The organism is Arthrobacter alpinus, from assembly GCF_001294625.1.
Lineage (GTDB): Bacteria > Actinomycetota > Actinomycetes > Actinomycetales > Micrococcaceae > Specibacter > Specibacter alpinus_A.
The window spans coordinates 692,059-1,153,431 of sequence record NZ_CP012677.1; the positions used below are offsets into that span (position 1 = coordinate 692,059).

Genomic DNA, 461,373 nt, shown 5'->3' on the forward strand with positions numbered 1-461,373 from the left:
AGAAGATGCGCACCAATGTGGACGTGCTGGCCATGAGCGCCACCCCCATTCCGCGCACCTTGGAAATGTCCATGACAGGGATCCGCGAGACGTCCACGCTGGCTACCCCGCCGGAGGAACGCCACCCGGTCCTGACCTATGTGGGCGGCTACACGGACAAGCAGGTGGGTGCCGCCATCCGGCGCGAGCTGATGCGCGAAGGCCAGGTCTTTTATGTGCACAATCGGGTTAAATCGATTGAGCGTACCGCCGCACACATCCAGCAGCTGGTGCCCGACGCCCGCGTGGCTGTGGCCCATGGGCAGATGAGCGAGTCCCGGCTCGAGCAGATCATTGTGGACTTCTGGGAAAAGCGCTTTGACGTGCTGGTGTGCACCACCATCATTGAAACCGGCCTGGACATCTCCAATGCCAACACGCTGATCGTAGAACAGGCCAACAACTACGGGCTCTCCCAGCTGCACCAGTTGCGTGGGCGTGTGGGCCGCGGCCGCGAACGCGCCTACGCGTACTTCCTGTACCAGGCGGACAAGCCGCTAGGCGAGGTGGCCCTGGAACGGCTCAAGGCCGTCGCCGCACACAACGAACTTGGTGCCGGCATGGCACTGGCCATGAAGGACCTTGAGATCCGCGGGGCCGGGAACCTGTTGGGCGGCGAGCAGTCAGGCCACATTCAGGGGGTGGGCTTTGACCTGTACATCCGTCTGGTGGGCGAGGCCGTGGCCGAATATCGTGGCGAGGGCGAAGAGCGCGCCGCCGAGATGAAAATCGAGCTGCCCATCAACGCCCACCTGCCACACGACTATGTGCCGGGGGAGAGGCTACGTCTTGAGGCCTATAGGAAGCTCGCCGTCGCCACCACGCTCCTGGAGATCGACGACGTCGTCACCGAGCTCATCGACAGGTACGGGGAATTGCCGCCCGCCGCGGTGAACCTGATTGAGGTGGCCCGTTTCAAGGTGCACGCCCGGGCCGCCGGGCTCACCGATGTGGCGTTGCAAGGCAATTTCATCAAGTTCGCCCCGGCGGACCTGCCCGAGTCCAAGGAGATGCGCCTGAACCGCATGTACCCGGGATCACTGGTGAAGCCAGCGCTGAACTCGATCCTGATCCCCAAGCCGAAGACTGCGCGGATCGGCGGCCGCGATCTGGCCGACGCCGAGGTCCTCACCTGGGCGCAGGGCGTGCTGGAGGCGATCTTCGAGAAGGCTCCCGCCTCCAGCAGCTAGGCACCTGGTACCTGATTTGGTCAGGGGATTCGGCCTATTTGGTGGTGCCAGCCCATAGATCGTCGAAGGTGACTGGGATGGGGGTGGGTGTGCCCGTTTGGCTGAGGTAGCTGAAGAGGCCGAGGGATCCTGCTTTTTGCAGGGTTGCGGTGGTGTCTGTGGTGGTGAGCTGCCAGTTGGCTGGTTCGGTGGTGCCCACTTTCCACGCTTTTGTCTGGATGGTGGTGGGGGAGGTTCCTGTGGCCTGGACGCTGATCTGGATTTTGTCACCGGTGGCGTAGCTGAGCCCGGGAAGGGTCAGGGACTTCAAGACGGTGTTGGAGTCGCGTTCGAGTTGGAGTTGAACGGTGCCGTTGGTGTTGGTCACCAGTTGGGCGCCGTAGTGGGCGTTTCCACTGCTGCGGGCGATCACGCCGGTGTAGATGCTGCTGGCGGTGGGCCTGGTGAAGGCGATGGTGGCGTGGACCTCCGTGTCGGTGGAGGAGATGCTGTTCAGGTACGCGTACCTGGTTGATCTGGCCGGGCTGGAGATTCTTGCCGTGCTGCCGTCGACGCTGAAGTCGGCGGCGGTGCCGGAGAGGGTCCAGGGGCCGCCGGTTTCAGCTGTTCCAAGCCCGCCGGTGACGGAGCGGGTAAAGGTGTCCTTGGCGAGCACAGTTGTTGTTGGTGCCGTGGTGGCCGAGACAGTGGTGCTAGCGGTTCCTGTGGCGCCCTTGTTGTCGGTGACGGTCAAGGTGACCGTGTAGCTTCCGGCTGCGCTGTAGCTGTGGGTTGCGGTGACCCCACTGCCCAAGGCGCCATCGCCAAAGTTCCACGCGTAGGAGGCTATAGAGCCGTCCGCGTCGGTTGACCCTGCGGCGTTGACCCCAAGGTCCAATGCACTGACGGTATTCGTAAACGCGGCCACCGGCGCCGTATTCACCGGCGGTTCCGGAACAGAAGCCGTGGTGCCAGCCCATAGATCGTCGAAGGTGACTGGGATGGGGGTGGGTGTGCCCGTTTGGCTGAGGTAGCTGAAGAGGCCGAGGGATCCTGCTTTTTGCAGGGTTGCGGTGGTGTCTGTGGTGGTGAGCTGCCAGTTGGCTGGTTCGGTGGTGCCCACTTTCCACGCTTTTGTCTGGATGGTGGTGGGGGAGGTTCCTGTGGCCTGGACGCTGATCTGGATTTTGTCACCGGTGGCGTAGCTGAGCCCGGGAAGGGTCAGGGACTTCAAGACGGTGTTGGAGTCGCGTTCGAGTTGGAGTTGAACGGTGCCGTTGGTGTTGGTCACCAGTTGGGCGCCGTAGTGGGCGTTTCCACTGCTGCGGGCGATCACGCCGGTGTAGATGCTGCTGGCGGTGGGCCTGGTGAAGGCGATGGTGGCGTGGACCTCCGTGTCGGTGGAGGAGATGCTGTTCAGGTACGCGTACCTGGTTGATCTGGCCGGGCTGGAGATTCTTGCCGTGCTGCCGTCGACGCTGAAGTCGGCGGCGGTGCCGGAGAGGGTCCAGGGGCCGCCGGTTTCAGCTGTTCCAAGCCCGCCGGTGACGGAGCGGGTAAAGGTGTCCTTGGCGAGCACAGTTGTTGTTGGTGCCGTGGTGGCCGAGACAGTGGTGCTAGCGGTTCCTGTGGCGCCCTTGTTGTCGGTGACGGTCAAGGTGACCGTGTAGCTTCCGGCTGCGCTGTAGCTGTGGGTTGCGGTGACCCCACTGCCCAAGGCGCCATCGCCAAAGTTCCACGCGTAGGAGGCTATAGAGCCGTCCGCGTCGGTTGACCCTGCGGCGTTGACCCCAAGGTCCAATGCACTGACGGTATTCGTAAACGCGGCCACCGGCGCCGTATTCACCGGCGGTTCCGGAACAGAAGCCGTGTTGATGAGTCCCGGCGTGCCGAATGTGCTTGACGTGGCGGTCCAATTGCTCGCCAATGACGGATCGGCCGAGGGCGAAACAAGTTCCAGTGACGGGCCGGTCCCGTCGGCGTCTGCCGGCCAAGGACCGGTGTTGGAGTATGCGACGCTGCTGACCGTCCTGGGCCCGTCTTGGAGCGCCACCGTCTCACCGGCGTCGTCCAGGGAACCAGCGAACTGGCCAATCACCAGACGATTGGAGGTCGGGTAGGCCTGGCGGAACGCCTTGTCGTTGGCCACGAGCACGGCATAGCCGCCGGCTGGGATCACCGTGCCCGACTGGATGGTGATTCCCACGGCGTCGATCCTCCAGCCCGAAATATCGACTGCGACGCTGCTGGGGTTGGCCAGCTCAATGTACTCGCCACCGTTCCCCGCTGGGTGGTACTGGATCTCGTTGATCACCACGGCGGCACTGGCCGACTGCGAGACCGGCACTGGCTTGCCTGGTCCGGTGTTGTTGTTGATGGCATTGCGGCGATCCGCCAAACCAGCAAGGAAGTTGCTCCTTGCCCCGGTGGCCGAGTAGCCACGCCACTTCTGCGTGTCCAGATTCCAGTCATTGACCATGGTGGCGGTGATGGCATCCCACTGGGCCTCATATTGCCCCGGGGTCAGGAATTGGTCGGCCAAGGTACGCAGCCTTCTGTAGAACATGGCCTTGATTTCTGGATCAGCCAGCATGGCTTGCGTGAAACGGTTGGAGGTGTCCGGTGTGAGGAACAAGCCCTTTCCATCAGACTGCGGCAAAGTGAAGATCCAGTTCAAATCCCACTGCCACATCTCCCACCTGCCGGTGCCATCTGTGTCCCTGGCGAGCCACCAGTTGTACCAGCCGCTGTCTTGATGTCTGATGATTGAGTTGATGGCCATATAGTTGACAAGTTCCGGGATGTTGACATTTTGGTAGATCCAGGCTCGTTGGGCCGCCGACGGTGCCGCGTCAACGGTGTTGGACAATGCCAGGACGTCGCTGTAATCCTCATCCTTGCGGGTTTTCTTGTCCAGCCAGCCTGAGGCTGCCAGGGTTGCCGCCGACGCGGAGCGTCCCACGCTGCCGCCGTCGCCCTTGTAAATGGCCCATTCCTTGACGCCTTGGGCGGCCCGCCAGGAGCCATCCTCGGTTTCCATGACCCGACCGATGCTCCAGAATACGCCGTTACGTTGGGTGCGGACCGGGACAATTCCCAGCCCGCGGTTGCCAGCGGCCGCGACGGTTGCCCAACCGACGTCGGCAAAGTTGTCCGAGTAGTTTTGCAACGCAAATTCATCCAGCGGGTAGGGTAGTTTCCCGCCAAGATCAAAGGTATAGCCCTTGGGCAGTTGTATCTTCCAACTGACCTTGGCCGCGGTCCGTGAAGAGTTGCCGCGGACACTCATCATGACGCCGTCGATGACTTGGCCGTTGTACGCCCACACTGCTGCGCCCTGGAACTTGTCAAGGCGGTGGTTGGCGAGAATGTCATCGTAGACTGCGTCATCCATGAACCACTCGATGACGGGCAGTTGTGTGAGCACCGCAGAGTTCACGACCACGACGCCGCGATAGCGCACGGAGTCGCCAGCAACGGGTTCCGAATACGAAGACAGACCCGCCTTCGCATCGACCCTATAGCGAATCAACTGGCCGGCCGGTTGGCCTGGAATGGTGGCCGCATAGGTGCCGTCGCCAGCCCCGCCAGGACTGGTGGCATCGTCCTTGAAGGGAAGTTCGACGTCGGCGCCAAACATCACTTTGTAGCTCAGGACTGCTGTTGATCCCGGCTCCAATGCCGCCGAGATTACCACCGACTGATTGGGGGTGGGGCGGGCAGGTGTGGCGGTGAGCGCTTTCACTGTGGGGGTGGGTGTGCCGGAGGTCCCGTCGATCGAATTGACGGCGCCGGGTGTCCCTCCCGGATTCAGGCTGGCCCCCCAATTGGTGGCCAGGGTGTTATCCGAGAGCAGGTCGCGTAGTTCAAGGGTAGGGCCGTTACCATCCGGGGCGGACGGCCACGGAACGGTGTCCGCATAGGTGAGGGTGTCCACCACGGCCAGAGCGACGTCGACCACTGTCACTGTCTCGCCGCTGTTACTCAGGTTGCCACCATAAACAGCACTGGGCGCGAAACCGTAGGTGGCGGTGAACGCGGTGGCGTCCTTGGCAACCACAAAAAAGCCGTGACCGGCAACAACGGTTCCCGCCGGCATGGTTCCGGTTACACCGGAACTGAAGGACCAGCCGGAAATATCGACGGGTGCATCCGATGTGTTCGCCAGTTCCAAGAAATCGTCAGCGTCAAGATCCGAACCCGCGTGATAGTTTAACTCCGAAATGACGATCCCGCCCGGATCGGCGATTGCCGGTCCTGCAGACAGCGCCACCAGGGTACTTGCCAACATGGATGCCATAGTCACTGCTGCAACCGTGCGCCACTGCCTATTTCCAAGCTCCATTGCCCGGTCCCCTCACACCTATTGTGGGCGAAGGTGTGCGAGTACCCGGCCCCTGCCTTACTGGAATACAACGATTAGGGAGATTATGGATCAGGTGCAAGGCCATGTCGATACGTAGTCGGGTCTCGAGGCACGTATAAAGGCGAGTAACCTGCTGCGGCATTGGGCTTAAACAAAAACTAGGTACGGCCTATTGCTTTTTTTCGCGGAGAACCCGTGAAAAACAGCAACAACCCGTACCTAGATGAAAAGGTGCTACTCGCCTGCGGAGTTGGAACGGCCGATCCATGTCATCGGGATCACCAAAGCCAAGAAGCACAGGCCAAGGCCCAAGGCGCCGGGCACAAAGGCGTGGGCAAAGCTCTCCAAGCTCCAGAAGGACAAGGCGAAGATGCCGCCCAGGAACAGTCCGAAGAAAATGACGAACAAGATGATGGACTGGCCAAGGCTATTCTCGCCTTGGTAGCGTTCGTTGGACACAGGTACTCCTCACCCCAAAACCGGGGAACTGGATGGGTGCACCGTTTGGACCGGCGCTCTTATCTACCCACGATCCTAGTACGTTTTTAGTAGGAAGCCGTGCTTTGCGCGCCGGTGACGATGGCAATGCCGGAACTGGTGCCGATGCGGGTTGCCCCGGCGTCGATCATTTGCAGGGCCTTCTCCACCGTACGTACCCCGCCGGAGGCCTTCACCCCGAGCTGAGGGCCCACAGTTTGGCGCATCAAGGCCACGTCCTGGGCGGTGGCACCGCCGCCGTTGAACCCTGTGGAGGTCTTCACATAGTCGGCTCCGGCCTCGAGCGCAGCTTGGCAGGCCAGCACCTTTTCGGCGTCACTGAGCAGGGACGTTTCAATGATGACCTTCAACAGAGAATCCTCACCATGGACCACCTCGGCGACCGCTGAGATATCGTTGACGAGTGTCTCCTTGTCAAGGGCGCGGGCCGCGGCAATGTTGATGACCATGTCCACCTCGTCCGCGCCGTCCATGGTGGCTCCGCGCGCCTCAAAAACCTTGACGTCGGTGTTATTGGCGCCCAGCGGGAAGCCGATGACAGTACAGGTCAGCACGCCTGTTCCGCGCAAGGCCAGTTTGGCTGTCTCCACCCACAGCGGATTCACACACACCGCCTTGAAATGGTGCTCCGCAGCTTCCCTGCACAGGCGCAGGATATCTTCACGGGAGGCTTCGGGCTTCAACAGGGTGTGGTCGATGAAGGCGGCGAGCTCGGGGTGGGCGTCCTGGGGTGTGGTGCGCTCAGTCATGGTGGGCCTTCCTTGTCACGGGGATCGTTAGCTATATCGTGTCACAGCAGCTTGGTTCCTGCGCAGGGGCCAAGCCGCTCAACGAGGAGTTTGACCATGGCGCCCATGCGAAACCGCTCCGGAACCCACGGCGTCAGCCCAAGATCGTATAGCGGTTGTGCCGTAACCGGGCCCACAGCGACTGGGTGTACGCCGGTTACCAGTGCCTGTATGAAGCTCTCGCGCAGCCCACTTTCCTGGGCCACGCTGAGGACCGCGTCAAAGGCTGGGGCGCTGGTGAAGGTGACGGCGTCGAGTTCGTGCGCACAGACGGCAGAGATGAGCTGGCTGAGCCGATCCCCTTCCTGGGCGCTGACCCAGCGGTAGGGGCTCACTGTCAGTACGACGGCGCCGGCCGAGCTGAGCGTTGCACGTGAACTTGCGTCGGTGGCACCGTGGAGCTGCAGGGCCACCGTTCTTCCCGCCAGATCCCCGCCACCCACCCCGTTGCGGATCACCAGCTCGGTGAGGGCCGACGTCGTCTCATCCGGGCTGATTCCCACATCAGCGAGCCCATATGCCCGTGCCGCGCCCCGTGCCTTGGGCCCGCGGACGTACAACTGTGTGGCGCACAAAACTCCTAGCAGGTCTTGTTCAAGCCCGGCCGCCGCAGCGGAATCGACCCAGCGTCGCAGCCCGTAGGCGGTGGTCAACATCACGATCTCCGGCTTGGCGGCAATGATGGCACAGGTTTCGGCGAGCAACTGTGCGTCGTCCTGGACCGGGGCACTTTTTAGCGCCGGGGCGTGCAATACCGCGGAGCCATGACGCTCCAATGCGCCAATGAGTTCCTCCGCTTTGCGGTGGGCCGTGACACCGATGCGCCGCCCGGAAAGGGTTGGTGAAGAGGTCACCCGTCGACGCCCAAGGCTTCTTTCAGATCCGCCACCACAGCCGCCAGTTGTTCTTTCGCCGAAGCCTTCGCAGCAGCGAGATCGCGCCGGTTCGCGACGGGCCCAATGACTTCCATATAACATTTCAGTTTGGGCTCGGTGCCGCTGGGGCGCACGATGACCCGCGTAGCGTTCTCGGTCAGGTACAGCAGGCCATTGGTGGCCGGCAACTCCGGTGAGCCCGCTGAAAGATCGGTGAAATGGACCACCTCGGAGCCGGCAAGCTGGGCAGGGGGTGTGCGCCGCAGCCCCTCCATGAGGGTTCCCAGCATGTCCAGATCGCTGACCCGGAAACTGAGCTGCTCGCTAACATGGAGTCCATGCGCCAGCGCCAAATCATCCAGCACGTCAAAGAGTGTGCCGCCGGCAGCTTTTAGGGCAGCGGCCATTTCCGCGACGAGCAACCCGGCGGACATGCCGTCCTTGTCGCGGACCACCTCCGGGGCAACACAGTAGCCCAGTGCTTCCTCATAGCCGTAGCTCAGGTGTGGGACACGGGAAATCCACTTAAAACCGGTCAGGGTTTGCGCGTGGTTGAAACCGGCGGCCTTGGCGATGCGAGCCAGCAGCCGTGAGGACACAATGGAATTGGCAAACACGGGCTTGCCATTTGCGCCCTCACCGTTCTTGTCAGTGCCTGCACGCGTCTGGGTAGTGCCTGCACGCCCGCCCCTGGCTGCCAGGTGTGCGCCGAGCAGCGCCCCCACCTGGTCGCCATGGAACTTATACCATTGGCCGGTGGCCGGGTCCAGGGCCCCCACTGCTACTCTGTCGGCGTCGGGATCGTTGGCCAGCACGAGGTCGGCACCCACCTTCTCGGCGAGGGCGAACGCCAAATCCATGGCCCCGGGCTCCTCGGGGTTGGGGAAGGATACTGTGGGGAAATCCGGGTCCGGGGCGGATTGTTCGGCCACAGCGTGCAGATCCGTGAACCCGGCGTTGTGGAGCACGGCCAGGGCCGTGTCATTTCCCACCCCGTGCATGGAGGTGTGCACAATGCGCAGCTCGCGGTGCGGGAACGCGGCAGGGTCGCTCAGCCCGGTCATGGCCTGCTTGTAATTTTCCAGAACGTCCGGGCCCAGCACGGTCCAGCCACTGGTGGCGAGGGCGATGTTGCCCGTATCGCCCGCCTCGTCGGTTGCGGAGAAGTCCGCAATGTGCGCGGCGATCTGGGCATCATGCGGGGCCACGATCTGCACGCCGCGGGCTTCCGGGGCTACGGACCGACCGCCCAAGTACACTTTGTAGCCGTTGTCTTTTGGCGGGTTGTGGCTGGCCGTAACCATGACGCCGGCCTCGCAGTCCAGGGCCCGGACGGCAAAGGCGAGGATGGGGGTGGGCAGTGCCTGCGGCAGCAGGAAAGTCTTGATCCCGGAGGCGGCAAAAACGGCCGCCGTCTCTTGGGCAAAGATTTCCGAGTTGTGCCGGGCGTCGTAGCCCACCACGGCCCGGGGCTGGTAGAAGGTACCGGCGTCGTCCGCGTTCGCCAGAGCATTAAGGTGGGCGGCCACACCGGCGGCAGCACGGCGCACCACCACCGTGTTCATGCGGTTCGGGCCCGGACCCATGACCGCACGTAACCCGGCCGTACCAAATTGCAGGTTGCCGGAAAAGCTGTCCGCCAGCTCCGCCGCGGCTTCCGGGGAGTCCGAGGCGGCAATCAAGTCGCGCAGTTGCGCGGCAGTAGCCGGGTCGGGGTCATGGCCCGCCCATTGTTCGGCGGCGGCCTTCAGGGCCGCCATCTCGAGTGCGGCGTTGGACTCGGAAGCGTCATTGGAATGTCTCACCAGATAAATCTAGCCCCACGTGTCCTATTCTGCTCCATGCGTCGCATGACGGCGGCGCAGAACACTGTTCTGCGCCACGGCCGCACCGGGCGTGGCGCAGAACAGTCCGTGGCGATGAGTCCTCCACAGGGCAGCTGGAGCCGGGCCTGTCCACAATTGGTGCGACGGGGCTGCCGCCGCGGCTGTTTTCGGTTCAGGCTGGAATCATGACTTCCACAACCAGCGCCAGGAACCAGGCCGTTGCGGCCGCAATTTCTCAGTTTGGCAAGGTCGCGAGGCTGCGCGAGCTACTGGCGCTGGGCATCTCCACCCGCCAGCTCAGGGGCGCCGTTGAACAAGGCACTGTGGTGCAGGTGGCACGTGGCCACTACGGGCTGCCGGGGGTGAGCTCGATGGACATCCATCTCGCCAGTTATCAGGCGCGGCGGACATGTCTGAGCCGGGTTTCGGAGTTGGGTCTGTGGCAATTGCATGAGCCGGAAAAGGTCCATGTGGCGGCGGCGCATGGACGCCCGATTCCCGGATGTGTGGTGCACAAACGTCCTGCCGGTCAGACGCTGATGGGGATCTTGCGCCAGTGCGTGGCTTGTGGCTCCGAGTTGGAGGGGCTCATCACCCTTGAATCGGCCGTGGTGGCAAAGATGTGCACCATCTTTGACCTGCAGGTGGAATTCACGCGGCGCGGTGACAGGGCTGCCCGCGCAATCGTGGAGATGATCGACCCGCAATCAATGGCCATAACAGAGACCGTGGGTAGATATCACCTCAGGATGGCCGGGCACAACGTCCAGGGCCAGGCCTATGTGAGGAATGCAGGGCACCTGGACCTGTTGGTCGACGGCGTGCTCGGCGTCGAAGTCGATGGGAGAGAGTTCCATGACACTGAGAACGGCTGGCGCGAAGACCTGCGCCGGGACACCATGTATGTTCTGCGCGGCGTCTGGCGGCTGCGGATTCCCGCCGAAGTGGTGCTCTACCACCCGGAAATCATGCTGGCTTGGGTGTCACAGGCCCTGGCCATGATCCGTTCTGCGCCACGGCTAAGGTGACGGCGGCGCACAACACTGTTGTGCGCCACGGCCGGACCGGACGGCGGCGCACAACAGAATGGAATTACAGCCGGGCGATGATCTCCGCCAGCAGCTTGGAGATGCGGGGCCCGGCAGCCTGGCCGGCCGCAATCACCTCGGCATGGCTGAGCGGGACCGAGCTGATGCCGGCCGCCAGGTTGGTCACCAGCGAGATGCCAAACACCTCCATCCCGGCGGCACGGGCGGCGATGGCCTCCAACGCCGTGGACATGCCCACCAGGTCGGCACCAATCCGCTTCGCGTACTGCACCTCGGCCGGGGTCTCGTAGTGTGGGCCGGTGAACTGGGCGTACACGCCCTCATCCAGGGACGGGTCCACCTCGCGGGCCACCTCACGCAACCGCGCCGAATAGAGGTCCGTGAGATCCACGAACGTGGCGCCCTCCAGCGGCGAGGTGGCCGTGAGGTTGATGTGGTCGCTAATCAACACCGGTGTCCCTGGCGTCCAAGCCTCGTTGAGGCCGCCGCAGCCGTTGGTCAACACCAGGGTTTTGGCTCCTGCGGCAGCGGCGGTGCGGACTCCGTGCACCACGGCCCGGACGCCCTTGCCCTCATAGAAGTGGGTGCGCGCGCCAAGCACCAACACATTCTTGCCGCCCGGGGTGCGGATGGAAGTCAGGGTGGCGGTGTGGCCCACTACTGCGGGGGCGAAGAACCCCGGTACGTCGGCGGCATCCACCACGGCGGTGGTCTCGCCAATGAGGCCTGCCGCCTCGCCCCATCCGGAGCCCAGCACCACGGCTATGTCATGGAAGGGCACGCCGGTGTGCTCGGCAATGTAGGTGGCGGCCTCGCGGGCCAGATCGGTGGGGTCAGATAAAAAATGAAGGTTAGTCACGGATTCAACATACAGGGCACAGGCGCCGTCAGTACATGGGGGGAGAAGTTGGTGCACAGCACAAGCTAAGGAAGAATGAACTATTGTGACGAGCTCTCAAGATCCATTCAAGCCCTTTGCAGTTCCCAGCCTAGCGATCCTCGGCGGTGGCCCGGGTGGCTACGAGGCAGCGATGGTGGCGGCCTCCATGGGCGCGCAAGTGACCATAGTCGAGCGTGCCGGGCTGGGCGGCGCGGCCGTTCTGACCGACGTCGTGCCCTCAAAAACCCTCATCGCTACAGCCGAAGCCATGAACCGCAGCGTCGATTCCACACAACTGGGCGTCGACTTCAACGGCCCCGACGGCAACCCCAAAACCGCCATGCGCGCCAACTTGCAGCAGATCAACGAGCGGGTGATGCGCCTTGCCCGCGAACAGTCGAGTGATATTCGCCGCGGATTGGAAGCCGTTGGTGTGCGCATCGTGATCGGCACCGGCAAGATGCTGGATGCGCGCACCATTGAAGTCGATCGTGGCGAAACCACGGAGATCATCCAGGCTGACGCCGTCCTGATCGCCGTGGGTGCCCACCCGCGCGAGCTCGCCACGGCGAAACCCGACGGTGAGCGCATCCTGAATTGGACGCAGATTTACGATTTGCAGGAACTGCCGGAGGATCTGATCGTGGTCGGCTCGGGCGTCACGGGCGCCGAGTTCGCCTCCGCCTTCAACGGCCTCGGCTCTAAGGTCACCTTGATTTCCAGCCGCGAGCAGGTGCTGCCGGGGGAGGACTCCGACGCCGCGGCAGTGCTGGAGGACGTCTTTGCCCGCCGCGGACTGCGTGTGCTCTCACTGTCCCGCGCCGAGAAGGTCGAACGCACGGACAACGGCGTCATTGTCACCTTGGGTGATGGCAGCAAGGTCACCGGCACGCATTGCCTGGTGTGTGTCGGTTCCATCCCCAACACCGGGGGGATTGGCCTGGAGGCTGCCGGGGTTGAGCTGACACCCAGCGGACACATCAAGGTCGACGGCGTCTCGCGTACGAGTGCGCCCAACGTGTACGCCGCCGGCGACTGCACGGGCGTCTTCGCGCTGGCCTCCGTTGCCGCCATGCAGGGACGGATTGCCGTGGCCCACCTGATCGGTGACGGCGTGCGTCCCCTCAAGCTGACCCAGGTGTCCTCGAACATCTTCACCTCGCCGGAGATCGCCTCCGTGGGCGTCACCGAGGCTGATCTGGAATCCGGGAAGTACCAGGGCGACGTGGTCAAGCTCTCCCTGCAAACGAACGCCAGGGCCAAGATGCGCGGTGTCAACGACGGCTTCATCAAGATCATTGCCCGCAAGGGTTCTGGCACCGTCATTGGCGGTGTGGTGGTTGGTGCCGGGGCCTGTGAGTTGATCTTCTCGATCGCCTTAGCCGTGACACAGAAACTGCACGTCGACGACGTCGCCAACACGTTCACGGTGTACCCGTCGCTGTCGGGGTCCATCTCCGAAGCTGCCCGCAGGCTCCACGTGTACGTGTAATTCTTGAGCTGTTGGAAATGGACCTTCGCCCAGTGGGTGGGGGTCCATTTTCGTATCCCCGCGCATCCCCAAACTGTCCGCATGGTGGCGCGAATTGTCCAGTAGGTGGACTTTTTGGGTATTGTGGACGGGCATCATCGTCTAACGCCGTCGCCTCGTATCGGGTTACCCATCTCTGATACGGCCAAAGAGAAAGCCATCCCATGAGCACTCCCCACGAAGCGGAGCCAATGGAGATCTCAGCAGTGCAGATCCCCCAAGCAAACAGCCGAGGGCGGGTCATTGTCGCCAGCCTCATTGGTACCACCGTTGAGTTTTACGACTTCTACGTGTACGCCACGGCAGCCGTGCTGGTCTTCCCGGCACTCTTCTTCCCCAACGCCGACGCAGCCACGGCTCTGCTGAGCTCCTTTGCCATCTTCGGTGTGGCGTTCGTCGCCCGGCCGTTGGGCTCCGTCGTGTTCGGCCACTTTGGTGACAAGGTGGGCCGCAAGGGGACCCTGGTGGCATCCCTGCTGACCATGGGTATTGCCACGTTCCTGATTGGTTGCCTGCCGACGGCGCTTGTGCCCGGCTGGGTGTTCTGGGCACCGGCACTGTTGGTGGTCATGCGCTTCATGCAGGGCCTAGCACTCGGCGGCGAGTGGAGCGGCGCGGCCCTGCTGGCCACCGAGAACGCCCCTGCCGGCAAGCGCGCCATCTGGGGAACCTTCCCGCAGCTGGGCGCACCCATCGGCTTTATCCTGGCCAACGGCATCTTCCTGGCCCTGAGCTTTGGCCTGAGTGCCGAGCAGTTCCAGTCCTGGGGCTGGCGCATCCCGTTCCTGCTCAGCGCCGTCATGGTCATTGTGGGCCTGTACGTCCGCCTGAAGCTGGTTGAAACCCCGGCGTTCCAGCAGGTCATCGACCAGGGAGAAGTCTCCAAGCTGCCTGTGGGCCGCGTGTTCAAGACCAGCTGGCGGCCCCTGATCCTTGGGACCTTCGTCATGCTGGCCACGTATGTCTTGTTCTACCTGATGACCACGTTCACACTGTCCTACGGCACCACCCCGGCCACCATTGAGGCGGCCAAGGCCAAGGCCGTGGCTGCCGGCAAGCCCATGACGGCCGACGCCATCGCCTCGTGGGTACCCGGACTGGGCTACACGCGCAATGAGTTCCTGATCATGCTGATCATCGGTGTCGTGTTCTTCGGCATCTTTACACTCGTCTCCGGTCCGCTGGCCGAGAAGTTCGGCCGCCGCAAGACGCTCCTGTGGGTCACCGGTGGAATCCTAGTCTTCGGCCTAACCTTCGTGCCGCTGTTCGGTGCCGGCCTGGTGGGCGTCATGGCGCTGCTGATCATCGGCTTCACCCTGATGGGCCTGACCTTCGGCCCCATGGGTGCGCTATTGCCGGAGCTGTTTCCGACCAACGTCCGCTATACAGGGTCGGCCATCAGCTACAACATGTCCAGCATCCTCGGCGCAGCCGTGGCACCGTTCATCGCGGTGGCACTTTGGCAGTCCGCTGATGGCAGCCCTGTCCTGGTAGGCGTTTACCTCTCCGCCATGGCGGTGCTGACCCTGATCGCGCTGGTGATCATGAAGGAAACACGCGACTTGGAGTACACCTCCAACGTCAGCTGACGCACTCTGCAAACGCTCCCACAATGAACTGCTCCCTGAAAGTTGGACTGAATAATTCAGTACCTTACTTTCGGGGAGTTTTTCATGCGTCCACATAGTTCATTGACAGCCGAGCAGCGGCTAGCTGCCGTCGATCTGTTTGAGGAAGGGTTTGGGTATCGCGCGGTATCCTCAAAGCTGGGAGTCAGCGCGTCGGCTATTTGCAAGTTGGAGAGTCGGTTCAAGATCTGGGGTAGAGCAGCATTGGAAATCAAACCAACTAGGCAGGTGTATTCCTTTGAGTTCAAGCTGGCGATTGTTCGCCAATATCTTGACGGTGAGGGGACGCGGCAGGACCTCGCCCGGATGCATCAACTCAGTTCTCTAGACCTCTTGCGAGCATGGATCCGCGCCTATCGGGACTTTGGTGAGGAGGGCCTGCGCTCCAAGGCCAAGGGCCGGCCCAAGTCTGTGACTAGGACCCCCTCGGTCGAAGTCAGTGAGTTGGAGAAGCTACGCCGCGAGAACGAGCGTCTGGCGGCTGAGAACGCCTACCTAAAAAAAGTACGGGCCTTGAGGAACCAACCACGGCGCTGAAAGTCAGCGCCGTGATTGCCCTCAAGGCATCCCATTCCCTGCCCCTTTTGCTCCAAGCAGCGGGGTTGCCTCGTTCCACGTTCTTCCACCGCCAAGCGGCCCTGCAGACCCCTGACCGGCACGCTGAGCTTCGAGCCCAGATCCACGAGGCTTTCATCCAAGCTAAGGGCCGCTACGGCCACCGGCGCATCCACGCGGTCCTGAAGCGCCAAGGCTGGCAGGTCGCACGCAAGACCGTGCTGAAGCTGATGCGTGAGGAGAACCTGGTCTGTAAGGTCCGTACCCGAAGCAAATATTCCTCTTACAAGGGCAAGGTCGGCAAGATCGCCGACAACCTTTTGAAACGAGAATTCGATACCGATGCGCCAAACACCACATGGGTGACCGACGTGACCGAGTTCAAGATCGCCGAGCGCAAGGTCTACCTCTCACCGGTGCTAGATCTGTTCGACCGCTCGATCGTTTCCTACTCGGTTTCCGAGTCGCCGACCGTTGCCTTCACCACCGAATCACTCATCGAAGCGATCGGCACCCTGGCGCCGGGCGAGGCCCCGATGGTGCATTCAGACCAAGGATTTCAGTATCAACACTCCAGCTGGCAGAAGCTCCTCAGCGACGCCAAGATGGCCCAATCCATGTCGCGCAAGGGCAACTGTTTAGATAACTCGGTGATGGAAAACTTCTTCGGACACCTGAAGGAAGAGATGTTCCATCGCCAAAAATTCACCGGCATCGACGGGTTCCGCACGGAGCTGGACGACTATATCCACTGGTACAACAATGACCGCATCTCGTTAACGCTGCAGTGCCTGAGTCCGATGGAATATCGGGCTCAGGCACTGGCCGCGTAGACTTTTATTTACCGAGTCCAAATTTCGGGGCCCAGTTCATTCAGTTGAGGGAGCGTTTGTCATATGTGGCTCGTTTGGTGAGGGACCATCAGGTGAAACACCCCTTAACGTGAGGGGGCCTAGTCTTCGATGGTGGCCAGGACTGCACCAGCGGAGACCGTGTCCCCGGCCGAGGCGCTAAGGCCTGTGACGGTGCCTGAACGGTGCGCCGTCAGGGGCTGCTCCATTTTCATGGCCTCCAGCACAACCAGCAGATCACCCTCGACCACGACGTCGCCGTCAGCCACGGCAACCTTGACAATGGTGCCCTGCATGGGGGAGGTGAGCGCATTGCCGTTGGCCGCAGCCGGGGCAGTGCTGCGGCCGCGGGCTGCCTTCTTGGCCTTCTTCGCGCCGGTGCTACCGGTGCTGACGGCCAACGACGCCGGCAACGTGACCTCAAGCCGTTTGCCGCCCACCTCGACGGTAACGCTTTGCCGGGTGCCGGCGTCGTCCGAGGCACCGGTAGCACCGGCGAGGTTGAAGGCGGGGATGGTGTTGTTGAACTCGGTTTCGATCCAGCGCGTGTGCGTGGTGAACGGGGCTCCGCCAGTGGGGGCGAAGGCCGGGTCGACGACCACGGCGCGGTGGAACGGCAGCACGGTGGGCAGGCCGCCGATATGCATTTCCCCTAGGGCGCGGCTGGAGCGCTGCAGGGCCTGCTCGCGGGTGGCACCGGTGATGATCAGCTTGGCCAGCATGGAGTCGAAGTTCCCCCCGATTATTTCCCCGGTCGTGATGCCTGAGTCGACGCGCACGCCGGGGCCGGTGGGCAGATCGATGCTGGTCACGGTGCCCGGTGCCGGCATGAAACCGCGGCCGGCATCTTCGCCGTTGATGCGGAATTCGAAGGAGTGGCCGCGAACTTCGGGGTCGCCATAGCCGAGGTCCTCGCCGCGGGCGATGCGGAACTGCTCGCGGACCAGATCGATCCCGGTGACTTCCTCGGAGATGGTGTGCTCCACCTGCAGGCGGGTGTTGACCTCCAGGAAGGAGATGGTGCCGTCAGTGCCGACCAGGAATTCGCAGGTGCCGGCGCCGACGTAGTTCGCTTCCTTCATGATGGCCTTGGAGGATTCGTAGAGGCGCTTGTTTTGCTCGTCGGAGAGGAACGGTGCCGGGGCCTCCTCCACCAGTTTCTGATTGCGCCGCTGCAGCGAGCAGTCACGCGTGGAGACGACGACGACGTTGCCCGCGGCATCCGCTAGGCACTGGGTTTCCACGTGGCGTGGAGAATCCAGGAAACGTTCCACAAAGCACTCGCCGCGGCCGAAAGCCGCGACTGCCTCGCGCACGGCCGATTCGTACATTTCGGGGATTTCCTCGCGGGTGCGCACGACCTTGATGCCGCGGCCGCCGCCGCCGTAAGCGGCCTTGATGGCCAGCGGCAGGCCGAATTCGTCGGCGAAGTCCAGGACTTCCTGCGCGGAGGCCACGGGGTCCTTCGTACCCGGCACCAAGGGTGCGCCCACCTTTTCGGCGATGTGGCGGGCCTGGACCTTGTCGCCCAGGGCCGCGATGGCCTCGGGGGAGGGGCCGATCCAGATCAGGCCGGCGTCGATGACTTTTCGAGCGAAGTCGGCGTTTTCGGCCAAGAAGCCGTAGCCGGGGTGGATGGCGTCAGCCCCGGATTGCTTGGCTGCGGCCAGGATCTTCTCCATGACCAGGTAGGAGTCGGCTGCGGTGGTGCCGCCCAAGGCGAAGGCCTCGTCGGCCATGCGCACGTGCAATGCTTCCCTGTCCGGCTCTGCGTAGACGGCTACAGAGGCGATGCCCTCGTCGCGGGCCGCCCGGATGATGCGGACGGCAATTTCGCCGCGGTTGGCGATCAGGACTTTGGTGAGCTGGTTTGCACCGGCGGACTGTGAGTTGGTCACACGAGACTCCTTCTATTCTCCAGAGAGCCTAGCGCGGTTGTGAGGGTTTGGCCCACACATGATGCTGTTTCAGCGTGTGAAGCCAGCATCTTTTGTGGGGTTCCTACAAAGGAACTGATCCGCCAGCGATCCGGCGCAAGGTGTCCAGGTGATGCGTCCATGCTTTTTGACCCTCCGCCGTCAGTTTTACGGAGGTGCGCGGAAACTTGCCCACGAACAGTTTCTTGATTTCCACTAGCCCCGCTTTCTCCAGCACGGCCAGCTGCTTGCTCAAAACGGAGTCGCTGACTTGGACGGTGTTGCGGATGTCCTTGAAGTCCATGGTCTCCGTGTTGGCCAGTGCAGCGGCAATGGAAAATCTCACGGGCTGGTGCAGGACGTCGCTGAGCTCGTGGCGGGGGTGCTGGCTCTGGACCCGGCCCGGTTCGGCAGCTGATTCGGGGTTCATGCTCGCAGCTCACGGAGGGCTGCAGCCATGCCCACTGCTGCCAGTACGACGGCGGCGCAAATGTAGTACGCCAGGTTACCGTTCGGGAACACGAGGGATCCGACGGCGATGGCAATCACATACAGCACCATGTAAGCGATGAGTGAGGTGGCGAACCGTTTGGTGAAGCCAGCCTTGGTGGTGTGCTGCATGAAGGACCAGGTGAGGCCCGTGATGGCGGCCCAGATGCCAATGGTCATAGCCAGTAATTGGGCGCCGTACCCCGTGTGGGCAACGATCTGGAATCCCACCATCATCATGGAGCCCAGGATGGCCAGGGAATTGAAAACCATGGCGGTGGGCCAGCCTGCCGCACTGGTAGCGGACGCCCCGATGCTCTGCGCCTTGGCGAGAAGTTCCTGCGCCTCTGCTGCTGACGGGTTGCCGTGGTGCTCGTTCATGGTGATGCCTCTCGCTGGTGTTTTGGGAAACGTCGCTTGCATCAGTGTATGAAAGTACTTTCCATAGTGTCAAGTACTTTCCGCGTTCTGTCCCGTGCTGCTTCAAGGGCCGCGAATCCTGCGCCCCGTTACCTGCCAATGATGCGCCACTTCGAAAGTGGCGCATCATTGGGGTGACATGGCGCGCAGCCGCTGGGAGCTAGCTCCAGAAATCGGTGATGGAGACCCCCGTTTTAGCCAAAAGGCGGCGCAGCGTGGAAATGGACAGACCCACCACCGTGTGCGGATCGCCCTCGACACCGGTGATGAAGGCGCCAGCCAGCCCGTCAATCGTGAAGCCACCTGCAACCTGCAACGGCTCGCCCGTTGCAACGTACGCATCGATCTCGGCGTCAGTGACGTCCTCGAAGTGGACCACGGCGCTGGTGACCTCCCCGTGTCCGGTGGATTCGCCGTCGTGCGTAGAAATCAGCCAGTGCCCGGTATGAAGCACCCCGGACCGGCCGCGCATCAGCTGCCAGCGTTCGCGGGCAGCGTCGGCCTCCCAGGGCTTGCCGTACGGCTCACCGTTAAATTCAAAAATGGAGTCGCAGCCGACGACCAGGGCGTCGTCCCCACCTTGGGTCACGCAACCCACGGCTTCGGCCTTGGCACGGGCCAGCAGCAACGCAGTATCCGACGGCGTGAGCGGGCCAGCCGCGGCGGTTGCGGCGTCCTCGTCCACGTCGGAGACCCGGACGGTGTGGGCGATGCCAGCGTCGGAGAGCAGCTTGGTGCGGGCAGTGGATGCGGAGGCGAGGATGAGGCGTGGAGTCATGTCTCAAGCCTAGACGGACTGTCGCCCACCGCCCTCCCGAAGCTCGCTCCGCTGGTTTGGGACATTATGAGGAACTGCTGGCCGGTGCCGATGTGGACCCGCCGCTGGCTGTGGCACCCGCGGGGCATTGTGGTCGTCGGCGACAGGGATGAGCCGCAGCGGCCGGCACTGGGACGACACCGCCCAACCGGCCAGGCACGACACCGGACCGTCTCACCTATGCTGGGGGATGGTTAAGCGTTGGATTCGAGGAAAGGTGCGATATGGAAATCGCCATGGCCGGGGCCATTGTTGTGGCCGTAGTGGTTGTCATTGTGCAAAAGAGCCGACAGTCCAGGGATCGCCGGAAATAGGGGGCTTCACCCTTACTTTCGCTAAAATGTACATAACAGCGCTTAGGCGCATCCATGAATCCAATATCTGCCACCGTGGCCCGCCAGCGCTGGGCTGAAACCTTGGATGCGTCACGACATGAGCCTGTCAGCATCACCAGTCATGCCCGAACAGTAGCTGTGGTGATGGACCCTGATTTTGCCCGCCGCGCTTTGGAAGCATTGGAGGTGCTCAAACATATTCACTGAGAAGTTCCTCGTCGAGTTGACCGCGGCGGCGAGGAAACAACTTTTGAAACTGGACAAACCGACCCATCTGCTGGTTGTTGGTGCTCTGGAGATGCTTGGCCAGACGCCGCGGCCAGCCTCCGCCAAGTCATTGACCGGCAGGCCTGAGCAGCTCCGGGTGCGGGTCAGGGATCATCGAATAATCTACACCTTCGACGACGGGAAACTGACGGGTCTGGTGATCAAGGTTGGTTCAAATCCCTCCACCAGGCGGGAGCGGATCAGGAATCGCTTGCCCTCCGGTGCTTCGACGGAGAACCCACTGCCGCGACCTACCACGACGTCGACCGTGAGATGGGTGTGCGACCAATAGTTGAATTGTTCCCTCGACATCCAAAATTCCAGTGGGCCGCACCCCGGCAGTTGGAAGAGGCCCAGCAGTATGTCCGCCTCCGCAGTGATGAACTCGCCCGCCGGGTAGCACATGGGGGAGGAGCCGTCGCAGCAGCCACCCGATTGGTGGAACATGAGCGGGCCGTGCAGCGCCCACATTTTCTGCAGCAATTCCACGGCCGTGGCACTCAATGCCACCCGGGACCGTGTTTCGCCCGGGATGGTGATGGCGGCATCCAGGATTTCTGGAAGAGCGTCCATGGAACTGCTCCTTATATATGGGGTGGATCCCGGATCCGGGCCGAAAGGGAGGACGGCCCAGATCCGGGGAGTGGCTAGTATTTGATGACCACGCGGCCATCGATCGCCCCGACCTTCATCTCGGCGAGCACCTCGTTGATCTCGCCCAGGCTGCGGGTCGAGACCGTGGGGTGGATCAGGCCCCGGGCGTAGAAATCGATGGCCTCGGTCATGTCCTGGCGGGTACCCACGATGGAGCCGCGGATGGTCAGACCCTTGAGCACCACGTCGAAGATCGGGGCCGGGAAGTCGCCCGGGGGAAGTCCGTTGAATACGATGGTGCCACCGCGCCGGGTCATGCCGATCGCCTGTCCAAACGCGGCCGGGTGCACGGCGGTGACGAGCACGCCGTGGACGCCGCCGGTCTGTGCCTGGATGGTCGACACCGGATCCTCGCTCAGGGCGTTGACCGTGATTTCGGCACCGTGTTTGCGGGCCAGGGCCAGCTTGTCCTCGGCGATGTCGACGGCGGCCACGCGAAGGCCCATGGCGACGGCGTATTGCACGGCGATGTGCCCGAGCCCGCCGATACCGGAAATGACGACCCACTGGCCCGGGCGGGCCTCGGTCATCTTCAGGCCCTTGTAAACGGTGACGCCGGCGCACAGCACGGGGGCGATCTCCACGGGGTCCAGACCGTCGGGAATGCGCGGGGCGAACTCGGCGTCGACCAGCATGTATTCGCCAAAGGAGCCGTCCACACTGTAGCCGCCGTTTTGCTGGGACTCGCACAATGTCTCCCAACCGGTGCGGCAGAATTCACAGTCGCCGCAGGCACTCCACAGCCAAGCGTTGCCGACACGGTCGCCCACGGCGAGGGAGGTGACACCCTCGCCGAGCGCAACGACATCGCCGACGCCCTCATGGCCGGGCACAAACGGCGGGCTGGGCTTGACGGGCCAGTCGCCCTCGGCTGCGTGCAAATCCGTGTGGCAGACGCCGCTGGAAATCAGCTTGACCAGGGCCTGGCCGGGGCCGGGGGTGGGCAGGGGGTATTCCTCGACGGTGAGGGGTGCGCCAAATTCTTTTACAACTGCTGCTTGCATCGTAGACATGAGAATCTCTTTCCTGTTTGTGGTGTTGTGCGACAGTGGTGCGCCGGGCACCCGCGGCAGGTGCCCGGCGTCGAACGTGAACGGATAAGGGAGCCTTCCCCAAAACCCCCCGAAAGGTGAGGGAGCGTTGGTGAATATCGCGTCATTGCTGATGCGGCGTTGGGGCGGCTGTTAGAAGAAGCCGAGCTTGTCCTCGCTGTAGCTGACCAAAAGGTTCTTGGTCTGCTGGTAGTGGTCGAGCATCATGGCGTGGTTCTCGCGGCCGATACCCGAGGACTTGTAGCCGCCAAAGGCAGCTCCTGCGGGGTAGGCGTGGTAGTTGTTGACCCACACGCGCCCGGCCTGGATTTCCCGGCCCGCCCGGTAGGCGACGTTGCCGTTGCGCGACCAGACCCCGGCGCCGAGTCCGTACAGGGTGTCGTTGGCGATGTGCAGGGCGTCGGCGTAGTCATCAAACTTCGTCACTGCGAGGACGGGGCCGAAGATTTCCTCCTGGAAGATGCGCATGTTGTTGGTGCCCTCGAAGATGGTGGGCTTGACGTAATAGCCTCCAGCCAGGTCGCCTTCAAGGATGTTGCGCTCGCCGCCGGTGAGCAGCTTGGCGCCCTCCTGCTTACCAATGTCGATGTAGGAGAGGATCTTTTCGAGCTGGTCGTTGGAGGATTGCGCGCCGATCTGGGTGTCGGTGTCCAGCGGGTTGCCCTGGATGATGGCTTCGGTGCGGGCAATCGCGTCGGCCACGAAGGAATCGTAGATCCCGCCCTGGACGACGGCGCGGGATGGGCAGGTGCAGACCTCGCCCTGGTTGAAGGCGTAGAGCGTGAAGCCCTCCAGTGCCTTGTCGTAGAAGGCGTCGTCTTGATCCGCGACGTCGTTGAAGAAGATGTTGGGGCTCTTGCCGCCCAGTTCGAGCGTGACCGGAATCAGGTTCTGGGACGCGTACTGGCTGATCAAACGGCCCGTGGTGGTCTCGCCGGTGAATGCGATCTTGCGGATGCGCTTGGAGGAGGCGAGCGGCTTCCCGGCCTCCACGCCGAAGCCGTTGACCACGTTGATGACGCCGGCGGGGAGGATGTCTGCGAGCAGTTCCATCAGGACCAGGATGGAGGCCGGTGTCTGTTCGGCAGGCTTAAGCACGACGGCGTTGCCCGCCGCGAGTGCCGGCGCCAACTTCCACACTGCCATCAGGATGGGGAAGTTCCACGGGATGATCTGCCCGACCACGCCGAGCGGCTCGTGGTAGTGGTAGGCGGTGGTGTTCTCATCGATCTGGGTCAGGGAGCCTTCCTGGGCGCGGACCACGGAGGCGAAGTAGCGGAAGTGGTCGGCTGCGAGCGGGATGTCGGCGTTGAGGGTTTCCCGGACGGCCTTGCCGTTGTCCCAGGATTCGGCAACGGCCAGGAGCTCGACGTTTTCGTCAATGCGGTCGGCGACCTTGTTCAGGATGGCAGCGCGCTCAGTCGCCGAGGTGGCGCCCCAGCTGGGGGCCACCTTGTGCGCGGCGTCCAGGGCGAGCTCAATGTCCTCGGCCGTGCCGCGGGCAACCTCGCAAAAAACCTTGCCAGTGACGGGAGTGATGTTCTCAAAGTACTGTCCCTTGACGGGGGCCACCCATTCCCCGCCAATCCAGTTCTCATAGCGGTCCTTGAAGGTGACCTTGGAACCGGGTGTACCGGGCTGTGCATAAACAGTCATTGTCTAAACTCCTCTGCGTGGGGGACGTCGATGTCCTTGTCCAGAAGAGTACGGGCAGCAACGTTGCAACCACGTTGCATGAGCAGGTGGGCGTGGCCGCGGGCTTGGCCGGAGCCGGCTAAGCCTCTAGCGTTTCCACGTGGGCGACGACGGCGGCGCGCTTGGGTGAGCGCGGCGGAAGTAAGCGCAGGGCTGTGCGCCAGGCGTCGACGTCGTCCGCGGCCTCGGGAAGCTGCAGGTAGCTCAGCAGCACCTCCGGGCTGGCGTCGTTGAGGATCGCCTCGCGCAACTGGATGGTCACCCGGGTGCGGATGGCCTTGATTTCCGGTGCCGCTGAGCGCGGCATGACCTCGCCCTTGTAGATGTTCAGGGCCAGCCGGTGGGCGCCGCGGTCCAGGTAGTTGCGCACCTGCTCGGCATCCACCACCAGTGTCCGGGGGAGCCGGTAGGGCCGGGACTCCGGTACCAGGCAGGCGGCGGCGCCCTGCAGGAACTTGCGCAGGCGCACCATCTCGGCCCGGATGCTGGTCAGCGACGTGCCCTCCGGGTAGACCTTGTCTGTGAGTTCCTGCGCTGTGAGACCGTCCGGGTACAAGGCCAGCATGGTGAGGATTTCAGAGTGCCGTTCGCTGAGTGTCAGTGCCTCCCCGGCAATGTGCAGCAGGCCCTGGTCGCGGCCCAAAATTTGCAGGCTGTCGCGGTACAGCGGCTTGTTGGGGGTGGCGGTGCTGACTGGACCTTTCCGTTCCATGCGGCGTTCTAGGCGGTGGATGCGCAGTTGCGCCTCGGCAGCGGCCACCGTGGCCTGGACCAGGGAGAGTGTGTTGGCGCCCACGGCGTCCGGCCCGCCGGTGATGTCAACAATGCCCAGGAGGGAGCCCGAATCGGGGTCGTGCACGGGCACCGCCGTGCAGCTCCAAGAGTGCACGGCCGGGTTGAAGTGTTCCTGACCAACAATTTGCACGCTGCATCCCAGCACCAGTGCCGTGCCCGGGGCACTGGTGCCGACCACCGACTCGGACCAGTCGGCGCCGGTGGCGAAGTTGATGTGCTCGCCGTGGCGGAGCGCGGCGGAGTCGCCCTCGACCCAGAGCAGGCGGCCGTGCTCGTCTCCCACGGCAATGAGCAGTCCGGTGTCGTGGCTTGGCTCCACGAGCAGTTTGGTGATGACAGGCATGATGGCCGCGAGCGGGTGGTCCCGGCGGAACTCGGCCAGTTCCCGGCTCTCCCACACCACGGGCGGGGAAAGTCCCGCCGGGGTGTTCAGGGTCCCTAGGGATCGCTGCCAGGACTCACGAACCAATGGTCGCAAGGCGGGAAGATCGTGCAGTAGGGGGTGCGTCAAGGGCATGAACTCTCCAAAACCAAAGCGCGAATGAAAGGGACACGCCACCACGGAAGGAAATGTGTCGTGAATCACTAGTCTAGTGCACCAGGGCTGAGGTTGCGCGGAAGGGACGGGCAGCGCATCAGCACTGCTCGTCCCTTCGTCAGGACCTTGCCCGTTTTACCTAGGTGTCCATTTCGCCTAGGTGCCTGCTTTACTCAGACGCCCGTTTTGCTTAGTGAATAGTGGCGTCCTGCTTTCCGAGCGTGCCGTGGGAGGCAGCGTCCGGAGCTGGCGCTTCCAGTTTTGCCCCCTCCACATCCACATCTGGCAGGATCTTATCCAGCCATTTCGGGATCCACCATGCGGATTTGCCCAACAGGTGCATGGCGGCGGGGATGATGGTCATACGGACCACAAACGCGTCGATCAGAACACCGAACGCCAGGGCAAAGCCGAGCGGGCGCACCATGGTCAGATGGGAGAAAATAAAGCCGGAGAACACACTTGTCATAATGATCGCCGCGGCAGTGACCACGGGTGCTGCATGTTTGAATCCGGTGCGGACAGCCTGCTTCGCGTCTTGGCCGTGCACGTACGCTTCCCGCATGCCGGAGGCGATGAACACCTGATAATCCATGGCCAGGCCAAACAACACGCCTATCAAGATGATGGGCAAGAAGCTGAGCACAGCCCCCGGATTGGCAACATCGAAGATGCCGCCCAGCCAGCCCCACTGGTACACGGCTACCACGCCGCCAAATGCCGCCACGAGCGAAAGGAGGAAACCCGCGGTCGCCAAAACTGGAACCAGGATCGAACGGAACACCAGAATCAACAGGATCAAGGACAGTCCGACGACGATCGCCAGGTATGGCGGCAACGCCGCTCCCAGCTTGGCTGAGACGTCAACGTTGGCTGCGGTCTGGCCCGTGAGCCCAACGCCTACGTTGAGATCGGTCTTGATGGCGGTGCCTTCAGCCCGAAGATCGTGGACCACCTGGACGGTGCTGGCGCTTGCCGGGCCTTCGGCCGGGATCACTTGGTAAACGGCGGTGCGCAAGTCCTTGCTCACCGTGACCGGAACAGCTGCCTTCACGTTGGGAACCTTGCGCAACTGGTCCGCCACATCAAGGTTCAACGCTGTTGCGCCGGCCTGGTCAAGACCTGCCGGCAGTGAGCCGACCACGATGATGGGCCCGTTCATGCCCTCACCAAAGTTGTCGCCCGTGATGGTGTAGGCCTTGAAAGCGCTGGAATCAACGGGTTCGGAACCGCCGTCGGGCAGGGCCAGGCGCAGGCCTGCTGCCGGGATAGCGATGACGGCAAGCGCCACTACTGCCGTGACAAGTGAAATGACGGGGTGCTTGGTAACAAGCCCGCCCCAGCCCTTGGCGCTGGCCCGGACTTCCTTGGACTGGTCGGCGGCTGCCCGTTCGGGGACCGACAATCCGGCCGTCTCGGCGTCGTGCTTGCTATGTGCAACCACACTCTTGGCCCATGCGCGTTTGGAGATCACCTTGCGGCCCATCAGCGACAGGATGGCAGGGGTCAGAGTCAGGGCAATGAGGACGGCAACGGCAACGGTGGCCGCCGCGGCAAGCCCGAGGACAGCCAGGAAGGGCAGACCGGTAACGGACAGGGCTGCCAGGGCGATGACGACGGTGAGACCGGCAAACGTCACGGCATTACCCGAGGTGCCTGTGGCCTTGGCAATGGACTCGCGCATTTCCATCCCCGCCAGCAGCTGCTGGCGGTGCCGGTTCACAATGAACAGCGAGTAGTCGATCCCCACGGCCAGCCCCAGCATTAGGGCCAGCATGGGGGAAATGGAGGACATCTCGATGACGCCGGTGAGCGCCATAGTGCCGCCCACGCCAATACCCACGCCAACTACAGCCATCAGAAGGGGCAGCCCGGCCGCAATCAAGGTGCCAAGCATGATGATCAGGACCGCTGCCGCGACGGCAATGCCCAGCACCTCGGCAATGCCGAAGAGCGAGGAGACGTCCTCGAGAATTTCCTTGCTGTAGTTGACTGTGACGCCGCTGCTGTCAAGGGTGTTTAGTTTGTCCTGGACGAGCTGGCGGTTGGCGGGTGTCACGGCGTTCATTGACTCGGAAAATTGGATCTGGCCGATCGCGGCCTTGCCGTTGTCGGCGACGAACTTGATACCGGTGGCGGCCTCTGCGGAACGCTGACCGGTGGTGAGCTCGACCTTCTTGGCGGCGAGTTCCTTGACGGAGGCGGCATACTTCGCTTCACCGTCGGCCAGTTGGGCCTGGCCGGGTGCGAGGGTTGCTTTCTGGGCGTCTAGCTGGGCCTGGCCCGCGGCGAGCTGGGCCGACGCTGCGGCCGCCTGCGGGGACCCGGCAGGCAATCCGGCAATTTGTGCTGCCTGGGCATCCAGCTGGGCCTGTGCTGCGTCAAGCTGGGTCTGGGCGGCCGCGAGCTGGGCACTGGTGGCGTCCAGGGTGGCCTTTCCCTGGGCGAGCTGTGCCTCGCCCGCGGCCAATTGCTGGGCGCCGTCTGCGAGTTTAGCCTTGGCCTGGGCCAGTGACTCCTGCGTTAGGAACGGGTCGATGACGTTCTTGACGCTAGGCACGGATGTTACCGAGGCCAGGACCTGTGAAATCTCCGTTTGCTGCGCAGGGGTGAACGGTTGGCCGTCGGTGCTGGTGAACACCACGGAACCGGTTCCGCCGGAGGCTTCGGGCAGATCCGCTTGGAGCTTGTCGGCCATCTGCTGGGTCTCGGTGCCAGGAATCTGGAAGTTGTTGGACATGGGGCCCATGAAGAGTGCTGCTGCGCCCCCCACCATGCCGATGATCACGGCCCAGGCGGCAATCACCAGCCATGCGCGGCGGGCCGAAAAGCGGCCGAGTCGATAAAGCAAAAGAGCCATGATGAATCCTTTTTTGTTTGATGGCCGGCGCGGGCGGGCGCCATGCGGGTGAAACGTTAGTAGGCAAAACCGTTGCGGATCAAGGAAATGGTGGTGCTCAGGAGCTCGCGTAGATGCGCTAGGGATTCTTCGGAGGTGTCCGTGCCGTGCAGGCTGAACCAGACTCCCACCGCCGCGCGGCAGCTTCCGACGATGGCGCCGACCAGTGCGTTGATGTACAGTTCATCCGTTCCCGGGGGGAGCCGGTGGCGGGCCACCTCGGTGATCTTGGTGCTGCATTCGTCCCAGGCCTGCAGCTGGAATCTGCCCAGCGAGGGGTCCTGGGTGAGGGTGAACGTCTCGGCCAGGATGGCCAGGTCGCGGGGGCTGCCCCCGGCGGAGAGCGCGAACTGTGCCGATTCCAGGATGGGTTCCTCGACGGGGCGGGCTTCCAGCTCCGTGATCACCGTGTCCAGGTAGCGCTGTGTGAAGCTGGCGACAGCCGCCTCAACGGAGGAAAAGTAGTTGAAGAACGTGCGCCGGGAAACCCCTGCCGCGATGGCTACGTCGTCAACAGTGAACTCATTGAGTTCCCTGGTGCGTAGAAAATTTAGGGCTGCCTCGGCGATGGCCTCCCGGGTGGCGGCCTTGTTCAACTCGCGACGAGAGACTGCGGGGACGGAAAGGATGGGAGGAGGCGAAGTCACCTCTCTACACTAAGTGCAAGTTTGCACACTGTGCAAGTTGAAAGCTTCTTATGCTATAAGTTCGCTCACCCGTCTCACCTGCCTTGCGCGGCTACTGGGCCTGCGGGTTGGCGGCCAGATAGATGGACTGGCCGGTGGCTCCGGGCTGACCCTCGGCGAGCGGAATGGCGTACACGGCGGTGCCGTAGGCGCACACTTCTGTCCATGTGCCGCCCATTTCGGAGGTGTCGAAACGGGTGGCGACAATGGCGTTGGCGCCCTTGGCATGTGCCTCGGTCACCATGCGGGCCACCACTTCCTGACGGCTTTCGTACAGCGCCTTGGTCATTTCGGGCAGCTCGCCGCCGCCCAACGCGCGGAAGCTGGCGGTGAACTGAGCGCCGACATGGCGTGAGCGCACTGTCAGTCCCATGACCTCGCCAAAGACGGCGTCAATCTTGTATCCGGGAAGGTCGTTGGTTGTCACGATGATCATGGCGGGGCCTTTCGATTTCCGGCCAATACCGTGGCCGGGGATTGCTGTTTTCTTATGAAAGCCTATGGGTGAACGCACAAAATCCCGCCACTGGACCAATGGGACCAGTCCGTGGCGGGATTGCGTGATGGCGTTCCTACAGCGTCACCTCAGGCCAGCGTCACCTCAGGCGTTGGCGAGCTCGCGCTGGGAGTCGGGCTCACCGGCGTCGTGATTAGCACCCTTTTCATCGGAGACTTCACCTAGGAGCTCGGTGCTGTCATCGGAGAAGGGGTTGCCGTTGCGCGGTGCGTTGTACAGTTCCTCGTTCAGGATGCCGTGGCGCTTGGAGACGATGGTGGGGACCAGTGCCTGGCCGGCCACGTTCACAGCGGTGCGTCCCATGTCCAGGATGGGGTCCACGGCCAGGAGGAGTCCGACGCCGGCCAGCGGCAGTCCCAGCGTGGAGAGCGTCAGTGTCAGCATCACGACGGCGCCCGTGGTTCCGGCGGTTGCCGCCGAACCCAGCACCGAGACCAAGACGATCAGCAGGTACTGGCCCAGGTCGAGCTGGATGCCGAAGAACTGGGCCACGAAGATGGCGGCGATGGCCGGGTAGATGGCGGCGCAACCGTCCATCTTGGTGGTGGCGCCAAGCGGCACGGCGAAGGAGGCGTAGGCGCGGGGGACGCCCAGGTTGCGTTCGGTCACGCGCTGCGTCAGGGGCAGAGTGCCGATAGAGGAGCGTGAGACGAAACCGAGCTGAACTGCCGGCCAGACACCGGAGAAGTACTGCTTGATGGAGAGCCCGTGTGACTTGATCAGAACCGGGTACACGACGAACAGGACCAGGGCCAGGCCCACGTAGATGGCGAGGGTGAACTTGCCCAGTGAGCCGATGGTGGTCCAGCCGTAGGTGGCAACCGCGCTGCCGATCAGGCCCACGGTGCCGATCGGGGCCAGGCGGATGATCCACCACAGCACCTTCTGGATAACGGCAAGGGCGGAACCGTTGAGTTTCAGGAACGGGTCGGCGGCCTTGCCAACCTTCAGGGCGGCGATGCCGATGGCGATGGCGATGACAAGGATCTGCAGGACGTTGAAGTTCACGCTGGTGACCAGTGCGCCGCCGTCGACCGCCTTGGTGGAGGCACCCAGGCCTAGGAAGTTGGAGGGGAACAAGCCGATCAGGAAGGCCCACCAGTCACCGGACTTGCCCGTGTAATCCTTGGGCGCGGCCGTACCGGTGCCTGCGCCCGGCTGGAAGACCAGGCCCAGGACGATGCCGATACTCACGGCGATCAAGGAGGTGATGGCGAACCAGAGCAGTGTGTTCCAGGCCAGTCGGGCGGCGTTGGTCACCTGGCGAAGGTTGGCGATGGAGGAGACGACGGCGGTGAAAATCAGAGGGACCACTGCCGCCTTCAGCAGGGAAACATAGCTTGAACCGATCAGGCCCAGCGTGGTGACGAGGCCGTTGGGGTCGGTCTTGGGGTCGCCGCCAAGACTGCGGGCGATCAGGCCCAGGACGAGGCCGGCAATGAGGCCGGCAATGATTTGGACGCCGAAGTTGCTGGCCCACTTGGGGAACCGGGACACCTTGGCGGTGGTTGCTGTGGAAGTCATGGTTCAACGGTAGGCCGGGGACAATAACACCAAAGAATTTGTGTTTCCCCGTGTTACGGCTATCAATTTTCGTCTATGACGCGGCACGGGTTTTGTTTTCGGATTCGCTGGTGGATGGTGCCCGCGGCGGGCCAGGAACTCAGCCCAGCAGCGCGGTCTTGAGAGTATCCAAGCCGACCGAACCCAAGTTCAGGGCCTGGGTGTGGAAGTCCCGCAGTGAGAACGCAGCACCGTCACGGGCGGCGCGGGCGTCGCGAATGTCCTCCCACAGGCGCTGGCCGATCTTGTACGACGGCGCCTGCCCGGGCCAGCCCAGGTACCGGTTGAATTCAAAGTCCAGCTGCCCGGCGGAGATGTCCAGGTTCTTGGCCAGGAAGTGGTAGCCCGCCTCCGGCGTCCACGTACCGGAGCCCCACTGGGCCGGAATTTGAAGTTCCAGGTGCACTCCGATGTCGAACACCACACGGGCTGCGCGCATGCGCTGGCCGTCGAGCATGCCCAGCTTGTCGCCGGGATCGGCCAGGTAGCCCAAATCGTCCATGAGCCGTTCGGCGTACAGCGCCCAGCCCTCGCCGTGGCCTGAGACCCAGCAGGCGTTGCGGCGCCAGTTGTTCAGCAGCCCGCTCTGGTAGGTGGCCGTGGCGACCTGCAGGTGGTGGCCCGGGACGCCCTCGTGATAGACGGTGGTGGTCTCGGCCCAGGTGGTGAAGGTGTCCTCGCCCTCCGGCACCGACCACCACATGCGCCCGGGCCGGGAAAAGTCCTCCGACGGGCCGGTGTAGTAGATGCCGCCGTCCTGCGTGGGGGCGATCTTGCACTCAAGGGTTCGCATGATCTCGGGGATCTCGAAGTGGGTGCCGGCAAGATCGGCCACCGCCGCGTTGGAGAGGCTCTGCATCCATTCGGTCAGTGCGGCGGTGCCGTGCAATTGCCGGGCAGGGTCCGCGTTAAGCAGCGCCTTGGCCTCGGCAATGGAGGCGCCGGGCTCGATCTGCGCCGCCACGGCCTCCTGTTCAGCGATGATCCGGTCCAACTCCGCCACGCCCCAGGCATACGTTTCCTCAAGGTCGACGGCGGAGCCTAGGAATTCCCTCGACGCTAGGGCGTAGCGTGCTGCGCCCACGGCGTCCTTGGCGGGGGCCTGGGGCAGCAATTCGGTGCGCAGGAACTCAACCAACGATCCGTAACCGGCGCGCGCCAGCTCCACATTGGCTGCCAGTGCTGCGGTGAGCCCGGCCGGGAGGGAGGTTCCGGCGTCGCCCGCGTCCGGGGAAAGCCCGGGCGGATCCAAGGCGGCATCGGCGGCAAGAGTGGCGAAGAATCCGTCCGCGGCCGCGTGGCGTTCACACTGCTCGATGACCGTGGCGACCTGGCGCTGCGCCGCCACCATGCCGCGGGCGGCACCTTCGCGGAGGGAGGAAATGTACCCGGCAACGGCGTCGGGCACGTTCGCCAGACGCCCGGAAATGTGCTCCCAATGGGGCACCGTGGCCGTGGGCATGAGGTCAAAGATGGCCCGGATTTCTTGGGCCGGGGAGGCGATGTTGTTCAGCTCGGCCAGCGGCCAGCCGCTTTTGTGCAGTTCCAGGGCCAGGCCCAGACGCTCGCGCATGGCGTGCAGGGTGAGCGCATCGACGTCGTCCATCGGCTCAAGCCCGGCCAGTTCGGACAGGGCGTGCAGGGCGGCGTCGGCGGAGGCTGCCAGGCCTGCAGGGGAGAGGTCGCGGTATTCGGTTTCATGGCCGGGACGGCCCAGTTCCGTGGCGAAACCCGGATCCAGCTCCAACAGCCGTTCGGTGTAGGCGTTGGCTGCGGCATCGATGGCGCTGGCGGGACGGGTCAGGCGGTTCGGCTCAAGTGTCATGACACGAGCTTATTACTTGGCAGCCGGGCACCGTGTTGCCAAACGCCGCGGACTGCAATACTTAGCTTTGTGTCCGCCATGCAAGCAGTCTCAGCGACTTTTAAGCGATCCCTGCGTTTTGATTTTTCCCAGTCGGACCCTGTCGTTGCGGGGCGCAACGCGTTCGGGGTTGGCGTCCCGTTGGTCCTGGGGATTGCCGCGGGCAACCCCGCCATAGCCGTCTTTGGGGCCGTGGGGGCCATGTTTGCCGCGTTTGCGGACAGGCCGGGCAGTTACCGGCTGCGGCTGGCCCGGATGAGCGCAACCTCGCTGGCCGCCGGGCTGGCAGGCGGACTGTCGGTGCTGTGCGCGCCCTCGGTGCCGGCGTCGCTGCTGCTCATCGCGGTGCTGGCCTTCATCACCGGGATGGCGCTCTCGCTGGGCGTGAATGTTTCACAAATCGGGATCGCCGCCACGGCCGTGGCCATTGTGCTGAACCGGTTCCCGATGCCGCCGGCCGACGCGCTGGGCATTGCCGCCCTAGTGGTGGCGGCCGGGCTGCTGCAAAGCCTGCTGGCCATCGCCGGGTGGCCGCTGCACCGGCACGCCCCCGAACGGGCAGTACTGGCCGAGCTCTACGGCGGCCTGGCCTCGCGGACCCGGCAGGCGCACCCCCGCATGGCGGCCCCCGGGGCCGGGACGTTGTTGGACAAGGCGCGGGCCACCATCACAGGAATTGGGCACGGCCACGGTCCCAGCATGCAGTCCTACCGGGGGCTGCTCGACGAGGCGGAGCGGATCCGGCTGGAAATCATGGCGCTCGCCTACTGTCTTGAACGCTTTGAGCGCGTGGACAGGCTGGACCATCGGGACGCCGTGTACGGGCTTCTGGCCGCTGCGGGGACGGCCCTTGACGCTGTGGCGGCATGCCTGCGCAAGGGATCGGTGTTCGATCCCGCCCAGCTGCTGCCCGTCAAGGAAGCACTGGCTGGCCTCGAAGACGTCATGGCGGGGTATCCGGATTCGCCTACGGGACGGTTTGCCGCCGTGCACGCGCGGGCCCTTGCGGGCCAGCTGCGTGCCTGTGGACGCATGGCGACGCCGGGTGCCGTGGAGGGCCGGGTGGGCGAGGTTGCCGCGCGCGTAGGGCGGATCCGTCTGGCGGTGCAGGCCCCGGTGCAGGTGGTCCGGGCCAACCTGCGCTGGGATTCGGCCATTGCCCGGCACGCTATCCGTCTGACATTGCTGGTCACGGCCACTGACGGGCTGGCCCGGCTGCTCCCCGGCGCTGACAGGGGCTACTGGATCTCACTCATGGTGTTGTTGCTGCTGCGCCCGGACTTTGCTGCCACTCTCCAGCGCACAAGTGCCCGTCTAGCCGGAACGCTCGTGGGGCTTGGCATCGGCACCGGGGCGGTGTACCTGGCCGCACCTGGCGGGCGGTTGGCCGTTGTGGCCCTGGTGGTGGTGTTTGTCTTTGGGGTGCGCCTGGCCGGGGCGCCAAACGCGTTCTTCATGAGCACTTGGACGGCCGCCTATTTGGTGGCGCTGCTGGATTTGGCAGGCTATCCTGCCGAGGAGGTGGTGGTTCCGCGCATGGTTGACACGCTGGTGGCCGGGGTGCTGGCCGTTGCAGCCACCGTGGTGTGGCCGGCCTGGGAACGCAGCTACCTGCCCGCCCGGATTGGTGAAATGTTGGCCGCGTACCGACGCTACCTGGCATTGGTGGCTGATACTACAGCTGGCAAGACCAAGCTGGACTCTGCCCGCAGTGCGGCCCGGCTGGCACGCTCCAACGCGCTGGCGTCGTTGGAGCGTACCCGGGGTGAGCCAGTGGCGGCACGGACTACCTTGGATATTGGTGAGGGTGTGTTGGTGCAGAGCCATGTGATGGTTCAGGCGGTCATGATCATTGACGCCGCCCGGCAGTCCATGAACGCCCAGGGCCAGCCTGTGGAGGGGTTGCTGGGCAAGCTGGCGCCGTTCGTGGCCGACTGCCAAACCGCGCTTGTTTCCTGTGAAAATGCCGTTTTTGCCGGCTCAAATCCACAGGGCGCCCCAGCTATGCGGAACGCGTTCGTGCTCCTGAAGGATTCCCTGGACGCAGTTGCCCCGGGGCCGGGGACGCTGCGCCCTGCGGTCCTGGATGCCGCGGACAGGATCGCCAACGCCCTGGACACCATGGTGCACCTGCTGCGCGGGCAGGCCAAGGGAGGCGCGGTGAACCAGGACTGAGACGCGCTGGCACGTGCTCTGGGTCAGCGGACCGAACGACGCCAGGCACCCGGTCCCGGCTTGGGGGCGAGGTTGAGTTGCGTGCGCCGGGCCCACTGCCGCGTGGGCGGGAGCTCCGGTGCCGCGTCGGCGCCACTTTGCATGGCAAGCACGACGGCGGTCACCGCCGCTAGTTCCTCGGCGTCTGGATTGCCCTTGGTCACGGTGAGCAGCGGTGATTGAGCTTGGAGAAATCCCGCCGGGACGGGCTCGATCGCCGGGCTGTTCTCGTTCGTCACAGCGGAATGTTCCCATGCTTCTTAGCGGGCAGGCTGGCCCGCTTGTCACGCAGGGCGCGCAGGCCCTTGATGAGCTGGATGCGGGTGTCGGAGGGGGCGATGACAGCGTCGATGTAGCCAAGCTCGGCGGCCTGGTAGGGGTTGAGGAGTTCGTCCTCGTAGTGACGGACGATCTCGGCCCGGCGTGACTCTACGTCGCCGCCGTCGGCCTCCACTGCTGCAAGGTCGCGGCGGTAGAGGATATTGACGGCGCCCTGGGCGCCCATGACACCGATCTGGGCGGTGGGCCAGGCCAGGTTCAAATCGGCGCCGAGCTTCTTGGAGCCCATGACGATGTAAGCTCCGCCGTATGCTTTGCGGGTGATCACTGTCAGCTTGGGCACAGTGGCCTCGGCGTAGGCGTAGAGCAGCTTGGCGCCGCGGCGGATGATGCCCTGAAATTCCTGATCCTTGCCGGGCAGGAACCCTGGGACGTCCACCAGGGTGATGATGGGGATGTTGAAGGCGTCGCAGTTGCGGACAAAGCGGGCAGCCTTCTCGGAGGCGTTGATGTCCAGGGTGCCGGCGAACTGCATCGGCTGGTTGGCGACGATGCCGACCGTGTGACCCTCGATCCGGCCGTAGCCGATCATCACGTTCGGGGCGTACAGTGCCTGCATTTCCAGGAAGTGGCCGTCGTCGAGAACCTGCTCGATGACCCGGCGCATATCGTAGGGGTGGTTGGCGGAGTCCGGGATCAACGCGTCAAGGGCGAGGTCGGCGTCGTCGAGCTCCAGCTCCTGCTCATGCTCTGTGACGGGGGCCTCGGCCAGGTTGTTTGAGGGCAGGAAGTCCAGGAGTTCACGGACAAACTCGATGGCGTCTGCCTCGTCGGCGGCCAGGTAGGTGGCCGTACCCGTGGTGGTGTTGTGCTGGCGGGCGCCGCCGAGGGTCTCCATGTCGACATCCTCGCCCGTGACGGTCTTGATGACGTCGGGTCCGGTGATGAACATGTGGGAGGTCTTATCCACCATGACCACGTAGTCCGTCAGGGCGGGGGAGTAGGCGGCGCCGCCGGCGCAGGGGCCCATGATCAGGGAGATCTGCGGGACCACACCCGAGGCGTGGACGTTGTTGCGGAAGATGTCCGCGAACATGGCCAGTGAGGCCACGCCCTCCTGGATGCGGGCGCCGCCGCCGTCATTGATGCCCACCACGGGGCAGCCGTTGCGCATGGCAAATTCCTGGACCTTGACGATCTTCTCGCCGTTGACCTGGCTCAGCGAACCGCCGTAGACACTGAAGTCCTGGCTGTACAGGGCCACTAGCCTGCCATCCACGGTGCCGTAGCCGGAGACGACGCCGTCGCCCAGGGGCTTCTTCTTCTCCATGCCGAAGGCGTGCGAACGATGCACGGCGAGGGCGTCGAACTCGACGAAGGAGTCCGGGTCAACGAGCATCTCAATGCGCTCGCGGGCAGTGTTCTTGCCCTTGGCGTGCTGCTTTTCGACGGCGGCCTCACCGGAGGGGATGGCCGCCTGAGCCAAGCGGTCACGGAAATCGGCAATTTTGCCTGCAGTTGTCGAAAGGTCGTGGCTCATAGGTACTCCGGCTCAAGTTGTTGACGGCTAGCAACCCTTAAGTAGGAAACGCACAAAAGGGCAATCACTACTGACAGTCTAGTAACCGATATGGTCAGTGACTGTGTAGAAACCCTACAAAGTCGACGGTTCACAATCTGAGGTTCCTCCACCGCTGGGGCATCGGTCCGGCCGCAGCGCCCCGGCTGTGCCAGAACCCCGCGCCACGCCGGATAGGATTGAGCCATGATCCGCACAATTCCCGCACTGGAGAACAGTGCCCTTGACCGTGCGCTCACATACCCTTTGGGCGGCTTTCGGCGTGTCGTGGTGCTGGGAAAAACGGGGTCCACGAACGCGGACCTGGCAGCCCACGCCGCCGAAGAGCCAGCCCGGTGGCCCGATCTCAGTGTGCTGATCGCCGATTCGCAGAGTGCCGGCAAGGGTCGACTGGGACGTACGTGGGAGGTTCCCGCCGGGGCTGCCATGATTTCAAGTGTCCTGCTCCGACCCGTGGACGCTTCGGCACACCCGGGTGTTCCGGCCTTCCTACCGACTGGCTACGGATGGCTTTCCATCCTGGCTGGCATCGCCCTGTGCCAGGCCGTGAACGCTGATGCCGGTGTTCCTGCCGCGCTCAAATGGCCCAACGACGTGCTGGTAGACGGGCGCAAACTTGCCGGCATCCTGGCGCAGGTGGTGTTTCCCGAGGGCGACGGCGCAGGGCCGGGTCCCGCCGTCGTCGTCGGAGCGGGCGTGAACATCAGCCAGGAACGCGAACAATTGCCCGTTGAACGGGCCACCTCGCTGGCACTGGCTGGTGCCGTGATGCTTGATCGAAACGTGCTTCTGCCCGCCTACCTCAACCGGTTTGCCCGCCTGTATCAGGACTTTGTGGCTGTGGGCGGCGACGCCCTACGCCCGTTAGCGGGGGGCGAGTCCGCGCATTCGCTGGCCTCGGCACTGATGGCGACCCTGGGAACAGCTGTCAGGGCGGAACTTCCTGGCGGCGAAATGCTTTATGGCACGGCTGTGCGGCTAGGGGGCGACGGCGGGCTGGAGGTCAAGGCCGATGACGGCACCATCCACAAGGTCAGCGCAGGGGACGTTGTCCACTTGCGGCGCGTTGACGGGACCGATGTGGGCTATGCGTAGCTGGCTGGTCGAGGGTGAACAGGTCAGCGTCAAATGCCGGCCGCATCCGCGCATCTTGGTCTGGCCCATCACGATGGGGCTGCTGCTGATAGTGGCGGCCTCCGCGGCTCTGGCGAAGTTGCAATCGGCACAGTTCGCCAGCTGGGCACCCGGGGCGGCACAGTTGCGTGAGCCGGGAATCGTCTTGCTGCTGACAGCGGTGCTGTTGATAGAAATCGCCTACCCGGTGCGGCGGGTGATCCGCTGGGCCAACACCCGGTATGTGCTCACCAACCAGCGCATGGTGATTCGGCGGGGAAATCTGCGCAGGAGCCAAGATGACTTTGTCCTGGCGCGGGTGCAAAGTGTCGACACGCGCCAAAAGTTACGCCAACGCATGGTGGGGGCCGGGGAGTTGGACTTTCACATGGTGACCGGGGGAGTGCGGACCGTCCACGATGTCCCGCACATTCAAGAATTCAAGAACTACACACACGAGGCGTGGATGAAATTGTTCCGTGCGTCCTTTCAGCCAGCACCCGGTCAGGGGTACTACGCTGAGGAAGTCGACCCCAGTGAGAGCCAATCAATAGGAAAGGAGCAACGCAAGCTTGGAAGAGAGCAATAATCCCCCCGAGCCCTCGCTCCTACCCGCCTCACGAAGCCAGACACAAGCCCTCGAAGCCCAGCTATTGGGCGGCGAACGCACCATGCGTCGGCGCGAAGTTGCCGCCGGTGCCGGCGTTTCCCTGCTCTCGGCTCGCAAAATTTGGCGCGCCATGGGCTTCCCCAATCTAGGGGACGACGACGTCGCGTTCACCCAACGTGACCAGGACGCCTTGGCACTTGTGGTCACCATGGTCAGGGAGGGTCTGCTGACCGAGGAAACCGCCATCTCTGTCACCCGTTCCATTGGTCAGATGACGGACCGCATGGCGGTGTGGCAGATTGAAGCCCTCGTCGAGGATTTGGTGGCCGAGCACGGAGTCAGTGACGCCGAGGCTCGCCGTGCCGTGGTGTCCGAATTGCCAAACTTGATTGCCCCGTTGGAAGAATTGCTGGTCTATTCGTACCGGCGCCAGCTCAATGCCGGCGTTCAACGTCTTGCCGTGCGGGCCGAAGAAGGCTTGGCCGCAAGCGCCCTGGGCCGCGACGGGGACGAAGACGACACCCCGTTGCCGCTGGCCCGCGCCGTGGGGTTCGCCGACCTGGTCAGCTACACCTCCTTGTCTCGCCGGATGAATGAGAAGACCCTGGCCAAGTTGGTGCAACGTTTTGAAAACGTCTGCGCCGAGATCATCAGCGTTGGTGGCGGGCGATTGGTGAAGACCATCGGCGATGAGGTGTTGTTCAATTGTGAAACCCCGGTGGCTGGTGCCCAGATTTCCCTGGCGCTGGCTGAAGCGATGGAAGCCGATGATTTCCTGCCCGAGGCCCGCGTGGCCATGGTCTGGGGGCGGGTGCTCTCAAGGTTGGGTGACATTTACGGGCCCACAGTGAATCTTGCAGCCCGTCTGACCTCGCTCGCCGAACCTGGCACCGTGTTGATTGACTCGGTCACTGCTGCATCTTTGGCTGGTGACGACAGATTCATCCTCACAGAACTGCCCATGGAACACGTACGCGGTTTTGGTGAGATTTCCCCGGTTCTGCTCCAACGTGGCCGCGGCCAGGGAATCGTCGTCGACTAATCCCCACCGGCTCCCACTGCTCGCAAGCTCGCAGCGGGTCCCTCGCCGTCGTGGGCCCAACAGCCCAACCCTCTCCCCAACCCAACGTTGGTCGTGTGTGTCTTCGGTGATCGCGCTTGTCGAGATCCTGGTGGTCTTGGTTGGTGGGGTTTTGTGTGCGGGGGGTGCCGTGGTGGTAGGTGTTGCGGCGTTCGTGTTGGGTGGGGTCCACGTTGTAGCTGGGGGTGTAGAAGGGGATGCCTTGGTTGAGGCGGACGGTCCAGTGGCCTTGGTGTGTGAGGGTGTGGTGGGGGCCGCAGAGTGGTGCGGCGTTGTTGATGTTGTTTTCCCCGCCTTCGTACCAGGGGATGATGTGGTGGGCTTCGGTCCAGGTTCCGGGTTTGGTGCAGTCGGGGAAGGTGCAGCCGAGGTCGCGGGCGAGCAGGATTTTGCGTTGTGCGGTGGTGAAGAGGCGTTGGGTGCGGCCGACGTTGAGGATCTCGCTGCCGTCGCCGAGGATGGTGCCGGTGATGTCGGCGTCGCAGAGGGTTTCGGCGAAGGCTGCTAGGGGTTGTGGGCCGCTGTAGGGGGCTAGTGCGATGCCGAGGGGTTCCCCGGCGGTGTTCTTGCGTTCGAGTTCGGTTTGGGTGGTGCTGATGAATACTTGGGGTCTGAGGCCGCCGGTGATCGGGAGTAGGCCGGTGCGGGCGGCGAGTTTGAGGCAGTCGATGAGCCCGTCGAGGAGTTTTTGTCCGTGGGTGCGTCGGTCGGTTACGGCTGGGTCGGTGGAGTGTGGATCGATGGGGTCTAGGCCGGGTAGGTCTTCTTCGCTGCCGGGTTCGGGCACGCTGGTGCCATTGAGTAGGTGTGGCCACGGACGGGCACCACGGTCCTGGGTGGTGTCAGGTCCGCCAGGGTTGTCAGGGCCGCCGCAGTTGTCAGGTCCGCCAGGGTTGTTGGGTGGGTGGTGGGGTGCGTGGATCGTGGACCAGTCCTCGTTGTTATCGATGGTGGGTTCCCACCCGGTGGTGAAGGGCTCCTGACTGCCGGGGCATGCCCATGCCGGGGCCGGGCCCTGCGAGGGTGGCGGCCAGCTCTCCGGGCCCATGCCGCCAACACCACCACCACCACCACCACCAGCACCAGCACCAGCACCAGAGTTGCCGGTGCCAGCATCAGCACTGTTGCCGTTGCCGTTGTCGGCGCCTGTGTCTGTGTCTGTGTTTGTGTTTGTGTTGGTTGGGGTTGGTGGCGGAGTCGATGCTGGCCAGCATGGTTTCGTATTGCAGGATGGTGAGATGGCCGTCGAAGCCGACCAGTCCGCGGTGGGGGCGGCGGAAGAAGATGCCTTGCTTGGCTAATAGTTCACCCTCGGTGGGGCGTTGCCCGTCGGGGTTTAGCAGGTTCACCGCTTGTAGGCCCAGGGGGCGTAGGAAGTCTGGGGGCTCTACCAGGGCGTAGCTGGTGAGGGTTTCCTCCAGTTCCCGGTCTGTGCCTTCCGGGATCTGGCCGGCTTGGGCTAGGTGGGTGGCTTCGTCGGTGAAGGAAGAGATGATCAGTGCCTGCTCGAGTGAGACGTCTCCGGCAAAGAATGCTGCTGCGAGCACCGGCTGTGTCGGGGCTGTGATGGTGCCGGTCAAACCATCGGTGGCGGGCAGGAGGTGCTCGGCTAGGCGGAGCCGGCGGTGGGCTTCGCCCCGGCCCAGTTTCAAGGAGCTGGTCAGTAGCTCTGCCGGGGTCCGGAAGCCGTCTTTGTCGTACCGGCCGGCCCGGACCCGGTCCGCGAGGTCCGCGGCGGCCTGCACCCCCAGCCCGGCCAGGAGCCGGGAGAGATGTTCGAGGGTTTGTGCCCAGTCCATGGACTCGGTATCGCTGAGCGCACCCAGCTCCAACCCGAACGGGGCCCGCCCGACCCCCGAGGACCCCTCAGCCATGCTGGCAGGAGCCGTGGCAGGGCCAGTGCTGGCAGGAGCCGTGGCAGGGCCGGTGCCTGCAAAGCTCGGGGTGGCCGTTCGGGCTAGGGCCGTGGCAAGGGCCAGTAATTGGTGGATGTGCCCACCAATACCAGTGCCGCTACCTGTGGATCCGGGATAACCCGGCCTCCCTGCCGTTGCTTCCATACCCCTAACTTTACCGGCACCCACCGACACTATTAGAAGATTAATACCAGAAAATGGACAACTACCCACAATTACTAGCATGTGGAGGAACCATCAAGGAACCACCAATGAATTCTGGCAGCCAATCAGTCAACCAAGTCAACCAAGTCAACCAAGTCAACTCGGCGTAATGCCCCTAGACCTGTGTCACGCAGTGGATTGAATCCATGGGGAACAAAGCCATGGGAAACAGATCCATAGGAAACAATGAGGATGGCAGCGTACTCTGGTTTTCATGCCACGGTTCGCCGGGGGCGGGAAAGCAGATTCAACAATTGTCGGGCGGGTGACGTGCATGAGGATACATGGCCGGGGGGCAGCGTCTGCCCGTTCGTGGCCGGGGCAGGGACTGAAGCTAGGCTCCGTGACCTTGCTTGTGGGGTTATCGGGGCTCATTCTGTCCCTGCTTGGCTGCCAAGGAAGCAACGTCAACCCAACGGCACCCGAACAAGCGGCGTCCAACCACGCTCACAACCCAAAAGTGGTGGTCATTGGCGACTCGCTCAGCACTGGCTACGGAACGTCCCCGGAGTATGCCTGGCCGCAACTGATCAACGCCGATCCCCACGACACAGACGACACAGACCACAAACCGGACCTGAAAAGCGCCGCGCAAAATGGCAGTGGCTATACGGCCATCGGGGACAACCGCTCAACGTTTGGTTCACAGGTGGAGCAGGAAGTGGAGGACAACACCGGGCTGGTCCTGTTCTTTGGCTCGGTGAATGACCGGGGGAAAGAACCGGCAGCCATAGCCAACGCAGCCATGGCAGCCTACGCCGCAGCCAAGGCAACAGCTCCGGGGGCCACGCTGCTGGTGGTGGGGCCGCCGTCGTACACTGACATGCCCGACGCGCAAACGCTGGCAGTCCGGGACGCGGTGGAAAAGGCAGCAGGGGCTGCAGGGGTGACCTTCGTGGATCCCATCGCCCAAGGCTGGTTCCTGGGTCAAGCCCCCGGGCTGGTGGGCCCAGATGGCGTACACCTTTCCGTAGCCGGCCAACGCTATGTTCAGGTGCAGATGAGGAACCTCATCGAGAAGTACTCGGAGGCGACGCCCGCCACCGGAGCTGCGCCCTCCACCCAAGGCACATGACCCATGGGCAACAAGCATGCGTGGACGACGGCCGATCTGATGGCCACTGATCACCGGATACTGGTTGACGGGCAGGAACGGAGCTACTCCATGGTCACGGCCGCCCCGAGAAATAACGGGCCCACCCCCGAGCTTGCCGCTGTCCTGATTTTCTTGCACGGCTCCAACCAGACGGGGCCCAAGCTGCGTGCTTTTAGCGGGCACAGCCTTGACGGCCTGGCGGTGAGCGGCCGCGTGGCCGTCGTCTACCCCAATGGCCACAGGAGTGTCTGGAACCATGCGCGTGCGGGCGCCGGGGCCGTGGACGACATGTCCTTCATGGCGGCGCTAGTGGAGCATTTTCACCAGCTGCACGGCCTCCTTCCCGTCATAGCGGCCGGTTACTCCAACGGCGGGCAGCTGGTGATCCGGATGATCCATGAGATTCCTGGGAAGCTCGACGGCGCCGCCATCTTCAGTGCCACCCTTCCCCGTTCTGGTGGGTTGGCTTTTGCCGACAAACAGCAGCCGATGCCTGTGGTGCTGATACACGGGACACGGGACCTGGTGGTTCCCTACAACGGTGATGCCGGTTTTCTGGGCCTCGGCTTCAGGAACAGGGGACCGTCCGCTCCGGAAACCGCCCGCTATTTTGCCGCCCGGAACAACATCACTGCCCCGCCGCTCGTCTCACGCCTGCCGCACCGAGCAGAAAGCGGCAGCACGTACGTCACACTCACCAGTTACGCACAACAGGGTCGGGATCCGGTGAAGTTGTACACGGTTGTTGGCGGCGGGCACGTGGTCCCCAACCCGCACAAAAGTGCCATTTTTGTTTTGGGTAGAACCACCCTGGACATCAGCGCAGCACAAGCCCTGACGGAGGCCTTCCCAGTCCTGCGTGGCTAAGCGGGCGCCCCGCCAGCAACCCATAAGTCGCCAGCAAAAATCGATTAATCGATCGTGTGGAGCAATCAGCTAGGATAATGGCGGTGCCGCAACTATCCCAGTTCACGGATGGTTCACACCCGAGTGCCCTCCCGATTCGGATGATTCAAAGGTTAGCCATGGCATTGCACCACCTCTTCACCCGGTCCGCCAGTAAAAAACAGCTGTTCACCGCAACTGGTGCGCTGGTTCTTTCGGCGGCAGTGGTGACAGGTGCCATCGTGTATCCGGGGTTCACCACCGCCGACGTTGACCTCAATGACGGTAGTGTCTGGGTGACTAACCGCGCCGACGGCCTGGTGGGCCACCTCAACGACCAGTCCAAGGTCCTCGACGGCGGATTCACGGCCACCACCACCAACTTTGACGTGGTCCAAAACGACAACAACGTCTTCATGGGCAACGACGGCGGCACCTTGCTGAACCCCGTAAACATCCCCATGATGGCCATGGCCTCGGAAACCACCTTGGGCGGCGGAAAACAGGTTTCCCAGGGCAGAAACATTGTTGCACTGAGCGATTCCGGCGCCGGCAAGGTGTGGGCCGTGGCGAACCTGGACGTGCCCGGATTCAATGACAAAGCCACGGCCCCGGTTCTTACCGGACTGCGCGGCGCCGTTTCCGTGACCGCCCCGGATGACACCATTTACACAGTTGAAGTTGAGTCCGGGGACCTGATCACCACGGTGCTGGACGACGCCGGCAAGGTCGCCTCCCAGAAGCGGGTGAACCTGGCGGGCCTGGCCGGATTCAAAGACGTGCAGTTGAGCGTGGCCGGTGGCAATCCTGTGGCGTTTTCGCCCGAGGCCGGCAAACTGTTCCTGCCCGGCGGCAAGAGCGTGGGGGTCCCTAACGCCCAGGGTGCGCTGTTGGCACAACCAACAAATGACGCAAAATTTGTGGCGTTGGAAAGCGCCACGGCACTACTGCGTCAACCTTTGGACGGGTCCGCAGCGACGGTGCTTGAGTTGGGTTCCACCGGTAAGGCTGTGGCCCCCGTGGTACAGGGCGATTGCGTCCACGCCGCTTGGTCCGGGGCCAACAAGTATGTGCGGGCGTGCCCGGACAGCGGGGATCTCATCGACATCCCCAAAGCGAGCGGCACCTCAGTGTTCGTCTTCCGCAAGAACCGCAACGTGGTGGTGCTCAACGACATCAACACCGGCAATGTGTGGCTCGTCAACCAAAACATGCTGCTCGTGAACAACTGGGATGACCTGAAGACGGACCTGAAAAAAGCTGACAACGCCGACAAGGAATCCGCCGATCCTAACGTGGTCAGCACCCTGCCGGACAGGACGAAACCAAACCGCCCGCCGGAGGCCGCCCCGGACTCCTTTGGCGTCCGGGCAGGGAGAACAACCATCCTGCCGGTTTTGTTCAACGACTCCGACCCCGATGGTGACGTGCTCACGGTGGAGCCCCCCGCCGTCGAACCCTCCATAGGTGCCGTGCAGTCCATCTATGGTGGCACTGGTCTGCAGGTCAACGTTCCGGAAGGGCAAAAAGGTTCCGGGCAGTTCGGCTACATCGCCAATGACGGCCGTGGCGGCACATCCCGTGCCGACGTGTCCGTGCGGGTGGTTCCGCCCAGTGAAAACTCGCCGCCGATGTCTGTGCGTGATTCCACCATGGTGGTGGAGGCGGGCCAGACCATGAGCCAAAACGTGCTCTCCGACTGGATCGACCCCGACGGCGATGACATCTTCTTGACGGACGCCGTCTCCGACGATCAGAGCGCCGTTATCAAGACCAGCCCCGACGGTGAGCTCCAATACACCGACGACGGCGAAAGCCCCGGCCTGAAGACCATGACGATCACGGTTTCCGACGGCCAGGCCAGCACCGAACAACTGGTCAAGGTCAACGTCAAAGTGGGTGGCACGGTGCCGCCGGTGGCCAACGCCGACTTCTTCCGATCCGTGGTGGGCCAGCCCGTGCCACTGTCACCGCTGAAAAACGACCAGGACCCCGCTGGTGGCACACTCCGCCTGGCCAGCGTGTCCAAGCCCGCCAACGCCACCGTGTCCAAGATCGCGGACAACGGCACCGTGACGTTCACCGCCACCGTGCCGGGCCCGGTATACCTGGAATACCAGGTGACGAACGGGCCCATGAGCGCCACCGGTCTGATCCGTGTCGATGTGGACCCCGCCGACACCGCCGGGCCTCCGGTGGCCGTGAAAGACGTGGCCATGCTCCCGTCGGGCGGTTCCGTGCTGGTGGATGTGCTGGGCAACGACTCGGACCCGGCCAATGGTGTGCTGGTGATTCAGTCGGTGGATGTCCCGGGCGGGGCGCCGATCTCGGCCACCATCATTGAACGCAACGTCATCAAGCTCACCGACGTGCGGGGCCTTAACGGACCCCTGGGCATCAAATACACCATCTCCAACGGCGTCGCCAGTGCGGTCGGGGAAATCTCTGTCATCAGGATCCCGGCGTCAGATAAACTGTTGCCTCCGCGCGTGGAGCCGGACACCGCCGTCGTTCGGGTGGGGGACGTTGTCAGCATCCCCGTCCTGGCCAACGACACCGATCCCAACGGTGAGGTACTCAAGGCTCCTGTTGTGGTGGAAGCCGGTGACCCGGACGCCGGCAAGCTCTTTGCCGACCAAAACCAGCTGCGCTACATTGCCGGGCAGGCGCCCAAAAAGGTCACCGGCGTGTACCAAGTGGCCAACAGCTCCGGGCAGATGGGTTCTGCCCCCGTCGACATCACCATTGTTGCCGCCGACCCGGAACGCAACCTGCCGCCGGCACCCAAAAACTTGACGGGCCGGGTCATCGCCGGGGACAAGGTGAAGATCCCTGTCACGCTGAACGGCATTGACCCCGAGGGGGACTCCGTGGAACTGGTGGGCATCGACAAGGCGCCCAAACTGGGCACGGCGGAAACCGGCAACGGCTACATTTTTTACACAGCCGGCGGCAGTTCTGCAGGGACGGACACGTTCACCTACAGGGTCCGTGACAGGCTCGGCGCCGAGGCCATCGCCCGCGTGGATGTGGGCGTGGCGCCTCCCTTGGCCATGAACCACCCACCCGTCACGGAGGACGACTTCATCACCATCCGGCCGGGGCGCAAGGTAGCCCTGGACGTGGTGCTCAACGACTCCGATCCCGACGGCGGCGTGCTGGGACTGGTGAAGGACGGTTTCAGGGGTCCTGAGGGAATGGCGCCCACCGTCTCGCCCCAAGGCAAGGTTGTGCTGACCTCGCCCACGGAAACCGGCGTGGCCACCATGATGTACACGGTGGTGGACAAGTTCGGGGCCACCGCCACCGGCAACATTCGCATGACCGTCACCCCGGACGCGCCCTTGAAGGCGCCCATCGCCCGCGACGACCGGGTCACGGTGAAACAAATGCTGGGTAGGAACACCGTTGACGTGCCCGTCCTTGACAATGACGCCGATCCCGACGGTGTGAGCGAGACACTTAAGGTCAGTGTGGTCTCCGCCCCCGGCATGCCCACCACCAGCGCCTCCGTCACCTCCTCCGGCGCGGTGCGTGTGGCGTTGGAAGCCGCCGAGCAGATGATCCCCTACACCATCACCGACCAGGACGGCCTGCAGGCCACGGCCATCATCTGGGTGCCAGGCCTGGACAAGCAGTACCCGGTGCTGGGCAAGAACGACGTCATCCGTGTCACGGCGGGCCAGAGCGCCACCATGAAGCTCTCCGAATATGTGCAGGTCCGGGAAGGGCGCCAACCCCGCCTCACCGAGGCCTCCAAGATCTCACTTTTAGGCGCCGCCAACGACAACGTCATTGTGGGCGACGGCGCAGGCATCAACTATGCCGCGGACATCAAGTTTTATGGCCCGGGGTCCATCACCTTTGAAGTCACCGATGGAACTGGTCCTGATGACCCAGACGGCCTGAAGTCCACGCTGACCGTCATGACGATCGTTGACCCCGCGTCCTCGGATGCGGCGGACAAGGACAAGGAGAACACTCCTCCCACCTTTACCGGTTCAACGCTCGAGGTTCCGGCTCAAAAGACAGCCACTTTGGACGTGGGGCCGCTGGCCTTCGACGTAGACCCGGGCGACAAGGAAAAGTTCAAATACTCCATGGCAGGCGCAGCCCCGGCGGGCTTCAAGGTGGAGCTGAAGGGTACCGTACTGACGGCTACCCAGAATGACGGCACCAAGGTGGGCGCCACAGGCACTATCCGGCTGCAAGTCACCGACGGCAACAGTGAACCGGTGGCCGCCGACGTCGTACTCAAGGCCACTTCCTCCCCGGAGCCGCTGCCCGTTGCCAACGATGACATCATCCTTGACGCCCACGCGGGTCGCGAAGAAGTCATCAAGGTGCTGCTCAACGATGTGAACCCCTTCCCCGACACCCCGTTGAAGGTGGTGGGGACATCCATGGAAACGGGCAGCCCGGGCATCACCGTCAGCAACAAGGACGATTCCGTCACTGTCAACACCGAGCCCAACTACAAGGGCACGGTGGTGGTGCGCTACATCGTCGCCGACAAGACCAAGGACGCCGACAGGTACGCCAACGGACGCATTCGCATCACCGTCAAGGGCAAGCCGGACGCCCCCTCCAAGCCGCAGGTGGTGGAGGAGAAGGACCAGTCGGTGCTGTTGAAGTGGGTCCCGCCCGCTGACAACGGATCGCCCATCACCCGGTACACGGTTGAGTGGGTGGGCGGCCGGCAGGACTGTGCAGCAAACACCTGCACCGTCATGGGACTGAAGAATGCCCAGGCGTACAAGTTCACTGTCACTGCCACGAACGACGTCGGCACGTCCGCGCCGTCGCCGTCCTCCGTCAGTGCCACACCCGACCGCATGCCCGACGCCCCGGCAGCGCCACAGACCCTCTTTGGCGACCAGCAGGTTGACCTCTCATGGGTGACCCCCGTGGGCGAGTTCTCCGCCGTGACCAAATACAATGTGCAGATCTCGCCCGCCCCGGCAGGACAAAACGGCCAAAAGTCCGCCGTCACCGGGAACAAGCTGACGTGGACAGGTCTGGCCAACGGCACCGAGTACCAGTTCCGGGTCCAGGCTATCAACAACGCCCCGAACCCCTCCGAGTGGGGCAAATACTCGGCGTCGGTCATTCCCGCGGGCCTGCCCACCGTCCCGGCCATACCCCGGGTCGACACCAGGGCTGCGGTGGGAACCAACAGCCAGGTGGCTGTGACCTGGCCGCCGGTCACTGACAACGGTGACCCGATCAGTGCCTACGAGGTGGAGCGTACGGGCGGTGGCCAAAGCGCCACGACGCAAATCGTCACGAATACCACCGCCACGTTCTCGGTCAGCACCTCCACCGAGGGCTACCAATACCGGGTGCGGGCCACCAACAAGGCAGGCACCACAGCCTATGGCGCCGCGTCCGCCCCGCAGCGTGCCGTGGGCAAGGTGGATGTCATGGCGGCCCCCGCAATCAGCATTGTGGACCCGAACGGAAATGGCGGCTACGTCACCGTGACGTACACGCCACTGAGCGCCAACCAACTCAACGGCTATGCCGCGGGGGAGGTGCAATACTGCGTCAAGCTGTCCACGGCAGCCGAAGCCTGCGGCGTGCCCTCGGGAGCAAAGCTGGCTTCACCCAATGCCGAAGTCGTCTACGCCACGGTGCGGGCCCAAGCCACGGCAGGGTCCTGGTCCTCCGCCGGTGACGCCTCGGCCGCCTCGGGCACCGTGGCACCATACGGAGTGCCGTTTGCGCCGACGGTGGCCGGTTCCACCGCCCCCGCACAGGTCAAGACGGTCAGCTGGAGCTGGGGTGTGGCCAACGCCAACGGCAGTGACATAGTCCGGTACGAGATCAGCCTTAACGGTGCGGGGTGGGCCTCCGTGGGCGGCAATAGGATCTACTCCACTGCCACCGGCAACTTCAACGACACCGCCACGCTGAGCGTGCGCTCCTGCCATGCAGGTGCTTGCGGCGCCGGCTCCCCGGCGGTGACCTCACGGGCAGGATCGGCCCCGCCGCCCCCCGTAACGCAGTGGAACTTGACGAACTCCGGCAACGACTCCTGCATGGATCCTGCCGGCGGGACCAACTGGACCGGCAACGGCTGCAATGGCGGCCACTGGTTAAACAGGGGCGAAACCATGACGACAACGTGCTACATCAACAGGGGAGGGTCCCTGCCAGGCCCGTGGTATAGGCAAGTAAGTGGGCCAAACGCGGCGAACAACGGCCTCTACGCGCGATGGGACGCCTTCAACACGGATAGAAACGCCCACCCCATCGCGCCGATTCCGCTATGCTGAGTCTTCTGCGCCCGTGCTGTTGTCCCTCAACTGGTGAATAACACCAATAAGTGGATAAACTAATCCGGGGCGCCGATGTGCACACGATCCGGCCCGCAGCAGTGCAAAGCAATCGAGCAAGGATAGTCCATGTCATTAGCGTCGTTGTCCGCCAAGACTTACCGGAACAAAAAGTTCCTTGGTGCCAGTGGCATGCTGGCGGCCATTGCCACAGTGGTGGCCGGTGCGGTGATCTACCCCGGGTTCACCAGGGCCGATGTTGACCTCAATGACGGCAGCGTGTGGGTGACCAACCGCAGCATGAACATGGTGGCCCACCTCAACGCCGAATCCAAGGTGCTCGATGGCGGTTTCACCGCTACCACCGAGAATTTCAACGTCCTGCAAAGTGCCGGCAGCGTCTTTATGAACAACGACGGCGGCACCCTCCTGAACCAGGTGGACGTCCCCGCCATGTCGCTGAGTCAGGACGCGGTACTGGGTGGTTCCAAACAAGTTTCCCTGGGCACCCTTGTGACATCCGTGGCCGACCCGGCCTCCGGCAAAGTGTGGGTCACCTCCAACAAAGGCGTGAGCTCCTTCGGTGAGAAAACCACCAAGGCCGCCCTCACCGACATGCCCAACGCCCAGGCAGTCGTGGTTCGCAAAGATGGCGAGGCCAGCGCCAGCACTGTTTTTGCGCTGAACCCCAAAGCCGGTGAACTGACCACCCTGACAGTGGACCCTGAAGGCAAAACGCTGGAATCGGCGGTGGCAATAATTGACGGGCTGCCGGATTCCGCCAATCTGGAGCTGACCGCCGTGGGGGAGAAGGCAGTGGTGCTGGATCCCGACGGCGGCACCCTGTTCCTGCCCGGCAACAAGAAGGTCGCGGTCCCCGATGCCAAGGGTGCGCGTGTGCAGCACCCCAGTGCCTCCGGCGATTCGGTGGCCGTGGAAACCTCCAAGGGCCTGATGGTGCAGCCCTTAGGTGGCGGGCAGGGCGTGCGAACGTCCCTGAAGGCGGCGGGCAAGCCCATAGCCCCCGTGGCGCAAGACGGCTGCGTGCATGCAGCATGGCAGGGCGTGAACGAGTACCTTTTGTACTGCGCCGGCCAAGACAATCAAGCCCAAGCCATCCCGAAGGCCGGTGCCGGCTCCGCCTTGGTGTTCAGGCAAAACCGGGATGTGGTGGTCCTGAATGACATGACCGGTGGAGACGTGTGGTTGGTCAACAACAACCTCATGCTGGTCAATAATTGGGACGACCTCACCACCGACAAGCAGAAGGCGGACGACGTCGACAAGGACTCTGCAGACCCCAACGTGGTGAACACGCTCCCTGACCGGACCAAGCCGAACAGGCCCCCGGAACCTGCCGCCGACTCCTTTGGCGTCCGCGCCGGGTCCACCACCATCTTGCCGGTGCTGTACAACGACTCCGATCCTGACGGTGACGTCCTGACGGTTCGCGACGTCAGCGCTCCGCTGAAGGCGGGGGAGCTGGAAACCATCTACGGTGGCACGGGTCTGCAGCTGGCGGTCCCGGCAGGCACCCCTGCTAGCAGCGAAAGCTTCAACTACACCGCCGACGACGGCCGCGGCGGGACCGCACCGGGCGCAGTCTCGATCCGGGTGGTCCCTGAGAGTGAAAACTCCGCCCCGGTATCCATGCGTGCTACCTCCATGGTGGTGGTGCAAGGCCAGACGATCAGCCAAAACGTGCTCGCCGACATGATTGATCCTGACGGCGATGACATCTTTTTGGTGGGTGCCACGGCCGGCGACGACACAGCAGAGGTGAAGTTCACCCCGGATGGAGAGCTCAGCTACGCCGACAACGGCCAGAGCGTGGGCCAAAAGACGCTCACCCTCTCGGTCTCGGACACACGGGCAGTTACCGAGAAAAAGATCACCGTCACGGTCAAGCCCTCCGGGGCTGTGCCCCCCGTGGCCAACGCCGACTATGTGCGGGTCGTGACAGGACGCACGGCCGTGGTGGCGCCTTTGAAAAATGACCAGGACCCCGGCGGAGGCGAGCTGCGCCTTGCCAGTGTGGACAAGCCCACGGTGGGCACGAGTTCGCCGATTTCCGACAACGGAACCTTCACCTTCACCTCCTCCACACCCGGGGCCGTGTACCTGAACTACCAGGTGACCAACGGGCCGCAGAGCTCCACCGGGCTGATCCGCATCGACGTGGTGGCCCCGGATGACTCCCTGGCTCCCATCGCCGTAAAGGACACCGCCATGCTGCCAGCAGGCGGTAGCGTCCTGGTGGATGTCCTAGGCAATGACACGGACCCGGCCGGGGGTATCCTGGTGGTCCGCTCCGTGGAGGTCCCCGAGGAAGCGGGCCTCTCCGTGACCGTCCTTGACCACAAGGTGGTCAAGATCGCCGACGTACGCGGCACCGGTGCACCCGTCTCGATCAAATACACCATCTCCAACGGTCACGCCACGGCCGTGGGTACCATCGCCGTGGTGACGATTCCGGCGCCCTCCACGCTCCAGCCGCCCATCGCCAAGGAAGATGCCGCCACTGTCCGCACGGGCGACGTGGTGCGCATCCCCGTGCTGGCCAACGATTCTGATCCCAACGGAGACGTGTTGAAACGTCCCGAAATCACCCAGGCCCCCGACGAGTCGGCCGGCAAACTGTGGGTGGATCAAAACTCGTTGCGCTTCCTGGCCGGTGACACCCCGGGCACTTACTCCGCCATCTACAAGATCACCAACACCTCCGGGCAGGCGGACTCCGCGGCCGTCACCATCACCGTGATGGCACAGGACCCCGAACGGAACCTCCCGCCGGCGCCGCGCAACGTTCAGGGCCGGGTCATCGCCGGATCCTCCACACGCATCCAGATCCCGTTGGACGGGATCGACCCCGACGGCGACTCCGTCCAGTTACTTGGTATCGACACCCCGCCAGCCCTGGGCACGGCGGTTGTCGGTAACGGTTTTATCTCCTACACGGCGGCCGGCAACTCGGCGGGCACCGACTCCTTCACCTACAAGGTCAAGGACCGTTTGGGGGCTGAGGGCATAGGCCAAGTCCAGGTGGGCATCGCCCCCACGGAAGGGAACAACCACCCGCCCAAGGCCCAAGATGACTACATCACCATCAGGCCTGGGCGTCAGGTGGCCCTGGATGTGCTGCTCAATGATGCCGACCCCGACGGCGACACCTTGGCTGTGCGCAAGGACGGCTTTGAGGGCCCCGAGGAGATGAAACCCTCGGTCACCGAGCAGGGCCGGGTGCTTGTCACTTCACCGTCCGCCCCGGGCATGGTCACCATGAGCTACACGGTGGCTGACCCTTCCGGTGCCACCGTCAAGGCGAACATCCGCATGACGGTCACCCCCGAGGCCCCCCTGCGCGCACCCATTGCCCGCGACGACTCCGTCTCAGTCCAGGAGGCCTTGGGCAAGAACACCGTTGAGGTCCCGGTGCTCAAAAACGACGAAGACCCCGACGGTGTCGCAGAGAACCTCAAGGTCACCCTGACCCGGCCCAGCGAGAGCGCCAGCATAGAATCCGCCGGGACCGTGCGCGTGACCTTGCTCCCCGAACCGCAGATGATCCCGTATACGGTGACCGACCAGGACAAGCTCAGCGCCACCGCCATCATCTGGCTGCCAGGCACGGGCGCCCAGTACCCGGTGCTAAAAAAGAGTGATCCCATCAAGCTGGCGGCAGGCACCTCAGCCACCTTGAACCTGTTGGACTACGTCAAGGTTCGTGAGGGCCGCACCCCACGCCTGACCCAGGCTGACAAGATCAAACTGATTGGTGCGCCGTCGGCCAATGCCGTGAACGCCAGTGGCGACGGGATCGTGTACGCGGCAAATCCGGACTTCTACGGACCCGGCTCCATCACCTTCGAGGTGAGCGACGGCGCCGGGCCCGACGATCCGGACGGGCTGAAGTCAACCCTGACGGTCATGACCGAGGTGACGCCGTCGCCGGCCAAGAACCTGCCGCCGAAGGTGACGGGGACGCAGCTTGAGGTGGCGCAGCTGGAATCGGCCACACTGGATCTGGCCAGGCTGGCAAGCGACCCCGAAAACGACAAGCTGACCTTCAAACTGGTCGGGGACAAGCCGGCGAACATCACCGCTTCCCTGGACGGGGCCACCTTGAACGTGGCCACTGGCAAGGACGCCAAGCTCGGTTCCACGATCACGCTGGACTTCGAGGTCACCGACGGCAAGAGCGATCCCGTCAAAGCCTCCGTGGGTGTGCGCGTCATATCCTCCACCAAGCCCCTGGCTGTTGCCAACGAGGACACTGTGCCCGATGCCCACGCCGGCCGGCAGGAAAGCGTGGACGTCCTGGCCAACGACACCAACCCGTTCCCCGACACCGCCCTGAAACTGGTGAATGTCAAACTGATCACCGGCGCCAGCGGCACGGCGGTGGAAAAAACCTCCTCCAAGGTCAATGTCACCGCCCCGGAGAATTTCACCGGCAACGTGGTGGTGGGCTATACCATCGAGGACAAGACGGGGGACAAGAACCGCTGGGTGGATGGCAAGATCACCCTGAACGTCAAGGGCAAACCGGGCATCCCCGCGGCGCCGCGCGTGCAGGAAGTCAAAAGCAAACAGGTCATGCTGCAATGGACCACGCCCGTTGACAACGGTTCGCCCCTGACCGGCTACACGGTCATGAAGAGCGACGGCGGCACACAGGAGTGCGCCACCAACACGTGCCTGATCACCGGGCTCACCAATGCCAAGCCGTACACCTTCACGGTCAAGGCCAACAACGCCGTGGGCAGTTCCGAGTTCTCCAAGGCATCGGCACCGGCAACTCCCGACGCATCCCCAGACACTCCCGCCGCTCCTACGGTAAAGCGTGGGGACCTGAGCTTGGATCTGGGCTGGGTGGCACCCGTGGGTGAATACTCACCCGTGAAAAGCTACAACGTGGAGATCTCCCCGGCCCCGGCAGGGCAAAACCCGCAAAAGACCGCGGTGGCAGGAACCACGCTGACGTGGAAGGGCCTGACGAACGGCACCGACTACAAATTCCGGGTGCAGGCAGTGAACAGTGCCCCGGAACCGTCGGCGTGGAGCACCTACTCCCTGGCAGGCAAACCCGCGGGCAAGCCGTTCACCCCCGGGGCGCCGGTCCTGAAGGTCCTGAACACCCTAGGCTCGGCAAACCAGGTTCAGCTCGATTGGGTGCAGCCGAACCTCAACGGCGGCATCCTGAAGAACTACACGGTGACCAAATACCTCGATGGCGCCAGCCAGGGGGTCACCACCACCACCCAGCCCACCGCCGTCATGTCACTGCCCAACGGCACAGGCAACTACACCTTTGCCGTGGCCGTATCCACGGAAGTTGACATCTCGGACCTGAGCCCACAATCCAAGGCCCGACGCTCCGTAAGTGCCCCCGGGCCTGTCAGCGGTCTGAGCATTGCCCCCTCCAACACGGGCGCCGCCGGGCGGGAAATCACCGTGAATTTCACCCCGCCCAGTGGTGCGGCGTTGGGTGGTTCCACTCCCGGTGAATTGAAGTACATGGCAACGGTGTCTCCCGGCGGCACACCAACGGCCATCGCCTCCGGCGCGAAGCTGACTGCCTCAAATGGAGCCTCAACCACCGTCACCATCGAGGTGACTTCAAGCGCCACGGCCGAGAAGAGCGGCAGTGTTACCTCCGGCGCGACCACGCCGTACGGTGTCCCGGGGACGGCAGGTCTTAGTGGGGGCAACGGTGCGCAGGACAGCCAACTAGTTTCCTACTCTTGGAGTTACCCTGGCGGGGCCACGGACACGGTCAGTGTCCAGGTGCAGGTCGACGGTGGCGCATGGTCCGCCAAGGCCAGCAATGGCAGCGCCAGCTACAACACCGGGGCATTCAACAAAACTGTCACCATCAACGCTAGGACTGTCAACTCCGTGGGCACCTTTGGTCCGGTGCAAACTGTGACGCCCAGGAGCGGGGCACAGACGCCGCCGAAGCCCACTTCCTGGACGGTCCAGGCATCGCCGGTTCGAAGCTGCCTGGATATCGCTACCGGGAACGAAAATCACTACTTCCCCGGCCCGCCACCCACCTGCACCTCGCAATGGTTGGACACGAACGTTCCGGTCGAAGTGAACTGTTACAGGAATTGGGGAAGCCAACCCTGGTACCACATCATCACTCCGGGCTATGAGACGTGGAACCACGTCCAAGTAGCCACCACCAACAGGCCCAGTACAAGCGGAATACCGCAGTGTTGAGTCGCAGTGCTGAGCCTGGGGCAGTGCCGCCGGCTCGGTAGGCGAGCCCGAATGCAGAATAACCCCAATTATTGGATAAACTACTTCAGGTTTTCGAGCAGGCATTTAGAAATGCAGAGCAAATGAAAGAGGAGACAATATGTCCATGACGCCCGAACAGGCCACGTGGTTTGCAGGAACATTTGAAAAGCTGGTGGCCAATGTTGGGCAGGCAGTCTTGGGCAAGTCGCATGTGGTGAGCCTGACACTGGCCGCCATGCTGGCTGAAGGACATGTCTTGTTTGAGGACGCCCCGGGCACCGGTAAGACCATGCTGGCGCGCGCCCTCTCGGCCACGGTCAAGGGCTCGAATTCGCGCATCCAGTTCACCCCGGACCTGCTGCCCTCCGATGTCACCGGTGTCACTATTTACGATCAAAAGACGCAGATCTTTGAGTTCCACAAGGGGCCGATTTTTGCCACGATCGTACTGGCCGATGAGATCAACCGAGCCTCCCCGAAGACGCAGTCTGCACTCTTGGAGGTCATGGAAGAATCGCGGGTGACAGTCGATGGCACCACATATGAGACGGGGCGCCCGTTCATGGTCCTGGCCACCCAGAACCCCATTGAGCAAGCTGGTACCTACCGCCTGCCCGAGGCTCAACTTGACCGCTTCCTGATCAAGACCTCCATTGGCTACCCCGATCACGCCTCCACGGTGCAACTGCTCTCCGGTTCCGGCCAGCGTGACCGGACGTCGAACATGCAGGCCATCATCACCCCAGCGGCCGTCGCGGAGATGGCCGATCTTGCTGCCACCACGCATACCGATGCTGCAGTGCTCGAATATGTCTCGCGCCTGTGTGAAGAGACCCGCAGCGCACCGGAAACCCGTTTGGGTGTCTCCGTCCGCGGCGCCATCGCCATGGTGCGCCTAGCCAAGGTGTGGGCGGCCGCCAAGGGCCGCAACTACGTGCTGCCGGACGACATCAAGGAACTTGCCCCCTACGTGTGGATGCACCGTTTTGTCATGGACCCTGAAGCGGAGTTCGCCGGAGCCACGCCGGAAGTTGTCCTGAGCCGGGTCATGGCCGAGGTCGCCGCACCGCAGCAACGCGCCACAGCTTAAACAAGCGCATTTCATCACGGACCGCCTAAAGGACAATATGAGCAGCAAATCCAGCGCAGGAAAGGCAGTGGCCTTTCTGGCCCGGCCCTTCCACCGTGACGGTGCCCCCACGCGCCTGCACCCCACCTCGTTGTGGGCAGAGGCGGCCAACGTGGCAAGCATTTATGTGGCGCCGGTGTGGGAAAAGGTGGCCGCCTGGCTGGCCCGCTGCGTGCGCCCCGTCCTGAGCACAGTCAGCGTCTTGGGCGCGGTGGTGATGGGCGCAGCCGTGGTGCTGTGGATTTTAGGTGCTGCTTTCGGCTGGCAGGAAGCAAAGGTGGCTGCCTTGCTGGCCAGCGTGCTGTTGCTAATTGCCATCGTCTTTATCTTGGGTACCTCCAGGTACGCCGTCACCTTGGATCTTGCCCGTACCCGCGTGGCTGTGGGGGACAATGCGGTGGGCAGCATCGCTGTCACGAACACCTCGCCCCGGGCCGTGCTGCCATCGGCACTGGAACTGCCCGTGGGTGCGGCCACGGCGCTGTTCCACCTGCCGCGGATGAAGCCGGAGGAGGTCCACGAGGACCTGTTCACCATCCCCACCACCCGGCGCGCTGTCATCACGGTGGGCCCGGTACGTTCGGTTCGTGCCGACCCGCTGAATTTGCTGCGCCGGCAGGTGCTGTGGACGGAGCCCACAGACTTGTTTGTCCACCCGCGCACCACGGGCCTTGACGGGCCAGCCGCAGGGTTTCTGAAGGACCTTGAGGGCCTGCCCACCACCGAACTCTCCAGCGCAGATGTTTCCTTCCATGCCCTGCGAGACTATGTGCCCGGGGATGACCGCCGCCATATCCACTGGAAGACCACCGCCCGCACGGGCAAGTTGATGGTCCGCCAGTTTGAGGAAACACGCCGCGCCCACATGGCCGTGGCACTATCCATCAACACCGACGAATATGAGCGAGAAGAAGACTTCGAGCTGGCCGTCTCGGCTGCCGCCTCGCTAGGACGACAGGCCATCAAGGAAGCGAGAGAACTGAGCGTGGTCACCCAGCGCGGACCCATCCGCTGTGAAACGGGTAAGAACATGCTTGATGACATGACCCGGATTTTTGGCAACACCCGCCGCGGCAACGCTGTGGACCTGGCCCGGACACTCTCCGATGTGGTGCCCAACGCCTCGGTGGTGTTCTTTGTGGTGGGTTCGAAGGTGACCCCCTCCCAACTGCGCAGCGCCGCGGCGTCAGTGCCTCCGGGTGTGCGCTCCTTTGCCATCCGTTGTTTTTCCGGGGCCCAATCCGCCCGGGCCAATATTGCCGATCTGACCGTCCTGACTTTGGGCGACTTGGGTGACCTGGCAGCAGTCCTGAGGAAGGCCGTCGCGTGAGCGCCCCTAGAAGCGCGGACCGCCCGCACAAGACCCAAGCGCCCAAGAGCCGCCCGCACAAGGGCCAGCCGCGGACCATGGCTGCCCGCAAGCCGTCGGCCTTTGCCGGTGGCCGCAAGGCCTGGCACTTTGCCGTTGACGCCGCCGTCCTGGCGGCGCTGCTGGGCATCGGCGTCCTGGGATTCGGCCCCACCTTCGGGCACGACTACCGCTACCTGGTGGCCGGGTTTGGCGCCATCGTGATCGGTCTGGGGGTGGCCGCCGCGGGTGCGCATTGGCGCCTAGGCCTAGTCATCATGGTGGGCCTAGCCTTTGTCACATACATGCTTTTTGGCAGCGCCCTGGCCGCTTCGGGAGAGGCGATCGCAGGCGTGTTCCCCAGCCTTGAGTCGCTGCGCGGTTTGCTGTTGGGCATCATGTTGTCCTGGAAGCAGTTGCTCACGCTGGCACCGCCTGTGGGTTCCAGCGTTGAGGTCATGGTGGTGCCGTACCTGTCGGCGTTTTTGGCGGCCGTTGTTGCTGGCACCCTGGCCTGGCGCTTGCGCCGCTCTTACTGGGCAGTGCTGCCGTTGCTGGCATTGTTCTTGACAGGGATCCTCTTCGGGACGGCTGTGGTGTTCTTGCCCGTGCTGCGAGGTTCGCTGCTGGCGGTAGGGGCCATCGCCTGGCTGGCGTACAGGCATGAAATGCGGCGCCGCGAAATGGCCGGCGCCATTTCCGCGAACCGGCCGGTGCAGGACGCCGTCGGTGCCCGTACCGCCATCCTGCGCAGGATAGGCCTGGCAGCAGGGGTTCTCCTGGTGGCTGCCGCCGTGACCACGGCCGCAGCGCCAGCCCTGACCACCAGCACTAGCCGGGAAGTGTTGCGCGATTCTGTTATTCCCCCGCCAGATCTGCACAAGCTGCCCTCGCCGTTGACCAAATTCCGTGACTACGTCAAGAACCAGAAGGACACCGTCCTTTTCACCGTGGACGGGCTGCCCAAGAACGGCCGCGTCCGTGTCGCCGCCCTGGACAACTACGACGGCGTCGTCTTCACCGTGGACCCCAACAGTTCGGCATCGTTCGCTCCCATCGGTGACCCCACGGCGCTGAACCAGTTGGCGGCAGCCGACGGGACCGCCGTCGGGGTGGTCATTGACAACTACACCGGGGTCTGGATTCCGACCATGTCGGTGGCCCAGAGCCTGAACTACCGCAGCGCTGGAGGGCCCACGCCCACGCTGTACCTGAACAAGGACTCAGATAGTGCGCTGAACCTCGCCGGCGTGCTCAAGGACGACGCCTACACCATGAACGTGCAGCTTCCGGCTGTGGACCCGAACAAGTTGGCCGGCTCCGATTTCGGTTCGGTGCGCCTACCCAAGCTGGAAAACGTGCCCCAGGTAATCACCACCAAAGCCACCGACATCGTGGGCGAGGCCGACACGCCGTTGAAGAAGGTGCAAGCCCTGGAAGGCGCCCTCCAGCGTGAGGGCAAGTTCAGCAACGGTCTGGAGGGGCAGACGCCCAGCAACTCAGGCCACAGCGCCGCCCGCATCACCAAGCTGCTCTCCGGCAAGGAAATGGTGGGCGACGACGAACAATACGCGACAGCCATGGTCTTGATGGCCCGCCAGCTTGGCATCCCGGCACGGGTTGTCATGGGCTTCTACCTCGATGAGAAGGACCCCGGCAATGGCGGGCAGTCCGTGCCGTTCAAGGGCTCCGACGTGCACGCCTGGGTTGAGGTGAACTTTGCCGGCCAAGGCTGGGTACCGTTCAACCCCACCCCCGACAAGGACCACATTCCCAACCCGCCGGAACCGCAGAACGCGTCCAAGCCCAAGCCGCAGGTGTTGCAGCCCCCGCCGCCGCCGCAGGAGGCCGCCGACCTGCCGCCGGACAGTGCCCCGGATGCGTTGGACACCGATGTCAAGAAGGACAAAGGGGCTGGCATCCTTGGCACCCTTTTGATGATTCTTGGTGTGGCGGGGATCCCCATCCTTGTCATCGCGCTCCCGCTGATCTTGATCGCGGTGCTCAAATCACGGCGCCGCACGGGCCGGTTTACGCAGGGCCTGCCCACCGATCGGGTGAGCGGGGGCTGGTCCGAGGTGATGAGCCTGGCCACCGATTTGGGGGCCGGAATGGAGCGCAATAGCACCCGCCGGGAAACCGCCGTCGTCCTCCATGAAGCGTTTCCTACAAGCCAGGGGACGACGGCGGTCCTTGCCGAACGCGCCGACGCCGCCATCTTTGGGCCGGGTCAACCGAGCGAGCATGAGGTCGCCACGTACTGGCAACATGTCAACGAATCACTCAAAGACATGAGTGGGTCTGTAGGATTCTGGAAGCGGCAGCGGGCAAAGTTCTCGCCGCGGTCGCTGCTTGTCGACGCCAGGGCACGGGCAAAGCGTCATGCTTTGGCCCGCTCCCACCCCGTCAGCGAGCCCACGAACCACCAGGCTGGCACTGCTCAAACGTCAAGACTGGCCCAGATCATCAAGAAGTTCCAGAGGGGTGCAAAGTAAATGGCGCGAAAAGTGGCCGAACCCTGCCGTAATTGCGGGGCGGCGCTGGCTCCCGGATCAGCGTTTTGCACACTGTGTGGGGCGTCCGTGCCCAACAGGGCTGCTGTGGCAGCCCCCGGATCGGTTCCCTTGGGAGCCCCCGGCACCCAACAGCCAAGCACGATGCCGCCGGTCAACAGCGTGCCCGGCGTCATCCCGGTGGGCCTGACACAACCGGCGCCGCTGGTGCCACCGCAGCAGGTGGGCACCGATCCACGCCTGAGTGACGGGACCGACTTGGTCCCGGGCGGGGCTGGACGGCGCCTGCTGGCGTGGGTGATCGACAGCGTTTTGCCGGGCATCTTGATCGGTGTGGCCGTTGCTGTCGGCATCGCGTTGATGAGCGAGAAGGTGGAGGGCGGATACCGGACCATCGACTTCTCCTGGCTGCTGATCCTCACAGGCATCGCTTTTTTGCTCTCACTTGGCTACCGTGTGTGGCTGTGGATCTGGGAGGCCAAGGCGGGCAAGACCCCCGGTAATGTGATGCTGGGCCTGCGCACCACCAACATCGAAGGTGGCCCGCCAGGACTGCTGGCCATCTTCTTGCGCACCTTGATCATTGCCCTTGGCTCTGTGGTGCCCTATGTGGGCAGTGTGCTGCTGGTGGTTTCCAACGCCTGGGACACCAACGGCAAAAGGCAGGGCTGGCACGACAAGGTGGCCCACACCTTGGTCTGGAACGTCAAAGCCGGCCGGGACCCGCTGGAAACCGGTGGGCTTGCCGGACGAGTTTCCTTTGCGCCCGCGCCCATGCCGGCCATCTCCCACGTCAACTCGCCCCTAGCCCAGGCGCCCCAGGCACAGATGCCCCCGACCAATCCGCCCCTAGCGCAGATGCCTCAGGCGCCCCAGCAGTTTGCTCCGCCCGCGGTGGATACCTTTGCCCCGCCCGCCCGGCAGCCGGCAGCGCCGGGTCCCCTTGCCGCACCCGGTCCCGTGCCCGCGCCCGTTGCAGCAGTGCCCCAGCCCATGCCAGCGGACCAGGACGATCTGGGCGAGACCAGGGTCCGCCCAGCCGCCGCCACCTCCGGGTTGCGCCTAACCTTCGACGACGGGCGTACCGAAACCGTGGCGACCGTGGCGCTCTTGGGCCGCAACCCGGCCGGATACGATGGGGAGATGATTGAACGCCTCGTCTCCGTCCAGGATTCCAGCCGCTCCGTGTCCAAGACACACCTGCATTTGCAGGTGGCCCCCGAGGGGCTTTGGGTGACGGACAGGAACTCCACCAACGGCAGCGCCATCACCCACCCGTCCGGCCTGAAATCGCCGCTACCCGGCGGGGTGCCCCAATTGGCTGACATCGGTGACACGGTACATTTCGGTGACAGGTCTTTCTTGGTGGGTCGCGCATGAGCCTTGAAGCAGGGGCTACAGGGGCCCAGGGCGAATCCCCCGCAGCCCGCGGCGATGAGGGCGCCCCGGCGTCGTCGGGGGTGCGGCTGAGCATTGGGTTCGGCTCCGACCGTGGGTTGCGGCGCGAGCTCAACGAGGATTCTTTCCTGGCCGCCGATCCCATCTTCGCCGTGGCCGACGGCATGGGCGGGCACGAGGCTGGCGAAGTGGCCAGCCGCGAATGCATCAGCATGCTGAGCCAGCATCCGGTCCTCTCCGCAGGGTCACGGGGTGCCACGGCAGTAGACCTGCAGCAGGCCCTGCGCCAGGCCGATGAGAGGATCCGGGAGATTTGCAACGCCCGCGCCGGCACCACCGTCACCGGTGTGGTTCTCGTGGAAGAACGGGGAGTCCCATACTGGTTGGTTTTCAATGTGGGGGACTCCCGCACCTACCTCCTGAGCCAGGGCAGCTTTGGCCAGGTCAGCGTGGACCACTCCGAGGTCCAGGAACTTCTCGACGCCGGTTTCATCACCGCCGCTGAAGCGCTGATTCACCCGCGGCGCCATGTGGTGACGCGGGCGCTGGGCACCGGAAGCGACACCGAAGCCGACTTCTGGCTCATTCCTGTGGAAGACGGCGACAGGATGCTGGTGTGCTCGGACGGCCTGACCGGTGAAGTCAATGATGAGCAAATCCACCGCGCACTGAGCACCCTGCCCCATCCCCAGGACGCTGTTGACTCACTGATCCAATCGGCGCTGCGCTCCGGGGGCCGTGACAATATCACCGTGGTCATTGCCGACGCCAGCAACGTGACAGGCGGAACCGGTACGGCAAGCGGTGGCAGTCAGGCCTCAATGGTGGAAGACACGCTACCGCGCCCCGACGCCGACTCAGCCGGCCAGGGCGGGGCCGGGACCGGCGTCGGGCAGGCCCCGGCAGAGTTCCTGGTGACAGGGGTTCCAGAAGAGCTGGCAACACCTGCGGCCACCCACGAATCCGCGGCAGACGGCAGCGAAAACGCTGCTGTGGAAACATCCCCCGAACAGGGGAAACAGGGGAATGAGAACCATGAATAACACCACTTACCGCACAGGTCCCTGGCTGGGCATTGTGCGATCGGGCTCGGTTATCGTGCTGGAGGCCGGCACGGATCCGGCCACGGTCACCGCCCTGTGGGACTACCTTGGCGCGCAAACCCCGTCCATCCACGGCGTGCTCAACGCCGTCACCGCCAGGTTTGGCACCGAGCTGACGGGCATGCCGCAATTTGCCATCCTGGTCCACACCGAACGGCTGCACGTCATCCTTCGCGGGGAGATGTCCCTGATTGCGGACACCGCCGGCCATGCGGATGCGATGTCCGGGCGTGAGGTCACCACCTGGAGCGAGCGTTCCCTGCAACTGCCCGACTCCTGGACCCTGACACTGGGTGCGGCAGTGGACTCTGCCGGGGAAGTACCTGCAGCGACGCTGACCCTGCCCCTGGGCGAGGCTGTGGTGTACCTGGGTGAAATGTCCCGGGGAACCGCAGCCACACAAGCCTCCACTCAAGGGGGCCCTGGACTGCCCGTTGCGGTAGTGCCGGTACCGCCGCACACTCCTCCGGTGGGGCTGCCCAAAGTGGCCTCCGTTGCCGACCTTGCGGCAGGGGCTTTTGCTGAGCCAGATGCTGAGCTGGGCGCCGATTTTCCTCCGATGGTGTTCGATGCGGGGGAGGGGCTCTCCTTCGATGAACCGCTGGACATGGACGCCATCTATGCCGACCACGCCCCCCAGGATGGCGCGGACGCTTACGCTGGCTTCGCCCTGGCAGCTGACGCCGAGTGGAGCGCCCAACTGGGCGACCCCACAGGCGGACAGCCCGCCGTTGAGAGGACAGATCATGCCCACGGAGAAACAGACATGGGCTTGACGATCTTCCCAGACCACGGGCCGGAGGAGGACTCTGCCTACGCAGATCCCGGTGAGGTTCAGGAAGGGCTTGCCGGGGAGGCCGCGCACGCGAACCCAGTGGTTGACGGAGCCGCGGATGACCTGGGCGAACCGGGCGGCCATGACGGCGACCAAAGCAGCGTCAGTGAAAGCAGCGCTGGCGAAGACAGTGCTGTTGCAGACACTCCTGATGCGGACAGTGTTGGCGAAGACAGTGCTGATCTACTTGGTGCCGACCGCAACGCCCCTGACGCAGGGGAGTCGGACGTGGACGGCTTCACCACCAACTATGACCACCTCTTTGGTGCCACCGAGGTGCGTTCGGTGGAAGACGCGGCCGTCCGCCTGGATGAAAACGGTCAGGAACTGCCGAAGGAGGAGCCCGGCGTCGTTCCCCCTATGCCACCTATGCCCCCCGTCGTCGGCAACTACGCAGGACTGCCCGTCGCGGGCGACGCCGCCGTGCAGGAGGGCCAAGACGCCGACACCGAATTGCCGTGGCAGCCGCCGTCGGGAGTGCTCATCGACTCGGTGCCGTGGGGAAGCGCCGACACCCCGGCCAGCAGCGGTGAACCAGGAACAGGGTTTCCAGGGGAGAATCCAGACCACGACGGGTACACGCTCATGCGTGGCGACCTCCCCGACGCACTCCCCGACACCCCGGCAACTGGGCAGCAAGCTCAGGCACGCCCGTCCACGGGACCGATGGTTTTAGCGCGGCTGTGCCCGCAAGGGCATGCGAACCCGCCGAGTCGCGCGCTCTGCTCGGACTGCGGCGCCGCCATCAACTCCGAACCCCGTGAAGTGGGCCGCCCGCGCCTGGGACGCATGCATGTTTCCACGGGGGAGGTCCTTGACTTGGACCATTCCTTGATCATCGGCCGCCAGCCGTCGGTCTCCCGCGTGCAAGGTGGCGTCATGCCCCGGCTGGTCCAGGTGCACAGCGCCAGCGGCGATATTTCCCGCTCCCATGTTGAGGTCCGATTGGACGGTTGGGAGGTGCTGCTGGTTGACCTGCAAGCCACCAATGGCACCGTCTTGGTCCGTGAAGGCCAGGCCCCGCGCCGCCTCGGCCAGGGCGAACAAGCTATCTTGCTCAACGGCGACATCGCAGAACTCGGCGACGGCGTCTCCTTGCTCTTTGAAGGACTTCTGTGAGCAGCAAGCGCCCTCCCGTTGCGCCTCCGGACATCCCAGGCTATACGTTCATCTCGGTCCTGGGCTCCGGCGGGTTCTCCGATGTTTACCTCTACGATCAGGACAGGCCGCGCCGCAAAGTGGCTGTCAAGGTGCTGCTGGCTGACCTGAAAACCGACGGCGCGCGCCGTCGTTTCGAGTCCGAGGCGAACTTGATGGCGCAGCTGTCAACCCACCCGTACATCGTCACGATCTATCAGGCCGAGGTGACCGACGCCGGGCACTCCTACCTGGCCATGGAGTACTGCTCCCGTCCCAGTCTGGACGTGCGCTACAGGCGCGCCCGCTTCAGCGTTGACGAGGCGTTGAGCGTGGGCATCCAAGTGGCGTCGGCCGTGGAGACCGCCCACCGGGCAGGCATCGCACACCGGGACATCAAACCGGCCAATATTCTGGTCACCGACTACAACCGCCCCGCTCTGACCGATTTTGGCATCTCCGGCACCATGGACGCAGCGCAGGACGACGACGCCGGCATGTCCATCCCGTGGTCGCCGCCGGAATCGTTCGCCGCCGGGGCAAGCGACGGCGTCAAGGTCGATATTTGGGCGTTGGGAGCCACCCTCTACACCTTGCTCGCAGGGCATTCCCCGTTCGTCATCCCGGGAGCCGACAACTCGCAGCGGGAGCTGATCTCCCGCATTAACTCATCCCCCCTCCCCAAACTGGGCCGGCCGGACGTGCCCGAGGCGCTGGAGCTGGTGCTGGCCACCGCAATGTCAAAGTCGCCCACCTCCCGATACAGCTCGGCGAAAGCGTTTGCCCGGGACCTGATGCGGGTTCAAACCGACCTGAACCTGTCCGTGACCCCGTTTGAGGTGCAAGAAGACATTGTCCACGAGGAGGCGGATCCGGACACCCACTTCGAGGCCACCCGGGTACGCAGCGTCGTCTCCATCGACCCGGACTCTCACCCGTCCGCTCCCACTTTCCCGTCAGTGGTTCCCCGCTCCAACCCGGGAATCGGGGCGCGCCCTGCGAGCCAGGGCCCGCAGATCAACAGCGTTCCCGGCGTCACCGGCTCCACTACGGGGCTGACGCAAAACGGGTCCACCGTCCCGTCCCAGGGTGCCGGTTCCAAAACCCGGCCGGATGCCTTCGTCGACACCGCGGCGGGTCCCACCGCGGCGGGCCCCACCGTGCGTGGATTCCCCAGCGTGCTCTCACCCACCCAGTGGGCCAGCCCACCGCCCCGGGGAGCGCAGGAACCGGACACCGACGCGGTACTGGCCTCGACGGTACACCGCAGCGCCCTTGGCGCCCCAGCCCAGGACCTGGTGCCAGCCCCGGCATCCAAAAAACGCTTGTGGTTGGGAATTGGTGCAGGCGGTGTCCTGGCAGCCGCCGTCGTGGTGGGCATTGTACTCTTCACCAACGGGGGAGCCCCCACACAGGCAGATCCGTTCGTTACCGGGCCCTCCACGCCCCCGCCGGCAGTGATGGCCGGGGCCGAGGTTCCTGCCCTCACAGACCTGGTGGCCACCGCGAGCAACGGTGGCGCTGTTTGGACGTGGACAAACCCGGCGCCCGAAGACGGCGACAAATACCTGTGGGCGGCCATCAGTGCCGTGGAGGCCGGCCAATTCAAGCCGATCACCGAAGGCCACGTCTTTGTCACGAACAACTCCAACGAGGCGTCGTGCGTGTCGGTGATGCTGCTCCGCAAAAACGGTGCCACCTCGCCGGAAACCAAGAAGTGTTTCCCCTGACGGGTGCACCGCAGGGCAGCAAGAGATTTTTCAGTCAACAATTGAGTTTGGGAAGGAACGGCGCCGCCATGGGGGAACTAGCCATTGATTTTTGTGGTGAGTGGTACGAGCCCGCACCCGAAGAGGTCTTCAAGATTGGCCGTGAGGGGGACCTGGAGATCGATGACAACCCCTACCTGCACCGGAAATTCCTTGAGATCAGCCGTTACGACGGGATCTGGTGGCTGACCAACGCAGGAACCATGCTCTCAGCCACCATCGCCGACGCCGCAGGGGGCATGCAGGCCTGGATGGCGCCCGGGGCACGGATTCCGCTGGTCTTTGCGCACACGAATGTCATCTTCACCGCCGGCCCCACCACCTATGAATTTTCGGTGCACCTGAAGACCCCCTCCTTTATGGCACAAAGCCGGGGCGAGGACTCCTCCGGCTCAACCACGATCGGCCCGGTGGTGTTCACCGACTCCCAAAAAGCGTTGATAGTGGCCCTTGCCGAGCCCATGCTGCGCCGTGACGGCACAGGGTTCAGTGCCATCCCGTCGTCGGCCCAGGCCGCCAAACGCCTGGGCTGGGCGCTGACACGGTTCAACCGCAAACTCGATAACGTGTGCGACAAACTGGACCGGGTTGGCGTGGTGGGCTTGCGTGGTGGCGGCGGGAAACTGGCCACCAACAGGCGAGCCAGGCTGGTGGAGCACGCAGTGACCTCCCACCTTGTCACCCCCGACGACTTGCCGCTGCTGGACCGGGTGCAGGCATCCCGGGGAACGGATGACGAATGAGAATCAGGCTGACCCTGCGCCGTGATCCGCAAGAAGATAAAAACCTGGCGGTCACCGTTGATGGTTTAGCCTCGGTAGGAGACATTGCCACCGAACTCTATTTGGCGGATCCCACGCGCAAGGGCGCACAAGCGCCACCGAATCTTTCCCTCCTGGTGGAGGAATCCATGGTGGGAGGCGTGCGCGGACGCACGCTGCCACCGGAGGGCAATCTGCTCGAATCCGGGCTACGGCCCGGGGCCACCGTGTCACTGACCCAGGTCAGCGACACCTTTCACACACCCCACCAGGACAGGGGACCGGCGGCCGCCACACTGCGCGTTGTGGCCGGGCCGGACAGTGGCAAGGAGTTCGCGCTCCCGCTGGGCACCACCTATATTGGCCGCGATTTTGATGCGGACATACGCCTCAGCGATCCGATGACCTCCAAAAGGCATGCCCGTATCACGGTTGGTGAGAGCGTTGAAATAGCCGACACCGGATCTGCCAATGGCCTGATGATGGAGGGCGCCGCGATCTCCCGAGCCACCCTGGGCTCCTCGGACGAGGTCACGCTGGGTGAAACCACCATCTCGGTAGTGAGCCTGGGCCGCGGCGCACAATCAGGCCCCACCAGCCCACTGGTTGAATTTAACAGATCCCCCCGCGTGGTCCCCAAATTCGTCATTGAGGAACAAACTGTCCCCAGCGGGCCGCAGCGCCCCAAACGCCAGCGCTTCCCCCTAGTGATGATGGTGGCCCCGGTGATCATGGGTGCTGTCATGTTTGCCTCGACCCGGAGCCCGTACAGCCTGATCTTCATGGCGATGATGCCGCTGATGATGATTGGCAGCTACTTTGACCAAAAACACCAGATGAAAAAGGACACGCAGGAGAACATTGAGCATTTCCGCGGTTCTGCCGCCGAGTTCCGCCGCCAGATGACCCAAAGGGCGCAGATCGAGCGGGCGGTACGGTTGGCGGAATGCCCGTCGGCAGCGGAAACGGTTGACGCCATCTACAAACTGGGCCCGCTGATGTGGACGCACCGCCCCGAGCACAAGGCGTTCTTGTCGCTGCGGTTGGGTGTGGGCCGCCAGCCGTCCCGCACACCTGTCAAGGCTCCCAGCGACAGCAACACCTTGCCCGAGTTCATGGCTGAAATCCAAGAACTCAAGGAAGAGTTCACCGACATCGACGCCGTGCCCGTCGTGGCGGCGCTGCGCCACAGCGGGGCCCTGGGCGTGGCAGGTCCGCGCGGCGTGGTTGACGACGTCGCCCGGGCTCTGGTCCTGCAGGCCGTGGGCCTGCACTCGCCGGCCGAACTGGCGGTGGCAGCCCTGACCTCCATGGAATCCAAAAACCGTTGGGAGTGGCTGCAATGGCTGCCGCACGTCGGTTCCGTGCATTCACCGTTGGCGGCCGAACACTTGGCCGCCGGCAACGGAGCCGGGGGCACGCTGCTTGCCGCGCTGGAAGAGCTGATGGTGACCCGGGGAGCCAATTTGGGTGCCAACTCCGCCGCGCACCGTGGGGTCCTTGACCGCGACAAGGCCCAGATGCCGGCACCTGTGGTGCCTGCGTTGCTTGTCATTGTCGAAGACGACGTCAAGGTGGACAGGGCGCGCCTGACCCGTTTGACCGAGTACGGCGCCGACGTCGGTGTGCACGTGCTGTGGGTGGCGAGCTCCATTGAGGCGCTGCCGGCGGCCTGCCGCGACTTCATCCACGTTGCCGAAACCGCCACCACCGGGCAGGTACGGCTGGGCGGGCTGACCTACCCGGTGAGCTGCGAAAGCGTCAACGCCGAGCTCGCCGCATCCCTGGCCCGCATGCTGGCACCGGTAGTGGACATTGGCAAGCCCGTCGACGACGACTCCGACCTGCCGCGCAGCGTCTCCTACGTGGCACTGGCCGGGCACGACCTGGTGGAGTCGACCACGGGCATCGCCGACCGCTGGCTGGAAAATAATTCGGTGGGCTCCCGGGCAGTGAAGAACCGCAAATACCAGGGCTCCCTGCGCGCCCTGGTCGGTTCCAAGGGTGTTGAGCCCATGTATCTGGACCTGAAGACGGAGGGCCCGCACGCCCTGGTGGGTGGCACCACGGGCGCCGGCAAATCGGAGTTCCTGCAGGCCTGGGTGTTGGGCATGGCAGCGGCGTACAGCCCCGACAGGCTCTCCTTCCTCTTTGTCGACTACAAGGGTGGCGCTGCGTTCGCGGACGCTGTGAAACTGCCCCACACGGTGGGACTGGTCACGGACCTGTCCCCGCACCTGGTGCGCCGGGCGCTGACCTCGCTGCGGGCCGAACTGCATTTCCGCGAGCACCTGTTCAACCGCAAAAAAGCCAAGGACCTGCTGGCCATGGAGCGTGAAGCCGATCCCGAGACGCCGCCGTCGTTGATCATTGTGGTGGACGAGTTTGCCGCCCTGGCCAAGGAGGTGCCCGAGTTCGTGGACGGCGTGGTGGACATTGCCGCCCGCGGCCGGTCCCTGGGACTGCACCTGATTCTGGCAACCCAGCGGCCCTCCGGGGTGATCAAGGACAATCTGCGTGCCAACACCAACATGCGCATCGCCTTGCGCATGGCCGATGTGGATGACTCGCAAGATATTTTGGGGGAGCCCACAGCCGCCTATTTCAGCCCCAGCATCCCCGGCCGCGGCGCCGCCAAAACCGGGCCCGGGCGGATCCAGGGCTTCCAGACCGGGTATGCCGGCGGTTGGACCACCCGCACCCCTCAACGGCCACGCATTGACATTGTGGAGATGGACTTTGGGGCAGGTGCCCCCTGGGAACAGGAGATGGCCAAGGCACCGGTGGAGGATTCCGCCGGGCCCAACGACATCTCCAAGGTCGTCGCCAACATTTCCCTGGCCGCGGTGGAGTTGGGTGTGAAGCCGCCGCGCAAACCGTGGCTGAACGAGCTGCCCGAGACCTATGATTTCTCCAAGCTGCCCAACCCGCGCACGGATGAAAAATTACTCCTAGGCGTCATGGACGACCCCGAACACCAGGCCCAGCCAACGGTGTCCTTTGAGCCGGACAAGGACGGCAACATGGCCATTCTGGGAGCCAGCGGGTCGGGCAAATCCGCTGCGCTGCGCACCATCGCCATCGCCGCTGCCATCACCCCGCGTGGCGGCCCGGTGCAGGTGTACGGCATTGACGCCGCCTCCAACGGCTTGCAAATGTTGGCGGCGCTGCCCCATGTGGGCGGCATTATCAATGCCGAGGACAACGAGCGGGTGGGGCGGTTGCTGCGGTACGTGCGCGGCGTCATCGAAGAGCGTGCCGAGAGCTTTGCCGCCGTCAAGGCCGGCACCATTGCCGAGTACCGCCGACTGGCAAACAAGCCAAACGAGCCGCGCATCATCGTCATGGTCGATGGCCTGGCCACGTTCCGTGAGCTGTACGAGTTCAGGGCCGGCCAGACCGCGTTTGAAACCCTGCAGCAGATAGCCACCGACGGCCGTCCCATGGGCGTGCACATTGTCATTGCGGGGGACAGCTCAAAGTCGCTCCCGGCGTCGTTGGCGGCCTCCGTGCAACGCCTGCTCGTGTTCCGGATGGCCACAGTGGATGACTACTCCAACCTTGGCCTGCCCCGGGACGTCCTGAACGCCGCCTCCCCTCCCGGGCGTGGGCTGATCGACGGCGGCGAGGTGCAGCTGGCCATTTTTGGTGGCAACGCCAACCTGGCCCTCCAGGCACGCCAGGTGGAAAAACTGGCCGACGCCATGCGCCGCCAAGGTGTGGCGGAGGCCCCACGGATCCAGTCGCTGCCGGAATCGCTGGATTTGAACGTGCTCCCGGCGGCCACGCCCGGAAACGTGACGATCGGTGTGGACGACTTCAACCTGGAGCCTGCCGGGCTCAACGCCAACGGCGCGCTCATGCTCACGGGCCCGCCCGGATCCGGGCGCACCACGGCCCTGGTCACTCTCGCTGAGGCGCTGAAAACCTCGACGCCGGCCACCTTGCGCGTGTACCTTGGCTCCCGGAAATCTGCCATCGCCAATCTCCCTGTCTGGGACGAGGCGTTCACCACCAGTCACGGTGTGGCCCCGCAACTGCAGCGGCTCAGCGAGCTGGTGGAGGCCGAAACCCGGCCTGTGGCGTTCTTCATCGAAGGCGTCACCGAATTCACCGACTCCGAAGCAGAGATGGACCTTGTCAACTTGATCAAGACGGCGGTGAAGGCCAACTACTTTGTGGTGGGCGAGGCGGAATCATCCACCTGGGCCGGGGCCTGGAGCCTTGCTGGCCTGTTCAAGGCGGGCCGGCGCGGCCTGCTCATGAACCCCGGCGACCTTGAAGGGGACACCTTGATGAGCACCCCGCTGGGGCGCATCTACAACAACAAGTTCATCCCGGGCCGCGGCTACATCGTGGGCCGGGGTAAGGCGTTCAAGCTGCAGGTGGCCACCACCATGGACCACGAACGGTAAATACCTTCGATGGGGAGCGCTGCCCATCGACGGGGTTGGTGGCAGTTGTTAGATTAAAGATACAAACCGGTTGGAGAAACCTACCGGGAGGCTTCACTAGTAAAAGGATGTGCATCATGGCTGGAATGATTGGTAACGACCCGCAGGACATGGGTGAATTGGCTGCGAAGTTGAGCCAGGCGGTGGATCAGATCCACCAGATCACCTCGATGCTCGATGGCAAGGCGCAGTCGGTGCGTTGGGAGGGTCCTGATGCTAATCGTTTCAAGTCCAGTGAATGGCCCCAGTACAAGAGTGCTTTGACTCGTGTGGCCCAGGACTTGGAGGCCGTCAAGGGGATTGTGAACAAGCAGAAGCAGCAGCAGATCAACGCTTCAGCGTAGCAAGCCCTCACCCTTTGAATCCGCGGCGCGACCATTCTTGATGGGAGCGCTGCGGTTCCATTTAAGGCAAGATGGAACCGTGACTAGCCAGCAAGAGAACCAAGATCCAAATCTTTCCCCCGATTCCGTCCCCACACAGGCGGAACGCGAACGCTACGCTGAATTGGTGGACCTGGTCCAAAAGTACCGGGCCGCCTACTATAACGAGGACGCGCCGCTGGTCTCGGACGCTGAATTTGACCTGCTGTACAGCGAACTGGAAAAGCTCGAGGCCCTGCACCCTGAACTTGTCACCAACGATTCCCCAACCCAGACGGTCGGGGGGGAGGCGTCGGTGGCGTTTGCCGCCGTCGAGCATCTAGCGCGCATGTACTCGCTGGAGGACGTGTTCTCCCTGGCGGAGCTTGAGGCATGGCTGCGCCGGGCTGCCGGATCTGTGGAGAAGCAGCACGGGACGGCGCCGCAGTGGCTGACGGAGTTGAAGATCGACGGGCTGGCCGTGAACCTGCTCTACCGCGACGGCGTGCTGGTGCGCGCCGCCACCCGCGGCGACGGCACCACGGGTGAAGACATCACCCACAACGTGGCCACCATCAAGGACATCCCACAGAGGCTGCATGGCAGCAATTTTCCGGCCGAGGTGGAGATCCGCGGCGAGGTGTTCATCGCGTCCAAGGATTTTGCTGTTCTGAACGAGCAAATGGTGGCCGCGGGCAAGGCCCCGTTCGCGAACCCACGCAATTCAGCGGCAGGATCGCTGCGCCAGAAGGACCCGGCGGTGACCGCCAGGCGTCCGCTGAGCATGTTTGTGCACGGCATCGGTGCACGCCAGGGCCTGCACACCGAAACCCAGTCCGGCACGTACGAGCTGCTGAAATCGTGGGGCCTGCCCATCAGCCCCTACTACAAGGTCTTGGACACACTGCCCGAGGTCATGGACTTCATTGCCTCCTACGGCGAACACCGGCACGACTTGATCCATGAGATTGACGGCATCGTGGTCAAGGTGGACGACTTAGCCACCCAGCGGGAACTGGGCCACACCTCCCGGGTGCCGCGCTGGTCGGTGGCGTACAAGTACCCGCCGGAGGAGGTCAACACCAAACTGCTGGACATCCAGGTGCAGGTGGGCCGCACCGGGCGTGTCACCCCGTTCGGCATTATGGAACCGGTGAAGGTGGCCGGCTCTGAAGTGTCCAGGGCCACCTTGCACAACCAGGACGTGGTCAAGGCCAAGGGCGTCATGATCGGTGACATTGTGGTGCTGCGCAAGGCCGGGGACGTGATCCCGGAAATTGTGGGCCCGGTGATGGCGCTGCGGGAGTTGCAGGACCCGCCCGTGCGCGAGTTCATCATGCCCACGCACTGCCCCTCCTGCGGTACCGAGCTGGCCCCGGCAAAGGAGGGTGACATTGACATCCGCTGCCCCAACGCGAAGTCGTGTCCGATTCAGCTGACCGAACGGGTCGCGCATTTGGCCGGCCGCGGCGGTTTCGACATTGAGGCGCTCGGCTACGAGGCTGCCGCCGCCCTGACCACCGGGCCGGGCCCGGACCCGGCCGACAACGGTGGCTTGATCGCCCCGGCAGGCCCCGGCCCGATGAAGAGCGAGGCGCAAGTCTTCGACATTGCGCAACTGGACCTGTCCGGCGTCGTGGTGTGGCGGGAAGTCCGGTCCAAGGGCGAAGGAACCGGCCGTTTCCAGCAGGTTCCCTATTTCTATACGAAGCCCACCGCCAAGAAGCCCTCCGTGCCGACCAAAACCACGCAGAAGCTGTTCGAGGAGCTGGAAAAAGCCAAGGCCGCACCGTTGTGGCGTGTGCTGGTGGCGCTGTCGATCAGGCATGTGGGCCCGACGGCGTCGCGCGCCCTGGCTACCCGCTACGGGACCATGGCGGCCCTCCGGCAGGCCCTGCTGGCCCCCGACGCCCGGGAACATTTGGCAAACGTCGACGGCGTGGGTAGCATCATCGCCGACGCCTTGATCGAATGGTTTGCCGTGGACTGGCACCTGGAGATCGTGGACGCGTGGGCCGGCGCCGGGGTACTCATGGCCGACGCCGTGGATGAATCCACGCCCCGCACCTTGGAGGGGCTGACCATCGTGGTCACGGGAACGCTGCCGAACTTCAGCAGGGATGAGGCGAAGGAGGCCATCATCACCCGCGGCGGCAAGGCCTCCGGCTCGGTCTCCAAGAACACCTCCTACGTAGTGGCCGGGGAGAACGCCGGCACCAAACTGGACAAGGCGGAGTCCCTGGGGCTGAAGGTCCTGGACGAGGACGGATTTGTGCGGCTGCTGGCCGAGGGGCCCGAGCCCGAACTGGAAACAGAAACAGACATGGAAGAGGACGCATGAGCCAGAGAGAAGTAACCGTGGATGAATTGTTGGAGGTGGCGCTGCGTGCTGCCGCCGCCGGAGCCGCCGTGCTGGCCGCCCGGGACCCCGCGGGCTTCGGCGCCACGGAAAAGTCCTCCGATTCCGACTGGGTCACCGCCTTTGACGTGGCTGCAGAGAAGGCAGTCCGCGCCGTCATCGCCGACGCCCGCCCGCATGATGTGATCACGGGCGAGGAGCTTGCCCCAGCTCTTCCGGCCGAGCCCTCCGGCTACCGGTGGAGCATCGACCCGCTCGACGGCACCATGAACTTCATCCGCAACATCGCCTACTACGGCACGTCGGTGGCCGTCATGGGGCCCGACGGCGAATGGTTGGCCGGGGTGGTCGACGCCCCTGCCCTGCGGCGCATCTATTTCGCCGCCCTCGGTGGCGGGGCCTGGCTGGATGAGACCCGGGCCGACGGCGTCTCCTCGGTGCGGCGCCTGAACGGGCCGGAGGAGGCCCGGGGCGGCACACTGCTGTCCACGGCACTGACGTATGACCCGGACGTCCGGCGTACTCTGGTCTCCGAACTTGACTGGCGCATGGACCACTTTGGCGATTTTCGGCGTCTGGGCTCCGCGGCCCTGGAACTATGCGCGGTGGCCGAGGGCGGGGTTGACGCGTACCTGGAATACGGCCTGTTTGAGCACGACTTTGCCGCAGCGGCCTTGATTGCCGAGGAAGCCGGTGCCTGGGTACACCGCCCCGTGCTGAGCCCGGCCATCAACGGCCTGCCCACACGCGAGGAGGTCCTCTCCGTGTGGACCGGCGCCTGCGTGCCGGGGCTGGAACCCGGTTTCGCCCCAGCAAACTAGCAAACGTTGTTGACGTGGCGTCCATGACTTTGCTCCAGCGCACCGTTGTGTGAGGATCAGGCGCAGCTTTGGAAGTGGCGCCACATTGGCGGCAAACCGTGCGCCCATTCAAAGTGGATGCTTGCCAACACGGTGGTGTGGAGTCGATTTCGCGCGAAATGTTCATCCACGAGTACTATCCGCAACCACACAGGCCCCGTTGATGGCCGCCCGGAATGAGGGTGGTCCGGCGAACATTCGTTCGCGCAAACCATCTCCTGGCCCTGTTGCACCAGGCCCGGGAGCTTGTACCCTAGCCCCATGGAACTCACAGTGGCTTCCGGGGCTTTCATAGTGCCCGACGGCGTGCGTGTCACCGGTGCGGGCTCGCTGGAATCGGCCTTTGACGTCACGGGTTTGGCTGTTGCCTCCATCGCAGCGGCAGCGCAAGCCCTTGCCGAACTGGTGCACTTGCGCGGCGCCCCCTTGCCTGCCGTCACGGTGGATCGGGACGTGGCGTCAGCTTGGTTTGGCATGTCCTTCACCCCCGACGGCTGGCAGTTGCCGTCCCCCTGGGATGACCTGGCCGGAGACTACCCGTGCGGCGGAGGGTGGATCCGGTTGCACACCAACGCCCCACACCACCGGGCTGCCGCTCTGAACGTTCTGGGCCTGGCCCCGGAGTCCGGGCTGGCTCAGGTGGCTGCGGCGGTCGCCGCATGGGAGGGGGAGGCGTTGGAAGCTGCCGTTGTCGACGCGAAGGGGTGCGCGGCCATGATGCGCTCGCGCTCGCAGTGGCTGGCCCATCCCCAAGGTGCGGGCGTCGCCGCGGAACCATTGGTCCGGTGGGGCTCTTCCCGCCGTGTTCCCCCGGCCGGCAAACACCTGGGGAAAGGAGCTCCAGCCACCCACGCCCGCCCACTGGCCGGTGTGCGCGTCCTTGACCTGACCCGGGTCATAGCTGGCCCCGTGGCAACCAGATTCCTGGCCCAATATGGGGCACAGGTGCTGCGCATCGACCCTCCCGACTGGCGGGAACCGGCCCTGGAAGCTGAAATGACCTTAGGCAAGAACTGTGCCCGGTTGGATGCGAAGACGGCCTCCGGCATGGACCGGCCTAAGGAACTTTTGGGGGAGGCAGACATCCTGGTGCACGGGTACCGCCCCGACGCCCTGGCCGGGCTCGGGCTCTCGGACGAGGAGATGGCCCGGCAGTATCCAGGGCTCCTGACTGTGGGCCTTGACGCCTACGGCTGGAGCGGGCCGTGGGCGGCGCGGCGCGGATTCGACTCGCTGGTCCAGATGAGCTGCGGCATTGCGGAGGCCGGCATGGCCCACTTTGGCAAGGACCGGCCCACCCCGCTTCCGGTGCAGGCCCTCGACCACTCCACCGGGTACCTGCTGGCCGCGGCCACCATCCACGCCTGGCGGGAACGGCTCGCCGGTCAGGTACACCCGGCCAGGCTGTCGCTGGCCCGCACGGCCGTGGAATTGATGAAGTCCGGGCCGTCCAATCCGGATGCGCCGGTGCCCTCAGTAGAGCCGGCTGCGATGCTGCCGGAGGAAACCCGATGGGGGCCGGGGCTTCGGCTGCCACCGGCCGTTCAGGTTTCCGGCGTTGTTGCTGCCACCGATGTGGAGGCCCGGGGGTACGGTTGGGCTCCGCCGGTGTGGCCGGCTATCCCGGCCAACCCTGCTGACGCAGTGCCTGCTTGAACATTTTTTCGACATACGCCTCACCCCTGCGCAAGTCAGTGCTGTACACCTTGACCAGCAGCCAACCGCGGGCCGCACTTCGTTCATCCCGGTTCCGGTCAAACAGCTGTTTCTGCGTGGTCTTGTGGATCTCGCCTTCGGACTGAGCACTGGTCTTGTCCTCCTCGCATGCCAAATCAGGACAGACCTCCGGATCTCCCGCGATGGCGAAGTTGGTGGTGAAATCGGACAGCCCGGCACGGCGGAGCCTGAGCCACAGCTTTGTCTCTGGAGGGGAATCCACGCCAACGCGCATGAGCTCAACGGCGGCCGCGGCCTTGGCGAACCCCCGCACGTGATGTTTACTCCCGATGGAGCGTCGCACGGTCGCTGCTTGCACGATGGCGATTTTTGGCGGTTCAAAGGGGCGATCATGTTCGCAAAACAAGAAATCCGCCACTGCCACCAAATCATCCAGGCCCAGCAATGCGCTGAGATCCAGGAAGGTCCGCGCCGGTGTCGTCACCGGGACGCCGTCCATGAACATGATGTCGCCAGGCACCAGGGTGTTGGTCCGTCCGGCCACGTTTTTGCGCCGCGGCTGTGCTGAGCCTGCCGGCCGGGTCAGGTGGATGATCTTGATGTTGGCGTCAAGCCACGGCAGTGGGATGCCATGCCGTTGCGCGGCAGTCATGTGGGAAGCACAGCTTTCACCGCATAAAACAGTGTAGGGGCGTACCCGCTCGAGCAAACTTTGCTGCCGTCCGCGTGGCACACGGATTTCCCTACTGGGAATGGACAAGTCCAGCGCCGTCAACCTGCTGAGTGTGGCACCGGCATCCAGTCCTTCCCTTAAGTGAAGGACCGTCGTGCCAGGTTCCCGGGGAGTGATGGACGTACGACCATGACTAAAGTCTGGTTCAAGTTCTCCGATCCTGCCCGGAGTTAGCCACAGGCTGCAGATACAAAAGGGGTGCAGCAGCGGGATACCGTTCCAGTTGGCAGGTAAAGGGGGTGTTGGAGGCACGGACCCCCTTTAGCTGCTGTTTCGAATGGCTGGCTGGCACCAGCGCGGTGCTGCCCGCCTCCGAAAATTTCCCGGGAGGCACCCGGGTAAGCAAGTATAGGGAAGCAAGGAACGCCGTCGTCCTTCCCCACCCGCCCGCACATCCAGAGCAGGAACCACCGCGCATGAACTTGATTGTCCGTCCCATCACACCCGCAGATTACGACGCCGTTGCCCGCGTCACCGCCGACGCCTACCTCGGCGCGGGGTACTTTGCCAGTGCAGAGAACCCGTACGTCCAAAAGATTTTGCGCGTGGGGGAACGGGCCGCAGTGGCGGCTATCATTGTGGCCGAGCGCGACGGCGTGGTGATTGGTTCAGCGACACTGGCGCTCAACGGGGACGAATGGGCTGACATCGCGCTGCCCGAGGAACTGGAATTCCGGTTGCTGGTGGTGGACCCGGCGGTGCAGCGCAGCGGTGCCGGGGCCGCCATGGTCAACGCCATCCTGGAACGCGCCCGGGCCACTGCGGGGATTAGCGCCGTCAGCCTCACTACCGGTGATGACTGGCACGGCGCCCACGCCCTTTATCGCAAACTCGGGTTCACCCGGGTCCCGGAACGCGACTGGCCCATCCCCGAAAATGGCAAGATGCTGCGCGTGTACCGGATGGAGCTCTAGGAGACGGGTCCGTGATTTGAGCCCAACTCCGGTTTAGGATGACCCTATGATTCCCACCCCAGCGCCCAGACAACCTGAGAAGCGGACGTGGCTAAGTAACTGGCGTGATCGCCGCGTGTCCATCAATGCGGTGGTGGATAACCTCGCCTTCGCGTTTAGCGGCCTTGCGGCGATCTGGCTGGCGTGGCTGGTGCTCTCCGAGGACTTCACTTGGGGTTGGCACCTTGCCCCGTTGTTCCTCTTGTTCTGGCTGTTGCTGGCCTACTTGGTCCTGCCACGGCTGCACAGGATCCTGACCTCCATCTACGTCCCGGACTATTTCATTGGCCGGGCCCGCACCAGCGACGGGCTGCTCGGGGACCCGATCAACCTTGCGGTTATGGGGACCGAGGAGCAATTGCACGAGGCCATGACCCGGGCAGGCTGGATACGGGCAGATGAGGTCACCTTGGCATCCAGCTGGCGCATTGTCACCTCCACGCTCATGAAGCGCAGCTACGACGAGGCCCCTGTCAGCCCGCTGTTGCTCTTTAGTCGGCAACAGGATCTGGCCTACCAACAGGAGGTGGCCGGCAATCCCGCCAAGCGCCACCATGTGCGGTACTGGCGCTGCCCGGACGGGTGGTTGCTGCCGGGAGGGCACCGGGCCGATTGGATGGGGGCAGGCACTTTTGACCGTGCAGTGGGCTTGTCCTTGTTCACGCTCCAGATTACGCACAAGATCGACGCCGACACCGACATTGAGCGTGACCACATTGTCACGAGCCTGGTCGAAAGCGGTGACGACGTTCAAGTGCGGGTGCTGGCGGACTTCGCCTCCGGATACCACTCCCGCAACGGCGGCGGCGACACCATTAAGACCGACGGTGACCTTCCCGTGGTGGACGTTCGGGCCGTTCAGATTCCCGCCGACGGCAATGCCCTGGGACCAGGCCTAGATGAGCGCCGCGAAGCCCGGGCGCAGAAAAGACCACTCTCCACCGTCCTCGGGGTCATCCTGATGCTCGTCGGCGGCGTGGTGGGCACCGTGATCGTGCTGGCCATCATAGCCGGTTGGCGAGAGATCTTAGAGGAGGCATCGGCCAGCCTCAGTGCCCAGGAGTCACAGATTCTGGATGCTTTCATGCTTGTCCTTGTCATTGTGGCCGCACTTGGTGTCGCCTTTTACTATCTGCTGGCCATCCTGGTGTTTCGGGGCAGCAACTGGGCCAGGGTTGCGGCCCTGACATACACGGGGTTCTTGGTGCTTGTCTCTGCCATTGACTTCCTCAGCGGCGCGACCATCACCTTGGGCAAGGACTTGTTTGGCCTGCCGCTGGACATTCTGGTGATGCTTGCCCTGTCCTCGCGCAGTTCCAGGCTGTGGGCCAGGCGCGCCGCCACGGGCACTGTCGCGCCCAGCACCTCCGCTGTGGAGACAGGTCTCACAGCAAAGGGCTGAATCCATCCAGGGCTGGGCGGGATTTCCGGCATGCCACGAGAGATAAGCTAGGACTAAGACAACTTTTTCTTTTTTGTAGGGGAGATCCATGGCTGCGATCAACCGTGACGACGTGGCGCATTTGGCGCAACTGGCTCACATCGAGATGAGCGACGACGAACTGGACCGCATGGCCACTGAGCTGGCTGTCATTGTGGATTCCGTCAAGAGCGTCAGCGAGGCTGCGGGGCCGGATGTTCCCGCCACCTCGCACCCGATTCCGCTGACCAACGTCATGCGTGAAGACGTGGTGGGCCACGTATTGACTGCCGAAGAGGCGCTCTCCGGTGCCCCGGACTCCGCCGACGGCCGCTTTAAGGTCCCCGCAATTTTGGAAGAGAGCTAACCATGAACGCCAACGAACTGATCCGTTCCAGCGCGTCCGCCATGGCCGCCAAGCTTGCCGCAGGGGAGATCACCTCCGTGGAGCTTGTTCAGGCGCACCTTGACCGGATTGGAGCCGTCGACGGCGGTGATAGCGGCGTCCACGCGTTCTTGCACGTGAACACCGAGGAGGCACTCGCCGTCGCCGCCGACGTCGACGCCCGCCGTGCCGCCTGTGAACAGCTCCACGAGCTGGCCGGTGTGCCGATCGCTGTCAAGGACCTCATCGTCACCAGGGGCCAGCCCACCACTGCTGGCTCGAAGATCCTCGAGGGTTGGATGAGCCCCTACGACGCCACCGTCGTGAAGAAACTCCGCGCCGCCCGCATGCCCATCCTGGGCAAAACTAACCTTGACGAATTCGCCATGGGCTCCTCCACCGAGCACTCCGCCTATGGACCCACCCGCAACCCCTGGGACCTGGACCGCATCCCCGGCGGTTCCGGCGGTGGCTCCGCGGCCGCCGTCGCCGCCTTCGAGGCACCCCTGGCCCTGGGCACGGACACCGGTGGATCTATCCGCCAGCCCGGCGCCGTCACCGGAACCGTCGGCGTGAAGCCCACCTATGGTGCTGTCTCGCGCTATGGTGCCATCGCCATGGCCTCTTCCCTGGACCAGATTGGCCCGGTCTCCCGCACCGTCCTGGACTCGGCCCTGCTGCAGGAAGTCATCGGGGGGCATGACCCGCAGGACTCCACCTCGCTGACTGACGCATCCACGGGCCTTGCGGCCGCCGCACGCCTGGGCAATGTCAAGGGCATGAAGATCGGCGTCATCAAGGAACTGCACGGCGAAGGCTACCAAGGCGGCGTGGAGAACCGCTTCAACGAATCTCTGGAGCTGCTGCGCGGCGCCGGGGCCGAGATCGTTGAGGTCTCCTGCCCCAACTTCGGCTACGCCCTGGGCGCCTACTACCTGATCATGCCCTCTGAGGCCTCCTCCAACCTGGCCAAGTTCGACGGCGTCCGCTTCGGCATGCGCACCCTGCCCACCGAGGGCCCACTCACCATCGAACGCGTCATGGGTGCCACCCGCGCTGCGGGCTTTGGCGACGAGGTCAAGCGCCGCATTATCTTGGGCACCTACGCCCTGAGCGCCGGCTACTACGACGCCTACTACGGCTCGGCCCAGAAGGTACGCACCCTGATTCAGCGCGACTTCGCCGCCGCCTTCGAGCAGGTTGACGTGCTGATCTCCCCGACAGCGCCCACCACAGCGTTCAAGCTCGGCGAGAAGCTCAGCGACCCGCTGGCCATGTACCTTAACGACGTCGCCACCATCCCGGCGAATCTGGCCGGCGTCCCCGGTCTGACCCTGCCCGGTGGCCTGGCCGATGAGGACGGCCTGCCCGTCGGCATCCAACTGCTGGCCCCGGCCCGCGAGGACGCCCGCCTGTACCGTGTGGGCGCCGTGTTGGAATCCCTTCTCGAGGCACAGTGGGGCGGTCCCATCCTGGACCAGGCGCCGCCGTTGGCCGAGCTCGTTCAGACCCATGCAGCCAAGGAGGCTAACTCATGAGCGTTGACACCATTTTGAGCTTCGAAGAAGCCCTGGAAAAATACGATCCCGTCCTAGGTTTTGAGGTTCACGTTGAACTGAACACCAAGACCAAGATGTTCTCCAGTGCCCCCAACGTCTTCGGCGACGAGCCCAACAGCAACGTCAACGAAGTGTGCCTGGGCCTGCCCGGCGTGCTCCCGGTTGTTAATAAGAAGGCCGTTGAGTCCTCGATCCTGATTGGTCTGGCGCTGAACTGCAAGATAGCCCCGCACAGCACCTTTGCGCGCAAGCAGTACTTCTACCCGGACACACCGAAAAACTTCCAGACCTCCCAGTACGATGACCCCATCTGCTACGACGGCTGGATCGACATTGAGCTCGAAGACGGCACGGTTTTCCATGTCGAGATTGAACGCGCCCACATGGAAGAGGACGCCGGAAAGCTGACCCACATGGGTGGGTCCACGGGTCGCATCCAGGGCGCCGACTACTCCCTGGTCGACTACAACCGTTCAGGTGTTCCGCTGGTTGAAATCGTCACCAAGACCATTGAAGGCGCCGGTTCGCGTGCGCCCGAGCTGGCCAAGGCGTATGTTGCTGCCATCCGGGAAATCGTGAAGAACTTGGGCGTTTCCGAGGCCAAGATGGAGCACGGCAACGTCCGTTGTGACGCCAACGTTTCCTTGCGCCCGTACGGCCAGGAAAAGTTCGGCACGCGGACCGAGACGAAGAACGTGAACTCCTTGCGCGCCGTCGAGAACGCTGTGAAGTTCGAGATCCAGCGCCATGCAGCCGTGCTGGATTCGGGTGTTTTGATCACGCAGGAAACCCGTCACTGGCACGAAGATACGAAGTCCACCACGTCCGGGCGGCCAAAGTCCGACGCCGACGACTACCGGTACTTCCCGGAGCCGGACTTGGTGCCCATCGTCACCACGCCCGAGTGGGTTGAGGAGTTGCGCTCCCGCCTGCCCGAGCCGCCGGCCGAGCGCCGCAAGCGCCTGCAGGCCGATTGGGGCTACACTGACCTGGAATTCCGTGACGTGGTCAACGCGGGCCTCATGAGTGAGATCGAGGAGACTGTTGCCGCAGGTGCCTCGGCCGCCGCAGCCCGCAAGTGGTGGATGGGTGAGATCGCCCGCCGCGCCAAGCTGGCCGACGTCGACCCCGCCGCGCTGGGTGTGAGTCCTGCCGTGGTGGTGGAGATCGAGAAGCTGATCGCCTCCGGTGCCATCAACGACAAGCTGGCCCGCAAGGTGCTCGACGGCGTGCTTGAGGGTGAAGGGACGCCCGCCGAGGTGGTGGCCAAGCGCGGACTGGCCGTGGTCTCCGACGACGGTGCCCTCCAGACCGCGATCGACGAAGCCTTGGCAGCCCAGCCCGACGTTGCCGAGAAGATCCGCGGCGGCAAGGTGCAGGCTGTTGGTGCCATTGTTGGCGGCGTCATGAAGGTCACCCGCGGACAGGCCGACGCTGGCCGCGTGCGCGAGCTCATTCTGAAGACGCTCGGCGTCGAAGGGTAAGTTCGCCCGCCGCCGGTGAATCCGGTTTTTGAGCCGCAACTCCTCACCGGGGTTGCGGCTCTTTGCTTTCCCTCTCTCATGAGTACGGCCTGGGGATTGTCCGTGGCAGGATGAAACCATGAAACTTAGTTGGGAAACCCGGGCCCGCGTGCAGTTTGAGGGCGACGCCCACGTGATTGAGGACGCCTGCGGCTTCAACGGCGCCACGGCGTGGATCATTGACGGCGCAACGACGTTGCTGGAGCCGTTGGGAATGCCTGCGGCCAGCGATCCGCAGTGGTTGGCCCAGTTTCTGAGCATGGAATTTGCCAGGCTACGGTACGGCTGGGGGACCCAGGCCCAAATTGCAGCGGCCTTGCGTGCCGTGGATGAGCAAGCTTCGGTGTTGGTGGGTGGTGAACATGTCAGGTTCCCCAGTGCGGCACTGTCGGTGGCGACACTCAATGCCGACGGCGTTGAAGTTGCTTCGCTGGCTGATTGCACAGTGGTGGTTCGGACGGACGACGGCGCCACCCACCTGGTGCGCGCCGAGCTGGCAGATGCCAGGGTGGACGCCGCGGCAGACGGGAACCGGGCGGAACTGCTCAAGCGTGACCGCGAACTGCGCAACACCCCTGGACGGTTGTGGGTTGCCCGGCGCGAACCCGAAGCCGCCGACCACGCCCATGTGGTGCAGCTAGGTCACCCCGAACAAATGGTGATGGCCACCGATGGGGCCTGGCGCGCCGTCGACCTTGGCATTGTTGCCGGCCCGGAGGAGTTCCTGGAACGCACGGGCAGCACGGTTGGCACGCTTGAGCTAATGTCTGAGCTCCGGCGCAAACAAGCGGAAATTTCTGAAGTGGCAGATGACGCCACCGTCATGACACTGGTACCTCGGCGCTAAGCCGGACGGTCTTTCGCCAAGGATCCAGCAGTGTCGGAGTTTCTGGCCGTGCCAGGGGCCACCGATATCATCCGGTGGATGCGAGGACTGGGTCAGTCCCGCAGGACGAATGATGCCTCCACTGATGGTTGAGGTCAGGTGTTGTGCACATGGCGGTCATGGGTATTAGAAAGTGTCTTACAACTAACGGTGAATCAACCGATTCAAGCTCAAGGTTGCGAAACATAGTTACGAGAATCCTTGGCCAAGGATCATTTTGCATTATTCAGCGGAAATTTGGGGTCAGGTGTCAGCGTGGGAAAACTGGCCCGTGAGGCGTCGCTTATCCTCAGGGTTGCGGGACACCAGGATTATTGGAGTTAGGGCCGTTCCCCAGTCAGGCTTGGCGTGGTTATGTCCTCTGGAGGGGAGTAGTGCCTCGCGGAAGTGTGTCAAAGTGTTGATTTTTCCTTCTTGGTGACGGGTAAATCGTCTTCTCTTGTGCCTCAGTTTCGTTGACCCATTAGGGGGCGTGCGAGCCGTAGCGGCAGAGTCGAAGGAGAAAAGTTTTTTTACTCCTCCTAACCTTTGGTTCTCAGGGTTTTCCCAGATTCAAGTCAAAATTCACAGGTTACTTTTAGGTAGGAGCGGAAGGGTGAGCGGATGAAGCCGATTGGTAAATTCGCAGTAGGAAGTGTGGCACTGGCAACTGTCGCAACTCTGGGGGCTTGTACTGGAGTAAATGCACCAGTTTCGGCCTCTACATCTACGTCTGCAAGTACAACTGGCTCTTCATCGGTATCAATGCCGAGCGATGAAACCGTCTTTGGCGCTCAGTCAAAGGTTCTTCTTGGCCAGAATCCAACTGCTTCTGTAGTTCAAACAAGCACTGGCGAAGGGGATAAAACCTTCACTATTCCTGCCCTGCCTGAAGGAAAGACACGGATCGGGTTAGTCATTAACTGCTCTTCTGGGGACTGGAAAGTGCATATTGACCAAGTGACACCTGCTAGCAGTGGTGCACTTTGTTCGCTGGACATCACACCTTCAGCGGACTTCCCTGTTGATAATCCTGAGAAAGAAAACAAGCTCTCGATTAATGCTCAAAGCTCAGCAAAATATTGGATCACAATTTTTTACAAGTAATTAAACTAGTCAGGAAGAGACGGCTTGACACCGCCCCGGTTAGGATAGGTCCCATGTCTAAGCGGTCTAAGTCTCAATTAGCTCGACGCAATCAGCGTCGCGCGTCACCCGGGGTGGCATCTACCAAAGCTGTGAAGAGTGAGCCGTTGCGTTTGCGCACGAAGGTTTTCTGGATTATTTCCACAGCCATTTACGTGGCGTCAATACTGGTGCCCGCAATTATGGGTTTCGGGACGTGGATGTTGGTAGACATCATTTTGGTGCCGATCCTGGCTCTCATGGCTTTCGCCGTGATACTGGGGGATCAGACGCCCGACGGCAGTATTCTCAGCGGAGGGGTTGACTCTTACAGCGGCGGAGGAGACTACTGACCAGCTGGACACCACCGCGCCGTGCAGGTTCCGGCCGCTGGCACAGCATGCAACCAGCGTGGCACCGTTTCTTAGTCTGCATCTCATAAACGATCGCCAAACGGCCCCTATATGGCGCTCCCTCTGTGGTTGGATGTCTCGTAACCGAAGTGCCTTGCAACCCCATGGGTTACAAGACGTTGAGGGTGATGAAGTGAGGGCACTCGGTCACCGGCCGCGGCACCGGAGCGGTATCACTGGATAGTAGCGGTGCCTGTTTGTTAAAGCGGCAGGTAAGGGGACATATTTATCCGTTGAAGGACCTTTTGGGCGACGACATTTCTCTCACGTCGGATCGGCTCTAGCTGGCTGGTTGCGCGAAAAGTGTGATTGCCAGGAGCAGGAGGGCGAGCGCGGCGAAGCCACACTTCCGGAAGAATCCCGAGGTAGTCCGAAAGGCGATGGCGGCCTCAACGGCGTAGTACGCCGCAAAAGCACGGGAGGCGATCGTGACCAGGGTGAAGGTGGGAATCGTGGCGGCGATCGCGATCGCCGCCACCCCGCTGATCAGGTAGGGCCGGGGGCCACTAAACCATCTGTTCAGGGCTGTGAGGTTGCCTTTTGTCGCTTCGGTGTCGGCGATCGCTGCACTGAATTGGCTCAGAACCGCGGACAACACTAGGGGCAGCGCCAGCCACGGTGCGATACGGTCTGTGATGTTCAGCAGTGTGATGTCCGGGCCCGCAGCTGTTCCGAGCCCCATGACGGGGGTGGCCACGGCGACGAACCCAATATAAATCGATGCGGATACCAGTTGCGCTGCCCGTGAAGCCCGCACCCGGGTGACGGCATCATAGCGGTGGCCGAGGTAGCGCACGGTTTCGAATCCCTGAACGGTGATCACCAGACCGCCCAGAATCAAAAGGGCTTCCAGGGGCCCGGCCGGTGGCTGCGATGGAAGCCTGAGATCGGAGGAGCTGAGCAAGACGCCGTCGTGAAGGAGTAGGACACCCCCTAGGACCGTGGTGAGCAGGAGTACCGCAGCCAAGGATATCCTGTCGATCCGGTCAAGTCCCTTGAATCCCCGGAAGATGCCGATTGTCATGATCAACACAACAGAAGCGCAGGCAATCACCGCTTCCAGGATCGCCGAACCAGCGGGAATGAAGAAGCCCACCATGTATTGGGCCATGATCCGCAGGTAGAGGGCGACTGAGATAACGTACGCGACGACGATCACCGCATCCCCCAGCCGGCCCAGTCGCCCGGTCAACGAGTCCAGAGTGCCATCCGTCTTCTGCTGCCCTATTACGGTGACGTTATGTCGGATAACGGTACCTACGAGCCAAGCAAACGCGCAGATCCCGATCGCACCGAAGACGGCAAAGACGCCAAGTGACCGCTCCAGAATGGGAGCGATGATCAGAAGCCCGGATCCGAGAATTGACGCCAACGGGGTCACTGTCGCGCTGGTAACGCCGCGGACCGTGGCCCACCTGCTCAGTGGCTTCCCGCGCTCAGGCATTGTCCATCAATCGGTAGTGAGATCTCATCGATGTTCGTGCACCGGCCACGACTGCTGGCGGTCAGTCCGGTAAGGGTGGGCCTGGTAAATGTGCCTGGCCAGGGGCTGAGTCTTGATTCGCAGGGCCATGACCTCGTCACCCGTTTCGAGGATCGTCCCGCTCCACCAAAGCTGGCTTCCGAATCCATCGCTCATAGTGCCCTCTCTCACCGGGAGATGGATTCACCCCAGCATCCACTTCCAGGAAGTGCTCCGATGGGATGCGTGTCCCTACTTGCTGGAAGTCTACGCCCACATGTCCTCCCCGCTGCGGGTGGCTCCCCGCAGGGCGCACTCATCGTTTGAGCGCAATGTGGTGGCACTTGCAGGGTCGTAGGTGGCTCAGTCTTCAACCGCCACCGACAACGTCAGGACACGGCTCTTGGCCCACCGTCGTGGCGGTGCGGCCCTAGTTCGTTCCCTCGTTACGCCATCCACCATCGGCAACACGAACCCCGAAAGGAGCGCCCCGCTGTTCAGTGTCAGTCGCAGACAGTGTCAGCCACGGACAAGGCTGGCCGCGGTGAGACGCGAAAGGGTACGGTGCCGACTCGTAAATAGGCAGCAGCTAGGGTGCGGAGACTGTCCGGAATCCACAGTTCCCACTGGCCGACTCGGGGGAGTTAGAGCTTCGCGCAGCTAGCCGGTAACGATTGCAGTAGGAGTCATGGCACAGGTAAGAGCCGCCGCGCATCACGCGTCCGCGCCCAATGGTCGGCCCCACGGGATCGGCCACGGTCCCCAAAGCAAGGCAGGACTTGTAGTACTTGGGCAGGAACCAGTCCGCGCACCACTCCCACACGTTTCCGCTGGTTTGAAAGAGACCATAGCCATTGGGGGAGAAAAAACGGGCAGGGGCTGTCGTGAGAAAGCCGTCTTCAACAGTGTTTTCCGTGGGGAAGGTGCCCTGCCAAATATTGCAGCGATGCTCCAGTTCGCCGTTTGCCTGCACGCCGTGCAAGTCGTTGCCCCACGGGTAGCGGGACTGCTCAAGTCCGCCACGCGCAGCGAATTCCCACTGTGCTTCCGTGGGCAAAGCCCGGCCAGCCCATTCGCAGTAGGCGAGGGCGTCCGTGTGGGAAACCTGGGTCACCGGGTGGTCAGGAATGTCCTGCCATGAAGAAAGGGGTCCCATCGGGTGCGCCCAGTCAGCGCCGCGGACATTGAGCCACCACGGCGTTCCGGCTGCGGTTCCCAGAACATCTGCGGGCGACGACTGAACGGCCATGTGAAAAACGGCGGAGGTGCCGTATACCTCGGACTCCGTGCGGTATCCGGTTTCATCAACAAAAGCTGCGAATTGTTCGTTGCTGACGGCAGTTACATCAATGGAGAAGGGGGAAACCTGGACCTGGTGCACTGGTGTCTCGCCGTCGGCGGGGTAGCCCTCGTCGAAGGGGTCGCCCATCATAAAGGTGCCGCCAGCAATGAGTACTTCCTCATGCGCGGGCCGAACTAGGGACACTGCAGCAGAGACTGCGGAATTCACCACGGGTGCCGCCGCGGAGCCTGGCTCGGCCTGAGATATTGCTTCGTTGGGGCGTCCGGACGGGCTGCAGCAGGAAGACAATTCTTCTCCTCTATGATTTCAGGCTATAAGTTCAGTCAATGAGTTCAGGCGGTCGAGCCGTCGGGGCTCGCGCGGCCAGGCACCATTGCGTGTACCTTGCAACTAGTTTGCCGTGTGGCCGTCAGCGAACGCGTATCGCGCACCCGTGCAATTCGATTCGGCGGCTCAGTCGTGGACCATGTCGGCCATGACGTGTTGCAGGGCCTGGGACACCAGCATCACGGAGGTGCGCTTCAGATTTTCCGGACGCACCAGCAGGTCAATCCGGCGTCGTGTGCTGATGCCCGTCAGGGGGCGTAGCGTCACCCCGGGGTTCAAGGCCGGGCTGGAGGTGTATCGGGGGAGCAGGCCAATGACGTCACCCGTGGAGACCAGCGCCGCCACCGTGGAGTAGTCGTTGATCCTGTGCACCACGTTCACCGGCCGGCTCGCCACGGCTCCAATCGCACTGAGCACGTCCGCTGGCGAGTACCCGCTCCTGCTCGCCACCCACGGATACTGCACCACGTCGTCCGCGGACAACGCGTCCTTGGCTGCTAGGGGGTGGCCCACCGCCAGCGCAATGTCCAGCGGTTCGTGGGCCAGCGGGATAACTCGGATCTTGTTCTCCGGCCAGGCGGGACTGTGGTCCATCCTGTGGGCCAGCACCAGATCGTACCGGGCCGTCAGTGCTGGGAAGTCGTGCTGCGCCACGTCCTCATCGCTTAACCGGACCCCCGGCACCCCGCCCGACGCACCGGCGTCGTCCAAGTCCAGGGTATTGCGCAGGCCGGCCAGATGTCGCACCAGCGGCCCAAACAGGGCTTGCCCGGCGCTGTGAAAGCCACTGAGAGAGACGGTGCCGTGGCGATCGTGCTGGTAGGCACCAATGGCGGCCTTGGCGGTGGCCATGGCGTTGATGACCTCGGCACCGGCGTCGGCCAGGACCTGCCCGGCCTCGGTGAGCACCAGATTGCGTCCGTCCTTGCGGGTCAACGGCGTGTCCACCTGGCGTTGGAGTAGCGATATTTGCTGGGAGACGGCGGACGGGGTGACGGACATAGTCTCGGCGACCGCCTTGACGCTGCCCAGCTCGCCGAGTTCGCGCAGCATCTGAAGTTGGTGAAGTTCCACACCGCAACAATACCATTTAGTTTGAGCTTAATCGATGATGGAGTATATTTCGATTGTGCTAAATGGTTTGGCGGGCTCTAATGGAAACCATGAAAGCACTTTATAAGTCCGGCGCCCACGCAGGATTCGAACTCGTTGACCGCCCCGAACCCACCACCGGCGTGCGGGAGGTAAAGATCAAAGTGGCCACCACTGGGCTGTGTGGCACCGACCTGCACATCCAGGCCTGGGACGCCTGGGCCGCGGCAACCATCAACGCCCCGCTGATTGCCGGGCATGAATTTTACGGCGAGGTGGTGGAGGTCGGTGCTGACGTCCATGACATCAAGGTGGGTGAGAAGGTCTCCGGTGAAGGCCACGTGGTGTGCGGCATGTGCCGCAACTGCCGTGCCGGGCGCCGCCACATGTGCATCAACACCATCTCCGTGGGTGTGCAGCGCGACGGCGCGTTTGCCGAGTATGTGGTGATCCCCGAATCCAACGTGTGGGTCCACCACGACCCCTCCATCACCCCGGAACTGGGCGCCATCTTCGACCCCCTGGGCAATGCCGTCCACACGGCTCTCAGCTTCGGCCTGGTGGGCGAGGACGTGCTCATCACAGGTGCCGGACCCATCGGGCTAATGGCAGTCGCCGTCGCCCGCCACGCAGGCGCACGCAAAATTGCTATTACCGACGTCTCCGAACCGCGCCTGGCCATGGCTGCGGCCATGGGTGTCGACCTGGCCGTCAATGTCGCCACGACTCGCCTGAAGGAAGCACAACTTCATTTGGGCATGCGCGAGGGCTTCGACATCGGCTTGGAAATGTCCGGCCACCCCACCGCGCTGCCGGAAATGATCGACAACATGAACCACGGCGGGCGCATCGCCATGCTGGGCCTGCCGAGCCAGTCGATTGACATCAACTGGGGCAAAGTGGTCACTCACATGCTCACCCTGAAGGGTATCTACGGCCGGGAAATGTTCGAGACCTGGTACGCCATGAGTGCCATGCTTTCCTCCAACCCGGTCCTGCGCAAGGCCGTTGCCTCCGTGGTCACCGACGTCCTGCCCGCCACCGAATGGGAGCAGGCCTTCGAGATCGCCAAGTCCGGCAGCGGCGGCAAGGTCGTCCTCGACTGGTCCGTCTTCTCCTAACCCACCCCCAGCAATTCTTGGCACGACGGCAGAACCCGCCTTCCGCCGTCGTCCGTCCCACCCGTTACGTAACCAAGGAGCCCATCATGTACTCATCGATGAAAGACCAGCTTGCCACCGAGCTTGCCGAGATCCGCACCGCCGGCCTGTTCAAAACCGAACGTCAGATCACATCGCCCCAGTCCAGCCACGTCACCGCCGGCCCGTTGGGCGGGGCCACCGCGCCCGTGCTGAACTTCTGCGCCAACAACTACCTGGGCCTGGCCGACCACCCGGACATCATTGCAGCAGCCAAGACGGCCCTGGACGAGCGCGGCTTCGGCATGGCCAGCGTGCGCTTCATCTGCGGCACCCAGGACCTGCACCTGGAACTGGAGGCTGCGGTGTCGAAATTCCTGGGCACCGAGGACACTATCTTGTTCTCCTCCTGCTTTGACGCCAACGGCGGTGTCTTCGAGTCCCTCTTCGGCGCCGATGACGCCATCATCTCCGACTCCCTGAACCATGCCTCCATCATTGACGGCATCCGCCTGTCCAAGGCTGCGCGTTACCGCTACGCCAACCAGGACATGGAAGACCTGGAAACCCGGCTCAAGGAAGCCTCGGGCGCCCGCCGGAAGATCATCGTCACCGACGGCGTGTTCTCCATGGACGGGTTCCTGGCTCCTCTGGAAGCCATCTGCGACCTGGCTGATAAGTACGACGCACTGGTCATGGTTGATGACTCCCACGCCGTGGGCTTCATGGGCGCCACCGGTGCCGGCACTCCCGAGCACGCAGGCGTGTCCGACCGTGTGGACATCTACACAGGCACCTTCGGCAAGGCGCTGGGCGGGGCATCCGGTGGCTATGTGGCCGGGCGCCGGGAGATCGTGGCTATGCTGCGCCAGAAGGCCCGCCCCTACCTGTTCTCCAACTCCCTGGCCCCCGCCATCGTCGCGGCAACGTTGAAGGCGCTGGAACTGGTGGCGACCTCCGGCGAGCTGCGCACCCGCCTGTTTGAGAACGCCGAACTGTTCCGCAGCCGCATGAGTGAAGAAGGCTTTGAGCTGCTGCCCGGCGAGCATGCCATTGTTCCGGTCATGTTCGCAGACGCCGTCGAGGCAGCCCGTGTCGCCGATGAAATGCTCAAGCACGGCGTGTTCGTTACGGCGTTCAGCTTCCCCGTGGTGCCACGTGGGGCGGCCCGCATCCGTGTGCAGCTCTCGGCTGCGCACAGTGCGGACGACGTCGAGGCGTGTGTCCGCGCGTTTGTGGCAGCCCGCGGGGCTGCTGCGTAGCGGATACCCGGGCCAGCGGCGAAACTTATGCGCAGCCCCAGCCCCCTGGGGCTGCGCAGCTCGGTCAGCTGCGCAACGCCAGCCAGGTGGGCCTGCGCATAGCGGAAGCGCGTTGCTGCCGCCGTGGGGAATGAACTGGGGGACAACGGCCAGGTAAAACAAGCCAACCTTGGTATTGAGCAGTGTGGACAGCGCGCCGGCACCAAACGTGGCGCGGTGGCTGTGCAGCTGCGAAGCCGGGCCCCCTGTTTCAGCAGCCTTGCCGGCCTTGGCTGCCCGGCGGGCCTTGATATAGGTCGGAGATGCCCAAGAACATCAAGTAGAGCCGCGGCGGCAATGCCAGCAGAGGTTATGGCAACCATGCTCCGCCGCTGCCGGACAGGCTGGCAAGACGTGCCCGCCCCCTGCTAATCGGGCAGGCGCACCGTCTGCCATCCCAGACGCGCCCACAGCCTGCGGCACCCAGACCGGCCCTGCGGCGTCGTACGCTGGGGGCATGAGTGAACTGATCACCAACATCGGTGAATTGATGACACAAGACCAGGACCTGGGCACCCTGCGCGATGCCGCTGTGGTGATGGAGGGCGAACGAATTGCCTGGGTTGGCCCTGCCGCCAACGCGCCCGCCGCTGACACCGTCACGGATGCACAGGGCCGGGCGGTGCTGCCGGGCTGGGTGGATTCGCACACGCACCTGGTTTTTGCCGGCGACAGGACCGCCGAGTTTGAGGCGCGGATGGCGGGGGAGAGCTACAGCGCCGGCGGGATCGCCGTTTCGGTCAACGCCACTCGCGCCGCTAGCGACTATGACCTGACCCGGATGGCGCTGGGCCGGGTGGCGGAGGCGGTGTCGCAGGGCACCACCTATGTGGAGACGAAGACGGGCTACGGGCTGGACGTGGAGCATGAGCGGCGCAGTGCCCGGATCGCCTCCACCGTGGCCGATGAGGTCACCTTCCTCGGCGCGCATCTGGTCCCGGCCGGCATGGACGCGCAGGAGTACACGGATCTGGTGTGCGCGGAGATGCTCGACGCCGTACGCCCCTACGCACAGTGGGCGGACGTGTTTTGCGAAACCGGCGCCTTCACCCCCGAGCAGTCCCGCCAGGTCCTGGCGGCGTGCCGAGCTGCCGGGCTGGGCTTACGCGTGCACGGCAACCAGCTGGGCCCGGGCGCCGGGGTGGCTCTGGCCGTGGAGTTTGGGGCCACCAGTGTTGACCACGTGAACTTCCTGAGCGACGACGACGTCTCCCTCCTTGCGAGATCGTGGTCCGGCTGGGATGCGGTGAACGGGAGCGGGGTGCGCGGCACGGTTGCCACGGTGCTGCCCGCCTGCGACTTGTCCACACGCCAGCCGCTGGCCCCGGCGCGCCGGCTTTTGGATGCAGGGGTGCAGCTGGCCATTGCCTCCAATTGCAATCCGGGCACGTCCTACACATCGTCGGTGGCGTTTTGTGTGACGACGGCGGTGCTGCAGATGCACCTTTCCGTGCACGAGGCGGTACGCGCCGCCACTTATGGAGGAGCACTGGCGCTGGGCCGGGAATCGGGGTTGGATCAGGATGGCAAGCGCGCCGTCGGCTCGATCGCCGTGGGGCACCGGGCAGACTTCCACATGCTCAAGGCGCCCTCTGCCACGCATTTGGCTTACCGGCCCGGCATTCCATTGACCCACGCCGTGTGGCGGGCCGGCGCCCGCGAGGTTTAGGGGCCTGCTTTGGCCCGGGACAGTGGGACGACCAACTGGGCCCGTCCACCGCCGTCGCCCAGCGCCCAAAGTAGGCTGGCCCAGGAGTTGGAAGGATACTCACCTCCGGCACCCGGATAGGACTTGGGCTGTCAATGAGCGGATGTTCCACGCCTGCCTCATTGGCTCCCGTCCGCCGGTTGCCAGCGGGTCGGGGAATCCGGGGATCGACCATGTGGTCATCCTCGTCGAGGAGAACAAAGATGCTTCCACCATCCAAGGCAATGCAGCAGCCGAGCCTGCCCAACTATGTGTTCATCGGCCCCAATCTCTGCAACGACACGCACGAGTGCCCGGTGGCGACCGGCGACGACTGGCCGTCACGGCAGGTGCCGGCCATCCTGGCCTCACCGGCCTTCACGATGCAGAACTCCCTCCTGGTGATCACCTGGGGCGAAGGTGAGGGCGCCAACAACTGTGTGTCAACGATCTTCGCGGGACCTGCAGCCCGGTGGGGCTACCATTCGGCGCCCTCGATCGTGCGCAGGTAGCTGCTGGCTTCAGTTCCCATGAACTGATGGAACATCCATCACGGCCGCGCAAACGCCCTGCCCGAGAAGTTCGTTGAGAAATGATTGATTCTGACGTTTTCATGTCAGTAATCATCACATTGTGCTAAGGTTGTGCTTAAGAAGGTAAGTGAAGCGCGGTCGGCACCACGCCGCCTGCAACGTTTCACTGCATACGAAGGAGAATGCACAGCATGAGCGAACTTGGTCCCTTTATGGACGCCGAACTGACCAGCCAGCCCGAGGTTTGGGCCACGGCCATTGCCCAGGCCAAGAGCGAGAACCTGTTGCCGGCCGACGGGCTGCGCGTTGCCGTCATCGGCTGCGGCACCTCATGGTTCATGGCGCAGAGCTACGCCGCGGCCCGCGAAAGTGCAGGCAAGGGTGTTACCGACGCGTTTGCGGCCTCGGAGGCCTTCCTGGGCGCCGACCGCGGCTACGACGCCGTTGTCGCCATCACCCGCTCGGGCACCACCACCGAGGTGCTGGAAATCCTGCGTGCAATCAAGGGCACCGTGCGTACCGTTGCACTGGTGGGCGACGTGAGCTCACCGATCATGACGCTGGCCGACGCCGTCGTCGAGCTTCCCTACGCCGACGAAAAGTCCGTTGTACAGACCCGCTTCGCCACCACGGCCCTGGCCTACCTGCTGACAAGTGTTGGCATGGACCTGTCCGCCGCCGTCGAGGACGCCAAGACCGCCGTCACCGCACCCGTGGAGCAGGAACTGATCGACGCCGAACAGTTCACCTTCCTGGGCACCAACTGGACCGTCGGCCTGGCTCACGAGGCGGGCCTGAAGATGCGCGAGGCTGTCCAGGGTTGGACCGAGTCCTACCCTGCCAAGGAGTACCGCCACGGCCCGATCTCCATCGCCGCACCGAACCGCGTGACCTGGATGTTCGGTGAGCAGCCGCAGGGCCTGGACGCCGAGGTCGCCAAGACCGGCGCGCTGTACATCAACACCACCGTGCACCCGCTGGCAGAACTGGCCCGCGTCCACCGCGTCACCCTGGAACGCGCCCGCGCCCGCGGCATGAACCCGGACTTGCCTCGCAACCTGTCACGCTCGGTCATCCTGGCTGACTAAAATGTTAGGCACCACACGTTTCACCCGTGTGGTGCCTAGCATTTGTCTGCATGGGCGCCGCGTCGGTGGCGACGCCGGCGGTATCCCTCTTGCGAAAGTACCTACTTCATGAACTTCTTGACGCACCCAAGCGAACCCCTGGGGCTGCCATCCACCCTCTCCGGAGTTCTGGCGTTCGACGTCGGTGGCACTGACATGAAGGTCGGCATCGTCACCGGCGACCCCCACGGCACGGACATTGCCGTCAAGGACCTCCAGCGTCACCCCACGCCGCTGGACGGGGAACGTTCCGGAGACACTGTCTGCGCCCGTATCGTGGAGCTGACGGGGGAGTACAGGGCCGCGCACCCGGACATCACCATCACCTCCGTGGGCGTGACCGTCCCCGGCATTGTCGATGAGGTCAACGGGATAGGCGTGTTTTCCGCCAACTTGGGCTGGCGCGACTACCCCTTCACGGCAACACTGACCCAAGCGCTGGGCCTTCCGGTCGCCTTTGGCCACGACGTGTCCATGGCGGGGGAGGCCGAGTTCCGCATTGGCGCCGCCGTTGGCAAGCGCGACGTCCTGGTCCTGGTCATTGGCACCGGCATTGCCGGGGCCATCCTCTGCGACGGGCGCCGGATAGCGGGCGACGGTTACGCCGGGGAGATCGGCCACGCCATGGTCCCGGCCCCGGACGGCAGCCTGGTGATCCTGGAATCACTGGGCTCCGCCGGCGCCATTGCACGCCGCTACGCGCAGGCCAGCGGCACCCCGGTGGAGGGAGCACGCTCGGTCCTGGAAAAGTCCCAGGCCGGGGACGCCATTGCACAGCAGATCTGGGCCGATGCCATCAACGCCCTGGCGTTCAGCATCGCCCAGTGCGTCTCCATTCTGGGCACCGAAACCGTTGTCCTGGGCGGTGGGCTCTCCATGTCCGGCGCCGCCCTCATCGACCCGCTGGCCGCCCGGGTCGACGAGCTGCTCACCTTCCACCGCCGGCCCCAGTATGTGCACGCGGTCCTGGGCGAGAACGCCGGCCTGATCGGCTCCGCGTTGAAGGCCCACACACTCACCGAACCGGCAAAGGCCTGAAGCGTTGAACAACACCGTCCTGACTGTCACCCCGAACCCCGCCATTGATGTGACCTACACGGTCGACGGCGTGGAGCTGGGTTCCTCCCACCGGGTCCCCACCCCGCTCTACCGGGCCGGCGGCAAGGGGCTGAACGTCTCCCGCGTGGCCCACCAACTCGGGTATCCCACCCTAGCCATTTCGACGGCCGGCGGACCCTCGGGCGAGCAACTGCGCGCGGACCTCGTGGCCTCGGGGATCGCCCACCACCTGATTCCCGTGGCCGCCGCCACCCGCCGTTCCATCGCCCTGGTGGACACGCTGAACAACACCACCAGCGTCTTCAATGAAACCGGCCCGGCACTCACCGGCGCCGAATGGCAGGCGCTGGCGGCCGCCGTCGTCGAGAATCTGGCGGGTATTCAGACCGACGGCGGGCTCACCCGCCCTGGTGTGTTGGTGGGATCGGGCTCGCTGCCGGCCAATGCCCCGGCCGATTTCTACCCCGGCCTGGTGGCGCTGGCGCACCATGCCGGCGTCCCGGCCATCATCGACACCTCCGGCAGTGGCATCCTGGCCGCAGCCAAGGCGGGGGCGGACCTGCTCAAGCCCAACAACCACGAGCTGATGGAGGCGGTGGGGGAGAGCGACCTCGTTGCCGCTGCCCGCAAGCTGATGGCTCTGGGTGCCAAGCGGGTGCTGGTGAGCGTGGGCGAGGAAGGCATGCTGGCGTTTGATGCCGCAACGCCGGGACGCTACCTGCAGGCCAAACTCCCTGCCCCCTTGGCGGGGAACCCCACCGGCGCCGGGGACGCCGCCGTCAGTGCCGCCGCCGTGGCACTAGCCAACGGGGTCACCGAGCTGCGCGAGATCCTGCGGCGCGCCACCGCCTGGAGCGCCGCCGCCGTGCTCATGTCCGGGGCCGGGGAAATCTCCTTGCGCTACACCGAGCTCGCCGATCAACTCATCATCACAGACCACTAAGGAACCTATTTCATGGCTTTGACGAACACCCGCGACCTCATGGACCTGGCAGTGAAAACCGGCACCGGCCAGGGCGCCTTCAACGTGGTCCACCTGGAAACCCTGGAGAGCCTGATTGCCGGGGCCGAAGCTGCCGGGCTGCCGGTGATCGTCCAGATCTCCGAGAACTGCGCCAAGTTCCACGGCGGCCTGGAGCCCATTGCCTTGGCCACCTTGGCCGCCGCACGCAAGGCCTCGGTGCCCGTGGCCGTGCACCTGGACCACGCCGAGGACGAGGCACTGGCCTACCAGGCGGTGGATCTGGGCTTTGGCTCCATCATGTACGACGGCGCGCACTTCGAGTATGAGAAGAACGTTGAGGTGACAGCCCGGGTGGCTGCCTACGCCCATGCCCGCGGCGTCTACGTTGAGGCCGAACTGGGCAAGGTGGGCGGCAAGGACGGAGCGCACGCCCCGGGCGTGTTGACCGATCCCAGCGAGGCGGCAACCTTTGTTGCCGCCACCGGTGTTGACGCCCTGGCTGTTGCCGTAGGGTCCTCGCACGCCATGACAGAACGCAGCGCCGCGTTGAACCTGACCCGCATCGCCGAGCTGAAGGCCGCCCTGACGGTGCCCCTGGTCCTGCACGGCTCCTCGGGTGTCTCCGACGCGAACATCGTGGCGGCGATCCTGGCCGGCATGACAAAGATCAACGTCTCAACCCACCTCAACGGCTTCTTCACCCGCGGGGTGCGCGACTACCTCGACGCCCACCCGGCCGTCGTGGATTCCCGCAAGTACCTCGGCGCCGGCCGCGACGCCCTGATTCCCGAGGTGGCCAGGTTGTTGGCCTTGTTCGCCGCCGCCAACTAACACAAAACGCGGTTCGCCGCCCAGGAGTGCCACATGAACAGAACTGAACGGCTCACAGCCATCCTTGACCTCCTAGCCGACAGCGGGCAGGTGGAGGTTGAGGAAATTGTGCTCAAACTGGGCGTGTCGCCGGCCACCGCGCGTCGGGACCTGGACTCCCTGGCCAACGAGCGCCTGCTGACGCGCACCCGTGGCGGGGCCATGGCCGGGTCTGTCTCCTACAACCTGCCCGGCCGCTACAACCGGGACGACCACTCGGCACAAAAGCACAGCATCGCCCTGGCCGCGAGCAAACTGATCCCCAAGGGTGCAGTCATCGGTTTGTGTGGCGGGACCACCAGCACCGCACTGGCCCAGGTCCTCTCCACCCGGGAAGACCTGATGGAGCCCTCCAACCGACCCACGCTGACGGTTGTCACCAACGCCATCAACATTGCCGCCCAGCTGGCCATCCGGCCCAACTTCAAGATCATGGTGACCGGCGGCATCGTCAACCCGCAGTCCTACGAGCTGGTGGGCCCGTACGCGGATTCGATCCTGCAAAAGGTGGCCCTGGACATCGCCTTCATCGGCGTCAACGGCATTGAACCAGGCAGCGGGCCCACCATTGAGGACGAAGGTGAGGCGTCGGTGAATGCACGCATGGCGGGGCGGGCCTCGGAATCGTACATGTTGGCCGACTCCTCCAAAATTGGCAAGCGGGCGTTCGCCACCATGGAGGAGAGCAGCTATTACAGGCTCATTACCGACTCCGGCATCACGGCCGAGCAATTACTGGCGTTTGCGGACGCCGGCACTGAAGTGATTGTGGCCCCCGAGGAGTAGAGGCAGTCGCCGCCTAGGCGAAGAATTCCTTACCGTAGTAGCTTCCCGATTCGGGCAGACCGCCCGGGACGGCAAACACGCCGGAACCGACATGGCGGATATATTCGTTGAGCCTGTCCGAGGACCCGAGTTTGCGTTGCAGGGACACAAACTGTTCAGGGTTTTTTTGAAAACTGATGAACATGAGCCCGGCATCAAGACGGCCCACTGAATCCAGCCCGTCGGTGAAGTTGTAGCCCCGGCGCAAGATCTTGGTGCCGGCATTGTTTTCGTGGGCGACCAAGGCAATGTGCGAATCGGGGGCAATGGCGGGCTTGCCGGCCACCGCGGCATGGAAGTCCGGGACGTCGTGCTCGGACTGCCCCGAGAGCGGTGCCCCCTCTTGCTTGGTGCGCCCAAAGATGCTTTGTTGATCGCCGATCGGGTCCTCATCCCAGGTCTCAATGAGCATGTGGATTTTGCGGGCAACCAGGTAACTGCCACCGTTCATCCACGGTTGTTGTGCTTCATCGCCCGCCCACACGTGCTCCGCGAAGTCTGCCTCACCGCTGACGTTGCGTGTTCCGTCTTTGAATCCCATCAGGTTGCGGGGTGTCTTTTGGTGGGGGCCTGCCGACGCCCGGCCGAAGCCCAGTACTGTCCACCGTGTCTTGACTGAGGTCCTGGCCATTCTGGCCAGGTTCCGGACAGCGTGGTAGGCCACCTGCGGATCGTTCGCGCAGGCCTGGATGCACAGATCGCCGCCCGTATAGGCCGGATCCAAGGCTTCTCCGGCCATGGCCGGCAAGTCGGCAAAGTCCTTCGGCTTGAACTTGGCCAGCCCAAACCTGTCATCGAAAAGTGACGGGCCATACCCCAATGTCAGTGTCAGGCCCTGCGTGCCCATGTCGAAGGCCTCACCCGTGTCAACGGGAATCCCATGTTCCCGGGTGGGTTCCACCTTGCCCACGGGGCGCCCTGCCGTCATCTGCGCCATAGCCGCCGACCACTTTGCCAACACCAGCTGAAGCTCGGTGGCGGTGGTTGCGCTCAGGTCAAAAGCAGTGAACACCAAGTGGTCTTGTGGGGGTGTGTCTATGCCGCTTTGATGTGCCCCGTAGTAGGGGTAGCTTAAGGTAGCGCTGGTGGCTTGGAGACGTTCGACGTCGGTTGCCGGGTCCGTTGCCTGCTCATCTGCCAGTGCGCCACCCACCACGGCGGCGCCGCCGGTGCCGGCTATCAAACCACCTGCACCAGCCACGGCAACGGAACCGGCACCACCAAAGAAGCGGCGGCGGGAGAGTGAATCGGCGGGCTGTTCATCGCTCATTTAGACTGTGGCAACCTTTTCAGCGATCTTGGCAAGGGGGGCCTGCAACGACTGGATCAGCTGTGTCAGCGCTGTGGCCTCCGATGCCTTCAACTCCGCAGTGTAGGGCTTGTAACCGCCCAAGGCATCGGGGTCGACGTACGTAGCCAAGGCCTTGTTGACGGTGTCGAACTGGGTTGAGATTTGCGTGGTCAGGGCGTGATCGATCTGGGTCAGGGCTGGCTTCAAGTACTCAAACGCCTGCTGCGAGCCCTCAATGTTGGCCACGAAGTCAACCAGGTCCAGATTGGAGTAAGCCTCTTCCTCGCCCGTGATCTTCGAAGACTGGATTTCTTCCAGGAGTCCACTGGCGCCGTTGGCCAGTTCCTCGGGCTTGTAGCCGTCGGCGGCGGCCAACTCATCCGTCAGCGTCTTGAGGGTGCCCACATTCGTGACAATCCCGGCGGCAAGGACCTTGGTGCCTTCGGTGATGGCCTTGCTTTCAAACAAGTCCTTCTCCAACGGGTGAAAACCGGTCCAGGTGGCTCCGGGTTCGACGTCGGCCACGCGCAAGTCGAGCACGGGGTCAAGATCGGGGAAGCTCTCGGCAACCGGTTCGATCCTTTCGAAGAACGGTCGTGCCGCTGCATACGCTTTTTGGCTTGCCGCGACATCCCCGGCATCCACGGAGGTCTTTAGATCGGCGACCGCCAGGACCAGGGAATCCACCTGGCCCGCAACGTACTTGGCGTACCCCTCAGTGCCAGCCTTGAGCTGATCGGTGATTGAGCTGGCAGCGCCGGCCGTGGCACCGCCGGTGACGGTGAACGGCTTGCTCTCGGTGCCGGCTCCGGGGCAGTAGATCTGGTAGCTTCCACCGTTAAGGGTCACAGTGAAGCTGACTGCTTTCAAACCCGGGATGACGTTCTCACGCTCGCCCAGAATGCGCTTGTCGCTCAGGAGCTCCACTTCGCTGACCCCGGAGGAGTCCTTGTTGGAAACCGTAAACGTTACGGGCCCGGCAGGTGCAGAACTGAAGTTGGGTACACACTGGTCTTCGCCGTCGACCTTTTCGACGCTGATGGCGACTTGGGCTGCACCGTTACTCACAGACGCGGCGGCCCCGTTGCTGCCAGTGGCGCCGCCGGCGGTACCAGAGCTCGAGGCGCCACCGCACGCGGTCAATGCCAGCGCCAAAATGGCGGTTCCGGCGACAATGCCGGGGACGAAGGGAAGGGACATGGCGCGGGAAGTCGAGGTAGGCATGTGGGTCCTTGTGATGATGATGGGTGTCGGATGTGGGGTGCTCTGTGCAGGGGAAGCGCGGTGCTAGGGCGAAGGTGCCGTGGCCAGCAGTTGCCGGCGGTTTCGGCGGCCGGCCCTGACCAGGGCGAAAGCGGCAAGAGTGAAAACCAAAGGCAGGTAGACGCTCCACAGGACAATTTCAGTCCGGGCGCTGTCGTAGGCGCTGAGTTCGGTGGCCACGCTGTGGACGTGACCGTCAGGTACACGCCAGGCACCGTCGGAGGCTACTGCCATGGTCCGGGAGGTGGCCAATCCACCGCCGCTCAAGGTGAGCGTGGCGCCTTGGGTGTTCACGGCGTCGAGTATGACACCGTCAACAACCCACACGGTGATTTCACCCTGGGGATGCCAGTCCGCGGCAAAGGGGCCGGGGTTGCTGCTGGAACTGATGCCGACGGGAAGGCGTCCGCCGTTCAAGGCCGCAAGATCGGTGATCGAGAGGTTGTCTGGCTCTTGCGCGGTCCCCGTGCCGACGTCGGCTGTGTAGACGGTGGCGGACCGCCCAGCGTGGGACTGGGCGCCGTGGCTGGTCAGGATGTGTGAGGTTTCCGCGCCGTCCGCCGAAACCAGCAAGTTGGGGTCAGCGCCGGGGGTCAGGCGGAGCGTGCCGAACGCTTGGTTGTTGGAGGTGAGCACCGGCGTCGTCGTTGTTGCAGAGGGGGCCGCTGGCACTGTTAGCGGGGCGAAAACTGCTAGCGCGATTGCCGCTGCGCCAAGGGTTGCCGCAGCGGCGAACTGAATGCGGGGGAGCCTTACTGCGTTGGGGCGCCAGGCTCGCGGCCACAGGACAAACGCGAGCATGGGGATCAAATACAGTGCCCAGCCAAGGAGCTCAACGGCGCGGGGGTCATTGGGGATGCCGAAGACGCCCGTCAAAATGGCCGCGCGTGCGCTGCCATTCGGTGCCAGCCAGGCAAGACTGACGGTGGCGTCCTGGCCGATGTTCAGCCAGCCGGCCTCGTGGGCTGTGCGCAGGGACTTCATGACCAGGCCGGCGGCGACGAACACCAGGAAAGCGCCAGTTACCGTGAAGAATTTTGCCAAGTTGATCTTGATGGCGCCACGGAACAACAGAAAGCCGATGCCGGCAGCTATGGCAAGGCCCAGGACTGCCCCGCCGCCGGCCGCCAGCGGATCAAGTGAGGATTGGAACGCCGCAACCATGAAGACGGCGGTCTCCACGCCCTCGCGCAGTACCGCCAGGAATGCCATGCCTGCCAGGGCAAGAATCGATCCTCCCTTGAGGGCGGATCCCGCATGGGTTTCCAGCACCGATTTCATGGTGCGCGCATTCTTGCTCATCCACAGCACCATGAAGGTCACAATCACCACAGCAGCCACGCCGATGATTGTCTCCATGGCCTCTTGCTGCTGTTGCGGCATGGCTGCGGACACCACTTCTAAGGTGATGCCCACCATGGCACTGAGCAAGATGGCTGCCCCCACACCCAGCCACATGGGCTTGAGCGAGGATCCATTGCGTCGCAGGAATGCTGCGATCATGCCCACGATGAGAGCTGCCTCAAGGCCTTCACGCAGGCCGATGACAAATGTTGCTAGCACCTAAGTACTCCGGTGTGGCTAGAGCTTCTTGCAGAGGTGTGCCCCTGCTTTGCCTAGGCTACCCTTACCTGCCCCAAGTTTCCCAATTAGGCCAGTGAAATGTGTCGTAATGAAACGCGCGGCCGCGATGGCCGTCGGCTACCAAAGGTGCTCGGGTGCGTCCAGCACCGTCTTGGTTGGGTAGGCCGGGGTCCACTGTTTAAAGGGCTTGTCCAGGCTGTAGCCAGTGGCGCCGGCCACCAGTGCCCGCACCTCCGCGTTGCCCGGGTTGTTCAGCGACTCGAAGTACTCCACCGACCAGTGGAACCAGCGCATACAAAAAAGCCGCATGGTCAGCCCGTGCGTCACCAACAACGTGTTGGGCTCATAGTCCGGCTTGGACCAATGCCTGTACAGGGTTTCCAGGAACGATGTCACCCTGTCATAGACGTCGGAGCCTGATTCGCCCTCGCGAAACCTGTAGAAGAAGTGCCCGTACGCGTTCCGCAGCTCCTTCTGGTCGGCAATCTCGGCGGGGTTTTGGAAGTTCGCCCAGTCTTGCTCGCGCAGCCGTGGTTCCTCAAGGGTGCGCTCCACCAGATCACCTAGATTCAGGGCCTCCAAGGTTTGGTATGCCCGCAAATAGGGTGAAACGTAGACGCACACCTTTTGCCCGTTCAGCTGGCGTCTGATCTGCTCACCGGCAACCTTCGCCTCCGCCACGCCCTGTTCGGTCAACGGGATGCGGTAGTCGGGAATCCTGTTGTACAGGGTCTGGTCGACGTTGGCGGCCGACTGTCCGTGGCGGACCATGATGATCTGGCGTGGGGCACTCATAGCCAAGAGCCTAAGCCAGCCTGGCGCAATATCTCCCCAAGAACAGGCATGATTTAGTGCATGAGTGAGAAACCGTTCACGCCAGCCACGCACGATGCCGGCGCATCCGCGCCTTCGGGTGGGGCCGGCGTCGTAAATTTTAGGTGGGGAGCGAAGTCCAGGCAGCGGCTCATCTTTGAGGTGCTGCTGGTCCTGGGGCTCTCGTTGGGGCAATCCGCCGTGTACTCGGTGGTGTCCTTGATCCAGAAGATGACGGCGGCGCCGCTGTCGGCGGGTACCTCCACACTAAACTCGGTGCAAAGCAGCCGCGAATACTTCGATCTCACCTATCAGCTCCTGGGCATCTTCTTTGCGGTAGTGCCGGTGTTCTTGGTGTTTTACCTGCTTGCAGCGCCCGGAAAATCGGTGTTCCGGCGCATGGGGCTCGATTTCAGGCATCCGCTCCGGGACGGGTTGGGCGCGCTGGGGCTGCTGGTCGTCATTGGCGTGCCGTCGCTGGGGCTGTACGCGGCGGGTCGGGCACTGGGTGTCACCACGGAGATCATTCCCAGCGCACTGAACCAGTACTGGTGGACCATTCCGGTGCTGATCCTCTCCGCCGTCCATAACGGGCTGCTGGAGGAGGTCATCATGGTGGGCTACCTGCTGGGGCGGCTGGAGAAGATCGGGTTCTCGCCCCTTGCTGCGGCGGTGACCAGTTCACTGATCCGCGGCAGCTACCACCTGTACCAGGGCTTTGGGCCGTTTGTGGGCAACTTCTTGATGGGGCTGTTGTTCTGCTGGCTGTACAAGAAATACGGCCGCATCATGCCATTGGTGGTGGCGCATTCGCTGGTGGACGTCGCCGCCTTCACGCTGGGCCCCGCGCTGGGGTTCGGGTAGCTAGCCAGTCCACGTCCTGACCTAGCTTTTGGTGAATGGCAGCTATGGGCTGCATGCAGCCATATTGGCGGCCGTCGGGAACGCGGACAGGTTCGACGCCGCATGGCAGGGTGCGCTGTTTGGCATGCCGTTGATCTGGGGTGCCGGGCTCTTGGCGCACACGCTGGGGGCGTTCCTGTCCAAGGACTATGAAAATCTCAATGTCTGAACCGGAACCGCATGAGCTGACGGCCTACGAAGCCGTCACTGCCAACTCGTGGGCGCAAACGCACAAAAAGACCGCACTTATGAAGTTGATACTGCTGGCGCTGCACGAGGCGCCGGCCTGGAGTTCCACGATCAAGTCCGCCATTGCCGAGATGACGGGTGGGAACCTGCAATTCGATGTCTAAAGCCTGCACCGTGGGCTCCGGCGGCTGATCCGCCGTCGTTCTTGGGAGTTTTTTGCCGAAGTAGCCGGTCCACGCCGAGAACGCTCCGTAGCCGGGCGGGTTTCGGCGCGGACCGGCTACCTCGGCGCAAACAAAGACGGCACCCGTCCCACAAAGGGGAGGGTGCCGTCTTGCTGGCTCAAGCCAGATGAGCTAGATGGTGACCTGGCCGTTGGCCGTTTCAAAGGTGACGCTCATGATGCCGGGGGTGCCGCGGGGGGCAATCCACTCGACGGAGACGTCATCCAATGGGCGTTCAACCGGTTCGCCCAACCATTCGGTGACACGTTCGGCGCTGCCGGCAATGGTCAGAGACGCCAGACGGACGGAGGAAGGGCGGGCCAGTGAGGGGTGCAGTGCCGGGTCGCCCTCCCACTTGAGCATGTAGGGCACCTGCGGGTCTGCGATCAGACCCTTGATGCCGATCTGCTGCCAGATAAGTTCCTGGCCGTCGGGGAACTTGCGGTTGCCGGGGACTGCGCTGCGGCCCAGCCGGTCCTCGAACGGGGTCAGGTCCTCAACGGCGACGCACCAGCCCATCCAGCCGCCACCTGCTGCGGAGCGGGCCTTGACGGCCTGACCGAACGGCGCTTTGTCCGATGCCGGGTGGTTCAGGCACTCAACAATTTCCACATAGTGGTGGTCGGTGAGGGGAATAATCATATTGCGGGTGCCGAAGCGCGGGTGTATTCCACCGCGTACTGCATCGACCCCGAGGGCGGTTGCGATTCGCTCCGTGGTGGCAGCCAATCCATCTGATTCACAGGCGTAAGAGACATGATCCATTCGCATAGGATCATCTTGGCACTTTGTGATGCGGCTCTCGACTTAGCGTTCCCTAAGCCTGGTGGGATGTCCTGTGACCTGGGTGCCCCCGCGGTCAGGAATGTGGGGCAGAATTGACCCTGTGACTGATTCTGCTGCCGCCCTGATCCGACCCGACGCCGCCACCATTGAGACGCGTATAGCCACGGCCATTGCCGCAGAGCTGGGAGTCCGTGTGGCCCAGGTCCGCGCCGCCATTGGGCTGCTGGACGACGGCGCGAGCGTGCCCTTCATTGCCCGGTACCGGAAAGAGGCCACCGGGACCCTGGACGACACCGCGCTCCGTGACCTTGAGGAGCGGCTGCGCTACCTCCGCGAGCTTCAGGCCCGGCGCCTGGCGGTCTTGGAAACCATCCACGGACTCGGCAAGCTCACGGCCGTGCTGCGCTCCGCCATTGACGCCGCTGCCACCAAATCGGAGCTGGAAGACCTTTACCTGCCGTACAAGTCGACCCGCAAAACCAAGGCCGACGCCGCCCGTGAAGCTGGGCTGGAACCTCTCCTCGACGTGTTGCTGGCTAACCCGGCACTGACCCCCGGCGTGGCCGCCGACGCCTACGTTAGCGCTGCCAAGGGCGTGCCCAGCCCCGACGATGCGCTGGCCGGTGCCCGCGCCATCCTGATTGAGCGGGCAGGGCAGGACGCGGCGCTGGTGGGGGAGCTTCGGGAACGGCTATGGAAGACGGGCCGGCTGGGCTCGAAAGTGAAAACCGGCAAGACCGCTGAGGGTGAGAAGTTCAAGGACTACTTTGACTTTTCCCAACCGCCCCACACGCTGCCCAGTCACAGGGTTCTGGCCCTGCTGCGCGGCGAAAAGGAGGGCGTGCTGACACTGGATTTGGCTGAGGCCAACACCCGCGACGCCGACGCGCACGCGCAGGCCCGCGCCGCCTATGAAAACGCCGTGGCTCATTCCCTGGGCATCAGCGAGTCCGGCCGTGCTGCGGACACCTGGCTGATGACAAGTGCCCGCTTGGCCTGGCGCACCCGCATCCTGACCCGGCTTTCCGTGGACCTGCGGGTCCGGATGTTCCAACGCGCCGAGGAGGAATCGGTGCGCGTCTTTGCCGCCAATCTGCGCGATGTGCTGCTGGCGGCACCGGCCGGAAACAAGGCAACCCTGGGCTTAGACCCGGGCCTGCGCACCGGCACCAAGGTGGCCGTAGTTGACGGCACCGGCAAGGTGGTCGCCACCGACACGATTTACCCGCACGCCCCCGCCAAGCGATGGAATGAAGCCCTCGCCACCCTGCACGCGTTGGCGCTCAAGCATCAGGTGGAACTGGTGGCTATCGGCAACGGGACCGCGAGCCGGGAAACCGACAAGCTGGCCGCGGAACTGCTGGCCGAACTCAAGCACAGCAACCCCAAGATGAAGGTGACCAAACTGGTAGTCTCCGAGGCCGGCGCCTCGGTCTACTCGGCGTCGGCCCTGGCCAGCGCCGAACTGCCCGGCATGGACGTCTCCTTGCGCGGGGCCGTCTCGATCGCCCGCCGCCTGCAGGACCCGTTGGCTGAACTCGTCAAGATCGATCCCCAGTCCATCGGTGTGGGCCAGTACCAGCACGACCTCACCCCGGCCAAGCTGGAACGCTCCCTGGACGCCGTCGTCGAGGACTGCGTGAACGCCGTGGGTGTGGACCTGAACATGGCTTCCCCGGCGCTGCTCTCGCGGGTGGCAGGGGTGGGGCCGTTACTGAGCGAGAACATTGTGGCCCACAGGAACCAGCACGGCCCGTTCAGCAAGCGGCGGGACCTGCTGAAGGTGGCGCGGCTGGGCCCGAAGGCCTTCGAGCAATGCGCCGGGTTCCTGCGCATCACCGGCGGCTCGGAGCCTCTCGATGCCTCCAGCGTCCACCCGGAGGCCTATGGGCTGGCGCGGAAGATCCTCACCTCCGTGGGTGCCCAGGCCGCCGAGATCTCCGGAGGGGTGGGTGCAGCCGCAAGCGTCAACCCGGGCGAGTTTGTCGATGGCAGCTTTGGTCTGCCCACCGTCAAGGACATTGTGGCCGAGCTACAAAAACCCGGCCGCGACCCCCGCCCCCGCTTTGAAACCGCCACGTTCGCCGAAGGCATTGAGAAGATCACCGACCTTCGCCCCGGCATGATCCTGGAAGGGGTGGTCTCCAATGTGGCGGCCTTTGGCGCGTTCGTTGACATCGGCGTGCACCAGGACGGGCTGGTCCACGTCTCCGCCCTGAGCAACTCCTTTGTCTCCGACCCGCATGCCGTGGTTAAATCCGGCCAGGTGGTCCGGGTCTTGGTCCTGGAGGTGGAGCCCGAGCGCAAACGGATTTCCCTCACCTTGCGCCTTGACGATCAGGTCACGTCGGCGCCGGGCACCGGCCGCACCCGCGAGGCAGGTGAGCGGAAGGGGAACGACGCCGGCTCCGGGAAGTCGGCGCGCACCCCACCCCGGGCGGGCGGCCAGTCTCGCCCTAGCGCCCAGCCAGCCCGTCAACCGCGTGCGGCAACAGCCCCGCCGTCGGCCAACACGGCCATGGCCGAGGCCCTGCGCCGGGCAGGTCTGGGAAAATAGGGCGGGACCGCCAGCCCGTCAGTCAATAATTCGATATATCTCAGGTTCTGCCCAAAATTTCAATCAGTGATTCGCCAAAAGTCATAAACACGTCATATTCTTGCTCCCTCACTAGCTTTCTTCCACACTGGAGATAGGTCATGAGTGTCAGCGATTTGCCCCGGCTCGCTGACCGGCAACCCTCCACCGTGGTGGGGTGCCCCGGGTGAAGACCTGGTACCGAACCGCCCGGTTTCGGTGCAAGCGCGGGCCGCACGGCTCATCTTCCCCTTTGGGGCCAAGGTGGGCCATTGTTGCAGGCCTCTACTGTGAAGGAATCCATTCATGAGTAACGGTTGGTCATTTGAAACCCGTCAGATCCACGTAGGCCAGGAGCCGGATGTCACCACCGGTGCCCGCGCCCTGCCGATCTACCAGACAACATCCTTTGTGTTCCCGTCCACCGAGAGCGCCGCGGCACGGTTTGCCCTGACAGAACTGGAACCGATTTACACCCGCCTCGGCAACCCCACCCAGGATGCCGTTGAGCAGCGCATCGCCAGCCTGGAAGGCGGCGTCGGCGCCCTGCTGCTCTCCTCAGGCCAGGCCGCCACCACCTTCGCCATCTTGAACCTGGCCCAGGCCGGGGATCACATTGTCTCCAGCCCCAGCGTGTACGGCGGCACGTTCAACCTCTTGGCGCACACCTTGAAGAAGCTGGGCATCGACGTCACTTTTGTCTCGGACCCGGACAACTTGGATGAATGGCGCTCAGCCGTCCAGCCGAACACCAAGGCGTTCTTTGGCGAGACCGTCTCCAACCCGCGCCAGGACGTGCTGGACCTGGAAAACATCAGCGCCATCGCCCATGAAGCAGGCGTGCCGCTGATTGTCGACAACACCTTGGCCACCCCGTACCTGATCCGCCCCCTAGAGTGGGGTGCGGACATTGTCATCCACTCCGCCACCAAATACTTGGGCGGACACGGCACGGCCATTGGCGGGGTGATTGTCGACGGCGGCAAGTTCGACTTCGCAGCGGACCCGGAAAAGTTCCCCGGCTTCAACACCCCGGATGAGACGTACAACGGTCTGGTCTACGCTCGAGACCTTGGCGTCGGCAGTGCCCTGGGCGCGAATCTGGCCTACGTCCTCAAGGCCCGCGTGCAGCTACTGCGCGACCTTGGCTCAGCCATTGCCCCGTTTAACGCCTTCCTCATCGCCCAGGGCATTGAGACACTGAGCCTGCGCATGGAACGCCACGTCAGCAACGCCGTCACAGTGGCACAGTGGCTTGAAAACAATCAGAACGTGGAATCCGTGGTTTACGCCGGCATCCCGTCCAGCCCGTGGTTTGAGCGGGGCCGCAAATACGGCCCCAAGGGCACCGGCGCAGTCATCGCTTTTGACATCGTGGGCGGCGCGGAGGCTGGCAAGCGTTTCGTTGACGGACTGGAACTGCACTCGCACGTCGCCAACCTCGGTGACGTGCGCTCCCTGGTGATCCACCCGGCGTCGACCACTCACGCGCAACTCTCACCCGAGCAGCAGCTCGCCGCCGGAGTTCGCCCCGGACTGGTGCGCCTCTCCGTGGGCCTCGAAGGCGTGGAGGACATCATCGCCGACCTTGAAGCCGGTTTTCGCGCAGCAAAATCAGCGTGACACCGGTAAGTCCGACGGCGGCGGAGGTGAATGTGCGCTCCCCTGAGGCAGGAACCGGAACACCAATTCCGGCCAGTGCGCCCTGGTCTGCGGCTGTGGGACAGGGCGGCGGTGTGCTGCGCTCCGTGGACATCGGCGCCCTTGAGCTGGAGGCGGGCGGGGAGTTGCCGACCGTCACCCTGGCGTTTGAATGCTGGGGTGTTTTGAACGCGGCAGGCACCAACGCAGTGCTCATCCAGCACGCGCTGACCGGCAGCACCCATGTCAGCCGAGGTGACTCCGAGGAGGACGGTTGGTGGGAGGGCCTGGTTGGGCCGGGCGAGGTCATCGACACGGACAAGTACTTTGTGGTGGCGGCGAACATGCTCGGCGGATGCTACGGCACCACCGGACCCTCCAGCATTGCCGCCGACGGTGCACCTTACGGTTCCCGGTTCCCCTTGGTCACCATCCGCGATTCCGTGGTGGCGGAGGCGCGGTTGGCGGACAGGCTCGGCATCACCTCATGGCACGCGGTCATTGGCGGGTCCATGGGCGGGGCCAGGGCGCTGGAATGGGCGGTGACGTTCCCGGAACGAGTGCGACGGTGCGCGGTGGTGGCCTCCTGCGCGGCAAGCACCGCCGAGCAGATAGCGTTTTCGCAGGCCCAGGTGTTGGCCATCCGCCAGGACCCCCATTTCGCCGGCGGGGACTACTACGACGGCGCAGCACCCACCTCGGGCTTGGGATTGGCCCGGCGGATCGCCCACATCACCTACCGCTCCGAAACGGAGATGGAACAACGCTTTGGGCGGGCCGCGCAGGACGGTGAAAACCCGCTGCACCTCGGGCGGCTTCGCCCGGTGGTGGGAGGTTCCTTTGCCGGCCGCTACCAGGTGGAAAGCTATCTTGACCACCAAGCACGCAAACTGGTGAGCCGTTTTGACGCCAACAGTTACATTGTCATCACCGAGGCCCTGATGAGCCATGATGTGACGCGCGGCCGCGGTACCTTGACGCAGGCCCTGACCCGGACCGAAGGGGTGCAGTTCCTTGTTGCCGCCGTTAGCAGCGACAGGCTGTACTTCCCGTCCCAGTCACAGGAACTGGCCGCGGCCCTGCCCGGGGACGTAAAAGTGCACAACATCGACTCCGCCATTGGGCACGACGGGTTCTTGACCGAGGTAGGGACTGTGGGGGATCTGCTGCGGGAGTCCTTCTTCGCGCAGTAGACCCCGGTGCCGCTTAGAACGCCTTGAAGATCGCTTCGCGGTGGATGGCGTACTGTTCGGCCGTGACCTGGCCGCTGCGGCGGGCGGAGTCGAGGGCGTCCAGCTGGCGCTTGAGCTCGGCCTCGGCCCGCATCCGCTCGTTGGCGAACCCGGTGGTTTGGTGCCCGTGCGAACTGTCGTAATTTTTCATCGGGACACCGTTGAGCAGGGTACCTGAGTAGGGGGTCTGGTTTGCCTGGTGTGCGACGCCGGGCTGTCCGGTGGGAGAAGGCGGGCCATACGGGTTAGAGTCCCGTGCCCGTTTCTTCCGGCCTGCGGCCCTGACGAAACTTGAAAAGAGTGCCAAGCCGATGATGATGAAAATGAACCACGGCTGGAGCGAGAAAGAACTCGAAGATGACGCGGCCACGTCACCGGCCGACACTAGGTTGAGCACACTAAGCACAACACACCTCTTCTAAGTTCGAAGCGCAGAATGTTCGCGCTTCTTCCCATCTTAGTCTTGAAAGCAGATCTTGGCCTGAACGCTGGTGGGTGCGTTTGCGACGTTGCGGCCCCATCGCCGGCTGGGGTTTCGCGGCACGGAAAATTGACAGGAAATTCGCAGACTTTACCTTGTCCATCACTCCATAGCCGCCACTAGTGTGCACTTTATGACGCACATGCCAACTGCTCCCCATGACGGGGCCAGTGCCCCGGCGGTCACTGCACGGCGCTGGTGGACGCTGACTACTGTAGCTCTCGCCCAACTCATGGTGGTGCTGGATACGACGGTGGTGAACATAGCGCTTCCCTCGGCGCAACGGGATCTTGGGTTCACCGATGGGGAGCGTCAGTGGGTGATCACGGCCTACTCGCTGGCCTTTGGCAGCCTGCTGCTGCTGGGCGGTCGACTCTCTGACCTGCTGGGCAGAAAACGGACCTTCATCATCGGCCTGATCGGTTTTGCCGGCGCCTCCGCGCTGGGTGGCGCGGCAGGCAGCTTCGGCATGCTTGTTCTGGCCCGTGCCATCCAGGGAATGTTCGGTGCCCTGCTGGCGCCCACGGCCCTGGCCGTGTTGACCACCACGTTCACCATCCCCAAGGAACGGGCCAGGGCCTTCGGCGTCTTTGGTGCCATTGCCGGAGCCGGCGGCGCCTTCGGGCTCCTGCTGGGAGGGTTCCTCACCGAAGATTTCAACTGGCGCTGGAACCTATATATCAACGTCTTCATCGCCGTTTTCGCTGTGATCGGCGCCAGCATCTTCCTCAGCCACACAACCGTTCACGGTCCCCGCCCCAAGTTAGACATCCCCGGCACGGCGTTGGTCTGCGCCGCCTTGTTCGGCCTGGTCTACGGCTTCTCCAATGCCGAAACCGACGGCTGGCATGCGCCGGCGACGTGGGGAATGCTCGTCGCGGCGGTGGTGCTGATGGTCGCGTTCGTGCTGTGGCAGCGCCGCGCCGCGCACCCGATCCTCCCGCTGCACATTGTGCTTGATCGCAACCGTGGTGCCGCCTACGCCTCGGTCCTGATCGCCGGTGCCGGCATGTTTGGCATCTTTTTGTTCGTCACCTACTACGTCCAGACGTCCCTGAACTATTCACCGATCCAGACGGGCATCGGCTTCCTGCCCATGATCGGGATGCTGGTCCTGGCCGCGCAGCTGTCCACCAACATCTTCTTGCCACGGTTCGGGCCCAAGATCATTGTCCCCATCGGCATGGCCCTCTCCGCAGGGGGCATGGCCTACCTGACCCACCTGAACCTCACCAGCAGCTACGCCGGTGACCTCCTGCCGCCGCTGATGATCATCGGTTTTGGCATTGGCGCGGTCATGCCGGCGGCCATCCAGACCGCCACCTACGGCGTGGACCGCGAGTTTGCCGGCGTCGCCTCGGCCCTGGTCAACACGAGCCAGCAGGTGGGTGGTTCCGTCGGTACAGCACTGCTAAACACCTTGGCTGCCACGGCGGCCACCAGCTACCTGGCCGCGCATGTGCCGCCGACTGCGGAGATCGCCGCCCAAGCCGCCGTCCAAAGCTACACGGTCGCGTACTGGTGTGGGGCCGGCTTCTTCGCCTTCGGGGCGGTCCTTGCTGCACTCTTGTTCCGGCGGAAGGGCCAGGGCCAGTCCCTGAACGTGGAGCACACGGGCTTGGCAGAGTCCCCGGAGGGCACGTTGGCCGACGTCGAACGGGCCGCCGTCGATCTAGCCCCAGTCGAACTGGCCGCGGCACGCCCAGCAGAAAGCCCAGCCGAACACGTGGCCCGCCATCGGGCCTAGGCAGTGCGCACGGGTGCGGCATTTGTGAAAAACCGGCTCGCGGGCGGAGCCTAGTCGTTGGCCCCGGGCAGCACCCCGGGCAGCACCCCGGGCCCGAAGACCGGCCCCGGGATGGGGCGTTTGGGTGTGATGCCGTCTCCGGAAGACTGGTGCCGCAGCCTGCGCAGCACCCACGGGACCAAGAATTCTCTGGCCCAGACCAGGTCCCCCGCCCGCGCCGTCTGCCACCTCTGCGGGGGCAGCGGGGTGGGCAGGCGCGGGACGAGCGTGTGGGGGACGTTCAGCGCATTCAAGGCCATGATGGCGATGGTGTGGTGGCCCAGCGGGGCGAAGTGTAGGCGGTCGCCAGCCCACATTTGCGGGTCGTTCAGCTGGCGCAGGGACCACATGTCGGCCACGATCGCGTCGTGCCGTGCGGCGATGGTGCGCAGGTTCTCGTTGTAGATGGCCACCCGCCCGCGCACCTTGCCCAGCACGGGGGTGTCGCGGATGTCCGGGCCGTTGAACAACAACACGGTGGCGCCGGCCGCTGTCATTGTGGCGACGGCCGCATCCAGCGACTCGGCTAGGATGTCAGGGTCGGAGCCTGGCCGGATCAGGTCGTTGCCGCCGGCGGAGATGCTGATCAGGTCGGGCTTGAGCGACAGTGCCGGTTCCAGTTGTTCACCCAGGATTTGACCCAGGAGCCGGCCGCGAATGGCCAGGTTGGCGTAGCAGAAGTCGTCCTGGTCGCGGCTGAGCTCCTCGGCGACCCTGTCCGCCCAGCCGCGGTAACCGCCCGGGCTGCTGGGTTCGGGATCGCCAATCCCCTCGGTGAAGGAGTCACCCATGGCCACATAGCGGTTCCACGGGTGGCGGGGCGCTAACCGCGGTGACTCGGTGGTTGATTGCTGACGGGGTGCCGTAAATTCATTCACCCTCCCATCCTGCCCTCCAGAGTGGTGGTTGTGCCACCACGGCTTCGCCGGTGATGGGCTGGCGATGATTCTGTGTCCGCCCCAGCCCATGAAAAGATGGGGCATGAGTGAAACCCCTACAGTCCTTTGGTCCCGCCCCGAAAACGAGCGCCCCGGCACCCCCCTGCTGGTCATGTTCCACGGCTACGGCGCCGATGAGGCCGATCTTTTCGGTCTGGCAGCCCAGCTTCCCGCCGACTTCACAGTGGCCTCTATCCGTGCTCCCGGAAAGGCCGGCCCCGGGTATGCCTGGTTCCCGCTGCGCACGGACCTCTCCTACTCCCTTGACTCCGTCACCGAAGCTGCCGGCCACGTTCAGGCCTGGTTCGACGGCGTCCGCACCGCCCACACATCGGTCACCTTACTGGGCTTCTCGCAGGGCATGTGCATGGCCACAACGCTGCTGCGCCACCGGCCCGCGGACTACGCCGCCGTCGTCGGACTTTCAGGTTTTGTGGTGGAGGCCCAGGGCAACGACTACTTTGACGACGCCGCCGTGGCCGCCGCGAAGCCGGAGGTGTTCTGGGGCCGGGATCAAGCCGACCCTGTCATTCCAGCCGCCTCGGTGGAGTTCACCAACACCTGGATGCGTGCCCACGTGCAGCTGACCAAGGTCCTGTATGCCGGGATTTTCCATGGCATCAACGCCCAGGAAATGGCGCATGTCAGCGAGTTCCTGCAGTACAAGGTGCTCAAGTAACGGTATTTATGCACGGCGGCGGGCACCCCGGCTGGGGTGCCCGCAGCCGCACTTTTGCAGTGCTTGAGGCGTTACTTTCTGGCTTTGATCCGGACGGTTTCGCCGTTGACGGTGACGGTGTCGCCGTCGTGCAACTGGCTGCCGCGGCGCTCGTCAATCTCGCCGTTGACCTTCACCATGCCGTTCTTGATGAGGTCAGCCGCTTCCACGCCGTCCTCCACCAGGCTGGCAAGTTTGAGTAGCTGGCCCAGTCGGATCATGTCGTCGCGGATGGGGATGTCAATGATCTCGTGTGAACTCATATGTTAATTGTGCAGCATGGAAGGGCGTGCGGCGCTCCGGGGCGGTAGCGTGGAGGCAATAGCCCCTCCGATCGGAGAACCACCCGTGCCAGCCACACCCGAACTCCTTGTCAGCTCCTACACGGAGGAAGGCTCGGGTACGGGCCCGGGAATCCGCCGCTATGCCCTGGCCGCCGACGCCACGATCGGCCCGCTGCTGGCGCAGAGCTCCGGGGTGTCGAACCCGTCATTTTTGGCCGTCGGGGCGGGCAAACTGTTCGCCGTCGAGGAGGGTGCCAACGGTTCCGTGGCAGCCCTGGACCCGGAAACACTGGGGTTTTTGGGCCGGGCCTGGTCCGGCGGCGCCGATCCCTGCCACCTCATGGTGGTGGGTGAGAGCGTCGTTGCCGCCAACTATTCCTCGGGCACCGCCGCCGTCATCCCCGTGGCCGGTTGGGGGAGTGCGACGCCGACCCCTTCTGTGCTGCTGTCCAACCCGGGCAGTGGTCCCGTCAGCCGGCGGCAGGATTCCTCCCACGCCCACCAAGTCACGGCGACGCCGTGGGGCACGGTGTTAGTGGCTGATCTGGGCGCCGACAGGGTGGATGAATATTCCCTGGTGGATGGCAGCTACCAACGCCAAGGCTCCGCCGTGCTGCCGCCGGGGACTGGTCCTCGCCACGTAGCCATCCGGGGTGAGCACCTGCTGGTGGCGGGGGAGCTGGACGGGTTCTTGCACGTGTTGCGCCGCACTGTTGAAGGTGACGGCCACCGCTGGCAATGGCGCTGCCGAACACCCCTGGCAGCAACCGCGGAGGCGATTGAGAGCGCAGAGCAGTTTTACCCCTCCCATATCCAGCTCTCCGCAGATGCCACCACGCTGTACGCCACCGTCCGTGGGCCCAACACGCTGGTGGCGTTGGAGGTGACAAATCTCGATACGGACCCGGTGCCGGTATTTCGTACCGAGGTGCCCACCGGCGGGAATTGGCCGCGCCACTTTGCCGTGGGACACGGCAAGATCTACGTCGCCAACCAGCTTTCGGACACTGTCACGGTCTTTGATGTGGACGCGGACGGCCTGCCCGGAGCGGAAGCGGTGCAGACGCTGGACTTTGGCAGCCCCGCCTGCATCCTGCTCGCCTGAGCGGCCACACTTTCCCTATGCGTTGGACTGGGTGGGAGTCGGGCGCCTCTGGACAAGATGCGCTGAACCTACGCCAGATCCAACGCATAAGGAAACAAAAGTTTTAGCATGCGCAAAATTCGGCGCGGGTCCGGCGCATGCTGGTTCAATTCCCGCCGGACAGCGCCGAAACGGTAGGGTTGAGTCCGGAACGGACCGCACCCAGCGGCCTCGTAATTAATAGGAGTTAATAGTGGCGCCTCAGTCCAAGCTAGACCAGGTCATTTCGCTCGCGAAACGTCGCGGCTTTGTTTTTCAGGCCGGTGAGATTTACGGCGGTACGCGGTCGGCCTGGGATTACGGCCCCCTCGGTGTTGAGCTGAAGGAAAACATCAAGCGCGAATGGTGGCAGTCATTTGTGCGCGGCCGCGAGGACATGGTCGGCCTAGATTCCTCCATCATCTTGCCCAAGGCCGTGTGGGAAGCTTCCGGACACGTGGCCACGTTCACCGACCCGCTCATCGAGTGCACCCAGTGCCACAAGCGCCACCGCCAGGACCACCTGGTCGAGTCGTTCGTGGCGAAGAAGAAGCGCCAGCCTGTTGACGGCATGGACGAGATTGTCTGCCCCGATTGCGGCACCAAGGGCCAATGGACCGAACCGCAGATGTTCTCCGGGCTGATCAAGACTTTCCTGGGCCCGGTCGACAACGAAGCTGGCCTGGCCTTCCTTCGCCCGGAAACCGCCCAGGGCATCTTCGTGAACTTCAACAACGTGCTCACCACCTCCCGCAAGAAGCCCCCGTTCGGCATCGGCCAGATCGGCAAGGCGTTCCGCAACGAGATCACACCGGGCAACTTCATCTTCCGCACCCGAGAGTTCGAGCAGATGGAAATCGAGTTCTTCGTGCCCGGCGAAGACGCCGATAAATGGTTCAAGGAATGGGTGGAGCTGTGCTGGGACTGGTTCCTTGACCTGGGCATCAACCCGGGGAACATGCGCCGCTTTGACGTCCCTGAGGACGAGCGAGCCCACTACTCCGCCGGCACCATCGACTTTGAATACAAGTTCGGCTTCCAGGGCTCAGAGTGGGGTGAGCTCATGGGCGTCGCCAACCGCACCGACTATGATCTGAACTCGCACACCAAGGGCTCCGGCACGGATCTTAGCTACTTCAACCAGGCCTCGGGCGAGCGCTTCACCCCTTACGTGATCGAGCCCTCCTTCGGCCTGACGCGTTCCATGATGGCGTTCTTGGTAGATGCGTTCACCGAGGATGAGGCCCCCAACGCCAAGGGTGGGGTAGACAAGCGCACCGTGCTGAAGTTGGACCCGCGCCTGGCCCCCGTCAAGGCTGCCGTACTGCCGCTGAGCCGCAACGAGGAGCTGTCCCCGAAGGCCAAGGAACTCGCCAACCAGTTGCGCAAGCACTGGAACATCGAGTTCGACGACGCCGGCGCCATCGGCCGACGCTACCGCCGCCAGGACGAGATCGGCACCCCATTCTGCATCACGGTCGACTTCGACACCCTCGATGATAATGCCGTGACCATTCGCGAACGCGACACCATGAGCCAGGAACGCGTGCCCCTGGACCAGGTCCAGGCGTACCTGGCAACCCGCCTTCTGGGTGCCTAGGAATGGCTGAACTTTCGTACCGGCCGTGGCAGGACGGCGACGATCTGACGCTCCTGGAGATCTGGGGCGACGCCGATTCCAGCGCATCCGGGCAGTTCCGTGCAGCGCTGGCACCGGAATCCGACAGCGGCCCGTGGCGGCGCACCATCGTCGCCGAGGACCAGGGCATCCCGGTCGCGGCCGGGGTGGTGTACTCCACCGCCTTGCACCCGCAGCGTTTGTGGGCGTTCGTGGAGGTTGCCAAGGACCACCGCCAGGCTGGCGTGGGTGCCACCTTGCTGACCATGCTCCGTCGCGAAGCCGAGGGAGCGCTGGCCGCCGGCTTGATCAGTACGACGGCGTTGCGCACCAAGGTTGCCCCGGGCACCTCGGGCGCGGCGTTTGGTGCAGCCATGGGCCTGGGCGTTTTGCAGCGCAACCGTGTTGTTGAGGTGGCCCCCGGGGTCCTGAAGCTTCCGGCGTTTGGCGAAGGCACAGAGGCGGAGGCCACGGCACGTGTCGCGGACCTGGCCACCGGCTCGGTGGAACTCACCGATGTTGTGGGCAGGTACTACGAGTCGGTGAACGCGTGGGACCCCACCGGGCCGCTGTCACCGGGAGCCGTCCAGCGGATGTTCCTGGACGACCTCACCGGAGCCCACGGCGCCCTGGTGCTACGGGCCGAACCGTCAAGTGCCTTCGGCGCCACCGTGCAGCCCAGTAAAAAGGGTCGCATCGAGGCGTTTGCCGTCAGCTACTCCCAAGGCCACCTGTTCCCCGAGGACGGAGCGGCGCCGTCCGCCTCGGAGGTGTTCCTTGGTGTGGAGCCCAAACTCTCCCCTAAAGACGCCGTTCGAGCCGTGTACGACCTCCTGGCCCTGATCACCCACCAGTACCCCGTACTGCTGGAACTGGACGATTCCATGGAGGCCCTGGCCGCCGTCGTCAATCCCCTGATCGAGGCCGGCGCAGCCCGGGTCCGCGGCACCGAAACACTGGTGCTCGGGGAGTAGCACCCGGCGCCGGAGCCTGTCGAGACTCCGGCGCCGGAGCCAGTATTCCCTCGGCGACTTTCCGGCCATCGGCCGCGGGCGGTCTACGGCCTCCCTGACGTCGCCTACGGAAACACCGGCTTCGTCGCCTCCGGTGATTTGGACAGGCGCAACCACATAACAACAAGGACCGATTACCGCCCATGGGCCACTCACATTCGCATGATGGTGACGACTCCACGTTGACCCGCCCGGAACTGCGCCGCCGCAAGGCGGTGCGGCGCCGGGCCGTGGTGTTGTTGAGCTGGATCTTGGTGCCGCTGGGACTGCTCACGGTGGTGGCGATGATGATGTTGTGGCCCGGAGGCGGTGATGGTGCCCCATTGGCAGGGAATCCTTACTCAGCGGCGCCGGGCGCCAGCATCGATACGGGGACGGTGCAACGAACGGCCACGGAGGACTGTCCCGGCAGTGCCGGCGGCCCGGGGGCTAGTTGTTTCATCGCCCACACGGCGGTAGCCGGCCTGGCCGATGTGCCCGTGGTGGTCAGCCCCGATGTTGTCCAAGCCCGTGGTGTGCGGGTCGGGGACAAGATCAGCTACCTGAACCTGTCGGGGCTTGTTGCCGTGACAGGTGTTCAGCAAGAGGGCCCGCAATACGTCTTCATGGATTTTGTCCGCACCCTGCCGATGGGTCTGCTGGCGCTGCTCTACGCCGTGGTGGTCATCGCCGTGGCCAGGTGGCGCGGGCTGCGGGCGATCGTGGGGCTGGGCGGGGCGTTCGCGGTGCTGTCCTGGTTCATCTTGCCCGCACTGGCTGAGGGGAAATCACCGCTGCTAGTGGCCCTGGTGGGGTCCTCTGCCATCATGTTCGGGGTACTGTATTTCGCCCATGGGTTCTCGGCCCGGACGTCCACTGCTTTGCTGGGAACCTTGTTCGGATTGGGGGTCACTGCCGGAGTCGCCTTTTGGGCTGTGGATGCGGCGGCCTTGACCGGCACCTCCGGGCACAACTCCTACCAGTTGTTGAACCTGACCCAGGGCATGTCGCTGTCAGGGATGATCCTGTGCGGGCTGGTGATTTCCGGGCTGGGCGTGCTCAACGATGTCACCATCACACAGTCCTCGGCGGTGTGGGAGCTGTATGAGCTGGCCCCGCACACCAGCGCCCGGGAGTTGTTCACCGCGGCCATGCGCATTGGGCGTGACCACATCGCTTCCACCGTTTACACCATTGCTTTCGCCTACGCAGGCAGTGCCTTGCCGGTGCTGCTGATGGTCTCCCTGTATGACCAGCCCCTGATCCAGGCCCTGACCGGTGTCGAGCTGGCGGAGGAGGTGGTGCGGATACTGGTCGGCTCCATCGGGCTGGTCCTGGCCATACCGGTCACGACAGCGGTCGCGGTCGCCGTCGTGAAGTCCACCGGCCGGGGAGCAGCTGGCGCCCGCCCCGTGGCGGAGCCTGTCGACACCAAAGTCATTGCATGCTGAAGCGCCGGGCCACCACGTCCCGGCTCCACTGCTGCGCAAACACGGCACGGACCAGCTGGTGCCGCCTGTCAAGGAACGACGCCGGCGCGGGACGTCCCAGCGCCATGTTCAGCCACGCCTGAGCAGAGGCCCGGCTGGCCGCCGCCATCCGTGACTGTGCAAAGGCCCCCAGCCGCAACCCAGTGGGTTCTCCGCGCAAGGCGCTGGTGATGATCGGGGCCAGCGCGGCGGCGTCCAACCACCCCAGGTTCATGCCCTGGCCGCCGATGGGACTGATCTCGTGGGCGGCGTCGCCAATCAAGGCCGCCCGTCCCTGAACCATGTGTGTCGCCAGCCGTGTCCGGACGCCAAAGGCGCTGAGCATCGTGTTTCCTTCCGCGGGCACGGACGTTCCCGTGCGTTCCATGATGAGCCCGGCCAAGTCAGCAGCCGATGCGCCACCAAGGAGCTGCTCCGTGTGGACCACCCAGCGCCGCATCACGCCCGGCAGCGGGAACGACTCCACAATGCCGCCGGTTTCCAAGTACAGTACCGCCGTGGCCCCGTCGGAGCCGGTGTCTGGAAAGTCCCCCATCAAATACGTGTCTGGGTAGTTGCGCCCACGCGTGGCAATCCCCAGTTCCCGGCGGACGGCCGAACGCGCCCCGTCAGCGCCAACCACCAGCCGGGCGGTGAACGTCTCGGCATGACGGCCAGATGCATGGTCAGGCCCGGTCCCGCTCAACCCGTCCCCGGCGTCAGCGGAGGCCCTGAGGGTGACCTGTGCACCGTCGTCGTGCAGGGCCGTGACACTAAGCCCGCGCAGCACGGCGCCCGGGTCGAGTTCGGCCACCCTAGCCGCAAGCAGCGCCTCGGTGCGGGCCTGCGGGAGGGCCAGGATGAACGGGTATCCGCCACCGATGCCTTCGAAGCGAAGCCCTGTCACCTCACTCCCGGCGCTGCGTGCCACACCGACAGTGATGTGCACGCCCTCGCGGATCAACGCCGCAGCGATCCCGGCGTCGGCCAGAGCTGCCAGACCCGGGGGATGGATGCCGATGGCCCGGGAATGAGTGCCGGCCTCGGTGCGCTGTTCAAGGATGCGCACCGTGAGCCCTTGTTGGAGCAGCAACGCGCCAAGGTGCAGCCCCACCGGCCCGGCGCCCACAATGAGCACATCAAGCATGGCGCTCACCCGGAGTCGGTGTGAACAGCAGCAAGTTCCGGTAGGGCCGCTCCGGGCTAACCGTCCATCCCGGGGCAATGGTTGAGCGCAGTTCGGCGGTCGTGTAGCTGCGCCTGATAGACGTCAGGCCGTCGCTGCGGATGAAGGAGCCGGGGAAAAACGGCAGGGTCCCGGCGCTGAATAGCGCGTAGGCCACCGGGCTGCGGGCTATGTCGCTGTGCATGGCCAAAGTGGAAGCCAGCTGTTCGGAGTCGGCGAGCAGGCCCGCCAGATCGGAAGGGGCGAGGTGGTGCAGGATGTGGTTGGAGATGACGACGTCGAAGGCCGCACCCTCCGCCACGAGCTCGGCGCTGAACGCCTTCCTGTAGCTCAACCCGGGAACCGGGGGCTGGGCAGTCGCGAAAGCGAACGCCCGCTCATCGGGATCGATAGCCGTGATCTGCAGCTTCAAAGCGTCCCGGGCCGCCCACTTGGCCAGGCTGCGCGCCACGTCGCCGCCGCCACAGCCGATGTCCAGCAGGGTGGTTTCGCTCGAGGCGTGCAGCAGCGGACGGATCCGGTGCCGGTAGCATCCGCGCCAGCCTGACACCACGGCGTTGATGAGCGGAAACTGCGCATAGGTGCGGTGCAGTTTTTCCGGATCACAATCCGGTGAGTCCATTTCCTCCACGGCATCGGGGTCCCGCTGCCGCAGGAACCTCGCCGGATCAGGCACGGATAGCGCTTTCAAACTCGCTCGGATCCACCCCGAAAACATCTAGCTCTGACACCGCGTCTGCCCCGCCATCCACTTCCGCAGGCAGCAACGGCAGGGGCGAAACCTTCGTGAAAAGCCCCGTCTCCACGGTCAGACCCGGCCCAAACGCCATGGCACAGATGTTCTCCCTGGCCTCCGTAGCAGGCAGGTCCAGGATGTGTTTGAGCACGAACATCACGGTGGCGCTGCTCATGTTCCCGTAGTTGCGAAGGGTCTCCCGGGCCGGGCGCAACTGTTCTTCTGTCAGCTCCAGTTTGGCCTCCACCTTGTCCAGGATGGAGCGCCCGCCGGGATGGATGGCCCAGTGGTGGATGTCCCGGTACGGGGCGGTGGCCACAACGGGGTTGTGCGCCAGCAGAGGCTCAAGTGCCGCCACAATGTGCTCGTCGATGATGCGCGGGACGTAGCTATCCAGCACCATTTCAAAGCCCTCATCGCCAATGTTCCACGCCATGGAATCCTCACCCACCGGAGTCAGCACCGTCTCAAATTCATCCAGAACTATGACGGGGCCGGTGGCGGGCAGCTCGCGGGCGGTGACCACAGCGGCTGCCGCGCCGTCGGCGAACAGGGAGGAGCCCATGATGGTGTCGGGGTTGTTGGAGGTCCGCACATGCAGCGAGCACAGCTCCGCACTGACCACCAGCACCACGGCATGAGGGTCGGCGTCGCAGAAGGCCTTCGCGGCACGCAGGGCCGGGAAGGCCGCGTAGCAGCCCATGAAGCCCAAGTGGTAGCGCTGCACGGAGGGGTTCAAGCCCAGCGCCCGGACGACCTTGTAGTCGGGGCCGGGGTTGAAGAATCCTGTGCAGGAGACGGTGATGACGTGGGTGACGTCCGCGGCGGTGATGCCCTCACAGGCGGACACCGCCTTGGTGGCCGCTTCGATGAACAGCTTGGTGGACTCCACCGTGAATAAGTCATTGCGCACCTTGGTGCTGGGGGAGAGCAGTAGCCCGGTTCCGACGTCGAAGAACACCGGGTCCTCACTGTGGAAGTCAACACTCATCTCGGCGACGGCGGTGTGCCGGGTATCGATGGCAGCGGAGTCAAAGCACGTGCGCACCAAGCGCTGGCCCAGCCGGGTCAGCCCGGGTTGGGAGGCAAACACGTCTCTGGCCTGGGGCTGCACCAAGATGGTGGGCGGAACAGCAGTTTCCAAGGATCTCAAGTTGACCGTCATAGTCCATTCTTAGGTGCCGTGGGCAACAAATACAATGGCAAGCCAGGACAAATGTTATCGGCAACAGATTTAAGGAACGTATGGGAGGAAGCCATGATTCACGGTTCCTCCCACCGGTGGCCTAAGATGGGGAGGACGCCCGATTTGTCAACAGATCCCAAGAACAGATCACATTCGGGGCCGTGGATTTGCCCGTTGGGGCCGTAGAACGATGGAGGTGACCGCACGCATGGAAGACGGACATAGTCGATCTACCGCACCGCGCGAGCCTCGCCTGCGCCATCGGAACACAACCACCTAAGTAATTCCCCGCCCATGTGGTGACCCATGGACTGCCTCCAGGTAGCATCTGGTCCACAACCCGTGGGTGGAAAGCCCGGACAGCGGTCCGGGCCAGTGGGTGTTTCCCGGCAGCGGGTTCGCGCGGTAGCGGTTGAGAGCACCACTCCCCACACCCATTTACTGCACACATTCCTTGCCCGCACCGCAGCCGCAGCCCGGTCCGCACCGCGGCATGCAGGCGTGTGCTCCCACCGGAGGGAACCGGACCATGATCAAATACCCCGTTCAGACTTTTGAGGACAGTGCCGAGCTCCTGGCCAGGGCCTTGGGCGCCCACGACCTGGCGGCAGTGTCCCGGTCCATGCTGCCGTTGAACGTCTCTGAGATTCTTGAACAACTGGAACGGCTGAGCACCATCGATCGGGCGGTGGCCTACCGCACCCTGCCCAAGGGCCGGGCCATTGAGGTTTTTGAACGTCTGGACGCTGCACTTCAAGCCGATCTGGTCTCGGGACTGCAGGAGGCCGACGTCGCCGAGGTCTTTGCGCAGCTGGGCCCCGACGACCGTGTGGCCCTCCTGGATGAACTGCCTGCCTTGGTAGCCCACCGCCTGATTTCCGGTCTTGACGAGAAGGAGCGGGCACTCACCAGCACGGTGCTCGGCTACCCGCAGGGCGCTGTGGGCCGCTACATGAGCCCCGAATTTGTCACCACCCACCCGCACCTTTCTGTGCGGGAAACCTTTGCCAGGGTGCAGGCGCACCTAGACGATGCCGAAAGTGTTTACACCATTCCCGTCACGGACGCCGGGCGCCACCTGGTGGGGGTGGTGTCCTTGCGCGACGTGCTGCGGGCGGATGACGACGCACTGGTTGCCGACGTTATGAAGCGGCCGTTGAGCTTCCCCGCAACCCAGGATGTGGAGGAAGCGGCACGCTACTGTGCCGACGCCAAGGTTCTGGTGCTGCCCATCGTGGACGCTGAGGAGCGCCTGGTCGGCATCTTGACCGTTGATGACGCCCTGCAGATCCTTGAGGATGCCGAAACGGAGGACGCCGCCCGTTCCGGCGGCACCGAACCGCTGCGTCGGCCCTACCTGGCCACCCCCGTGGGTAACATTGTGCGTTCCCGGGTGGTGTGGCTTCTGGTGCTGGCCCTGGGGGCCACGCTCACCGTCCAGGTCATCGGGGCCTTCGAGGCGACACTGGAACAGCAGGTGGTGCTTTCCTTGTTTATCCCGTTGCTGATCGGCACCGGCGGCAATACCGGTAACCAGGCGGCCACCACCATCACCCGCGCCCTGGCGCTGGGGGATGTGCGTCCGCGCGACTTCCTGAAGGTCTTTGCCCGTGAAGTGCGTGTGGGGGCCTTCCTCGGCCTACTGCTTGGCACCCTCGGATTCGGCATCGCCTCATTTGCCTTCACCGTGCCGATCGGGCTGGTCATTGGCCTGACACTGCTGAGTGTCTGCACCATGGCGGCCAGCATCGGCGGGCTCATGCCACTGTTGGGTAAGGCCGTCAGGGCCGATCCGGCGGTGTTCTCCAACCCGTTCATTTCAACGTTTGTCGACGCCGCTGGCCTGATCGTCTACTTCCTGATTGCCACAGCCGTCCTGGGCCTCTAACCCCGCCCGACGCTCTCGCAGCATTGCTGCGAGAGCGTCTTAGGCGGGTGCGGCGAGTTTGCCGGAGAAGGTGAACAGGACGGCGTCGGCCACGTCGGCGGCGGGCTTGTCGGGGCTGAACAGCAACCATTCGAGCCCACCCATCAAGGTTGCGCCGAAAACGCTGCTGGCCATGAGCAGCCGGGCGTCGGTGGACGTCCCGGGCGGCACCAGCGGGCCCAGGGCTGCCGCAAATTCGGACAGGGCCTCACGGCGCAGAGTGAACATGGACTCCTGCCAGACCCTGTCGGTGCGGAAGATCTCCGCAGCCATCAGCTTCGCCAGCGCTCGGTTGTCGGCGATCAGGGTCAGCATGGCGTTGACCATGCCTTCTATCCGACCAAACCCGTCTGTCGCCAGCCGTGCCTCCCGCAACGTGTCCGAGAGTGTGCCTACCCCGGTGGTGAGAAGTTCACCAAACAGCTGGTCTTTGGAGGCAAAGTTGTAATACACGCTGCCCTTGGCGACTCCCGCCCGTTCTGCCACCTCATCCATGGTGGTGCCGGAAATCCCATGCAGGGCACCCAGCTCCAGTGCGGCGCTCAAGATTGCCTGCTTGGTCGCTGAGATGCGCGGCATGGGATTCCTTTGTCAGAGAGGGGTTAGCGGGTGAAGAAAGCGGCGGATTACATTTCCAGTTCCGGGTGCAGGCGCTTGATGGTGAAGACGCGCTGGCGTCCGGCGCTCCACGAACTAATAGCCACCGAGCCAACAGTGACGACGACCAGGAAGGCGACCGAGATCCACATACGGGAGTCTATTCCACCTGTCATCAACTCCCGAAGTCCGTTCACCACATAGGTGGCCGGCATAAACGGGTGCAGGGCCTGGAAGAAGCCGGGGGTGGTTTCCACCGGGTAGGTGCCCCCTGAGGAGCTGAGCATGAGCATGAGCAGGACCAGGCTGACAACCCTGCCTGCCGCGGTGCCCAAGACGATGATGAACATCTGCTGGAGTGCAAGGAATGTCACCGTTGTCAGGTAGATGAACGCTGCCATGGCCAGCGGGTACACAGGGTCAAGCTTGAGCCCCCAGAGCAGCACGGCCACCATGATCAACACCTGGCCCAACCCAATGGCCAGGGCGGGCAGCAACCCGGTCAGCACGGCCCGAATCCCCGAAGCGCCGGCGGCCAGTGCCCGGGTGGGCAGGGCACGCAGCAGCAACCAGGAGATGAGGGCGCCAACAAAGGCGGCCAGGGCGATGAAGAACGGGGCAAAGCCCACACCAAAGCTGGAGGACTTGTTATCCCAGCTGGCGTTGACGCCCACGGGGTTGGCCAGCACTTGCGCCTTCTCATCCAGTAGGGAGGACGGATCGTTCGGCACTGCCGCACCGCCGTCGCTGAGCTTCTGGGTCAAGGTGGTGGAGCCTGCGGCCAGCTTCCCGGCCCCTTCCGAGAGGGCTGAGCCGCCCTCTACAAGCTTCCCGGCCCCGGCCACCAGATCGTCGCTGCCAACACGCAGCGATCCTGCGCCGGCGGCGAGGGAGGAGGCGCCGTCATTGGCTGAGGACGCGCCGGCGGCGAGCTGTGCTGCACCGCCGGAAATACCGGCTGCCCCTGCCGCAACGTCATCAGAACCGGTGGCCGCGCTCGCGGCTCCGGCGGCCAGCTTGCCGGCCGCGTCATGGAGCTTGCCGGCGCCGTCCGCCAGGGTTTGGGCACCAGTGGCGGCGTCGCCAACACCAGTGGTCAGTTTGCCCACACCGCCGGATACCGCTGCGGCGCCCTTCGCGAGCGAGTCGGCACCAGAAGCGAGCGCGGTGGTGCCGTCAGTGGAGAGCTGGTGAACCCCGGCGGCCAGGGCCGCCGAGCCGCCGGCAACTGGACCCAGCTGGCCTTGGAGTCCCTGGAGCTGCTCAATGGTGATGGTTTCACCGTTCTGGGCCTTGGTGATCAGTTCACTAAGATTTTCGGCGGCAGTAGCGGCCCCGGCGGAGACCCCGTCAGCGTTGGTGGCCAGCGTTGTCACCGACCCGGAGACCTTGGCTGCGCTCGCCGACAGGACCGCTGCGTTCTCCGATACCGAGGTGGCTCCTGTGCCCAATGTTTGGGCCTCAGGGAGCGAGTCCTTCAACTTCGTCGCCAAGGAGGAGGACCCGTCGGCGAGGGTCTTGCTCGCTGTCGCCAGTTGGCCTGCACCGTTGGAAAGGGTCCCCACACCGCTGGCCAGGGAGTTGGCTCCGGCGGACAGTGAGATGGCGCCGTTGTTCAGGGATGCCGTTCCACCTGCCAGCGTGTTGACGCCCTGAGACAAGGCCATGGCCCCGGTGGCCAGCTGGCCGGCACCGGCTTGCAAGGTCACGGACCCGTCAGCCAGCGAGTTCATGCCAACAACAAGCGTCCCTGCGCCGTCCTTGGCAGTGTCGAGTCCGCCGGTGATTTCAGCGGAACCGTCGGCCGCAGCTCGCAGCCCAGTGCCGGCGTCGTGCAAGCCCACAAGCAAGGTGTGCGAGGTTTGTTCGCCCAACTGCGTGGCGACGGCGTCGCGCACCTGGGACATGGCCTGCTTACCGAGCACGGTGGAGAGGAAGTTGTTGGAGTCGTTGTACTGCACATCTAGCATGGTTTGTGCGGGCTTGTCGGTGCCTACCGAGACGGCGTTGGTGGAGAAATCCGCCGGGATGCTCAAAGCAAAGTAGTACTTGCCGTCGGCTACGCCTTGTGCCGCATCGGCGGCGTCAACCTGGTCCCATTTGAGCTCCATGCCTCCCATCAGCTCGTTGGCCAGGTCGGTGCCGGCATGGACTGATTCGGTGCCGTTCATGGCGCCGGTGTCCTCGTTGACCAAGGCCACGGGGAGATCATTCATGTGCTTGTCGGGGGCTTGGAAGGCCCAGAGATACAGGGCGCCGTAGATCAGGGGGATGAACAGCATGACGGCGACGGCGATCTTGGGCATCGTGCCGCGTTTGAAACGGCTCAGTTCGGTGCCGGAGGATAGGAAGGCAAACATTTAGCGGGACTCCTCGATCAATTCAGGCTGTGCTGCGGTGTGTGTCATGTCTACGATCTCCGGGTGGCTTTCCAGGGCATCCCAAAGATCGGCGTCAAGGGAGGTAGCGGAGACCACGACGGCGGTGCTTTCGCTGGCGATGTGCGCCAGGCGCCCCCACAGTACGGCGCGGGATTCGCGGCTGCGGACCTGTTCCAGGTCGTCGACGAACAAAATCTCCGGCCCACTCATCAGGGCAAGAGTGATCCGCAGCAAGAACTTTTGGGTGTCGGACAGGTCCCAGATGATGGTGCCAGCGTGGGGGATGGGCTCGGAGCCAAAGACGGGCCTGCAGACCTGGGCCACGTCCACGTCGTTGAGCTTGCGGACCAGCGAGAACCACGGGGAAAGCCAGGCCCGGCGTTCCCTCAGGGCGGCTCCCACGGTGACGGAATCTTCGAGGTCGTCGATGCCGGCAAAGCCGCACACAGAGGATAGCTTCTGCACCGCCCTGAGATGGTGCGGAAGGCGGTACTCCCCAACGGTGAGCTCTCCGGCACCGGGCCTCATCCTCCCGGCCAACGTCAGGAGGAGGCTTGTGCGACCGCTTCCGACATCGCCGCGCAAGACGCTCAGGCCGTCGCCGATTTCAAAGGTAAGCGGGCCGTAGACGGGCCCGCGGCTGGCGGACAGCTCAAGGCTGTCGGCGTTGATATGCACCAAGGTTCCTTTCATGACGCGGGACGGTGCTGGCGGGGTTGCCAAGGCAGGGTTCCGGCAAAATCACTTCTTTATACTGACTAGTCAGTTTAGCAATATCTTTAGCGTGCGGTTGACCAGCAGGCAAGTGAGCTTGTTCACTGCGCAGATGACGCGGGTTCACAGGGTTCTAACCCCTGTTAGCTGCACAATCGACAGCGGGGATGCCGGAAAACGCCCGTGACGCATCCCTCGTTGGCGGGCAGGGGCTTAATTTGGACGGATTTGAGAGAATTGAGAGGTGACTGTCACCGATATCCCCACCAGCGACACCAAGCTGGACCTCCCGCCCCTGAAACTTGGCAACATCACCGTGGAAACCCCCGTGGTGCTTGCCCCCATGGCCGGAATCACCAACACCGCTTTCCGCCGGCTCTGCCGCGAGCACGGCGGCGGCGTCTTCGTCTCCGAAATGGTCACCTCCCGTGCCCTGGTTGAACGCACGCCGGAGTCCATGCGGCTGATCAGCCACGACGAGGATGAGAAGATCCGCTCCGTGCAGTTGTACGGGGTTGACCCTCAAACCGTGGGCAGGGCTGTGCGCATGCTGGTCGAGGAAGACCACGCGGACCATATCGATTTGAACTTCGGCTGCCCCGTGGCGAAAGTGACCCGCCGTGGCGGGGGAGCGGCACTGCCGTGGAAGATCGATTTGTTCACCGCCATTGTGAACACGGCAGTCAAGGAGGCCGCCCAGGGCGGTATTCCGCTGACCATCAAGATGCGCAAGGGCATTGACGATGACCACCTGACGTATCTGGAGGCCGGGCGGATCGCCCGCGACGCCGGTGTTGCCGCCGTAGCGCTGCACGGGCGCACAGCCAGCCAGTTCTACTCCGGCAAGGCCGACTGGGACGCCATCGCGAGGCTCCGCGAGGCCCTGCCTGACATCCCGGTGCTGGGCAACGGCGACATCTGGAGCGCCGAAGACGCCGTCGCCATGGTGCGTCAAACCGGCGTCGACGGCGTGGTGGTGGGCCGCGGCTGCCAGGGACGCCCATGGCTTTTCGGTGACCTGATGGCAGCCTTTGAGGGCAGCGATGACCGGCACAGGCCCGGTCTGGCCGAGGTCTCCGCAGCCGTGTACCGCCACGCCGAGTTGCTCGTGGACACCTTCGACGACGAAAACAAGGCCCTGCGTGACATCCGCAAGCACATGGCCTGGTACTTCAAGGGATATGTGGTGGGCGGGGAGTTGCGCGCCCAGTTGGCGGCCGTGCCCACCCTGGAGGTCCTGCGCGGCCTGTTGGATCAGCTCGACATGGACTCCCCTTACCCGGGCCAGGACGCCGAAGGGCCCCGCGGCCGGGCAGGAACACCCAAACGCACCGCCCTGCCGGAAGGCTGGCTGAACGAGCGCACACTCAGCGGCTCACAAAAAGTTCAGCTCGCCGGCGCTGAACTGGACGTCTCCGGCGGGTGAGGCACCCCGTTGGCCCTAAACTTAGGGGCATGTCCTCAGATTTAGAGCCAGCATACGCCCCGCACGATGAGCAGCGTTGGGTGCAAGAAGCCCCCAAATCAAGTTTCCGTACCGTCTTCGAGCGGGACCGGGCGCGGGTTTTGCATTCCTCAGCCCTGCGCCGGCTCGGTGCCAAGACCCAGGTGGTGGCCCCGGACACCGATGACTTTGTCCGGACCCGGCTCACTCACAGCCTGGAGGTGGCCCAGATCGGCCGCGAGCTGGGGCGGACCCTGGGCTGCGACCCGGACGTGGTGGACACGGCATGCCTGGCCCACGACCTGGGCCACCCGCCCTTCGGTCACAACGGAGAATCGGTCCTGAACGATCTCTCCCACGACATCGGCGGTTTTGAGGGCAACGCCCAGACGCTGCGCCTGCTGACCCGGCTGGAGTCGAAGGTGTTGACGGCCGACGGCGGCTCGGCCGGCCTGAACTTGACCCGCGCCTCCCTTGACGCCTCCGCCAAATATCCGTGGCTGGCCGCCGACGCCCCCTTGATCGACGGGCGCCGCACCAGCAAATTCGGAGCCTATGTCGATGACCTTCCGGTCTTTGAGTGGCTACGACGCAACGCTCCCACGGGGAAAAGCTGCATCGAGGCGCAGGTTATGGACTTAGCCGACGACATCTCCTATTCGGTCCACGACGTGGAGGACGCCATTGTGGCCGGCCATGTGCAGCTGAAGTGGCTGGCGAATCCGGACCAGCGCAACCGCGTACTGGGCTACACGCAGCAGTGGTACCTGCCCGCCATGGACACCGCTGAGATCGACGCGGCCCTGCAACGGCTGGAAGCAACCAACGTGTGGGTCCGCCACGCGGACGGCAGCCGGGCCTCGATGGCGGCGCTGAAGGACATGACCAGCCAGCTGATCGGGCGTTTTTGCCAAAGCGCTGTCGGTGCCACCCGTGCCATCTACGGGCCCGAACGCCTCACCCGGTACGCGGCGGACGTCGTCGTTCCCCAGGAAACGGCTGTGGAAATCGCCGTCATGAAGGGGCTGGCGACCACCTTCGTCATGACCACCGATCACCGCCAGCCCATCTACCAGCGCCAGCAGGACGTGCTCGGCGAGCTCGTGGCGGTGCTCAGTGCCACCGGTGACGCGCACCTGGAGACCATGTTTGCCGCTGACTGGCGTGAAGCGAACGACGACGGCGCCCGGACACGGGTGGTCATCGACCAGATAGCGTCGCTGACGGATGTTTCGGCGTTGGCGCTGCACGAACGACTCGTGGGGACCGAACGCACACTGCTTTAGGTAGTGCCGCCACGTTGCGTTCACGTAAACTGGCGGTGTGGCTGGGCTAATTAAACGAGAAGACATAGACGAGGTGCGAACGCGCACCGACCTCAAAGAAATCGTCGACGCCTACGTCACCTTAAAATCCGCAGGAATCGGCTCCTTCAAGGGCCTGTGCCCGTTCCACGACGAGCGCAGCCCCTCCTTCCATGTGCGCCCCCAGATGGGCTATTTCCACTGTTTTGGTTGCCAGGAGAGTGGCGATGTCATCTCCTTCATCCAGAAGATGGACCACATTCCCTTCTCTGAGGCGGTGGAAAAACTTGCGTCCCGCATCGGCTTCGAACTCCACTACGAGGACGGCGGGACGGGCCCGCGCCGCGAAGACGTGGGGCGGCGGCAACGGCTCCTGGATGCCCACAAGATCGCTGGTGAATTCTTCCGCGAACAGCTTCTGACCCCGGCCGCTACCACGGCACGGCAGTTCCTGGCTGAGCGCGGTTTTGAACGCAGCGCCGCCGACCACTTTGGGGTCGGGTTTTCCCCTCAGGGCTGGGATTCGCTACTCAAGCACCTGAGCGCGAAGGGCTTCACCCACGAGGAGCTCAAGCTCACCGGCATGTTCTCGGAAAGTTCCTCCGGTGCCAGCCAGAACAGGATCTACGACAGGTTCCGCGGCAGGCTCATGTGGCCCATCCGGGACATCGCCGGGGATACCGTGGGCTTTGGCGCCCGCAAGCTCTTCGAGGACGACCAGGGCCCGAAGTACCTGAACACCCCCGAAACCCAGCTCTACAAGAAGTCCCAGGTCCTGTACGGGATCGACCTGGCCAAGCGCAACATCGCCTCTAAGCGGCAGCTGGTGGTGGTGGAGGGCTACACCGACGTCATGGCCTGCCACCTGGCTGGCGTGGATACGGCCGTGGCAACCTGCGGCACCGCCTTCGGTGCCGAGCACATCAAGGTGGCCCGCCGGCTGCTGTCCGACGACGGCAGTGGGGGAGAGGTGGTCTTCACCTTCGACGGCGACGCCGCCGGGCAAAAGGCGGCCCTGAAGGCGTTCGATGAGGACCAGCGCTTCGTGGCGCAGACCTTTGTGGCCGTGGAGCCCTCCGGAGCTGACCCCTGCGAGCTGCGCCAACGCGGCGGTGACGAGGCCGTGCACTCCTTGATCCGCTCCCGACGGCCCCTGTTTGAATTCGCCATCCGCTCCACACTGGCCAAGTTCGACCTGAGTACCGTGGAAGGGCGGGTGAGCGGGCTGCGGGCCTCAGCTCCAGTGGTGGCCGCCATCCGCGACGGCTCCACCCGGATGGGCTACAGCCAGGCACTGGCAGGCTGGCTGGGTATCGCCGACCCCAACGAGGTGCTGCGCGCGGTCAAGGGCGCCGAGAAGCGGGCCCACGCTCAGCCTTCCCACAGCCCTGCCACACAGCATCCGGGGAGCTCTCCGAGCGCCCCGGCGCGCGGTGACCGCGGGCCGGGTGCAGGCAACGGCGTCGGAACTACGCCACTGCCAGCTGAACCGGAGTTTTCCCGGCCCGACCCGAGGGATCCGCAGGGGCGCATGGAACGTGAAGCCCTGGAAGTGGTGCTCCAACACCCCGGCTTGCTCTCCACAGGCAATTGGCAACACTTCCATGCCACTGAATTCATGATCCCTGCCTACAAGGCGCTCCAGCATGGCATTGCGGCGGCGGGGGAGTCGTTGGCTGCATCCTCGCAATGGCTGGAGGCTGTGCGGGAGAACGTTCCGCCCGTCCTGTCCTCGCTAGTGTCGGAGTTGGCGCTGAGCCCGCTGCCGGCCACCAAGGAGGAAACGCTGAACAGGTACTGCCGCGACATCCTGCGCAGGCTCTTTGAGATGCAAATCACGCGGTTGAAGCAGGAACGCCTCGGGGCCTTGCAACGCATGGACCCGGCAGTGGATCCAGAGGGCTATCAGATGCTTCAGCGTGAGCTGATGGAGCTGGAAACTGCCCGTAGGGCGTTGCGGGGGGACTGAATCTGGGCTCGGCGGCGCCTTCGATTTCGCAACCAGGCCAGCCTTTGTTATTGTTGTTTCTGCGCGATCCTCTGTAGCTCAATTGGCAGAGCATTCGACTGTTAATCGAAGGGTTACTGGTTCAAGTCCAGTCAGAGGAGCCAACACTCGATGGCCCGTTCCTGTCTCAGGAACGGGCCATCGCTTTGACGGAAAGCCAATTTCCGTGCGGTGCCCGCGCACGAACAAATACAAAGGATGTTGGGCGTTTTGTTTTTCTGAAAATGCCCTGCTAATCTATTGTCTGCTTCATTCCTCTGTAGCTCAATTGGCAGAGCATTCGACTGTTAATCGAAGGGTTACTGGTTCAAGTCCAGTCAGAGGAGCTTGCAAATAAATCCCCCGCACTCTTTATGAGTGTGGGGGATTTGTTTTCCCCGAATCCATAGAATCGGTGCCTAGATCTTAGGCACCAGGCGCGGGCGCACAATGAACCACAGGGCCGCCATAGCCAACAGGCTGCACGTCCCCATGACGGCGGCCATGGGCGTGGCCGTCGAAACGCCCACTAGGCCCACCACCGGGGTAATCAAACCGGCGAACCCAAAGGTTGCAGCGCCCAGGAGCGAAGCCGCTGTGCCTGCCTGTTTGCCGTTGCGAGCCAGTCCCATGACCTGGACGGAGGGGAACATGAACCCTGTGGCGCAGATGAAAAACCACAGCGGCACGATTGCACCCCACAGGCCAAGCCCCAGCTGGTCGCACACCACCATGGCCGCAGCCGCGGCCACCTGCCCCACCGTCGCCCATGCGATCACCCACTGCGGTCCGGTATGGCGCATGATCCGCGCCGCGGTCTGCACGCCTGCCACCACGCCCACGGAGTTCACGGCGAACAAGAACCCATACTGTTGCGCCGTAAAGCCGTAAGTTTCCTGGAACAAGAACGTCGACGCCGACAGGTAGGTGAACAAGGCGGCGAAGTTCAGCCCTCCCACAAAGAGCGTGCCAACAAAAATCCTGTCACTGAACACCGCCTTGTAGCGGTCCGTGACGCTCACGCCGTCGGACTTCCGCTTTTCCGGCGGCAGCGTTTCAATAATGAAGACAAAAGCGGCAACCACCACCAAGGTCCCATACCCGGCCAGGAACCAGAAGATCCCGGGCCAGTCCATGACGCCCAGCAGCTGGGAGCCGATGACCGGGGCCAGAATGGGTGCCATGCCGTTGACCAGAGCCATGCGAGAGAGCATCCTCACCAACTGGTAGCCGCCAAAAAGGTCCCGGACCATGGCCATGGCCACCACGCCGCCGCCGGCTGCGCCAATGCCCTGCAGGACACGGAAGACGCCCAGCATGGTGATGTCCGTGGACATGGCGGCGCCAACGGAGGCCAGCACGTGCACGGCGGTGGCTACGATCAGCGGCACGCGCCGACCAAATTTGTCGCTGAATGGGCCCACGATCAGCTGGCCGGCGGCAAAGCCGATCGTGGTCGCGGTCAGTGTCAGCTGCACGGCGGTGGCGCTGACACCGAGTTCCTTGCCAATGATTGGGAACGCCGGGAGGTACAAGTCAATGGTGAATGGGCCCAAGGCGGTCAGCAGACCAAGTACCAGGATGTAAATGAGCTTTTGTCGCCGGGACAAGCTGTCGCCGGGGTGAATGGTGGGGGTCAAAACATGGTTCCTAGCTGGCGAGAATTTAGGGTGCTGACGTGCAAGCCGCCGCTGATGATTTCCGCGTGTGCTTGAGTGTTTATGTTATGCGTATCTTGCGCCCCAGTGGAACGATTTAGGCGAGCACGATTGTTCTTGCGGGCCGGAAAAACAATCCGGGCACCAATGCCGTTACGTCACGGTGGGAACCCCCCATGGACTTGGATGGTAATTTTGTCTTTATAGCAGTGTCGCAAGCAATACCGGCACGCAAAGATTTTGGAGCCGGAATGACGGTCGCGGAAGCAAATGATGGAGGCAGTCCCATGACAGGTGCGCAACACGACGTGCACGTCGAAGCCGAGGAACACCGAGCGCCTGACGGCTCAACCCTGGTGTCCGCGATCAAGACAACGGCCAGGCTGGTGCCCCGCCAGATTACCGACGAGATTGACCTTGCCAAACTGGAACTCGGGCACAAGAAAGCACGGGTGGGTGGTGTGGCGGTTTTCGCCGCCCTGGCCCTGGTGTTCCTGGCATTACTGGTCATTGCCTTAGTGGTGGCAGCCATCGCGGGGCTGGCCACGGTCATGCCGCTGTGGCTGTCAGCCCTGGTGATCAGCGCCACACTACTGGTCCTGATTGCCATCTGCGGACTCGTAACGTTCACGAAGTTCAAATCCCTGCTGCCACTGCTGCCAGAAAATGCCTGGCGGGGAATTCGGCACGACCTAGGCATCCTTCGCGAAGGCCGGGACTTTGACCCCTCCACGCTCCTTCCCAAGAAGCTGAGCAAGGAAGAGAAGAAAGCACAAAAGATGCACGCAGAGGCCGCAGCCGCTCAGGCGAAGGCCGAACGCGAGGCCAAGGCCGCCGAACTCGGCCCCAAGGCAAACGAGCACGAACTCATTGAACGGACCAACACCCGCCGCGAGCATTTGGCGTCCCTGCGCGAAGAGTTGCTGGAACAAGCCCACGTGAAGAAGCAGACCGGGTATTTGCTGGACCAAGCCAAGGTCAAGGCAAAAAGCACGCTCAGTTCCACAGCGGGAGGACCAATGGCCCAGGGGATTGAAACAGTGAAAACGCGGTGGAAACCACTGAGCGTCTTCGCCGTGTCTGCCACCGCTTGTGTGTTGTTGCTGCGAAAGTTATTCAAGAAGTAACACGCTTGTCCAGTCAGGCGCCGACAACGGTGCGATGGCGTGCAAAGAACTAATCCTCGGGGAGGGGTGAGAGAAGATGGCTGCCGGATCCAGTACGCGCATGGCCAATCCGAACGCCATTGTCACCATTCCCAATATCATCACCGTAGTGAGGTTTCTGGGGACCCCTTTGTTTGTTTGGCTGGTGCTGGTCAAAGAAGAGTACGGCTGGGGTGTTTTTGTCCTCGCCATGATGGGGTGCACCGATTGGATTGACGGGTTCGTGGCCCGCAAGCTGAACCAAGCCTCAAAGCTGGGCCGCATGATGGACCCCGTGGCTGACAGGGTGGCTCTCGTAGCCGTCGTGATCACCATGGTCATCGCCCACATCCTGCCGCTGTGGCTGTTGCTGCTGCTGTTGATTCCCGACGTCGTCCTACTTGCCGTCACACTGTACTTCTTCCGTGGCGATGCCGGGCTGAGGGTCACCATGTTGGGCAAGACACGCACTGCCGCGTTGATGATCGGCACGCCCATGTTGCTGCTCGCCAAGGCGCTTGATTCGGATTTCACGTTTGTGCTGTCCTGGGTGATCCTGGCTGCGGCCATGGTGATGCACGTCATCGCCTTTAGTCAATACTTCCGCGCAGTGCTCCTCAAGCACCGGCAAATCCACCATCCGGCACCTGCGCAGGAACAGCCGCCTGCCATGGGCCAGCCGTGATGGGCATAGCCGTGGCCTGTGCCGTGGCGGGGGCGTTTTTCCTCGCCTTCGGGGCGCAGCGACAAGGCAGTGCCGTGCAAAGCAACACCGGTGGTTTGGCGTTGGGCGGCTCAAGTTTGTTGCGGCTCATCCGCAACCCGCGCTGGGTTGTTGGGTTGCTGCTCCTGGGTGCGGGCATGGTGTTGAACGTGGTGGCCCTCACCCTGGGCACCTTGACGGTCATCCAACCCATTGGTGCCATCGCCTTGGTGATTACCACCATCGTCAACTCACGCGACCAAGGCCTCCGGATCAACCGCGCAACAGTGGTGGCGATCAGCGCCTGTGTCACCGGTAGTGCGCTGTTCGTGCTTCTGGCCGTGAACGTGGTCAGTGAAAATACCCACGTCACAGTCCAACAAGAGCTGACCGTGGTGCTGTTGCTCGCCGTCGTGCTTGGTATTTTTGGTGGCGCACTGGTGATGTTCAAGCACAAGCTCAAGGCGTTCTTCTACATTCTTGGCGCCGGAGTGCTCTTTGGCTTTGTGGCAGTGTTGACACGCATCATTTCCAAACAGTTCTTTGACCCCAACGGGCTGTTTCTGCTCAACGTGCAATGGTATTCAATCATTGCGATTGCTGCTGCCGGCGGCCTAGGCAGTTGGTTTGTGCAAAGCGCCTACGCCAGCGGGCCCCCTGACCTTGTCATCGCAGGGCTGACGGTCATTGATCCGATGATTGGCATCGCCATCGGCATTGTGATCCTAGGTGAGTTGCGTCCCGATGTGCCGCCGGTGATAGCGATATCCATGGCGGGAGCGGCATTGCTTGCTATCGTGGGTGTTGTTGCGCTGTCGCGGCACCATCCGGACGTGGTCAAACGGCGGGCGGATGCCAAAAGGGAGCCACGGAAGTAATGCAAGATTGGCCGTGCAATAGTGGGGCCTCAAGACCAGAAGTACGACGGCGTTCTGACCCCTGCGGTTGACTTCCGTCGGGTGCCGGTCAGGTCCGGCCACCAAACAACCCACCAGGAGTTTTATCCCGTGACATCCACACCCGGCGAGAGCCCGCAGAAGCCGTTGACGATCTTGATCGCCGCCGACACTTACCCGCCGCACATCAATGGCGCGGCGCAGTTCTCGTTCCGGTTGGCCTCTGGTATGACTGCGCGCGGCCATGAGGTTCACGTGATTGCGTGCCGCCCGGACAGCGGACCCATGTACACCGAAAATCGCGACGAGGCCACCGTGCACCGCGTGCGCTCTCGCTCGGTCCCCACGAACGAATACTTCCGCATCAGCTTGGGGTGGGAGATCAAGAAGGACATCATTGCCTTGTTCGACGTCATCAAGCCCGATGTTGTGCATGTGCAAAGCCACTACATGATTGGTGGACGTGTGGTGTCCGAGGCCCAGAAGCGCGGCATCAGGATTGTGGCCACGAACCATTTCATGCCCGAGAACCTGAACCCGTTCCTGCCGTTCCCGCAATGGTTCAAGAACATTGTTGGGCGGGTTTCCTGGCGCGACATGGGCAAGGTTATGGGCAAGGCTGACGTGGTCACCACGCCCACCCCGCTTGCGGCTAAGGCCATGCACCAGCACGCGTTCCTGTCCAAGGTGCTACCGCTGTCCAACGGCATCGAGGTTGGCAACTATGAGTTGGACCCCGGTGAGATCGTGGAAGCGAACCCGTACCTGACCGTGGCCTTTGTGGGCAGACTTGCCGAGGAAAAGCACATAGACGTGCTCATTGACGCCATCGCCAAGTCGCCAGCCGACCTGGACCTGCACTTGATTGTGGTCGGTGGCGGCGAGGTCAAGGCCGCGTTGAAGGCTCATGCTGAGAGGCTGGGGCTCTCCTCGCGTGTCAAGTTCACTGGCCTGATCAGTGACGAGGAACTGCGCGACGTCTATTTGAAAGCTGACCTGTTCGTCATGCCCGGTACGGCCGAGCTGCAGTCCTTGGTCACCTTGGAAGCCATGAGTGCCTCCACACCCGTGATCCTGGCAAACGCCATGGCCCTGCCCCACTTGGTGGACGACGGAGTCAACGGCTACTTGTTCGAGCCAAACAACAGTGACGACCTGGCCAGCAAGATCACCACCATCATGCGCCTGTCCCCTGAAGACCGAGCAGCCATGGGTGCGGCAAGCCACGCGATGGTGGCCAAACATGGGTTGAAGAAGACACTTGACACCTTTGAGGACATTTATCGTGGCGGCAGCTACGAGGATCACGCAGTTTAGCGGCAAACATATTAGTATTGCAGAAGTGCTTTTCCCAGCGGGCGATATTCGGCCGGGCAGGGCACCATGCACGGGGCCATAGCTCAGCTGGTTAGAGCGCGGGACTCATAATCCTAAGGTCCTCGGTTCAAGTCCGAGTGGCCCTACGTGTAAGGCCGCAGGTATCTAACCTTTTTTCGGGTTGGGCACCTGCGGCTTTTTGTTTTCTCCGGCTGGACCGCCACCCATCGCTGAGGTAGCCGGCCCGCGCTCAGACACGCCCTGCGCCGAGCATGTCTGAGCGTGGACCGGCTACCTCGGTGCAGTTGCCACCTCTGCGACCCGCCCCAACTGTGCGTCCTCCACCGTGCGGCGAAGTTCCCGGATCTCGGCCAATAGCTGCGCCGCATGTTCCGCGGTTGCGCTTTCAGCCTTGGATTCTGTGGCCGACACCTTCTCGACGAGCCAGCTTGCCAATGTGGCCGTGACAACGCCAAGCAGCGCGGTGCCGCCAATCATGAGGCAAACGTCAATGCCGCGGCCAAGGCCCGTTACCGGAGTGAAATCACCGTAGTCCACGGTGGCTACGTTGACCACTGACCACCAAAGCGCCTCAGAGAAGGTCGTGATCGACGAGCCCGGCGCGTTCTGCTCGGCGTCATACATGGCCAGCGCCTCAATGTAGACAAGCAAGGCTGAAGCGCAGATGACGTAGGTGACAACGCGTCCTCGCAGGGCGTTGCTGGCTACGCGGTGAAGGACGCTGACCAGTGTCACCAGGCGCAGTCCAAGGCGAACAGTCCCCGGGTGACAGAGATGAAGTGGGTTGCTGCTGTCAGCCGTCGTACGGTATGTTACTCATGAGTAACATGTTCGCTTTGATGTCGAACCGGTGACTTTCAAAGAAGAGATCAAGCAAAGGAATGTCCATGTCCAAGGCTGCAATTGACTTAAAGAACCTCCCTTACGCCGACGGCGACTTCTATGGCTTTGAGCAGTTGCTCAGCGACTCTGAGCGTGAGCGTCTGCAAGTGATTCGTGATTTCCTGGCCAAGGAAGTCAAGCCCATTGCGGTGGATTGCTGGAACCGTGGCGAATTCCCGATGGAATTGATCCCCAAGCTCGCCGAGTTGGACATCGCCAGCCCGGTTCACCGCCAGGGCTACTCAAACGTCTTTGCTGGAATCTGCCATGCCGAATTCACCCGGGCGGATGCCTCAATTGCCACCTTTATGGGCGTCCACGACGGCCTGTTCACCGGCTCCATTGAAGCGCTGGCCTCCGAGGAGCAAAAGGCTGCCTGGCTGCCGGACATCTATTCCCTGAAGAAGATCGGGGCCTTCGGGCTTACCGAACCATTGGGCGGGTCCGATGTTGCTGGCGGCACCCGCACCACGGCAGTTCGCGATGGCGAGAACTGGATCCTCAATGGAGCCAAGCGGTGGATTGGCAACGCGACGTTCGCGGACTGGGTTGTCATCTATGCCCGCGACGTGGCCGACAACCAAGTCAAGGCGTTTCTGGTGGACACCACCTTGCCCGGCTACAGCGCCACCAAGATCGAAAACAAAATCTCTTTGCGCACGGTGCAAAACGCTGACATCCTGCTGGAAAACGTGGTGGTTCCCCACGAGTACAAGCTCGCTGGCGGTAACAGCTTCAAGGACGCCAACAAGGTCTTGAAAGTAACCCGCCTCGCCGTGGCCTGGCAGGCCGTTGGTCAGCAGATGGCGGCCTTTGACGTGGCCCGCCGCTACGCAGTGGAACGTCAGCAATTCGGCCGGCCCATCGCCTCCTTCCAGTTGGTCCAGGATCAGCTCGTGAAGATGCTCGGCAACACCGTGGCCTCCATGGGCATGATGGTCCGGCTGGCCCAACTCGAGGACCAAGGGATCGCCAAGGACGAGCAATCCGCCCTAGCTAAGGCATTCACTACGGCCCGTATGCGCGAAACAGTCGCCATGGGCAGGAGCATCCTTGGCGGCAACGGCATTGTCACTGACTACGAGATGGCCAAGATTTTCGCCGACGCCGAGGCCATCTACTCCTACGAGGGCACCCACGAGATCAACACTCTCGTCACGGGCCGGGCCATCACGGGCATCTCCGCGATCGTGTAGCGGAACCTGATCGTCGCGGCCGGGGGCCGTTGTGGTGATTCGCCCATCGCCAGCCACTGGTGAATCACCACAACGGCCCCCGCGTTCGTAAAAGGGCGCAGCTACCGCACCACCGGCAGCAGCACCGACGGGCGCAAGTCGAGGATGAATTGTAACGGGTTGAGGTAAACATCGCCACGGCGCACGCCCCAGTGCAGGCAACTACTCAGTCCGGGCGGGCCGGAATCGCAATGGGTCGGTGCTGTCAGCGTGCCCAGTTGGGAACCTTTGGCAACGGTGCTGCCCGCCACCAGCGTTGAGACCACGGGCTCGAAACTGAGCCGCAGGCCGTCTGCGGTGGCAATTGTCAGCACCGGCCTGTCCACCACCATGCCGGCAAAGGTCACAACACCATCCGTGGGTGCCCGTATGGAAGCCCCCGATGTTCTCAGCAAATCCACACCCCGGTGCCCGCTGAGCCACGGTTTGGCTGGCGGATTGAAAGCGTGGATCACCCGGGGTGGCCCGCCGGATTGCGGTCCGGCCAGCGGCCAGGCCCAGGCAAGCGACGCTGGCAGAGGCCGTGCCGCCGTCGTGCTCGAAGATGTGTTTGCACCAACGCTAACCGTCGAACCGGACAAGGGAAATACACTCGTTGCCAAGACGAATGCCGCAACGAAGCGCCAGCTGCCATGTCGATGAACTGTGTTCATGAACCAAGTCTGCGCCGCACCAGGAACGCAGGTGGCGCACTGCCCTGCAATTGTGCACAGAACGGGGGAGCGGGACCTCTGTGGAGGGACAATTGTGGTTGGATGCGCAGGTTCCACTGTAGTAACATAGCTAGAGCAGTGTGCTATTTGCACGCTGACTACGCGCACCCCACCCTGACGAGTAGCCGGAGGAATCCGGAAACTGCCAACGGATTGTGCCCATACGGTCCGCCTCACAGCGGTTTATGGGAATCGCAATGGGTGCCAGGAGCAGGACCTTGGCGGAAATTTTGCCACAGGTTCCAAGCTAAAGAACCGTAAACTATATGAAGGAGCGCCGGCATGCCCGTCGTAACTATGCGCCAGCTGCTTGACAGCGGCGTCCACTTTGGACACCAGACCCGTCGTTGGAACCCGAAGATGAAGCGATTCATCCTGACGGAGCGCAACGGCATCTACATCATCGACCTGCAGCAGTCACTGTCTTTCATTGACCGCGCTTACGAGTTCGTTAAGGCCACCGTTGCACACGGCGGCACCGTACTCTTCGTCGGTACCAAGAAGCAGGCTCAGGAAGCCATCGCAGAGCAGGCCACCCGTGTTGGCATGCCGTACGTAAACCAGCGCTGGTTGGGTGGCATGCTCACCAACTTCCAGACGGTTTCCAAGCGTATCTCGCGCATGAAGGAACTCGAAGAGATCGACTTCGAGGACGTTGCTTCCTCCGGCCACACCAAGAAGGAGCTCCTGCTCCTCAAGCGTGAACTGACCAAGCTGCAGACCAACCTCGGTGGTATTCGCAACCTGACCAAGGCACCGTCCGTGCTCTGGATCGTTGACACACCGAAGGAACACCTCGCCATCGACGAGGCTCACAAGCTCAAGATCCCCGTTGTGGCCATCTTGGACACCAACTGCAACCCCGACGACGTCGACTTCCCGATCCCGGGCAACGACGACGCCATCCGCTCCGTTGCACTGTTGACCCGCGTGATCGCCGACGCCATCGCTGAAGGCTTGATCGCTCGCAACAACAAGGCAACCGGTAACGCAGAAGCTCCGGCAGAGCCGTTGGCCGAGTGGGAGCGCGAGCTCCTCGAAGGCGACAAGGCTGTTGCAGCTCCGGTTGCGGCCGAGGCTGTTGCCGAAGCCGTTGTTGAGGCTCCGGTTGAGACCGAAGCCGTTGCCGAAACCGTTGTTGAGGCTCCGGCCGACGCTGCTGGCGAAGCCGCAACCAAGAAGTAATTCTCAGCAAATCTCCTACGGCCCTGGAACATTTCACCGGCTGATATTTGAGGATGTAAAAGCTGGCAGGATCGCACCGCTTACAAGGCGCAGCGGTCCTGCCAGATTTTCCCGCAATAGTTTTAAATACTGAAAAATCTACACTGAGGGGTTCATATGGCGAACTACACCGCCGCTGATATTAAGGCTCTGCGCGAGCGCACTGGCGCTGGCATGATGGACGTCAAGAAGGCTCTCGACGAGGCCAACGGCGACGCCGACAAGGCCATGGAGCTCATCCGCATCAAGGGCCTGAAGGGCGCTACTAAGCGCGAGGGCCGTTCCACTGCTGAGGGCTTGGTTGCCGCAGCAGTTGAGAACGGTGTTGGCGTCATGGTTGAAGTCAACTGCGAGACCGACTTCGTTGCCAAGGCTGCTCCCTTCATTGACTTCTCCAACAAGGTTCTGGCCGTTGCACTGACTTCCGGTGCCGCCGACGTTGAATCCCTGTTAGCAGCTGACGTGGATGGCAAGCCGCTCTCCGAGCTCGTCATCGAAGCTGGCGCGCTCTTGGGTGAAAAGGTTGCCATCCGCCGGATTGCCCGCATTGAGGGTGCCACGGTTGACGCTTACCTGCACAAGACTTCCAAGGACCTTCCGGCCCAGGTTGGCGTGCTGTTCGCCGTTGACGGTGCCGGTGAAGGTGCTGGCGTGGTTGCTCACGACGTAGCTGTGCACATTGCCGCCATGTCCCCGACATTTGTTTCCCGCGATGAAATTTCGCCGGAGACCGTCGAGAACGAGCGCCGCATTGCCACCGAGACTGCCCAGGCCGAAGGCAAGCCCGAAGCAGCCATGTCGAAGATTGTTGAAGGCCGACTGACTGGCTTCTTCAAGGAGATCGTCCTGGTTGACCAGGCATTCGCCAAGGACGCCAAGAAGAGCGTCGGCACCGTCTTGGACGAGGCCGGTGTGAAGGCAGTTGCCTTTGCCCGCTTCCGCGTTGGAGCATAAAGCACTAGCACATTGATGCGACGAAGAAGGGGCAGCCACTTATGGTGACTGCCCCTTTCTTGTGGACATTTTCGGATATGATCTTAGACGCACCTTCTCATCACCGGCCCTGCGGGGCTGGCACGAACGCTGCACAGCAGTGACCACTGCACCGAAACAACTGCATCGAGGGAATTTACGGCCAATGAAAGTTACCGTTCCCATGGAAGGCGACATGACAAGCAACCACTTAGACACGGCCCAATGCCCGCACGGAAGCGCCAAGACCCCCGCCAAGCGCCGTCGTGTGCTCCTGAAACTCTCCGGCGAGGTCTTCGGGGCCGGCAAACTTGGTGTTGACCCGGACACCATCAGGGGTATTGCCAAGCAGATCGCCAGCACCGTAGATCGGGTTGAGGTGGCCATCGTCGTCGGTGGCGGCAACTTCTTCCGCGGCGCCGAGCTTTCCGCCTCCGGAATGGACCGCTCCCGCGCAGACTACATGGGCATGCTGGGCACCGTCATGAACTGCCTGGCCCTACAGGACTTCCTGGAACAAGCCGGTGTGGACACCCGTGTCCAGAGCGCCATCACCATGGGTCAGGTCGCCGAGGCCTACATTCCTCGCCGCGCCATCCGACACCTGGAAAAGAGCCGGGTGGTCATTTTCGGTGCAGGGGCAGGTCTGCCCTACTTCTCCACCGACACCGTCGCCGCCCAGCGTGCCCTGGAAGTCCATGCCGACGTCGTCCTGATGGCCAAAAACGGTGTTGACGGCGTCTACACGGCGGATCCGAAGAAGGACCCGACGGCCATCAAACTGGACCACCTCAGCTACGACGAGGCGATGGCCCGCGATATCCGTGTCATGGACCAGACCGCGTTCAGCCTGTGCAAGGACAACAACGTCACCATGTTGGTCTTTGGCATGGAAGGCGAAGGCAACGTGGCCCGCGCTATCCTTGGCGAAGAACTGGGCACCCTGGTCACGCCGTAATTGCGCCAACGTCCCGTGTGGTCTGGCCCCTCCCCGGTGCCAGACCACGATAGGATGGTGTCAGGATTGCCACGTGCATAGACCGTGGATGAGTCATGTAGTCAATACAGTTGAGGGAGATAGACGTGATTGAAGATACTTTGCTCGAGGCCGAGGAAAAGATGGACAAGGCCATCGAGGTCGCGAAAGAGGACTTCTCCGCCGTCCGCACCGGCCGCGCCAACCCTGCCATGTTCTCCAAGGTCATGGTGGACTACTACGGCGCTCCGACCCCGTTACAGCAGCTGGCCTCCTTTGCCGTCCCAGAAGCGCGAACACTGCTGATTACGCCCTTTGACAAGGCTGCGCTGCAAGACATTGAGCGCGCCCTGAGCTCCTCCGAGGTTCGTGCCAACCCGTCCAACGATGGCACCGTCATCCGCATCATGATGCCCGAACTCACCCAGGAGCGCCGCAAGGAATACGTTAAGTTGGTGCGTACCAAAGGTGAGGACGCCAAGGTCTCGGTCCGTAACGTGCGCCGCAAGGCCAAGGAGCAGCTGGACAAGCTGGTCAAGGACGGCGACGCCGGTGAGGACGAAGGCTCACGTGCCGAGAAGGAGCTTGACGCGATGACGAAGGCCCACACCGAGAACATCGACGAGATGCTCAAGCGCAAGGAAGTCGAGCTCCTCGAGGTCTAATGAGGGACCCCCAGCCACCGCCGGCCGGCTCCCCTGAAACGGGGCCGGCCGCGTCTAACCCAGCGGCCAACCCGTCCTTTACGGGTGCCGAGTACCAATTTCCCACCCGGAAAGCCCGTCGTGTTGCTGAACTGACTGGCATGATTCCCATCATTGTGCCCGGAACCCCCAGCCCGGCAAAGTCTGCGCAGCGCCCGGCTAAAGGTGCCTCGGAGCCTGCAGTGCCTAAGGCCGATGCCCTGGACTCTGATGCCCTGGACGACGACGGCGCCCGGCACCCAGTTGCGCACGTGGCGGACACCGGGGAAGAGGTGCGCCCCGACATTGCTGAGGCAACCGCGCAACCAATGGGGGAAGCCCCTGACGAGCCGGCGGCTGACAGTGAATCCGGCGACAGTGAGGCCGAGCAGCCAACGACAGCAGCCGGCGACGCTGCCGCGCAAGCTAAGCGGCGGGCACCCGTGGCGGCAGCCGATGTGACCGGGATTCCCGTGGTCCCCGCCCCGGCAGGACCGGTGGGTGTTCTGCCGGAGGCTGCCACGGCCGCGAAAGCACCGCGTACGCCCAAAGCCGGCCGAGATCTCCCTGCAGCCATCACGGTCGGGGTCACCTTGCTTTTGTTGGTGGTTGGCAGCCTGGTCTTTTTCCCACTGGCGTTCGTGGTGCTGGCCACGGCATTTGTCACTGTGGGGGTGTGGGAGGTGACCCGGGCCATCGCCACCAAGGGCATCAAAGCGCCCCTGACACCTGTCATGATCGGAGCGCTGGCCATGCCTGCCTCGGCTTATTTTGCTGGTTCCGAAGGGCTGCTCTTCGCACTGGTGGCAAGCTGCGGTGCCACCTTGTTGTGGCGGTCGCTGGACCCAGAGCAGGGTGCACTTAAGAGCATCATGGCCGGCATCTTCTCCTTGCTGTGGATCCCGTTCCTGCTCAGCTTCGTCTTTTTGTTGCTGCGCGGTGAGCGCTCTCCCACACTTGGGTTCACCCTGGACATGGCAGATATCAACCCCGGCGTTGTCCAAGTGATCATCATGCTTTTGCTGGTGGTCGCCAACGACACCTTCGGCTACCTGGTGGGCGTGCTGTTTGGGAAGCACGCAATTGCACCCAAAATCAGTCCGAAGAAATCCTGGGAGGGCTTTGCCGGCTCCCTGGGCGGTGCAGCGCTTGTGGCCATCCCTGCGACGGTGTTCCTGCTTGATGAACACTGGTGGGTGGGGTTTGCGTTGGCCATCGGCATGGTCTTTGCCGGAACCGGCGGTGACTTTGCCGAGTCCATGATCAAGCGTGAACTTGGTGTGAAAGACATGAGTAATTTGTTGCCCGGACACGGCGGCGTCATGGACAGGTTGGATTCCATTTTGTTTGCGGCGCCCGTAGCCTATGCCACGTTTAGCGTTTTAGGCCAGATCTGATGCCCGCCGCGGTGGCGTCCCCAGCTGGCTCCCGTCCAAGTAAGTAACCCCCGAGGAATGACTGTGACTGTGGAAGAAACGATTCGTACCAACTCCAAGTTCAAGCTGGTTGGCCCCAAGGATATTGGCTACAACGTCAAACAGGTGGACGTGTTCCTTGACCGTGCCCGCGCATACTTCCTCAATTCAGACACCAGCGGCAAGGCCATCACCAGCCTTGACGTGCGTGTAGCATCTTTTGATCCGGCCAGGGGGGGCTACAACGCCCAAGCCGTGGACGCCGCGATGGACAGGATTGAGGATGAATTTGTGCTCCGCGAAAAGGAGCTGCTGATCGGCGCCGAAGGTGAAAAAGCCTGGATGATTAAGATCGGCAAGACAGCCACTGTGTTGCGTGCCAGGCTCCACCGGCCCGAAGGCGAACGCTTCCGCCGCCCTTCACGCAAGAGTGTTCAAAGCTACAACATCGCTGACGTGGACCTGCTGTGCCACGAACTTCTCACCTACATTGAGGACAACGGCGAACTGAGTGTGGACATTGTCCGCCGCTCCGTTTTTGCCCCGGCGAAGGGTCCCGAAGGCTATGAAGAGAGTCAGGTTGATGCTTTCTTGGACCGTGTGGTGGAATTGATGGCCGCCATCGACACCCCCACGGAAAAGTAGGTCCCTTCCACCGCGAGCGGCCGTTCGGGCACATGTAGCTTTGTCATGAAGCGGGCCACATGCACGTTACGCCGCTGGGGCGTGGCTAGCGACACCACAATCATTGACACGAAGGCTGCCGGTACGCTCCACGCAGCGGGCTGGGTCAGCAGGTCCCGCCAGGGCGAATCGGTGCCCAGCTGCGCACCCAGCATGATCGCCACACCGCACAGCACGCCGCCGGTCAGCATGCCAGCCACGGCGCCAGCATCCGTCAGGCCCCGCCACCAGATACCGAGCAGGAGCAGCGGGCACACCGTGGATGCGGTGAAAGCGAACACCAGGCCAACGCTTCCAGCCAGCGCCAACGAGCCGGTGCCCAAGGCAACGCCAAGGGGGACCACGGTTGCGGCGATGGCGGCGATCCTGAATCCGCGGACGCTGCCGCCCAGTAGGTCCTGGCTGATGACCCCAGCCAGGGACACCACCAGCCCGGAGGTGGTGGACAGGAATGCCGCGAAGGCTCCCGCCACCACCAAGGCTGAGAGAATGTCACCACCGAGCCCGCCGATGAGTGTTCCTGGCAGGAGAAGGACTGTCGCGTCGGGGGAGCCGGTTTCCGCCAGGTCCGGCAGAAACACCCGTCCCAGAACCCCATAGATCGTTGGGAACAGGTAGAAGACCGACAGCAGTCCAAGCACTATCAGCGTGGTTCGCCGCGCCGCGGCGCCGTCGGGGTTGGTATAGAACCTGACAAGGACGTGGGGGAGCCCCAGGGTGCCAAACAGTAGCGCGACAAGCAGGGACAGGGTTCTGTACATGCTCTCGCCACTGAGCGGATCCGACGACGGAAAGAACTCGGTCCCCTCCGGGATGCTGGCTACCTCGGACGTGCCGGTGGCGCCAGTGAGATGCAGCAAGATGAAGATCGCCGGGACGGCCAGCGCGGTCAGCTTCAGCCAATACTGAAACGCCTGCACAAACGTGATGGAACGCATCCCTCCAGTGATCACGGTGATTGTCACGATGACGACGACGGCGCTGGCACCGACCCACGACGGCAAGCCTGTGGTGATGCGAATGGTCAGGGCAGCTCCGTGCAGTTGCGGGACGATGTAGAACCAGCCCACCATCACGACCAAAATACTGGTGGTGTACCGTGCCTTGGTGGAGTTTAGCCGGGCTTGGGCGAAGTCGGGAATGGTGTAGGCGCCGGAGCGGCGCAGCGGGGCGGCCACGAAGAACAACAGCATCAAGTAGCCTGCTGTGTAGCCGATGGGGAACCAGAGGGCGTCAATACCGGAAATCATGATGAGTCCGGCGATGCCGAGGAAACTGGCGCCTGAGAGGTATTCCCCGCCAATTGCTGAGGCGTTCAGCCAAGGCGAAACAGTTCTGGAGGCGACGTAGAAGTCACTGGTTGTCCGGGAGACCCGCAAGCCGTAAAAACCGATGAGGGCTGTTACGAGGGAGACGCTGATCAAGGCGGTGTAGCCGATGGTTGGATTCACTGCCCATCCACCAAATCACGGTATTGGTTTTCGTTCCTTGTCGCCGCACGCACGTACAGCCATGCACTAGCGCCGATGATCGGGTAGACGCCCACCCCCAACATGAGCCAGGGTGCGGGAACCCCAAAGATCCGCCAGTCCATGAAGGTTGGCACCCAGCGGATGAGCATCCAGCAGATAAACAGTGAAGCCATGAAACCGGCACTGACCACTAGTGCCAGCCGCAACTGGGACCGGATGAGTGAGCGCACCATGACCTCACCCACTGCGGTCTGCTCAGCAACTTCCTGCGACACGCTTGTGCTGGCCCGGATATGCTGGGCGTGACTGCGTGGGGCTACCACGCGGATCCTGCCAGGGGCCGGTGGGCGCCCCTCCGGTGGCGGTTCGGAGCCGGGGCCGGTGCTCATGCGCCGGGCCGCACACGGGTGGCTTGCAGACGTTCGCGAAGCGTGGGCAAATGGCGGCGACTGACGGGTAGATCGGCCGCCGCCACCGAGACTGTGGGCTTGGCGGAGCCCAGCTTCAAGGCTGTCACGAATTGCATGCACACCAGGTAGGAACGGTGAATGCGTAAGAAGCCCGAATCGGCCCACCGCTGTTCCAGATCGGCCAGGGGGACCCGGATCAAGTAGCTGGCCTCCGCTGTGTGGAGCCTGGCGTAGTCGCCCTGGGCCTGGACAAACCGGACCTCATCAAGACGGATGATGCGGCTGACGCCGCCTTGGTCAACGGTGATCAGTTCTACCTCGTCAACCGTTGAAGGTTGGGCCACCAGGTCAAAGACCCGGTCCACTGCCTGGGTCAGACGTTCGGTGCGCACGGGTTTGAGAAGGTAGTCCACCGCCGCCAAATCAAAGGCCTCCAAGGCGCGGTCGTCGTCTGCTGTCACAAACACCACTACGGGAGGGCAGGCCGCCTGCCCAATGACTTTGGCCAGTTCCAGCCCGGAAAAACCGGGCATGTGAATATCCAGGAAGACCGCTTCCACCGTTTCGGTGGACAAAATTTCCAAGGCTTCTGCCCCGCCCAAGGCGCGATGAATGGTGCCGATGCGGGCATCTTTGCCCAGCAGAAACGCCAATTCATCTACGGCAGGTAACTCGTCGTCGGCAACCAGCACGTTAATCATGGGCTAAGCCTAGCGGCCGCGGGGCCCGCCGCGAGCTTGCGAGCGGTGGCAGCCGTTGGGGACGGAGCGAGTTTAGGGAGGCAGGTAGGCGCTAGAGTCAGGCGTCGTGACCCGGCTGGTTTTTAGGCACCGTCATGGTGATCAGCATTCCGTGCCCGACGGCTGTGTCGATAGTCAACCCGTGGTCGTCGCCGTAAACCTGGCGCAGCCGGGTATCGACGTTGCGCAAGCCCACATGGGTGCCGTCGTGTTGCCCGCCCAAGACCAACCGCAGCTGCTCCGGGTCCATGCCCACGCCGTCGTCCTCAATGGTGACCTCGGTGAAAGCGCCCAGATCGCGGGCGGAAAGCTGGATGAGGCCCTTGCCGATTTTCGCCTCCAGCCCGTGCCGCACAGCGTTTTCCACCAGTGGTTGCAAGCTCAGGAAGGGAATCACGGTGCTGAGCACTTCGGGGGCGATCTGCAGGCTGACCTGCAACCGGTCACCGAAGCGGGCGCTCTCAAGCAAAAGGTATCTGTCGATGCAGCGCAATTCCTCGGCGAGCGTGGTGAAATCTCCGTGGCGGCGAAACGAATACCGGGTGAAGTCGGCAAATTCCACCACCAGGTCCCTGGCGCGCTGAGGATCGGTGTTGATGAAAGAGGCGATGGCGTTCAGTGAGTTGTAGATGAAATGGGGGCTGATTTGGGCGCGTAAGGCACGGACCTCGGCCTCGGCCAACAGGGTCCGCGAGGCGCTGAGCTCGGCCAGTTCCACCTGTGCAGAAACCCATGCGGCCACCTCGCTCGTGGCCCGCACCAGCCCTGCGCTTGGCTGTTTGCTCAGGATGATCACCACACCGGCTGCCCGCGAATCAACAGTGATGGGGCAGATGACTGCCGCTTTCAGATCCGCACCAGTTGCTGGCAGCCCCAAGGACTCCCTGAGTGCGGAGTCAAGCACTGCCACATGCGTGCGCCCGTTCCCCAGCGTCTGGGCCGCCAGGCGCATCACCACGTCGGAGTCTGGCTGTTTAGCTGCGGCCCCGGCGCCGTCCCAAGCCAGCAATTGTGATTCGTCGGTCATGGCAAACGCGGCGCAGTTCAGCAGTGAACGCAGCTGTTTGCTGGCCTTGAGTGCCCCTGCCGGTTCCAGGCCGTTGCGCAGCTGCGCCCCGGCCGCGGCCGCCGAGTGCAGGGTGCGGAAAGTGGCGCGTTCGGCGTCGGTGCCCAATTCGCGGTGCGATCGTGACAGTCTGAAGCCCACAGCGGCCACGATTGCAATGGCGGCCACTACCGCCGCGATGGCGATGATGAGCAAGAGCGTGGAATCGCTCAACGGAAGAATTGGCATGAGCTAAAGACTATCCCCACGTCCTCCCCAACCTCGTGCCTCGGCCGGGGCCCGTTTGTAGTGGTCAGCAAGACCAAGAGTCACCGGGTAGTAGGTCTCCCATGCCTGTCCCGTAGGGGTAACCACTCGCGGGCACTTAACTCGAGCCCGACGCTTACCGAATAGCGATGGCGCCGCCACGGTCTTCTCCGTCTTGGCACATGGTGATCTTTTCATCTGCCCGATGCGATGCCATACGGCAGGTATGAATGATTGACGCGTAGCTGTTGGGCGCCTAGAGTTCAACCTTTACAATCCAGAGATTCCTGCCATAGACCGCAACTCTGGAAACTATGGCAGGTTTGGTTATGAGCACAGTTCTTCCTGAGGCGCCGCACATGGCACGCGGCGTCCAGACCACAGAGAATGCCTGGCCGGATATCGACTCCGAATTCTGGATGCTTACTGGCACCGAAGTGGCTGCACTGTTGGGCATCTAGCGCAAGAACTCTTTTCTTTACCCTGGCTTTCACTTCGTTTGCCGGGCCAACGCAGTGCGGCCAGTCATCGCGGCGCTGCTGGAGATCATCGCAAAATACCAGCGCAGTGTGGAGGACCTGACGCATTGGCTTTGCACACGCACAGGTCAGTGGGATGATGATCGCCCGGTGGACCGTCTCGATGAACCAGCTGTTGTGCTCGAAGCGGTCAAGAGCCACTATGGAGTTCAGTGGTGGTCGGGCCGCGTGGTGAATTTGAGCCGCAAGTCTTAACTGGACCCGCAGGCGAGCGCATGCACAGGCTCTTAAGTAATGTCTCTGGCCGCCGCGCGAACCAATTCAATCCGGGAATGGGTTCCCGGACCCGGTTTGCGTACTTCGGAACTCGGCCAGTGCCTGTGCTGTATGCAGCGGCCACTGACGGGGCTGCCATTGGCAAGACCCTCCTCACGACGTCCCGATGGCAGGCGGCATGATCACCGCAGAAGCCTGCCGGGATAAGGTCATGGCCAGGATCCGTCCCACACGAGAGCTGCGCCTGGCGAAGTTCAAGGGCACCGGCCTGCGGACACTCAAGGTCGAAGCCAAAGACACTACTGCCACCACAGCAGCGCGTTACGGCGAGACCGTGCACTGGGCTGCGGCCGCACACGCGGCCGGACTCGATGGTGGCGTGTGGATGAGCCACCGCTGCAACACCGACAGGGCTTATGTTCTGTTTGGGGACCGCGTGGACATGGCTGACCTGGTGGTGGATTCACACAGGCCAGGGCATCGCTATGCCGGCCTTTTGGGGTCTGACCACCAGTGGAACAGCGGTGGGCGCTAACCCAGGCCGATTGTTGCAAAACTTCACTCTAAGAAAGCAACTCCGAATACGAACAGTTCCACTGGGAAACGTTCAAGGGGACGGCCGATGGGTTGCGATCTCCAATTGTTTTCGGACGATGTCGGGAACTCCGAATTCCGTTTCCCTTTTAGTTTTTTCCCGTCCCGTTCAAAGCTCGGCTGTAATCTCCCTGTTGGGGGCGGGCATCCTCGGATCGGGCACGGCCGCCCTATGCGTGTGCGTGTCCATGCCCGCCCTGCCGGTCTTTCCGGGGCCCCGCTATACCGTCGACGACCTGGCACTGTCCTCCACCCTCACCCCACTACTGGTCGGCCGCCTGCGGGACCAAAAACTCATCACGGCCGGTTCCGGCATGAGCGTGGGACTCGCCCCGGTCGCGGCAGGAACCGTTCTCCTGGCCAGCGCCCCACAGCCAACCACTCTCTACATGGCAACAGTCGTCATCGGTACCGTCATCGGCATCACCACATCCCTGGGCTTCGCACACCTTGCCGCCAGCGCTGAACGCAGAGGCATGGAAACCGCTATCGCACACAGCAAAGCCTTGGCCTGAGATATCCCACCAGTAAGCCCACGCAAGGGCGAGCAACTGCGTGGGCTCGAACTGGCCTATCGTCGGCTGCTACGAATCCGGGTTCGGGTTGCTTCCTCACAAAACGATCCACAGCTGAGAATACGACCCGCAAGACGGTCCTTCACCGGAACGCGTGCAGAAGACTTCGAAAATGGGCGAAACTGTTTGTTTCGCAGGCGTCATATTCTCGTATGTCTGCCCCCGAAAAGCCCGGTGGCCATTCCTGTCCGTAGCTTGGTTTACCTTCCCCATGAGCCCAGCCTTACGGCTCCGGTAATCGAGGAGCTCGACGCTCGCCACGAACCGCATGAAGCCAGGCAGTTTGGTCATTGCACCTGGAATATCTTGCCGTGACTTTCGTCGACAGTGATACGCATCGAAAGGAAAGCGGCACGAATGTCAGAGCTCGGGGATCTTGCAGGGAGCATCGTCACGGGGTAGCGGGGTAGCGGGGTAGCGGGGTTCGCCGGTGACAGCCACGTCAGGAACCAGCACTCGGCCAGGGGCTGAGGATGCCGTTCGGCGCATTCACAATGCCGTTCAGCGCGGGAGCAGTCCCACCGCCCCCTTTGTGATTCAGGACACTTCATAGTGAAAGGGATCACATCACCCAAGGAGGAGAGATGGGTATTTCAGCCCACGCAAGTCACGAGAACCCGGTGGACTTCATCGCCGAACAGAACTCGGAGGAATTCAAGGCGCTTAAGAAAAGCCACCGCAGCTTTGTTTTCCCCGTTGCCATCGGTTTTCTCGTTTGGTACTTTGCCTACGTTTTGTTGGCCGCCTACGCCCACGACTTCATGTCCATCAAGGTCTGGGACAACATCAACATTGGCCTCATCCTTGGCCTGCTGCAGTTCGTCACCACTTTCGGCATCACCACCTGGTATGTCACTTACGCCAACCGGAAGCTCGACCCCCAGGCCGCGGTGATCCGCCACCGGCTTGAAGCGCAGATCGAGTCGGCCAATACGCCCAAGGAAAAGGAAGAGGTCTAGCCCGTGAGCCTGTCTTCTGCTCTTCACAGCATTGCCCCGCTGGCCCCGTCGCTCAGCGACCAGACGAAGGAAAACTCGTGGATCAACATCTTGATCTTCGTGGGCTTTGTGGCCGTCACCATGGTTGTGGTGTTCCGTGCCAGCCGCAACAACAACACCGCGGCTGACTACTACGCGGCCGGACGCTCCTTCTCCGGCGGACAGAATGGCACAGCCATCGCCGGTGATTACCTCTCCGCAGCCTCCTTCCTGGGCATCACCGGGGCTATCGCCGTCAACGGCTACGATGGCTTCCTGTACTCCATCGGATTCCTCGTCGCCTGGCTCGTGGCACTGCTCCTGGTCGCCGAACTGCTGCGCAACACCGGCAAGTTCACCATGGCCGACGTGCTCTCCTTCCGCCTCAAGCAGCGCCCCGTGCGCATTGCAGCCGCCACAACCACCTTGGTGGTGTGCTTTTTCTACCTGTTGGCTCAGATGGCTGGCGCCGGCGGACTTGTCTCCTTGCTCCTTGGCCTGGATAGCTCCAACAAGGCCGGGCAGAACATTGTCATCGCCGTCGTCGGCGTGCTGATGATCGTTTACGTTCTGATCGGCGGCATGAAGGGCACCACCTGGGTGCAGATCATCAAGGCGTTCCTGCTCATCATCGGTGCCGGGATCATGACCATCATTGTGCTGGCCATGCACGGCTTCAACCTCTCCACCCTCATGGAAGCGGCCGTCCAGACCTCCATCGCCGAAGGCGGCGCCGGCGAGGCGCTGCTGAACCCCGGCGCCCAGTACGGCAAGGCCCCGCTCGACTTCGTCTCCCTGGCCCTTGCACTGGTGCTGGCAACCGCGGCACTGCCGCACGTTTTGATGCGCTTCTACACGGTGCCCACCGCCAAGGAGGCCCGCAAGTCGGTGGTCTGGGCCATCTGGCTCATCGGCGGTTTCTACGTCTTCACCCTGGTCCTAGGCTACGGCGCCGGCGCCCTGATCGGTAAGGAAGCCATCCTGGCCGCCCCCGGCGGCGTCAATGCGGCCGCCCCGCTGCTGGCGTTCGTCATTGGCGGGCCGCTGCTGCTGGGCTTCATCTCAGCGGTCGCCTTCGCCACCATCCTGGCTGTCGTTGCAGGCCTGACCATCACGGCGGCAGCCTCCTTCGCCCACGACATTTACTCCAACGTCATTGTCAAGGGCGAGCCGAAGCCGGAAATGGAAGTGAAGGTCGCCCGCCGCACCGTGGTCATCATTGGCCTCGTGGCGATTGGCGGCGGCATCCTGGCCAACGGCCAGAACATCGCGTTCCTGGTCGCCCTGGCGTTTGCCGTGGCAGCCTCGGCGAACCTGCCCACCATCGTCTACTCGCTGTTCTGGAAGAAGTTCACCACCCAGGGCGCCCTGTGGAGCATGTACGGCGGTCTCGCCTCCGCCATCTTGCTAATCGCGTTCTCACCCGTGGTCTCCGGCAGCCCCAAGGCCATGATTCCCGGTGCCGACTTCGCCTGGTTCCCGCTGGCCAACCCCGGTATCGTCTCCATTCCGTTGGCGTTCTTCCTAGGCTGGTTGGGCACGGTGCTCGATAAGAACACCGAGGATCCCCGCATCCAAGCCGAAATGGATGTCCGTTCACTGACCGGTGTCGGTGCCGAAAAGGCCTCCGACCACTAACCCACAGAACTGGCCTGCCGCTGTTGAAAGGCCCGCTTTGCACGCCGAAAGGCCCCGCCTGGTTGTCACTTACGACGCCGGACGGGGCCTTTCGCGTGCTCCCCGCCGGGGCGGTGGACCGGCATTACTTTATGCGCGCCACTGAGGGCGAATATGGCGCCAATGGACGAGATGCACCGTATTCCTCATGGGCTCGGCGCATAAGAAAAGTCGTTGGGCTGCGGGGGCCAAGGAGTGCACTTTATGCGCCAAACCGACGCTGCCACATGGGCCAGAGCTGTCGACAGCGACTTTCGGGAAACTATTGTTGCAGTTCACGTAACAGTAGCGGTGTCATGCGGAAGGGAACCAGCTCGTTCATGGCCAGGGATGTTTCGGTGCGTTCAACGCCGTCGCACGCCAGGATCTTGCCGTTGATGCGGAACAGATCCTCGGCGCCTTGGGAGACGACCCGCGCCAATATGTCTGCGCGGCCGCTGAGTCCGTGGGCCTCCACCACTTCCGGGATGGATGCCAGGGACGCGGCCAGGGCGCCCAGCTTTTGCTGCTGCACGTGAACCGAAATGAAGGCCGTCAATGGATAGCCCAGGGGGGTGGCGCTGATCCTGTGGTCAAAGGCCAAAAACGCATGACGTTTCTCCAGTGAAACCATTCGTGCTTGGACGGTGTTGCGGGAGAGGCCAAGCTTTGCAGCCATGGCCACCACTGTCTGGCGGGGATCATCCACCATGGCCAGCAGGATGCGCGCGTCGGTATCATCAAAAGTAGGCATAATGCGCAGAATAGCACGGTCCACTCCGTGTCTTTAGTGCACCCTGATCAATTTCCTCGAAGGTTATTGCACCGATTGCGTGCTGTGAGTAGGGTCACAGCTATAAGGGTTGCAACGACGCTTCCCTGCCGCGCGGGTACAAGTCTCGCGGGGAACCGTGGGCTGGCATTCACAAGATGCCCCACCCACTGCCGCGGCTATCCGCCTGCGGCGCATCGCTAAGGAGGCGAACCGCCATGCTGGAGGAAACAGCCAGCCCCGAGACTTCACCACAACCGGGGATTCACCAACTCATTGGCGCCGACGGGACCAGCGTCGTGGACGAGCTGCTCGCACCCTTTGTGACCGACGTCGACGATGACCAACTCCTTGAACTGCTCAGCGACATGGTGGTCATCCGCCGCATCGACGCCGAAGCCACGGCCCTCCAACGCCAGGGCCAGCTCGCCTTATGGCCACCCATGCTGGGGCAGGAGGCGGCGCAGATCGGCTCCGTCCGCGCACTGGAAGATGATGACTTCATCTTCCCCACCTACCGGGAAAACGGCGTCGCCTATTGCCGTGGCGCCAAGCTTGCAGGGATCATGAGCACGTGGCGAGGAAGCGCCAACACCGGCTGGGACCCCTACGAATTCAACATGGCCACGCCACAGATCATCATTGGCGCCCAGACCTTGCACGCCACCGGATACGCCATGGGGCTGACCATGGACGGCAAGGAGTCCTTGGCTATCGCTTACCTGGGCGACGGTGCCACGAGCCAGGGAGACGTCCACGAATCAATGGTGTTCGCCGCCAGCTTCCAGGCCCCCGTGGTCTTCTTTTGCCAGAACAACCACTGGGCCATCTCGGAACCGGTCGGACTGCAGTCCCACGTCCCCCTCGCAGGCCGTGCCCCCGGTTACGGGATCCCCAGCTTGCGCGTTGACGGGAACGACGTCCTGGCCGTACTTGCCGCCACCCGTTGGGCGGCCACCCGTGCCCGCAGCGGCGGTGGGCCCAGCTTCATCGAGGCCGTCACCTACCGGATGGGCGCCCACACCACCGCCGATGACCCCACCCGCTACCGCGGCGTCACCGAATTGGAGGAGTGGCGCGGCAAGGACCCGATCGCCAGGCTGCGGGCGTTCTTGCAAGGCCGCGGAAAGCTCGACGCCGGCCAGGAGGCTGCCCTGGAGGCGAAGGCTGACGCTGTGGCGGCGGAACTGCGCGCCGGTTGCATCAACATGCCCGACCCTGCTCCGATGAGCATCTTTGACAATGTCTACACCTCCGGGCACGCCATCCTGGACCGCCAGCGGGACCACTATGAACGATATTTGGCCAGCTTCTCCGGCACAGAAGTGGACGCCCTCGCGGAAGGAAACCGGTCATGACCACGCTGACACTGACCCAAGCCATCAATGCCGGGCTGCGCAAAGCCATGGAGGAGGACCCCAAGGTGGTGCTGCTTGGGGAAGACATCGGCACCCTTGGCGGTGTTTTTCGTGTCACCGACGGGCTGATGAAGGACTTCGGCTCACACAGGGTCATCGACACGCCGCTGGCCGAATCCGCCATCATCGGCACCGCCGTCGGCCTGGCCTACAGGGGATTTCGCCCCGTCTGTGAAATCCAGTTTGACGGCTTCATTTACCCAGGCTTCGACCAGATCGTCTCCCAGGTGGCCAAGCTGCACATGCGCACCCACGGCCAGGTGCGGATGCCGTTGACCATCCGTGTCCCGTTCGGCGGCGGCATCGGTTCTCCCGAGCACCACTCTGAGTCACCGGAAGGCTACTTTGTGCACACCTCCGGGCTGCGTGTCATCAGTGTTTCCAACCCGCAGGACGCCTACACCATGCTGCGTCAGGCCATCGCCAGCGACGACCCCGTACTGTTCTTCGAGCCCAAGCGTCGCTATCACGCCAAGGGCGAGGTGGACCTTGAGCTGGACCTGTCGCGGGCACCGGCGATGGGGGCTGCACGCATTGTTGCCTCCGGCACCGACGTCACACTGGTGACCTACGGGCCGTTGGTGGCCACCGCCCTCGACGCGGCCAAGGCAGCCTTCGATGACGGCGTTTCCATCGAAGTGATCGACCTGCGCTCATTGTCTCCCATTGACTACGGGCCGCTGGAGGAATCGGTGCGCCGGACCGGACGCCTGGTGGTCACCCATGAGGCCGGCGAAACGTTGGGGCTTGGGGCGGAGATCGTTGCCGCCGTCACCGAACGCTGCTTCAACTACTTGGAGGCGGCGCCTGTGCGTGTGACAGGCTTCGATATTCCCTACCCGCCCTCCAAGCTGGAAAAGCACCACCTGCCCGACCTTGACCGAATGCTCGACGGCGTGGACCGCGCCTTGGGCCGCCCCAACTCCCTCAGCGGGCTGGAAGGATGAGAATGATTGTGGACTTCAAGCTCCCAGACCTCGGAGAAGGGCTGACCGAGTCGGAGATCGTCAGCTGGCAGGTGGCAGTCGGCGACACGGTGAAACTGAACCAAGTCATCGGCGAGGTGGAAACGGCCAAAGCCGTGGTTGAACTGCCGTCCCCGTACGCGGGCATTGTCACGGCGATCGCCCATGAGCCCGGCACCGTAGTCGAGGTGGGCGAGGTGATCATCTCCTTCGATGTGGCGGAGCCGGGCGGGGCCCCCAACACGGCTGGAGATGGCAACGGGGCTAGCTCCGAACCCGCCCCCAAAAGGGTGCCGACACTTGTTGGCTACGGCGCCGACCCGGAGTCCAGCGGACGTCCTGCCCGACGCGCGCGGACATTGACCATACCTGCACTGTCCTTGGCTCCCGTAGTGGAATCCGCCGCGCAGGTCCAGGCCGACCGGCCCCGCTCCACGCCTCCGGTACGGAAGCTGGCCCGGGACAGGGAGCTAGACCTAACCCAGATACGCGGCACGGGGGCGCGGGGGCTCATCACCCGGGAGGACGTTCTCGCCTTTGCAGGGGACCTTGCCCCGGTCGAAGGAATCGCTGAGCCGGGTTCGACGTCGTACCTGCCCGCGTCGGGGAACATGGCCCGTGAGGTGCGCACCCCCATCAAGGGTGTGCGCAAATTTACCGCGGCCGCCATGGTGCAAAGCGCCTTTACCGCCCCGCACGTGACCGAGTTCCTCAACGTTGACGTCACGGCCGGGATGGAATTCTTGGCACGGCTACGCACCAGTCGCGAGTTTGCCGACGTCAAGCTCACGCCGTTGACGCTCGCAGCGAAGGCGGTGTGCATTGGGGTGGCGCGGCAGCCGTCGTTGAATTCGCACTGGGATGAGACCAATCAAGAGATCGTCACCATGAACTATGTGAATCTGGGGATTGCCGCGGCCACACCGCGCGGGCTGATAGTGCCGAACATCAAGGATGCGCAGACGCTGGGCCTGCACGGGATGGCTGCAGCGCTGGGCGATCTGGCCGGCACAGCCAGGTCGGGGAAGACACCTCCGACCGATCTGGCCGGTGGCACGTTTTCCATCACCAACATAGGTGTGTTTGGCATTGACGCGGGCACGCCGATCCTAAACCCGGGGGAGGCAGGGATCCTTGCCTTGGGCGCTGTCCGGAACATGCCGTGGGAATACCAGGGTGGCATTGCGTTGCGGTCGGTGATGACGTTGAGCTTGTCCTTTGATCACCGTCTGGTGGACGGTGAGCAAGGCTCACGTTTCCTGGCGGATATTGGCACCATGATGGCCGATCCGGCCATGGCGTTGGCCTTGGGCTGAACGACAAGAAGCGGACTTCCTTGGGCTCTGGTAACACCCGGGCGCCGGACGTATATTTGAGGTGACCCCCACTCTGGGAGCCAACGCTTACAAGGAGGTTGGTATCAATGAAGAAGTGGAATCGCTGGCAGGACTACGTTGCCATCGCCGCTGGTCTCTATGCGGCACTGTCAACCATATGGACAACCCAGCAAGGCAGCTCAATGGTCATGATGATTGGCGTCGGTGTCCTCTTGATCGCCGCAGGCGTCTGGAACCTCATGAGCCCTAGCACCCCTGTTGCTGAATGGGTGCAGATGGTGCTTGGGGCTCTGTTGTTCATCTCCCCGTGGCTGGCTGGATACACAGGTCACACCGGCGCGGCATGGACATCGTGGCTCGCAGGCGCCGTGGCTTTGGTCGCGGGCGTTCTGGCCGTGCAGACAAGCATGCGCGAGCATACCGTTGGCCACGACAAGGGGGTGCCGGCCCACTAATTTACTCATTTTCGATTCTCGGCGGCGAGGGAAATTCCGCTTCAAGCGCCCCGCCATGGACCGACCCGCAGCCCCTGGGCCACGGGTCAGTTCCGCGTGTGGGACTCCCAAAAAAGGCGTCATTGGCTATGGGTGGGTTACTCGGAGGGTGCTGGCAGCCGCGGAGGTAAGGCGATCAGCGCCGCTAAAACCTGCCGGAGCGTTTCTTTCCGTGCGGGCGTGCCAGCCACATACTTTGTGTAAACTCCCAGCCCAAGTATGGTGTGCACAATAGTGAGGCCGTCGGCGTCGGAGGGTAGTTCGCCACGCTTGATGGCTCGGCGGACCAGCAACTCAGCCGCCTCGTCGCGGCGGTTTATCACCTCGGACTGCAAGAATGCTGCCACCTCCGGCTCCAGCATGGCTGTCCAGGCGACAGGGGACAGGCTGCCGAACTTAAGCAGTGACGGTCCCAAGCTCATGTGTTCAAGAAGGTCCTCCAGCAGATTCCCGTTGTCGATCTCGCTGGGGCCGGGATACTCCGCCGCGATAGCCGTTCCCACGAGGTGAGCCTTGGATCCCCACCGGCGGTAGATGGTGGTCTTGGAACACCCTGCGTGTGCGGCGACGGTTTCTATTTCCAGCCGGGGGTATCCGACGGCGCTGAGCTGGGTAAGGGTTGCTGCGAATACGCGTTCACGTAGGGCTGAATCAAGTGGACGGCCGCGGCGCGGAGTATTGTTTTGTGCAAATTCTGGAGTGGACATCGCTGGTAACAATAGCATCACGCTCTGGCAGTATGCCCTTACCCCTTGTGGGGTGGGCAGCGGCACGACGCCCCGAAGATGGACCAACGCTTACACCCTGGTAAGTCCTGCCCATGCCATCGCTTCCAAAATGGGCTTGGCAGCCACGGCCCCGAAACGTCCGCCGTGCAGATGCACGCTGTGCGGGGTGGAATTGATTAAGCCGAAAACCGCGTGGGCTTGCAGCCGCCGCAACGCCGCATCCCGGTCAGGAAACATGGTGCCCAGTACCTGGACCCACAGCTCAACATAGCCGCGTTGTAGCAACCGGACCTGGCGCAGGTCCTGTGCGCTGAGCGCGTCAAGGTCCCGGTCCTGGACCCGGATCACCTCTGGCTGGCTCAAAGCGAAGTCAACGTGGAAGGCGACGAGTGCGCGCAAGGCGGTGCCGGCGTCGTCGGACCTTTGAAGAACGGCGCGTCCGCCGGCCAAAAGGTCCTCGCTCACACCCACCAAGAGCGCACCCAACAGGGCTTGTTTGCTGCTGAAATGCCGGTAGACGGCGGGGCCGCTGACTCCGGCCGCGGTCCCCAGATCCTCGATGGACACGCCGTTGAAGCCGCGCTGGGCGAAAAGGGCCGCGGCGGAATCAAGGAGGATCGCACGCCGATTGGCTTTGGCCAAAGTGCGCGCATTGCCGGCTGATTCGCTCATCGAGTTCCTTGTGCTGGACATCACAGAATTCACGTACTAACCTGAAACTCAGTTAGTGATTGTTAACTTAGCATGTACTGCTGAAGATCGGACAAACAGTCGATGGAGACTTTGCAATCCCGAATTGAGCCCGGTGGCGAGGCGTTCGGGCGCAACGATGGCGGGCAGCGAGCACTGGTGGCGGAGCTGCGGAAGCGTCTGCGCACAACGGCGCTGGGTGGGCCGGAAAAGTCCCGTGAGCGCCACGTTGCCCGTGGAAAGCTCTTGCCGCGCGATCGCATCGACCGCCTGCTTGACGACGGCAGCCCATTCCTGGAAATTGCGCCTTTGGCCGCGAACGGGATGTACGACGGCGCCTCCCCTGGTGCGGGGGTGATCGCCGGCATCGGTCTGGTAGGCGGACGCCATGTAGTAATTCTCTCCAATGACGCCACCGTCAAGGGTGGAACCTACTACCCCATGACAGTGAAAAAGCACCTGAGGGCGCAGGAGATTGCCCTTGAAAACAAGCTGCCGTGCATCTACCTGGTGGACTCCGGTGGGGCGTTTCTACCCAAGCAGGACGAGGTGTTCCCCGACAAGGAGCACTTTGGCCGGATCTTCTTCAACCAGGCCCAAATGTCCGCCCGAAAGATTCCGCAGATCGCCTCTGTCATGGGATCGTGCACGGCTGGCGGCGCCTATGTGCCTGCCATGAGCGATGAAACGGTGATTGTCCGCAAGCAGGGCACCATCTTCCTAGGTGGTCCGCCGCTGGTGAAAGCGGCCATCGGGGAGATCGTCACGGCCGAGGAGCTCGGCGGTGGTGACGTCCACGCCCGCATCTCGGGCGTCGTGGACCATCTGGCAGAAAACGACGAACACGCGCTCGCCATCATCCGGGACATCGTGTCCACGCTGCCACCCAACCCGGCACCCGCCTGGGCCGTGCAAGCCTCGGAGGCACCCGCCGTCGACCCTGCTCAGTTGTATGGTGCCGTCCCCACCGACCTGAACACGGCTTACGACATCCGCGAGATCATCGCCCGCCTGGTGGATGGCAGCAAATTTCACGAATTCAAGAAAAATTATGGGACCACCCTGGTGACAGGATTCGCCCATTTGCACGGGCATCCCGTGGGCATCGTCGCCAACAACGGCGTGCTGTTCAGCGAGTCTGCGCTCAAGGGCGCTCACTTCATTGAGCTGTGTGACCAGCGCGGCATCCCGCTGATTTTCCTGCAAAACCTGAACGGCTTCATGGTCGGTAAGGACTACGAGCAAGGTGGCATCGCCAAGCACGGCGCCAAGATGGTCACCGCCGTCGCCACCGCCCGGGTGCCCAAGCTGACGGTGATCGTCGGTGGCTCCTTCGGGGCCGGCAACTACTCTATGTGCGGACGCGCCTACTCCCCGAGGTTCCTGTGGATGTGGCCGGCCGCACGGATTTCCGTCATGGGCGGCAACCAGGCCTCCTCCGTGCTAGCCACCGTCAAACGCGAGCAAATCCAGGGCCGTGGGGAAGAATGGTCCGCCGACGCCGAGGAAGCGTTCAAGGCACCCATCAAGGCCCAATATGAGGACCAAGGCAGCCCCTACTACTCCACCGCCCGCCTCTGGGACGACGGCGTGATCGACCCCATGGACACCCGCACCGTCCTCGGCCTGGCCCTGGACGTGTGCGCCAGGACCCCGCTGCCGGAGACCTCCTTCGGCCTCTTTAGAATGTGAGCCACTCATGACTGAACCTTTAAGCTCACCGCCTTTTGGCACAGTCCTGGTGGCCAACCGGGGCGAGATTGCCTGCCGCGTCATCCGCACCCTGAAGGCGCAGGGCATCCGCTCGGTTGCCGTGTATTCCGAGGCCGACGCCGGAGCACGCCACGTGCGCGAAGCAGACCTGGCGCTGTGCATCGGTCCCGCCCCGGCTGCCGAGAGCTACCTGAGCATTCCTGCTGTCATTGCCGCCTGTCAGGCATCTGGGGCCCAGGCCGTCCACCCCGGCTACGGATTCCTGTCCGAGAACCTCGAGTTCGCCAAGGCGCTCGCCGAAGCCGGCATCACGTTCATCGGCCCCAACCTCGAGGCCCTGAACGTCATGGGGGACAAGATCCGCTCCAAAAACCATGTGGCCGCCGCCGGCGTTCCCGTGGTGCCGGGTCTCTCCGAACCGGGGCTCACAGACGCGGATCTGATCGCCGCAGCCGAAGACATCGGCTTCCCGCTACTCATCAAGCCCTCCGCTGGCGGTGGCGGCAAGGGCATGCACAGCGTGTTCACCGCGCAGGAACTGCCGGCCACCCTGGCCACCGCCCGGCGCGTGGCTGCCGCCTCCTTTGGCGATGACACCCTCTTCCTGGAACGCCTCGTGGCCAACCCCCGCCACATCGAGGTCCAGGTCCTGGGGGACAGCTTCGGCAACGTCGTCCACCTGGGGGAGCGCGAATGCTCACTGCAGCGCCGCCACCAAAAAGTCATCGAGGAGGCACCCTCGCCACTGGTGACCGGAATGGACGACGGCGGAACCACTCGGGAGCGCATCGGCGCCGCAGCCTGTGCCGCAGCAGCCAGTGTCAACTACACGGGTGCCGGGACGGTGGAGTTCCTGGTCTCGGATGACCGCCCGGACGAGTTCTTCTTCATGGAGATGAACACCCGCCTGCAGGTGGAGCATCCCGTCACCGAAATGGTGGCCCGGGTGCGAGGTGACGACCTGGACCTAGTGGCGTGGCAGTTGCGCATTGCCGCAGGGGAAACGATCGACTTCACCCAGGCCGATGTCACTCTGGAGGGCCATGCCGTCGAGGCCCGCGTGTATGCAGAGCAGCCCGCCGAAGGCTTCCTACCCGCCACCGGAACTGTGGCTGGCCTCGACGAGTCCGTGGCACGGCGCGACGGGGTTCGCGTGGACAGCTCTCTGGCACGGGGTCTGGAACTCACCGCGAATTACGACCCCATGCTGGCCAAGGTCATCGCTTGGGGCAGTGACCGGCAGGAGGCGCTCGACCGCCTGGATGCGGCCCTTGCCGACTATGTGGTCCTGGGCGTGCCCACGAACGTGGAATACCTGCGTCTGCTGATCAACGACCCCGACGTCCAGGCCGGGCGCCTCGACACGAACCTGATTCAGCGCAAACTCCCGGACATGCAATTTCGAACCGTGGCTGCGCGCGACTATGCCCTCGCCTCGTGGGTGGTCGACGCCAAGGCCACGTCGCTGGCCGAGGTGGCTGCACGTGAAGCGCTTGTCGAACCTGGCACGACCCCGTGGTCCCGCACCGACGGCTGGCGGCTCGGGGATCACGCGCCCTGGCGCAGCAACTGGGCGGCACCTGGCCGCACCGGCGTGGTGACGGTCAGCGGACCGCAGGCAGGCAGCGGGACCGAAGGTCCCGGCGTCGTACGTGTCAGCGGACTGTGCGACGGGCCCGAAGAGGTGAGTGTCGGCGGCGTGATCAATGACTACCACTTTGCGGTCCAAGGGGACACCGTTTTCCTGGGCAGCGGCGGATGGAGCGTGGAACTGATGCGCCTGGACCGGGAAGCAGCCACCGCGCGCATGCTGGCCGGGTTGGAACGCAAGGACGCCGCAGCCGATCCCCAACTGCGCAGCCCCATGCCCGGCACCGTCACCGTGGTCAATGCGGCCACGGGGGAGCGGGTCCAGGCCGGGGCGGTGCTGCTGGCGGTCGAGGCCATGAAGATGGAACACCAGATTGTGGCCCCGATGGCAGGTACCGTGCACATTGGCGTGACCGTGGGTGCGCTGGTCAAGGCGGACCAAATTGTTGCCACCATCCATACCGAAACCGTTGAAGGGAACTAACGTGCCAAATTTTGAGCTCAGTGACGATTACCAGGACTTGAGCGACACCGTCCGCGACTTTGCCGACAACGTGGTGGCGCCCGTGTCTTCCAAGCACGACGAAGAACACAGCTTTCCGTATGAGATTGTGGCCCAGATGGGGGAGCTGGGACTCTTTGGGCTACCGTTCCCCGAGGAATACGGCGGCATGGGCGGGGACTACTTTGCCCTGGCCCTGGCCCTGGAACAGCTGGGTCGGGTGGACCAGTCGGTGGCCATCACCCTGGAGGCGGGCGTATCCTTGGGAGCCATGCCGGTGTTCCGCTTCGGCACCGAAGCCCAAAAGCAGCAGTGGCTGCCGTCCCTGGCGGCCGGGCAGGCGCTGGCAGGCTTTGGACTCACCGAGCCCGACGCCGGTTCCGACGCCGGCGGTACCACCACCAAGGCGCGGCTGGAGGGTGGGGAGTGGATCCTCGACGGGCACAAGCAGTTCATCACCAACTCGGGTACCGACATCACCAAGTTCGTGACCATGACGGCGGTGACGGGCACCTCCGAACGTGCCAACGGCTCCATCAAGAAGGAGATCTCCACCATCCTGGTGCCCAACGGAACGCCCGGGTTCACCGTGGAGAAGGCGTACAACAAGGTGGGCTGGAACGCCTCCGACACCCACCCCCTGACACTCGTGGACGCCCACGTCCCGGAAGAAAACCTGATCGGCGTGCGTGGGCGTGGGTATGCCAATTTTCTCTCCATCCTCGACGAAGGACGGATCGCCATCGCGGCGCTGGCTACCGGGACTGCTCAGGGTTGTGTGGACGAGGCCGTACGCTATGCAAAGGAACGGCACGCGTTTGGCCATGCAATCGGACACTACCAAGGCATCTCGTTCAAGATCGCCCGTATGCAAACCCGGGCGCACACCGCCCGGCTGGCCTACTACGACGCCGCCGCACGCATGCTGGCCGGGAAGCCGTTCAAGACCGAGGCGGCCATCGCTAAGATGGTGGCAAGTGAGGCCGCCATGGACAACGCCCGCGACGCCACACAAGTATTTGGCGGCTACGGGTTCATCAACGAATTCACCGTTGCCCGGCACTACCGCGACTCGAAGATCCTGGAGATAGGGGAGGGCACCACGGAAGTGCAGCTCATGCTCATAGCCCGCGAGCTCGGCCTGTGATCGCGGTGGTCGAGACCAGCCGGTGATCGAGCCTGTCGAGACCAGCCTCTACACAGTGAAAGGTACTTGCGATGATTAACAAAGTGGTTGCATCTGCTGCCGTGGCCGTCAAGGACATCCACCACGGCGCATCCCTTGCCGTTGGCGGGTTCGGGCTGTGCGGAATCCCCGTGGCCTTGATCCGGGCCGTGTACGACGCCGGCACCGCCGGTTTGGAAACAGTCTCCAACAACTGTGGTGTTGACGACTGGGGCCTGGGAATCCTGCTCCGCGACGGGCGCATCCGGCGCACGGTCTCCTCCTATGTGGGTGAGAACAAGGAGTTTGCCCGCCAGTTTCTTGCCGGTGAGCTTGAGGTGGAACTCACGCCCCAAGGCACGTTGGCGGAAAAGCTGCGCGCCGGTGGTGCCGGGATCCCGGCGTTTTACACCGCTGCCGGTGTCGGCACTCAGGTTAGTGAGGGGGGCCTTCCACGCAGGTACGACGCCGACGGCACTGTGGCGATTTCCTCGCCCCCCAAGGAGGTGCGCAGGTTTGGAGACGCCGACTTTGTGCTCGAGGAGTCGCTGACCCCAGACTTTGCCCTGGTGCACGCATGGAAGGGCGACCGGCACGGCAACCTGGTCTTTCACGCCACCGCCATGAACTTCAACCCGCTGTGCGCCATGGCCGGAAAGATCACCATAGCCGAGGTGGAGGAGCTCGTTGAACCCGGCGAGCTCGACCCCGAGCACGTCCATGTGCCCGGGATCTTCGTCCAGCGCGTGGTCCACGTGCCAGCAGGCACCCCCGGTAGCCAGAAGCGCATAGAAAAACGGACCGTCTCCGAGCCAATAACTGAAACCCCGGTGGTTGATCCCCAAATGCTCCCCAACCTCGCAAGCTCGGCTGGGGCCCCCTCGCATCCGGGGCACGTCGTCGAAACCAAGGAGGCATGACAGTGGCACTAACACGCAATGAACTGGCGGCCCGGGTGGCCCGCGAGCTGCACAACGGCCAGTACGTGAACCTGGGCATCGGCATGCCCACGCTGATCCCCAACTTCATCCCGGACGGGGTGGAGGTGGTCCTTCACTCGGAGAACGGGATATTGGGAACCGGCCCATACCCTTTGGCTGCCGAAGTGGACCCGGATCTGATCAACGCGGGGAAGGAAACCGTCACCGTCAACAAGGGCGCGTCCTTCTTCGATTCAGCGCTTTCTTTTGGCATGGTCAGGGGAGGGCACGTTGACGTGGCCGTTCTCGGGGCCATGCAGGTGGCCCAAAACGGTGACCTCGCCAACTGGATGATCCCTGGCAAGATGGTCAAGGGCATGGGCGGAGCCATGGACCTGGTGTTCGGTGCCAAGAAGCTCATCGTCATGATGGAGCACACCGATAGGGAAGGCAAGCCGAAAATCCTGGAACAATGCACCCTGCCCCTGACAGGCAAAGGCTGCGTGGACTTGATTGTGACCGACTTGGCCGTCATCGCGGTGACCCCGGACGGGCTGGTACTGAAGGAACTTGCCCCGGGCGTTAGTGTGGAAGAAATTGTGGCTGCCACCGGTGCGCCACTGAACCTGGAGATGCATGATGTGGACACGGTATGAGTGAGCCCAAGGTGATTGCCCAGAGAGGCCTGTACTTCGAGGAACTGGCGACCGGCGTCCTCTACCAACACAAGCCGGGGCGGACCATGACGGAGACGGACAACGTCCTGTTCACCACCATGACCATGAACACCCAGGCGCTGCACCTGGATGCGGCCTGGAGCGCCACGCAACCCTTTGGGCAGCGGCTCATGAACTCCATGTTCACGCTGGCCACCATGGTGGGCCAGTCCGTGGGGCAGCTGACACAAGGGACCATCGTGGCACAGCTGGGGATGAGCGAGATCACCTTCCCGCACCCGCTGTTCCACGGCGACACTCTATACACGGAGACAGTGGTGACCCAGAAGCGCCTCTCTTCCTCGCGGCCGGGGCAGGGTATTGTGACCATGGTTCATACGGGGCGCAACCAGGACGGCGTCGTGGTGGGGACCGCCAGCCGTACGGCCCTGTTCTGGCTCACGCCAACAGCATAGAGGGAGCACACCATCAACGTCACCGACACACCTTTCACCATGGGTCCTGCCATCTTGTTTGCTCCGGCCGACCGTCCCGAGCGGTACGCCAAAGCCTCGGAGCGGGCGGACGCGGTAATCCTGGACCTCGAGGACGCCGTGGCCCCCGCAGCCAAGGTACTTGCACGCGAGCACCTGGTGAACAACCCGCTCAATCCGGCCACCACCATGGTCCGCATCAACGCCGTAGACACGCCCGAGCATGCCCTGGACCTGGCTGCACTGGCCCGGACGGAGTATCGCACCATCATGGTGGCCAAATCCGAAAATACGGCAGCCATCGCAGCGCTCGCAGGCTGGGACGTGGTTGCGCTGTGCGAAACCGCGGCCGGGGTCCTGGCCGCACCGGCGCTGGCGCAGTTGCCCCATGTTGTTGCCCTGATGTGGGGGGCCGAGGACCTTGTAGCCTCCCTGGGTGGAACCTCCAGCAGGTTCGACGACGGCCGCTACCGTGCCGTGGCCGTGCAGGCGCGCTCGCAGATATTGTTGACTGCGGGAGCCTTCGACAAGGTCGCCATCGACTCCATCTACGCAGATATTCGTGACCTTGCCGGGCTTGCCGATGAGGCCGACGACGCCGTAGCCAGCGGTTTTGGGGCCAAAGCCTGCATCCATCCCAGCCAGGTGTCGGTCATTCGAGACGCATACCGTCCCTCCACCGCGGACATCGCTGCGGCCCGGGAACTGCTCGCCGCCGCGGACCGGGCCGGCAGCGGGGTCTTTGCCCACCGGGGGCAGATGGTGGACGGCCCCATCCTGGCGCACGCCAGGGAAACGCTGCGCCGCGCAGCCCCTTAGCAATGGCGTCGGGCGGCGGGTTGGGGGTAATGTGACCGCCAGCTCATCCACGACGCCGGCAAGTCTGGGAGCGCTTGGGTTGGGCCCACGCCTGCGAGGGGCCCCGGCCGAGGAACGAGGCAGGGGAGCAGGTGGGGAATACTTGTAGCTATGCAGCATCGAAAAGTGATCATTCTTGGCTCCACGGGTTCCATCGGCACACAGGCGATTGACGTCGTCGAACGGGCCACGTTGGCTGACGGCACACCGCGTTTCACCGTCACGGCGCTCAGTGCCGGCGGCGGAAACCTTGAGTTGCTCGCCGAGCAGGCCGTGCAGACCCGGGCGCTGGCCATCGGCATTGCCACGGACGACGCCGGACCTCTGCGTGCGTTGCTCGACTCCCGAGCCGCTGCGGCTGGGCTCCACGGATACTTCCCGGAGATTGCCACGGGACCGGGCGCCTCCAGCGTTATCGCCGCTTGGGGTGCCGGCACCTCTCATGCCGCTGACGTGGTGCTGAACGCCATCACCGGTTCCATTGGACTCGCGCCGACGCTGGCGGCCTTGGGCACTCAGGCAATTTTGGCGCTGGCCAACAAGGAATCCCTGATCGTGGGAGGCCAACTGGTCAAGGACGCGGCATCGCCGGGGCAGCTGGTCCCGGTTGACTCCGAGCATTCGGCCCTCGCCCAGGCGCTGCGTTCAGGCACTGCAGACGAGGTTAGAAAGCTGGTCGTGACAGCATCCGGGGGGCCGTTCCGCGGCCGCACCCGCGCCGAACTCGCAGACGTGACTCCCGCGCAGGCGCTCAAGCACCCCACCTGGGACATGGGCCCCATGGTCACCACCAACTCGGCCACTTTGGTCAACAAAGGTCTGGAAGTCATCGAGGCGCACCTGCTTTTCGACGTGCCACTGGATCGCATCGAGGCCGTGGTTCACCCCCAATCCGTAGTGCATTCCATGGTGGAATTCACGGACGGGTCAACCATGGCGCAATGCTCGCCGCCGGACATGCGCCTGCCCATCGCCCTTGGGCTGGGCTGGCCGGAAAGGGTCCCCGGTGCAGCCCTGGCGTGCGATTGGACAAAGGCTGCCACCTGGACGTTTGAACCACTGGATAACGAGGCCTTTCCCGCCGTCGAGCTTGCAAAAGAGGCGGCCCGCAGGGGAAGTACCTGCCCTGCCGTCTATAACGCGGCCAACGAGGAAGCCGTGTATGCCTTCCACGCTGGCAGAATAAGTTTCTTGGACATTGTGGATACCATTGCGGAAGTTCTCAGCGAACACACACCGGTTTCGGAGCTGACGCTAGAGTCGGTGCTGGAAGCTGAAAAGTGGGCGCGGGCGCGGACCAACGAATTGTTGGCCGCCAAGGGCTAAAGAAGTTCTGTTGAAATGCCGGGAAATATGTAGCTAGAAAGTTCACTGTGACTGTATTGCTTTTCATCGGTGGCGTACTGTTCGTCGCCATTGGAGTGGCCCTTTCCATCGCCCTGCACGAGGTGGGACACCTGCTGCCCGCCAAGCTCTTCAAGGTCCGGGTCACCCGGTACATGATCGGTTTTGGGCCCACCATCTGGTCCCGGACCAGGGGCGAGACCGAATACGGAGTCAAGGCTATTCCGGCTGGCGGCTACGTCGCCATGGTCGGCATGTACCCGCCCAACCCTGCCGACGGCAGCGTGCGCCCCTCGAGCACCGGCATGTTTCAGACCCTCGCCACCGAGGCCCGCAGCATGGCCCACGAGGAGGTGGGACCGGAAGACGTCAACAGGGTGTTCTACAAGCTCCCCGTGTGGAAGAAGATTGTCATCATGCTAGGTGGCCCCACCATGAACCTGCTCATAGGAATCGTCCTTATGGCCGTGTTGCTGATGGGATTCGGGACTGCGCAAGCTACCACCACGCTGGCCGAGGTCAACGCCTGCCAGGTTGCCTACGGCCAACCTGCCCCCACCGACCTTTCCAACTGCACCAAGACGCCGGCCGCCGCTGCCGGATTGCAGCCTGGGGACACCCTGAAAACCTTCGACGGCAAGGCCGTCACCAGCTGGGCCGAGCTCACTGACTGGATCCGCGCGTCCGCAGGCAAGCAGGTGCAGATAAGCTACCAGCGCGGTTCCGAAACCAAGACCACCTCGGTCACACCCGTTCTCACCGCCCGCCCCGTAGTGAACGCCAACGGCACCGCGGCAGTTGACGCCGAAGGAAAGGCTGAAACCGTCCAGGTTGGTTTTATGGGCATGGGCCCTAGCTCGGCCATGGTCCCGGAGCCGGCAAGCGCGGTTCTTCCCGCTGTGGGCAAGAACATTGTCCAAGTGGGCGGCATCGTCTTCCAGCTGCCGCAGAAGCTGGTGGGAGTGGCCCAAGCGGCCTTCAGCTCGGCCCCGCGCGACCCCAATGGACCTATTTCTGTGGTCGGCGTGGGCCGGGTGGCCGGCGAGGTCGCGGCCATGGAACAGGTACCCCTGAGCTCGCGCATCGCCACACTCATTGGCCTGTTGGCCGGGGTGAACCTTGCCTTGTTTGTCTTCAACTTGATCCCGCTCCTGCCGCTGGACGGCGGACACGTCCTGGGCGCCCTTTACGAAGGTGTCCGGCGTTTCGCAGCCAAGCTGTTCAAGAAGAAGGATCCGGGTCCCTTCGACATCGCCAAGATGCTGCCGGTGACTTACGTTGCCGCGACGCTTCTGATGGTCATGGGGGCGTTGCTGATCTACGCGGACATCGTCAAGCCGGTCAACCTCTTCGGTTAGTCCTCGTACCGGCAACGCCCAGCGGTGCATCCGACACCGGCGATCATCTTGAAATAGTTGATTCATTGAGATCAACCGATTATGGTTAATGTATGTTTGTTCTCACCATCGACCAGCGCGGCAGCCGCACCGGCAAGGACAGGGTCCCTGAACTCCTGGCAGCCTTGGCTCACATTCCGACCAGGCTGGCTTTTGAACGCACCGTGGGAGATGAAATTCAGGGGCTGTTGGAGAGCCCGGCAGCCGTTGTCGAGGCCGCCCTGTGTGCCCTGCGCTCCGGACACTGGCATGTGGGGATTGGAATCGGCGAGGTAAATCTGCCCCTGCCGGCCAGATCGCATGAGGCGGCCGGCGGTGCCTTTCTCGCTGCCCGGGAAGCCGTGGAAAGGGCCAAAAAATCCGGTGAACGGGTCCCCTTGTGCGTGCGCGTCGAAACAGGGGCGGAAAAAGAAGTAGAAGCAGAAACAGAAGCCGCTGCGGCCGAAGCCGTTCTGGTGCTTATCGGGGACTTGGTGCGCAAGCGTTCCGCGTCGGAGTGGCGGGTGGTGGACGCGCTCGTGGCAAGTCCGGCCCCCCGCCAGATCGATGTGGCCCGGGACCTGGGCATCAGCCCCCAGGCAGTCAGCAAGGCCGTCCTGCGGGCGGGCTGGGTCGAGGAACAAAACGGTGCTCTGGCGGCCCAGCTCCTGCTATCTCGGTGTGGACAGAGGCAGTGTCAGGGCCTCCCGCTAAGCTAAAAGCCAACGACCACAAGGAAGGGTTCCGTGGAAGCACTATGGATTGCGCTGACAGTGGTGGTGGCCTGCTTTGGGGGCTGGCCCGTGACCGCCGGAATCCTCAGGCTCTCCCAATCACATACTGTGGCAGCCATTGAGCTGTCCGAAAACAACCAGCAGTTCCCAAATCAGCAACCCGAAAACGCGCAGGACCCGGCCGCGGACAGCACCGCCGAATTCGAGACAAGTGCCGGTGTCACAGCCCCCGGGCTTGAGCCGACAGAGGCGGAAAGCTCACCACCTACCGCCTCACCCCACGCCGGGGTGTTGCGCGGGGGACTGCTGATCGGAATGCTCGAACGCGCCGCCGTCGTGCTGGCCATCCTGAGCAACCAGCCGGTGGCCATTGCCTACGTTGTGGCCATCAAGGGGCTGGGCCGGTACCCGGAGCTGAAAGGTGCCCCGGCTGCCAGCGAACGGTTCATCATCGGCACCCTGGCCTCCCTGCTTTGGGCGGCGGCCGTCACGGTGCTTGCCAAAGTGCTCCTGCTATAGGGTGAAGTCATGAGTATTTTTGCTGTTGAATATGTTTATGGTCCCGAAGCTGAAGCCGAGCGCACCGAACACCGCCCCGCGCACCGCGCATGGTTGGTGGAGCAGGCAGCAGCCGATGTGGTGTTAGCCTCAGGGCCCTACGGTGACGGAGCTGGTGCGTTGCTGATCTTCCAGGCTCCCGATGAAGCCACGTTGAACGAGATTCTGAAGCAGGATCCCATGAATCTTGGTGGCGGAGTGACAGGGCTGAAAGTCTCGGCATGGAAACCAGTCATCGGGCAGTTCAGCAAATATATGTCGTAGGCCTCATTCCAGACGCCATTGTGGCGAACCAGCTTACAATTTAGAACAGATGATGCGGAAACTTTGTTGTGGCACCACCCAAGGGTTGCTGCGGACGCTTCATCAAAAAGATCTTCAAGGAGCACATTTTGACCTCGGTCAGCCTCGGAATGCCGCCATTGCCACCGCCTGTCCTCACGCCCCGGCGCAAAACCCGGCAGATCAAAGTCGGTTCGGTGGGTGTTGGCTCCGACTCGCCCATCAGTGTGCAGTCCATGACCACCACGAAGACCACCGACATCAACGCCACGCTGCAGCAAATTGCCGAGCTGACAGCATCCGGCTGTGACATTGTCCGGGTGGCTTGCCCGGCGCAGGATGACGCGGACGCACTGCCCATCATTGCCAAGAAATCGCAGATTCCGGTAATCGCGGACATCCACTTCCAGCCAAAGTACGTCTTTGCCGCCATTGAGGCAGGCTGTGCCGCGGTACGCGTGAACCCGGGCAATATCCGCAAGTTTGATGACCAGGTGAAGGAAATTGCCAGGGCCGCCAAGGACCATGGTACCTCCATCCGGATCGGTGTGAACGCCGGCTCTTTGGAGCCCTCCATCATGAAGAAGTACGGCAAAGCCACGCCGGAGGCACTGGTGGAGTCGGCCATGTGGGAGGCGTCCTTGTTTGAGGAGCACGGCTTCCACGACTTCAAGATCTCCGTCAAGCACAACGATCCTGTGGTCATGGTGGCCGCGTACGAGATGCTGGCCGAGCAAGGTGACTGGCCACTGCACCTGGGCGTCACCGAGGCCGGCCCCGCCTTCCAGGGCACCATCAAGTCCGCCGTCGCCTTCGGGGCGCTGCTCTCCAAGGGCATCGGCGACACCATCCGTGTGTCCCTCTCCGCTCCTCCCGTGGAAGAGATCAAGGTGGGCAACCAGATCCTGCAGTCGCTGAACCTGCGGCCTCGCAAACTGGAAATCGTCTCCTGCCCATCCTGCGGCCGCGCCCAGGTGGACGTGTACAAACTGGCCGAGGAAGTCACCGCCGGTCTGGAAGGTATGGAGGTGCCGCTGCGCGTCGCCGTCATGGGCTGCGTTGTCAACGGGCCAGGCGAGGCTCGCGAGGCTGACCTAGGAGTTGCCTCCGGTAACGGCAAGGGACAGATCTTTGTTCGCGGCAAGGTCATCAAGACCGTCCCTGAGGACCAAATTGTTGAGACACTTATTGAAGAAGCGATGAGAATTGCCGAGGAGATGGAGTCTGATGCCGACAATTCGCTCCAGGGTGGCCCCGTGGTTAGCGTCTCGTAAAACCCCTGACCCGGGACCGGTGCGCGTCCTTGTCCACGAGGACACGGATGCGCTCCGGGCCTTGATCGCGCGCGATCCCGTGGCCAACGTCTTCATTGCTGCGTTGCTGGGACCGGGCGGCAGTGCAGTGCCCAGCCAGCCCGGAACGGTGATTCTGGGTTTTTTTGAGCACGACGGCGAGGACTTGGACGGCGCTTGCTGGGTGGGATCCAATGTGGTCCCCATCGAAGCATCAGCTGCCCACAGCGCATATTTTGGCCGGTGGCTTGCCACCCATTGGACAACGCACGCCTCCATCTTTGGCCCGGCAGAGGCCGTGTTGGGCATTATGGCCGAGCTTGCCAACGTTGGTATCAGGGCACAGGAAGTCCGGGCCAAGCAGCCGTTGCTGATTATGGACAAGCCGTCCCCGTTACCGTCCAACCCGGCCCTGACAATCAGCCGGAGCGGACAGTTTGAGGAGATTCTCCTGGCAGCTGCAACCATGTTTGAGGAAGAAGTGGGTTATTCGCCCTTCCTTGGCGGTGAGGAAAACTACCGGCGCAAGGTGGCCTGGCTGATCAGCAGGGGCCACTCCTTCAGTCACTGCGAACCCAATGGTGAGGTCATTTTCAAGGCTGATCTCGGGGCCGTTGCCGGCATGGCAACCCAAATTCAGGGTGTGTGGTTGAACCCGCGGTACCGCGGTCTTGGCCTCAGCGCCGGCTATATGGCCGCCGTCGTCAATCTTGCCCTGGCCCTTGCCCCGGTGACCAGCCTTTATGTGAACGACTTCAATCTCCGGGCGCGGGCCGCCTACGCCAAAGTTGGGTTTGAGCAGGTGGGTACTTTCGCCACTGTCCTGTTCTAGCCCACCCCACCGTTGAGGGGGCAGATCACCCCCGGGAAATTGGGGGTGATCTGCCCCCTCAACGGATTTTGCGCTACGCTTATGCAACTTGTTGCGCAAAGGAGCGTCTAAATGTCCGCTGATAGCTATCCTCACCTGTTCTCCCCCCTGGATCTGGGTTTCACCACACTGCCCAACCGTGTGTTGATGGGCTCCATGCACGTGGGGCTGGAGGAACGCCCGGGCGGTTTTGCGCGAATGGCGGAGTTTTACGCCGAGCGGGCGCGCGGCGGTGTCGGCTTGATGGTCACCGGCGGCGTTTCGCCCAACGACGCTGGGCGGCCCATGAAAGGTGGAGCCAAGATCAGTACGCCCAAGGAAGCTGCCGCGCACGTGGTCATCACGGAGGCGGTCCATGCCGCCGGCGCCAAGATCGCCCTGCAGCTGCTGCACTTTGGCCGCTATGCCGCCCACGCGCACTTGGTGGCACCCAGCGCCGTGCAGGCCCCGATCAGTCCGCTGACGCCGCATCCGCTCAGCGTCGAGGAGGTAGATCAGACCATTGAGGACTTTGCCTCCGCGGCCCGGCTGGCCCAGGGTGCCGGATACGACGGAGTGGAGATCATGGGCTCCGAGGGCTACCTCATCAATGAATTCGTCGCCGAACGGACCAACCACCGCACCGACAAATGGGGCGGGTCGTATGAAAACCGGATGCGCTTCCCGGTGGAGATCGTCCGCCGCACCCGTGAACGAGTCGGGAAGAACTTCATCATCATCTACCGGCTCTCGATGCTTGACCTTGTCGAAGGCGGGTCCACGCTGGCTGAAGTCATCCAGTTGGCCCAAGCCGTTGAGAAGGCCGGCGCCACCATCATCAACACCGGCATTGGCTGGCACGAGGCCCGCATCCCCACCATTGCCACGTCCGTGCCGCGTGCCGGTTTCGCGTGGGTGACCAAAAAGGTCATGGGATCAGTGGGCATCCCGCTGGTCGCCACCAACAGGATCAACACGCCAGCTGTCGCCGAACAACTCCTGGCCGACGGCACGGCAAACATGGTCTCCATGGCGCGGCCTTTCCTGGCCGACCCTTTCTTCATGCGCAAAGCCCAGGAGGGCCGCAGTGATGAGATCAACAGCTGCATTGCCTGCAATCAGGCCTGCCTTGACCACACTTTTGTGGGCAAAACCTCCTCCTGCTTAGTCAACCCGCGGGCCTGCCACGAGACCGAACTAGTCATCCAGGACGCGGCGCGGCCCAAGAGGCTTGCCGTGGTCGGTGCAGGTCCGGCCGGACTGGCTTTCGCGGTCACAGCGGCCGAACGAGGCCACCACGTGACACTCTTTGAATCGGCCGATGAGATTGGCGGCCAGTTCAACATAGCCAAGCAGATTCCTGGTAAAGAGGAATTTCAGGAGACCATCAGGTACTTCAACCGGCAAATCCAGCTACGCGGCATTGAGCTGCGCCTGAACACCCGGGCCACGGCCGAGGGCCTGCTGGGTGAAAGTTTCGACGAGGTGGTGCTCTCCACTGGCGTCGTGCCCCGCATACCGGAGATCGACGGCGTCGACCACCCCAGCGTGCGCAGCTACCTGGACGTGGTGCGGGACAAAAAGCCGGTGGGTGTCAACGTGGCCATCCTGGGCGCGGGCGGCATCGGATTCGATGTGGCCGAGTACCTCACCGCCCACGGAACCAGCGCCACGTTGCTTCCGGAAAAGTTCTATCGGGAGTGGGGGATCGATCCGGACTATGCCCGCGCCGGCGGCCTGGCCCAGCCCGAACCCGCCATCCCTGAACGCCGGGTGGGCTTGTTTCAGCGCAAGGAGACAAAGGTGGGTGCCGGTCTGGGCAAGACGACAGGCTGGATCCACCGCACCGAGCTCAAGGCCAAGGGAGTCCAGATGGTTCCGGGCGTGGAATACCACAAGATCGACGACGCCGGGTTGCACCTGCGCATCAACGGCACCGACACGGTTATTGCCGTTGACACCGTGATCCTGTGCACAGGCCAGGAACCCCAGCGCGAACTCCAAGAAGCGCTGGAAGGTGGCGGCGCCGTCGTCCACCTCATCGGCGGGGCCGACGAGGCGCGCGAACTGGATGCCAAGCGGGCCATCGACCAGGGCACCCGGCTGGCCGCAAGGATCTAACCCATGTCACTGCCCCATGCGTTGCTGACCTCGCTCCTGGAAAAACCCTGCACCGGGGCCGAACTGGCACGGCGCTTCGATAAGTCCATTGGCCACTTTTGGCACGCTACCCACCAACAGATCTACCGTGATCTGGGCAAGCTCGAAGCAGGGGGACTGATCGCCGCACGCGGTTTGGCGACGGCACGGGGGAGCCAGCGGCACTTTGACGTGCTGGCGCAGGGGCGTGCCGAATTGGAACGATGGAGCGCCCTGGAAGCGGATCCGCAGCCCATGCGGGACGCACTTTTGGTGCGGCTTCGGGCGGCGGCAGCGCTGGGGAGCGTGGATATTGCCGCCGAAATCCGGCGCCACCAGGGCCTCCACCAGGTGGTGCTGGAAGAATACCGGGCCATTGAGGCACGGGATTTTCCGCCGGGAATGGCTGTTTCCAGATCAGCTGAACTGCAGTTGGCCGTACTTCGGGCGGGCATCTTCTTGGAGGAGGCGTGGCTGGCCTGGTGCAAGGACACCCTGGCTGGCTAGGCGGCTAAAAACCGCTGGCTTCATCCTGCGCCGCAGCTTCCGCGGCCACCTGGGCGGAGGCGTCCGCCAGCATGGAGGCGGCCTTGCCGAGGACGGGCGCGTAGGAGGACCGCCAGGCATGCCTGAACACGAACGCATCCGCACCCTCCCACCGCAAGTTGGTTGAAATGCGGGCGCTGAGATCGTTCTGGACAGCAGTCAGCCGGCGTTGGGCCGCCTGCAAGTCGCGGCCAAATTGGCGCAACTCCTCGGGGTCGGCGCCACTTCGACGCTGCGTCATGCTCTCTCCCGCGATTGCCTAATATCACCAACCTCCACAGTAGAGGCGCCCGCGGCGGTACGGCCATGGGGAGAGCTACCCATCCCAGGTGCCACCGGCCCCTTGCTGGCATCCCCGGGAAGGGGGCCGGTGAGGCTGGCTTGCAGGCTCGGGGCAAACCAGGCCACCAATTCGTTGTGCGTTGCAGAGGCCAGCGGCTCCAGCCGCAGCAGGTAACGGGCCATCATCAAGCCCATGACGGTGCTGGCCACCAGCGAGCTGCGCAGGGCCAGCACGTCCTCATCTCCTGGTAGGCCCGCAACGGTCCTGGGCAGGATGCGGTTGACCACGGCAACCCTGACCAACGAGCCATGGGTGGTGGATGCTGTGGCGCTGCGCAACAAAGCTACCAAGGCTGCTTGCGCGGGGGAGTCCCACAGTGTCAGCAAGGCCCTCAACAGTGCCTCGCCACGTTCGGCAGGGGGCGTCCCGCTGACCTCACTGAGCACCTCGTCGGGATCCGCCGGCAACGCCACGCAGGCGTTGAACAAGTCATCCTTGCCCGAAAAATAGTGGTGAACCAAGGCCGGGTCGACCCCCGCGTCGCGGGCAATCTCACGCAGGCTCGTTGCGGCGAAGCCACGCTCGGCAAACAGCTTGCGTGCACTGGCCACGATCAGCTCCCGGGAGGTGGATCGCCCCTGCCGGCGGCCGCGCGCCGGTGAGGATGTCATCGGGAACTAGGCCGTCCGGCGTCGTAATGTCAGTGACGCCAGAAGTAGCACGGCCACAACGAAGGCGGCCACCACCACCAGGTCCGTGGCCAAGGTTCCGGTGGCATCTGCATGGGCGGCGACCTGCTGCAAACCGTCTACGGCGTAGCTTAGGGGCAGCACATTGGCGATGGCCTGAAGGACGGTGTTCATCTCGGATCGGGCAACGAAGAGCCCGCACAGTAGGATTTGTGGGATCACCACCACCGGCATGAACTGGACGGCCTGAAATTCGGTGGTGGCAAAGGCCGAGCACAGCAACCCCAGCGCCACGCCGAGAACCGCAGTCAGCACCGAGATCAGTACCACCCAGCCACCATTGCCTTCGATACTTATTTTGAACACCCAATAAGCCACGGCCGTTGCCACCAACGCTTGCAGGGCCGCCATGATGGAAAACGCCAGTGCGTAGCCAAAGAGCAGATCGCCCTTGTGGATGGGTGTTGTCAGCAGCCGCTCCAAGGTGCCGGAGGTGCGTTCACGCAGCATGGTGATGGAGGTGATCAAAAACATCACCACGAACGGGAAAATGCCCAGCATCATCAAGCCCACACGGTCAAAGGTGCGAGGCATGCCCGGTGGCAGCGTCTCATTTTCGTACAGCCAATACACCAGGGCCAACAGCACGGCTGGGACCACCAGGATCAAGCCAACACTGCGTGGATCATTCCTGAGCTGTTGCAGGACCCGCACACAGGTCGCCCACATCATCAACACGTTCATGAGGCTTCTTCCCGGACACCGGGGGAGTGGAGTTCCTGGTCTGCCAGGATGAGCCGCAGGAACGCCAGCTCAAGGTCCGGGGTATCGCCGCGCTGGCGTAGCTGAGCCGGAGTGAGCTGGGCCAGCAACCTGCCTTCGCGCAGCAGTAACAGCGAATCGCAGTGCCCTGCCTCCTCCATGACGTGGCTGGAAATGACCAAGGTGGTGCCTGCGGCTGCCATGGCCGCGAACTTGGTCCACAGATCGGCCCGTAACACCGGATCCAATCCGACGGTTGGCTCGTCAAGGAGCAGCAGCTTGGGCTTGGACACCAGGGCGCAGGCCAGGGAGACCCGGCTGAACTGCCCTCCCGAGAGGTCCTCGGCCCTGCGTTTGGCAACACCGCCTAGTCCGACGGCGTCCACCGCCTCCAGCGCGTCGGCCCGGCTGCAACCGTGCGTGGCCCCGAAATAGTGCACGTTGTCCACCACACTCAAGTCCTTGTAGACGCTGGCGGCCTGGGTGACATAGCCGACGTCGTGCCGCAAACTGGCATCCCCGGCCGGACGTCCCAGCACGTTCACTCGGCCGGAGGTGATTTTCTGGACCCCCACCAGCGCCCTTATCAAGGTGGTCTTCCCGCTGCCGGAGGGTCCCAGCAAACCGGTGATACGGCCTTCGGGAATGTTGAAGGTGAGATCCTTCAGGACGTCCTGCTTGCCCCGGTGAATGCTCAACGCCGCGACGCTGACGCACGGAACAATGGCCGAAACGGGGGCGGCGGGGGCCGGGGTGGTGGGGGGCTGGTGTGGGTCCGGAAGGGCTGCTCTGTGCGACACAAGCGACTCCAAGTGGATGTAGGAATTCATCACATGATGAATTAAAGCTAGTCCCGTGGCCAGCCCATGTCTACGTTTTTCGGTGGCGGCGGCCCGGTGGGACCCGGCCAGGGGAAATGCTTGAAGTGCCGGGCATATTCGCATAGCTTGGCAATGGACGCGCCACCTGGCACGCCAGCCACAGATGTGGAACCTGTGAACGCCTACGAAAGGAATCGCGACATGGCAGTTTCGGTTAATTTGGCCAAAGCACTTGACAAGGAATTCGAGGACAAGTCCCTGAAAGAAATTCTTGATGCGTCCCCTGCCGCGTTGGCGGGCATTACTGATGCCAAGGCTGCAGCCCTGCAGGAACTTCTGGGAATCAAGACCATCCGTGAACTGGGCAGCAATAAGTTCTTTGCCGTGGCTGGCGTGCTTGTGGCGTTGGAAGGCAAGGCAGGCTGAGATTTGAGTTCGGCACCGGCCCGATCCCTGCCCGTCAACGTGGCAGGGATCGGGTCGGTCAGGGCGCGTGCGTCGTACTTTTGCCTCAACCGGTAGATTAGTACATGCCCGCCTTTTGGTGGCGGGCGATCAACTGCTCAAGAAACGGAAATTTCGCGTGGCTCTTCGCCTTTCCACACTCTTCCTACGCACTCTGCGTGAGGACCCCGTCGACGCCGAAGTGGACAGCCACAAGCTGCTGCTGCGCGCCGGCTATATCCGCCGCGCCGCCCCCGGCATCTACACGTGGCTGCCATTGGGCCTGCGCGTGCTGCGCAAGGTCGAGGCCATTGTGCGCGAAGAGATGGATGCCATGGGCGCCCAGGAAGTCCACTTCCCGGCGTTGCTGCCCAAGGAGCCTTACGAAATTACCAACAGGTGGCTGGAATACGGCGACGGCATCTTCCGCCTGCAGGACCGCAAAGGTGCCGACTACCTGCTGGCCCCCACCCATGAGGAAATGTTCACGTTGCTGGTCAAGGACCTGTACTCGTCCTACAAGGACCTGCCCCTGAGCATTTACCAGATTCAGAACAAGTACCGCGACGAGGCCCGGCCGCGTGCCGGATTGCTCCGCGGCCGTGAGTTCATCATGAAGGACTCCTACTCTTTTGACATTGACGACGCCGGACTCGACGCCAGCTACATGGCTCACCGAGGTGCCTACTTGCGTATCTTTGAGCGCCTGGGTCTGGAAGTCATCCCCGTGGCCGCCACCGCCGGCGCCATGGGCGGATCCAAGAGCGAAGAGTTCTTGCACCCCATGGCTATCGGCGAGGACACGTTTGTGCGCTCCGCCGGCGGATACGCCGCGAACGTCGAGGCTGTCACCACCGTGGTGCCCGACGATATTGACTTCAGCAATGCTCCGGCCGCCGTGGTTCGCGACACCCCCGACACTCCCACGATTGAGACCTTGGTGGCAGCTGCCAACGAGCTCGCGCCGCGCGCCGAGGGCCCTTGGACCGCAGCCGACACCTTGAAGAACGTTGTGCTGGCCATCGACCTGCCCACCGGCGAACGCCAAATTGTTATCATCGGTGTCCCGGGCGACCGTGCCGTTGACTTCAAACGCATCGAAGCCAACATCGGCGCACACCTGAGCGTTGGCGGCGAAGTGGGTGTCGAAGCAGCCAGTGAAGCTGACCTCAAGAAGCATGGCGGCCTTATCAAGGGCTACATGGGCCCGGGCCTGAGCCTTGACGCGGCCGTTCTGGGTGCCGAGGCATCCACCAAGCTGCTGTACCTGGTGGATCCCCGCGTGGTTTCTGGCACCAGCTGGATTACGGGCGCTAACATCGACGGCAAGCACGTGTTTGGCCTCGTCGCCGGGCGCGACTTCACTTGGGACGGCACCATCGAAGCCGTGGAGGTTCGCGAGGGTGACCCCGCCCCCGACGGCTCCGGCCCCCTCGAAGCAGCCCGCGGTATTGAAATGGGCCACATCTTTGCCCTGGGGCGCAAGTATGCCGACGCCCTGGGTCTGAAGGTGCTTGATCGCAACGGCAAGCTCGCCACCGTCACCATGGGCTCCTACGGCATTGGTGTCACCCGCGCTGTCGCTGCCTTGGCGGAGTCGAACCACGACGACAAGGGCCTGGTCTGGCCCGCCGCCGTAGCCCCCGCGCACGTTCACGTCGTGGCCGTGGGCCGCGGCGAGGAGATCTTCGAGGCTGCGGCGCAACTGACAGCCGACCTGGAGGAGGCCGGGCTGGAAGTCATCTACGACGACCGTCCCAAGGTTTCCCCCGGCGTGAAGTTCGGCGACGCTGAACTTCTGGGCGTCCCCACCATCCTGGCCGTGGGCCGCGGTCTTGTGGACGGTGTCGTGGAAATCAAGAACCGCGCCACGGGCGTTGCCGTAGACGTCCCGGTCGCCGAGGCCGTGCAGTACATCCTCGACCAGAGGTAACCACCACCGGCGCGAGGAGCTGCGGGGCGCAGCCCCTCGCGAGCAGTAAGATTTCTCGACCGTTCCTCGTTCCTGGGCCCGTGCGTGGAAATCCATCCTCGCTCCGGGGCTGTGCCCCTCCGCCCACGTTCCGTTGAGGTGAACTTGATTTCCGGTTTCGAAGATATCACTACTGCCACAATTCTGTTGATCATTGTGGCAGGCTTTGCCGCGGGCTGGATTGACGCCGTGGTGGGTGGGGGAGGGCTGTTGCAGCTGCCGGTGGTGCTCATGATCCCCGGCATCACCCCGGTCCAGGCTCTGGCGACCAACAAGATGGGCTCCATTTTCGGCACGGCCACCAGCTCCGTCACCTACTACAAGCGCGTCAAACCGGACTTACGCACGGCCTTGCCCATGGCCGCCGTCGCACTGCTGGGCAGCCTGGGCGGGGCCGTGGTGGCGACCATGCTGCCGGGCTCGGTTTTTAAGCCCATCATCGTCATCGCACTGGTTGCCGTGTTGGCCTTTACCGCCTTCAAACCCAGCATTGGTGAACTGACGTCGCTGCGACATTCCGGGAGAAAGCACTATGTTGTTGCTGTGTGCATTGGCGGGCTGATTGGATTTTACGATGGCCTGATCGGGCCGGGCACCGGATCCTTTCTGGTCATCGCCATGGTCAGCCTCATGGGCTATGCGTTCCTTGAGGCCAGCGCAAAGGCCAAGATCGTCAACTTCGCCACGAACGCCGGGGCGCTGACGTTTTTCCTGCCCAATGGGTCCCTGCTGTGGGGGATCGGGTTGGTACTTGGCGCCGCGAACATGGCCGGTGGCTACCTTGGTGCCCGCACAGCCGTGAAACAAGGCAGCAAATTCATCCGCATCGTGTTCCTTGTGGTCGTGGCCGCCCTGATCATCAAGCTCGGTATTGATGTCTGGAACGAGAACATCCTCGGGGGCTAACGTCTAGGAAGCGTTGGGCCAGCAGCCGGTGATCAGCCCAGGATTTTCAGATCGCGCGCAGTCGGAAGCCCGGGCATGGTCCGCCCGGCCATGGTGCTGGCAACCCACAAGGAGCGTTGGGCGTCGCCAAGGTGCCCGGGCGTCTCCAGATACCGGAGCGAGTTCTCCACTTCCCGCACCACAGCCCATTCGGCGGCGATGGACTCATCCAGGCCCGCGGCAGCGCAAAGATTCCGTGCACGACGCCGCAGCCCGGCTTCTGCGTTGAGCGCGGGCAGGTCCCCGAGCCGGTTCCAGAGGCACGGGGCCACCGCGAATTCGGCGTCACCAATCTGGGCTTGTGGGTCAATGGCGAGGTAGCCGGTGCCGTCCAGGGCTGCCAGGATGTTCAGGTAGTGCAGGTCTGTATGGACTAAGACATCCTGTGCCCGACGACGGGAAACAGCTCCCCGTGTCTGGCACACCTCAAGGGCTGCCTCGAGCAGCCACCGCGGAAAAGGCCGGTTGAGGTCTTCCCAACGGGCAGGCAGCTCATCCGAAAACTGTTCAGCTGTGGCGGCGATGTGTGGAATCTGCGCCCAGCCGTCACGCACATCCGGGGCAATACTCAGGCGGCGAACCAGCGAGCCCCACACCTGCTCTGCCTCATCCAGGGGAACCGCTTGCAAGGACTTGTGCGCGTCGAGGCGTTCAATGACCATGGAGCAGCTGTCGGTGTCGTACTCCAGGATCTGCACCATCCCGTGTCCGTTCCACAGCCTCAGCGCGACTGGTTCCAGCAAGGCCTCCTCAAACGGGAAGGCGATCTTAAGGGCAGCGGGGCCGCCGGAGGAGGTCAGCACGGGAATCACGATTCCGGTGTGTCCGTTCCACGGCTGCCCGCCAGCGGGAAGGTCTACGCTCAAATGCCAGCGGAGCAGCGCGGCGGATATCAGCGCCGGAAGCGCCGCCAGCCAGTCCCGCCCCTCACGGCTACGGGCGTGCCGTGAGTACAAATCGGGGGGGATTCCAACTCTGCTGGGCATATCGGTCAGTTTATCCGCTAACCCACCAAACCGCTGGCCCCAAGCAGCTTGCCAATGGCGAATGTTGCCGCCAAGGCCAAGGCACCGCCAAGCACCACCCTGGTGGCTGCGCGCAGCTTCGAACCTCCACCGATGGCGGCGCCGATCCAGCCGGTGATACCCAGTGCGGCCAGAACCACTACAAAGGTGACAGGCACCCGCACGGTGGCTGGCGGGAGCAAGATGGCAAGCAGGGGCAGGATGGCGCCCACGGTGAAAGCGATGGCTGAGGCAAACGCCGCATGCCAGGGGCTGACGACGTCGTCCTCACCGAAGTTCAGTTCAGCAGCCAGATGTGCGCCCACGGCGTCGTGCTCGGTGAGCTCGGCTGCCACCAGTTCTGCAGTGCCCCGGGTGAGGCCCTTATTCTCATAGAGGCTGGTCAGGATCGCGAGGTTCTTTTGCGGCGCCACGGCAAGTTCGTGGCGTTTTTGCGCGATCATGTGCTTTTGGCTGTCGCTCTGGCTGCCCACCGAAACATATTCGCCCAGGGCCATGGAAATCGCGCCGCCAACCAGTGCCGCGATTCCAGCGGTGAGGATGGGCCCGGAGCTCGCTGTGGCGCCAGCAACACCGACCACGACGGCCGCGACCGACACGATGCCGTCATTGGCGCCCAAAACGCCGGCCCGCAGCCAGTTCAGGCGCTGGGCAATGGCGCCGGAACGTGGCGGCTCCGAGTGGGTCAAGAGATCCTGTGCATGTTTCATGGAATAAGCAAACCACCAGCAATTTTCCACGGCCAGCAAGGTGAGGATGTCCTCGTTGAGGCAAGCCTTGACTTAGTTTGACACCTAGATGATGAGGCCTTGCGGCTACGGGGTGCTGACGGCGGCAGCCGTTGGTGCGGCGGGGACTGGCTCGGCAATACCGGGCAGGGCTCCTACTGTCCCACCCCAGGACTGCTGATTGAGTGCGGATCCGAGCAACCAGCTCACAGATAGTTCACGCAGCTGTGAAACCGTGGCAGGAGATTCCTGGGGGGCAGCCCCAGCCGTTTCCGGTGACCCATCCCGGAGAGGCTTGCTGAGAGCGGCCGCGTCGCCATAGACGAGAGTGAGCTGTCCCTCGAGCTCGGCCAGGGCCAATTTCGGGGCGGCAGTGAAGGCACCATCGAGCACATATCCGGGGACGGGAACTGTCTGGGGCAAGCAGCGCAGGACCAGTTCACGGTTCAACAGGACCAGCCTTTGTTGGTGTTCGGCCAAGAGTTCTACAGATTTGCTGAAATCCGGCTGGTGCAGGCGTGTGGCGGCTACCTGATAGGCGAAGACCGCCTTTTGCTCGCCTTGCGCGGCGGCGATGAGCGCAGCGTCGGAGCTGACGCCCGGCTGTGGGGTCAACATGGTGTTGCACACTTGCGCGGCTGGCGCCTCGTGGCCGGCGGCGGCGGTGAGCAGGAAAGTGGAAGTAGGAACGGGCACGCCGTTTGCCTGGCTGATCGCCGTGGCCGCCAGCAACTGGCTGGTACCCGTGGCGGCAAAGGCACGTCCCATGGAGCCCTCCGCGCTCACAGCAGCGCTCAACAAGATGTTGGCATTGGCCGTCAGCGCCGTGACAAAGCCAGGGATGGTTGCCGCGACGGCGCTGGTTGTGGGGGTTGGCGCGACGGACGGGGTGGGCAGGCCATCGGCAAGGGCTGCGATCTGAATTTCCAAGGCAGCCGCCGTGGACGCCAAAAGGTTTATGTTGGTTTCGCTTGCAGCGGTGCGCCCGAGCTCCTGAGCCGTTTCCAGTAAGGCTTTGGATTCGATCCACGCGTGCTGGCGCGTGATTTCGGTGGCATTGGGCCCATCGGTGGGAGCGCCCTGACCGGTGACAACGGTGCCCATGCCGATGACCACGGCGGCAATGGCGGTGAAAAAAAGGAATCCGCGCAGGTACGACCAGAACTTGTTGCGCATCCTGGGCGGCTTCCCGGCCCGGGCAGCCGGCCGGGATTCGGGATCTTCCACACCGGCGGCTGCGGCGGGGGACACCGGATCCGGCACCGGTACGGGGACGACGCCGTCGAGTACTTTCTGCTCCGCAAGTCGCCTCTCGCGCCTCGAGGTCGGGGCGGTGTCAAGGGCAGGCTCCGGGGCAAGCGGTTCCGCTGCAACGGTGGCATCGAGTGCGGGCTCAGCAACGGCATTGACGGGCTCGGGTTCCTCGGTCGCAACGGCATTGACGGGCTCGGGTTCCTCGGTCGCAACCGCACTGACAGTCTCGGGCTCCTCGGTCGCAACCGCACTGACAGTCTCGGGCTCCTCGGTCGCCTGACTGGTAGCGTCAGGTTGGGCCACGGATACAGCGACCGCCGGGGTTCCGCCGTCATCAGGGCGTGTGGGGGAAGCAGGTGTGAGGAGCAGTCCGTTGGCGCCTAAAATCAGCAGTGCGGAGCCTGCGGTTGCGGTCGCGGGGGCGCCTGCGGGGGAGGACACCCGCCGGCTGCCAGTTCGCCGCGGCTTCACGGAAGCGGTCGGAGGCATTGCGGTGCCGTGGCCGGGGGTGTCAACGGGAGGCTCAACCGAGGAACGCGAATTAGTCACAACTGTTGATAGTCTCACGTTCGGCCATCGTCACGCACACTAAGACGGCCCATTCCCCTTGTTGCGAGCCCCGATGCGTTCTTACTCACAGCAAAAACGTTCAGCGGCAGGTGGATAGACTCGGTAGTCTATATATTTACAACATCATTTAAGGGAGGCGGGCGTTCAATGACCAAGCCGGATAGGCCCAAAGCGGCCCGAAGCTCGGGGAACTTTCATCAGCCCGTCGACCCCATCGCGGAAGCGCAGCGGCTTCTGGCCTTGTTGACGCCCACGGTTGAGGCGGCCGGGCTCTTCCTAGAAGACGTTAAAGTCCAGATGGCCGGGGCGCACCGCACGGTCTCCGTAGTGGTGGATCTGCCGGAGACTGAAGTTGGCGGCGTCGGTCTCGACGCAATCTCGCAGGTCTCCAGGGCACTCTCGGAAACCATGGATACCGATCCCCACGACGACGGCCAGCCGTACGACCTGGAAATTTCCTCACCCGGGGCAACCCGGCCGCTCACTGAGCCGCGCCATTGGCGCCGCGCCTTGGGACGGATGGTTAAGGTCAACGCCATTGACAGGGAAAACCTGATGGGGCGCATCCTTGCGGTGGAGGATGACTCAGTGTTGTTGAAGCCGGAAATCCCCGTGAAAAAGGGTATGAAAGCCAAACAAGGCGAACCCGAAAAGTTGCTGTTTACAACCATTCGCCGCGGCGTGGTGGAGATTGAGTTTGCTCGCCTGGATGAGGCCGAGCTTGATTTGGAATTTGAGGCGGCCGGCGGCGACGCGGCCGATGGAGAGGATAGCTGAGCATGGATATCGATATGAGCGCGCTGAGAGTACTGGAGCGTGAACGCGAGATCCCGTTGGATCTGCTGATCCCCACCATCGAGCAGGCACTGCTGATGGCCTACCACAAGTCACCGGGTGCCTTTGAGCAGGCGCGTGCCGAGCTTGACCGGAAAAACGGCCATGTCACCATTTGGGCAGTCGAAATTGATGACGACGGCGCGCAGATCGGCGAGTTTGATGACACGCCGGCAGGATTTGGTCGCATCGCCGCCAGCACGGCACGCCAGATCATCTTGCAGCGCCTGCGCGACGCCGAGGATGAAATCGTCCTCGGAGAATTCAAGGGCAAGGAAGGCGAACTTGTCGCCGGACAGATCCAGCAGGGCAACAACCCGAACATGATCCAGGTCAACCTAGGCGCTGTTGAAGGCGTGCTGCCTCCCAATGAGCAGGTCCCCGGCGAGAACTACCGCCACGGCAACCGGCTGCGTTCCTTTGTAGTTGAGGTACGCCGTGGGCTCAAGGGCCCCTCCATCACCCTTTCACGCTCGCACCCGGGACTTGTCCGTAAACTCTTCGAGATGGAAGTTCCGGAAATTGCCGACGGCACGGTCGAAATCGTCGCCCTGGCCCGTGAAGCCGGCCACCGCACCAAGATGGCTGTCGTGGCACACAAGCCCGGCGTCAACGCTAAGGGTGCGTGCATCGGCGAGATGGGTTCACGAGTCCGTGCCGTCATGACAGAGCTCAACGACGAAAAGATCGACATCGTTGACTTCAGTGAAGATCCGGCAGCTTTCATTGCTAGTTCACTCTCACCCTCGAAAGTGATTTCAGTCACTATCGTAGATGGGGACTTGCGTTCGGCCAGGGTGGTTGTGCCCGATTATCAGCTATCTTTGGCCATTGGCAAGGAAGGCCAGAACGCCCGGTTGGCTGCCAAGCTCACCGGATGGCGCATCGACATCGTCTCCGACGCCGCCGCCGAATAGCTAAGCGGCACGTCAAGGCGGTAGAATGAAAGTGATCGAGCCTAAGGGCTGCGTGTAACTAATTTTCGTAAGGCACCGCACAGTTGCTAAAGATTGAAGTTGAAGCGGGAAATGAAACCCTCGCATCGCCAAGCTCTGTGCGTACCTGCATTGGTTGCAAGCGAACTGCCGCTCGGGAACATCTAGTACGGCTTGTGCGATCAGCCAGCGAAACCGGTGAACCGGAAGCGCTGGTTGATTTACGACGTCGTATGCCTGGCCGGGGAGCATGGCTGCACCCCAGCCCTGACTGTTTGCAGCTGGCGATCAAACGCCGCGCCATTGTTCGAGCCCTTCCGGGTGTGGGCAATGTTAGCGATGTGGAATCGCAGCTTGCGGAGCTGTCATGCGAAGGCACCTGAAAAATACGAACCGACATTGTCCCTTTGTGAAAGCGGGTCAGAAAACCGATGGAAACCCGATGAGTACCCAGCGATGAGTGCCCAAAAATGAGCATCAACATGCTCTTTCACGCCGCCCATTCCGACATGGAATGTTGCAGTAAGAATTAAGCGGTTCGTACCTGTCCGGTGCGGGCCGAGACAGGAGAAATGTGGCCAAGGCCCGCGTCCACGAGCTTGCAAAAGAGCTCGGTATCACCTCAAAAGAAGCAGTTAGCAAACTCCAGGAACTCGGCGAATTCGTTCGTTCGGCTTCCTCCACCATTGAGGCCCCCGTCGTGAAGAAGCTTCGCGACGCATTCCCCGGTGCCCCTGCGGCACCCGCATCCACACCTAGCCCTGCCGCACCGGCAAGCCCGGCCAAGGCGAAGACCGTAACGGCACCAACGCCTGCTGCGACCGCGCCTGAGAATCCCGCTGCAGCGGAAAAGACCACTGCGGCCCGGGCAGCAGTTCCCGGTCCCAAGGCAGCAACGCCTGCCAAGCCCGGCCTCAAGCCGGCACCGGCCGCAGCGGTTGCCGAAGCTCCGGCAGCGCCGGCACCTGTTGCTGCTGCTCCGGCTGCGCCTGCCCCGAAGGCTGCGCCGAGCGCCGGCGGTCCCCGCCCCGGCAACAACCCCTTCGCTTCCTCTCAGGGCATGCCGCGATCCGGGCGCCCCGAGCGTGGCGAAAACCGTAGTGAGAACCGTACCGACGCCCCTCGTCCCCCGCGCCCCGCAGGCGCTGGGGCAGGTGCCCCCCGGCCCGGCAATAACCCGTTTGCCCCGTCGCAGGGCATGCCGCGTCCCGGTGCCCCGCGCAGTGCTGAAGCTGGCACTGGCGGTCCCCGCCCCGGTGGCCCGCGCCCCGGAGCGCCCCGTCCGGGTGCCCCGCGTCCAGCAGGCGCCCCCGGTGCTGGTGGACCCCGTCCTGCAGGTGGCGCTCCGCGTCCCGGTGGTGCGGGCCGTCCGACTCCCGGCATGATGCCTAACCGCACCGAGCGCCCCGCGGCACCCGGCCGTGGCAATGACCGTCCCGGCGCTCCGGGCCGTGGCCGTCCGGGTGCTCCCGGTGCTACTCCCGGTGCAGCCCCGACAGGAGCTCCCGCAGGTGGTGGCTTCGGCAAGGGTGGCCGCGGTCGCGGCGGTACCCAGGGTGCTTTCGGTAAGGGCGGCGCAGGCCGTGGCAAGCAGCGCAAGTCCAAGCGTGCCAAGCGCCAAGAACTAGAGCAGATGAGTGCTCCTTCGCTCGGTGGCGTGTCGGTTCCCCGCGGTAGCGGCACCACCGTTATCCGCTTGCGCCGTGGTGCGTCCATCTCGGACTTCGCCGACAAGATTGAGGCAAACCCGGCAGCGCTGGTGACGGTTCTGTTCCACCTCGGTGAAATGGCAACTGCCACACAGTCACTGGATGAAGACACCTTCGCCTTGTTGGGCACCGAGCTGGGCTACAAGGTCCAGGTCGTGTCCCCCGAGGATGAAGAGCGCGAACTGCTCAGCAGCTTCGACATCGACTTCGAAGCCGAACTTGAAGCTGAAGGCGACGAAGACCTTGAAGTTCGTCCCCCGGTTGTCACTGTCATGGGCCACGTGGACCACGGTAAGACACGTCTGTTGGATGCGATCCGCAAGTCGGACGTTGTTGCTGACGAGCACGGTGGCATCACCCAGCACATCGGTGCCTACCAGATCGTGCACGAGCACGAAGGTACAGATCGCAAGATCACCTTCATTGACACCCCTGGCCACGAGGCGTTCACCGCCATGCGTGCCCGAGGTGCCAAGGTCACCGATATCGCCGTGTTGGTTGTCGCAGCGGACGACGGCGTCATGCCGCAGACCATTGAGGCGCTCAACCACGCCCAGGCTGCCGGTGTTCCGATTGTGGTCGCCGTGAACAAGATCGATAAGGATGCAGCCAACCCGGAGAAGATCCGTGGCCAGCTGACCGAGTACGGTCTGGTTCCGGAAGAATACGGTGGCGACACCATGTTCGTTGACGTATCAGCACGTAACAACATCAACATCGAGGAACTCCTCGAAGCTGTGCTGTTGACCGCTGATGCTGCCCTGGACATGCGAGCCAACCCGAACAAGGATGCCCGCGGTATCGCCATTGAGGCGAACTTGGACAAGGGTCGCGGTTCCGTGGCCACCGTCCTGGTGCAGTCGGGTACCTTGCATGTCGGTGACACGATCGTTGCAGGTACCGCCCACGGCCGTGTTCGCGCCATGTTCGACGAGAACGGTGACGTCATCTCCGAGGCCGGCCCGTCGCGTCCGGTCCAGGTACTGGGCTTGTCCAACGTTCCCCGTGCAGGTGACACGTTCTTCGTCACAGGGGACGAGCGCACCGCTCGCCAGATCGCTGAAAAGCGTGAAGCTGCCGATCGCAACGCCGCCCTGGCCAAGCGTCGCAAGCGCATCAGCCTGGAAGACTTCGACCAGGCCGTTGCTGACGGGAAAGTTGACACTCTTAACCTCATCCTCAAGGGTGACGTTTCCGGTGCCGTTGAGGCCCTGGAAGACTCGTTGCTCAAGATCGATGTTGGCGAAGGTGTGGCGCTGCGCGTCATCCACCGCGGTGTGGGTGCCATCACGCAGAATGACGTCAACCTTGCCACGGTTGATAACGCCATCATCATCGGCTTCAACGTCAAACCGGCCGAGCGTGTTGCCGAACTGGCTGACCGCGAGGGCGTTGATATGCGCTTCTACTCGGTCATCTATGGCGCCATCGATGACATTGAGCTGGCTCTCAAGGGCATGCTCAAGCCCGAGTACGAGGAAGTTCAGCTGGGTACCGCGGAAATCCGCGAAGTATTCCGCTCTTCTAAGCACGGCAACATCGCCGGTTCCATCGTCCGTTCCGGCACCATTCGCCGTAACTCGAAGGCCCGAGTGCTCCGTGGCGGCAAGGTCATCGGTGACAACCTCACCGTTGACTCGCTCAAGCGGTTCAAGGATGACGCCACCGAAGTCCGCACCGACTTCGAATGTGGTATTGGTTTGGGGTCGTTCAACGACCTGCAGGCCGAGGACATCATCGAGACGTTCGAGATGCGCGAGAAGCCGCGCGTCTAACCGTTAGCTGAGCCGGCCAGGCGTCCATATGGGCGCCTGGCCGGCTTTGTATTCCCTAGGATGGTATCGGACCATCCCTTCAGCTTCCCTTTAAGGAGATCATCATGGCTGATTCAGCCCGCGCCGCCAAACTGGCACAGCGCATCAAAGTTGTCGTGGCGGAGGCTCTCCGTCGTACAGTCAAGGACCCTCGCGTTGAAGGCCTCACGGTCACCGATGCACGCGTCACCAACGATCTGCAACACGCGACCGTCTACTACACGGTCTTTGGCGACGAGACTGCCCAGTCCGAAGCCAAAATCGGCTTGGAACGTGCCAAGGGTGTGCTGCGTGCCGAGGTTGGCAAGAACATCACCGTCCGCCTGACCCCGACACTGGAGTTCGTGGCGGATGTCATCCCGGAGAACGCCGCCAACCTCGAGGCCCTGCTGCGGGTGGCGAAGGAGCGTGACGCCCAGCTGGCACAGCTCTCCGCCGACGCCGAGTTCGCCGGTGATGCGGATCCTTACAAGAAGGACGAGGACGACGCCGAGGCCTAAAAACTTCGCGCTAGCGTCCTGCGACAGGGGGCATGGAACAGACCCCAGGGTCTGTTCCATGCCCCCTGTCGTGGTAGCGGATGCACAGGCCAAATTCAGGAAGTTCCACGGACTTCCCTACCACCGGGCCGTGACCATGAATCATGGAATCCGAGGCGGTTGACATAAAAGGCCCGGGGGAAACACCGGCACAGGTGAAGGGGTACCCTGGATGCAAGGTGCAGTTTCCAGACGGGGGTTCCTATTTGGCGCCAGCTTGATGGGGGTAGGCGGGTTGGCCGCAGGCACTGCCGTCGCAGATGGGTGATTTCCGCCGAACGGACGCCCCCAGCGTCTTCCCCTCGGGATCGACGACACCGCCCACGGCAACCACAGCTATCCCCGACCGCCGCTTTGTCAGTACCAAACTGATCACCACGCATGCCAGCAGCTAGAAGTCCTCGCCGACCGGAAATGGATTGCCTTTCACTGCGACGCAAGGCGACGGCTCCAACGGCCTGATCTTGGACAATAAAGGCGTCCCGTATGGATCGAGCCCACAGGTGTGGGCATCACGGATCTTCGCGTCCAGGAATTTGAAGGCAAACCTGTGCTCATCTACTGGGCCGGGACGGGGATCGGCGGCCACGGCGAGGGCTCCGGGACCATCTGGGGCACCTCCTACAAGGAGGTGCCCCAGGTCAATACGGGTAACGGTTTGAAGTCCGACCTCCATGGATTCCGGTGCACGGACGCCGGAACAGTCCTCATGATTTCTTACCCCACCATTCATTCGGCGAGACTTGAGCGCGTGGGGGGAACGCCAGCGGGCTATTTGTTTGCCTGCCATGTTCAGGAAGTGGTGGTGCGCACGGGGAGTCCCAGCGCCGAAGGTTCCAGCGCTGCGAAAGCCTTGACCGTTACCATGTGAATTCAGTGGACGACGACGGCAACACCCTTTTGGTCTCGGCCCGGAACACCCACGCCCTGTACCTTCTGGAGAGGGCAACTGGAAAACTCGTGTGGCGCCTGGCCGGCAAGCAAAGCGATTCTTCTGTGGCGGACAATGCTGCGTTCGCCTGGCAGCACGACGGACGCCGCCGTTCCGTCACCGAGGTTATCGTGTTTGACAACCACTATGACAAAGGCAGCGCTAGCACTTCCCGCGGCCTGTTGCTGACCATTGACGAGAGCGCCCGAACCGCGGTACTCAAGGCCGAATATGCCAATGCCGGCAACGCGGCAACGTCGAAGGCAACGTTCAAGTACTGCCCAACGGAAATATCCTCGTGGGTTGGGGAGCAGACCCGGCTGCCACTGAGTTCACCGCTGAGAGCGAGGCCATCTTTGAGGCGGTGGGTTTGGGCAACGCGTCGTACCAGGCAACGGGTCCTCCATTGCCGTGTTCGTCAGCTGGAACGGGTCCACCATCGTGGCCTTGTGACGGATATCAACCGGAGATTCCCTCAGCACGTTGACGGTGCGCAAGAGCATTCCACGGCGAGGATTTGAAACACAATTTGACGTTGCCAACGCCAGCCACGTGCTTGTTGAAGCCCTTGACGACGGCGGGGCAGTTCTTTCCCGTATCGCCGTCGTCACGGTCTAGCCGGCCCAGATCCGGGCGGCTTGCTGTCGTTGTCTTTCCTATCGCAGCCGCATGGTCATCAATTTCCCCCCGGTCTCCGCGAGGGCATAGGTGACCTTGCCATCGTTGACGACGCTGACGCCGTCGCCCATCAACTGGGCAATATAGATGGTGTTGTCATAGCTCACGGCAATCCCTGTGGGTGCAGCCAGCCCCTCGGCAATGAGTTGGGTATTGCCAGTGAAGAGATTTGCCCTGTAGACCTTGCCAACCCCCAGGCTTTCGCCCGGGACACCAGGCAAGGCGGAGTAATATATCCAGCTGCCATTGACTTCAACATCTGTGGGAACTGCCTGGGCGCAGTACTTGAGCCCCACCATGCACTCAGGAATCATCATGCCCACTTCGCTACCCAGGGTGATGACTGCGGCGTCAATGATGATGGGTTCAGCAGGCAGTGACTTGATGAGTTTCACATAGCCGCTGTTGGAGACAAAGACGATGTTGTTCGCACCGGCGTCACCGACGATCACCCCGCCCCACACAGGTGGACTCGAATAAGGATGCGAGAAAACCTCACCCTTGCTTTGCAGGAACGAGCCTGGCCCAGACATTCGGGGGATGCGTCGCGAACTCCATAGACAGTGTTGCCGTCGGGGTTGTTGGCGGCCTCAAACTTGCTCAGGTCGGTGATGGTGCGGGTCCTGCCCTTGTAATCGATGCTCATGAGCCGGGTGGGCAACAGTGCCGCGCCCGGCTCAGGACCTTCGCCTTTGATCGTTGTTGAAGTAGTACGTGGTTCCAAAGCCATAGGAGACGCCGGCAATCTCCTGTCCGGGGGCACTGACCACAACGGTCTTAGCGCCCGGAGGTGAGATACTTCTCAGCTGTCCTGCGAAGGCCTCGGCCACCAGATAGTTGCCGTGCGGGCCGAAAGCCACCTTCAAGGGGCTGATCAGCTGCGATGCCACCTCGGTGGCGGGCGGGGGGTAAGGATTGTGGCCGTGATGGCCGCCTGACTGGTTTCCAGAGTGCGCCAAGGCAGGCCCGGTAGTCACGAACATGGCAAATACGCATGCGGCAGCGATAGCTGCAATTCTTGACCCCATAGTGTTCCCCTACGGGGTGGCCCGGTGATGACAGGCGGATCGATCGAAACGGAACCGTAGCGGCCATACGGTGGAATCTGCAAGCCTTGAAACGGGACACCCTCAAGCGGGTGGACTGGATTACAACCCCAGTATCAGCTCTCCACGCAACAACGCCTGCGACAGTGCACGGCGAGTAGCCCCAGCCTAAAACTGCGGCGTGCCAAGGTCAACACACATTTGGCCGCTAGCAGCGTTGACCTCCGCTCGTGGAGACAGCATGCCAACCGTTTACCTACAGCGGACCAGGCATCTGCACAGCAACCGCAGTCACCACGTCAATGAACACCGATGTCCGAATGCGCACGGAGGATTCAGTCTGAACACGCTGTACGAGCGCCTCGGTGATACCGCCAACAATGATCAAGCTGGCCAGCTCACTGGGGGCGGAAGCGATCAGGCCGGCAGCGGCAAACCCCTCAAAGGCGCAGTCAACCGCCGCGGCCAGGCGGCGAAAATTGGGCCGTCGCTCCTGCTCAAGTGCCTCGGAGACGCCGCCCGCCTCGACCTGCAGCTCCCGTGCCTTCCGCTCGTCCCGAACCAATCGCCAGGCTCGGGTCGCATATGAGGCGCGATTCGGCTAGCCCCAAGAGGCCGGAAACGCATAGCAGCGGTTTGTCCGCATACCCGGTGCTGGACAGCAACGGGTATGCGGACAAACCGCTGCTATGCGGAGAAGGGTCTTACTTGCCCCAGGTGATGGGGTTGTCGCGGAACTTGTTGTCCTTGTAGTTTTCGGTGTTGAAGCCGCTGCCGTCCATGGAGCTACTGGTGACGGCATCGCCGGCGGGCGCCAGAAAGACTGTGCAACTGGTCATGGAGGACCCAACTACCAAGGTGAAAGCATCGTCCTTGCCCTCGGTTTTGAAGTCGCTGCTCTTGCACTGGTCCATGGTGCCGAACACGATCAACTTCTGCGCTTCAGTGCCGTCCTTGAGGTGGCCGTCAATGCGCGGCTCGCTGATACCAGCGCTGGGCGCGCTCAATGAGGTCAGTGTGAACTCGGTGAAAACGTAGTACGGCGTCTGGCCTGCGAACTTAGCGGCGTCCTTGAAGGAAGCCAGGTCAGCCTCGGTGCCGGCAACAATCTTCGTCACGGCCATGTTGAAGGTGGCTTCGCGGTACTTTTCGGTGCCCTTTTCGCCGGAGTTGGTCTGGGTCAAGGCCATTTCGCCCAACTTCAAAGCGGTACCGGGAGCTGTCAGGGTGCCCGGTGCGGCTGCGGCCTTGTTTGTGGCCGGTGCCGTCGAGGCTGTGCTTTCATCGCTGGCGCGATCATCGGCAGCCTTGCTCGTCTGCGATGCAGCGGACTCCGTACCGATCGGCTTCGGCGCCTCAAGCGTGCCGCAGCTTGTCAAGGCAACGAGGAGGGCCGCGCTGGCCCCCACCGTGGCCAATGCTTGCTTACGCTTGAGTGAAAAAGTGTTCTTCATGGTTCCCCGTTTTTAGTGATGAGCGTTTATCGAATATCTCTATTCAGTATACTAATTGGTTTTCGCAACCCTCGCGATGGGGACTAGTGCCCATGGAATCCCCGCAGGCCCGATATACTCCAATAGTGCTTTCTGGACTGGTAATAGTTGACAAACCGCAGGGATGGACCAGCCACGACGTGGTTGGCCGGATGCGAAGGCTGGCAGGGACCCGAAAAGTGGGCCATGCCGGCACCCTTGACCCCATGGCTACGGGAGTTTTGGTGGTCGGTGTCAATAAGGCCACCCGGCTACTGACCTACATTGTTGGGACCTCAAAAAGCTACGACGCCACCCTTCGGCTCGGTGCCACCACCGTCACAGACGACGCTGAAGGTGAACTAACTCACACCATAAGCACGGCCGCTGTCACCGAACATGCCATTCGGGCCGGAATTGCCGCGCTGTCAGGACCCATCACCCAGGTGCCCAGCAGTGTCAGCGCCATCAAGGTCAACGGTGAACGTGCTTATGCCCGGGTACGTGCCGGCGAGGAAGTGAAACTAGCTGCACGCCCGGTCACTATCCACTCCTTTGACGTCCATGAGATACGCCGCGGACACCACGAATCCGGGCCCGAGTACATCGACGTCGACGTCACGGTCGAGTGCTCCTCTGGCACCTATATCAGAGCGTTGGCACGTGATCTTGGTGCCGGACTCCACGTGGGCGGCCACCTGACCGCATTGCGCCGCACCAGTGTGGGCCCCTACTCCCTGGAACAAGCACGCACCTTGGAGCAACTGGCGGAAAACCTTCAGATCCTGGACATCGCCGACGCCGCCCGGGCACTCATGCCGGTCCGTGAACTGAGCGCCGAGGAAGCCACCGAGCTCTCCTTTGGCCGCCGCATCCCTGCCAGCGTTGATGGCCTGCACACCGCGCAGAAACCGGCAGCAGCCTTTGCCCCCGACGGAACGCTTGTGGCGCTGCTGGCCGACGCCGGAAAACATGCCAAGCCGGTCTTGGTTTTCCCGCCGGATCCGGCCACGGCCACCCCGGCCGGGACTGACCGCCAGGAGCGGGCCCAGTGACGATTGACGGCTGGTTCATCGCAGGCATGATCGTCGGGCTGGCCTCAACCATCATTTGTGTTCTCGCAGCGGTGATGAAGAAGAAACCCAACGACGTCACCCTTCTGGCATTGGCCGCCGTCGAGCTTTTCATTGTGGTCTACGCCGTGGCCTCGATCATCAGGCTGGCAACAGGTGAGCACCTCGTGGGGGAGGCTTGGGAATTCTGGGGCTACATGCTCACCGCCGCCGCACTGCCCGTCGCGGGGTTCTACTGGGCCATGATGGAGCGGACCTACTGGTCCAACTACGTCATGAGCGCAGTCGGTGTGACAGTGGTTGTCATGCTGGCGAGGATGGCACAGATTTGGTACGGCACCGGGCTTTCGGTGCAAGGTTTGCAACAAGGAATTGGATCATGAAGAAAACGCTTGACCCCGCTACGGACCAGCCGACAACCGGGCGAACCTCGGGGGCGGGGCGTCTGCTGATCACCGTCTACGGGGTTTTCGCCATCTCGGCCACCGCCCGTGCTGGCTACCAGATTGCCACACATTTCCTGGACGCCCCCGTGGCCTACCTGATGTCGGCGTTTGCCGCGGTGGTGTACATTGTGGCCACCATATCGCTAGCCAAGCCGGGGCGCACCTGGGCCAAAGTTGCCACGGTCGCCATCTGTATTGAGCTGCTGGGTGTCCTGGTGGTGGGTGCGCTGAGCCTCTTCGACGCAGACGCCTTCCCCCACGCCACGGTGTGGAGCATGTTTGGCCGCGGCTACGGCTTCGTTCCCCTGCTGTTGCCGATCGTTGGCCTGTGGTGGTTGTATCGGCACCGTGCCGTGGCAACCAAATGAGTACGCCTGTCGCGACTGAATCCCTGGCGCTTTCAAACAGTACGACGCCGAACCCTGCCCTAGGCGACGGGCGCACCTCCCTGCGCCGGTTCACAGCGGCCGACGCGCAGGCCTATGCGGGCATCAACCGTGACCCGCTCAACGTCAAATGGACTGGCTCCGATGCCACCATGACGGCGCAGGACGCTACCGCCCTGATTGGCGGCGAGCTGGCCGACGGCTGGAACTCCGGCTCCTCCCTGCGTTTTGCCATCACCGGACCCGGTCCTGGCGGCGCCATTGTTGGCACCACCAGCTTGCAAAGTGTGTTCCGCCCGGCGGACGGTGGCGGGTCCGCCTCCGTTGGCGTGAAGCTTGCAGAAGGTGGGCGGGGCCACGGCCATGCCCGCCGCGCCGTGGAACTGCTGTGCGGCTACGCGTTCGGCACGCTGGGACTGGAAGTCCTGCACTGGCGGGCCACCGTGGGTAACGAGGCAAGCCGCAAGCTGGCCCTCGGTTCGGGGTTTGTCCTAGCGGCGGAAATTCCCGGCTACGGCCACGTTGATGGCAAGGTGGCCGACGGTTGGCTGTTCACCCAGACGGCCACACAATGGCAGAGGCACCTTGACGGGCAGCGGGCCGAGCCCGAACCCGCCGCGAGCGTCCTTGCCGTGGCTGCCGTAGTGCCGCGCCTGAGTGACGGATCAGTGGTGCTGCGAGAACTCGCTGATGCCGACGCCGGGCAGCTGGTGCTCAACTGTGTCGATGAGGAAGCTATCAGGTGGACCACTGTTCCGCTGGGCTACACCAGCGAGCACGCCAGCTATTTCATCCACACGATCACCGCCGATGGCTGGCGCACGGGGGAAACATTGACCTTCGCCGTGGCGGACGCAGCCACCGACCAGCTCCTGGGCACCGTGGACCTGCAGTGCAAAAATCCTGGGGCCGCCTCCATCGGCATCAATTTTGGCGCCCATGCACGCGGCACAGGGGCTGCCGAAAAGGCAGTGCGCCTGCTGGCGGACTATGCCTTCAACCAGCTGAACCTCAGCTACCTTCACTGGCACGCGCTGGCACCCAACTGGGGGAGCCGGAAGCTCGCCTGGAGGCTGGGCTTCACCTTTGACGGGGAGATCCGGGGCGACTACAACGACAGGGGTACACCGGCAGACCGCTGGATACTCTCACTGGCAGCAGGCGACGCCCGCACACCCGTGGCGCCGTGGGATGGCCCAGCCCCGCTGACGCGGTAATCTTGAAAAGTCTTTTCATGGCCATCATGACACGTAGGGAATTGGTGAGGAACAGCAGTGCACATTTGGAACTCCTTGGATCAAGTTCCGTCCGGGTTTGGCCCCAGCGTGGTCACCCTCGGAAACTTTGATGGCCTGCACCGCGGGCACCAGCAGGTGTTGGGCCAGGTGCGGGACATCGCTGCCGGGCGTAACGCCAAGTCGGTGGCATTGACCTTTGACCCGCATCCGGCACTGGTGCACCGCCCCGATTCCGCCCCCGGCCAGATCATGGGGTTGGCGGACAAGCTTGCCGCCATGGAGGGCATCGGCTTGGACGCCGTCCTGGTGATTCCCTACACCCTGGAGTTTGCCGCGCAGACTCCTGAAGAATTTGTCCGCAACGTCTTCGTGGACACCCTCGGCGCCTGCACCGTGGTGGTGGGCCACGACGTGCGGTTCGGCAAGTCCAACACTGGGGACCTGACAACCATGGTGACTCTGGGCGCCCAACTGGGGTTCGACGTCGTGGTCATCGACGACGAAGGTCACGACCGCCGCTGGTCCTCGACGTGGGTGCGGGAAGCCCTGGACAAGGGTGATGTGGACACCGCCGCCCAGGTGTTGGGCCGCTGGCACAGCATGAGCGGGGAAGTGGTGCACGGCGCCGCCCGTGGTCGAGTCCTGGGATTTCCGACGGCGAATCTCTCCCCGGACGCCTGTGGCAGCATCCCGGCCGACGGCGTCTACGCCGGCTGGCTCAACGATGAACTCGGACATCGCTGGCCAGCGGCGATCTCCGTGGGCTCTAATCCCACCTTCGAAGGAGTCAACCGGCAGGTTGAGGCTTTTGTGATTGGCCGGCCCGAGGAACCCATTGAGGCCTTCAACCTGTACGGCCAACACGTGGTGGTGGAGTTCGTGAAACGGCTCCGTGGCATGGTGGCCTACACCGGCCCGGAGGCCCTCATTGAGCAAATGCACAAGGACGTGCGAGAAAGCCGCAATATTTTGTAGCATCGGCGCATGAGTGTTTGCTCACCTCACTTCGACTTAACGCCGTTCCCTGCCGTAAACTTAGGGATTGAATCCGGCTGCAGTCCGTGGTGGCTGGATTCCGCCGTGTTCTTGGTTACCCAGGAGCACTGTGACACCGCGTTCACGGCACATCCAAGGAGTTACTTGTGGCACTTGAAGCCGCTGTAAAGCAAGAAATCATGCAGGCATTTGCAACCAGCGAAGGTGACACTGGTTCGCCTGAGGTTCAGGTCGCAATGCTCTCACGACGCATTTCAGATCTGACCGAACACCTGAAGATGCACAAGCACGACCACCACACCCGCCGTGGCCTCATGGGCCTGGTCGGTCGCCGTCGTCGCCTGCTCGGGTACCTGAAGGACACCGACATCGCACGCTACCGTACGCTCATCGAGCGCCTCGGCCTGCGCCGCTAGTAGGACCGTGAGGCGGTCTCTCCCAGACACTGGGGGAGGCCGCCTTTCACAGTGTTGACACGAGGCGTGTCGATGCTACCCGTGCCGGGCGCGTTCGTGGCTGGCACAAAATATTGGCCTTATGGAAGCTGACCCTTCTGCCGCGCATTCGCGGTCCTCGGTAGTGGTCTCCGGGAGAAGCCTTTGGGCTTGTACCCGTGGACCTCGATCGAAGACCGGGTGTAGTACAGCCCTTCACAGCAGGATTCGGTGGAGTGTCTGGGATGGTGGCGGGCAATTCCTGGCCAAGTTTGTAAATACACCTACAAAGAAATGGAGGTGACTCTCTATGGAGGGTCCCGAGATTCAGTACGCAGAGGCCGTTATCGACAACGGCCGTTACGGCAAGCGCGTTATCCGCTTTGAAACCGGCCGCCTTGCACAGCAGGCAGCTGGCGCCGCGATGGTTTACATCGACGAGGACACTGTTCTGCTGTCGGCCACCACGGCCGGCAAGCACCCACGTGAAGGCTTTGACTTCTTCCCGCTGACTGTTGATGTGGAAGAGCGCATGTACGCCGCTGGCCGCATCCCAGGCAGCTTCTTCCGCCGCGAAGGCCGTCCCTCAACGGAAGCCATCCTGGCCTGCCGTTTGATGGACCGCCCGTTGCGTCCGGCCTTCGTGAAGGGTCTGCGCAACGAAGTCCAGATCGTTGTCACGGTTCTGGCCATCAACCCGGACGTCCTGTACGACGTGGTGGCCATCAACGCCTCCTCCATGTCAACGCAGCTCTCCGGGCTGCCGTTCTCCGGCCCGATCGGCGCCGTCCGCGTCGCCCTGATCGACGACGGCAAGGGCCCGCAGTGGGTTGCCTTCCCGAAGCACTCCGAGCTGGAAAACGCCGTGTTCAACATGGTTGTTGCCGGCAAGGTCAGCGGTGACGACGTCGCCATCATGATGGTGGAAGCCGAAGCCACCGACAATTCCTGGAAGCTCATCAAGGAACAGGGCCACCAGGCCCCCACCGAAGAGGTTGTTTCCGAGGGTCTGGAAGCGGCCAAGCCGTTCATCAAGGCACTCTGTGAGGCACAGGCAGACTTGGCAGCTCGCGCCGCCAAGCCGACCGTCGAGTTCCCGGTCTTCCTTGACTACCAGGACGACGCCTACCAGGCCGTGAGCAAGGCTGCAGAAACCAAGCTGGCAGCAGTGTTCACCATCGCCGACAAGCAGGAGCGCGACAACGCCTCCGACGCGTTGAAGGATGAGACCATTGCCGCGTTGGCAGCCGATTTTGAGGGCCGCGAGAAGGAACTCTCTGCAGCGTTCCGCGCAGTCACCAAGCACGTGATCCGTCAGCGCATCCTCACCGAGCAGGTCCGCATTGACGGCCGCGGCCTGACGGACATCCGCCAGCTCACCGCGGAGGTTGAAGTTTTGCCTCGCGTCCACGGCTCCGCCATCTTCGAACGCGGTGAGACCCAGATTCTGGGTGTCACCACCTTGAACATGTTGAAGATGGAACAGCAGATTGATTCGCTGAGCCCGGTAACGCGCAAGCGCTACATGCACAACTACAACTTCCCGCCGTACTCCACCGGTGAAACCGGCCGCGTGGGCTCGCCCAAGCGCCGCGAAATTGGCCACGGTGCCCTTGCCGAGCGCGCCCTCATGCCGGTGCTGCCCTCGCGTGAAGAGTTCCCTTACGCCATCCGCCAGGTGTCCGAGGCGTTGAGCTCCAACGGCTCAACGTCCATGGGTTCTGTATGCGCATCGACCTTGTCGCTGCTCAACGCCGGTGTGCCGTTGAAGGCTGCTGTTGCCGGCATCGCCATGGGCCTGGTCTCCGACCAGGTTGACGGTCAGACCCGTTACGCGGCTCTGACCGACATCCTCGGCGCCGAAGATGCCTTCGGCGACATGGACTTCAAGGTTGCAGGTACCTCCGAGTTCGTGACGGCCATCCAGCTGGACACGAAGCTCGACGGCATCCCGGCCTCCGTCCTGGACGCGGCCCTGAAGCAGGCCCGCGAGGCACGCTTGCACATCCTGAGCGTGCTCAACGCCGCCATTGACGTGCCGGACGAGCTCTCCGAGTTCGCGCCCCGCGTCATCGCGGTCAAGATCCCCGTTGACAAGATCGGCGAGGTCATTGGGCCGAAGGGCAAGATGATCAACCAGATCCAGGAAGACACCGGCGCTGACATCTCCATTGAAGATGACGGCACGGTATACATCGGTGCAACGAACGGTCCCTCTGCCGACGCCGCTCGTTCAGCGATCAACGCCATCGCCAACCCGCAGATTCCGGAAATTGGCGAGCGTTACCTGGGCACAGTTGTCAAGACCACCACGTTTGGCGCGTTCATTTCGCTCACGCCCGGCAAGGATGGCCTGCTGCACATTTCCGAGCTGCGCAAGCTCGCCAATGGCAAGCGTGTTGACAACGTTGATGACATCGTCGCCGTCGGCCAGAAGATCCAGGTAGAAATCACCAAGATCGATGACCGTGGCAAGCTGTCCCTCTCCCCGGTTGTTGCCGAGGACGAGAACGCCCCGGAAGAGACTGTTTCCGAAGGCGCTGCTGAGTAATCTATGGCTATCACCCTTTTGCCGCTGACCTCCGCCGCCGACGGCCTGGCCTCAGCCGATTCCACACTGATCTCCGGCAAGATCGGCGGCGCCGTAGTGCGCCGTTCGGTCCTGCCCGGGGGGGTGCGGGTGTTGACCGAGTCCATGCCGGGACAGCGAAGCGCGACAATCGGGTTCTGGGTTGGTGTTGGCTCTCGGGATGAATCCGAGGGCCAACACGGCTCGACCCACTTCCTTGAGCACCTGCTGTTCAAGGGCACCCGGCGCCGTACGGCGTTGGAAATTGCTTCCGCCTTTGACGAGGTGGGCGGGGAGTCCAACGCGGCCACTGCCAAGGAAAGCACCTGCTACTACGCACGTGTCCTAGACACCGACCTGCCCATGGCCATCGACGTGATCGCCGACATGGTCACCTCTGCCGTGCTTGACCCGGCCGAGCTGGAGCAGGAACGCGACGTCATCTTGGAAGAAATCGCCATGGACAGCGATGACCCCACCGACGTCGCCCACGAACATTTTGTGGCCGCCGTTCTCGGCGAACACGCCCTAGGACGCCCCATCGGTGGCACGCCGGAGACCATCAAGTCTGTTCCGCGCGAGTCGGTGTGGGAGCATTACCAAAAGCACTACCGCCCTGAGACCCTTGTCATCACCGCTGCTGGCGGGCTGGACCACGACGCCGTCTGCGAGCTGGTTCTGGCAGCCCTGCGGACCGCGGGCTGGTCCCTGGACGACGGCGTGGTCCCGGCGTCCCGGCGCAACAGCACGGCCGCCGTCATCACCGGCACGGCAGGACTACACGTGGTCAACCGGAAGGTGGAGCAGGCCAACATCATTGTGGGCTGCCCGTCACTGACCGCCACCGATTCCCGCCGCTATGTCATGAGCGTGCTGAACTCGATCCTCGGTGGCGGCATGTCTTCACGGCTATTCCAGGAAATCCGCGAGAAGCGCGGACTGGTGTACTCCACTTATTCCTTTGCCTCCGCCTACGCCGACGCCGGCTATTTTGGTTTGTATGCCGGCTGTTCACCGCAGAAGGTAGGCCAGGTCATTGGCCTGCTGACGGCCGAGTTGGAGAAGCTAGCCGCCGACGGTGTCACAGAAGCGGAGCTGAAAAAGGCCCTGGGTCAACTCTCCGGTGGCATTGTGCTGGGTATGGAGGACAGCGGTTCACGCATGTCGCGCCTGGGACGTTCCGAGCTTGTCTCCGGCGAGTTTTTGGACATCGATGAGACCCTCAGCCGAATCCGCGCCGTCACTGCCGAGGAAGTCCAGGCGCTGGCCCGCGTGCTGGCCGCTTCGCCGCGCACCATTACCGTGGTGGGACCTTTCAAGGAATCCGAGACCTTCGGCCTGTAGCCGATTCGTTCGCCATGGCGCGGAACGTGCATACACATTGTGTGCGTGTTCCGTGCCATTTTGCTTACCCCGGGGTCCGTCCTGATGCCACGGCTGCGGAGGGGTCAAGGGTCGCAAAAATACTTATCCACAGATTTCCTTGATGTGGCACGCACCCGGTGTTGATTGTCAGAGCCAACATTTAGAATAAATGTATAAGAAGGAAGTGAAGATTTAGAACAATAGTTCTCTTCACGTTGACGGGCAGGTGGGCAGCATGATGACACCGGAGTGGTTTGAGACCATCCCCGGTGGCGGCCCGGCCCATGAGCGGACTTCGGGTTCCGCGGGTACTGGTACTGACCGGCCTGGACCTCTCGCTCCATCGTTGGCGTCAGCGGCCGGGTGCGGTGTGTTGTCAGGGGCGGCCGGGCTGCTGCTTGAACAATGTGCCGGAGCGTTTGATCCTGTGGTTTTTGCCCAGCTGGATGCAGCTTTGGCCATGAATTGGCGGATCGTGCCCGGACCCGCGCCACTGACGCAACGGCCCTCGTGGCCCAGTTTGTGCGCGAGGGCCAGTGGGCTTCCTCGCTGGCCCAATTGCGCGAGCATGAGGCGGGACCGAAGGCGGCAGCGACTAAGGCGCAGGCACTGGCGGGCATGGCCACGGTCATTGGCCTCGCCTTAGTCGGCACCCTACGCCAGCCCGGCGCGGATTCGTGCCCGCCATCAGAGCCCTGTGGCGACGCGGCTTTTGATCAAGCGGCCGTGGACGCCGTGAATGCCGCAGCGGCGGTACAGGTCCAGGCGCAGGCCGTTTCTATGGCGCAGCAGCGCCTGATCCAGGCCCGGGCTGGGGTTCCGCGGGAAAATCTGGGTCGGGGCATTGCACAACAGGTGGGCTTGGCCAGGCATGAATCCCCGCTCAGGGGCAGGCAATTGTGTGAATTGGCGACGATGCTGGTGCGCGAAATGCCACACACGCTCGCGACGTTTGCATCCGGCAAAATGAATGAGTACCGCGCCTCCATCATGGTGCGGGAGACGACGTGCCTGAGCGCCAAGGACCGGGCTCAGGTGGACTGGGAACTGTGCGGTGATGCGGATCGGGCGGGCCTCTTGGGGTCCAGACAATTGGTAGCCGCGGCAAAGAGCGCTGCCTATTCCCTGGACCCTGCGGCCGTGGCGAATCGATTCGCTATGGCCCCATCTGAACGGTACGTTTCGTTGCGCCCCGCCGCGGACGGAATGACCTTGTTGACTGCCTTGATCCCCTTGAACCAGGGTGTACGCATCTACAACACCCTTTCCAAAGTTGCCGACAGTGCAAGAGCGGGTGGCGATGACCGGGGTAAGGGTCAGCTCATGGCCGATGCGCTCATGCACCGGCTCATGCAACACGAGCCCTGTAGGCGCAACCACGAGCCCAGCAGCCGTGGTGAGTCCGGTCCTAATGACCAGGGATTGCGCGGCGGCATAATGTGCACCTCTGTGACTGAGCCCGATATTGCCCTGGCGCTGGTGATGACGGATCGGGCGCTCTTTGACGGGGCAAATGACCCCGCCGTCCTTGTCGGCTACGACCCGATCCCAGCCCCCACCACCCGCGCCTGGATCGTGGGCACCGGCGCCCATGCTTCCGCCAATGATGGGAGATCTTTGCTGCGGGTGTGGCTGAAGCGGCTCTTCACCCATCAGGCATTCAACACATTGCTGGGAATGGATTCCAAGGGGCGGCTGTTTCCCGAAGGCATGAAAGAACTTTTCGCGACTCCGGGACCAGCGATGTGCTGCCCCGTACTGTGATGCACCGATCCGCGAATACGACCACATTAAGTCCTGGGCAAGCGGCGGAGGGACCACCCTGACCAACGGCCAGAGATTGTGCACGGCCTGCTACCAGGCCAAGGAAGCGCTCGGCTGGAGCAGTAACAAGATCAATCGCCAGTCCCTTACTCCCTTGCCTTGGCCGGATCCCGGAGTCAGGGTCACCACGCCAACAGGCCACCGCTACGTCTCGATCGCCCGCCACTTCCCGGCAGTTCTCATAGTCCGCGAAAAAAAATGTAGCGAAAACAGACAACGTTGCCCAGAAAGCTACCTCGGGTCAGCAGCGCCGACTAGGGTGCGATGTCCTGTGCGCTAAGCTGTTCCACGACCCGAGTTTTGGGTCCACCAGCCAGTGCCGGAGAGGCCCCCGGAGTCGACCACACCTGAGTCTTCAATCGCCCCAGGAACTGCTCCGCTTCACCAGAGGTGACAAAATCCAGGTCCAGCACCATATAGTGATCGTCGCCGATGGGGCGGTACACGCCCTCGCCCACCACGCCGGAGGCCACCCGCCCCAGCGGATCCGCGTTGTCGGCGCCCATCCACATACCAAAGTCCTTAATGCCGTGTTCAATCTGCAAGGCAAACATTGCCCTGTCCTTTCGTGGAAACTGATGCTTTGACGGTAGGTGAGCGGGTCGACAAACGACATCCCAGAAATCTGGGGGCGGCTCCTAGCGGACCGGCAAAGCGCATACTTGAGGCATGATCAGCGATTGGGCATTGCGCAGCTGTCTGGACCGGGTCACAGCGTTAGGGGACGCGCACTTGGACAGTCACACCTACCGCGCTGGCGTGCTCGACGAGTTGCGCGCCGTCGTAGTCTATGACGCTTGGGTCTGGCCCTTGGCAGGCCCCGTGACAACGGTAGGTATGACACCGATGGCGCAGGTGCCATGTGCGGAGGAACTACCCCTGCTGATCAGCCTCAGGTACCAGACGCACATCAACAGATGGACAACCCTGCCCATCAATCCGTCCAAGGCAGTGTCTCTGAAGCGGGTGACGGGGAATGAGCTCGGCCGCAGCGAGTTGTGGAGGGACCGGTTGTCGCGCTTCGGGGTGGTTGATGTCCTGTCCGTCGCCTTTGCCGAGGGCTGGGGCCTGTGGGACTGGCTTGAGCTGTGGCGTGGGCCTGGTGGTTTCGACTTTTCCGACACGGATGCTCACTGCGTGGAGTCCATAGCAGGTGTTGTTGCCACAGGATTGCAGGAATGTACTGGCCATGAGTTTCAGTCCGGCGGCACGGGCGGCGCCGTCGTGGGTCACCGCCAGGCTGTGCTGGTGCTCGCCGACGACTTGTTCATCATGAGTCAGACGGATTCAGCCGGACCTTGGCTTGAGTTGCTGCAACAAGCACCTCAGCTACACCAGGGTGTTCCGGCCGAGGTGCTGAACGTGGCAGCCCAGCTGCTGACTGTGGAGCAGGGCATTGACGCCCACCCGGCGCGCTCATGCAGGCATGTCGGCGCCCATTGCCGTCACTGTCCTAGACTGCCTCCCCGCTGAGCGGATGGAGGTCATCGTACGCAGTTTTGCCCTTAGTCCGCGGGAATGCCAGTTGTTGGAGCTCTCCGCGGCAGGCCTAGACACGGCGACGTTGGCCCGCCGCCTGGGGATCAGCCGGTATACAGTCCAGGGTGTTTTCAAATCCCTTTTTGGAAAATGCGACGTCCAGAGTCGCGGCGCATTGTTGGCGATGGCTTTGGGGCCACTTGCACCGGCGGTCTACCGGTAGCGGCGGAGTGAGCCGTTGAGGCCTTGGGGTGGCTAACCGCCAGCGAAGGGTGGCAGGACGTCGACGACGTCGCCCGCCTGCAGGACAACCGTCAGGTCGCGGGTGGATACTTCGTTGACCAGGAAACTGCATCGGGTCAGCAGCTCCGATAGTGGGGGTGTGTGACTGGAGGCAGACGCCGGGTAGCTGTCCACGAGCAGGGCCGACAAATCGGCTAGGGTGACGGCACCGGCGGACAGGTCCACCTGCTGTTCCTCAGCGCCCGTGGCGGCCGCGGCTGCGGCGAAAAAACGTATTTTCATCCTCACCCTCCAATGGCGCTCATGCTGCGCTCGGGCTGGACAAAGTCTGCATCGCCTAGGCCCGGGTGGCCCATGCCGTGGGCCTTCGGTTTGGCCCACATGGCGTCCTGCCAGCGGGAGACGACGGCGTCGTCGTCGGACTGTGCCGAGCCGGCCCGCAGTAGGGGCAGCAGATCCACTTCCGTGCGGGAAAACAGGCAGCTCATGACCTTGCCCTCGGCAGTGATGCGGGTGCGGCGGCAGTCGGAGCAGAAAGGTTCGGTGACGGAGGCGATGATCCCCACGGTGCCCAAGAGCTCCGCGGAGCCGGGGCGCCGGACCTCGAAGCGTTCGGCCGGTGCTCCGTCGCGTGAGCGCGGATCGGGGGCCAGCTCAAAGTCGCTGCTGAGCAATTCGCGGATCTCCGCAGCGGTGATCATGCCTTCGCGGGTCCAGCCGTGGTCGGCGTCCAGGGGCATCTGCTCAATGAAACGCAGCTCGTAGCCGCGCTCGAGGCACCAAGCCAACAATTCGGCGCCGTGCCTGTCATTGATGCCGCGCAGCAGTACAGCGTTGACCTTGATGGGGTGCAGCCCGGCGGCCGCGGCGGCCTCGATCCCGGCCAAAACCTGGTCGAGGAAGGGCCTGCGCGTCAATTGCAAGAAGGCGTCGTGGTGCAAGGTATCCATGGAAACGTTTAGCCGTGTCAGCCCGGCGTCGGCCAAGGCTCGTGCCTTTTTTGCCAAACCCACACCATTGGTGGTCAGCGAGATAGGCAGTTCCGGGTGATTCCGGCGCAACGCCGCGATGATCTCCACCAGGTCGGCTCGCACGAGTGGCTCTCCGCCTGTCAGGCGTAGTTCACGCACACCGAGTTTGTTCACGCCCAAGCCCACCAACCTGACGATCTCGGCGGCGTTGAGTAGCTTGTCCTTCTTGAGCCATTCCAGGCCGTCCTCAGGCATGCAATAAGTGCAGCGAAGATTGCACTTGTCGGTCAGCGACAGTCGCATGTCTGAGGCAACCCGGCCAAACTGGTCTGGCAGGCCGGATGAGGTTCCGGCGGGCCGTGGTTGCGTGCTTGCGCTGGGCACAACTGCGGCGGGGACCGCCGGCAAACCAAGTGCTACGCGTTGGGTGTTCATGGTCCCACGCTACGCCATAGTCAAGTTTTGGGTGCAAGCCGGCACTATGTGGTGCCTGCGAAATTAGAATTGAGGCAACGGGCCAGCATGTCAAGTGGCCGGAACGGGAAGGATGCCATGGAAGCGCGTCGATTCTGGGCTGCAGCAGGGCTCGTCGCTGTGGGTGCGGGGGTGGCCGTCGGCGAGCTTGTTGCGGCGTTTATCACTCCCGCGGTGTCGCCCGTCAGTGCGGTGGGGCAAACCGTCATCGGGATGCTCCCGGGAGGGGTGAAGGAATGGGCCATCCACCTCTTCGGAACCTCGGACAAGACAGTGTTCCTGGGGTCCATGGTGGTGGTCATCGCCGTGCTCGCTGGGGCTGTGGGCTTGCTGGAGCGAACGCGCCGCGGTGTGGGCCTGCTCGGGATCGGGCTGTTTGGTGTGCTGGGAATTGCTGCCATTGCCTCCCGTCCCAACATCACGGCGCTAGCATTCGCGGCCCCCGTTGTTGCCGCCGTGGTGGGCATGGCGCTGCTGGCATGGACGGCCTCCCGTTTCCTGCGCCCCGGTCTGGTGCCAGAGCCGCCCGCTGGCGAGGCCGGCCCCCCGCGTGCGCCGGCATCCTCGGCTGCGGACCCTGCGTCCTCAACTGCGGCCCCGACGTCCCGGCGGTCGTTCCTTGCCTTTCTGGGCATGGGTGCCGCCGTCGCGATCATCACAGGAGGTGCCGCGCTCATCGTCCGCCAGTCCGCCGTCGTGGTGGCAGACCTGCGCGCCAAGGTGAAGCTGCCGAGGCCGCTCGTGCCGGCTCCGGCCGTGCCTGCCGCTGCGGTGCTCGCCACTGCCGGGATCACGCCGTGGCTCACCGACGCCAATGACTTCTACCGGATCGACACCGCCCTAGTGGTGCCCGCCGTGAATTCCGAAACCTGGAAGCTGACCGTGTCGGGGATGGTCGAGAAGGAAATCACGCTAGATTTTGCGCAGTTGCTGGCCAAGCCGATGGTGGAAATGTACGTGACCATTGGTTGTGTCTCCAACGAGGTGGGTGGGGACCTGGTGGGTAACGCCCGGTGGCTGGGTTGGCCGGTGCGCGAGCTGCTGGCTGAGGCCGGGGTCAAACCCGGGGCCGACATGGTTCTTTCCCGCAGCACCGACGGTTTTACGGCCGGCACGCCGCTGCAGGCCATGACGGATACCCGCAACGCCATCATCGCCGTGGGCATGAACGGGGCGCCGCTGCCTCTGGTCCACGGCTTCCCGGCCAGGCTCATTGTGCCGGGCCTCTACGGCTATGTGTCGGCGACGAAATGGCTGGAGGAGCTAAAAGTCACCACTTTTGCCGCCGATACGGGATATTGGGTGCCGCTGGGGTGGAGCGCCATGGGGCCCATCAAGACAGCCTCACGCATTGACGTGCCGCGCTCCGGCGCGAAGACGGCGGCGGGCCCCGTGACGGTTGCCGGGGTTGCGTGGGCGCCCGAGCGCGGCATCTCCGCCGTCCAGGTCCAGCTCGACGGCGGCCCCTGGAAAGAGGCAGAACTGGCAGTTGCGCTGAACAAGGACACCTGGGTGCAGTGGAAGGCGCCCCTGGATTTACGAGCGGGAAATCACGCATTGAAGGTGCGGGCCGTGGATGGCTCAGGCGCTGTCCAGACCGGCGCTGAGGCACCACCAGCCCCGGACGGAGCCACGGGCTACCACACGGTGAAGTTCACGGCAGGATAGGGCACGCGCGGCCAACATCATGGTGCCGTTGCTGCGGCCGCGCCCAGCCAAGCGCATGAGCCCCCTGGCGTTCGGCCAGCAGCTCGTCGAGACGGCAAGTGGACGTCCCCTGCCACCGGACGTGGCTGTTCTTCCGACACCGGTGGCACCTAAACGAGGCCTTGGGTGTCGCGTTGTATTCGCTGGCTCCCGTGGAAGGCGGCAACCGCCAGTGCCATCCAAAGAATCGTGCGGGTAAGTTTCCTGACCATCCGCCGCCTTGCCGTCGTTGCGCATGTTTCGGGTTCCTGACACCGGACGCCACTATGATGAGAGCAAAGTTGAGACGCCCATGCGTTGGGCCGGAAGGACACCATGCGCAGAACAGTTGTGGAGCATGAAATTGCCGTGCGCGAGGAATTGGCGAAAGCCTGGAACGGCCCGGACGGTGCCCTGAAGAACGACGCCGGCACCAGGGTTGTGCTGACGGAGGCAGTGGGCCGGGTGTTGGCTGCCGAGTTGTTGGCTCCCATCGATCTACCACCCTTTGCCAACTCTCAAATGGACGGCTTCGCCCTGGCGGCTAAGCCCCTTTATAGCCAACCGAAAACAGTTGATTCAGTGAAATCAACCACTTTTGTGGTGGCGGCGAGTATTCCGGCCGGAACCGCACCTGCCCCCCTGGCTCCCGGAACAGCCGCACCCATCATGACCGGCGCCATGATGCCAGACGGGGCAAACGCCGTGGTCCCCGTGGAGGCGGCACTGCCAGCGGTGTTCCCCGAAGCGGGGGAAGCCGTGTCCCTGCCAGAAACACAACCTGGTGCTTTTGTCCGGGCACAAGGCAGTGACCTGGTGCGGGGCAGCGTGGCGATAACCGCCGGTACGCTCCTGAACGCCGCACATATTGGTCTGGCCTCGGCCTTGGGCGCCACCACCTTGCTCGTACGCCGGCAGCTGCGCGTACTGCTGGTGACCACCGGGGACGAGGTGCTGCTGCCAGGGGACCCGCGGGCCGGCGACGCGCTGCCAGCGGGCAAGATTTTTGACGCCAACATGGCGCTGCTGCGCGCAAACCTCATGCAATCCGGCGTCGAGGTGGTGGTAGCGCCCATTGTGCGGGATGAGCCACACGCGCTCCTGGAGCTGCTGGACCACTACGTGATAAAAGAGGCGCTCCCCGACGGCGCATCGAGGGCCGCGGTGGATCTGATCGTCACCACTGGGGGCATTAGCGCAGGTGCCTACGAGGTGGTGAAGCAGGCCCTTGACGGGCTCGAGGTGGAGTTTGTCTCGGTGGCGCTTCAACCGGGGGGCCCGCAGGCCCTGGGCAGCTACAAAGGGGTGCCGTTCATCGGCTTTCCGGGCAACCCCGTCAGCGGTGTGGTGTCCTTTGAACTGTTCCTGCGTCCGGCCTTGACAGCTTTGAGCGGTGCACCGGCCCCACGGCCCAGGGTCCTGGCCACCTTGGCCCACGCACTGACCTCGCCAGATGGCAAGCACCAGATCAGGCGCGGCGTGTACACCGGCCCTGGCTTTGAGTCGGCTGCCTCGGTACGGGAAGTAGGGGGACCGTCCTCGCACCTGCTCGGCGCCCTGGCACAGGCCAACGCACTGATTCACATCCCCGCCGGGGTCACCGAGTTACAGGCAGGGGCAAAGGTGGAAGTATGGCTATTGTGACTGAACCCCAAACTTCCTCAGTATTAACACATTTGCGCCAAGACGGGACGGCCCAAATGGTTGATGTGTCCGCCAAAGCCGTGACCACCCGCCAGGCCACGGCCACAGGCACGGTGTCCACCACCGCCGCCGTCATGGCCCTGCTCGGTGCCGGCGAGCTACCCAAGGGCGACGCCCTGGCGGTGGCCCGCGTGGCAGGCATTATGGGGGCGAAGAAAACCCCCGAGCTGATCCCGCTGTGCCATCCGCTGCCCATCTCCAAGGTCACCGTCGATTTTGAGCTTGGGACCGGTGCCGTCACCATCCTGGCCACCGTGAAGACCCGAGGCGTGACGGGGGTAGAAATGGAAGCACTGACGGCCGTGTCCATTGCCGCGTTGAGCGTGTACGACATGATCAAGGCGGTGGACAAGCATGCAGTGATCTCCGGCATCCAGGTGCTGGCCAAGAGCGGCGGCAAGAGTGGCGACTGGACCGTGCCCGCTGCCGTCCCCGATGAAAGCGAGAGCCCCGCATGAGCGCCTGCGAACAGGCAAACTCCCTGGGTGCGGCCGGCGTGGTGATTGCCTCCACCCGTGCCGCCCTGGGTGTTTATGAGGATAAGACCGGACCCATCATTGCCGACTGGCTGAGCGAACACGGCTTCGACACCGGTGCCCCAGTGGTGGTTCCCGACGGCCCATCGGTGGGCTCGGCGCTACGGGCCCTGCTGAGCCAGCGCCCCGCCGTCGTGCTGACAAGCGGCGGCACCGGCCTGAGCCCCACGGACGAAACCCCGGAGATGACACGCCCATTTTTGGAACGCGAAATCCCCGGCATCATGGAGGCCATACGCGCCGCAGGACTGGCCAAGACGCCCATGGCCGCACTGAGCCGCGGGTATGCCGGCAGCAACGGGCGCACCTTGATCGTGAACCTTCCGGGCTCACCCGCGGGCGTCATGGACGGACTCGCGGTGCTGGACCCCATCATCAAGCACCTGTGCGAACAGTTGAGCGGCGGTAATGGGCACTAACGTCGAGGTGGTTTTCGCCCAATTGAGTACGGCCCCGATCTCCGTGGATGCAGCCATCGCCGCCGTTGAATCCGACACCGCCGGTGCGGTGGTCACCTTCAGTGGCGTGGTGCGCAACCACGACGGCGGCAAACAGGTTCAACGGCTGCGATACAGTGCGCATCCGCTGGCCCACGCGGTACTCGGTGATGTGGTGAGTAGCCTGATCGCCGGCGCTGCCGACCCAGACGGTCACCCCGTGCGCGTCTGGGTGTCGCACAGGGTGGGGCCGCTGGAGATCGGGGAACCGGCCCTGGTCTGCGCAGTGGCCTCCTCCCACCGGGCCGAGGCGTTTGACTTGTGCTCGGCACTGGTTGAACGCATCAAGGCCGAGGTCCCCATTTGGAAGGAACAGTTCTTCAGCGACGGTTCCATTGAATGGGTGGGCGCCGGGACTGTGCCGGAACAGGACGGGTCCGCTCACTGAGCTGGAAAGCAACGGCCGCGAAGGACAGTATTCTTGAAGGCATGAGTGAAATGCTGAAGGTGGCCGTGCTCGGTGCCAAGGGACGAATGGGAACGGCCGCCGTTGCGGCCATCGGTGCGGCGCAGGACCTGGAGCTGGTGGCAGCCCTGGGCCGTGGCGATTCTTTGGACCAACTAGTGAAACTAGGCGTGCAGGTCATGGTGGATTTGACCGTGCCGGACTCCACCGAAGCCAATGTGCGCTTCGCCGTGGACCACGGTATTCACGCCGTGGTGGGCACCACCGGCTGGAGTGCAGAACGACTGGGCGCGCTGGAGTCGTTACTGGCCCACCACCGGCAAACCGGAGTTTTGATCGCCCCCAACTTCGCACTGGGATCGGTGCTGGCCACTCGCTTCGCCACCCAGGCCGCCCGGTACTTCGATTCGGTGGAGATCATTGAACTGCACCACCCCCGCAAGGTTGACGCTCCCTCCGGCACCGCATTGCGAACCGCCGCGCTGGTGGCCGCCGCGCGTGCCGGCGCGGGTGTCGCGGATGCCCCCGACGCCACCGAAACCGAGCTCGACGGCGCCCGTGGCGCCAGCGTTGACGGCATCCGGGTCCACAGCGTCCGCCTGGCCGGCCTGGTGGCCCACCAGGAAGTGCTGCTGGGCAGTCCGGGGGAGCAGCTGACCATCAGGCATGACTCCTTCAACCACGAATCATTCATGCCCGGAGTGTTGCTGGGCATACGCACCGTGGGCACCCGCCCCGGGCTGACCGTTGGCCTTGACGGCTACCTTGACCTTGAAAGCTAACCCGTGAAGAAACTGCGCATCTCGAAAACAAAGATCTGGGTAGCCCTGATCTGCCTGCTGCTGGTGTTCTACATGGTGGTCATGCTGCAGCGGGCGCTCCTGCTCCTGGTCTCCCCGGAATGGGAGGCCAAGCTGCTCGGTGCCTCCTATTTTGTGCTCCCGCTCGTGGCGGGCTGGGCGCTGATCAGCGAATTGCTTTTTGGTGCACGCATGGAAAAGATGGCCAACATTCTCGAGGCCGAGGGTGCGTTGCCGGTAGATAATTTACCGCGCACCCCCGGTGGCCGCATTGTCCGCGCCGCGGCGGATGCCGAATTTGAGAAGTACAAGCTCGAGACCGAGTCGGCGCCGGAAGACTGGCGGTCCTGGTTCCGGCTCTCCTGCGCCTACGACGCCGCCGGGGACCGGAAGCGGGCCCGCAAGGCAATGCGTGACGCCGTAGCCCTCTACCGCCAATCTCTGGCCCATGGCGGGTCGGCGAAACCGGTATCCTAGCCATCATGGTTCCAGTTACTGCCCCATGTTCGGCAATGTTCGCCGTCAACAAGGACGGGCAGCTGCGCGACCTCGGACAGGCCGGGGCTCACTGATGGCGGGCATCACGCACAACCCGCGCGACGGCGTCGAACTTTCCTATGACGCGGTCGGTGAGGGTGAACCGATCCTCCTGCTGCACGGCAGTGCGCTCAGCCGGGCCATCTGGCGCGGATTTGGTTACACCAAGGCGTTCCGCGAACGCTACCGGGTCATCACCATGGACCTGCGCGGACACGGGCGCAGCGGTAAGCCGGACACCCCGGATGCCTACTCCATGAACACGCTGGTGGCCGACGCCCTGGCCGTCTTGGACGCCGACGGAGCGCCACGGGCCCACGTTGGCGGCTACTCGGTGGGTTCCCGCATTGCGTTCTCGCTCGCTGTCACCGCCCCGGAACGACTGCTGTCGTTGACAACACTGGGCGGGACGTTCCGCATCCAGCCAGGCAGCGTGGGGCAGCTGTTCTTCCCCGAGTACGACGACGCCCTGGGCCAAGGCGGGATGGCGGGCTTTGTGGCGGGCTGGGAGCGGCGCATGGGCCACGCACTGGATCCGCAGACACGGTCCGCGTTCCTGGCCAACGACGCCCCTGCACTTCGCGCCTATTTGCGTCAAACTGAGGTTGAACCGGCCATTTCTGAGGAATCTGTGGCAGCGATCACCGTCCCGGCACTGCTCATGGCAGGAACGCGGGATCCGGAACGGTTGGCGGACTCCCGGCGCGCCAGCGTGCTGATGCCCAACGCCACGCTCGTTGAACTTCCCGGCAGGGACCATGGCAGAACCTTGGTCCCTGCCCAACCCGTTCTGGAGGTGTGGCTGCCTTTCCTCGCTAGGGAGGCGTCGGCGACGTCGTAGACGGGAGGCGGTCCGTGGCGTGCGTTCCACGAAATCATCGCGGAGCAGGTAACGTTTTAGCTATGTCTGCCTCTGATGCTAGTAATCGTCCCTTTGGAACACTGGTGCCCGCCATGGTCACCCCTTTCACCCTCGATGGTGAAGTTGATTACAAGCAGGCAGCCGAGCTTGCCATCAAGCTGGTCGACGACGGCTGCGATGGCCTCGTTGTCACCGGCACCACTGGAGAAACCTCTACCCTGACGGATGAGGAAAACCTCGGCATGTTCGCCGCCGTCCTGGAGGCTGTGGGGGACCGGGCCCGGGTCATCGCCGGCACCGGGACCAACGACACCCGCCACTCCATCAGCCTGTCCCGGCGCGCAGCAGCCTTGGGCGTCCACGGCCTGCTCATCGTCACGCCGTACTACAACAAGCCCAGCCAGGCCGGCATCCAGGCCCACTTCGAGGCCATCGCCGACTCCACCGAACTGCCCGTGATGGTTTACGACATCCCGGGCCGGGCCGGCGTCGCCATCTCCACCGAGACCATCATCAAGCTCGCCGACCATCCGCGCATCATCGCCTTGAAAGATGCCAAGGCCGATTACGCCCAGACCACCCGAGTCCTGGCCAACACCGACCTTGAGGTGTACTCGGGCGACGACGGACTGACCTTACCGCTGATGGCCGCCGGCGCCATCGGACTAGTCTCCGTCAGCGCGCACATAGCCCCCCAAAAGTTCCGCGCCCTCATCGACGCCGCGGCCGCCGGGGACTTTGGCACTGCCCGGCGCCTGCACTTTGACTTGGATCCGGTCATTCGGGCCGCCATGGGACACGTGCAGGGCGCCGTCGCGGTCAAACAAATTCTCAAGTGGCAGGGAATCCTGTCCAACTCGGTAGTCCGGCTTCCCCTCGTGGAACCGGGCGAGGACGAGATTGCCATGATCAAGGCCGACCTTGCGGAAGCTGGAATGGAATTCTAGAGATGACCCAGACCACCGAGCCCGGACTGCGCACCCCGCCACCCCTGCCGCCGGGCACCCTGCGCATCGTTCCGCTGGGCGGCATTGGCGAAATCGGCCGGAACATGACGGTCTTTGAAGTGGCCGGCAAACTATTGATCGTCGACTGCGGAGTGCTCTTCCCGGAGGAGGACCAGCCGGGCGTCGACGTGATCTTGCCCGACTTCTCCTACATCGAGGACCGGCTTGAGGACGTGGTGGGCGTGGTGCTCACCCACGGCCATGAGGACCACATCGGTGCCGTGCCGTACCTTTTGCGGCTGCGCGGTGATCTCCCGCTGATCGGTTCCCAGCTGACGCTTGCCTTCATCGAGGCCAAGCTGATGGAGCACCGTATTAAGCCATCGACCCTGACCGTCAAAGAAGGGCACGTTGAGCAGCTGGGCCCGTTCCAGTGCGAGTTCATCGCCGTCAACCACTCCATACCGGACGCCTTGGCCGTCTTCATCCGGACCGCTGGCGGCACCGTTCTACACACCGGCGACTTCAAGATGGACCAGCTGCCCTTGGATGGCCGCACCACCGACCTGCGCCACTTTGCCAGGCTGGGCGAGGAAGGCGTGGACCTGTTCCTGGTCGATTCCACCAACGCGGACGTCCCCGGCTTCACCACCAGTGAGGCAGAAATTGGACCAACCCTGGAGGCATTGTTCGGCAAGGCCGCCAAGCGCATCATCGTGGCCAGCTTCTCCTCCCACGTGCACCGCGTCCAGCAAGTCCTCAACGCCGCCGTCATGCACAACCGCAAGGTCGCGTTCGTGGGCCGCTCCATGGTGCGCAACATGGCCATTGCAGCGAAATTGGGTTACCTGTCCGTTCCGGCCGGGGTGCTGGTCGACATGAAAAACGTGGACAATCTACCTGACAACAAAGTGGTCCTAATGTCCACCGGGTCACAGGGTGAGCCCATGGCTGCCTTGTCCCGCATGGCCAGCGGTGACCACAAGATCGCCGTCGGCAAGGGCGACACCGTCATCCTCGCCTCCTCGCTGATCCCCGGCAATGAGAACGCCGTTTACCGGATCATCAACGGCCTGCTCAGACTTGGCGCCGACGTCATCCACAAAGGTACAGCCAAGGTGCACGTCTCCGGGCACGCCGCCGCTGGCGAACTGTTGTACTGCTACAACATTCTCACCCCCAAGAACGTCATGCCGGTCCACGGCGAGACCCGGCACCTCATTGCCAATGCCAAGATCGCGCAGTCTTCAGGGGTGCCCGTGGAGAACATCCTGCTCACAGAGGACGGCTCCGTCATCGATCTGGTCGATGGCACGGCCCGCGTTGTGGGCCAGGTCGAATGCGGTTTCGTCTACGTGGACGGCCACAGCGTCGGGGAGATCACCGATGAAGACCTCAAGGACCGGCGCACGCTTGGTGATGAGGGCTTCATCTCCATCATCACCGTGGTGAACCGCTCCACGGGTAAAATTGTCACGGGCCCGGACATCCACGCACGCGGCGTGGCGGAGGACGATTCCGTCTTTGACGAGATCAAGCCGAAGATCGCCGCCGCCCTGGAAGAAGCCGTCATGGCCAACACCGAACACACCACCCACCAGCTCCAGCAGGTGGTGCGCCGGGTGATCGGCAGCTGGGTCAGCCGCAAGCTCCGCCGCCGGCCCATGATCATCCCGGTGGTCCTGGAAGCGTAGCTGCCGTAGACGTACGGGCAGCACTGCCGTTGAATTTGCACGGAGCCGCCCCGCCCCAAATCCGCTGGTTTAGGCGTAAATTCGGGTAGCGTTGGGCGTATGGCGACTCGTTCTTCCCCCGCTCGCGCGTCCGCCGGCAAGCAAGGCGGCGCTTCGGCGCGCCCTGCCAAGACCGCCACAACGCCGAGCCCCCGCAGCAAACAACCAGCACCGGCACCGGATGCGCACCTGATCTGGCCTGTTCGCATGGTGGTCGGGGCCTGGCAGGGTGTTGGCCACCTGATAGGCGGCGCCGTGCGACGCATGGGCACCGACGTCAGTCACCTCCCTGCCGGTGAAAGGCGTGACGGCAGCGGTTTGTTCTTCATCCTGCTCGCCACCGTCATCGCCACCTTTGAGTGGTGGGGCCTTACCGGGTGGCTGGCCACGGGCGTCCACGGCGTCTTCCAAGGCACTTTTGGCTGGTTCGCCGCCATGCTTCCACCCATGCTGCTCGTCTTTTCCATCCTGGTTTTCCGCCAGCCCACCAACATCCGCAGTAACAACAGGGTGGCGATCGGCTTTGCCCTGATGACCCTGGCCGGCTGCGCCCTGGCTCATGTGGCTGGCGGGACGCCCGACGCGGCGGACGGCTTTGCCGGCGTGAGCCGCGCCGGAGGCATGGTCGGTATGATCGCCGGCGGCCTCGTCGCAGCAGCCAGCCCGGTCCTGGCCATCGTGGTCTTCTCGGTGCTCGCCTTCTTCAGCGTCTTGATTCTCACCGCCACACCCCTGCGGCACATCCCGTCGAGGCTGCGCGGACTCTATGAACAATTGGTGGGAGAGCCGGCCGCCCCGCGCGAACTGGACGCCAACGGGCACGACCAGAGCTACCTCTACGCCACTGAGAAAGCCGTGGCCGGGCCCAAGAAACCCCGCGGGCGGATGGGTCGAAAGAAGGAAAGCGACGCCGCGGAACCCGGCTATGAAGGGGACAGCGCGTTCGAGACAGCGCTGGTGGACATGTTCGACGACGACGGCACGTCGACGTCGTCGGCCGCCCCGTCGCTGCCACCGGGGGTCCGGCGGCCCACACGAGACGAACTGGCGGCGGATGCTATCAAGGCCCGTCAGGGACTGCCCACCTCCACGGACCTCTACGACGTTGCCGATAGCAGTCCGGTGACCGAGGCGATCGGCGTCGTCGGTGCCCGGTCCCTGGCCGTCAGTGCGGACACCTCCGACGGCAATCCCACACCGTACGTTCCCGCCCCGCCAGTGGGCCCCCCTGCCCCTATCCCAGCACGATCGGAACAACTCCAGCTCTCCGGCGACGTCACCTACACCTTGCCAGAATCGGACTTTCTGCCGGCAGGCCCGCCCGGGAAGGAAGCCACCGAGGCCAACGACGCCATTGTGGCAGCCCTGACAGACACCTTGCAGCAGTTCAACGTGGACGCCGCAGTGACCGGCTTCAGCCGCGGCCCCACCGTGACCCGGTACGAGATCGAGCTCGCCCCCGGTACCAAGGTCGAACGCGTCACCGCGTTGAGCAAGAACATCTCCTACGCCGTGGCGTCCTCGGATGTGCGCATCCTGAGCCCCATCCCGGGAAAGAGCGCCATTGGCATTGAGATCCCCAACGCGGACAAGGAGATCGTGGTCCTGGGCGACGTGCTGCGCTCGGCCAACGCCCGACGCACCGACCACCCCATGGTCATGGGTGTGGGCAAGGACGTGGAGGGCGGCTTTGTGGTCGCCAACCTGGCCAAGATGCCGCACCTGCTCGTGGCTGGGGCCACGGGAGCTGGAAAGTCATCGTTCGTGAACTCCATGATCGTCTCGATCCTGATGCGTTCCACGCCCGACGAGGTGCGCATGGTCATGGTGGACCCCAAACGTGTGGAACTGACAGCCTACGAAGGCGTTCCCCACTTGATCACCCCCATCATCACTAACCCCAAGAAGGCCGCCGAGGCGCTGCAGTGGGTGGTGCGGGAAATGGACCAACGCTACGACGATCTCGCCAACTACGGGTTCAAACACATCGACGAGTTCAACAAGGCAGTCAAAGCCGGCAAGGTCCACCCGCCCGAGGGTTCCAAGCGGATTGTGCGCCCCTACCCGTACCTGCTGGTCATCGTCGACGAGCTGGCGGACCTGATGATGGTGGCCCCACGCGATGTGGAGGATTCCATTGTCCGTATCACCCAGTTGGCCCGTGCCGCCGGCATCCACCTGGTGCTGGCCACCCAGCGGCCCTCCGTGGACGTGGTGACCGGCCTGATCAAGGCCAACGTGCCCTCCCGCATGGCGTTCGCCACCTCCTCCGTGACCGACTCACGCGTGGTGTTGGACCAGCCGGGTGCGGAAAAGCTGCTGGGCCAGGGCGACGCCTTGTTCCTACCTATGGGTAAATCTAAGCCCATCCGTGTCCAGGGCGCTTGGGTCACGGAGGCCGAGATCAAGCGCGTCGTGGACCACGTCAAGGGCCAGCTGAAAGCCACCTACCGCACAGACGTGGCAGTTGAGGCGCCCAAGAAGGTCATCGAAGATGACATCGGCGACGACCTTGACGTCCTGCTGCAGGCCACCGAACTGGTGGTCACTACGCAATTCGGCTCCACCTCCATGCTCCAGCGCAAGCTCCGCGTGGGCTTCGCCAAGGCCGGCCGGCTCATGGATCTGCTTGAATCCCGCGGTGTGGTGGGTCCCTCCGAGGGCTCTAAGGCCCGTGACGTGCTGGTCAAGCCCGACGACCTGGGCGCGACACTGGCCGCGATCAGGGGTGACGGGGCCCCGGAGGCCGGGCAGAGCGGCGAGGGGGCCGGCGTCGAACGCTCTACCGAGAGCACCATCGCCGCTGCCCTGGCCGAGAACGCAAACGCCAACCATGGCTGGGGCGGGGACCTGGTGGCCGATGACCTGGCCAACAAGACCGAATCCGTGAACTATTACGACGGCGCCGACACCCCGGGCCAGGACGAGGACGGCGGTGATGACGCATGGTCGCTGACCGGACGCTAGCCACCTGGGCGCCCCTGCCCGAACAATTGCAGATACCCTTGCACTGTGAATGATTCCGTGGCGCCAGGCCCCACCACCCCCAGCCCGTCCAATTTGAACCTGCCCAACGCCTTGACGCTTTTGCGCATTGTGATGGTGCCTTTCTTCATCTGGGCCTTCGTGGCCGACGGCGGACACTATGGCTCCCTGCGTTGGGCGGCGGTCGTCCTCTTTGTCGTGGCCATCTACACCGACAAGCTCGACGGCGACATCGCCCGGGCGCGCGGGCTCGTCACCAGCGTTGGCAAGATCGCGGACCCGATCGCCGACAAGCTGCTCATCGGCTCGGCCCTGATCATGCTTTCGGCTGTCGGGGAGCTTTGGTGGTGGGTCACCATCGTGATGCTGGTGCGTGAAGTAGGGATTACCTTGTTGCGTTTTGTGGTGATTCGTTACGGTGTCATGGCCGCCTCAAAGGGTGGAAAACTTAAAACAGTGCTCCAAACCCTGGCCATCTTTGTGTACCTGCTCCCGGTGACCCCTGCCGTACCGTGGATGTCCGTGGTGGCGTTGGTCATCATGTTGGTGGCGCTGGCTGTCACCGTTGTCACGGGCGTGGACTACGTCATCAAGGCTGTACAACTGCGCAATGCCGGACGCCGGAACCGAACGGTTTAGGTCTGCTGATGGGAGTTCCGGGAATGGATTTGGCGGCGTTGGTGGCGGATGCCACCTCGGCGGGACTGAGCGTATCCACCGCGGAGTCGCTGACCGGCGGCATGTTGGCTGCGGCCATCGTTGAGATTCCTGGCGCGTCAGGGATGTTCAACGGCGGCGTCATCGCCTACCAGAACTCCGTAAAGATCACGGCGTTGGGTGTGCCGGAGGAACTTCTGGCCGAAACGGGTGCCGTCAACGCGCAGGTGGCGTGCGCCATGGCTTTGGGTGCTTGCCGGGCGACAGGTTCCCGGGTGGGGCTTTCCACCACAGGGGTGGCAGGCCCGGACCCCCACCAGGGCAAAGAGGTGGGACATGTCTACCTCGGCGTTGCCTTTGACGGAGCCGCCCAGGCCTACGAATATCACTTTGGCGGGGACCGGGCCATGATCCGCCAACAGGCAACGGATGAGGCGTTGGCACTGTTGCAACAAGTAGTCAATGCGGCTCGGGAACAAAAGTTGTAACCGGATAGTTAGTCATAGTGAACGCAATGCTTGGTGTTCCCCTCTAGGATAGGAACACCAAGTGGGCGTAGTCTTTTCGGATCAGCCGAAGAAGACGTACCGACGTAATGAGGAGCAAGGCGATTCCGATGGTGAAACAACCCGTATCCGTAAACGGCGTAGTGCGCTGGCGGGATGTGGGTTTGGCAGATGAGGCGAAGCATCAGCAGAAGGAGCGCAAGATGGTGGTATTACGCCACGAAATTGGGGACGTTCTGCGAGATGTACGTCAACGCCAAGGCCGCACACTCCGTGAAGTCTCACACAATGCACGTGTCTCACTGGGCTACTTGAGCGAAGTGGAACGTGGACAAAAGGAAGCCTCCTCGGAGCTGCTGTCCTCCATTTGTTCCGCTCTTGAGGTGCCTTTGTCAATCATGCTCCGTGAAGTGAGCGACCGTTTGGCCATTGCCGAAGGCGTGGCTGTCCCGGACACTGTTCCTCAGGAATTTGCGGCACGCTATGGCCGTGACCTCAATGAGGAACTCTCCGATGAACTGCGCAAGGGCCTGATGTCCAACGCATTCTAGCCCGTGCCTGACAAGTACTGTCCGAGACTGGCACAAGGCTAGGCTCGGACCCTAAATATTTCACCGGTTGCCCATTAACAGGCGGCCACAAGAGTGGATCCGCCCCCTTTCGGTGCGGATCCACTCTTGTTATAAGCTCACCCCAGGTTGGCACCTTCTTTGCCTATGTTGTTCAGTTTGGCTAAAAGTGTGGCCAAGGTGGTGAGCTCTGCCGTATCCCAATGCGAGAGAAGGCTGTGGAAGGCCTCTTGCCTTCCGGCGTGTAGAGCCCACATCTTGCTTATACCGGCAGGGGTCAGCACAATCAATTGGGCGCGGCCGTCTGACGGGTCAGAGAGCTTGCTGACCAGGCCCAAGCGTTCTAGGAAGCTGATCTGACGGCTCACAGATGGTTTCCCCACACCAATATATTTGGCCAGCTCCGTCAGTCTCAGGCCGCCCTGGTTCATCAACACTGACAAGAGGCCATAGGCTGCCGGCTCCAGATCCGGATGCACCTTTCGGGCCAATGCATGGTTGATGGAGCGCGCCCGGCGCCATAGGAGTCCGAGCTGGAATTCCACATCCTCGATGGCGGCATTCATTTCACTAGGATCCGGCGGTGGGCCGTCCGGGGAAGGTTTTGCGGCTGTGGTCATGGCATCAGTCTAAGGTGCCACCAGACTCACAAGGGTACTAATCGTGAGACAATGGTGGCGTGCGAGTAAGCGAGTTTTGGCGATTGATGGATGATGAATTTAGTGCCGGGTATTCCCGTGTTCTGGCCCGGGACCTGGTGCTTAAAGGGGTGGGTGGAAATACTGCCGCCGATGCTTTGGGTGCCGGATTTGACCCGCGGGAGATCTGGCTTGCCGTGTGCGAGATGCAGGATGTCCCCTTTGCCCGGCGTTTGGGCCGTGACATTCCCTTGAAGGGGTGATCTAGCTGTGCAAGGCAAAGCCGGCCCGACGACACGCCACACAATAGTTCGAATATCTGTTCGATCAGATCTAGTATTGACTCTAGTATTGACTACAGGACGCCTCAGTGGAATGAAAAGTTGTCCACAATTTTCTCCTTGAAGCGAACTCCGGACAGACAATGTCGGAGCCTTGAACTAGCGTTTGAGGTGACGGCAAAAGCTCCCACGGCTGCTCCGTTGAAACAGCAGAACGCAACAGACCACTAACCGTTTACAACGCAAGCCGCGTTGTTGATGGGCCGAAAAACGGCACAGATGAAAGACCGAGGTGAATCATGGCCGCTCCCGCAGACCGTGAAAAGGCGCTGGCAGCAGCGCTGGCCCAGATTGACAAGCAATACGGCAAGGGCTCAATCATGCGCTTGGGTGATGAGGTCCGGGCGCCCATTGAAGTGATTCCCACAGGCTCCATCGCCTTGGATGTTGCCTTGGGCATTGGTGGCCTGCCGCGCGGGCGAGTCGTGGAGATCTACGGTCCGGAATCCTCCGGTAAGACCACGCTGGCCCTGCACGCCGTTGCCAGCGCCCAAAAGCTCGGTGGAATTGCCGCGTTCATCGACGCCGAGCACGCCCTCGATCCCGACTACGCCGCCAAGTTGGGCGTGGATGTTGACGCGCTCCTGGTCTCCCAGCCGGATACCGGTGAGCAGGCCTTGGAGATCATGGACATGCTGATCGGTTCAGGGTCACTGGATGTCATTGTCATTGACTCCGTGGCCGCTCTGGTGCCCCGCGCCGAAATTGAAGGCGACATGGGCGACAGCCACGTGGGCCTGCAGGCCCGCTTGATGAGTCAGGCGCTGCGTAAGATCACCGGCCGCTTGAGCCAGACCAAGACCACGGCCATCTTCATCAACCAGCTGCGTGAAAAGATCGGTGTGTTCTTCGGTAGCCCCGAAACCACTACCGGTGGCAAGGCGCTGAAGTTCTATGCCTCCATCCGGATCGACGTCCGCCGTATCCAGACGTTGAAGGAAGGCGCCGACGCGGTAGGTAACCGTACCAAGGCCAAGGTCGTCAAGAACAAGATGGCACCGCCGTTCAAGATCGCCGAGTTCGACATCATCTATGGTGTCGGGATTTCCCGCGAGGGTGGAATCATCGACATGGGCGTGGAGCACGGGATCATCAAGAAGTCCGGTTCCTGGTACACCTACGACGGGGACCAGCTGGGCCAGGGCATGGAGAACTCCCGCCGCTTCCTGAAGGACAATCCGGAGCTGGCCGACGAGCTCGAACGCCTGATCAAGGCCAAGCTGGGTGTCGGTGTCACGCCGGCAGCCGAAGAGGAAAAGGCTCCCAAGCTCAAAGCAGTCGACGGTTTCTAACAGCGCACCATGAACGCGAAGAGATCAGCCGGGGAACCGGCCGTCGATGCCAATCCGGCGTCGACGGCCCGGGCTATCGTCCTGCGCCAGTTGACCAATTCCCCCAAGAGCCGCCACCAGCTGGCCCAAAAACTAGCTGAACGTGACATTCCCAGGGATGTCATCCAAACGGTGCTTGACCGCTTCGAGGAGATAAACCTCATCGACGACACCGAGTTTGCGCAGCTGTGGGTGCGCAGCCGGGCTCGGAACAAGTCCCTTGCCAGGGGCTCCCTCAAACGCGAACTGGAGGAGAAGGGCATTGCCCCGGAGCTAGTTGAGGACGCGTTGTCCCAGGTCAGTGACGCGGACGAGGACGCAGGGGCACGGGCGCTGGTGCAGCGGAAGCTCGGAGCCGCCAAAAACCTCGCGGATAGGGCCGAACGGGATAAATTCACCCGCCGCTGGGTGGCGATGCTGGCCCGCAAGGGGTACAGCCCCTCCTTGGCGTTTGTGGTGGTTGGACAGGTCATTGATGAGGCCTTGGCGGACGAGCCTTCCTTTGAGTAGCGGGCTTTCGCGTTATGCTAACCATCTATGACTACTCTTTCGCGTTCCGACCTCCGTGCCATGGCAGCTGCCGTTGCCGCCGGGTTGGTCATGGTCTGCGGTGTTTACGCGAGTCCAGCGAATGCAGACGACAGCCCGCCCCAGGGATTTCCCAGCTGGTCGGATGTGCAAGGCGCCAAAGGCAACGCAGCCGCAACACAGGCGCAAGTGTCCAAGATCAATGGGTTGCTTGACGGTCTGGAAGATCAGGCAGGCGTTCTTGGTGGTGCGGCCGTCGCCGCGGGGGCTCGCTACGCCCTGACGGAACGCCAGTTGGAGGTCGTCAGCTCGCGAGTGGACGTCCTTTCTGCCCAGGCCGAGCGGGCATCCAAGGTGGGGGACAAGTACCGCCAGGAAGCCATTGCCGTGGCTGTCCAGAGCTACAAGTCAGGTGGTACCGACTTAGGGGTCTTCGCGTCGATTTCGGCCCTGAGTTCTCAGGAGACACTTGACGGATTGGGCCTTTTGCACATAGTCGGCTCGCAAGCGGCAGCGAAACAGATCAACGCACAGAACGCCGAATCCGTAGCCTTGGCACTGACTAAAAGCGTGCAAGCCGCCCAGAGCGAACGCAGCAAGCTGGCCAACGAAGCAAAATTCCAACTCGACGCCGCTGTTCAGGCACGAACAGCGGTAACTGAACAGCTGGCGTCCAAGGAAAAACAAAGCAGCACGCTCGTGGCGCAGTTGGCGTCCTTGAACAACACCACAGCCGAGGTGGAAAACCAGTATCGCCAAGGCCAAACGGCATTGGCTGCGTACAACGTGGCCCAGGCCGCGAAGGAGAAGGCGGCCGCCGACGAAGCCGCCCGGCGCAAGGCCGAACAGGAGGCAGGGGCAAACACCCCACCCAACCCCGGCCCGCCCACTAATCCCAACCCTGGCGCAGGCACCCCGCCTCCGGAGGTCGTGTTGCCAGTTATCCCCGGTGGCGCCGTCAACGACCCGGGCGGTGCGCAAGCCTACGCGGCAGGCCGGATGGGCGCCTTCGGTTGGGACCAGGGGCAGTTCTCGTGTTTGGTGCAGTTGTGGAACAGGGAATCCAACTGGCTCACCACCGCCACCAACCCGTACAGCGGAGCCTATGGCATCGCCCAGTCCCTTCCGCCGGGAAAGTACGCCTCCGCCGGCAACGATTGGCTGACAAATTACCGCACCCAGATTGAATGGGGTCTGGGCTATATCAAAAACCGGTACGGTTCCCCGTGCGGTGCCTGGGCCCACTCGGAAGCCGTGGGCTGGTACTGACCACCAGCCTTTCCCTGGCCGGTTTAGTTGAAAATCACTGCAGGTCTTAAGCTGGTGGGGTGACCCTGACTCAAGACAGCGTTGATATCTCCGCGCCCTCCCGCACCGGCCTGCCCCGCACCTATGAGGTGCGCACCTACGGCTGCCAGATGAACGTCCACGACTCCGAGCGCATGGCCGGGCTGTTGGAGGCCGCCGGCATGGTTCCCGCAAAGGACGCCGGCCAGATACCCGTCACGGACGCCTCCGGTGACACGGTGCTCACCGGGGCCATTCCCGATGTCATCGTCATCAACACCTGTGCGGTGCGCGAGAACGCCGACAACAAGCTGTACGGGAACCTAGGCATGCTGGCGCACATCAAGGAATCCAACCCCGGCATGCAGATTGCCGTGGGCGGCTGCCTGGCGCAGAAGGACCGCGACACCGTCCAAAAGCGGGCACCCTGGGTGGACGTGGTCTTTGGGACCCACAACGTCGGCGCCCTGCCGGTGCTGCTGGAACGTGCGCGCCACAACGCCGACGCGCAAATGGAAATTCTGGAATCTCTTGAGGTGTTCCCTTCCACCCTGCCCACCAAGCGGGACTCCGTTTACGCCGGTTGGGTGTCCATTTCCGTGGGCTGCAACAACACCTGCACGTTCTGCATTGTGCCGTCCCTGCGCGGGAAGGAACGTGACCGACGGCCCGGGGAGATCCTCGCCGAGATTCAGGCGCTCGTGGACGACGGTGCCATTGAAGTGACGCTGTTGGGCCAGAACGTGAACTCCTATGGTGTGGAGTTTGGTGACAAACTCGCGTTTGGCAAGCTGCTACGGGCCTGCGGTGCCATTGAAGGCCTGGAACGGGTCCGCTTCACCAGCCCGCACCCGGCCGCGTTCACCGATGACGTCATTGCCGCCATGGCTCAGACACCGAACGTGATGCCGCAACTGCACATGCCCCTGCAATCAGGCTCCGACAAGGTCCTGAAGGACATGCGCCGCTCGTACCGATCGAACAAGTTCCTGGGCATTCTGGACAAGGTTCGTGAACAGATTCCGAACGCGGCCATCTCCACCGATATCATCGTTGGTTTCCCGGGGGAAACCGAGGAGGACTTCCAGGCGACGTTGGACGTCGTGGAAAAGTCACGGTTTTCCACGGCCTTCACCTACCAGTACTCCAAGCGGCCCGGCACCCCCGCAGCGGATCTGCCTGGCCAGCTCTCCAAGGAAGTGGTGCAGGAGCGTTTCCTGCGCCTGACAGCCCTGCAGGACAGGATCGCCGCCGAGGAAAATGCCCTGCAGGTTGGCCGCGAAGTGGAAGTCATGGTCACCGCAGGCTCGGGGCGCAAGGCCGCCCAGACGCACAGGCTCTCGGGCCGGGCAAAGGACCAGCGCCTGGTGCACTTCAGCGTCCCCGAGGGTGCCGCCACCCCCCGACCCGGCGATCTTGTCACTGTCACCGTCACCGACGCGGCAGCGTTTCATCTGGTGGCGGACCCGCCCAGCATTGCGCAGTTCCACCTGCGCCGCTCGCGCGCCGGCGACGCCTGGGATCTGGCACAGGCCGCATCCTGCGGCGTTCCCGCACCTAGTTCGGGTCCCGGTGTGGTGAAGGGTGTTTCCCTTGGGATGCCTTCGCTGCCTGTGCGCACCGCGTGAGCGGTCCCGCGCCAGCCCATCAAGAGTTTCCCGTCCTGCCGGTCGTCGCCGTCGTCGGCCCCACAGGGTCAGGAAAATCTGAGCTTGCCCTCCAGCTGGCCGAACGTTTCAACGGCGAGGCGGTTAACGTCGACTCCATGCAGTTCTACCGCGGCATGGACATTGGCACCGCCAAGCTGCCCGTGGCCGAACGGCGCGGCATTGCGCACCACCTGATGGATTTCCTCACTGTGCGACAGGACACCACGGTTGCGCAGTTCCAGGGCCTGGCCCGGGCTGCCATCGCCGACATCCAGGCCCGCGGGAAACTGCCCATTCTTGTCGGCGGCTCGGGCCTGTATGTCCGCGCGGCCGTGGACGTCCTGGAATTTCCCGGTACGGACCCGCAACTCCGGACACGCCTAGAGGACGAGTTGGAACGCCAAGGCGTGGACGCCCTGGCCGCCAGGCTGGCACTAGTTGACCCCGTCTCAGCCGCACGCATCAGCGACGGCAAGCGGTTGGTGCGTGCTCTTGAGGTGCAGGAGCTGACGGGGCGGCCATTTAGCTCCTTCATGCCAGAGCGCCAGTACGTCCAGCACACCGTCCAGATTGGGCTCAACGGGGACCGCGCAGCCCTGCACGACCGGCTCGCTGCCCGCGTCCACCGCATGGTCGCCGGGGGATTGGCGGAGGAGATCCAGGCCTTGATCCCGCAGGGCCTGCGCGAGGGGCGCACGGCGCACAAGGCGCTGGGCTACCAGCAGTTCCTGCGCGTCATCGACGGCGAATCCACTGTGGCCAAGGCCACGGAGGAAACCATTGTGGGCACCCGGCAGTTCGCCCGCCGCCAGGTGACCTGGTTCAACGCCGATCCGCGCGTGCAGTGGCTGGACTGGGACCAGCCCAATGTTGGTGATGCCGCAGCCGAGCTGGTCCGGCGCACCCTGCAGCCCTGAGCCGGCCGGCCCCCGCCGTCGCCGGTGTGCCATAGGCTTGTATCCATGACTGAACCCCACGCCTCCCTCACCGGCATGCGCTTCTCCAAAGGCCACGGCACCGGGAACGACTTTGTTTTGCTGGCCGATCCCGACGGTGACACACAGATCAGCCCGGAGCAGGTGGCTTTTTTGTGCGATCGCCACCGCGGCATTGGCGGTGATGGGCTGATCCGTGCCGTCCGCTCAATGCACCTGCCGGAGGGCGTGGCCCTGCTGGCCGGCAACCCTGGCGCCGAATGGTTCATGGACTACCGCAACGCTGACGGTTCGCTCTCGGAAATGTGCGGCAACGGGGTGCGCGTGTTTGTGCACTTTCTGATCGAGCAGGGCCTGGTGGTGCTACATCCCGGGGATGAGCTGACTATTGGCACCCGCGGCGGTGTCAAGGTGGTGGCACGCACCGGGTACGGCTACCGTGTGGACATGGGGCCATGGGAGTTCATCTTCCCTGACAAAGCTGCGGAACGGGGCATGGATTCACTCGTCGAGGCGGCCGGGCTTGCCGTGGCCCGCCCCGCCCTTTCAGTGGACATGGGCAACCCGCACACGGTGGTGGCTTTGGCCGACGCAGCCGAGCTCGAGGGAACCAATCTCAACCAAGCCCCGTCGGTGACTCCGGTGCCCCCGCACGGCACCAATGTCGAGTTTGCGGTGCCTGCTGAGCCTTTGGTGAGGGACGACGTCGGGCACATCAGTATGCGCGTCCACGAGCGTGGCGTGGGGGAGACGTTGTCCTGCGGCACCGGAGCCTGTGCCGCGGCCGCCACCACCCGGTTCTGGGCCGGCGCGGACGCCCCGGACACGTGGGAAGTCACCGTGCCCGGCGGTGTTGTGGGCGTGCGCTTCTTCCCGGGGCTTGACGGCCGCGAGCATGTGGAACTGAGTGGGCCGGCCATTATCGTGGCCAGCGGCGTCCTCAGCTGAGGACGCGGGTCACCCGAAGGATGCGGAACGCCTTGTTCGTCGAGTCGCGGGAGACCTTGAAACCAGCCTCAGGAAATCTTTGGGCCAGTTCAAGTGCCAGCCAGCGCTGCAACGAATCAGCGCCCAGGTTCTTTTGCACTACCAGGTAGGCGTTGCCGCCAACGGCCAGGCGGGGCAGCCACATCAATAAGATCGAATGCAGCTCTTCCTTACCCACACGGATGGGCGGGTTGGACCAGATCGTCTCAAAGCGCAGCTCGGGGTCCACAGCGTCGGGAGTCGATGCGCGGACATTGGCCAGGCCAAGGGCTTTGGCGTTCTCACTGGTCAGGCCGATGGAGCGCTCATTGACATCCACCGCGTACACCGTCGCGGCGGGGGAGCGCAGGGCCAGTGTCAGGGCCACAGGACCCCAGCCGCAACCGACGTCGAGCAAATTGCCGTCCACCGCGGGCGGCGGGGCCTCGGCAAGCAAAATGGTGGTGCCCTTGTCTACCCCGTCGGGACTGAAAATTCCCCCCGCCGTCTGCAGTTGCCGTTTCTCGCCGGCTAAAACCACCGTGAGGGGCCGCCGTTTCATCGGAGCCGACGGCTGTGAAGTGAAATAATGATCTGCGCCCTGAGTACCCATAGTCATGCCAGATTAGTGCGAAACAGCCCCAATCGGTATCTAGGCACACCTAAGGGCCCCTGCCCCGCCAGCTTTGTCCACAGCCGTAGACGGCAAAGGTGTGCGTGTCGGCGCACGGGACTAAGATTGGTCTAACGCCAATAAGGAGAACATGTCCAACCCATCTGCACCTCACGGTTCCGACGACGCCAACGTCCCCGCCAACGAACCCACAACAGGGCCTGTCGGATCAGGGTCGGCCGGGAACGCGGCCTCGGATCTGTCGGTCGCCGAGATCGAGGCAGTGATTGACAGGATTCTGGCTAAGGACATCGCCGCGTCACGGGCCGTCCGCGCGGAGGTCCGGCTCGACGCCGAGGACCCCCAAGCCACGCCTGCCCCCAGCCACCCCATCATCGGCCAGGCCCAGGCCGTCTCGAACCTTACCTTCGAACACAGCAGCTTCGACGGTGACCAGACTGAACTGGCCGAGCGCAACGCACTGCGCCGCAGGGCCGGGCTGTCCACCGAGCTTGAAGACGTCACGGAGGTTGAGTATCGCCAGCTGCGTCTGGAACGTGTCGTCCTGGCCGGCCTGTGGAGCACCGGGACCATGGCAGATGCGGAGAATTCCCTGCGGGAGTTGGCCGCGTTGGCTGAAACCGCCGGATCCGAAGTCCTCGACGGGATGGTCCAGCGCCGTGCCAAACCAGACCCGGCCACCTACCTGGGAACGGGCAAGGCGGAGGAACTCAAGGAGATCGTCCACGCCACGGGTGCGGACACCGTCATCATCGACGGCGACCTTGCACCGTCCCAACGCCGCACCCTTGAAGAAGTGGTCAAGGTCAAGGTCATTGACCGCACCGCGTTGATCCTTGACATTTTTGCCCAGCACGCCCAGTCACGCGAAGGCCGGGCGCAGGTGGAGCTGGCACAGATGGAGTACCTGTTGCCGCGCCTGCGCGGTTGGGGTGAATCCATGTCCCGCCAGGCCGGTGGCCGGGTCGGCACCGCCGGTGGCGGTATTGGTTCGCGCGGCCCCGGCGAAACCAAGATGGAACTGGACCGCCGGAAGATCCGAACCCGCATGGCGAAGCTGCGCCGTGAAATTGCTGCCATGAAGCCTGCACGGGAGACCAAGCGGGCCAATAGGAAACGCAACTCTGTCCCGTCGGTGGCTATCGCCGGATACACCAATGCCGGAAAGTCCTCCCTGCTGAACAGGCTCACCAACGCAGGCGTCCTGGTCGAGAACGCCTTGTTCGCCACCTTGGACCCCACCGTTCGCAAAACAGAGACCGCCGACGGTCTGGGTTACACCCTTGTCGACACGGTGGGTTTTGTCCGCTCGCTGCCCACCCAGTTGGTTGAGGCCTTCCGCTCCACCTTGGAGGAAGTGGCCGACGCAGACCTGATCCTGCACATTGTTGACGCGTCCCACCCGGATCCCGAGGGACAAATTTCGGCGGTGCGCACAGTGTTCGCCGAGGTTGGTGCGCTGAAAATCCCCGAGATCATCATCTTGAACAAGGTGGACATCGCCGATCCGCTGGTGGTTCAACGCCTGCGACAGCGCGAGCCGCGCAGCGTGGAAGTCTCTGCCCGCACCGGGCAGGGCATGGAGGGACTGCTCGCGGCCATCAGCGACGCCATCCCGCGCCCCGGGGTTGACCTGACACTGCTGATTCCCTACGACCGCGGCGACGTGCTGAACAGATTGCACGGAAGCGATGCCGAGATCCTCAGCATTGAGCACGGCGAAACCGGCACTGTGGCACATGTGCGCGTCCGTGACGACCTGGCCGCAGAAGTGGCACCGTTTGTCCAGCATGGATAAAAGTACTGCCGAAGCCGATGCCTCCACGGCCGATCCTGCACCAACACAAGCCTCAACGGACCAGGCCTCAACTGCTCAGGCCCTGGAACTGCTGGACAGGGCGGTGGAAGCCATGGGCGGCCAACGCCGGGACGGGCAGCATGAGATGGTCCGTCAGGTGGTGGCAGCCATTGAAACCGGCGACCACCTGCTGGTCCAGGCCGGAACAGGCACAGGAAAGTCCCTGGCCTACCTGATTCCGCTAATAGTTCATGCCCTCACGAGTGAAAAACCATCAGTGGTGGCCACGGCGACGCTGGCGTTGCAGGCCCAGATCGTGGGCCGTGACGTGCCCAGGCTGCTCGCTGCCCTGGACCCGCTGCTGCCGCGCCCCATTGACGTCGCCCTGGTCAAGGGCCGAAGCAACTATGTCTGCAAGCACAAATTGGGCGGTGGCTTCCCCACCGAGGACTCCTCCGAGGGGGCACTGTTCAGCCTGGGTGAGGACTCCAGTGTTGTGCATCTGCCAGGTGCCAAGACCGGGCCGACCTCGGCCCTCGGCCGTGAAGTTGTGCGGTTGCGCGAGTGGGCGCAGGACACCGAATCGGGTGACCGCGACGAACTGCTGCCCGGTGTCACGGACAAGGCGTGGCGGCAGGTCTCCGTCACGTCCATGGAGTGCCTGGGCGCGCAAAAGTGTCCCCTGGCCGAGATCTGCTTCTCCGAAATGGCCAGAGCCAAGGGAGCCGTGGCGGACATTGTGGTCACCAACCACGCCATGCTGGCGATCAGCGCCTTTGAGGGAATCGCGGTGCTGCCGGACTACGACGTCGTGGTGGTGGACGAGGCGCACGAACTCCAGGACCGTGTGACAGGTGCCGTCACCGGCCAGCTCTCTGTCCAGATGGTCCAGGCGGCGGCCTCAAGCACACGCAAACACACGGGCGTCTCCGTGGACGCGCTCCATGCGGCCGGCAATGCCCTGGATCTGGCCTTTGCAGCAACGCCGTCCGGGCTGCTACCCAACGGTCTGAACGAGACCCACTCGGCAGCCATCGAACAATTGCGGGACGCCGCACGCGTGGCTTTATCTGACTCCAAACCGGAGGGTTCGGCCGCCGTCGACGGTGGCCGGTCCATTGCCCGTTCCCGGTTGAACCTAGTCTTTGACCTGTGTGAGCGGATGTTGGCTGCCCAGGACGCCCGTGAAGTTCTCTGGGCGTCACGGGTAGGTAGCTTCACCCCCGGCCAGGGCTATCAAAAGGCGGATGAGGGCGAACCTCCCGTCATCAGCATCGCCCCGCTCAGTGTCGCCGGAAAATTGCGGGAGGGTCTGTTTGCCGACCATACGGTGATCCTGACCTCGGCAACACTGGCCATTGGCGAGTCGTTCCAGGCCACCGCCGGGGGGCTGGGTTTGTTGGGTGCCAACGCGCCGAACTGGACCGGTGCCGACGTCGGCTCCCCCTTCGATTATCCAAAGCAAGGCATGCTGTACGTTGCGGCGCACCTGCAAAAGCCCGGGTTCGGAAATTCTCCGGAGCAGTTGGCCGAGCTGGAGGCACTGATCACTGCCGCAGGGGGAGGGACGCTGGCGTTGTTCTCCTCACGCCGTGCGGCCGAGGACGCTGCCGAAAAGCTGCGCAAGAAGCTCAAGGTCAAGATTCTTTGTCAGGGAGACGCCTCGATCGCCGGCCTGATCAAGGAATTTGCCGAGGAACCCGACACCTGCCTTTTTGGCACCATGTCCTTGTGGCAGGGAGTTGATGTGCAGGGGGCCTCCTGCCGGCTGGTGGTCATTGACAGGATCCCGTTCCCCCGTCCCGACGATCCGCTGGTCACGGCACGGGCCAGGGCCGTGGCCCAAAGCGGGGGGGACGGCTTCATCGCCATCTCCGCAACCCATGCGGCTATTCGCCTGGCCCAGGGCGTGGGCCGGCTTATCCGCTCTAGCAGTGACAGGGGAGTTGTGGCGGTCCTTGATTCCCGCCTGGCCAACGCCAGCTACGGCGGGTTCCTGCGGGCCGCCCTGCCACCTTTTTGGTCCACCAAGGACAGGGCCGTGGCCCTGTCGGCGCTAGAGCGGCTCTCCGGCAAGTAGCCCGGCACGGCCTCGGGATGGTGGGTGCCGGCACCCGCAGCGAGCCACGCACGACAAAGCGCCCCGAGCATTGCCCGGGGCGCTTCTTCGTTGGCATTTGCTAGAGGCTGCGCAGCACCGAGACGACCTTGCCCATGACAGTGGCGTTGTCGCCCAGGATGGGCTCGTAGCGGGTGTTCTGCGGCAACAGCCAGGTGTGGCCATCACGCTGGCGAAACGTCTTGACAGTGGCCTCATCCTCGAGCAGGGCGGCCACAATATCACCATTGTTGGCGGTGTTCTGGCGCCGGATAACAACCCAGTCGCCGTCACAGATGGCGGCGTCAATCATGGAGTCGCCAACCACCTTGAGCATAAAGAGCTCGCCGCTGCCGACGATCTGGCGCGGCAACGGCATGATGTCATCGACCATCTGATCGGCCAGGATAGGACCGCCGGCGGCGATCCGTCCCACCAGCGGAACGAATGCCGTGTCCGAGGAACTGCTGAGTTGTGCAAAATTCAGGCCGTTGGAACTGCGGACCTGCTCCGGTGAGCTCACACCCTCAATGGCAACCACGCCGTCGTCAAGGACGAGGGGAATGAGAACTTCCATGGCACGTGGACGCTTGGGATCACGACGCAGGTAGCCGTGCCGCTCCAACTGGGTGAGCTGGTGGGTGACGCTGGAAAGGCTTGCCAATCCCACGTCGTCGCCAATTTCACGCATGGACGGCGGGTAACCCTTGTCAGCAATAGAGCGCTGGATGCACTCAAGGATCTTCTTTTGGCGGACCGTCAGACCCTTCATGCCGGCCCTGCTCGGTGCCTGGGGGATGCGGTGCGGAGGTTCTGGGAGCGTCATGATCCTTCGGTCCTTTCGTGGATGCCACTAATAATGTCAGTGCCTGCTGGTGGACTGCTTTCAGAGGCGAATCCTTACCCTCAAGATTAAGCCAGAAAAGTGGGAATTTCAAACATTTGTTCTAGCGAGTCTTGTCAGGAGTCGTCAATAGATGCTAAAACAGTAGTAGCGAGTTAGAACATACGTTCTATCGAACAAATTGTTTATGGAAGTTTTGCTCCTGCGGAACGACTGGGACGCCCCGCCTGGTGGGCTCCCACGGGAAGAAACTTCACGGTGTGAAAAGGAGCCTTAGTCATGAGCGCATTGGTGATTTCAACAATTGGACGTCCCGTCCTTGCAGCAACCCCCGGCGCCGCGCCCCTGCGGCTGACCCGGCGAGGGCGCATGATCCTGCTCGGCATTCCGGCCCTGCTGCTCAGCACAGTGCTCGTATTCTCGGTGTTGGCCCTGCTCCTGGGAGCCCTGGCCAGTCCTGCCAACGCCGCCACAAAGTTCAGCCCCATCGACATGGCGGACTACGCAACCACTGTCACGGTCTTGCAAGGCGAGAGTCTGTGGTCCATTGCGGCTGCCAGCGATTCAAGCCGCGATGTTCGAGAAGTCGTGGGTGAGATCGTGGCCTTGAATGAGCTGACCACCAACGTGGTGCAGGCAGGCCAGCAACTGTTTGTCCCGAACCCCAAATAGCCAAATGGTCGGACGTTACCTGTCACAAGTTCAGTCTTGACGTCCACGGCACTTAAACTAGTCCCATGGATCAGTTTGAACGCCTCAGCCAATTACCGCTCCGCGACGATCTGCGCGGACAACATCCCTACGGTGCCCCGCAAATCGACGTTCCTGTTTTGCTCAACGTCAACGAGAACACCTTTGGTGTTCCGCTGGACGCCAAGGAAGCAATCTTGAAGGCCGTCGCGGATGAACTTGACGGCTTGAACCGCTACCCTGATCGGGAGTTCACCGAACTTCGTAGGGCCCTGGCGGCATACTTGGGCCACGGGATGACTCAGGAGAACATCTGGGCCGCCAATGGCTCCAACGAGGTTCTGCAGCAATTGCTCCAAGCTTTTGGTGGACCCGGCCGGAAAGCCATGGGCTTTCCCCCCACGTACTCCATGTACCCCCTGCTCGCCAGCGGTACAGGCACCGGCTTCGTGACGGGGACCCGCGCCGCAGATTACAGCCTCAGCCCAGAATCGGCCGCCGAACAAGTACGCGCGCAAGCTCCCCACATAATATTCTTGTGTTCGCCCAATAACCCGACGGGCACCGCCCTGGGACGTGACGTTGTGGAGGCCGTTTACGAAGCCGGAGAAGCGTCGCAGGCGATCGTGATCGTCGATGAGGCCTACATGGAGTTCTCCCATGAGGGAACCCCCAGTGCACTGTCCTTGCTGCCGGGCAGGCCCCGCCTGGTTGTCTCGCGCACCATGAGCAAGGCCTTTGCCCTGGCCGGGGCACGAGTGGGCTATATGGCGGCCGCCCCTGAAGTCGCCGACGCGGTCCGCCTTGTTCGTCTGCCCTACCACCTGTCCGCCATCACCCAGGCCACAGCCGTGGCTGCCCTGCGAAACTCCGATTCGCTCTTGGCAAATGTCGAAGCCATCAAGATTCAACGGGATCGGATCGTGGACGAACTGACACGCATCGGTCTGACCCCGGCACCGTCGGACTCCAACTTTGTTTTCTTTGGTGGTCTCGAGGACCCCCGCTCGGTCTGGGAAGGTCTGCTGGCGGCCGGGGTGCTCATCCGTGACGTGGGCATTGCTGGCCACCTGCGTGTCACTGCCGGCACGGAACAGGAAACCACCGCTTTTCTTTCCGGACTCCGTGCCATCCTGGCCACCTAACCGCCACTTTTCGACGGCGTCGTTCCGGCGAGCCCACGCCCGGGAAAGCTCGGGGAGTGGGCGGCTTTGGGCAGAAGCAGCCACTCTCTTCTAAACTGGTGGAACACGACGACTTGTTTCACCTTCCTTCCGCGCAGGGTCATGCTCCCTGGCGGCCGGACACCACCGAATCAAAGGATGCTTTTATCATGACCGAGAACAGTCGGCAGCCTGGCCAGGGACGCACCGCACGCCTTGAACGTGGCACCAGCGAATCCCATGTGCTCGTTGAAATCAACCTGGACGGCACAGGTGTTTCAGAGATTGACACCTCGGTGCCGTTTTACGATCACATGCTCACTGCCCTGTCCAAACACTCCTTGATCGACATGAAAATCAAGGCCACCGGGGACACCCACATTGACGTGCACCACACGGTGGAGGATGTGGCCATCTCACTGGGCGAGGTCCTTCGGGTGGCCCTGGGCGATAAGGCAGGTATCCGTCGATTTGGCGAAGCCACGGTGCCGCTGGATGAGGCTTTGGCGAACGCGGTTGTCGATGTGTCCGGGCGCCCCTACCTGGTGCACGGTGGCGAGCCCGCCGGGCAGGAGTACCACTTGATCGGCGGCCACTTTACGGGCTCACTGACCAGGCACGTCTTTGAGGCCATCACCTTGCACGCACAAATCTGCCTGCACATGACGGTGATTGCCGGCCGCGATCCGCACCACATCGTGGAAGCCCAGTTCAAGGCGTTTGCCCGGGCCTTGCGCTCTGCCGTGGAATCGGATCCTCGCGTCACCGGAATCCCGTCCACGAAGGGTCTTTTGTGAGCGCCGAATCCCCCGACACAACCGGCAGTCCCAAACCGACGGTCACCGTCCTTGACTACGGCTCCGGAAACGTTCGATCGGCCGTCAGAGCGTTGGAACGTGCAGGCGCGCAGGTCACCCTCAGCGCCAAACCCGATGACGTCTTGAACGCTGACGGGTTGGTTGTTCCCGGCGTGGGCGCGTTCGGCTCGGTCATGGCGGAGCTGAAAGGTGTTGACGCTTTGCGCATGATCGGGCGCCGTGTCGCTGGCGGGCGCCCGGTGCTGGGCATCTGTGTTGGTTTGCAGGTGCTGTTCGACGCCAGCGTGGAACACGGCGTGCGTGAGAACGGCATGGGGGAGTGGCCGGGGACGGTAGAACTTCTGCCGGCCACCGTGGTCCCGCACATGGGCTGGAACACGGTCACAGTGCCGGAAGGGTCAATGCTGTTTGAGGGCGTCGAGGCAGAGCGTTTTTACTTTGTGCACTCCTACGGGGTGCAAAAGTGGGACTTCGATGTGGCCCAGCCCAAAATGAAGCCCCCCATGGTGACCTGGTCCGAACACGGTGCACCCTTCATTGCTGCGGTGGAAAACGGTCCGTTGTGTGCCACTCAGTTCCACCCGGAGAAGTCAGGCGACGCCGGTGCCCGGTTGCTGCGTAACTGGGTCCAGTCGCTTCGAAAAGGGGCACGCTAGATGTGGTCTTTACTCTTGATGGGCCTTGCCGGCCTTCTCATCGGCGGTTGCTACACGTTTTACCAGCAAAAGTCGCCGCGCTGGATTCCTATTAGTTTTGCTTTTCTTGCCGTCATGGCATTGCTGGCCGCGTACTTGTTCACGCTCTAGAGCCGGCGTGCTTCACCCCATTCACCACATACGTTGAGGACCCGATGACCACCACAGCCCCCATCCTGGAATTGCTGCCCGCCGTTGATGTTGCCGACGGGCAGGCCGTGCGCCTTGTCCAAGGCGAGGCCGGTTCGGAAACCTGCTATGGCTCCCCGCTCGAGGCGGCCATGAACTGGCAGAACGACGGCGCACAATGGGTTCACCTGGTGGACCTGGACGCTGCTTTTGGCCGGGGCTCCAACCTGGCACTGATGCGCGACGTCGTGCAAGCGCTCAGCGTCAAGGTGGAGCTGTCCGGCGGCATCCGTGACGACGCCTCGTTGGAAGGGGCCCTGGAACTCGGTGTCGCCCGTGTCAACTTGGGGACTGCGGCCCTAGAAAACCCGGAGTGGACGGCCAAGGTCATCGAACGCTTCGGTGAGAAGATCGCCGTCGGACTTGACGTCCGCGGCACCACGCTGGCAGGACGCGGCTGGACCAAGGAAGGCGGGGACCTCTGGGAGGTTCTGGCCCGTTTGGAAGACGCAGGGTGTGCCCGCTACGTGGTCACCGACGTCACCAAGGATGGCACCTTGCGCGGCCCCAACGTGGAACTGTTGCGTGAAATGTGCGCCCGCACGTCCAAGCCCGTGGTGGCCTCGGGCGGGATTTCTAGCCTTGAGGACCTGCGCGTGCTGCGCGAACTCGTGGGCGACGGTGTAGAGGGCGCCATTGTCGGCAAGGCCCTGTACGCCGGAAAATTCACCTTGCCCGAAGCCCTTGACGTGGCTGGCCGCCGCTAATCATCATGCCTGAAGCTTCCAAGAAACAGTTGCCGGCACACATTGCATCAGCCTTGGCCGGGGCCGGCGGAGCCACTGACTCCGCCGGCCGGCCATGGACTGGACGGGCGCTGCCTGAGGGGGAGCGGTACCACAACTTTCAGGACGACGACGGTTCCGCCGACCCCCGCTTCATGGAGGCCATGGTGCAGCTGCTTGCCGGGACCGGGGCCGAGTCCGACGTGGTCGCCTCCCTCGCCACGGCACGAGTCTTTATCCCCATCGTCGCCCAGCTGGCTGAGCAGGCGGTGGGGGAGCACGGCCTTGTCTCCGACAAGGAATCGGACATGGCATTGGTAACGGTTCAGGCACCGGACGGTCGGCGGGCGTTACCGGTGTTCACCCACTCCGAAGCCTTGAAGCGGTGGCTCCCAGAGGCCCGACCCGTTGCCGTGTACACCGCCCGGGCGGCACTGTCAGCTGTCGCCGAGGAGGCTCAGCTGCTGGTCTTGGACCCCGGTTCGGAAAGACCGTTTGTGGTGCGCCGTCCCGCCATGTGGGCGCTGGCGCAGCAACAGGATTGGGTTCCCAGCTATGCCGACAGCAGCGTGACACAGGTATTACTGGACTCTGTGTCGGCCGTGGGCAACCCCGCAGTGGTGGGTATTTCCGCTGGCGCCGGCCAGGGCATAGAATCCCTGTGGGACAATAAAACTGAACCGTCTGGACGGTTAGTGGCTGGCGGAGGTGTCGGCCCCGAACTGGCCGTCACTATCACCTTGCTACCGGGGCTCGATCAGCTGGCCGTGGCAGGTGTTCTGAACGCGTTGCAGAATTTCTGGGCCGGGAACGAGTATTTTGCCCAGGCCGTTGATTCGATCAAAGTGCGGTTGCGTCACCCCGGCCCCAACGGCTAACACCATCGCAGCGTGGCCCTGGCGCTCTCTTGTGATGGATCACAAGAGAGAAGTATTGACGTGAATTTTGCCAGCTACCGCGAGATCCTCGCGGTCGGCTCCGTGCGCCGGCTGATTTTGATAGCCATGATCGCCCGGATCCCGCACGCCGCGGCAGGCGTGCTGTTGACGCTACACGTGGTGCAGACCATGGGCCTTTCCTACGCTGCTGCTGGCGGCGTTGCCGCGGCCATCACTATCGGCATGGCTGTCGGTGCACCATGGCGCGGACGGCAAGTTGATATCTACGGGCTGCGACGGGCGCTGATCCCCTCGGTCATCGCCGAGGTTCTCGTCTGGTCGGTCGCCCCGTTCCTGAGCTACCAGTTGTTAGTGATTGCCGCGGTGATAGGCGGGCTCTTCGCCGTCCCGATCTTCTCTGTGGTCCGCCAGGCACTTGGTGTCATGGTTCCGCAGGAGCAACGTCGGACGGCCTACGCCCTGGACTCCATGGGTGCGGAAATAACGTTCATGGTAGGTCCGGCCGCCGGTGTGATGCTCGCGACAACCATTCACACCGTGGTGGGCCTGATCATCATCGGGGTGTCCTCGGCCCTGGCTGGCCTGTTGCTGATGTGGACAAATCCGCCCACACGTACGGGCCAACCGGGCGCGTATGTCGCCAAGACGGCCAGCCCGGTAGTTGTCCTTGATGGTGGCCTGGTGAAGATCGTCGAAGGTAGCACCAAGATTTCCGGCAATGTCTTTGGCAATTTCTGGGGAAACACCCGCAATAACCTCTCATGGGTGAACCTGTCGGTGTTAGCGGTCCTGGGTGCCTCTCTCGGTGCGGGTCTGGTGCTCTCGGGCACCGACGTCGGCATGGTGGCCACGCTGCGGGCCACCGACCAGGTGGGCGATCTGGGTATTGTGTTCTTCTTCTGGTGTGGCGCGTCACTGCTCGGTGGATTGATCTATGGAGCGCTGAAACGATCCATCAACCCGCTTTGGCTGCTTGGCGCCATGGCCATACTGACCATCCCCATGGGATTCGCCACGAATGCCTGGACCCTTGGACTGCTGTCCATCCTGCCGGGCATGCTGTGCGCACCGGTGTTGACCTCCAGCGCCGAACACATCGCCGATCTCGTGGAGGAGCGCCGCCGCGGGGAGGCCATGGGCTGGTATGGCTCATCCATGACCATCGGTAGCGCCATGGGAGCCCCATTTGCCGGGGCCATGATTGACAGCATCGGCCCTTGGGCTGGGTTTGTCATTATTGGTGTCATCGCCGGCGCCTTGGCCGTGTCAGGTCTTCTGGTGCAGCGGGTCCTTCGAAACAGAAGGACAGTAAGCACTTTGGATGACTTCGAGGACCTTCTCGGTGAGGCCGAGCCGGTCTAGCGCCAAAGACCGTTGAGGGGGCACATCTCCCTACGGGAGATGTGCCCCCTCAACGGTGCCCTCAACGGTGCCCTCAAGGGTGGGCCCTCAACGTGGGCCTGGAAGGTGCTAGTTGACTGCTCCGGTGAACTTTTCGCCCGGACCCTTGCCCGGCGCGTCGGGAATGGTGGAGGCTTCACGGAACGCCAGCTGCAAGGAACGCAGGCCGTCACGCAACGGTCCTGCGTGCTGGCTGCCGATCTCCGGGGCAGCGGCGGTGATAAAACCGGCCAATGCCGTAATTAATTTGCGGGCCTCGTCCAGGTCTTTCAACTCTTCGGCATCCGGTCCTGCTGCCAGGCCGCACTTGACTGCTGCAGCGCTCATCAGGTGCACGGCCGCCGTCGTAATCACTTCAATGGCGGGAACTTCGGCAATGTCGCGGGTCTGGAAAGACGCGTCGGCGAGGTCCTGAGCTTCGTCGGGGGCTGCATTAAAGCTGTGTCGGGTGTCCGAATTATTATCTGGGGTACTCATACTGCTAAGCTTGTCACAGACCGACTGAGTGTGCTTACTTGAACGCGGTGAAAACCCCGTGATTTTGTACGCATTTAGTTTGCAAGTGGAGTCCTCTCCCACCTTTCGACCCAGCAATGGCGTTGTCTGGTTCAGGTTGGCGCCTTTCATGTGAAGGTGAACCGCCCCTCAGCAATGAGGCCGTGCGGGCCAATCTATCAGGGCCTCCGATTGCATCAGCAATAGGAGGCCTTCTTCTTTGCTGGTGGAGTTCATCTTTCTTTGAGTCATCAGGAGTCACACATTAGCGAGCCACGCATCAATGATCGTATCCGCGTCCCCGAGGTGCGGTTGGTAGGGCCAGCAGGCGAACAAGTAGGAGTCGTCCGAATTGAGGATGCCCTCCGTTTAGCTGCTGAGTCAGACTTGGATCTGGTTGAGGTAGCACCGACGGCCAAGCCACCGGTGTGCAAACTGATGGACTTCGGTAAGTATAAGTACGAGGCCGCCGTCAAGGCGCGTGAAGCCAGGAAGAACCAGACGAACACCGTTCTGAAGGAAATCCGCTTCCGCCTCAAGATTGACGTCCATGACTACGAGACCAAGCGTGGCCATGCACTGCGCTTCCTCGGTACCGGTGACAAGGTCAAGGCCATGATCCAGTTCCGTGGCCGTGAGCAGCAGCGTCCAGAGATGGGTATCCGCCTGCTCCAGAAGTTTGCCGCAGACGTTGCCGAGGTTGGCATTATCGAGTCGAGCCCGCGCATTGACGGCCGCAACATGGTCATGGTGATCGGCCCGTTGAAGAACAAGGCTGAAGCCAAGGCAGAGGCACGCCGCAACCAGCAGCGCGCCGACGCGAAGGCCCACAACGAGGCAGTTGCCAATGGCACCGCCCGCGTTGACGTTGACCGCGACAACAAGGCCCCCATGACGCAGTCCCTGGCGGACCTGCTCCCTGAGGGCATGCAGTTGAGCAGCGGCGAGGGCGATACCGTCGTCGAGATCATCGATACAACGGTTGCTCCGGAAGCGGACGTCGTCGAGGTTGTTGCTGATGTGGTCCCCGCCGCGGAGGAAGCCGAGAAGGTCAGTGCACCGGTTGAAGCCGCTGCGCCCGCCGTCGAGCCCGCTCCCGTGGCCAAGGCCCCCACAGCAAAGGCCCCCGTCAAGGCGCCTGCCGCGGTGAAGCCTGCAACTAAGGCTCCGGCCGCAGTCAAACCGGTAGTTGCCAGGCCCGTTGTTGCCGCTAAGCCGGTTGCAGCGCCCAAACCGGTGACCGCCAAGCCGATTCCGATGCCCAAGCCGGTGCCGAAGCCGGTTGTAGCCAAGCCTGCAGCCAAGCCCGCGGCGAAAGCCGCAGCAAAAACGGCTGCGAAGCCCGCCTCTGCAAAGAGCGAGCCGGCAGTCGAATCCACAGACTCAGCTGAATAAGGTTTTTTGTACTTTTTCAGCGGTGAATATACACGCCCACAGTGACCCAACCAGTCGCTGCAAGAGAACCACAGGCAGCGCCGGTGGATACGTAAGGAGACAGGTCCTCATGCCTAAAATGAAGACACACAGTGGTGCCAAGAAGCGATTCAAGCTCACCGGTTCCGGCAAGCTCGTTCGCCAGCAGGCCAACCGCCGCCACTACCTGGAGCACAAGCCTTCCAGCTTGAAGCGTCGCCTCAAGGGTGACCTGCTGGTCGCTAAGGCAGATATCCGCAACATCAAAAAGATGCTCGGTATCTAATTTCGCAAGTCAATTGGTTTTTGGCCCGTTCTGGTCCTCAAACCATTCCATAAAAGCCTTCCCCGGCATGATTGGCTTGGGATCTTTAAACTTGAAGGAGTACGCACGTGGCACGTGTGAAGAGGGCTGTAAACGCCCATAAAAAGCGTCGGGTTGTTCTTGAGCGCGCAAAGGGTTACCGCGGACAGCGTTCGCGCCTGTACCGTAAGGCCAAAGAGCAGCTGCTGCACTCGTTTGTATACAGCTACGGTGACCGCCGCAAGCGCAAGGGCGACTTCCGTCGCCTCTGGATCCAGCGTATCAACGCTGCCTCACGCGCCAACGGACTGACCTACAACCGCTTGATCCAGGGCCTGAAGGCTGCTGAGATCGAGGTTGACCGTCGCATGCTCGCTGACCTGGCCGTCAACGACGCCGGTGCCTTCGCCGCACTGGTGAACATCGCCAAGGCTGCCCTGCCTGCAGATACCTCTGCGCCGGTAGCCAAGTAACACCATCTTTGCCGCGGAGCCTCTGGTTCCGTATTCATGGCCGTGGACTGCTAAAGTCCTTAGCATGAGTGAACCCGGGCGCCCGCCAGCAGATGCAATGACAAACCCTCGCGCAGATCGAGTGAGGGACGTTGCAAAGCTGGCCGGGCGCTCGGGCCGTTTAAAGCGCGAACAGTTCTTTGTAGAGGGGCCGCAGGCCGTCCGTGAAGCGTTGCAGGCGCACAAGGAGTGCATGGATGCTGGCGGAAGCCCCATCGTTGAATCGGTCTATGCGTCCGTGGAGTGCCTCAAAAGGCATCCCGAACTGCTTGAGCTAACCGGGTACCGTAATTCCAAACTGCACATCCGTGTGGCCAGTGACATGGTCCTTTCCGCCATGACCGACACTGTCACCCCCCAGGGCGTTGTGGCGGTATGCAACTTCATTGACGTGCCGCTGGAAGAAGTCCTTGCCGCCAAACCCAAGATCATTGCCATGCTCTGCCAGGTCAGGGACCCCGGCAATGCCGGAACAGTTTTGCGGGCCGCGGATGCGGCAGGGGCCGATGCCGTGATCTTTTCCAATTCCAGCGTAGACATCTATAACCCCAAGGCGGTGCGGTCCACAGCGGGTTCCCTTTTTCACCTGCCTGTGGTGCGCGGCGTGGACCTGGCCGACGTGGTTGCCGCCGCCAAGGCGGCAGGGCTGGGCGTATTGGCTGCTGACGGCTATGGACAGCTGAACCTGGACCTGCTTCAGGATGAGAGTGCGGCCAGGGCTTTCGAACAGCAGATCCCCGATTCCCAGTACTCATTGGAGCAGCCCACTCTCTGGCTGTTTGGCAACGAGGCCCAAGGCCTGGCCGGCGAGGAGATGGCATTGGCCGACCACCGTGTGGCCGTTCCGGTTTACGGCTCCGCGGAGTCACTAAACCTGGGCACCGCTGCCACAGTGTGTCTCTACGCAAGCGCCCGCGCCCAGCGCCGAGCTGACTGAGAGGACCCCACCGTGGCTCATGAAAGCGGCAGCAGCAGGGCTATAATCGCTGCCTTGATTGCAAATCTGTCCATTGCCGCCATGAAGTTCCTGGCGTACCTGCTCACCTTGTCTTCCTCGATGCTGGCCGAGTCTATCCACTCCCTGGCGGACTCCGGAAATCAGCTGCTGTTACTGGTGGGCGGCAAGCAGGCCAAACGTCAGGCCAGCCCCGAACATCCTTTTGGCTATGGCCGTGAACGGTATGTCTATGCGTTCCTGGTCTCCATCATCTTGTTCAGCGTGGGCGGCATGTTTGCCCTCTATGAGGCGTATTCCAAATGGCAGCACCCGCATGGCATGGAGCCCCAATGGGCGTGGGTGCCCCTGGTGGTGCTGGTGGGTGCCATCATCATGGAGGGCCGCTCCTTCACGGTGGCCATCAAGGAATCCAACCTCACCCGCGGGTCCAAGAGCTGGGGCCAGTTCATTAAGACGGCCAAGGCGCCCGAGCTGCCGGTCATCCTGCTGGAGGACGCCGCCGCCCTGCTGGGCCTGGTCTTCGCCCTGTTTGGGGTGAGCATGACCATTGCCACTGGCAACGGTCTGTGGGATGCCCTTGGCACCGGCCTGATCGGCGTCCTGCTGGTCTGCGTTGCCGTCATCCTGGCTCTTGAGACAAAGTCGTTGCTGTTGGGGGAATCGGCCACCGTCGACGACGTCCGGGCCATCGAGGCCGCCCTGGTCGGTCCCGGAGTCAGCCGGATCATCCACCTCAAAACGCTCCACCTGGGCCCGGAAGAGCTGCTGGTGGCGGCCAAAATCGCCATTTCCGAGTCGGAGACCGGCGCCCAGATCGCGGCAGCCATCGACGCCGCCGAGAAGCGAGTGCGCAGCGCCGTGCCCATCGCCGCGGTGATCTATCTAGAGCCGGACATTTACTCCGAAGCGAAGGCGCCCCAGCCTTAGCTGCTAGTCAGCCGCCCGGGAGGGAACGACGGTGTGGGGTTCGTTGTGCGCCGTCGGACGGGGCTTGAGCTTGTCCAGAAAGCCGCTGAACAGGGCAATGCCCAGGCCCAGAACGGCCAGGACGGCTCCGACCAGCGCCGGAGCCGTGTAACCCCAACCCCAGGTGATGACCAGGCCTCCGGCGAAAGCGCCGAGGGCGTTGGCCATGTTCAACGCCGAATGGTTCAGGGAGGAGGCCAAAGTGGGCGCGCCGGGGGAGACGTCCAGCAGGCGGGTCTGTAGAGACGGGACCAGCATGGACCCGGAGGCACCGATCACAAAGATCATGATCAAAGCCATCCACTGGATGTGGACCGAGACGGCATAAATCACCAGTGACACGGAAATGAACCCCATCATGGCGTAAATGCTGCCCATGACTGACCAGTCGGCCATCCGCCCGCCGACCAGGCTGCCGGCCACCATGCCGAGCCCGTACAGTCCGACGATGACTGGCAGGAATGTGGAGGGGAAACCGGCGACGTCGGTCATGGTGTTCGCAACATACGTGTACACGGCAAAGAAGCCGCCAAAGCCCACCACGCCCACCAGCAGAGTCAGCCACACCTGGCCCCGCCGCAGTGCGCTGAGCTCGCCGCGGATGCTGGCGTCGGGGTGGGCCTTCTTGGCAGGTACGAGGAAGGTGATGGCGACTATCGTGACCAGGCCGATGGCTGCGACCATGACGAACAACCAGCGCCACCCCAGTTGCTGGCCCACATAGGTGGCCAGGGGTACGCCCAGGACGTTGGCCACGGCGAGTCCCATCATGACCATGGCGATGGCGTGGCCGCGTTTGGTGGGTGCCACCAGTGACGCGGCCAGCACGGCGGCGACACCGAAGTACGCGCCGTGCGGCAAGCCTGCGATGAACCGGGACACCAGCAACATGGTGTAGTCCTGGGCGAACACCGAGGATAAGTTCCCAAGTGTGAACAGCACCATCAAGCCCAAGGCCAGCACCTTGCGGGGCATCTTGGCGCCAATGGCCACCAGAACCGGCGCGCCGACCACCACGCCGAGAGCGTAGGCGGAGATGACGTGCCCGGCCTCGGGGATGGAAATCCCTACGCCCTCTGCAACATTGGGCAGCAAACCCATCATGGCGAACTCGGTGGTGCCGATACCAAATCCACCAATGGCCAGCGCGAGGATGGCCCAGGCGGCAATGGTTGCGGGGTCGCGTCTGGCAGCTGGCGGGGATGGAAGTGTAGTCATGGGAGCTTTCACAAAAGAGGGACTGTGCAGGGCCCGGCACGAGCGTCATCGGTGGCAACGGGTGAATATGCCCACTGTGGGGCTGCACGTGCCGGCGTTCCCGGGCGTGTGCTTCTCCTAGTCTAGTTTGATCTGGCCAGTCAAAAAGGCGAGAGGTCATAAACTAGGCACGTGAGATCCTCTGAACAAAACATGCCCAAGCAAATAGTCGGCGGCGCCGTAGTTGACTCCCTCGACCGGCCCACCAGACTCCTGGCCGCCCGGCGCACTGCCCCGCCAGAGTTTGCCGGCATGTGGGAATTTCCCGGCGGAAAAATTGAGCCGGGCGAGAGTCCACAGGAAGCCCTGCAACGGGAACTGCTGGAGGAACTGGGTGTGAAGGTACACCTGGGCGCGGAACTGGAGGGTCCGACGTCGGACGGGTGGCCCTTGAGCATCAAGGCCTCCATGCGCGTGTGGCTCGTTGAAGTGAGACAAGGAATGCCTGCCCCGCTTGAAGACCATGACGAGCTGCGCTGGGTGGAGCTGATGGGCGCACAGTTGTTGGAGCTGCCATGGATTCCAGCTGACCGGCCCATTGTGCGGGCACTCGTTGCAAGAGTCAGCGTCGACGCTCAAGACTGACGCCGGGGCACTGCCTGCGGGGAAGGGGTGTTCGATTCGGTGACGCCTGTGCCAGACTGGTGACTACCAAAGATCTTTAGGAGGTTGTGCAGTGACATCGAACGGACAACACAACGACGAAACACCGGCAGCAGTCGGTGGTGCCAGCGAAGAAGTGAAAGAAAAATTTCGCCAAGCACTGGAGAACAAAAAGAATCAGCACCACGGGAGCGTGGAGGCCGCCAACGGGGCCAAGATCAATGCCCAACACGGCGCAGCATCACACAAGCGCGAATTCCGCCGCAAAAGCGGATAAGGGAAAACCGTGACTCGGTAGTATAGAAGGTGGTGGGATCGGCAGCGGTCTCGCCACCTTCTTTTTCGTCCAGGTTGGCCCCGAGACGCGGGCATACACGCCAGGCGTGTACACCGCCTTCGGCTGAGTAGATAATGAATACCCACCACTGAGGAGTGAACGCATGAGCGATAACAATTCGCCAACACCGCCCGTTGAACCGACACCTCCTGGCTACGATGCCCCGGCAACCTCGCCGGTTCCACCCGCGTACCAGCAGCCTGTGCAGCAGCAGCAGCCGTACGGCCAGCCGCCGGTTCCACCCGCGTACCAGCAGCAGCCCTACCAGCAGCAGCCCTACCAGCAGCAGACAATGGCCGACCCCGCAAGCGCGGTGACCCTGAACTACTGGCTGTCGGTGTTCTTCTCCTGGATTCCGGCCTTGATCTTCTTCCTGACAGAAAAGGGCAAGAACGGTTTTTCCGATGAGTACAACAAGGCGAACCTGAACTTCTCGATCCTGCGAGGCATCACCGGCTTGTTGGTCGTGATTCCCTACGTTGGCGTTATTTTCGGTTTCCTGGCATTAGCCCTGTTCATCATCCACATCATCGCCGCCGTTGACGCGCCGAAGAAATTCCGCAGTGGCCAGCCGTACAAGTTCCCGTTCAACATCGCCTTCATCAAATAGGCCTTCACCCCGTAACCCCTTAGGCGGGACAGGGGAGCGGTGCTCTGCCTAAAACAAGGTGGGTGCCCGGTCTGCAGAAGCAGGAGACACCATGGTGTCTCCTGCTTCTTTGGGTGTGGGGATGCCCCTGAAACCTGATCCGGCCAGTGGCTTTGTTGGCATGCTGCCCTGCGGGTATTGGGCTTCTTCCTGCCGGGGGTCGTGAATGAACCCCTGGGCTGCCAGGCCGTTGCGGGCCTTGGCTTCATTGACCCTGGCAGCAAGCCATTGGCGGTAGTCCTTGGTGGCGTAGGCCCCCGTCCCATACAGGCGTTGGTAGCGCCCCACCAGGGTCGGATGCTCCTTGGCCAGCCACTTCATGAACCATTCGCGCGTCCCCGGGCGCAAGTACAGTGCGCCGGCACTAACCCCGGTGGCGCCGGCCCGCGCCAGGGCAGCAAAGAGGGCGTCCAAAGACTCCTGGGAGTCGCTGAGCCACGGCAAAATGGGCATGGCCATGACCCCGCAAGGAAGCCCTGCATCGCGCAGCTTGCTGATCAGGGCCAGTCTGGTCTTGGGGGAGGGTGTGCCTGGCTCGATGGCGGCGGCAAGCCGTTCGTCCAGCAGGGCAAGGGAGATGCCCATGCCCACGCTGACGTGCCGGCCCGCTTCCCGCAGCAGCGGGATGTCCCGGGCCAGCAGTGTCCCTTTGCTGAGGATGGAAAAGGGGGTGCCGGAATCGGCCAGGGCGCCAATGATTCCTGGCATCAGCTTGTAGCGGCCCTCGGCCCGCTGGTAAGGGTCGGTGTTGGTGCCCAAGGCAACATGGGGTCGTTGCCAGGAAGGCTTGTTCAATTCCTTGCGCAACACCTCGGCAACATTGACCTTGACCACCACTTGGGAGTCGAAGTCCACGCCGGCGTCAAAGTCCAAATAGGTATGGCTCTTGCGGGCAAAACAGTACACGCAGGCGTGGGAGCAGCCGCGGTAGGGATTGACCGTCCACTCAAAGGGCATGGTGGACGTTGCAGGGACCTTGTTCAGTGCACTCTTTGAGAGCACCTCATGGAAGGTGATTCCGGCAAACTCGGGCGTCCGCACGCTTTTCACCAGACCGGACAGGGGCAAGAGTTGAACGGGACCCGGTCCTGCCGATCCTTGGTCTGTGGGGGGCTGATCCGGGAAGAGGGGCTGGTCGAGTTGTTGAGTGGTCCACCGCATAGCAATATTAGAACATATATTCTAATAGTTGACAATGCGACACTACCGCTCAGTCATTACTCGCCGGTAAAATATGTCGCAGCTTACATTGTTGGGCACTAGGCTGGTGCAACGGGGCAAGGGTGCCCCGTTGCTCAACTTCAGCTTCCCAACACCAGGAGTCGATATGACAAATTTGGCCACGATCGTGGGCACCTCGGCGCAGCGAAACCCCGCCGGTATCGCGATCAAGATGGACGATATTGAAATTTCCTTCGGGGCCTTGGAAATGCTCAGTGCGAAAGTGGCCGGATTGCTCGCATCGCGGGGCGTGAAGCGCGGGGACCGGGTTGCGCTTATCTCCCCGAACCTGCCGCAAATGCCCGCCATTTACTACGGCATCCTGCGCTATGGCGCCATCGTGGTTCCCCTGAACCCGCTCCTGAAGTCCCGCGAGGTGGCCTACCACTTGACCGACTCCGGTGCCACACTGGCTTTTGCCTGGGAAGGTGTCATGGGAGAAGTTGCCGGTGCTGCGCAGGAAACCGGCACAGCGATCATCCCCATCAACGCTGAGCTTATGGGCTTGATCGCCGCTGCGGAACCTCTCTCGGAGGTGGCTGCCGCGGAAAAGGACGACACCGCCGTCATCCTTTACACCTCAGGGACCACGGGCAAGCCCAAAGGGGCCGAACTAACCCATGAAAACCTGCGCAGCAACGCCGAAGTCTCTGTCAGTTTGTTCAGCAGCCAGGACGGTGATGTCATCTTTGGTGGTCTGCCATTTTTCCACATCTTCGGTCAAACGTGTGCGTTGAACTCAGCAGTGATGGCCGGAGCCACCGTGACCATCCTGCCCAAGTTCGATCCGGTCAAGGCGCTGGAAATTATCCAGCGCGACAAGGTCACCATCTTTGAAGGTGTGCCTACTATGTACATTGCGTTGCTGAGGACGCCGGGGCGGGAAAACTATGACATGTCCAGCCTGCGGCTAGCGGCCTCCGGCGGCTCCCCGTTGCCGCTGGAGGTCCTACGTGAATTTGAAAGCACCTTTGGTGCCACCATGCTCGAAGGCTACGGCCTCTCGGAGACCTCCCCCGTCATCACCTTCAATCAGATGGACGGCATCCGCAAGCCAGGATCCGTCGGCACCGCGGTGACGGGCGCCCAGCTGAGGGTCCTGGACGATGCCGGCAACGACGTCGAACCCGGGACAGTGGGGGAGATCGCCGTCGCCGGGCCGTACATCATGAAGGGGTACTGGAACAATCCCGAGGCGACGGCGGCGGCCATCCCCGACGGCTGGTTCCGCACAGGGGATCTGGGGCGTGAGGACGAGGACGGGGTCTTCTTCATCGTGGACCGCAAGAAAGACATGATCCTGCGTGGGGGCTACAACATTTACCCGCGAGAGGTGGAGGAGGTCCTCTATGAGCACCCGGCAGTGGCTGAGGCCGCCGTGGTGGGCCGCGCCGACGACGTCCATGGCGAAGAGGTGTACGCTGCGGTGTCGCTGAAGCCGGCGGCCGAAGGGGCCGAGGACCCGGAGGCGCTCGCCGCCAGCATCCGGGACTTCGTCAAGGAGCGGGTGGCCGCGTATAAGTACCCGCGCAAGGTCATCATCATGGACACGCTGCCCAAGGGCCCCACGGGCAAGATCCTCAAGCGCGAAATCGTCATCTAGTCCGATCCTTGGTGGAGTGGAGGGCTAGGAAAGCGCCCAGGTGGCGGTGACCGTGGCGCTGACATTGCTTTGGCCCGGCTCAATCTTCATGGCCTCACCGCCACTGGCCATCATGGCCCGGGCCATGACAGGTGCCGGGCCGCCGCCGTGTTCCTGGCCTTCGGTGATGGCGAGCACCGGGCCAAGGGTCTTTCCGGCTAGCTGCGCGAAGAGTACAGCGGCGCGCGTGGCGTCGGCCCACGCCACGGTCCGTGCTGCATCCTGGGCTGCTGAGGGATCGGACATGGCAGGGGAAAGACCGTTGAGCCGGACACTGTCGTTTCCGGTGTCAACGACGGCGGCGATGATCTCCTCGGCGGCCTCGTCATAGCGCAGCAAAACGTTCACGGTGGCGGAGACCGTGTAGCCGGTGACGATGGAACCGATTCCGTCCTGCCACCGCGTATCCACCCGGACGTCCAGGGAGGAGGAGCTGATGACGTTCCGGGCAACCCGGTGGGCCAGGAGTTGTGCCTGCACGGCGTTCATGGCCTCGCTGGCACCGGCATAGGCTTCCTTGACCGTGGCACGCTGGGCCTCAATGCCGATGTTGATGTGGAAGTAGTCGGGCGCGGCCGTCACGGTGCCGCGGCCCGTGACGGTGACCGTATTTGACGTGGATGCTGTGGACTCGCTCATGGTTGTGGCCTCTCTTGGTTGCCTGCGCTGCTCCCTGATGTTCTTCTTGCTTTGGACAACGCCGCAGTGTGAAAAAGGTTCCGCAGGGCAGGGAGCCAGGTAATAGTGGGCAGGTCTCGGTAGCCGCCAAGGGCCAGCCCGGCGTTGCGTTCAAAGAAGTTTCGGCTCCCCGGATCGCCCGTGCGCCACAGCGACCAGGCAGCGCAGGCCGCGTAGAGCGGAAGGAAGGGCAGACCCAGACACCAGGCGTATTGCGTCGCGTGCCGGGATTCATGCTTCAACAGGTCCGGACGTGAGTCAATGAAAGCCCGGTCTGCCCGGTAAAAAATCATGTTCCCCACCACAAAAGCGCCTGCCAGCGGGAACTTGGGCTGGTAATTGACGCCGAAAACCAGGCCCTGTGGCCCCGCCACCACCCGGGTGCGCGTGAGCGCCGCCAACAGGAAGCCAGCGGCCGTGGACAGGTTGAGCCCGTTGGCCACCTGACGAACGCGCAGGGAGGCCCTCACGGGGCGGTCGCCAACGGCTGCGGGCCGGGCGGTGGCTCCTTCTCCTGTATGGGGCCGTCAAGATAGCGCGTTTCGCGAACTTCCAGCGCGGCCAGCGCCTGGGAGCTGCCGGGCTTGGTCTTGTTGCAGACGTCCAACGGCCATTGGACATGAACGTCCATCCCGGAGGCATCCACCAGCCACAGATCGGCCACAATCTGCATGTCCGCCGTGCAGGGGTCCCCGTTGGAGACGTCGCTTGGTTCAGCCAACGCCAACAATAGTGCCGAGAAATCTCCGGAGAAGCAATCCTGCCTGATTTTTAGTCGGGCTGGGTCTGAAGTCTCCGAGAGCCCCCCCAAAGTCCACGCTGCACTTGATCGCCTCCAGGGGCACGAAACCTTCCGGGACACTGCCCTTGGTCGACGCCGGATCAGTCGGCGCTGCGCCAGCAAAATTCGTTGCGGTTGACAAACAGTCGTAACCATCCTGAACCGTTGCCGCTTCAAACTGATAGTGGCTCGACGCCCCGGGCAGGACGCCGCATGCTCCCAAGAACAGCGTGAGGGGAAGCAGGAACGCCAAGGGGGTGCCCGGCGTCGTACTTCTACGGCTGGGGAGAGAGCGGACGGGCATGAGCCGAGCCTAGCAACTTAGCTGTGGGAGGGGGATGGGCCAGCGGTAAAGAGTCCATACCGATTAAGTGCTCGATGGTTTGGCGGGTAATTCAAAACAGACACGCCCCGTCAACTAGACTGGTTCCGGCGGGAGGAGCTACCCCGCCGCTTACTCGCACACGAGCTTAGGTAAAAACAGTAGATGTCAGAGATGCCCCAGAAGACGGCTGAAACGCCCGAACCGACCACCGAACCCGCAACGGTCCCGGACCCGCTTGACGAAACCGCCATTGGCGCCGCTGTGGAGTCCGCGCTCGCAGCCTTTGCTACCGCGTCTACCCTAGATGAGCTGAAGACCGCCCGTCTGGGGCACACCGGCGAAAAGTCGCCGCTGAGCCTGGCCAACCGTGAGATCGGCGGGCTGTCCAAGGAATTCAAGGCTGCCGCCGGCAAGCTCATGGGGGCCTCCCGTGGACGTGTCGCCAAGGCGCTCGCAGCCCGCACCGAAGTGCTGGAGGCGGAGCACGCCGCCCGCATCCTCGTGGAGGAGACCGTGGATGTCACGGCCGCGCCGCGCCGCCGCCGCGCCGGTGCCCGCCACCCCCTCTCCACCCTGCAGGACCGCGTCTGCGACATCTTCGTGGGCATGGGCTGGGAAATCGCCGAGGGCCCGGAGCTGGAATCGGAGTGGTTCAACTTTGACGCGCTGAACTTCAAGCCTGACCACCCGGCCCGTGAAATGCAGGACACTTTCTTCGTGGAGCCCCCGGAAGCCCACCTGCTGCTGCGCACCCACACCTCCCCGGTGCAGGTCCGTTCCCTGCTGGAACGTGAACTTCCCGTCTACGTGCTGTGCCCCGGCAAGGTGTTCCGCACCGACGAGCTCGACGCCACCCACACCCCAGTCTTCCACCAGTTCGAGGGCCTGGCCATCGACAAGAACCTGTCCATGGCAGACCTACGCGGCACACTGGAGCACTTTGTGCAGCAGCTGTTCGGCTCAGAGGCCATCGTCCGGTTGCGCCCCAATTTCTTCCCTTTCACCGAGCCGTCGGCTGAGCTGGACGTTTGGCACCCCGGCGCCAAGGGCGGCCCGCGCTGGATCGAGTGGGGCGGCTGCGGCATGGTCAACCCGAATGTGCTTCGCGCCGTCGGGATCGACCCGGACGAGTATTGCGGATTTGCCTTCGGCATGGGCATCGAGCGCGCTCTGATGTTCCGCAACGAAGTGGCCGACATGCACGACATGATCGAGGGCGACGTACGATTCAGCGAACACTTTGGGATGGAGATCTAAGTAAGTGCGTATTCCACTGACTTGGCTGCGCGAGTACGCGCAGGTACCGGCTGGAGCAACAGCCGAAGATGTAATGACAGAACTTGTCAAGGTTGGTTTCGAAGAGGAGGACGTCCACCGTCCCCTGGCTAACATCAGCGGCCCCATCGTGGTGGGCCAGGTGCTGACCAAGGTGGCCGAACCGCAGACCAACGGAAAGACCATCAACTGGTGCTCCGTACGGGTGGTTCCCGAGGGCACCGAGCAGACACTGACCATTGACGGGATTGACCCCTCGGGTGTCCAGGGAATTGTGTGCGGAGCCCACAATTTCGTGGTGGGCGACAAGGTGGTGGTCACCCTGCCCGGTTCCGTGCTGCCCGGGGACTTCCGCATCACCCCACGCAACACCTACGGACACATTTCCGCTGGCATGATCGCCTCCGTGCGAGAGCTGGGCATAGGTGATGACCACGACGGCATCCTGGTGCTCTCCACCTTGGGCCTGGACCCTGAGTTGGGCACCGACGCCCTCGCCCTGCTGGGTCTTGACGATGAGGCAGCCGAGATCAACGTGACCCCGGACCGCGGTTATGCCTTCAGCATCCGCGGCGTGGCCCGCGAATACGCGCACGCCACGGGAACCCCCTTCACCGACCCGGCGTCGCTGGTCACCGTCACCGCTTCAACAGGTCCGGGCCACCCCGTCCGTTTGGCAGACGAAGCCCCCATCTACGGCAAGCCCGGCTGCGACAGGTTCGTGGCCCGCACGGTGCGTGGCATCAACCCGTCAGCACCAACCCCCACCTGGATGTCCTCGCGCCTGCGCCTGGCCGGGATCCGTTCCATCTCGCTGCCTGTGGACATTTCCAACTACGTCATGGTGGAGCTGGGTGCGCCCCTGCACTTCTACGACGCCGACAAGCTCAGCGGCGAGATTGTGGTGCGCCGTGCCGCCGCTGGCGAGACGCTGGCGACTCTTGATGGCAAGGTGCGCAAGCTTGACGTCGAGGACCTTTTGATCACCGACGGCTCCGGCCCCATCGGCGTTGCCGGCGTCATGGGCGGGGCCTCCACCGAGGTCACCCCGGGGACGGTCAACGTGCTGATTGAGGCCGCGCACTTCGAGGAAGTATCCATCTCACGTTCGCGCCGGCGCCACAAGCTGCCGTCGGAGGCGTCCAAGCGCTTCGAGCGCGGCGTGGACTGGGAAGTGGCCGACGAGGCAGCCCAGCGTGCCGTGAACCTGCTGGTTGAACTGGCCGGCGGCACCGAGGACACCACCGCAACCGATGCTGGCACCGAGCCTGCACCGGTCACCGTGTTCCTCGGCTCCGGGTTCGCTTCTGCCCGCATCGGCATCGACTTCACGCCGGAGCAGATCGTCAGCTCGTTGGTTGACCTGGGTGCCGTGGTGGAAACGGTCGACGGCGGATATTCCGTCACGGCGCCGAGCTGGCGTTATGACCTGGTCACCCCCGAAGACCTCACCGAGGAAGTGGCCCGCCTGGTGGGCTACGACCTCATCCCGTCCACCTTGCCAACGGCGCCTCCCGGGCGCGGCTATTCACGCGCCCAACAACAGCGCCGCCGCGTGGTAGCGGCGCTGGCTGATTCCGGTCTGACCGAGATCCTGGCGTACCCGTTTGTGTCCAAGGCTGCCAACGATACTTTTGGTGTGGCTCAGGCAGGGGCCCCGCGCGCGGCCATCAAGTTGGCCAACCCGCTTAGTGAGGAGTTCGGTTTCCTGCGCACCTCCATGTTGCCGGGCCTGATTGAAATCGCCAAGCGCAACCATTCACGAGGCTTCAACGACCTGGCACTGTTCGAGTCGGGCCTGGTCTTCCTGCCTTCCGACACCTTGGGCACCGCCTCGATTCCGCCACTGGGCGCCAAGCCCCCGGAGGATGTCCTGGATGCCCTGTACGACGGCATCCCGTACCAGCCGTTGACCATCGGCGCCATCTTCACCGGCAAGGATTCACCGGCAGCGCCCGGCCATACTCCCCGTCCGTGGGACTGGGCTGACGCGCTGGACGCAGCCCGTCTGGTGTCCGACGTCGTCGGCGTGGAATTAGTCGTGGAGCAGGGCTCACATCAGGCCTTCCACCCGGGACGTGCGGCCGTCTTGAGCCTGCGCAACGGTGATGTGGTGGGTCATGCCGGCGAGCTGCACCCAAAGCTGCTGGCCGAGCACAACCTGCCAGCCCGCACCGTCGCTATGGAAATCAACGCCGACAAGGTCTTCGCGGCCGCAGCGGACGTTATTGTTGCCAAGCCCATCTCCACCTTCCCTGTGGCGACCCAGGATGTTGCCCTGGTGGTTCCCGCGGCGGTTCCGGCACAAGCTGTGCTGGAAACGCTGCGTGAAGGTGCCGGCGAGCTGTTGGAAGACGTTACCTTGTTCGATGAATACCAGGGTGCCGGCATTCCCGAGGGCAGCAAATCACTGGCGTTCGGCCTGCGCTTCCGTGCAACGGACAGGACGCTAACAGCCGACGAGGCGTCTTCCGCCCGCCTGGCGGCCGTCGAGCTTGCCGGAGAACGGTTCGGCGCCACCCAGCGTTAGCAAATCACCGGTGGTCGAGCTCGGCCACCGGTGATCGAGCTCGTCGAGATCCCTTTTGCGGGCTGTGCCGGAGGCCTGCCAGGCGAAGTACCGGTGCCAAAGTTAGCATTCGAGGCCGCGAGGATCATTCTCCAGACGTTGGGCACGTGGGTGGCCGCGGTCAGCACCTGCGGTTGACTTCTTTGCTCAGGATCGAGCGTGAGCCGTCGTTGGGGCTGATGGTGTCGACTCGGCGGGCACCACACCCGGCAGCGCATTTCATGTACAACACCTGTCCTATGGATGTTGTATGGGCGGATTCCAGCTCCCAGACATGGTCATGGACATCGATCGGGGCTGTGCTTTGATTCTTTTCTTTGGTGTCATGGAAAGTCATACCTTCACTGTGCTGTAATGGTCTTATGCATCTCAACCCTTACGGAGAATATGCTGTTCTCCTTGCCGCGTCTCTGGCCAACGATTTCCCCTCCGACCGGCCTGGCATCATTGCGCGGGCCCGAGAGCTTGGCATGACCATGGATTTCACACCGGCCGACGGGGACCATGCTGGAGTTCGTCAAATTGTTGACGATTGGCTGGCGGTTGTCGACGCGAAGGACCCTCTGGAGCGGGCAACCCTGCTGAATGCGCAGATGGCCGCCGAAGCGGCCTACCCCCGAATGGTGGATCACGACGGCGAAGGCTGGCACCTGCATTACCGCGATGACAATCAAACCTTGCCGCACGCGCTACGCGCGGTCATCAGTGTTGGCACAGCACTGCACCTGACCACTCGTGGCATGGGTAGGCTTGGGCGCTGCGCCGCAGGAGACACGCCGGGGGATCCCTGTGCGGCGGTGGTCGTTGACGTCACCAGGAACGGCCGCCAGGAGTACTGCTCGGTGCGCTGCGCAAACCGTGCCGCGGTGCGACGGCACCGCGCCAGGTATTCCGGCTGAGCCAACCACGCACCACGGTGTTGCAAGTCAACATGCACACGGTGTTGAGTGTCTACAAGCACTTGCGCGACGACGGCGTGATTGAGATGCGCCATGGCCGCGGGGCCTTTGTTCGCCAGGATGCGGGCAACGCACTGATAAGGCTCACCGAATTGGCAGAACAACTAATGGAAGATGCGCGCAAGTTGGGCATGCCCCAACCAGAGATTGTGCAACTAATCAGGGGAGTTGTAAAAGCATGAGTGAAGTAAAACAAAGAACTAGCGGCGCGAGGCGGATGGTTGCCGCCATGGCAGGGGCGCTGCCGCTGGCCGTCGTCGCCGTGAGCTGGATCCTGTGGCAGGAGAAATTGCCAACTGAGCTGGCCTCGCACTGGTCCGGCACCGGTGAACCGGACGGATTCATGTCCACCGGGGCGGCACTGGCCGTCGGCTTGGTGCTGACGGGCATCCCGGCAGTCGTCGGACTCATTACAGCCTCCATGCCCACCCTGCGCCCGGCACTGTTGCGAGGCATCCTTGGATTTGCCGGCATGGCATCCGGTATGGGTGCCGCCACGTGGCTGATTTCTGCAGGCCTCACGTTGCAGGCAGGCAACGCCGGAGAAGCCGTCCTGGGCTGGTGGCTGGCCGCGCTGATGGCCTCCTTCTTATATGGTGCGGTGCCGTACATTATCGCCCCGAAGCCGGATCCAATGCGTGTATTTCGTGTCAAGGCCTACGATGGGCACGTTCCGCTCGGCGCACAGGAAACCGGAGCATGGTCGCACACCATCACCTCCAGGTTGTTGATGCTGATGCCACTGGTCCTTCTCGCGGTGGCTGCGGTGATCTACCTGCCCTCCATCATCGCTGGCGACGGTGTTGGGTCTTGGCTGGGATTTAGCGCCCTGCTCGCCAGCGTCATCGTCGTAACACTCATCGCGCACCTGCAAGTAAGCGTTGACTGGCGCGGGTTGCGGATCGTCTCCACCGTAGGCCATATCCCGCTCAAACGCATCCCCCTCGAGGACATCGCCGACGTTGATGTGAGAGAGCTGCGCCCCTCAGAGTGGGGCGGCTGGGGCTACCGGGTGATGCCTGGACGGTCAGCAGTCATCATGCGGGCCGGCCCCGGCCTAGTCATCAGCACAGTACAAGGCAAGGTGTTTGCCGTGACAGTGCCTGATCCTGAGGCTGCGGCAGGGCTGCTGATCGCCCTGCGGGACAGGAAGCACGACGGCGGATCTCACCCGGGCGCCACCGAACAGATCGCGTAATCCCCGGCCGCAGCCACCGTTCGTGAGCTCGCAGCAGGGCTCTCACAGCAGTAGGCCAACACCCAGGCCACGCCCCGAAACCGGGCTGGGCCCTTTGGCCCTATGGGCGATTTATGGTGGATGCACAAGCGGACTTTGACAGTGGCTGAGTGGAGGTTCCCCGTGCCAAGATCTGTTGGGAGGCTGCGGGAAATCCCGCAGGTGTCCCGATCCTGTACCGTCATGGAGGGCCGGGCGGGTCCCTGGGCACGGGTGGCTATCGAACATGGCATGACAGCGAACAGTTTTGGAGCATTGGGCTGGATCAGCGTGGATGCGGCAGGAGCACACCCACCGCCCAGGATGACCTGGATCATTTGGCGGAGAACACCACGGCGGGACTGATCCGCGACATTGAAGCCGTCAGGGAACACCTCAACATCCTCAAAATGGATCGTCACGGGCGTTTCGTGGGGAAGCGCTCTCGCCTTGGCCTACGCATTGATGCATCCGCACCGTGTGCACGGCCCTGCCCTGATGGCAGTCACCACCACCTCAAGGGAGGAGGTTGACTGGACCACCGAGGGCATGGAGCGCATCTACCCCGAAGCGTGGCACGAATTCTCCGTGGCCTCGGGCGCCATCGCCAGGGAGCGGCCAGTGGAGGCCTACGCCCGCCGGCTGGCGGCGGAGGCGTGGGACCGCTGGGAGTCCTGGCACGTCTCGCTCCTTTCCCCGGAATTGCGGGGTGAATACATCGCCGAGGAGAGGCGCCGCATGACGTTCGCCCTGCTGGTGACCCACTACTGGTCCAACGAGGGTTTTCTGAGCAACGGCCAGGAAATTCTGGGGCGGATCCACGAACTGGACCGGATTCCCGGCCACCTCATCCATGGCCGTCGCGACGTCAGCGGACCCGCCGTCACGCCATGGAAGTTGCACCAACGGTGGTGCGGCAGCAAGCTCACCATCGTCGAGGATGAAGGGCACGCCGGTTCCCAGTCATTGCAGGCCCTGGTCGCAGCCGCGCAGGAGATCAGAGCCGGGCTCCAGGATTGTTATCTTCCCGGGCCGCTGCCTCGCCCTCGACGACAGGTTTTCCCATCGTCCCCAGAACGGTCATGGAACGGCACTACCCGCAAACAAAAAACCTATCCGCTATAGTGCTCCAAAAACCGCCCAAAAGGTGCTCATTGTTGGATCTTTAGCCGCTATCGGTGGTGGTTGCCATCAGCGGTGATGTGCTGTCCAACAGCCCAGAATGGTGGTGGCCATTTCGTAGGCGAACTTGCCCGCGGTGACCTTGTCCGGGCCGACCTTTGCAGGGAGCGCTGTCGCATCAACGTGCAATGTCATGTTGTCCTTGGCAAAGACGACGTTTCCGTCAGTGGACTGGTATCCGGGCAGGCCCAGATTGGCCAGTCCCGCTATGGGAGACGCCTTGAGTGAGCCAGCCAGTTGTGCCGCCAAGGCTGCCGCGTCGGCGTCGTTGACGGATTCAGTCACGCTCATCACAAAGTCACCACCATCGAGCGGGTAGCTGCAGGAATACTTGCTCCCATCCCACTTCTCCATGGTCTTGGGGATGGCAGGAAGGGACAGGATCTTTTGGACGGTCTGCTTTGCCTCATCGGCACACACCATGGTGGCCGCCGCCGAAGGCGCACCTGCCTGCACCGTCAAGACACCATGCATGCTGCCTGTGCCGCTGTGGAACGGATAGCTCCCGGTCTCCTTGGGTGCTGGAAAGGTTGCCGTGCCACCGGCGGAAACGCTGACCATGAAACTCGTAGAATCATCTGAGGTAACTGTCACGGCAGTGGCGTCCATGTTCATGACCGTCACTGTGGTACCTGCCACCAAGGGCTTGGGGTCAATGAATTTTCCGTCCTGGATATGAATCATCGACTCCATGGAACCGGCTCCGTGCATGTCCATCCCTGACGCCATCGAACTTGCAGAAGGGTCTGATCCTGCAGTGGGGGACCGTGCCAGATCTCCCATGCCACACCCTGACAGGGCGAGCACGACAGCAACTATCAGGGCTCCGGCAAGGCTGAAATTCTTGTTCATGATGGTCCAATCCAGATTCTTAGAACCTTATTGCGCCGTCGCTTGGACGGCTAACCGGTGTGGCTGGACAGAAGGTGTCCGTAGACCACTGTGTTTTCGGTGAATTCCCCTGTGCTCGGCTCATAGCCGCCGCAGGTGATAAGCCGGATCTCGGCTCGATTGGTATTGCCATAGACAGCCAATGTGGGAAAGGCGTCCTTTCTGAATACCTCACTTCGGTCCACGGCAAAGACGGCCACCGTCCCATCCGCCCTGGTCACGGAGAACTGTTCGCCCTCCTTGAGCTCATGGAGCCGGTAAAATACGCCTTCGGCAATGGTGGTGGTGTTCACATGCCCCAAAATGACCGAGGGGCCCAACTCACCGGGGGTGGGCGAAAACTTGTACCAGCCGGCGGGGGAGCCGGCTTCGCCCGGCGGAACCTCGGCCTCTCCCTTGGCATCCTTGGCCAGGGTGATCAAGGTGGTGGTGACACCAATGTCCGGGATGGACAATGTCACGGGCGCCGAGGCCGGCAGGATCTCTCCTTCAATCTGCGGCTCGGCTACCTTGCCCACCGGTGCGGGGGTCGAGGGAATGGCCGACGGCGGGACTTGCGTTGGTGGGGACGTCGCGGCAGGCACGCTGCCCGCTGACTGTGCTGCCGGCGTCGTGCTTTCAGAACTGGGGGCGGTTGCCGACCCGCATCCGGCAACACCAAAGGTGAGGGATGTCAGGAGCACCGCCGCCGCCGCGGACGCCGTGAGGCGCCCGCGACGGCTGCTGGTGGTTACCATGGGAATGGACCGCCGTTACTTTGCTGCGAGCGTCTTTTTGCGGTTCATGGCCAACGCAGCACCCGCGGCCAGCACCAAAGCGCCACCGCCGGCAAACCAGGCAACCTCAGGTGACGTTGACGCGTTGGCCGGTGCTGCCTGTGTCGTCACGCCCGTGCCCGGAGCGCCGCCAGGCATGGCCGCCATCTGGGAAAGGGCCAAGGTCCCGCACAAGGCCGGCGACGTGGCAGCCAAGGGCAGGGTCGGAACCAGATCGCTCTTGGCGGCCTGCCCCGCAGCGGACAAGGTGGCCGGATCCAAACCGTGGACCACAACTACGCCGGTGCCAGCCTTCAACGCCGTGACGGTCGCGGCGTTCATGGTGAAAGTCCGCTCATACTTGTAGCTGGCCCCCATGCCACCAACGGCTAGGTCCAAGGCGGCCTTGTCGCTCGTGTCACCGCTGGTGGAAAGGGTGGTGCCGATCTTGCCGTACGACGGTCCGCCCTCGGTGGTGCTGATAACACCGTCGCCGTTGGTGTCAGCTGAGGGGCCCGGGCAAACGCCTGCACCCTCGATGTGAATGTGCTGCACGTGCGGGTAGGGGGCGCCGTCAAAGGTGGCCGCCAAGCCGCTGACGTTCTCGGTCACCGTGGCCTGGTCGCCCGTGAGGGTGATCCACACCGACCCTGTTGCATTGCTGCCGTTGATGGCTCCGAGATTGGCTTCGTAGGTGGTGGTGTCTCCATCGGCGGCCATTGCGGCCCCTCCGGACATGGACAAAGCAGCCAGTGCGAGCACTGGTGCGATCAGTAGTGCAGACTTCTTGTTCATTGGATTCCTCCTCATAGAATGTGGGCGGTCCATCGTTGGGCACGTCCAGTATGTGATTCGGAACACTGTGGGGTTCGGATTGGAACGAGTTTTTAGATCTCTTTTGTGGGGTGGGAATTTCCGCGCGTCTTGCAATTGCAAGGCGCGGTCGGATCACAGGCCCGGCAGGTGTGTACAGCCTTCGGGGCATGGCAATCTATACCGTTCCTCGCTAGAGTCGAAAGTGGTGGACATGGTAGCCATCAGTCCCCGGAAAAATTGAATACGCATGTCGGTTGTGGCATTGCACTTACGTGTCATCACCTGGAAATTCCATTGCAAGCTTCGCTCTGCCCTGAGCATGGAACACGATTCCCTTGAAATGCTCGGGGATATGGAAAAAATTGCGATGCGCAGCGATCTCAAGGAATTGTTTCGTGGACACGACTGCTTCGCCCGCCGCCAAAGGTATGGCCAAGGAGTTCAAGTTCTCGACCGGCGAGACTGGCCGTTCACCGGGAGCGATGGGCATCGTTAAACTTCGGAGCCAAAATTTGGCGCAGGAAAGAGCTGCCATTGAGAAGATCAAAGCATCCGCTGACTCGATCACCCACGCGGATGCGGAAACCCAGGACGACGCACCAGCCCAAGACAATACGGCTGCGCGCGAGCCCGAGTTTGATGTGCCACCCTATCTGACGCCCACCTCTATTTAGTCCTACACCCACAAACAAGCACCCACAAACAGACAAGAAAGTGGACACCATGGCCAATACATTTTCCGTTGGGGATCATGTGCAATGGAATTCCGAGGCTGGAATGGTGAAGGGGAAGATCACTAAGGTGCACACCAGTGACTTTCAGTTCAAAGGACACACCCGGCACTGCAGCAAGGATGAACCGCAGTACGAAATCAAAAGCGACAAAACTGACCACGTCGCCATGCACAAGGGATCAGCTCTCCACAAGCTCTGATGCCCAGTCACGAGTCGCCCTGCACCGCCTTGGTCTCTTAGTGGCCGCAAACAGCAAGGGTAAGAACGTGTAACAAAAACAGAATCCCAGTCTGAAGGACCCGGTAGCGGGTGCCCATGTGTTTGAGCGTTGCGGCCGTGGCATTCGCGGGCTTGATGGCGGTGCTGGCCGCTGCCGTCGAGGAGATCAAGGACGGGTTCGAGGTTTTTGGCTCATCCGGTGACGCGCGGTGACGTTGCCGTGGCCGGGACAGATCCACCCCACATCCAAGGACTCCAAGACCAAAGTTGAGGCTAGAGCCGCAACTTTGTCAGTGATCAGCAGCCGCGGGAACTGTTTGAGCGTGCCATCCTTTCGCACCCTGACGGCGTCTCCGCAGAAGACGGAGTCAGCCCACCTAAACGCGTAATGCCCGGGGGTGTGCCCTGGTGTCCCAAGGGCCGTGATATCTGCCGGGAAGCCGGGCGACTCACCCAGGAAGTGAACAGTGTCCGGCAGCTTGGGCCGGCCGATCGAGGACGTAATGCTTCGCGAGAACGTGCCGGCTGGCTGGCGCCCAGCCAGGATGTCGGCGTCGGCCCGTCCGATCCACAGCTGCGCCCCAGTCTCCTCGGCCAGGGCAAGGGCGGCACCTGCGTGATCGAGGTCGTAGTGGGTGAGCAGGATGTGGTGCACCGACTCCAAAATGCCTGCCGCAGTCAGCTCGGCAATGACCGACTGTGCCCCGGCTTTCATACCAGGATCGACCACGGCATATCCGTCGCGGAGCGGCAGCACATAGCCGTTGGCTCCGCGTGAATGTTCCAAGGCGAAAGCGCCGTTGGGTAGTTTCTTCATGATGACTCCTCAAGGGGCTCGACCACCGATCTGACAGGCTCGACCACCAGGTTAGGGCAGCAAAATGACCTTTCCGGTGGTGGCCCGTGACTGCAGCGCCGTGTGCGCGGCTCCTGCGTCAGCCAGTGGGAACGTGGCGCCGATTCTGGCTGTCAGGTGGCCGGTGGCAGCGGCCTGGAACACCTCAGTTGCGCGCCACGTCCGTTCCTGTGGGTTGAGCAGGTAGTCGCCGAGCTTGGGCCGGGTGACGAACAAGGATCCGCCGGCGTTCAGGCGCTGCAAATCAAGAGGTGGCACCTGGCCGGAAGCACCACCAAAAAGCACCAAAGTGCCGCGGGTGCGCAAGGACGCAAGGGAACCGTCGAAGGTGGCTTTCCCAACGCCGTCGTACACCACATCCACGCCGTCGCCGTCGGTGATTTCACGCACCGCATCGGCGAAACCGTCGTAGCGCAGTACCTCGTCAGCGCCTGCCACGCGCGAGAGCTCCTCTTTCTCGTCCGTGGAAACGGTGGTGATGACCCGGGCTTCGCGCTCCTTGAGCATCTGGGTCAGCAGCAGACCCACCCCGCCGGCGCCGGCGTGCAGCAGCACGGTTTGGCCGGGCTCCACATGGTACGCCGAATTCAACAGGTAGTGAGCCGTCATGCCCTGCAGCGGTAGTGCGGCGGCAATATCCAGTGGTACCGCCGACGGCACATGCAGTGCCACGGCCGCCGGCACAATGGCGTATTCGGCGTAGCAGCCGTGCCCCTCGGCCGTGGCAACTCGATCGCCTACGGCAAAGCCGGACACCCCGACGCCCACTGCTTCCACTGTTCCGGCCGCCTCAGCCCCCGGGGTGAAAGGGAAGGGAACCTTGTAGGTGCCGTCGCGCTGGTACGTTTCGATGAAATTCACACCAATGGCGGCCACATGGATAAGGAGTTCGCCGGGCCCCGCGACGGGGATGGGCAACTCCGCAATCCTGAGCACATTCGGACCGCCAGGGGCGTCGGCGACGATGGCACGGCACTGCTCAGACATGGTTTTCTCCACTTCGTAGGGGTGCAATCCTTGGGGCAGCTTCACCTGCCCCTTCCTCCATCATAGGATGGCCGGAAAGCGGCTCGAGTGACATTGGGTGGATAAATATCGGTAACCATGAATAATTGTGCTGTATAATCATTCTATGACAATTTCTGTAGCCGTCTCAGGAGCCAGCGGATACGCCGGGGGAGAGGTGCTGCGCCTACTCGCCAGCCACCCTGATGTGAGCATCGGCGCCATCACTGCCCACAGCAACGCCGGGGCCCGGCTGGGCTCGCTGGCACCCCATCTGCACGCCCTGGCCGATCGCGTCCTGGTGGACACCACGGTGGAAAACCTGGCCGGGCATGACGTGGTGTTCCTGGCCCTGCCGCATGGCGCCTCTGCCGCCATCGCCGGCCAGCTCCCAGTTGACACCTTGGTGATCGACGCCGGAGCCGACCACCGACTAGAAGACTCCGCCGCGTGGGAAAAGTTCTACGGCTCCCCCCACGCAGGCACCTGGCCGTACGGGCTGCCCGAGCTACCCGGTGCCCGCGCCACGCTGGCTGGTGCCAAGCGCATCGCCGTCCCCGGCTGCTACCCGACCAGTTCGCTGCTGGCCCTGATACCCGGCTTCAGCGCCGGCGCCTTACTTCCCGACGACGTCGTGATCGTCGCAGCCTCCGGCACCTCCGGCGCGGGGAAGGCTGCCAAAGTCAACCTGATCGGCTCCGAGGTCATCGGCTCCATGAGCCCCTACGGCGTAGGTGGCGGGCACCGCCACACCCCCGAAATTCAGCAGGGCCTCTCCAACGCCTCCGGCCTGGACGTGCGGGTCTCCTTCACCCCAACCCTGGCGCCCATGAGTCGCGGCATCCTCACCACCGCCACGGCCAAGGTGGCCCCGAAAATCGCAGCCCTGCCCGATCCTGAAGCGGCACTGCGGCAGATCTGGGCCGACGCGTACGCCAATGAACAGTTTGTGCATGTGCTGCCCGAGGGCCACTGGCCTTTGACCAAGTCCGTGCAGGGATCCAACTACTCAGCCCTGCAGATCGCCTACGACGCCAACGTGAACCGGGTGATCGTCTGCTGTGCCATCGACAACCTCACCAAGGGGACCGCAGGCGGGGCCGTACAGTCCATGAACATTGCCCTCGGCCTGGCGGAAGACGCCGGCCTTTCCTTCCAAGGAGTAGCACCATGAGCGTGACATCTGCCCAAGGATTCCGCGCCGCCGGAGTCACCGCCGGCCTGAAAACATCAGGCAAGCCCGACTTCGCGCTGGTCGTCAACGACGGCCCGCAGCATAGCGCGGCCGCCGTGTTCACCTCGAACCGGGTAGCCGCGGCGCCCGTGCACTGGTCACGGCAGGTGCTCGGCGATGGCCGGGTTGACGCCGTGGTGCTGAATTCCGGCGGCGCCAATGCCTGCACGGGACCCGAAGGCTTCCAAAACACGCACACCACTGCCGATAAGGTGGCCGATGTCCTGGGACTTTCCGCCGGCGACGTTGCCGTCTGCTCCACTGGTCTCATCGGTGAGCAACTTCCCATGGAGAAAATCCTGCCCGGTGTCGAGGCCGCCGCGGGTGCATTGACGGACGACGGCGGTACTGCCGCGGCCACCGCCATCATGACCACGGACAGCGTATCCAAGGAGGCCTCGTGGACATCGGCACCGGACCGCGACGGCGCCAGCTACACGATCGGAGGCATGGCCAAGGGTGCCGGCATGCTGGCGCCGGGGCTGGCCACCATGCTGGTGGTCATCACCACCGACGCCGTGGTGGAAGCCGAGGGGCTGGATGCCGCCCTGCGCGACGCCGTCAAGGTCACCTTCAACCGGGCCGATTCGGACGGTTGCATGTCAACCAATGACACCGTATTGCTGCTGGGCTCCGGCGCCTCCACGGTATTCCCGGACATGGACGAATTTACGGCGGGCCTTACCGAGGTTTGCGCCACACTGGCCAGGGCCCTGATTGCCGACGCCGAGGGCGCCAACCACGACATCGCCATCAGCACGGTGAACGCCGACAGCGAGCGGGACGCCGAGATCGTCTCCCGCGCGGTGGCCCGCTCCAACCTGTTCAAGTGCGCAATCTTCGGCAACGACCCCAACTGGGGACGCGTCCTCTCCGCCGTGGGCACCACCGACGCCGTCTTCGATCCCAACGAGATCAACGTGAGCATCAATGGCGTGCAGATCTGCCGCAAGGGCGGTATCGGCGATTCCCGCGAACTCGTGGACTTGAGCGGGCGCGAGGTCACAGTTGAGATCGACCTGCGCGCCGGCGACGCTTCCGCCACCATCTGGACCAACGACCTCACCCACGCGTACGTCGAAGAAAATAGCGCCTACTCCTCGTAGCCGCCGGACCCGGTGGTCGAGCCCGTTTCCGGTGGGGGAGCGTTGAGGGGGCAGCTCACCCCCGGGAAGATGTGTCCCCTCAACGCAGTAGACAACAGATTTAGGAACACATGATGACTTCGGTGGAAACCGCGCAGGACAAGGCTGGAACCCTCATTGAGGCCCTGCCGTGGATTCAGCAGTTCGCCAACACTGTGGTGGTGGTGAAATATGGCGGCAACGCCATGATCAACGACGAGCTCCGACGTGCCTTCGCCGAGGACATTGTCTTCATGCACCATGTGGGCATCAAGCCGGTGGTGGTGCACGGTGGTGGTCCCCAGATCAACGCCATGCTCAAGCGCCTGGACATCAAGAGCGAGTTCAAGGGCGGCTTGCGCGTCACCACGCCGGAGGCCATGGACGTGGTCCGCATGGTCCTGACAGGGCAGGTGGGTCGCGAACTGGTGGGCCTGATCAACGAGCACGGGCCGTATGCCGTGGGTCTCTCCGGTGAGGATGGTGCCCTGTTGCAGGCTGAGCGCACCGGCACCGTTGTTGACGGGCTGCCCGTTGACCTGGGCCTAGTCGGCGAGGTGGTGGGCGTGAACCCCGGCGCAATCCTGGACCTATTGGAAGCGGGACGGATCCCGGTCATCTCCACCGTGGCCCCCGAGGTGGGGGACGCCTCCACCGTGCTGAACGTCAACGCGGACACGGCCGCAGCAGCCCTGGCTGTCGCCCTCGAGGCCTCACGCCTGGTCATCTTGACCGACGTCGAAGGCCTCTACGCCAACTGGCCGGATAAGTCCTCCCTGCTCTCGGCGTTGAGTGCCAATCAGTTGCGGGCCATGTTACCCGAGCTTGAAGCCGGCATGATTCCCAAGATGGGCGCGTGCCTGTCAGCGGTCGACGGCGGTGTGGCCCGTGCCGCCGTTGTCGACGGCCGTAGTGCCCACTCAGTTTTGCTGGAACTCATGACATTTGAAGGCAACGGAACCCAGATTTTTCCTGACGAAGAGGACGCAGCATGAGCGCCGGAACCCCGGACCCCACCACAGACCTGGCCCAGGCCAACGCAGCCGCCGTCACCGGCACCGGCACCAGTGCCCAATGGCTGGCCCGCTACAACGACTCGCTCATGGGGGTTTTTGGCAGCCCGCAACGCGTTTTGGTGCGCGGGGCTGGCGCCCTGGTCTGGGACGCCGATGGCAAGGAATACTTGGACCTGCTGGGCGGGATCGCCGTCAACGCGCTGGGGCATGCCCACCCGTTCGTCACCTCGGTCATCGCCAGCCAGCTCACTACCCTGGGCCACGTGTCCAACTTCTTCACCAGCCCCACCCAGATCGCACTGGCGGAGAAGCTGCTGGAGCTCAGCGTCGCCCCGGCCGGATCCAAGGTGTTCTTTGCCAACTCCGGCACCGAGGCCAACGAGGCGGCGTTCAAGCTCGCCCGCGCCCACGGCAAGGCTCACAGCCCCGCCGGAGGCCCGGCCCGGACCACCATTCTGGCCCTGGACGGCGCTTTCCATGGCCGCACCATGGGTGCACTGGCCATGACCGCCAAGCAGGCGTATCGCGAACCGTTCGAGCCCATGCCCGGGGGCGTGCGGCACATCGCCTTCAACGACATTGACGCCCTGCGCGAGGCCATGGATGGGACGGTGGCCGCACTGATCCTCGAGCCCATCCAGGGCGAGGCCGGCGTCCGCCCGCTCTCCACCGAGTACCTGTTGGCGGCCCGCGAACTCAGCAAGGCCGCCGGCGCGCTACTGATCCTGGACGAAGTCCAGACAGGCGTTGGCCGAACCGGTGCCTGGTTCGCCAGTATCGCTGCCGGTATTACCCCCGACGCCATGACCCTGGCCAAGGGCCTGGGCGGCGGCTTCCCCATCGGCGCCATCATCACCTTTGGTGAGGAACCGTCGCAGTTGCTCTCCGCCGGGCAGCACGGCACCACCTTTGGCGGCAACCCTGCGGCCACGGCCGCCGCCCTGGCCACCTTGCACGTACTGGAAACCCAGGATGTGCTGGCCAATGTGCGCGCCGTCAGCCGCCTCCTGGCGGACGGCTTGCAAAAGGTCGACGGCGTCACCGACGTTCGGGCCTTTGGCCTGCTAATCGGCTTTGACCTGGCCCAGCCGGTGGCCGCCGGCGTGGTGACGGCCGCATTGGATGCCGGGTTCATCATCAACGCCCCGCGTCCGTCCACCATCCGCCTGGCACCGCCCCTGAACCTGAGTGCCCAGCAGGCACAGTCGTTCCTGGCCGCCCTGCCGGCCCTTATCCAAACGGCCGTTGCGGCCCACGCCTCCGAAGGAGCCTGAAGATGACCCGGCATTTCCTAGTTGACACCGATCTGAGCCCCACCGAGCAGGCCGAAGTTCTCGCCTTGGCTGTCAAGCTGAAGAAGGCGCCGTACTCGAAAAGCACCTTTGCCAGCGACGGAGCTGGGCGCAAGACGGTGGCGGTCATCTTTGACAAGACCTCCACCCGGACCCGTGTTTCCTTCGCAACAGGCGTTGCCGATCTGGGCGGAAATCCGCTGATCATCAACCCGGGTGAGTCCCAGATCGGCCACAAGGAATCAGTGGCGGACACGGCCAAGGTCCTTGAGCGCATGGTCTCCGCCATCGTCTGGCGAACATACAGCCAGGCCGGCCTTCAGGAGATGGCCGCCAATTCCAAGGTTCCAGTCATCAACGCCCTCTCCGATGACTACCACCCCTGCCAGTTGCTCGCGGACCTGTTGACCATCCAAGAACACAAGGGCACATTGGCTGGTCTGACCATGACGTATATGGGGGACGCTGCCAACAACATGGCCAACTCCTATCTGCTGGCCGGTGCCACTGCCGGCATGCACGTGCGCATCACGGGACCTGCGGGTTATCTGCCGGCCGCCTCCGTGGTGGCCCGAGCGCAGGAACGGGCGCAGCTCACAGGTGGTTCCGTGCTGGTCACCAGTGACGCAGCCGCGGCCGCACGGGGTGCCGACGTCCTTGTCACCGACACCTGGGTGTCCATGGGTCAGGAGCAGGAAAAAGCGCAGCGGCTGGAGACTTTCAGGGACTTCGCGCTCGACGAGGCCGCCCTGGCCCTTGCGGACCCGGCCGCCGTCGTGCTTCACTGTCTGCCCGCCTACCGCGGCTATGAGATTGCGGCAGCGGTCATCGACGGACCGCAGTCGGTGGTCTGGGACGAGGCCGAGAACCGCCTGCACGCCCAAAAGGCGCTCATGGTGTGGCTGGTTGAGAAGTCCGACGCCGAGGCTGCCGCCGGCTCAACCTCCGGCGCCGCCAGCCTTGGGACCGGCGCGTAACCATGGCCAAGGTATCAGTTTCGGCGGGCATGCCGGCCACCAAGACGGCGCGGCAGGCTCGTCTGCAGGCAATCCTGAACAGCCGGGCGGTCCGCTCGCAGGCCGAACTTGCCGCATTGCTGGCCAACGAAGGCCTGGTGGTGGGCCAGGCAACGCTTTCGCGCGACCTGGTCGAATTGCGGGCCGTGCGCGTCCGAGGCAAGGATGGTGGGCTGGTCTATGCCCTGCCCAAGGAAGGCGGCGAACGCAGCGTCCACGCAGCCTCCTCGCAGGAACTGCTGGACACCCGGTTGATCCGGCTGTGTGGGGAACTCCTTGTGACGGCCGAAGGTTCGGCGAATATTGCCGTGCTGCGCACCCCGCCCGGGGCTGCGAACTTCCTGGCATTGGCCATTGACCATTCTGTCATGCCCGCGATCCTGGGGACCCTTGCCGGAGATGACACCGTCATGGTCATTACCCGGGAGCCTTTGGGCGGTGCGGAAGTGGCCGAGCGCTTCCTACAATTCGCTGATGAATCAAGCGCCGGGGCGTAGCGTGGGCTGGTAGGTGCGGTGCCCGACGTCGTACTTTGAGGAACGATGAATATCTTTTAGTAAGAATGCATAACCATGCACTATGCTTTAAAGCAATGAGAAGCACACTCGTGAAAAGAGTGTTGAAACAGGGAGACAAAAACGTGACTGAACGCATTGTATTGGCCTACTCCGGCGGCCTTGACACCTCCGTTGCCATCGGCTGGATCGGCGAGGCAACAGGTGCTGAAGTAATTGCCGTCGCCGTTGACGTTGGGCAGGGGGGCGAGTCGCTTGAAGACATTCGCCAGCGTGCCCTGGCGTGTGGCGCCGTCGAGGCTTATGTTGCCGACGCCCGTGACGAGTTCGCCAACGAATACGCCATGCCCACCCTGAAAGCCAACGCCCTCTACCAGGGCCACTACCCGCTGGTTTCGGCCATCTCCCGCCCGGTGATCGTCAAGCACTTGGTGAAGGCGGCCCGCGAATTCGGTGCCACCACTGTTGCCCACGGTTGCACTGGCAAGGGCAACGACCAAGTCCGGTTTGAGGTAGGCATCCAAACCCTGGGCCCGGATCTGAAGTGCATTGCCCCGGTTCGCGACCTAGCCCTGACCCGCGACAAAGCCATCGCCTTCGCCGAGGCCAAGGGCTTGCCGATTGAAACCACCAAGAAGAACCCGTACTCCATTGACCAGAACGTCTGGGGTCGCGCCGTGGAAACGGGCTACCTCGAGGACATCTGGAACGCTCCCACCAAGGATATTTACGACTACACGGCCACCCCGGAATTCCCTCCGGCTCCGGATGAGGTCATCATCTCCTTCCTCCAGGGCGTCCCCGTCGCGATTGACGGCGTAAAGGTCTCCCCGTTGCAGGCCATTCAGGAATTGAACCGCCGCGCCGGCGCCCAGGGCGTTGGACGCATCGACGTTGTCGAGGACCGTCTCGTGGGCATCAAGAGCCGCGAAATCTACGAAGCCCCCGGTGCCATGGCGCTGATCACCGCGCACAAGCATCTCGAAGACATCACCATTGAGCGTGAGCAGGCGCGCTTCAAGGCCAACGTGAGCCAGCGCTGGGCCGAGCTTGTCTACGACGGCCAGTGGTTCTCACCGTTGAAGCGCTCACTGGATGCGTTCATCGAAGACACCCAGCAGTACGTCTCCGGCGACATCCGCATGACCTTGCACGGTGGCCAAGCCATTGTGAATGGCCGCCGCTCGGAGACCTCGCTGTACGACTTCGACTTGGCCACCTACGACACCGGTGACACCTTCGACCAGTCGCAGGCCAAGGGCTTCATCGAGCTGTGGGGCATGTCCTCCAAGGTTGCCTCGCAGCGCGACCAGCGCGCTTCGGGCCTGTAGCCATGGCTCACATGGGCTCACGGGCGCCGGGGTCCCCTGCCGAGCGGAGCAAGGTTGGGGTGCGCTCGGGTACCAACGAGGGCGCACTCTGGGGTGGGCGCTTTCAGGGCGGACCCGCAGATGCCCTCGCAGCGCTGAGCAAGTCAACGCACTTTGACTGGCGCCTGGCCCTGTATGACATTGCCGGCTCCAAGGCGCACGCCCGCGTCCTGAACACGGCCGGGCTACTCGATGCCGCAGAGCTTGAAGGCATGTTGGCGGCACTGAACACGCTGGAAGCGGACGTCAAGTCCGGCGCCTACGGCCCCGCTGAGTCCGACGAGGACGTGCACGGCTCGCTGGAACGCGGCCTGATCGAGCGCGCCGGCACGGCCTTGGGTGGAAAGCTGCGTGCCGGGCGGTCGCGTAACGACCAGATCGCCACGTTGGGCCGGATGTACCTGCGTGACCACGCCAGGATCATCGCTGCCGGAGTCCTCTCCGTCATAGACGCACTCGTGGGACAAGCTAAGGCGCACCATGGTGTGGCCATGCCTGGCCGCACCCACCTTCAGCATGCCCAGCCGATCCTGCTCAGCCATCACCTGCTGGCGCATGCCTGGGCGTTGCTGCGAGACGTGCAGCGTCTGGTGGACTGGGACAAGCGGGCAGCGGTGTCCCCTTACGGGTCCGGTGCTTTGGCAGGTTCCTCGCTGGGACTGGATCCAAACGCCGTGGCTGCCGAGCTCGGTTTTGACTCGGCGGCCTGGAACTCGATCGACGGTACGGCATCTCGCGACGTCTTCGCCGAGTTCGCCTGGGTGTGCGCCATGATCGGCGTGGACCTGTCACGGATTTCCGAGGAGGTCATCCTGTGGGCTACCAAGGAGTTCTCCTTTGTGACGCTGCATGATGCCTACTCCACGGGATCCTCGATCATGCCGCAGAAGAAGAACCCCGACGTGGCCGAGCTGGCCCGTGGCAAGGCCGGGCGCCTCATCGGCAATCTGACCGGGCTGCTGGCCACACTTAAGGGTTTGCCGCTGGCCTACAACCGGGACCTGCAAGAGGACAAGGAGCCCATCTTTGATGCCACTGACACCCTTGAACTGCTGCTGCCGGCCGTTTCCGGGATGATGGCCACGCTCGTGTTCAACACCAAACGCATGGAAGCGCTGGCACCACAGGGCTTCGCACTGGCCACCGACATTGCCGAATGGCTTGTCCGCCAGGGTGTGCCGTTTCGTGACGCGCACGAGCTCTCCGGTGCCGCCGTGAAGGTTGCCGAAAACCGCGGCGTTGAACTGTGGGATCTCAGCGATGCTGAGTTCGCAGGCATTTCCGCGCAGCTGACCCCTGAGGTGCGCAGCGTCCTGAGCACCAATGGCTCGCTGAACAGCCGCAACGCCCAGGGCGGGACGGCGCCCTCGGCGGTGCTGCTCCAGCTCGCTGCCCTTGAGGCGCAACTGGGTGAGGTTCGCACCTTCCTGGCCTGATCGGCGTCGTACTTTCCCACAAAATGCCCGCATCCACGCACGGATGTGGGCATTTTGTGTGTCTTGACGGTTAAGCTGGGTGCATGACATTCATCTCGCCGGCAGAGCTCACCGACCGTCTCGAACGTGCTGCGGACACGTTTGCCACCAAGATTGGCACCTTGACTGACGACGACGCCCGCGTCGACACTGAATTGCCCGGTTGGACCCGTGGACACTTGCTGGCGCACGTGGCGCACGTTTCCAACGCCGTGGCCCGCCAAGTTGAGTATGCGTTGCGCGGAGAGCTGATCGAATTTTACGACGGCGGCCAAGGCGGCCGGACTCAGGCCATCGAAATGGCGGCCGGGCAATCGGCCGCCGAGCACAAGGAGGCCATCGCGGCCGCCTTTACGCGTGCCGTGAGCGTCCTTGACTCCCTAGCCCAAGAACAATGGCAATTGCCCATCAGCTACCGTGACGGTGTGGTCATGGATGGTGCACTGGCGTACTGGCGTGAATTGGTCATCCACCTGGCTGACCTGCAAGTGGGACGCGGCCCGGAGACGTGGTCCAAGGAATTCTGCCTGTACCTGATTGATTTCCTTGCCGTGCGGGTCCCATCCGGCATTCGATTGAAGCTGCTGCCGCTGGCCATGGTGCCCATGACAGTGGGCGATGGCAGCAACACCGTCTCCGTCTCCGGCATGCTAACCGATATTGCTGCGTGGCTGGCCGGGCGAACCCCCACGATGGGTAGCCTGCGTGCGGAGGCCGCCGCCGACTCCGTGGAGCTCCCCACGCTGCTGCCGTGGCCCTCCGCCTTCAACGCGAAGTAGCCTCCTCCTCCTGACGCTCTTCCTCCTGACGCGAACGTACAGTAGTTGTTGATGATGGGCGGTGACACCAACAACTGCTGTACGTTCGATTCGGGGGCACCGGAATCGCCTGTGGATAACCCGAAAGCAGCCAGTTTTCCGGGAAACAATGAAGTATGCGCCGAATTCAGCTGCCGGAGCACCTCTACCGCAGGTCGTTCACCACCCGGGCCTCCGCCGCGGCGGGAGTGCCGCCGCAGCGCACACGTGCCAATGACGTGATACGTGTGTCGCGAGGTATCTTGGTGCCCGCCGGAATGCCGCTCCAGGGTACCGCTGCTTTGGCGGCCTACACTGAGGCCAATCCGCGCAGTGTGCTGAGCCACGTTTCCGCCGCACGGCTCTGGAAGATCCCGCTCCCGCCGGTCCAGGAGAACGACTGGCGGATCCACCTCGCTACTCCGCCGTTGGCCGGTGCGCCGAGGCGGATGAATGTTGTGGGCCATCGGCTTGCACTGGCTCAGTGGGAAATCTGCCGGCTCGACGGCGTACGGCTCACGCATCCTGCCCGAACATGGCTGGACCTTGCCGGGTGTCTGTCACTTCGGGATCTGGTGGCGGCCGGTGACTTCCTGGTGTGTAGCCATGGCCCCGACTTTCCCGCACCGCGTGAGGCGATCTGCAGCCTGGCGGATCTGAAAAACACGCTTGCCTTGCATCACGGACTGCGGGGTGTTCGGAACGCCCGGGCGGCCTTGGAACTGGTGCGTGTCGGTGCCGATTCGCCCCCGGAAACGTTCATGCGGCTGGCCCTTGTTGATGCCGGCCTGCCGGAGCCGGAACTGAACGTTTTGCTGCGCCAGTCCGGTGGCAGGCCCCTCCTGTGGCCGGATGGGGCATACCGCCGGTACCGGACGAGCCTGCAATATGACGGTGCTCACCACAATTCGCCGGACCAGTATTTGCGTGACATCCGCCGTCTGGAGGCAACGAAACTCTTGGGCTGGACCGAAGTCCGGATAGCCCATGAGGACCTCCGCGGAGACAGCCCGGCCGTGGTGCGAAAGGTCGCCGAAGCGCTGCGTGCCAGCGGATGGCATGCCCGGTGATCACCCACGAACGTACAGCAGTTGTCGATGTTGTGCGGGGACACCAACAACTGCTGTACGTTCGACGAAAGCGGGGTGTAAGCGGGGCGGGGAAAACTTCGATACCAAGAAGCTAAGTGAACCTTGCATAGCAAAGGAAGCGATCATGGTATCGACATCCCGACCCACCGAGCTGACCATCGAAGCCCACGGGGTGGTCAAACTCTTTGGTAGCAACCGGGCGGTCGACGGCGTGGACCTTGCCGTCAAGGCCGACACAAAATCCACTAACCTTCCCCCGAAACCCGCCACAAGTGAAGGGTTGCGTAGGAGCGCCAGGGACGCACCTGCGCGGCCATCAGGGTCAACTCGGATGCCTTGATGGTGCGGGCCACGGCCAGGGAGTCGCCGCGCAACAAACCGTAGCCGTTGCGGACCGCTGCATCTGTGGGCAGGAAGATATCGGGACTGCCCAGCACGCGCATGCAAACGTACCCCACTGTCCACGGGCCGATGCCAGCAATCGGCAGCAACTTTTCGGCCACGGATTCAGCTGTGTCCCACGCGCCGAATGTGAGGGAACCCTCGGCGAGCTGCCCAGCCACGCTCACAATCGAGTCGATCCGGTGCTGCGGAGCGCGCAGGATGCTCCGTCCGCCCGCGGCAATTTCGGCTGGAGCCGGGAAAAGGTGCGTCATGGAACCGCGGGGCAGGCGGCTGGGCGTGCTCAACGCCACCAACTGGTTGAGCGCTGTTCGGGCTGCGGCCACAGTGATCTGCTGGCCAACCATGGCACGGATCAGAATTTCGGGGGCATCAACACAGCCGGGAAGCCTGATGCCAGGAAGTTCCGCCACCCGGGCCGCCAACAGGCCATCGCCGGCAAGCACCCTGTTCGCGGCGGCCGGATCGTGGTCCAGATTGAGCAGGTGGCGGACGCGGGCCACCAAGCCGGGTGCGTCCGAGCTGTCCTCCACTTGGTAATCCAGCAGCAGCGCAGCCCCGTCCCAGCCCACCTGAAACCATGCGTGGCCGCCGTCAAGCGAAAGAGTTCTGGCATAGCTGGCGGCCGTTGCCTCTTCCACTCCTGCCACGGCACGGGCAGCGAGAAAATCAAAGATGCCGGGGTCAAAAGGGGGTATGAAATCCAATGCAACTGCCATGAAAGTATCCTCCCACGGGCACCCACACCATGTGGCACCCGCCAGCGCCCGGCAGCGTGCCGCACTGCTATCGTAAAAGCCATGGGCCAGCCACCAGACCTCCTTCAACTTCTGCAGCTCCCTGCCACCGAGGTGGCGCCGTTCCTGTTGGGCGCCTTGGTGCGCCATGAAAGTGAGGAAGGGCCCGTCGTCGTACGGTTGACCGAGGTGGAGGCCTACCTTGGCCCGGTGGATTCCCCCGACCCGGACCCCGGCGCGCACAGCTACCGCGGTAGGACAGAACGCAACTCCGCCATGTTTGGCCCGCCCGGCCACCTGTACGTGTACTTCAGCTATGGAATGCACTTCAGTGCCAATTTGGTGTGCAGGCCAGAAGGTACCTCATCCGGTTGCCTGATGCGCGCCGGGGAGATTGTGGAGGGGCTTGAACTGGCCCGCCTACGCCGTCCCACCGCCAAGCACGACTATGAGCTGGCACAGGGCCCTGCGCGGCTAGCCAAAGCCATGGGGTTTGCCCGCGAACACAACGGGATCCCCGCACTGGGCGGCGAGGTCACCGTGACGCTGCCGGCCGCCCCCGCCACATGTGTCAGCTCGGGTCCGCGGGTGGGCATCAGCGGCCCCGGGGGCACTACGGACTACCCGTGGCGGTTTTGGCTTGAGGGGGACCCCACTGTCTCGAAGTTCAGGCCGGGCGTGGCGCGTGCTCGGCATCGGCCAGCATCGGCTGCTCCGAAAACTCAATAAGCTCCGTCAGCTCGGCTAGCAGCTCCGCCGGGGTGAGCCGGTGCAGCAGTCGTTCTTCAAGGCGAAGGTGAGCAAGGCCAGTTTTGAGGAAGCGTTGACGTTCCAACCTCAGTAGTCTCGGCCAAAAAAATGTCATACCCAATTCCACCCGCGACTTCTCCGGCACATGTTCGTACAAGCTGGTGGTTCCTGCCATGGTGCCGGTCTGCCCATCGGGCACGGCAAAGGCACTGACTGCCGGATCCGCAATACGTGTCCGGATCCGCAATACGTGTTGCGAAAAGACGTTCCGAAGCCATGCCAGCCCACATGTCCACATCGATGTGGGAGAACACATCTGCGACGTGATGGCGCCGTACCGATAAAATCCGGGCAGTTGCGCGAAGCGCCAACACCGTGCCCGGGGAGTGGAATGTTGTGCGGCACGACGAATATATAAGCACGTTTCTGGGCATCCGAAAAGCGCTCTTTCACAACGCTGTACCGTGGAGGGGTGAAAGAGACTTTTGATACCCCAACCAACACGCTTTCGGGCACGGCCAAAATCGCCGAAATCCTGCCAGTTTCCGTGGTTATTGAGCGCCTGTGCGCCACCATCGAGGACTACCCTTCGCAGGGAATTGTTTTCAAAGATTTAACTCCCGTTTTTGCCGATGGCGCGGCCCTGCGGCAAGTGGTGGATTCACTGCTGGAACCGTTCGCGGGAAAGTTCGACGCCGTTGCCGGTGTTGAAGCGCGCGGCTTCCTGCTGGCGGCCGCAGCAGCCTATGCCACGGGCACCGGCGTCATCACCGTGCGTAAGGCAGGAAAACTGCCCCGCGCCGTCTATTCCGAAAGCTATGCGCTGGAGTACGGTGAGGCAACTTTGGAACTGCACCAAGGTGACGTGCCGGTTGGCACGCGCGTGTTAATACTCGACGACGTCCTGGCCACCGGCGGTACCTTGAGTGCCGCCGCGGCCTTGCTGGAGCGCACGGGGGCGGTGGTTGCCGGGATCGGCGTAGTGCTGGAGATCGGGGCACTGCCGGGCCGCAGCGCGCTGGCCGGCCGTGAGGTCCATTCCCTGCTCGGCGTTTGAACGCCGCAGGCCCGGCAGGATCCCAGCCCCGCCCAACGGGTATAGAATAGACGGTCCGCCTTTTGGTGGGATGCCTTACGTATCAGGAGCCCTTGCATGTATGACGCCGAGTTGGCACAAGAACGTACCTACGTCGATGGCCTGTATGCCCGACTTGATGAACTCCGTGCCGAAAAAATCCAACAACTAGCCCAGGTGCGCCGCGAAAAGTCCATGGGGACGCACCAAAACCGTTCCGAACGCGATGCCTTTGCCTCGCTGTATGAGAACCGCCTGGCACAGCTGAATGCCGTGGACGACCGGCTGGTCTTCGGCCGCCTAAATCTGGACTCCGGCGAGCAACGCTACATTGGCCGGATCGGGCTCTCCACCGAGGACCTACGCCAGCTCATGGTTGACTGGCGTGCCCCCGAGGCGGGGTCGTTCTACCAGGCCACGGCCTTCGAACGGCTCGGAGTGCGCCGTCGTCGGCACCTGCTCCTGCATGGCCGCACCGTGAAGGCGATCGAGGACGACGTGCTGGATCACAGCATGCTGGTGGAAGGTGAGCACCTGCAGGGTGAGGGTGCCCTGATGGCGGCCCTGAACTCCAAGCGCACGGGCCGCATGAATGACATTGTGGGCACCATCCAAGCCGAGCAGGACAGGATCATCCGGTCGCCGCTGAGCGGTGCTTTGGTGGTCCAGGGCGGCCCCGGAACCGGCAAGACCGCCGTCGCACTGCACCGCGCAGCCTACCTTTTGTACACCCACCGCGAACGCCTCCAGTCGGCCGGTGTGCTGCTGGTAGGGCCATCCAACGCCTTCATGAAATACATTGAGCGCGTACTCCCCTCCCTTGGAGAGACGGGCGTGGTGATGTCCAGCATGGGCAGTCTCCTACCCGGGGTTAGTGCCACGGCCTTTGAAAGTGCCGAGGTGGCCCGTCTCAAGGGCCGGATCGAGATGGTGCAGGTATTGGCCAACGCCGTTGCAAACCGCCAGCGCCTGCCGCGCCGGGATGAACGGCTCGACGTCGAGGGCACCCGTTTGATCCTGACCCCCCGGCAGGTGCGCAGGGCGAGGGAAAGGGCACGCGCCACGGGCAAGCCGCACAATGAGGCCCGGGTGACCTTTGTCAAGATCTTGCTCAGTGAGCTGACGGATCAGCTGCGCGAACATATTGAGTCCACCGGAGCTGGCAACACGGCCGACAGGTCCTATCTTGCCGACGACGTTCGCGGCTCCCGGGACGTGCGGATCATGCTCAATCTGTGCTGGATGCCCATCAGCGCGCAAAAGCTGGTCCGGGATATGTTCAGCAAGCCCGAGATTCTGCGCGCGGTTACCCCCGGATTCACGGAGGCCGAACGGGCCCTGCTGCTGCGCCCGGCGGATTCGCCGTGGACGGAGTCCGATGTTCCCCTTCTCGACGAAGCCGCGGAGCTTCTTGGCGACCTAGACGAGACCGGCGGCCGTGCCGAGGCCGCCAACGACGCCCAGCGCAAGCGCGATCTCGCCAATGCCGAGAAAGCCATCTCCAACATGAACCAGCAGTTGGAGGATTCCGGCGTTGACGGCATGCTCACGGCCGAACAATTGGCCGACTACAACGTGGTTGCCGAAGATGCCCTGACGAATGCCGAAAAGGCGCTCACGGATAGGACTTGGGCTTACGGTCACGTGGTGGTGGATGAGGCGCAGGAACTTTCGCCCATGCAATGGCGGCTGCTGGTGCGCCGTTGCCCCGTGAAGTCGTTCACGATAGTTGGCGACATTGCCCAGACAAGTTCCGCTGCCGGTGCCAACTCGTGGCGCCAGGCGCTCACACCGTTCATGGGGGACCGTTGGGCGTTGGAGGAACTGACGGTGAACTACCGCACCCCCACGCAGATCGCCGAGGCTGCCGTGCGCATGGCCAATGCCGCCGGGCAGATTGTCTCCGCCCCCAAGGCGGTGCGCGACGGCGAATGGGACCCGATCGTTGATCATGTCGGCCCCGACGGTCTGATCGCGCAGGTGGTGGCGGTCATGGACGAGGAATCCTCGGCGGTTGGCGGCGGACTGATGGCCGTCATCGCCCCGCCCGCCATGGTCGAGGAAACGGCTGCCGCGCTGCGTGCTGTTTACGGGCACAGGGTGGGTCACGGGGCCGGGTCCGTGGAACAGGACATTGTGGTGCTCGACCCCCATGAGGCCAAGGGCCTGGAGTTTGATGGGGTCATCATCGTGGAACCGGCGGCGTTGCTGGCCGGTGCCGGGGGGCGCGTTGGTGATCTCTATGTCGCCATGACCCGCCCCACCCAGCGCCTGCGCCTGATCGCCTCGATGCCATTGCCTGCCGGGATCCAGGCGTAATACGCGCGTTACGGCCCGCTGACTTGAGGCCAGCGGGCCGCAACGCACACGCAAGAGAGCAAAGAACCGCCGTCGTGCTGGTAATTTTGAGGTGTGTCTTTGCAAACTGAACTCCGCGCCCCCCAAAACGATCCCAGCTTCGCCAATGTTTGGCAGGAGCTCAAGTGGCGAGGCCTAGTCCAGGTCTCCACCGACGAGGCAGCCCTTGAAGAGCTGCTCGCCGGCGAACCGATCACTTACTATTGCGGCTTTGACCCCACCGCACCCAGCCTGCACCTGGGAAACCTGGTCCAACTGCTGACCATGCGCCGCATGCAGTTGGCCGGCCACAAGCCGCTGGGCTTGGTGGGCGGTTCCACCGGCTTAGTAGGCGATCCGCGTCCGACGGCGGAGCGCACCATGAACTCGAAGGAGACGGTTACGGAGTGGGTTGGCTACCTGCAGGGCCAGGTACAGCGCTTCCTGTCCTTTGAAGGCGAGAACGCGGCCCGCATGGTCAACAACCTTGACTGGACCGAGCCCATGTCTGTCCTGGATTTCCTGCGGGACGTTGGCAAGTACTACCGCGTCGGCACCATGATTAAGAAAGACATCGTGGCCTCGCGCCTGAATTCAGAGGAAGGTATCAGTTACGCCGAATTCAGCTACCAGATCCTGCAGGGCATGGATTACCTCGAACTGTTCCGCCAGTACGGCTGTGTCTTGCAGCAGGGTGGCTCGGACCAGTGGGGGAACCTGACTAGCGGCACCGACCTGATCCGCAAGGTGGAGGGCACCTCTGTCCACGCCCTCGGTACCCCGTTGATCACCAACTCCGACGGCACCAAGTTCGGCAAGAGCGAGGGCAACGCCATCTGGCTCGACGCCGCCATGTGCAGCCCGTACGACATGTACCAGTTTTGGCTCAATACCTCAGATGCCGATGTGGTGGACCGGCTTAAGGTCTTCACCTTCCTTTCCCGCGAAGAGATCGCAGACCTTGGTGCTGTCGTGGCTGAGAAGCCTCAGGCCCGTGAAGGCCAGCGGACCCTTGCCTTCCAGATCACAGCGCTGGTGCATGGTGTAGACGCCACCTTGAAGGTCATTGCCGCATCAGCGGCCCTCTTTGGCCAGGGCGAGTTGGCTGAACTGGACCTCGCCACATTGGAATCTGCCACCCGCGAGCTGCCCCGGGCTGTTGCACCTGCCTCTGGGATGGGGATCGTTGAACTGTTGGTTGCTGCCGGATTGTCGAAGAGTAACTCCGAAGCCCGGCGCACCGTGGGGGAGGGCGGCGCGTACGTGAACAACGTCAAGGTCACCGACCCGGACGCGGTCCTGGGCGCCTCCGATGCGCTGCATGGCAAGTACCTGCTGGTGCGCCGCGGCAAGCGGACCTTGGCCATGGTGGAATTCGCCGGCTAACGCTGCGCCGGTGCTCGAGCTGTCCAGACCGCTGCCCGCCCCGATTTGCATTCGGTGCGGGCAGTTGTGTATTGTTATATCTGTCGCCTGCACAAGGTTGAGTCGCTTCGCAAGAAGCAAGGACTCCCAACTTGCAGGAAACCAAACCAGATTATCTCAATGGGATTCATCGACTCTTAAAGTTGTTGATTAACAAAAATGATATTGGTTTGTGGAATTCGTGAAGTGACCAACCATACACAATATGGAGTGGGCGGAATGAATTCCAATAAGATAAAGTAAAGATATTGTAGCGACGAACGCCAAGAAATTAAAACTTGGGAAGTACTCGAATTGCATTTGTTGTTTGAGAACTCAATAGTGTGCCAAGTTTTATTGATACCAATTTATTGTATTGAATTGGTTATTTGACTGTTTGTTGCCGCCCCTGTGGTGACGGCAGTCTTTAGCTGGTTTCGAATTTAGTGCACATGGCTGTAACCTTTTTCCGGTTTGGTTGTGTGTGTCTGTTTGTTTTATTAACGGAGAGTTTGATCCTGGCTCAGGATGAACGCTGGCGGCGTGCTTAACACATGCAAGTCGAACGATGAACCTCACTTGTGGGGGGATTAGTGGCGAACGGGTGAGTAACACGTGAGTAACCTGCCCTTAACTCTGGGATAAGCCTGGGAAACTGGGTCTAATACTGGATATTGACTTTTCCTCGCATGGGGTTTTGTTGAAAGCTTTAGTGGTTTTGGATGGACTCGCGGCCTATCAGCTTGTTGGTGAGGTAATGGCTCACCAAGGCGACGACGGGTAGCCGGCCTGAGAGGGTGACCGGCCACACTGGGACTGAGACACGGCCCAGACTCCTACGGGAGGCAGCAGTGGGGAATATTGCACAATGGGCGAAAGCCTGATGCAGCGACGCCGCGTGAGGGATGACGGCCTTCGGGTTGTAAACCTCTTTCAGTAGGGAACAAGGCTACACGTTGTGTGGTTGAGGGTACTTGCAGAAGAAGCACCGGCTAACTACGTGCCAGCAGCCGCGGTAATACGTAGGGTGCAAGCGTTATCCGGAATTATTGGGCGTAAAGAGCTCGTAGGCGGTTTGTCGCGTCTGCCGTGAAAGTCCGGGGCTCAACCCCGGATCTGCGGTGGGTACGGGCAGACTAGAGTGATGTAGGGGAGACTGGAATTCCTGGTGTAGCGGTGAAATGCGCAGATATCAGGAGGAACACCGATGGCGAAGGCAGGTCTCTGGGCATTAACTGACGCTGAGGAGCGAAAGCATGGGGAGCGAACAGGATTAGATACCCTGGTAGTCCATGCCGTAAACGTTGGGCACTAGGTGTGGGGGACATTCCACGTTTTCCGCGCCGTAGCTAACGCATTAAGTGCCCCGCCTGGGGAGTACGGCCGCAAGGCTAAAACTCAAAGGAATTGACGGGGGCCCGCACAAGCGGCGGAGCATGCGGATTAATTCGATGCAACGCGAAGAACCTTACCAAGGCTTGACATGAACTGGAAACGCTTGGAAACAAGTGCCCCGCTTGCGGTCGGTTTACAGGTGGTGCATGGTTGTCGTCAGCTCGTGTCGTGAGATGTTGGGTTAAGTCCCGCAACGAGCGCAACCCTCGTTCTATGTTGCCAGCACGTTATGGTGGGGACTCATAGGAGACTGCCGGGGTCAACTCGGAGGAAGGTGAGGACGACGTCAAATCATCATGCCCCTTATGTCTTGGGCTTCACGCATGCTACAATGGCCGGTACAATGGGTTGCGATACTGTGAGGTGGAGCTAATCCCAAAAAGCCGGTCTCAGTTCGGATTGGGGTCTGCAACTCGACCCCATGAAGTCGGAGTCGCTAGTAATCGCAGATCAGCAACGCTGCGGTGAATACGTTCCCGGGCCTTGTACACACCGCCCGTCAAGTCACGAAAGTTGGTAACACCCGAAGCCGGTGGCCTAACCCCCTTGTGGGGAGGGAGCTGTCGAAGGTGGGACTGGCGATTGGGACTAAGTCGTAACAAGGTAGCCGTACCGGAAGGTGCGGCTGGATCACCTCCTTTCTAAGGAGCACCGAGTGCCACGAGGTAGCCCGCATGGGTTGTGTTGGTGGTATGAGGAGTAAAGACTTACTGCGAGAACGTTTGTTTCTCGGTAGGTTGCTCAAGGGTGGAATATCAATAAAGTAGCTGATGATCGGCAATTGGTGACCTGGTTCTAGTACAACGATTCCTTCGGGGATGGTGGGGAAAGAGCTGTATGGGTTGGTAGTTGCGTGGGTTGTTATGTGTTTGGCACACTGTTGGGTCCTGAGGCAACAACGATTCCTTCGCTCCTGTTTGGGGGTGGGGGGTGTTGTTTTGTTTCTGGTTTCCCGCACACAACCAACCGCAAGGCGGTGCTGGTTTGCGTGACTGCTCTTTGGGGGTGGTTCGTGATCGGTGTCTTGGTGGGATGGTGTGTGGTGGGGTTGTTGTTTGAGAACTACATAGTGAACGCGAGCATCTTTATAAAGAAGCAATTTCTTTGAGATAATTGAACCTGGATCTGATGCTGTTACATCCTTTGGGGTGTGGTGGTGTTGGTTTTCATGGTTCTCTCGATAATATGTAAGTGTTTTTTGACTATTTTGTGTGGTCAAGTTTTTAAGGGCACACGGTGGATGCCTTGGCATTAGGAGCCGAAGAAGGACGTAGGAATCTGCGATAAGCCTCGGGGAGTTGATAACCGAACTTTGATCCGAGGGTGTCCGAATGGGGGAACCCCGTTACCCGTCGTAAGGCGAGGTGATGACCTGCACCTGAATATATAGGGTGTGTGGAGGGAACGTGGGGAAGTGAAACATCTCAGTACCCACAGGAAGAGAAAACAATAGTGATTCCGTTAGTAGTGGCGAGCGAACGCGGAACAGGCTAAACCGTGCCATGTGTGATAGCCGGCGGGCGTTGCATGGTCGGGGTTGAGGGACTCACCGTTACGAATCTGCCGGTTCGTTGAGGGGAATGGTGCATGTATAGGTGAACGGTTTTGAATGGCCGACCGTAGAGGGTGAGAGTCCCGTAACTGAAATGCAGTGCACTCCCTGGAGAGTATCCCAAGTAGCACGGGGCCCGAGAAATCCCGTGTGAATCTGTCAGGACCACCTGATAAGCCTAAATACTACCTAATGACCGATAGCGGACAAGTACCGTGAGGGAAAGGTGAAAAGTACCCCGGGAGGGGAGTGAAATAGTACCTGAAACCGTGTGCTTACAATCCGTTAGAGCCACCGAGCCCACTTGTGGGTTGTTGTTGTGGTGATGGCGTGCCTTTTGAAGAATGAGCCTGCGAGTTAGTGTTACGTCGCGAGGTTAACCCGTGTGGGGAAGCCGTAGCGAAAGCGAGTCTGAATAGGGCGTTGCAGTGGCGTGATCTAGACCCGAAGCGAAGTGATCTACCCATGGCCAGGTTGAAGCGTGTGTAAGAGCGCGTGGAGGACCGAACCCACTTCAGTTGAAAATGGAGGGGATGAGCTGTGGGTAGGGGTGAAAGGCCAATCAAACTTCGTGATAGCTGGTTCTCCCCGAAATGCATTTAGGTGCAGCGTTACGTGTTTCTTACTGGAGGTAGAGCTACTGGATGGCTAATGGGCCCTACAAGGTTACTGACGTCAGCCAAACTCCGAATGCCGGTAAGTGAGAGCGTAGCAGTGAGACTGTGGGGGATAAGCTTCATAGTCGAGAGGGAAACAGCCCAGACCACCAACTAAGGCCCCTAAGCGTGTGCTAAGTGGGAAAGGATGTGGGATTGCTTAGACAACCAGGAGGTTGGCTTAGAAGCAGCCATCCTTAAAAGAGTGCGTAATAGCTCACTGGTCAAGTGATTCCGCGCCGACAATGTAGCGGGGCTCAAGTACACCGCCGAAGTTGTGGATTTCAAACAGTACCCAAGCAGATCAGGACTTGTCTTGTACCTGTTCAGGGGTTTGGAGTGGTAGGGGAGCGTCGTGTGGGCATTGAAGCCGCAGTGTGAACTAGCGGTGGAGCCCACACGAGTGAGAATGCAGGCATGAGTAGCGAAAGACGGGTGAGAAACCCGTCCGCCGAATGATCAAGGGTTCCAGGGTCAAGCTAATCTGCCCTGGGTAAGTCGGGACCTAAGGCGAGGCCGACAGGCGTAGTCGATGGACAACGGGTTGATATTCCCGTACCGGTGAAGAACCGCCCATATTGAACTGATGATACTAACCACCCAATCTTTTTAGTGAGTGCCTTCGGGCCAGGCTAGAAGGGGAGCGTGGGACCTGAATCAGGGAGGTAAACGTATTAACAGGTGTGACGCAGGAAGGTAGCCGAGCCGGGCGATGGTAGTCCCGGTCTAAGGATGTAGGGAACGTGATAGGCAAATCCGTCACGTAGTCTTCAATGACACTCTTGAGATCTGATGGGACCCCCCTTAGGGGGAATTCGGTGATCCTATGCTGCCTAGAAAAGCATCGACGTGAGGTTCCAACTGCCCGTACCCCAAACCGACACAGGTGATCAGGTAGAGAATACTAAGGCGATCGAGAGAATTATGGTTAAGGAACTCGGCAAAATGCCCCCGTAACTTCGGGAGAAGGGGGGCCTGCCTCGTGAAGGACACTAGCTGTCCGTGAGCGGGTGTGGGCCGCAGAGACCAGGGGGAAGCGACTGTTTACTAAAAACACAGGTCCGTGCGAAGTCGCAAGACGATGTATACGGACTGACTCCTGCCCGGTGCTGGAAGGTTAAGAGGACCGGTTAGCACGTAAGTGCGAAGCTGAGAATTTAAGCCCCAGTAAACGGCGGTGGTAACTATAACCATCCTAAGGTAGCGAAATTCCTTGTCGGGTAAGTTCCGACCTGCACGAATGGAGTAACGACTTCCCCGCTGTCTCAACCATAAACTCGGCGAAATTGCAGTACGAGTAAAGATGCTCGTTACGCGCAGCAGGACGGAAAGACCCCGAGACCTTTACTATAGTTTGGTATTGGTGTTCGGAGTGGCTTGTGTAGGATAGGTGGGAGACTGTGAAGTTCCAACGCTAGTTGGAATGGAGTCATCGTTGAAATACCACTCTGGTCACTTTGGACATCTAACTTCGGCCCGTAATCCGGGTCAGGGACAGTGCCTGATGGGTAGTTTAACTGGGGCGGTTGCCTCCTAAAGAGTAACGGAGGCGCCCAAAGGTTCCCTCAGCCTGGTTGGCAATCAGGTTTCGAGTGTAAGTGCACAAGGGAGCTTGACTGTGAGAGGGACACCTCGAGCAGGGACGAAAGTCGGGACTAGTGATCCGGCGGCACATTGTGGAATGGCCGTCGCTCAACGGATAAAAGGTACCTCGGGGATAACAGGCTGATCTTGCCCAAGAGTCCATATCGACGGCATGGTTTGGCACCTCGATGTCGGCTCGTCGCATCCTGGGGCTGGAGTAGGTCCCAAGGGTTGGGCTGTTCGCCCATTAAAGCGGTACGCGAGCTGGGTTTAGAACGTCGTGAGACAGTTCGGTCCCTATCCGCTGCGCGCGCAGGAAATTTGAGAAGGGCTGTCCTTAGTACGAGAGGACCGGGACGGACGAACCTCTGGTGTGTCAGTTGTACTGCCAAGTGCATCGCTGATTAGCTACGTTCGGATGGGATAACCGCTGAAAGCATCTAAGCGGGAAGCTCGCTTCGAGATGAGATTTCCATACACGATAAGTGTGAGAGGCCCCCAGCTAGACCACTGGGTTGATAGGCCGGACGTGGAAGCGAGGACTAAAGACTCGTGAAGCTGACCGGTACTAATAGGCCGATAACTTACACCACACAAACACTCCCATACAGGGTGCGAATAAATCAAAAGCTATTCACACCCCACAAGAGTAACAAAGCATGCTCGCGTTCACTATGTGGTTCCCAAACAACAAACCCAACGTTCGTTGTTAACACGGGAACAAAACAACACAAGAAACCCTTGTGACTAACCCCACCACCAGTGCGGGCACATCACAACCAGGAATCTTGTATAATAGAATAACTGATTGATCCACACAACACCCAACAAACCACCCAACCAGATACCTGGTCCTGGGAATAAAGTTACGGTGGTCATAGCGTGGGGGAAACGCCCGGTCCCATTCCGAACCCGGAAGCTAAGACCCACAGCGCCGATGGTACTGCATTCGACAGGATGTGGGAGAGTAGGACACCGCCGGACAAACAGTAAAAAGGTCGAGGCCCCACACCACACGGTGCGGGGCCTCCCTCATTTAACCAACCACCACCAACCACCACCAGCCTCCCCACCAAGAGGCCCACCCCTTTAAACACCCCCACAACTAGAAACCCCAAGACAGCCACACCAAGACGGTTGGCGCTGATGGGTGGCCTTGACGAGGTGGTGGTACGGTGCGGGGTGAAGGACGTGGCCCGCGGCGTCCGGATTCCGTCATCGCGGGCCTGCGAAGACTTGTTGTGCCTGGCGGTCGCAGCGATCCCAGAAGTCGCCTTCGCGCTACGGTTGCTGCTATTGCCAGTAGCAGTAGCAGTAGCAGCTGCGGCGGTGGTCGGCGGGGGGAGACTTCCTGGATGTGTGCTGGCGTGTTTGGGGCTCCCAGCTGGTTGTGCCGTATGTTGCCATGGGTTCACGTGGCCGTGTTGCTCTGCCAGGGGCGCCGGCCCGTCTTGGGGCCCGTGTGCGGGTATTTTGACAGAGAAGGTGGGGACGATCGGTGTGGCTGCCGGGGAGGGTGTTGGCTGGTTTGCTTTGTGGTTGAAAGGTGTGTATTGTTTTTCGAGTTGCCTTGGTTGTTTGGGGCAGGGATTCGTAGGGTTTTGGACTGTTTTTTGGTTCTTGATCTGTGGGTTTGTTGGGTTTGTTGGGTTTGTTGGGTTTGTTGGGTTTGTTGGGTTTTTTTCGTTGTTTAGCGGATTTGCTTTATGGATTCTTTGCGGGTAAGCTTGAAAAGTTGCTCCGGCACTGATCGTCATGGTTCTTCTGCTTGTTTGCAGGGTTTTTGTGGTGTGTTGGCTGGGTGTGGTTGTTGTTTGAGAACTCAATAGTGTGCCAAGTTTTATTGATACCAATTTATTGTATTGAATTGGTTATTTGACTGTTTGTTGCCGCCCCTGTGGTGACGGCAGTCTTTAGCTGGTTTCGAATTTAGTGCACATGGCTGTAACCTTTTTCCGGTTTGGTTGTGTGTGTCTGTTTGTTTTATTAACGGAGAGTTTGATCCTGGCTCAGGATGAACGCTGGCGGCGTGCTTAACACATGCAAGTCGAACGATGAACCTCACTTGTGGGGGGATTAGTGGCGAACGGGTGAGTAACACGTGAGTAACCTGCCCTTAACTCTGGGATAAGCCTGGGAAACTGGGTCTAATACTGGATATTGACTTTTCCTCGCATGGGGTTTTGTTGAAAGCTTTAGTGGTTTTGGATGGACTCGCGGCCTATCAGCTTGTTGGTGAGGTAATGGCTCACCAAGGCGACGACGGGTAGCCGGCCTGAGAGGGTGACCGGCCACACTGGGACTGAGACACGGCCCAGACTCCTACGGGAGGCAGCAGTGGGGAATATTGCACAATGGGCGAAAGCCTGATGCAGCGACGCCGCGTGAGGGATGACGGCCTTCGGGTTGTAAACCTCTTTCAGTAGGGAACAAGGCTACACGTTGTGTGGTTGAGGGTACTTGCAGAAGAAGCACCGGCTAACTACGTGCCAGCAGCCGCGGTAATACGTAGGGTGCAAGCGTTATCCGGAATTATTGGGCGTAAAGAGCTCGTAGGCGGTTTGTCGCGTCTGCCGTGAAAGTCCGGGGCTCAACCCCGGATCTGCGGTGGGTACGGGCAGACTAGAGTGATGTAGGGGAGACTGGAATTCCTGGTGTAGCGGTGAAATGCGCAGATATCAGGAGGAACACCGATGGCGAAGGCAGGTCTCTGGGCATTAACTGACGCTGAGGAGCGAAAGCATGGGGAGCGAACAGGATTAGATACCCTGGTAGTCCATGCCGTAAACGTTGGGCACTAGGTGTGGGGGACATTCCACGTTTTCCGCGCCGTAGCTAACGCATTAAGTGCCCCGCCTGGGGAGTACGGCCGCAAGGCTAAAACTCAAAGGAATTGACGGGGGCCCGCACAAGCGGCGGAGCATGCGGATTAATTCGATGCAACGCGAAGAACCTTACCAAGGCTTGACATGAACTGGAAACGCTTGGAAACAAGTGCCCCGCTTGCGGTCGGTTTACAGGTGGTGCATGGTTGTCGTCAGCTCGTGTCGTGAGATGTTGGGTTAAGTCCCGCAACGAGCGCAACCCTCGTTCTATGTTGCCAGCACGTTATGGTGGGGACTCATAGGAGACTGCCGGGGTCAACTCGGAGGAAGGTGAGGACGACGTCAAATCATCATGCCCCTTATGTCTTGGGCTTCACGCATGCTACAATGGCCGGTACAATGGGTTGCGATACTGTGAGGTGGAGCTAATCCCAAAAAGCCGGTCTCAGTTCGGATTGGGGTCTGCAACTCGACCCCATGAAGTCGGAGTCGCTAGTAATCGCAGATCAGCAACGCTGCGGTGAATACGTTCCCGGGCCTTGTACACACCGCCCGTCAAGTCACGAAAGTTGGTAACACCCGAAGCCGGTGGCCTAACCCCCTTGTGGGGAGGGAGCTGTCGAAGGTGGGACTGGCGATTGGGACTAAGTCGTAACAAGGTAGCCGTACCGGAAGGTGCGGCTGGATCACCTCCTTTCTAAGGAGCACCGAGTGCCACGAGGTAGCCCGCATGGGTTGTGTTGGTGGTATGAGGAGTAAAGACTTACTGCGAGAACGTTTGTTTCTCGGTAGGTTGCTCAAGGGTGGAATATCAATAAAGTAGCTGATGATCGGCAATTGGTGACCTGGTTCTAGTACAACGATTCCTTCGGGGATGGTGGGGAAAGAGCTGTATGGGTTGGTAGTTGCGTGGGTTGTTATGTGTTTGGCACACTGTTGGGTCCTGAGGCAACAACGATTCCTTCGCTCCTGTTTGGGGGTGGGGGGTGTTGTTTTGTTTCTGGTTTCCCGCACACAACCAACCGCTAGGCGGTGCTGGTTTGCGTGACTGCTCTTTGGGGGTGGTTCGTGATCGGTGTCTTGGTGGGATGGTGTGTGGTGGGGTTGTTGTTTGAGAACTACATAGTGAACGCGAGCATCTTTATAAAGAAGCAATTTCTTTGAGATAATTGAACCTGGATCTGATGCTGTTACATCCTTTGGGGTGTGGTGGTGTTGGTTTTCATGGTTCTCTCGATAATATGTAAGTGTTTTTTGACTATTTTGTGTGGTCAAGTTTTTAAGGGCACACGGTGGATGCCTTGGCATTAGGAGCCGAAGAAGGACGTAGGAATCTGCGATAAGCCTCGGGGAGTTGATAACCGAACTTTGATCCGAGGGTGTCCGAATGGGGGAACCCCGTTACCCGTCGTAAGGCGAGGTGATGACCTGCACCTGAATATATAGGGTGTGTGGAGGGAACGTGGGGAAGTGAAACATCTCAGTACCCACAGGAAGAGAAAACAATAGTGATTCCGTTAGTAGTGGCGAGCGAACGCGGAACAGGCTAAACCGTGCCATGTGTGATAGCCGGCGGGCGTTGCATGGTCGGGGTTGAGGGACTCACCGTTACGAATCTGCCGGTTCGTTGAGGGGAATGGTGCATGTATAGGTGAACGGTTTTGAATGGCCGACCGTAGAGGGTGAGAGTCCCGTAACTGAAATGCAGTGCACTCCCTGGAGAGTATCCCAAGTAGCACGGGGCCCGAGAAATCCCGTGTGAATCTGTCAGGACCACCTGATAAGCCTAAATACTACCTAATGACCGATAGCGGACAAGTACCGTGAGGGAAAGGTGAAAAGTACCCCGGGAGGGGAGTGAAATAGTACCTGAAACCGTGTGCTTACAATCCGTTAGAGCCACCGAGCCCACTTGTGGGTTGTTGTTGTGGTGATGGCGTGCCTTTTGAAGAATGAGCCTGCGAGTTAGTGTTACGTCGCGAGGTTAACCCGTGTGGGGAAGCCGTAGCGAAAGCGAGTCTGAATAGGGCGTTGCAGTGGCGTGATCTAGACCCGAAGCGAAGTGATCTACCCATGGCCAGGTTGAAGCGTGTGTAAGAGCGCGTGGAGGACCGAACCCACTTCAGTTGAAAATGGAGGGGATGAGCTGTGGGTAGGGGTGAAAGGCCAATCAAACTTCGTGATAGCTGGTTCTCCCCGAAATGCATTTAGGTGCAGCGTTACGTGTTTCTTACTGGAGGTAGAGCTACTGGATGGCTAATGGGCCCTACAAGGTTACTGACGTCAGCCAAACTCCGAATGCCGGTAAGTGAGAGCGTAGCAGTGAGACTGTGGGGGATAAGCTTCATAGTCGAGAGGGAAACAGCCCAGACCACCAACTAAGGCCCCTAAGCGTGTGCTAAGTGGGAAAGGATGTGGGATTGCTTAGACAACCAGGAGGTTGGCTTAGAAGCAGCCATCCTTAAAAGAGTGCGTAATAGCTCACTGGTCAAGTGATTCCGCGCCGACAATGTAGCGGGGCTCAAGTACACCGCCGAAGTTGTGGATTTCAAACAGTACCCAAGCAGATCAGGACTTGTCTTGTACCTGTTCAGGGGTTTGGAGTGGTAGGGGAGCGTCGTGTGGGCATTGAAGCCGCAGTGTGAACTAGCGGTGGAGCCCACACGAGTGAGAATGCAGGCATGAGTAGCGAAAGACGGGTGAGAAACCCGTCCGCCGAATGATCAAGGGTTCCAGGGTCAAGCTAATCTGCCCTGGGTAAGTCGGGACCTAAGGCGAGGCCGACAGGCGTAGTCGATGGACAACGGGTTGATATTCCCGTACCGGTGAAGAACCGCCCATATTGAACTGATGATACTAACCACCCAATCTTTTTAGTGAGTGCCTTCGGGCCAGGCTAGAAGGGGAGCGTGGGACCTGAATCAGGGAGGTAAACGTATTAACAGGTGTGACGCAGGAAGGTAGCCGAGCCGGGCGATGGTAGTCCCGGTCTAAGGATGTAGGGAACGTGATAGGCAAATCCGTCACGTAGTCTTCAATGACACTCTTGAGATCTGATGGGACCCCCCTTAGGGGGAATTCGGTGATCCTATGCTGCCTAGAAAAGCATCGACGTGAGGTTCCAACTGCCCGTACCCCAAACCGACACAGGTGATCAGGTAGAGAATACTAAGGCGATCGAGAGAATTATGGTTAAGGAACTCGGCAAAATGCCCCCGTAACTTCGGGAGAAGGGGGGCCTGCCTCGTGAAGGACACTAGCTGTCCGTGAGCGGGTGTGGGCCGCAGAGACCAGGGGGAAGCGACTGTTTACTAAAAACACAGGTCCGTGCGAAGTCGCAAGACGATGTATACGGACTGACTCCTGCCCGGTGCTGGAAGGTTAAGAGGACCGGTTAGCACGTAAGTGCGAAGCTGAGAATTTAAGCCCCAGTAAACGGCGGTGGTAACTATAACCATCCTAAGGTAGCGAAATTCCTTGTCGGGTAAGTTCCGACCTGCACGAATGGAGTAACGACTTCCCCGCTGTCTCAACCATAAACTCGGCGAAATTGCAGTACGAGTAAAGATGCTCGTTACGCGCAGCAGGACGGAAAGACCCCGAGACCTTTACTATAGTTTGGTATTGGTGTTCGGAGTGGCTTGTGTAGGATAGGTGGGAGACTGTGAAGTTCCAACGCTAGTTGGAATGGAGTCATCGTTGAAATACCACTCTGGTCACTTTGGACATCTAACTTCGGCCCGTAATCCGGGTCAGGGACAGTGCCTGATGGGTAGTTTAACTGGGGCGGTTGCCTCCTAAAGAGTAACGGAGGCGCCCAAAGGTTCCCTCAGCCTGGTTGGCAATCAGGTTTCGAGTGTAAGTGCACAAGGGAGCTTGACTGTGAGAGGGACACCTCGAGCAGGGACGAAAGTCGGGACTAGTGATCCGGCGGCACATTGTGGAATGGCCGTCGCTCAACGGATAAAAGGTACCTCGGGGATAACAGGCTGATCTTGCCCAAGAGTCCATATCGACGGCATGGTTTGGCACCTCGATGTCGGCTCGTCGCATCCTGGGGCTGGAGTAGGTCCCAAGGGTTGGGCTGTTCGCCCATTAAAGCGGTACGCGAGCTGGGTTTAGAACGTCGTGAGACAGTTCGGTCCCTATCCGCTGCGCGCGCAGGAAATTTGAGAAGGGCTGTCCTTAGTACGAGAGGACCGGGACGGACGAACCTCTGGTGTGTCAGTTGTACTGCCAAGTGCATCGCTGATTAGCTACGTTCGGATGGGATAACCGCTGAAAGCATCTAAGCGGGAAGCTCGCTTCGAGATGAGATTTCCATACACGATAAGTGTGAGAGGCCCCCAGCTAGACCACTGGGTTGATAGGCCGGACGTGGAAGCGAGGACTAAAGACTCGTGAAGCTGACCGGTACTAATAGGCCGATAACTTACACCACACAAACACTCCCATACAGGGTGCGAATAAATCAAAAGCTATTCACACCCCACAAGAGTAACAAAGCATGCTCGCGTTCACTATGTGGTTCCCAAACAACAAACCCAACGTTCGTTGTTAACACGGGAACAAAACAACACAAGAAACCCTTGTGACTAACCCCACCACCAGTGCGGGCACATCACAACCAGGAATCTTGTATAATAGAATAACTGATTGATCCACACAACACCCAACAAACCACCCAACCAGACACCTGGTCCTGGGAATAAAGTTACGGTGGTCATAGCGTGGGGGAAACGCCCGGTCCCATTCCGAACCCGGAAGCTAAGACCCACAGCGCCGATGGTACTGCATTCGACAGGATGTGGGAGAGTAGGACACCGCCGGACAAACAGTAAAAAGGTCGAGGCCCCACACCACACGGTGCGGGGCCTCCCTCATTTAACCAACCACCACCAACCAACCACCACCAACCAACCACTACCAACCACGACCAGCCTCCCCACCAAGAGGCCACACCCCTTTAAACACCCCCACAACTAGAAACCCCAAACAAGCACGATTCGGATTCTGGACGTAAGCTAGTGGGATGCCTGACATCTTTTCACATGCACCTGAGCCTGACTATGTAGTACCAACGGAGCCCGGTAGTCGCCGCGCTGAATCGTTGGTGGTGGGTGCCTCCGCGGTACATGCCTTCGACGGGTTCACAGACGCGGTTCACCTATGGTGGCCAGTCGATACCGTGAGTTCGTTCGGTCACGGATCGCATGTGGCCTTTCTTCGTGATCACCTGGTTGAGGAATCTGTGGAGGGCGAGGAACTTGTGTGGGCTGACATAGTGGACTGGCAGTCTCCTTCCCTAATCAGACTGGAATGGACGATGTGTCAAGATTCCCAAGAGCCATTAGACGTTGAGATTCGCTTCGAGTCTGAAACAGATAATTCAACTAGGGTGACCATCGAGTTCGACGACGGTCCCGTGGAGGAGCCTACTGGCGGCTTTGACTGTGATTGGTCCCTCATCTTGGCCAGATACGTCAGATTTATGGGTGGGACGCCCAGCCTCGACTAGACTGTACTGTGGGCCAGTGGGTCCAAGATTTTTGCAGTAGAAGATCAATAGTGAAGAGCGGCTGTTACTGTGCCAGTTAGTACGCTCAAAGGTATAGGAGTCGGCATGGCTGAGCAGTACGGCAGTAATCGCGATGGAAACTCACACGAACACAAGGGCGGGGAGAACCGCGGCGGCTCAGGTTCAGCGGGTCGGCCTCCTGCCGGCGACCGCAAGCCTGCAAGCGCACGTCCTTACGGAGACCGCCCCGCACGCACTGGCGGAGACCGCCCATACGGCAACCGCGATGACCGCGGCGCCCAGGGCGGGCGCCCGACAGGTGACCGGCCTGGATTCGGTGGCAACCGTGAAGACCGCAAGCCGTTCGGTGATCGGGACCAACGCGCTGCTGACCGTCCTTTAGTCAACGGACGTCGTGAAGACCGTAAATCATTCGGTGAGCGTGACAACCGAGGCGGTGACCGCCCCTACGGTGACCGCAAGCCCGCAGGCGATCGTGACAACCGCGGCAGCTACGGCGACCGCCCCGCACGCCCTGCAAGTGACCGCCCCTACGGTGACCGCAAGCCCGCAGGCGATCGTGACAACCGCGGCAGCTACGGCGACCGCCCCGCACGCCCGGCAAGTGACCGCCCCTACGGTGACCGCAAGCCCGCAGGCGATCGTGACAACCGCGGCAGCTACGGCGACCGCCCCGCACGCCCGGCAAGTGACCGCCCCTACGGTGACCGCAAGCCCGCAGGCGATCGTGACAACCGCGGCAGCTACGGCGACCGCCCCGCACGCCCGGCAAGTGACCGCCCCTACGGTGACCGCAAGCCCGCAGGCGATCGTGACAACCGCGGCAGCTACGGCGACCGCCCCGCACGCCCGGCAAGTGACCGCCCCTACGGTGACCGCAAGCCCGCAGGCGATCGTGACAACCGCGGCAGCTACGGCGACCGCCCCGCACGCCCGGCAAGTGACCGCCCCTACGGTGACCGCAAGCCCGCAGGCGATCGTGACAACCGCGGCAGCTACGGCGACCGCCCCGCACGCCCTGCAAGTGACCGCCCCTACGGTGACCGCAAGCCCGCAGGCGATCGTGACAACCGCGGCAGCTACGGCGACCGCCCCGCACGCCCGGCAAGTGACCGCCCCTACGGTGACCGCAAGCCCGCAGGCGATCGTGACAACCGCGGCAGCTACGGCGACCGCCCCGCACGCCCGGCAAGTGACCGCCCCTACGGTGACCGCAAGCCCGCAGGCGATCGTGACAACCGCGGGCCACGCGTGGCACCTACACGCAACGCAGGGGACTTGCGCAGCTCCAACCGCGTGGACCGTGAGCGCTCACCCGAGATCGATCCGGACGTCACTGGCGAAGAGCTCGACAAGGTAACGCGCGCCCAGCTGCGCATTCTCGACTCCCGCAACAATGAATGGGTTTCCAAGCACCTGGTTATGGCCGGTCGCTTGATCGACTTTGACCCCGAGCTGGCCTTCCAGCACGCCTTGGCCGCCAGCCGCCGCGGCGGGCGTCTTGCCTGCGTCCGTGAGGCAGTCGCCATGACCGCCTACGCGGCCGGCAACTACGCTGAAGCGTTGCGTGAGCTACGCACCTACCGCCGCATCAGCGGTTCTAACGTGCACCTACCGCTCATGGCTGACTGTGAACGTGGTTTGGGCCGCCCGGACCGTGCCCTTGATTTGATCAAGTCCGAGGACGCCGAATCCCTGGACACCGCTGGCAGGGTGGAGTTGGCCATTGTCGAGTCCGGCGCCCGCGGCGACATGGGCGACCTCGAGGCCGCCTTGTCGGTCCTTGAAATCCCGCAGCTCGACATGAACCGTGCCTTCTCCTTCAGCCCCCGCCTGTTCCGCGCCTATGGCATGGTCCTGCGCGCGGTGAACCGCAAGGACGAAGCTAAGGGATGGGAGCGTCAGGCCCTCGTTGCTGAGGAAGCTCTCGGCATCGATGACAGCACGGATTCGATCATCGTTGACTTGGGTGACGACGACGATGACCTGGGCGTGGAATTGCGTCCCCGCACCCGTGTCTCGGACGTGATGGATCCGGCTACGGCTCCTGCCGCTGTGGCACAGGACGAGGCCGCCCCTGTCAGCGCCCCTGACGAGGAAGTGGGCGACGACGCCGATTCAGCTACTTTCGACTCCGACGATGCTGAATCCAATGAGGACAGCATCGATGACGCGCTTGATCGTGCCGAGATGGGCGGATCCGGTGATGACGAGCTGGACGAGCTTTTCGAAAGCAATGACAAGCACGACGGCGGCGCGCACAGCGATCTCGACGAATCTGCCGATTTCGACGAGCTCGATCACCGGGAGGACTAGTCCTTTGCCCGGGGAAACTTTGCTGAGCGGCTTTGACGCCGTCCTGGCAGACCTTGACGGTGTGGTCTATGCCGGCCCCCAAGCCATTCCTGGCGCCGTCGAGGCGCTGCAGGGACTCGCGGAAGTCAATGTGAAGCTAGCGTACGTGACGAATAACGCGTCGCGCACCCCGGCCCACGTGGCAGCACACCTGCGTGACTTGGGTGCACCGGCAGAGGATGACCAAGTGGTCAGTTCCGCACAGGCCGGTGCCGCACTTCTGGCGCAAAAGTTTCCCCGGGGCAGCAGAGTTTTGGTGGTGGGCAGTTCTGCCCTGGTGCAAGAAGTTGAGGAAGTCGGCATGATGGTGGTCGAAAGCGCCACCGACAACCCCGACGTCGTCATCCAAGGCTTTGACCCAAAGCTGGGCTGGGCTGATTTGTCCGAGGCGGCGTTTGCCATCAATGGTGGCGCCGCCTGGATTGCCACCAATACGGACATGACGATTCCACGCGACCGAGGGATAGCACCGGGCAACGGAACACTCGTGGCGGCGGTTCGTGCCGCCGTCGGACATGACCCACTGGTGGCAGGAAAACCTCAGGCCCCCTTGTTCCTCACTGCAGCCCAGCGTTTAGGGGCGCAGTCACCGGTGGTGGTGGGGGACCGCCTCGACACCGACATCGTCGGCGGCAATAATGCCGGCATGGCCACCATCTTGGTTCTCACGGGCGTTGATTCAGCCGCGGCGGCGTTGCGGGCCAAAACCGCCGAACGTCCACGTTTCATCATTGAAACGCTCAAGGACTTGTATCAGCCGTACCCTGAGATCACCAGTGAGGACGGGGTCTTCAACTGCGGTCCCCAGCACGCCGTGGTAGAAAATGGCATCGTCATGGTGACACTCACGCAGCTAGGCGACGAGGGCGGGAACACCATTGATGCTTGGCGCGCTGCCTGTGCCGCCTGGTGGGCGGAAGTGCCCGAAACAGACTCCGCCACCACGCCGGAACTCATTTGGCGCAGCCCAACACCATGAGGGGCACGGACCAGCCAAATGACCCTTCGGTGGATGCGATCGTGGCACGCGCGGCACAGGCAGCGGTCCTGCCAACCGCCGAGCACAAGACCCTCTACGACGCTTTGTTGGCGGATCTGCAACACGAGCTCGACGCCGATCCCTCGCCCATTGTAGGAGGCGGCTCATGACACGCTTGGATCAGGAACTGGTCAACCGCGAACTTGCCCGCTCCCGGACACTGGCGGCCACCCTGATCAAGGTGGGCCGCATTAGCGTGGCAGGGAAAACCGCCACGAAGGCGTCCCTTCCAGTGACCGCAGAGTCTGAGATTTCCCTGGCCGACGACGGCGAACCCGACTATGTCTCCCGGGCCGGCAACAAGCTCGCCGGGGCCTTGGCGTTCTTTCCGGAGGTCACCATCGCTGGCAAGCGCTGCTTTGACGCAGGCGCCTCCACCGGCGGTTTCACCGACGTATTATTGCGCCACGGCGCCGCCACGGTGGCCGCGGTGGACGTGGGGCACGGCCAGTTGGTGAAATCCCTGCGCGAGGACCCCCGAGTTGACGTCTATGAAGGCGTGAACATCCGCTACATGCATGCAGTGGACATTGGCGGACCAGCAGACCTGACTGTCTGTGACCTCTCCTTTATTTCCCTCACCATGGTCATGGGGCCGCTGACGCTGGCGACACGCCCGGGCGGTGACCTTCTGCTGATGGTCAAACCCCAATTTGAGGTCGGTAAGGACCGTTTGGCTCGGACAGGTGTGGTCAGCAGCGAGAATGAGCGCAAACGCGCTGTGAGCCTTGTGGCACACTCGGCTGTGGCAAACGGCCTTGAACTGCACGGCCTGGGCGTGAGCACATTGCCCGGGCAAGACGGAAATGTTGAGTATTTTCTGCTGGCAACTCGGGAACTGTCACCTCAGCCACATAAGATCGAAGAACAGACTAGGGCCGTGGAGGCCCTGCTAGCCCAAGTCTGGTCCTGACATCTACTTTTGAGGAAACTACGCACATGACACGCCGCGTCTTGATTCTTGCTCACACCGGGCGCGAGGAATCGATGATTGCTGCCCTAGAGGCGTGCGTGGAACTTCACGCTAACAACATCGTGCCGGTCATGTTTGCCGATGAACTCGCGGACATGACGGGCTATCTTGGTGTCTCCGACGTCAGCATGGAGATCCTGGGGCGCGACGTCACCCTTGCTGACATTGAACTGGTCATGGTGTTGGGCGGGGATGGGACCATTCTGCGAGCAGCCGAGCTGGTCCGCGACCACGATCTGCCTCTTCTAGGCGTGAATCTGGGCCATGTGGGTTTCCTAGCGGAAAGCGAACGGGCCGATCTCATCGAAACCGTCGACTGGGTGGTGCGCCGCAAGTACTCGGTGGAAGAACGCATGACACTTGATATCAAGGTTCGGGTCAAGGGGAAACTGGTGGCGCACACCTGGGCCCTGAACGAGGTGGCCCTGGAAAAAGGCAACCGTGAACGCATGATCGAGGTGGTCACCGAAGTGGATGGCCGGCCTTTGAGTTCCTTTGGATGCGACGGCGTGGTCATGGCCACGCCCACAGGCTCCACCGCCTACGCCTTTTCCGCCGGAGGACCCGTGGTGTGGCCCGGTGTGGAAGCCCTGTTGATGGTGCCCATCAGCGCCCACGCACTCTTTGCAAAACCACTCGTGGTGGCCCCAACCTCCACTTTGGCCGTCGAAGTCCTCACCCGCAACGGCGCATACGGCGTCATTTGGTGCGATGGCCGCCGCACAGTTGACCTGCTTCCGGGCGCACGCATCGAAGTGACCCGGTCCAACAAGCCGGTAAAACTGGCCAGGACACAGATCACGCCGTTCTCCGAACGGCTCGTACGCAAATTTGAGTTGCCTGTCCAAGGCTGGCGCGGACCTTCCCCAGAGGGAACTTCCCCCCCCACTTCCCAGCTGCCCATCATCAAGAACCCTAAGCCCAAATCGCAGTTGGAGGGCCCGCCCACCGGGCCCATCCCGCTGGTACCGGACCTGACTGTCGCCCACCACGACTTGCCGAACATCCTTGAGGGGGGTCGCAGCACTTCATGATTGAAGAAATTCGCATCCGCGACCTGGGCGTCATTTCAGAATCCACACTTCCCTTGGGCCCTGGGCTGAGCGTTGTGAGCGGTGAAACTGGCGCCGGAAAGACTATGGTGGTCACCGCCGTCGGACTTCTGCTAGGAAACAGGGCCGACGCCGGTGCCGTGCGCAACGGTGCAAAGAGTGCCTCCGCCGAAGCCACGCTGACACTGCCGGCCGGGCATGCTGCGCTCAAGCGGGCGCAGGAGGCTGGAGCCGACGTCGACGAGTTCGACGGCGGCGCGCAGCTGATCCTGGCCCGTACGGTCAGTGCCGACGGGCGAAGCCGGGCGCACGTGGGTGGCCGCAGCGCTCCCATTGGCGTGCTGACTGAGCTGGGGGAGACCCTGGTGGCCGTGCACGGGCAGTCGGACCAGATCCGTTTGAAGAACCCAGCCGCGCAACGTGAGGCATTGGACAAGTTCGCCGCGGAAGCACAAAAATCGTTCCCCTCGGCCATGGCGTCCTACAGTGGAGTTTTTGGGCGCTGGAAGGCCGCCCAGGCGGAACTGGAACTGTTGCGCACCTCAAGCCGGGAACGGTTGCGTGAGGCGGAATCGCTGACCGCGGCGCTGGCGGAGATCGACGTCGTTTCCCCCCTACCTGCCGAAGATGAGGTGCTCAAGGCAGAGGCGGTGAAACTTGGAAACGTGGAGGAACTGCGCCGGGCGTCCCTGGGTGCCCATGAGGCGTTGATCGCCGAGGACTATGGCGACGGACAGGACGCGGTGACCCTTGTGGACACGGCCAAGCGCCTGCTTGAGGGTGTGGCCGACGCCGACGACGAACTGGCCGAGACCGCCAAGCGTGTTTCCGAGGTAGGCTACCTGCTGGCCGATATCGCCCGGGATCTGGTGGGCTATGCCACCTCCCTGGACTCTGAGGGGCCCGGACGGCTTTCCGAGGTGGAGGACCGACGCGGCGAGCTGGCCGTGCTGGTTCGCAAATACGCGCCCAACATCGATGGTGTGCTGCTGTGGGCCGAGCAGGCCAGGGTGCGGCTCAACGAGCTGACGGATGACTCGGGCAGGATTGAAAAACTTGAAACCGAACTGGCGGGCTCCCTGGTGGAACTTGCTGCCCGGGCCGCGGAAGTCACCAAATTGCGCCGCGCTGCCGCTGAAAAGCTTTCACGCCAGGTCAGTGCCGAGTTGAAGGCGCTGGCCATGCCCGATGCGAAACTGGTCATTGAGATCACCCCGGCAGAACGGGGCATCCACGGCGCTGACGACATAGCTTTCCTGCTGCAACCGCACGCCGGCTCGCTGCCACGTCCGCTGGGCAAGGGAGCCTCTGGCGGTGAGCTTTCACGAGTGATGCTGGCCCTTGAAGTGGTCCTGGCCACTGTGGACCCCGTCCCCACTTTTGTTTTTGACGAGGTGGACTCAGGGGTGGGAGGAAAAGCCGCCGTCGAAATTGGACGCAGGCTTGCCATGCTTGCCCGGCACGTGCAGGTTTTGGTCGTCACACACCTGCCCCAGGTTGCGGCGTTCGCGGATCAGCATATTCTGGTCACAAAGAGCTCTGTGAGTAAAAACTCAGGCGCTGGAATCACGACCAGCAACGTGCGACTTTTAAACGATGAAGAAAGGGTTCGGGAACTGGCCCGGATGCTGGCAGGGCAGGAGGATTCAGCGACAGCGCAAGCCCATGCCAAGGAACTCTTGGCAGATGCCCGCCGAGGCGCGGCATAGGAAAGTTTGTTTTTGTGTGGCCGCCAGGGAAAATTTGGCTGCGCGCGAACGACTATTGGCTCATTAGATGATAGGCTCGAATTCCGTGGTTCAACGATCAAATTCCCGGTTCAGTGGTCAGTCCAAGACGACCAAACACATCTTCGTCACCGGCGGTGTCGCGTCCTCGCTCGGTAAGGGACTGACGGCTTCCAGCCTCGGTCACCTGCTTCGTGCACGCGGCCTGTCCGTCACAATGCAAAAACTCGATCCTTATCTCAACGTGGATCCAGGCACCATGAATCCCTTCCAGCACGGTGAGGTCTTCGTCACTGACGACGGCGCCGAAACTGATTTGGACATTGGGCACTACGAGCGCTTCCTGGATGAGAATCTTGAAGGCTCCGCCAACGTCACCACCGGCCAGGTGTATTCGACGGTCATCGCTAAGGAACGCCGCGGCGAATACTTGGGCGACACCGTCCAAGTCATCCCGCACATCACCGACGAGATCAAGCGCCGTATGCGCCTGCCCGCCGAAGGCAAGAACGCCCCCGACGTCATCATCACCGAAATTGGTGGCACCGTGGGCGACATCGAATCTCAGCCCTTCCTGGAGTCCGCACGCCAGGTCCGCCAAGACATCGGCCGCAATAACGTCTTCTTCGCCCACGTCTCCCTGGTGCCCTACATTGGCCCGTCCCATGAATTGAAGACCAAGCCCACGCAGCACTCAGTTGCAGCGCTTCGTTCCCTGGGCATCCAGCCCGACGCCTTGATCCTGCGCTCCGACCGGGTCCTGCCTGAGGCAATGCACCTGAAGATCGGCCGTGCCTGCGACGTGGATGTTGAAGCCGTCATCGGCTGCCCGGATGCCGCCAGCATCTATGACATCCCCAAGACCTTGCACGCCCAGGGCTTGGATTCCTACATTGTGCGTGCCCTGGATCTGCCGTTCAAGGACGTCGACTGGACCAAGTGGGACAAACTCCTGGAAGCCGTCCACAACCCGTTGCACCATGTCGAGATCGCCTTGGTGGGCAAGTACATTGACCTGCCTGACGCCTATCTCTCGGTCACCGAGGCGCTTCGTGCCGGCGGCTTTGCCAACAGCACCAAGGTTAAGATCCGCTGGGTCCCTTCCGACGACTGTGCAACGGAAGCCGGAGCCATCAAGGCGTTGGGCGACGTTGACGGCATCTGCGTGCCTGGCGGATTCGGCATCCGCGGCCTTGAAGGGAAGCTGGGTGCGCTGAAATACGCCCGCGAAAACCAGATGCCCACGTTGGGGCTGTGCCTTGGCCTACAGTCCATGGTCATCGAATATGCCAGGAATGTTGTGGGCCTTGACGGCGCATCCTCCTCGGAGTTTGACGAGAACCCTAAGTACCCTGTTATCGCCACCATGGAAGAGCAGCTGGACATCGTCGATGGCAAGGGCGACCTTGGTGGAACTATGCGCCTGGGCCTGTACCCGGCTGTGCTTGCCGAAGGGTCGGTCATCGCGCAGACCTACGGCACCACGGATGTTTCCGAACGCCACCGACACCGCTATGAGGTCAACAACAAGTACCGTGACCAGATTGCCGCCGCCGGCCTGGTGTTCTCCGGAACTTCGCCTGATGGCAAGCTAGTGGAGTTTGTTGAGCTGCCCCGCGAGGTGCACCCGTACTACGTCTCCACCCAGGCGCACCCGGAACTGAGCTCGCGCCCCACCCGGCCGCACCCGCTCTTTGCCGGCCTAATCGCTGCGGCCCTAGACCGCCAAAACGCCACCCGCTTGCTGGATGTCTAGGAAATCATGACAGACGTTGGTACGCCGTCGACGGCACAGGGTGCGGAAACCATTCGCCGGCAGACGCAGGAGCCGTTGGCTGATGCGCCCAGCTACCGCCCCATGCTCTCTTCCTCGACGGTGTACCAAGGCCGGATCTGGGATGTTGTCTCGGATACTTTTTCCCTCACCCCCGGCTCCAAGCCGTTGACACGGGACTACGTCGACCATCCGGGTGCGGTGGCAGTAGTGGCGCTCAACGACGCCGGTCAGGTGTTGCTGCTGCGCCAGTACCGGCATCCCGTCAAGATGGAGCTGTGGGAAATTCCCGCAGGCCTGCTGGATGTTCAGGGCGAGGACTTTGTTAGTGGCGCCGCCCGGGAACTGGCCGAAGAAGCCGATTTGGTCGCCACGCAATGGCATGTCCTCACCGACTTCTTCAACTCCCCAGGGTCCTCGAACGAAGCGATCAGAATCTACTTGGCCCGTCAGGTGTCGCAGGTGCCAGAGGCTGACCGCCATGTGCGCACCGACGAGGAAGCTGAGATCCAACTCCGCTGGGTCGATCTGGACGAGGCCGCCAAGGCAGTCCTGGAAGGGCGCATCCACAACCCGACCGCCGCCGTCGGCATCCTGGCCGCCGCAGCAGCAGCCCGTGAAGGGTTCACCTCATTGCGCCAGGCCCACGCACCCTGGCCGACGCACCCGAGCCAACGCGCGCAGTGACGCCCGGGGGACCCGCCGCAGCGCCCGCAACAGCCGGCAGCATTTCACCGTTGGGGCGGGCCATAGCAGACTACCTTCAGCACGTCAGTGTGGAACGCGGACTGGCAGCGAACACACTCCAGGCCTATAAGCGCGACCTTGCCCGGTACCAGCATTTTCTCTCCGCTGTTCCGGTGCTCGAGCCGGAACAGATCACCCGCCACCACGTCAGCAAGTTTGCCCAGGGACTCTCAGACGGGGCCGACGGCGGCTCCGCGCTCGGGCTGCGTTCGGCAGCCCGGACCATTGTGGCCGTGCGCGGCCTGCACAAGTTTTGGGCGCTGGAAGGGCTGACCACCAAGGATCCCGCCGTGGATGTCCACCCGCCCATGGCAGGACGCCGCCTGCCCAAGGCCATCAGCATTGCCGAGGTCACCAGGATCCTTGAGGCGGCAGGATCTGACACCCCCGCCGGGCTGCGGGACTCGGCCATGCTTGAGTTTCTGTACTCCACCGGGGCCCGCATCAGTGAAGCCGTGGGATTGGACGTTGACGATTTGGTCCTGGTGCCTGCCGGGGAAGGCGGGCCCTCACTTGTTCGGCTCTTCGGCAAAGGATCAAAGGAACGCCTGGTGCCGATCGGTTCCTATGCGCTCCGAGCCATCGAAGCCTACCTGGTGCGTGGACGCGGTCCCTTGGCTGCCAAGGGCAAAGGCACGCCGGGGCTCTTTCTTAACGTGCGCGGCGGTCGGATCAGCCGTCAAAGCGTATGGACCATCCTGAAGGCCACCGCCGAGAAGGCCCAGGTGGAGGCTGAGGTGTCGCCCCACACTCTGCGCCACTCCTTCGCCACACACTTGCTCGAGGGCGGCGCCGATGTTCGGGTGGTCCAAGAACTCCTTGGCCACGCCTCTGTGACCACCACACAGGTTTACACGCTGGTCACGGCCGAGACCCTACGTGAAGTTTATGCGGCCGCTCATCCGCGGGCCTTGGGCTGACGCGCGCTTAGTCCCACCCCCTCTTGGATCCGGCCCCGCCCCGATCTACCGCGACTCAGATACAAGCTGCCGTCGCTAGGGGAGTAGTGCTGGACCCACGTCCAGGCTGGGCAGTGATGAGTGAATTCTGCCCGGTGGCGGTCGGTCCGCTTCAGTGCTCCGGGTCTCCGCTGTGCCCGGATAAATGGCGATAGTTACTGAATGGCCCGTCAGACTGAGACCAAACGGCAATCACTGACAGAAGTGGTGGCCGTTTGGCTTGCACCCCCTGGATTGGATGAATTTCGGTTAGTTCTCCGCGCGCCCGAACGCTGCCAGCATCCCGTTGATCCCATCTCCCGGGAACGCGAAGACGTGATCGACACCCCACTCACGCAGGCGGGCCAGCAGATAGTCTGAAACTTTTTTTGCCAATTTTCCGTCCTCCAGGAGTGGATGTGCTCAGGTTTCTCGGCTGCGAGCCTGGTCTGTGAAGATTCAGTGGCCTCCTGCGCCGCTGTGGAGCAGCCGGTCGGCGGCCCGGGCCGCGACGGCCATGATGGTCAGGGCAGGGTTGGCGCTGCCCTGGGTGGGCAGGACACTGCCATCGGTGATGAGCAGGTTCGCCACGGCGAAGCTGCGGCAGTCCGCATCGACCACGCCCTCCTTTTGCGTTGCGGCCATGCGTGCCCCGCCCACCAGATGGGCGTAACGGTCGATGGTGATGACCTCATCAGCGCCGGCCGCGGTGAGGATGAGTTCCATCTTTTCTTGTGCAGCGTTCATCAAGGCGCGGTCGTTTTCGCATTGGGAATAGCTGAAACGCGCCACGGGCAGCCCGTGCCGGTCCGTCTCATTGGCGAGGGTGACCCGGTTCTCGGCCTGGGGGAGGAATTCACACAAAGCGCCTAGACAGGCCCAGTGGACGTAGTCGCTCATATAGTTGCGCAGCGCGGGACCCCAGTGGCCTTGGGCCATGACATGTTCGGCCCAGGTGATCGGCAGTGGCGAGACGGTTTGGATGGAGAATCCACGCTTATAGGGTTTCCTCGGGTCGGTTTCGTAGAAGTCTTCGCTGCTGACTTCCGGTGGCGGGCCCTTCCACATCCGCACCTCGGCGTCGAAGCGTCCGGCGTTCTGGGGCGAGCCCTGGACCATCAGGTAGCGGCCCACCTGGTCGAAGTCGTTGCAGAGCCCGTCGGGAAACCGCGGCGAGGCGGAGTTGAGCAGCAGGCGGGGGGTTTCGATCGAGTAACCGGCGACGGCGACCGTGCGGGCCCGCTGAAAATGGGCCACGCCCCCACGGATGTAGTGCACGCCCGTGGCCAGTCCGGTTCGCGCGTTGACGTCGATCGAGGTCACCATGGAATCGGGGCGTACTTCACCTCCGTTGGCCAGGGCATCGGGAATGTGAGTGATCAAGGGCGAGGCTTTCGCGTTGACCTTGCACCCCTGCAGGCAGAAGCCGCGGTAGATGCAGTGGGGCCGGTTGCCGAAGCGGCCGTTGGTGATCGCCACCGGTCCTACTTTGGTGGTAATGCCAGCCGCCAGGGCGCCGCGCTGAAAGAGTTCGCCGTTCCCGGAGACTGGATGGGGGCTGTGGGGGTAGCCGTGCGGCTCACCCCAGGGCCAGTGCTCCCCAGCCACCGGCAATTCCTCCTCAATGTCCTGATAGTAGCGCCGAAGGTCTTGGTATTGCAGGGGCCAGTCTGCTCCCACCCCGTCCAGGGTCCGGGTGCTGAAGTCGCTGGGATGGAACCGGGGCACGTACCCGGCGTAGTGGACCATCGACCCGCCCACGCCCCGGCCGGAGTTGTTGGAGCCCAAAGGGATGGGATCGTTCCCTGCGATGACCCGCGGTTCGTTCCAGTAGAGGTGATGTGAGCCGGCCTCGTCACTGACCCAGTCGCGATCTGGATCCCAGAAGGGGCCGGCATCTAGCGCCACTGCCCGCCAGCCGGCCCGCGCCAGGCGCTGCAGGAGCGTGGATCCGCCCGCGCCGCAGCCAACGATGACGATGTCGATCTCCTCATCGTCATCAAAATGGCGCATCTGCTCGCGCAGGGCGTGGTTGGTTTCCGGCCCGGCCGGGAGTAGCCATGCCGATTCGTTGCGTTGACGCACAGTGCTCATGGTGTTGCCGTCTTCCCTCGGGTCGGGTCGGCTGCCGGGTGGACGTCCCGAACCTCAAAGGGCTCCAACGCGTCCACACCCATGTTTTTGTAGCCCCGCGGGTAGGCGGGCCCGGCGAAACCGATTTCATCCCACGCCCATGGATGGGCGTAAAACGCTGTGCACGCGTAGCGGGTCCACAGGCTCCAGATCTGGTGCGCGGGGATCCCATGCCACGGTGCCGTGCCCAGGTTTTGGATGCTCTGTAGCAGCCGGGTTTGGTCGTTCCAGGCAGCTGCGGCAAAGATTGTGCCGCAGCGAAGCCTGGCATCATCATCCAGTGCCGCCAAGGACTGCCGCCAAGCTTGGGCATCGACGGGCATGTCCTCGTAGTGCCAGCCGTCGGTTTCTTGGGCAGCCAGCCGGGCATCGACCATGGACACCACGGGCACGCGCGGTTCTTCGGGCTGGTTCAGGAGTTGATTGAACAGGGCGCCCGCGCCGGCTTCTTGGGCCGGGGTGAAGAAGCGGATGTCAGGGGGCCGGCCCAGGCGACCCATGACCACGGACGCCGTCGCTGTATCCCAATGCTTGACCTGGCTGGCGGCGCTAAAGCCGGGAAATCGGCCGCCGCCCTCGCCGGCGGGAAGGGGCAGCGCGCTCACTTTTCCCGCCTCAGTAGGGCCGCGAGCAATCCCATGCCACCGACCATGGTCACCAGCAGCGGGGCCAGCAGGGGCGGGCCCATTTCCATGTTGTAGCGCAGGTTCTTGAAGCCGCCGGGCTTCTGGGCGATCCCGCGGGCATGAAAATACGTTCCCTGGAGGCCATTGGCGACAATGATCGCCGAGGCCAGTGGGAGGGCAGTTTTTGCCATGCGTTTGCTGCAAACCCCCGCCACCCCCGCCGCTGCTGCTAACGGTCCCAGGATCACTGGCGCCCACATCCACTTGTTGCCAAAACTGGCCTTGTCGTGTTCAAAGTAGATTTCCGCGGCCGTGACCAGAGCTCCGGCGGCCGTAAGCGCTGCAAGGGAACGCTCAAAGCGGCCAGTTTCAATATTGCGCACCATCTTGTCGATGCCGTGCACGACGTCGGCAGGCTCAATCCCCGGGGCGAGGGCGCGTTGCTGGAATGGACTCTTCATGTTCGGTCCTTCTCTCGCCCGAAGGCCTGGGTATTGCGCGTAGGGATCGCAGGGCGGTCCGTACGCAGATAACACTGGGCCGACAAATAGATTATTAAACGCAAAGATTGCACGTTCGCAACTAAAAGATGGATACTCGAAGGCGTGAACACCTTCGATCCCCACGGCCCCGCAGGTTTCGATCCGAAGACTGCCGAAAGCCCGGCCGACGGGGTCGACGACGTTGATGCGGCGATGCGTGCCGCCCGCGTGTTCCTGGCCGTTATTGCCCAGTCGGTGGCAGAGGTTGAACATCGCGTTAACTCTCCCCAGTTGCGCGTCCTGGTCCTCATAGCGACCCATGGCCCGCAAAATCTCGGTGCTGTGGCGGCGGACCTGGGCGTCCATCCCTCAAACGCCACCAGGACCTGTGACCGGCTAGTTGCTGCCGGCTTACTGGATCGCACGGACAACCCGGCGGACAGGCGGTATCTCCTGCTTGCCCTCAGTGCGCAGGGTAAGGAGCTGGTGGATACGGTGATGGAGCACCGGCGCACCGCGATTATGGGCGTTATGAACCGGATGCCACCCGGATTGCGCGCAACGTTGGGGCCAGCGTTGGATGCCTTTGCAGAAGCGGCCGGGGAAGTTACCGACGATGAGCGCTTCGCCCTGGTCTTGGACGATGGGCCGTTGCAGGACCCGTCTGAGGCTGGGAACGTTGTCATCGTGCCTCCAACGCGCTGAACGCTAATGCCAGGGCTGCGTCGATGCCAGCCGGTCTGCGCCAACGCCGATCTCCACAGGCCAAAGCGACCATCGTGGCCGCATGGGCTAAATCGACGAGTGCACCGCAACGGTGCCAGGTCTTCACACCCTGCGTCGTCGGTCCTGCACCGGCCAGCAAGAGGGCCTGCACTACGTGCCGGGCACCGAGAACACGCATGAGCACCACCGCGCCCGGTGAAGGTGTGGTTCCGGTGACGGTCCGGTAGAGCAGTTGGGGCCGGATCAGTTGGCACACTCCCAGCAAGCCACGGCAGAGCTCAAGCTTCTTCATTGCCGCACCCAGCGCCCCAGCATGGCTCCTGCAGCTGCGGCCAGTGCCAACACACTGCCTGCGGTTCCCACTGCCAGCACCCCGTGGTGTTGGGATGCCCATAGCTGGGTGCTCCGTGCTGTGGAGCGGTAGTCAAACGCGCCGTGTGTGCCGAAGTCAGTCTCCGCATCCGCCGGTTCCCACAGATTGGCCGGCTGGTCTGCTGGCCTGCGCTCCTTGGTTTGCTGCGAGGCGAACCCAGTACGGGCCAGATAAGCATCCAGGAGCCCCGGGGCTACGGCGTTCGCCAGCAGGGTTGCTGCTGTGCTGCCACCGACCCAATACTCGCGGCGCTGTGGGTGGTCAGCGGCATAGACGACGGCGCGGGCCGCCACCTCGGGCTGATAGATCGGTGGAACCGGCTGGGCCTTTTTGGGCAGCCGGGACAGGACCCAGGAGAACTGTGGGGTGTTCACGGCAGGCATTTGAACCATGGTGGTGCGGATACCGCTGTGCTCGTGGAGCAGCTCACAGCGCAGGGATTCGTTGAATCCCTGGATGGCATGTTTGGCGCCACAGTAGGCGCTTTGGAGGGGAATCCCGCGGTAGGCCAGCGCGGAACCGACCTGAACAATTGTGCCCCGGTTCCGGCTGCCCATCCGGGTCAGGGCGGCCATGGTCCCGTACACGTATCCCAGATAGGACACCGCTGTGACCCGGGCGAACTCTTCCGGTTTGATCTGTGTGAATGGGGCGAAGACGGAGGTGAAGGCGACATTGACCCACACATCGATAGGACCCAGCTCCTGCTCCACACGCTCCGCAGCCGCATCCAGAGCCGTAAAATCCGAGGTATCCACGGCCACCGTCAACGCTTTGCCCCCGGCCGCGTCAACTTCCGCTGCGGCCCCGTCGAGCCCCGCCTGGCCCCTGGCCAACAGGGCAACCGTGGCTCCCCGACGCCCGAAAGCAATGGCAGTGGCGCGGCCAATCCCACCACTGGCTCCTGTCACAACAACCACCTGGCGAACTGTTCTCATCATTACTCCTTAGGGTGATTCGTGCGTCAGAACAGAGGGTTTGGCGAGGCGTTTGGCGGCCTCCAGCATGGCGGCGTGGACGAATGCCTGCGGAAAATTACCGCGTAGCTGGCGCTGTTCGACATCGTATTCTTCGGTGAACAAGCCCGTGGTTGCGCACGCTGCACGGTTACGTTCAAACCAGTGCATCGCCTGGACCTCAAGGCCTTGCTGGTGAAGGGCCATGGCCATATCAAAGCCGCACAGCAGGAACGCCCCCTCCGCCTGCGCCAACGGGCGCCCGTCTTGGCTGAAACGGTAAAGATACCCCTCACGTCCCAGATCCGCGCGGACGGCCTCCACCGTCGCCAGGGACCGGGGATCGGTCGCCGGGATTGCGCCACGCAAAATGGGCAGGAGCAAGGATGCATCCACCCGGTCATCGGTGGGGCTTCGCTGCCACCGTCCGCTGAGGTGCAAAGAATCCCTAGCTGTGTCGGCCACGATGGCGTCTGCCAGCGACGTCCACCCCCCGCCTTGGGCCGCCGGGGCGTGGATCGCTATGCTACGCAACCCTGCGGCGCAGATCAGCCGCGAATGCGCCCACTTCTCGTTGTTGAGCTCCCAAATTCCGGCATCCGGTTCCTGCCAGCGCTCCGTGATGGCCTGAACCGCCACCTCGGCAGCCCGCCAATTCTCCAGATCCAGGCGGTCATGGGCTGCGGCAGCGGCGAGGAGCAGCAACGTCTCGCCGAAGGCATCGAGCTGGAATTGTTCATTGACCCAGTTCCCGACCTTCGCCGAACCACCCGGATACCCTGGGAGTCCAAGATCCGCTTCGTCTGGAACCCGTCCGCCGGTGACCGTATACGCCGGCTTCAGATCTGGCCCGTCCTCCAGTAGCCTGCTGGTCACGAACCGCACGGAATCATCGAGCAACGGGTAGGCGCCACACGCCGCGACAGCCTGTCCGGCGTAACACTGGTCCCGGATCCAAGCATAACGGTAGTCGTAATTTCGTTTCTCCTGGGCACGCTCGGGCAGGCCCAGGGTCGCTGCCGCCACCATGGCGCCACTGCCACCGGTCATGCCGCGCAACATGGCATAGGACTGCCGGGCATCGTCGGGGGCGATAGTGTCCAGCAGCGCCGGGACGGCGTCCTCCCAGCAACGCTCCGTTCCGGCCCACGCCGCGTCCGCATCCACCGGACCCGAGGTAAACGGCTCATCTGAAAGTTCCAACACCAGATCATGGCCACCACCAGAGGGAAGCTCCAAGCACAAGTGCAGCACGCCGTCGCGCATTGTTGCCTCCGAAGCACCGGCCAAACGCACATGCAAGTTTCCGCTGCGTCCCGTCCATACACCGTCAGCACATTTGAGCCGATTCATCCCGTATTTGCCGAAGCCAGCACCGGTTTCAAGGACCACCCTCATGGTGGCGGGACCGGAGACTGCACGCAGCCTGCGCAACAGCACTGCCGTACGCGGATCCGCTGGCTGCGCCAGTGCCTCCCGGCATTCGATGATTCCCTCGCTGGTGACCCAGCGGCTTGTCCAGATCAGTGTCCCATCCTGATAGCTGCCACCCCAGACGTACCGGGCGCTAAGGGGAGTTACCGCAAAGGTGCCGCCACCACCAATCAGGGAAGAAAAGACTGCCTCACTGTCCCAGCGCGGCACACACATCCACGCGACATCCCCGCGGGGTCCGATCAATGCCGCCCGTTGACCGTCGGCAATCATGGCGTACTCGCGCAACACGTGAGGCGATTCGGGTCCCTGAATGACGGCCGACATAACTTCACGTTAGACGCAATGATTGCGTTAACGCAATAGTTTAGTGGCTTTCACTCCCGAGAAGATTTGTGCGGCGTTGCACCGACGCCTTGGGGAAGATTCGATGCACCAGACGCCTTGCGGTCATCTATCCAACGAACTATGTTTGGCACTGTTCACTCCAGCTGAGCAGCATCTGGTGGATGTCACCATGGTGATGCGCATAGGCTGGTGCCAGCCCACATGGACCGGCTCCCAAAGGCCAAAATCCCTTGGTCTATCCTCGCCAAGAACATCCCGTTTGCCCCTTCATTTTTGTACAACGCCATCTTCTTCACAAATGAGGTGGCACTTGCCAGGTTAGTAGCTGATGACCTACGGCGGGGCTGGGTGGGGAGGTCCTGTGTCTGTGCACAAGGGTGAGCAGGATTATTGTTCCTCCGATGCAAACGGCTGAAAGCATGGCCTACGCTGGAGCCATGACTGCCGCTTCCGTCACCCTGTGTTTCTTGCTCCGCACCCACCAGGGGCACGAGGAGGTGCTGCTTGGCCGGAAGAAGACGGGTTTTGGTACCGGAAAAGTGGTGGGGATCGGTGGCCATGTGGAGCCGGGGGAGAGCGTCGAGGAGGCGATCTGCCGCGAGGTGGCGGAAGAATCCGGCATTACGGTCATGCCCCAAGACCTGATCCCCGCTGGCACCGTGGATTTCGTGTTCCCCGCCAAGCCCGCCTGGGACATGTTCACCACGGTCTTCCTGGGCCGTGCCTTCACCGGGGAAGCTGCCGAAAGTGACGAGATTGCACCCCAGTGGTATCCGGTGGGCCAACTGCCCGCAGATCAGATGTGGGCCGACGCCGTCCACTGGCTTCCGGCGTTTCTCTCCGGCGGGCGCGGGCACTGGCGTGTGGTGCTCAATCCTGACAACGAAACCGTCGCCTCCAGCACGCACACCTTAGAGAGCTAAGGACCAGGCTACGGCTTGGCGACAGTCAGCAGAAACGCTGAATCCTCCAGGGCATCCACGGAGTGACGCGCCACGGGAACCACCAAGTGGTCACCCGGCGAACCCTCCCACCTGACTTCCCCGGACACGAGCACGATTCGCCCGGTCAGGACCTGGACGGTGGCCTCACCAGGATTATCGTGCTCATCAAGTGAGGAGCCGGCCGTGAGGGCAACGACTGTTTGACGCAAAACACATTCGTGCCCGCCATAAACCGTCCGTGCGCTGCGCCCGCTGTTCTTGGTTTTGGCAGCCCCCAGCAGTTCCCTGGCCAGTGCCGTTAACGATGACTTCTCCATGATGCTCCTTCAGACGAGCCAAGATAGGTGACTGAGCTCACCTTACCTTGCTGGCGGCGTCCGCGATGCTATCCGAGGTGACGTTCGTCCACTCCGTTATAGGCGCTGAGGGGGCGGATCAGCGAGTTGGCTGCGCGTTGTTCCATGATGTGGGCGGTCCACCCTGTGATGCGCGAGGCGATGAAGATGGGCGTGAACATGTCGGTGTCAAAACCCATCAGGTGGTATGTGGGCCCGGCAGGATAGTCGAGGTTGGGCTTGATGTTCTTGGCCTCGTCCATGGCCTGCTCCAAACCGTCGTAGAGTCCCAACATTTCCGGCCGGTCAAAGTGCTCGATCATCATATCCAGCGCAGCCTTCATGGTGGGCACACGGGAATCACCGTTCTTGTACACGCGGTGGCCGAACCCCATGACCTTCTTCTTTTTTTCCAGGGCGTCCTCCATCCACGCCTTGGCGCGAGTGGCGGCCTCCAGCCGTGATTCCTCCTTGCGAATGCCAATCTCGTCAAAGGTGTGCATGACCGCCTCGTTGGCACCCCCATGCAGCGGGCCCTTCAGCGCGCCAATGGCGCCGGTAACGGCCGAGTGCAGGTCCGACAGCGTGGAGGTGATGACCCTGGCGGTGAACGTTGAGGCGTTGAAGGAGTGCTCCGCGTACAGCACCATGGACACGCGGAACGCGTTCACTACTTCGGGGGCAGCCTCCTCACCAAACGTCATCCACAGGAAGTTCTGTGAATAGTTCAAGTCGTCCCGGGGCGGGACTACCGCCAAGGCACGACGGCGGCGCTGGTCGTAGGCGACGACCGCCGGGAACTGCGCAAAAAGGGATTTTGCCTTCTCGAGCTCGGCCTCCGGGGAGGAGTCCTTCGCCAGGGGATCGTTGGCGCCCATGACCGAGACCGCAGTCCGGCCCACATCCATGGGGTGGCAGTCGAGAGGGAGCAGGTCGATGGCAGCTTTCACGCGGGAATCCAGCGCCCGGTTGGCGCGTTCGAACGCCTCGAACAGTGTTAGTTCCGCCTCCGTGGGAAGCTCGCCCGTCCACAGCAACAACGCGACTTCCTCAAAGGAGACCTTGGCGGCGAGTTCCTGGACAGGGTAGCCGCGGTACAGCAGGGAATTCGAGTCGGGATTGACCTTGGAGACGGCTGTGTAGTCGGCCACCACCCCGGCAAGACCCTTGCGTACTTCTTCTTCACTCACAGTATGCACTCCTTCTTAAAAACGGCTTTGTTGACCTAGAGGTTCGCGTTGTTGGTATCAATGTCCAAGCTGGGGACCTGGAAGTTGAAGATTCCTGTATCAAACTGGTTATACGCCTCATAGTCAACCAGATCGTAAAGGCGCGCCCGCGTCAGCATCTGCGGAACGGCGGCTTCCTGGGTCCCATCCACTGCAATGGCGTCCAAAACACGCTCGGCCGCCCCCATGGCGCTGCGCAAGAGTGTCACCGGGTAGATAACCATGGCCACCCCGGCCGCAGCCAATGCGTCACGAGTGAATAGCTCACTCTTGCCGAACTCGGTCATGTTCGCCAGCACCGGAACATCCACCGCCTTACAAACTGCCTCAAATTCGGCAACAGACTTCATGGCCTCTGGGAAGATCGCGTCTGCCCCGGCATCCACGAGGGCCTTGGCCCGGTCAATGGCGACCTGCAAACCCTCCACGGCCCGAATGTCGGTGCGGGCCATTATCAGGAAGTTCAGATCGCGGCGGGCATCAGCCGCGGCGGCGATCCGCTTGACCGCCGTGTCCAAATCCACCATGTTCTTGCCGTCCAGGTGACCACAGCGCTTGGGGTTGAACTGGTCCTCAATATGGCAGCCAGCCAGCCCCGCGTTCTCCAGTTCCTGGATGGTGCGGGCCACGTTCATGGGCTCGCCAAAGCCGGTGTCCGCGTCTATCAGGCACGGCAGGTCCGTCATGCGGGCAATCTGCCCGCCTCGGGCGGCCACCTCGGTCAGCGTCGTCATGCCAATGTCGGGGAACCCCAGCTCATTGGCGAGGACCGCGCCCGAGATGTAGACGCCGTCGAACTTCTTCTCCTCGATCAACCGTGCCGAGAGAGGGTTGAACGCGCCCGGGAATTGCACCGCAGCGCCGGGCACCAGCATGGCGCGCAGGTCCCGTCGCTTCTGCTCGGGGGTCTTCTTGGAGAACAACATTTAGAACAGCCCCTTGGGTGCTGCCGCCAGATCGATGATGCCGGGCGCGGCAGTGATGTTTAGCTGGCCCAGCTCACCCGCGGCCAGGGTGGGCAGCTTCTGCGCTGCTGCGATGAAGCGGTTGATCTCAGCTTCGGCAACCACGCCGGCGGCCAGTGTGCGGAACTTGTTGATGTACTGCTCCCGTGCGAAGGGGCGGGCGCCGAGCGGGTGGGCGTCCGCCACGGCGATGGAATCGGTGATGACGGTGCCGTCGTTGAGCGTGATGACCACGGTACCGCCGAAGGCCTTCTCGGTGATGTCCAGGGAGTGGTAGCGGCGCGTCCATTCGGCGTCTTCCTCCGTGGTGACCTTGTGCCACAGCTCCACGGTGTCGGGTCGGGCAGCACGCTCGGGGGCGTAGGAGTCAACGTGGTGCCATGAACCGTCCTGCAGGGCCACCGTGAAGATGTACGGGATGGAGTGGTCCAGGGTTTCCCGTGATGCGGTGGGATCGTACTTCTGCGGGTCGTTGGCGCCGGAGCCGATCACGTAGTGGGTGTGGTGGCTGGTCTGGATCAGCACGGACTTCACATTGGCCGGGTCCGCGGTTTCGGGGTGTTCGCCGTGCAGCTTACGGGCCAAATCGATCCACGCCTGAGCCTGGTACTCGGCCGAGTGCTCCTTGGTGTAAGTGTCCATGATGGCGCGCTTGGCCTCGCCGTCGGCCGGCAGCGGCACGGTGTACTGGGCGTTGGGGCCGTCCAGCATCCAGGCGATGACACCGTCTTCGCCTTCGTAGATCGGGACAGGGGAGGTCTGGCCTCGCATGGCACGGTCGGCCGCCTCAACGGCCATCTTGCCGGCGAAGGCGGGGGCGTGCGCCTTCCAGGTGGAGATTTCACCCTTGCGTGACTGGCGGGTTGCCGTGGTGGTGTGCAGGCCCTGGCCAACTGCTTGGAAGATGGTCTCCACCTCAAGGCCGAGCAAGGTGCCGATCCCGGCGGCGGCGGACGGACCCAGGTGGGCGACGTGGTCGATCTTGTGCGCGTGCAGGCAAATGGCCTTGACCAGGTCCACCTGGATCTCGTAGCCGGTGGCGATGGCGCGGACCAGGTCTGCACCTGAGGCGCCCGTGTGCTGGGCGACGGCGAGGATCGGGGGAATGTTGTCTCCCGGGTGCGAGTACTCGGCGGCCAGGAACGTGTCGTGGTAGTCGAGCTCGCGCACGGCCACGCCGTTGGCCCAGGCGGCCCATTCGGGGGACACAAGCTCGCCAATCCCGAAGATGTTAGCCCCGGATCCGCCGGTGGACGGTGCATGTGCCAGGGCCTGGGCGCGGGCGGCAACGATGGGCCCACGGTTCAGGGAGGCGATGGCCACAGAAGCGTTGTCGATGACACGGTTGATGATCATGTCGGTGACCTCATCCGTAACAGCCACGGGATCGGCGGCAACCTTGGCGATCTTGTACGCCAGCTGGTCTTCGTGGGCCAGGTTCTCGTCGCTCTTGTACACACGAACGTGGTGATCGATGGTCATGGTGTTCCTTTCTAAGGAGAATCGAAAATTGTTGGGGAAAGTCTTAGCGTGCCGTGCTCAGCAGGTGGCGCAGGCTGTTATCCAAGTGGACGGTTGTGGCTGCGCTGGCCACGACCGGGTTTCCATGGGCAATCGCCAGGGCAATCGACGCGTGTTCGCGTGCGGCGTCGCGAAGCCGGGCCGGATTGTCCTTGCCCAGCCGCCGGACTCGCACCAGGTGGATGCGCAGGTTTTTCAGGGCCTGGCTCAGGTAGTGATTTCCAACCGCGGCATCCACTGCACTGTCCAACTCGCCTGCCAGCCGGTAATAGTCGGTGCGGCTGGGGTCATTATCTGTGAGGAGCTCACCAGCGTTCGTGAGTTTTTGGTGCAGGGCCAAAAAGATCTCTGGATCGCAGAGTTTGGCTGCGAGTTCTGCTGCACGGCATTCCAAGGCAGAACGCAGCTCAAAAAGCTCATCGAGGTGGTCAAGGGAGATTTCGCTGACCACGGTGCCGCGCCCACTCTGTGGTTCCGTCAGACCCTCGGCACCCAACCTGGCAAGCGCCTCCCGGATGGGGGTGCGGGAAACGCCGAGCCGTTCCGAGAGTTCAACCTCACCCAGTACGGTGCCGGGCTTGAGGCGCCAATTGATGATGTCACTATGCAACGACGCATAGGCGCGTTCACTGGCTCGCATGGCACTCCTTGTCCGGGTGGCACCGGCGCCACGGCGCCCGGTAAAGCAGATGAGATCAACAGTACCCTCCCAGTGTATACAGAAAATGGGTCAATAGGGCGTAGGTGCCAACATTTCTCTGTAAATCACTAATTTGTGTATACATAGTGGGTTGTCAACGACACTGAAACAACACTAGTATGGCTCACATCACATCAACGTGGATGGAGCACAAACCATGGGCCAGAACATCATCGGCTACCGGGACGAATACCAACGCAGCCTCGATGACCCCGAGGGGTTCTGGCTCGACGCTGCCCAGGCTGTGGAATGGACGGTTCCCCCTACCCAGGCTTTCGACGGCGGACAAGGGCCCGCAGGTCGCTGGTTCCCGGATGGTGAGATGAACACCGCCTACAACGCCCTGGATCGCCACGTTGCGGCCGGCCGTGGCGAGCAACCGGCCCTCATTCATGACTCAGCGATGACAGGCGCCCAGCGAAGCTATAGCTACAGCGAGCTGACCGATCAGGTGGCCCGCTTCGCCGGCGTGCTCCGGGCCCAGGGCGTGCGCAAGGGGGACCGGGTGCTGATCTACATGCCCATGATCCCGGAGGCGGCCATCGCCATGTTGGCGGCAGCACGACTGGGTGCCATCCACTCGGTGGTGTTTGGGGGCTTCGCTGCCAGTGAGCTGGCCACGCGCCTCAAGGACGCCACACCCGTGGTGCTTGTGACCACCACCGGCGGCCTGGAACCGAACCGCGCCATAGAGTACCTGCCCACGGTTCACGAGGCGCTCACAAAAGCTGGCACCCCGGAGCTGCCCGTCATCATCAAGCACCGTGAAGGGTTCACCGGGCTGCCGGAGGGCCTTGAGCTGAACTTCACCGACTGGGACGCCGCGCTCGCCGCTGCTGAACCGGCCGAGTGCGTGCCTGTCAAGGCGAGCGACCCGCTCTACATTCTTTACACCTCCGGCACTACCGGCACGCCCAAGGGGGTAGTGCGCGACAACGGGGGACACGCCGTCGCACTTCTGTGGACCATGGCCAAGCTGTACAACATTGGGGCCGGGGACGTGTGGTGGACGGCGTCGGACGTGGGCTGGGTGGTGGGCCACTCCTACATTGTCTACGGACCGCTGCTGGCCGGTGCCACCACGCTCATGTACGAGGGCAAGCCCGTGGGTACCCCGGACGCCGGCGCGTTCTGGCGCGTCATCGAGGCGCACCGGGTCAAGGCGTTGTTCACGGCGCCGACCGCCCTGCGCGCCATCCGCAAGATGGACCCGGAGGCTGCACTGCTCAAGAAGTACGACGTCGGCACTCTACAAACGCTGTTTACCGCCGGTGAGCGGTTGGACACCGACACCTACCACTGGGCCAAGAAGGTGCTCGGGATCCCCGTCGTGGACCACTGGTGGCAGACCGAAACCGGATGGGGCATTGTGGGCAACCCGCAGGGCATGGACCCGCTGCCCATCAAGGCCGGCTCGCCGTCGCTGCCGCTACCCGGCTACGACCTGCGCATCCTAGACGGGTTCGGGGAGGAAGTGGCTGCCGGGGAGGAGGGCAACATTGTGCTGGCCCTTCCGCTGCCCCCGGGCACGCTGACCACCTTGTGGGGCAACGACCAGCGCTATGTCGATTCATACTTGGGCGCCTTCCCCGGCTTTTACGCCACCGGGGATTCCGGCTACCGGGACGGGGACGGCTACGTGTTTGTTATGGGCCGCACGGACGACATCATCAACGTCGCCGGGCACCGGCTGTCCACCGGCGCCATGGAACAAGTCGTGGGCACTCACCCGGCCGTCGCCGAATGCGCCGTCATCGGTGTGGTCGATGCGCTGAAGGGGCAAAAGGCCATGGGCTTTGTGGTGCTCAAGGCCGGGGTCTCGATCGATCCGGAGGTGCTGGAGCGCGAGCTGGTGGCGCTGGTGCGGCGCGAGATCGGGCCCGTGGCCGACTTCAAGAACGCCGTCGTTGTGGATGCGCTGCCCAAGACCCGTTCCGGGAAGATCCTGCGCAAGACCATGCGCCAGATTGCCGACGGCGAGCAGTACACGGTGCCCTCCACCATTGAGGACCCGGCCGTCATCGAGGTGTTGGCCCCGCTGCTGCTCGCCACGCGGGCACCACAGTAGGGGCAGGCCTTCACGGTCGGGACCAGCGAAACTCCAATTCGGGCCGGCCTGGCGAGCCGTGCCGGGGAGCCTTGACAGCCGAGCCGGTCTCCGCCAGGTGGTCCAGGTAGCGTCGGGCCGTGACTCTGGACATGGCCAGCCCTGCCGCTGCTTCGGTGGCGGATGCTGGCATCGTCTGCGCTCGCAGCCAGTCGGCCACGGCGCCAAGCGTCTGCGGCAGCATACCCTTGGGCAACTGCAGCTTTCCGGTCGGTCGCAGTGCCGAAAGTGCCCGGTCGATGGCGTCCTGCGAGGTGTGTGTACGGTCCGCCAACACGTCGTGGTAGGCCCGGTAGCTCTCGAGCTTTTCCCGAAACGCGGCAAAGGTGAAGGGCTTGATCAGGTACGCCGTAATGCCCAGTGCGATGGCCGAGCGCACTACCTGCATGTCCCGCACAGCCGTGATGGCCACGACATCCGGAACCAGCCCCAGCCCGTGGATGCGCCGCAGCAGGTCCAGCCCGTGCCCGTCGGTCAGGTTCATATCCAGCAGGATTAGCTGAATTGGGGAGGTGGCCGGGTCGTTGAATGCAGCCAGCGCCGCGCCCATGCCGTGGGCCTCGGCCACCACCTCAAAGCCGTCCAGCCGCCGCACGTAGTCGGCGTGCGCGGCGAGGGCGATGGGCTCGTCGTCCACCACAAGCACCCGGATTGGTGCGGGGCCGATCACGGGGTTGCCTGCGCGGTTCCAGTAGGTGAGCCCGCGGCGGCCGGTCCGGCGGCGTCCGAGAGGGGCACGACGGCGGTCATGACGGCGCCGCCGTCGTTCTCACCGATGATGGTGCCTCCGAGAGCGGCAGTGGCGCGGCGAATCAGGGCGATCCCATAACCGCGTCCGCCCGGCACCACCGACGTCTTGCCGGTGGTGCCAATCCTGCCGAGCACATCCAGGTCGGTGGTGGGCAGTCCCGGTCCGTTGTCGGCGACCGTGATGGTCAGAGCTCCGTCGGCCACCAACAGGTCCACCCACACGGTGGGCCCGGCTGGCCCGCGGGTCCCTCCCGCCCCGGCGGCCGCGTCGATGGCGTTGTCCACCAGGTTGCCCAACAGCGTCACGAGGTCGCGGGCATCAAGCCTATCCGGAGGCATGGTGCCGGAGGCGGTGAGCTCAAGGCGCACGCCGCGTTCGTCCGCTTGGGCGCGCTTGCCAAGCAGCAGGGCCGCCAGGAACGGTTCGTCCAGAGTACCCACGGACTCCCCGCCAAGCCGGACGCTCTCCGAGAGTTCGGCGGCGGCAAAGTCCAGGGCTTCGCCGGCCCGGTCCAGCTCGATCAGGGAGATGATGGCGTGGAGCCGGTTCGCGTGTTCGTGTGTTTGGGAGCGCAGCGCCTCCACCAGGGTCTGGGTGCTGCTGAGGCTGCCGGCCAGGCTGGTCAGTTCGGTGTGGTCGCGGAAGGTCGCCACCGTCCCGGCGGGGGTGCTGCTGCCCGGGGCCCGGGCGGGGCGCTGGCTGACCACCAGCAGCCGGTCCCCGGCAAGGTGGACCTCGTCTGTGGCGGTGCGCCCGCTGCGCAGCAACTCCCGGAGCGAGCCGGGCAGGTCTAGGGCGTCCAGCTGCGGCGATGCGGCGGGGTCTATGCCCAGCAGCAGGGCTGCGTGGTCGTTGTACAGCACCATGGTGCCGCCAGTGTCGACCAGGACTAGGCCCTCGCGCACCGAATGCAGTACAGATTCGTAGTAGGCGAACAGCTGCCCGAGCTCCGCGGGCCCCCAGCCGAAGGTCACACGCTTGAGGTAGCGGCCCAGGGTCCATGCAGCCAGCGAGCCAGCGAGCAGCAGCGCTGCTGCCAGGCCCAGCACCTCCGGCAGCCTGGCCGCGGCCAGCACCTCGACGTTGTGCACTGTCACCCCGGCGGACACCATGCCCACCACCGTACCGGCCGCATCCTTGATGGGCACGATCGCCCGCACGGAGGGCCCCAGTGTGCCGGCCGTAGTCTCAACAAAGGCCTGGCCCGCCTGCGCCTGCTTGATCGATCCGGAGTAGGTGCCTCCGATCCGGGCCGGGTCCGGGTGGGTCCAGCGCACCCCGTCCGGGCTCATCATGGTGACAAAATCGACGCCGGCGTTGCCCATGGCGGCCCGGGCCCAGGGCTGCAGCACGGCGGAGGGGTCCGGCGACGCCGCGGCCGCCACAGCCAGGGGCGAATCCGCCATGGATGTGGCGACGGAGAGCATGCGCTGACGGGTCTGCTCATAGCTGCGGGAGCCGGCGTCGGAGACCATGACAGCGGCAAAGGCCGCAGTCAGTACGACGGTGAACAGCAGGTTCCCCAGAAACAGCCTGCGGGCAATGCTCCAGCGGTGCCACAACATGGAAAAACCTTTCGTGCGACCAATATGAACACAACCGTGAGGCGGGTCACTTTCCCGGGCAGTCTTGTGTGAGGCGGATCGCATGCCACCTACCAATGCTAACCACCGAAGATCACAAGGAGTGACCATGAGCTCTCAACGAAGAGGGACGCCCGCCGCGGCCAAGCGCCGCCGGCTGGACAAGACCCACTGGCTGTACATCGCCGTCATCGCGGCCGTGGTCCTGGGGGCGGCCATCGGATTGCTGGCCCCCGAGACCGGGAAGGCGCTCAAACCGCTGGGGACCATGTTCATTGCCCTGATCAAGATGGTCATTGCGCCGATCATCTTCTGCACCCTGGTGCTCGGTGTCGGCTCCATCGCCAAGGCCGCCACTGTGGGCAAGGTGGGCGGGCTGGCGCTGCTGTACTTCATGACGATGTCCACCGTCGCGCTGGGCATCGGGCTGGTGGTGGGCAACATCATCCACCCCGGCTCCGGACTGCACCTGAAGCCGTACTCGGCAGCCGCCTCCGCCGATGAAAACCCGACCGTGAAATTCCTCATGGGCATGATCCCGGGCGATATCCCGGTGCTGCCGACCCTGGTCCTGGCCTTGCTAGTGGGCTTTGCGCTGCAGTCCCTGGGCCAGGCAGGCGAGCCCGTGCTCAATGGTGTCCGGCACATCCAAAAAGTCGTGTTCAAGCTGATGATGATGATCATGTGGGTGGCCCCTGTGGGCGCCTTCGGTGCCATTGCCGCAGTCGTCGGTGCCACCGGCTGGGCCGCGATCGGCTCCATGGCCATCCTGATGGGCGCCTTCTACCTGACCTGCGCCCTGTTCATCGTGATCATCCTCGGTTCGATCCTGCGCCTGGTCACCGGCCTGAACATCTTCACCCTGATGCGCTATCTGGCCCGCGAATACCTGTTGATCTTCGCCACCTCCTCCTCCGAGTCGGCTCTGCCGCGCCTGATGGCGAAGATGGAGCACGCCGGCGTGTCCAAACCAGTCGTGGGCATCACCGTCCCCACCGGCTACTCCTTCAACCTTGACGGCACCGCCATCTACCTGACCATGAGCGCGTTGTTCATCTCCACCGCCATGGGCATCCCGATGAACCTGGGTGAGCAGATCGGGCTGCTGGTGTTCATGGTGATCGCCTCCAAGGGCGCCGCTGGCGTGACCGGGGCCGGGCTGGCCACACTGGCCGCCGGGCTCGCCGCGCACAAGCCGATCCTGCTCGACGGCATGGGCGTGATCGTGGGAATCGACAAGTTTATGTCCGAGGCAAGGGCCCTGACCAACTTCACCGGCAACGCCGTCGCCACCTTGCTCATCGGCAAGTGGACTCATGAACTGGACCTGGACCAGGCCCGTGCCGTGCTCTCCGGCCAGGACCCCTTCAATGAGGAATCCATGGACGACGGAGACCACGGCTCCGCGGGTGGGGACAGCGCCAGCGCCACGGCAGAAGGCTCCGCGGTTCCCGTTGCGCACGACGACGAAAGGGTTCCGGCCGGGGTGTAAATCGTGCCGACAAGCGACGGTGTTCTGCCACGGGGGCCGTTGTGGTGATTCGCCGCTGGCCGGCCACCGGCGAATCACCACAACGGCCCCCGGGCTTCGCCAAGCCGTCCGAAACGGCAGGGTAGGCGGAGGGAGTTACTGGGCCAGGGCGTGTACTTCGGCCTCGCTACCCTCCGCCGGTGCCACCGTCTCGTCCGCAGGATCTTGTACCTGCGTGCCGAGGTGGCCGCGGGTGAGTTTATTCATGATGAGCGCGATCGCGCCGTCGCCGGTGACGTTCGTTGCCGTCCCGAAGCTGTCCAGGGCGATGTACGCCGCAAACATCAGGCCCACCTCGACCTCTCCGAAGCCGAGCATCTGCGCGAGCAGGCCCGCGGCGGCGGCGATGGCGCCGCCGGGTACGCCCGGGGCGGCGATCATCATGACGCCGAGCATCAGGATGAACGGAAGATAGGCCCCGAAGGAGACGTCGCCACCGGTGAGAAGCAGTACGGCGATCGAGAAGCAGGTGATCTTCACCATCGAGCCGGACAGGTGGATCGTGGCGCACAACGGGATAACGAAACCGGCAACCGAGTCCGACACGCCGTTCTTCTTGGCCGAGGCGAGCGTGACCGGAATCGTTGCGGCGGACGAGGACGTGCCAAGTGCCGTGAAGTAGGCGTCGCGCATGTTCCACAGTGCCTTGAACGGGTTGATGCCGGACATCCCGCCCGCCACCGAGTACTGGGCGAGCAGGACGATGAAGGTCAGCCCAAAGGACACAAGTGCCACGAGAAGGAACTTCGTAACGACAGTCATCGCCGAACCGCTCGCTGAGAGATCCATGAAGATGCCGAAGATGAACAATGGCAGGGCGGGCACGATGATGCGCCGGATCACGGACTCGATGACGGTGCGGAACTCGACGGCTCCGCGAAAAAGAACCTTGCTGTGGAAAGCCGTGATGCCAATACCGAGGATGAAAGCGAGCATGAGTGCGCTCATGACACCGATCACCGGCGGCAGGACGATCTCTGTCGCCGACTCACCTGCGCTGGCCACCACTGTGAGGTACGGCGTGAAACCGGAACCCGACTCTTCGCCGAACCCTTCAAGTCCGCCGCCTGAGAGCGTCGAGGTGAACAGCCACCGGCTCACGAAGTAGGCGAGCAGTCCGGCGAGGACCGTGGAGCCATACGCGATCATGGCCGTGATCCCGAGCCACTTCCCGGCACCCTTGCCAAGTTCGGCGATTGCGGGCATGACCAGCCCCAAGATGATCAATGGAACGACAAAGCCCAGGAAACCCGAGAAGATCGAATTGTAGGTCAGGAACACCCCGCCGAGCCACACTGGCATGACGGGGCCGGTCAGAATACCCAAAACAATGGCGATGATAATCCAGCCGAGCAGGGGGATCGATTTCAGCAGCTTCAAGGTGGTCCTCAGGTCGGAGGGATCGGGACGCGCGGGTATGCGCAAGGTGTTTGTGGCGCCGGACACGCCTGAGCAATACTAGACGGTGTGGGGCAGAGCACGTAATCGGCTGCGGGGTTAGCGCATGGATTGCCGGCTATTTGGCGGAAACCGCGGGCGTGCCAAAAAGGCCCGGATTCTTGGCCGACTTCGGCTTGCGCACGTGAGTGCCCCACTTGTAGGTCAGTAGCGTCAGGGACAGCTGGATCGGGAACGCGATGGCTGGGACGCCGCCGGAAATCAGGCAGATAAGCACCGGCAGTAATACGATCAGCGTCAGGTCCGGCCCGATCAAAAAGGACCTGATGGCGCCGGTGGGTATGGGCCCGGTGGGGGATGCGACCGCGGGCATGTTCCAGTCGGGGGCCGGACGGAAGCCTGCCCGCAGGGTGGCCGCACCCAGACCCGGGCCGGCCAGCAGGGACAGCACCAGTAGCGCGGGGGAGCCCACCCCCAGGGCGAGCAGCAGCCCGAAGCAGACCGGAGCCCACACGGTCATGACCGTCGCGGGAACCACGTAGTGGACCAGACGCACCGTCTTGGCCGGCAGGGGCATCAGGGCGTCAACGGCTGGGTTGCCGGCAGAAAAGCGGGCCGTTGCGCCCATGGTTGTCGCCGCAATGTAGGCGCACAAGAACACCGCCACGGCGATCAGCACGGCATTGCCGAGGAACTCCACGGATGCCAGCGAGGCGGGAATGACTGCCAGCACCACCACCCGCAGCAACATGGCGGGGGAGCGCAACGCCATGGTGGCGTGGGTGCTGATCAGCGTCTTCACGCTGCGCGAAAGCAAGGTGCCGTTTTTGAAGATCAGCTTGAGCCGGATTCTGCTGGAGCCCGTGGAGGGTGCGGCGCCTAGGGACCGGGAGAGTTCGGTGGCGTCCATGGACAGCAGTGAACCGGCCGCGTAGGCGCCGGCGGCGGCGCTGGACTTCAGCGCGGACGTGGTGATCCGCTCCAAGTTCAGGTACACCAGGGCCAGCAGCCCCAGTGCCAGGGCCACCAACAGCAGGGGCCACATGGCGCCGTCGGCCACCAACAGGGGCCAGCTGGTGGGCAGGTATTCCAGCCATGCCGTGTTGGCGCCGGTGATGGCGCCGGCGCCGGCCACATTGTTGTACAGGGCCGTGGCCACCAGGGTCAGCGGGGCGAGCACGGTGATGGTGCCGGTGACCTTTTTCAGCCACTTGCCCGATCCGGTGATCTGGCACCAGGCGGCCAGGCCGAACAGCAGCCATGCCAGGCCGATGCCGCACAGGGCCGCCAGGGCAATGCTGCCCGGGGTAGGGGAGAAAGCCATGCCCAAAGCCAGGGGGACGGCCACGGCGATGGCCGCCCCTGTCGGCCAAAGTAGCGACTTCAAGAACCCCGGCTGGATGAACCCCCGGCGGCGCACGGGCAGTCCCAGCCACCAAGCAGTTTGCGGCAGGGTCATGGCCACCGGACCCATGTTCATTTCCACCGACAGCAGGGCCGCGGCCAGCGTCAGCAGCACGGTGGCGCTGGCCTGCAGCAGTGTCACCGAGTGAAAACCGGGGGCGACGGCGGAGGCCAGCAGCACCGATTCGTCTCCCACGCCCAGGCTGTGGCGCAGTGCAACGATGAGCGCCCCGGCCATAGTCAGCAGCGTCAGGGCACCGAGGAGGGAGGTATAGACCTCGGAAATGAGCTCCATGAGCCCGCCTTGGGTGCGGCTGAGCCCGGCCCGGAATGTGTACTGGCGGATTTCCTTGGCGGAGAAGCGTTCGCTGGTTTGCATATTTGCCATGGTCAAGGGGGCCTAGTCCGTGTGCGGGTTCTCGGAGGAGATTGCCACGGCCGCCTGGGCTGGAGTCATGGCGTGGATGGTGTCGGCGATGAACAACGCCTTCGTGGCCACTGTGGACAGGAAATCAGGGTCGTGGGTGACCACCAGCAATGCCAGCCCCTCGTCTACCTCGGCCCGCAATCGGGTGGCGAGGCGGTGCCGCATGGCCGTGTCCAGCCGCTGCTCCGGTTCGTCTAGGACCAGCAGGGAGCGGGGGCGCACAAACGCCGAAGCCAGCAGCATCCGCCGTCGCTGTCCCGAGGAAAGGTTGTACGGCCGGGACGTGGCCAAGGCGGCAAGGCCAAAGAACTCCAGCTCGGAGGCGATCACTTCCTCAACGTCCTGTACCCCGTGCCCCGCGGAGACAATAGCTAAGTGTTCCTCCACGGTGAGGGCGGGGAAGAAGGCGTCGTCGTCAAAGACCACCGCCACTTCGCGGCGGAAGTCCAGGGTCCTGTCGTCCACTTCCGCGCCGTTGATCAAAGCGGTTCCGGAGACGGCCTCGAGCTGGCCCACCACGGTTTTCACCACTGTGGACTTCCCGGCGCCGTTCGGGCCCACCAGGGCCAGTGCCTGCCCGGCGTGCAGGCTGAAACTGACCACCCCGCACACTGCTGTGGTGCCGTAACCGGCCTGCAATTTTTCGGCGCGGACCACATCTTTGCGCCGTGGGACAGTGGTGTTGGCGGGGCTCGTTACTTTGCTCATCATTTCGAAGTATAGGCGGACCCCGGGAACGTTCAGGCTCCACTTGAGGGTCAAGGCTCAAAACGCAGTAGAGGCAAATGGCCAAAAGATGGCGCCGGCACCCGGTAACGTAGTACGTGGTAGCGGTGAATCATGCAAGCGGCGAAAGTGTGGACTGATAGGTGAGCAACGAGCAGGGTGCAACGGCACTTGCCGGCGAAGATGTACTGGGCCCCACAGGGCGTCCCGTGACGGAATTTCCTGAACCTCCCGTCCTCACCTCGCATGGCCCCGCACGCATCATCGCCATGGTCAACCAAAAAGGTGGCGTGGGAAAAACGACGTCGACCATCAACCTGGGTGCCGCATTGGCCGAGGCCGGGCGCAAGGTTCTGCTGGTGGACTTTGACCCGCAGGGCGCCCTGTCCGCCGGGTTCGGTACCAACCCCCACGAGCTGGACGTGACCGTGTACAACGTGCTGATGGACCGCAAGGTGGACATCCGCGACGCCATCATCCACACCGATGTTGAGAACATTGACATCCTGCCGGCCAACATTGACTTGTCCGCAGCGGAAGTCCAGCTCGTCAACGAGGTGGCTCGCGAACAAGTCCTGGCCAGTGCGCTGCGGAAGGTCGAAGACGACTACGACGTGGTCCTGATCGACTGCCAGCCCTCCCTAGGCCTGCTCACGGTTAACGCCCTGACCGCCGCCCACGGCGTCATCATCCCGCTGATCTGTGAATTTTTCGCCCTGCGCGCCGTCGCGCTCCTGGTGGAGACCATCGACAAGGTCCAGGACCGCCTGAACCCGGGCCTGCAGGTCGACGGCGTGCTGGCCACCATGTATGACGCCCGCACCCTGCATGGGCGCGAAGTCCTGGCACGCCTGGTGGAAGCCTTTGGTGACAAGGTCTTCGAGACTGTTATCAAGCGGACCATCAAGTTCGCCGACGCGTCGGTGGCCGCCGAACCCATCACCTCCTATGCGAGCAACCATCCGGGCGCGGAATCGTACCGCCGCCTGGCCAAGGAACTGATCGCCCGTGGCGGCTCGCCCTAACTTGCAGCCCACACATCACGCCGCGGGGATCGCGGTCGCAGCAGACCCGGCAAGCCCGGAGCCTGCCATCCCGTCCTCCAGTACTCGCCGATTCGAGGTCCGGCTGGAGAATTTCACGGGCCCCTTCGACTTGCTTCTGGGCTTGATTTCCAAGCACGAAATGGACGTCACCGACGTCGCCATTGCCACCGTCACCGATGAATTTATCGGCTACCTGAAGGCCCTGCAGGAGCTTGGCGGGGGATGGGTGTTGGATGAGGCCAGCGAATTCTTGGTCCTGGCGGCAACACTTCTTGACCTGAAAGCTGCCCGCCTGCTTCCTGCCGGGGAAGTGGAGAACGACGACGACCTGGCCCTTCTTGAGGCGCGTGATCTCTTGTTTGCGAGACTTTTGCAATACAAGGCGTTCAAGGAAGTGGCATCCTTGATGGGGGCCGAGCTGGAACGTGAAGCCAAGCGCTTCCCCCGCCTGGTTGGTTTGGAAACGCACTTTGCAGCCCTGCTGCCGGAACTGGTGTGGCGCCATACTCCGGAGCAGTTTGCCGAGCTGGCCGGCAAGGCCATGGAACCCAAACAGGTCGCCATCACAGAGGTGGGGCTGGCACATTTGCACGCACAACCCGTCAGCGTCCGCGAACAAGCGGCCATCGTGACGGCCATGTTGACTGCCGGCATGCCCGAACTCGGGTCAGCTGCTGCCAGTGGCTGGAAGGGACAGCAGTTTTCATTCCAGGCACTCACGGCGGACATCCAGGACACCATGGTGGTCATTGCCAGGTTCCTGGCGTTGCTGGAATTGTTCCGTGATGCGGTGATCTCCTTTGAGCAACCCCACCCACTGGGGGAACTGTTAGTGCGATGGAGTGCAGGCGTCCGCCGAAACCTGCTCACGGACAGTGATTTTGACGATGAACAGCATTCCCCGCACCGGCTTGGGGAAGTAGAAGGGGAAAGCCCGTGAGCGCAGAATATGAGCCGGCAGCGCCGAAGCCACGTGACGATGGGCAAGCGGAAAATTTCGCTTCCGGAGCTGGGTTGGAGGCGCCCGACGGCGTTCGGGCCGCGTTGGAAGCGGTGCTCATGGTGATCGATGAACCGGTCTCCGAGGAGCGGCTGGCCGCCGTGGTGGGTCTGCCCACGGCCACCATACGTGACCAATTACACGAACTGGCACGGGAGTACGACGGCTATACTAAGGAAGGTGACGCCATACCGGTGCGCGGTTTTGAACTTCGGCAACTCGCCGGAGGCTGGCGTGTTTACTCACGCCCCGCGTATTCCGAGATCGTGTCACAGTTTGTTGTGGACGGCCAGACGGCCCGGCTCACGCAGGCAGCCTTGGAGACCTTGGCGGTGATTGCTTACCGCCAACCTGTTTCGCGAGCCCGGGTTTCCGCCATTCGTGGCGTGAACGTGGACTCGGTGGTGAGGACGTTGGCGCAGCGCGGCTTGATTGAGGAAGTGGGCACCGACCCGGTGTCAGGGGCATTTTTGTACCGCACCACAGCGTACTTTCTGGAACGGTTGGGGATTGGGAGCGTGGATGAGTTGCCGCAGATCGCACAGCACTTGCCTGGTCTGGAAAACCTCCACGAGATTGAGAATGCACTCCTGTAACCACGTATAACGCCAGCCCCGCAGCACCCCTGAACACTCTTGAAACACCCACTTTTTAGCACCACAACATTTAGCATTAAGGACAAACCAATGACACCGTCGCCCCGTTCCGGGAGCTCTTCCGGGCAGAATCAGCCGCGAGGAGGCAACCCGCGCTCCGGCGCACCCAAATCCGGTGGGTACAAGGGTGGCTCCGGCGCACCCCGCTCCGGCGCGCCCCGCTCCGGCGCGCCCAAATCCGGTGGGTACAAGGGTGGCTCCGGCGCACCCCGCTCCGGCGCGCCCCGCTCCGGCGGCTATGAGGGCTCCGGCACGCCCCGCTCCGGCGGCTATGAGGGCTCCGGCACGCCCCGCTCCGGCGGCTATGAGGGTTCTGGAGTCTCCCGCGCCCCGGGCTCCGGAGCTCCGCGCACCGGCGGCCCCAAGTCGGGCAGCAAGTTCGGCGGCCCCCGTACCGGTGCCAGCTCCTTCGGCGCCAGGGCAGCAGCCCGATCCGGCACAGGAGCCCAGCGGCCCTCGCAGCGCGGCGCCAAGCCGTACAAGAACGAACAGTACGGGCGCAACATGGGCCCGGTGAAGAACCGTCCCACCGAGCAGAACCGCCGCCCGGAGACCACCACCAACGACGTGGACATCCACAATGTCGACGGCGTGCGCCTGCAGAAGGTCATGGCCGCGGCAGGGGTGGCATCTCGCCGCCTGTGCGAGGACATGATCCTGGAAGGCCGCGTCCAGGTCGACGGCGTCACCGTCTCCCAGCTGGGCCTGCGTGTGGATCCGGAAACTGTGGACATCGCCGTGGATGGCATGACCATTCAAACCAACGAATCAATGGTCTACATGGTGTTCAACAAGCCCAAGGGTGTTGTCTCCACCATGGAGGACCCCGAGGGTCGTCCGTGCATCACGGACTTCCTGAAGAAGCGCCAGGCCCGTGAGCGCCTCTTCCACGTGGGGCGCCTGGACACGAGTACCGAAGGTCTGCTGCTGCTGACCAACGACGGCGAGCTTGCCAACCGTTTGAGCCACCCCAAGTACGGGGTGCCCAAGACGTACCTGGTCCAGGTCCGCGGCCCGATGGCCCAGGGCATTGGCGCACAGCTCAAGGACGGCGTGGAGTTGGAGGACGGCTGGCAAAAGGTTGACTCTTTCCGACTGGTGGACTCCACACCGGGCCACGTACTGGCCGAGGTGATTTTGCACTCCGGCAAAAACCGTATTGTGCGCCGTATGTTCGACGCCGTCGGATACCCGGTAGAGCGCCTTGTCCGTGTGAAGTTCGGCCCCATCGCCTTGGGCGACCAGCGCCAGGGCAGCGTCCGCATCCTGGGACGCCACGAAGTGGGCCACCTGATGGCAGAAGTGGGAATGTAGGCAGCGGATGAATCCTACTCATCTGCTCGGACCGGTGCTGGTACTCGGCAGTGGACTGCTGGGAGCCAGCATCGGTCTGGGCTTGCGGGCGCATGGCATTGACGTAGTGGTCTCCGACCCGTCCCCGTCAGCACAGGCCGTGGCCATCGACATTGGCGCCGGCCGCGCCTTTGACGTCTCCGAGGACCTTGCCCCCGAGCTTGTGGTGGTCGCCGCGCCGCCTGACGTGAGCGCAGCAGTGGTTGCTGGCGCCCTGAAAACGTACCCCGACGCCGTCGTGGTTGACATTGCCAGCGTGAAGGTGGCCATCGCTACCGAACTTGAGACAATTCTAGGGGCCGACAGCGAACTCCTTGCACGCTATGTGGGCACACACCCCATGGCCGGGCGCGAACGCTCCGGCCCGGTTGCGGCCCGGGGTGAGCTGTTCAACTCGATGCCGTGGGTGCTGTGCGCCTCGGAATCCAGTTCCAAGCATGCTGTGAAGGTGGCGCACTCGCTGGCCATCGACATGAACGCCGTGGTGTTCAGGTTCAGCCCGGAGGAACACGATTCAGCCGTTGCCTTGGTCAGTCACCTTCCACAGGTCATGTCCTCGCTGGTGGCGAGCAGACTGGCAGAAACCCCCGCGCATGCGCTATCGCTGGCTGGCAACGGCCTGCGCGATGTAACACGCATTGCTGCCAGCGATCCCACCTTGTGGGTGCAGATCCTCGGCGCCAACGCGCCGCGGCTGCTTGAGATTGTGCAAGGGGTGCGCACCGATTTGGACCGGCTCATCACCACGCTCAGCGCACCCACGGCACCCGGCGCCCGGCTTGATCTGGCGCAACTGATGGCCGAGGGCAACGCAGGGCAGAGCCGTATCCCGGGCAAACATGGCGGGCCGGCACAGCAGTACACCTGGTTGACCGTCCTGGTTGACGACAAACCCGGACAGATTGCAAAGTTGCTGACCGAGATTGGTGCCATTGGCGTCAACGTTGAAGATCTGCGCCTGGACCATTCGGCGGGATTGCAAGTGGGCATGGTTGAACTTTCGGTGCTCCCCGCCAAGCGCGTGGGCTTGGTGGAGGACCTGACAGAACGTGGTTGGAAGGTAATTCTGTGAGTGGCAACGAAGTGACTGACATGTTTGTCTCGTTCCCCGAGCCGGTGGTCAAGACCGCTCCGGTGCGGACAACGGAGCGCATCCGTTTAGGCAAGACCCTGGTGATCGCCATCGACGGCCCATCCGGATCGGGCAAGTCCAGCGTCAGCAAGGAAGTTGCACGCAGGCTTGGCTTGGCGTTTCTTGACACGGGCGCCATGTACCGGGCGGTGACGTGGCATTGCCTGAACGCCAAGATTGACTTGAAGAACGCGGCCGCCGTTGAAGCTGCCGCACGCACCATGCGTTTTGAGCAGAACCTGACCCCCGACGCTGACTTCGTCAAGGTTAACGGCATCAACGTCACCGAGCCTATCCGCCGGCCGGAAATCTCCCAGAACGTCAGCGCGGTCGCCACGAATCTCGGTGCCCGCAAGGAACTGGTGCGCCGCCAGCAGGCCATCATCGCCGAGTGCAACCAACGCATCGTGGTGGAGGGGCGGGACATCACCACGGTGGTGGCTCCCAACGCTGAGGCCCGCCTGATCCTGACGGCCAGCGAGGAAGCTCGCCTGCGGCGCAGGGGACGCCAACTCGGGGGCACGCAAACAGCCGCACAGCTGGCCGAGCAGGTTCTTGCCCGTGACGCCAAGGATTCAACCGTGGTGGACTTCCAACGGGCAGCCGACGGTGTGTTCACGGTTGACTCCTCGGAGCTGGACTTTGCCCAAACCGTTGACGCCGTCATCAACGTGGTGCGTCGGGCCGTGAACGAGGTCCCCACGGCATGAGCAAAAAAGATTCAACAGCTACGCCGGTGCTGCGGGTCATCACGGCCGCGCCTCCACGCTGGAAAACACGCTGGAGCCGCCCGCTGGGGCGGGTGCTGGACCACGGGATCTACCGCACCAGTGTCCACGGCCGGGAGAACATCCCTGCGCAGGGCCCGGTCGTGTTTGCGGCCAACCACCTAAGCTACCTCGACGGCCCGGTGATGGTGGGCGCTGCCAGCCGGTACATGCATGTGATGGTCAGGCATGACATGTTCACGGGGCTTCTGGGCTGGGTGCTCCACACCTCAGGGCAGATCCCCGTGAACCGAACAGGCGACCGGGCCGCCTTGCAACATGCCAAAGGCGTGCTGGACCGGGGCGACTGCGTTGGGATCCTGCCCGAAGGCACCCGGGGAACCGGGGACGCCGCCAACATGAACGGCGGAGTAGCCTGGTTGGCACTGAACTCCGGTGCCGCCGTCGTACCCGTTGCCATTCTGGGAACCCGGCGTGGCAACGAACATCGCGACACAATTCCCCGCCCACGCCGCCATCTGCACGTGGTGTTTGGGGAGCCCTTGAAAATTGCGCGTGAGCCCGGAGTTTCCGGCCGTGTTTCAATGGACAGGGCAACCGAAATGATTCGCCTGCGCCTAGCTGGCCATATTGAGGCAGCTACGGCCGCTACGGGCCAGGATTTACCTGCGGATGACGACCTACCATCAAAGCATAAAGGACAGTAACCATGAGCGACTCCAAGTCTGCCACGCGCCCCGATGAGGGTGAGTTCAGTCACCAGGAATACGTACCCACGGGTACTGACCACATTGCCGAGCGGCTGGCGGAAATCTCCGACGAGGATGCTGACACCCGCGCAGCGGGCCTGCTTGCCGGTCTGGCCAGCTACGAGCTCGACGACGAGGATGCAGCGCTTCTCGCCGGCGGCTTCGACGACGGCACCAGCGAGGATGCCCTGCGCCAAGACCCTGTCCTGGCGATCGTGGGCCGCCCCAACGTGGGCAAGTCCACGCTGGTAAACCGCATCCTGGGCCGCCGCGAGGCCGTGGTGGAAGACACCCCCGGGGTGACCCGCGACCGGGTACAGTATTCAGCCGACTGGAATGGCCGCAACTTCACCCTGGTGGACACCGGTGGCTGGGAGCGCGACGCCAAGGGGCTCCACCAGCGCGTGGCCGAGCAGGCTGAGATCGCCGTCGAAATGGCCGACGCCGTGCTGCTGGTGGTTGACGCCGTGGTTGGCATCACCGCCTCCGACGAGGCGATCGTGCGCATGCTGCGCAAGTCCAAGAAGCCAGTCATTTTGGTGGGCAACAAGGTCGATGACTTGGTGCAGGAAGCTGACGCTGCAGCGCTGTGGGGCCTTGGCCTGGGAGAGCCGCACCCGGTGTCCGCCGTGCACGGCCGCGGTGTTGCCGACATGTTGGACCGCGTCATGGAGGTGCTGCCCGAGTTCTCCGCCGTTGCCGGCGTTGAGCGTACCGGCGGTCCGCGCCGTGTGGCCTTGATTGGCCGCCCGAACGTGGGCAAGTCCTCGCTGCTGAACAAGCTGGCTGGCTCCGAACGTGTGGTGGTTGACAACGTTGCCGGCACCACCCGCGACCCGGTGGATGAGCTTATTGAGCTGGGCGAGAGGACGTGGCGCTTTGTAGATACCGCGGGAATCCGCCGTCGCCAGCACATGGCACAGGGGGCCGACTTCTACGCCTCCCTGCGTACCCAGGGTGCCCTGGAGAAGGCCGAGGTGGCCCTGGTGCTGTTGGCCGTGGATGAGGTCATGAGCGAACAAGATGTGCGCATCTTGCAGCTGGCCATCGAATCCGGACGTGCGCTGGTGCTGGCCTTCAATAAGTGGGACCTGCTGGACGATGAGCGCCGCAAGTACCTGGAGCGTGAAATTGAGCAGGACCTGGCACACGTTGAGTGGGCTCCTCGGGTCAACATTTCAGCCAAGACCGGCTGGCACAAGGAGAAGCTGGTTCCTGCCCTGGACCTGGCCCTTGAGAACTGGGATCGTCGCATCCCCACGGGCCGCCTGAACGCGTTCCTGGGTGAGCTCGTCTCCGAGCACCCCCACCCCGTCCGCGGCGGCAAGCAGCCGCGCATCCTGTTCGGCACGCAGGCCTCCAGCCGCCCGCCGAAGTTCGTGCTGTTCACCAGCGGGTTCCTGGATGCAGGCTACCGCCGCTTCATCACGCGCCGCCTGCGTGAAACGTTCGGCTTTGAGGGTACGCCCATCGAGGTCAGCATGCGCGTACGCGAAAAGCGCAGCCGGAAGAAGTAACGTGCAAGACCACGAGACCCCCATCACACCGGAATTGGTCAGACTGGCCCAAAATATGAGGTAAACTTTTTTGCGGTGGTTCAGCCACGGAAGATCTCTTCCGGCTGCTGAGCTTTCGGGCTGTAGCGCAGCTTGGTAGCGCACTTGACTGGGGGTCAAGGGGTCGCAAGTTCAAATCTTGTCAGCCCGACCGAACAATTGAAGGCAGTGTCCATACGGACACTGCCTTCAATTGTTTAACGAGACCCTGCGTCCACCCGTGGGGTGTGGGGACTTTCCTGGTTAGGGGGTTAGCGGCCAAAATGTGTGTATGGCCCGGGGGTGTCAATGGCTTTTTCCGCCCCTTCCTTGCTGGATTCCGTTGCCGTCTTCGTAGCTGGAGGCTGTGCCGTAGAGGGCAGGGCCGGATGGGCTCCTCGACCACTTTTCGTTCCTTCTTCTTGGGTTGCCAGTGATGAAGCTTCACTAGTTCCCAGGAATCTTTTGGGGACTCGGTGAGTTGATAGAGTTACCAGTCCTCGGCTCGTTTGGCATGATCGTCGCTAAGGCCTCGATGGTTCCGTAGAAGATGCTTCAGGCCGGCATTGACGTCACCTTCCAGCGGGCTCGTAGTCCGAGGTAATTTCCGCCCCTGGGTAACGTGGGTGAGACAACTAAACAGGTGCTCGTTCTTCAAGACTGTGGCCAGTGTTCCCTTGGCCCGGCGTAGGCGCATATGTGTAAACCACCAGAGCTGGCCAGCACCGATAGGGGAGGGCCTTTCACCGTTCTTCTTCGCGTAGCTGCGGTGCTTCAGAAACGTCTCCCACAGCCCTTCCCAGGAGGCGAATTCACTGGCCCAAACAGCTGCTTGATCTAGAGTTTGGATCGGCGTCAAAACCTTCGCTAGGGCCGGTAATTCCTTGCTAGCATCGAGTTTCGAACGCATCGTGAGGTGCGTGCGAATGTTCTGCTGGATATAAACAAACACCGCTGCACGCGTGTGTCTGGCGAGTGCTGACGCAACGCACTCTCGAGGCCTTTGTGCCCTTCACCGACCACCCATTGATGGTGCGGGTAGTTGCTGCAGCAGGGCAGCCCAAGAGGCGTGCTTTTCTCGGTCGCACCACTGCCACGCAACGACGTGATCACCGGTGTAAGCCACCAACACACACCACCCGTTGGAGTACGTTCCAACACCATGCACTCTGACGCCGGGAGGTCCGTGCAGAGCCTACGTTGGCGTCTTGACGGGTCTTGCCGATGATCCATGACAGGAACGCTGTGAACGCTGCTTTCTTGCTGACATCAACACGAGACTGGGTACTGGAGGCACCGCAGGATTTACACTGCCACCAGGTTTTCCCTTGTCTAGTCGAGCCGTTCTCACAAGCTTCTGATTACATAAACCACACCGGGGCTATTCTGGGGAACTGTCACCCAATATGCTTTCAAAGCATGTCCACACCCCTACAACCCGCATAAACACTGGCCAAAAAAGCAATTCTGTACACACATTATGGCCGCTAAACCTGGTTAGGGTGGGAGCAGCGGTTCGATTCTGGGAGGGACAATGACCGGGACCATCATTTACACGATTGGCCACTCCACGCATCCACTGGAGGAGTTCATCAAGATTCTGCACGCAAACGCCGTCGATCTTCTGGTCGACGTGCGCACGGTGGCAGGGTCCCGCCACAATCCCCAGTTCGGGGGTGAAGAACTCGCTGCGACGCTGCCGGCGGCCGGGATCAAGTACCGGCAGACGAAGGAGCTCGGCGGCCTCAGGTACACCCGCGTCGCCCAGGAATCCATCAACGGGGCGTGGCGGAACAAGAGCTTCCGCGACTACGCCGACTACATGCAAACGCCGGAATTTAGCGTGGCCGTGGACGAGCTGGTCGTCCTAGCTCACAAGCAAACTGTGGTGATCATGTGTGCCGAGGCCCTGCCCTGGCGCTGCCACAGGTCCCTGATAGGGGACGCATTGCTGGTGCGGGGCGTTCACGTGGTGGATATCATCGGCAGGACCTCGTCGAAGGCACACCTGTTGACCCGCTTTGCCAGGACCGAGAACACCAACGTATGGTATCCGCCCGAGGACGACGGCGGTGCCGCCCAGCAGCCTTAGGGCTTCACATCGAGAGGTGCGCCAGGATTCCCGCGCCGGTGTACTCCTTGCGATTGTGGCCGTGTTCGGTGTCCGCAGCGGGGCGAAGGCGCCGGCCGGGAACTGGGTGTCAGCGTCCAACTCTGAGCCGGCACAGGCCCAGACGCTGGCCGGTTAGTTCACTGGCAGCGATGACGGATCGGTCATGATCGTTGCCACTCACAACGACGGTGGTCAATTGGGGGACGCGAATATGGCGTGCCTTTTTGCGCACGTGAGCGGCGGTCCGGGGCCCGTGCCGCTCACTGGCCGCGCCTCCTGGTACGCACCGTGATGAGCGCCCCGGCAACAATGAGACCCTGGCCCACCGTATAGGTCAGCATGACCGTTCCACTGAACCAGCCGGGCGCCAGATCGGCGGCGAACAAAGTAAACGCCAGGATAGTGTCAGAGGCCAAAAAGAACACCCCTCCCCATAGGACTACCGGATGGCAGCGCGTTGCAAGCGCAGCGGTCCCCCCCCAAGACAATACCGTAGGCTGCCACGGCGACGGCCAAAGCCCCTGTACGTGGCCACATGATCACCAGCAGCACGATCCACCAGAGACCAAAGACAAGAGCCCACCACGGTACTGAATTGATCGCGAGATAGCGCCAGAACAAGCGCATGTAGCAAAGGTGCGCGATCCCGAAGCAAAACAGCATCAGTGGCAAGGTGGGGGCGAAGGGGAAGAAAGCGCCAGCACCATCGCCCAGCCATGAGAAGAACAACCCGGCCACCAGGAGCCCAAAGACCACCCGGTTGCCAAACCGCCACAGGCCCCAGCCAGCGGCCACGATCAGGGCCGGCATGAGCAGCAGTTTTGTGGGGCCGGCCACTGCGTCGTTGTAAGCGAAGCGCGTTCCAACATGGACGACGGAAACAAGGACGTAGGGGACAAAACCCCACCACAAGGGTCGGGATGTCGGTCTGGACAGGACCACTTTAGCGGACATGCGTCTCCTTGGGCGGTGCGCGGTCGACGGTGGGATGCCGCCAAGAACTTCGTCCGTGCACACCGAGGCGTCGGCGGCGCTTTCGACGCTAACTCTGGCCAGCCGTGAACCCGAACCGGCCGGTCCTAGCCTGCCGGTTCGGGGCCGCAGACACAGGGCCCGTGCTAGGTCCTGACCTTTCGTCCTGAGCCAGCCAGCTGGTCTCCATCCAAGGCGAACAAATCGGCCGATCCAGCGGTTGCCGCGCCGAGAAGGCTGGCAGATTGGGGAAGGAGCTGCTGGGTGTAGAAGCGGGCCAGCACCAGCTGCGTCTTGGCCAGCTCGGCGTCGCCCGTTGCTTGGGCCGCAACCGCTGCGCGAGCCAGCATCCACGCCCCGGTGCACAGCCCCCACATCCGCAGGAATGGTGTCGAGCCGGAGAGCACTGCGTTCGGGTCCCCGGCGCCTGTCCGCAACATCCACAAGGTGGCCTCTTCAAGGACAGAGAACTGCTGGCTGAGTTCCTGGCGGATTGAGTCGAACTCTACGCCTGCACCTGCCAGGTCCGCCTCAACCTCGCGCATCGTTGCCAGAAGTTCCAAGATGGAGGCGCCACCGCGCACACCGAGCTTTCGGCCCACCAGGTCCGCGGCCTGGATGCCGTTGGTGCCCTCATAGATGGCCGCGATCCGTACGTCGCGCACATGCTGCGCGGCACCTGTCTCCTCGATGAAGCCCATGCCGCCTTGGATCTGCAGTGCGAGCGAGGTGAGTTCGTTGCCAAGGTCCGTGCCAAACGACTTGCAGATGGGCGTGAGGATCCCGACGATCTCCTCCGCCCGGGCCCGCGCTGCCGGGTCCGGATCGTTGGTGCTCCGGTCCACATAGGTGGCGTCGAGCAACATGAGGTACCGCATCGCTGAAAGGTAGGCCTTTTGCGTCATCAGCATCCTGCGCACATCGGGGAACTCAATGATGGCGGAGTCCGGGCCCGGCGCTCCGATTGCCAGGCCCTGGCGCCGCTCCTGCGAGTAGGCAAGCGATTGTTGGTAGGCGCGTTCGGCGACGGCGAGGCCCTGCACGCCAACCCCGAGCCGGGCGCTGTTCATCATCACGAACATGATGCGCATTCCCTTGTTCTCTTCACCGATGAGGTAGCCGGTGGCGCCCTCGTAGGAGAGGACACAGGTGGGGGAGCCATGGATGCCCATCTTGTGCTCAAGGGAGACCGTCGCCACCGCGTTGCGCTTGCCCAGGGACCCGTCGTCGTTGATAAGGAACTTGGGCACGATGAAGCAGGAGATGCCGCGAGTGCCCTCGGGGGCGCCCGGGGTGCGGGCAAGAACAAGGTGCACGATCTGTTCGGCCATGTCATGGTCGCCGTAGGTGATGAAGATCTTCTGCCCGGTGATGGCAAAGCTGCCGTCCTCTTTTGGGACGGCGCGTGTGGTCAGCGCCCCCACATCGGATCCGGCCTGCGGCTCGGTGAGGTTCATGGTGCCGCTCCACTCGCCCGTGACCATCTTTGGCAAATAGCGCTGTTTGAGCTCGGCGTCGCCGTAGTGCAACAGCGCCTCGATGGCGCCCTGTGTCAGTAGCGGCCCGAGCGAAAACGCCATGTTGGCGCTCGTCATCAGTTCCTGGATGACCAGACCCACGGTGCGCGGGAAGCCGCCCCCACCAAATTCCTCCGGCAACGGTACGGAGCCCCAGCCGGCGTCGACGTACTGGCGGTAAGCCTCCTTGAACCCCGCAGGGGTTGCCACGGTGCCGTCGGGAAGCAGGCGCGATCCCTCCACGTCGCCGGCCCGGTTTGTTGGCGCCACGACTTTCGCCACGAAATCCCCGCATTGTTCAAGGAGCTCGATGACGGTGTCGAGGTCTGCATGTTCAAAGCCGGGCATTTTCGCTAGGTCCGGATACCCCACGACATGCTCGAGGGCGAACGCAAAATCGGCAATGGGGGGCTGGTATTGGCTCATGCCAGTCAGCGTACCTTGGTGCAACGGGTTTTTGGTGGAAATTTGTTACTTGTCAGTAATGTGGCGTGACTCACGCCGTCTGCGACTTCCCCGCCTGTGCCCGGGAGTGTACTCCCGGGGCCCTCACGGGGAAGGGAAACGAGCTGGTTCCCTGAAGCCATTCCCACCCCGGTGCCGCGGAACTAGAATGCTGGAAAAGTGGTTTGCTCAGGAGGCGGCGTGGAATCGAAGGTCATTGCCAGCGGTATTGGCATGGGGGAATCGGCACGCTGGCACGGTGGCCGATTTTGGTTCGCGGACTGGCTCCAAGGGCACATTCATGCCATCGATCCGGATGGCACAGCCCATCAAAGCATCGGCGTGCCCACGTTCCCCATCACTTTTGACTGGCTCCCCGACGGCCACCTGCTCATTGTGTCTGGATCGGAGTGCAAGATGCTCAGCTTCACGCCGGCCGGCACCCTGGAGCCCGCCGCCGATCTCAGTCGGTGGTCCACCGCACCGTGGAATGAGGTGCTCACCCACGGGCCCAACGCGTATGTCAACTGCATCGGCTTCACGTTCCCGGGCCCGTCGGAAGTCGCAGGCATGATTGCCTTGCTGACGCCCGACGGTGACACACGCGTGGTGGCGCGTGAACTTGCCTTCCCCAATGGGATGGTGATCATGGACGACGGCGGCACCTTGGTGGTGGCTGAATCCCATGCCGGTTGCCTGACCGCGTTCGATATTGGGGTGGATGGTTCACTGGGGAACCGGCGCCAATGGGCGGCCGTCCCAGGCAGTGCCCCTGATGGAATCTGTGCTGGGGATGGTGGGATCTGGTATGCCGATGTGGCCAACAAGCACTGTGTCCTGGTGGCTGCCGGTGGCAAGGTGTTGCGCACAGTCCAGCTGGAACAAAGCTGTTTCTCTTGCGCAGTGGGAGGGGACGACATGGACACCCTGTTCGTCATGTGTGCCGACTGGCCAGCCGTCATGGATCCGGCCGGAGCGCCCCGAGGCACAGTTGTGGCAGTTAATTTGAAGGGGAAACCCTGAGCCGCCACACCGGCGCCCATGTTGTGAGCTTGCACTCACAACAGCTGCCGATGCCTGCAACTGGGCCATCGAGCTGTAGTGTTCTTCTTAGCTAAGGCGCCTTTCTCAAGGTTAGCGGCGGCTAGGCCCGTATAGTATCTCGCCGATGCTATGCGGGTCGACTTAATTTAAGGCGTGCCTTTCTCTGGCCGGCCGCAGGACGGCGCAAGACTCAAAGACGAGTAGTGTGACAGCGTTTTCGCGGATTGCGAATACTTTTCCAGACAGCATAGGGAAAATCGGTATGATCATTTTGGGTCACCGAATCCTGGCGACCGCCCGCACGGACGAACTTCAGTGTCCGCAACGAATGCTCTGCCTCGTTCCGGTGCCCCGAGTTTCACGGCTGCGTTTCCCCAGGTGGGTTGAAAGTACCCGCCCCGATCCCGTCAACAAGAAAAGTCCTCATGCCTGCCACAGCTGCGCCCCAGGTCCGCAATGAACGCCAAGACGACGGGTATTTTGGCCCAGAGAGCGTCAGCTGGCGGGTGTTCTCCGATCCGTCCGCCAAACTGGGCGGTGTGGCAGCCATCTTGCTGCAGGCGCTGAACTCGGACATGATGCAGCTTTTTGACAAGGTCAGCGACTTCGCCGGCGACGGCCCCGGCCGGGCCGAACGTACCGGGCGCTATATTGACACCACCGTCTTTGGCGACAAGGCCCACGCCGATGCGGCGGGGGCCTCTGTGCGCCGGATGCATGCTGCGAGCACCTGGACCGACCCTGTCACGGCTGAAGTCATGCGGGCCGACACGCCGCAGTGGCTTGAGTGGACGCACAACACCATTGTTTGGGGCGTTCTGCGTGCAGCGGACCTCTACGGCCCTGCGCTGAGCATGGCCGAACAAGATCAGCTGGTCAGGGAACAGCACAAAGCTGCCGAGCTGGCCGGAGTCAACCCGGCCCGAATCCCCGCTACCCGCGCAGAGTTGGACAAGTATATTTTCGCAGAACAGGGCTGGATGGCGTTGACTCTTCCAGCCGCTGAAATCTCCCGCGGCCTGCGCCAGCCGGCACTTTGGGGCAATCCTGTGAAAGTGTTGACGGGCATCATCATCCAAGATGGCATCATCGCGTTATTGCCCGAATGGTCGCAGTTGCTTTACGGGGTTGCCGGACGCCCCATGAACCTTCGCGGGGCCGCGAAGGTCACCAGAGCGCTGATGGCCGCGGGCAGGAGGAATGCCTCCTATGACGCTGTCATCACCGAACTCACCACCAAGGTTGACACCCATCCCTATCGCAAGGTCAGGACAGGGGCAGCAACGGCGTGAGGCGAAAACGACTAGCTGAGCCGAGGCCGGCTGAACTGGCCCCAAAAGTTCTCGTTCCGGCCATGCTGAACAGTGCAAAGTGGCAGATCGGACACAGTGGCTGGCGCATGTTCGCGCTGTTTCTGGGGTTTCAAACCGTAGCCACCTTTGTGGCCTTGCCCGTTATTGGGTGGATGTTCCGCGGCGTCCTTTCCTCGGCCGGTCTGCACGGCGTGGACATGAATACCGTGGGCGCCATACTCACGGTGCCGGCGTCCCTGGCCATGTTTATGGCGTTGATAGTGGTGGCGATGATGGTGATGTCGCTGCAATTGGCGTTACTGTTGCTGGCCACGGCCAGGCTGCGTTCCATGGGGACATTCACGCTTCGGGAACTGAGTGCAGATGCGGCCCGGCTCTTGCCTAAACTGTTCCGGCCAGGCTCCCTTGCGCTGTTGCTGTACTTGTTCGTGATCTTGCCGTTGTCGCAGTTCGGTTTCTTGTCAGCCCTGACCCGCACTATTTCCATCCCCAATTTCATCTCGGGTGAACTTGTCAAGACTATGCCGGGTCTCCTTGGCTTGCTTGTCCTTTTGCTCCTCTTGTTCATCCTCAACGTCCGGCTCGCCCTGGTCCTGCCCATTTTCGCCCTCACGGAAACCTCCGGATTCCAGGCCTACCGGGTGAGCTGGCGGCTGACGAGGCGGGCGTTTTTCCCGCTCGTGGCCGCCCTGGCCAGCGTGTTTGCTGCCGCCAACATCACCGGTTTTGTGCTGATCGTTGCCAGCACACTGCCTACCCTGGCCAGTGATGCCATGGCTCCGGGCCTGTCCCCGGTGGTGGCGGCCGTGGGCCTTGGCATGGCGGAGGTTGTGGGATTACTCACGGTCGGGTTCGCCGTGGCAGCCATGTGCGCTGCCCTTCTGGAATTCTTCCACCGGGTGCTGGTCCTGGCCCCCGGGCTGACCGCCGTCATCGATCTGGCCCGAGGTGCGGGAGCGCAGGCTACGCCCGCCAAGCGGGGCCGCAGCCATGGTGCCCCGACGAATCGCCGGGGCACCATGGCCGTGACGGCCTTGATCGCCTTTGCCATAGCGGCACTGGCGATAGTCAACGTGCCCGTGATGGAAAAGCTGCAGGTGACGCCGTCTACCTTGGTGGTGGCACACAGGGGGTTTGTTGACGGGGGGGTTGAGAACACGATCGGTGCCCTCGAGGCTGCGGCCGGCGCGGGTGCCGATTTGGTGGAGATGGATGTTATGGAGACCAAGGATGCACAGTTCGTTGTGATGCACGACGCAAATCTGCAGCGCCTGTCCGGGAGCAATCTCAACGTCGCGGACCTGACACTGGCGGAAATCACCGCCATTGAGGTCAGGGATGGGCTTGGTCACGGGGAACTCGTGCCTTCCCTGCAGGACTATTTGAGCCGCGCCAAGGAACTTCAGATGCCACTTCTGGTGGAGATCAAGCTGCACGGCCAGGAAGCGCCCAACCTGGTGCCGCGTCTGGTAGCAGAGATGGAGTCCCTGGATGCGTTCAGCAACAACATCTTTCACTCCTTGAGCCTACCTAGTGTTGAAGAACTCAAGCGGTTGCGCCCTAGCGCCTATGCCGGGTACATCATGGCGTTGGCCGGCGTGGCTGTTCCGGAAACCACGGCGGACTTCATTGTCGTGGAGGAGTGGTCCTACTCCACGGACTTGCGCGATGACGCATGGTCCAAGGGCAAGGAGCTCTACGTATGGACAGTCAACTCTGAGGTCGGTCAGCGGCAGATGCTCCGCGATGAGGTCAACGCCCTTGTGACCGACCATCCGGATACGGCGCTGACACATAGGGAAGGCATCGGCGCGGAAAGGGGTCTCTCCGGCAACTTGCGCGACGCCATCAAGCGTTTCGTTACGGTGTTTTAGCCGCGTCCGCGCAGTCAATGCCCTCCCGAGTGTGTCAAATCTCCAACGACAGCCGGCACGCTGAGGAGGGCATTTTTTTGTGTATCCACCACTGTTGTGGAACGCCGCGTTCGGATAATTTAAAAATGTTCTATAGCATCATCCAAAAGGTTAGTTCGTGAATCCGCTGGGTGCAACAAGTTTGCCGAATCGGTGCTGTCATATGAAGGGGAACGCTCCGTGGTCTCAAGTCATCCGGTTGTGCAACCGTTGCCGCCTCGCGTTCGGTGGCCCATTGTGGGCCGCGAACATGAGGTTGGCATCCTGTTGGAGAAGCTAACAACCAGTAGTGGCGGCGTTGTGGTGGACGGGCCGCCAGGGATGGGAAAGTCAACGCTCGTTACGGCCGCAGTGGCGGCCTACCAAGCCCAGACCCCACTTGCTGGCGGTGGCCCCCGTGGCGTACGGTCATCGGTCATCCGCCTGCCATTGCCGCATGAGAACAGCACACCCCTGACAACCTTTGGTTTCATGGTGGACGAGACCGGCAGTTTCCCCACCACCTTGGAGGGCCTGGCCGGACTTGTCGCTGAAGGCCTGGGCGCCGCACCGGAAGGATTGCCACCGGTCCTGTACGCCGAAGATCTGCACTTGTTTGATGAGCAAAGCGCCAAGGTGTTGGGGATGGTCCTGGCTGGAGGCCATGCCAGGCTCTTTGGCACTGTCAGGGACAAGCCCGGCATGCCCGCAGCCATTGATACCCTGTGGCGCAACGGCCAGCTGGAACGAATGGAATTGGCGCCCCTGAGCTATGAGTCTGTGCGCCTAATTCTGCGCAGCGCACTGGAGGAGCCTGCCTCCAATGACATGGCCTACAGGCTCTGGCTCACCACCGCGGGCAACCCCCTGCATATACGGGAACTGCTGTATTCGATTGTGGAGGCCGGCGATGTGAGATTTGTCGGGACCGCGTTGACATGGACCGCACCCCTGCGGGCGGATCGCCGGTTGACGGACCTGCTCGCCCGGGACATCACCACGCTCACAGGGGCCCAACGCGATGTTGTCGACCTGGTGGCGTTGGCAGAATCCGTGCCGTTGCGAACCATTTCTGCCATGGCAGAGGACAGTGTTTTGCGCGAACTTGTGGACAGGATGCTCATCGTCATTGACAGGCTCGGAAACGCGCAGGAAAACGTGATGATGGGGCACCCGCTATACGCGGAAACCCTGCGCTCCTTGCTGTATCCGCAACGCAAGTGCCAGCTCTTTGGCCTCCTGCCCCAGCATGAACTGCCCGCGCAGGGCCCGGCCGGGATCTTGCGCTGGGTGGATTGGGCGCTTGAATGTGAGGCCATGCCCGACGTGTCGACACTGTTGCTCGCCGGGGAAACCGCCGAATCCATGACCCAACCGCTTCGTGCTGTACAGCTGGCCACCTTGGCCCTTGACCATGTCTCCATGCACGACGCCGAACGCGTCCAGGCGCTGCTTTTGCGCGCCAGAGCGTACAGGGACTGCGGGGACGCGCTGCTGGCGGAAGCGGACGTCCTTGCCGTGCAAGAGCATGGGCGCTTTGGTAGTTTGCTTCCGGAGCCGGTTGTGGTGGCGACTGCGGGCATCATGGCGGATCTGTGGCAGTACCATCGCGGTGACATGGATGCGGCGATGGAGGTCTTGACGTCGGCGGAAAAGTCCCTGGATCCCTTGGGAGAGCATGCAAATGCACTCGCCGTTGATCAACTGTCCCGGCTCGGCTTTGCCGGGCGCTACGAGGAATTTCTGGCAGGGGTCGATGCTGCCCTGGCAGCTTCTGACCATCCGGCCAACTTGACGCTGACCCCGACGCATGTTTACGCCCTTGGCCAGGCTGGGAGACCGGTCCAGGCCTTGGAATTGGCCGCGCAGGCGTTGGCACGGATCGGCCCGGAGCACGCACCGTTCCCGGCCCTGCGAACGGCCGTCCTTTCGGCCAGATTTTGGGCTGCGCTGTGGGCAGGGAATCCGGCGTTTGCCGTTTTCTTTCCCGATGTGGATGAATCCACCAGACAACGCCACGACGCCGGCATCTACCAAACCGGCACAGGCTATGCGGCTTTGTCTTTTGGCCAATGGGATCAGGCCATCGCCGAATTCAGGGGCGCTCTTTCCCGATTCACGTGGGGCGCTCCCACCGGTTTGGAACCGCTTGCCTGGGCTGGACTGGCCTGTGCGTATGCCCATTACGGCGACCTTGATAACGCCAAAACAGCGCGGGAAGAGTTCCGCCTGGTGGAAACGAGGATGAACCGCAGCATTGAGATGGAAATCCGGTACCGGGTCCTCCTGGTGGGCAAGTCACTTGCCGATGCCGACCTGTCTACCCAGATATCGGACTTCATCCAGTGGTGCCGCGACAACGGCCATGGGCTCGGTGTCCTGTGGGGACTTCATTTGTGTGTGGTTGTGGCAGCGGAATCCGATGGCCGTGTGCCGCTAGAGGCGCTGGAAGCGCTGGAAGAAGCGGCGCGCAGTGCGGAGGGGAAGGTGAGCGCTGCCATGCTGGCCCATGCCCGCGCCCTGCTGGGCGAGGATGCGGGCGTGATTGCCCTGGCGGTGTCTGCGCTGAACGCCACCGGGGTGTGGATCCCATGCGTGCCGTCTAGGGTTGCGCTGACAGCACGGCAACGTGAAATCGCAGCCTTGGTAGTTTCGGGGATGGCGAACCGCTCAATTGCCGAAAAGCTCACCATCTCCGTGCGCACGGTAGATACTCACGTTGCGCACCTGTTCGGTCGTTTGGGCGTGACACGCAGAGCGGACCTGGCCAACGCCTTGGTCCGTGCCACACCGGGCGTGCCCGCGAAGAATTCGGTACATTAGAAAGCGGAGATCGGTGAACCGCTGCCAAACCAGTTCGCACCGTCAGCGTTCCAGATGGACAGCGTTTCTCTAGCTGATGTGGTGGTTCCATACAACACACACCGTCGTCAGGTCCGGCAGGCTCAAGAGCGCAGCACCCGAAAGCCCGTTCGACTTGTCAATAGTGATTTCACCCTAAAGACTGGAGTTGGCCGTTGGGAACAGCACTCACTGACCACGTTTTTGGTTTTACTTCAACCTTCAAAATCCCGCCAGTGGCGAGGAACGAATGAAAGGCCCCACCATGAGCAATATTCCCGCAGAACTGTCCTACACTGCTGAGCACGAGTGGGTATCCGTCCCCAACGCAGAGGGTGTGGTTCGGGTTGGCATTACCGATTTCGCCCAGGACGCCCTCGGCGACGTGGTTTATGTGCAAATGCCGGAAACAGACGCCGATGTCAGCGCAGACACCGTGGTCGGTGAGGTGGAGTCCACCAAGAGTGTCAGTGACATCTACGCACCCCTGACAGGCAAGGTCAGCGCCCGCAACGAGGCTCTGGACACCGATCCGGCACTGATCAACTCCGATCCCTATGGAGCCGGCTGGCTGTTTGAGATTGCCTTGACCGACACCGCCAGCTACGGTGCTTTGCTCAGCGCAACGCAGTACCAAGAAAAGGTAAGCTAAGGTACGTGCATCACAGCTGATGTCTCAGCGCTTTTTCAGCGAGGACAACTAGTTTTTTTGATGGCACAACTTTTTTCAATAACGATGTTCAGGAGGAACACCAATGGTTGACATGGGTAACAGCGCCGGGGTTAATGATCAGGCGGATTCCCACGATCAGCTGGGCGCCTCAGACACGACGTCGATCCAGCTCCCGTCAACGGGTTCCGGAAAAACCCCGGCACCTTCCTTAGCCGTTGATGAGCAAAACGCCGTCAATTCCCTTCCCTCAGGGTCGGCCCTGCTCATTGCTCATGCCGGTCCCAACAGTGGCGCCAGGTTCTTGCTCGATAGCAATGTGACAACCGTAGGCAGGCACCCGGACGCTGACATCTTCCTCGATGACGTGACAGTCTCGCGCAGGCATGTGCAGTTCACCAGGATTGAAGGTGGCTTTGAACTCACCGATTCAGGCAGCCTGAACGGCACCTATGTCAACGGTGACCGCGTTGATTCAATCCAGCTCCAAACCGGTGCCGAAGTGCAGATCGGGAAATTCCGCCTGACGTATTACTTCAGTTCCGCAAACGCCGCGAAGTCCTGAGGTAACACGTGGCAAGTATGAACCAAAGCGCCGATCGCCGGTTGGTGGATGTCCAGTCCACCAACCGGCGAACCAGTGCGGGCGCCATTTTCAATATCGGTGAGGTCCTCTCGCAATTGATGTCGGACTTTCCGTCCGTGACGGCTTCCAAGATCAGGTTCTATGAAGAGAAGGGGTTGATCTCTCCCCAGCGAACGGCCGCCGGTTATCGCCAATTCCGTGAGGCCGACGTCGAGCGACTGAGGTTTGTCCTTGCCCTGCAACGCGATCACTACCTGCCACTGAAAGTCATCCGGGAGTACTTGGACGCCATTGACCAGGGCCAGACACCCCAAAATTTGCCGCCCGGGGTCTCCATCGCCCCCCGCATGGTTTCCGATGAGCTGGCGTCTGCCCACAAGGGACGGTCACGGACGCTGACCGCTGAGCAGTTGCGGGCCGAATGTGGTGCCAGCGCCCAGATGCTGGAGGCCATGATCAGCTACGGCCTGGTAGAACTGCGCGACGGATTCTTTGACGACCACGCCCTCCGCGTGGCCAAGGTCTGCACTGACCTGGCCGCCCACGGTTTGGAGCCGCGCCATTTGCGCCCTTTCCAAGCCGCTGCAGAGCGGGAGTTTGGACTAGTCGAGCGTGCTGTTGCGCCCTTGTCCTCGCGCAAGGATGGCACGTCGGCGGCCCGGGCCGCGGAGGCTGCACGCGAGATCGCCGAGCTTTGTCTGAGCCTGCACAGTGCACTGGTTTATGCCAGGATTTCGGGGATGGAAGGCTAATGATTCAGGTCCAGATCGTGGGGGTTCGCATAGAAATGCCCTCCAATCAGCCATTGGTTCTGTTGAAAGAACGGCTTGGTGAACGCCACATCCCCATCTGGATTGGTGCCGCTGAAGCCACCGCCATCGCGCTGGCTGAACAAGGTGTGGTGTCCCCCCGCCCGCTGACCCACGATCTCTTGTGCGCGGTAGTACTCGCCCTGGGGCATCGTGTGGTGCGTGTGAACTTGACCAGGGTTGAAGACAGCGTGTTTTATGCTGAGTTGGTGTTCGACGACGGCACCACCGTTGGCTCCCGGGCTTCGGATGCCATTGCGGTCGCGCAACGTGCGGACGCCAGTATTTGGGCCTCGGAAGCCCTTGTCGAGGAGGCTGGCGTCATCATCGCCGACCACGACGAGGATGCCGGCGAGGATGAGGCGAAGGAACGTGAAGTTCGCCAGTTTAGGGAGTTCCTCAATGACGTTGAACCCGAAGATTTCGACAACTAGGCTCCAAATTCCACGCATTTTCGCCCGCGCCTAACGTTAAACCTGAGGCTGAAACTTTCGACACGAAAAATTGTTGTGCAAGCGTCTTTGACCTTGGTCCCGCACCGCTCTAACGTCGAAGTAATCAGTTCCCCATTGCAAGCCGTGACGACTGCGGCCACACTGGAGGTTGGGAGCCTAAACCCAACACCCCTTGTGGTGTCCTGCCGGGCAGCGAAGCACTTTCCTATCAGGGAACTTTGAACAGGAGGATCCACGTGAGTCCGAAGAATGACGCCGGCGAGCTCAAGCCTGCCGTTGTCCCCAGCACCGCCTTGTCGGCTGGTGCGCAGGGGTTGTTGTTCACCGAGGATTTGCCGGTTCTTGACGAAGACGCCGGCTACCGCGGCCCCACGGCGTGCAAAGCCGCTGGCATCACCTACCGCCAACTGGACTACTGGGCCCGTACCGGATTGGTTGAGCCCGCCGTGCGCGGCGCCGCCGGTTCCGGTTCGCAAAGGCTTTACGGTTTCCGCGACATCCTGGTCTTGAAAGTTGTCAAGCGCCTTCTGGACACGGGGGTGTCCCTTCAGCAGATTCGTACCGCGGTGGAGCACCTGCGCGAACGCGGTGTGGAGGACTTGGCCCAGATCACTTTGATGAGCGACGGCGCCTCCGTTTATGAATGCACCTCCGCCGACGAGGTCATCGACCTGGTACAAGGCGGCCAGGGGGTCTTTGGCATCGCCGTGGGCCGGGTGTGGCGAGAGGTGGAAGGCAGCCTGGCTGCGCTACCCAGTGAACACGCACCCGTTCAGACATTTCCCGGTGACGAGCTGAGCAAGCGCCGCGCCGAACGGAAGATTTCCTAGCACTTTAGGCAAAACGCGCCCCGTACACCCTGAAAGTTTGGGAGGCACGGGGCGCTGTTGCGTGCCCTATCCGCGGTAGAGACGGCTGCGGGTGGTGCCCTGGTTCAGGACCGAGTCCAGCAGCTTGTCAAACAGGGCCGAGGAGTTCTTGGCCGACTCCCCGGGCCACTGATGGATCGGATGGGCGGCACCCTGGATCTGCTGCCAGTTGGCCTGCTCGGGGATGGTGGGGGAGAGCAACAACTCACCAAACATGGTCTTCATCTCCGCCAACCGGTACGTGTGTTCGTTGGAGCCGCTGCGGACCCGATTTGCCACAATGCCGGCAGGCACCAGTGACGGGGCAAACTCGCTGCGGAACAACTCGATGGCACGCAGGGTGCGCTGGGTGCCCGCCACTGAAAACAGACCAGGCTCGGCCACCAGCAACACCCGGCTGCTGGCCGTCCAGGCCATGCGGGTCAGGCCGTTGAGCGACGGTGGGCAGTCAATGAGGACCAGCTGATACGGGGCCGAGCCGTCACGGTCGGCATTGGCCAGGACGGTGGAGAGGCGGCGCAGATCCCGTTTGCCAAGGTCGGGGCGGTCATAGATGCCGGAGAAGGCAGAGCCCATGGCCACGTCGAGAATAGGGGAGGGGCCGCCGTCGTGCTGGTGGGCTGCCAGCCAGCCGCTGGGAACCACATTGGCGCCCAGATCTGCCTTGCGGGCGCCCTTGATCAGCTGGCCAATGTTCAGTTGGCCGGTGGCATTGACGCCCAGGCCAGTGGTGGCGTCGGCGTGCGGATCCAGGTCGATCACCAATGTGGGGATACCCGCCGCCAGTGCTGCCGATGCCAGGCCAAGGGTGACCGACGTCTTGCCGACGCCGCCTTTGAGGCTGCTGATGCTGACTACTTGCACGGAAGAACCATAACCTTTGCGTTGCGTACTGAAATCTTGGGCGCTCTGCTTATTCTGTGAGCGCTGCCCCTGCCCCTACAATAGCTGTGGAACGTTCGCGACTTGGAGAACCCATTGACAAACACCCCAGACAAATTGACCGGCAGCCAGCACTCAAACAGTTTCGTGTCGGCGGCATTTACCGATCGACACATTGGGGTTAGTACACAGCCCCACGTTCATCATATGTTGAGCGCCCTTGGATTTGGCTCTTTGGAGGAGCTTTCGGTGGCGGCGTTGCCGGAATCGATCTACATCACTGAGCCGCTGAGCCTGCAGGCAGCCGTCTCAGAAGAGGCCATGCTGGTGGAGTTGAAAGCGCTGGCGGCAAAAAATACCGTCAATAAGTCCTTCATCGGACAAGGCTACTACGGTACCCATACGCCGGGCGTGATTCAGCGCAACGTGCTCGAAAGCCCCGCATGGTACACGGCCTACACCCCGTATCAGCCCGAAATTTCCCAGGGACGCTTGGAGGCGCTGCTGAATTTCCAGACAGTCGTCTCCGATTTGGCCGGCATGGTCACGGCGAACGCCTCCATGCTGGATGAAGGCACGGCTGCCGCCGAGGCCATGGCCCTGATGCGCCGCACCAACCGCACTGCCAAGTCCGACGCCGTCTTCCTAGTTGACGCCGATGTGTTCCCCCAGACGCTAGCCGTCATCAACACCCGGGCCAAGGCCATGGGTATCCCCGTGCTCGTCCACGACTTCGACGCCGAACTCCCTGACGTCGAGTGCTTCGGCGTCTTGCTGCAGTACCCTGGCGACTCCGGTCGGATCCGCCAGATCGCCCCCATCATCGAGGCGGCGCACGCCCGCAAGGCTGTTGTGGGCGTCGCCGCGGACCTGTTGGCACTGACCCTGCTGGAGTCTCCCGGTGCGCTCGGGGCTGACCTGGCCGTGGGTTCCTCCCAGCGTTTCGGTGTGCCCATGGGCTTTGGTGGCCCGCACGCCGGCTACATGTCGGTGCGTGCCGGTCTCGAACGGTCCCTGCCGGGCCGCCTGGTGGGCGTGTCCAAGGATGCTGCCGGCAACCAGGCCTACCGCCTTGCGCTGCAGACCCGCGAGCAGCACATTCGCCGCGAGAAGGCGACCTCCAACATCTGCACCGCCCAGGTGCTGTTGGCGGTGATGGCCGGCATGTACGCCGTCTACCACGGACCTGAAGGGTTGCGGAAGATCGCACGCCGCGTCCACGCCATGGCCCAGTCTGTTGCGCAGGCAGCTATGGCAGCGGGCCACACCGTGGTCCACGCCAACTACTTTGACACCGTCAAGATCGCTGTTGCCGCCGGCAGTGGCCACTCCGCAGCCGAGCTGGTGGCTGCAGCCCACAGCGCCGGCTACTTGCTGCGCCAGGTTGACCACGGACACATCCAGATCGCCGTCGACGAGACCACCATCGAGGCCGACGTCGCCGCGCTAGCTGGCCTGCTCGGTGCCACGGCGCTGGAACTGGCACCCGACGCGTCCGCCGTCGTTCTCCCCACACCTGTCCGGGCCACCGGTTACATGGGCAACGCGGTGTTCCACGCGCACAACTCCGAGACGCAGATGCTGCGGTACCTGCGCAAGCTCTCCGACGCGGACTACGCGCTGGACCGCGGCATGATCCCGCTCGGTTCATGCACCATGAAGCTGAACGCAACCGCCGAAATGGCGGGCGTGACCTGGCCCGAATTCTCCACGCTGCACCCGTACGCACCGGCGTCGGACACGGTGGGCATCGTGGAAATGGCCACGCAGCTGGAGTCCTGGCTCGCCGAGATCACCGGCTACGACGCCGTCTCGGTGCAGCCCAACGCCGGCTCACAAGGCGAATTCGCGGGACTGATGGCCATCCGCGCCTACCATGTGGAAAACGGCAACCCGGAACGCGACATCGTGCTGATTCCTACGTCGGCCCACGGCACCAATGCAGCCTCCGCCGTCATGGCGGGGCTGAAGGTGGTGGCCGTCGCCACCGACGGTTTCGGCAACATCGACATCGATGACCTCAAACGCCAAATCACCGTCCACGAACACCGGCTGGCCGCCATCATGGTCACTTACCCGTCCACCCACGGCGTGTTTGAGACCTCCATCAGCACCATCTGCGCCATGGTCCACGACGCTGGTGGCCAGGTTTATGTCGACGGCGCCAACCTCAACGCCCTGGTCGGGCTGGCCCAGCCGGGCAAGTTCGGTGCGGATGTTTCCCACCTAAACCTGCACAAGACCTTCTGCATCCCGCACGGCGGTGGCGGCCCCGGCGTGGGCCCGGTCGCCGTCGGCGTCCACCTGGCCAAGCATTTGCCGGCCCGTGAACTGGGGCTCGAGACCTCCGTGGGCCTGGTCTCCAGCGCACCGTACGGTTCGGCGTCGATCCTGCCGATCTCCTGGGCCTACATCCGCATGATGGGTCCGGAGGGTCTGCGCCTGGCCACCCAAACCGCGATCCTGTCCGCGAACTATATTGCCCGCCGCCTCAGCGAGCACTACCCGGTGCTGTATACCGGTGCGCACGACCTGGTGGCGCACGAGTGCATTTTGGACCTGCGCGGTATCACCGCCGATTCCGGTGTCACCGTGGACGATGTGGCCAAGCGCCTGATCGACTACGGCTTCCACGCCCCCACCATGTCCTTCCCCGTGGCCGGCACGCTGATGGTGGAGCCCACCGAATCGGAGGACCTGGGCGAGATCGACCGGTTTATCAACGCCATGATCTCCATCCGCATGGAAATTTCGGCCGTGCAGGACGGCCTTTGGCCGGCCGATGACAACCCGCTGGTCAACGCCCCGCACACGGCCCAGTGCCTCACACAGGACTGGGACCACCCGTACAGCCGTGAAGACGCTGTATTCCCGGCCGGAGTGGACCCGCGCGCAAAGTATTGGCCGATCGTGCGCCGCATTGACCAGGCCTACGGCGACCGCCACCTAGTCTGCTCCTGCCCATCCATCGAGGAACTCGCCGAAGTATTCTGATTAAGGGTGTGAGCTCCGACGTGACGGGCATTGTTACGCCACCGCCGGTGAGTTGTGCCACATCATTTGGTGTCATCAGTGTGGTGCAGCGAGACTGGCACCACTTTATATTTTCTGAGCGTCAACTTCGGCGCTGTGAAGAGTGCACATTCTTTGCGGCATAACAGCATCATTCTTACCGATCCATCTGCTGTTTTAGCAGCAGTGGGACCGCCAAGCCAGCGTTCACATAGGAGTGACATGTTTTCCAAAATTCTGGTTGCCAACCGCGGCGAAATCGCCATCCGCGCCTTCCGTGCCAGCTACGAGCTTGGCGCGAAGACTGTTGCCGTGTTCCCGCACGAGGACCGCAACTCCTTCCACCGCCAGAAGGCGGACGAGGCCTACCTGATCGGCGAGGAGGGCCATCCGGTCCGCGCCTACCTGGACGTTGCCGAGATCATCCGCGTCGCCAAGGAATCCGGTGCCGACGCCATCTACCCCGGCTACGGTTTTCTCTCAGAAAACGCCGGCCTGGCCGCGGCTGCCCGCGACGCCGGCATCACGTTTGTAGGACCGCCCGCCGAAGTTTTGGAGCTGACGGGCAACAAATTCCACGCCCTGAATGCGGCCCGCAAGGCTGGCATCCCGGTGTTGAAGTCCAGCGAACCAAGCTCGGACCCTGAGACCCTCATCGCCGCGGCAGAGGAAATCGGCTTCCCGATCTTCGCCAAGGCCGTCGCCGGTGGTGGCGGCCGTGGACTTCGCCGCGTGGACACTCGGGAGGAACTTCCCGAGGCACTGAACGCCGCCATGCGCGAGGCAGACGCCGCCTTCGGTGATGCCACCATGTTTCTGGAACAGGCTGTGCTGCGACCGCGCCACATCGAGGTCCAGATCCTGGCCGACGGCGAGGGTAATGTCATCCACCTGTTTGAGCGTGACTGTTCACTGCAGCGCCGCCACCAAAAGGTGGTGGAGATTGCGCCCGCACCGAACCTGGATGAAAACATCCGCAAGGCACTGCACTCCGACGCGGTGAAGTTCGCCAAGGCCATGGGCTACGTGAACGCCGGAACCGTCGAGTTCCTCGTGGACACCGTGGGGGAGCGGGCCGGCCAGCACGTGTTCATTGAGATGAATCCGCGCATCCAGGTGGAACACACCGTCACCGAGGAAATCACCGACGTCGATCTGGTTCAGGCCCAGTTGCGTATCGCCGCCGGGGAAACCCTGGCCGACCTTGGACTGAGCCAGGACACCGTCCATGTCAAGGGTGCAGCCATGCAGTGCCGCATCACCACCGAGGACCCGGCCAACGGCTTCCGCCCCGACGTCGGAAAAATCACCACGTACCGTTCCGCAGGCGGCGCCGGCATCCGGCTGGACGGCGGTACCATCTACGCAGGCGCCGAAGTCAGCCCGCACTTTGACTCGATGCTGGTTAAGCTCACATGCCGTGGCCGCGACTACGCCTCCGCCGTCTCACGGAGCCGCCGGGCCCTGGCAGAGTTCCGCATCCGCGGCGTCTCCACCAATATTGCGTTCCTGCAGGCCGTCATGGAGGATCCGGCGTTCATTGCGGGGGACGTTGCGACGTCGTTCATTGATGAACGCCCCGAACTACTCAAGGCGCGGGTGTCCGCTGACCGTGGCACCAAGCTGCTGACCTGGCTGGCCGACGTCACCGTCAACAAGCCTCACGGCGAGCTGCGCGTACATGAGGACCCCGCCAGCAAGCTGCCCGCAGCCGACCTTGCGGACGCCCCGGAGGGCTCGCGCCAGAAGCTGGTCGAGCTGGGCCCGGAACGCTTTGCCGCAGCCCTGCGAGCCCAAACGCCCGTCGCCGTCACCGACACCACCTTCCGCGACGCCCACCAGTCACTGCTGGCCACGCGCGTGCGCACCAGGGACCTGACCGCAGCAGGGCCCGCCGTATCGACGCTGACCCCGCAGCTGCTCTCGGTGGAGGCCTGGGGTGGGGCGACCTACGACGTGGCCCTGCGATTCCTGGGTGAGGACCCCTGGGAGCGCCTGTCCAAGCTCCGCGCTGCACTGCCCAACGTCTGCCTGCAGATGCTGCTGCGCGGACGCAACACAGTGGGCTACACCCCGTACCCGGCCGAGGTTACGGACGCCTTTGTGCAGGAGGCTGCAGCCAGCGGCATTGACATCTTCCGCATCTTTGACGCCCTCAACGACGTAGACCAGATGGAGCCGGCCATCAAGGCCGTCCGCGCTACCGGCACTGCGGTAGCCGAGGTGGCATTGTGCTACACGGGGGACCTCCTGGACCCGGCGGAGAAGATCTACACGCTTGAGTACTACCTGGAACTGGCCCAGCGCATCGTCGACGCCGGCGCGCACATCCTGGCCATCAAGGACATGGCAGGCGTGCTTCGCCCAGCCGCCGCCGCAAAGCTGGTCACCGCCCTGCGCGAGCGCTTTGAGCTGCCCGTCCACCTACACACCCATGACACTGCAGGGGGGCAGCTCGCCACGCTCATGGCCGCGATCAATGCCGGGGTCGACGCTGTCGACGTCGCCTCCGCATCCCTGGCCGGCACAACAAGCCAGCCTTCGGCCTCGGCCTTGGTGGCAGCCCTGGCACACACAGAGCGCGACACCGGGATCGACCTGGCCGCAATCAGTTCACTGGAACCCTACTGGGAAGCCGTCCGCCGCGTTTACGCCCCGTTCGAATCCGGCCTGGCCGGCCCCACGGGGCGCGTCTACCAGCACGAGATCCCCGGCGGGCAGCTCTCCAACCTACGCCAGCAGGCCATCGCCCTGGGACTGGGGGAGCGCTTTGAGGAAATTGAGGACATGTACACGGCCGCCGACAGAATCCTCGGGCACCTGGTGAAGGTCACGCCGTCGTCCAAAGTGGTGGGTGATTTGGCCTTGCACTTGGTGGGTATCAAGGCGGACCCTGCCGACTTTGAAGCCAATCCGCAAAACTATGACATCCCCGATTCCGTGGTGGGCTTCCTGGGTGGCGAGCTGGGCACCCCGCCCGGTGGCTGGCCCGAACCTTTCCGCACCAAGGCGTTGCAGGGGCGTAACGTGGTCAGGGTCATCGGGGAACTGACGGCCGAGGACAGTGCCGAGCTTGCTGCGGACAGTGCCACGCGACGGTCCGCCCTGAACAGGCTGCTGTTTGCCGGCCCTGCGCGTGACTTTGCCAAGGTTCGTGACACGTACGGTGACGTGTCGGTGTTGGACACCCGCGACTACCTGTACGGGCTCCAGCGCGGCACCGAACATGTGATGCCGTTGGGCCCGGGGGTGCGCCTGATCGCCTCACTGGAGGCTGTCTCGGAAGCCGACGAAAAGGGCATGCGCACCGTGATGTGCACGCTCAACGGCCAAAGTCGCCCCGTCAGTGTGCGCGATCGTAGTATTGAAAGCACCGTCAAGGCGGCGGAGAAAGCAGATCCGAGCGTGTCGGGACAGGTGGCTGCACCGTTCGCAGGAGCCGTCAGCGTCAAGGTTGCTGTTGGTGACGTGGTTGAAGCCGGTGCCACGGTCGCGACGATCGAGGCCATGAAGATGGAGGCCTCCATTACGACGCCCGTCGCAGGCACCGTTTCCCGGCTTGCCGTGAGCGGTGTAGCCCAAGTGCAAGGAGGGGACCTGCTGGTTGTCATGGAGGCCTAGATCACCCTGCAACCCAGTGTCTTTATCATATGTCTGCGCTAAACTGAAAATTAAATAAGCGCCGCCGCGGCCGGAAAATCACTTTTCCGGCCGCGGCGGTATTTGGCGTAGCTATCGAGGCAGTGGGAAAATGGCGCAAAAGACCAGCAAGACGAACAGTCCCACCAAGGGTGAGGGGGTGGACGCTGAGCCAGCCACGGCAGTCACCACGGCTGAGGAGAACGAAGCGGAGAATACGGCAAAGACGGCAGCAGCGAACGCTGCAGCGGACAATGTTCAGGCGCCTGCCTCCGAGGAATTGGTGGTGGTCCTGCCTGTTGCCGACGTCTCCACCGACCCGGCTTTCACTGGGGCCGTCCAGGCCGTTTCACAGGTGGAGATGCCGACCCATACGGCCGGTCCGCGCCCGGAGCCTGCAGCTGCTGCCCCGATCGTGTCCGTTGCCACCGTGTCCGTTCCCAACACGCCGGCAGCTCCCGTGAGCGCCCCAAGCGTCCCCGCCGCCGACCAGGCGGGTACCCCCGATTTCGTGGCGTGGGAACCTGCAGAGCAGCCCGGAACCCAGGGCGGCAGCCCCCGCCGGCAACGCAGTGATGGGCCCGAGCCTGCTGCGGCACTGACCAGCGACAGGCTCCTGACGAAGGTTGCCGCGCCACCCGTGAGTGGCTGGCGTCGTTTGCTGTACCAAATCACATTTGGGGCATTGAATGTGGGCGACTCGGACAAGGTTCGCTTGGAGCGTTCCCAGGACAGTTTGATTGCCTCCCGTCTGGGTGACCACACGCGCTACGTGCCGGTACTTTCGCGCAAGGGCGGCGTGGGCAAAACCACTGTCACCACGTTGTTGGGCATGGTTCTGGCGGACACGCGTGAGGACAGAGTTATCGCCATGGATGCCAACCCTGACCGTGGAACGCTCTCGGACAGGTCTCCCGGAAGCGCCGATTTCACTGCACGAAACCTGGTGCGGGACCGGTTCAGCGTCAGTACTTTTTCGCAGCTCTCGGACTATGTGGCACGTGACGGATCCCGCCTGGACGTGCTAGCCTCCGACACTGATCCGACGGTGGCGCAGGCCTTCGACGATTCCGATTATCGCGCCGTGACCGATATTTTGAGCAAATTTTACTCAATTGTGCTCACGGATTCAGGCACCGGCATGGTGCACTCGGTCATGAAGGGGACCTTGGAGAAGGCCGACACCGTGGTGTTGGTTTCCGGCGGTAGCGTCGACGAGGCGCGCCTCGCCTCTGAAACGCTGTCCTGGCTGGAGGCGCACGGACGCCACGATCTGGTGGCGAACGCCATCGTTGTCATCAACATGTCAGGCGGTGAGACACAGGTGGACATCACCCAGATTGAGGATCACTTCAAGTCCCGCGTACGAAACGTCTTGCGCATCCCGTACGACAAGCATCTTGCTGAAGGTTCACGGGTGGAGTTGGCGAAACTCCGCCCGGCCACGAGGGTTGCCGTCAAGGAGCTGGCGGCCCTCGTGGTGACGGAGCTGCTGAAGGACTAAGCGGGTTTGTTGGCCAGGTAGATTTCGTCCACCACTGTGTCAAAGTCCTTCAGGACTTGGGCTCGCTTGACCTTCAGTGACGGGGTCAGGTGGCCGGACGTCTCGGTGAAGTCGCTATCCACGATCCGGAAGGCCTTGATGGCTTCAGCGTGGGAGACCGTCGAGTTGGCTTTGTCGACGGCGTTTTGGACCGCGGCGAGAACTACCGGGTTCAGGGCGGCTTGGGCAACCGTGATTCCGGCTGGAAGGTTGTGCTGCTTGCCCCACATCGGCAGGGCCTCTTCATCGATGGTGACGATGGCGGCGATGAACGGGCGCTGGTCGCCAATGACAAGGCACTGCGAGACGATGGCATCGGCGCGAATCTGGTCCTCGAGCATGGCCGGGGCCACGTTCTTGCCACTGGCCGTGACAATGATTTCCTTCTTTCGCCCGGTGATCTTCAAGAACCCCTGCTCATCGAGTTCGCCAATGTCCCCGGTGCGGAACCAGCCGTCGACGAAAGACTCGGCAGTGAGGTCGTCACGGCCAAAGTAGCCCTTCATGACGCAGACACCCTTGACCAGGATCTCGCCGTCGTCGGCAATCTTGACGGCATTGCCGGGCAGCGGCGCGCCGACCGTGCCGATCTTGATACGTGCTGGCCGGTTGACGGTGATGGGCGCAGTGGTCTCGGTCAGGCCGTAGCCTTCAAGGATTTGTAGGCCGATGCCCTGGAAGAAGTGACCCAGGCGTTCCCCCAGCGGGCCGCCTCCGGAAACGGCGTGACGGACGTGGCCGCCCATGGCTGCCCGCAATTTAACGTAGACGAGTTTGTCGAACACAAAATGCTTGGCCCTCAAGATTGGGGGGATCTTGCCGTCCTGATGGGCACGGGAGTAGTCGATGGCCACCTGAGCGGCGGCGGCAAAGATCTTGCCCTTGCCCTCGCCCTCCGCTTTCAGTGCTGCGGAGTTGTAGACCTTCTCAAAGACCCTGGGCACGGCCAGGATGAACGAGGGCTGGAAGCTTTGCAGGTCCGGCAGGAGGTTCTTGATGTCCGGGGTGTGGCCCACCTTGGCGCCGGAGGCCACAGCCAGCACCGAAATGTAGCGGGCAAAGACGTGCGCCAGCGGCAAGAACATGATGGTCTGGGAGCCCGGGGGAATCACGTCCTTGCCCAGGACTGCTATGGCGTTCTCGCTCAGTTCCACAAAGTTATGGTGCATCAGCATGCAACCTTTGGGGCGCCCGGTGGTGCCGGAGGTGTAAATGATAGTGGCGACGTCCGCCAGTCCCGCTGCAGAGCGGGCGGCCTCCAGGACATCGTCGCCGACGTCTTTGCCCGCCGCCCTGAGTACATCAAGCCCGTCGTGGTCCATCTGCCATACGTTTGCCAGGTCCGTCAGATCTTCCGAATGCGCTGCCTGGCGGATGATGTTCTCATGGTTGGAAGTCTCGACAACCACCGCGACAGCCTTCGAGTCGCCGAGGTTCCACGCCACCTGCGACGGTGAGGATGTCTCATAGATCGGTACCGATACGGCCCCGGCAAACCAGATGGCGAAGTCAACCAGTGTCCATTCGTACCGTGTCCGGGCCATGATGCCGACGCGGTCTCCGACCTTTATCCCCGAGGCGATCATGCCCTTGGCCAGGGCGCAAACATCTGCATGGAATTCCTTGGCGGAGATGTCAACCCACACGTTGTCGGCATTGCGTCGGGCGAACAGGGCCGGGTTGCTCGCCAACTTCGCCTGCCGCAGCACAAAGTCTGTGGTGTTCATGGTCCGTGGGCTAACCACTTGGGCTGGGACGGTTATCTCGCGCACGCTGGCTCCTTCGATGTGTGAGGCCACTAGGGCTTTGCATTACTCTATCCGGCGACGTCAATTGGGACAGGCGGCGGAATGTTACTCATGAGTAACATTATGTTATTTGTGTCACAGGGACAATTTGTTGCAAGGGTGTGATCCCCAGGCCCGGGTCACGGATCGGTAGAATTCGTAGATGCAAGAATCTCGGCGCGTATTGAGCCCCACCTTTCGATTTCCAGGCCGCCCCGCTGTTGGACGGGCGTTGGCCCTTGGCATTGACATTGGAGGGACCAAGGTTGCCGCCGGAGTGGTCGATGGCGCCGGCGGTATCAGGGAAGAATTGCGTCGGGACACCCCGGGCCGGGATCCGCGCGCAGTGGAAGCGGTCATCGCAGAGCTTGTCCGCGAGCTGGGCTCACGCCATGACGTGCGAAGTGTTGGTATCGGCGCGGCTGGTTGGATGGACCTCGGCGGCGGGACGGTGATGTTCAGTCCGCACCTGGCCTGGCGCAATGAACCACTTCGGGGGAATCTGGAGTCTTTGTTGAGGCGTCCGGTGACGCTTGTCAATGACGCCGACGCCGCTGGCTGGGCCGAGTGGCGTTTTGGGGCCGGGCGCGGACACCACCGCCTGGTCACCCTGACGCTGGGCACCGGGATCGGCGGGGCCATTGTCATGGATGGACGTGTGGAGCGCGGCAGCTTTGGCATGGCCGGTGAATTTGGGCATCAGATCATCATGCCTGGCGGGCACCGTTGCGAGTGTGGCAACCGTGGATGTTGGGAGCAGTACGCCTCTGGCAACGCCCTAGGCAGGGAGGCCCGTGAGCTGGCGAGGGCAAAGTCGCCCGTGGCAACCGAGCTGTTAGCGGCCGTCAACGGCAGAGCCAAGGACATCACAGGGGCAGTGGTGACCGCGCTTGCGCTGGCTGGGGAAGCCACCTCATGCGAACTTGTTGAGGAGGTGGGCGCCTGGCTGGGACTGGGCATTGCCAATCTAGCAGCAGCCCTTGATCCGGAGTTGTTCGTGATCGGAGGTGGGCTCTGTGCGGCGGGGGAGCTCTTGCTGGCCCCGGCCAGGAGGGCCTACTCCAAAAACCTTACCGGTAGGGGATTCCGTCCTGAAGCGAAGATTCTCAGCGCGGAATTGGGCTCCTTGGCGGGGTTGATTGGCGCTGCGGACTTATCTAGGGTGCGTCGATTCAAGGGTCTTGGTGGCCACCGCAGGTACGGTCCCAGCGTGCCGAGGCTTTCAGCGCCGGGGCGTGGCACCACCGCCTGAAGCAGCGGCCCTTAGACCACGGCGCCGTCGCCGCTGTCGTGGTCCCTGTTCGCGGGTAGGCGGAACAGCAGGTAGCCGGTGCCAGCCAGAAATGCCACTATGACCCCGGTGACGGCCAGAAGCGGCATCCCGCGCCAAAAGATGGCGGTAAGGACCAGGAAGAGAGGTCCGCCCACGGCGCCAATCCAGGACAGCATGATGACGGGCTCGGTTCCGGCCAGGCTGGGCAATTCCTCCGGCACAAATGAGTCATCCGCGTCCTGCGCCTCGTAGTCCCGCGGTCCGGTGGGAAAGTCCGTTGGGTTGTGCGGGGTTCCCTGGTGGGGGGCATCCTCTTGGGGCGCCGGTGCGCTTGAGTTTTGCCACACTTCCAGCGGATCAAAGTCCACCACGCCCTTGTGCCCGGACGCCTGCGGTTTCTCAGGCATAGCTTCTAAGTTGTGGTCCATGAACCCGGGGGCTTCGAGCCGGGCCACCAGATCACGCCAAACCGCCTCATCGCCGTCGTTCCCGGCAGCGCCTGTGTTTTCCTGGCCCTTGTCAGAGTGCATGCGAGTGCCTCCGGAAGAACTCGCTCGACTGCTCGAATATCTGCTGCGCGTCGTTGTCCATGGTGGCCACATGGTAGCTGTTACCCAGGGACACCACGCTGATCTCCGCGGAGCCGATGTTGGCCTGGATGACGTCCATGCTGGAGTCCGGGACCACATGGTCAACGGTTGAGCGGAAGATCAAGATAGGCGCGGTGACCTGGGGGAGCAAGGCAATGGTATCGGTGAAAAGTTGAGAAAGTTCATGCACCGCGGCCACCGGTGTTCGGGTGTAGGCGCCTTCGGTGACTCCGGGCAGCTTGATGTCGTCGCCAATGGCCGGCACACTCTTGATGATGTGTTTGAGGAAGCCGGAATACTTGGCGCGGTTGTCACTGAAGGTCAGGCCGGGGTTGACCACGGCGATCCCCGCCACCAGGTGATGTGCGGCCAGCCGCAACGACAGTGCCCCACCCATTGACATGCCGGCGACAAACACGGTGTCGCAGCGGGCGGCAAGTTCCAGATACGCAGCCTCAAAATCCCGGTACCAGTGTTCCCAAGGAGTCTTGGACAGGTCCTGCCAGGTGGTGCCGTGCCCGGCCAACAACGGCATGTTCACGGCGAATCCCTGCTCGGCCAGGTGCTCGCTCCATGCCCGCATGCTGATGGGGGAGCCTGTAAAGCCGTGGCAAACTGCCACGCCCACCCGCGATAAACTGCCGTGTCCGCCTGAGCGGAATGGTTGCACCGTCGTCATGAGCCCTCCAAAGTGCCGTGAAAAGTGTATCGGTGCCAAGGCCATATGTCCCGAGACGAAAACTCATGTCTTGGACGCTCGTTGCTACCTTCCTCACTAGACTACTGTTGATACGTTGATTGCGGGGTAACGCGATGGGCACGCTTGGCTACAATCGGTGGCACCGGAGAGGAACTTTACAGTGATTTATTGGGTGCTTAAGAAGATCTTTCTGGGACCGGTTCTGAAAGTCCTCTTCCGACCGTGGACCAAGGGCCTGGACAACGTGCCCACAAACGGCCCGGCTGTCCTGGCCAGCAACCACCTCTCCTTCTCCGATTCCATCTTTATGCCGCTGATGGTTCCGCGCCCGGTGGTGTTCCTGGCCAAGAGTGACTACTTCACAGGTCGTGGCATCAAGGGTCGGCTGACCGCCGCATTTTTTAAGCTGACCAACCAACTACCCATGGACCGCTCAGGTGGTGCCGCGTCGGCTAATTCCCTAGACACCGGCGTCGAGGTGCTCAAAAATGGTGGACTTCTTGGCATCTACCCTGAAGGCACCCGCAGCCCAGATGGCCGGCTGTACCGTGGCAAGGTGGGTGTGGCCAAGCTGGTGTTGACCGCTAATGTGCCCGTCATTCCCGTGGCCATGATTGGCACGGACAAGGTCCAGCCCATTGGCCGGCGCATACCGAACATCCGCCGCCTGGGCATCATCTTTGGCGAACCCATGGACTTTAGCCGCTACCAGGGCCTGCAGGATGACCGATTTGTGCAGCGTTCTGTCACTGACGAGATCATGTATGAGCTCATGCGCCTCTCCGGCCAAGAGTATGTTGACTCGTATGCGAGCACAGTCAAGGACAAACTGGCCGCCGAAAAGGCTGGGAAGCAGGATGCGGCCAAGTCCGCAGGGCAGCCAAGCAAGGCCCGAGCTGCGGTGCGTGTTGACCCGGCGGAGACGGTGGCACCTGGCACGGTGACCGTAATCGGCGCCAAAGTTGAACTCAGGCCAGACGTGGTCAAGGTAGAAGACGAGCTGGTGGACCCTGACCTTGGGGTTGGCACAGCAGTTGAAAGTGGTGAAGTGCCACCAGCAGTTCCCTGACGTTCCCCGGCGTCGAACGCCCACTACAGTCACCCAACAGCTCCTCATCTCATGACTTGGACGCGTTAGTAGGGGTGCGTGGATGACGCTAGTCTTTAAGGGTGACTGATCTAACCTCTCCCGCAAAGCACGCACCCGCAGCCGGACCTTCCGTCCCCGGTGCTGCCGTATACCCTGGCCTCGACGATTGGCGCCAGCTGCCCATCGCCCAGCAGCCAACATGGGCCGATTCGCCCTCTTTCGCCCCAGTGGTGAAGGAGCTTTCGACACTGCCACCGCTCGTCTTTGCCGGTGAAGTGGACGTTTTGCGTTCCCGCCTTGCCCAGGCGGCCCAGGGCAAGGCTTTCCTGCTCCAGGGCGGCGACTGTGCCGAGACTTTTGAGGCGGCCACGGCGGACAAGATCAGTGCCCGCGTCAAGACCATTTTGCAGATGGCGGTGGTGCTAACCTATGGCGCGCAGCTGCCGGTGATCAAGATGGGCCGCATGGCGGGCCAGTTCGCCAAGCCGCGGTCTTCCAACGATGAGACCCGCGACGGCGTCACCTTACCGGCGTACCGTGGCGACATCGTCAACGGTTATGACTTCACGCCCGAGTCGCGCCAGCACGATCCCGCCCGCATGCTCAAGGCCTACCACACCTCGGCGTCTACGTTGAACCTGATCCGGGCCTTTACGCAGGGCGGCTTCGCGGACCTGCGCTCGGTCCATGAGTGGAATAGGGGCTTCACCTCGAACCCGGCCCACAGCCGCTACGAGAAGCTGGCCAAGGACATTGACAATGCCATCAAGTTCATGGCTTCCTGTGGGGCCGACTTTGAGGCCTTGAAGACTGTAGAGTTCTTCGCCAGCCACGAGGCGCTGCTGCTCGACTACGAGCGCGCCATGACCCGAATCGACTCCCGCACGGGCCTTCCGTACGACACCTCAGCACACTTCCTGTGGATTGGTGAACGCACCCGCGATCTGGAACAGGCCCATGTGGAGTTCCTTTCCCGTGTCCGCAACCCGATCGGCGTCAAGCTCGGGCCCAACACCTCCCCGGATGATGCACTGCGCCTGATCGAGAAGCTGGACCCCAACCGCGAACCCGGGCGCCTGACGTTCATCACGCGCATGGGTGCCAACAACATTCGGGAGAAACTGCCAAACCTGGTCGAGAAGGTCACCGCCTCCGGCGCTCAGGTGCTGTGGGTGACAGACCCCATGCACGGCAACACAGTCACCTCGCCCAACGGCTACAAGACCCGCAACTTTGACGATGTCATTGACGAGGTCCGCGGCTTCTTCGAGGTACACCAGGCGCTGGGTACCTTCCCCGGCGGCCTGCACGTGGAAATGACCGGGGATGATGTGGCGGAGTGCCTCGGCGGCGCGGATCCGATCGACCAGGAAGCGTTCCTAACCGGCTACGAGTCCGTGTGTGACCCCCGTCTGAACCACAAGCAGTCCCTGGAAATGGCGTTCCTCGTGGCAGGTGCCCTGAGCCAGTCCAAGTAACACCTGTGGCCAGTGGCCGGGCTCGCGACCTGCGAGGTCCCACCACCAGTTGCAGATTCGGGGCCTTCACTGAGGTTCCTGGCCCGCGTCGAGACACCCACCCCCTGGTGTTGTCTGCCGACGCGGGCCTATTTCTTTTGTGCCCGTGTATCGTCCGTGATCGAGCGTGGCGGGACCGAATGCGTCGAGATCCGTGGTTGTTGAGACCGAGCCCGTCACGATCCCGGCGGCGGAGCTGACATTCCCTCGGCGACTCTCCGACACGCGACAGCTAGCGGCCTTAGCGTCTCCAAATAAGTCGCCTACGTAAATACCGGCTCCGCCGCCGTTGGTGATGGGGTGTGTCTTTGGTGGTCGAGCATGTCCCGCGGTGATTGAGCCTGGCGGGTTCTGGTGGTCTTGGTTGGTGGGGTTTTGTGTGCGGGGGATGCCGTGGTTGAGGCGGACGGTCCAGGCGCCTTGGTGTGTGAGGGTGTGGTGGGGGCCGCAGAGTGGTGCGGCGTTGTTGATGTTGCTTTCCCCGCCTTCGTACCAGGGGATGATGTGGTGGGCTTCGGTCCAGGTTCCGGGTTTGGTGCAGTCGGGGAAGGTGCAGCCGAGGTCGCGGGCGAGCAGGATTTTGTGTTGTGCGGTGGTGAAGAGGCGTTGGGTGCGGCCGACGTTGAGGATCTCGCTGCCGTCGCCGAGGATGGTGCCGGTGATGTCGGCGTCGCAGAGGGTTTCGGCGAAGGCGGCTAGGGGTTGTGGGCCGCTGTAGGGGGCTAGGGCGATGCCCAGGGGTTCCCCGGCGGTGTTCTTGCGTTCGAGTTCGGTTTGGGTGGTGCTGATGAATACTTGGGGTCTGAGGCCGCCGGTGATCGGGAGTAGGCCGGTGCGGGCGGCGAGTTTGAGGCAGTCGATGAGCCCGTCGAGGAGTTTTTGTCCGTGGGTGCGTCGGTCGGTTACGGCTGGGTCGGTGGAGTGTGGATCGATGGGGTCTAGGCCGGGTAGGTCTTCTTCGCTGCCGGGTTCGGGCACGCTGGTGCCATTGAGTAGGTGTGGCCACGGACGGGCACCACGGTCCTGGGTGGTGTCAGGTCCGCCAGGGTTGTCAGGGCCGCCGCCGTTGTCAGGTCCGCCAGGGTTGTTGGGTGGGTGGTGGGGTGCGTGGATCGTGGACCAGTCCTCGTTGTTATCGATGGTGGGTTCCCACCCGGTGGTGAAGGGCTCCTGACTGCCGGGGCATGCCCATGCCGGGGCCGGGCCCTGCGAGGGTGGCGGCCAGCTCTCCGGGCCCATGCCGCCAACACCACCACCAGCACCACCAGAGTTGCCGGTGCCAGCATCAGCACCAGCGCCGTTGTCTGCGTCTGTGCCCGTGTTTGTGTTGAGGTTGGTGCGGATGAAGTCCGTGATGTCTATTTGTCCCGGTAGTGGCGGTTCCGGGGCGGGTGTGTGGCTGCCTGTGCCACCGCTGGTTCCTGCGGCACCATTGTCGGTTTCTGTGACGTCGTTGGTTCCGTCGGGGTTGATGTTGTTGATGGGTGTGTGTTGGTTGGGGTTGGTGGCGGAGTCGATGCTGGCCAGCATGGTTTCGTATTGCAGGATGGTGAGATGGCCGTCGAAGCCGACCAGTCCGCGGCGGGGGCGGCGGAAGAAGATGCCTTGCTTGGCTAATAGTTCACCCTCGGTGGGGCGTTGCCCGTCGGGGTTTAGCAGGTTCACCGCTTGTAGGCCCAGGGGGCGTAGGAAGTCTGGGGGCTCTACCAGGGCGTAGCTGGTGAGGGTTTCCTCCAGTTCCCGGTCTGTGCCTTCCGGGATCTGGCCGGCTTGGGCTAGGTGGGTGGCTTCGTCGGTGAAGGAAGAGATGATCAGTGCCTGCTCGAGTGAGACGTCTCCGGCAAAGAATGCTGCTGCGAGCACCGGCTGTGTCGGGGCTGTGATGGTGCCGGTCAAACCATCGGTGGCGGGCAGGAGGTGCTCGGCTAGGCGGAGCCGGCGGTGGGCTTCGCCCCGGCCCAGTTTCAAGGAGCTGGTCAGTAGCTCTGCCGGGGTCCGGAAGCCGTCTTTGTCGTACCGGCCGGCCCGGACCCGGTCCGCGAGGTCCGCGGCGGCCTGCACCCCCAGCCCGGCCAGGAGCCGGGAGAGATGTTCGAGGGTTTGTGCCCAGTCCATGGACTCGGTATCGCTGAGCGCACCCAGCTCCAACCCGAACGGGGCCCGCCCGACCCCCGAGGACCCCTCAGCCATGCTGGCAGGAGCGGTGGCGGGGCCGGTGCCTGCAAAGCTCGGGGTGGCCGTTCGGGCTAGGGCCGTGGCAAGGGCCAGTAATTGGTGGATGTGCCCACCAATACCAGTGCCGCTACCTGTGGATCCGGGATACCCCGGCCTCCCTGCCGTTGCTTCCATACCCCTAACTTTACCGGCACCCACCGACACTATTAGAAGATTAATACCAGAAAGTGGACAACTACCCACAATTACTAGCATGTGGAGGAACCACCAAGAAGCCACCTAGGAACCATCAAGGAATGCTGGCAACGGATCAGTCAATCAACAGATCAGCCAGGCCCAAAGACCCCATCCCTGCCTAGGTGACATGCCCGTATCTAGATGACCTTTAGGGTGATGATGCTGCCCTCGGGGGCTTCCCCGCCTTGTGGGTCCTGGAAACGGACGGTGCCAAAGAAGCCGCCCAGGAGGTTCTCCACGGAAACGTTGAAGCCCAGAGCCTTGAGTTCTGCGGTAGCGGCGCCTGCCTGTTTGCCCACCATGTCCGGCACCTTGACCATCTTGGGGCCCTTGGACAGAGTCAGGGTGACTGTGCCGCCAGCTGTGAGATTGCCGGATTCCGGGGTCTGGGAGAGCACGGAGCCGGCAGGCACTGTGGGACTGTTGAGCTGTTCGGGGGCGATGGCCGGCACGAGGCCAAGATCCTTCAGCGCCGTCTTGGCAGCGGCGTCGGTCTTGCCAACCACCGATGGGACAGGGATGGGTGTGGGTCCCTTCGAGACCGCAAGGTTGACCTTGGTCCCGTTGCGGAACTCGGTCCCGGTCGGGGGATCCTGGCTCAGGACGATGCCTGCAGGGACCTTCTCGTCGAAGGCCTCAGCGACGGTGCCAAGGGCCAGATGTGCGTCGGTGAGGGCAGTTGTGGCCTCCGGCAACGGCTTGCCAGCTACCTGGGGAACGTTGTACAGCACTGGTCCCCGTGAGACGTGCATGGTCACGCCGAGAAACCTACGTTGCGACGCACCTGCGGCAGGGTCCGTGTCCACCACCGTTCCCGCGGCAACTAGTTCGTCAAAGACGTCGGTGGTGGGGAGTCGCTCAAAGCCCTGCTCGTTCAGCAGCTTCTGGGCCTGTGTGACGGATTTGTTGTGAACATCGGGCACGGTCGCCAAGGCGCCGGGGCCCAAGGCCAGGAACCAGCCGGCAAATGCTGCGAGTATTCCCAGGACCACCACCACAGCCACCCAGATGATGGCACGTCGTCGGGGATGTCCGGTGCCCAGGGTCTTCGTTGGCTGCGCAGCGGCCTTGGCCCGCGTCTTGGCCTCGGCGCGGGCCTCCCGCTTGGAAAGCGCCTGCCCAGAGGCGGCGTCGTCGGAGTCGTAGTCACCAAAGGCGTCAGGGCCGACGCCGGGCACGGCAGACTCTGTGTCATCCACGTACAGGCGGCTGCTGGCAGGGAGGATACTCGTGGGATAGGTGGGTGCTGTAATGACAGTTGTGGCGCGGGAGTCGCCGGAGATTTCGATGACATCGGTACCAGCAGCTTGGTCCTCTACCCGGCCAAGGGCGGATGTCAGGGCCGCAGTGTCAGCCGCCGCTGACGGGCCAGCGGCAAACTCCGGTGCTGAACTATCCTTCGAGCCGCCAGCGTCAAGCTCCGCGGGTGTCAAGGTTGCCCAAATATGCCTCAAGTCCTCCAGGAGGGACGCCCCGTTGGCTGGCCGATTGTCGGGGTCCTTCTCCGTCATGTAGCGGACCAGTTCGTCCATTTCTGCCGGCAGGCCCGGCACGATGGTGGAGGGCGCCGGAACGGCATCGCGGACATGGGCCATGGCCACAGCGATGGGAACCTGCCCGTGGAAGGGCTGTTCACCTGTCAATAACTCGTAGAGCATGATTCCGGCAGAATATATGTCGCTGCGGGCGTCGCCGCCCTCACCATTGACCAGTTCAGGGGCGATGTACCCGACGGTACCTAGAAGTGTCCCCGTGTTCGTGGTCGTGGTGACGGCTCGTGAGAGGCCAAAATCGCCAATTTTCACCCAGCCGCTGCGGGAAATCAGCACGTTCTCCGGTTTCACGTCCCGATGGACCAGCCCGGCCGCATGGGCAGCCGCGAGTCCCTCCACAATGGGGTCAAGCAGGTCAAGGGCCTGCCGCGGAGTCAGGGCGTGTTCTTTGTTGATGACGTCGCGCAGTGTGTGCCCGTCAATGTATTCCAACACCAGATATGCGTGGGCGGCCCCGGCGCCATGGTCGTGAATCTGCACCACGTGGGGGTGCGACAGGCTGGCGGCACTCCACGCCTCGCGTTGCAACCGCTCGATAAAGGCGTTGTCGGTGGCCAGATGGGGGTGGAGGATTTTTAGCGCGATGTTTCTGTTCAGCCGCACGTCTTTGGCGAGATAGACGGTGGACATGCCACCGCGCGCCACCTTGGAAAGCACCAGGTAGCGGTCATCGATTGTGGACCCGATCAAGGGGTCGTTAGGCACATCTTGCACCATTCAATCCTATTGGGTGAAACGAATGTGAACCGCCAGCAACACTCACCGGCGGTCCACAGTTCCAACAGATGCGCTAGTTTTAGCGGAACGAATTGCGTTTGTTGTTTATGCCGGCGACGTAATTGACGGTGTCGGCAAACATTCCATTGACACTGACGGAGTACTGGCCCTGGTAGTAACCGGCAATGGCCAGGTCTTCGCTGGGGGCGCCCCTGAGCAGTGCCCGGATAATGGCGACACCGGCTGTCACATTGTCTTGGGGCTGGAGCAGGTTCAGTTCGCGGCCCACCAGTCCGGAGGCCCACTCGCCGGCGTCGGGGATAACCTGCATGGTCCCGATGGCGTTGGCGGGGGAGACCGACTGGTGGTTGAAACTGGACTCCTGCTGGGCAATGGCCAGGGCAAGCGAAGGATCCACGCCCATGCTGGCCGCAGTGCTGGCCACCATTTCTTGCATCTGCGCCCGCGTGGGTGCAGGAGCCCCGAGCAGGGCAGCCTTGTTTTGATTCGCGTCCGACACCACCGCGTCCGGGTAGGTGTAGTGCAAGAAGGTGCTGGGGACCTGCTGCTGGGCCGTCAGCTCTGCGGGGTTGGACGGGGCGGGGCTGACCGGGGCGATTGGGGTGATGGAACTGGACGCTGCCGCCACACCTGGAATGGTGAGGGTCTTACCGGCATAGATGGTTGCGTTGACGCCCATGTTGTTGGCGCCTGCTAGGGACTGTAGGTCCACGCCATGCTTGGCGGCAATCGCCGACAGCGTGTCGCCAGCTTCGATGACATAGCCTGCGCCAGAGCTGGCCGGTGCCGACTCCTGCACGGACGACGCCGGGGCAGCGGCTACCGGAAAACCCAAGGAGAGCTGTTCCCCGGGGAAGATCACTGTGTCTGCGCTGATGCCGTTGGCGGCAAGCACGGAGTCAACGGGGAGTGAGTATTGTGCGGCGATGCCTGAGACAGTGTCTCCGGCAACCACCGTATGGCTTTGGGGTGTGGTGAGGCCTTGGACGGCCATGCGGCTGGGGATGGAACCTGCCACCACTGCTGTGGAGATGCCTGGGCTCTTGATGGCCTTTACGGCTGTGGACAGCCCGCCGGGGGTGATCACGGTGGGGAGAATCTTAGATCCTGCGGCAACGGGGGCAGCCTCAACGGGCTGTGCCATTGCCAAAGAGGACAGCATCACCACTGGTATGGCTGCCGTCGCGACGGCAGCCAGTTGCTTGGCGCTGGCCGAGGCCGTACGAGAGTGGCTGGGGGAAGTCATAAGGGCAATCCTCTGGTTTTTGGTGCTGGTGTCGGTGCAGATGTGACTGGTGTTCCTAATGGGACTAATGCGAATTTACACTAGATCTAACTTCTATGTCCTGCTATCTGCAAGTTTTCCGCCCCAATGAACCCTAAACTAGCCATTAGATTGGGACCGCGGCTAAACGCTTTTCAATAATTTAAGAGCGCCAAGAGGGAAGGTTTGGTGTGCACGCTAATGAAGTATGTGGCAACCTATTACATGTGAGTAAAGTTGAAAACGTAGTCAGTGAATGGTTGCCCCTGCCCGATGTTGCCGAAAAGCTAAATATCTCGGTCACCAAAGTGCACGCCCTGGTCAAGGATGGTTCCTTGCTGGCTGCCCGAGTGGGCGAACGTGCCATCCGCGCAGTTCCGGCCGAGTTCTTTATTGAGGACCACATTGTCGAGAGCCTGCGCGGCACCATTTCGGTGCTGCATGACGCCGGGTTTGAGGACGAGGACGCCATCGTCTGGCTCTTCACCCCGGATGAATCCCTCCCCGGCCGCCCCATCGATGCCTTGCACGCCGGCCGCAAGACCGAAATTCGTCGTCGCGCCTCCGCCCTAGGCTGGTAGCAACAACCGACTTTCCTGAACCAAAAAGTCCCCGTAGTGCATCACTGCACTGCGGGGACTTTCCCTTGATGGGAGTGGCCAGGATGTTCCTATGACGCCCGGGACACGGCCGCGTGGCCCAGTGCCGATAACGCTGCGCTGACGTCTGCGGCCAGGGGCAGTTCGGCAAGGGCGGCAAAAGCCGTGGCGCTGAGAACAGAGATCATTGCCTCGGTACCTGCCAGGGCCTGGGAATCTACCATGATGGCACAAAGCCTACCGATCTGTTCCGCAGTCAGGTCCTGACGTCCCAGATGTGAGTCCACAAACTTCCTGTCGGCGTCGTTGGCGGCGTCAATGGTCAGCCCCACCAATACGGTCCGCTTACCTTCTCGCAGGTCGTCACCGGCAGGCTTGCCCGTCTGGGCAGGGTCACCAAAAACGCCAAGGACGTCGTCGCGCAGCTGGAACGCTTCGCCCAAGGGCAAAGCAAATTCGCTGTAGCCGGCCAGGAGTTTCGCGCTGCCACCGGCCAAAGCCCCACCCAACACCAAGGGATGCTCGGAAGAATATTTGGCACTCTTGTAGCGGATAATCGCAGAGGCCCTTGAGACTGCGGTGTTGTGTGGTTTGGACGGGCCGGAAACTTCTTCCAAAATATCCAGATACTGCCCGGCCATGACTTCTGCGCGCATCAAGTTAAAGACAGCCCTCGCCCGGCTGCCAGCCTCGGCGCCAATGGACGCAAACATTTCTTCGCTAAAGGACAAGCACAAATCACCTGTGAGGATGGCAGCAGCGTGACCAAACCGTTCCTCGTCCAGGGCCCAGCGCCGCTCGGCATGCAAGGTGGCAAAGGCGCGGTGCACACTGGGTCCACCGCGACGGGTGTCGGAACGGTCGATGATGTCATCGTGGATCAGGGCTGCACCCTGAAACAGTTCAAGCGCAGCACCGGCCATGACAACCTCGGCGGCATCAGGTGCGCCGCCGGCCCCACGCCAACCCCAGTAACACAGCAGGGCGCGCATGCGCTTTCCGCCGGTAACCAGGGTCTTGATGGAATCCACCAAGACCAGCGTATCGGCTGAGATGCTTGCCAGCAGGGCGCCCTTTTCTGATAGGAAGACACCGAGCTGATCGGATACAGCCGCGACAAAAGCGTCTTGTTCCAGGGCAATCGAGTTTTCCGTCGCGGCGGCTGAAGCGGTCATGCTGGGTGAGTCCTTGCTTTGGGGAATAATATGGGGAATGAGTGTTTGTGGCGGTGTCGCCACGGGACGGGCAGGCCGACACGAAATACGCAATCATCGCAATCGTAGGACCTGGGAAGGGGCAGAAGAACCTTATTTCAGTGACGTCGGTAAAACATTGGCCCCAATGGTGAAGGTGGCGGTTTGGTCGGTTTGGACCACCGAGACAGTGATAACTTCCGCACCGTCGGCGCGCACAAAGGTTTTCAACGGGACGCCTTCAACCTCATCCCCGGGCTGAGCCGCAAAACCCTGGTCGGTGAAAACCTTGGTGTAGTAAGTCAGCACATCCGCTGCGGGGGCGGTAACAGTGGCTGTCAGTGACGCCACGGCGAGCGGGGTGGAGTGCTGCAGGCTTGAGCTGGCCACTGCGGCGCCTGGCATCAACGGAATGAGCTGGCTTGGGAATCCGTCAACCAATTTCTTGACCGCAGAATCTCCTGTTGGCGCCGGACTTGCCGTCGAGGGAGAGGGAGAGGCGCTGGAACTGGAGCTGCTGGGCGTGGACGCGGATGTCGACGCAGACGTCGAACTAGTGGCAGGCGCTGATGCGCCGGAACAACCTGCGAGGAGGACCACTGCGGCCAGGGCCGTTGCCACTGGAACGTAGGCCCGTTGGGAAAGCAAAGCCTTGGGGCTGCGCAAGCGGTGCAAAGTGGAACTGATCATCACGATTTCCTTAGCTGCCGGTGGCTGTGCAATGGATCCACACCAGTTTACCCATGGGGGCTGTGGATTTTTGCGGATGCACGTTCGGTGACCGCATTCTAGGATCCTGAAACTAGACTTGGATTGTGGAGCAACAACCTCGGCGGCTATCGGTGCGCCCCAACCGGCAGGGGCCAAACGGCACCCACGTCAGTCGTGCCCTGGAACCGTCCGGGAGGGTACTGGACCAATCCGGCTGCACAATTTTGCATGTCGATATGGACGCGTTCTTTGTCGCCGTCGAACTACGCCATCGACCAGAGCTCCACGGCAAAGCGGTCATCGTCGGATTCCCTGAAGGACGCTCGGTTGTTTTGTCGGCTTCCTATGAGGCCAGGGCTTTTGGCGTGCGTTCGGCCATGCCCATGGCGACCGCCATGCGGATGGCGCCGGCCGCCGTCGTTATTGAGCCGCGGCACGATCAGTACCGTAAAGTCTCCGCAGGCCTCATGGCGTTGTTCAACTCGATCACCGACAAGGTGGAACCCCTCAGTGTCGATGAGGCATTTTTGGATGTCAGCGGGGCCATCCGACGGTTGGGCGCGCCCTTGGAGATTGGTGCACTGGTGCGCAGGCGGGTGGAGGCGGAACTGGGCATCACAGCCTCTGTGGGGATCGCCGCCTCCAAATTCGTGGCGAAGATCGCTTCCACCCGTTGCAAGCCCAACGGCATGATGCTCATTGAAAAGGACAGGACAGTTGAGTACTTGCACACACTTCCTGTGCAGGCCCTGTGGGGAGTGGGTGCCAAGACACTAGAGGTCCTGCAACGTCTGGGAATTTTCACCGTCGCCGATGTCGCCGCCACTCCCGTCACCGTCCTGACGAAGACCCTCGGGGCCAGTGGGCGGGCGCTGCACGAGCTGTCCTGGGGGATTGATCCGCGTCCTGTCACTGTGGTGCGCGTGGAGAAGAGCATTGGTGCTGAAGAGACCTTTGCGGTTGACACGTTCGACGACGAGGTCCTCACCCGTGAGCTGTTGCGGCTTTCACACCGGGTGGCCGGCAGATTGCGGGAGGCTCAGCTGGCCGGGCGGACGCTTGCCTTAAAAATCAAGTATTCAGATTTCTCCACCATCAGCCGTTCCAAGTCTATGGCTGCCGGCATGGATAGTGCTGGCCAAATTTACGCGGGGGCAGTGGGTTTGCTAAGAGCCTTGGGTGCCCGGCCCCAAAGCGTGCGGCTGATAGGCGTGCGCATTGAGGCGTTGGAGTCCATCGATTCGGCTCCCCTCCAATTCACCCTTGACCGCCGTGACGACAATGGGCGCAGTGCAGAAGTGGTGGGGGATGCCATCGCAGCAAAGTTTGGTGCGGCCAAAATCGTGCCGGCCCGTTTGCTTCGTTCCACGTCAAAACACGTGGAGCCAGACGCTGGCGGTCCATCGGGGAACGGTTAGCTTCAAGGAGATTTTTCGGACCGATTGGCTTAATTTTCGGATCATTTGAGCGCGGTGCCGACAAGGAGTTGCCCACGGGTTTCAGTTCAGCAAAATCAAGCCTATTGTTAGTAGTAAGGAGTTCTCTCGCAGTGACTTCAGATTTACGCGGTACCCACCTTGAGACTGCTGTTAACGGGAGTTTTCCAGCTCTGGGAACTAACGTAGGTGTTGTAGTCGTTAACGAGTTAAGACGCCCGTGGCCCTGACCTGAAGGAGGTCGTCATGCCCCTCTCCGAGCACGAGCAAAGATTGCTCGACCAGCTGGAAGCGCAGTTGCATGCCGAAGATCCAAAATTTGCCAATGCGTTGGCCTCGGATCCGGTACGTTCCCTATCCACCCGCCGTATTGTGATTGGTATTTTGGTTGTCATTGCCGGCCTGATGGTTTTGTTGGGGGGGGTTGCAACCAAACTGATCATCATCGGGATTCTTGGCTTCCTCATCATGGGTGCTGGCGTGTACTTGGCCATGTTGCGGCCAAAATTCAGTAAACGCCCCGCCGCTGAAACCAAAACTGGTTCGAAGCAAAAGAGCGGTTTCATGAACGGCCTTGAAGAGCGTTGGGAAGAGCGCCGCCACGGACAATAGCCATCGCGAACCTCAATAGACTGCCTAGGGGTTCTTTGCCTGCCACATGAGTCACCTGTGTGGAACAGGGATACCTTAGCGCAGGTGGCCGGGGTGACCGTTGCGGCATCCAATAGCCATTGGCACGAAGCGAAGGTCCACATTGTGGGCCTTTTTCGTGTTTAAGGTGGTGCCCGGCGTTCATGACGTTTCCCTCCGCCCGGGCTCCACTTCCCACCACACGCGTTCCTGATTGATCCCTGGCTAGGGCGGATTCGCGCTGATTCCGGCCAGCCAGGGCTGCGGCCCGCGGCCCGGACACACTCAATCGTGCCAAATCTGTATCCAGCAAAGAATTTCCCTCCACCGGGAAAATCCAGTAATACAAAGGCCTGCCGAACGACACGCCAGCAGTATTCGGCCCTCAGGCGTTGACGGTGGAGGATTGTGGAGTAATGTGGAGCGCGTAAGAGGGAAATGGTCACGGGGAGTTCAATAGGCCCCGATGTTGAAGGTGGTGGGGATGTTCCTTGGAACACATTCGCCACGCCTTGACGAAAAAGGCCGCATCATCCTTCCTGCCAAGTTCCGGGAGGAACTAGCTGGTGGACTGGTCCTTACCAAAGGGCAGGAAAACTGCATCTACGTGTTTAGTGCACGGGAGTTTGAGAAGGTCCACGCGGACATGGTCGGCGCGCCAATGCAAAACAGGCAAGCCCGCGACTACAACCGTGTTTTCCTTTCCGGCGCCTCTGACGAGGTGCCTGACAAACAAGGGCGCGTGACCATCCCTGCGACTTTGCGCAGCTACGCCGGCCTGGACCGGGAGCTGGTTGTTATTGGGGCAGGGAACCGGGCCGAGATATGGAATGCCCAGTCATGGGAGACGTACTTGCAAGAACAGGAGAAAGCGTTCTCAGAAATTGATGAGGACGCCGTCCCTGGAAACACGAAGTAGGCACCGCCACTGGACACGCACGTTTCCAGTGAGGGGCCAGTACCAAGGATTGCTCTTAGATGAGATCTCCAGCCGCCCAGCAATGACCAACCTGGCTCACTTCCCCGGAGCCAGGCGGGACAGAGCTCGGCGCGGAGGGGGATCTGGTCCAAGAGCAGCAGTCCTTCGTGAAGTTGCGCTGATCGAATACCAACAATGCACCAAACCACTAGTACCTAACTGAGCAGGAGGCGTGATGACGTCGGAGAACCCCACGCCACCCACCTCCGCCCGCCACACACCAGTTCTCAAGGACCGCTGCATCAACCTCCTGGCCCCCGCCTTTGAGGTGGCTCGCCAAGCCGGACGCGTACCCGTCGTCATCGATGCCACGTTGGGCATGGGAGGCCACAGTGAGGCCATGCTGGAGCGATTCGCGGATCTTCACCTCATCGGGATTGACCGCGACACTGAGGCGCTTGGCCTGGCAGGAGAACGGTTGGCGCCCTACACCAGCCGCACCGATCTTGTGCACGCAATCTACGACGAAATTCCGAGCATTCTTGACGATCTCGGTCTGGGGGGAGTCGACGGCGTCCTGATGGACCTGGGTGTGTCATCCCTGCAGTTGGACGAGCGTGAGCGCGGCTTTGCGTACTCCTTTGACGCACCCCTGGACATGCGCATGGACACCAGCCGCGGTCCCACAGCCGCGGACATCGTGAACACGTACTCGGAAGAGGACCTGGTGCGGATCATCCGCAAATGGGGTGAGGAGAAGTTTGCCGGCCGCATTGCCAACCACATCGTCGCAGCCCGGGACCGCCAACCGCTCACCCACACGGGGGAACTGGTGGACATCATTCGCAAGGTGGTGCCAGCGGGCGCTGCGAGGACCGGTGGGCATCCCGCCAAGAGGACCTTCCAGGCCCTGCGGATCGAAGTCAACGAGGAACTCAGCGTCCTGGAACGGGCTGTTCCTGCCGCCGTCGACGCCCTAGTCCTGCACGGGCGTGCGGTTGTCATGTCCTATCACTCGCTGGAAGACAAAATTGTGAAGGCCGTCTTTGCGGCTGGGTCGCGTTCATCGGCCCCTGCAGGTTTCCCCGTGGAGCTCGAAGAGCACAAGGCGACCCTTAAACGTTTGACCAAGGGAACCGAAATTCCCACCGACGAAGAAATTGCAGAAAACCCCAGGGCGGCATCGGCGCGGCTGCGGGCAGTGGAAAAAGTGAAGGTCAGGAGCCAGTCATGAATCAACGTGCGTCCGGCATTGCCCCGGCAACCGTGGGCAACAACGCCCGTGCACTTGAGCTGTCGACGGCCGGGCCCGGCTTTGACACTGGCTTGCCGCTGCCCGTCAAGGAAAGGAAATCTTCCCGGCCCCCCCTGGCACTGGTTGTTTTCACCCCCAACAAGAACAGGACCCCCCTGGTGGTGGCCTTGTTTCTGCTGTTGGTGGGTGCACTTGCTGCGGTTCTGATCATGAGCGTCTCCGTCTCCCAGGGCCAATACGAGCTGGTTGACCTCAAAGCAGCCCAAAGCGAGCTGGCAAACGTGAACCAGGCCCATGAACTTGAACTTGTGGGAAACCAGGCGCCACAAAACCTGGTGTCACGGGCTGTTGCCATGGGCATGGTGCCGGCAGGCAGCACGGGGCAGATCGACGTGCGCACGCAGAAGGTGACCGGCAATCCGACGCCGGCCCTTGCCGACACCAAGGGACTTGTCACGATCCCACCAGCAGTGGTGAACAAACCTCGCGAGGTCCCGGTGGAGAGCCCGGCGGCGGCTGCGGCCAAGGCGGAGCCTGCGCCATCAGCGTCAACGACGGCTCCGGTGGAGGTCCCGGTGGTTGTTGCACCGGATCTCAACGGGGGCACCATCCCGGCACCAGAGCAAAAAGAGAACTAGAGAATGAACAATGTGGGAGCCATTTTTGCTTCGGCCCACGCACGCGGTACAAGGTAAGGACAGGCAGTGGCACAAGACTTCACCAAGGCGGCCGCAGCAACTGCGCTGCGGCTGAACAGACTTGGGCGCGGACGGATGCGTATCGGCTTTGTCGTGATGCTCGCGTTCCTGCTCGTCATTGCGGGAAAACTGGTCATGATTCAGGGCTTGGACGTTGGCAACATGGCAGAAGCTGCCGAGTCCCAACGAACAGTTGTGCAAAAATTACCAGCGGTCCGAGGGAAGATTGTCGACGCAGATGGCAACGTCATGGCTGAAAGCATCCTGCGCTATGACATCACCGTCTCGCAGATCAACAACGCGATGCCCAAATACAAGCATAGAAACGAAACGACGGGCGAGATGGAGACCTTCACCCGCGATGAGGGCCTGCAGAAGGTGGCCACTGTCTTAGGGCTGCCCCTTGAGGAAGTGAAGAAGAACGCCACAGGAACCAAGGACTTCAACTACATCCTCCGTGATGTGAGCCCGGCCGTTGAAAGGCAGGTGGTGGCCCTGGGGGTGCCCGGCATCTATTCGGAGGCCGTCACCAAACGCGTGTACCCCATGGGTGTGGTGGGCGGACCGATCGTGGGATTCCTTGGCGCCGACGGCAAGCCGCTTGCAGGCATCGAGCAGACGATGGACGCCCAGCTCACTGGCACCGACGGAACCCGCACCTTCCAAGCGGGCAAGAACGGCATCATTATTCCCACCGCACCGGTGAAGACCGTGCCCGCGGTGGACGGACAAACCGTCAAGCTGACCGTCAATCAGGACATCCAGTACTACGCCCAGCAAGCAGCCCAGCAACAAAAGCAGCAATACAGTGCCCAATGGGCCAGTATCACCGTTGTGGAAGCAAAGACCGGGAAGGTCATTGCGCTGGCCGACACCGATGCCTACGACCCCAACGATCCGGGCACCTCGGATCCCAACGACATCGGCTCGCGCACTGTCAGCTCCGTGGTGGAGCCAGGATCCACGGACAAGGTCATCACAGCCTCAGCCGTGGTCCAGGAAGGGCTGGCCACACCCCTGAGCGAATTCCTGGTCCCTCCCACCCTGACCATCGGCGGGCAGACGTTCTCTGACGCGTTCGTTCACGGGACCGAGCAGCGCACCTTGGCGGGGATTATCGCCGACTCCATGAACACCGGAACCGTCATGGCCGGCTCCAAGTTGTCCCCGGAGCAGCGCTACGACTACCTGCGCAAGTTCGGTGTGGGGCAAAAGAGCGGGATTGAATTGCCCGGCGAAAGCCCTGGCATTCTCGCCGACTGGCAAAAGTGGGATGGTCGCCAGCAATATTCCGTCCTGTTCGGGCAAGGTGTGGCCCAAACGCCCCTACAAACCGCCTATGTGTTCCAGACCGTGGCCAACAACGGTGTCAGGCTGGCGCCGCAAATTGTGGACTCGTTCACGGCCGCCAACGGTGCCGTGACCCAGGTCCCACAGGCGCCGGGGGTAACAGCCGTCAGCCCCGCCACCGCACAGTCTGCCCGCGATATGCTGGAAGGGGTGGTCACTATGGCCGACTACAAGGTGGTTGGCATCCCGGGCTACCGTGTTGGCGGCAAGACCGGCACCGCGGAAGCCCCCGCCGACAACGGTGCCGGCTTTGACGGCTACACGTCGTCGTTCATTGGTATGGCGCCCATGGACGATCCGAAGTATGTTGTGGCAATCACTGTCCAACGTCCCCAGGGCGATATTTACGGCATCACTCAAGGCGTTACGTTTAACCAGGTCATGGGTCAGGTTCTTCGCACCTTCGACGTCCCGCCATCCACGACCCCGCCCGTCATGCTGCCAAAGTTTTACAAATAAAGACCCGGGCCGACTATTTACATGAAAGAAATGACTTCAGTGGAACAGCCACCGCACGGCTCCGAATCAGTGTCCCCGGCAGAAATGGCGCCGCGTCCCACCCGGCACAACCCTGTCGCGTTGGATCAAATTGTGGCGCTGTCCGGCGCTACCATGGCAGGCGCGGCCGTGAATCACAAAGTCAGTGGTGTCAGCCTGGATTCGCGGACCATAGTTGCCGGAGACTTATACATAGCCCTCCCCGGCGCCCACACCCATGGCGCCCGTTTTGCTCACGCGGCAGTTGCCGCAGGGGCGGTTGCGGTGTTAACGGACGACGCCGGCGCGCAACTTTTGGCTGGCAGCTTCCCCGTGCCCGTGCTCAGCTGCGAAAACCCGCGGGTAGTTACCGGCGCTGTTGCCTCCTTGGTCTATGGCACCGCAAGGATCACCATGCCCTTGTTCGCCGTGACGGGAACCAACGGAAAGACAACCACCACGTATTTCCTGAATTCCCTGATGCAGGCCATGGGCAAGACCACCGGGTTGATAGGCACCATTGAAATCCTGGCTGGCGATGAGCCGATCCCCAGCAAACTCACCACCCCCGAATCCACCGATGTCCACGCCTTGCTGGCGCTGATGGCTGAACGCGGTCTGGCTGCTGCCTCAATGGAAGTCTCCTCCCATGCACTGGCCTTCGGCAGGGTTGACTCGGTGCTTTTTGACATTGCCGGATTCACCAACCTGACACAGGACCACCTAGACCTGCACGGCGGCATGCAGGGCTACTATGCGACAAAAGCCCAACTGTTCACCCCCCAGCGGGCGAAACGGGCGGTGGTCACGGTCGATGACGAATGGGGCAGGAAGCTGGCGGCAGAGGCAACGACGCCCACCGTCACCTTGTCTACCCGCCCTTCTCCAACGCCCCCGGAGGAACCAGGCATTGAGCCCATTGCGGCTGTGCACTGGCAAGTTGCGGGGATACAAAGAGCCGGTATTGGTTCACGCTTTGATCTTCACGGCCCGCAAGGCGCGCTCTTGCGGGTTCATACCGGGCTGCCTGGTGACTTCAACGTCTCCAACGCCGCCTTGGCCACCGTCATGGTTGCCGAGCAAGCATTTTTGACTGCTGACCGTCACGAGGTTCTGGCTTCCCTGCAACAGATTCTGGACACCCACGACCCTTTCACAGTTGACGTTCCGGGGCGCATGCAGCTGGTGGGCACAGCACCGGTATCCATTGTCGACTTTGCCCACAACCCTGATGCTTTGGCGCGTGCCCTGGCGGCCGTTCGTTCCGAGGAACCCGGATCCAAGGTCATTGTGGTCTTTGGTGCCACCGGTGACCGGGATGCCACCAAACGTCCCGTCATGGGTGCGATAGCCGCTCAGGGAGCCGATGTAATAATTGTCACCGACGACGACCCTCACAATGAGGACCCGGCAGCCATCAGGGCCGACGTTTTGGCAGGTGCCGTTGAGGCCAACGAGCGCGGAGGTTTGGGGCGCGTCATTGAGGAGTTTGACCTGCGTGCCAACGCCATCGTGCGGGCCGTCGAGCTTGCCTGGCACACCGACACGATTCTGGTCGCCGGTCGCGGCCATGAAGTCTACCAAGAGGTCATGGGGGTCAACGTCGCCCTGGACGACAGGGAAGAGCTGCGCAGTGCCCTGAAGCGCTTTGGATTCCCCGTAGCTTCCGCGAGCAGGATAGAGTCTTAACCCGAGATGATTGAATTTTCAGCGGCCCAGGTCGCCACGCTATGCAATGGTCGGCTTTCCACCGGCACCGACCCCGATATCCGAATTGATGTGGCCAAGATAGTCACTGATTCCCGCGAAAGTGTTCCCGGCTCCCTGTACGTGGCGAAGGCCGGAGAGCACGCCGACGGGCACGACTTCATCCCCGCAGCATTTGCCGGGGGAGCGGTCCTGGTCTTGGCTGAACGTTCGCTCACTACAGGACGGCGCGTCGACCACGTCCAGGGACCATACCCGGCCGTCATAGTCGAGGACGCGATTCTGGCGATGGGCGCGTTGGCGGCAGAGGTTGTGAGGGTCATCCGCAGCCATTCGCCCCTGACTGTTATTGGGATTACAGGCTCCGCTGGCAAGACCACCACCAAGGACCTTTTGGCGGGTATCCTGGGACCCTTGGGCCCCACCGTGGCGCCTGTAGGCTCCTACAACGGCGAGGTGGGCGTGCCGTTGACAGTCTTCGGCGCCGATGAAGCCACCAGATACCTCATCATCGAGATGGGTGCCACAAAGATCGGTCACATCTCCTACCTTTCCGGGTTGGTTAAACCCGATATCGGTGTTGTGCTGTGCGTGGGCAGCGCGCACGCCGGCGAATTTGGTTCCATCGAGAACATTGCAGAAGCCAAGGGCGAGCTGGTCCAGGCGCTGCCTGCAAATGGCACAGCCATCCTGAACTTCGACGACTCCCGGGTGCGCGCCATGGCCGCCCGGACGGCTGCGCCGATCACGTATTTCTCCAGCGCAGACGCCCAGGGAACAGGGACGGCCAACACGGTCCAGGCCCGCAATGTGCGCACCACAGACGGGCAGCCGGAGTTTGAGCTGACCTTCCCCGGGGAAACCCTGGCGCACCCTGTCCACAGCAGGCTCCTAGGCCTGCACCACGTGACAAATCTTCTCGCAGCCGCCACGGCAGCTTATGCAGCAGGGGCAGACCCGGCACAGATCGCCGCGTCGTTGAACACCCAGGGTGCCGTTAGCCGGTACAGGATGGAACGCACCGAACGTGCCGATGGTGTCACAGTCATCAATGACGCCTACAACGCCAACCCGGAATCGATGCGGGCGGCGTTGCGCACCTTGGCGGAGCTTGGGGCTGGCGGCACCCGCCGCACCTGGGCGGTGCTGGGGGAGATGCGCGAGCTAGGGGAGACCTCAATTTTGGAGCACGACGCCGTGGGCCGGGTAGCCGTTAGGCTGAACATCTCCCGGCTGGTTGTGGTGGGAACTCCTGCCCGCGCCATGCATGTTGGTGCGGTCATGGAAGGATCCTGGGGGGATGAGTCAGTGTTTGTTCTGGATACTGAGGCGGCGTTTGAGTTACTTGAGCGTGAACTTGCCCCCGGGGACGTAGTTTTACTGAAGTCTTCTCGGGACGCCGGGCTGCGGCTGCTGGGGGATCGGATAACATTACCTTCCAAGGGCCTGCCCCAGAACATTCACATAGACAACCCCGGTGAAAGGACCCAACAGCCATGATCGCTTTGCTTATTGGCACCGGTTTGGCCCTGGCCTTCGCCATGATTGGGACGCCGCTGTTCATCCGGTTCCTGGTCAAAAAGGGGTACGGACAGATCATCCGTGACGACGGCCCCACCACGCATCAAGTCAAACGCGGCACCCCCACCATGGGTGGGACGATTGTCGTTGGCGCGGTGGTGGCTTCCTACTTCATCACGCACTTGATCCTCTGGTTGCTAAACCCCAGCTCCGAAGGCCCCACAGCCTCGGGTCTGCTCATGATCTTCCTCATGGTGGGCCAGGGCCTGGTCGGCTTCCTGGACGATTTCCTGAAAATTTCCAATCAGCGCAGCTTGGGCCTGCACGCCAAAGGAAAACTGCTTGGACAGGCGGTCATAGGTATAGCCTTCGCCATCATGGCCCTCGGATTTCCTGATAGCAACGGACTGACCCCGGCGAGCACGTTCATCTCCTTTGCTCGCGATATTCCGTCGCTAAACCTGGCGTTTGCTGGTGCAGGCCTGGGCGTGGTGCTGTTTGTGATCTGGTCAAACCTAATCATTGCCGGCACCACCAACGGGGTGAACCTCACCGACGGTTTGGACGGATTGGCCACGGGCGCTGCCATCCTTGTCTTCGGCGCGTACGCCTTGATCGGTGTCTGGCAGACAAGCCAGAGCTGTGGTTCCCGCAAAATCCCCTCCGAAGCCGTGTGTTACGAGGTCCGCGATCCGTTGGATCTGTCCCTCATCGCCGTCATCATGTTTGCCGCTCTCATCGGGTTCCTGTGGTGGAACACCGCGCCGGCGAAGATCTTCATGGGTGACACCGGATCCCTGGCGATCGGCGGCGCCATGGCCGGTTTCGCCATCCTTTCTCGCACCGAGATCCTGCTGTTCATCATTGGCGGGCTGTTTGTGCTGATCACCTTGTCCGTCATCATCCAGGTGGGCTTCTTCAAGCTCTCCAAGGGCAAACGGGTGTTCTTGATGGCCCCGCTGCAACACCACTTCGAACTTAAAGGCTGGGCGGAAGTGACGGTGGTGGTCCGGTTCTGGATCCTCGCCGGGCTCATGGTGGCGGTCGGGTTGGGCGCCTTCTACGCTGAATGGATCGTTCGACTGTGACACGGACTGCTGAAAACCGCCTGGCCTCGCTGACCGCCTGGGATTCTGACTGGTCGGGCCTGCGCGTGGTTGTCACCGGTATCACCAAGACGGGTTTTTCCGTCGCCGACACGCTGGCCGAGCTGGGGGCCAAGGTGGTAGTGGTGGCTGCCTCGGACGACGACGCCGCGCGCCGCGCCGCGGACACCTTGAGGATTGTCGGTGTTGCCGACGTCATCCTGGGCGCGGCAAGCTCCACCGTCCTGCCACTGGTTGACGGTGAGGAGGCTGAACTGGTGGTGACCAGCCCCGGCTACAAGCCCAGCCACGCCTTGCTGGCAGCCGCTGCAGAGGCAGGCATCCCCATTTGGGGGGATGTTGAACTGGCGTGGCGTGTTCGCATCAGGGCCGGGCGAAAGACCGCTGAGTGGATCACTATCACCGGCACCAACGGCAAGACCACCACCACCACCATGGTCGAAGGGATGCTTCAGGCTGCCGGCCTGCGGGCCATTGCCGCCGGTAATATCGGCACCCCCATCCTTGACGCGGTCCGCGACCCGCAGGGCTACGACGTCCTCGCTGTGGAGCTTTCCTCCTTCCAGCTGCACTGGTGCCAGTCCCTTGAACCCGTTTCCAGTGTGTGCCTGAACCTGGCCGAGGACCACGTTGACTGGCACGGGAGCTACGCGGCGTATGCGGCGGACAAGGCCAAGATTTACTCCAACACGAAAATCGCCTGTGTCTATAACGCCGAGCAAATCGAAACCGAACGCATGGTCCAGGACGCCGATGTGCAGGAGGGTTGCCGCGCGGTGGGGTTCAGCACGGGAATCCCCGCCATCAGCATGGTGGGTGTGGTGGAGGGAACCCTTGTGGACCGGGCCTTTATCGCAGAACGCAAGGACTCCGCCGTCGAGCTGGCCCACATCAGCGACATTGGTGAGCTGGTGCCTCGGCACCTGGTGGCCAACGCGGCTGCAGCAGCGGCCCTGGTGCGCGCCTACGGGCTTGGTGCAGAGCACGTCAGTGCGGGGCTGAAAGCCTATGAAAACGGTGATCACAGGATTCAGGCTGTCGCTAAGGCCGGTGGCGTGCTGTGGGTCAACGATTCCAAGGCCACCAACCCGCACGCTGCCGGAGCATCACTATCAGCGTTCAACCCCGTGGTGTGGATCGCCGGTGGATTGTCCAAGGGCGTTGACTATGACGGGCTGGTCAAAGCCCACGCCCAACGGCTCAAGGCTGTAGTCCTGATTGGCGAGGACACCACGGCACTGGCCGGTGCGCTGAGGCGACACGCACCAAATGTGCCGGTGATCGACACAGGCAGGGCCCACACTGGCAAAGAAGGGGCAGCCGGTTCCCCTCTTTTCGGGGATTCGCTCATGGCACAGGCCGTGGTGGCCGCGGCCCAAGTAGCCGTGGACGGGGACACGGTTCTCATGGCGCCGGCAGCGGCATCCATGGACCAATTCTCCTCCTATGCCCATCGCGGCCAGGCGTTTATCAACGCAGTGCGGGAGCTGTTGGAACGACGGGCGAGCGCCAATAAGGAGTCATAGTGGCCAAGACGCCGGCAATATCGAGAAAGAACGCCAAACGGGGCGTTAATACCGACGACGAGTTGTCGGCGCCCAGCCGCTGGAACCGTTTCCGGCGCAGGCTCGACTCCCTGGCGGGGAGCCCCGGTGCCTCCTATTACTGGATTATTGGCACCACCGTGGCTCTGACAAGCATCGGCTTGATGACGGTGCTCTCGGCCTCGGCGGCCGAGTCCATCTCTGCCGGAGATGACCCCTACTATTTGTTCATCAAAGAGAGCATTTTTGCCGGGATGGGCCTGGTGCTGATGATGGCGCTTTCCTTTGTGCGCCCGTCGGGGTTGAAAAAGCTCGCCTGGCCCGGCCTCATGGGTTCCGGTGTGCTTCTGGTATTGGTCGTCTTCACCCCCTTAGGCGTGGAAATCGGCGGCAACAAGAACTGGATCAGCTTCGGCAACGCCATCCAGTTCCAGCCCTCCGAGGCCGCCAAACTTGCACTGGCCTTGTGGATGGGCGTGATTCTGGCCCGGAAGGGCGAACTGGTGAAGGATTGGCGGCACACCATCATTCCCGTGGTGCCCGTGGGCGTTATCATGGTGGGGCTGATCCTGGGTGGGCATGACCTGGGTACCGCCGTGATCGTCATGGCGGTGGTCGCAGCGGGGCTGTTCTTCGGTGGGGCCACTTTGAAGGTCCTGATCCCCTCGGTGCTGGGCGGATTGCTCGCAGCCGTGCTCCTTGCAGCGTTGAGCGGCAACAGGACCTCTCGGCTCTCCGGATGGCTCGGAAACTGCAGCGCAGACCTGGGCCTTTGCGACCAGGCCCAGAACGGCCTCTATGCCCTGGCATCCGGCGGCTGGTTCGGCGTGGGCCTGGGCCAGAGCCGGCAGAAGTGGAGCTGGATCCCCGAAGCGCACAATGACTTCATCTTCGCCATTATCGGAGAGGAACTGGGCCTGCTGGGCACCCTGGTCATCATTGGCCTGTACGGCGTCATGGCGTTTGCCATTTTCCGCGTCATCATGAAGCGCAACGACACCTTTGCCCGGGTGGTGTGCGGTGCCATCCTGACCTGGATCATCGGCCAGGCCTTCGTGAACATCGCCATGGTGACAGGCCTGCTGCCTGTCATTGGCGTCCCCCTGCCCTTGATTTCCTATGGTGGCAGCGCCCTCGTGGTGGTGCTTGCCGCCATTGGCGTAGTCCTCTCCTTCGCCCGCGTACGAGCTGAACCGATCGCCGAACCAGAAAGCGCCAAACAAGACCAATGACGAAAACACAGAATGCGGCACTCTCGGTAGTTCTTGCCGGAGGCGGTTCAGCCGGACATGTCAGCCCTTTGCTGGCCATCGCCGACGCTATTCGGGCACAGCTCCCTGATGCTGCCATCGTGGCCGTGGGTACAAAAGAGGGGTTGGAGACCCGGTTGGTACCGGCCGCCGGTTTTGCGCTGGCCACCATCGAGCGTATCCCCATGCCTAGGCGACCCTCAGTGGACCTCCTGAAGCTGCCGGTGCGCATGCGCCGGGCTGTTGCCCGCGCCAAGGAAATCCTGAGTGAGGCGAACGCCGACGTGCTTGTGGGCGTGGGTGGCTATGTCTGCACACCCTTGTACCTGGCCGCGAAGTCGCTGGGCGTGCCCATTGTCATTCATGAAGCCAACACCAAGGCGGGCCTGGCCAACAAAGTTGGCGCCAGGTACACCAGCTATGTGGGGACGGCGTTTGCTGCGACGAAGATCAGCCATGCCCAACTGGTGGGGATGCCGATGCGTGCTGCGGTGGCTGGGCTCGACCGCGCAGCCGAGCAGGCTGGTGCCCGCGAACGCCTCGGACTGGACCCAAACCGCCCCACGCTGATCGTCACGGGCGGCTCGTTGGGAGCCTTGAACTTGAACAAGGCAGTGGCTGGTGCCGTGGGTGCCTTGGGGGAGGCTGGCATCCAGACCCTGCACATCACAGGTGCCGGAAAGTCGGTCACCGGGGACGACGGCGGATTGCTCACGGCACCGCTCTACCGGCAAGTTGAGTATGTGGATGCCATGGAGGACGCATACGCGGCCGCCGATCTGCTGCTGTGCCGCTCAGGGGCGGGGACGGTGTCCGAGGTGGCCGCCGTCGGGCTTCCAGCTGTGTTTGTGCCGCTACCAGTTGGCAACGGAGAACAGGCCCGAAACGCTGCCGAGCTGGTGGCGGCAGATGCGGCCGTGCTGGTGGCCGACGAGTCCCTGACCGCGGAGTGGATAGAAGCGAACGTGCTTCCGCTCTGCCTGGATGCAGGGCAACTGGCGGCCATGTCCGCCCGGGCCAGTAAACTCGGGATTCGTGACGGCGCCCAACGCATGGCGGAGATGATACTTGCGGCAAGTGGAAAGCAGGCCACGGCATGAGCGGGAAGAAGACGCCAACACCCTATGAGGCGCCCACCTTGGACGAGCTGGGGCGGGTGCACTTCGTGGGAATCGGTGGCGCCGGCATGTCTGCCGTCGCGCGGATCATGCTCAGCCAAGGCGTCCCGGTCAGCGGATCCGACGCTAAGACCTCGGCAGTTCTGAACGAGTTGGCCGCGCTGGGGGCCGTGGTTCACCTCGGCCACGCAGCTGCGAACGTGGCCGCAGCAGATACCTTGGTGGTCTCCACCGCCATCCGGGCCGAGAACCCGGAGCTCGTCGCGGCACAACAGGCTGGCATGCGCGTCCTGCACCGCTCTCAGGCCCTCGCCGCGGCCATGTCCGACGACGTGGTGGTGGCTGTTGCCGGTACACATGGCAAAACCACCACCACCGCCATGATCACGGTCATGCTGCGTGGCTCAGGTGTTGACGCCTCCTTCGCCGTGGGTGGGACGGTGCAGGCCCTGGGGGTCAACGCAGCGCACGGCCGTGGCGGAGTTTTTGTGGCCGAGGCCGACGAGTCCGATGCGTCCTTCTTGAACTACAAACCACAAATAGCCATTGTTACCAACCTTGAAGCCGACCACCTGGACCACTATGGGACGGCGGAGGCAGTCTTTGCCTCGTTTGAGGGCTTCGTGTCCCTGCTTCCGGCCACCGGGCTGTTGGTGGCCTGCGCCGACGACGCCGGATCGGCTAGGTTAGCCGGCAACGCCCGTGCCGCGGGGCGACGCGTGGTGACGTACGGATTCGACCCGGCCGCCGATATCCGGCTCGTGGCAGGGGCCGGTGCCGGGCTGAGCAGCCACACCACCGTGCTGCTGCCGGCAGCAGCGGCCAGCGCACCGGCTGTCAGCTGGCCGCTGCACCTGCAGGTGCCCGGCGCCCATAACGTCAGCAATGCGGCGGCAGCCGTCGCCGTCGCCTTGGAGCTGGGTGTTGACCCGGCTGCCGCACTCGCGGCGCTGGGAACTTTCAACGGGGCCGCCCGGCGGTTCGAGGCCAAGGGGGAGGGGCGTGGGGTGCGGGTCTTTGACGACTACGCACACCACCCCACCGAAGTTACGGCGGCGCTCAAGGCCGCCAGAACGGTGGCCGGCGGGCACAAGGTACACGTCTTGTTCCAGCCACACCTGTTCTCCCGGACCCGCGAATTCGCCGCCGACTTCGCCCACGCGCTGGACCTTGCCGATACGGTCGCCGTCCTGGACGTCTACCCTGCACGGGAAGACCCCATTCCCGGTGTCACCAGTACCCTCATCACTGCATTGCTGCAGGTGCCCATCGGGTATACCCCCGACCCCGCCGTGGCCGTCGCGGTGCTGGTCTCCGGCGCGGGCCCCGGAGACGTCATTATGACCGTGGGGGCGGGCGACGTCACCGAGTACGGCGCCGCCCTGGTCGCGGCGCTCAACGCGGACCCCCTCAACGCTGGCTCCCTCGAAGGCGTGCCCGTGATTGACTGCCCCGTGATTGACGACGGCGGCACACATGGTTGAGCCGCGGCGCCCACGCATCATCCGCTCCCGGCCCGGGGCAACGCCGGCGTCAGGCGCCGCGGTGCCCGCCCCCACCAATCCAGCACGCACCGGCACTGTCCGGAGCACCAGCGGCAAGGTCACGCTCACGCCGCTGGCCGGTGAATCCCCGGCTTTTGGGGATGGGTCAGAGCCTGGTCCCGCCTTAGTTCCGGAGGCCACGACACCTGAGGACCTCGATGCCACCTCCTCACCGGGGACCCCAGTGCCGGGGAGTGCCGCTGCCACCAAACGAGTCAGTGGCAAGGTGTCGGTCTCTGCCATAGGCGAGAACGCCGAGTCTCCCAGCAATTCGTCGCCCGCCGGAGGCAAACCGGCCACGAGGGCCAAGTCCACCGCGCCGGTCCACAAGAGTCGCTTCAAAGCGCCTTTTTCCCGAGGCAAACCGGACCAGGATTCTCCAGGTGGCGCTCGCGACGGAGCTCCAGGAGCTCCCGACGGCGGCGCTAGGAAACCAGTAGAGGAGCCCGGTGCCCGGATACTGGCGTTCCCCGTGCCTTTGCACAAGCGGCGCAGGAAGCGGGTGCTGCTCACCGCGGCTGGCCTGGCTACCGTGTTGGCGCTGGTGATGGCCGTGTTGCTCTTTTCGCCGGCCCTGGCCGTGAAAACCATCACCTTTGACGGTCAGAAGCTGGTGGCTGATGCCACGCTCCAAGCGGTCGTCGCGCCCTTGATCAACAAACCCCTGCCGCAAGTGACCCAGGGGGAGGTGACGGCCATGTTGGCGGAAGTACCGCAGATCAAGAGCTCGAGCATTGAGGCCCGGCCGCCATCTACCTTGCTCATCCATGTGGTGGAGCGCATTCCCGTGGCACTGCTCAAGAGCGGTGACGAGTTCATTTTGGTGGACCAGGACGGGGTGAAGCTCGGCGCCACCACCGACCCTGCCAGTGTGTCCGTGCCACTCATTGACGGCGGCACCGCGGTCATCGGGAAAGACACCTTCGTCGCCATCACGGCGGTGCTGGCGACATTGCCTCAATCGGTGCTGAGCATGCTGGCCAGTGCCAGCGCCACCTCCCCGGATGCTGTCGAGCTGCAACTTGCCGACGGCCGGGTGGTTGTGTGGGGTAACGCCTCGGATATGGAGCTCAAGGCCCAGGTTTTGGATGCCCTGTTGACGGCGCCCGCGCCGACGGCGGCACCTGGCAAGCCTGAGCCGGCGCCCGTGAAGGTGTACGACGTTAGCGCACCCCGACATCCTGTGACACGCTAGTGGGGGATATAGCAGTGGTTGTGGGAGGCTTTTTTTGCGGATTCTTTTCGACACGCGGGCCGGGTTATTGCATGCGGCTCCGATGCACCATAACGTCACTGAGAAGAGTTAGTTGACATAACTATAACCTTCAAGTTGAAGGTTAAGCTGGCAAGGTTCAAGTACCGGTTGAATCCACGCGGCAGCAGCAGCACCCCCAAGAACCCAGAAGTACGATACGAACAAGGGACACTTAACGTGGCAGCACCCCAGAACTACTTGGCAGTCATCAAGGTCGTCGGCATTGGCGGTGGCGGCGTAAATGCAGTGAACCGCATGATTGACGTGGGCTTGCGCGGCGTTGAGTTCATCGCCATCAACACTGACGCCCAAGCCTTGTTGATGAGTGACGCAGACGTCAAGCTCGACGTCGGACGGGAACTAACTCGCGGCCTCGGCGCCGGAGCCAACCCCGACGTCGGACGCCAGGCGGCAGAAGACCACCAGGACGAGATCGAAGAGGTCCTTCGCGGCGCCGACATGGTCTTCGTGACAGCCGGTGAAGGCGGCGGCACAGGAACAGGTGGTGCGCCCGTCGTTGCCCGCATCGCCCGCACCCTCGGAGCACTGACCATCGGTGTGGTCACCCGTCCTTTCACCTTTGAGGGCCGCCGCCGCGCCACCAGTGCCGACAGTGGCATTGAGGCACTGCGTGACGAGGTGGACACGTTGATTGTGATCCCCAACGACCGACTTCTTTCCATCAGTGACCGCAACGTCTCCGTCCTTGAGGCGTTCCGTTCAGCTGACCAGGTGCTGCTGTCTGGTGTCCAGGGCATCACTGACCTCATCACCACCCCCGGCCTGATCAACCTCGACTTTGCCGATGTGAAGTCAGTGATGCAGGGTGCCGGCTCCGCCCTGATGGGCATTGGTTCGGCCCGTGGTGAGGACCGCGCCGTGAAGGCTGCGGAACTGGCCATCGCCTCCCCGTTGCTGGAAGCCTCGATTGACGGCGCCCATGGAGTGCTGCTGTCCATCCAGGGTGGCTCCGACCTTGGGTTGTTTGAAATCAACGAGGCCGCCCGTCTGGTGCAAGAAGTTGCCCACCCCGAGGCGAATATCATCTTCGGTGCCGTCATTGACGACGCCCTGGGCGACGAGGTCCGTGTCACTGTCATCGCCGCAGGCTTCGATACTCCCGACACCGCCGCCGAATCCAAGGAGAATGCGGCAACGCCCGTAGCTCCTCCAGTTCCGGCCGCTGTGCCCTCCTCGGGCGCAACGGTGACGAATCTGAACCAGTGGGGCCAGCAGTCCACCTCCCACGTGCCTAACGACGGCGGTTTCGACGTTGAACTGCCTGCCATCGTGGAGCCAGATCTCACCGGTCACCGTGCCGACGATCTGGATGTGCCCGACTTCCTCAAGTAAGCCCCAAAGATTGGCCAGGTTGCGTTGTGCTGTGGTTTTGTGAAGAAGTCCACCCAGGACTATGGGTGGGTTTCACCGACTCCGGTGTCGGCAACCTGGCCTTTCATGTTGGGGATGACCCCGTCCCTGTCACCGCCCGGCGTCAAGCCCTAGATGCGCACGTCACCGCGTTGACAGCCTCCACCGTGCCGCTGCACCTGCGCTACATGGATCAGGTGCACGGGAACCAAGTGGCGCTAGTAGAGGCCACCGAACCGCCACCTGCGGTCATGGTCCCCACGGCGGACGCGCTGGTGACCCACTCAGCCAGTCTTGCGGTGATGGTGGCCGACTGTGTTCCCGTGGTCCTTGCCGGCACCTGTGCGGACGGGAGCCCTGTGCTGGGGGTGGCCCATGCCGGGCGCCCCGGGGTGGAATCCGGAATTGTCCAAGCCACCGTCGGGGAGCTGCGGGCCGCAGGCGCCGTAACGCTGCATGCCTGGGTGGGGCCCAGCGTCTGTGGGCGCTGCTACGAGGTGCCAGAGGCCATGCGTACGGCTGTGGCAGCCGTGGAGCCGGCAGCCTACTCCACCACCGCATGGGGGACCCCGGCGCTGGACCTGCCGGCCGCCGTCGTCGCCCAATTAGGTGCCCTTGAGGTGCCTGTTCGCGTCATGGGCGTGTGCACCCTGGAACACCTTGGGTTCTTCTCGCACCGCCGTGCCGTCAGGGACGGCGAAACCGAGGGGCGGTTTGTGGGGTTCGCGGTGATGGCCCGCAACGGCGCTCCGCAGCCTCTTTGACACCCGCTAGCCACAAAGGATAAAAAACTGATGAACGCTCCGGACGCCCGCGCCCTTGCACTGGCACACAACCTCGAGCAGGTCACCGCGCGCATCGACCGTGCCACCGCGGCGGCGGGCCGCGTGCGCACGCCCACCCTGATAGTCGTCACGAAATTCCACCCGGCGCTTGACGTTCAACGGCTGCGGGCACTCGGGGTCAGGGACGTCGGGGAGAACCGTGATCAAGAGGCGGCAGCCAAGGCCCTGGACGTTGCCGACGACTCGCTACGCTGGCACTTCATCGGCCAACTCCAAACGAACAAGGCCAAGTCGGTGGTGCAATACGCCCACTCGGTGCATTCCCTAGACAGGGCGTCGGTCATTGGTGCTCTGGACAAGGCCATGTCGGCCCAGCAGGAGCACGACGGCCGCGCGGCCTTGGAGTGCTTCATTCAGGTAGACCTTTCCGGGACGTCGACGGATGGGGCGCCGGACACGGGAGCTGGCCCGAGCGGCCGTGGCGGGGCAGCACCTGCACAAGTCCTGCACCTGGCCGACCTTGTGGCGGCCACGGCGGGGCTGGAACTAGCCGGCGTCATGGCCGTTGCCCCGTTGGGTGTGGACGCCGGTGCGGCCTTTGAACTATTGGCAGGCATTTCCTCCGACCTAGTCCGCCAGCACCCACACGCTGTTGGAATCTCTGCTGGCATGAGCCAGGACTTGGAGCAAGCGATCGACGCCGGTGCGACACACCTGCGTGTCGGTTCCGATATACTCGGCCCGCGTCCTGGTGTGGGGTAGCGTTTTAGCTGTTGGCAACAACATGCACGCCCCGCACTTCCCACCCGCAAAAGCAGACTAATGAGGAGCTAACCATGGCTGGTGCTCTGCGCAAGACAATGATCTATCTTGGGCTCGCCGATGGCGACGAGCACTACGACGCCGAACAGGCCCCAAGCGTTCACAAGAGCGAAGATTCCGCTGTTGACTACGACAGGGATGCCGTACCGGCGCCGTCCGCAGAACCTGCAACGCCGAAAGCAGGCGACGAAGAATACCGGGCACCGGTGACACCCATCAAGCGTGCCGCATCGAATCGGGAAGAGGCTGCAAGCTTGCGTCAAATTACAACTGTTCACCCCCGCTCCTACAATGACGCCAAAATCATTGGCGAAAGCTTCCGCGATGGCATCCCCGTCATCATGAATGTCACGGACATGGGAGAGGCAGACGCTAAGCGACTCGTTGACTTCTCCGCGGGGCTTGTCTTTGGACTGCGCGGCTCCATAGAACGTGTGACCAACAAAGTCTTCCTGCTTTCGCCGTCCTACATCGAGGTTCTCGGAGATGACAAGAAGCTCTCCGATACGCAGGCCAGCTTCTTCAACCAGAGCTAAAAACTCTCATTTCTTTGCGTAAAGATACATTGCCCGGGCACTTTGTGCCCGGGCAATGCGTTATATACGGTACCGGCGTAAAAGCCGTTATTGTTAATACAGCTTGAGTTCTTGACTCCTGCTCCAGCCATCGTCTAGGGAATGTGAACACGTCCGTGCCAATAGTTTTTGGACTGCTCTATCTGCTGCTCCTGCTGTACTTCCTCACGCTCATGATCCGTCTGGTCTTTGACTGGATTCAGGTTTTCTCCCGGGATTGGCGTCCGCGAGGTGCCGCTTTGGTGGCCGCATCCTTCATTTACCGGCTCACCGACCCGCCGCTGCGCAAGCTTCGGGCACTGATCCCCCCGCTGCGAATCGGCAACGTGGCACTGGACATTGGCTTCTTGTTGTTGCTCGTGGCAGTGGGCATTGGGATGAGTGTCACAAGGAATTTGGCAGTTTAGGCTTGTGCCGTTAGTTTTCAACGGCGAAAAGTTATATTGTAAAAGCGATAGAACCTAAGTGCAGATCGTTAGATTTGTATTCGGTACCGTAGTTTGGAAGGGCTTAGGCCGATTCCGAACTCGCCACGACCAATGAGGTGACTAGATGGCGCTTACGCCAGAAGACGTTGTCAACAAGCGGTTCCAGCCGACGAAATTTCGTGAAGGCTACGACCAGGACGAAGTCGACGACTTTCTTGACGAGATCGTCGTTGAACTGCGCAGACTGCATCAGGAAAATGATGACCTGCGCAAGAAGCTTGCAGAAAATGCAGCCAATGGCGGTGCAGCTGTCACAGCGGCTTCGCCATTGCTTGCCAAGGCTCCCGAAGTTGAAGAGCCGGTACAAGTTGCCCCCGTGCAGCCTGTCGTTGCAGAGCCCGTTGTAGAGGCTGCTCCGGTGGTTGAGGCAGCTGCTGCCCCGGCCCCGGCTGCCAGTGTGACGGGTGTTGAATCTGCTGCCGGCGTTCTCGCCATGGCACAGAGACTGCATGACGAGTATGTCAATGCCGGTGTGGAACAGCGTGACAAGATCATTGCTGAAGCTCAGATCGAGGCCAGCACCTTGGTCAACGATGCTCAGGAGAAGAGCCGCAAGACGCTTGGTGCCCTGGAGCAGCAGCGTTCGGTGCTTGAGCGTAAGGTCGAGCAGTTGCGCGGCTTTGAGCGGGACTACCGGTCACGTTTGAAGACGTACATCGAGGGCCAGTTGCGTGATCTGGATGCCCGCGGTTCCGTAGCGGCTCCTGATTTCTCGGAAGGCAGTTCCGAGTCTTAAGGACCAGAACCGGGGTAGGCGGTGTGGGGATTCCCGCGCCGCCGACCTTTGTTGTTAACGACGGTGTCCGCCCATGTCGGGCATCTGAAGACCTTCACCAAAGATGAAAGTGTTATGAGCGACGAATCTATGCAGGATCCTGCCGCAACTCCGCCCGACGTTACAATGGTCGACGCCGGAGCCTCGTCTCGGCGCTGGACCTTCGTCATGATTTTCGCCGGGTTCGCCGCATTGGCCTATATCTGTGATCAACTGACCAAGTTCTGGGTCACCTCCACCATGGTAGAGGGGCAAAAGACCCCGGTCATTGACGGGATCCTGCAGTGGTATTTCATCCGGAACCCCGGTGCTGCATTCTCCATCGGCGAGAATTTCACCTGGTTCTTCACGCTCATCATGGCAGCCGTTTCGGTGTTCATTGTGTTGATCGCCCGCCGAATCGGCTCCGTCTGGTGGGCCATCGGAATGGGCCTGCTGCTCGGTGGCGCCCTGGGCAACCTCACCGACAGGCTGTTCCGACCGCCGTCGTTCGGCATGGGACATGTGGTTGACTTCATCTCCTTCCCCAACTTCGCCATTTTCAACATGGCGGACATGGGTGTGGTGGGCGGCGTCATCACCATCTGCATACTGACCCTCGTCGGAGTGCCCATGAACGGCAAAAAAAACATGGCCGTGGACACACCCGCTGTTGAGATCAACCCTGAAACTGGTACAGACAATGACTGAAACATTCACCGTTCCCGAGGAAGCCGCCGGTGCGCGCGTGGATGCGGCACTGGCGGCTCTGCTGGGCATTTCCCGGGCCAGCGCCGCTCTACTCTGCTCCGAGGGCAACGTGCTGCAAAACGGTACGGCCGTGGGCAAGTCGGACAAGTTCAAGCTGGGGGCCAGTGTCCAGGTGACGGTTCCGGAACGCACAAACCCGCTCACCGTTGTCATCGAGCCGGTGGAGGGCCTAGATATCCTGCTCGACGACGACGACTTTGTGGTGGTTGACAAGCCGGTTGGCGTGGCCGCCCATCCGTCACCGGGCTGGGTGGGTCCCACCGTGGTGGGGGGACTTGCTGCCGCAGGATTTCGCATCTCAACCTCGGGAGCCCCGGAGCGGGTTGGCATTGTCCACCGCCTCGATGTGGGTACCTCGGGCGCCATGGTGGTTGCCAAGACCGAGCACGCTTATACGGTGTTGAAGCAGGCGTTCAGGGAACGCACCGTGAAAAAGGTGTACCACGCCATGATCCAGGGGCTTCCTGACCCGTTGACAGGCACGATCGACGCGCCCATTGGCAGGCACCCGGGGCACGACTGGCGATTCGCCGTCATTGAGGGCGGGCGGCCCTCCATCACCCACTACGAGGTCCTGGAAGCGTTCGGCAAGGCCTCCCTGGTGGAAGTCCACCTGGAAACAGGGCGGACGCACCAAATCCGTGTCCACTTCTCGGCCCTGCGCCACCCCTGCGTTGGCGACCTCACCTACGGTGCCGATCCCCGCCTTGCGGCTGAACTTGGCCTGACACGGCAGTGGCTGCACGCCCAAACCCTAGGATTCACACATCCATCCTCGGGGGAGTGGGTTGAAGCCACCAGCCCGTACCCGCAGGATTTGAACTATGCCCTGGACCACCTGCGCGACGGACACTAAGGCGGCGGTTGGTTCCGCGCGTCGAACGTACAGCAGTTGTTGATGTTTGCGCCGAACACCAACAACTGCCGTACGTTCGCTGCCAGCCGTTGGGTGGCACTCAGGCTTTGGCACGTAGAATGGTTCGGTGGCTAGCTCATCGACTGACAGTTTTGTCCATCTTCACACGCACACCGAATACTCCATGCTGGACGGTGCTGCGCGCCTGACGGAGCTTTTCGAGGAGACCAACCGCCTGGGCATGCCGGCTTTGGCCACCACCGACCACGGGTACCTGTTCGGGGCCTTTGACTTTTGGCAGAAGGCCACCGACGCCGGTGTGAAACCGATCATCGGCGTCGAGGCTTATGTCACCCCCGGCACTGCCCGGACGGACAAATCCCGTGTGAAGTGGCGCACGGATGAGAGCCAGCGCAGGGACGACGTCTCAGGCGGTGGCTTTTACACGCATATGACGCTGCTCAGCTATAACAACCAGGGCATGCGGAACCTGTTCAGGGCCTCCTCGCTCGGCTCCCTGGATTCGCCCATGGGCAAGTACCCGCGCCTTGACCGGGAACTGCTCAACGAATACCACCCCGGTCTGATCGCCACCACCGGCTGCCCGTCCGGTGAGGTGCAGACCAGGCTTCGCCTGGGCCAGTACAACGAGGCGAAGGCTGCCGCGTCGGAGTTCCAGGACATCTTCGGAAAAGAAAACTACTTCTGCGAGCTCATGGACCACGGGCTCGACATTGAACGCAGGGTCACCAAGGACCTGCTGAAGCTGGCTAGGGAGCTGGGGATTCCCCTGGTTGCCACTAACGACCTGCACTACACGCACGAGCATGACGCCAAGGCCCATGAGGCGCTACTGGCCCTGCAATCGGGCTCAACCCTAACCGAACCCACCTATGACGAGGGTGGCAAGCGGTTTGCCTTCAGCGGCAGCGGCTACTACCTGAAATCCCCGGCGGAAATGCGCCAGCTTTTTTCCGAGCTCCCGGAAGCGTGCGACAACACCTTGTTGATAGCCGAACGCTGCGACGTGTCCTTTAATACCAACGCTAACTACATGCCCAAGTTCCCGTGCCCCCCGGGTGAGGATGAGAACTCCTGGCTGGTCAAGGAGGTCGACACCGGGCTGAAGTTCCGCTATCCCGGCGGCATCCCCGATAACGTCCGGGAACGGGCCGACTACGAGCTCGGCGTCATCATCAATATGGGCTTCCCGGGCTACTTCTTGGTAGTGGCCGACTTCATCAACTGGTCCAAGGACAACGGCATCCGTGTTGGCCCGGGGCGTGGCTCCGGTGCGGGCTCCATGGTGGCTTACGCCATGCGCATCACCGACCTTGACCCCATCCGCCACGGGCTGATCTTTGAGCGCTTCCTGAACCCCGAACGCGTCTCCATGCCCGACTTTGACGTTGACTTCGATGATCGGCGCCGCCATGAGGTCATCAAGTATGTGACAGAAAAGTACGGCGACGAGCGGGTCGCCATGATTGTCACCTACGGTTCCATCAAGACCAAGCAGGCACTGAAAGACGCCTCCCGCGTCCTGGGCCACCCCTTCAGCATGGGCGAGACACTCACCAAGGCGTTGCCGCCGGCCGTCATGGCCAAGGACATCCTGCTCGCCGACATTGAAAACCCGAAAGCCAAGCGCTACGGCGAGGCCGGGGATTTCCGTGCGCTGTTGCTCAGCGACCCCGAGGCTGCCAAGGTCTTTGAGCTCTCCAAGGGTTTGGAGGGGCTCAAGCGCCAGTGGGGCGTGCATGCCGCCGGTGTGATCATGAGCTCGGATCCCATCATCGATGTCATCCCGATCATGCGGCGCATCCAAGACGGCCAGGTCATCACACAATTTGACTACCCCACCAGTGAAGGCCTCGGCCTGATCAAGATGGACTTTTTGGGGTTGCGCAACCTCACGATCATCACCGACGCCTTGGAGAACATCAAGGCCAACAAGGGCTTCGAGCTTGACCTTGAGAGTTTGGAGTACGACGACGCACCTTCCTACGAGCTCATGGCCCGCGGAGACACGCTAGGGGTTTTTCAGCTCGACGGCGGTCCCATGCGCGGGCTGCTCAAGCTCATGCGCCCTGACAACTTTGAAGACATCTCCGCCGTCCTTGCCCTGTACCGGCCCGGTCCCATGGGCGCCGACTCGCACACCAACTATGCGCTGCGTAAAAATGGGCTCCAACCGATCACCCCGATCCACCCTGAGCTGGAGGAGCCGCTCGCGGAGATTCTCGGTGGCACTTACGGGCTGATCGTGTACCAGGAGCAGGTGATGTCCATTGCGCAGAAACTGGCAGGCTATTCGCTGGGCCGCGCTGACATCCTGCGCCGCGCCATGGGCAAGAAGAAGAAGTCAGAGCTGGACAAACAGTACGAGGGCTTCCACCAGGGAATGATCGACAACGGCTACTCAGACGCCGCCGTCACCACCTTGTGGGCGATCTTGCTGCCCTTCTCCGATTACGCCTTCAACAAGGCCCACTCGGCCGCTTATGGTGTCATCAGCTACTGGACCGCTTACCTGAAGGCGCACCATCCGGCCGAGTACATGGCGGCCTTGTTGACGTCGGTCGGTGATGACAAGGACAAGTCGGCCCTGTACCTGAACGAGTGCCGCCGCATGGGCATCACCGTGCTGGCCCCGGATGTGAACGAATCCTCACTGAACTTCACCCCGGTCGGCAGAGACATCCGTTTTGGCATGGGCGCCATCCGCAACGTTGGCTCCAACGTGGTCAACGCGCTGGTGGAATCGCGTACGGAAAAGGGCAACTTTGAGAATTTCTCTGACTTCCTGATGAAGGTTCCTGCGGTGGTGTGCAACAAGCGCACCATTGAATCCCTGGTCAAGGCGGGGGCCTTCGATTCGCTGGGCCACGCCCGGCGCGCCCTGGCCATGATTCACGAAGAAGCCATCGACTCCGTCATCACGCTCAAACGTAATGAGGCGGTGGGCCAGTTTGACTTGTTTGCCGGTTTGGGCGCGGACGACGCCGAGCCCGACTCGGCGCTGATCACCGAGATCCCCGATCTGCCGGAGTGGGAGAAGAAGGACAAGCTGGCCTTTGAACGGGACATGCTTGGCTTGTACGTCTCGGACCACCCGCTGCAGGGCCTGGAAGGGATCCTGAGCCAAAACGCCGACATGTCCATCACCCAATTACTCTCCGACGACGGACCTTCGGACGGCCACATCATCACCATCTCGGGGATGATCACCAGCCTGCAACGGCGCATAGCCAAGAGCAGCGGAAACCCCTACGCCCGCTGCGAGGTGGAGGACCTTGGCGGCTCCGTAGAGGTCATGTTCTTCGGCCAGGTTTACGGACCGATCGCCAACGTCCTGGCCGAGGACTTGATCGTGGTGGTCAAGGGGCGCCTGCAAAAGCGCGACGACGGCGCCATCACCCTCAACGCCATGGAACTCTCCGTCCCCGATCTCAGCGAAGGGCTGGCGGGCCCCCTGGTGATCCATATGCCAGAGCACAAGGCCACCGAACCGGTGCTCCTTGCTCTCAGGGACGTGCTGGGCACCCACCGCGGCAACACGGAAGTCAAAATGCACCTGAGCGGGACCCGAAATGTGAAGGTGATGAAACTGCCGCTGCACCACAGGGTGAACCCGACGCCTGCCCTTTTTGGTGACCTGAAAGTCCTGCTCGGGCCCACATGTCTTGAGGGCTGAGTGCGTTGCTGGCCCGGCGTACGCGTTAAGGTTGGAGCATGAGTGAAATTCCGCCTCAGGGCACAACACCCTCTGGGAGCGACGCCGCGGGCACGTACCCACCCATCACCTACCCGCCCAGCGCCTATGCGCAGGGCGTGCCGGCAGAGTTGACCCAGGCGCCTCCGGCCACTTGGCGGCGCTGGCTCCTGCTGACCGCAGTGGGTGGTGTGGCCGTGGGTGTCCTGTGGTGGCTGGCAGCCCCCGGCGGGGCATTTTACGGTTCCGGTAAGGACTACACCATCTGGTTTGGCAGGGATCTGGTACTTGCCAGCTTTGGTGTGCTCGCCGGACTGGGCACGGCCGTGTTATTGCTGCGTGCGGCGGTAAAGCCGGGCGGTGAGGAACACTCCACGGCGCGTTTCTTGGCTGCCGCCGCTGGTGCTCTGCTGGGCTCCGCCATCGCCTGGCGCGTGGGTGTTTTTGCCGGCGACTTGTTTCAAACACCTCCCGCCAACATGGCCAATCCCAGCATTGTGTTCTCCCTTCGCGCGGCGTCAGTGATGCTGGTGTGGCCTCTGGTCACCGCCGGGGTGGTCTTCCTCTACCGTCTTGTGGCCGCGCTGCTCCGCCCTACGAGCGCTGATAACTGAACCGCCGCTGGACCGGTTTCCGTGCCCAGCAACGCCGTATAAACTTGGGCAGTGTGAGCAACCTTGAATCTGCCGTGTCCACCGATCCTGCTATCAGCCCAGAAGCCGGGCGGGGTGCGCGAACCCATTTCTCCTTGGCCCGGATTGACCTGCGCGGTCGCAGCCTGTCTTTAGCGGAGCTCAAGCGTGCCGTCCCGCGGACAGCCGTGTCCACCGTGAGAACCGCCGAGACCACCGTGGCGGACATCATCGCAGGCGTGCGCGGGCGCGGTTTTGTTGCTTTGGCAGACTTGGCCCAAAAGTTTGACGGCGTCACCCAGGTGCATCCGCGGGTCCCGGCGGAGGCGTTGGCGCAGGCCCTGGAATCCCTGGATCCGGCCGTGCGGGCCGCCCTGGAGGAGTCCATTGCGCGGGCGAGGGTTTTCGCTGCTGCCCAGCGCCCCGTCGATGTTGACCTTCCCATCGCCAACGGCGCCGTAGTCTCCCAGCACTGGATTCCCGTGCGTCGCGTGGGACTTTACGTCCCCGGAGGGCTGGCAGCCTACCCGTCCTCGGTCATCATGAACGTGGTGCCGGCCCTGGCCGCCGGTGTCGGCTCGGTGGCCCTCGCTTCGCCACCGCAAAAAGAATGTGGCGGCCTGCCCGATCTTACGGTGCTCGCCGCCGCAGCCCTGCTCGGCATCGACGAGGTCTATGCCATGGGCGGAGCGCAGGCCATTGCCGCCTTTGCTTATGGAGTGCCAGCCGGGACCACGGCCAACGGCGACGGCGCCGAGCTGGAACCAGTTGATGTAATCACAGGCCCAGGCAATATCTTCGTGGCCACGGCCAAGCGCCTGGTCAAGGGCGTTGTTGGCATTGACTCCGAAGCCGGGGCCACCGAGATTGCCGTGCTCGCCGATCACAGCGCCAACCCCGCCTTTGTCGCTGCTGACTTGATCAGCCAGGCCGAACACGACCCCAACGCAGCCTCCGTCCTGGTGACTACCTCCGCGGAGTTGGCGGCTGCTGTCGAAGAAGAGCTTCGCATTCAGGTAGCCACAACCACCCACCGCGAACGGGTGGAAGCGGCCCTGTCCGGGCAGCAGTCGGGGATTGTCCTAGTCGATGACCTGGCCCAGGGGGTGGCGGTTTGCAACGCGTACGCCGCCGAGCACCTGGAAGTTGTCACGGAGAACGCCCAGCAGGTGGCCGCACAAATCACCAACGCCGGAGCCATTTTCGTGGGGGACTACAGCCCCGTGAGCCTGGGCGACTACTGCGCCGGCTCCAACCACGTCCTGCCCACCAGTGGCACGGCCGCGTTCTCCTCCGGACTGAACGTGACAACTTTCCTGCGCGCCGTGCAACTGATCAACTATGACAAGGCGGCACTGGCGGAGGTGGCCGATCACGTGGTGACCTTGTCCAGAGCCGAGGGGCTGCCGGCCCACGGCGACGCTGTGGCCCTCCGCTTCGCCTAGACTGAAGATAACCGCTACTGGAAAGGATCTGGATGTACTGCCCGTTTTGCCGTAATCCCGACTCACGGGTAGTTGATTCCCGCCTGTCCGACGACGGCTCCTCCATCCGGCGCCGTCGCCAGTGCACCGAATGCGGGCGCCGCTTCAGCACCGTCGAGACGGCAAGCCTGTCAGTGACCAAGCGTTCTGGCGTAGCCGAGCCGTTCAGCCGCAGCAAGGTCATCAGCGGTGTGCGCAAAGCCTGCCAAGGCCGGCCCGTGACCGACGACGATCTCGCCAAACTGGCCCAGGAAGTTGAAGAGTCCATCCGTGCCAGCGGCGCGGCGGAGATCGACGCCAATGACGTGGGCCTGGCCATTTTGGATCCACTGAAAAGGCTGGACCTTGTGGCGTACCTGCGCTTCGCCAGCGTCTACCAGGCGTTTGATTCCCTGGAAGACTTTGAGCGTTCCATCGAATCGCTCCGGCACGAATACCCGGCCCAGGCCGGGAAAGCCTTCGGGGGCGGCAACCCGTGAGCTGTGGCGGCTTAGGGGACATCTAAGCCGCCACAGCTCACGGGTCAGAGCCGACCTGGTCTCCTAGCGCCCGCCCACTCCGGTGGCTGCACCCCGATTGGATCCTGCCACAGTGCTATTTGGTGAGTTTGAAGTGCATGGCCGCCTGCAGAGCCCCGCCCACGATGCCGGCGTTGTTGGCGAGCTTGGCCGGGACGATGGGGGTGCGTAGTTTCAGCTGCGGCAAGTAGTCCTCGCTGCGCTTGGAAATGCCGCCGCCGACGATGAACAGTTCCGGGGAGAACAGGAATTCCACGTGGGAGAAGTAGCGTTGCAGGCGCACCGCATACTCGTCCCAGCTCAGCCCGTCGCGTTCCCGGGCGCTGGCGGAGGCCTTGGACTCGGCGTCGAAGCCGTCCAGTTCCAGGTGGCCCAGCTCGGCGTTCGGGATTAGCTTGCCATTAAAGATGAACGCGGAGCCGATGCCGGTGCCCAGGGTGATGACCAGAACGGTTCCCTTGACGCCTTCGCCTGCGCCGTAGCGTGCCTCGGCGAGCCCGGCGGCGTCGGCGTCGTTCATGACCTGCACGTCCCGGCCCAGTTCCTGGCTGAAGATCGCGTCGACGTCGGCGTCGATCCAGGACTGATCAACGTTGGCTGCCGAGAGGGCGATGCCGTGGGAGATGATGGCTGGGAAGGTGATGCCCACGGGGGCGTCCTTGTCCGGGGCGTGGTCGCGAGTCATGAGCTCGTCCACGATTTCCTTGACCACCTTGGCCACGGCCAGGGGGGTAGATGGTTGCGGGGTGTCGATCCGGTAGCGTTCGCCGCACACCTCGCCCGTCGACAAATCCACGATCCCGCCCTTGATGCCGGTGCCGCCAATGTCGATACCAATGACGGTGGTTGTGTGCCGGTGATTCTTGGACATTCGGGACTCCAAACGTTGTTTGCAACTAAGGGCGGCGACGGGCGGTACAGCCGGTCAGGGAAGGGTGAGGACCTCGGCGCCGGTGGCCGTGACCACCATGGTGTGCTCAAACTGGGCTGTGCGCTTGCGGTCCCTGGTGAGAACAGTCCAGTCGTCGTCCCACATGTCCCACTCGATCCCGCCCAGTGTCAGCATGGGTTCGATGGTGAACACCATGCCCTCCTGGAGTACGGTGTTGTAGGCCGGGGCCGCGTCATAGTGCGGAATAATCAGGCCCGTGTGGAAGGCCTCGCCCACGCCGTGGCCGGTGAAGTCCCTCACCACCCCGTAACCGAAACGCTTGGCGTAGGACTCGATGGTGCGCCCGATGACGTTGATTTCACGCCCGGGGGCAACCGCCTTGATGGCTCTGTTCAAAGACTCCTGGGTTCGCTCCACCAACAGACGCGACTCCTCGTCGACCTCGCCCACCAGGAACGTGAAGTTGGTGTCACCATGGACACCGTTCTTAAAAGCAGTGATGTCGATGTTGAGGATGTCCCCGTCCTTCAGCACGGTGCTGTCGGGGATCCCGTGGCAGATGACCTCGTTCAAGGACGAACACAGTGACTTGGGGAAGCCCCTGTAGCCCAGGGTGGACGGGTAGGCCTGGTGGTCCAGCAAGAACTCGTGCCCAATGCGATCCAGGGCATCGGTGGTGACGCCAGGAACAATGTGCTTGCCAACCTCAACAATAGCCTGGGCGGCAATTTTGGAGGAGATCCGGATCTTCTCCAAGGTCTGTGCATCCTTGACCTCGGAGCCGGTAAATGGTGCAGGACCGGCTTTGCCCACGTATTCGGGGCGGGGGATGGAGGCCGGGACTGACAGTGCTGGGCTCACGGAACCAGGGACCAAGGTGCCGAGCGGGGCAGAAGAAACTGTGGAAGACATGAACCTATCCTATAAGTTTTGCAGCAGCCTTACGCAGAAGTCCGTTTCAGCGCAGATTTTCCGGGATAAAGCGATCGATGCGCGTGGGCCTAGGATGGCAAGTACCTGCACTAGCAACCGAGGGAGAAACCATGCCGCAATATTGGTACAACGTTCAAACGCATGAAGTTGAAGTGGACGCCCAGTCCGGTTGGAAGTCGCTCATCGGCCCTTACGAAACCCGAGCCGACGCCGAAGCGGCTCTCGAGAAGGTGCGGCGCAACAACGAAGCCGCCGACGCCGCCGAGGACGAAGACGACTGAGCGAGGTTAGGGAGGACGTGGGGACTAAAAGGTGTGCTCGGGGCCGGGAAACACGCCGTTGCGCACCTCGTCACCATACTCCTTGGCGGCGTTGGCCAGCACTGTGCGCAACTGAGCATACTGCTTGACGAACTTGGCCATCTTACCGGTCCGTAGCCCGGCCATGTCCTGCCACACCAGCACCTGCCCGGTGGTGGAATTGCCGGCGCCAATGCCTACTGTGGGCACAGAAACCGCGGCCTCAACGGCAACGGCCGTGGTGGCCGGAACCATTTCCATCAGCACACAGAAGGCGCCGGCGTCAGCGAGGGCAACGGCGTCCTCCACCATGGATGCGGCGGCGTCACCGCGGCCCTGTACCCGGTAACCGCCCAGCATGTGCTCGCTCTGCGGGGTGAAACCAATGTGGGCCATGACCGGGACGCCGGCCTGGGTCAGGGCTCGCACGGTCGGGGCGTAGTAGGCGCCGCCCTCCATCTTCACGGCATGCACCAAGCCCTCCTTCATCAGGCGCACCGAGGAAGCGATGGCTTGCTCGGGGGACTGCTCGTAGCTGCCGAACGGCAGATCGGCCACCACCAGGGCACGCTTGGACCCTGCGGTGACTGCGCGGGAGAAAATGATCATCTCATCGAGCGTGATCGGCAAGGACGTCTCGTTGCCCAGGACGTTGTTGGAGGCGGAATCACCCACCAGCAGCACCTCGATGCCGGCCTCGTCAAAAATCTGTGCTGTGTACTGGTCGTAGGCAGTCAGCATGGCGAACTTTTGGCCGTTGAGCTTGGCGGCCTGCAAGTGGTGGGTCCGAATCCTGGCCGTGGTGGCCGGAATGCCCGAACCGTACGGGGCAGTGACCTCGGCGGGAACACGGTGTGCGGGGGTGCTGCTAACGGGCGCAGCTGAGTCTGGGGAACTAGTGGGGGCCATGGATAGAGCTTATTACGACTCGGCGAGGAATTTAGTCAAGGAGGCACAGAAGTCCTTAGTAGAGTATGGACGTACGGGCCTTGATGCGGTGGTGAGAACCAGTGCTGGAAGGGCCATAACAAAAGCTGTTTCAGTAGGCAGAGCGGCAACGACAAAAGGGGCCCGCAGTGAACCGTCAGCAGGAATTTGTGTTGCGCACCATCGAAGAACGCGACGTGCGGTTTGTGCGCTTGTGGTTCACGGACGTGGTGGGCAGCCTGAAGTCAGTGGCCCTGGCCCCGGCCGAGGTGGAGGGAGCTTTTGAGGAAGGACTGGGCTTTGACGGATCCGCTATTGAGGGCCTGGCCCGTGTCTTTGAGTCGGACATGCTGGCCCAGCCCGACCCGTCAACGTTCCAGATTCTGCCCTGGCGTGGGAAAACCGAGCAGACCTCACGCATGTTCTGCGACATTTTGACGCCCGACGGCGAACCCTCCGCAGCCGATCCCCGTAACGTTCTCAAGCGCACTCTGGCCAAGGCCGCCGACATGGGCTTCACCTGCTATACGCATCCGGAGATCGAGTTTTACCTGCTGAAATCAGATCAGCCCGGACCCGACGGCAAGCCGATCCCGGTGGATCAGGCAGGCTACTTTGACCACGTGCCAGGAGGTGTGGCCCAGGACTTCCGCCGCACGGCAGTGACCATGTTGGAGGACGTGGGGATTTCCGTGGAGTTCAGCCACCACGAGGGTGGCCCCGGCCAGAACGAAATTGACCTGCGCTACGCCGACGCGCTGCAGACGGCCGACAACATCATGACGTTCCGCACGGTGATCCGGGAGGTCGCCATTCAGCAGGGCAGCTACGCCACGTTCATGCCCAAGCCTTTCTCTGAACACCCCGGCTCCGGCATGCACACGCATTTCTCCCTCTTCGAAGGTGACACCAACGCCTTCCACGAGCCCGGCGCCGAATTCCAGCTCTCCACGACCGCCCGCCAGTTCATGGCCGGCATTTTGAAGCACGCCCCGGAATTCACGGCCGTGACCAACCAGTTCGTGAACTCCTACAAAAGGCTGTGGGGTGGCGGGGAAGCCCCCAGCTACCTGTCTTGGGGGCACAACAACCGTTCGGCGCTGATGCGGGTGCCGCTGTACAAGCCAGGCAAGGGCCAAGCGGCCAGGCTTGAATACCGGGGCATCGACTCGGCTGCCAACCCCTACCTCGCCTATGCGGTGTTGCTGGGGGCCGGGTTGAAGGGGATCGAGGAAGGCTACGAGCTGCCACCGGCGGCCGTGGAGGACATTGGCGCGCTCAGCAGCGCCGAGCGCCGGGCCCTGGGCCACGATCCCTTGCCGTCAAGCCTGCACGACGCCGTCCGGCTCATGGAGGAGTCCGAGCTCATGCCGGAGATCCTGGGCGAGCAGGTCTTTGAACACTTCCTGCGGAACAAGCGCGCCGAATGGCAGGAATACCGTTTGCAGGTCACCCCCTACGAGATCAACCGATACCTGGGGGTGCTCTAACACCCACCATGAGTTCCCTTACCCGCACCCTGATCACCCACGGTTTCTCCGATCTGGAAAAAAGTGAGAGGTTCCTGGGCTTTCGCGAACTTGCCGAGCTGGACCAAGCGGAGCTGTTGGCGGCCCTGCGCGTCGCCAACGACCCGGACCTGGCCGTCCAGTCCCTGGTCCGGCTGCTCAGCGCCGCGCCGGAGGTCTACTCCAAATTAACGCGCACGCATCCGGAGTCCGGGGAAGTCGAATCCAATGAGGCCCTCTTTAGGCTCTTGGGTGCTTCGGAGGCGTTGGTGGATTTCTTGATCCGGCACCCCGAGCACGTCGATGTCCTGGACATGCCCAGCTCGCCCGAACCCGTGGCCGCCGATGGTGCGGCACTGCGTTCCTCGCTGCTGGAGGCTGTGGGTGCGGATCCGGCGTCGAGCATGCCGCTGGCCACCATGACCGGCTGTGCGGCGCGCCTGGCCCTGCGCACCCGGTACCGGCGGCACCTGTGCGAGCTGGCCATCAGGGACCTGTGCGCGGCCTCACCGCAGGATGTCATGCCGTTAGTGGGGGCGGAGCTGGCGGATCTGGCCGCGGCTGCCATGGAGGGTGCCCTGGCGGTGGCACGGGCCCAGGTGGCAGGGGTCTTCTGTGCCGAAGCCGTGGCGAGGGTGCACCTTGCCATCATTGGCATGGGCAAGTGTGGCGCCCGTGAGCTGAACTATATTTCCGACGTCGACGTCATGTACGTGATTGAGACCGCACCTCCTGGCGTGAACGACGGCGGGCGGGCCGGGGAGGCGGACGCCGTGACCGTGGGCAATGCGCTGGCCGCGGCGATCTCCCAAACCATCTACGCGCCCGAACGGGAGCCTGGACTGTGGGAAGTGGATGCTAGTCTTCGCCCCGAAGGCAAGGACGGGCCCCTGGTGCGGACCCTGGACTCGTACCTGAGCTACTATCAGCGGTGGGCTCATGACTGGGAGTTTCAGGCGCTGCTGAAGGCCCGTGTGATTGCCGGGGACGCAGAGCTGGGCGAGCGTTTTGAAGAAGCCATTTCACCGCTGATCTGGACGTCGTCGGAGCGGGAGGGGTTTGTCACCTCCGTGCAGGCCATGCGCCGGCGCGTCACGGCCAACATCAAGGCTTCGGAGGCGGGCCGGCAGATCAAGCTGGGCAAGGGCGGATTGCGCGACGTTGAGTTCACGGTGCAACTGCTGCAACTGGTGCACGCCAAGAACGATAAGTCGCTGCGAGTCAAGGCCACCACGGGGGCCATCGCCGCGCTGACCAAGGCCGGCTTCATTGGCCGCACCGACGCGGCACACCTGGATGAGTCCTACAGGTACCTGCGGGTTTTAGAGCATCGCATCCAACTGGTGCAGTTGCGCCGCACCCACCTGATGCCCACGGCCCCGGAACAATTGCGTGCCCTGGCCCGGGCCGTGGCCGGTCCCATGTCGCTGAAGCGGCCCAGCGCGCAGTCGCTGCTGGATGACTGGGCCAAGGTCAAGCGCCGCGTCAGCACCCTCCACGAACGCATCTTCTACCGCCCCATTTTGGCGACGGCAGCGCATTTGAGTGCCGAGGACCTGGCCCTCGCCACCGATGCGGCACGCGCCCGCCTGGCGGCCCTAGGCTACCGCGACACAGTTGGTGCGCAACGCCACATCGAGGCATTGACGGCCGGGGTCAGCCGCAGGGCGGCGCTGCAACGCCAGCTCTTGCCTGTGCTGCTGGGCTGGCTGGCTGACGGCGTCGACCCGGACGCGGGCCTGCTGGCTTTCCGGCGGGTGAGCGAGGCGTTGGGTACCTCCCACTGGTACTTGGGCATGCTCCGGGATCACCAGGCAGCGGCCGAACGGCTCTGCCATGTCCTCTCCAGCTCCCGCCTGGTCACCGACTTGTTGGCTGTCTCGCCGGAAGCTACGGCATGGTTTGGCAATGACAAGGAGCTGGTTCCCTTGTCATTTGACGTGCAGTGGGCGGAGATCCAGTCCAAGATGTCCCGGCACCCGGAACCGTCCGATGCCATCAGACTCATTCGCTTGATCAGGCAGCGTGAAATTCTTCGCATTGCCATCGCCGACTGTTCGGGCCTGCTCACCCAGGACCAGGTCTGTGCAGCCCTCAGTGACGCCGACAGGGCGAGCGTCCTGGGCGCCCTGCTCGTGGCCGAAGCGGATGTGTATGCGGGGGAACCGGCACTGACCCGCCTTTTGGTGGTCGCGATGGGGCGCCAGGGTGGACGCGAGATCGGGTATGGTTCCGACGCCGATGTCCTCTTTGTTCACCGGGCCGTTGAGGGTGCCGACAGCGGGCAGGCCCAGCAACAAGCCCGGTTGCTGGTTTCTAAGTTGATGGTGATGCTGACGCAACCGGTGCGCCCGGCCATCCAGGCCGAACGGGTGCTCAGTGTTGACGCCGATCTGCGCCCCGAGGGAAAGAATGGGCCCATAGTTCGTTCCCTCGATGCCTACAAGGAGTACTACGCCAGGTGGTCCTCACCCTGGGAGGCTCAGGCGCTGTTGCGGGCCCTGCCCCTGGCCGGCTCCGATGAGCTGGCAACGGACTTCGTGCGGATGGTGGATCCTGTCCGCTACCCGTCGCTGTTGGGCGAAGCTGAGCTGCGGGAGATCAAGAGGATCAAGGCCAGGATGGAGTCGGAGCGGTTGCCTCGGGGCGCCGACCCGGCACGGCACGTAAAACTTGGCCGCGGTGGGTTGAGTGACGTCGAATGGCTCGTCCAGCTGTGGCAACTGCAACACGCCCATGCCCACGAGGCGCTGCGCACCACCGCCACATTGCCGGCCCTTTACGCGGCCTGTGAGCTGGGCCTGATTGCGGCGGAGGAGGCACAGTTGCTGGAGTCCGCCTGGCGCCTGGCCGGGAAGATCCGTAACGCCAACGTCATCTGGACGGGCAAGCCCTCTGATATGTTGCCTTCCTCTCGGCGCGACTTGGAGGCCGTGGCCCGCTGGTGCGGGTACGAGCCGGGCCAGGCCGCTGCGTTCGAGGAAGACTACCTGGGCCTCACCCGGCGGGCGCGGGCGGTTTTTGAGAAGCACTTCTACGGGTAGGCTCGGGATTTCGACGAGCTAGCCGCCGCCCTAGGGAATCAGGGCCCTTGTATGGGAGATGACGGTGACCACTTGCGCGCCCGTAACGAGCTCACCATCTTGGACAAATCCTTCCTCCTGCCCTGTGAGGTCCTGGATGAGCCGGCCCTTCCACAAGCCCAGTAGCCTTGCATGCTCGGGAAGGGGAGCGAGGTTGCGCATTTCCTCCGGTTCCGCGTCGAGGTCAAAGAGCTCTTCGGTACCCCATTCGGAGGCCCACAGGTATTTCACGTGCCCGTCGGTGACCCCTGGCAGCTATTGCCCGAAGTACACGTGCTCCCCATGCAGCCACTCCCGCCAAGGTTGCGGATCCGTGGCGCCCACGTCCGTGCGTAGGAACCTGGCCAGAGATTTGCCGTCGCAGTAATCCGGCACGGTCACGCCGGCCAAATCCAGGAGCGTGGGCATGATGTCGCGCAGTTCCACCACTTCATCCACCACTGCGCCATGGAGCGCCGCGGCGTCGCTGGGGGCGGGCATGATGATCAATGGAACTCGGGCTGAGCCCTCATGGCCAACGGCCTTGCGGTAAAAGTCGTGGTCGCCGAGCATTTCCCCGTGGTCCGAGGTGAAGGCGATGATGGTGTTCTCATTCAGCTCAACGCCAGTCAGGGCTACCTGAAGGCTCATGAGCTGTAGGTCGATGTGGGTCATGAGACCGTAGTAGCCGGCACGGGCACGGTGCATGGCGGCCGCGGACAGCGTCCCGAATGAAAGTTGGTGGTTGCCGTTGGTGCGCGCCGACTCGTAATGGTGTTCCCAGTCACCGAGCCGGCGGTTGAAGGCCGGTATGTCCAGATACATCTCCATGGCGCATGCCGGCGGATCGTAGGTGGATGCGGGCGGTGGAATGAGAGGCAAAGGAAAAACGGCGTCGTCGGGTCCCATCGGTAAAGCCAGTCGATCGCCTGGGCGCCAGCCCATGACGTCGGATGCAAGCGTTCGGCCTTGCCCCACGGCCGGACCACCGTTGAGTTACACCCGACCCCATGATCAAACTACTCCTCGTCGGGACCAACCCCGGGCCGACGCCGCAGCCAAGGAACGTAGTCGTCAAAGAACCTGAAGTTGAGTTTGTGTTCTTTGCGGGCAAAATGCAGGAACCCGTCGTGCAAGAGCACGTCGTCGAATCCCACCCGGCTGCGTTCCGGATGAACATGCATTTTTCCGCTGGCCTGGGCCTGGTAGGCTGCCCGGCGGAAATCACCCCGCAGCGTCACCGGATGGACTGCGTCGAACGGGACACCTTCCTGGTAGCCCACCCGGCCGTGGCGCTCCTGTGACTGGCCGGTGAACTGGGCCACGCGGGCCGGAACACAGGTGGGGTGGCGGAATAGGCGCGCCGGAATCAGGCACCCTTAGAGGCCGGCTCATCCAGATGTGGCGTCTGAACATACGGGTGTCCTTGCGCACCCAGGGCGTCCCCGCGCCGCTCGTCGACACAAATCAAGATCACATTAGGCCTGCTCACGGTCTGGTTTCCTACGATGCAACTGTGCGGCGTGCTACCGCAAACCCTTTTCAGCCTACCGTCCGCACCCGCAGGGCCCGCCCCCTGCCGGAATTGGAGCTATGCACAATTTCCTGCGTGATTTCTTGTTAATTGAGTCAACGATAAAGAGGTGTAGGTCACACTATGTTTGAAACAGGCCCCGTTCCGCCGGCGATGGGCCTGCTGTATTCCGATCCAGGAGTCAAAGGAGACCCCGAAGTGTCACAAACATTTGCTCCACCCGCAGCTGGAATCAGTCCCCTATGCACAGCTGCCCCGCGCCAAATGACTGCCCCAGGGCGCGTCGTTGACGCGGCTGTGCCCCATGGCGGGCTCCTGTGCGACGACGATTGCCAGTACTGCCGGTGTCCGGAGACTGACTGATCTCAGGGCTCTGTGCCAAACTCCGGGTAGATTGACGAAAGCGGTACGCTGGCCTCCGCTGGCCCGGGAGTGGGATTTATGGATATTCAAGGCACCATTGAAGAAATCGTGGCCATGGTTGCGCCGCTGACGAGCTATGGCGAAGTGGCCTCCTACATCCCGAGTCTGGGGAGGGTGCCACCGGAGAACTTTGGCATGTGTGTAGCCATGGCCGACGGGGCAGTTTACGGTGCCGGGGACTGGCAAAAACCGTTCTCCATCCAAAGTATTTCCAAGGTCTTTTCGTTGGCGCTGGTCATGTCCTATGACTACGACTCGATTTGGGTGCGTGTGGCGAGGGAGCCCTCCGGAAATCCTTTCAATTCCATGGTGCAACTGGAAGCAGACAAGGGCGTTCCCCGAAACCCCTTCATCAACGCGGGGGCTCTGGTGGTGACCGACCGTCTGCTTTCCCTCACCGGCGACGCCGCAGCCTCCGTCCGCGGATTATTGCGGAAAGAATCTGGCAATCCTACGGTGGACATTGATCCGGTGGCGGCCGCTTCGGAAGCCGAGCACGGCCATCGGAACGCTGCCATGGCACACTTCCTGGCAAGCTACGGCAACCTGGAAAACCCGGTGGGGTTGGTGCTGGAGAACTACTTCAACCAGTGTGCGCTGGAAATGAGTTGCGAGGACCTGGCCAGGGCGTCGCGTTTCCTCTCACGCGACGGAGTCTCCTCCGGCGGCACACCCTTCCTGATGCCCGATCAAAGCAAGCGCGTCAACGCCGTCATGCTCACCTGCGGCACCTATGACGCGGCGGGGGAGTTCGCCTACCGGGTGGGGCTGCCAGGCAAAAGTGGGGTCGGTGGTGGCATTGTGGCGATTGTGCCCGGCCGCTGCTCCATTACCGTGTGGGGTCCTTCCCTTGACAGCAATGGCAACTCGCTGGCCGGCATCGCGGCACTGAGTGAGTTGACCACACGTACGGGATGGTCGGTCTTTTAGGCCTTCGGATTTTGTTAGGGCAAATGCCTGCAATGGTGTGACCCTGACGCTGCTAAAGATGGGTCCAGTGGTCCGGGCCGCGGCGGATCGTGCACTAGCTGCTGTAAGCGCTGGTACACCATCCTTCAGCCGTCAATGACTATTGACATCCAACGTCGGCGTCAACTAGCGTTGACGTCAGGAGGTTGCTGCAATGAAAACGTTGTTGGGGAACATGGACGACAAGAGCCCGGCGCAGGCGCTGTACGCCGTGGCCGAGCTGCGCAAGTACTTGTCCACGACAGAATTGGAAATGGTTGCCAGGGCGCGATCGGTGGGATTGTCGTGGGAGGCCATTGCGCTGTGCCTGGGAGTATCGAAGCAGGCCGTCCACCAGAAGTACGGGAAGCGTTAGCTCAAGGGCGATGGACACCGGCGCATGGGTCCTTGGGACCTACGCGTTCAGGGAATTCCCAGCTTGGTTACGTAGTTTCAAGAGTGTTACCACGTTGGATTCATATTGAAGGAGGTCCCATGGGACTCGGAGATAAGATCAGCAACAAGGCACAGGAAGCGGCCGGTAAGGCTAAGGAAACCGTCGGTGATGCCACCGACAATGAGAAGCTTCAGGCAGAGGGCGCAGCAGAACAGGCCTCAGCGAAAGCCAAGCAGGCTGGCGAGCACATCAAGGACGCAGCCAAAGACGTGTTCGGCAAGTAGACACGCGAACCACTTTCGCGCAACGGGACACTAGAAGGGCCGGAACATCTTGTTCCGGCCCTTCTAGCGTCTAACGCGTGGTGGGCCCACGCTGCCCAGGTTCTTGAAGAATCGCCCCAGCGATTGTTGAGGCCGGGAAGTGGGGACTAGCAGCCGTCGTAGAGCTCGAAGTCCCAAAAGCTAATTGGGTGAGGTTGCGAACCGCTGTCTGCCGCGTGTTCTAGGGTTTTTTCGTGTTGTGGGTGATTGGCCGAAACAGGGCAGTTGCGGACCTCTTGGGGATTGTTTGCGGACTGTTTGCGGACTAGGCCTAAGACCAAGGGTCTTTTTCTGGCTCAACCCACCACTGGTCCTTTTTGTCTTGCCTTTCACGCATCCAAGCGACCAGTTGGGTTACGTCGTCCGCGTGCAACATGATCCTTTTACCAACTCGGCTATGGAAGCCGGTCTGTTTGGCGAACTGACGCAGTGCTGACTTGCTGACACCCAGCTCCGGCGCAACTTCTTCGGGTGTCCAGAAAACTGCTTTAGCCGACCGTTCGTACCGAGGCTCAGCAGGGATCGGGGTGCGGTCGAACGGCCCTGGCCACTCCGGATCGTCTTCAACGAGGCTACTCAGGGGCGCATGTCCACCCTTAGGCTCGGTGGGGAGAGATCGTAGCCATTCCTGCAACTCGTCAGCAAGAATAATTGCCTTGGTATTTGCGTATCTGGCGAGAAGGTCGTTACGCCGTATTGCAATACGCAGAGTACCCACGCTGTACCCCGTAGCTTCAGCGGCTTCTTCAAGGTTGTAGGCCAGTATCGGTTTCTCAACTCGCTCCGCATTCATGTTCAGGTCACCGACACTAGGCGACTGTTCGAAGCATCGGTATGTATTCTCAGTTGATGGACGACTTCACGCTTTACACGGCCCACGAGGTAGCAGTGATATTTGGATGCTTTCTTGATCGCGTATATCGACGAGCGAGTACGCACGCTTGGCCTCACTATCGTGACGGGCTCCAGTACCACTTTTCACAGAAGCAAGTTGAGGAGATTCTAATGAGCATTGAAGTGGTGGCCAAGCCCTCATTGCCAAAACTCCGAGGCCAGCGCGGCCGGATAGACGCACTAATGCGCACGGTACCTTCGGCTCAAATTGACAAGGCGATGGCTCGAATTGAATGAAAAGCAGGCCTACACGGTTCAGGAAGCTGCTCTGGCCTACGGGGTGAGCGCAGACGTCATTCGGGCGCATGTCAAGTTGGGGAAGTTGATTGCCCGATACCCGACGGCCGACCGATCATTGGAGCTGCCGAACTCAGAGATTGGTTCGACGGGCTCCCCTCAGAGGCCTCGTAATGCGAAGGCTGGGAGACTCTGAGGGCAGCCCCTAAACTTCCGACGATGGCGCCGCTTGGCTGCTCTCATGGCAATAGCACATATAGCTAAGGACGAGGCGTGGGCTTACCGTGTAAGGGGAGACTCCCGTTTGAAGAGGTAACCGTGCTCGAGGTGGTTTCGCAGAGTGGCAATCGTAAGGTTCGGATCCAGTTTGAGGATGGACCAAATGGGGGCGAAATTCAGTGGGTAGGACGTCAATCCCTGAAGGCGCCGTGGAATGAGAAAGTAGCATTCATTGAGATTGAGCAGGAGCAGGGATGGGCACGAGCGAAGGATCAATCTCCGGATTAGCCGGCCAGGTTCCGAGAGGCCGCCGCACTTGTAATCACAGAGGCCATGGATGACGCATTGGCCTAGGATCTTTCAAACGGGGTCCTGCGAACAAGCAACCTCCAAGCCTTGGCAGAGTTCGCTCAGTTCACCACTTCCGAACTACTCGGCGGGGTTGGGTTGCAGGAAAATGGATGTACCTATCTAGCATGGCCTGTCATGCAAACTATTGCGGTTGACAAGTGCGTGAAAAGTCCTGCTGCCATTCTGGAGATGGTCGAGTGCCAGGCTGAAGAATGGGGCCAGATAGCAGTAGAAAATGGGTACTACAAGCCGATTGGGCATCGCGGAGCTGTCGCCCTTGATCGACCTTTCCAAGAATATGAGACTCAAACGCTTGCCTGGGAAGTGATCAGAGACTGATGGGGGCAACTGCCGCTAGACCAATGGGCGGAACTTGCGCGTCTCAGATCCGCAAAAGCCCGACTCATCGACATCCTGGAACGAGCCATGTGGCATCTCGAGAATACAGACAGGAAATACCATGCAGCTCCCTTGCGAGGAGAAGCCGGTCGGGCCTTCGTAAACGGGCCGGGCTGGATAAGGCAGCATCGCTAGGGATAGAGAACCCGGAGCTCAAAGCGGGTGCTTCGTTCTGAAAGCTGCCGGATCGCCGCAGTGACACGGTCCCGGTCATAGGGTGGCCGTCGACCAACGGCCACGATTCGTGCAGTCTCTTCCTGCCGTGCGGAGGAGTAGCGATAGACCCTGCCTATGCGATCACACGGCCAGTCACCTCCCGCCGCCTTGATTCGAACGGTGTCGACAGAGATGCGGTATTTCGCTGCCATTTCCTGAGGTGTGGCGTGCGGTTGTTGGATCGATCCAACTCGCCTCCTCCGTTTCTTGGGCTCTACCCCAGTTACTGGGACAATATTCGTCGTTGATCGTCCCTGTCATCGCAGTAGAAAAGCGGGCTGGGATGCCAGAACGCGTGGCGGTGCTAGGGCGGGTAGCAGTGACTTCCCCACCCGACTGCCGCCTCCATTCGATGGAGCGCTTGACCTTTGACTATGAGCACGGGTTGTCCTAGTGGCGTGAGGGTTGTCGATTTGATGTTCTCGTTACCGTTCAGTAAGGTTGTCGGGTGCATCGCGGTTTGATGCTGGAACTAGTACCTTCATCCGAATGGAGAAAAGACATGGGTTTCATTGGTTGGATTATTTTGGGTCTGATTGCCGGCGCTATTGCGAAAGCGATTAAGCCGGGTGAGCAGGGTGGTGGTTGGATCGCGACTTTGCTGCTGGGAATTGTTGGCGCCGTTTTGGGTGGCTGGATTGGTGGTGCCTTGTTCAATGTGGGTATCAACGAGTTCTGGTCGCTTTCAACGTGGTTGCTCGCGATTGTTGGTTCGTTGATAGTCCTGGTTATCTGGGGAATGTTGACTCGCAAGAAGGCTTAATAGCTGCACATGAGGGGGGTTCCGATAAAAGAACGGGTCGGAGCCTCCCTTTTCTTATGCACTTCGCAAGTGGCTGGATGCTTAGTACGGTGCGGTAAAGGCTGCGACAGCGGCTGATGACAGCGAGCTTGGCTTTGAACTCCGCCCACGCATTCACGACATCAGGCACTCGCACGCATCCATGATGATCGCTGGCGGGATGAACTTGTTCGAGCTGGCCAACAGGCTGGGTCATGAGTTGATCATCACCACCGTCAAGACGTATAGGCATCTTGTCCCAGACGCGCACTTCCGCGCCGCTGCGATGATCGAGACTGCACTGACTGGGCTCGCCCTCGAATGACCCAAGAAAGACAGGCCGCCGGCTCGTTGGAGTCGGGGGCATTGTCGTGTCTGGCGCCGTTGCTTGGTGCGGCGTCAATAGCGTCCGGCGTGGATATTCGAAGTTATGAAATCGATACACAGAATTGTTGAAATTACCACACGTGTCAATAGCTCTAATGCCCCGATGGTGCCAAATTTTGGAATCCGCCGCCAGTTTTCCGAAAGTGCCCAGCGTTGGCGCCGTGAGGATCCGCAACGATATTTGGGCACAAAAAAGAGCCCCACCGATCCGCGAGGAAAGGGTGTGGCAAGGTGCTGCTAAAAGGTGGCGTCGTGCCAGTCGGTGAGCTCTGGATCCGCGGGGGGTGCTGGCCTGGGTGAATATTGTCTCCGGGTGCGAGCCACTTGGCGTACTTTCGTAGCCAATCGTTCACGCCGGGCACTGCAAGCACACGCGTCACGAGCGCGATCAGGACCGTGACGGCAACGAATGCCCCGTTGAGGGCCACGAACACCCACCCCTGGGATATGCGCTTCATAGGGTCGCAGTGTCTCAACGACGGCAAGGACGCCATTCAGCAGCAGGAACAGTGCAAGGGCCCCGGCGAACGCTGTCCGCACACTGGCGCTGCGGAGGTTCTGCTCCTGCGTGGATACGGCCACGGGCCGGGCCATCACTTGGTACTTGCCACGGTCGCGTCAATCTTCACACCAGCAGCGAAGCCGTCCTTTGAGGAAACGATAGTCGCCGCAGAACATGGCCGACCCATCACCCCCTACACGTTCGAAACTCGATTCCGAGACGCTAGGGCAACCGTCGATGGTCTGCCGGATGGTTTTCGTTGCCATGATTTGCGGCACTGCTTTGCATCGCTGCTGATCTCTGAAGGCTTGGACGTAAAAGTCGTCCAGGCACTGTTGAGGCATGCATCAGCCAAGACCACGCTCGACACTTACAGCCACATGTGGCCCGACAACGACGGGGCTTCAAGGACTGCAGTTGCCGGCGTTCTCGCGGCCCGAAAAAAGTCACTTGGCGGACAGGAAAAGAAGTCGGTCTCATGAGGTTTAGGGCAAAGAAAAGAAGGACCGGAACGCAATGTTCCGGTCCTTCTTTTTGCCCCAAGGTTGTTCTCTTGCGGACTAACCCCAGTATTCCCGAGTGTTCTAGCTAGCAGCCGTAGTAGAGCTCGAAGTCCCAGCGGGTAATTGGGTGAAGTTGAGAACCGCAGTCCGCCGCGTATTCTAGGGCATTTCGGTGTTGTCCGTGATTGGCCGAAACGGGGCTATTGCGTCCCTCTTGCGGACTGTTTGCGGACTAGGATGCAACACATGAATAATTTTCAATTGCACACCACCGGTGAAGTTGGTGCCATTTTTCGTTGTTCAAGCGAACACGTTCGAAGCCGCGCTAGAAGCGGCAAATGGCCCCACCTCAAGGACGGTCACCGGTATCTTTTCAGTCAGGCTCAGGTTGAGGAGATTTACAAGTCGATGATCGTCCATCCGCCACTGCCATCAAGGCGGGGTCAGCGCGGCAGAATAGATGCACTTCTCCGCACGGTTTCTTCGGCTCAAATTGACAAGGCGATGGCTCGAATTGGATAAGAAGCGGGCTTACACGGTTCAGGAAGCTGCCCTGGCATACGGAGTGAGCGCAGATGTCATTCGGGCCCACATCAAGTTGGGGAAGTTGGTTGCTCACTACCCGACTAGCAGACCGATCATTGGGGCCGAAGAGCTCAACGATTGGTTTGAGGCGCTTCCCTCTGAGGCTCCATAAAGTGATGCAGGGGGAGGTGCTTCTGGAAGTCCCTACCCTTCAACAGATGGCGCCGTTAGGCTGCTCGCATGGCAATGGAGCCGATAGCTGAGGGTGAGCGATGGGCGTACCGCAAAGGGAGCCTGCCATTCGAGGAAGCGACCGTTCTGAAGGTGGTCTCGCAGAGTGGCCATCGCAAGGTTCGTGTGCAGTTTGAGGACGGTCCCAATGCAGGGGAAGTCGAGTGGGTTGGACGGCCTTACCTGAAGGCAAAATGGGCTGAGCGCCAAGCATTCGTCGATCGAGAACAAAGATGGGCCAAAGCGAAGAGCGGACGCTGGGGCGTGCCACTCGGCCTCCTCTCCGCTGCAGCTCTAGTAATAACAGAAACCATGGAAGACGCCCTGGCCCGCGACCGTGACCATGGGATCCTCCAGACGAATGATGCGCCACTTCTCTGCGAACTCATGCAAATCACTGAGTCCAAGCTATTCCTCGAGGGTGGCTTCGAAGAGCAAGGGGTCACGTATCTGCCCTGGCCGGCAATGAAGACGGTCGCCATGGCCAAATGTCAGGTGCACCCCGAAGCTGTCCTAGACATGATTGAGCGAGATGTCGAATCTTGGAGTGATTCGGCGGAGGAATTTGGATACTACAAGCCCATGAAGTCACGACAAGTCATTGATCTAGAGAAACCTTGGCCCGAATATGAGACACAAAAGGTTGCATGGGACATTGTCCGTAGCTGGTGCGGCGAAAGTGCGCAGGCGCAGTGGTCAACCTTATCCCGCGCAAGAGCCGACAATGCTCGACTTTCAGAGATTCTGGGACGGGCGCTTGATGCCCTTGAGCGGGCAGGAGACGAGCGCGGCGCCAACAGCCTTCGTAAAGAAGCGGGTAGAGCGTTCGGAAAAACGCCGGACTGGATCAAGAGCCTAAAGCTCTAAGCGGGTGCCCCGTTCGGAAAGCAGTCGCAGCGCTACGGCGATACGATCCTTGTCATATGCGGGCCGTCGACCGATAGCGACGATTTGCGCAATCTCTTCTTGTTGCTCAGGAGAGAAACGATAGAGGCGGCCGATGCGGTCGCATGGCCATTGCCCACCAGCCGCCCTGCTGCGAACGGTGTGGACAGAAATTCGGTATTTGGCGGCCATCTCTTGGGCCGTAGCGTAAGACTGTCCGTTCTGTTCCAATGCGCATTCTCCGTTTCTATGGATTCGGTCCGAAATTCGGGAACCGAGGTCGCCTGGTTGGTTTCACGCCATACTAGTGGACGCATCAGTTGGGCAAACCATTATTCCCGGCTTCGCCACCCGGGGACCGCTGCGTCGAGGTCTGCCTCGCGGTGCGGGAGCAGTGTCTTTTTGAGGCGGGCTTGGTGTTGGATGTGGAGCCAGACGCCGAGGGTGTGCTCGCGCCCGGTGGTGTGGTGACGCCAGCGGGGCATATTCTCGTTCTGTGCCACGTAGTCGATGAGCTGTGCGAGCCGGGTATTCCATCTTGCGTCGAGGACGCCTTGGTGCGCCGGAGTCCGCCATTCGCCGATGGTGTCGAGCCGTACGATCTTTGCCGGGGTGAGGGCGCCATCCCTAAATTCTTTGCGCTGGGCGGACAGCCATTTGTAGAGAGAGCGCTCGGAGACGTCACCTCGGCTGCCAGGGAGCCTGCCGTGCGTATCAGTGAATGCCTGCGCCTCTGCCAGGCGTCGGCGCCACGATGTTGTGGGCCAGCCTGGCGCACGTTCCTGAATGGCCACATCATGTTCGGCCCGCACGCCGGGCACGTGCCGCTCACGCACTGCCAAGTGTTGCCGGACAGTGTTGTCGTGCGTATGGCAGTGCTCGGCTATCTCACCCACTGTGAGGCCGGCCGCGTACATGAGATCCCACTCGGGGTGCCTCGATACTTCCCAACCTGGCATGGACGACAGACTACCCGGCGGTGTCAGTATCGTCTACGAGTTGCAGTCCGTGCCACTGTTCATCCGGAATGCTGTGGACACCAACGGCCGGCAACCAGTCCCTCATGTAGTAGCCCAGGGTGGAATGCCAAGAGACACAGACGTGGCCGGGCGTGTACGCAACGGCCAGGCCATAAATACTCCCCGCACTCACCCAGCGGCGGGCGTCCCCTCGCAGGAACTCCAGCCGCCCAGGCGGGGCGCTACTGCGCACCACGTCCATCCACAGCAGGTACCCGTAGCTTTCATCAGGCTTCTTCACCACACCATAATGCGCCCTTGCACTGACAGTCGACTAGGGGTTGATGGTGCAGATCCTGGGACCTGCTGAAAGCACTCAGACTGACCCGCTGGCGACGGGTACCATCGAGGAAATGGTGGTTGTATTTGGGGTTTACGCGGAAGGTTTCGCAGCCATGCTGAGTACGCTGCCGGAGGGCAACGGTTTTGGGCGTGCGGGTCAACCGGTAGTCACGGACTCTCCACACCCCACGATGGACGTATTCCGCTCACAATCCAAGCAGTAGTTGTTGAAATGGTCTGACACCCCGCACAGTTGGTACATGCTATTTAGACGACGGCGGGCTTCCCCTCCGACACAGAGTTCCGGCCCATGGGCAGAACATCACGCCAAAGAACTATTCACTTACGAAATGCTTATCCAGCGTGAGATGGATCAGGACGCCATGTTGTGGGAAACCCCAACTATCGCGCTCACTGCTCAGGCGTTTTTGCTGACGATTGCCTTGAACCGAGACTCAACCGCCCCTGCCGTCTACATCTCCGCAGCGCTCGGTGTCATTGTCGCCGTGTTGTCGATGCAGCTCATGGCAAAACACCGATTCCTCAATGAGATGGACCGCGCACAGCTCCATCGACTGGAAGAAGAATTGGACATACCGCACATCAGCCGCCGTAGTTACTTCTTCCCCAGCGGGAAGTACGCCATCCCTCACAACCTATCCACCGCGGGACGAAGCGCACCGAAGAAGCAGGGGTTGCTCCAATCCATCAGGAGCTACAACTTCTGGGTGTTGGGCCTGGGCATATTCGCCGCCGTCAACGTCGCGATACTCGCCATTGAACTCTGGTGGCCCACCATTCTCCACCCCCCGACATTGTAGGGCCAGGGAATCTGGCAGTGCCGCCGCTAAGCGAAACACCTGGGCATCAGCGCTGGGCCATGGATGCAGTGGCGGCGTAAGGGGCTTGTGAAAGATCTCAAGAAGGCGTAGACCATAGGTTATGGGCCCCTTTTATCCTCAGACGAATGGGGCCTTGTACTGTCTTGGCACCGCGTTAGCTAACGAGTATCAGTGCCTCGCTCTACGTTGATTCCATGATCATCAAAGCAATTCTTGAGACCATCGAAACGGGTGTCATCGAGGAAACAATAGTCGATTGCCAGGACTACACCAGAGGCTTCGAGCAGCTGCGGCGGACGGTCCCAGAAGGTATGCGGCTACTGTCCGTGCGGCCCCAGCGTTAAACACCAGTCGTGCCCCACCCGGTGAAGGGTGGGGCGCTTTTTCTATGGCTGGATTTCTTCCCGCGCAACTGCTTTCGCGACAGCATCAGGGTCTCGGCTCGCGTAAATGTTGAACTCGCCACCGTGAACTGACAGATCGCCGCCTTGGACTACGAGGTTGCCGGGTGTGGCGTCGTGCCAGTCGGTGAGTTCAGGATCGGCGGGCGGTGCAGGCTTGGGTTTGTCTTCGGGTGACAACCAGCGTGCGTACTTCCTGAGCCAGTCGTTGACGCCGGGGATGGCCATGACGCGGGTGACCAGCATGATGACGACCGTGACGGCCACGAGAGCCCCGTTGAGCCAGATGAACACCCAGCCGGGGATCGTTGCGTCGTACGGGCGTAGTACCTCGATAATGACGGCTAGGATGCCGTTGAGTAGCGGGAACAGTGCGACGGCAGCGGCGAACGCTGTACGCACACTGGCGCTGCGTGGGTTGCGTTCCTGCGTGGATGCTGCCACGCGCCGGCCAGTCACTTGCTACCGTCCCTGACGGTGACCTGTAGCTGGCTGGCAAGGGCTGCGAGGTCGCGGGCTTCTAGCTGCCCGGCCAGTGCCTTCGCCAGGCCAGACACATCCACTGCGGTACCGGGCTTTGCCATGAGCTGCGGCAGGGAGTTGGTCAGCGCGAGTTGTACGTCCTTGGTCATGGCCATGAGTTGCGGCAACGTCGAGGTGAGGGCGGTCTGCATGTCTATGACCCTTCCGAAGACTGACAGTGGGGATCCTTCACCAGCGCTGACGGATGGTCCACCCTTGGCCAAGTAGCCAAGGATATTGTCGAGCTTCGCTTCTTGCTCTGGTGTCATGTCATCCTCCTGGATGGTTTCAAAGCCGGTGCTTTGTCCTGTGATGGTTGTTCGTGGCCGGAGGAATCCGAGGATTCCGGCGCGGGTGAGGTCTTGGTGGATGGTTGGGCCTGATGACTTGTCGGAGTATCCTCTTAGGTCGGGCCGTGCTGGTGAGCTGTTCTGTGACAGGGTGCGCAGGATCGGGCCACGGTCTTCGAGGAGTACGGCGGTGTGGCTGATTGGGTAGGACGGTGAGCCGTACGCCCAGATCACAATGTCTCCGGGGAGTCCGCGTTCTGTGCCGGGGTGGGCGGTCACATGTCGCAGCAGGTCGGTTGTGTTGGCCGTGTTCTGTGTGGCGACTTCCCATGACCCGGCAGCCATACCGGGAAAGCGGCTGGGCTGGGTCCAGAGGGTGCCGCCGTTGCAGGTTGTGAGCCAGTGTTGGGAAAGGTCCCAGCACTGGTTACCTTCCCAGCTGTCCACGTCGATATACCTGCCAGCCACAGCATTCGCCCAGTCGGTTAGGTTCGCCATGATGCCTCCTAGGGTTTGGGTGTGGTGCAGGTGAAGGTTGCGGATCCGGGCGGCTCTGGTTCGCACGTGTAGGTGTGCCCGGTCGCGTCGGTGAATGTTAGTGATGTTGGGCTTGTCCCATTCGCGCCGTCTGCACCGTTCGCGCCTGCGGGTCCTGCTGGACCGGGCACGGTGGAGTCCTTGCCGTCAATGCCGGGCAGCCCGGGGATGCCAGGGATGCCAGGTAGGCCTTGTGGCCCGGGAATCTTGGAGTCGGCCCCGTTCGTTCCGGCAGCACCGGGTAAGCCGTCGGTGCCAGCCTTTCCAGCGGGGCCGGGCTGCCCGTCCTTGCCATCCGTGCCGGGTAGTCCACGTGGGCCTTGTGGTCCCGCAACACTCACTGGCTGTTGGGCGATGGTCGCGGCCCGGTCGCACAAGTCCACACCAGCAACACCCATAACGATCTGCCCCGACTGGCAAGCGTCAGCAACTTCCTCGGCAAGGTTTTTCTTCTGCTGTGCCGAGTTTGCCGCGGACGATTGGGCCATGTCACGTTCCGCTGCTGCTTGGATGTTCTGGAATATCAACACGCCCATGAGGATGATGGCCAGTGCGAGCAGGAGCCCGCCGATGATGCTCTTCTTGCGCTCAAGCCTGCTCATCGGTCACCATGCCCCATTCCGGGTACTGACATCTATATAGTTCCATTTGGAGGCGGTTACGCTCATCGGTAGCCGCCTTGAGTTCTGCCTTGAGGTCGCTAATGACGCTGCGCTTTTCTTCACGCAAATCTTTGGACGCTTTGAGATACCAGACAGCGCCGGCGATGAGCACGGCAAGGATGATTCCAGCGATGCCAAGTTGGGCGAATAGTCCGGTGAGGGTGCCGGCTGCTGCTGCCTCCACATTTAGCCCTCCTGGGACGGTCGAATAGGTATGTCAGGCATTCGGTCCCCTTATAGTGGGAAGTTGTCGAGGATGATTAGGCGGTTGTATCCGGACCAGTTGGCCACAGTCCCGGCGTAGTTGATGCGGCCGTCTGCGTAGGCGTAGCAGGTTACGGGGATGAAGTTGGGGTCTTGGTATACGAGTGCCGGGAATTCCATGGCGGTGCTGCCTGCCGGTGGGATGGGCCGGTATCCGGTGGGCAGGGTGGTGATGGTGGTCCCTGTTGTGCCACCTTTGATGGTGCCCCGAATGTAAAGAACACCGTTGAGTCGGCGGTATTGGAAGCCGCCGAAGCCACCCCCGTAATCAACCCATGGCGTGCCGTACGCGGGTGAGATCCAGCCCGAGTCTGACGCTGTTTGCTTATTGTCTAAAGCTGTTTGCAGGCCTGTCACTTGGGCGATGGTGTGCGCGTGCGTTGTCGCCGCTTTACCGTCAAGTGCGGTCCCTGTCGCGGTGCTGACGGGCTTGTTTGCGTCAGACGTGTTGTCCACATTGCCAAGCCCAATGTCACCCTTAGCTAGTACCACGTCGCCGGTCTTAGTGTTGACCGAGGAGACCGCACCACCAACTGGGGATCCATTGACGGTGAAGGTGCCAGTGATGTCCACGGTGCCGTCACCCGGCATTGTTAGGGCGGCTTCTGCCGTACCCTTTGATTCGATGGACAGCCATCCGTCAGTCTTCGTGCGGAGTAGTGCGCGAGCGGCGCTAGTGGACGAGTGCCCCACGGTCAGGTTCCCGCCGGACTCTTGCATCCCTGTCTGTACGGAGGTGAGGTGACTGTAGTGCACTACTCGCATCATGTTGTTGGCAACACTAATTTCCCGGTATTCATCAGGCTGGACCCAAAAAATACTTCCCGCTGAGGGGCTTACCGAGAACCGGGATCTGCCAATGTCAGGGTCATACACTTCACCCCTCAGGCTGTTGCCACCGCTGGAATAGAGCCGAGTATATCCACCCACCGGAGTGAGCACCGATTTGAAGTTCAGCCCAGGGGAAAGGACTTTGCCCCATGGGCCACTATCAGTCTCGAAGCTCTCCACGGTCATTGACACCTCATACGGCGTGCCTAAATAGTTACCCTGGCCTACTACGCGGATCTTGCCGTCGCCGGTCAGTTCGGCGCCACCACCATCCTCGATGCGCCAAACACCGCCATCCTTTACGACTGCAGACCCCCCATTCATGACGGTCAGGTCGCCGCCGTCAATGTCTAGGCGGCCACCACTACCCACAGTCGTTGATGAGGTGTTGCGGGCGGAGGTGGATTGCTCACGACGGCGGGCTTCTTCCTCCTGCCGGCGCCTAGCATCAGTGACACCGAAAGGGCGTGGAATACCTGAATTATTTGTCACCCGCAGGCTCTCCTATCTTCGCCAAAGTCGGCTTATACACGCCCGTCTCAGGCGTCAATGACCAGCCCACGACCGGCCAAACAGCATCAAGTCGTAGCTGTGGTGTGTTGATATTGATCCGGGCAGTGTCACCCAATGTCAGATCGCCAAGCCGGGTGAAGTCCTCACCGTGGACAGTGTTACGGGCGGTCAGTGTCAGGACTTTTTGTCCGGCGAAAAGGTATTGCGCGACGGCCCGGGCATGACTGTCTATCGTGGTTTGGACGGTGACGCCTGAGAACGTGCGGCGCTCTTCAAGGCGAGGCCAACCAGCAGCTTCCCGCACCGTGTCAATGACTGGTGCTGACATGAGCTTGGACTCACCTTCACCGTCACCAATGGCACGCACATGGGTTGCTGCGTCACCCTCGCCCCACGGCTCCTGAAAATCAAAGTCCGTGACGTTCTGCCCGGTCTCGAAAGTATGTACCGGGCTGGCGGTGCGATTTCCTAAATAGGGGTACCCTGTCCGGGCGATCTTCCGCACGAAAGTATGTGCGTCATCACCCCACGCCACATCAATGGTCCAGTCGAAGCCGTCCAGTACCGCGGACAACTCATTCACACGGTCATAGACTCTGGCGTTTTCGTCGTCATTGTAAGGACGGTCGCGGATCACACCAGTGTCAGGGCAGTCATAATCGAGCCCAATACCACCATCAGTCATGGTTTCCAGCATGGATTGGAAGATGCTGGCCTGATCCATGCCCCGATAATTGCGGGTCGGCATGTACCTGCGGATCGGGTACGCCTCCAGCGTCCTGCATGGAAAATTGATCAGCGAGGCATTCTTTCCGGCTCCTTGACGTCCGCGTGATTGTGGGACACCGGGCCATACAATCCGGTCCGCATCATCAACCACAAGAATCATCGAACGCTGCGGGAGTATTGCTTGCTCCCACGTATCCGATACAAGCCGACCGCGCCCATCAAAAAGGGGAAGGGCCAGAGTCCCCTCCCCATACATTTTCAGAAACCTTGTCAGATCCGAGGTGATCACCATCGGTAACTCATCCAACACCTTGCCAGTGATCAACTCACACACAATAAATCGATACATGCTACAAGCTCCTGATCGGCGTCACTTTCACGCGGTAGTAACTGATCTGCTCACCAGGAACAAAATTGGCTGTACCGCCACCAATAGCCGAAGCCCGGACAGTAACCGTCTTAGCCGCACCATTAGTGATGACCTTCGATCCCATAATGGCGATGGCAGTCTGTGTCGGCGTCGACTTCTGATTTCGGCCACCATCCATGACGACAAGATCAAGCAGCGCCTCAAGGACAACCGTCGTGCCCGCTGGCTCCGAAGTAATTGCCTGCGCGTCTATCTGAATCTCATAGGGCACGCCGGGCCCAAACACGTTTGCCGGGACATTGAATGTCGGGCCAAGATTCACAGTGCTTCCACTCGTGAGCGGCCCACCAGCTGTGCCAGGCACGAACTTCCTGAACTCCGCCCCAGTGCTAATCCAGTCAGTACCCGTGCATGTCTCAACCAGCCCAAGATCTCCACGAAAGACTGTCAGCGAAGGGAACTTAGCCATCGCATCACGCGCCGCCAAGGTAGGCACATACACAACCCCGCCAGCCCCTGCAGTGAAAGCACGGGCATCAGTAGCCACCGGTGAGCCAGCACCAGACTTCGGCACATCCACGAACCCAAGATCAGCGAAGATCGTCCCAGCAGCAGGAGCCGGAAAACCGCCACCACTAGCAGCCGTCGCGGATGGGGTGCCGTCGTAGATACGCAACTGTGCTTTGCGCCCAGCCGCACCACCATTGTCTGGGTCCAAGATTTCCAGTACGACACGGTCCCGGCGCGGGTTGGTTGCGTCAGCGGGGGTCAGCGCGCCAATGGTCGTCACCGCAGCCACGCCGCAGACATAGGCGCCCTTAGCGGTGCCAATCACAGCACCGCCCGGCCCCACCATGACATTGCTACCCGACAGCGACACGGTGAGGTCACGCGGATTCAGAACACCCGTGCGCGTTAAACCAGACGTCGCACCAGCAGCCAACGTGAACCCCTGCAAACGGCGCAACTCCTCCGCATCATACGACGGACCCACACCACCCGGCGCATTGATCCACGACGGGTCAAGAGCATCTTTTACAGCAGCCATCAACGGCCTCCTTAATAGCTTGCGTCGGTCCAGAAGACCGTCATAGAAGTAAGCGGGTCATACACGGCCGCATCCAAGGACAAGACCATGCCAGCACGCGGAACAATCCACGGACCCCGCAAAACATTGCGCCTGTTCACCGTCGAATTGATCTTGATCGTCCTAGCGTCCAGATCAACATCCAGCCACTGGCCAGCATCAAGACTGATATCCAGCAGCATTGAGTCACCATCACCGTCACGAATCACCGGCTGAACCGCGGGCCCATTGACACGGACCAACACGGGCGGCGGCGCATCACCTGCAGCAGTCACCGTCACCGAACCATTCACCACTGTGGCGCCGATACTGAACGGGGCAGTGACGGACAGCTGCAAGCCGCCAGACGTAAACGGCAAAAACACTGACGCACTGAACTGATACGGGGAAGATCCATCACCACTGAAAAGGCGTGAAGCGGGGGCCGTGAGCAGGAGATCGAAAGACGCATAAACGTCAGTCGGGCGCGGAATCTTAGGCGCACCATCGATCTTCATTTGCCGATGCGTAACTGTGCCATCCTCAGACACGGCAACAACGGCCGTCCCGACGGATGGGATAACCCTTGTTAGTCGATAAATGGCGGCTCGAGCAGCCGGCCGGTCAGGAGCGACAAGCCTCCCAACTATTCGGACCGTCTTTGGCTCACGATAACCAGGAGACATCCACCCGCCGTCGCTGAAACTGTTCTGCACGACGTCGGTAGTGTTACCCGGTGGCGCGTCCCAATCTTCGAGCGCATTAGTCTTCCAAGAAACCCCGAATTCATCCATGCCCTGCAAGTCGAGACCACCAAAAGTTATCCCATAGCCGCCAACGATTCTCACTACAAGCCCTCCATCTCTCGGGCCGTAGCCATAGCAGTTGCACGACTTGTAGCTAACTGGCTGACGTTTATTTGACGAGCCGACCTAACCGCCTCGGTCAGCCGATCCAATGCGGCAGCATCGAATCCACTACCACCACCACTAGGTGCATACGCTGACATGCTCATGCCCGCCCCATACCCGCCAGCAAGTGACTTCGACGGGGCCTGATAGGAGCCGTTGTTGATCGACTCCAGCAATGGCAGATTAGCCTTCGTGGCCCGCTCATTCACGATCATCTCGCCGGAGCGGATCTTGTATGGAGTCCCGTTCTGAGTCATCGCGAGTACATTGTCCACGCGAGGGTTCGACGGTGGCGTGCCAGGCACGATGCCACCACCCGCAAAGCCGACCAGACCGCCGGTCCAGCGCGTTATGCCGCCACGACCACCGGGCCCTTCCGCAATATGGTTCTCTGCGCCCATGTTGATGACACGGTTTGTAGTCGTGTTGACATAATCGATCTCCACCAACTTAGGGATATTGTCGATGGCCGTCTTGGTTTCTTCGGCTTTCTTGCGCGCCGTGTCAGCCATCCACGTGTCAATGTTCACGCCGGGTGGGATGCCCAACATCTTTCTGGTTAGCGCGTCTGCTTCCTCTGTACTCTTGCCCATAGCCGTGTAGCCATTGACAAGATCCGTGTACGTAGTCGTCAGCGCGGCTTGTACTGCGGCCTGTGCTTCCTCATGACTCCCATAGGCGACCGTGTCCTTGGCAATGGCCTCAGCCGATGCGATACCGGCTTTAGCAATAGCATCAAGTGCGGCCTCGTTAGCTCGGCCGCCCTTGGTGTTGATGTCAAGGTTCGCGCCGTTCTTCGCCAATGTCTCCGTGAATGAATCCAGGGTGTCCTTGTACCCACGCGCAGCATCACGGGATGAGAGTGTAATCAGGCCGGAAGCAAGTAGTGACTGGGTGAAAGCGTCAAGGCCGACTATCGCCCCGTTCGATGACACGCCGATCTCTTCCAAGCTGGTCGCAAGCACGTCATTCAACTTCGCAGCTTCCGTGGTTGAGGCTGCCGTCTGCTCCTGTGCGGCCTGCACCTTAGCGAGCCTTGCGGGAATCTTCCCCTGTGCCAGCTCAAGTAGTTCGTACTTGTCCAGTGATAGGCCGGCGGCGTTGCCAATTCCTCGCAGGGATTCCGTATAGCCAGGCAGATGATCAAGTGCGTCCTGAGCTGACGATCCGTTCTTCACAAACTCGGCCGTCAGCGCCTTGAATGACTTCGCTGCAGCATCGGCGCCGCCGTTCTTGACCAGCGCGCCCATGGAGTCGCCAACCTGCTTTAGCCGGTCGTCAACTTGTGAAGTCTCAGACTTCGCCATGCCAGTCCACCCGAAAGCCTGATCCGCCCACCGGTTTATGCCATCCCCGGACTGTGGCTTGGTAATCCTGGCGATGGCATCCCCAACGCCGTTGATGTCTGCCGCAATATCTTTGCCGGCGAACTTTCCGTAGTCGCCGAATACGCCATCCAGTGCGCTAGCGCTTCCGTCAGCAGCGTTGGCCACTTTGAGTAGTGCTGATGTCATTTCCTCAAGGCCGATGATGCGCTTCTGATAAGCAATCGCGTTGAATATCTCGAATGCTAGAAGCGCAGCTGTGGCTACACCAGCAGCCTTGCCCACTTTTCCCATTACGCCAGGGATGTGCGATCCTTCACGGAATACGCCTTGGAAATTTGTGATCGTGCTAGCAACGGCTGGAACCAACTTCAAGAAACCACCGGCCAGTAAAGCAACGCCACCAACAGTGGCCGCTATTGCCACGCCCGTATTCAGTACAGGTGCCGGGATCTTGCCAAGCATGTCCACAAGGCTCTCGGCCTGCTGCACGATGCCGCGCAACGACTGCGCGGCACCCTCGCCACCCTTGATAAGAACGGTATCGAAAGAGCCGCCCAGCTTCTCAATGTCACCGGCAAGGTTGTCCTGCATAATCGCGGCAGTCTGCGCCGCATATCCAGTCTCATTGACGGAATCAATCCAGCCCTGCACACCGGCAGCACCCTGCTCGTACAGCACGTTTGCGGCACGTACAGCATCAGAACCGAATATGACACCCATAGCTGCCAGCCTGGACTCTGAATCAAGATCCTTCATCGAGTTTTGCAGCTTGCCCGAGTATGCAGCAAGGCCGATAAACGCACCATTAGCGTCAAATGCAGATAGACCCAAGGCATCCATCTGGCCCTTGGCTTCCTTGGACTGAGGCGTTAGGCGTTGAAGCATGGACTTGAAAGACGTGCCAGCATCAGAGCCGACCAGGCCAGCAGATGCGAAAGCTGCCAGACCGCCAGTAGTCTCCTCGATGGAGAGCCCGGTAGCAGAAGCCACCAAACCTGCTTGCTTGAGCGCGCCGCCAAGGTCAGCAACAGACCCTTGCGCCTTTCCAGCACCAGCCGCTAGCAAGTCAGCTACATGCGGAATGTCCTCACCCTTGAGCTTGAACTGGGTCAGTGCCGTTGCCGCTAGTTCAGCCGCGTCTCCGACAGCTAGCCCACCGGCAGCTGCCAGCGACATTGCGCCAGTAAGTCCGCCGCTCAGAATGTCACCAGTAGACACACCAGCCTTAGCCAGTTCCTCAATACCCTGTGCTGCTTCCTTCGCAGAAAACGCCGTATCAGCACCAACGCGGATAGCTTCCTCACGCAGCAGATTCATGTTTCCCGTAGTCTCATGCGTCGCCGCACGCACCGAAGACATTGCGCCATCAAACTCAGCGAACTTAGCGATAGCCAACCCAACACCAGCGACTACAGCCCCGCCAAACAACATCAGCGACGTGCCGGTCTTGTTCCAAGCTTCCTCATTAGCTCGGGCATGATTCACCATGCGAGTCATCCCGGACTCAGAAGCCGTAGCCGCTGCAGCGGAAGCCTGCGCAGCCTCAGCCGCTGCAGCCGTGGTCTGTGCCGCATACTCCTGTGTCGCCTCACTGACAGTTTCAAGCCCCAACTCTGCCGCGTGCGCCTCGGTGACCACGTTCCCAAACTGGTCAGTAAGCCTGCCAGCTGCGTTGTAGCCAAGCCCAAACCCAGAAGCCGACTCCTGCGCAGCCTTACCAGCGTCATGCAAGGCTTGGCGCGTTGACTGCGCTGCAGCCTGCGCCTGTGTCATCGGACCAATCATCGCCCGTGCCGCCGAAGATGTAGCCGTTCCCATTGCAGTGGCAGCCTCACCAGTGCTACGTGACGCAGCAGCCGCTTGCGCCATGGATGACCTAAAGTTCCCTACCTCAGCCCGAAGGCGCACCAAAATTTCGCGACTGGCCACGGGGCCTCCTTATATTCAGATTCGGTCAGGTATGATCAGCGCATGACTGACCAAAAAGAAACACAAAAACCCGTCAACCGCCGCGGACACAATGCGATGGTGACAGGCGCTACGATGCTCGTATTTGGGATACTGGGGGCCATCGTTCTCCCCAGCGGGGACTCTCCAATGGCAGGGCTCAGCGTTTTCGTTGCCGTTGGTGGATTAGTGACTTGGATTATTGGCATCGGCATGCGCCGAGAGACGCCACGGAGCTAGAACCCATCCACTTCAACGAGGCTGATCTTGCGCCCAGGGTAAGTTTCTTTGTTGCTGTCGCGGAATGACTCGCCAGCCTCGCAGCGGTGACAGATCGACTCGGCACCTTCCCAGCGGCCCACGTTCTCGTCCCCATGGGTAACGCTGTAATGGCCGGCGCAATCACCGCATAGGCCGTCCTCATAAGCAGTAAGTGCTAACGCCATGATGCGGTCCCGGTGATTCCATGTGCCGTCATGCGGTCCACGCATCGCAGTCTGAGGGATCTTCCAAGCCCGCGCTGCACGCGCCTCTAAGAGGACATGGCCCCATCGTCGCTGGGCGAGGGCGCTAACGATTTTGGGAGCTGCACCTCCGGCGCCTCAATTGAAGCCCGCGTGTACGCCGCCGTAATCACCGCCAACTGCGAATCGCCAATGACCTTGTACAGCTTCCGCACCTGATCCGGCGACATGACCGGATCAACCAGGCAGGCCGACAAGGTGCGGATCGACACTTCACGCTCAATCACCTTGTTCTCAGCGTCAGCCGTCATTCGGCGCACAACCTGGTTGACCTCGGCAGGCACCTTGATCTCATTCCGTGCGCATCGTTCCCGCGCCTCAATGGCCGCACCCTTGGCGGCTGCATCAGCCTCGGACTTGAGATCCGTCTTGACCTCCTTGCGGATGGTTGCTTGCTCCTCGTCGTCAAGGAACGTCACGCGCATCTCAAGCTTTGAGGCGTCGAGCTGCAAGTACAGCGCATCGATCTGGCCCTGCAAGTGCGAACCGTCACCGTCGCTCATAGCCCGGTCAGCTTCCGGGATCGACGCCATGGTGCGCTGCTCGGCTTCAAGCTTGTCAATCACGGCCAGCAGATCACCACGCCCATAAACTGTCACGGCGCGCTCGGTACGCTTCGCACCATCCAGCCAAGCATCAAGATCAAAGTCAGTATTTTCAGTCATCGTAGGCTCCTAAAAAGTGTGTGTGCGTAGGCTCGGGAAGGTAAAGCAGCGGCGCGGGGAGCCTACGAAACAACCCGCGCCGCCAGTTAAAGGGGGGTGGCGTTACGGGGCCGCTACCACTGCGCGCTCGTCAATGTTCGACTGAGGCGAGAACACCTGACGGAACTTGACGTACCCGGCAGTTGACGGGGACAACTTCTGCGGCGTGTTCGTGATGACCTCGTACACAGAAACCTTGTCCGCAGCCTTCCAAGTAACCTCGTGCGCCTTCACGCCGACAGCATGTCCCAGGCGCTCCACAAGATAGCCATGGATACCCTTGCCGGAGAAAGTCGTCCAAGCGACATCGTCCAGCGTGTCCGTGAACCGGAAGAAGTTCATCGCGGCCTCGAACGTAGTGCGCCCGGGAACAGACGAATTTGTGGAATCGCACATCGCGGGATCGGCAATGGAATCATCACCAGTCGCACCCAATGCGTAGTCCGCCGCAGTGATCAGGCAGGACAAATCAATACCAGCCGTCAACTCGGTCACGGTCGGGGCGTGGTAATTCGCGATTGTCGGAACCCACACCAAGCGCAGGTTGTCATCAGTAAGCATCTTCGGGCCGGGAGTAGCCATTTACTTGCCTTCTTTCTTGGAGGGTGTTTCTTGAAGGTTCGGGAATCGGCCATCCAAGAAATGTTCAGGGACAGGATTCGGGAGCTTTTTGCCAGATTCGGCGTCGTACACATGGACCCACTTGCGCGGGTCAAACGTGCGTGGTTCTGCTTCTTTGGCCAGTTCCAGCGGCTTTTCGGGCGCGCCAGAATCGGCCGTCTTGGGATTAGCCAAAACGAGCCTCCTAAATAGGTGTGCGCTCTAAGCGCGTTGAGAAGTGAACGGGAACTCGTCCACACAAAAGCTCGGGTGCGATGAGGTGTTCGGGATCGTCACATCAAAGTCAGACTGAATAGGGGCCAACGACGCTTGCCGCAACCTCGTAGGCGACCAACCAGCGACGGACAAGGCTCGGTCAAACAAGACCGCACGGACCTTATCCGCCACCGACAAAATCGAGTACCCAGTCACACCCGCATAAGTGACACGCGGGCGCAGATTCAACAGGTCAGGCGTGCCACAAAGCGACTCGCCCGTCTCCTGCCCCAAATCACCCCACACCAACACATACGGGTACGTTGGCTTAGCCGGAACGTCAAACGCGTACACCGTGTAGGTGATGGGTAGCTCGGCCTTTAGAAGGGCATACAGCGACTCGTAATGGGCGCGAACACTCACTCCAAAATCACCCCATCCAAACGCTCAAGAGCAGCAATGAAACCGGCTTCCTCAGCCTCAAGAGCGCCGATCGGATCAGGCAACGTACCACCACCACCACGAGACTGACCGTAATAAGCCATCAACAAACCAGCAGACGAATCACGGGAACTATCAGGCCCAATCTCAGACTCAACCGAATTACCAGTCTCAGTAATTTCATAGCCCATAGCGCGGGAAATCTGGCCAAAACTACGCGACCCAGACGCCTCAGCCTTTAGCTGATTCTTGATGTTCAGCGACCCCTTAGAAACAACCTGCCGAACCTCCCGCATAACACGCTCAGGACTGCTCGCCAGATCAGCACCCAAAGCCGCCAAATCATCGCCGCTCATGCCGTCACCAACTCCACATTCCAACGAGCCGCCGTCCGCTGAGAACCACGAGCCAACTCCACGAGTCGGAACGCGAGCCCCACATTGCTTTCATCCATGCGGGAAGAAGTAATGAGAGCAGAATCGCCAGTAACCACCCCCGAACCAACCGGGAAATGCAGCTGCAAATTCTCGACCGTGAACGCGTGCCCACCAGCAACCGGAGAGGCTGCCTGAGCTACGGTTGCTTGCACCTTGCAGATGCCGGTATAGACAGTGGATAGCGGCGACGTTACGATCCCGTCAGGGTCAGTGAACGGAACGCCAGGGCGGGAGGCTGTGCAGGTCTCGAACATTAGAAACTCGGCAGCCTCACGGCCACGCAAAAGAAACTCAGTAGGATCCCGCATCAGCCCCCCAGCCCCAGCACATACATGCCAAACTCAGGGATCACCAAAGGTCGCAATAGTGCCAGCTCCGACTCACTGACATACATCTCGCCAGTGGAAACGGAATTGTCCAGCGTGGAGGATTCCGTGCGGTCGTCAATACCCTCAGAGAGAGTCCGTAGACTGTCCGGGTTCTTGAAAACCCGAATGATCATGGAAACCATGACCTCGCGCACGACAGCCTCAGTGACCAATGGAGGGATAGCCGTCAGCTTGGCCTCAATGTCAGGGACAGCCCCCACAATGCGGATCCATGCGCTATTCGACTTACCCCCCACCGTCGGTTCTTCCGACGACTTGAGAGGACGCCACACCGCCTCTATGTCGGCCTTAACCACACTTACCGGCATGACGCCCCCTCAGCTACTTGTCGGTTACGGACTGTTCGCCCGTGTCAATGTTCCGCGTCACCACAACAACGTCACCATTGGGGCGGACTGCCTCGAAAGACTCGAAACGGCCCGTGCCTTCCGGCTCCGGCCTGGACTCAACCTCGGGTTTTGTGACTTCCGGCTCAACAACTTCCATCTCGGGCAGGGCTTCAACGGCCGCCTCAGTGGCGACCTCGGCGGGAACCTCCCCCTTGACGTTCGGCACGCCCCTAGGCATTGAGTACGCCCGTCAAGCGTGCAGCTGCTTTTCCACCGAACACGCCCAAGCCCGTGTAGAACTCGATGCGGGTACGGTAGGCAGGCTTTTCCTGCAACTCGCCCAAGTCGTACACCTGAACCCCGCCGTTGGTCAGGCCCGTCACGGCCTGATCACCTTCGGAGCCGCCGAAACGAACCGCGTAGATGGACGACGCCGTGCCCGAAGCGGTACCCTGCGTCTCGGTCTGCGGAATGACGCTCGTGCCAGCCAGGTTTGCGCCAGCATCCAGCAACGGCACACCGTTCCAAGTGACAATGCGCTTGCCGGTCAGATCCTCGCGCACGATCTCCACACCACCAACGCGGCGGCCAGCAGAACGCAGCTTGCCGATAATCGCGGCATTCGCGTAGATTGCGCCATTGGAGGCATCCAAGCCGGGCACAGACGCAATGAGCTCGTCCAGCTTGTCCATGAATGAGTGAGTGTCCGTGCCGCCGTTACCAAGAACGGGGATACCGTTCGTGCCAGCGGAGATAACCTGAGCGCCAGTCAGTCGCTTCTTGAGTCCGTCGAAGCTCTTGGTGTCAACGGACACGTCGCCGTTGAAGAACGTGTCCTGGAACTTGTAGGACGCGGCCTTGACCTTGAGTGCGGTCTGCTCGGCGCGCTGGTCATTCAGGTTGCCGCGAGTCTGGACAATGAACTTGTCCACATCGGCGTCACCACCAAGGATGACCAACGACTCAGACTTCTGGTTGAACGTACCCGTCGATTCGACGTACGCCTCATTGACGCCACGGAACGCGATGCCGGGAAGCGTAGCTTCCTCGTTGTACGCAAAAGCGTTGCCCTCAATGGTCATGAAGGGGATCCGGTCAAGGATCGGAGAGGCCTGCACGAACGTCTCCATGACGCCGCGTGCCAAAGTGTTCTGAGACAGCTTGGCCGCCTCAACAAGGGTGATAGCCATGTGGCTTACCAACTTTCCTGTGATAGTTACCCGCCGGCTATTGCCCTAGGGTTATTTGCTTGGTGTGGTGTATGCCTGTCGGAGACGGTCAAGACCAGGAGCCACGTCGTTTCGATCCTCGCCACGAGCGCCAGCGCCGGGAACTTCGCGGGGAGACTTGGAAGTTCCCCACTTAGCAATCCATTCATCAGCGTCAGCTTCGATCTCTTCCTTCGTGGACCCGCGCAAACGCTCGGCAGCATCCAAATCAAGCCCCTTAGAGGCTGCAATCTGGTAGCGCTGAATCGTGGACTCCAAAGAACCGATGGTGCTGTCCTTTTCGCGGTCTGACTTTTCAAGCTGGGCGAATCGCTCGCCACGCTTCTGTTCGTCAGACTTTGATGCATCCTCAAGTTCCCGAACGCGAGCCTCGGCAACTTTGCGAGCATCGCGCTCAGACGCAAGGGCCTTTTCTCCGTTCTCGCCAAGCGGCTTGTCACCTTCGGGCGCAGGAGTTTCGGCTAGGGCAGCAGCCGGTGTCGCACCAGCCGGCGCAGGGCCCCCGGCGCCTTCCTCCATGACCGCATCGCCAAACGTGAGGCGGTGAAAGTCCATCAGCGCAGTAATGCCACCGGGTGCGGTGATGTCGATGCCATGGATTGTTCGCTTGCTCATTGATGTCTCCTATTTGAAAGCCGCATCGCACGGCAAATAACCCCGGCGCATCGCACGCAAGGGAAAACTTTGGGGTGTTACTTCGTAAAGACCTGACCGCCAGTAGCAAGCCAACGACGAAAGTTCGTTTCAGCCGTCGCGGCAATCTGCGGAGTTAGCGGCCCGGAGCCGTAGGGGTTGCGGCCATCGCGCACCGTGTCCCATTGCAGGCGAGCATCACGCAAACGCTTATCCGCTGCGGTGAGCTCCGATATGGACGCGCCGCCGCCCGGCCTAAGAACACCGGCAGGTTGCTGACCTCCCGGCAGGATGTAGCCGTACTTTTGCAGGTCAACAAGTGCAGCCGCTCGGTTATCACCGTTCAGTCTGTAAATAGCCTCGGGAGTTAGCCGCCTAGACTTACCGAACGCGCCGCGCTTAGTCGTGCCCTCGGACGTAAAAGCCGACTTCACGTTCTGGCCGCGCTTGGATCCATCCATCGACTCACCTGCGTACTTCATCCCGCGCCGTGAGTTCACAACCTGGAACATGTCGCCACCATCGCGGATAGCCTGAGCGCCCGCCTTGGTGAACGCCTTGTCTTGCTCAGTGTCAGAGAGTGATTTGAAGTACTCGTAAGGGTCGGTCGTAACGTTCTCGGAGATATTTTCAGTGGTCGGAATATGGCGGCAGTCGCAATTGGGATGCCGAAGAAACCCGGCGTTCCAACGATAAAACTTCCCCGCCAACACAACACAGTCCTTGCATGACGGCAGCGACAGCATCCGGACATACCCAACGCCCTGCCGGGACGCAATATCAACAGACGCCGCCCCACGCCCCGAATCGGCCACAGCGGACCGAACGTTACGATCCAACAGTGAGCGGCCCGCAGAGAGAGCCTGGGACAGTGGCACGCCGGCGCCAATGAGCTGCTTCACCCCCGCAACCGGCGAATACAGCATGCCCTCAATGGGCCCGCCATCCTTGCCGATACCAGCGAACGCATTCACGTCAACAAACCCCTGCGGTGCACGATACAATCCCTGAGCAGCCAACGTGGTCGCACCATAAGACGCCCCATCAATGGCAGCCTCACGCTGAACCGCCGTCAAAACAGTGGCCAGTTGCGGGATCTGAGCGTTCCAAGAATCCGTCAAACTGCCAGCAACAACAGAACGCCAGAAACGCCGGCCAGCCTTCACCGCCAGCAATTCCAGCGCCCTCATGCGCTTGTCATGCGCCAGCGCTGCGTCAGGGAAGCTAGCCACCGATCTTCGCCGCCAAGGCGTTCACCGTAGCGTCCTGCGCCGCAATATCGCCATCAGAGTTCTTCACCCATTCGGCAACCTTCGGCGGAGTAGCAGACGGCAACATCATCCACGCATCCTCACGCGCCATGCCCGAAGCAATAAGCTTCTGAATGGCATCAACAATCTGCGCGAACGAACGAATCTCACTGTCAGCCCAAATGACCTCAGCAGCCACATCATCGAACGCCGTCCCACGAGCCCGGTTCGCAAGGTTCATGACCGTTTCCAGCGACTCGCCAGCAGCCCTTTGCAGATCACCAATGAGTGACTGGAACGTTGCCTCAGCGCCAGCCATGGCGTCCCCGGCAGTGTTCGCCATCTTGTTCATCGCGTACTGTGGCGGAACCTGCGCCGTCCCGAAGAACGTTGAGAGAAACTGCTCAAGAACAACGATGTAGTTACTCAGGTTCGACTCAGCAAGGTCAAAGACCTTAGTGTCAGCGCCAGGGAACACAAGCGCACGGTCAACACCAATGCGGCCCGGCGTGTTGAGCACAGGCTGCGGCAACCCGTTCGCGTCAAGCACCGGATTACCCTCGCCATCAAGCTTGATAAGCGGGTTGCCAGCCTTGTCACGTACAACAGGATCAAAGCCGGTAAAAACGCGCTGCCGGAATGCGCTAAATTGCATTGCCAGCAGAGCGTTGAAGCGAATAGTGTTGATCGCGTCCTGCTGTGGCATGAGCGGCGTAATAGACGGGCGAGGCTTACCCTCAGCGTTCACATTGAAATCAAACGGCACGAACGGCACGGACCCAAGATTGTGGGCACCCTCAGCCACGAGAGACCACGCCTTTTCTTTGGCAGCAATCGTGAACCTAACCCACTCGTTATCCGTGTACACATAAGCGATACGCGGCTGCCCTTCGGGTGTCACCAACTCCTTGACCGCGAACAACTGTTCAAACGGATCCTCGGGGTTCGGTTCAATCCACACCCGGCGCGACGACTCAGGCCGAATCTTAGGAGACTTCGGCGTCAAAGGGTTAGGCGAAACCGACATAATCCCGCGCCCATGCAAAAACATCTGCTGGAACACAATCGACTGCCGAGAGTCCAGCTTGTTCGGCTGCCAAATCTCATTCCACGCAACAATGTCCGCAGCCTTATCGCGGCCAGTACGGAACCCATCAGCCTGCATCCTCTGAATCGGGGCACCCATCGCCAGTCCAAGGAAATTCGCCAACGACATGCGCTGAACGGCCTTGTACTCATCATTCACACCCTCCGGCGCGAACGGCAGATCCTGGTCACCCTCAAAATAGGATTGACGACGATCCCAAGCCGGAGCCTGAGCCGTCAAAGATGCAAGACCACGATTCAGATAGTCGAGCGCAATTTTAGCGTCCACGCGCCACCATCCTTAGTTGAATCCATAGACGGCATGGGAAATGCCAGAAGCTTCGGGGGTTTTGCCCCATCCGGCCTCACGGGCGTCAGATGCGGCGGTGTGCGCCAAGATACGGGCCATAGCGGCGTCAATCTTTTGGTGATTGGTCGGCTTGATCAGCACGTACTGCTGGCCCGTCTTGGCGGCCTTGCGTGCGTTCGCGAAATGCAAGCCCGCAATGGGGCATCCATCGTGAGTTATGCGCCCTGTGGCTAGGTCAATCTCAAAGCGCTTGATCTCGGCAAACATGGCCTTGATCCGGTTGGTGGCCCACTCAAACACGTGATGCTCGCCGTATTTGAGGGACCAGTCACCAATCTCGCTATACCAGTCCTGTGGGTCACAATAGAACCGCTCAACCTTGTACCGCTCGAACAATTCATCAACCGCAGCATGAACCTCACTACGGGGAATCTGACCGCCCCACTCGGCGGGATTCCAAATCGCCGGGCGCCTATCCGGCCCATAACGCGGCGTGAATGTGAGCCCGTCAATCGTCTCGCCCTGGATCGCAGTGAAGTCGTCATTCTCACTCCCATCAAAGCCAAGCGTGATCTGCGTTCCATCGTCAGGATTGGGAAGCCAAGGGCGTTGCGTAAGCTGCATCCCACAACCCATCCCTCAGCCATGCGCCAGAACCGGACACGAGCTTGTTGCCGAAGAACCGTTCAGCCTGCGGACGGTCGGTTTCGATCAGCTCCGCAGCCTCGCCCTCGATGTCATCCAAGTTGACCCACGGAGAGCCCTCGTAAACGAATTGATGAATGCGGCGGCGCTCACGCTTGTTCCCGTAGGACCAATCCGCCGGCGGCTGCCGGAAGAACTTGAAGATATCCTTCGCCTGAGACTCAAAAGTGCGCTGAGCCAGCGAGTTGATCGCCGGATCCCATGCGTTCGTTGTCTCAATTGACCGCCCACCCATCCCAGCCAGGCCGCGTCGCATCGTCTGCGCCACACCCAAAAGCTTGTTCTGCACCGTGTATGTTCCAGTCTCGTCCTGAATAGCAAACGTGATCGGCTGGCCAAGGCGCGACTGGGCGCTGGAAGAAACAATGTCGATCCTGTTGGACTTCGGCCCGCCGTCACCATCCAACACCCGAATGAAGCCCTCACGGATAGCCATAAGCTCCGTCAACGGCCCCTCCATTAGCATTGTCGAAAGCGGCCCATAAACGTTGCCAACCTGCGCCTCAGACGACGCCAACAACTGAATTAGCGGCCCAGGCCGACGCCGCCCCATCGGCTCGCCCGGCTCATACTCAAACTCAAAGCCACACGAGCAACCATTATTCGAACACAGGTACTTATCCCCCTCAGCCGCCCAACCACAAAACATCGTCGGTCCCGCAGCCTCACCAGCCGTAATCGCAGCAGACCAAGGCCCCTTACCCGTCTTCTGTGGCGCCACAATCAGCGAACGGCGGTAATGGAACGCACTCGCAAGCAACGGTGAGTCAGGATTCCACTTCACGCCCTCACGGACCCGGTAATGGTTCGCCGTACACCAGAACTGCCAATCAGACTGAGAGAACGGCCGGCGAATACCAAGCACGTCAGGAATCGAGCAATGCGCCGCATACCACTCGTCCAGCAAGTCGCCCAGCGTGGGGAAATTGACCTCGAACTGGCTAGCCGCCACCATTGACAGACCTCAACCGCCGCTTTGGCGGGGCCTTAGGGGCAGCTTCATCGTCGGCAGACTTCTCCTGACGCTTTTCAGCAACCTCGTCAGCAGCAATCGCCCAACCATTGCCAACTAGTCCGGCCGGAGTCAGCCCAATCTGATCGGCGAACCGATGCAGGGAATTTTTGTCGGCAGCCTGGGCATCAGAAGACTCGCAAAGGGCAGCCGTTCGAACCCACATCGCCACAGAATGCCAGCGCCAGGACTCACGAGCCCACGCAGCCGCCTGCGGAGTTGACCAAGCAAACGCCCACAGCTCCAACTCACGAGCGAACCTCTCCTGCGTGGCATCCTCATCAAACTCACGAACCGTCTTTCCCTCGTCCTTGAAAACGTAATAGACGGAAACCCTGGACAGCGGGAACCCCGGAACATCGCCATCAAAACCACCAGACGGCAACGCAGTAACGGAAAAACCCATCCGGTCTGAACGCTCAGACCGCGGATCCTTCGGCGGACCAGAACGGGCACGAGCACCACCACTAGCCATAAGAAACCTCCAAGAACGGCATCGCGCCGAAGCAAGAACCGGCATCGCGCCGGCCCTTTGAAAAGTTTTGAACCCGCCGCACATCGAAGAGACCTCCCCGGCGGCACGATCGGTTGCCCGCCAGAGGGGGTTCCCCCCACCCCTGAGCGCCGCTTTCCGTCCCTCGTGTCAGTCGTATCGGTGTGAGGCTTGCCCTGCTGCTTTGAGGTTGCACGCACCGTGTTCGGGTCCGCGTATGATGCTGCGGTCCTCGTCGTCGTGGCCTAGGTGCCAGTCGTCGGTGGCTGGTATGAGTTCGATGCAGCGCCAGCAGTGGACGGTGCCAGTTCTTACTTTGGGTTCCCATTGTTTGCGGGTTTGTGCGAACACTTTGCCGCCGCTGCGTTGGTAGTAGTTGCCACGCTTGGCCTCGTACTCTGCGTTGTGTTCTGCGCAGTAGCGGCCATTGGCTGGGTGTGGGCAGGATGGCCTCGGGCATATGCGCTTAGCTCGTGCCATATTGTCACCGCCTAAACTTTGGTGCTACCCGCCTACCTTGTGCACGGGTAGGCGGGCGGCGGCGTGCGGGTCTCACCCAGCCCGCGACTCTGGGGTTTGGTTACGGTGTTGCAGGCTCGGCGCGCTCGCTCATGTGTGTTGGTCGCGGGCCGGGGAAGTGTGACCATCGAATGAGGGCAGTCTCGAATAGGCTTTAGGTGGCGCTCTCGGCTTGAGGGTGGCGTCATAACTAGCAAAGGACTCTGGTGGACCACTATTGGTGCGATTGCTGCGACAAACCGTTCAAGACGCTCATGCTTGGAGAAATCGAGGATCCTTCGAAGATGAGGTTTGCCTCAATGTCGACCCTCAGCAATGCATTGTCAATCGGCGTGCAGAGCAACTTGCCTATGTGGGCTTCGTTCAGCCCCGAAGAGGCAAAGGAATGGGCGTTCGATTGTCAGTATATAGAAGGAGTTGACTGGCTCAACATTGCCGCTCTTGCCAATGACTTCTGGGGCGATGCGGAGAACAGTTCTAGAGCCTGGAGCCAGGAAGAGCTCACGAAACATTTGCGTGGACTTGGGGGACGCTTGTTGAATGGAAAGGAGACCGAACTCTTCGTTTCTATTTTCTCGGAACCGATCGAGCTTCAGGCCAACGGGGGCTTCCTAAATGGACGACACCGGGCTCATGCGATGCGCATTTCTGGTGTGGATAAGGTCCCGGTTCTTTACGTTGAGTAGGTTGCTGCTGATTCGCGGGTAGTCCATGCCCCGCCCTAAATAGCGGCAAAGCGAAAGGCTCGAAGCGATTGATTCTGCTTCGAGCCTTTCGTCATTTATTTCGACGCTAAGAACAATCTATGTGACAGCGTTCGAGTTGTCAAATTGTATCTCGAATATGTTTACGCAGCTTTGGCGTAGCTGCTTACTTTCATGCGGGCCCAGAGGTTTCGAACTTTGCGGATCTGGTAGACGGGCTTGCCGAGGTCGTTGCGTCCGATGGGTGCAATTTTGCCGCGGGATGCCCATTGTCTGATGGTGGCGGGTTTGATGCCTTCCATGGTGACGGGGTCGGATACTGCTCGGCTGATTTCGGCGGCGGTGCCTTGGCGGATCCCTGCTGCTTGGAGTGCTTCTTGTCGCCAGGTGGTGGCGTCCCAGGTGGCTTTGCATTTGGGGCAGCGGGAGTTTGGTTCACCCTTATTGGTGAATAGGGGAGTGTTGCAGGCTATTCCGTCCGCCTCGGTGGGGCATTGGCCGGCGAAGACGCGTCCTTCTGCTCGGCGGTCGACGACGCGGTTGCGTTCCCTAGCTAGGTCATCGAGGTCTCGCACCCAGTCGTTTGCTTCGTCATGGGTGGCCAGCCAGCCTGAGTGCGCGTTGGCCTTGTGCGCGAGTTTGGTGGTGTCTGTGACGTACTCGAACCGGCCAAGGTCTTTGTCGACGACGATGCAAAGGCTTGAAAGTAGCGAGTGGTAGCGACTGCGGATCTCGCTGGCTCCGATGTGGAAGACGTTGCGTTCCTTGGGTGACACTCCGCCTCCGACTGCGCCGCCTGTTTTGGCTTGCATGGTGATGGTGATGTCTAGGTCTTCAAGGAGTTCTGGGATCCGGTCGAGGTGGGTGGCGAGTCGGTTCTTGAGTTGAATGTGCTCGTAATCAGCGGTCTGCATTCCATGTCCTCCGAAGACTTGTGGGGCTATGTAGATTTTAACACGTTCTAATGTTCTAATCAGTGTCGGATCGGGCCTATTGCGGGGGATTCCAGAGGGTCGATTGGGCGGAGCCGAGAGTCGTTGGCTGAGGTTGATTGATACAATTGGCGCACAAGCTGAAACCATCGTGGGAACTTGTTGAGGCGCCCATCAAATTTTGTAGGCGCCGTACTTTTAGAGAATTTGGGGCATAAGATGACGAACCCAGCTGCTGCACTGCACGCTATTCTGAGCGGCTGGCTTCAGCCCCCGAAGACATCGATTTATGAGCACCGCACCTTGCACGGGGATGCGGCGGCCGCCAATGTACGCATTCATCGGCAGGCCATGGTCCTGATTTCAGAGATAGAACAGGTCGTTGGCGGAATGGATCTAACTCCGGCTAGGGAAGAAAGCTACGCTAGGGGCATCACGAAGTGGACGAAATGGGTCCTCGCGTTTCCTCACAATTGGCTAGCGGCGCAGAACGAGGGATATGAGACTGTGAAAGACAGTGATGCCCTCGACATGCTGGACCTACTCGCCCAGCATCTGGATTTCATGATGCCTCAAGTAACGGAAATTGAACGGGCGTCGTATCTAGAAACGATTGAGCTGCTGTTGGCCGCCATAACTGCGGATGACACACTTCCGCGAGAAATGAAACAGCACTTGTATATGCTGATCGCGCATGCCAGACAGTGCATCGAAGAACATGAGTTGATGGGAGACTTCGCCCTAAAGTCCGCGGTGGAACGGTTGGCGGCAGCGGCGGCTCAAGCGGCCGAGAAAACGCAGAACCCGAAGGCTTGGGAAGTGTTCAAAAACAGATTTGTTTGGCCCGTGACCACCAATATCCTTGGCGCCGTTCCTACGACCATGCTCGCTATCGAAGCCGCCAAGTCCGCGACTGGTGGCTAGCTCGTTCTGTAGCTCAAGGAGCATCACATCGACTGCATGTCGGTCAGCAAGTTCTATGTATTCGAGGCGTCCCTGGATGGTTCCGAGTAGCTGGAAGCAAGCCGTCCGCTGTGGTCCGGTCAGAATTGAGAACTTCACTTGGCCCTCGTCCGGTTGCGTTTGGGGATCCAGCCGAAGCGATACCCTTCGAGCTTGACTCGCTCGAGTTTGGTGAGTTTGGGATTGTCGAGAAGTTCCATTTTGGACACGCATCGGCGGCATATGTTTTCCTCGTTCGATTTGAACGAGAGTGGCATGACGACACGAATCAGTTTTCCGCAGAGCGCTGCCCGGTAGTCCCAAGTTTCTTCGACGAAGAATGGTTCCTGCATGGCGGGGCGGCTGGTGTTGTTGACGACCGCATGGACTTGCCCGGGGTTGTCCCGCAAGCGTGGCGTCTTGTGTCCGGTCGCCAGGTCTTTGGTGATTACGTAGTTCGTGAGTCCAGCGGCGTATCTGATCTTCTTGGTGGTCATGATTTCTCCTTAGGGATGAGGGCTTCGGCTGGGCTGAGGGAAACCAGCCCAGCCGAAGCTTTTTCTGGGGCAGCTAATGCTGGTTGTCTGCTGCGGCGAACAGGTGGCTGGGACATACTCCGAGGACGCGGGCAATGGCGAAGATATCCCTGACCATCAGCAGGCTCTTGTGGTTCAGCTTCTTTTCCAAAGTGCGAGCCGTCAGGTGGCTGTTTGCGCCCGTCAAGTTTCTGAGACAGTTTGATTGATTTTTCTTCTTACGCTGCTGCTTGTTCGATCTGAACTTCGTATTCCGCTAAGGCACGTGCCGGTGGCAGGCCCTGGTTGTAGGCATGGGGCCGGCGCCGGTTGTACCAGGACTCTATGTAT

411 protein-coding genes, 4 tRNA genes, 6 rRNA genes, 1 pseudogene and 1 riboswitch (2 of these 423 cut by a window edge) are annotated in these 461,373 nt (G+C 62.5%); of the genes and pseudogenes, 274 read left to right on the top strand and 148 right to left on the bottom strand.

The window, feature by feature from the left end; all coding sequences use genetic code 11:
- Positions 1–1,229, top strand: the 3' end of a protein-coding gene (mfd, locus tag AOC05_RS02995) for a transcription-repair coupling factor (protein ID WP_062005560.1). Its footprint begins 2,473 nt before the window's first position; the window shows 1,229 of its 3,702 coding nt (coding positions 2,474–3,702); the start codon falls outside the window, past its left edge; the stop codon is at positions 1,227–1,229.
- Between the two features lie 34 nt (positions 1,230–1,263).
- Here the strand turns inward: mfd and AOC05_RS03000 are convergent, their stop codons facing one another.
- The 5 genes from AOC05_RS03000 to AOC05_RS03020 all read right to left on the bottom strand — a co-directional run bounded on the left by AOC05_RS03000 (position 1,264) and on the right by AOC05_RS03020 (position 9,495).
- Entirely contained in the window at positions 1,264–5,508 is a 4,245-nt protein-coding gene (locus AOC05_RS03000; protein WP_062005562.1) for a PKD domain-containing protein, read from the bottom strand.
- A 300-nt stretch (positions 5,509–5,808) separates the two neighbouring features.
- A complete protein-coding gene (locus AOC05_RS03005) occupies positions 5,809–6,033 on the bottom strand; it encodes a hypothetical protein (protein ID WP_062005564.1) in 225 nt (74 codons plus the stop codon).
- An 86-nt stretch (positions 6,034–6,119) separates the two neighbouring features.
- Positions 6,120–6,821 (bottom strand): deoxyribose-phosphate aldolase, encoded by a 702-nt coding sequence (gene deoC, locus AOC05_RS03010; protein WP_062005565.1) that lies wholly within the window; start codon positions 6,819–6,821, stop codon positions 6,120–6,122.
- Between the two features lie 41 nt (positions 6,822–6,862).
- Positions 6,863–7,714: a uroporphyrinogen-III synthase gene (locus AOC05_RS03015; protein WP_062005568.1), complete on the bottom strand. Its 852-nt coding sequence runs from the start codon at positions 7,712–7,714 to the stop codon at positions 6,863–6,865.
- Positions 7,711–9,495, bottom strand: coding sequence for a phospho-sugar mutase (locus AOC05_RS03020; RefSeq protein ID WP_062009273.1), 1,785 nt, complete (start codon positions 9,493–9,495; stop codon positions 7,711–7,713). The genes AOC05_RS03015 and AOC05_RS03020 overlap by 4 nt, the downstream gene beginning before the upstream one ends.
- A gap of 251 nt (positions 9,496–9,746) precedes the next feature.
- Here AOC05_RS03020 and AOC05_RS03025 point away from each other — a divergent pair, with 251 nt between their 5' ends.
- Complete coding sequence (locus tag AOC05_RS03025) at positions 9,747–10,589, top strand: type IV toxin-antitoxin system AbiEi family antitoxin domain-containing protein (RefSeq protein WP_062005570.1); 843 nt, start codon at positions 9,747–9,749, stop codon at positions 10,587–10,589.
- A 64-nt stretch (positions 10,590–10,653) separates the two neighbouring features.
- Here the strand turns inward: AOC05_RS03025 and AOC05_RS03030 are convergent, their stop codons facing one another.
- Entirely contained in the window at positions 10,654–11,469 is an 816-nt protein-coding gene (locus tag AOC05_RS03030) for a purine-nucleoside phosphorylase (RefSeq protein WP_062005572.1), read from the bottom strand.
- A 172-nt stretch (positions 11,470–11,641) separates the two neighbouring features.
- On the opposite strand from AOC05_RS03030, the gene AOC05_RS03035 reads away from it, so the two are divergent.
- The 4 genes from AOC05_RS03035 to AOC05_RS19240 all read left to right on the top strand — a co-directional run bounded on the left by AOC05_RS03035 (position 11,642) and on the right by AOC05_RS19240 (position 16,037).
- On the top strand, positions 11,642–12,982 hold the full coding sequence (locus AOC05_RS03035; protein ID WP_154606452.1) for an NAD(P)H-quinone dehydrogenase: 1,341 nt from the start codon (positions 11,642–11,644) through the stop codon (positions 12,980–12,982).
- Positions 12,983–13,185: 203 nt separating this feature from the next.
- Positions 13,186–14,610, top strand: coding sequence for an MFS transporter (locus tag AOC05_RS03040; RefSeq protein WP_062005575.1), 1,425 nt, complete (start codon positions 13,186–13,188; stop codon positions 14,608–14,610).
- 84 nt (positions 14,611–14,694) lie between these two features.
- Positions 14,695–15,186, top strand: coding sequence for a helix-turn-helix domain-containing protein (locus tag AOC05_RS20000; RefSeq protein ID WP_062005577.1), 492 nt, complete (start codon positions 14,695–14,697; stop codon positions 15,184–15,186).
- Positions 15,187–15,197: 11 nt separating this feature from the next.
- Complete coding sequence (locus tag AOC05_RS19240) at positions 15,198–16,037, top strand: IS3 family transposase (RefSeq protein WP_230085388.1); 840 nt, start codon at positions 15,198–15,200, stop codon at positions 16,035–16,037.
- Between the two features lie 119 nt (positions 16,038–16,156).
- On the opposite strand, the gene AOC05_RS03055 is transcribed toward AOC05_RS19240, so the two are convergent.
- From AOC05_RS03055 to AOC05_RS03070, 4 genes are all read right to left on the bottom strand, one after another.
- On the bottom strand, positions 16,157–17,953 hold the full coding sequence (locus tag AOC05_RS03055) for an acetyl/propionyl/methylcrotonyl-CoA carboxylase subunit alpha (RefSeq protein ID WP_062005581.1): 1,797 nt from the start codon (positions 17,951–17,953) through the stop codon (positions 16,157–16,159).
- Positions 17,954–18,056: 103 nt separating this feature from the next.
- Positions 18,057–18,401, bottom strand: a complete 345-nt coding sequence (locus AOC05_RS03060; protein WP_062005583.1) for a winged helix-turn-helix domain-containing protein — start codon at positions 18,399–18,401, stop codon at positions 18,057–18,059.
- Entirely contained in the window at positions 18,398–18,841 is a 444-nt protein-coding gene (locus tag AOC05_RS03065) for a hypothetical protein (RefSeq protein ID WP_154605132.1), read from the bottom strand. Before AOC05_RS03065 ends, AOC05_RS03060 begins: the two co-directional genes overlap by 4 nt.
- A gap of 199 nt (positions 18,842–19,040) precedes the next feature.
- Positions 19,041–19,658, bottom strand: a complete 618-nt coding sequence (locus AOC05_RS03070) for a Maf family protein (protein WP_062005588.1) — start codon at positions 19,656–19,658, stop codon at positions 19,041–19,043.
- Between the two features lie 407 nt (positions 19,659–20,065).
- On the opposite strand from AOC05_RS03070, the gene AOC05_RS19245 reads away from it, so the two are divergent.
- Both AOC05_RS19245 and AOC05_RS20690 read left to right on the top strand, forming a co-directional pair.
- Entirely contained in the window at positions 20,066–20,239 is a 174-nt protein-coding gene (locus AOC05_RS19245) for a type II toxin-antitoxin system prevent-host-death family antitoxin (protein WP_154605133.1), read from the top strand.
- Positions 20,240–20,282: 43 nt separating this feature from the next.
- Positions 20,283–20,414: pseudogene (locus tag AOC05_RS20690) on the top strand (plasmid stabilization protein); the annotation flags it as partial.
- 8 nt (positions 20,415–20,422) lie between these two features.
- On the opposite strand, the gene AOC05_RS03075 reads toward AOC05_RS20690, so the two are convergent.
- From AOC05_RS03075 to AOC05_RS03085, 3 genes are all read right to left on the bottom strand, one after another.
- On the bottom strand, positions 20,423–20,872 hold the full coding sequence (locus AOC05_RS03075) for a DUF779 domain-containing protein (protein ID WP_062005590.1): 450 nt from the start codon (positions 20,870–20,872) through the stop codon (positions 20,423–20,425).
- Positions 20,873–20,946: 74 nt separating this feature from the next.
- A complete protein-coding gene (gene adhP / locus AOC05_RS03080) occupies positions 20,947–21,957 on the bottom strand; it encodes an alcohol dehydrogenase AdhP (RefSeq protein ID WP_062005592.1) in 1,011 nt (336 codons plus the stop codon).
- Positions 21,958–22,137: 180 nt separating this feature from the next.
- Complete coding sequence (locus tag AOC05_RS03085; protein ID WP_062005594.1) at positions 22,138–23,661, bottom strand: aldehyde dehydrogenase family protein; 1,524 nt, start codon at positions 23,659–23,661, stop codon at positions 22,138–22,140.
- On the opposite strand from AOC05_RS03085, the gene AOC05_RS20380 reads away from it, so the two are divergent.
- Entirely contained in the window at positions 23,661–23,783 is a 123-nt protein-coding gene (locus AOC05_RS20380) for a hypothetical protein (protein ID WP_257720352.1), read from the top strand. The two genes, AOC05_RS03085 and AOC05_RS20380, sit on opposite strands and share 1 nt — an antisense overlap.
- Here AOC05_RS20380 and AOC05_RS03090 read toward each other — a convergent pair.
- The 6 genes from AOC05_RS03090 to AOC05_RS03115 all read right to left on the bottom strand — a co-directional run bounded on the left by AOC05_RS03090 (position 23,780) and on the right by AOC05_RS03115 (position 32,523).
- Positions 23,780–25,012: a GAF domain-containing protein gene (locus tag AOC05_RS03090; protein ID WP_062005596.1), complete on the bottom strand. Its 1,233-nt coding sequence runs from the start codon at positions 25,010–25,012 to the stop codon at positions 23,780–23,782. The two genes, AOC05_RS20380 and AOC05_RS03090, sit on opposite strands and share 4 nt — an antisense overlap.
- Before the next feature lie 211 nt (positions 25,013–25,223).
- Positions 25,224–27,893, bottom strand: coding sequence for an MMPL family transporter (locus AOC05_RS03095; protein WP_062005597.1), 2,670 nt, complete (start codon positions 27,891–27,893; stop codon positions 25,224–25,226).
- A gap of 56 nt (positions 27,894–27,949) precedes the next feature.
- Positions 27,950–28,579 carry a TetR/AcrR family transcriptional regulator gene (locus AOC05_RS03100; RefSeq protein WP_062005599.1) on the bottom strand — a complete coding sequence of 210 codons (630 nt, stop codon included), beginning with the start codon at positions 28,577–28,579 and terminating at the stop codon, positions 27,950–27,952.
- A 91-nt stretch (positions 28,580–28,670) separates the two neighbouring features.
- Positions 28,671–29,054, bottom strand: a complete 384-nt coding sequence (locus tag AOC05_RS03105) for a YbjQ family protein (RefSeq protein WP_062005601.1) — start codon at positions 29,052–29,054, stop codon at positions 28,671–28,673.
- Positions 29,055–29,219: 165 nt separating this feature from the next.
- Positions 29,220–30,659 carry a dicarboxylate/amino acid:cation symporter gene (locus AOC05_RS03110; RefSeq protein WP_062005604.1) on the bottom strand — a complete coding sequence of 480 codons (1,440 nt, stop codon included), beginning with the start codon at positions 30,657–30,659 and terminating at the stop codon, positions 29,220–29,222.
- A 139-nt stretch (positions 30,660–30,798) separates the two neighbouring features.
- The gene (locus AOC05_RS03115; protein WP_062005607.1) at positions 30,799–32,523 is read right to left on the bottom strand and encodes a DUF885 domain-containing protein; all 1,725 of its coding nucleotides are present in this window, start codon (positions 32,521–32,523) and stop codon (positions 30,799–30,801) included.
- A gap of 78 nt (positions 32,524–32,601) precedes the next feature.
- Between AOC05_RS03115 and AOC05_RS03120 the strand changes: the two genes are divergently transcribed.
- Entirely contained in the window at positions 32,602–34,737 is a 2,136-nt protein-coding gene (locus AOC05_RS03120; protein WP_062005609.1) for an FUSC family protein, read from the top strand.
- A 23-nt stretch (positions 34,738–34,760) separates the two neighbouring features.
- Here AOC05_RS03120 and AOC05_RS03125 read toward each other — a convergent pair whose 3' ends face one another.
- Both AOC05_RS03125 and AOC05_RS03130 read right to left on the bottom strand, forming a co-directional pair.
- Complete coding sequence (locus AOC05_RS03125; RefSeq protein ID WP_230085543.1) at positions 34,761–35,015, bottom strand: acyl-CoA carboxylase subunit epsilon; 255 nt, start codon at positions 35,013–35,015, stop codon at positions 34,761–34,763.
- Positions 35,012–36,595, bottom strand: coding sequence for an acyl-CoA carboxylase subunit beta (locus AOC05_RS03130; protein WP_062005611.1), 1,584 nt, complete (start codon positions 36,593–36,595; stop codon positions 35,012–35,014). The genes AOC05_RS03125 and AOC05_RS03130 overlap by 4 nt, the downstream gene beginning before the upstream one ends.
- A gap of 225 nt (positions 36,596–36,820) precedes the next feature.
- Here AOC05_RS03130 and AOC05_RS03135 point away from each other — a divergent pair, with 225 nt between their 5' ends.
- The 3 genes from AOC05_RS03135 to AOC05_RS03145 are packed head-to-tail and all read left to right on the top strand — an operon-like array spanning position 36,821 to position 39,399.
- A complete protein-coding gene (locus tag AOC05_RS03135) occupies positions 36,821–37,729 on the top strand; it encodes a biotin--[acetyl-CoA-carboxylase] ligase (RefSeq protein ID WP_062005613.1) in 909 nt (302 codons plus the stop codon).
- A complete protein-coding gene (locus AOC05_RS03140) occupies positions 37,722–38,336 on the top strand; it encodes a PH domain-containing protein (protein ID WP_062005615.1) in 615 nt (204 codons plus the stop codon). The genes AOC05_RS03135 and AOC05_RS03140 overlap by 8 nt, the downstream gene beginning before the upstream one ends.
- Positions 38,320–39,399, top strand: coding sequence for an adenylate/guanylate cyclase domain-containing protein (locus AOC05_RS03145; protein WP_062005617.1), 1,080 nt, complete (start codon positions 38,320–38,322; stop codon positions 39,397–39,399). The genes AOC05_RS03140 and AOC05_RS03145 overlap by 17 nt, the downstream gene beginning before the upstream one ends.
- On the opposite strand, the gene AOC05_RS18705 is transcribed toward AOC05_RS03145, so the two are convergent.
- On the bottom strand, positions 39,305–40,486 hold the full coding sequence (locus AOC05_RS18705; protein ID WP_082357716.1) for an HNH endonuclease signature motif containing protein: 1,182 nt from the start codon (positions 40,484–40,486) through the stop codon (positions 39,305–39,307). The genes AOC05_RS03145 and AOC05_RS18705 overlap by 95 nt on opposite strands.
- A gap of 67 nt (positions 40,487–40,553) precedes the next feature.
- Positions 40,554–41,498 carry a DUF222 domain-containing protein gene (locus tag AOC05_RS03155; protein ID WP_062005621.1) on the bottom strand — a complete coding sequence of 315 codons (945 nt, stop codon included), beginning with the start codon at positions 41,496–41,498 and terminating at the stop codon, positions 40,554–40,556.
- A 403-nt stretch (positions 41,499–41,901) separates the two neighbouring features.
- On the opposite strand from AOC05_RS03155, the gene AOC05_RS03160 reads away from it, so the two are divergent.
- From AOC05_RS03160 to AOC05_RS03240, 17 genes are all read left to right on the top strand, one after another.
- Complete coding sequence (locus AOC05_RS03160; RefSeq protein WP_062005623.1) at positions 41,902–42,633, top strand: SGNH/GDSL hydrolase family protein; 732 nt, start codon at positions 41,902–41,904, stop codon at positions 42,631–42,633.
- A 3-nt stretch (positions 42,634–42,636) separates the two neighbouring features.
- Positions 42,637–43,521: an alpha/beta hydrolase family esterase gene (locus AOC05_RS03165; protein ID WP_062005625.1), complete on the top strand. Its 885-nt coding sequence runs from the start codon at positions 42,637–42,639 to the stop codon at positions 43,519–43,521.
- 158 nt (positions 43,522–43,679) lie between these two features.
- Complete coding sequence (locus AOC05_RS03170) at positions 43,680–49,817, top strand: Ig-like domain-containing protein (RefSeq protein ID WP_062005627.1); 6,138 nt, start codon at positions 43,680–43,682, stop codon at positions 49,815–49,817.
- A gap of 129 nt (positions 49,818–49,946) precedes the next feature.
- Positions 49,947–56,042 (top strand): Ig-like domain-containing protein, encoded by a 6,096-nt coding sequence (locus AOC05_RS03175; RefSeq protein ID WP_062005628.1) that lies wholly within the window; start codon positions 49,947–49,949, stop codon positions 56,040–56,042.
- Between the two features lie 139 nt (positions 56,043–56,181).
- Positions 56,182–57,153 carry an AAA family ATPase gene (locus AOC05_RS03180; RefSeq protein ID WP_062005630.1) on the top strand — a complete coding sequence of 324 codons (972 nt, stop codon included), beginning with the start codon at positions 56,182–56,184 and terminating at the stop codon, positions 57,151–57,153.
- Between the two features lie 37 nt (positions 57,154–57,190).
- The gene (locus tag AOC05_RS03185) at positions 57,191–58,522 is read left to right on the top strand and encodes a DUF58 domain-containing protein (protein WP_062005632.1); all 1,332 of its coding nucleotides are present in this window, start codon (positions 57,191–57,193) and stop codon (positions 58,520–58,522) included.
- Complete coding sequence (locus AOC05_RS03190) at positions 58,519–61,035, top strand: transglutaminaseTgpA domain-containing protein (RefSeq protein ID WP_231687167.1); 2,517 nt, start codon at positions 58,519–58,521, stop codon at positions 61,033–61,035. The genes AOC05_RS03185 and AOC05_RS03190 overlap by 4 nt, the downstream gene beginning before the upstream one ends.
- On the top strand, positions 61,036–62,433 hold the full coding sequence (locus tag AOC05_RS03195; RefSeq protein ID WP_082357720.1) for an RDD family protein: 1,398 nt from the start codon (positions 61,036–61,038) through the stop codon (positions 62,431–62,433). It abuts the gene before it with no gap.
- The gene (locus AOC05_RS03200; RefSeq protein WP_082357721.1) at positions 62,430–63,494 is read left to right on the top strand and encodes a PP2C family protein-serine/threonine phosphatase; all 1,065 of its coding nucleotides are present in this window, start codon (positions 62,430–62,432) and stop codon (positions 63,492–63,494) included. Before AOC05_RS03195 ends, AOC05_RS03200 begins: the two co-directional genes overlap by 4 nt.
- Positions 63,487–65,508: an FHA domain-containing protein gene (locus AOC05_RS03205; protein WP_062005636.1), complete on the top strand. Its 2,022-nt coding sequence runs from the start codon at positions 63,487–63,489 to the stop codon at positions 65,506–65,508. The genes AOC05_RS03200 and AOC05_RS03205 overlap by 8 nt, the downstream gene beginning before the upstream one ends.
- Positions 65,505–67,256, top strand: a complete 1,752-nt coding sequence (locus tag AOC05_RS03210; protein WP_062005638.1) for a serine/threonine-protein kinase — start codon at positions 65,505–65,507, stop codon at positions 67,254–67,256. The genes AOC05_RS03205 and AOC05_RS03210 overlap by 4 nt, the downstream gene beginning before the upstream one ends.
- A 68-nt stretch (positions 67,257–67,324) precedes the next feature.
- Positions 67,325–68,038, top strand: coding sequence for a hypothetical protein (locus AOC05_RS03215; RefSeq protein ID WP_062005640.1), 714 nt, complete (start codon positions 67,325–67,327; stop codon positions 68,036–68,038).
- Positions 68,035–72,471: an FtsK/SpoIIIE domain-containing protein gene (locus tag AOC05_RS03220; protein WP_062005642.1), complete on the top strand. Its 4,437-nt coding sequence runs from the start codon at positions 68,035–68,037 to the stop codon at positions 72,469–72,471. Before AOC05_RS03215 ends, AOC05_RS03220 begins: the two co-directional genes overlap by 4 nt.
- A 116-nt stretch (positions 72,472–72,587) precedes the next feature.
- Complete coding sequence (locus AOC05_RS03225; RefSeq protein ID WP_062005241.1) at positions 72,588–72,854, top strand: hypothetical protein; 267 nt, start codon at positions 72,588–72,590, stop codon at positions 72,852–72,854.
- A gap of 40 nt (positions 72,855–72,894) precedes the next feature.
- Positions 72,895–75,213 (top strand): NAD-dependent DNA ligase LigA, encoded by a 2,319-nt coding sequence (ligA, locus tag AOC05_RS03230; protein ID WP_082357723.1) that lies wholly within the window; start codon positions 72,895–72,897, stop codon positions 75,211–75,213.
- Positions 75,210–76,052: an inositol monophosphatase family protein gene (locus AOC05_RS03235; RefSeq protein ID WP_062005647.1), complete on the top strand. Its 843-nt coding sequence runs from the start codon at positions 75,210–75,212 to the stop codon at positions 76,050–76,052. The genes ligA and AOC05_RS03235 overlap by 4 nt, the downstream gene beginning before the upstream one ends.
- A 300-nt stretch (positions 76,053–76,352) precedes the next feature.
- A complete protein-coding gene (locus tag AOC05_RS03240; RefSeq protein ID WP_062005648.1) occupies positions 76,353–77,747 on the top strand; it encodes a CoA transferase in 1,395 nt (464 codons plus the stop codon).
- On the opposite strand, the gene AOC05_RS03245 is transcribed toward AOC05_RS03240, so the two are convergent.
- Complete coding sequence (locus AOC05_RS03245; RefSeq protein WP_062005651.1) at positions 77,710–78,420, bottom strand: hypothetical protein; 711 nt, start codon at positions 78,418–78,420, stop codon at positions 77,710–77,712. The two genes, AOC05_RS03240 and AOC05_RS03245, sit on opposite strands and share 38 nt — an antisense overlap.
- A 497-nt stretch (positions 78,421–78,917) precedes the next feature.
- Between AOC05_RS03245 and AOC05_RS03250 the strand changes: the two genes are divergently transcribed.
- The 8 genes from AOC05_RS03250 to AOC05_RS03280 all read left to right on the top strand — a co-directional run bounded on the left by AOC05_RS03250 (position 78,918) and on the right by AOC05_RS03280 (position 86,684).
- On the top strand, positions 78,918–79,415 hold the full coding sequence (locus AOC05_RS03250) for a GNAT family N-acetyltransferase (RefSeq protein ID WP_062005653.1): 498 nt from the start codon (positions 78,918–78,920) through the stop codon (positions 79,413–79,415).
- 46 nt (positions 79,416–79,461) lie between these two features.
- Positions 79,462–80,856: an LssY C-terminal domain-containing protein gene (locus AOC05_RS03255; RefSeq protein WP_082357724.1), complete on the top strand. Its 1,395-nt coding sequence runs from the start codon at positions 79,462–79,464 to the stop codon at positions 80,854–80,856.
- 88 nt (positions 80,857–80,944) lie between these two features.
- Positions 80,945–81,241, top strand: a complete 297-nt coding sequence (gatC, locus tag AOC05_RS03260) for an Asp-tRNA(Asn)/Glu-tRNA(Gln) amidotransferase subunit GatC (protein ID WP_062005655.1) — start codon at positions 80,945–80,947, stop codon at positions 81,239–81,241.
- Positions 81,242–81,243: 2 nt separating this feature from the next.
- A complete protein-coding gene (gene gatA / locus AOC05_RS03265; RefSeq protein WP_062005657.1) occupies positions 81,244–82,797 on the top strand; it encodes an Asp-tRNA(Asn)/Glu-tRNA(Gln) amidotransferase subunit GatA in 1,554 nt (517 codons plus the stop codon).
- Positions 82,794–84,302, top strand: coding sequence for an Asp-tRNA(Asn)/Glu-tRNA(Gln) amidotransferase subunit GatB (gene gatB, locus AOC05_RS03270; RefSeq protein ID WP_062005659.1), 1,509 nt, complete (start codon positions 82,794–82,796; stop codon positions 84,300–84,302). Before gatA ends, gatB begins: the two co-directional genes overlap by 4 nt.
- A gap of 118 nt (positions 84,303–84,420) precedes the next feature.
- Positions 84,421–85,188, top strand: coding sequence for a hypothetical protein (locus AOC05_RS03275; protein ID WP_062005661.1), 768 nt, complete (start codon positions 84,421–84,423; stop codon positions 85,186–85,188).
- A gap of 642 nt (positions 85,189–85,830) precedes the next feature.
- The gene (locus AOC05_RS19250) at positions 85,831–86,313 is read left to right on the top strand and encodes a hypothetical protein (RefSeq protein ID WP_157374882.1); all 483 of its coding nucleotides are present in this window, start codon (positions 85,831–85,833) and stop codon (positions 86,311–86,313) included.
- 53 nt (positions 86,314–86,366) lie between these two features.
- Positions 86,367–86,684: a hypothetical protein gene (locus tag AOC05_RS03280; protein WP_197277893.1), complete on the top strand. Its 318-nt coding sequence runs from the start codon at positions 86,367–86,369 to the stop codon at positions 86,682–86,684.
- 340 nt (positions 86,685–87,024) lie between these two features.
- Here the strand turns inward: AOC05_RS03280 and AOC05_RS03285 are convergent, their stop codons facing one another.
- The 4 genes from AOC05_RS03285 to AOC05_RS03300 form a co-directional block, all read right to left on the bottom strand.
- Positions 87,025–88,188: a hypothetical protein gene (locus tag AOC05_RS03285; RefSeq protein ID WP_062005664.1), complete on the bottom strand. Its 1,164-nt coding sequence runs from the start codon at positions 88,186–88,188 to the stop codon at positions 87,025–87,027.
- Positions 88,189–88,212: 24 nt separating this feature from the next.
- Positions 88,213–88,383, bottom strand: a complete 171-nt coding sequence (locus tag AOC05_RS03290; protein ID WP_154605157.1) for a hypothetical protein — start codon at positions 88,381–88,383, stop codon at positions 88,213–88,215.
- Between the two features lie 412 nt (positions 88,384–88,795).
- Entirely contained in the window at positions 88,796–89,716 is a 921-nt protein-coding gene (locus tag AOC05_RS03295; RefSeq protein ID WP_420480390.1) for a formylglycine-generating enzyme family protein, read from the bottom strand.
- Positions 89,717–89,962: 246 nt separating this feature from the next.
- Positions 89,963–90,910 carry a LysR family transcriptional regulator gene (locus AOC05_RS03300; protein ID WP_062005668.1) on the bottom strand — a complete coding sequence of 316 codons (948 nt, stop codon included), beginning with the start codon at positions 90,908–90,910 and terminating at the stop codon, positions 89,963–89,965.
- Positions 90,911–90,999: 89 nt separating this feature from the next.
- Here AOC05_RS03300 and tdh point away from each other — a divergent pair, with 89 nt between their 5' ends.
- The 9 genes from tdh (at position 91,000) to AOC05_RS03345 (ending at position 100,394) form a co-directional block, all read left to right on the top strand.
- Entirely contained in the window at positions 91,000–92,049 is a 1,050-nt protein-coding gene (tdh, locus tag AOC05_RS03305) for an L-threonine 3-dehydrogenase (protein ID WP_062005670.1), read from the top strand.
- Positions 92,050–92,135: 86 nt separating this feature from the next.
- The gene (locus AOC05_RS03310; RefSeq protein ID WP_062005672.1) at positions 92,136–93,329 is read left to right on the top strand and encodes a glycine C-acetyltransferase; all 1,194 of its coding nucleotides are present in this window, start codon (positions 92,136–92,138) and stop codon (positions 93,327–93,329) included.
- 496 nt (positions 93,330–93,825) lie between these two features.
- Positions 93,826–95,037 (top strand): imidazolonepropionase, encoded by a 1,212-nt coding sequence (hutI, locus tag AOC05_RS03315; protein WP_062005673.1) that lies wholly within the window; start codon positions 93,826–93,828, stop codon positions 95,035–95,037.
- A gap of 242 nt (positions 95,038–95,279) precedes the next feature.
- Positions 95,280–95,567, top strand: coding sequence for an alkaline phosphatase family protein (locus AOC05_RS03320; protein WP_231687169.1), 288 nt, complete (start codon positions 95,280–95,282; stop codon positions 95,565–95,567).
- Positions 95,568–95,770: 203 nt separating this feature from the next.
- Complete coding sequence (locus tag AOC05_RS03325) at positions 95,771–96,676, top strand: SIS domain-containing protein (protein ID WP_395939456.1); 906 nt, start codon at positions 95,771–95,773, stop codon at positions 96,674–96,676.
- Between the two features lie 108 nt (positions 96,677–96,784).
- Positions 96,785–97,753 (top strand): ROK family protein, encoded by a 969-nt coding sequence (locus AOC05_RS03330; protein ID WP_157374884.1) that lies wholly within the window; start codon positions 96,785–96,787, stop codon positions 97,751–97,753.
- A gap of 4 nt (positions 97,754–97,757) precedes the next feature.
- Entirely contained in the window at positions 97,758–98,717 is a 960-nt protein-coding gene (locus AOC05_RS03335; protein WP_062005679.1) for a 1-phosphofructokinase family hexose kinase, read from the top strand.
- 12 nt (positions 98,718–98,729) lie between these two features.
- Entirely contained in the window at positions 98,730–99,569 is an 840-nt protein-coding gene (locus tag AOC05_RS03340) for a class II fructose-bisphosphate aldolase (protein ID WP_062005681.1), read from the top strand.
- Positions 99,570–99,602: 33 nt separating this feature from the next.
- Positions 99,603–100,394 (top strand): DeoR/GlpR family DNA-binding transcription regulator, encoded by a 792-nt coding sequence (locus AOC05_RS03345; RefSeq protein ID WP_062005683.1) that lies wholly within the window; start codon positions 99,603–99,605, stop codon positions 100,392–100,394.
- A 13-nt stretch (positions 100,395–100,407) separates the two neighbouring features.
- Here AOC05_RS03345 and efeB read toward each other — a convergent pair whose 3' ends face one another.
- The 4 genes from efeB to AOC05_RS03365 all read right to left on the bottom strand — a co-directional run bounded on the left by efeB (position 100,408) and on the right by AOC05_RS03365 (position 105,366).
- Positions 100,408–101,703, bottom strand: coding sequence for an iron uptake transporter deferrochelatase/peroxidase subunit (gene efeB / locus AOC05_RS03350; protein ID WP_062005685.1), 1,296 nt, complete (start codon positions 101,701–101,703; stop codon positions 100,408–100,410).
- Entirely contained in the window at positions 101,704–102,948 is a 1,245-nt protein-coding gene (gene efeO, locus AOC05_RS03355) for an iron uptake system protein EfeO (protein WP_231687170.1), read from the bottom strand.
- A 63-nt stretch (positions 102,949–103,011) separates the two neighbouring features.
- Complete coding sequence (efeU, locus tag AOC05_RS18710; protein ID WP_082357727.1) at positions 103,012–104,550, bottom strand: iron uptake transporter permease EfeU; 1,539 nt, start codon at positions 104,548–104,550, stop codon at positions 103,012–103,014.
- 138 nt (positions 104,551–104,688) lie between these two features.
- The gene (locus AOC05_RS03365) at positions 104,689–105,366 is read right to left on the bottom strand and encodes a phosphoglycerate mutase family protein (RefSeq protein ID WP_062005689.1); all 678 of its coding nucleotides are present in this window, start codon (positions 105,364–105,366) and stop codon (positions 104,689–104,691) included.
- 60 nt (positions 105,367–105,426) lie between these two features.
- On the opposite strand from AOC05_RS03365, the gene AOC05_RS03370 reads away from it, so the two are divergent.
- The 3 genes from AOC05_RS03370 to AOC05_RS03380 are packed head-to-tail and all read left to right on the top strand — an operon-like array spanning position 105,427 to position 106,640.
- Positions 105,427–106,248, top strand: coding sequence for a CPBP family intramembrane glutamic endopeptidase (locus AOC05_RS03370; protein ID WP_082357728.1), 822 nt, complete (start codon positions 105,427–105,429; stop codon positions 106,246–106,248).
- A 31-nt stretch (positions 106,249–106,279) separates the two neighbouring features.
- Positions 106,280–106,456 carry a hypothetical protein gene (locus AOC05_RS03375; protein ID WP_197277894.1) on the top strand — a complete coding sequence of 59 codons (177 nt, stop codon included), beginning with the start codon at positions 106,280–106,282 and terminating at the stop codon, positions 106,454–106,456.
- On the top strand, positions 106,449–106,640 hold the full coding sequence (locus tag AOC05_RS03380) for a hypothetical protein (RefSeq protein WP_062005693.1): 192 nt from the start codon (positions 106,449–106,451) through the stop codon (positions 106,638–106,640). The genes AOC05_RS03375 and AOC05_RS03380 overlap by 8 nt, the downstream gene beginning before the upstream one ends.
- 192 nt (positions 106,641–106,832) lie before the next feature.
- Here AOC05_RS03380 and AOC05_RS03385 read toward each other — a convergent pair whose 3' ends face one another.
- A complete protein-coding gene (locus AOC05_RS03385; protein WP_062005695.1) occupies positions 106,833–107,471 on the bottom strand; it encodes a VOC family protein in 639 nt (212 codons plus the stop codon).
- 94 nt (positions 107,472–107,565) lie between these two features.
- On the opposite strand from AOC05_RS03385, the gene AOC05_RS03390 reads away from it, so the two are divergent.
- The 3 genes from AOC05_RS03390 to metX all read left to right on the top strand — a co-directional run bounded on the left by AOC05_RS03390 (position 107,566) and on the right by metX (position 112,895).
- A complete protein-coding gene (locus tag AOC05_RS03390; RefSeq protein WP_062005697.1) occupies positions 107,566–110,043 on the top strand; it encodes a Tex family protein in 2,478 nt (825 codons plus the stop codon).
- A gap of 136 nt (positions 110,044–110,179) precedes the next feature.
- A riboswitch (SAM riboswitch) is annotated at positions 110,180–110,295 on the top strand.
- A 72-nt stretch (positions 110,296–110,367) separates the two neighbouring features.
- Positions 110,368–111,684: a bifunctional o-acetylhomoserine/o-acetylserine sulfhydrylase gene (locus AOC05_RS03395; RefSeq protein ID WP_062005699.1), complete on the top strand. Its 1,317-nt coding sequence runs from the start codon at positions 110,368–110,370 to the stop codon at positions 111,682–111,684.
- Positions 111,685–111,749: 65 nt separating this feature from the next.
- Positions 111,750–112,895, top strand: coding sequence for a homoserine O-acetyltransferase MetX (gene metX, locus AOC05_RS03400; protein ID WP_062009283.1), 1,146 nt, complete (start codon positions 111,750–111,752; stop codon positions 112,893–112,895).
- A 13-nt stretch (positions 112,896–112,908) separates the two neighbouring features.
- On the opposite strand, the gene AOC05_RS19255 is transcribed toward metX, so the two are convergent.
- Complete coding sequence (locus tag AOC05_RS19255) at positions 112,909–113,085, bottom strand: hypothetical protein (RefSeq protein ID WP_157374885.1); 177 nt, start codon at positions 113,083–113,085, stop codon at positions 112,909–112,911.
- A gap of 463 nt (positions 113,086–113,548) precedes the next feature.
- On the opposite strand from AOC05_RS19255, the gene AOC05_RS03410 reads away from it, so the two are divergent.
- Positions 113,549–115,162 carry an MFS transporter gene (locus AOC05_RS03410; protein ID WP_082357729.1) on the top strand — a complete coding sequence of 538 codons (1,614 nt, stop codon included), beginning with the start codon at positions 113,549–113,551 and terminating at the stop codon, positions 115,160–115,162.
- Positions 115,163–115,212: 50 nt separating this feature from the next.
- On the opposite strand, the gene AOC05_RS03415 is transcribed toward AOC05_RS03410, so the two are convergent.
- The gene (locus AOC05_RS03415; RefSeq protein WP_231687216.1) at positions 115,213–115,992 is read right to left on the bottom strand and encodes an SGNH/GDSL hydrolase family protein; all 780 of its coding nucleotides are present in this window, start codon (positions 115,990–115,992) and stop codon (positions 115,213–115,215) included.
- A gap of 190 nt (positions 115,993–116,182) precedes the next feature.
- Between AOC05_RS03415 and AOC05_RS03420 the strand changes: the two genes are divergently transcribed.
- Entirely contained in the window at positions 116,183–116,818 is a 636-nt protein-coding gene (locus tag AOC05_RS03420; protein ID WP_157374886.1) for an alpha/beta hydrolase, read from the top strand.
- A 71-nt stretch (positions 116,819–116,889) separates the two neighbouring features.
- Here the strand turns inward: AOC05_RS03420 and AOC05_RS03425 are convergent, their stop codons facing one another.
- Positions 116,890–117,120, bottom strand: coding sequence for an RNA-binding S4 domain-containing protein (locus AOC05_RS03425; RefSeq protein WP_062005707.1), 231 nt, complete (start codon positions 117,118–117,120; stop codon positions 116,890–116,892).
- 85 nt (positions 117,121–117,205) lie between these two features.
- Here AOC05_RS03425 and AOC05_RS03430 point away from each other — a divergent pair, with 85 nt between their 5' ends.
- The 4 genes from AOC05_RS03430 to AOC05_RS03445 all read left to right on the top strand — a co-directional run bounded on the left by AOC05_RS03430 (position 117,206) and on the right by AOC05_RS03445 (position 122,325).
- The gene (locus AOC05_RS03430) at positions 117,206–118,246 is read left to right on the top strand and encodes a lactonase family protein (protein ID WP_062005709.1); all 1,041 of its coding nucleotides are present in this window, start codon (positions 117,206–117,208) and stop codon (positions 118,244–118,246) included.
- A gap of 232 nt (positions 118,247–118,478) precedes the next feature.
- Positions 118,479–119,864, top strand: coding sequence for a glycine--tRNA ligase (locus tag AOC05_RS03435; RefSeq protein ID WP_062005711.1), 1,386 nt, complete (start codon positions 118,479–118,481; stop codon positions 119,862–119,864).
- A gap of 2 nt (positions 119,865–119,866) precedes the next feature.
- A complete protein-coding gene (locus AOC05_RS03440) occupies positions 119,867–120,856 on the top strand; it encodes a GNAT family N-acetyltransferase (RefSeq protein ID WP_062005713.1) in 990 nt (329 codons plus the stop codon).
- A gap of 182 nt (positions 120,857–121,038) precedes the next feature.
- Positions 121,039–122,325: a YibE/F family protein gene (locus AOC05_RS03445; protein WP_062005715.1), complete on the top strand. Its 1,287-nt coding sequence runs from the start codon at positions 121,039–121,041 to the stop codon at positions 122,323–122,325.
- Here the strand turns inward: AOC05_RS03445 and AOC05_RS03450 are convergent.
- Genes AOC05_RS03450 through AOC05_RS03460 form a run of 3 tightly spaced genes read right to left on the bottom strand, consistent with a single transcriptional unit; the run spans position 122,312 to position 125,430 of the window.
- Positions 122,312–123,490 (bottom strand): FAD-dependent oxidoreductase, encoded by a 1,179-nt coding sequence (locus AOC05_RS03450; RefSeq protein WP_062009285.1) that lies wholly within the window; start codon positions 123,488–123,490, stop codon positions 122,312–122,314. The genes AOC05_RS03445 and AOC05_RS03450 overlap by 14 nt on opposite strands.
- A complete protein-coding gene (locus AOC05_RS03455) occupies positions 123,483–124,205 on the bottom strand; it encodes a class I SAM-dependent methyltransferase (RefSeq protein ID WP_335337607.1) in 723 nt (240 codons plus the stop codon). Before AOC05_RS03455 ends, AOC05_RS03450 begins: the two co-directional genes overlap by 8 nt.
- The gene (locus tag AOC05_RS03460; protein ID WP_082357733.1) at positions 124,198–125,430 is read right to left on the bottom strand and encodes a type III polyketide synthase; all 1,233 of its coding nucleotides are present in this window, start codon (positions 125,428–125,430) and stop codon (positions 124,198–124,200) included. Before AOC05_RS03460 ends, AOC05_RS03455 begins: the two co-directional genes overlap by 8 nt.
- A gap of 550 nt (positions 125,431–125,980) precedes the next feature.
- Between AOC05_RS03460 and mgtE the strand changes: the two genes are divergently transcribed.
- Complete coding sequence (gene mgtE, locus AOC05_RS03465; protein WP_062005717.1) at positions 125,981–127,339, top strand: magnesium transporter; 1,359 nt, start codon at positions 125,981–125,983, stop codon at positions 127,337–127,339.
- A gap of 39 nt (positions 127,340–127,378) precedes the next feature.
- Here mgtE and AOC05_RS03470 read toward each other — a convergent pair whose 3' ends face one another.
- Genes AOC05_RS03470 through AOC05_RS03480 form a run of 3 tightly spaced genes read right to left on the bottom strand, consistent with a single transcriptional unit; the run spans position 127,379 to position 131,034 of the window.
- The gene (locus AOC05_RS03470; RefSeq protein ID WP_062005719.1) at positions 127,379–127,957 is read right to left on the bottom strand and encodes a TetR/AcrR family transcriptional regulator; all 579 of its coding nucleotides are present in this window, start codon (positions 127,955–127,957) and stop codon (positions 127,379–127,381) included.
- A 47-nt stretch (positions 127,958–128,004) separates the two neighbouring features.
- Positions 128,005–130,335: a YhgE/Pip domain-containing protein gene (locus AOC05_RS03475; RefSeq protein ID WP_062005721.1), complete on the bottom strand. Its 2,331-nt coding sequence runs from the start codon at positions 130,333–130,335 to the stop codon at positions 128,005–128,007.
- A complete protein-coding gene (locus tag AOC05_RS03480) occupies positions 130,336–131,034 on the bottom strand; it encodes an ATP-binding cassette domain-containing protein (protein WP_062005723.1) in 699 nt (232 codons plus the stop codon).
- A gap of 280 nt (positions 131,035–131,314) precedes the next feature.
- Between AOC05_RS03480 and dusB the strand changes: the two genes are divergently transcribed.
- The 5 genes from dusB to AOC05_RS03505 all read left to right on the top strand — a co-directional run bounded on the left by dusB (position 131,315) and on the right by AOC05_RS03505 (position 136,152).
- A complete protein-coding gene (dusB, locus tag AOC05_RS03485) occupies positions 131,315–132,496 on the top strand; it encodes a tRNA dihydrouridine synthase DusB (RefSeq protein WP_062005725.1) in 1,182 nt (393 codons plus the stop codon).
- A 29-nt stretch (positions 132,497–132,525) separates the two neighbouring features.
- Positions 132,526–133,800 (top strand): deoxyguanosinetriphosphate triphosphohydrolase, encoded by a 1,275-nt coding sequence (locus AOC05_RS03490; RefSeq protein ID WP_062005728.1) that lies wholly within the window; start codon positions 132,526–132,528, stop codon positions 133,798–133,800.
- Positions 133,801–133,837: 37 nt separating this feature from the next.
- A complete protein-coding gene (dnaG, locus tag AOC05_RS03495; RefSeq protein WP_062005729.1) occupies positions 133,838–135,787 on the top strand; it encodes a DNA primase in 1,950 nt (649 codons plus the stop codon).
- Positions 135,788–135,854: 67 nt separating this feature from the next.
- Positions 135,855–135,930 (top strand) — tRNA-Asn (locus tag AOC05_RS03500).
- 149 nt (positions 135,931–136,079) lie between these two features.
- Positions 136,080–136,152 (top strand) — tRNA-Asn (locus tag AOC05_RS03505).
- 72 nt (positions 136,153–136,224) lie between these two features.
- Here the strand turns inward: AOC05_RS03505 and AOC05_RS03510 are convergent.
- On the bottom strand, positions 136,225–137,445 hold the full coding sequence (locus tag AOC05_RS03510) for a multidrug effflux MFS transporter (RefSeq protein WP_062005731.1): 1,221 nt from the start codon (positions 137,443–137,445) through the stop codon (positions 136,225–136,227).
- Between the two features lie 305 nt (positions 137,446–137,750).
- Between AOC05_RS03510 and AOC05_RS03515 the strand changes: the two genes are divergently transcribed.
- The 5 genes from AOC05_RS03515 to AOC05_RS03535 all read left to right on the top strand — a co-directional run bounded on the left by AOC05_RS03515 (position 137,751) and on the right by AOC05_RS03535 (position 141,670).
- Complete coding sequence (locus tag AOC05_RS03515) at positions 137,751–138,590, top strand: phage holin family protein (protein ID WP_062005733.1); 840 nt, start codon at positions 137,751–137,753, stop codon at positions 138,588–138,590.
- A 76-nt stretch (positions 138,591–138,666) separates the two neighbouring features.
- The gene (locus AOC05_RS03520; protein ID WP_062005735.1) at positions 138,667–139,293 is read left to right on the top strand and encodes a CDP-alcohol phosphatidyltransferase family protein; all 627 of its coding nucleotides are present in this window, start codon (positions 138,667–138,669) and stop codon (positions 139,291–139,293) included.
- The gene (locus AOC05_RS03525; RefSeq protein WP_420480391.1) at positions 139,293–140,189 is read left to right on the top strand and encodes a DMT family transporter; all 897 of its coding nucleotides are present in this window, start codon (positions 139,293–139,295) and stop codon (positions 140,187–140,189) included. Before AOC05_RS03520 ends, AOC05_RS03525 begins: the two co-directional genes overlap by 1 nt.
- Positions 140,190–140,318: 129 nt before the next feature.
- On the top strand, positions 140,319–141,524 hold the full coding sequence (locus AOC05_RS03530; protein ID WP_062009289.1) for a glycosyltransferase: 1,206 nt from the start codon (positions 140,319–140,321) through the stop codon (positions 141,522–141,524).
- Between the two features lie 72 nt (positions 141,525–141,596).
- Positions 141,597–141,670 (top strand) — tRNA-Ile (locus AOC05_RS03535).
- A 145-nt stretch (positions 141,671–141,815) separates the two neighbouring features.
- Here AOC05_RS03535 and AOC05_RS03540 read toward each other — a convergent pair.
- On the bottom strand, positions 141,816–142,280 hold the full coding sequence (locus AOC05_RS03540) for a potassium channel family protein (protein WP_062005739.1): 465 nt from the start codon (positions 142,278–142,280) through the stop codon (positions 141,816–141,818).
- Between the two features lie 152 nt (positions 142,281–142,432).
- On the opposite strand from AOC05_RS03540, the gene AOC05_RS03545 reads away from it, so the two are divergent.
- Positions 142,433–143,623: an acyl-CoA dehydrogenase family protein gene (locus AOC05_RS03545; protein WP_062005741.1), complete on the top strand. Its 1,191-nt coding sequence runs from the start codon at positions 142,433–142,435 to the stop codon at positions 143,621–143,623.
- A gap of 101 nt (positions 143,624–143,724) precedes the next feature.
- Here AOC05_RS03545 and AOC05_RS03550 read toward each other — a convergent pair whose 3' ends face one another.
- Positions 143,725–144,315, bottom strand: coding sequence for a M23 family metallopeptidase (locus tag AOC05_RS03550; protein WP_062005743.1), 591 nt, complete (start codon positions 144,313–144,315; stop codon positions 143,725–143,727).
- 342 nt (positions 144,316–144,657) lie between these two features.
- Here AOC05_RS03550 and rpsB point away from each other — a divergent pair, with 342 nt between their 5' ends.
- The 6 genes from rpsB to AOC05_RS03580 all read left to right on the top strand — a co-directional run bounded on the left by rpsB (position 144,658) and on the right by AOC05_RS03580 (position 150,290).
- Positions 144,658–145,560 carry a 30S ribosomal protein S2 gene (gene rpsB, locus AOC05_RS03555; protein WP_062005745.1) on the top strand — a complete coding sequence of 301 codons (903 nt, stop codon included), beginning with the start codon at positions 144,658–144,660 and terminating at the stop codon, positions 145,558–145,560.
- A 156-nt stretch (positions 145,561–145,716) separates the two neighbouring features.
- Positions 145,717–146,553 carry a translation elongation factor Ts gene (tsf, locus tag AOC05_RS03560; RefSeq protein ID WP_062005747.1) on the top strand — a complete coding sequence of 279 codons (837 nt, stop codon included), beginning with the start codon at positions 145,717–145,719 and terminating at the stop codon, positions 146,551–146,553.
- A 214-nt stretch (positions 146,554–146,767) separates the two neighbouring features.
- Positions 146,768–147,529, top strand: coding sequence for a UMP kinase (pyrH, locus tag AOC05_RS03565; protein WP_062009291.1), 762 nt, complete (start codon positions 146,768–146,770; stop codon positions 147,527–147,529).
- A gap of 125 nt (positions 147,530–147,654) precedes the next feature.
- Positions 147,655–148,212, top strand: coding sequence for a ribosome recycling factor (gene frr, locus AOC05_RS03570; protein ID WP_062005749.1), 558 nt, complete (start codon positions 147,655–147,657; stop codon positions 148,210–148,212).
- A gap of 140 nt (positions 148,213–148,352) precedes the next feature.
- Positions 148,353–149,627, top strand: coding sequence for a phosphatidate cytidylyltransferase (locus AOC05_RS03575; RefSeq protein WP_231687172.1), 1,275 nt, complete (start codon positions 148,353–148,355; stop codon positions 149,625–149,627).
- Between the two features lie 57 nt (positions 149,628–149,684).
- Complete coding sequence (locus AOC05_RS03580; RefSeq protein WP_062005751.1) at positions 149,685–150,290, top strand: DivIVA domain-containing protein; 606 nt, start codon at positions 149,685–149,687, stop codon at positions 150,288–150,290.
- Here AOC05_RS03580 and AOC05_RS03585 read toward each other — a convergent pair.
- From AOC05_RS03585 to AOC05_RS03600, 4 genes are all read right to left on the bottom strand, one after another.
- The gene (locus AOC05_RS03585) at positions 150,221–151,780 is read right to left on the bottom strand and encodes a cation acetate symporter (RefSeq protein ID WP_082357735.1); all 1,560 of its coding nucleotides are present in this window, start codon (positions 151,778–151,780) and stop codon (positions 150,221–150,223) included. The two genes, AOC05_RS03580 and AOC05_RS03585, sit on opposite strands and share 70 nt — an antisense overlap.
- A complete protein-coding gene (locus AOC05_RS03590; protein ID WP_231687173.1) occupies positions 151,777–152,124 on the bottom strand; it encodes a DUF485 domain-containing protein in 348 nt (115 codons plus the stop codon). The genes AOC05_RS03585 and AOC05_RS03590 overlap by 4 nt, the downstream gene beginning before the upstream one ends.
- A 62-nt stretch (positions 152,125–152,186) precedes the next feature.
- On the bottom strand, positions 152,187–152,912 hold the full coding sequence (locus AOC05_RS03595; protein WP_062005755.1) for a LytR/AlgR family response regulator transcription factor: 726 nt from the start codon (positions 152,910–152,912) through the stop codon (positions 152,187–152,189).
- Between the two features lie 97 nt (positions 152,913–153,009).
- Positions 153,010–154,230: a sensor histidine kinase gene (locus tag AOC05_RS03600; protein ID WP_062009294.1), complete on the bottom strand. Its 1,221-nt coding sequence runs from the start codon at positions 154,228–154,230 to the stop codon at positions 153,010–153,012.
- A gap of 362 nt (positions 154,231–154,592) precedes the next feature.
- Between AOC05_RS03600 and AOC05_RS20385 the strand changes: the two genes are divergently transcribed.
- From AOC05_RS20385 to AOC05_RS03630, 5 genes are all read left to right on the top strand, one after another.
- Entirely contained in the window at positions 154,593–154,724 is a 132-nt protein-coding gene (locus AOC05_RS20385; RefSeq protein WP_257720353.1) for a hypothetical protein, read from the top strand.
- Between the two features lie 472 nt (positions 154,725–155,196).
- On the top strand, positions 155,197–155,553 hold the full coding sequence (locus tag AOC05_RS03610) for an RES domain-containing protein (RefSeq protein ID WP_062005760.1): 357 nt from the start codon (positions 155,197–155,199) through the stop codon (positions 155,551–155,553).
- 241 nt (positions 155,554–155,794) lie between these two features.
- Complete coding sequence (locus AOC05_RS03615; protein WP_062005762.1) at positions 155,795–156,127, top strand: hypothetical protein; 333 nt, start codon at positions 155,795–155,797, stop codon at positions 156,125–156,127.
- A 644-nt stretch (positions 156,128–156,771) separates the two neighbouring features.
- Positions 156,772–157,146 (top strand): DUF485 domain-containing protein, encoded by a 375-nt coding sequence (locus AOC05_RS03625; protein ID WP_062005766.1) that lies wholly within the window; start codon positions 156,772–156,774, stop codon positions 157,144–157,146.
- 30 nt (positions 157,147–157,176) lie between these two features.
- Positions 157,177–158,802, top strand: a complete 1,626-nt coding sequence (locus AOC05_RS03630; protein WP_157375042.1) for a cation acetate symporter — start codon at positions 157,177–157,179, stop codon at positions 158,800–158,802.
- Positions 158,803–159,103: 301 nt separating this feature from the next.
- Here AOC05_RS03630 and AOC05_RS03635 read toward each other — a convergent pair whose 3' ends face one another.
- Positions 159,104–159,574, bottom strand: a complete 471-nt coding sequence (locus tag AOC05_RS03635; RefSeq protein WP_062009298.1) for an Lrp/AsnC family transcriptional regulator — start codon at positions 159,572–159,574, stop codon at positions 159,104–159,106.
- A gap of 236 nt (positions 159,575–159,810) precedes the next feature.
- Here AOC05_RS03635 and pdhA point away from each other — a divergent pair, with 236 nt between their 5' ends.
- From pdhA to AOC05_RS03655, 4 genes are all read left to right on the top strand, one after another.
- Entirely contained in the window at positions 159,811–160,950 is a 1,140-nt protein-coding gene (pdhA, locus tag AOC05_RS03640) for a pyruvate dehydrogenase (acetyl-transferring) E1 component subunit alpha (RefSeq protein ID WP_082357737.1), read from the top strand.
- A complete protein-coding gene (locus AOC05_RS03645; protein WP_062005768.1) occupies positions 160,947–161,957 on the top strand; it encodes an alpha-ketoacid dehydrogenase subunit beta in 1,011 nt (336 codons plus the stop codon). The genes pdhA and AOC05_RS03645 overlap by 4 nt, the downstream gene beginning before the upstream one ends.
- Before the next feature lie 2 nt (positions 161,958–161,959).
- The gene (locus tag AOC05_RS03650; RefSeq protein WP_062005769.1) at positions 161,960–163,291 is read left to right on the top strand and encodes a dihydrolipoamide acetyltransferase family protein; all 1,332 of its coding nucleotides are present in this window, start codon (positions 161,960–161,962) and stop codon (positions 163,289–163,291) included.
- A 107-nt stretch (positions 163,292–163,398) separates the two neighbouring features.
- Positions 163,399–163,767: an SPW repeat protein gene (locus tag AOC05_RS03655; protein ID WP_062005771.1), complete on the top strand. Its 369-nt coding sequence runs from the start codon at positions 163,399–163,401 to the stop codon at positions 163,765–163,767.
- A 137-nt stretch (positions 163,768–163,904) separates the two neighbouring features.
- On the opposite strand, the gene AOC05_RS03660 is transcribed toward AOC05_RS03655, so the two are convergent.
- Both AOC05_RS03660 and AOC05_RS03665 read right to left on the bottom strand, forming a co-directional pair.
- Complete coding sequence (locus AOC05_RS03660) at positions 163,905–164,513, bottom strand: TetR/AcrR family transcriptional regulator (RefSeq protein ID WP_062005774.1); 609 nt, start codon at positions 164,511–164,513, stop codon at positions 163,905–163,907.
- Positions 164,514–164,603: 90 nt separating this feature from the next.
- A complete protein-coding gene (locus tag AOC05_RS03665; RefSeq protein WP_230085573.1) occupies positions 164,604–165,206 on the bottom strand; it encodes a TetR/AcrR family transcriptional regulator in 603 nt (200 codons plus the stop codon).
- A 102-nt stretch (positions 165,207–165,308) separates the two neighbouring features.
- Between AOC05_RS03665 and AOC05_RS03670 the strand changes: the two genes are divergently transcribed.
- The 16 genes from AOC05_RS03670 to AOC05_RS03745 all read left to right on the top strand — a co-directional run bounded on the left by AOC05_RS03670 (position 165,309) and on the right by AOC05_RS03745 (position 182,204).
- A complete protein-coding gene (locus tag AOC05_RS03670) occupies positions 165,309–166,916 on the top strand; it encodes a carboxyl transferase domain-containing protein (protein WP_062005778.1) in 1,608 nt (535 codons plus the stop codon).
- A gap of 7 nt (positions 166,917–166,923) precedes the next feature.
- Positions 166,924–169,011, top strand: a complete 2,088-nt coding sequence (locus AOC05_RS03675; protein WP_062005780.1) for a biotin carboxylase N-terminal domain-containing protein — start codon at positions 166,924–166,926, stop codon at positions 169,009–169,011.
- Position 169,012: 1 nt separating this feature from the next.
- A complete protein-coding gene (locus AOC05_RS03680) occupies positions 169,013–170,176 on the top strand; it encodes an acyl-CoA dehydrogenase family protein (protein ID WP_062005783.1) in 1,164 nt (387 codons plus the stop codon).
- Positions 170,177–170,247: 71 nt separating this feature from the next.
- Positions 170,248–171,114, top strand: coding sequence for a CoA transferase subunit A (locus tag AOC05_RS03685; RefSeq protein ID WP_082357739.1), 867 nt, complete (start codon positions 170,248–170,250; stop codon positions 171,112–171,114).
- Positions 171,111–171,770, top strand: coding sequence for a CoA transferase subunit B (locus tag AOC05_RS03690; protein WP_195849421.1), 660 nt, complete (start codon positions 171,111–171,113; stop codon positions 171,768–171,770). Before AOC05_RS03685 ends, AOC05_RS03690 begins: the two co-directional genes overlap by 4 nt.
- Positions 171,767–172,246 carry a MaoC family dehydratase gene (locus tag AOC05_RS03695; RefSeq protein WP_062005784.1) on the top strand — a complete coding sequence of 160 codons (480 nt, stop codon included), beginning with the start codon at positions 171,767–171,769 and terminating at the stop codon, positions 172,244–172,246. Before AOC05_RS03690 ends, AOC05_RS03695 begins: the two co-directional genes overlap by 4 nt.
- A 39-nt stretch (positions 172,247–172,285) precedes the next feature.
- Positions 172,286–173,083, top strand: a complete 798-nt coding sequence (locus tag AOC05_RS03700) for an HpcH/HpaI aldolase/citrate lyase family protein (protein WP_062005786.1) — start codon at positions 172,286–172,288, stop codon at positions 173,081–173,083.
- A 150-nt stretch (positions 173,084–173,233) separates the two neighbouring features.
- Complete coding sequence (gene dxr, locus AOC05_RS03705) at positions 173,234–174,448, top strand: 1-deoxy-D-xylulose-5-phosphate reductoisomerase (RefSeq protein WP_062005788.1); 1,215 nt, start codon at positions 173,234–173,236, stop codon at positions 174,446–174,448.
- Between the two features lie 47 nt (positions 174,449–174,495).
- The gene (locus AOC05_RS03710; protein WP_062005790.1) at positions 174,496–175,824 is read left to right on the top strand and encodes a M50 family metallopeptidase; all 1,329 of its coding nucleotides are present in this window, start codon (positions 174,496–174,498) and stop codon (positions 175,822–175,824) included.
- Positions 175,825–175,916: 92 nt separating this feature from the next.
- Positions 175,917–176,561 (top strand): MarR family transcriptional regulator, encoded by a 645-nt coding sequence (locus AOC05_RS03715; RefSeq protein ID WP_062005792.1) that lies wholly within the window; start codon positions 175,917–175,919, stop codon positions 176,559–176,561.
- Positions 176,562–176,588: 27 nt separating this feature from the next.
- Positions 176,589–177,095, top strand: a complete 507-nt coding sequence (locus AOC05_RS03720; protein WP_062005794.1) for a hypothetical protein — start codon at positions 176,589–176,591, stop codon at positions 177,093–177,095.
- Positions 177,096–177,104: 9 nt separating this feature from the next.
- Positions 177,105–177,398 (top strand): YciI family protein, encoded by a 294-nt coding sequence (locus AOC05_RS03725; RefSeq protein WP_062005796.1) that lies wholly within the window; start codon positions 177,105–177,107, stop codon positions 177,396–177,398.
- Between the two features lie 128 nt (positions 177,399–177,526).
- Complete coding sequence (gene ispG, locus AOC05_RS03730; RefSeq protein ID WP_062009302.1) at positions 177,527–178,690, top strand: flavodoxin-dependent (E)-4-hydroxy-3-methylbut-2-enyl-diphosphate synthase; 1,164 nt, start codon at positions 177,527–177,529, stop codon at positions 178,688–178,690.
- A complete protein-coding gene (locus AOC05_RS03735; protein WP_186759254.1) occupies positions 178,644–179,540 on the top strand; it encodes a GNAT family N-acetyltransferase in 897 nt (298 codons plus the stop codon). The genes ispG and AOC05_RS03735 overlap by 47 nt, the downstream gene beginning before the upstream one ends.
- Before the next feature lie 111 nt (positions 179,541–179,651).
- Positions 179,652–181,679: an FAD-dependent oxidoreductase gene (locus AOC05_RS03740; protein ID WP_062005798.1), complete on the top strand. Its 2,028-nt coding sequence runs from the start codon at positions 179,652–179,654 to the stop codon at positions 181,677–181,679.
- Positions 181,680–181,682: 3 nt separating this feature from the next.
- Positions 181,683–182,204 (top strand): PadR family transcriptional regulator, encoded by a 522-nt coding sequence (locus AOC05_RS03745; RefSeq protein WP_062005799.1) that lies wholly within the window; start codon positions 181,683–181,685, stop codon positions 182,202–182,204.
- 4 nt (positions 182,205–182,208) lie between these two features.
- Here AOC05_RS03745 and AOC05_RS03750 read toward each other — a convergent pair whose 3' ends face one another.
- From AOC05_RS03750 to AOC05_RS03765, 4 genes are read right to left on the bottom strand one after another with little or no spacing between them, the layout of a single operon-like run.
- Positions 182,209–182,484, bottom strand: coding sequence for a hypothetical protein (locus tag AOC05_RS03750; protein WP_062005801.1), 276 nt, complete (start codon positions 182,482–182,484; stop codon positions 182,209–182,211).
- Positions 182,481–183,197, bottom strand: a complete 717-nt coding sequence (locus tag AOC05_RS03755; protein ID WP_082357740.1) for a TetR family transcriptional regulator — start codon at positions 183,195–183,197, stop codon at positions 182,481–182,483. Before AOC05_RS03755 ends, AOC05_RS03750 begins: the two co-directional genes overlap by 4 nt.
- 6 nt (positions 183,198–183,203) lie before the next feature.
- Positions 183,204–183,947 carry an ABC transporter permease gene (locus AOC05_RS03760; protein ID WP_082358122.1) on the bottom strand — a complete coding sequence of 248 codons (744 nt, stop codon included), beginning with the start codon at positions 183,945–183,947 and terminating at the stop codon, positions 183,204–183,206.
- 8 nt (positions 183,948–183,955) lie between these two features.
- The gene (locus AOC05_RS03765) at positions 183,956–184,675 is read right to left on the bottom strand and encodes an ABC transporter ATP-binding protein (RefSeq protein ID WP_261388251.1); all 720 of its coding nucleotides are present in this window, start codon (positions 184,673–184,675) and stop codon (positions 183,956–183,958) included.
- 324 nt (positions 184,676–184,999) lie between these two features.
- Between AOC05_RS03765 and AOC05_RS03770 the strand changes: the two genes are divergently transcribed.
- The 3 genes from AOC05_RS03770 (at position 185,000) to AOC05_RS03780 (ending at position 188,120) form a co-directional block, all read left to right on the top strand.
- Positions 185,000–185,224, top strand: coding sequence for a hypothetical protein (locus AOC05_RS03770; protein ID WP_062005805.1), 225 nt, complete (start codon positions 185,000–185,002; stop codon positions 185,222–185,224).
- A gap of 157 nt (positions 185,225–185,381) precedes the next feature.
- Entirely contained in the window at positions 185,382–187,175 is a 1,794-nt protein-coding gene (locus AOC05_RS03775) for a proline--tRNA ligase (RefSeq protein ID WP_062005807.1), read from the top strand.
- Positions 187,176–187,319: 144 nt separating this feature from the next.
- Positions 187,320–188,120 (top strand): sulfite exporter TauE/SafE family protein, encoded by an 801-nt coding sequence (locus AOC05_RS03780; RefSeq protein ID WP_062009308.1) that lies wholly within the window; start codon positions 187,320–187,322, stop codon positions 188,118–188,120.
- Positions 188,121–188,152: 32 nt separating this feature from the next.
- On the opposite strand, the gene AOC05_RS03785 is transcribed toward AOC05_RS03780, so the two are convergent.
- The 3 genes from AOC05_RS03785 to AOC05_RS03795 form a co-directional block, all read right to left on the bottom strand.
- Positions 188,153–189,145 (bottom strand): aminoglycoside phosphotransferase family protein, encoded by a 993-nt coding sequence (locus AOC05_RS03785; RefSeq protein ID WP_062005809.1) that lies wholly within the window; start codon positions 189,143–189,145, stop codon positions 188,153–188,155.
- A gap of 17 nt (positions 189,146–189,162) precedes the next feature.
- Positions 189,163–189,894 carry a VIT1/CCC1 transporter family protein gene (locus AOC05_RS03790; protein ID WP_062009310.1) on the bottom strand — a complete coding sequence of 244 codons (732 nt, stop codon included), beginning with the start codon at positions 189,892–189,894 and terminating at the stop codon, positions 189,163–189,165.
- A 105-nt stretch (positions 189,895–189,999) separates the two neighbouring features.
- Entirely contained in the window at positions 190,000–191,715 is a 1,716-nt protein-coding gene (locus AOC05_RS03795) for a DUF4439 domain-containing protein (protein WP_157374890.1), read from the bottom strand.
- A gap of 168 nt (positions 191,716–191,883) precedes the next feature.
- On the opposite strand from AOC05_RS03795, the gene rimP reads away from it, so the two are divergent.
- From rimP to AOC05_RS20310, 7 genes are all read left to right on the top strand, one after another.
- Positions 191,884–192,513, top strand: a complete 630-nt coding sequence (gene rimP / locus AOC05_RS03800) for a ribosome maturation factor RimP (RefSeq protein WP_082357743.1) — start codon at positions 191,884–191,886, stop codon at positions 192,511–192,513.
- A 2-nt stretch (positions 192,514–192,515) separates the two neighbouring features.
- Positions 192,516–193,487, top strand: coding sequence for a transcription termination factor NusA (nusA, locus tag AOC05_RS03805; protein ID WP_062005814.1), 972 nt, complete (start codon positions 192,516–192,518; stop codon positions 193,485–193,487).
- 194 nt (positions 193,488–193,681) lie between these two features.
- Positions 193,682–193,888, top strand: coding sequence for a YlxR family protein (locus AOC05_RS18715; RefSeq protein ID WP_231687174.1), 207 nt, complete (start codon positions 193,682–193,684; stop codon positions 193,886–193,888).
- A gap of 191 nt (positions 193,889–194,079) precedes the next feature.
- Positions 194,080–196,989, top strand: a complete 2,910-nt coding sequence (gene infB, locus AOC05_RS03810; protein ID WP_062005816.1) for a translation initiation factor IF-2 — start codon at positions 194,080–194,082, stop codon at positions 196,987–196,989.
- Between the two features lie 104 nt (positions 196,990–197,093).
- Entirely contained in the window at positions 197,094–197,528 is a 435-nt protein-coding gene (gene rbfA, locus AOC05_RS03815; RefSeq protein ID WP_062005818.1) for a 30S ribosome-binding factor RbfA, read from the top strand.
- A 544-nt stretch (positions 197,529–198,072) separates the two neighbouring features.
- Positions 198,073–198,438 (top strand): arylsulfotransferase family protein, encoded by a 366-nt coding sequence (locus tag AOC05_RS20305; RefSeq protein WP_062005820.1) that lies wholly within the window; start codon positions 198,073–198,075, stop codon positions 198,436–198,438.
- A complete protein-coding gene (locus tag AOC05_RS20310) occupies positions 198,435–199,019 on the top strand; it encodes an arylsulfotransferase family protein (RefSeq protein WP_062005822.1) in 585 nt (194 codons plus the stop codon). Before AOC05_RS20305 ends, AOC05_RS20310 begins: the two co-directional genes overlap by 4 nt.
- A 135-nt stretch (positions 199,020–199,154) precedes the next feature.
- On the opposite strand, the gene AOC05_RS03830 is transcribed toward AOC05_RS20310, so the two are convergent.
- From AOC05_RS03830 to AOC05_RS03845, 4 genes are all read right to left on the bottom strand, one after another.
- Positions 199,155–199,628 carry a ScyD/ScyE family protein gene (locus tag AOC05_RS03830; protein WP_231687175.1) on the bottom strand — a complete coding sequence of 158 codons (474 nt, stop codon included), beginning with the start codon at positions 199,626–199,628 and terminating at the stop codon, positions 199,155–199,157.
- A 225-nt stretch (positions 199,629–199,853) separates the two neighbouring features.
- Positions 199,854–200,204, bottom strand: a complete 351-nt coding sequence (locus AOC05_RS03835) for a hypothetical protein (protein WP_157374892.1) — start codon at positions 200,202–200,204, stop codon at positions 199,854–199,856.
- Between the two features lie 274 nt (positions 200,205–200,478).
- Entirely contained in the window at positions 200,479–200,787 is a 309-nt protein-coding gene (locus AOC05_RS03840) for a hypothetical protein (RefSeq protein ID WP_062005828.1), read from the bottom strand.
- Positions 200,788–200,926: 139 nt separating this feature from the next.
- Positions 200,927–201,676, bottom strand: coding sequence for a hypothetical protein (locus tag AOC05_RS03845; protein ID WP_062005830.1), 750 nt, complete (start codon positions 201,674–201,676; stop codon positions 200,927–200,929).
- Between the two features lie 125 nt (positions 201,677–201,801).
- Between AOC05_RS03845 and truB the strand changes: the two genes are divergently transcribed.
- The 10 genes from truB to AOC05_RS20695 all read left to right on the top strand — a co-directional run bounded on the left by truB (position 201,802) and on the right by AOC05_RS20695 (position 212,305).
- Positions 201,802–202,749, top strand: a complete 948-nt coding sequence (gene truB / locus AOC05_RS03850; RefSeq protein ID WP_315899776.1) for a tRNA pseudouridine(55) synthase TruB — start codon at positions 201,802–201,804, stop codon at positions 202,747–202,749.
- Between the two features lie 26 nt (positions 202,750–202,775).
- Complete coding sequence (locus AOC05_RS03855; RefSeq protein ID WP_222440075.1) at positions 202,776–203,150, top strand: hypothetical protein; 375 nt, start codon at positions 202,776–202,778, stop codon at positions 203,148–203,150.
- A complete protein-coding gene (locus AOC05_RS03860) occupies positions 203,147–203,581 on the top strand; it encodes a hypothetical protein (RefSeq protein WP_062005834.1) in 435 nt (144 codons plus the stop codon). The genes AOC05_RS03855 and AOC05_RS03860 overlap by 4 nt, the downstream gene beginning before the upstream one ends.
- On the top strand, positions 203,578–204,816 hold the full coding sequence (locus AOC05_RS18720; protein ID WP_082357746.1) for a GNAT family N-acetyltransferase: 1,239 nt from the start codon (positions 203,578–203,580) through the stop codon (positions 204,814–204,816). The genes AOC05_RS03860 and AOC05_RS18720 overlap by 4 nt, the downstream gene beginning before the upstream one ends.
- Before the next feature lie 57 nt (positions 204,817–204,873).
- Complete coding sequence (locus AOC05_RS03870; RefSeq protein ID WP_062005836.1) at positions 204,874–205,812, top strand: bifunctional riboflavin kinase/FAD synthetase; 939 nt, start codon at positions 204,874–204,876, stop codon at positions 205,810–205,812.
- Between the two features lie 167 nt (positions 205,813–205,979).
- Positions 205,980–206,249, top strand: a complete 270-nt coding sequence (gene rpsO, locus AOC05_RS03875; RefSeq protein ID WP_044579107.1) for a 30S ribosomal protein S15 — start codon at positions 205,980–205,982, stop codon at positions 206,247–206,249.
- Between the two features lie 328 nt (positions 206,250–206,577).
- Complete coding sequence (locus AOC05_RS03880) at positions 206,578–208,818, top strand: polyribonucleotide nucleotidyltransferase (protein ID WP_062005838.1); 2,241 nt, start codon at positions 206,578–206,580, stop codon at positions 208,816–208,818.
- A 3-nt stretch (positions 208,819–208,821) separates the two neighbouring features.
- Positions 208,822–210,180 (top strand): M16 family metallopeptidase, encoded by a 1,359-nt coding sequence (locus tag AOC05_RS03885; RefSeq protein WP_082357747.1) that lies wholly within the window; start codon positions 208,822–208,824, stop codon positions 210,178–210,180.
- 486 nt (positions 210,181–210,666) lie between these two features.
- The gene (locus AOC05_RS03890) at positions 210,667–211,965 is read left to right on the top strand and encodes a DUF222 domain-containing protein (RefSeq protein WP_062005840.1); all 1,299 of its coding nucleotides are present in this window, start codon (positions 210,667–210,669) and stop codon (positions 211,963–211,965) included.
- A 25-nt stretch (positions 211,966–211,990) separates the two neighbouring features.
- Entirely contained in the window at positions 211,991–212,305 is a 315-nt protein-coding gene (locus AOC05_RS20695; protein ID WP_420480392.1) for a hypothetical protein, read from the top strand.
- Here the strand turns inward: AOC05_RS20695 and AOC05_RS03895 are convergent.
- Positions 212,280–212,579 carry a hypothetical protein gene (locus tag AOC05_RS03895; protein WP_062005841.1) on the bottom strand — a complete coding sequence of 100 codons (300 nt, stop codon included), beginning with the start codon at positions 212,577–212,579 and terminating at the stop codon, positions 212,280–212,282. The genes AOC05_RS20695 and AOC05_RS03895 overlap by 26 nt on opposite strands.
- A 115-nt stretch (positions 212,580–212,694) precedes the next feature.
- On the opposite strand from AOC05_RS03895, the gene AOC05_RS03900 reads away from it, so the two are divergent.
- Positions 212,695–213,498, top strand: a complete 804-nt coding sequence (locus tag AOC05_RS03900) for a hypothetical protein (RefSeq protein WP_062005843.1) — start codon at positions 212,695–212,697, stop codon at positions 213,496–213,498.
- Between the two features lie 4 nt (positions 213,499–213,502).
- A complete protein-coding gene (locus AOC05_RS20700; protein ID WP_062005845.1) occupies positions 213,503–213,727 on the top strand; it encodes a helix-turn-helix domain-containing protein in 225 nt (74 codons plus the stop codon).
- A 32-nt stretch (positions 213,728–213,759) separates the two neighbouring features.
- Here the strand turns inward: AOC05_RS20700 and AOC05_RS03910 are convergent, their stop codons facing one another.
- On the bottom strand, positions 213,760–214,029 hold the full coding sequence (locus AOC05_RS03910) for a MoaD/ThiS family protein (RefSeq protein WP_062005847.1): 270 nt from the start codon (positions 214,027–214,029) through the stop codon (positions 213,760–213,762).
- 2 nt (positions 214,030–214,031) lie between these two features.
- Positions 214,032–215,153, bottom strand: coding sequence for a GTP 3',8-cyclase MoaA (moaA, locus tag AOC05_RS03915; protein WP_082357750.1), 1,122 nt, complete (start codon positions 215,151–215,153; stop codon positions 214,032–214,034).
- A gap of 117 nt (positions 215,154–215,270) precedes the next feature.
- On the opposite strand from moaA, the gene AOC05_RS03920 reads away from it, so the two are divergent.
- The 14 genes from AOC05_RS03920 (at position 215,271) to AOC05_RS03985 (ending at position 229,599) form a co-directional block, all read left to right on the top strand.
- Positions 215,271–216,860: a molybdopterin-dependent oxidoreductase gene (locus AOC05_RS03920; RefSeq protein ID WP_230085575.1), complete on the top strand. Its 1,590-nt coding sequence runs from the start codon at positions 215,271–215,273 to the stop codon at positions 216,858–216,860.
- Between the two features lie 354 nt (positions 216,861–217,214).
- A complete protein-coding gene (gene glp, locus AOC05_RS03925) occupies positions 217,215–218,522 on the top strand; it encodes a gephyrin-like molybdotransferase Glp (RefSeq protein ID WP_062005851.1) in 1,308 nt (435 codons plus the stop codon).
- A complete protein-coding gene (gene moaC / locus AOC05_RS03930) occupies positions 218,510–219,040 on the top strand; it encodes a cyclic pyranopterin monophosphate synthase MoaC (RefSeq protein ID WP_062005853.1) in 531 nt (176 codons plus the stop codon). Before glp ends, moaC begins: the two co-directional genes overlap by 13 nt.
- Positions 219,037–219,537, top strand: coding sequence for a MogA/MoaB family molybdenum cofactor biosynthesis protein (locus AOC05_RS03935; RefSeq protein WP_062005855.1), 501 nt, complete (start codon positions 219,037–219,039; stop codon positions 219,535–219,537). Before moaC ends, AOC05_RS03935 begins: the two co-directional genes overlap by 4 nt.
- On the top strand, positions 219,527–220,003 hold the full coding sequence (locus AOC05_RS03940; RefSeq protein ID WP_062005858.1) for a molybdenum cofactor biosynthesis protein MoaE: 477 nt from the start codon (positions 219,527–219,529) through the stop codon (positions 220,001–220,003). Before AOC05_RS03935 ends, AOC05_RS03940 begins: the two co-directional genes overlap by 11 nt.
- A gap of 41 nt (positions 220,004–220,044) precedes the next feature.
- Positions 220,045–220,803 (top strand): 4-hydroxy-tetrahydrodipicolinate reductase, encoded by a 759-nt coding sequence (dapB, locus tag AOC05_RS03945; RefSeq protein WP_062005860.1) that lies wholly within the window; start codon positions 220,045–220,047, stop codon positions 220,801–220,803.
- A gap of 72 nt (positions 220,804–220,875) precedes the next feature.
- Positions 220,876–221,298, top strand: coding sequence for a hypothetical protein (locus AOC05_RS03950; protein ID WP_231687217.1), 423 nt, complete (start codon positions 220,876–220,878; stop codon positions 221,296–221,298).
- Positions 221,299–221,392: 94 nt separating this feature from the next.
- Positions 221,393–222,199: an alpha/beta fold hydrolase gene (locus AOC05_RS03955; protein ID WP_186759242.1), complete on the top strand. Its 807-nt coding sequence runs from the start codon at positions 221,393–221,395 to the stop codon at positions 222,197–222,199.
- A 62-nt stretch (positions 222,200–222,261) separates the two neighbouring features.
- The gene (gene dapA / locus AOC05_RS03960) at positions 222,262–223,167 is read left to right on the top strand and encodes a 4-hydroxy-tetrahydrodipicolinate synthase (RefSeq protein WP_062005865.1); all 906 of its coding nucleotides are present in this window, start codon (positions 222,262–222,264) and stop codon (positions 223,165–223,167) included.
- Between the two features lie 2 nt (positions 223,168–223,169).
- A complete protein-coding gene (locus AOC05_RS03965; protein ID WP_062005867.1) occupies positions 223,170–224,861 on the top strand; it encodes a ribonuclease J in 1,692 nt (563 codons plus the stop codon).
- 99 nt (positions 224,862–224,960) lie between these two features.
- Entirely contained in the window at positions 224,961–227,867 is a 2,907-nt protein-coding gene (locus AOC05_RS03970) for an FtsK/SpoIIIE family DNA translocase (RefSeq protein WP_062005869.1), read from the top strand.
- 45 nt (positions 227,868–227,912) lie between these two features.
- Positions 227,913–228,524 (top strand): CDP-diacylglycerol--glycerol-3-phosphate 3-phosphatidyltransferase, encoded by a 612-nt coding sequence (gene pgsA, locus AOC05_RS03975; RefSeq protein WP_062005871.1) that lies wholly within the window; start codon positions 227,913–227,915, stop codon positions 228,522–228,524.
- Positions 228,525–228,532: 8 nt separating this feature from the next.
- On the top strand, positions 228,533–229,030 hold the full coding sequence (locus tag AOC05_RS03980; RefSeq protein WP_231687176.1) for a CinA family protein: 498 nt from the start codon (positions 228,533–228,535) through the stop codon (positions 229,028–229,030).
- A gap of 128 nt (positions 229,031–229,158) precedes the next feature.
- Positions 229,159–229,599 carry a helix-turn-helix domain-containing protein gene (locus AOC05_RS03985; RefSeq protein WP_062005875.1) on the top strand — a complete coding sequence of 147 codons (441 nt, stop codon included), beginning with the start codon at positions 229,159–229,161 and terminating at the stop codon, positions 229,597–229,599.
- A gap of 137 nt (positions 229,600–229,736) precedes the next feature.
- Here the strand turns inward: AOC05_RS03985 and AOC05_RS03990 are convergent, their stop codons facing one another.
- The gene (locus tag AOC05_RS03990; protein ID WP_062005877.1) at positions 229,737–230,237 is read right to left on the bottom strand and encodes a MarR family winged helix-turn-helix transcriptional regulator; all 501 of its coding nucleotides are present in this window, start codon (positions 230,235–230,237) and stop codon (positions 229,737–229,739) included.
- Between the two features lie 59 nt (positions 230,238–230,296).
- On the opposite strand from AOC05_RS03990, the gene AOC05_RS03995 reads away from it, so the two are divergent.
- The 7 genes from AOC05_RS03995 (at position 230,297) to dapF (ending at position 237,274) form a co-directional block, all read left to right on the top strand.
- Positions 230,297–230,518, top strand: coding sequence for a DUF3046 domain-containing protein (locus AOC05_RS03995; protein WP_062005879.1), 222 nt, complete (start codon positions 230,297–230,299; stop codon positions 230,516–230,518).
- A gap of 317 nt (positions 230,519–230,835) precedes the next feature.
- On the top strand, positions 230,836–231,888 hold the full coding sequence (gene recA / locus AOC05_RS04000) for a recombinase RecA (protein ID WP_062005882.1): 1,053 nt from the start codon (positions 230,836–230,838) through the stop codon (positions 231,886–231,888).
- Between the two features lie 9 nt (positions 231,889–231,897).
- Positions 231,898–232,437 (top strand): regulatory protein RecX, encoded by a 540-nt coding sequence (locus AOC05_RS04005; RefSeq protein WP_062005884.1) that lies wholly within the window; start codon positions 231,898–231,900, stop codon positions 232,435–232,437.
- Between the two features lie 27 nt (positions 232,438–232,464).
- The gene (locus AOC05_RS04010) at positions 232,465–233,724 is read left to right on the top strand and encodes a hypothetical protein (RefSeq protein ID WP_231687177.1); all 1,260 of its coding nucleotides are present in this window, start codon (positions 232,465–232,467) and stop codon (positions 233,722–233,724) included.
- 149 nt (positions 233,725–233,873) lie between these two features.
- Entirely contained in the window at positions 233,874–235,370 is a 1,497-nt protein-coding gene (gene miaB / locus AOC05_RS04015; RefSeq protein WP_231687218.1) for a tRNA (N6-isopentenyl adenosine(37)-C2)-methylthiotransferase MiaB, read from the top strand.
- Complete coding sequence (miaA, locus tag AOC05_RS04020) at positions 235,367–236,308, top strand: tRNA (adenosine(37)-N6)-dimethylallyltransferase MiaA (RefSeq protein ID WP_062005889.1); 942 nt, start codon at positions 235,367–235,369, stop codon at positions 236,306–236,308. The genes miaB and miaA overlap by 4 nt, the downstream gene beginning before the upstream one ends.
- Positions 236,309–236,353: 45 nt before the next feature.
- Entirely contained in the window at positions 236,354–237,274 is a 921-nt protein-coding gene (dapF, locus tag AOC05_RS04025) for a diaminopimelate epimerase (RefSeq protein ID WP_062005891.1), read from the top strand.
- Here the strand turns inward: dapF and AOC05_RS04030 are convergent.
- Complete coding sequence (locus AOC05_RS04030; protein ID WP_261388237.1) at positions 237,267–237,854, bottom strand: class I SAM-dependent methyltransferase; 588 nt, start codon at positions 237,852–237,854, stop codon at positions 237,267–237,269. The two genes, dapF and AOC05_RS04030, sit on opposite strands and share 8 nt — an antisense overlap.
- A gap of 202 nt (positions 237,855–238,056) precedes the next feature.
- Between AOC05_RS04030 and hflX the strand changes: the two genes are divergently transcribed.
- On the top strand, positions 238,057–239,724 hold the full coding sequence (hflX, locus tag AOC05_RS04035) for a GTPase HflX (protein WP_082357752.1): 1,668 nt from the start codon (positions 238,057–238,059) through the stop codon (positions 239,722–239,724).
- A complete protein-coding gene (locus AOC05_RS04040) occupies positions 239,717–241,804 on the top strand; it encodes an ATP-dependent DNA helicase (protein WP_082358124.1) in 2,088 nt (695 codons plus the stop codon). The genes hflX and AOC05_RS04040 overlap by 8 nt, the downstream gene beginning before the upstream one ends.
- Positions 241,805–241,904: 100 nt before the next feature.
- On the opposite strand, the gene lexA is transcribed toward AOC05_RS04040, so the two are convergent.
- A complete protein-coding gene (lexA, locus tag AOC05_RS04045; RefSeq protein WP_062005895.1) occupies positions 241,905–242,648 on the bottom strand; it encodes a transcriptional repressor LexA in 744 nt (247 codons plus the stop codon).
- A 297-nt stretch (positions 242,649–242,945) separates the two neighbouring features.
- Between lexA and AOC05_RS04050 the strand changes: the two genes are divergently transcribed.
- The 7 genes from AOC05_RS04050 to AOC05_RS04080 all read left to right on the top strand — a co-directional run bounded on the left by AOC05_RS04050 (position 242,946) and on the right by AOC05_RS04080 (position 249,207).
- Entirely contained in the window at positions 242,946–243,338 is a 393-nt protein-coding gene (locus tag AOC05_RS04050; protein WP_082357753.1) for a LysM peptidoglycan-binding domain-containing protein, read from the top strand.
- A gap of 65 nt (positions 243,339–243,403) precedes the next feature.
- Positions 243,404–244,501 (top strand): histidinol-phosphate transaminase, encoded by a 1,098-nt coding sequence (locus tag AOC05_RS04055; protein ID WP_062005897.1) that lies wholly within the window; start codon positions 243,404–243,406, stop codon positions 244,499–244,501.
- Between the two features lie 188 nt (positions 244,502–244,689).
- Positions 244,690–245,316, top strand: a complete 627-nt coding sequence (gene hisB / locus AOC05_RS04060; protein ID WP_062009334.1) for an imidazoleglycerol-phosphate dehydratase HisB — start codon at positions 244,690–244,692, stop codon at positions 245,314–245,316.
- Complete coding sequence (hisH, locus tag AOC05_RS04065) at positions 245,313–245,993, top strand: imidazole glycerol phosphate synthase subunit HisH (protein ID WP_062005899.1); 681 nt, start codon at positions 245,313–245,315, stop codon at positions 245,991–245,993. Before hisB ends, hisH begins: the two co-directional genes overlap by 4 nt.
- Positions 245,994–246,187: 194 nt before the next feature.
- Complete coding sequence (priA, locus tag AOC05_RS04070) at positions 246,188–246,928, top strand: bifunctional 1-(5-phosphoribosyl)-5-((5-phosphoribosylamino)methylideneamino)imidazole-4-carboxamide isomerase/phosphoribosylanthranilate isomerase PriA (protein WP_062005901.1); 741 nt, start codon at positions 246,188–246,190, stop codon at positions 246,926–246,928.
- Between the two features lie 5 nt (positions 246,929–246,933).
- Entirely contained in the window at positions 246,934–247,824 is an 891-nt protein-coding gene (locus tag AOC05_RS04075; protein WP_062005902.1) for an SseB family protein, read from the top strand.
- A 60-nt stretch (positions 247,825–247,884) separates the two neighbouring features.
- On the top strand, positions 247,885–249,207 hold the full coding sequence (locus AOC05_RS04080) for an MFS transporter (protein ID WP_062005904.1): 1,323 nt from the start codon (positions 247,885–247,887) through the stop codon (positions 249,205–249,207).
- Between the two features lie 108 nt (positions 249,208–249,315).
- Here AOC05_RS04080 and AOC05_RS04085 read toward each other — a convergent pair whose 3' ends face one another.
- A complete protein-coding gene (locus AOC05_RS04085; protein ID WP_062005907.1) occupies positions 249,316–249,723 on the bottom strand; it encodes a DUF1844 domain-containing protein in 408 nt (135 codons plus the stop codon).
- Between the two features lie 324 nt (positions 249,724–250,047).
- Between AOC05_RS04085 and infC the strand changes: the two genes are divergently transcribed.
- From infC to AOC05_RS04110, 5 genes are all read left to right on the top strand, one after another.
- Positions 250,048–251,136: a translation initiation factor IF-3 gene (gene infC, locus AOC05_RS04090; protein WP_062005909.1), complete on the top strand. Its 1,089-nt coding sequence runs from the start codon at positions 250,048–250,050 to the stop codon at positions 251,134–251,136.
- A gap of 109 nt (positions 251,137–251,245) precedes the next feature.
- The gene (gene rpmI / locus AOC05_RS04095; protein WP_062005911.1) at positions 251,246–251,440 is read left to right on the top strand and encodes a 50S ribosomal protein L35; all 195 of its coding nucleotides are present in this window, start codon (positions 251,246–251,248) and stop codon (positions 251,438–251,440) included.
- Positions 251,441–251,547: 107 nt separating this feature from the next.
- Positions 251,548–251,931: a 50S ribosomal protein L20 gene (gene rplT / locus AOC05_RS04100; RefSeq protein WP_062005912.1), complete on the top strand. Its 384-nt coding sequence runs from the start codon at positions 251,548–251,550 to the stop codon at positions 251,929–251,931.
- Between the two features lie 64 nt (positions 251,932–251,995).
- Positions 251,996–252,907, top strand: coding sequence for a TrmH family RNA methyltransferase (locus AOC05_RS04105; RefSeq protein ID WP_062005914.1), 912 nt, complete (start codon positions 251,996–251,998; stop codon positions 252,905–252,907).
- An 81-nt stretch (positions 252,908–252,988) separates the two neighbouring features.
- On the top strand, positions 252,989–253,855 hold the full coding sequence (locus tag AOC05_RS04110; protein WP_230085649.1) for a cation diffusion facilitator family transporter: 867 nt from the start codon (positions 252,989–252,991) through the stop codon (positions 253,853–253,855).
- A gap of 3 nt (positions 253,856–253,858) precedes the next feature.
- Here AOC05_RS04110 and AOC05_RS04115 read toward each other — a convergent pair whose 3' ends face one another.
- Positions 253,859–255,112 (bottom strand): MFS transporter, encoded by a 1,254-nt coding sequence (locus AOC05_RS04115; protein WP_154605218.1) that lies wholly within the window; start codon positions 255,110–255,112, stop codon positions 253,859–253,861.
- Positions 255,113–255,304: 192 nt separating this feature from the next.
- Between AOC05_RS04115 and AOC05_RS04120 the strand changes: the two genes are divergently transcribed.
- From AOC05_RS04120 to AOC05_RS04130, 3 genes are all read left to right on the top strand, one after another.
- Positions 255,305–255,736 (top strand): (deoxy)nucleoside triphosphate pyrophosphohydrolase, encoded by a 432-nt coding sequence (locus tag AOC05_RS04120; protein ID WP_062005920.1) that lies wholly within the window; start codon positions 255,305–255,307, stop codon positions 255,734–255,736.
- Positions 255,737–255,827: 91 nt separating this feature from the next.
- On the top strand, positions 255,828–256,031 hold the full coding sequence (locus AOC05_RS04125) for a DUF5302 domain-containing protein (protein ID WP_062005922.1): 204 nt from the start codon (positions 255,828–255,830) through the stop codon (positions 256,029–256,031).
- Between the two features lie 163 nt (positions 256,032–256,194).
- Positions 256,195–256,701 (top strand): DUF4870 domain-containing protein, encoded by a 507-nt coding sequence (locus AOC05_RS04130; protein ID WP_062005924.1) that lies wholly within the window; start codon positions 256,195–256,197, stop codon positions 256,699–256,701.
- 48 nt (positions 256,702–256,749) lie between these two features.
- On the opposite strand, the gene AOC05_RS04135 is transcribed toward AOC05_RS04130, so the two are convergent.
- On the bottom strand, positions 256,750–257,901 hold the full coding sequence (locus tag AOC05_RS04135; protein WP_082357754.1) for an Rv2578c family radical SAM protein: 1,152 nt from the start codon (positions 257,899–257,901) through the stop codon (positions 256,750–256,752).
- 166 nt (positions 257,902–258,067) lie between these two features.
- Here AOC05_RS04135 and AOC05_RS04140 point away from each other — a divergent pair, with 166 nt between their 5' ends.
- The gene (locus AOC05_RS04140; protein WP_062005926.1) at positions 258,068–259,564 is read left to right on the top strand and encodes a long-chain-fatty-acid--CoA ligase; all 1,497 of its coding nucleotides are present in this window, start codon (positions 258,068–258,070) and stop codon (positions 259,562–259,564) included.
- 24 nt (positions 259,565–259,588) lie between these two features.
- On the opposite strand, the gene AOC05_RS04145 is transcribed toward AOC05_RS04140, so the two are convergent.
- The 3 genes from AOC05_RS04145 to AOC05_RS04155 are packed head-to-tail and all read right to left on the bottom strand — an operon-like array spanning position 259,589 to position 261,002.
- A complete protein-coding gene (locus AOC05_RS04145) occupies positions 259,589–260,242 on the bottom strand; it encodes an SIMPL domain-containing protein (RefSeq protein WP_062005928.1) in 654 nt (217 codons plus the stop codon).
- Complete coding sequence (locus tag AOC05_RS04150; protein WP_186759233.1) at positions 260,239–260,751, bottom strand: hypothetical protein; 513 nt, start codon at positions 260,749–260,751, stop codon at positions 260,239–260,241. The genes AOC05_RS04145 and AOC05_RS04150 overlap by 4 nt, the downstream gene beginning before the upstream one ends.
- On the bottom strand, positions 260,748–261,002 hold the full coding sequence (locus AOC05_RS04155) for a hypothetical protein (RefSeq protein WP_157374893.1): 255 nt from the start codon (positions 261,000–261,002) through the stop codon (positions 260,748–260,750). The genes AOC05_RS04150 and AOC05_RS04155 overlap by 4 nt, the downstream gene beginning before the upstream one ends.
- Positions 261,003–261,549: 547 nt before the next feature.
- On the opposite strand from AOC05_RS04155, the gene pheS reads away from it, so the two are divergent.
- Both pheS and pheT read left to right on the top strand, forming a co-directional pair.
- The gene (pheS, locus tag AOC05_RS04160; RefSeq protein WP_062005932.1) at positions 261,550–262,644 is read left to right on the top strand and encodes a phenylalanine--tRNA ligase subunit alpha; all 1,095 of its coding nucleotides are present in this window, start codon (positions 261,550–261,552) and stop codon (positions 262,642–262,644) included.
- A 4-nt stretch (positions 262,645–262,648) separates the two neighbouring features.
- Entirely contained in the window at positions 262,649–265,192 is a 2,544-nt protein-coding gene (gene pheT, locus AOC05_RS04165) for a phenylalanine--tRNA ligase subunit beta (RefSeq protein WP_062005934.1), read from the top strand.
- A gap of 160 nt (positions 265,193–265,352) precedes the next feature.
- Here pheT and AOC05_RS19260 read toward each other — a convergent pair whose 3' ends face one another.
- Entirely contained in the window at positions 265,353–265,568 is a 216-nt protein-coding gene (locus AOC05_RS19260) for a hypothetical protein (RefSeq protein ID WP_157374894.1), read from the bottom strand.
- Positions 265,569–265,593: 25 nt separating this feature from the next.
- Here AOC05_RS19260 and AOC05_RS04170 point away from each other — a divergent pair, with 25 nt between their 5' ends.
- From AOC05_RS04170 to AOC05_RS19705, 4 genes are all read left to right on the top strand, one after another.
- Complete coding sequence (locus tag AOC05_RS04170) at positions 265,594–266,130, top strand: CGNR zinc finger domain-containing protein (protein WP_062005936.1); 537 nt, start codon at positions 265,594–265,596, stop codon at positions 266,128–266,130.
- Between the two features lie 32 nt (positions 266,131–266,162).
- On the top strand, positions 266,163–266,372 hold the full coding sequence (locus tag AOC05_RS04175) for a hypothetical protein (protein ID WP_157374895.1): 210 nt from the start codon (positions 266,163–266,165) through the stop codon (positions 266,370–266,372).
- On the top strand, positions 266,369–267,388 hold the full coding sequence (locus AOC05_RS04180) for a DUF1648 domain-containing protein (protein WP_154605225.1): 1,020 nt from the start codon (positions 266,369–266,371) through the stop codon (positions 267,386–267,388). Before AOC05_RS04175 ends, AOC05_RS04180 begins: the two co-directional genes overlap by 4 nt.
- A gap of 483 nt (positions 267,389–267,871) precedes the next feature.
- Positions 267,872–268,531: an alpha/beta fold hydrolase gene (locus AOC05_RS19705; RefSeq protein ID WP_186759231.1), complete on the top strand. Its 660-nt coding sequence runs from the start codon at positions 267,872–267,874 to the stop codon at positions 268,529–268,531.
- A gap of 66 nt (positions 268,532–268,597) precedes the next feature.
- Here AOC05_RS19705 and AOC05_RS04190 read toward each other — a convergent pair whose 3' ends face one another.
- The 3 genes from AOC05_RS04190 to AOC05_RS04200 are packed head-to-tail and all read right to left on the bottom strand — an operon-like array spanning position 268,598 to position 271,029.
- A complete protein-coding gene (locus AOC05_RS04190; RefSeq protein WP_157374896.1) occupies positions 268,598–269,440 on the bottom strand; it encodes a hypothetical protein in 843 nt (280 codons plus the stop codon).
- A gap of 50 nt (positions 269,441–269,490) precedes the next feature.
- On the bottom strand, positions 269,491–270,216 hold the full coding sequence (locus AOC05_RS19265) for a class F sortase (protein ID WP_157374897.1): 726 nt from the start codon (positions 270,214–270,216) through the stop codon (positions 269,491–269,493).
- 15 nt (positions 270,217–270,231) lie between these two features.
- On the bottom strand, positions 270,232–271,029 hold the full coding sequence (locus AOC05_RS04200; RefSeq protein WP_062005944.1) for a hypothetical protein: 798 nt from the start codon (positions 271,027–271,029) through the stop codon (positions 270,232–270,234).
- A 268-nt stretch (positions 271,030–271,297) separates the two neighbouring features.
- Between AOC05_RS04200 and AOC05_RS20705 the strand changes: the two genes are divergently transcribed.
- The 3 genes from AOC05_RS20705 to AOC05_RS04210 are packed head-to-tail and all read left to right on the top strand — an operon-like array spanning position 271,298 to position 271,983.
- A complete protein-coding gene (locus tag AOC05_RS20705) occupies positions 271,298–271,546 on the top strand; it encodes a DUF892 family protein (RefSeq protein ID WP_395939455.1) in 249 nt (82 codons plus the stop codon).
- Positions 271,446–271,724, top strand: a complete 279-nt coding sequence (locus AOC05_RS04205; protein ID WP_062005946.1) for a hypothetical protein — start codon at positions 271,446–271,448, stop codon at positions 271,722–271,724. The genes AOC05_RS20705 and AOC05_RS04205 overlap by 101 nt, the downstream gene beginning before the upstream one ends.
- Positions 271,725–271,773: 49 nt before the next feature.
- The gene (locus AOC05_RS04210; RefSeq protein WP_062009338.1) at positions 271,774–271,983 is read left to right on the top strand and encodes a DUF2945 domain-containing protein; all 210 of its coding nucleotides are present in this window, start codon (positions 271,774–271,776) and stop codon (positions 271,981–271,983) included.
- 186 nt (positions 271,984–272,169) lie between these two features.
- Here the strand turns inward: AOC05_RS04210 and AOC05_RS04215 are convergent, their stop codons facing one another.
- Together AOC05_RS04215 and AOC05_RS04220 are read right to left on the bottom strand one after the other, a co-directional pair.
- Positions 272,170–272,820, bottom strand: a complete 651-nt coding sequence (locus AOC05_RS04215; RefSeq protein ID WP_062005948.1) for an MBL fold metallo-hydrolase — start codon at positions 272,818–272,820, stop codon at positions 272,170–272,172.
- A 51-nt stretch (positions 272,821–272,871) separates the two neighbouring features.
- Positions 272,872–273,846, bottom strand: coding sequence for a quinone oxidoreductase family protein (locus AOC05_RS04220; RefSeq protein WP_062009340.1), 975 nt, complete (start codon positions 273,844–273,846; stop codon positions 272,872–272,874).
- A gap of 145 nt (positions 273,847–273,991) precedes the next feature.
- Between AOC05_RS04220 and argC the strand changes: the two genes are divergently transcribed.
- From argC to AOC05_RS04270, 10 genes are all read left to right on the top strand, one after another.
- Positions 273,992–275,038, top strand: a complete 1,047-nt coding sequence (gene argC / locus AOC05_RS04225; RefSeq protein ID WP_062005950.1) for an N-acetyl-gamma-glutamyl-phosphate reductase — start codon at positions 273,992–273,994, stop codon at positions 275,036–275,038.
- Positions 275,035–276,204 (top strand): bifunctional glutamate N-acetyltransferase/amino-acid acetyltransferase ArgJ, encoded by a 1,170-nt coding sequence (gene argJ, locus AOC05_RS04230; protein ID WP_062005952.1) that lies wholly within the window; start codon positions 275,035–275,037, stop codon positions 276,202–276,204. Before argC ends, argJ begins: the two co-directional genes overlap by 4 nt.
- 113 nt (positions 276,205–276,317) lie before the next feature.
- Positions 276,318–277,217, top strand: a complete 900-nt coding sequence (argB, locus tag AOC05_RS04235; RefSeq protein WP_062009342.1) for an acetylglutamate kinase — start codon at positions 276,318–276,320, stop codon at positions 277,215–277,217.
- Complete coding sequence (locus AOC05_RS04240; protein ID WP_082357755.1) at positions 277,214–278,512, top strand: acetylornithine transaminase; 1,299 nt, start codon at positions 277,214–277,216, stop codon at positions 278,510–278,512. The genes argB and AOC05_RS04240 overlap by 4 nt, the downstream gene beginning before the upstream one ends.
- A 2-nt stretch (positions 278,513–278,514) precedes the next feature.
- Positions 278,515–279,507 (top strand): ornithine carbamoyltransferase, encoded by a 993-nt coding sequence (gene argF / locus AOC05_RS04245; protein WP_062005954.1) that lies wholly within the window; start codon positions 278,515–278,517, stop codon positions 279,505–279,507.
- A 2-nt stretch (positions 279,508–279,509) separates the two neighbouring features.
- A complete protein-coding gene (locus tag AOC05_RS04250; protein WP_062005955.1) occupies positions 279,510–280,043 on the top strand; it encodes an arginine repressor in 534 nt (177 codons plus the stop codon).
- Positions 280,044–280,186: 143 nt separating this feature from the next.
- Positions 280,187–281,392, top strand: a complete 1,206-nt coding sequence (locus AOC05_RS04255; protein WP_062009346.1) for an argininosuccinate synthase — start codon at positions 280,187–280,189, stop codon at positions 281,390–281,392.
- Positions 281,393–281,403: 11 nt separating this feature from the next.
- The gene (gene argH / locus AOC05_RS04260; RefSeq protein WP_062005958.1) at positions 281,404–282,867 is read left to right on the top strand and encodes an argininosuccinate lyase; all 1,464 of its coding nucleotides are present in this window, start codon (positions 281,404–281,406) and stop codon (positions 282,865–282,867) included.
- 83 nt (positions 282,868–282,950) lie between these two features.
- A complete protein-coding gene (locus tag AOC05_RS04265) occupies positions 282,951–283,685 on the top strand; it encodes a maleylpyruvate isomerase family mycothiol-dependent enzyme (protein WP_062005960.1) in 735 nt (244 codons plus the stop codon).
- A 155-nt stretch (positions 283,686–283,840) separates the two neighbouring features.
- The gene (locus AOC05_RS04270) at positions 283,841–284,773 is read left to right on the top strand and encodes a hypothetical protein (protein WP_062005962.1); all 933 of its coding nucleotides are present in this window, start codon (positions 283,841–283,843) and stop codon (positions 284,771–284,773) included.
- Between the two features lie 266 nt (positions 284,774–285,039).
- Here AOC05_RS04270 and AOC05_RS04275 read toward each other — a convergent pair whose 3' ends face one another.
- On the bottom strand, positions 285,040–285,915 hold the full coding sequence (locus AOC05_RS04275) for a DNA-3-methyladenine glycosylase family protein (RefSeq protein ID WP_062005965.1): 876 nt from the start codon (positions 285,913–285,915) through the stop codon (positions 285,040–285,042).
- Positions 285,916–285,996: 81 nt separating this feature from the next.
- On the opposite strand from AOC05_RS04275, the gene AOC05_RS04280 reads away from it, so the two are divergent.
- The 19 genes from AOC05_RS04280 to xerD all read left to right on the top strand — a co-directional run bounded on the left by AOC05_RS04280 (position 285,997) and on the right by xerD (position 315,637).
- On the top strand, positions 285,997–286,662 hold the full coding sequence (locus tag AOC05_RS04280; RefSeq protein ID WP_062005967.1) for a DNA-3-methyladenine glycosylase: 666 nt from the start codon (positions 285,997–285,999) through the stop codon (positions 286,660–286,662).
- 556 nt (positions 286,663–287,218) lie between these two features.
- Positions 287,219–287,740 (top strand): adenine phosphoribosyltransferase, encoded by a 522-nt coding sequence (locus tag AOC05_RS04285; RefSeq protein WP_082358126.1) that lies wholly within the window; start codon positions 287,219–287,221, stop codon positions 287,738–287,740.
- A gap of 96 nt (positions 287,741–287,836) precedes the next feature.
- The gene (locus tag AOC05_RS04290) at positions 287,837–290,077 is read left to right on the top strand and encodes a HelD family protein (RefSeq protein ID WP_062005969.1); all 2,241 of its coding nucleotides are present in this window, start codon (positions 287,837–287,839) and stop codon (positions 290,075–290,077) included.
- A gap of 93 nt (positions 290,078–290,170) precedes the next feature.
- On the top strand, positions 290,171–291,481 hold the full coding sequence (tyrS, locus tag AOC05_RS04295; protein WP_062005971.1) for a tyrosine--tRNA ligase: 1,311 nt from the start codon (positions 290,171–290,173) through the stop codon (positions 291,479–291,481).
- Between the two features lie 518 nt (positions 291,482–291,999).
- A 16S ribosomal RNA gene (locus AOC05_RS04300) occupies positions 292,000–293,535 on the top strand.
- Between the two features lie 572 nt (positions 293,536–294,107).
- Positions 294,108–297,279, top strand: a 23S ribosomal RNA gene (locus AOC05_RS04305).
- A gap of 274 nt (positions 297,280–297,553) precedes the next feature.
- A 5S ribosomal RNA gene (gene rrf / locus AOC05_RS04310) occupies positions 297,554–297,670 on the top strand.
- A 1,002-nt stretch (positions 297,671–298,672) separates the two neighbouring features.
- Positions 298,673–300,208 (top strand): 16S ribosomal RNA (locus AOC05_RS04315).
- A gap of 572 nt (positions 300,209–300,780) precedes the next feature.
- Positions 300,781–303,952 (top strand): 23S ribosomal RNA (locus tag AOC05_RS04320).
- Between the two features lie 274 nt (positions 303,953–304,226).
- Positions 304,227–304,343: ribosomal RNA gene (gene rrf / locus AOC05_RS04325) — 5S ribosomal RNA — on the top strand.
- Together the 16S, 23S and 5S rRNA genes form the textbook arrangement of a ribosomal RNA operon.
- Positions 304,344–305,134: 791 nt before the next feature.
- Positions 305,135–307,366 (top strand): hypothetical protein, encoded by a 2,232-nt coding sequence (locus tag AOC05_RS19710; RefSeq protein WP_197277895.1) that lies wholly within the window; start codon positions 305,135–305,137, stop codon positions 307,364–307,366.
- Between the two features lie 4 nt (positions 307,367–307,370).
- Positions 307,371–308,384, top strand: coding sequence for an HAD-IIA family hydrolase (locus tag AOC05_RS04340; RefSeq protein WP_062005975.1), 1,014 nt, complete (start codon positions 307,371–307,373; stop codon positions 308,382–308,384).
- Positions 308,381–308,554 (top strand): hypothetical protein, encoded by a 174-nt coding sequence (locus tag AOC05_RS19270; protein WP_157374899.1) that lies wholly within the window; start codon positions 308,381–308,383, stop codon positions 308,552–308,554. The genes AOC05_RS04340 and AOC05_RS19270 overlap by 4 nt, the downstream gene beginning before the upstream one ends.
- Entirely contained in the window at positions 308,551–309,357 is an 807-nt protein-coding gene (locus tag AOC05_RS04345; RefSeq protein WP_062005977.1) for a TlyA family RNA methyltransferase, read from the top strand. The genes AOC05_RS19270 and AOC05_RS04345 overlap by 4 nt, the downstream gene beginning before the upstream one ends.
- Before the next feature lie 26 nt (positions 309,358–309,383).
- Positions 309,384–310,451, top strand: a complete 1,068-nt coding sequence (locus AOC05_RS04350; RefSeq protein ID WP_082357760.1) for an NAD kinase — start codon at positions 309,384–309,386, stop codon at positions 310,449–310,451.
- Positions 310,448–312,178, top strand: coding sequence for a DNA repair protein RecN (gene recN / locus AOC05_RS04355; protein WP_062005979.1), 1,731 nt, complete (start codon positions 310,448–310,450; stop codon positions 312,176–312,178). The genes AOC05_RS04350 and recN overlap by 4 nt, the downstream gene beginning before the upstream one ends.
- 67 nt (positions 312,179–312,245) lie before the next feature.
- Positions 312,246–313,952, top strand: coding sequence for a CTP synthase (locus AOC05_RS04360; RefSeq protein ID WP_062005981.1), 1,707 nt, complete (start codon positions 312,246–312,248; stop codon positions 313,950–313,952).
- A gap of 102 nt (positions 313,953–314,054) precedes the next feature.
- Positions 314,055–314,657: an NUDIX domain-containing protein gene (locus tag AOC05_RS04365; protein ID WP_230085650.1), complete on the top strand. Its 603-nt coding sequence runs from the start codon at positions 314,055–314,057 to the stop codon at positions 314,655–314,657.
- Positions 314,654–315,637: a site-specific tyrosine recombinase XerD gene (gene xerD, locus AOC05_RS04370; RefSeq protein WP_230085579.1), complete on the top strand. Its 984-nt coding sequence runs from the start codon at positions 314,654–314,656 to the stop codon at positions 315,635–315,637. Before AOC05_RS04365 ends, xerD begins: the two co-directional genes overlap by 4 nt.
- Positions 315,638–315,925: 288 nt before the next feature.
- Here the strand turns inward: xerD and AOC05_RS18735 are convergent, their stop codons facing one another.
- The 4 genes from AOC05_RS18735 to AOC05_RS04385 form a co-directional block, all read right to left on the bottom strand.
- Positions 315,926–316,051 carry a thiamine pyrophosphate-binding protein gene (locus AOC05_RS18735; RefSeq protein ID WP_082357762.1) on the bottom strand — a complete coding sequence of 42 codons (126 nt, stop codon included), beginning with the start codon at positions 316,049–316,051 and terminating at the stop codon, positions 315,926–315,928.
- 63 nt (positions 316,052–316,114) lie between these two features.
- Positions 316,115–317,749, bottom strand: coding sequence for a GMC family oxidoreductase (locus tag AOC05_RS04375; protein ID WP_062005984.1), 1,635 nt, complete (start codon positions 317,747–317,749; stop codon positions 316,115–316,117).
- Positions 317,746–318,393 carry a gluconate 2-dehydrogenase subunit 3 family protein gene (locus tag AOC05_RS04380; protein ID WP_062005986.1) on the bottom strand — a complete coding sequence of 216 codons (648 nt, stop codon included), beginning with the start codon at positions 318,391–318,393 and terminating at the stop codon, positions 317,746–317,748. The genes AOC05_RS04375 and AOC05_RS04380 overlap by 4 nt, the downstream gene beginning before the upstream one ends.
- Positions 318,390–318,875, bottom strand: a complete 486-nt coding sequence (locus tag AOC05_RS04385; RefSeq protein ID WP_062005988.1) for a hypothetical protein — start codon at positions 318,873–318,875, stop codon at positions 318,390–318,392. Before AOC05_RS04385 ends, AOC05_RS04380 begins: the two co-directional genes overlap by 4 nt.
- A 144-nt stretch (positions 318,876–319,019) precedes the next feature.
- Between AOC05_RS04385 and AOC05_RS04390 the strand changes: the two genes are divergently transcribed.
- Positions 319,020–319,601: a MarR family winged helix-turn-helix transcriptional regulator gene (locus AOC05_RS04390; RefSeq protein WP_230085581.1), complete on the top strand. Its 582-nt coding sequence runs from the start codon at positions 319,020–319,022 to the stop codon at positions 319,599–319,601.
- Here the strand turns inward: AOC05_RS04390 and AOC05_RS04395 are convergent.
- The 3 genes from AOC05_RS04395 to AOC05_RS04405 are packed head-to-tail and all read right to left on the bottom strand — an operon-like array spanning position 319,579 to position 322,712.
- Positions 319,579–319,914 (bottom strand): hypothetical protein, encoded by a 336-nt coding sequence (locus AOC05_RS04395; RefSeq protein WP_062005990.1) that lies wholly within the window; start codon positions 319,912–319,914, stop codon positions 319,579–319,581. The genes AOC05_RS04390 and AOC05_RS04395 overlap by 23 nt on opposite strands.
- Positions 319,911–320,936 (bottom strand): SDR family oxidoreductase, encoded by a 1,026-nt coding sequence (locus AOC05_RS04400; RefSeq protein ID WP_062005992.1) that lies wholly within the window; start codon positions 320,934–320,936, stop codon positions 319,911–319,913. Before AOC05_RS04400 ends, AOC05_RS04395 begins: the two co-directional genes overlap by 4 nt.
- 6 nt (positions 320,937–320,942) lie before the next feature.
- Positions 320,943–322,712 (bottom strand): glycoside hydrolase family 15 protein, encoded by a 1,770-nt coding sequence (locus AOC05_RS04405; RefSeq protein WP_062005994.1) that lies wholly within the window; start codon positions 322,710–322,712, stop codon positions 320,943–320,945.
- Between the two features lie 458 nt (positions 322,713–323,170).
- On the opposite strand from AOC05_RS04405, the gene AOC05_RS04410 reads away from it, so the two are divergent.
- Positions 323,171–323,656 (top strand): 8-oxo-dGTP diphosphatase, encoded by a 486-nt coding sequence (locus AOC05_RS04410; RefSeq protein WP_062009355.1) that lies wholly within the window; start codon positions 323,171–323,173, stop codon positions 323,654–323,656.
- Positions 323,657–323,664: 8 nt separating this feature from the next.
- Here the strand turns inward: AOC05_RS04410 and AOC05_RS04415 are convergent, their stop codons facing one another.
- From AOC05_RS04415 to AOC05_RS04435, 5 genes are all read right to left on the bottom strand, one after another.
- A complete protein-coding gene (locus tag AOC05_RS04415; protein ID WP_062005996.1) occupies positions 323,665–323,994 on the bottom strand; it encodes a cupin domain-containing protein in 330 nt (109 codons plus the stop codon).
- A 68-nt stretch (positions 323,995–324,062) separates the two neighbouring features.
- Positions 324,063–325,202 (bottom strand): bifunctional 2-methylcitrate synthase/citrate synthase, encoded by a 1,140-nt coding sequence (locus AOC05_RS04420; RefSeq protein WP_062005998.1) that lies wholly within the window; start codon positions 325,200–325,202, stop codon positions 324,063–324,065.
- A 35-nt stretch (positions 325,203–325,237) separates the two neighbouring features.
- Positions 325,238–326,167, bottom strand: a complete 930-nt coding sequence (gene prpB, locus AOC05_RS04425; protein WP_062006000.1) for a methylisocitrate lyase — start codon at positions 326,165–326,167, stop codon at positions 325,238–325,240.
- A complete protein-coding gene (locus tag AOC05_RS04430) occupies positions 326,168–327,688 on the bottom strand; it encodes an MmgE/PrpD family protein (RefSeq protein ID WP_062006002.1) in 1,521 nt (506 codons plus the stop codon).
- A 43-nt stretch (positions 327,689–327,731) separates the two neighbouring features.
- Positions 327,732–328,367, bottom strand: coding sequence for a GntR family transcriptional regulator (locus AOC05_RS04435; RefSeq protein ID WP_062006004.1), 636 nt, complete (start codon positions 328,365–328,367; stop codon positions 327,732–327,734).
- Between the two features lie 217 nt (positions 328,368–328,584).
- Between AOC05_RS04435 and AOC05_RS04440 the strand changes: the two genes are divergently transcribed.
- Positions 328,585–330,495: an AMP-binding protein gene (locus tag AOC05_RS04440; protein ID WP_062006006.1), complete on the top strand. Its 1,911-nt coding sequence runs from the start codon at positions 328,585–328,587 to the stop codon at positions 330,493–330,495.
- Between the two features lie 10 nt (positions 330,496–330,505).
- On the opposite strand, the gene AOC05_RS04445 is transcribed toward AOC05_RS04440, so the two are convergent.
- A complete protein-coding gene (locus AOC05_RS04445) occupies positions 330,506–331,204 on the bottom strand; it encodes a response regulator (RefSeq protein ID WP_315899874.1) in 699 nt (232 codons plus the stop codon).
- Entirely contained in the window at positions 331,201–332,850 is a 1,650-nt protein-coding gene (locus tag AOC05_RS04450; protein ID WP_062006008.1) for an ATP-binding protein, read from the bottom strand. The genes AOC05_RS04445 and AOC05_RS04450 overlap by 4 nt, the downstream gene beginning before the upstream one ends.
- Before the next feature lie 127 nt (positions 332,851–332,977).
- Between AOC05_RS04450 and AOC05_RS04455 the strand changes: the two genes are divergently transcribed.
- Positions 332,978–334,360, top strand: a complete 1,383-nt coding sequence (locus AOC05_RS04455; RefSeq protein ID WP_082357763.1) for a cation:dicarboxylate symporter family transporter — start codon at positions 332,978–332,980, stop codon at positions 334,358–334,360.
- 135 nt (positions 334,361–334,495) lie between these two features.
- Here the strand turns inward: AOC05_RS04455 and AOC05_RS04460 are convergent, their stop codons facing one another.
- The 3 genes from AOC05_RS04460 to AOC05_RS04470 all read right to left on the bottom strand — a co-directional run bounded on the left by AOC05_RS04460 (position 334,496) and on the right by AOC05_RS04470 (position 338,339).
- Entirely contained in the window at positions 334,496–335,779 is a 1,284-nt protein-coding gene (locus tag AOC05_RS04460; RefSeq protein ID WP_062009359.1) for a dicarboxylate/amino acid:cation symporter, read from the bottom strand.
- Between the two features lie 136 nt (positions 335,780–335,915).
- Positions 335,916–337,589, bottom strand: a complete 1,674-nt coding sequence (locus tag AOC05_RS04465; protein WP_157374900.1) for a DUF6297 family protein — start codon at positions 337,587–337,589, stop codon at positions 335,916–335,918.
- Between the two features lie 12 nt (positions 337,590–337,601).
- Entirely contained in the window at positions 337,602–338,339 is a 738-nt protein-coding gene (locus tag AOC05_RS04470) for an ABC transporter ATP-binding protein (RefSeq protein WP_231687178.1), read from the bottom strand.
- A gap of 158 nt (positions 338,340–338,497) precedes the next feature.
- On the opposite strand from AOC05_RS04470, the gene AOC05_RS04475 reads away from it, so the two are divergent.
- The 9 genes from AOC05_RS04475 (at position 338,498) to AOC05_RS04515 (ending at position 346,725) form a co-directional block, all read left to right on the top strand.
- A complete protein-coding gene (locus AOC05_RS04475; RefSeq protein ID WP_062006013.1) occupies positions 338,498–339,379 on the top strand; it encodes a ParA family protein in 882 nt (293 codons plus the stop codon).
- On the top strand, positions 339,363–340,340 hold the full coding sequence (locus AOC05_RS04480; protein WP_420480375.1) for a segregation and condensation protein A: 978 nt from the start codon (positions 339,363–339,365) through the stop codon (positions 340,338–340,340). Before AOC05_RS04475 ends, AOC05_RS04480 begins: the two co-directional genes overlap by 17 nt.
- Complete coding sequence (gene scpB, locus AOC05_RS04485; RefSeq protein WP_082357764.1) at positions 340,337–340,996, top strand: SMC-Scp complex subunit ScpB; 660 nt, start codon at positions 340,337–340,339, stop codon at positions 340,994–340,996. Before AOC05_RS04480 ends, scpB begins: the two co-directional genes overlap by 4 nt.
- Positions 340,997–341,086: 90 nt before the next feature.
- A complete protein-coding gene (locus tag AOC05_RS04490; RefSeq protein WP_062006015.1) occupies positions 341,087–342,370 on the top strand; it encodes a pseudouridine synthase in 1,284 nt (427 codons plus the stop codon).
- 7 nt (positions 342,371–342,377) lie between these two features.
- Positions 342,378–343,481 (top strand): prephenate dehydrogenase, encoded by a 1,104-nt coding sequence (locus tag AOC05_RS04495; protein WP_062006017.1) that lies wholly within the window; start codon positions 342,378–342,380, stop codon positions 343,479–343,481.
- 20 nt (positions 343,482–343,501) lie between these two features.
- Entirely contained in the window at positions 343,502–344,251 is a 750-nt protein-coding gene (gene cmk, locus AOC05_RS04500) for a (d)CMP kinase (RefSeq protein ID WP_062009367.1), read from the top strand.
- Positions 344,248–344,976: a lysophospholipid acyltransferase family protein gene (locus AOC05_RS04505; protein WP_082357765.1), complete on the top strand. Its 729-nt coding sequence runs from the start codon at positions 344,248–344,250 to the stop codon at positions 344,974–344,976. Before cmk ends, AOC05_RS04505 begins: the two co-directional genes overlap by 4 nt.
- A 2-nt stretch (positions 344,977–344,978) precedes the next feature.
- A complete protein-coding gene (der, locus tag AOC05_RS04510; protein ID WP_062006019.1) occupies positions 344,979–346,535 on the top strand; it encodes a ribosome biogenesis GTPase Der in 1,557 nt (518 codons plus the stop codon).
- Between the two features lie 116 nt (positions 346,536–346,651).
- Positions 346,652–346,725 (top strand) — tRNA-Pro (locus tag AOC05_RS04515).
- Positions 346,726–347,043: 318 nt separating this feature from the next.
- Here AOC05_RS04515 and AOC05_RS04520 read toward each other — a convergent pair.
- Complete coding sequence (locus AOC05_RS04520; protein WP_062006021.1) at positions 347,044–347,505, bottom strand: hypothetical protein; 462 nt, start codon at positions 347,503–347,505, stop codon at positions 347,044–347,046.
- A gap of 582 nt (positions 347,506–348,087) precedes the next feature.
- On the opposite strand from AOC05_RS04520, the gene AOC05_RS04525 reads away from it, so the two are divergent.
- On the top strand, positions 348,088–348,645 hold the full coding sequence (locus AOC05_RS04525) for a DUF488 family protein (protein ID WP_062006023.1): 558 nt from the start codon (positions 348,088–348,090) through the stop codon (positions 348,643–348,645).
- A 16-nt stretch (positions 348,646–348,661) separates the two neighbouring features.
- Positions 348,662–348,802, top strand: coding sequence for a hypothetical protein (locus tag AOC05_RS19275; protein WP_157374901.1), 141 nt, complete (start codon positions 348,662–348,664; stop codon positions 348,800–348,802).
- Between the two features lie 124 nt (positions 348,803–348,926).
- On the opposite strand, the gene AOC05_RS20525 is transcribed toward AOC05_RS19275, so the two are convergent.
- The 3 genes from AOC05_RS20525 to AOC05_RS04535 all read right to left on the bottom strand — a co-directional run bounded on the left by AOC05_RS20525 (position 348,927) and on the right by AOC05_RS04535 (position 351,581).
- The gene (locus AOC05_RS20525; protein ID WP_335337608.1) at positions 348,927–349,082 is read right to left on the bottom strand and encodes a hypothetical protein; all 156 of its coding nucleotides are present in this window, start codon (positions 349,080–349,082) and stop codon (positions 348,927–348,929) included.
- Positions 349,072–349,620, bottom strand: a complete 549-nt coding sequence (locus AOC05_RS20530; protein ID WP_335337609.1) for a lysoplasmalogenase family protein — start codon at positions 349,618–349,620, stop codon at positions 349,072–349,074. Before AOC05_RS20530 ends, AOC05_RS20525 begins: the two co-directional genes overlap by 11 nt.
- A gap of 164 nt (positions 349,621–349,784) precedes the next feature.
- The gene (locus AOC05_RS04535) at positions 349,785–351,581 is read right to left on the bottom strand and encodes an acyl-CoA dehydrogenase (RefSeq protein ID WP_062006026.1); all 1,797 of its coding nucleotides are present in this window, start codon (positions 351,579–351,581) and stop codon (positions 349,785–349,787) included.
- A gap of 219 nt (positions 351,582–351,800) precedes the next feature.
- Between AOC05_RS04535 and AOC05_RS04540 the strand changes: the two genes are divergently transcribed.
- From AOC05_RS04540 to AOC05_RS04575, 9 genes are all read left to right on the top strand, one after another.
- Entirely contained in the window at positions 351,801–352,622 is an 822-nt protein-coding gene (locus AOC05_RS04540; protein WP_062006028.1) for an SMP-30/gluconolactonase/LRE family protein, read from the top strand.
- 446 nt (positions 352,623–353,068) lie between these two features.
- Complete coding sequence (locus AOC05_RS04545; RefSeq protein ID WP_154605250.1) at positions 353,069–353,935, top strand: oxygenase MpaB family protein; 867 nt, start codon at positions 353,069–353,071, stop codon at positions 353,933–353,935.
- Positions 353,936–353,997: 62 nt separating this feature from the next.
- Positions 353,998–355,830, top strand: coding sequence for a glycerophosphoryl diester phosphodiesterase membrane domain-containing protein (locus AOC05_RS19280; RefSeq protein WP_157374902.1), 1,833 nt, complete (start codon positions 353,998–354,000; stop codon positions 355,828–355,830).
- Between the two features lie 219 nt (positions 355,831–356,049).
- A complete protein-coding gene (locus AOC05_RS04550; protein WP_157374903.1) occupies positions 356,050–358,671 on the top strand; it encodes a LuxR C-terminal-related transcriptional regulator in 2,622 nt (873 codons plus the stop codon).
- Positions 358,672–358,954: 283 nt separating this feature from the next.
- Positions 358,955–359,341, top strand: coding sequence for a glycine cleavage system protein GcvH (gene gcvH / locus AOC05_RS04555; protein WP_062009370.1), 387 nt, complete (start codon positions 358,955–358,957; stop codon positions 359,339–359,341).
- A gap of 112 nt (positions 359,342–359,453) precedes the next feature.
- Positions 359,454–359,924, top strand: a complete 471-nt coding sequence (locus AOC05_RS04560) for an FHA domain-containing protein (RefSeq protein WP_062009372.1) — start codon at positions 359,454–359,456, stop codon at positions 359,922–359,924.
- A 119-nt stretch (positions 359,925–360,043) separates the two neighbouring features.
- Positions 360,044–360,697: a MerR family transcriptional regulator gene (locus AOC05_RS04565; RefSeq protein ID WP_231687219.1), complete on the top strand. Its 654-nt coding sequence runs from the start codon at positions 360,044–360,046 to the stop codon at positions 360,695–360,697.
- Positions 360,697–361,188: a bifunctional nuclease family protein gene (locus AOC05_RS04570; RefSeq protein ID WP_062006032.1), complete on the top strand. Its 492-nt coding sequence runs from the start codon at positions 360,697–360,699 to the stop codon at positions 361,186–361,188. Before AOC05_RS04565 ends, AOC05_RS04570 begins: the two co-directional genes overlap by 1 nt.
- A gap of 257 nt (positions 361,189–361,445) precedes the next feature.
- A complete protein-coding gene (locus tag AOC05_RS04575; protein ID WP_062006034.1) occupies positions 361,446–362,039 on the top strand; it encodes a MerR family transcriptional regulator in 594 nt (197 codons plus the stop codon).
- Positions 362,040–362,105: 66 nt separating this feature from the next.
- Here the strand turns inward: AOC05_RS04575 and AOC05_RS04580 are convergent, their stop codons facing one another.
- Positions 362,106–362,942 carry a ParA family protein gene (locus AOC05_RS04580; RefSeq protein ID WP_062006036.1) on the bottom strand — a complete coding sequence of 279 codons (837 nt, stop codon included), beginning with the start codon at positions 362,940–362,942 and terminating at the stop codon, positions 362,106–362,108.
- Between the two features lie 225 nt (positions 362,943–363,167).
- Between AOC05_RS04580 and gcvP the strand changes: the two genes are divergently transcribed.
- The 3 genes from gcvP (at position 363,168) to AOC05_RS04595 (ending at position 371,115) form a co-directional block, all read left to right on the top strand.
- Positions 363,168–365,954, top strand: coding sequence for an aminomethyl-transferring glycine dehydrogenase (gene gcvP, locus AOC05_RS04585; protein WP_335337610.1), 2,787 nt, complete (start codon positions 363,168–363,170; stop codon positions 365,952–365,954).
- A gap of 240 nt (positions 365,955–366,194) precedes the next feature.
- Positions 366,195–369,593 carry a pyruvate carboxylase gene (locus AOC05_RS04590; protein WP_062006038.1) on the top strand — a complete coding sequence of 1,133 codons (3,399 nt, stop codon included), beginning with the start codon at positions 366,195–366,197 and terminating at the stop codon, positions 369,591–369,593.
- Positions 369,594–369,723: 130 nt separating this feature from the next.
- A complete protein-coding gene (locus tag AOC05_RS04595) occupies positions 369,724–371,115 on the top strand; it encodes a MinD/ParA family ATP-binding protein (protein ID WP_082357767.1) in 1,392 nt (463 codons plus the stop codon).
- On the opposite strand, the gene AOC05_RS04600 is transcribed toward AOC05_RS04595, so the two are convergent.
- Positions 371,112–372,926, bottom strand: a complete 1,815-nt coding sequence (locus tag AOC05_RS04600; protein ID WP_062006040.1) for an AMP-dependent synthetase/ligase — start codon at positions 372,924–372,926, stop codon at positions 371,112–371,114. The genes AOC05_RS04595 and AOC05_RS04600 overlap by 4 nt on opposite strands.
- Before the next feature lie 199 nt (positions 372,927–373,125).
- On the opposite strand from AOC05_RS04600, the gene AOC05_RS04605 reads away from it, so the two are divergent.
- On the top strand, positions 373,126–374,193 hold the full coding sequence (locus tag AOC05_RS04605; RefSeq protein WP_231687179.1) for an ROK family protein: 1,068 nt from the start codon (positions 373,126–373,128) through the stop codon (positions 374,191–374,193).
- Positions 374,194–374,204: 11 nt separating this feature from the next.
- Here AOC05_RS04605 and AOC05_RS04610 read toward each other — a convergent pair whose 3' ends face one another.
- Positions 374,205–374,744 (bottom strand): hypothetical protein, encoded by a 540-nt coding sequence (locus tag AOC05_RS04610; RefSeq protein WP_062006042.1) that lies wholly within the window; start codon positions 374,742–374,744, stop codon positions 374,205–374,207.
- Positions 374,734–375,483, bottom strand: a complete 750-nt coding sequence (locus tag AOC05_RS04615) for an alpha/beta hydrolase (protein WP_062006043.1) — start codon at positions 375,481–375,483, stop codon at positions 374,734–374,736. Before AOC05_RS04615 ends, AOC05_RS04610 begins: the two co-directional genes overlap by 11 nt.
- A 181-nt stretch (positions 375,484–375,664) precedes the next feature.
- Between AOC05_RS04615 and AOC05_RS04620 the strand changes: the two genes are divergently transcribed.
- Entirely contained in the window at positions 375,665–376,573 is a 909-nt protein-coding gene (locus AOC05_RS04620; RefSeq protein WP_082357770.1) for a lysophospholipid acyltransferase family protein, read from the top strand.
- Between the two features lie 101 nt (positions 376,574–376,674).
- On the top strand, positions 376,675–378,072 hold the full coding sequence (locus AOC05_RS04625) for a class II 3-deoxy-7-phosphoheptulonate synthase (RefSeq protein ID WP_062006045.1): 1,398 nt from the start codon (positions 376,675–376,677) through the stop codon (positions 378,070–378,072).
- Between the two features lie 66 nt (positions 378,073–378,138).
- On the opposite strand, the gene AOC05_RS04630 is transcribed toward AOC05_RS04625, so the two are convergent.
- The 3 genes from AOC05_RS04630 to AOC05_RS04640 form a co-directional block, all read right to left on the bottom strand.
- Positions 378,139–380,460: an HNH endonuclease signature motif containing protein gene (locus AOC05_RS04630; protein ID WP_062006047.1), complete on the bottom strand. Its 2,322-nt coding sequence runs from the start codon at positions 380,458–380,460 to the stop codon at positions 378,139–378,141.
- 200 nt (positions 380,461–380,660) lie between these two features.
- Positions 380,661–382,781: a Stk1 family PASTA domain-containing Ser/Thr kinase gene (locus tag AOC05_RS04635; RefSeq protein ID WP_315899871.1), complete on the bottom strand. Its 2,121-nt coding sequence runs from the start codon at positions 382,779–382,781 to the stop codon at positions 380,661–380,663.
- 91 nt (positions 382,782–382,872) lie between these two features.
- On the bottom strand, positions 382,873–384,060 hold the full coding sequence (locus tag AOC05_RS04640) for a LysM peptidoglycan-binding domain-containing protein (protein ID WP_062006052.1): 1,188 nt from the start codon (positions 384,058–384,060) through the stop codon (positions 382,873–382,875).
- 245 nt (positions 384,061–384,305) lie between these two features.
- Here AOC05_RS04640 and AOC05_RS04645 point away from each other — a divergent pair, with 245 nt between their 5' ends.
- Positions 384,306–384,659: an Rv2175c family DNA-binding protein gene (locus AOC05_RS04645; protein WP_062006054.1), complete on the top strand. Its 354-nt coding sequence runs from the start codon at positions 384,306–384,308 to the stop codon at positions 384,657–384,659.
- Between the two features lie 89 nt (positions 384,660–384,748).
- On the opposite strand, the gene AOC05_RS04650 is transcribed toward AOC05_RS04645, so the two are convergent.
- A complete protein-coding gene (locus AOC05_RS04650; protein WP_062006056.1) occupies positions 384,749–385,852 on the bottom strand; it encodes a polyprenyl synthetase family protein in 1,104 nt (367 codons plus the stop codon).
- A 132-nt stretch (positions 385,853–385,984) separates the two neighbouring features.
- On the bottom strand, positions 385,985–386,260 hold the full coding sequence (locus tag AOC05_RS20010; protein WP_230085585.1) for a hypothetical protein: 276 nt from the start codon (positions 386,258–386,260) through the stop codon (positions 385,985–385,987).
- A 22-nt stretch (positions 386,261–386,282) separates the two neighbouring features.
- Here AOC05_RS20010 and AOC05_RS20015 point away from each other — a divergent pair, with 22 nt between their 5' ends.
- The 27 genes from AOC05_RS20015 to nrdR all read left to right on the top strand — a co-directional run bounded on the left by AOC05_RS20015 (position 386,283) and on the right by nrdR (position 417,123).
- Positions 386,283–386,501, top strand: a complete 219-nt coding sequence (locus tag AOC05_RS20015; RefSeq protein ID WP_062006060.1) for a hypothetical protein — start codon at positions 386,283–386,285, stop codon at positions 386,499–386,501.
- 316 nt (positions 386,502–386,817) lie between these two features.
- Positions 386,818–387,999 carry a DNA polymerase IV gene (gene dinB / locus AOC05_RS04665; protein WP_082357772.1) on the top strand — a complete coding sequence of 394 codons (1,182 nt, stop codon included), beginning with the start codon at positions 386,818–386,820 and terminating at the stop codon, positions 387,997–387,999.
- 264 nt (positions 388,000–388,263) lie between these two features.
- Entirely contained in the window at positions 388,264–388,629 is a 366-nt protein-coding gene (locus AOC05_RS04670) for a DUF3040 domain-containing protein (protein ID WP_062006062.1), read from the top strand.
- A 502-nt stretch (positions 388,630–389,131) separates the two neighbouring features.
- Complete coding sequence (gene mraZ / locus AOC05_RS04675; RefSeq protein WP_062009387.1) at positions 389,132–389,566, top strand: division/cell wall cluster transcriptional repressor MraZ; 435 nt, start codon at positions 389,132–389,134, stop codon at positions 389,564–389,566.
- A gap of 235 nt (positions 389,567–389,801) precedes the next feature.
- Complete coding sequence (gene rsmH, locus AOC05_RS04680; RefSeq protein WP_062006064.1) at positions 389,802–390,800, top strand: 16S rRNA (cytosine(1402)-N(4))-methyltransferase RsmH; 999 nt, start codon at positions 389,802–389,804, stop codon at positions 390,798–390,800.
- Positions 390,797–391,459 carry a hypothetical protein gene (locus AOC05_RS04685; RefSeq protein WP_062006066.1) on the top strand — a complete coding sequence of 221 codons (663 nt, stop codon included), beginning with the start codon at positions 390,797–390,799 and terminating at the stop codon, positions 391,457–391,459. Before rsmH ends, AOC05_RS04685 begins: the two co-directional genes overlap by 4 nt.
- A 66-nt stretch (positions 391,460–391,525) precedes the next feature.
- The gene (locus AOC05_RS04690) at positions 391,526–393,328 is read left to right on the top strand and encodes a penicillin-binding protein 2 (protein ID WP_315899872.1); all 1,803 of its coding nucleotides are present in this window, start codon (positions 391,526–391,528) and stop codon (positions 393,326–393,328) included.
- A 30-nt stretch (positions 393,329–393,358) separates the two neighbouring features.
- A complete protein-coding gene (locus tag AOC05_RS04695) occupies positions 393,359–395,035 on the top strand; it encodes a UDP-N-acetylmuramoyl-L-alanyl-D-glutamate--2,6-diaminopimelate ligase (RefSeq protein ID WP_082357773.1) in 1,677 nt (558 codons plus the stop codon).
- A gap of 6 nt (positions 395,036–395,041) precedes the next feature.
- Positions 395,042–396,553, top strand: coding sequence for a UDP-N-acetylmuramoyl-tripeptide--D-alanyl-D-alanine ligase (locus AOC05_RS04700; protein ID WP_062006069.1), 1,512 nt, complete (start codon positions 395,042–395,044; stop codon positions 396,551–396,553).
- On the top strand, positions 396,550–397,662 hold the full coding sequence (mraY, locus tag AOC05_RS04705) for a phospho-N-acetylmuramoyl-pentapeptide-transferase (RefSeq protein ID WP_062006070.1): 1,113 nt from the start codon (positions 396,550–396,552) through the stop codon (positions 397,660–397,662). Before AOC05_RS04700 ends, mraY begins: the two co-directional genes overlap by 4 nt.
- On the top strand, positions 397,659–399,206 hold the full coding sequence (gene murD / locus AOC05_RS04710; protein ID WP_395939518.1) for a UDP-N-acetylmuramoyl-L-alanine--D-glutamate ligase: 1,548 nt from the start codon (positions 397,659–397,661) through the stop codon (positions 399,204–399,206). The genes mraY and murD overlap by 4 nt, the downstream gene beginning before the upstream one ends.
- Positions 399,206–400,456, top strand: coding sequence for a putative lipid II flippase FtsW (gene ftsW / locus AOC05_RS04715; protein WP_062006072.1), 1,251 nt, complete (start codon positions 399,206–399,208; stop codon positions 400,454–400,456). Before murD ends, ftsW begins: the two co-directional genes overlap by 1 nt.
- Positions 400,453–401,574: an undecaprenyldiphospho-muramoylpentapeptide beta-N-acetylglucosaminyltransferase gene (murG, locus tag AOC05_RS04720; RefSeq protein WP_062006073.1), complete on the top strand. Its 1,122-nt coding sequence runs from the start codon at positions 400,453–400,455 to the stop codon at positions 401,572–401,574. Before ftsW ends, murG begins: the two co-directional genes overlap by 4 nt.
- Entirely contained in the window at positions 401,571–403,076 is a 1,506-nt protein-coding gene (gene murC, locus AOC05_RS04725; protein ID WP_082357774.1) for a UDP-N-acetylmuramate--L-alanine ligase, read from the top strand. The genes murG and murC overlap by 4 nt, the downstream gene beginning before the upstream one ends.
- Positions 403,069–404,331, top strand: a complete 1,263-nt coding sequence (locus AOC05_RS04730; protein ID WP_062006076.1) for a cell division protein FtsQ/DivIB — start codon at positions 403,069–403,071, stop codon at positions 404,329–404,331. Before murC ends, AOC05_RS04730 begins: the two co-directional genes overlap by 8 nt.
- Before the next feature lie 237 nt (positions 404,332–404,568).
- Positions 404,569–405,744: a cell division protein FtsZ gene (gene ftsZ, locus AOC05_RS04735; RefSeq protein WP_062006078.1), complete on the top strand. Its 1,176-nt coding sequence runs from the start codon at positions 404,569–404,571 to the stop codon at positions 405,742–405,744.
- A gap of 65 nt (positions 405,745–405,809) precedes the next feature.
- Positions 405,810–406,526 (top strand): polyphenol oxidase family protein, encoded by a 717-nt coding sequence (locus tag AOC05_RS04740; RefSeq protein ID WP_230085587.1) that lies wholly within the window; start codon positions 405,810–405,812, stop codon positions 406,524–406,526.
- 30 nt (positions 406,527–406,556) lie between these two features.
- Positions 406,557–407,309, top strand: coding sequence for a YggS family pyridoxal phosphate-dependent enzyme (locus tag AOC05_RS04745; RefSeq protein WP_062006082.1), 753 nt, complete (start codon positions 406,557–406,559; stop codon positions 407,307–407,309).
- Positions 407,310–407,383: 74 nt separating this feature from the next.
- The gene (locus AOC05_RS04750; RefSeq protein WP_062006084.1) at positions 407,384–407,905 is read left to right on the top strand and encodes a cell division protein SepF; all 522 of its coding nucleotides are present in this window, start codon (positions 407,384–407,386) and stop codon (positions 407,903–407,905) included.
- 143 nt (positions 407,906–408,048) lie between these two features.
- Positions 408,049–408,351, top strand: a complete 303-nt coding sequence (locus AOC05_RS04755; RefSeq protein ID WP_395939519.1) for a YggT family protein — start codon at positions 408,049–408,051, stop codon at positions 408,349–408,351.
- A 145-nt stretch (positions 408,352–408,496) separates the two neighbouring features.
- Positions 408,497–409,168, top strand: coding sequence for a DivIVA domain-containing protein (locus tag AOC05_RS04760; RefSeq protein ID WP_062006085.1), 672 nt, complete (start codon positions 408,497–408,499; stop codon positions 409,166–409,168).
- Positions 409,169–409,282: 114 nt separating this feature from the next.
- The gene (gene lspA, locus AOC05_RS04765; protein WP_082357775.1) at positions 409,283–409,897 is read left to right on the top strand and encodes a signal peptidase II; all 615 of its coding nucleotides are present in this window, start codon (positions 409,283–409,285) and stop codon (positions 409,895–409,897) included.
- Positions 409,890–410,813: an RluA family pseudouridine synthase gene (locus AOC05_RS04770; protein ID WP_062006087.1), complete on the top strand. Its 924-nt coding sequence runs from the start codon at positions 409,890–409,892 to the stop codon at positions 410,811–410,813. Before lspA ends, AOC05_RS04770 begins: the two co-directional genes overlap by 8 nt.
- A gap of 184 nt (positions 410,814–410,997) precedes the next feature.
- Positions 410,998–414,510: a DNA polymerase III subunit alpha gene (dnaE, locus tag AOC05_RS04775; protein ID WP_062006089.1), complete on the top strand. Its 3,513-nt coding sequence runs from the start codon at positions 410,998–411,000 to the stop codon at positions 414,508–414,510.
- 38 nt (positions 414,511–414,548) lie between these two features.
- Entirely contained in the window at positions 414,549–415,142 is a 594-nt protein-coding gene (locus AOC05_RS04780; protein ID WP_062006096.1) for a hypothetical protein, read from the top strand.
- A 92-nt stretch (positions 415,143–415,234) separates the two neighbouring features.
- Positions 415,235–416,605 (top strand): histidinol dehydrogenase, encoded by a 1,371-nt coding sequence (gene hisD, locus AOC05_RS04785; protein WP_062009395.1) that lies wholly within the window; start codon positions 415,235–415,237, stop codon positions 416,603–416,605.
- Positions 416,606–416,637: 32 nt separating this feature from the next.
- Entirely contained in the window at positions 416,638–417,123 is a 486-nt protein-coding gene (gene nrdR, locus AOC05_RS04790; RefSeq protein ID WP_062006098.1) for a transcriptional regulator NrdR, read from the top strand.
- Between the two features lie 115 nt (positions 417,124–417,238).
- On the opposite strand, the gene ppgK is transcribed toward nrdR, so the two are convergent.
- Complete coding sequence (gene ppgK / locus AOC05_RS04795; RefSeq protein ID WP_062006100.1) at positions 417,239–418,033, bottom strand: polyphosphate--glucose phosphotransferase; 795 nt, start codon at positions 418,031–418,033, stop codon at positions 417,239–417,241.
- Positions 418,034–418,087: 54 nt separating this feature from the next.
- A complete protein-coding gene (gene map, locus AOC05_RS04800) occupies positions 418,088–418,966 on the bottom strand; it encodes a type I methionyl aminopeptidase (protein ID WP_062006101.1) in 879 nt (292 codons plus the stop codon).
- Positions 418,967–419,097: 131 nt separating this feature from the next.
- Between map and AOC05_RS19285 the strand changes: the two genes are divergently transcribed.
- On the top strand, positions 419,098–419,268 hold the full coding sequence (locus AOC05_RS19285) for an SPOR domain-containing protein (RefSeq protein ID WP_154605268.1): 171 nt from the start codon (positions 419,098–419,100) through the stop codon (positions 419,266–419,268).
- Positions 419,269–419,292: 24 nt separating this feature from the next.
- Here AOC05_RS19285 and panB read toward each other — a convergent pair whose 3' ends face one another.
- Positions 419,293–420,195: a 3-methyl-2-oxobutanoate hydroxymethyltransferase gene (panB, locus tag AOC05_RS04805; protein ID WP_062006102.1), complete on the bottom strand. Its 903-nt coding sequence runs from the start codon at positions 420,193–420,195 to the stop codon at positions 419,293–419,295.
- 167 nt (positions 420,196–420,362) lie between these two features.
- On the opposite strand from panB, the gene glnA reads away from it, so the two are divergent.
- A complete protein-coding gene (gene glnA, locus AOC05_RS04810) occupies positions 420,363–421,703 on the top strand; it encodes a type I glutamate--ammonia ligase (RefSeq protein ID WP_062006103.1) in 1,341 nt (446 codons plus the stop codon).
- An 8-nt stretch (positions 421,704–421,711) separates the two neighbouring features.
- Positions 421,712–424,765: a bifunctional [glutamine synthetase] adenylyltransferase/[glutamine synthetase]-adenylyl-L-tyrosine phosphorylase gene (locus AOC05_RS04815; RefSeq protein WP_062006104.1), complete on the top strand. Its 3,054-nt coding sequence runs from the start codon at positions 421,712–421,714 to the stop codon at positions 424,763–424,765.
- A 30-nt stretch (positions 424,766–424,795) separates the two neighbouring features.
- Here the strand turns inward: AOC05_RS04815 and AOC05_RS20020 are convergent, their stop codons facing one another.
- From AOC05_RS20020 to AOC05_RS20390, 4 genes are all read right to left on the bottom strand, one after another.
- Positions 424,796–425,035, bottom strand: a complete 240-nt coding sequence (locus tag AOC05_RS20020; RefSeq protein ID WP_230085588.1) for a hypothetical protein — start codon at positions 425,033–425,035, stop codon at positions 424,796–424,798.
- Positions 425,036–425,059: 24 nt separating this feature from the next.
- Positions 425,060–425,614, bottom strand: coding sequence for a sulfatase-like hydrolase/transferase (locus tag AOC05_RS20025; protein ID WP_230085589.1), 555 nt, complete (start codon positions 425,612–425,614; stop codon positions 425,060–425,062).
- Between the two features lie 188 nt (positions 425,615–425,802).
- Positions 425,803–426,108, bottom strand: a complete 306-nt coding sequence (locus AOC05_RS20030; protein ID WP_231687180.1) for a hypothetical protein — start codon at positions 426,106–426,108, stop codon at positions 425,803–425,805.
- 44 nt (positions 426,109–426,152) lie between these two features.
- Complete coding sequence (locus AOC05_RS20390; protein WP_257720354.1) at positions 426,153–426,275, bottom strand: hypothetical protein; 123 nt, start codon at positions 426,273–426,275, stop codon at positions 426,153–426,155.
- Positions 426,276–426,758: 483 nt separating this feature from the next.
- Here AOC05_RS20390 and AOC05_RS04825 point away from each other — a divergent pair, with 483 nt between their 5' ends.
- The 3 genes from AOC05_RS04825 to AOC05_RS04835 all read left to right on the top strand — a co-directional run bounded on the left by AOC05_RS04825 (position 426,759) and on the right by AOC05_RS04835 (position 428,369).
- Positions 426,759–427,670 carry a glutaminase gene (locus tag AOC05_RS04825; RefSeq protein WP_062006105.1) on the top strand — a complete coding sequence of 304 codons (912 nt, stop codon included), beginning with the start codon at positions 426,759–426,761 and terminating at the stop codon, positions 427,668–427,670.
- Between the two features lie 193 nt (positions 427,671–427,863).
- Positions 427,864–428,064, top strand: a complete 201-nt coding sequence (locus tag AOC05_RS04830; RefSeq protein WP_062006107.1) for a transcriptional regulator — start codon at positions 427,864–427,866, stop codon at positions 428,062–428,064.
- A 119-nt stretch (positions 428,065–428,183) separates the two neighbouring features.
- Positions 428,184–428,369, top strand: coding sequence for a CsbD family protein (locus AOC05_RS04835; protein ID WP_062006109.1), 186 nt, complete (start codon positions 428,184–428,186; stop codon positions 428,367–428,369).
- Positions 428,370–428,679: 310 nt separating this feature from the next.
- On the opposite strand, the gene AOC05_RS04840 is transcribed toward AOC05_RS04835, so the two are convergent.
- The gene (locus AOC05_RS04840) at positions 428,680–429,201 is read right to left on the bottom strand and encodes a DNA-binding protein (RefSeq protein ID WP_062006112.1); all 522 of its coding nucleotides are present in this window, start codon (positions 429,199–429,201) and stop codon (positions 428,680–428,682) included.
- Positions 429,202–429,413: 212 nt separating this feature from the next.
- Between AOC05_RS04840 and AOC05_RS20395 the strand changes: the two genes are divergently transcribed.
- The 6 genes from AOC05_RS20395 (at position 429,414) to AOC05_RS04875 (ending at position 434,520) form a co-directional block, all read left to right on the top strand.
- On the top strand, positions 429,414–429,539 hold the full coding sequence (locus AOC05_RS20395; RefSeq protein WP_257720355.1) for a hypothetical protein: 126 nt from the start codon (positions 429,414–429,416) through the stop codon (positions 429,537–429,539).
- Between the two features lie 1,687 nt (positions 429,540–431,226).
- Positions 431,227–431,487 carry a GlsB/YeaQ/YmgE family stress response membrane protein gene (locus AOC05_RS04860; protein ID WP_062006120.1) on the top strand — a complete coding sequence of 87 codons (261 nt, stop codon included), beginning with the start codon at positions 431,227–431,229 and terminating at the stop codon, positions 431,485–431,487.
- 181 nt (positions 431,488–431,668) lie between these two features.
- Positions 431,669–431,830, top strand: coding sequence for a hypothetical protein (locus AOC05_RS18750; RefSeq protein ID WP_420480376.1), 162 nt, complete (start codon positions 431,669–431,671; stop codon positions 431,828–431,830).
- A gap of 458 nt (positions 431,831–432,288) precedes the next feature.
- Positions 432,289–432,876, top strand: a complete 588-nt coding sequence (locus AOC05_RS04865; RefSeq protein WP_230085591.1) for a tyrosine-type recombinase/integrase — start codon at positions 432,289–432,291, stop codon at positions 432,874–432,876.
- A gap of 267 nt (positions 432,877–433,143) precedes the next feature.
- On the top strand, positions 433,144–433,419 hold the full coding sequence (locus AOC05_RS19290) for a hypothetical protein (protein ID WP_157374905.1): 276 nt from the start codon (positions 433,144–433,146) through the stop codon (positions 433,417–433,419).
- Between the two features lie 243 nt (positions 433,420–433,662).
- The gene (locus AOC05_RS04875; protein WP_062006127.1) at positions 433,663–434,520 is read left to right on the top strand and encodes a hypothetical protein; all 858 of its coding nucleotides are present in this window, start codon (positions 433,663–433,665) and stop codon (positions 434,518–434,520) included.
- Positions 434,521–434,870: 350 nt separating this feature from the next.
- Here the strand turns inward: AOC05_RS04875 and AOC05_RS04880 are convergent, their stop codons facing one another.
- Complete coding sequence (locus tag AOC05_RS04880) at positions 434,871–435,497, bottom strand: helicase associated domain-containing protein (protein ID WP_082357779.1); 627 nt, start codon at positions 435,495–435,497, stop codon at positions 434,871–434,873.
- A gap of 10 nt (positions 435,498–435,507) precedes the next feature.
- Positions 435,508–435,801, bottom strand: a complete 294-nt coding sequence (locus AOC05_RS04885; RefSeq protein WP_197277896.1) for a hypothetical protein — start codon at positions 435,799–435,801, stop codon at positions 435,508–435,510.
- 388 nt (positions 435,802–436,189) lie between these two features.
- Between AOC05_RS04885 and AOC05_RS04895 the strand changes: the two genes are divergently transcribed.
- Complete coding sequence (locus AOC05_RS04895; protein WP_062006135.1) at positions 436,190–436,660, top strand: hypothetical protein; 471 nt, start codon at positions 436,190–436,192, stop codon at positions 436,658–436,660.
- A 407-nt stretch (positions 436,661–437,067) separates the two neighbouring features.
- Here AOC05_RS04895 and AOC05_RS04900 read toward each other — a convergent pair whose 3' ends face one another.
- The 23 genes from AOC05_RS04900 to AOC05_RS05025 all read right to left on the bottom strand — a co-directional run bounded on the left by AOC05_RS04900 (position 437,068) and on the right by AOC05_RS05025 (position 457,323).
- Complete coding sequence (locus AOC05_RS04900; RefSeq protein ID WP_062006136.1) at positions 437,068–437,541, bottom strand: hypothetical protein; 474 nt, start codon at positions 437,539–437,541, stop codon at positions 437,068–437,070.
- Positions 437,538–438,392 carry a hypothetical protein gene (locus AOC05_RS04905; RefSeq protein WP_062006138.1) on the bottom strand — a complete coding sequence of 285 codons (855 nt, stop codon included), beginning with the start codon at positions 438,390–438,392 and terminating at the stop codon, positions 437,538–437,540. The genes AOC05_RS04900 and AOC05_RS04905 overlap by 4 nt, the downstream gene beginning before the upstream one ends.
- 8 nt (positions 438,393–438,400) lie before the next feature.
- Positions 438,401–439,033 (bottom strand): collagen-like protein, encoded by a 633-nt coding sequence (locus tag AOC05_RS20450; RefSeq protein ID WP_062006140.1) that lies wholly within the window; start codon positions 439,031–439,033, stop codon positions 438,401–438,403.
- Positions 439,020–439,277 (bottom strand): hypothetical protein, encoded by a 258-nt coding sequence (locus AOC05_RS04915; protein WP_062006142.1) that lies wholly within the window; start codon positions 439,275–439,277, stop codon positions 439,020–439,022. The genes AOC05_RS20450 and AOC05_RS04915 overlap by 14 nt, the downstream gene beginning before the upstream one ends.
- Positions 439,278–439,327: 50 nt before the next feature.
- Positions 439,328–440,680 (bottom strand): hypothetical protein, encoded by a 1,353-nt coding sequence (locus AOC05_RS04920; protein ID WP_062006144.1) that lies wholly within the window; start codon positions 440,678–440,680, stop codon positions 439,328–439,330.
- Positions 440,670–441,779, bottom strand: a complete 1,110-nt coding sequence (locus AOC05_RS04925; protein ID WP_062006145.1) for a hypothetical protein — start codon at positions 441,777–441,779, stop codon at positions 440,670–440,672. The genes AOC05_RS04920 and AOC05_RS04925 overlap by 11 nt, the downstream gene beginning before the upstream one ends.
- Position 441,780: 1 nt before the next feature.
- On the bottom strand, positions 441,781–442,848 hold the full coding sequence (locus AOC05_RS04930; RefSeq protein WP_062006147.1) for a hypothetical protein: 1,068 nt from the start codon (positions 442,846–442,848) through the stop codon (positions 441,781–441,783).
- Between the two features lie 11 nt (positions 442,849–442,859).
- Positions 442,860–443,714, bottom strand: coding sequence for a hypothetical protein (locus tag AOC05_RS19295; protein WP_157374906.1), 855 nt, complete (start codon positions 443,712–443,714; stop codon positions 442,860–442,862).
- Complete coding sequence (locus AOC05_RS04940; RefSeq protein WP_197277897.1) at positions 443,714–446,878, bottom strand: phage tail tape measure protein; 3,165 nt, start codon at positions 446,876–446,878, stop codon at positions 443,714–443,716. The genes AOC05_RS19295 and AOC05_RS04940 overlap by 1 nt, the downstream gene beginning before the upstream one ends.
- Before the next feature lie 706 nt (positions 446,879–447,584).
- The gene (locus AOC05_RS04955) at positions 447,585–448,241 is read right to left on the bottom strand and encodes a hypothetical protein (protein WP_062006157.1); all 657 of its coding nucleotides are present in this window, start codon (positions 448,239–448,241) and stop codon (positions 447,585–447,587) included.
- A gap of 102 nt (positions 448,242–448,343) precedes the next feature.
- Positions 448,344–448,862 carry a hypothetical protein gene (locus AOC05_RS04960; protein WP_062006160.1) on the bottom strand — a complete coding sequence of 173 codons (519 nt, stop codon included), beginning with the start codon at positions 448,860–448,862 and terminating at the stop codon, positions 448,344–448,346.
- Complete coding sequence (locus AOC05_RS04965) at positions 448,863–449,075, bottom strand: hypothetical protein (protein ID WP_062006162.1); 213 nt, start codon at positions 449,073–449,075, stop codon at positions 448,863–448,865.
- Positions 449,076–449,515: 440 nt separating this feature from the next.
- On the bottom strand, positions 449,516–449,893 hold the full coding sequence (locus AOC05_RS04975; RefSeq protein WP_062006166.1) for a hypothetical protein: 378 nt from the start codon (positions 449,891–449,893) through the stop codon (positions 449,516–449,518).
- Positions 449,890–450,282, bottom strand: a complete 393-nt coding sequence (locus AOC05_RS20710; protein ID WP_062006168.1) for a DUF6093 family protein — start codon at positions 450,280–450,282, stop codon at positions 449,890–449,892. Before AOC05_RS20710 ends, AOC05_RS04975 begins: the two co-directional genes overlap by 4 nt.
- Positions 450,282–450,671, bottom strand: coding sequence for a hypothetical protein (locus AOC05_RS04985; protein WP_157374907.1), 390 nt, complete (start codon positions 450,669–450,671; stop codon positions 450,282–450,284). Before AOC05_RS04985 ends, AOC05_RS20710 begins: the two co-directional genes overlap by 1 nt.
- A 13-nt stretch (positions 450,672–450,684) precedes the next feature.
- Positions 450,685–450,918 (bottom strand): hypothetical protein, encoded by a 234-nt coding sequence (locus AOC05_RS04990; RefSeq protein WP_157374908.1) that lies wholly within the window; start codon positions 450,916–450,918, stop codon positions 450,685–450,687.
- A gap of 4 nt (positions 450,919–450,922) precedes the next feature.
- Positions 450,923–451,882 (bottom strand): major capsid protein, encoded by a 960-nt coding sequence (locus AOC05_RS04995; RefSeq protein WP_062006174.1) that lies wholly within the window; start codon positions 451,880–451,882, stop codon positions 450,923–450,925.
- Positions 451,883–451,933: 51 nt separating this feature from the next.
- A complete protein-coding gene (locus tag AOC05_RS05000; RefSeq protein ID WP_062006176.1) occupies positions 451,934–452,536 on the bottom strand; it encodes a hypothetical protein in 603 nt (200 codons plus the stop codon).
- Between the two features lie 77 nt (positions 452,537–452,613).
- Positions 452,614–453,744, bottom strand: a complete 1,131-nt coding sequence (locus tag AOC05_RS05005) for a hypothetical protein (protein WP_157374909.1) — start codon at positions 453,742–453,744, stop codon at positions 452,614–452,616.
- A gap of 34 nt (positions 453,745–453,778) precedes the next feature.
- Entirely contained in the window at positions 453,779–455,179 is a 1,401-nt protein-coding gene (locus AOC05_RS05010) for a phage portal protein (RefSeq protein ID WP_062006179.1), read from the bottom strand.
- A 12-nt stretch (positions 455,180–455,191) separates the two neighbouring features.
- Positions 455,192–455,824: a terminase TerL endonuclease subunit gene (locus AOC05_RS05015; RefSeq protein WP_062006180.1), complete on the bottom strand. Its 633-nt coding sequence runs from the start codon at positions 455,822–455,824 to the stop codon at positions 455,192–455,194.
- The gene (locus AOC05_RS05020; RefSeq protein WP_062006181.1) at positions 455,787–456,860 is read right to left on the bottom strand and encodes a hypothetical protein; all 1,074 of its coding nucleotides are present in this window, start codon (positions 456,858–456,860) and stop codon (positions 455,787–455,789) included. The genes AOC05_RS05015 and AOC05_RS05020 overlap by 38 nt, the downstream gene beginning before the upstream one ends.
- Complete coding sequence (locus tag AOC05_RS05025; protein WP_197277898.1) at positions 456,847–457,323, bottom strand: hypothetical protein; 477 nt, start codon at positions 457,321–457,323, stop codon at positions 456,847–456,849. Before AOC05_RS05025 ends, AOC05_RS05020 begins: the two co-directional genes overlap by 14 nt.
- 812 nt (positions 457,324–458,135) lie before the next feature.
- On the opposite strand from AOC05_RS05025, the gene AOC05_RS05030 reads away from it, so the two are divergent.
- Entirely contained in the window at positions 458,136–458,615 is a 480-nt protein-coding gene (locus AOC05_RS05030; RefSeq protein ID WP_062006185.1) for a hypothetical protein, read from the top strand.
- A gap of 161 nt (positions 458,616–458,776) precedes the next feature.
- Here the strand turns inward: AOC05_RS05030 and AOC05_RS05035 are convergent, their stop codons facing one another.
- Positions 458,777–459,547: a hypothetical protein gene (locus AOC05_RS05035; RefSeq protein ID WP_062006187.1), complete on the bottom strand. Its 771-nt coding sequence runs from the start codon at positions 459,545–459,547 to the stop codon at positions 458,777–458,779.
- 237 nt (positions 459,548–459,784) lie between these two features.
- Here AOC05_RS05035 and AOC05_RS05040 point away from each other — a divergent pair, with 237 nt between their 5' ends.
- A complete protein-coding gene (locus AOC05_RS05040) occupies positions 459,785–460,489 on the top strand; it encodes a hypothetical protein (protein WP_062006189.1) in 705 nt (234 codons plus the stop codon).
- 134 nt (positions 460,490–460,623) lie between these two features.
- Here AOC05_RS05040 and AOC05_RS05045 read toward each other — a convergent pair whose 3' ends face one another.
- Together AOC05_RS05045 and AOC05_RS05050 are read right to left on the bottom strand one after the other, a co-directional pair.
- Positions 460,624–461,004: a hypothetical protein gene (locus AOC05_RS05045; RefSeq protein ID WP_062006191.1), complete on the bottom strand. Its 381-nt coding sequence runs from the start codon at positions 461,002–461,004 to the stop codon at positions 460,624–460,626.
- A gap of 257 nt (positions 461,005–461,261) precedes the next feature.
- Positions 461,262–461,373 (bottom strand): IS3 family transposase gene (locus AOC05_RS05050; RefSeq protein WP_157374911.1) (it continues 1,090 nt past the right edge of the window). Within the gene, positions 461,262–461,373 belong to an annotated coding region that runs on past the window's edge; the region does not span the whole gene.

Bases quoted from the DNA above. Each gene is read 5' to 3' on its own strand.
- AOC05_RS04430 (WP_062006002.1), bottom strand. From the start codon at position 327,688: ATGACCATCGATCACCACGTTCGTGTGTACAAGAGCGACGAGAACCTG.
- AOC05_RS04695 (WP_082357773.1), top strand. From the start codon at position 393,359: ATGACTTCAGTGGAACAGCCACCGCACGGCTCCGAATCAGTGTCCCCG.
- rpsB (WP_062005745.1), top strand. From the start codon at position 144,658: ATGCCCGTCGTAACTATGCGCCAGCTGCTTGACAGCGGCGTCCACTTT.
- lexA (WP_062005895.1), bottom strand. From the start codon at position 242,648: ATGACGCTCCCAGAACCTCCGCACCGCATCCCCCAGGCACCGAGCAGG.
- AOC05_RS04750 (WP_062006084.1), top strand. From the start codon at position 407,384: ATGGCTGGTGCTCTGCGCAAGACAATGATCTATCTTGGGCTCGCCGAT.
- mgtE (WP_062005717.1), top strand. From the start codon at position 125,981: ATGATCAAATACCCCGTTCAGACTTTTGAGGACAGTGCCGAGCTCCTG.
- AOC05_RS03115 (WP_062005607.1), bottom strand. From the start codon at position 32,523: ATGACACTTGAGCCGAACCGCCTGACCCGTCCCGCCAGCGCCATCGAT.
- AOC05_RS03075 (WP_062005590.1), bottom strand. From the start codon at position 20,872: ATGGACGCTCTTCCAGAAATCCTGGATGCCGCCATCACCATCCCGGGC.
- dapA (WP_062005865.1), top strand. From the start codon at position 222,262: ATGTCTGCCTCTGATGCTAGTAATCGTCCCTTTGGAACACTGGTGCCC.
- AOC05_RS03065 (WP_154605132.1), bottom strand. From the start codon at position 18,841: ATGAACGAGCACCACGGCAACCCGTCAGCAGCAGAGGCGCAGGAACTT.
- AOC05_RS03225 (WP_062005241.1), top strand. From the start codon at position 72,588: ATGGCTGGAATGATTGGTAACGACCCGCAGGACATGGGTGAATTGGCT.
- AOC05_RS03385 (WP_062005695.1), bottom strand. From the start codon at position 107,471: ATGCGAATGGATCATGTCTCTTACGCCTGTGAATCAGATGGATTGGCT.
- AOC05_RS03750 (WP_062005801.1), bottom strand. From the start codon at position 182,484: ATGACGCAGCGTCGAAGTGGCGCCGACCCCGAGGAGTTGCGCCAATTT.
- mraY (WP_062006070.1), top strand. From the start codon at position 396,550: ATGATCGCTTTGCTTATTGGCACCGGTTTGGCCCTGGCCTTCGCCATG.
- dxr (WP_062005788.1), top strand. From the start codon at position 173,234: ATGCAGCATCGAAAAGTGATCATTCTTGGCTCCACGGGTTCCATCGGC.
- AOC05_RS03070 (WP_062005588.1), bottom strand. From the start codon at position 19,658: ATGACTCCACGCCTCATCCTCGCCTCCGCATCCACTGCCCGCACCAAG.
- AOC05_RS03345 (WP_062005683.1), top strand. From the start codon at position 99,603: ATGAACAGAACTGAACGGCTCACAGCCATCCTTGACCTCCTAGCCGAC.
- recA (WP_062005882.1), top strand. From the start codon at position 230,836: ATGGCCGCTCCCGCAGACCGTGAAAAGGCGCTGGCAGCAGCGCTGGCC.
- AOC05_RS03155 (WP_062005621.1), bottom strand. From the start codon at position 41,498: ATGGAAGCAACGGCAGGGAGGCCGGGTTATCCCGGATCCACAGGTAGC.
- AOC05_RS03130 (WP_062005611.1), bottom strand. From the start codon at position 36,595: ATGAGCCACGACCTTTCGACAACTGCAGGCAAAATTGCCGATTTCCGT.
- AOC05_RS03845 (WP_062005830.1), bottom strand. From the start codon at position 201,676: ATGAAGAACACTTTTTCACTCAAGCGTAAGCAAGCATTGGCCACGGTG.
- AOC05_RS03425 (WP_062005707.1), bottom strand. From the start codon at position 117,120: ATGAGTTCACACGAGATCATTGACATCCCCATCCGCGACGACATGATC.
- rsmH (WP_062006064.1), top strand. From the start codon at position 389,802: ATGACGTCGGAGAACCCCACGCCACCCACCTCCGCCCGCCACACACCA.
- AOC05_RS04565 (WP_231687219.1), top strand. From the start codon at position 360,044: ATGTCGGACTTTCCGTCCGTGACGGCTTCCAAGATCAGGTTCTATGAA.
- AOC05_RS19255 (WP_157374885.1), bottom strand. From the start codon at position 113,085: ATGAAAAATTACGACAGTTCGCACGGGCACCAAACCACCGGGTTCGCC.
- AOC05_RS03770 (WP_062005805.1), top strand. From the start codon at position 185,000: ATGGCAGTTTCGGTTAATTTGGCCAAAGCACTTGACAAGGAATTCGAG.
- AOC05_RS04880 (WP_082357779.1), bottom strand. From the start codon at position 435,497: ATGCCAGGTTGGGAAGTATCGAGGCACCCCGAGTGGGATCTCATGTAC.
- AOC05_RS04250 (WP_062005955.1), top strand. From the start codon at position 279,510: ATGGCCAAGGTATCAGTTTCGGCGGGCATGCCGGCCACCAAGACGGCG.
- AOC05_RS20700 (WP_062005845.1), top strand. From the start codon at position 213,503: ATGGAGGTCATCGTACGCAGTTTTGCCCTTAGTCCGCGGGAATGCCAG.
- AOC05_RS05005 (WP_157374909.1), bottom strand. From the start codon at position 453,744: ATGAGGGCGCTGGAATTGCTGGCGGTGAAGGCTGGCCGGCGTTTCTGG.
- efeB (WP_062005685.1), bottom strand. From the start codon at position 101,703: ATGAGCGATGAACAGCCCGCCGATTCACTCTCCCGCCGCCGCTTCTTT.
- AOC05_RS04010 (WP_231687177.1), top strand. From the start codon at position 232,465: ATGACTACTCTTTCGCGTTCCGACCTCCGTGCCATGGCAGCTGCCGTT.
- AOC05_RS04135 (WP_082357754.1), bottom strand. From the start codon at position 257,901: ATGCGGTGGACCACTCAACAACTCGACCAGCCCCTCTTCCCGGATCAG.
- AOC05_RS03895 (WP_062005841.1), bottom strand. From the start codon at position 212,579: ATGTTTGCCTTGCAGATTGAACACGGCATTAAGGACTTTGGTATGTGG.
- AOC05_RS03955 (WP_186759242.1), top strand. From the start codon at position 221,393: ATGGCGGGCATCACGCACAACCCGCGCGACGGCGTCGAACTTTCCTAT.
- lspA (WP_082357775.1), top strand. From the start codon at position 409,283: ATGAGCGACGAATCTATGCAGGATCCTGCCGCAACTCCGCCCGACGTT.
- priA (WP_062005901.1), top strand. From the start codon at position 246,188: ATGACCACCACAGCCCCCATCCTGGAATTGCTGCCCGCCGTTGATGTT.
- AOC05_RS03440 (WP_062005713.1), top strand. From the start codon at position 119,867: ATGGCTGAACTTTCGTACCGGCCGTGGCAGGACGGCGACGATCTGACG.
- dapB (WP_062005860.1), top strand. From the start codon at position 220,045: ATGAGTGAAATGCTGAAGGTGGCCGTGCTCGGTGCCAAGGGACGAATG.
- rbfA (WP_062005818.1), top strand. From the start codon at position 197,094: ATGGCTGATTCAGCCCGCGCCGCCAAACTGGCACAGCGCATCAAAGTT.
- AOC05_RS03330 (WP_157374884.1), top strand. From the start codon at position 96,785: ATGAACTTCTTGACGCACCCAAGCGAACCCCTGGGGCTGCCATCCACC.
- AOC05_RS04220 (WP_062009340.1), bottom strand. From the start codon at position 273,846: ATGTCTGAGCAGTGCCGTGCCATCGTCGCCGACGCCCCTGGCGGTCCG.
- AOC05_RS04650 (WP_062006056.1), bottom strand. From the start codon at position 385,852: ATGACCGCTTCAGCCGCCGCGACGGAAAACTCGATTGCCCTGGAACAA.
- AOC05_RS04685 (WP_062006066.1), top strand. From the start codon at position 390,797: ATGAATCAACGTGCGTCCGGCATTGCCCCGGCAACCGTGGGCAACAAC.
- argF (WP_062005954.1), top strand. From the start codon at position 278,515: ATGACCCGGCATTTCCTAGTTGACACCGATCTGAGCCCCACCGAGCAG.
- AOC05_RS03135 (WP_062005613.1), top strand. From the start codon at position 36,821: ATGATCCGCACAATTCCCGCACTGGAGAACAGTGCCCTTGACCGTGCG.
- AOC05_RS04835 (WP_062006109.1), top strand. From the start codon at position 428,184: ATGGGACTCGGAGATAAGATCAGCAACAAGGCACAGGAAGCGGCCGGT.
- AOC05_RS05000 (WP_062006176.1), bottom strand. From the start codon at position 452,536: ATGAGCAAGCGAACAATCCATGGCATCGACATCACCGCACCCGGTGGC.
- AOC05_RS05045 (WP_062006191.1), bottom strand. From the start codon at position 461,004: ATGACCACCAAGAAGATCAGATACGCCGCTGGACTCACGAACTACGTA.
- mraZ (WP_062009387.1), top strand. From the start codon at position 389,132: ATGTTCCTTGGAACACATTCGCCACGCCTTGACGAAAAAGGCCGCATC.
- AOC05_RS04985 (WP_157374907.1), bottom strand. From the start codon at position 450,671: ATGCCGGTAAGTGTGGTTAAGGCCGACATAGAGGCGGTGTGGCGTCCT.
- AOC05_RS03445 (WP_062005715.1), top strand. From the start codon at position 121,039: ATGGGCCACTCACATTCGCATGATGGTGACGACTCCACGTTGACCCGC.
- AOC05_RS03490 (WP_062005728.1), top strand. From the start codon at position 132,526: ATGTCCTCAGATTTAGAGCCAGCATACGCCCCGCACGATGAGCAGCGT.
- AOC05_RS04290 (WP_062005969.1), top strand. From the start codon at position 287,837: ATGTATGACGCCGAGTTGGCACAAGAACGTACCTACGTCGATGGCCTG.
- AOC05_RS03215 (WP_062005640.1), top strand. From the start codon at position 67,325: ATGGGGGAACTAGCCATTGATTTTTGTGGTGAGTGGTACGAGCCCGCA.
- AOC05_RS03755 (WP_082357740.1), bottom strand. From the start codon at position 183,197: ATGACATCCTCACCGGCGCGCGGCCGCCGGCAGGGGCGATCCACCTCC.
- AOC05_RS04955 (WP_062006157.1), bottom strand. From the start codon at position 448,241: ATGACTGAAAATACTGACTTTGATCTTGATGCTTGGCTGGATGGTGCG.
- AOC05_RS19280 (WP_157374902.1), top strand. From the start codon at position 353,998: ATGCTGAACAGTGCAAAGTGGCAGATCGGACACAGTGGCTGGCGCATG.
- AOC05_RS19290 (WP_157374905.1), top strand. From the start codon at position 433,144: ATGAATAATTTTCAATTGCACACCACCGGTGAAGTTGGTGCCATTTTT.
- dnaE (WP_062006089.1), top strand. From the start codon at position 410,998: ATGCTGGACGGTGCTGCGCGCCTGACGGAGCTTTTCGAGGAGACCAAC.
- AOC05_RS03380 (WP_062005693.1), top strand. From the start codon at position 106,449: ATGTCTGAACCGGAACCGCATGAGCTGACGGCCTACGAAGCCGTCACT.
- AOC05_RS03390 (WP_062005697.1), top strand. From the start codon at position 107,566: ATGTGGGGCAGAATTGACCCTGTGACTGATTCTGCTGCCGCCCTGATC.
- AOC05_RS04440 (WP_062006006.1), top strand. From the start codon at position 328,585: ATGGGCCAGAACATCATCGGCTACCGGGACGAATACCAACGCAGCCTC.
- AOC05_RS03625 (WP_062005766.1), top strand. From the start codon at position 156,772: ATGGGTATTTCAGCCCACGCAAGTCACGAGAACCCGGTGGACTTCATC.
- AOC05_RS04760 (WP_062006085.1), top strand. From the start codon at position 408,497: ATGGCGCTTACGCCAGAAGACGTTGTCAACAAGCGGTTCCAGCCGACG.
- panB (WP_062006102.1), bottom strand. From the start codon at position 420,195: ATGGCCCCCACTAGTTCCCCAGACTCAGCTGCGCCCGTTAGCAGCACC.
- miaB (WP_231687218.1), top strand. From the start codon at position 233,874: ATGAACGTCCACGACTCCGAGCGCATGGCCGGGCTGTTGGAGGCCGCC.
- AOC05_RS19285 (WP_154605268.1), top strand. From the start codon at position 419,098: ATGCCGCAATATTGGTACAACGTTCAAACGCATGAAGTTGAAGTGGAC.
- recN (WP_062005979.1), top strand. From the start codon at position 310,448: ATGATTGAAGAAATTCGCATCCGCGACCTGGGCGTCATTTCAGAATCC.
- AOC05_RS04610 (WP_062006042.1), bottom strand. From the start codon at position 374,744: ATGCACTCTGACAAGGGCCAGGAAAACACAGGCGCTGCCGGGAACGAC.
- AOC05_RS04615 (WP_062006043.1), bottom strand. From the start codon at position 375,483: ATGACGACGGTGCAACCATTCCGCTCAGGCGGACACGGCAGTTTATCG.
- AOC05_RS03695 (WP_062005784.1), top strand. From the start codon at position 171,767: ATGAGTGAGCCCAAGGTGATTGCCCAGAGAGGCCTGTACTTCGAGGAA.
- AOC05_RS03700 (WP_062005786.1), top strand. From the start codon at position 172,286: ATGGGTCCTGCCATCTTGTTTGCTCCGGCCGACCGTCCCGAGCGGTAC.
- AOC05_RS03185 (WP_062005632.1), top strand. From the start codon at position 57,191: ATGAGCAGCAAATCCAGCGCAGGAAAGGCAGTGGCCTTTCTGGCCCGG.
- AOC05_RS03525 (WP_420480391.1), top strand. From the start codon at position 139,293: ATGGGCATAGCCGTGGCCTGTGCCGTGGCGGGGGCGTTTTTCCTCGCC.
- AOC05_RS20025 (WP_230085589.1), bottom strand. From the start codon at position 425,614: ATGGAGATGTATCTGGACATACCGGCCTTCAACCGCCGGCTCGGTGAC.
- AOC05_RS20385 (WP_257720353.1), top strand. From the start codon at position 154,593: ATGAGCACAGTTCTTCCTGAGGCGCCGCACATGGCACGCGGCGTCCAG.
- pdhA (WP_082357737.1), top strand. From the start codon at position 159,811: ATGCTGGAGGAAACAGCCAGCCCCGAGACTTCACCACAACCGGGGATT.
- moaA (WP_082357750.1), bottom strand. From the start codon at position 215,153: ATGAACACCCAACGCGTAGCACTTGGTTTGCCGGCGGTCCCCGCCGCA.
- AOC05_RS03635 (WP_062009298.1), bottom strand. From the start codon at position 159,574: ATGCCTACTTTTGATGATACCGACGCGCGCATCCTGCTGGCCATGGTG.
- AOC05_RS04570 (WP_062006032.1), top strand. From the start codon at position 360,697: ATGATTCAGGTCCAGATCGTGGGGGTTCGCATAGAAATGCCCTCCAAT.
- AOC05_RS03085 (WP_062005594.1), bottom strand. From the start codon at position 23,661: ATGACTGTTTATGCACAGCCCGGTACACCCGGTTCCAAGGTCACCTTC.
- AOC05_RS04455 (WP_082357763.1), top strand. From the start codon at position 332,978: ATGAGCTCTCAACGAAGAGGGACGCCCGCCGCGGCCAAGCGCCGCCGG.
- AOC05_RS03195 (WP_082357720.1), top strand. From the start codon at position 61,036: ATGGCGCGAAAAGTGGCCGAACCCTGCCGTAATTGCGGGGCGGCGCTG.
- AOC05_RS03690 (WP_195849421.1), top strand. From the start codon at position 171,111: ATGACAGTGGCACTAACACGCAATGAACTGGCGGCCCGGGTGGCCCGC.
- AOC05_RS20395 (WP_257720355.1), top strand. From the start codon at position 429,414: ATGAGCATTGAAGTGGTGGCCAAGCCCTCATTGCCAAAACTCCGAGGC.
- AOC05_RS03675 (WP_062005780.1), top strand. From the start codon at position 166,924: ATGACTGAACCTTTAAGCTCACCGCCTTTTGGCACAGTCCTGGTGGCC.
- AOC05_RS04450 (WP_062006008.1), bottom strand. From the start codon at position 332,850: ATGTTGTGGCACCGCTGGAGCATTGCCCGCAGGCTGTTTCTGGGGAAC.
- gatA (WP_062005657.1), top strand. From the start codon at position 81,244: ATGAACGCCAACGAACTGATCCGTTCCAGCGCGTCCGCCATGGCCGCC.
- AOC05_RS03120 (WP_062005609.1), top strand. From the start codon at position 32,602: ATGCAAGCAGTCTCAGCGACTTTTAAGCGATCCCTGCGTTTTGATTTT.
- AOC05_RS03275 (WP_062005661.1), top strand. From the start codon at position 84,421: ATGAAACTTAGTTGGGAAACCCGGGCCCGCGTGCAGTTTGAGGGCGAC.
- AOC05_RS03970 (WP_062005869.1), top strand. From the start codon at position 224,961: ATGGCGACTCGTTCTTCCCCCGCTCGCGCGTCCGCCGGCAAGCAAGGC.
- AOC05_RS03105 (WP_062005601.1), bottom strand. From the start codon at position 29,054: ATGATCATCGTGACAACCAACGACCTTCCCGGATACAAGATTGACGCC.
- AOC05_RS03880 (WP_062005838.1), top strand. From the start codon at position 206,578: ATGGAGGGTCCCGAGATTCAGTACGCAGAGGCCGTTATCGACAACGGC.
- AOC05_RS04535 (WP_062006026.1), bottom strand. From the start codon at position 351,581: ATGAGCCAATACCAGCCCCCCATTGCCGATTTTGCGTTCGCCCTCGAG.
- AOC05_RS03965 (WP_062005867.1), top strand. From the start codon at position 223,170: ATGACCCAGACCACCGAGCCCGGACTGCGCACCCCGCCACCCCTGCCG.
- AOC05_RS03475 (WP_062005721.1), bottom strand. From the start codon at position 130,335: ATGTTTGCCTTCCTATCCTCCGGCACCGAACTGAGCCGTTTCAAACGC.
- AOC05_RS04175 (WP_157374895.1), top strand. From the start codon at position 266,163: ATGCACACGGTGTTGAGTGTCTACAAGCACTTGCGCGACGACGGCGTG.
- AOC05_RS04365 (WP_230085650.1), top strand. From the start codon at position 314,055: ATGCTCTCTTCCTCGACGGTGTACCAAGGCCGGATCTGGGATGTTGTC.
- AOC05_RS20710 (WP_062006168.1), bottom strand. From the start codon at position 450,282: ATGCGGGATCCTACTGAGTTTCTTTTGCGTGGCCGTGAGGCTGCCGAG.
- AOC05_RS03790 (WP_062009310.1), bottom strand. From the start codon at position 189,894: ATGAAACATGCACAGGATCTCTTGACCCACTCGGAGCCGCCACGTTCC.
- AOC05_RS04265 (WP_062005960.1), top strand. From the start codon at position 282,951: ATGACATTCATCTCGCCGGCAGAGCTCACCGACCGTCTCGAACGTGCT.
- AOC05_RS03395 (WP_062005699.1), top strand. From the start codon at position 110,368: ATGAGTAACGGTTGGTCATTTGAAACCCGTCAGATCCACGTAGGCCAG.
- AOC05_RS04905 (WP_062006138.1), bottom strand. From the start codon at position 438,392: ATGGCGAACCTAACCGACTGGGCGAATGCTGTGGCTGGCAGGTATATC.
- AOC05_RS04560 (WP_062009372.1), top strand. From the start codon at position 359,454: ATGGGTAACAGCGCCGGGGTTAATGATCAGGCGGATTCCCACGATCAG.
- AOC05_RS03020 (WP_062009273.1), bottom strand. From the start codon at position 9,495: ATGGCGGCCCTGAAGGCCGCCGCCGAACAATGGGCGGGCCATGACCCC.
- gatB (WP_062005659.1), top strand. From the start codon at position 82,794: ATGAGCGTTGACACCATTTTGAGCTTCGAAGAAGCCCTGGAAAAATAC.
- AOC05_RS03580 (WP_062005751.1), top strand. From the start codon at position 149,685: ATGACTGTGACTGTGGAAGAAACGATTCGTACCAACTCCAAGTTCAAG.
- AOC05_RS03180 (WP_062005630.1), top strand. From the start codon at position 56,182: ATGTCCATGACGCCCGAACAGGCCACGTGGTTTGCAGGAACATTTGAA.
- AOC05_RS03175 (WP_062005628.1), top strand. From the start codon at position 49,947: ATGTCATTAGCGTCGTTGTCCGCCAAGACTTACCGGAACAAAAAGTTC.
- map (WP_062006101.1), bottom strand. From the start codon at position 418,966: ATGTCTTCCACAGTTTCTTCTGCCCCGCTCGGCACCTTGGTCCCTGGT.
- AOC05_RS04190 (WP_157374896.1), bottom strand. From the start codon at position 269,440: ATGAACAAGAATTTCAGCCTTGCCGGAGCCCTGATAGTTGCTGTCGTG.
- AOC05_RS03550 (WP_062005743.1), bottom strand. From the start codon at position 144,315: ATGAACACAGTTCATCGACATGGCAGCTGGCGCTTCGTTGCGGCATTC.
- AOC05_RS03990 (WP_062005877.1), bottom strand. From the start codon at position 230,237: ATGACCACAGCCGCAAAACCTTCCCCGGACGGCCCACCGCCGGATCCT.
- AOC05_RS03520 (WP_062005735.1), top strand. From the start codon at position 138,667: ATGGCTGCCGGATCCAGTACGCGCATGGCCAATCCGAACGCCATTGTC.
- AOC05_RS04770 (WP_062006087.1), top strand. From the start codon at position 409,890: ATGACTGAAACATTCACCGTTCCCGAGGAAGCCGCCGGTGCGCGCGTG.
- AOC05_RS04505 (WP_082357765.1), top strand. From the start codon at position 344,248: ATGAGCAAAAAAGATTCAACAGCTACGCCGGTGCTGCGGGTCATCACG.
- AOC05_RS04830 (WP_062006107.1), top strand. From the start codon at position 427,864: ATGAAAACGTTGTTGGGGAACATGGACGACAAGAGCCCGGCGCAGGCG.
- AOC05_RS04215 (WP_062005948.1), bottom strand. From the start codon at position 272,820: ATGAAGAAACTACCCAACGGCGCTTTCGCCTTGGAACATTCACGCGGA.
- AOC05_RS04170 (WP_062005936.1), top strand. From the start codon at position 265,594: ATGCATCTCAACCCTTACGGAGAATATGCTGTTCTCCTTGCCGCGTCT.
- AOC05_RS04975 (WP_062006166.1), bottom strand. From the start codon at position 449,893: ATGAGCGGCGATGATTTGGCGGCTTTGGGTGCTGATCTGGCGAGCAGT.
- AOC05_RS19705 (WP_186759231.1), top strand. From the start codon at position 267,872: ATGCATCCGCACCGTGTGCACGGCCCTGCCCTGATGGCAGTCACCACC.
- pheS (WP_062005932.1), top strand. From the start codon at position 261,550: ATGTCAGAGATGCCCCAGAAGACGGCTGAAACGCCCGAACCGACCACC.
- AOC05_RS03420 (WP_157374886.1), top strand. From the start codon at position 116,183: ATGAGTGAAACCCCTACAGTCCTTTGGTCCCGCCCCGAAAACGAGCGC.
- AOC05_RS04280 (WP_062005967.1), top strand. From the start codon at position 285,997: ATGGGCCAGCCACCAGACCTCCTTCAACTTCTGCAGCTCCCTGCCACC.
- AOC05_RS04120 (WP_062005920.1), top strand. From the start codon at position 255,305: ATGCCCAAGCAAATAGTCGGCGGCGCCGTAGTTGACTCCCTCGACCGG.
- hutI (WP_062005673.1), top strand. From the start codon at position 93,826: ATGAGTGAACTGATCACCAACATCGGTGAATTGATGACACAAGACCAG.
- AOC05_RS03415 (WP_231687216.1), bottom strand. From the start codon at position 115,992: ATGGGTGACTCCTTCACCGAGGGGATTGGCGATCCCGAACCCAGCAGC.
- AOC05_RS04470 (WP_231687178.1), bottom strand. From the start codon at position 338,339: ATGATGAGCAAAGTAACGAGCCCCGCCAACACCACTGTCCCACGGCGC.
- AOC05_RS04410 (WP_062009355.1), top strand. From the start codon at position 323,171: ATGACTGCCGCTTCCGTCACCCTGTGTTTCTTGCTCCGCACCCACCAG.
- AOC05_RS03410 (WP_082357729.1), top strand. From the start codon at position 113,549: ATGACGCACATGCCAACTGCTCCCCATGACGGGGCCAGTGCCCCGGCG.
- AOC05_RS03450 (WP_062009285.1), bottom strand. From the start codon at position 123,490: ATGCTTGATGTGCTCATTGTGGGCGCCGGGCCGGTGGGGCTGCACCTT.
- AOC05_RS03460 (WP_082357733.1), bottom strand. From the start codon at position 125,430: ATGACGGTCAACTTGAGATCCTTGGAAACTGCTGTTCCGCCCACCATC.
- AOC05_RS03835 (WP_157374892.1), bottom strand. From the start codon at position 200,204: ATGGGGTCAAGAATTGCAGCTATCGCTGCCGCATGCGTATTTGCCATG.
- AOC05_RS03575 (WP_231687172.1), top strand. From the start codon at position 148,353: ATGATTCCCATCATTGTGCCCGGAACCCCCAGCCCGGCAAAGTCTGCG.
- AOC05_RS03920 (WP_230085575.1), top strand. From the start codon at position 215,271: ATGGAAGCGCGTCGATTCTGGGCTGCAGCAGGGCTCGTCGCTGTGGGT.
- prpB (WP_062006000.1), bottom strand. From the start codon at position 326,167: ATGTTGTTCTCCAAGAAGACCCCCGAGCAGAAGCGACGGGACCTGCGC.
- AOC05_RS05015 (WP_062006180.1), bottom strand. From the start codon at position 455,824: ATGCAGCTTACGCAACGCCCTTGGCTTCCCAATCCTGACGATGGAACG.
- AOC05_RS03290 (WP_154605157.1), bottom strand. From the start codon at position 88,383: ATGAGCGATGGATTCGGAAGCCAGCTTTGGTGGAGCGGGACGATCCTC.
- AOC05_RS04210 (WP_062009338.1), top strand. From the start codon at position 271,774: ATGGCCAATACATTTTCCGTTGGGGATCATGTGCAATGGAATTCCGAG.
- AOC05_RS04840 (WP_062006112.1), bottom strand. From the start codon at position 429,201: ATGAATGCGGAGCGAGTTGAGAAACCGATACTGGCCTACAACCTTGAA.
- AOC05_RS03370 (WP_082357728.1), top strand. From the start codon at position 105,427: ATGAGTGAGAAACCGTTCACGCCAGCCACGCACGATGCCGGCGCATCC.
- efeO (WP_231687170.1), bottom strand. From the start codon at position 102,948: ATGCCTACCTCGACTTCCCGCGCCATGTCCCTTCCCTTCGTCCCCGGC.
- AOC05_RS04005 (WP_062005884.1), top strand. From the start codon at position 231,898: ATGAACGCGAAGAGATCAGCCGGGGAACCGGCCGTCGATGCCAATCCG.
- AOC05_RS03665 (WP_230085573.1), bottom strand. From the start codon at position 165,206: ATGAGCGAATCAGCCGGCAATGCGCGCACTTTGGCCAAAGCCAATCGG.
- AOC05_RS03470 (WP_062005719.1), bottom strand. From the start codon at position 127,957: ATGCCGCGCATCTCAGCGACCAAGCAGGCAATCTTGAGCGCCGCACTG.
- AOC05_RS04405 (WP_062005994.1), bottom strand. From the start codon at position 322,712: ATGTCGGCCGTCATTCAGGGACCCGAATCGCCTCACGTGTTGCGCGAG.
- AOC05_RS03320 (WP_231687169.1), top strand. From the start codon at position 95,280: ATGCTTCCACCATCCAAGGCAATGCAGCAGCCGAGCCTGCCCAACTAT.
- ppgK (WP_062006100.1), bottom strand. From the start codon at position 418,033: ATGTCCAAGAATCACCGGCACACAACCACCGTCATTGGTATCGACATT.
- AOC05_RS04140 (WP_062005926.1), top strand. From the start codon at position 258,068: ATGACAAATTTGGCCACGATCGTGGGCACCTCGGCGCAGCGAAACCCC.
- AOC05_RS19245 (WP_154605133.1), top strand. From the start codon at position 20,066: ATGAATCCAATATCTGCCACCGTGGCCCGCCAGCGCTGGGCTGAAACC.
- AOC05_RS04400 (WP_062005992.1), bottom strand. From the start codon at position 320,936: ATGATGAGAACAGTTCGCCAGGTGGTTGTTGTGACAGGAGCCAGTGGT.
- AOC05_RS03025 (WP_062005570.1), top strand. From the start codon at position 9,747: ATGACTTCCACAACCAGCGCCAGGAACCAGGCCGTTGCGGCCGCAATT.
- AOC05_RS04895 (WP_062006135.1), top strand. From the start codon at position 436,190: ATGCTTATCCAGCGTGAGATGGATCAGGACGCCATGTTGTGGGAAACC.
- AOC05_RS03200 (WP_082357721.1), top strand. From the start codon at position 62,430: ATGAGCCTTGAAGCAGGGGCTACAGGGGCCCAGGGCGAATCCCCCGCA.
- AOC05_RS20530 (WP_335337609.1), bottom strand. From the start codon at position 349,620: ATGTCCGCTAAAGTGGTCCTGTCCAGACCGACATCCCGACCCTTGTGG.
- AOC05_RS04545 (WP_154605250.1), top strand. From the start codon at position 353,069: ATGCCTGCCACAGCTGCGCCCCAGGTCCGCAATGAACGCCAAGACGAC.
- AOC05_RS03785 (WP_062005809.1), bottom strand. From the start codon at position 189,145: ATGCCCAGCAGAGTTGGAATCCCCCCCGATTTGTACTCACGGCACGCC.
- AOC05_RS04385 (WP_062005988.1), bottom strand. From the start codon at position 318,875: ATGAAGAGTCCATTCCAGCAACGCGCCCTCGCCCCGGGGATTGAGCCT.
- AOC05_RS04435 (WP_062006004.1), bottom strand. From the start codon at position 328,367: ATGCGAGCCAGTGAACGCGCCTATGCGTCGTTGCATAGTGACATCATC.
- dinB (WP_082357772.1), top strand. From the start codon at position 386,818: ATGGACGCGTTCTTTGTCGCCGTCGAACTACGCCATCGACCAGAGCTC.
- AOC05_RS03935 (WP_062005855.1), top strand. From the start codon at position 219,037: ATGAGCGCCTGCGAACAGGCAAACTCCCTGGGTGCGGCCGGCGTGGTG.
- AOC05_RS03745 (WP_062005799.1), top strand. From the start codon at position 181,683: ATGTCACTGCCCCATGCGTTGCTGACCTCGCTCCTGGAAAAACCCTGC.
- AOC05_RS03950 (WP_231687217.1), top strand. From the start codon at position 220,876: ATGGTGGTCATGCTGCAGCGGGCGCTCCTGCTCCTGGTCTCCCCGGAA.
- AOC05_RS03900 (WP_062005843.1), top strand. From the start codon at position 212,695: ATGATCAGCGATTGGGCATTGCGCAGCTGTCTGGACCGGGTCACAGCG.
- AOC05_RS03095 (WP_062005597.1), bottom strand. From the start codon at position 27,893: ATGGCTCTTTTGCTTTATCGACTCGGCCGCTTTTCGGCCCGCCGCGCA.
- AOC05_RS03165 (WP_062005625.1), top strand. From the start codon at position 42,637: ATGGGCAACAAGCATGCGTGGACGACGGCCGATCTGATGGCCACTGAT.
- AOC05_RS04930 (WP_062006147.1), bottom strand. From the start codon at position 442,848: ATGGCTGCTGTAAAAGATGCTCTTGACCCGTCGTGGATCAATGCGCCG.
- argB (WP_062009342.1), top strand. From the start codon at position 276,318: ATGACTTCGGTGGAAACCGCGCAGGACAAGGCTGGAACCCTCATTGAG.
- AOC05_RS03170 (WP_062005627.1), top strand. From the start codon at position 43,680: ATGGCATTGCACCACCTCTTCACCCGGTCCGCCAGTAAAAAACAGCTG.
- argJ (WP_062005952.1), top strand. From the start codon at position 275,035: ATGAGCGTGACATCTGCCCAAGGATTCCGCGCCGCCGGAGTCACCGCC.
- AOC05_RS04395 (WP_062005990.1), bottom strand. From the start codon at position 319,914: ATGAAGAAGCTTGAGCTCTGCCGTGGCTTGCTGGGAGTGTGCCAACTG.
- tsf (WP_062005747.1), top strand. From the start codon at position 145,717: ATGGCGAACTACACCGCCGCTGATATTAAGGCTCTGCGCGAGCGCACT.
- AOC05_RS03365 (WP_062005689.1), bottom strand. From the start codon at position 105,366: ATGAGTGCCCCACGCCAGATCATCATGGTCCGCCACGGACAGTCGGCC.
- AOC05_RS19710 (WP_197277895.1), top strand. From the start codon at position 305,135: ATGGCTGAGCAGTACGGCAGTAATCGCGATGGAAACTCACACGAACAC.
- AOC05_RS04115 (WP_154605218.1), bottom strand. From the start codon at position 255,112: ATGACTACACTTCCATCCCCGCCAGCTGCCAGACGCGACCCCGCAACC.
- AOC05_RS04055 (WP_062005897.1), top strand. From the start codon at position 243,404: ATGGATCAGTTTGAACGCCTCAGCCAATTACCGCTCCGCGACGATCTG.
- gcvH (WP_062009370.1), top strand. From the start codon at position 358,955: ATGAGCAATATTCCCGCAGAACTGTCCTACACTGCTGAGCACGAGTGG.
- tdh (WP_062005670.1), top strand. From the start codon at position 91,000: ATGAAAGCACTTTATAAGTCCGGCGCCCACGCAGGATTCGAACTCGTT.
- AOC05_RS03060 (WP_062005583.1), bottom strand. From the start codon at position 18,401: ATGAACCCCGAATCAGCTGCCGAACCGGGCCGGGTCCAGAGCCAGCAC.
- AOC05_RS03340 (WP_062005681.1), top strand. From the start codon at position 98,730: ATGGCTTTGACGAACACCCGCGACCTCATGGACCTGGCAGTGAAAACC.
- AOC05_RS04270 (WP_062005962.1), top strand. From the start codon at position 283,841: ATGCGCCGAATTCAGCTGCCGGAGCACCTCTACCGCAGGTCGTTCACC.
- AOC05_RS04200 (WP_062005944.1), bottom strand. From the start codon at position 271,029: ATGAACAAGAAGTCTGCACTACTGATCGCACCAGTGCTCGCACTGGCT.
- glp (WP_062005851.1), top strand. From the start codon at position 217,215: ATGCGCAGAACAGTTGTGGAGCATGAAATTGCCGTGCGCGAGGAATTG.
- AOC05_RS20705 (WP_395939455.1), top strand. From the start codon at position 271,298: ATGTCGGTTGTGGCATTGCACTTACGTGTCATCACCTGGAAATTCCAT.
- AOC05_RS04630 (WP_062006047.1), bottom strand. From the start codon at position 380,460: ATGGAAGCAACGGCAGGGAGGCCGGGGTATCCCGGATCCACAGGTAGC.
- adhP (WP_062005592.1), bottom strand. From the start codon at position 21,957: ATGCAAGCAGCAGTTGTAAAAGAATTTGGCGCACCCCTCACCGTCGAG.
- AOC05_RS03670 (WP_062005778.1), top strand. From the start codon at position 165,309: ATGGAGACTTTGCAATCCCGAATTGAGCCCGGTGGCGAGGCGTTCGGG.
- AOC05_RS03040 (WP_062005575.1), top strand. From the start codon at position 13,186: ATGAGCACTCCCCACGAAGCGGAGCCAATGGAGATCTCAGCAGTGCAG.
- deoC (WP_062005565.1), bottom strand. From the start codon at position 6,821: ATGACTGAGCGCACCACACCCCAGGACGCCCACCCCGAGCTCGCCGCC.
- AOC05_RS20450 (WP_062006140.1), bottom strand. From the start codon at position 439,033: ATGAGCAGGCTTGAGCGCAAGAAGAGCATCATCGGCGGGCTCCTGCTC.
- AOC05_RS04670 (WP_062006062.1), top strand. From the start codon at position 388,264: ATGCCCCTCTCCGAGCACGAGCAAAGATTGCTCGACCAGCTGGAAGCG.
- AOC05_RS03885 (WP_082357747.1), top strand. From the start codon at position 208,822: ATGGCTATCACCCTTTTGCCGCTGACCTCCGCCGCCGACGGCCTGGCC.
- AOC05_RS04595 (WP_082357767.1), top strand. From the start codon at position 369,724: ATGGCGCAAAAGACCAGCAAGACGAACAGTCCCACCAAGGGTGAGGGG.
- rimP (WP_082357743.1), top strand. From the start codon at position 191,884: ATGACCAAGCCGGATAGGCCCAAAGCGGCCCGAAGCTCGGGGAACTTT.
- AOC05_RS04730 (WP_062006076.1), top strand. From the start codon at position 403,069: ATGGTTGAGCCGCGGCGCCCACGCATCATCCGCTCCCGGCCCGGGGCA.
- hisB (WP_062009334.1), top strand. From the start codon at position 244,690: ATGACCGAGAACAGTCGGCAGCCTGGCCAGGGACGCACCGCACGCCTT.
- AOC05_RS03645 (WP_062005768.1), top strand. From the start codon at position 160,947: ATGACCACGCTGACACTGACCCAAGCCATCAATGCCGGGCTGCGCAAA.
- AOC05_RS04105 (WP_062005914.1), top strand. From the start codon at position 251,996: ATGAGTGAACCCGGGCGCCCGCCAGCAGATGCAATGACAAACCCTCGC.
- AOC05_RS03980 (WP_231687176.1), top strand. From the start codon at position 228,533: ATGGGAGTTCCGGGAATGGATTTGGCGGCGTTGGTGGCGGATGCCACC.
- AOC05_RS03685 (WP_082357739.1), top strand. From the start codon at position 170,248: ATGATTAACAAAGTGGTTGCATCTGCTGCCGTGGCCGTCAAGGACATC.
- AOC05_RS04700 (WP_062006069.1), top strand. From the start codon at position 395,042: ATGATTGAATTTTCAGCGGCCCAGGTCGCCACGCTATGCAATGGTCGG.
- moaC (WP_062005853.1), top strand. From the start codon at position 218,510: ATGGCTATTGTGACTGAACCCCAAACTTCCTCAGTATTAACACATTTG.
- AOC05_RS03725 (WP_062005796.1), top strand. From the start codon at position 177,105: ATGAGTATTTTTGCTGTTGAATATGTTTATGGTCCCGAAGCTGAAGCC.
- AOC05_RS03760 (WP_082358122.1), bottom strand. From the start codon at position 183,947: ATGATGTGGGCGACCTGTGTGCGGGTCCTGCAACAGCTCAGGAATGAT.
- AOC05_RS04030 (WP_261388237.1), bottom strand. From the start codon at position 237,854: ATGAAACGGCGGCCCCTCACGGTGGTTTTAGCCGGCGAGAAACGGCAA.
- AOC05_RS20015 (WP_062006060.1), top strand. From the start codon at position 386,283: ATGAGCTGGCTTGGGAATCCGTCAACCAATTTCTTGACCGCAGAATCT.
- gcvP (WP_335337610.1), top strand. From the start codon at position 363,168: ATGTTGAGCGCCCTTGGATTTGGCTCTTTGGAGGAGCTTTCGGTGGCG.
- AOC05_RS03090 (WP_062005596.1), bottom strand. From the start codon at position 25,012: ATGCCCTTGACGCACCCCCTACTGCACGATCTTCCCGCCTTGCGACCA.
- argC (WP_062005950.1), top strand. From the start codon at position 273,992: ATGACAATTTCTGTAGCCGTCTCAGGAGCCAGCGGATACGCCGGGGGA.
- AOC05_RS04075 (WP_062005902.1), top strand. From the start codon at position 246,934: ATGCCTGAAGCTTCCAAGAAACAGTTGCCGGCACACATTGCATCAGCC.
- AOC05_RS04050 (WP_082357753.1), top strand. From the start codon at position 242,946: ATGAGCGCATTGGTGATTTCAACAATTGGACGTCCCGTCCTTGCAGCA.
- AOC05_RS03545 (WP_062005741.1), top strand. From the start codon at position 142,433: ATGTCCAAGGCTGCAATTGACTTAAAGAACCTCCCTTACGCCGACGGC.
- AOC05_RS03220 (WP_062005642.1), top strand. From the start codon at position 68,035: ATGAGAATCAGGCTGACCCTGCGCCGTGATCCGCAAGAAGATAAAAAC.
- AOC05_RS04860 (WP_062006120.1), top strand. From the start codon at position 431,227: ATGGGTTTCATTGGTTGGATTATTTTGGGTCTGATTGCCGGCGCTATT.
- AOC05_RS19265 (WP_157374897.1), bottom strand. From the start codon at position 270,216: ATGGTAACCACCAGCAGCCGTCGCGGGCGCCTCACGGCGTCCGCGGCG.
- AOC05_RS04525 (WP_062006023.1), top strand. From the start codon at position 348,088: ATGACCGGGACCATCATTTACACGATTGGCCACTCCACGCATCCACTG.
- AOC05_RS04415 (WP_062005996.1), bottom strand. From the start codon at position 323,994: ATGGAGAAGTCATCGTTAACGGCACTGGCCAGGGAACTGCTGGGGGCT.
- AOC05_RS03285 (WP_062005664.1), bottom strand. From the start codon at position 88,188: ATGCCTGAGCGCGGGAAGCCACTGAGCAGGTGGGCCACGGTCCGCGGC.
- AOC05_RS03660 (WP_062005774.1), bottom strand. From the start codon at position 164,513: ATGTCCACTCCAGAATTTGCACAAAACAATACTCCGCGCCGCGGCCGT.
- AOC05_RS04345 (WP_062005977.1), top strand. From the start codon at position 308,551: ATGACACGCTTGGATCAGGAACTGGTCAACCGCGAACTTGCCCGCTCC.
- AOC05_RS03140 (WP_062005615.1), top strand. From the start codon at position 37,722: ATGCGTAGCTGGCTGGTCGAGGGTGAACAGGTCAGCGTCAAATGCCGG.
- AOC05_RS03855 (WP_222440075.1), top strand. From the start codon at position 202,776: ATGATCGTCGGGCTGGCCTCAACCATCATTTGTGTTCTCGCAGCGGTG.
- der (WP_062006019.1), top strand. From the start codon at position 344,979: ATGAGCGACTCCAAGTCTGCCACGCGCCCCGATGAGGGTGAGTTCAGT.
- AOC05_RS03035 (WP_154606452.1), top strand. From the start codon at position 11,642: ATGGTGGCGGCCTCCATGGGCGCGCAAGTGACCATAGTCGAGCGTGCC.
- AOC05_RS03940 (WP_062005858.1), top strand. From the start codon at position 219,527: ATGGGCACTAACGTCGAGGTGGTTTTCGCCCAATTGAGTACGGCCCCG.
- gatC (WP_062005655.1), top strand. From the start codon at position 80,945: ATGGCTGCGATCAACCGTGACGACGTGGCGCATTTGGCGCAACTGGCT.
- AOC05_RS04640 (WP_062006052.1), bottom strand. From the start codon at position 384,060: ATGACTTCCCCCAGCCACTCTCGTACGGCCTCGGCCAGCGCCAAGCAA.
- AOC05_RS04275 (WP_062005965.1), bottom strand. From the start codon at position 285,915: ATGGCAGTTGCATTGGATTTCATACCCCCTTTTGACCCCGGCATCTTT.
- AOC05_RS03860 (WP_062005834.1), top strand. From the start codon at position 203,147: ATGAAGAAAACGCTTGACCCCGCTACGGACCAGCCGACAACCGGGCGA.
- murG (WP_062006073.1), top strand. From the start codon at position 400,453: ATGACGAAAACACAGAATGCGGCACTCTCGGTAGTTCTTGCCGGAGGC.
- AOC05_RS03985 (WP_062005875.1), top strand. From the start codon at position 229,159: ATGGTGAAACAACCCGTATCCGTAAACGGCGTAGTGCGCTGGCGGGAT.
- rpmI (WP_062005911.1), top strand. From the start codon at position 251,246: ATGCCTAAAATGAAGACACACAGTGGTGCCAAGAAGCGATTCAAGCTC.
- AOC05_RS19270 (WP_157374899.1), top strand. From the start codon at position 308,381: ATGAGGGGCACGGACCAGCCAAATGACCCTTCGGTGGATGCGATCGTG.
- murC (WP_082357774.1), top strand. From the start codon at position 401,571: ATGAGCGGGAAGAAGACGCCAACACCCTATGAGGCGCCCACCTTGGAC.
- AOC05_RS04590 (WP_062006038.1), top strand. From the start codon at position 366,195: ATGTTTTCCAAAATTCTGGTTGCCAACCGCGGCGAAATCGCCATCCGC.
- AOC05_RS03715 (WP_062005792.1), top strand. From the start codon at position 175,917: ATGTTTGTTCTCACCATCGACCAGCGCGGCAGCCGCACCGGCAAGGAC.
- AOC05_RS04040 (WP_082358124.1), top strand. From the start codon at position 239,717: ATGGATAAAAGTACTGCCGAAGCCGATGCCTCCACGGCCGATCCTGCA.
- AOC05_RS03000 (WP_062005562.1), bottom strand. From the start codon at position 5,508: ATGGCATCCATGTTGGCAAGTACCCTGGTGGCGCTGTCTGCAGGACCG.
- AOC05_RS04085 (WP_062005907.1), bottom strand. From the start codon at position 249,723: ATGAGTACCCCAGATAATAATTCGGACACCCGACACAGCTTTAATGCA.
- AOC05_RS03515 (WP_062005733.1), top strand. From the start codon at position 137,751: ATGACAGGTGCGCAACACGACGTGCACGTCGAAGCCGAGGAACACCGA.
- AOC05_RS04240 (WP_082357755.1), top strand. From the start codon at position 277,214: ATGAGCGCCGGAACCCCGGACCCCACCACAGACCTGGCCCAGGCCAAC.
- AOC05_RS04360 (WP_062005981.1), top strand. From the start codon at position 312,246: ATGATAGGCTCGAATTCCGTGGTTCAACGATCAAATTCCCGGTTCAGT.
- pyrH (WP_062009291.1), top strand. From the start codon at position 146,768: ATGACAAGCAACCACTTAGACACGGCCCAATGCCCGCACGGAAGCGCC.
- AOC05_RS04780 (WP_062006096.1), top strand. From the start codon at position 414,549: ATGAGTGAAATTCCGCCTCAGGGCACAACACCCTCTGGGAGCGACGCC.
- argH (WP_062005958.1), top strand. From the start codon at position 281,404: ATGGGCTCACGGGCGCCGGGGTCCCCTGCCGAGCGGAGCAAGGTTGGG.
- dapF (WP_062005891.1), top strand. From the start codon at position 236,354: ATGACTGAACCCCACGCCTCCCTCACCGGCATGCGCTTCTCCAAAGGC.
- AOC05_RS03740 (WP_062005798.1), top strand. From the start codon at position 179,652: ATGTCCGCTGATAGCTATCCTCACCTGTTCTCCCCCCTGGATCTGGGT.
- AOC05_RS04495 (WP_062006017.1), top strand. From the start codon at position 342,378: ATGAATCCTACTCATCTGCTCGGACCGGTGCTGGTACTCGGCAGTGGA.
- cmk (WP_062009367.1), top strand. From the start codon at position 343,502: ATGTTTGTCTCGTTCCCCGAGCCGGTGGTCAAGACCGCTCCGGTGCGG.
- AOC05_RS03205 (WP_062005636.1), top strand. From the start codon at position 63,487: ATGAATAACACCACTTACCGCACAGGTCCCTGGCTGGGCATTGTGCGA.
- AOC05_RS04960 (WP_062006160.1), bottom strand. From the start codon at position 448,862: ATGGCTACTCCCGGCCCGAAGATGCTTACTGATGACAACCTGCGCTTG.
- AOC05_RS04925 (WP_062006145.1), bottom strand. From the start codon at position 441,779: ATGTATCGATTTATTGTGTGTGAGTTGATCACTGGCAAGGTGTTGGAT.
- AOC05_RS03735 (WP_186759254.1), top strand. From the start codon at position 178,644: ATGCCGACAATTCGCTCCAGGGTGGCCCCGTGGTTAGCGTCTCGTAAA.
- AOC05_RS04350 (WP_082357760.1), top strand. From the start codon at position 309,384: ATGACACGCCGCGTCTTGATTCTTGCTCACACCGGGCGCGAGGAATCG.
- AOC05_RS04465 (WP_157374900.1), bottom strand. From the start codon at position 337,589: ATGGCAAATATGCAAACCAGCGAACGCTTCTCCGCCAAGGAAATCCGC.
- AOC05_RS04145 (WP_062005928.1), bottom strand. From the start codon at position 260,242: ATGAGCGAGTCCACAGCATCCACGTCAAATACGGTCACCGTCACGGGC.
- AOC05_RS19260 (WP_157374894.1), bottom strand. From the start codon at position 265,568: ATGACTTTCCATGACACCAAAGAAAAGAATCAAAGCACAGCCCCGATC.
- AOC05_RS18705 (WP_082357716.1), bottom strand. From the start codon at position 40,486: ATGGGCCCGGAGAGCTGGCCGCCACCCTCGCAGGGCCCGGCCCCGGCA.
- AOC05_RS03280 (WP_197277893.1), top strand. From the start codon at position 86,367: ATGTCTAAGCGGTCTAAGTCTCAATTAGCTCGACGCAATCAGCGTCGC.
- nrdR (WP_062006098.1), top strand. From the start codon at position 416,638: ATGTACTGCCCGTTTTGCCGTAATCCCGACTCACGGGTAGTTGATTCC.
- AOC05_RS04490 (WP_062006015.1), top strand. From the start codon at position 341,087: ATGACACCGTCGCCCCGTTCCGGGAGCTCTTCCGGGCAGAATCAGCCG.
- AOC05_RS03910 (WP_062005847.1), bottom strand. From the start codon at position 214,029: ATGAAAATACGTTTTTTCGCCGCAGCCGCGGCCGCCACGGGCGCTGAG.
- AOC05_RS05035 (WP_062006187.1), bottom strand. From the start codon at position 459,547: ATGCAGACCGCTGATTACGAGCACATTCAACTCAAGAACCGACTCGCC.
- AOC05_RS04940 (WP_197277897.1), bottom strand. From the start codon at position 446,878: ATGACACAGGCGCAGGCTGCAGCGCAGTCAACGCGCCAAGCCTTGCAT.
- AOC05_RS04130 (WP_062005924.1), top strand. From the start codon at position 256,195: ATGAGCGATAACAATTCGCCAACACCGCCCGTTGAACCGACACCTCCT.
- AOC05_RS20000 (WP_062005577.1), top strand. From the start codon at position 14,695: ATGCGTCCACATAGTTCATTGACAGCCGAGCAGCGGCTAGCTGCCGTC.
- AOC05_RS03310 (WP_062005672.1), top strand. From the start codon at position 92,136: ATGTACTCATCGATGAAAGACCAGCTTGCCACCGAGCTTGCCGAGATC.
- AOC05_RS04875 (WP_062006127.1), top strand. From the start codon at position 433,663: ATGGCAATGGAGCCGATAGCTGAGGGTGAGCGATGGGCGTACCGCAAA.
- ligA (WP_082357723.1), top strand. From the start codon at position 72,895: ATGGGAGCGCTGCGGTTCCATTTAAGGCAAGATGGAACCGTGACTAGC.
- AOC05_RS03325 (WP_395939456.1), top strand. From the start codon at position 95,771: ATGCACAGCATGAGCGAACTTGGTCCCTTTATGGACGCCGAACTGACC.
- AOC05_RS03235 (WP_062005647.1), top strand. From the start codon at position 75,210: ATGAGCCAGAGAGAAGTAACCGTGGATGAATTGTTGGAGGTGGCGCTG.
- AOC05_RS03255 (WP_082357724.1), top strand. From the start codon at position 79,462: ATGATTCCCACCCCAGCGCCCAGACAACCTGAGAAGCGGACGTGGCTA.
- AOC05_RS03250 (WP_062005653.1), top strand. From the start codon at position 78,918: ATGAACTTGATTGTCCGTCCCATCACACCCGCAGATTACGACGCCGTT.
- AOC05_RS18750 (WP_420480376.1), top strand. From the start codon at position 431,669: ATGATGATCGCTGGCGGGATGAACTTGTTCGAGCTGGCCAACAGGCTG.
- AOC05_RS03610 (WP_062005760.1), top strand. From the start codon at position 155,197: ATGATCACCGCAGAAGCCTGCCGGGATAAGGTCATGGCCAGGATCCGT.
- AOC05_RS04180 (WP_154605225.1), top strand. From the start codon at position 266,369: ATGAGTGAAGTAAAACAAAGAACTAGCGGCGCGAGGCGGATGGTTGCC.
- AOC05_RS04745 (WP_062006082.1), top strand. From the start codon at position 406,557: ATGAACGCTCCGGACGCCCGCGCCCTTGCACTGGCACACAACCTCGAG.
- AOC05_RS04110 (WP_230085649.1), top strand. From the start codon at position 252,989: ATGAAGTTCCTGGCGTACCTGCTCACCTTGTCTTCCTCGATGCTGGCC.
- AOC05_RS03240 (WP_062005648.1), top strand. From the start codon at position 76,353: ATGGAACTCACAGTGGCTTCCGGGGCTTTCATAGTGCCCGACGGCGTG.
- AOC05_RS03655 (WP_062005771.1), top strand. From the start codon at position 163,399: ATGAAGAAGTGGAATCGCTGGCAGGACTACGTTGCCATCGCCGCTGGT.
- AOC05_RS05025 (WP_197277898.1), bottom strand. From the start codon at position 457,323: ATGGGTTTTTCCGTTACTGCGTTGCCGTCTGGTGGTTTTGATGGCGAT.
- AOC05_RS05040 (WP_062006189.1), top strand. From the start codon at position 459,785: ATGACGAACCCAGCTGCTGCACTGCACGCTATTCTGAGCGGCTGGCTT.
- AOC05_RS03650 (WP_062005769.1), top strand. From the start codon at position 161,960: ATGATTGTGGACTTCAAGCTCCCAGACCTCGGAGAAGGGCTGACCGAG.
- AOC05_RS04815 (WP_062006104.1), top strand. From the start codon at position 421,712: ATGAGTTCCCTTACCCGCACCCTGATCACCCACGGTTTCTCCGATCTG.
- AOC05_RS04375 (WP_062005984.1), bottom strand. From the start codon at position 317,749: ATGAGCACTGTGCGTCAACGCAACGAATCGGCATGGCTACTCCCGGCC.
- AOC05_RS19250 (WP_157374882.1), top strand. From the start codon at position 85,831: ATGAAGCCGATTGGTAAATTCGCAGTAGGAAGTGTGGCACTGGCAACT.
- AOC05_RS03245 (WP_062005651.1), bottom strand. From the start codon at position 78,420: ATGACTGCCGCGCAACGGCATGGCATCCCACTGCCGTGGCTTGACGCC.
- AOC05_RS05020 (WP_062006181.1), bottom strand. From the start codon at position 456,860: ATGGTGGCGGCTAGCCAGTTCGAGGTCAATTTCCCCACGCTGGGCGAC.
- AOC05_RS03595 (WP_062005755.1), bottom strand. From the start codon at position 152,912: ATGATTAACGTGCTGGTTGCCGACGACGAGTTACCTGCCGTAGATGAA.
- AOC05_RS03110 (WP_062005604.1), bottom strand. From the start codon at position 30,659: ATGACTTCCACAGCAACCACCGCCAAGGTGTCCCGGTTCCCCAAGTGG.
- AOC05_RS18720 (WP_082357746.1), top strand. From the start codon at position 203,578: ATGAGTACGCCTGTCGCGACTGAATCCCTGGCGCTTTCAAACAGTACG.
- nusA (WP_062005814.1), top strand. From the start codon at position 192,516: ATGGATATCGATATGAGCGCGCTGAGAGTACTGGAGCGTGAACGCGAG.
- hflX (WP_082357752.1), top strand. From the start codon at position 238,057: ATGTCCAACCCATCTGCACCTCACGGTTCCGACGACGCCAACGTCCCC.
- AOC05_RS04825 (WP_062006105.1), top strand. From the start codon at position 426,759: ATGGATATTCAAGGCACCATTGAAGAAATCGTGGCCATGGTTGCGCCG.
- AOC05_RS04995 (WP_062006174.1), bottom strand. From the start codon at position 451,882: ATGGCTATCACCCTTGTTGAGGCGGCCAAGCTGTCTCAGAACACTTTG.